Annotated in this window: 383 protein-coding genes, 7 tRNA genes, 1 other RNA gene, 6 pseudogenes and 1 riboswitch (2 of these 398 running past the window's edge); of the genes and pseudogenes, 226 read left to right on the forward strand and 171 right to left on the reverse strand. The window is 57.3% G+C overall.

The features are described 5' to 3' along the window. From H8274_RS03725 to H8274_RS03740, 4 genes are all read left to right on the forward strand, one after another. On the forward strand, positions 1 to 5,737 hold the 3' portion of the coding sequence (locus tag H8274_RS03725) for a type I polyketide synthase (RefSeq protein WP_185933860.1). 3,356 nt of this gene lie to the left of the window's left edge; only the last 5,737 of its 9,093 coding nucleotides appear in the window; the start codon falls outside the window, past its left edge; it ends in the stop codon at positions 5,735 to 5,737. Between the two features lie 436 nt (positions 5,738 to 6,173). Then, on the forward strand, positions 6,174 to 6,593 hold the full coding sequence (acpS, locus tag H8274_RS03730; RefSeq protein WP_185933861.1) for a holo-ACP synthase AcpS: 420 nt from the start codon (positions 6,174 to 6,176) through the stop codon (positions 6,591 to 6,593). A gap of 336 nt (positions 6,594 to 6,929) precedes the next feature. Further along, a complete protein-coding gene (glyA, locus tag H8274_RS03735; protein ID WP_185933862.1) occupies positions 6,930 to 8,219 on the forward strand; it encodes a serine hydroxymethyltransferase in 1,290 nt (429 codons plus the stop codon). A 438-nt stretch (positions 8,220 to 8,657) separates the two neighbouring features. After that, positions 8,658 to 9,554, forward strand: coding sequence for a bifunctional methylenetetrahydrofolate dehydrogenase/methenyltetrahydrofolate cyclohydrolase (locus H8274_RS03740; RefSeq protein WP_049619274.1), 897 nt, complete (start codon positions 8,658 to 8,660; stop codon positions 9,552 to 9,554). Between the two features lie 254 nt (positions 9,555 to 9,808). Here H8274_RS03740 and H8274_RS03745 read toward each other — a convergent pair whose 3' ends face one another. The 3 genes from H8274_RS03745 to H8274_RS03755 all read right to left on the reverse strand — a co-directional run bounded on the left by H8274_RS03745 (position 9,809) and on the right by H8274_RS03755 (position 14,012). Beyond that, positions 9,809 to 11,278, reverse strand: coding sequence for an SGNH/GDSL hydrolase family protein (locus H8274_RS03745; RefSeq protein ID WP_185933863.1), 1,470 nt, complete (start codon positions 11,276 to 11,278; stop codon positions 9,809 to 9,811). 400 nt (positions 11,279 to 11,678) lie between these two features. Next, complete coding sequence (ddaH, locus tag H8274_RS03750; protein WP_269429218.1) at positions 11,679 to 12,452, reverse strand: dimethylargininase; 774 nt, start codon at positions 12,450 to 12,452, stop codon at positions 11,679 to 11,681. A 69-nt stretch (positions 12,453 to 12,521) separates the two neighbouring features. Further along, complete coding sequence (locus tag H8274_RS03755; RefSeq protein WP_053093601.1) at positions 12,522 to 14,012, reverse strand: APC family permease; 1,491 nt, start codon at positions 14,010 to 14,012, stop codon at positions 12,522 to 12,524. Positions 14,013 to 14,449: 437 nt separating this feature from the next. Between H8274_RS03755 and H8274_RS03760 the strand changes: the two genes are divergently transcribed. The 5 genes from H8274_RS03760 (at position 14,450) to H8274_RS03780 (ending at position 18,885) form a co-directional block, all read left to right on the forward strand. After that, on the forward strand, positions 14,450 to 15,361 hold the full coding sequence (locus H8274_RS03760; RefSeq protein WP_185933864.1) for an exodeoxyribonuclease III: 912 nt from the start codon (positions 14,450 to 14,452) through the stop codon (positions 15,359 to 15,361). Then, positions 15,362 to 16,402 (forward strand): YihY/virulence factor BrkB family protein, encoded by a 1,041-nt coding sequence (locus H8274_RS03765; protein ID WP_185933865.1) that lies wholly within the window; start codon positions 15,362 to 15,364, stop codon positions 16,400 to 16,402. Between the two features lie 163 nt (positions 16,403 to 16,565). Further along, complete coding sequence (locus tag H8274_RS03770; RefSeq protein WP_185933866.1) at positions 16,566 to 17,783, forward strand: mannose-1-phosphate guanylyltransferase; 1,218 nt, start codon at positions 16,566 to 16,568, stop codon at positions 17,781 to 17,783. 95 nt (positions 17,784 to 17,878) lie between these two features. Continuing rightward, positions 17,879 to 18,649, forward strand: coding sequence for an LOG family protein (locus tag H8274_RS03775; protein ID WP_065414515.1), 771 nt, complete (start codon positions 17,879 to 17,881; stop codon positions 18,647 to 18,649). Between the two features lie 68 nt (positions 18,650 to 18,717). Beyond that, positions 18,718 to 18,885, forward strand: a complete 168-nt coding sequence (locus H8274_RS03780) for a DUF3117 domain-containing protein (protein ID WP_065414516.1) — start codon at positions 18,718 to 18,720, stop codon at positions 18,883 to 18,885. Between the two features lie 167 nt (positions 18,886 to 19,052). On the opposite strand, the gene H8274_RS03785 is transcribed toward H8274_RS03780, so the two are convergent. After that, the gene (locus H8274_RS03785) at positions 19,053 to 20,654 is read right to left on the reverse strand and encodes an alpha/beta hydrolase domain-containing protein (protein WP_185933867.1); all 1,602 of its coding nucleotides are present in this window, start codon (positions 20,652 to 20,654) and stop codon (positions 19,053 to 19,055) included. Between the two features lie 138 nt (positions 20,655 to 20,792). After that, a complete protein-coding gene (locus tag H8274_RS03790; protein ID WP_221884765.1) occupies positions 20,793 to 21,614 on the reverse strand; it encodes a helix-turn-helix transcriptional regulator in 822 nt (273 codons plus the stop codon). A 353-nt stretch (positions 21,615 to 21,967) separates the two neighbouring features. On the opposite strand from H8274_RS03790, the gene H8274_RS03795 reads away from it, so the two are divergent. Next, positions 21,968 to 23,386, forward strand: coding sequence for an MFS transporter (locus H8274_RS03795; protein WP_185933868.1), 1,419 nt, complete (start codon positions 21,968 to 21,970; stop codon positions 23,384 to 23,386). A gap of 196 nt (positions 23,387 to 23,582) precedes the next feature. Here the strand turns inward: H8274_RS03795 and H8274_RS03800 are convergent, their stop codons facing one another. Further along, positions 23,583 to 24,206, reverse strand: a complete 624-nt coding sequence (locus H8274_RS03800) for an O-methyltransferase (protein WP_049619283.1) — start codon at positions 24,204 to 24,206, stop codon at positions 23,583 to 23,585. A 326-nt stretch (positions 24,207 to 24,532) separates the two neighbouring features. Then, on the reverse strand, positions 24,533 to 25,636 hold the full coding sequence (locus tag H8274_RS03805) for an Mrp/NBP35 family ATP-binding protein (RefSeq protein ID WP_420807982.1): 1,104 nt from the start codon (positions 25,634 to 25,636) through the stop codon (positions 24,533 to 24,535). Positions 25,637 to 25,920: 284 nt separating this feature from the next. On the opposite strand from H8274_RS03805, the gene H8274_RS03810 reads away from it, so the two are divergent. Further along, the gene (locus H8274_RS03810) at positions 25,921 to 27,930 is read left to right on the forward strand and encodes an acyltransferase family protein (RefSeq protein WP_185933870.1); all 2,010 of its coding nucleotides are present in this window, start codon (positions 25,921 to 25,923) and stop codon (positions 27,928 to 27,930) included. A gap of 528 nt (positions 27,931 to 28,458) precedes the next feature. Here H8274_RS03810 and H8274_RS10005 read toward each other — a convergent pair. From H8274_RS10005 to H8274_RS03825, 3 genes and pseudogenes are all read right to left on the reverse strand, one after another. After that, positions 28,459 to 28,938: pseudogene (locus H8274_RS10005) on the reverse strand (DUF1003 domain-containing protein); the annotation flags it as partial. After that, positions 28,862 to 30,106, reverse strand: a complete 1,245-nt coding sequence (locus tag H8274_RS03820; protein ID WP_049619286.1) for a magnesium transporter MgtE N-terminal domain-containing protein — start codon at positions 30,104 to 30,106, stop codon at positions 28,862 to 28,864. The gene H8274_RS03820 and the pseudogene H8274_RS10005, both read right to left, overlap by 77 nt. A gap of 224 nt (positions 30,107 to 30,330) precedes the next feature. Further along, positions 30,331 to 31,830: an aminopeptidase P family protein gene (locus H8274_RS03825; protein ID WP_065414520.1), complete on the reverse strand. Its 1,500-nt coding sequence runs from the start codon at positions 31,828 to 31,830 to the stop codon at positions 30,331 to 30,333. Positions 31,831 to 32,004: 174 nt separating this feature from the next. Between H8274_RS03825 and H8274_RS03830 the strand changes: the two genes are divergently transcribed. The 8 genes from H8274_RS03830 to H8274_RS03865 all read left to right on the forward strand — a co-directional run bounded on the left by H8274_RS03830 (position 32,005) and on the right by H8274_RS03865 (position 38,386). Then, positions 32,005 to 32,862: a PHP domain-containing protein gene (locus tag H8274_RS03830; protein ID WP_185933871.1), complete on the forward strand. Its 858-nt coding sequence runs from the start codon at positions 32,005 to 32,007 to the stop codon at positions 32,860 to 32,862. Between the two features lie 105 nt (positions 32,863 to 32,967). After that, positions 32,968 to 33,123, forward strand: a complete 156-nt coding sequence (locus tag H8274_RS03835; RefSeq protein ID WP_244924520.1) for a MarC family protein — start codon at positions 32,968 to 32,970, stop codon at positions 33,121 to 33,123. A 348-nt stretch (positions 33,124 to 33,471) separates the two neighbouring features. After that, positions 33,472 to 34,692: a hypothetical protein gene (locus tag H8274_RS03840; protein WP_185933873.1), complete on the forward strand. Its 1,221-nt coding sequence runs from the start codon at positions 33,472 to 33,474 to the stop codon at positions 34,690 to 34,692. Between the two features lie 13 nt (positions 34,693 to 34,705). Further along, positions 34,706 to 35,788, forward strand: a complete 1,083-nt coding sequence (locus H8274_RS03845; RefSeq protein ID WP_185933874.1) for an ABC transporter ATP-binding protein — start codon at positions 34,706 to 34,708, stop codon at positions 35,786 to 35,788. A gap of 14 nt (positions 35,789 to 35,802) precedes the next feature. Continuing rightward, on the forward strand, positions 35,803 to 36,582 hold the full coding sequence (locus H8274_RS03850; protein ID WP_049619289.1) for a hypothetical protein: 780 nt from the start codon (positions 35,803 to 35,805) through the stop codon (positions 36,580 to 36,582). Further along, complete coding sequence (locus tag H8274_RS03855; protein WP_185933875.1) at positions 36,583 to 37,443, forward strand: hypothetical protein; 861 nt, start codon at positions 36,583 to 36,585, stop codon at positions 37,441 to 37,443. Between the two features lie 146 nt (positions 37,444 to 37,589). Continuing rightward, complete coding sequence (locus H8274_RS03860; protein ID WP_185933876.1) at positions 37,590 to 37,757, forward strand: hypothetical protein; 168 nt, start codon at positions 37,590 to 37,592, stop codon at positions 37,755 to 37,757. Continuing rightward, positions 37,754 to 38,386, forward strand: a complete 633-nt coding sequence (locus H8274_RS03865) for a MarC family protein (RefSeq protein ID WP_049619292.1) — start codon at positions 37,754 to 37,756, stop codon at positions 38,384 to 38,386. Before H8274_RS03860 ends, H8274_RS03865 begins: the two co-directional genes overlap by 4 nt. 621 nt (positions 38,387 to 39,007) lie before the next feature. On the opposite strand, the pseudogene H8274_RS03870 reads toward H8274_RS03865, so the two are convergent. Both H8274_RS03870 and H8274_RS03875 read right to left on the reverse strand, forming a co-directional pair. Continuing rightward, positions 39,008 to 40,576 (reverse strand): annotated as a pseudogene (locus tag H8274_RS03870) (DEAD/DEAH box helicase); the annotation flags it as partial. Between the two features lie 426 nt (positions 40,577 to 41,002). Beyond that, positions 41,003 to 41,248 (reverse strand): DUF3107 domain-containing protein, encoded by a 246-nt coding sequence (locus H8274_RS03875; protein WP_185933877.1) that lies wholly within the window; start codon positions 41,246 to 41,248, stop codon positions 41,003 to 41,005. 377 nt (positions 41,249 to 41,625) lie between these two features. Here H8274_RS03875 and H8274_RS03880 point away from each other — a divergent pair, with 377 nt between their 5' ends. Both H8274_RS03880 and H8274_RS03885 read left to right on the forward strand, forming a co-directional pair. Beyond that, entirely contained in the window at positions 41,626 to 45,396 is a 3,771-nt protein-coding gene (locus H8274_RS03880; protein WP_185933878.1) for a PD-(D/E)XK nuclease family protein, read from the forward strand. After that, on the forward strand, positions 45,393 to 50,072 hold the full coding sequence (locus tag H8274_RS03885; RefSeq protein ID WP_185933879.1) for a UvrD-helicase domain-containing protein: 4,680 nt from the start codon (positions 45,393 to 45,395) through the stop codon (positions 50,070 to 50,072). The genes H8274_RS03880 and H8274_RS03885 overlap by 4 nt, the downstream gene beginning before the upstream one ends. Here the strand turns inward: H8274_RS03885 and H8274_RS03890 are convergent. Further along, a complete protein-coding gene (locus H8274_RS03890; RefSeq protein WP_244924521.1) occupies positions 50,069 to 51,247 on the reverse strand; it encodes a phosphotransferase in 1,179 nt (392 codons plus the stop codon). The two genes, H8274_RS03885 and H8274_RS03890, sit on opposite strands and share 4 nt — an antisense overlap. A gap of 179 nt (positions 51,248 to 51,426) precedes the next feature. Here H8274_RS03890 and H8274_RS03895 point away from each other — a divergent pair, with 179 nt between their 5' ends. The 19 genes from H8274_RS03895 to H8274_RS03985 all read left to right on the forward strand — a co-directional run bounded on the left by H8274_RS03895 (position 51,427) and on the right by H8274_RS03985 (position 67,709). After that, positions 51,427 to 53,163 carry a TadA family conjugal transfer-associated ATPase gene (locus H8274_RS03895; protein WP_338067692.1) on the forward strand — a complete coding sequence of 579 codons (1,737 nt, stop codon included), beginning with the start codon at positions 51,427 to 51,429 and terminating at the stop codon, positions 53,161 to 53,163. Positions 53,164 to 53,166: 3 nt separating this feature from the next. Next, positions 53,167 to 54,054, forward strand: a complete 888-nt coding sequence (locus H8274_RS03900) for a type II secretion system F family protein (protein ID WP_185933880.1) — start codon at positions 53,167 to 53,169, stop codon at positions 54,052 to 54,054. Continuing rightward, the gene (locus H8274_RS03905) at positions 54,051 to 54,914 is read left to right on the forward strand and encodes a type II secretion system F family protein (protein WP_185933881.1); all 864 of its coding nucleotides are present in this window, start codon (positions 54,051 to 54,053) and stop codon (positions 54,912 to 54,914) included. Before H8274_RS03900 ends, H8274_RS03905 begins: the two co-directional genes overlap by 4 nt. Before the next feature lie 86 nt (positions 54,915 to 55,000). After that, entirely contained in the window at positions 55,001 to 55,225 is a 225-nt protein-coding gene (locus tag H8274_RS03910; RefSeq protein ID WP_049619407.1) for a hypothetical protein, read from the forward strand. Between the two features lie 217 nt (positions 55,226 to 55,442). Further along, positions 55,443 to 55,985 (forward strand): TadE family protein, encoded by a 543-nt coding sequence (locus H8274_RS03915; RefSeq protein WP_185933882.1) that lies wholly within the window; start codon positions 55,443 to 55,445, stop codon positions 55,983 to 55,985. A 41-nt stretch (positions 55,986 to 56,026) separates the two neighbouring features. Further along, entirely contained in the window at positions 56,027 to 56,491 is a 465-nt protein-coding gene (locus H8274_RS03920) for a pilus assembly protein (protein ID WP_185933883.1), read from the forward strand. Between the two features lie 113 nt (positions 56,492 to 56,604). Further along, the gene (locus H8274_RS03925; protein WP_185933884.1) at positions 56,605 to 57,249 is read left to right on the forward strand and encodes a hypothetical protein; all 645 of its coding nucleotides are present in this window, start codon (positions 56,605 to 56,607) and stop codon (positions 57,247 to 57,249) included. 287 nt (positions 57,250 to 57,536) lie between these two features. Beyond that, positions 57,537 to 58,673: a peptide chain release factor 2 gene (gene prfB / locus H8274_RS03930; RefSeq protein ID WP_185933885.1), complete on the forward strand. Its 1,137-nt coding sequence runs from the start codon at positions 57,537 to 57,539 to the stop codon at positions 58,671 to 58,673. An 82-nt stretch (positions 58,674 to 58,755) separates the two neighbouring features. Then, positions 58,756 to 59,448, forward strand: a complete 693-nt coding sequence (gene ftsE / locus H8274_RS03935) for a cell division ATP-binding protein FtsE (protein ID WP_049619302.1) — start codon at positions 58,756 to 58,758, stop codon at positions 59,446 to 59,448. Then, positions 59,448 to 60,362, forward strand: coding sequence for a permease-like cell division protein FtsX (gene ftsX / locus H8274_RS03940; RefSeq protein ID WP_049619303.1), 915 nt, complete (start codon positions 59,448 to 59,450; stop codon positions 60,360 to 60,362). Before ftsE ends, ftsX begins: the two co-directional genes overlap by 1 nt. Positions 60,363 to 60,457: 95 nt before the next feature. Next, positions 60,458 to 61,798 carry a M23 family metallopeptidase gene (locus tag H8274_RS09875; RefSeq protein ID WP_276330073.1) on the forward strand — a complete coding sequence of 447 codons (1,341 nt, stop codon included), beginning with the start codon at positions 60,458 to 60,460 and terminating at the stop codon, positions 61,796 to 61,798. Between the two features lie 52 nt (positions 61,799 to 61,850). Then, the gene (locus tag H8274_RS03950; RefSeq protein WP_185933886.1) at positions 61,851 to 62,738 is read left to right on the forward strand and encodes an ABC transporter permease; all 888 of its coding nucleotides are present in this window, start codon (positions 61,851 to 61,853) and stop codon (positions 62,736 to 62,738) included. 247 nt (positions 62,739 to 62,985) lie between these two features. Further along, a complete protein-coding gene (gene smpB / locus H8274_RS03955; RefSeq protein ID WP_049619306.1) occupies positions 62,986 to 63,516 on the forward strand; it encodes an SsrA-binding protein SmpB in 531 nt (176 codons plus the stop codon). Positions 63,517 to 63,729: 213 nt separating this feature from the next. Beyond that, positions 63,730 to 64,107, forward strand: a transfer-messenger RNA (tmRNA) gene (gene ssrA / locus H8274_RS03960). Between the two features lie 220 nt (positions 64,108 to 64,327). Next, positions 64,328 to 65,485, forward strand: a complete 1,158-nt coding sequence (locus tag H8274_RS03965) for a tyrosine-type recombinase/integrase (protein ID WP_185933887.1) — start codon at positions 64,328 to 64,330, stop codon at positions 65,483 to 65,485. Further along, complete coding sequence (locus H8274_RS03970; RefSeq protein ID WP_185933888.1) at positions 65,486 to 65,749, forward strand: hypothetical protein; 264 nt, start codon at positions 65,486 to 65,488, stop codon at positions 65,747 to 65,749. It abuts the gene before it with no gap. 107 nt (positions 65,750 to 65,856) lie between these two features. After that, entirely contained in the window at positions 65,857 to 66,375 is a 519-nt protein-coding gene (locus tag H8274_RS03975) for a hypothetical protein (RefSeq protein WP_185933889.1), read from the forward strand. A gap of 101 nt (positions 66,376 to 66,476) precedes the next feature. After that, entirely contained in the window at positions 66,477 to 67,289 is an 813-nt protein-coding gene (locus H8274_RS03980; protein ID WP_185933501.1) for a hypothetical protein, read from the forward strand. Between the two features lie 72 nt (positions 67,290 to 67,361). Continuing rightward, a complete protein-coding gene (locus H8274_RS03985; RefSeq protein ID WP_185933500.1) occupies positions 67,362 to 67,709 on the forward strand; it encodes a helix-turn-helix domain-containing protein in 348 nt (115 codons plus the stop codon). 577 nt (positions 67,710 to 68,286) lie between these two features. On the opposite strand, the gene H8274_RS03990 is transcribed toward H8274_RS03985, so the two are convergent. The 37 genes from H8274_RS03990 to H8274_RS04170 all read right to left on the reverse strand — a co-directional run bounded on the left by H8274_RS03990 (position 68,287) and on the right by H8274_RS04170 (position 99,400). Further along, positions 68,287 to 68,877 carry a hypothetical protein gene (locus H8274_RS03990; protein WP_185933890.1) on the reverse strand — a complete coding sequence of 197 codons (591 nt, stop codon included), beginning with the start codon at positions 68,875 to 68,877 and terminating at the stop codon, positions 68,287 to 68,289. A 22-nt stretch (positions 68,878 to 68,899) separates the two neighbouring features. Further along, positions 68,900 to 69,319, reverse strand: coding sequence for a hypothetical protein (locus H8274_RS03995; protein WP_185933891.1), 420 nt, complete (start codon positions 69,317 to 69,319; stop codon positions 68,900 to 68,902). A gap of 16 nt (positions 69,320 to 69,335) precedes the next feature. Continuing rightward, positions 69,336 to 70,328, reverse strand: a complete 993-nt coding sequence (locus H8274_RS04000; protein WP_185933892.1) for a peptidoglycan recognition protein family protein — start codon at positions 70,326 to 70,328, stop codon at positions 69,336 to 69,338. 140 nt (positions 70,329 to 70,468) lie between these two features. Further along, complete coding sequence (locus tag H8274_RS04005) at positions 70,469 to 70,732, reverse strand: hypothetical protein (RefSeq protein ID WP_185933893.1); 264 nt, start codon at positions 70,730 to 70,732, stop codon at positions 70,469 to 70,471. 33 nt (positions 70,733 to 70,765) lie between these two features. Then, a complete protein-coding gene (locus tag H8274_RS04010) occupies positions 70,766 to 71,284 on the reverse strand; it encodes a hypothetical protein (protein ID WP_185933894.1) in 519 nt (172 codons plus the stop codon). Between the two features lie 53 nt (positions 71,285 to 71,337). Beyond that, positions 71,338 to 71,991 carry a hypothetical protein gene (locus H8274_RS04015; RefSeq protein WP_185933895.1) on the reverse strand — a complete coding sequence of 218 codons (654 nt, stop codon included), beginning with the start codon at positions 71,989 to 71,991 and terminating at the stop codon, positions 71,338 to 71,340. 24 nt (positions 71,992 to 72,015) lie between these two features. Beyond that, the gene (locus H8274_RS04020; protein ID WP_185933896.1) at positions 72,016 to 74,658 is read right to left on the reverse strand and encodes a hypothetical protein; all 2,643 of its coding nucleotides are present in this window, start codon (positions 74,656 to 74,658) and stop codon (positions 72,016 to 72,018) included. Between the two features lie 6 nt (positions 74,659 to 74,664). Beyond that, entirely contained in the window at positions 74,665 to 75,720 is a 1,056-nt protein-coding gene (locus tag H8274_RS04025) for a hypothetical protein (RefSeq protein ID WP_185933897.1), read from the reverse strand. Beyond that, positions 75,713 to 76,456 (reverse strand): hypothetical protein, encoded by a 744-nt coding sequence (locus H8274_RS04030; RefSeq protein ID WP_185933898.1) that lies wholly within the window; start codon positions 76,454 to 76,456, stop codon positions 75,713 to 75,715. Before H8274_RS04030 ends, H8274_RS04025 begins: the two co-directional genes overlap by 8 nt. A gap of 2 nt (positions 76,457 to 76,458) precedes the next feature. Beyond that, complete coding sequence (locus tag H8274_RS04035; RefSeq protein ID WP_185933899.1) at positions 76,459 to 79,950, reverse strand: tape measure protein; 3,492 nt, start codon at positions 79,948 to 79,950, stop codon at positions 76,459 to 76,461. Between the two features lie 256 nt (positions 79,951 to 80,206). Then, positions 80,207 to 80,851 (reverse strand): DUF7426 family protein, encoded by a 645-nt coding sequence (locus H8274_RS04040; protein WP_185933900.1) that lies wholly within the window; start codon positions 80,849 to 80,851, stop codon positions 80,207 to 80,209. 59 nt (positions 80,852 to 80,910) lie between these two features. Continuing rightward, on the reverse strand, positions 80,911 to 81,462 hold the full coding sequence (locus tag H8274_RS04045; RefSeq protein ID WP_185933901.1) for a phage tail tube protein: 552 nt from the start codon (positions 81,460 to 81,462) through the stop codon (positions 80,911 to 80,913). Next, entirely contained in the window at positions 81,459 to 81,980 is a 522-nt protein-coding gene (locus H8274_RS04050; RefSeq protein WP_185933902.1) for a hypothetical protein, read from the reverse strand. The genes H8274_RS04045 and H8274_RS04050 overlap by 4 nt, the downstream gene beginning before the upstream one ends. Continuing rightward, entirely contained in the window at positions 81,977 to 82,333 is a 357-nt protein-coding gene (locus H8274_RS04055) for a minor capsid protein (RefSeq protein ID WP_185933903.1), read from the reverse strand. Before H8274_RS04055 ends, H8274_RS04050 begins: the two co-directional genes overlap by 4 nt. A 1,057-nt stretch (positions 82,334 to 83,390) precedes the next feature. Then, positions 83,391 to 83,615, reverse strand: coding sequence for a hypothetical protein (locus H8274_RS04060; protein WP_185933904.1), 225 nt, complete (start codon positions 83,613 to 83,615; stop codon positions 83,391 to 83,393). Between the two features lie 25 nt (positions 83,616 to 83,640). After that, positions 83,641 to 84,597 carry a major capsid protein gene (locus H8274_RS04065; RefSeq protein WP_185933905.1) on the reverse strand — a complete coding sequence of 319 codons (957 nt, stop codon included), beginning with the start codon at positions 84,595 to 84,597 and terminating at the stop codon, positions 83,641 to 83,643. Positions 84,598 to 84,609: 12 nt separating this feature from the next. Next, on the reverse strand, positions 84,610 to 85,323 hold the full coding sequence (locus H8274_RS04070) for a hypothetical protein (protein WP_185933906.1): 714 nt from the start codon (positions 85,321 to 85,323) through the stop codon (positions 84,610 to 84,612). Between the two features lie 18 nt (positions 85,324 to 85,341). Then, positions 85,342 to 86,454 (reverse strand): phage minor capsid protein, encoded by a 1,113-nt coding sequence (locus H8274_RS04075; protein ID WP_185933907.1) that lies wholly within the window; start codon positions 86,452 to 86,454, stop codon positions 85,342 to 85,344. Between the two features lie 27 nt (positions 86,455 to 86,481). Then, positions 86,482 to 88,071, reverse strand: coding sequence for a phage portal protein (locus H8274_RS04080; RefSeq protein WP_185933908.1), 1,590 nt, complete (start codon positions 88,069 to 88,071; stop codon positions 86,482 to 86,484). Positions 88,072 to 88,074: 3 nt separating this feature from the next. Then, positions 88,075 to 89,331 (reverse strand): PBSX family phage terminase large subunit, encoded by a 1,257-nt coding sequence (locus H8274_RS04085; RefSeq protein WP_185933909.1) that lies wholly within the window; start codon positions 89,329 to 89,331, stop codon positions 88,075 to 88,077. Positions 89,332 to 89,356: 25 nt separating this feature from the next. Continuing rightward, on the reverse strand, positions 89,357 to 89,860 hold the full coding sequence (locus tag H8274_RS04090) for a helix-turn-helix domain-containing protein (RefSeq protein WP_185933910.1): 504 nt from the start codon (positions 89,858 to 89,860) through the stop codon (positions 89,357 to 89,359). Positions 89,861 to 89,953: 93 nt separating this feature from the next. Then, positions 89,954 to 90,466 carry a hypothetical protein gene (locus H8274_RS04095; protein ID WP_185933911.1) on the reverse strand — a complete coding sequence of 171 codons (513 nt, stop codon included), beginning with the start codon at positions 90,464 to 90,466 and terminating at the stop codon, positions 89,954 to 89,956. A 69-nt stretch (positions 90,467 to 90,535) separates the two neighbouring features. Next, positions 90,536 to 91,312, reverse strand: a complete 777-nt coding sequence (locus H8274_RS04100) for a hypothetical protein (protein ID WP_185933912.1) — start codon at positions 91,310 to 91,312, stop codon at positions 90,536 to 90,538. A gap of 121 nt (positions 91,313 to 91,433) precedes the next feature. Further along, positions 91,434 to 92,018 (reverse strand): single-stranded DNA-binding protein, encoded by a 585-nt coding sequence (ssb, locus tag H8274_RS04105; protein WP_185933913.1) that lies wholly within the window; start codon positions 92,016 to 92,018, stop codon positions 91,434 to 91,436. Positions 92,019 to 92,043: 25 nt separating this feature from the next. Then, on the reverse strand, positions 92,044 to 92,406 hold the full coding sequence (locus tag H8274_RS04110) for a hypothetical protein (RefSeq protein ID WP_185933914.1): 363 nt from the start codon (positions 92,404 to 92,406) through the stop codon (positions 92,044 to 92,046). After that, positions 92,385 to 93,578, reverse strand: coding sequence for a hypothetical protein (locus tag H8274_RS04115; RefSeq protein ID WP_185933915.1), 1,194 nt, complete (start codon positions 93,576 to 93,578; stop codon positions 92,385 to 92,387). The genes H8274_RS04110 and H8274_RS04115 overlap by 22 nt, the downstream gene beginning before the upstream one ends. Positions 93,579 to 94,352: 774 nt before the next feature. Next, positions 94,353 to 95,345: a phage recombination protein Bet gene (gene bet, locus H8274_RS04120; protein WP_185933916.1), complete on the reverse strand. Its 993-nt coding sequence runs from the start codon at positions 95,343 to 95,345 to the stop codon at positions 94,353 to 94,355. Then, complete coding sequence (locus H8274_RS04125; protein WP_185933917.1) at positions 95,342 to 95,917, reverse strand: hypothetical protein; 576 nt, start codon at positions 95,915 to 95,917, stop codon at positions 95,342 to 95,344. The genes bet and H8274_RS04125 overlap by 4 nt, the downstream gene beginning before the upstream one ends. A gap of 12 nt (positions 95,918 to 95,929) precedes the next feature. Continuing rightward, a complete protein-coding gene (locus tag H8274_RS04130) occupies positions 95,930 to 96,211 on the reverse strand; it encodes a hypothetical protein (RefSeq protein ID WP_185933918.1) in 282 nt (93 codons plus the stop codon). A 3-nt stretch (positions 96,212 to 96,214) separates the two neighbouring features. After that, a complete protein-coding gene (locus tag H8274_RS04135; RefSeq protein ID WP_156181409.1) occupies positions 96,215 to 96,388 on the reverse strand; it encodes a hypothetical protein in 174 nt (57 codons plus the stop codon). Further along, positions 96,381 to 96,716, reverse strand: coding sequence for a hypothetical protein (locus tag H8274_RS04140; protein WP_185933919.1), 336 nt, complete (start codon positions 96,714 to 96,716; stop codon positions 96,381 to 96,383). Before H8274_RS04140 ends, H8274_RS04135 begins: the two co-directional genes overlap by 8 nt. A 6-nt stretch (positions 96,717 to 96,722) precedes the next feature. Then, positions 96,723 to 97,106 (reverse strand): hypothetical protein, encoded by a 384-nt coding sequence (locus tag H8274_RS04145; protein ID WP_185933920.1) that lies wholly within the window; start codon positions 97,104 to 97,106, stop codon positions 96,723 to 96,725. Beyond that, complete coding sequence (locus H8274_RS04150; protein WP_185933921.1) at positions 97,096 to 97,377, reverse strand: hypothetical protein; 282 nt, start codon at positions 97,375 to 97,377, stop codon at positions 97,096 to 97,098. The genes H8274_RS04145 and H8274_RS04150 overlap by 11 nt, the downstream gene beginning before the upstream one ends. 17 nt (positions 97,378 to 97,394) lie before the next feature. After that, entirely contained in the window at positions 97,395 to 97,655 is a 261-nt protein-coding gene (locus H8274_RS04155; protein ID WP_185933922.1) for a hypothetical protein, read from the reverse strand. A 795-nt stretch (positions 97,656 to 98,450) separates the two neighbouring features. Beyond that, a complete protein-coding gene (locus H8274_RS04160) occupies positions 98,451 to 98,939 on the reverse strand; it encodes a hypothetical protein (protein ID WP_185933923.1) in 489 nt (162 codons plus the stop codon). Positions 98,940 to 98,960: 21 nt separating this feature from the next. Next, entirely contained in the window at positions 98,961 to 99,140 is a 180-nt protein-coding gene (locus H8274_RS04165; RefSeq protein WP_185933924.1) for a helix-turn-helix domain-containing protein, read from the reverse strand. A gap of 29 nt (positions 99,141 to 99,169) precedes the next feature. Beyond that, positions 99,170 to 99,400, reverse strand: a complete 231-nt coding sequence (locus H8274_RS04170; protein WP_185933925.1) for a helix-turn-helix domain-containing protein — start codon at positions 99,398 to 99,400, stop codon at positions 99,170 to 99,172. A 140-nt stretch (positions 99,401 to 99,540) separates the two neighbouring features. Between H8274_RS04170 and H8274_RS10010 the strand changes: the two genes are divergently transcribed. Beyond that, positions 99,541 to 99,978: a helix-turn-helix domain-containing protein gene (locus H8274_RS10010; protein WP_185933926.1), complete on the forward strand. Its 438-nt coding sequence runs from the start codon at positions 99,541 to 99,543 to the stop codon at positions 99,976 to 99,978. Between the two features lie 4 nt (positions 99,979 to 99,982). Continuing rightward, entirely contained in the window at positions 99,983 to 100,393 is a 411-nt protein-coding gene (locus H8274_RS04180; RefSeq protein ID WP_185933927.1) for an ImmA/IrrE family metallo-endopeptidase, read from the forward strand. Positions 100,394 to 100,629: 236 nt separating this feature from the next. Here the strand turns inward: H8274_RS04180 and H8274_RS04185 are convergent, their stop codons facing one another. Both H8274_RS04185 and H8274_RS04190 read right to left on the reverse strand, forming a co-directional pair. After that, positions 100,630 to 100,896: a hypothetical protein gene (locus tag H8274_RS04185; RefSeq protein ID WP_185933928.1), complete on the reverse strand. Its 267-nt coding sequence runs from the start codon at positions 100,894 to 100,896 to the stop codon at positions 100,630 to 100,632. Next, positions 100,893 to 101,135 (reverse strand): helix-turn-helix transcriptional regulator, encoded by a 243-nt coding sequence (locus H8274_RS04190; RefSeq protein WP_185933929.1) that lies wholly within the window; start codon positions 101,133 to 101,135, stop codon positions 100,893 to 100,895. The genes H8274_RS04185 and H8274_RS04190 overlap by 4 nt, the downstream gene beginning before the upstream one ends. A gap of 46 nt (positions 101,136 to 101,181) precedes the next feature. Here H8274_RS04190 and H8274_RS04195 point away from each other — a divergent pair, with 46 nt between their 5' ends. From H8274_RS04195 to H8274_RS04210, 4 genes are all read left to right on the forward strand, one after another. After that, positions 101,182 to 101,445, forward strand: a complete 264-nt coding sequence (locus H8274_RS04195; protein WP_049619307.1) for a helix-turn-helix domain-containing protein — start codon at positions 101,182 to 101,184, stop codon at positions 101,443 to 101,445. After that, positions 101,438 to 102,655 (forward strand): type II toxin-antitoxin system HipA family toxin, encoded by a 1,218-nt coding sequence (locus H8274_RS04200; protein ID WP_185933930.1) that lies wholly within the window; start codon positions 101,438 to 101,440, stop codon positions 102,653 to 102,655. Before H8274_RS04195 ends, H8274_RS04200 begins: the two co-directional genes overlap by 8 nt. A 434-nt stretch (positions 102,656 to 103,089) precedes the next feature. Beyond that, a complete protein-coding gene (locus H8274_RS04205; protein ID WP_185933931.1) occupies positions 103,090 to 103,719 on the forward strand; it encodes a CAP domain-containing protein in 630 nt (209 codons plus the stop codon). A gap of 201 nt (positions 103,720 to 103,920) precedes the next feature. Then, positions 103,921 to 104,694 (forward strand): hypothetical protein, encoded by a 774-nt coding sequence (locus H8274_RS04210; RefSeq protein ID WP_185933932.1) that lies wholly within the window; start codon positions 103,921 to 103,923, stop codon positions 104,692 to 104,694. A gap of 818 nt (positions 104,695 to 105,512) precedes the next feature. On the opposite strand, the gene H8274_RS04215 is transcribed toward H8274_RS04210, so the two are convergent. The 4 genes from H8274_RS04215 to H8274_RS04230 form a co-directional block, all read right to left on the reverse strand. Continuing rightward, positions 105,513 to 106,595: a glycine betaine ABC transporter substrate-binding protein gene (locus tag H8274_RS04215; RefSeq protein ID WP_221884766.1), complete on the reverse strand. Its 1,083-nt coding sequence runs from the start codon at positions 106,593 to 106,595 to the stop codon at positions 105,513 to 105,515. Between the two features lie 8 nt (positions 106,596 to 106,603). Beyond that, positions 106,604 to 107,491 (reverse strand): ABC transporter permease, encoded by an 888-nt coding sequence (locus H8274_RS04220; RefSeq protein WP_049619312.1) that lies wholly within the window; start codon positions 107,489 to 107,491, stop codon positions 106,604 to 106,606. Further along, positions 107,491 to 108,936 (reverse strand): quaternary amine ABC transporter ATP-binding protein, encoded by a 1,446-nt coding sequence (locus H8274_RS04225; RefSeq protein WP_065414532.1) that lies wholly within the window; start codon positions 108,934 to 108,936, stop codon positions 107,491 to 107,493. The genes H8274_RS04220 and H8274_RS04225 overlap by 1 nt, the downstream gene beginning before the upstream one ends. 494 nt (positions 108,937 to 109,430) lie before the next feature. Beyond that, positions 109,431 to 110,027 (reverse strand): TetR/AcrR family transcriptional regulator, encoded by a 597-nt coding sequence (locus H8274_RS04230; protein ID WP_074662920.1) that lies wholly within the window; start codon positions 110,025 to 110,027, stop codon positions 109,431 to 109,433. 265 nt (positions 110,028 to 110,292) lie between these two features. Here H8274_RS04230 and H8274_RS04235 point away from each other — a divergent pair, with 265 nt between their 5' ends. Both H8274_RS04235 and H8274_RS04240 read left to right on the forward strand, forming a co-directional pair. Next, positions 110,293 to 111,807, forward strand: coding sequence for an ABC transporter permease (locus tag H8274_RS04235; RefSeq protein WP_185933933.1), 1,515 nt, complete (start codon positions 110,293 to 110,295; stop codon positions 111,805 to 111,807). 292 nt (positions 111,808 to 112,099) lie between these two features. Then, positions 112,100 to 112,930, forward strand: a complete 831-nt coding sequence (locus H8274_RS04240) for a nucleoside/nucleotide kinase family protein (RefSeq protein WP_244924523.1) — start codon at positions 112,100 to 112,102, stop codon at positions 112,928 to 112,930. Between the two features lie 203 nt (positions 112,931 to 113,133). Here the strand turns inward: H8274_RS04240 and H8274_RS04245 are convergent, their stop codons facing one another. Then, complete coding sequence (locus H8274_RS04245) at positions 113,134 to 114,231, reverse strand: PfkB family carbohydrate kinase (RefSeq protein WP_185933934.1); 1,098 nt, start codon at positions 114,229 to 114,231, stop codon at positions 113,134 to 113,136. A 566-nt stretch (positions 114,232 to 114,797) separates the two neighbouring features. Here H8274_RS04245 and H8274_RS04250 point away from each other — a divergent pair. Then, a complete protein-coding gene (locus tag H8274_RS04250) occupies positions 114,798 to 115,097 on the forward strand; it encodes a ribosomal protein L7/L12 (RefSeq protein ID WP_049619316.1) in 300 nt (99 codons plus the stop codon). 101 nt (positions 115,098 to 115,198) lie between these two features. Here H8274_RS04250 and mprF read toward each other — a convergent pair whose 3' ends face one another. Then, positions 115,199 to 117,907, reverse strand: coding sequence for a bifunctional lysylphosphatidylglycerol flippase/synthetase MprF (mprF, locus tag H8274_RS04255; protein ID WP_185933935.1), 2,709 nt, complete (start codon positions 117,905 to 117,907; stop codon positions 115,199 to 115,201). Beyond that, positions 117,904 to 118,149, reverse strand: coding sequence for a hypothetical protein (locus tag H8274_RS04260; protein WP_185933936.1), 246 nt, complete (start codon positions 118,147 to 118,149; stop codon positions 117,904 to 117,906). The genes mprF and H8274_RS04260 overlap by 4 nt, the downstream gene beginning before the upstream one ends. Before the next feature lie 258 nt (positions 118,150 to 118,407). Here H8274_RS04260 and H8274_RS04265 point away from each other — a divergent pair, with 258 nt between their 5' ends. The 5 genes from H8274_RS04265 (at position 118,408) to H8274_RS04285 (ending at position 125,223) form a co-directional block, all read left to right on the forward strand. Then, positions 118,408 to 118,689, forward strand: coding sequence for an HU family DNA-binding protein (locus H8274_RS04265; protein ID WP_049619317.1), 282 nt, complete (start codon positions 118,408 to 118,410; stop codon positions 118,687 to 118,689). Positions 118,690 to 119,062: 373 nt separating this feature from the next. Then, on the forward strand, positions 119,063 to 119,584 hold the full coding sequence (locus H8274_RS10020) for a DUF3039 domain-containing protein (RefSeq protein WP_221884767.1): 522 nt from the start codon (positions 119,063 to 119,065) through the stop codon (positions 119,582 to 119,584). Next, entirely contained in the window at positions 119,581 to 121,362 is a 1,782-nt protein-coding gene (locus tag H8274_RS04275; protein ID WP_065414537.1) for a DEAD/DEAH box helicase, read from the forward strand. The genes H8274_RS10020 and H8274_RS04275 overlap by 4 nt, the downstream gene beginning before the upstream one ends. A gap of 306 nt (positions 121,363 to 121,668) precedes the next feature. After that, a complete protein-coding gene (locus tag H8274_RS04280; protein ID WP_185933937.1) occupies positions 121,669 to 123,399 on the forward strand; it encodes a purine-cytosine permease family protein in 1,731 nt (576 codons plus the stop codon). Between the two features lie 63 nt (positions 123,400 to 123,462). Next, positions 123,463 to 125,223: an adenine deaminase gene (locus H8274_RS04285; protein WP_185933938.1), complete on the forward strand. Its 1,761-nt coding sequence runs from the start codon at positions 123,463 to 123,465 to the stop codon at positions 125,221 to 125,223. A gap of 257 nt (positions 125,224 to 125,480) precedes the next feature. Here the strand turns inward: H8274_RS04285 and H8274_RS04290 are convergent, their stop codons facing one another. Continuing rightward, positions 125,481 to 126,845, reverse strand: coding sequence for a nicotinate phosphoribosyltransferase (locus H8274_RS04290; protein ID WP_244924524.1), 1,365 nt, complete (start codon positions 126,843 to 126,845; stop codon positions 125,481 to 125,483). A 153-nt stretch (positions 126,846 to 126,998) separates the two neighbouring features. Between H8274_RS04290 and clpS the strand changes: the two genes are divergently transcribed. The 6 genes from clpS to rdgB all read left to right on the forward strand — a co-directional run bounded on the left by clpS (position 126,999) and on the right by rdgB (position 131,690). Continuing rightward, positions 126,999 to 127,745 carry an ATP-dependent Clp protease adapter ClpS gene (gene clpS / locus H8274_RS09915; RefSeq protein WP_185933940.1) on the forward strand — a complete coding sequence of 249 codons (747 nt, stop codon included), beginning with the start codon at positions 126,999 to 127,001 and terminating at the stop codon, positions 127,743 to 127,745. Further along, the gene (locus H8274_RS04300) at positions 127,742 to 128,425 is read left to right on the forward strand and encodes a DUF2017 family protein (protein WP_185933941.1); all 684 of its coding nucleotides are present in this window, start codon (positions 127,742 to 127,744) and stop codon (positions 128,423 to 128,425) included. Before clpS ends, H8274_RS04300 begins: the two co-directional genes overlap by 4 nt. A 9-nt stretch (positions 128,426 to 128,434) precedes the next feature. Beyond that, entirely contained in the window at positions 128,435 to 129,244 is an 810-nt protein-coding gene (murI, locus tag H8274_RS04305) for a glutamate racemase (RefSeq protein ID WP_185933942.1), read from the forward strand. Then, positions 129,244 to 130,176, forward strand: a complete 933-nt coding sequence (locus H8274_RS09755; RefSeq protein WP_049619323.1) for an MBL fold metallo-hydrolase — start codon at positions 129,244 to 129,246, stop codon at positions 130,174 to 130,176. Before murI ends, H8274_RS09755 begins: the two co-directional genes overlap by 1 nt. A gap of 132 nt (positions 130,177 to 130,308) precedes the next feature. Next, complete coding sequence (gene rph / locus H8274_RS04315; protein ID WP_049619324.1) at positions 130,309 to 131,070, forward strand: ribonuclease PH; 762 nt, start codon at positions 130,309 to 130,311, stop codon at positions 131,068 to 131,070. After that, positions 131,067 to 131,690 carry an RdgB/HAM1 family non-canonical purine NTP pyrophosphatase gene (gene rdgB, locus H8274_RS04320; protein ID WP_185933943.1) on the forward strand — a complete coding sequence of 208 codons (624 nt, stop codon included), beginning with the start codon at positions 131,067 to 131,069 and terminating at the stop codon, positions 131,688 to 131,690. The genes rph and rdgB overlap by 4 nt, the downstream gene beginning before the upstream one ends. 11 nt (positions 131,691 to 131,701) lie before the next feature. Here rdgB and H8274_RS04325 read toward each other — a convergent pair whose 3' ends face one another. Then, positions 131,702 to 132,232: a DUF4916 domain-containing protein gene (locus tag H8274_RS04325; RefSeq protein WP_074663007.1), complete on the reverse strand. Its 531-nt coding sequence runs from the start codon at positions 132,230 to 132,232 to the stop codon at positions 131,702 to 131,704. Between the two features lie 94 nt (positions 132,233 to 132,326). On the opposite strand from H8274_RS04325, the gene H8274_RS04330 reads away from it, so the two are divergent. The 3 genes from H8274_RS04330 to H8274_RS04340 all read left to right on the forward strand — a co-directional run bounded on the left by H8274_RS04330 (position 132,327) and on the right by H8274_RS04340 (position 133,449). Further along, positions 132,327 to 132,644, forward strand: coding sequence for a hypothetical protein (locus tag H8274_RS04330; RefSeq protein ID WP_049619326.1), 318 nt, complete (start codon positions 132,327 to 132,329; stop codon positions 132,642 to 132,644). Next, positions 132,637 to 133,179, forward strand: a complete 543-nt coding sequence (locus H8274_RS04335) for a peroxiredoxin (RefSeq protein WP_049619327.1) — start codon at positions 132,637 to 132,639, stop codon at positions 133,177 to 133,179. Before H8274_RS04330 ends, H8274_RS04335 begins: the two co-directional genes overlap by 8 nt. Positions 133,180 to 133,364: 185 nt before the next feature. After that, a tRNA-Leu gene (locus H8274_RS04340) sits at positions 133,365 to 133,449 on the forward strand. An 80-nt stretch (positions 133,450 to 133,529) separates the two neighbouring features. On the opposite strand, the gene H8274_RS04345 is transcribed toward H8274_RS04340, so the two are convergent. Further along, positions 133,530 to 135,353 (reverse strand): AMP-dependent synthetase/ligase, encoded by a 1,824-nt coding sequence (locus H8274_RS04345; protein WP_185933944.1) that lies wholly within the window; start codon positions 135,351 to 135,353, stop codon positions 133,530 to 133,532. Between the two features lie 387 nt (positions 135,354 to 135,740). On the opposite strand from H8274_RS04345, the gene H8274_RS04350 reads away from it, so the two are divergent. Further along, positions 135,741 to 136,502, forward strand: coding sequence for a fumarylacetoacetate hydrolase family protein (locus H8274_RS04350; protein WP_185933945.1), 762 nt, complete (start codon positions 135,741 to 135,743; stop codon positions 136,500 to 136,502). 275 nt (positions 136,503 to 136,777) lie between these two features. On the opposite strand, the gene H8274_RS04355 is transcribed toward H8274_RS04350, so the two are convergent. Continuing rightward, entirely contained in the window at positions 136,778 to 137,932 is a 1,155-nt protein-coding gene (locus H8274_RS04355) for a MalY/PatB family protein (protein ID WP_185933946.1), read from the reverse strand. Positions 137,933 to 137,958: 26 nt separating this feature from the next. Here H8274_RS04355 and gltX point away from each other — a divergent pair, with 26 nt between their 5' ends. The 3 genes from gltX (at position 137,959) to H8274_RS04370 (ending at position 139,823) form a co-directional block, all read left to right on the forward strand. Next, the gene (gltX, locus tag H8274_RS04360) at positions 137,959 to 139,485 is read left to right on the forward strand and encodes a glutamate--tRNA ligase (RefSeq protein WP_065414545.1); all 1,527 of its coding nucleotides are present in this window, start codon (positions 137,959 to 137,961) and stop codon (positions 139,483 to 139,485) included. A 173-nt stretch (positions 139,486 to 139,658) separates the two neighbouring features. Further along, positions 139,659 to 139,730: transfer RNA gene (locus H8274_RS04365), tRNA-Gln, on the forward strand. A 20-nt stretch (positions 139,731 to 139,750) separates the two neighbouring features. Continuing rightward, a tRNA-Glu gene (locus H8274_RS04370) sits at positions 139,751 to 139,823 on the forward strand. A gap of 67 nt (positions 139,824 to 139,890) precedes the next feature. Here H8274_RS04370 and H8274_RS04375 read toward each other — a convergent pair. From H8274_RS04375 to H8274_RS04385, 3 genes are all read right to left on the reverse strand, one after another. Beyond that, positions 139,891 to 140,088 carry a helix-turn-helix transcriptional regulator gene (locus H8274_RS04375; RefSeq protein ID WP_049619332.1) on the reverse strand — a complete coding sequence of 66 codons (198 nt, stop codon included), beginning with the start codon at positions 140,086 to 140,088 and terminating at the stop codon, positions 139,891 to 139,893. A 3-nt stretch (positions 140,089 to 140,091) separates the two neighbouring features. Further along, on the reverse strand, positions 140,092 to 140,544 hold the full coding sequence (locus tag H8274_RS04380) for a hypothetical protein (RefSeq protein WP_065414546.1): 453 nt from the start codon (positions 140,542 to 140,544) through the stop codon (positions 140,092 to 140,094). A gap of 664 nt (positions 140,545 to 141,208) precedes the next feature. Then, positions 141,209 to 141,814: a hypothetical protein gene (locus H8274_RS04385; protein ID WP_218058820.1), complete on the reverse strand. Its 606-nt coding sequence runs from the start codon at positions 141,812 to 141,814 to the stop codon at positions 141,209 to 141,211. Positions 141,815 to 142,092: 278 nt separating this feature from the next. Between H8274_RS04385 and H8274_RS04390 the strand changes: the two are divergent. Continuing rightward, positions 142,093 to 142,278: pseudogene (locus tag H8274_RS04390) on the forward strand (IS30 family transposase); the annotation flags it as partial. A 15-nt stretch (positions 142,279 to 142,293) separates the two neighbouring features. Here H8274_RS04390 and H8274_RS09760 read toward each other — a convergent pair. Next, positions 142,294 to 142,398: pseudogene (locus H8274_RS09760) on the reverse strand (terminase); the annotation flags it as partial. A 57-nt stretch (positions 142,399 to 142,455) separates the two neighbouring features. Between H8274_RS09760 and H8274_RS04395 the strand changes: the two are divergent. Together H8274_RS04395 and H8274_RS04400 are read left to right on the forward strand one after the other, a co-directional pair. Continuing rightward, the gene (locus H8274_RS04395) at positions 142,456 to 142,929 is read left to right on the forward strand and encodes a hypothetical protein (RefSeq protein ID WP_065414548.1); all 474 of its coding nucleotides are present in this window, start codon (positions 142,456 to 142,458) and stop codon (positions 142,927 to 142,929) included. A 98-nt stretch (positions 142,930 to 143,027) separates the two neighbouring features. Continuing rightward, a complete protein-coding gene (locus H8274_RS04400; protein ID WP_185933947.1) occupies positions 143,028 to 143,195 on the forward strand; it encodes a hypothetical protein in 168 nt (55 codons plus the stop codon). Positions 143,196 to 143,264: 69 nt separating this feature from the next. Here the strand turns inward: H8274_RS04400 and H8274_RS04405 are convergent, their stop codons facing one another. The 7 genes from H8274_RS04405 to H8274_RS04435 all read right to left on the reverse strand — a co-directional run bounded on the left by H8274_RS04405 (position 143,265) and on the right by H8274_RS04435 (position 151,761). After that, entirely contained in the window at positions 143,265 to 146,312 is a 3,048-nt protein-coding gene (locus H8274_RS04405; protein ID WP_185933948.1) for a type I restriction endonuclease subunit R, read from the reverse strand. After that, complete coding sequence (locus H8274_RS04410) at positions 146,309 to 146,914, reverse strand: restriction endonuclease subunit S (RefSeq protein WP_185933949.1); 606 nt, start codon at positions 146,912 to 146,914, stop codon at positions 146,309 to 146,311. The genes H8274_RS04405 and H8274_RS04410 overlap by 4 nt, the downstream gene beginning before the upstream one ends. After that, positions 146,907 to 147,575 (reverse strand): restriction endonuclease subunit S, encoded by a 669-nt coding sequence (locus H8274_RS04415; protein ID WP_185933950.1) that lies wholly within the window; start codon positions 147,573 to 147,575, stop codon positions 146,907 to 146,909. Before H8274_RS04415 ends, H8274_RS04410 begins: the two co-directional genes overlap by 8 nt. Next, positions 147,575 to 149,281 (reverse strand): type I restriction-modification system subunit M, encoded by a 1,707-nt coding sequence (locus H8274_RS04420; protein WP_185933951.1) that lies wholly within the window; start codon positions 149,279 to 149,281, stop codon positions 147,575 to 147,577. The genes H8274_RS04415 and H8274_RS04420 overlap by 1 nt, the downstream gene beginning before the upstream one ends. A gap of 68 nt (positions 149,282 to 149,349) precedes the next feature. Next, the gene (locus H8274_RS04425; RefSeq protein WP_141670063.1) at positions 149,350 to 149,652 is read right to left on the reverse strand and encodes a hypothetical protein; all 303 of its coding nucleotides are present in this window, start codon (positions 149,650 to 149,652) and stop codon (positions 149,350 to 149,352) included. A gap of 119 nt (positions 149,653 to 149,771) precedes the next feature. Beyond that, positions 149,772 to 150,719 (reverse strand): Abi family protein, encoded by a 948-nt coding sequence (locus H8274_RS04430; protein WP_065414552.1) that lies wholly within the window; start codon positions 150,717 to 150,719, stop codon positions 149,772 to 149,774. 358 nt (positions 150,720 to 151,077) lie between these two features. Then, positions 151,078 to 151,761, reverse strand: a complete 684-nt coding sequence (locus H8274_RS04435; RefSeq protein WP_185933952.1) for a hypothetical protein — start codon at positions 151,759 to 151,761, stop codon at positions 151,078 to 151,080. 368 nt (positions 151,762 to 152,129) lie between these two features. Here H8274_RS04435 and H8274_RS04440 point away from each other — a divergent pair, with 368 nt between their 5' ends. Then, positions 152,130 to 152,564 carry a hypothetical protein gene (locus tag H8274_RS04440; RefSeq protein ID WP_049619342.1) on the forward strand — a complete coding sequence of 145 codons (435 nt, stop codon included), beginning with the start codon at positions 152,130 to 152,132 and terminating at the stop codon, positions 152,562 to 152,564. 205 nt (positions 152,565 to 152,769) lie between these two features. Next, positions 152,770 to 153,975 (forward strand): glycosyltransferase family 4 protein, encoded by a 1,206-nt coding sequence (locus tag H8274_RS04445; RefSeq protein WP_185933953.1) that lies wholly within the window; start codon positions 152,770 to 152,772, stop codon positions 153,973 to 153,975. Positions 153,976 to 154,123: 148 nt separating this feature from the next. Here H8274_RS04445 and H8274_RS04450 read toward each other — a convergent pair whose 3' ends face one another. Continuing rightward, positions 154,124 to 154,882 carry an IclR family transcriptional regulator gene (locus H8274_RS04450; protein ID WP_185933954.1) on the reverse strand — a complete coding sequence of 253 codons (759 nt, stop codon included), beginning with the start codon at positions 154,880 to 154,882 and terminating at the stop codon, positions 154,124 to 154,126. 191 nt (positions 154,883 to 155,073) lie between these two features. On the opposite strand from H8274_RS04450, the gene leuC reads away from it, so the two are divergent. The 5 genes from leuC to H8274_RS04475 all read left to right on the forward strand — a co-directional run bounded on the left by leuC (position 155,074) and on the right by H8274_RS04475 (position 161,267). Next, on the forward strand, positions 155,074 to 156,474 hold the full coding sequence (gene leuC, locus H8274_RS04455; RefSeq protein WP_049619345.1) for a 3-isopropylmalate dehydratase large subunit: 1,401 nt from the start codon (positions 155,074 to 155,076) through the stop codon (positions 156,472 to 156,474). Between the two features lie 42 nt (positions 156,475 to 156,516). Continuing rightward, positions 156,517 to 157,200 (forward strand): 3-isopropylmalate dehydratase small subunit, encoded by a 684-nt coding sequence (gene leuD / locus H8274_RS04460; RefSeq protein ID WP_074663438.1) that lies wholly within the window; start codon positions 156,517 to 156,519, stop codon positions 157,198 to 157,200. Positions 157,201 to 157,380: 180 nt separating this feature from the next. Further along, positions 157,381 to 158,706: a UDP-N-acetylglucosamine 1-carboxyvinyltransferase gene (murA, locus tag H8274_RS04465; RefSeq protein ID WP_074663459.1), complete on the forward strand. Its 1,326-nt coding sequence runs from the start codon at positions 157,381 to 157,383 to the stop codon at positions 158,704 to 158,706. A gap of 229 nt (positions 158,707 to 158,935) precedes the next feature. Continuing rightward, a complete protein-coding gene (locus H8274_RS04470; protein ID WP_185933955.1) occupies positions 158,936 to 160,360 on the forward strand; it encodes an MFS transporter in 1,425 nt (474 codons plus the stop codon). A gap of 193 nt (positions 160,361 to 160,553) precedes the next feature. After that, the gene (locus tag H8274_RS04475; RefSeq protein WP_185933956.1) at positions 160,554 to 161,267 is read left to right on the forward strand and encodes a helix-turn-helix domain-containing protein; all 714 of its coding nucleotides are present in this window, start codon (positions 160,554 to 160,556) and stop codon (positions 161,265 to 161,267) included. Between the two features lie 141 nt (positions 161,268 to 161,408). On the opposite strand, the gene H8274_RS04480 is transcribed toward H8274_RS04475, so the two are convergent. After that, entirely contained in the window at positions 161,409 to 162,095 is a 687-nt protein-coding gene (locus H8274_RS04480) for an AMIN-like domain-containing (lipo)protein (RefSeq protein ID WP_185933957.1), read from the reverse strand. A 250-nt stretch (positions 162,096 to 162,345) separates the two neighbouring features. Between H8274_RS04480 and H8274_RS04485 the strand changes: the two genes are divergently transcribed. The 4 genes from H8274_RS04485 to adhP all read left to right on the forward strand — a co-directional run bounded on the left by H8274_RS04485 (position 162,346) and on the right by adhP (position 167,122). Beyond that, on the forward strand, positions 162,346 to 163,455 hold the full coding sequence (locus tag H8274_RS04485; RefSeq protein ID WP_185933958.1) for a D-alanine--D-alanine ligase family protein: 1,110 nt from the start codon (positions 162,346 to 162,348) through the stop codon (positions 163,453 to 163,455). Between the two features lie 238 nt (positions 163,456 to 163,693). Next, a complete protein-coding gene (locus H8274_RS04490) occupies positions 163,694 to 164,239 on the forward strand; it encodes an NADPH-dependent FMN reductase (protein ID WP_185933959.1) in 546 nt (181 codons plus the stop codon). 254 nt (positions 164,240 to 164,493) lie between these two features. Then, positions 164,494 to 165,558 (forward strand): thiamine-phosphate kinase, encoded by a 1,065-nt coding sequence (gene thiL / locus H8274_RS04495; RefSeq protein ID WP_185933960.1) that lies wholly within the window; start codon positions 164,494 to 164,496, stop codon positions 165,556 to 165,558. A 544-nt stretch (positions 165,559 to 166,102) separates the two neighbouring features. Further along, entirely contained in the window at positions 166,103 to 167,122 is a 1,020-nt protein-coding gene (adhP, locus tag H8274_RS04500; protein ID WP_185933961.1) for an alcohol dehydrogenase AdhP, read from the forward strand. Positions 167,123 to 167,308: 186 nt separating this feature from the next. Here adhP and rpmB (H8274_RS04505) read toward each other — a convergent pair whose 3' ends face one another. Next, positions 167,309 to 167,500, reverse strand: coding sequence for a 50S ribosomal protein L28 (rpmB, locus tag H8274_RS04505; protein ID WP_049619355.1), 192 nt, complete (start codon positions 167,498 to 167,500; stop codon positions 167,309 to 167,311). Positions 167,501 to 167,705: 205 nt separating this feature from the next. Between rpmB (H8274_RS04505) and H8274_RS04510 the strand changes: the two genes are divergently transcribed. From H8274_RS04510 to H8274_RS04550, 9 genes are all read left to right on the forward strand, one after another. Further along, positions 167,706 to 168,901, forward strand: a protein-coding gene (locus H8274_RS04510; RefSeq protein WP_185933549.1) for an IS3 family transposase whose coding sequence is annotated in 2 segments (ribosomal slippage) — positions 167,706 to 167,988 and positions 167,988 to 168,901 — 1,197 coding nt in all. Because the reading frame shifts where the segments join, the coding sequence is not laid out codon by codon here. A gap of 705 nt (positions 168,902 to 169,606) precedes the next feature. Further along, positions 169,607 to 171,823, forward strand: a complete 2,217-nt coding sequence (locus H8274_RS04515; RefSeq protein ID WP_185933962.1) for an ATP-dependent DNA helicase RecG — start codon at positions 169,607 to 169,609, stop codon at positions 171,821 to 171,823. Between the two features lie 2 nt (positions 171,824 to 171,825). After that, positions 171,826 to 172,374, forward strand: coding sequence for a 16S rRNA (guanine(966)-N(2))-methyltransferase RsmD (gene rsmD, locus H8274_RS04520; protein WP_185933963.1), 549 nt, complete (start codon positions 171,826 to 171,828; stop codon positions 172,372 to 172,374). Positions 172,375 to 172,392: 18 nt separating this feature from the next. Then, on the forward strand, positions 172,393 to 172,896 hold the full coding sequence (gene coaD / locus H8274_RS04525) for a pantetheine-phosphate adenylyltransferase (RefSeq protein ID WP_049619359.1): 504 nt from the start codon (positions 172,393 to 172,395) through the stop codon (positions 172,894 to 172,896). Beyond that, complete coding sequence (locus H8274_RS04530; RefSeq protein WP_176700750.1) at positions 172,893 to 173,645, forward strand: ATP synthase subunit B family protein; 753 nt, start codon at positions 172,893 to 172,895, stop codon at positions 173,643 to 173,645. The genes coaD and H8274_RS04530 overlap by 4 nt, the downstream gene beginning before the upstream one ends. A 69-nt stretch (positions 173,646 to 173,714) precedes the next feature. Beyond that, positions 173,715 to 174,284, forward strand: a complete 570-nt coding sequence (locus H8274_RS04535; protein WP_065414561.1) for a YceD family protein — start codon at positions 173,715 to 173,717, stop codon at positions 174,282 to 174,284. Between the two features lie 75 nt (positions 174,285 to 174,359). Continuing rightward, positions 174,360 to 175,160 (forward strand): ribonuclease III, encoded by an 801-nt coding sequence (gene rnc, locus H8274_RS04540; RefSeq protein WP_244924525.1) that lies wholly within the window; start codon positions 174,360 to 174,362, stop codon positions 175,158 to 175,160. Between the two features lie 2 nt (positions 175,161 to 175,162). After that, the gene (gene mutM, locus H8274_RS04545) at positions 175,163 to 176,191 is read left to right on the forward strand and encodes a bifunctional DNA-formamidopyrimidine glycosylase/DNA-(apurinic or apyrimidinic site) lyase (protein ID WP_185933964.1); all 1,029 of its coding nucleotides are present in this window, start codon (positions 175,163 to 175,165) and stop codon (positions 176,189 to 176,191) included. Positions 176,192 to 176,575: 384 nt separating this feature from the next. Beyond that, positions 176,576 to 177,193, forward strand: a complete 618-nt coding sequence (locus H8274_RS04550; protein ID WP_049619362.1) for a response regulator — start codon at positions 176,576 to 176,578, stop codon at positions 177,191 to 177,193. 200 nt (positions 177,194 to 177,393) lie between these two features. Here the strand turns inward: H8274_RS04550 and H8274_RS04555 are convergent, their stop codons facing one another. From H8274_RS04555 to H8274_RS04575, 5 genes are all read right to left on the reverse strand, one after another. Continuing rightward, complete coding sequence (locus tag H8274_RS04555; protein ID WP_185933965.1) at positions 177,394 to 179,013, reverse strand: sensor histidine kinase; 1,620 nt, start codon at positions 179,011 to 179,013, stop codon at positions 177,394 to 177,396. Continuing rightward, the gene (locus H8274_RS04560) at positions 179,010 to 181,037 is read right to left on the reverse strand and encodes an amino acid ABC transporter ATP-binding/permease protein (protein ID WP_185933966.1); all 2,028 of its coding nucleotides are present in this window, start codon (positions 181,035 to 181,037) and stop codon (positions 179,010 to 179,012) included. The genes H8274_RS04555 and H8274_RS04560 overlap by 4 nt, the downstream gene beginning before the upstream one ends. Next, positions 181,034 to 182,842: a thiol reductant ABC exporter subunit CydD gene (gene cydD / locus H8274_RS04565; RefSeq protein ID WP_244924526.1), complete on the reverse strand. Its 1,809-nt coding sequence runs from the start codon at positions 182,840 to 182,842 to the stop codon at positions 181,034 to 181,036. Before cydD ends, H8274_RS04560 begins: the two co-directional genes overlap by 4 nt. Positions 182,843 to 183,204: 362 nt before the next feature. Further along, on the reverse strand, positions 183,205 to 184,350 hold the full coding sequence (gene cydB, locus H8274_RS04570; protein ID WP_231583075.1) for a cytochrome d ubiquinol oxidase subunit II: 1,146 nt from the start codon (positions 184,348 to 184,350) through the stop codon (positions 183,205 to 183,207). A 14-nt stretch (positions 184,351 to 184,364) separates the two neighbouring features. Continuing rightward, entirely contained in the window at positions 184,365 to 185,867 is a 1,503-nt protein-coding gene (locus H8274_RS04575) for a cytochrome ubiquinol oxidase subunit I (RefSeq protein ID WP_185933968.1), read from the reverse strand. A 760-nt stretch (positions 185,868 to 186,627) separates the two neighbouring features. Between H8274_RS04575 and H8274_RS04580 the strand changes: the two genes are divergently transcribed. From H8274_RS04580 to H8274_RS04605, 6 genes are all read left to right on the forward strand, one after another. Next, positions 186,628 to 189,438 carry an Rne/Rng family ribonuclease gene (locus H8274_RS04580; protein ID WP_185933969.1) on the forward strand — a complete coding sequence of 937 codons (2,811 nt, stop codon included), beginning with the start codon at positions 186,628 to 186,630 and terminating at the stop codon, positions 189,436 to 189,438. Positions 189,439 to 189,589: 151 nt separating this feature from the next. Further along, positions 189,590 to 189,895 carry a 50S ribosomal protein L21 gene (rplU, locus tag H8274_RS04585; protein ID WP_049619367.1) on the forward strand — a complete coding sequence of 102 codons (306 nt, stop codon included), beginning with the start codon at positions 189,590 to 189,592 and terminating at the stop codon, positions 189,893 to 189,895. Between the two features lie 38 nt (positions 189,896 to 189,933). After that, positions 189,934 to 190,191 carry a 50S ribosomal protein L27 gene (rpmA, locus tag H8274_RS04590; protein ID WP_049619368.1) on the forward strand — a complete coding sequence of 86 codons (258 nt, stop codon included), beginning with the start codon at positions 189,934 to 189,936 and terminating at the stop codon, positions 190,189 to 190,191. 214 nt (positions 190,192 to 190,405) lie between these two features. Then, entirely contained in the window at positions 190,406 to 191,926 is a 1,521-nt protein-coding gene (obgE, locus tag H8274_RS04595) for a GTPase ObgE (protein WP_185933970.1), read from the forward strand. 5 nt (positions 191,927 to 191,931) lie between these two features. After that, positions 191,932 to 193,215 carry a glutamate 5-kinase gene (gene proB / locus H8274_RS04600; RefSeq protein WP_244924527.1) on the forward strand — a complete coding sequence of 428 codons (1,284 nt, stop codon included), beginning with the start codon at positions 191,932 to 191,934 and terminating at the stop codon, positions 193,213 to 193,215. 597 nt (positions 193,216 to 193,812) lie between these two features. After that, complete coding sequence (locus H8274_RS04605) at positions 193,813 to 194,700, forward strand: hypothetical protein (protein ID WP_049619370.1); 888 nt, start codon at positions 193,813 to 193,815, stop codon at positions 194,698 to 194,700. 218 nt (positions 194,701 to 194,918) lie between these two features. On the opposite strand, the gene trxA is transcribed toward H8274_RS04605, so the two are convergent. Further along, positions 194,919 to 195,299, reverse strand: coding sequence for a thioredoxin (trxA, locus tag H8274_RS04610; protein ID WP_049619371.1), 381 nt, complete (start codon positions 195,297 to 195,299; stop codon positions 194,919 to 194,921). A gap of 196 nt (positions 195,300 to 195,495) precedes the next feature. Between trxA and H8274_RS04615 the strand changes: the two genes are divergently transcribed. The 7 genes from H8274_RS04615 to H8274_RS04645 all read left to right on the forward strand — a co-directional run bounded on the left by H8274_RS04615 (position 195,496) and on the right by H8274_RS04645 (position 201,176). Then, a complete protein-coding gene (locus H8274_RS04615; RefSeq protein ID WP_185933971.1) occupies positions 195,496 to 196,920 on the forward strand; it encodes a glutamate-5-semialdehyde dehydrogenase in 1,425 nt (474 codons plus the stop codon). 21 nt (positions 196,921 to 196,941) lie between these two features. Continuing rightward, positions 196,942 to 197,619, forward strand: a complete 678-nt coding sequence (gene nadD / locus H8274_RS04620; protein WP_276330074.1) for a nicotinate-nucleotide adenylyltransferase — start codon at positions 196,942 to 196,944, stop codon at positions 197,617 to 197,619. Between the two features lie 60 nt (positions 197,620 to 197,679). Continuing rightward, positions 197,680 to 198,924, forward strand: a complete 1,245-nt coding sequence (locus tag H8274_RS04625; protein ID WP_185933972.1) for a hypothetical protein — start codon at positions 197,680 to 197,682, stop codon at positions 198,922 to 198,924. Beyond that, positions 198,921 to 199,358 carry a ribosome silencing factor gene (gene rsfS / locus H8274_RS04630; protein WP_049619374.1) on the forward strand — a complete coding sequence of 146 codons (438 nt, stop codon included), beginning with the start codon at positions 198,921 to 198,923 and terminating at the stop codon, positions 199,356 to 199,358. The genes H8274_RS04625 and rsfS overlap by 4 nt, the downstream gene beginning before the upstream one ends. 271 nt (positions 199,359 to 199,629) lie before the next feature. After that, positions 199,630 to 200,274 (forward strand): histidine phosphatase family protein, encoded by a 645-nt coding sequence (locus tag H8274_RS04635; RefSeq protein WP_049619375.1) that lies wholly within the window; start codon positions 199,630 to 199,632, stop codon positions 200,272 to 200,274. Between the two features lie 198 nt (positions 200,275 to 200,472). Further along, positions 200,473 to 200,548: transfer RNA gene (locus H8274_RS04640), tRNA-Ala, on the forward strand. A gap of 289 nt (positions 200,549 to 200,837) precedes the next feature. Further along, positions 200,838 to 201,176: a DUF2218 domain-containing protein gene (locus tag H8274_RS04645; protein ID WP_049619427.1), complete on the forward strand. Its 339-nt coding sequence runs from the start codon at positions 200,838 to 200,840 to the stop codon at positions 201,174 to 201,176. Positions 201,177 to 201,344: 168 nt separating this feature from the next. Here H8274_RS04645 and H8274_RS04650 read toward each other — a convergent pair whose 3' ends face one another. Further along, on the reverse strand, positions 201,345 to 203,051 hold the full coding sequence (locus H8274_RS04650) for an FAD-dependent oxidoreductase (protein WP_244924528.1): 1,707 nt from the start codon (positions 203,049 to 203,051) through the stop codon (positions 201,345 to 201,347). A gap of 281 nt (positions 203,052 to 203,332) precedes the next feature. Between H8274_RS04650 and H8274_RS04655 the strand changes: the two genes are divergently transcribed. The 18 genes and pseudogenes from H8274_RS04655 to H8274_RS04725 all read left to right on the forward strand — a co-directional run bounded on the left by H8274_RS04655 (position 203,333) and on the right by H8274_RS04725 (position 216,725). Further along, on the forward strand, positions 203,333 to 203,596 hold the full coding sequence (locus H8274_RS04655; protein ID WP_049619376.1) for a metal-sensitive transcriptional regulator: 264 nt from the start codon (positions 203,333 to 203,335) through the stop codon (positions 203,594 to 203,596). Positions 203,597 to 204,065: 469 nt separating this feature from the next. Next, a complete protein-coding gene (locus H8274_RS09920; RefSeq protein ID WP_338067693.1) occupies positions 204,066 to 204,233 on the forward strand; it encodes a type II toxin-antitoxin system RelE family toxin in 168 nt (55 codons plus the stop codon). 225 nt (positions 204,234 to 204,458) lie between these two features. After that, a protein-coding gene (locus H8274_RS04660) for an IS3 family transposase (RefSeq protein ID WP_420807973.1) occupies positions 204,459 to 205,615 on the forward strand; the annotation gives its coding sequence in 2 pieces (ribosomal slippage) (positions 204,459 to 204,738 and positions 204,738 to 205,615; 1,158 coding nt in all). After that, the gene (locus H8274_RS04665) at positions 205,573 to 205,803 is read left to right on the forward strand and encodes an HNH endonuclease (protein WP_185933973.1); all 231 of its coding nucleotides are present in this window, start codon (positions 205,573 to 205,575) and stop codon (positions 205,801 to 205,803) included. Before H8274_RS04660 ends, H8274_RS04665 begins: the two co-directional genes overlap by 43 nt. Before the next feature lie 111 nt (positions 205,804 to 205,914). Continuing rightward, entirely contained in the window at positions 205,915 to 206,328 is a 414-nt protein-coding gene (locus H8274_RS04670; RefSeq protein ID WP_141670175.1) for a hypothetical protein, read from the forward strand. 78 nt (positions 206,329 to 206,406) lie between these two features. Then, the gene (locus H8274_RS04675) at positions 206,407 to 206,832 is read left to right on the forward strand and encodes a hypothetical protein (RefSeq protein WP_049619378.1); all 426 of its coding nucleotides are present in this window, start codon (positions 206,407 to 206,409) and stop codon (positions 206,830 to 206,832) included. A 97-nt stretch (positions 206,833 to 206,929) separates the two neighbouring features. Beyond that, positions 206,930 to 207,393: pseudogene (locus H8274_RS09925) on the forward strand (terminase TerL endonuclease subunit); the annotation flags it as partial. 109 nt (positions 207,394 to 207,502) lie between these two features. Then, positions 207,503 to 208,369, forward strand: coding sequence for a 3-hydroxyacyl-CoA dehydrogenase NAD-binding domain-containing protein (locus H8274_RS04680; protein WP_049619380.1), 867 nt, complete (start codon positions 207,503 to 207,505; stop codon positions 208,367 to 208,369). Positions 208,370 to 208,535: 166 nt separating this feature from the next. Beyond that, complete coding sequence (locus H8274_RS09565) at positions 208,536 to 208,661, forward strand: SDR family NAD(P)-dependent oxidoreductase (protein WP_197077798.1); 126 nt, start codon at positions 208,536 to 208,538, stop codon at positions 208,659 to 208,661. After that, complete coding sequence (locus H8274_RS04685; RefSeq protein WP_053093599.1) at positions 208,658 to 209,047, forward strand: SDR family NAD(P)-dependent oxidoreductase; 390 nt, start codon at positions 208,658 to 208,660, stop codon at positions 209,045 to 209,047. The genes H8274_RS09565 and H8274_RS04685 overlap by 4 nt, the downstream gene beginning before the upstream one ends. 1,059 nt (positions 209,048 to 210,106) lie before the next feature. After that, positions 210,107 to 211,177 carry a DMT family transporter gene (locus H8274_RS04690; protein WP_218122561.1) on the forward strand — a complete coding sequence of 357 codons (1,071 nt, stop codon included), beginning with the start codon at positions 210,107 to 210,109 and terminating at the stop codon, positions 211,175 to 211,177. Positions 211,178 to 211,374: 197 nt separating this feature from the next. Beyond that, a complete protein-coding gene (locus H8274_RS04695; protein ID WP_049619381.1) occupies positions 211,375 to 211,677 on the forward strand; it encodes an urease subunit gamma in 303 nt (100 codons plus the stop codon). Positions 211,678 to 211,714: 37 nt separating this feature from the next. Then, positions 211,715 to 212,026, forward strand: a complete 312-nt coding sequence (locus H8274_RS04700) for an urease subunit beta (RefSeq protein WP_049619382.1) — start codon at positions 211,715 to 211,717, stop codon at positions 212,024 to 212,026. Between the two features lie 71 nt (positions 212,027 to 212,097). Beyond that, the gene (gene ureC, locus H8274_RS04705; protein ID WP_304363205.1) at positions 212,098 to 213,798 is read left to right on the forward strand and encodes an urease subunit alpha; all 1,701 of its coding nucleotides are present in this window, start codon (positions 212,098 to 212,100) and stop codon (positions 213,796 to 213,798) included. A gap of 168 nt (positions 213,799 to 213,966) precedes the next feature. Next, positions 213,967 to 214,440, forward strand: a complete 474-nt coding sequence (locus H8274_RS04710; protein ID WP_049619384.1) for an urease accessory protein UreE — start codon at positions 213,967 to 213,969, stop codon at positions 214,438 to 214,440. Beyond that, positions 214,421 to 215,146: an urease accessory protein UreF gene (locus H8274_RS04715; protein ID WP_049619385.1), complete on the forward strand. Its 726-nt coding sequence runs from the start codon at positions 214,421 to 214,423 to the stop codon at positions 215,144 to 215,146. The genes H8274_RS04710 and H8274_RS04715 overlap by 20 nt, the downstream gene beginning before the upstream one ends. Positions 215,147 to 215,219: 73 nt before the next feature. Continuing rightward, a complete protein-coding gene (ureG, locus tag H8274_RS04720) occupies positions 215,220 to 215,834 on the forward strand; it encodes an urease accessory protein UreG (RefSeq protein ID WP_049619386.1) in 615 nt (204 codons plus the stop codon). Between the two features lie 15 nt (positions 215,835 to 215,849). Beyond that, positions 215,850 to 216,725, forward strand: a complete 876-nt coding sequence (locus H8274_RS04725) for an urease accessory protein UreD (protein WP_049619387.1) — start codon at positions 215,850 to 215,852, stop codon at positions 216,723 to 216,725. Between the two features lie 317 nt (positions 216,726 to 217,042). Here the strand turns inward: H8274_RS04725 and H8274_RS04730 are convergent, their stop codons facing one another. Then, the gene (locus H8274_RS04730) at positions 217,043 to 217,441 is read right to left on the reverse strand and encodes an ArsR/SmtB family transcription factor (protein ID WP_185933974.1); all 399 of its coding nucleotides are present in this window, start codon (positions 217,439 to 217,441) and stop codon (positions 217,043 to 217,045) included. Between the two features lie 226 nt (positions 217,442 to 217,667). Between H8274_RS04730 and H8274_RS04735 the strand changes: the two genes are divergently transcribed. The 6 genes from H8274_RS04735 to H8274_RS04760 all read left to right on the forward strand — a co-directional run bounded on the left by H8274_RS04735 (position 217,668) and on the right by H8274_RS04760 (position 223,994). Beyond that, positions 217,668 to 218,726 (forward strand): FecCD family ABC transporter permease, encoded by a 1,059-nt coding sequence (locus H8274_RS04735; protein ID WP_156181369.1) that lies wholly within the window; start codon positions 217,668 to 217,670, stop codon positions 218,724 to 218,726. Further along, positions 218,723 to 219,436, forward strand: a complete 714-nt coding sequence (locus H8274_RS04740; protein ID WP_185933975.1) for an ABC transporter ATP-binding protein — start codon at positions 218,723 to 218,725, stop codon at positions 219,434 to 219,436. Before H8274_RS04735 ends, H8274_RS04740 begins: the two co-directional genes overlap by 4 nt. Then, on the forward strand, positions 219,437 to 220,396 hold the full coding sequence (locus H8274_RS04745) for an ABC transporter substrate-binding protein (protein ID WP_074663472.1): 960 nt from the start codon (positions 219,437 to 219,439) through the stop codon (positions 220,394 to 220,396). A 578-nt stretch (positions 220,397 to 220,974) separates the two neighbouring features. Next, a complete protein-coding gene (locus H8274_RS04750) occupies positions 220,975 to 222,060 on the forward strand; it encodes a metal ABC transporter solute-binding protein, Zn/Mn family (protein ID WP_065415410.1) in 1,086 nt (361 codons plus the stop codon). Between the two features lie 220 nt (positions 222,061 to 222,280). Further along, a complete protein-coding gene (locus tag H8274_RS04755; protein ID WP_065415409.1) occupies positions 222,281 to 223,102 on the forward strand; it encodes a metal ABC transporter ATP-binding protein in 822 nt (273 codons plus the stop codon). Next, positions 223,095 to 223,994 carry a metal ABC transporter permease gene (locus H8274_RS04760; RefSeq protein ID WP_065415408.1) on the forward strand — a complete coding sequence of 300 codons (900 nt, stop codon included), beginning with the start codon at positions 223,095 to 223,097 and terminating at the stop codon, positions 223,992 to 223,994. Before H8274_RS04755 ends, H8274_RS04760 begins: the two co-directional genes overlap by 8 nt. 266 nt (positions 223,995 to 224,260) lie before the next feature. Here the strand turns inward: H8274_RS04760 and gcvPB are convergent, their stop codons facing one another. From gcvPB to H8274_RS04775, 3 genes are read right to left on the reverse strand one after another with little or no spacing between them, the layout of a single operon-like run. Beyond that, entirely contained in the window at positions 224,261 to 227,269 is a 3,009-nt protein-coding gene (gene gcvPB, locus H8274_RS04765; RefSeq protein WP_221884768.1) for an aminomethyl-transferring glycine dehydrogenase subunit GcvPB, read from the reverse strand. Position 227,270: 1 nt separating this feature from the next. Further along, on the reverse strand, positions 227,271 to 227,651 hold the full coding sequence (gcvH, locus tag H8274_RS04770) for a glycine cleavage system protein GcvH (protein WP_185933977.1): 381 nt from the start codon (positions 227,649 to 227,651) through the stop codon (positions 227,271 to 227,273). Between the two features lie 5 nt (positions 227,652 to 227,656). Further along, complete coding sequence (locus tag H8274_RS04775) at positions 227,657 to 229,087, reverse strand: aminomethyl transferase family protein (RefSeq protein ID WP_244924529.1); 1,431 nt, start codon at positions 229,085 to 229,087, stop codon at positions 227,657 to 227,659. A 303-nt stretch (positions 229,088 to 229,390) separates the two neighbouring features. Here H8274_RS04775 and H8274_RS04780 point away from each other — a divergent pair, with 303 nt between their 5' ends. The 3 genes from H8274_RS04780 to H8274_RS04790 all read left to right on the forward strand — a co-directional run bounded on the left by H8274_RS04780 (position 229,391) and on the right by H8274_RS04790 (position 232,148). Next, positions 229,391 to 230,233 carry an HAD-IIB family hydrolase gene (locus H8274_RS04780; RefSeq protein ID WP_049619395.1) on the forward strand — a complete coding sequence of 281 codons (843 nt, stop codon included), beginning with the start codon at positions 229,391 to 229,393 and terminating at the stop codon, positions 230,231 to 230,233. A gap of 103 nt (positions 230,234 to 230,336) precedes the next feature. After that, positions 230,337 to 231,689, forward strand: coding sequence for an NAD(P)/FAD-dependent oxidoreductase (locus H8274_RS04785; RefSeq protein WP_185933978.1), 1,353 nt, complete (start codon positions 230,337 to 230,339; stop codon positions 231,687 to 231,689). Positions 231,690 to 231,968: 279 nt separating this feature from the next. Beyond that, complete coding sequence (locus H8274_RS04790; protein WP_049619397.1) at positions 231,969 to 232,148, forward strand: hypothetical protein; 180 nt, start codon at positions 231,969 to 231,971, stop codon at positions 232,146 to 232,148. A gap of 83 nt (positions 232,149 to 232,231) precedes the next feature. On the opposite strand, the gene H8274_RS04795 is transcribed toward H8274_RS04790, so the two are convergent. Continuing rightward, complete coding sequence (locus tag H8274_RS04795; RefSeq protein WP_065415404.1) at positions 232,232 to 232,894, reverse strand: metal-dependent transcriptional regulator; 663 nt, start codon at positions 232,892 to 232,894, stop codon at positions 232,232 to 232,234. A gap of 255 nt (positions 232,895 to 233,149) precedes the next feature. Here H8274_RS04795 and H8274_RS04800 point away from each other — a divergent pair, with 255 nt between their 5' ends. Both H8274_RS04800 and H8274_RS04805 read left to right on the forward strand, forming a co-directional pair. Next, complete coding sequence (locus H8274_RS04800; protein ID WP_065415403.1) at positions 233,150 to 233,671, forward strand: hypothetical protein; 522 nt, start codon at positions 233,150 to 233,152, stop codon at positions 233,669 to 233,671. Continuing rightward, positions 233,668 to 234,486: an HAD-IIB family hydrolase gene (locus H8274_RS04805; protein WP_231583100.1), complete on the forward strand. Its 819-nt coding sequence runs from the start codon at positions 233,668 to 233,670 to the stop codon at positions 234,484 to 234,486. Before H8274_RS04800 ends, H8274_RS04805 begins: the two co-directional genes overlap by 4 nt. 232 nt (positions 234,487 to 234,718) lie before the next feature. Here H8274_RS04805 and H8274_RS04810 read toward each other — a convergent pair whose 3' ends face one another. Beyond that, positions 234,719 to 235,159 (reverse strand): HIT family protein, encoded by a 441-nt coding sequence (locus H8274_RS04810; protein WP_049619558.1) that lies wholly within the window; start codon positions 235,157 to 235,159, stop codon positions 234,719 to 234,721. Positions 235,160 to 235,291: 132 nt separating this feature from the next. Between H8274_RS04810 and H8274_RS04815 the strand changes: the two genes are divergently transcribed. From H8274_RS04815 to pntB, 7 genes are all read left to right on the forward strand, one after another. Next, positions 235,292 to 238,222 (forward strand): leucine--tRNA ligase, encoded by a 2,931-nt coding sequence (locus tag H8274_RS04815; RefSeq protein ID WP_074663493.1) that lies wholly within the window; start codon positions 235,292 to 235,294, stop codon positions 238,220 to 238,222. Between the two features lie 11 nt (positions 238,223 to 238,233). Then, positions 238,234 to 239,199, forward strand: coding sequence for an aldose 1-epimerase (locus tag H8274_RS04820; protein WP_185933979.1), 966 nt, complete (start codon positions 238,234 to 238,236; stop codon positions 239,197 to 239,199). 317 nt (positions 239,200 to 239,516) lie between these two features. Continuing rightward, positions 239,517 to 240,668, forward strand: coding sequence for a ComEA family DNA-binding protein (locus tag H8274_RS04825; RefSeq protein WP_185933980.1), 1,152 nt, complete (start codon positions 239,517 to 239,519; stop codon positions 240,666 to 240,668). Next, complete coding sequence (locus H8274_RS04830; protein WP_185933981.1) at positions 240,665 to 243,097, forward strand: ComEC/Rec2 family competence protein; 2,433 nt, start codon at positions 240,665 to 240,667, stop codon at positions 243,095 to 243,097. Before H8274_RS04825 ends, H8274_RS04830 begins: the two co-directional genes overlap by 4 nt. 182 nt (positions 243,098 to 243,279) lie before the next feature. Further along, positions 243,280 to 244,278 (forward strand): DNA polymerase III subunit delta, encoded by a 999-nt coding sequence (holA, locus tag H8274_RS04835; protein WP_185933982.1) that lies wholly within the window; start codon positions 243,280 to 243,282, stop codon positions 244,276 to 244,278. A 495-nt stretch (positions 244,279 to 244,773) separates the two neighbouring features. Further along, positions 244,774 to 246,309 carry a Re/Si-specific NAD(P)(+) transhydrogenase subunit alpha gene (locus H8274_RS04840; protein ID WP_065415398.1) on the forward strand — a complete coding sequence of 512 codons (1,536 nt, stop codon included), beginning with the start codon at positions 244,774 to 244,776 and terminating at the stop codon, positions 246,307 to 246,309. Positions 246,310 to 246,321: 12 nt separating this feature from the next. After that, entirely contained in the window at positions 246,322 to 247,767 is a 1,446-nt protein-coding gene (pntB, locus tag H8274_RS04845; RefSeq protein WP_420807983.1) for a Re/Si-specific NAD(P)(+) transhydrogenase subunit beta, read from the forward strand. Between the two features lie 205 nt (positions 247,768 to 247,972). Here pntB and rpsT read toward each other — a convergent pair whose 3' ends face one another. Together rpsT and H8274_RS04855 are read right to left on the reverse strand one after the other, a co-directional pair. Next, positions 247,973 to 248,236 carry a 30S ribosomal protein S20 gene (rpsT, locus tag H8274_RS04850; RefSeq protein WP_049619551.1) on the reverse strand — a complete coding sequence of 88 codons (264 nt, stop codon included), beginning with the start codon at positions 248,234 to 248,236 and terminating at the stop codon, positions 247,973 to 247,975. Between the two features lie 237 nt (positions 248,237 to 248,473). After that, complete coding sequence (locus H8274_RS04855) at positions 248,474 to 248,986, reverse strand: PH domain-containing protein (RefSeq protein WP_185933984.1); 513 nt, start codon at positions 248,984 to 248,986, stop codon at positions 248,474 to 248,476. Between the two features lie 426 nt (positions 248,987 to 249,412). On the opposite strand from H8274_RS04855, the gene H8274_RS04860 reads away from it, so the two are divergent. The 4 genes from H8274_RS04860 (at position 249,413) to H8274_RS04875 (ending at position 256,740) form a co-directional block, all read left to right on the forward strand. After that, positions 249,413 to 251,407, forward strand: a complete 1,995-nt coding sequence (locus H8274_RS04860; RefSeq protein ID WP_185933985.1) for an alpha-amylase family glycosyl hydrolase — start codon at positions 249,413 to 249,415, stop codon at positions 251,405 to 251,407. Further along, positions 251,343 to 255,359 carry a type I pullulanase gene (pulA, locus tag H8274_RS04865; protein ID WP_185933986.1) on the forward strand — a complete coding sequence of 1,339 codons (4,017 nt, stop codon included), beginning with the start codon at positions 251,343 to 251,345 and terminating at the stop codon, positions 255,357 to 255,359. Before H8274_RS04860 ends, pulA begins: the two co-directional genes overlap by 65 nt. A 483-nt stretch (positions 255,360 to 255,842) precedes the next feature. Beyond that, positions 255,843 to 256,223 (forward strand): hypothetical protein, encoded by a 381-nt coding sequence (locus H8274_RS04870; protein WP_185933987.1) that lies wholly within the window; start codon positions 255,843 to 255,845, stop codon positions 256,221 to 256,223. 52 nt (positions 256,224 to 256,275) lie between these two features. Then, on the forward strand, positions 256,276 to 256,740 hold the full coding sequence (locus H8274_RS04875; RefSeq protein WP_065415394.1) for a transposase: 465 nt from the start codon (positions 256,276 to 256,278) through the stop codon (positions 256,738 to 256,740). A gap of 548 nt (positions 256,741 to 257,288) precedes the next feature. On the opposite strand, the gene H8274_RS04880 is transcribed toward H8274_RS04875, so the two are convergent. The 5 genes and pseudogenes from H8274_RS04880 to H8274_RS09575 form a co-directional block, all read right to left on the reverse strand. Then, on the reverse strand, positions 257,289 to 258,137 hold the full coding sequence (locus H8274_RS04880; protein WP_065415393.1) for a metal ABC transporter permease: 849 nt from the start codon (positions 258,135 to 258,137) through the stop codon (positions 257,289 to 257,291). Then, positions 258,124 to 258,798 carry a metal ABC transporter ATP-binding protein gene (locus H8274_RS04885; RefSeq protein WP_065415392.1) on the reverse strand — a complete coding sequence of 225 codons (675 nt, stop codon included), beginning with the start codon at positions 258,796 to 258,798 and terminating at the stop codon, positions 258,124 to 258,126. The genes H8274_RS04880 and H8274_RS04885 overlap by 14 nt, the downstream gene beginning before the upstream one ends. Before the next feature lie 12 nt (positions 258,799 to 258,810). Further along, a pseudogene (locus H8274_RS04890) lies at positions 258,811 to 260,220 on the reverse strand (metal ABC transporter substrate-binding protein). 9 nt (positions 260,221 to 260,229) lie between these two features. Further along, entirely contained in the window at positions 260,230 to 260,922 is a 693-nt protein-coding gene (locus H8274_RS04895) for a ZinT/AdcA family metal-binding protein (protein WP_185933988.1), read from the reverse strand. Positions 260,923 to 261,279: 357 nt separating this feature from the next. Further along, on the reverse strand, positions 261,280 to 261,726 hold the full coding sequence (locus tag H8274_RS09575) for an alpha/beta hydrolase domain-containing protein (protein WP_221884809.1): 447 nt from the start codon (positions 261,724 to 261,726) through the stop codon (positions 261,280 to 261,282). 48 nt (positions 261,727 to 261,774) lie between these two features. Here H8274_RS09575 and H8274_RS04905 point away from each other — a divergent pair, with 48 nt between their 5' ends. Then, complete coding sequence (locus H8274_RS04905; RefSeq protein WP_141670170.1) at positions 261,775 to 261,996, forward strand: hypothetical protein; 222 nt, start codon at positions 261,775 to 261,777, stop codon at positions 261,994 to 261,996. Positions 261,997 to 262,278: 282 nt separating this feature from the next. On the opposite strand, the gene H8274_RS04910 is transcribed toward H8274_RS04905, so the two are convergent. From H8274_RS04910 to H8274_RS04920, 3 genes are all read right to left on the reverse strand, one after another. Next, positions 262,279 to 262,635: an aldose epimerase family protein gene (locus H8274_RS04910; protein ID WP_053093608.1), complete on the reverse strand. Its 357-nt coding sequence runs from the start codon at positions 262,633 to 262,635 to the stop codon at positions 262,279 to 262,281. 30 nt (positions 262,636 to 262,665) lie between these two features. After that, positions 262,666 to 262,986 carry a hypothetical protein gene (locus tag H8274_RS04915; protein ID WP_049619542.1) on the reverse strand — a complete coding sequence of 107 codons (321 nt, stop codon included), beginning with the start codon at positions 262,984 to 262,986 and terminating at the stop codon, positions 262,666 to 262,668. A 548-nt stretch (positions 262,987 to 263,534) separates the two neighbouring features. Next, positions 263,535 to 266,399, reverse strand: coding sequence for a class I SAM-dependent DNA methyltransferase (locus H8274_RS04920; protein WP_185933990.1), 2,865 nt, complete (start codon positions 266,397 to 266,399; stop codon positions 263,535 to 263,537). A 516-nt stretch (positions 266,400 to 266,915) separates the two neighbouring features. Between H8274_RS04920 and H8274_RS04925 the strand changes: the two genes are divergently transcribed. Continuing rightward, positions 266,916 to 269,798 (forward strand): choice-of-anchor M domain-containing protein, encoded by a 2,883-nt coding sequence (locus H8274_RS04925; RefSeq protein WP_185933991.1) that lies wholly within the window; start codon positions 266,916 to 266,918, stop codon positions 269,796 to 269,798. 222 nt (positions 269,799 to 270,020) lie between these two features. On the opposite strand, the gene H8274_RS04930 is transcribed toward H8274_RS04925, so the two are convergent. The 3 genes from H8274_RS04930 to H8274_RS04940 form a co-directional block, all read right to left on the reverse strand. Beyond that, on the reverse strand, positions 270,021 to 270,830 hold the full coding sequence (locus tag H8274_RS04930; RefSeq protein ID WP_185933992.1) for a DUF981 family protein: 810 nt from the start codon (positions 270,828 to 270,830) through the stop codon (positions 270,021 to 270,023). A 353-nt stretch (positions 270,831 to 271,183) separates the two neighbouring features. Then, positions 271,184 to 271,927 carry a class I SAM-dependent methyltransferase gene (locus H8274_RS04935; RefSeq protein WP_065415347.1) on the reverse strand — a complete coding sequence of 248 codons (744 nt, stop codon included), beginning with the start codon at positions 271,925 to 271,927 and terminating at the stop codon, positions 271,184 to 271,186. Positions 271,928 to 272,208: 281 nt separating this feature from the next. Beyond that, positions 272,209 to 273,525 carry an MFS transporter gene (locus tag H8274_RS04940; protein WP_185933993.1) on the reverse strand — a complete coding sequence of 439 codons (1,317 nt, stop codon included), beginning with the start codon at positions 273,523 to 273,525 and terminating at the stop codon, positions 272,209 to 272,211. Positions 273,526 to 274,009: 484 nt separating this feature from the next. On the opposite strand from H8274_RS04940, the gene lepA reads away from it, so the two are divergent. The 3 genes from lepA to hemW are packed head-to-tail and all read left to right on the forward strand — an operon-like array spanning position 274,010 to position 278,275. Further along, the gene (lepA, locus tag H8274_RS04945; protein WP_074663791.1) at positions 274,010 to 275,863 is read left to right on the forward strand and encodes a translation elongation factor 4; all 1,854 of its coding nucleotides are present in this window, start codon (positions 274,010 to 274,012) and stop codon (positions 275,861 to 275,863) included. A gap of 13 nt (positions 275,864 to 275,876) precedes the next feature. Next, positions 275,877 to 276,929, forward strand: coding sequence for a tRNA (guanine(46)-N(7))-methyltransferase TrmB (gene trmB / locus H8274_RS04950; RefSeq protein ID WP_083078689.1), 1,053 nt, complete (start codon positions 275,877 to 275,879; stop codon positions 276,927 to 276,929). Positions 276,930 to 276,937: 8 nt separating this feature from the next. Then, positions 276,938 to 278,275, forward strand: a complete 1,338-nt coding sequence (hemW, locus tag H8274_RS04955) for a radical SAM family heme chaperone HemW (RefSeq protein WP_244924530.1) — start codon at positions 276,938 to 276,940, stop codon at positions 278,273 to 278,275. Between the two features lie 212 nt (positions 278,276 to 278,487). Here hemW and H8274_RS04960 read toward each other — a convergent pair whose 3' ends face one another. Beyond that, positions 278,488 to 279,300 (reverse strand): DUF3097 family protein, encoded by an 813-nt coding sequence (locus H8274_RS04960; protein ID WP_065415436.1) that lies wholly within the window; start codon positions 279,298 to 279,300, stop codon positions 278,488 to 278,490. Positions 279,301 to 279,748: 448 nt separating this feature from the next. Between H8274_RS04960 and hrcA the strand changes: the two genes are divergently transcribed. The 8 genes from hrcA (at position 279,749) to H8274_RS05000 (ending at position 288,280) form a co-directional block, all read left to right on the forward strand. Next, positions 279,749 to 280,765 carry a heat-inducible transcriptional repressor HrcA gene (hrcA, locus tag H8274_RS04965; RefSeq protein WP_065415345.1) on the forward strand — a complete coding sequence of 339 codons (1,017 nt, stop codon included), beginning with the start codon at positions 279,749 to 279,751 and terminating at the stop codon, positions 280,763 to 280,765. A gap of 66 nt (positions 280,766 to 280,831) precedes the next feature. After that, complete coding sequence (dnaJ, locus tag H8274_RS04970) at positions 280,832 to 281,947, forward strand: molecular chaperone DnaJ (protein WP_065415344.1); 1,116 nt, start codon at positions 280,832 to 280,834, stop codon at positions 281,945 to 281,947. Beyond that, a complete protein-coding gene (locus H8274_RS04975) occupies positions 281,944 to 282,708 on the forward strand; it encodes a 16S rRNA (uracil(1498)-N(3))-methyltransferase (RefSeq protein WP_065415343.1) in 765 nt (254 codons plus the stop codon). Before dnaJ ends, H8274_RS04975 begins: the two co-directional genes overlap by 4 nt. After that, positions 282,708 to 283,685: a PhoH family protein gene (locus tag H8274_RS04980; protein WP_065415342.1), complete on the forward strand. Its 978-nt coding sequence runs from the start codon at positions 282,708 to 282,710 to the stop codon at positions 283,683 to 283,685. Before H8274_RS04975 ends, H8274_RS04980 begins: the two co-directional genes overlap by 1 nt. Beyond that, positions 283,682 to 284,167, forward strand: coding sequence for an rRNA maturation RNase YbeY (ybeY, locus tag H8274_RS04985; protein WP_049619490.1), 486 nt, complete (start codon positions 283,682 to 283,684; stop codon positions 284,165 to 284,167). The genes H8274_RS04980 and ybeY overlap by 4 nt, the downstream gene beginning before the upstream one ends. Positions 284,168 to 284,263: 96 nt before the next feature. Next, positions 284,264 to 285,427, forward strand: a complete 1,164-nt coding sequence (locus H8274_RS04990; protein ID WP_244924531.1) for a hemolysin family protein — start codon at positions 284,264 to 284,266, stop codon at positions 285,425 to 285,427. A gap of 268 nt (positions 285,428 to 285,695) precedes the next feature. Continuing rightward, on the forward strand, positions 285,696 to 286,607 hold the full coding sequence (era, locus tag H8274_RS04995; RefSeq protein ID WP_185933995.1) for a GTPase Era: 912 nt from the start codon (positions 285,696 to 285,698) through the stop codon (positions 286,605 to 286,607). Then, positions 286,607 to 288,280 (forward strand): alpha/beta hydrolase family protein, encoded by a 1,674-nt coding sequence (locus tag H8274_RS05000; protein WP_185933996.1) that lies wholly within the window; start codon positions 286,607 to 286,609, stop codon positions 288,278 to 288,280. The genes era and H8274_RS05000 overlap by 1 nt, the downstream gene beginning before the upstream one ends. A 191-nt stretch (positions 288,281 to 288,471) precedes the next feature. On the opposite strand, the gene H8274_RS05005 is transcribed toward H8274_RS05000, so the two are convergent. Continuing rightward, positions 288,472 to 289,667 (reverse strand): IS3 family transposase gene (locus tag H8274_RS05005; RefSeq protein WP_185933549.1). Its coding sequence is split into 2 segments (ribosomal slippage): positions 288,472 to 289,385 and positions 289,385 to 289,667, totalling 1,197 coding nucleotides; the frame shifts between segments, so codons are not numbered across the junction. A 368-nt stretch (positions 289,668 to 290,035) separates the two neighbouring features. Between H8274_RS05005 and leuA the strand changes: the two genes are divergently transcribed. The 11 genes from leuA to H8274_RS05060 all read left to right on the forward strand — a co-directional run bounded on the left by leuA (position 290,036) and on the right by H8274_RS05060 (position 299,808). Next, positions 290,036 to 291,793 (forward strand): 2-isopropylmalate synthase, encoded by a 1,758-nt coding sequence (leuA, locus tag H8274_RS05010; RefSeq protein ID WP_185933997.1) that lies wholly within the window; start codon positions 290,036 to 290,038, stop codon positions 291,791 to 291,793. Between the two features lie 249 nt (positions 291,794 to 292,042). Beyond that, the gene (recO, locus tag H8274_RS05015) at positions 292,043 to 292,771 is read left to right on the forward strand and encodes a DNA repair protein RecO (protein ID WP_074663762.1); all 729 of its coding nucleotides are present in this window, start codon (positions 292,043 to 292,045) and stop codon (positions 292,769 to 292,771) included. A gap of 56 nt (positions 292,772 to 292,827) precedes the next feature. Next, entirely contained in the window at positions 292,828 to 293,658 is an 831-nt protein-coding gene (gene uppS / locus H8274_RS05020) for a polyprenyl diphosphate synthase (protein ID WP_065415337.1), read from the forward strand. 20 nt (positions 293,659 to 293,678) lie between these two features. After that, positions 293,679 to 294,203 (forward strand): YbhB/YbcL family Raf kinase inhibitor-like protein, encoded by a 525-nt coding sequence (locus H8274_RS05025; protein WP_185933998.1) that lies wholly within the window; start codon positions 293,679 to 293,681, stop codon positions 294,201 to 294,203. Between the two features lie 45 nt (positions 294,204 to 294,248). Continuing rightward, positions 294,249 to 295,019 (forward strand): hypothetical protein, encoded by a 771-nt coding sequence (locus tag H8274_RS05030; RefSeq protein WP_049619484.1) that lies wholly within the window; start codon positions 294,249 to 294,251, stop codon positions 295,017 to 295,019. Further along, positions 295,000 to 295,776, forward strand: coding sequence for a HisA/HisF-related TIM barrel protein (locus tag H8274_RS05035; protein WP_049619483.1), 777 nt, complete (start codon positions 295,000 to 295,002; stop codon positions 295,774 to 295,776). The genes H8274_RS05030 and H8274_RS05035 overlap by 20 nt, the downstream gene beginning before the upstream one ends. Before the next feature lie 370 nt (positions 295,777 to 296,146). Beyond that, positions 296,147 to 296,809: a translation initiation factor IF-3 gene (gene infC, locus H8274_RS05040; protein WP_074663734.1), complete on the forward strand. Its 663-nt coding sequence runs from the start codon at positions 296,147 to 296,149 to the stop codon at positions 296,807 to 296,809. Positions 296,810 to 296,845: 36 nt separating this feature from the next. After that, positions 296,846 to 297,040: a 50S ribosomal protein L35 gene (rpmI, locus tag H8274_RS05045; protein ID WP_049619481.1), complete on the forward strand. Its 195-nt coding sequence runs from the start codon at positions 296,846 to 296,848 to the stop codon at positions 297,038 to 297,040. Between the two features lie 26 nt (positions 297,041 to 297,066). After that, a complete protein-coding gene (gene rplT, locus H8274_RS05050; RefSeq protein ID WP_049619480.1) occupies positions 297,067 to 297,450 on the forward strand; it encodes a 50S ribosomal protein L20 in 384 nt (127 codons plus the stop codon). Between the two features lie 558 nt (positions 297,451 to 298,008). Continuing rightward, positions 298,009 to 298,767 (forward strand): glycerophosphodiester phosphodiesterase family protein, encoded by a 759-nt coding sequence (locus H8274_RS05055; RefSeq protein WP_185933999.1) that lies wholly within the window; start codon positions 298,009 to 298,011, stop codon positions 298,765 to 298,767. A gap of 201 nt (positions 298,768 to 298,968) precedes the next feature. Then, positions 298,969 to 299,808: a TrmH family RNA methyltransferase gene (locus H8274_RS05060; protein ID WP_185934000.1), complete on the forward strand. Its 840-nt coding sequence runs from the start codon at positions 298,969 to 298,971 to the stop codon at positions 299,806 to 299,808. A 350-nt stretch (positions 299,809 to 300,158) separates the two neighbouring features. Here H8274_RS05060 and uxaC read toward each other — a convergent pair whose 3' ends face one another. Beyond that, positions 300,159 to 301,586 (reverse strand): glucuronate isomerase, encoded by a 1,428-nt coding sequence (gene uxaC, locus H8274_RS05065; protein ID WP_185934001.1) that lies wholly within the window; start codon positions 301,584 to 301,586, stop codon positions 300,159 to 300,161. A gap of 453 nt (positions 301,587 to 302,039) precedes the next feature. Between uxaC and H8274_RS05070 the strand changes: the two genes are divergently transcribed. The 7 genes from H8274_RS05070 (at position 302,040) to H8274_RS05100 (ending at position 316,068) form a co-directional block, all read left to right on the forward strand. Further along, the gene (locus H8274_RS05070; RefSeq protein ID WP_185934002.1) at positions 302,040 to 303,779 is read left to right on the forward strand and encodes an MFS transporter; all 1,740 of its coding nucleotides are present in this window, start codon (positions 302,040 to 302,042) and stop codon (positions 303,777 to 303,779) included. A 274-nt stretch (positions 303,780 to 304,053) separates the two neighbouring features. Continuing rightward, positions 304,054 to 304,413, forward strand: coding sequence for a hypothetical protein (locus tag H8274_RS05075; protein ID WP_185934003.1), 360 nt, complete (start codon positions 304,054 to 304,056; stop codon positions 304,411 to 304,413). A 197-nt stretch (positions 304,414 to 304,610) separates the two neighbouring features. Next, positions 304,611 to 305,795, forward strand: a complete 1,185-nt coding sequence (pheS, locus tag H8274_RS05080; RefSeq protein WP_185934004.1) for a phenylalanine--tRNA ligase subunit alpha — start codon at positions 304,611 to 304,613, stop codon at positions 305,793 to 305,795. Beyond that, complete coding sequence (gene pheT, locus H8274_RS05085; RefSeq protein WP_185934005.1) at positions 305,795 to 308,407, forward strand: phenylalanine--tRNA ligase subunit beta; 2,613 nt, start codon at positions 305,795 to 305,797, stop codon at positions 308,405 to 308,407. The genes pheS and pheT overlap by 1 nt, the downstream gene beginning before the upstream one ends. After that, positions 308,407 to 309,297, forward strand: coding sequence for an SDR family NAD(P)-dependent oxidoreductase (locus H8274_RS05090; RefSeq protein WP_185934006.1), 891 nt, complete (start codon positions 308,407 to 308,409; stop codon positions 309,295 to 309,297). The genes pheT and H8274_RS05090 overlap by 1 nt, the downstream gene beginning before the upstream one ends. Positions 309,298 to 309,471: 174 nt before the next feature. Continuing rightward, entirely contained in the window at positions 309,472 to 314,013 is a 4,542-nt protein-coding gene (locus H8274_RS05095) for a histidine-type phosphatase (RefSeq protein WP_185934007.1), read from the forward strand. A gap of 606 nt (positions 314,014 to 314,619) precedes the next feature. Further along, the gene (locus tag H8274_RS05100) at positions 314,620 to 316,068 is read left to right on the forward strand and encodes an amino acid permease (protein WP_456151695.1); all 1,449 of its coding nucleotides are present in this window, start codon (positions 314,620 to 314,622) and stop codon (positions 316,066 to 316,068) included. 333 nt (positions 316,069 to 316,401) lie between these two features. Here the strand turns inward: H8274_RS05100 and H8274_RS05105 are convergent, their stop codons facing one another. Both H8274_RS05105 and H8274_RS05110 read right to left on the reverse strand, forming a co-directional pair. Next, positions 316,402 to 318,396 carry a DEAD/DEAH box helicase gene (locus tag H8274_RS05105; protein WP_185934008.1) on the reverse strand — a complete coding sequence of 665 codons (1,995 nt, stop codon included), beginning with the start codon at positions 318,394 to 318,396 and terminating at the stop codon, positions 316,402 to 316,404. A 141-nt stretch (positions 318,397 to 318,537) separates the two neighbouring features. After that, positions 318,538 to 320,028, reverse strand: coding sequence for an MFS transporter (locus tag H8274_RS05110; RefSeq protein WP_049619188.1), 1,491 nt, complete (start codon positions 320,026 to 320,028; stop codon positions 318,538 to 318,540). Between the two features lie 280 nt (positions 320,029 to 320,308). Here H8274_RS05110 and aspS point away from each other — a divergent pair, with 280 nt between their 5' ends. The 5 genes from aspS to H8274_RS05135 all read left to right on the forward strand — a co-directional run bounded on the left by aspS (position 320,309) and on the right by H8274_RS05135 (position 326,155). Next, positions 320,309 to 322,138, forward strand: coding sequence for an aspartate--tRNA ligase (gene aspS, locus H8274_RS05115; RefSeq protein WP_074662207.1), 1,830 nt, complete (start codon positions 320,309 to 320,311; stop codon positions 322,136 to 322,138). Positions 322,139 to 322,591: 453 nt separating this feature from the next. Further along, positions 322,592 to 323,107, forward strand: a complete 516-nt coding sequence (locus tag H8274_RS05120; RefSeq protein ID WP_185934009.1) for a hypothetical protein — start codon at positions 322,592 to 322,594, stop codon at positions 323,105 to 323,107. A gap of 143 nt (positions 323,108 to 323,250) precedes the next feature. After that, the gene (locus H8274_RS05125) at positions 323,251 to 324,360 is read left to right on the forward strand and encodes a peptidoglycan-binding domain-containing protein (protein ID WP_185934010.1); all 1,110 of its coding nucleotides are present in this window, start codon (positions 323,251 to 323,253) and stop codon (positions 324,358 to 324,360) included. Continuing rightward, positions 324,357 to 325,103, forward strand: coding sequence for an ABC transporter ATP-binding protein (locus H8274_RS05130; RefSeq protein WP_185934011.1), 747 nt, complete (start codon positions 324,357 to 324,359; stop codon positions 325,101 to 325,103). Before H8274_RS05125 ends, H8274_RS05130 begins: the two co-directional genes overlap by 4 nt. Continuing rightward, on the forward strand, positions 325,100 to 326,155 hold the full coding sequence (locus H8274_RS05135; protein WP_185934012.1) for an FtsX-like permease family protein: 1,056 nt from the start codon (positions 325,100 to 325,102) through the stop codon (positions 326,153 to 326,155). The genes H8274_RS05130 and H8274_RS05135 overlap by 4 nt, the downstream gene beginning before the upstream one ends. A 90-nt stretch (positions 326,156 to 326,245) precedes the next feature. Here the strand turns inward: H8274_RS05135 and H8274_RS05140 are convergent, their stop codons facing one another. Beyond that, a complete protein-coding gene (locus tag H8274_RS05140; protein ID WP_185934013.1) occupies positions 326,246 to 328,723 on the reverse strand; it encodes an MMPL family transporter in 2,478 nt (825 codons plus the stop codon). Between the two features lie 202 nt (positions 328,724 to 328,925). Between H8274_RS05140 and H8274_RS05145 the strand changes: the two genes are divergently transcribed. The 10 genes from H8274_RS05145 (at position 328,926) to H8274_RS05190 (ending at position 339,910) form a co-directional block, all read left to right on the forward strand. After that, positions 328,926 to 330,275, forward strand: a complete 1,350-nt coding sequence (locus H8274_RS05145; RefSeq protein WP_065415324.1) for a replication-associated recombination protein A — start codon at positions 328,926 to 328,928, stop codon at positions 330,273 to 330,275. A 154-nt stretch (positions 330,276 to 330,429) separates the two neighbouring features. Then, the gene (gene rpsD, locus H8274_RS05150) at positions 330,430 to 331,053 is read left to right on the forward strand and encodes a 30S ribosomal protein S4 (RefSeq protein ID WP_049619184.1); all 624 of its coding nucleotides are present in this window, start codon (positions 330,430 to 330,432) and stop codon (positions 331,051 to 331,053) included. A 211-nt stretch (positions 331,054 to 331,264) separates the two neighbouring features. Continuing rightward, on the forward strand, positions 331,265 to 333,946 hold the full coding sequence (gene alaS, locus H8274_RS05155) for an alanine--tRNA ligase (RefSeq protein ID WP_185934014.1): 2,682 nt from the start codon (positions 331,265 to 331,267) through the stop codon (positions 333,944 to 333,946). 5 nt (positions 333,947 to 333,951) lie between these two features. Further along, complete coding sequence (ruvX, locus tag H8274_RS05160; protein ID WP_049619182.1) at positions 333,952 to 334,464, forward strand: Holliday junction resolvase RuvX; 513 nt, start codon at positions 333,952 to 333,954, stop codon at positions 334,462 to 334,464. After that, the gene (mltG, locus tag H8274_RS05165; RefSeq protein WP_049619181.1) at positions 334,464 to 335,603 is read left to right on the forward strand and encodes an endolytic transglycosylase MltG; all 1,140 of its coding nucleotides are present in this window, start codon (positions 334,464 to 334,466) and stop codon (positions 335,601 to 335,603) included. The genes ruvX and mltG overlap by 1 nt, the downstream gene beginning before the upstream one ends. A gap of 154 nt (positions 335,604 to 335,757) precedes the next feature. Further along, complete coding sequence (locus tag H8274_RS05170; protein ID WP_185934015.1) at positions 335,758 to 336,423, forward strand: prepilin peptidase; 666 nt, start codon at positions 335,758 to 335,760, stop codon at positions 336,421 to 336,423. A 301-nt stretch (positions 336,424 to 336,724) separates the two neighbouring features. Further along, entirely contained in the window at positions 336,725 to 337,936 is a 1,212-nt protein-coding gene (aroC, locus tag H8274_RS05175) for a chorismate synthase (RefSeq protein ID WP_185934016.1), read from the forward strand. Continuing rightward, complete coding sequence (locus H8274_RS05180; protein WP_074662187.1) at positions 337,933 to 338,475, forward strand: shikimate kinase; 543 nt, start codon at positions 337,933 to 337,935, stop codon at positions 338,473 to 338,475. The genes aroC and H8274_RS05180 overlap by 4 nt, the downstream gene beginning before the upstream one ends. A 100-nt stretch (positions 338,476 to 338,575) precedes the next feature. Further along, a complete protein-coding gene (gene efp, locus H8274_RS05185; protein WP_049619198.1) occupies positions 338,576 to 339,139 on the forward strand; it encodes an elongation factor P in 564 nt (187 codons plus the stop codon). Between the two features lie 6 nt (positions 339,140 to 339,145). Then, the gene (locus tag H8274_RS05190) at positions 339,146 to 339,910 is read left to right on the forward strand and encodes a transcription antitermination protein NusB (protein ID WP_185934017.1); all 765 of its coding nucleotides are present in this window, start codon (positions 339,146 to 339,148) and stop codon (positions 339,908 to 339,910) included. A 293-nt stretch (positions 339,911 to 340,203) separates the two neighbouring features. Here H8274_RS05190 and H8274_RS05195 read toward each other — a convergent pair whose 3' ends face one another. Beyond that, positions 340,204 to 340,587 (reverse strand): RNA-binding S4 domain-containing protein, encoded by a 384-nt coding sequence (locus H8274_RS05195; RefSeq protein ID WP_049619177.1) that lies wholly within the window; start codon positions 340,585 to 340,587, stop codon positions 340,204 to 340,206. Between the two features lie 443 nt (positions 340,588 to 341,030). On the opposite strand from H8274_RS05195, the gene mihF reads away from it, so the two are divergent. From mihF to H8274_RS05250, 11 genes are all read left to right on the forward strand, one after another. Then, complete coding sequence (mihF, locus tag H8274_RS05200) at positions 341,031 to 341,342, forward strand: integration host factor, actinobacterial type (protein WP_049619176.1); 312 nt, start codon at positions 341,031 to 341,033, stop codon at positions 341,340 to 341,342. A 125-nt stretch (positions 341,343 to 341,467) separates the two neighbouring features. Further along, positions 341,468 to 342,034: a guanylate kinase gene (gene gmk, locus H8274_RS05205; protein ID WP_065415320.1), complete on the forward strand. Its 567-nt coding sequence runs from the start codon at positions 341,468 to 341,470 to the stop codon at positions 342,032 to 342,034. Between the two features lie 61 nt (positions 342,035 to 342,095). Next, positions 342,096 to 342,527, forward strand: a complete 432-nt coding sequence (gene rpoZ / locus H8274_RS05210) for a DNA-directed RNA polymerase subunit omega (protein WP_185934018.1) — start codon at positions 342,096 to 342,098, stop codon at positions 342,525 to 342,527. After that, a complete protein-coding gene (locus H8274_RS05215) occupies positions 342,524 to 343,879 on the forward strand; it encodes a bifunctional phosphopantothenoylcysteine decarboxylase/phosphopantothenate synthase (RefSeq protein WP_185934019.1) in 1,356 nt (451 codons plus the stop codon). The genes rpoZ and H8274_RS05215 overlap by 4 nt, the downstream gene beginning before the upstream one ends. 242 nt (positions 343,880 to 344,121) lie before the next feature. Beyond that, a complete protein-coding gene (gene metK, locus H8274_RS05220) occupies positions 344,122 to 345,315 on the forward strand; it encodes a methionine adenosyltransferase (RefSeq protein WP_049619173.1) in 1,194 nt (397 codons plus the stop codon). A gap of 205 nt (positions 345,316 to 345,520) precedes the next feature. Continuing rightward, positions 345,521 to 347,815: a primosomal protein N' family DNA-binding protein gene (locus H8274_RS05225; RefSeq protein ID WP_185934020.1), complete on the forward strand. Its 2,295-nt coding sequence runs from the start codon at positions 345,521 to 345,523 to the stop codon at positions 347,813 to 347,815. A gap of 55 nt (positions 347,816 to 347,870) precedes the next feature. Beyond that, positions 347,871 to 348,929, forward strand: coding sequence for a methionyl-tRNA formyltransferase (gene fmt, locus H8274_RS05230; protein ID WP_185934021.1), 1,059 nt, complete (start codon positions 347,871 to 347,873; stop codon positions 348,927 to 348,929). Next, entirely contained in the window at positions 348,910 to 350,325 is a 1,416-nt protein-coding gene (locus tag H8274_RS05235) for a transcription antitermination factor NusB (protein ID WP_185934022.1), read from the forward strand. Before fmt ends, H8274_RS05235 begins: the two co-directional genes overlap by 20 nt. Before the next feature lie 46 nt (positions 350,326 to 350,371). Continuing rightward, positions 350,372 to 351,070 carry a ribulose-phosphate 3-epimerase gene (gene rpe / locus H8274_RS05240; protein ID WP_074662169.1) on the forward strand — a complete coding sequence of 233 codons (699 nt, stop codon included), beginning with the start codon at positions 350,372 to 350,374 and terminating at the stop codon, positions 351,068 to 351,070. Positions 351,071 to 351,221: 151 nt separating this feature from the next. Further along, a riboswitch (FMN riboswitch) is annotated at positions 351,222 to 351,340 on the forward strand. A 121-nt stretch (positions 351,341 to 351,461) separates the two neighbouring features. Beyond that, entirely contained in the window at positions 351,462 to 352,289 is an 828-nt protein-coding gene (locus H8274_RS05245; RefSeq protein WP_185934023.1) for an ABC transporter permease, read from the forward strand. After that, a complete protein-coding gene (locus tag H8274_RS05250; protein ID WP_185934024.1) occupies positions 352,289 to 353,326 on the forward strand; it encodes an ABC transporter substrate-binding protein in 1,038 nt (345 codons plus the stop codon). The genes H8274_RS05245 and H8274_RS05250 overlap by 1 nt, the downstream gene beginning before the upstream one ends. Positions 353,327 to 353,566: 240 nt before the next feature. Here the strand turns inward: H8274_RS05250 and H8274_RS05255 are convergent, their stop codons facing one another. Next, entirely contained in the window at positions 353,567 to 354,169 is a 603-nt protein-coding gene (locus tag H8274_RS05255; RefSeq protein ID WP_221884771.1) for a GNAT family N-acetyltransferase, read from the reverse strand. Positions 354,170 to 354,406: 237 nt separating this feature from the next. Here H8274_RS05255 and H8274_RS05260 point away from each other — a divergent pair, with 237 nt between their 5' ends. Together H8274_RS05260 and H8274_RS05265 are read left to right on the forward strand one after the other, a co-directional pair. Continuing rightward, a complete protein-coding gene (locus H8274_RS05260) occupies positions 354,407 to 355,363 on the forward strand; it encodes a nucleoside hydrolase (protein ID WP_065415313.1) in 957 nt (318 codons plus the stop codon). 293 nt (positions 355,364 to 355,656) lie between these two features. Beyond that, positions 355,657 to 357,111 carry an MFS transporter gene (locus H8274_RS05265; protein WP_065415312.1) on the forward strand — a complete coding sequence of 485 codons (1,455 nt, stop codon included), beginning with the start codon at positions 355,657 to 355,659 and terminating at the stop codon, positions 357,109 to 357,111. Positions 357,112 to 357,166: 55 nt separating this feature from the next. Here H8274_RS05265 and H8274_RS05270 read toward each other — a convergent pair whose 3' ends face one another. Then, positions 357,167 to 358,309 carry a DUF3866 family protein gene (locus H8274_RS05270; protein ID WP_185934455.1) on the reverse strand — a complete coding sequence of 381 codons (1,143 nt, stop codon included), beginning with the start codon at positions 358,307 to 358,309 and terminating at the stop codon, positions 357,167 to 357,169. A gap of 91 nt (positions 358,310 to 358,400) precedes the next feature. Here H8274_RS05270 and H8274_RS05275 point away from each other — a divergent pair, with 91 nt between their 5' ends. The 5 genes from H8274_RS05275 (at position 358,401) to H8274_RS05295 (ending at position 366,419) form a co-directional block, all read left to right on the forward strand. Next, positions 358,401 to 359,534, forward strand: coding sequence for a helix-turn-helix transcriptional regulator (locus H8274_RS05275; protein WP_185934025.1), 1,134 nt, complete (start codon positions 358,401 to 358,403; stop codon positions 359,532 to 359,534). Next, the gene (locus tag H8274_RS05280) at positions 359,527 to 360,807 is read left to right on the forward strand and encodes a WCX domain-containing protein (protein WP_185934026.1); all 1,281 of its coding nucleotides are present in this window, start codon (positions 359,527 to 359,529) and stop codon (positions 360,805 to 360,807) included. The genes H8274_RS05275 and H8274_RS05280 overlap by 8 nt, the downstream gene beginning before the upstream one ends. Next, positions 360,770 to 363,598, forward strand: a complete 2,829-nt coding sequence (locus H8274_RS05285; protein ID WP_244924532.1) for a DEAD/DEAH box helicase — start codon at positions 360,770 to 360,772, stop codon at positions 363,596 to 363,598. Before H8274_RS05280 ends, H8274_RS05285 begins: the two co-directional genes overlap by 38 nt. Positions 363,599 to 363,852: 254 nt before the next feature. Further along, positions 363,853 to 365,586, forward strand: coding sequence for an apolipoprotein N-acyltransferase (gene lnt / locus H8274_RS05290; protein WP_185934027.1), 1,734 nt, complete (start codon positions 363,853 to 363,855; stop codon positions 365,584 to 365,586). Between the two features lie 14 nt (positions 365,587 to 365,600). Next, on the forward strand, positions 365,601 to 366,419 hold the full coding sequence (locus H8274_RS05295; protein WP_407706101.1) for a polyprenol monophosphomannose synthase: 819 nt from the start codon (positions 365,601 to 365,603) through the stop codon (positions 366,417 to 366,419). A 339-nt stretch (positions 366,420 to 366,758) separates the two neighbouring features. Here H8274_RS05295 and H8274_RS05300 read toward each other — a convergent pair whose 3' ends face one another. Continuing rightward, positions 366,759 to 367,118, reverse strand: coding sequence for an RNA polymerase-binding protein RbpA (locus H8274_RS05300; RefSeq protein ID WP_074662135.1), 360 nt, complete (start codon positions 367,116 to 367,118; stop codon positions 366,759 to 366,761). A gap of 549 nt (positions 367,119 to 367,667) precedes the next feature. On the opposite strand from H8274_RS05300, the gene H8274_RS05305 reads away from it, so the two are divergent. After that, positions 367,668 to 371,432, forward strand: a complete 3,765-nt coding sequence (locus tag H8274_RS05305; protein WP_185934028.1) for a S8 family serine peptidase — start codon at positions 367,668 to 367,670, stop codon at positions 371,430 to 371,432. A gap of 155 nt (positions 371,433 to 371,587) precedes the next feature. Here the strand turns inward: H8274_RS05305 and H8274_RS05310 are convergent, their stop codons facing one another. The 4 genes from H8274_RS05310 to H8274_RS05325 all read right to left on the reverse strand — a co-directional run bounded on the left by H8274_RS05310 (position 371,588) and on the right by H8274_RS05325 (position 375,481). Further along, the gene (locus H8274_RS05310) at positions 371,588 to 372,163 is read right to left on the reverse strand and encodes a MerR family transcriptional regulator (RefSeq protein ID WP_269429217.1); all 576 of its coding nucleotides are present in this window, start codon (positions 372,161 to 372,163) and stop codon (positions 371,588 to 371,590) included. 307 nt (positions 372,164 to 372,470) lie between these two features. Continuing rightward, positions 372,471 to 373,493 carry an adenosine deaminase gene (gene add, locus H8274_RS05315; protein ID WP_185934029.1) on the reverse strand — a complete coding sequence of 341 codons (1,023 nt, stop codon included), beginning with the start codon at positions 373,491 to 373,493 and terminating at the stop codon, positions 372,471 to 372,473. 235 nt (positions 373,494 to 373,728) lie between these two features. Next, the gene (gene ftsR, locus H8274_RS05320; RefSeq protein WP_185934030.1) at positions 373,729 to 374,556 is read right to left on the reverse strand and encodes a transcriptional regulator FtsR; all 828 of its coding nucleotides are present in this window, start codon (positions 374,554 to 374,556) and stop codon (positions 373,729 to 373,731) included. A gap of 475 nt (positions 374,557 to 375,031) precedes the next feature. After that, complete coding sequence (locus H8274_RS05325) at positions 375,032 to 375,481, reverse strand: FHA domain-containing protein (RefSeq protein ID WP_185934031.1); 450 nt, start codon at positions 375,479 to 375,481, stop codon at positions 375,032 to 375,034. Between the two features lie 209 nt (positions 375,482 to 375,690). On the opposite strand from H8274_RS05325, the gene H8274_RS05330 reads away from it, so the two are divergent. The 5 genes from H8274_RS05330 to H8274_RS05350 all read left to right on the forward strand — a co-directional run bounded on the left by H8274_RS05330 (position 375,691) and on the right by H8274_RS05350 (position 382,477). Next, positions 375,691 to 375,767 (forward strand) — tRNA-Pro (locus H8274_RS05330). Between the two features lie 168 nt (positions 375,768 to 375,935). Continuing rightward, positions 375,936 to 376,874 (forward strand): sugar-binding transcriptional regulator, encoded by a 939-nt coding sequence (locus tag H8274_RS05335; RefSeq protein WP_074662242.1) that lies wholly within the window; start codon positions 375,936 to 375,938, stop codon positions 376,872 to 376,874. Positions 376,875 to 376,949: 75 nt separating this feature from the next. Next, positions 376,950 to 378,710 carry an ABC-ATPase domain-containing protein gene (locus tag H8274_RS05340; RefSeq protein WP_185934032.1) on the forward strand — a complete coding sequence of 587 codons (1,761 nt, stop codon included), beginning with the start codon at positions 376,950 to 376,952 and terminating at the stop codon, positions 378,708 to 378,710. Positions 378,711 to 378,792: 82 nt separating this feature from the next. Continuing rightward, positions 378,793 to 381,582, forward strand: coding sequence for a phosphoenolpyruvate carboxylase (ppc, locus tag H8274_RS05345; RefSeq protein ID WP_185934033.1), 2,790 nt, complete (start codon positions 378,793 to 378,795; stop codon positions 381,580 to 381,582). Positions 381,583 to 381,859: 277 nt separating this feature from the next. Then, a complete protein-coding gene (locus H8274_RS05350; RefSeq protein ID WP_185934034.1) occupies positions 381,860 to 382,477 on the forward strand; it encodes a TetR/AcrR family transcriptional regulator in 618 nt (205 codons plus the stop codon). A gap of 340 nt (positions 382,478 to 382,817) precedes the next feature. Here H8274_RS05350 and H8274_RS05355 read toward each other — a convergent pair whose 3' ends face one another. The 6 genes from H8274_RS05355 to H8274_RS05380 all read right to left on the reverse strand — a co-directional run bounded on the left by H8274_RS05355 (position 382,818) and on the right by H8274_RS05380 (position 389,133). Then, entirely contained in the window at positions 382,818 to 383,129 is a 312-nt protein-coding gene (locus H8274_RS05355; protein ID WP_185934035.1) for an antibiotic biosynthesis monooxygenase family protein, read from the reverse strand. A 116-nt stretch (positions 383,130 to 383,245) separates the two neighbouring features. Then, entirely contained in the window at positions 383,246 to 384,352 is a 1,107-nt protein-coding gene (locus H8274_RS05360) for a sugar kinase (protein ID WP_049619089.1), read from the reverse strand. Continuing rightward, positions 384,349 to 384,999: a bifunctional 4-hydroxy-2-oxoglutarate aldolase/2-dehydro-3-deoxy-phosphogluconate aldolase gene (locus H8274_RS05365; protein ID WP_049619090.1), complete on the reverse strand. Its 651-nt coding sequence runs from the start codon at positions 384,997 to 384,999 to the stop codon at positions 384,349 to 384,351. The genes H8274_RS05360 and H8274_RS05365 overlap by 4 nt, the downstream gene beginning before the upstream one ends. 2 nt (positions 385,000 to 385,001) lie before the next feature. After that, positions 385,002 to 386,117, reverse strand: a complete 1,116-nt coding sequence (locus H8274_RS05370) for a mannonate dehydratase (protein ID WP_049619091.1) — start codon at positions 386,115 to 386,117, stop codon at positions 385,002 to 385,004. Continuing rightward, positions 386,117 to 387,721, reverse strand: coding sequence for a mannitol dehydrogenase family protein (locus H8274_RS05375; protein ID WP_185934036.1), 1,605 nt, complete (start codon positions 387,719 to 387,721; stop codon positions 386,117 to 386,119). The genes H8274_RS05370 and H8274_RS05375 overlap by 1 nt, the downstream gene beginning before the upstream one ends. Beyond that, positions 387,718 to 389,133 (reverse strand): gluconate:H+ symporter, encoded by a 1,416-nt coding sequence (locus tag H8274_RS05380; protein ID WP_244924533.1) that lies wholly within the window; start codon positions 389,131 to 389,133, stop codon positions 387,718 to 387,720. The genes H8274_RS05375 and H8274_RS05380 overlap by 4 nt, the downstream gene beginning before the upstream one ends. A 497-nt stretch (positions 389,134 to 389,630) precedes the next feature. Here H8274_RS05380 and H8274_RS05385 point away from each other — a divergent pair, with 497 nt between their 5' ends. Then, entirely contained in the window at positions 389,631 to 390,485 is an 855-nt protein-coding gene (locus tag H8274_RS05385) for an IclR family transcriptional regulator (protein ID WP_083078674.1), read from the forward strand. Positions 390,486 to 390,674: 189 nt separating this feature from the next. On the opposite strand, the gene der is transcribed toward H8274_RS05385, so the two are convergent. The 8 genes from der to H8274_RS05425 all read right to left on the reverse strand — a co-directional run bounded on the left by der (position 390,675) and on the right by H8274_RS05425 (position 398,260). Then, positions 390,675 to 392,207, reverse strand: coding sequence for a ribosome biogenesis GTPase Der (der, locus tag H8274_RS05390; protein WP_185934037.1), 1,533 nt, complete (start codon positions 392,205 to 392,207; stop codon positions 390,675 to 390,677). 25 nt (positions 392,208 to 392,232) lie between these two features. Beyond that, positions 392,233 to 393,024, reverse strand: coding sequence for a (d)CMP kinase (gene cmk, locus H8274_RS05395; RefSeq protein WP_185934038.1), 792 nt, complete (start codon positions 393,022 to 393,024; stop codon positions 392,233 to 392,235). A gap of 3 nt (positions 393,025 to 393,027) precedes the next feature. Continuing rightward, positions 393,028 to 394,125 carry a prephenate dehydrogenase gene (locus H8274_RS05400; protein WP_185934039.1) on the reverse strand — a complete coding sequence of 366 codons (1,098 nt, stop codon included), beginning with the start codon at positions 394,123 to 394,125 and terminating at the stop codon, positions 393,028 to 393,030. Further along, positions 394,125 to 394,847, reverse strand: coding sequence for a pseudouridine synthase (locus tag H8274_RS05405; protein ID WP_049619097.1), 723 nt, complete (start codon positions 394,845 to 394,847; stop codon positions 394,125 to 394,127). Before H8274_RS05405 ends, H8274_RS05400 begins: the two co-directional genes overlap by 1 nt. Then, positions 394,844 to 395,395 (reverse strand): SMC-Scp complex subunit ScpB, encoded by a 552-nt coding sequence (scpB, locus tag H8274_RS05410; protein ID WP_083078671.1) that lies wholly within the window; start codon positions 395,393 to 395,395, stop codon positions 394,844 to 394,846. Before scpB ends, H8274_RS05405 begins: the two co-directional genes overlap by 4 nt. Next, positions 395,388 to 396,233: a segregation and condensation protein A gene (locus tag H8274_RS05415; protein WP_185934040.1), complete on the reverse strand. Its 846-nt coding sequence runs from the start codon at positions 396,231 to 396,233 to the stop codon at positions 395,388 to 395,390. The genes scpB and H8274_RS05415 overlap by 8 nt, the downstream gene beginning before the upstream one ends. Further along, positions 396,226 to 397,077 (reverse strand): ParA family protein, encoded by an 852-nt coding sequence (locus H8274_RS05420; RefSeq protein ID WP_049619099.1) that lies wholly within the window; start codon positions 397,075 to 397,077, stop codon positions 396,226 to 396,228. The genes H8274_RS05415 and H8274_RS05420 overlap by 8 nt, the downstream gene beginning before the upstream one ends. A gap of 67 nt (positions 397,078 to 397,144) precedes the next feature. Beyond that, on the reverse strand, positions 397,145 to 398,260 hold the full coding sequence (locus H8274_RS05425; RefSeq protein WP_185934041.1) for a site-specific tyrosine recombinase XerD: 1,116 nt from the start codon (positions 398,258 to 398,260) through the stop codon (positions 397,145 to 397,147). A 178-nt stretch (positions 398,261 to 398,438) separates the two neighbouring features. Between H8274_RS05425 and tkt the strand changes: the two genes are divergently transcribed. The 3 genes from tkt (at position 398,439) to H8274_RS05440 (ending at position 403,462) form a co-directional block, all read left to right on the forward strand. Further along, positions 398,439 to 400,511: a transketolase gene (tkt, locus tag H8274_RS05430; protein WP_143021766.1), complete on the forward strand. Its 2,073-nt coding sequence runs from the start codon at positions 398,439 to 398,441 to the stop codon at positions 400,509 to 400,511. A gap of 343 nt (positions 400,512 to 400,854) precedes the next feature. Continuing rightward, the gene (zwf, locus tag H8274_RS05435; protein ID WP_049619101.1) at positions 400,855 to 402,363 is read left to right on the forward strand and encodes a glucose-6-phosphate dehydrogenase; all 1,509 of its coding nucleotides are present in this window, start codon (positions 400,855 to 400,857) and stop codon (positions 402,361 to 402,363) included. A gap of 19 nt (positions 402,364 to 402,382) precedes the next feature. Next, entirely contained in the window at positions 402,383 to 403,462 is a 1,080-nt protein-coding gene (locus H8274_RS05440; protein WP_244924534.1) for a glucose-6-phosphate dehydrogenase assembly protein OpcA, read from the forward strand. A 231-nt stretch (positions 403,463 to 403,693) separates the two neighbouring features. Here H8274_RS05440 and secG read toward each other — a convergent pair whose 3' ends face one another. From secG to uvrA, 9 genes are all read right to left on the reverse strand, one after another. Further along, the gene (gene secG / locus H8274_RS05445; RefSeq protein WP_049619103.1) at positions 403,694 to 403,936 is read right to left on the reverse strand and encodes a preprotein translocase subunit SecG; all 243 of its coding nucleotides are present in this window, start codon (positions 403,934 to 403,936) and stop codon (positions 403,694 to 403,696) included. Between the two features lie 122 nt (positions 403,937 to 404,058). After that, entirely contained in the window at positions 404,059 to 404,835 is a 777-nt protein-coding gene (gene tpiA, locus H8274_RS05450) for a triose-phosphate isomerase (protein ID WP_185934042.1), read from the reverse strand. A 2-nt stretch (positions 404,836 to 404,837) separates the two neighbouring features. Then, positions 404,838 to 406,031 (reverse strand): phosphoglycerate kinase, encoded by a 1,194-nt coding sequence (locus tag H8274_RS05455; protein ID WP_065415293.1) that lies wholly within the window; start codon positions 406,029 to 406,031, stop codon positions 404,838 to 404,840. A gap of 91 nt (positions 406,032 to 406,122) precedes the next feature. After that, on the reverse strand, positions 406,123 to 407,136 hold the full coding sequence (gene gap, locus H8274_RS05460; RefSeq protein WP_185934043.1) for a type I glyceraldehyde-3-phosphate dehydrogenase: 1,014 nt from the start codon (positions 407,134 to 407,136) through the stop codon (positions 406,123 to 406,125). 321 nt (positions 407,137 to 407,457) lie between these two features. Further along, entirely contained in the window at positions 407,458 to 408,477 is a 1,020-nt protein-coding gene (gene whiA / locus H8274_RS05465) for a DNA-binding protein WhiA (RefSeq protein WP_185934044.1), read from the reverse strand. 284 nt (positions 408,478 to 408,761) lie between these two features. Beyond that, positions 408,762 to 409,718 (reverse strand): gluconeogenesis factor YvcK family protein, encoded by a 957-nt coding sequence (locus H8274_RS05470; RefSeq protein ID WP_065415291.1) that lies wholly within the window; start codon positions 409,716 to 409,718, stop codon positions 408,762 to 408,764. A 352-nt stretch (positions 409,719 to 410,070) separates the two neighbouring features. Next, positions 410,071 to 411,006, reverse strand: a complete 936-nt coding sequence (rapZ, locus tag H8274_RS05475; RefSeq protein WP_082160180.1) for an RNase adapter RapZ — start codon at positions 411,004 to 411,006, stop codon at positions 410,071 to 410,073. Between the two features lie 29 nt (positions 411,007 to 411,035). Beyond that, positions 411,036 to 413,222, reverse strand: coding sequence for an excinuclease ABC subunit UvrC (uvrC, locus tag H8274_RS05480; RefSeq protein WP_244924535.1), 2,187 nt, complete (start codon positions 413,220 to 413,222; stop codon positions 411,036 to 411,038). Positions 413,223 to 413,436: 214 nt separating this feature from the next. Beyond that, positions 413,437 to 416,283 (reverse strand): excinuclease ABC subunit UvrA, encoded by a 2,847-nt coding sequence (gene uvrA, locus H8274_RS05485; protein WP_185934045.1) that lies wholly within the window; start codon positions 416,281 to 416,283, stop codon positions 413,437 to 413,439. A gap of 265 nt (positions 416,284 to 416,548) precedes the next feature. On the opposite strand from uvrA, the gene H8274_RS05490 reads away from it, so the two are divergent. Continuing rightward, positions 416,549 to 417,505, forward strand: coding sequence for a bile acid:sodium symporter family protein (locus H8274_RS05490; RefSeq protein ID WP_185934046.1), 957 nt, complete (start codon positions 416,549 to 416,551; stop codon positions 417,503 to 417,505). Between the two features lie 150 nt (positions 417,506 to 417,655). Here the strand turns inward: H8274_RS05490 and H8274_RS05495 are convergent, their stop codons facing one another. The 10 genes from H8274_RS05495 to lgt form a co-directional block, all read right to left on the reverse strand. After that, the gene (locus H8274_RS05495; RefSeq protein WP_338067694.1) at positions 417,656 to 418,696 is read right to left on the reverse strand and encodes a TerC family protein; all 1,041 of its coding nucleotides are present in this window, start codon (positions 418,694 to 418,696) and stop codon (positions 417,656 to 417,658) included. Positions 418,697 to 418,959: 263 nt separating this feature from the next. Then, positions 418,960 to 421,038, reverse strand: coding sequence for an excinuclease ABC subunit UvrB (uvrB, locus tag H8274_RS05500; protein ID WP_049620370.1), 2,079 nt, complete (start codon positions 421,036 to 421,038; stop codon positions 418,960 to 418,962). A gap of 319 nt (positions 421,039 to 421,357) precedes the next feature. Then, entirely contained in the window at positions 421,358 to 422,224 is an 867-nt protein-coding gene (locus tag H8274_RS05505; protein ID WP_185934047.1) for a D-hexose-6-phosphate mutarotase, read from the reverse strand. A 279-nt stretch (positions 422,225 to 422,503) separates the two neighbouring features. After that, positions 422,504 to 423,208: a dephospho-CoA kinase gene (coaE, locus tag H8274_RS05510; RefSeq protein ID WP_185934048.1), complete on the reverse strand. Its 705-nt coding sequence runs from the start codon at positions 423,206 to 423,208 to the stop codon at positions 422,504 to 422,506. A gap of 277 nt (positions 423,209 to 423,485) precedes the next feature. Further along, a complete protein-coding gene (gene rpsA, locus H8274_RS05515; protein WP_065415285.1) occupies positions 423,486 to 424,979 on the reverse strand; it encodes a 30S ribosomal protein S1 in 1,494 nt (497 codons plus the stop codon). 246 nt (positions 424,980 to 425,225) lie between these two features. Continuing rightward, positions 425,226 to 428,033: a DNA polymerase I gene (gene polA / locus H8274_RS05520; protein ID WP_185934049.1), complete on the reverse strand. Its 2,808-nt coding sequence runs from the start codon at positions 428,031 to 428,033 to the stop codon at positions 425,226 to 425,228. Positions 428,034 to 428,071: 38 nt separating this feature from the next. Next, the gene (locus H8274_RS05525; protein WP_185934050.1) at positions 428,072 to 428,695 is read right to left on the reverse strand and encodes an ANTAR domain-containing response regulator; all 624 of its coding nucleotides are present in this window, start codon (positions 428,693 to 428,695) and stop codon (positions 428,072 to 428,074) included. 93 nt (positions 428,696 to 428,788) lie between these two features. Continuing rightward, positions 428,789 to 428,870, reverse strand: a tRNA-Leu gene (locus H8274_RS05530). Positions 428,871 to 428,905: 35 nt separating this feature from the next. Beyond that, positions 428,906 to 430,333 carry a pyruvate kinase gene (gene pyk / locus H8274_RS05535; protein ID WP_185934051.1) on the reverse strand — a complete coding sequence of 476 codons (1,428 nt, stop codon included), beginning with the start codon at positions 430,331 to 430,333 and terminating at the stop codon, positions 428,906 to 428,908. 79 nt (positions 430,334 to 430,412) lie between these two features. Continuing rightward, positions 430,413 to 431,456, reverse strand: coding sequence for a prolipoprotein diacylglyceryl transferase (gene lgt / locus H8274_RS05540; protein WP_082160175.1), 1,044 nt, complete (start codon positions 431,454 to 431,456; stop codon positions 430,413 to 430,415). 133 nt (positions 431,457 to 431,589) lie between these two features. Here lgt and H8274_RS05545 point away from each other — a divergent pair, with 133 nt between their 5' ends. After that, on the forward strand, positions 431,590 to 432,360 hold the full coding sequence (locus H8274_RS05545) for a nucleoside/nucleotide kinase family protein (protein ID WP_185934052.1): 771 nt from the start codon (positions 431,590 to 431,592) through the stop codon (positions 432,358 to 432,360). Positions 432,361 to 432,474: 114 nt separating this feature from the next. Here H8274_RS05545 and H8274_RS05550 read toward each other — a convergent pair whose 3' ends face one another. From H8274_RS05550 to H8274_RS05590, 9 genes are all read right to left on the reverse strand, one after another. Next, on the reverse strand, positions 432,475 to 433,320 hold the full coding sequence (locus tag H8274_RS05550) for an FKBP-type peptidyl-prolyl cis-trans isomerase (RefSeq protein WP_185934053.1): 846 nt from the start codon (positions 433,318 to 433,320) through the stop codon (positions 432,475 to 432,477). Then, positions 433,317 to 434,699 (reverse strand): Pup--protein ligase, encoded by a 1,383-nt coding sequence (pafA, locus tag H8274_RS05555; protein WP_083078690.1) that lies wholly within the window; start codon positions 434,697 to 434,699, stop codon positions 433,317 to 433,319. Before pafA ends, H8274_RS05550 begins: the two co-directional genes overlap by 4 nt. Continuing rightward, positions 434,699 to 434,881: a ubiquitin-like protein Pup gene (locus tag H8274_RS05560; protein ID WP_049620361.1), complete on the reverse strand. Its 183-nt coding sequence runs from the start codon at positions 434,879 to 434,881 to the stop codon at positions 434,699 to 434,701. Before H8274_RS05560 ends, pafA begins: the two co-directional genes overlap by 1 nt. 46 nt (positions 434,882 to 434,927) lie before the next feature. Further along, the gene (gene dop, locus H8274_RS05565) at positions 434,928 to 436,529 is read right to left on the reverse strand and encodes a depupylase/deamidase Dop (RefSeq protein ID WP_185934054.1); all 1,602 of its coding nucleotides are present in this window, start codon (positions 436,527 to 436,529) and stop codon (positions 434,928 to 434,930) included. Positions 436,530 to 436,610: 81 nt separating this feature from the next. After that, entirely contained in the window at positions 436,611 to 438,236 is a 1,626-nt protein-coding gene (gene arc, locus H8274_RS05570; protein ID WP_185934055.1) for a proteasome ATPase, read from the reverse strand. Positions 438,237 to 438,313: 77 nt separating this feature from the next. Continuing rightward, positions 438,314 to 439,387 (reverse strand): tRNA (adenine-N1)-methyltransferase, encoded by a 1,074-nt coding sequence (locus H8274_RS05575; RefSeq protein WP_185934056.1) that lies wholly within the window; start codon positions 439,385 to 439,387, stop codon positions 438,314 to 438,316. 42 nt (positions 439,388 to 439,429) lie between these two features. Further along, positions 439,430 to 440,428, reverse strand: coding sequence for a RecB family exonuclease (locus H8274_RS05580; protein WP_185934057.1), 999 nt, complete (start codon positions 440,426 to 440,428; stop codon positions 439,430 to 439,432). A gap of 88 nt (positions 440,429 to 440,516) precedes the next feature. After that, positions 440,517 to 441,905: a hypothetical protein gene (locus tag H8274_RS05585; RefSeq protein WP_185934058.1), complete on the reverse strand. Its 1,389-nt coding sequence runs from the start codon at positions 441,903 to 441,905 to the stop codon at positions 440,517 to 440,519. Between the two features lie 274 nt (positions 441,906 to 442,179). After that, positions 442,180 to 443,016: an undecaprenyl-diphosphate phosphatase gene (locus H8274_RS05590; RefSeq protein WP_049620379.1), complete on the reverse strand. Its 837-nt coding sequence runs from the start codon at positions 443,014 to 443,016 to the stop codon at positions 442,180 to 442,182. Between the two features lie 58 nt (positions 443,017 to 443,074). Between H8274_RS05590 and H8274_RS05595 the strand changes: the two genes are divergently transcribed. Next, entirely contained in the window at positions 443,075 to 444,007 is a 933-nt protein-coding gene (locus H8274_RS05595) for an aldo/keto reductase (protein ID WP_185934059.1), read from the forward strand. Between the two features lie 223 nt (positions 444,008 to 444,230). On the opposite strand, the gene H8274_RS09765 is transcribed toward H8274_RS05595, so the two are convergent. Both H8274_RS09765 and H8274_RS05605 read right to left on the reverse strand, forming a co-directional pair. Then, a complete protein-coding gene (locus H8274_RS09765; protein ID WP_244924536.1) occupies positions 444,231 to 444,791 on the reverse strand; it encodes a hypothetical protein in 561 nt (186 codons plus the stop codon). Between the two features lie 105 nt (positions 444,792 to 444,896). Continuing rightward, a complete protein-coding gene (locus H8274_RS05605; protein WP_049620354.1) occupies positions 444,897 to 446,132 on the reverse strand; it encodes a glutamate--cysteine ligase in 1,236 nt (411 codons plus the stop codon). Between the two features lie 146 nt (positions 446,133 to 446,278). On the opposite strand from H8274_RS05605, the gene ykgO reads away from it, so the two are divergent. From ykgO to H8274_RS05625, 4 genes are all read left to right on the forward strand, one after another. After that, the gene (gene ykgO / locus H8274_RS05610) at positions 446,279 to 446,401 is read left to right on the forward strand and encodes a type B 50S ribosomal protein L36 (protein ID WP_074663615.1); all 123 of its coding nucleotides are present in this window, start codon (positions 446,279 to 446,281) and stop codon (positions 446,399 to 446,401) included. A 6-nt stretch (positions 446,402 to 446,407) separates the two neighbouring features. Then, positions 446,408 to 446,644 carry a 50S ribosomal protein L28 gene (gene rpmB, locus H8274_RS05615; RefSeq protein WP_074663611.1) on the forward strand — a complete coding sequence of 79 codons (237 nt, stop codon included), beginning with the start codon at positions 446,408 to 446,410 and terminating at the stop codon, positions 446,642 to 446,644. A 73-nt stretch (positions 446,645 to 446,717) separates the two neighbouring features. Next, the gene (rpmG, locus tag H8274_RS05620) at positions 446,718 to 446,888 is read left to right on the forward strand and encodes a 50S ribosomal protein L33 (protein ID WP_438356965.1); all 171 of its coding nucleotides are present in this window, start codon (positions 446,718 to 446,720) and stop codon (positions 446,886 to 446,888) included. A gap of 155 nt (positions 446,889 to 447,043) precedes the next feature. Then, on the forward strand, positions 447,044 to 447,292 hold the full coding sequence (locus H8274_RS05625) for a type B 50S ribosomal protein L31 (RefSeq protein ID WP_049620352.1): 249 nt from the start codon (positions 447,044 to 447,046) through the stop codon (positions 447,290 to 447,292). A 425-nt stretch (positions 447,293 to 447,717) separates the two neighbouring features. Here H8274_RS05625 and H8274_RS05630 read toward each other — a convergent pair. Beyond that, positions 447,718 to 447,803 (reverse strand) — tRNA-Leu (locus H8274_RS05630). A 155-nt stretch (positions 447,804 to 447,958) separates the two neighbouring features. Between H8274_RS05630 and H8274_RS05635 the strand changes: the two genes are divergently transcribed. Next, a complete protein-coding gene (locus H8274_RS05635) occupies positions 447,959 to 449,008 on the forward strand; it encodes a GNAT family N-acetyltransferase (RefSeq protein WP_065415279.1) in 1,050 nt (349 codons plus the stop codon). Positions 449,009 to 449,158: 150 nt separating this feature from the next. On the opposite strand, the gene H8274_RS05640 is transcribed toward H8274_RS05635, so the two are convergent. The 4 genes from H8274_RS05640 to H8274_RS05655 all read right to left on the reverse strand — a co-directional run bounded on the left by H8274_RS05640 (position 449,159) and on the right by H8274_RS05655 (position 456,385). Next, positions 449,159 to 449,743: a hypothetical protein gene (locus H8274_RS05640; protein WP_185934060.1), complete on the reverse strand. Its 585-nt coding sequence runs from the start codon at positions 449,741 to 449,743 to the stop codon at positions 449,159 to 449,161. A gap of 236 nt (positions 449,744 to 449,979) precedes the next feature. Next, positions 449,980 to 453,558, reverse strand: a complete 3,579-nt coding sequence (dnaE, locus tag H8274_RS05645; protein ID WP_244924537.1) for a DNA polymerase III subunit alpha — start codon at positions 453,556 to 453,558, stop codon at positions 449,980 to 449,982. Next, positions 453,531 to 455,366, reverse strand: a complete 1,836-nt coding sequence (locus tag H8274_RS05650) for a Y-family DNA polymerase (RefSeq protein WP_185934061.1) — start codon at positions 455,364 to 455,366, stop codon at positions 453,531 to 453,533. Before H8274_RS05650 ends, dnaE begins: the two co-directional genes overlap by 28 nt. Then, complete coding sequence (locus tag H8274_RS05655) at positions 455,366 to 456,385, reverse strand: hypothetical protein (RefSeq protein WP_185934062.1); 1,020 nt, start codon at positions 456,383 to 456,385, stop codon at positions 455,366 to 455,368. The genes H8274_RS05650 and H8274_RS05655 overlap by 1 nt, the downstream gene beginning before the upstream one ends. Before the next feature lie 178 nt (positions 456,386 to 456,563). Between H8274_RS05655 and H8274_RS05660 the strand changes: the two genes are divergently transcribed. Next, positions 456,564 to 457,055: a tRNA (cytidine(34)-2'-O)-methyltransferase gene (locus tag H8274_RS05660; RefSeq protein WP_049620347.1), complete on the forward strand. Its 492-nt coding sequence runs from the start codon at positions 456,564 to 456,566 to the stop codon at positions 457,053 to 457,055. A 206-nt stretch (positions 457,056 to 457,261) separates the two neighbouring features. Here H8274_RS05660 and H8274_RS05665 read toward each other — a convergent pair whose 3' ends face one another. The 5 genes from H8274_RS05665 to H8274_RS05685 form a co-directional block, all read right to left on the reverse strand. Further along, positions 457,262 to 457,582, reverse strand: coding sequence for a helix-turn-helix domain-containing protein (locus H8274_RS05665; protein WP_176764508.1), 321 nt, complete (start codon positions 457,580 to 457,582; stop codon positions 457,262 to 457,264). Positions 457,583 to 457,898: 316 nt separating this feature from the next. Next, positions 457,899 to 458,762, reverse strand: coding sequence for a TrmH family RNA methyltransferase (locus tag H8274_RS05670; protein ID WP_185934063.1), 864 nt, complete (start codon positions 458,760 to 458,762; stop codon positions 457,899 to 457,901). Positions 458,763 to 459,001: 239 nt separating this feature from the next. After that, positions 459,002 to 460,069: an SPFH domain-containing protein gene (locus tag H8274_RS05675; protein ID WP_049620344.1), complete on the reverse strand. Its 1,068-nt coding sequence runs from the start codon at positions 460,067 to 460,069 to the stop codon at positions 459,002 to 459,004. A gap of 250 nt (positions 460,070 to 460,319) precedes the next feature. Beyond that, complete coding sequence (locus tag H8274_RS05680) at positions 460,320 to 460,775, reverse strand: NfeD family protein (RefSeq protein ID WP_049620343.1); 456 nt, start codon at positions 460,773 to 460,775, stop codon at positions 460,320 to 460,322. A 67-nt stretch (positions 460,776 to 460,842) separates the two neighbouring features. Then, a protein-coding gene (locus H8274_RS05685) for an ABC transporter ATP-binding protein (RefSeq protein ID WP_049620342.1) crosses the window boundary here: on the reverse strand, positions 460,843 to 461,373 show its 3' portion. The gene runs 255 nt beyond the window's last position; 531 of the gene's 786 nt are visible here — the last part of the coding sequence; its start codon lies beyond the right edge, outside the window; it ends in the stop codon at positions 460,843 to 460,845.

A 461,373-nucleotide genomic window follows, 5' to 3' on the forward strand; every position in this document is an offset into this window, starting at 1 on the left:
CGTACTCGAATTCCAAGAACGTTTCGCCATGCGCGGGCGGGCCACCACCACGGATCTGCCGGAAGACCCGGCACCGCGGGGCGGAGTAGAAACCGAAGTTATTGATACGCCGCGTTCTACGCTCCGCAAGGTGAAGGTCACGGCTCCGTCCGATATGACTGCTTTCGCAATCGTTTCTGGCGATTACAACCCGATCCATGTTTCCAAGCGCGCCGCGATCGTGGCGGGCATGGAAGAACCGCTCGTGCACGGCATGTGGCTGTGCGCGGCAGCCCAGCACGCGGTTTCCGATCCGGATGCGGGGCGCCCGCCGCTGCGCATTACCGGCTGGACGTACCGCATGTTCGGCATGGTGGACCTAAACGACGAAGTCGAAATCACCGTGGAACGCACCGGGCGCCTGCCCGGCGGCGGCCTGGCTTTGGAAGTGACCTGCCGCAAGGGTGACGAAGTAGTGGCGCAAGCCACCGCTACCGTGGCTGCGCCGCTTACCGCCTACGTATACCCGGGCCAGGGCATCCAGGCGAAGGGCATGGCGCTCGATGAGCGCGCCGATTCGCCGGCCGCCCGCGATATTTGGGAGCGGGCCGATAAGCACACGCGTGCAACTCTCGGTTTCTCCATTTTGGCTTTGGTGCGCGATAACCCCACCGAACTGGTGGTGCGCGGGGAAACCTTCCGCCATCCGGAAGGCGTTTTGAACCTCACGCAGTTCACCCAGGTGGCGCTAGCTACCGTGGCCATGGCCCAAACCGCGCGCCTGCGCGAACGTGGTGCTTTGGTGCGCGGAGCTTTCTTCGCCGGCCATTCGCTCGGTGAATACAACGCACTATCCGCCTACTCGAACGTATTCAGCCTGGAAGACGTGCTGGAAATCGTTTACCACCGCGGCACCACCATGCACCACCTGGTGGAGCGTGATGAAGAAGGCCGATCGAACTACCGCATGGGAGCCTTGCGGCCCAACCAGTTCGGGGTAGACGACGCCGGAGTGCGCGACTATGTGGCCTCGATCGCCGAAAAGACCGGCGAATTCTTGGAGATCGCGAACTACAACCTGGCGGGCCAACAGTACGCGGTGGCCGGTACCATTGCCGGGCTGGACGCCCTGGCCAAGGACGCCGGTGCGCGGGCGAAGGCAGCTGGCGGCAAGCGGCCCTTCATGCTGGTTCCCGGCATTGACGTGCCCTTCCACACTTCGCGGCTGCGCCCCGGGGTGCCCGAATTTAGGGAGACCCTGCTGCGCATCATCCCGCGCGATATTAACCTGGAGGTATTGGAACACCGGTACGTACCAAACCTGGTGGCCCGTCCCTTCGAACTAACCCGCGAATTCTGCGCCGCGATCCTCGAAGTAGCACCTTCGGAAACCGCGCGCGAACTGCTCGATAGCCTGGAAGAAAAGGTGGCGGAAGACCGCGTGGGAGTGGCCCGAGCCCTCCTCGTAGAGCTCCTCGCCTGGCAGTTCGCCTCGCCGGTGCGGTGGATTGAAACCCAAGAACTGCTGATCAGCAGCGGGGTGGAAGAAATCGTGGAAGTTGGCTTGGCCGCTTCGCCCACCTTGGCCAATATGGCCGCGCGGACGCTTGCCTTGCCGGCCCACGCCACCGATGAAGTGCGCGTATTCAATGTGCAGCGCGATGCCAAACTGGTATTGCGGGAAGACGTTGCCACCCCGGCACCCGAAGCCGCAGCCGAAACCGCTACCGCGGAAAGCGACAGCGCCGCTAGCGCGCCGGAAACCGCGGCGTCGGAAACCGCTGCGGCGGCTTCCACTGCGGCGGCCACTCCGGCCGATTCGGCTCCTGCACCGGCTCCGGCAGCTCCAGCGGCCAGCCCGGCGCCTAGTGCTGCTGCGCCCGCTGCCGCACCGGCTGGTGGAGCAAGCGGCCCGGCCGCCGATATCCCCTTCCAGGCTTCGGACGCCATGATGGTGCTCCTCGCCCACGAAACGAAGGTACGGCTAGACCAAATTGGGGAAGCCGATTCGGTGGAAGTCCTTACCAACGGGGTTTCTTCCAAGCGCAACCAGATCCTCATGGACATGACGGCCGAATTCGATTTGGCCTCCATGGATGGGGCCGCGGAAGCCAAGATTTCGGACCTGGCAACCCAGGTAAACGAAGCCGCCCACTCCTACCGTCCCTTCGGTTCGGTACTGGGAGAAGCTATCAACGACCGCTTGCGGACCTTGACGGGTGCGGCCGGCGCTAAGCCGAGCCGGATCGCAGATCGCGTGACCGGCACCTGGCAGCTCGGTGCGGGCTGGGTTACCCACGTCCAAGCCGAACTATTGCTCGGCACGCGGGAAGGTAAGTCCACTCGCGGTGGAGAACTAGCGACCTTGGGCTCCGAAGCCGAATTGGCTCCGACCAACGCAGCCGGCCTGGATGCGCTCATCGATGCCGCTGTGCTCGCGGTGGGTAATGTGAAGGGAATTAGCGTAGCTATCCCGCAGGCAGGGGGTGGCGGTGGTGCTACCGTGGATTCGGCGGTACTAGACGAGTTCGCCGCCAAGATGACCACCACTTTGGCCGAAAATGCGCGCGATCTACTGCGCCGGCTCGGCCAAGAAGAGCCGGCCACGCTGCCCGAAGCAGGCGATGATGTGGCCTTGCGCGAAGCTATGGCCGCCGAACTGGGAACCGGTTGGGAACGTTTCGTTACCCCCGCTTTCGATGCGAACAAGGCTGTGCTCCTCGACGATCGTTGGGCTACCGCCCGCGAAGACGTGGCCAAGATTGCCTTTGGCCGCGAGGTGACCGGAAACTTTACGGCTACCGGCCCGGAAGTGGCCCGGCAGGCCCGCTGGCAAGCAGCGCGCAATCCGGAACTCGCCGAACGCTTCGAACAGATCGCCCAAGATGCCCTTTCGGAAGAACCGGGCGCCTATTCGGGCAAGATCGCCGTGGTTACCGGTATGGCACCGGACTCCATTGCGGGTGCCGTAGCGGCCGGGCTCTTGCGCGGCGGGGCGACCGTGGTGGCCACCGCTTCCAATATTTCGGCGGCCCGCTTGATCTACGCCAAGCAGTTGTACCGGGAGAATGCCCGCGGCGATGCCGCCCTGTGGCTGGTACCGGCCAACCTGGCTTCCTTCCGCGATATTGATGCACTGGCTGAATGGATCGGCAATGAGCAACGGGAGACCGTGGGGGCTACCACCAACCTGGTCAAGCCGGCTCTGCTCCCGGATCTGCTGGTGCCTTTCGCGGCCGGCAAGGTATCTGGCTATATGACGGATGCCGGCCCGGAAACGGAAAACCAGGCACGCATCTTGCTGTGGGGCGTGGAACGCCTGATTGGCAAGCTTGCCGTGATTGGCGAAGATTCGGCAGTGGAACACCGCATGCACGTAATCTTGGCCGGTTCGCCCAACCGTGGCGTTTTCGGTGGCGACGGCGCATACGGCGAAGTAAAGGCGGCCCTGGATGCCATCCCGAACAAGTGGAAGGTAGAACCGTGGGGCCAGCGCACCACCATCGCCCACGCCAAGATCGGCTGGGTACGCGGTACGGGCTTGATGGGCGGTAACGACCCGCTCGTGGAGGCCGTGGAAGCAGAAGGTGTGCGCACGTGGTCTACGGAAGAAGCTGGGGAAGAACTCCTCACGCTCTTCACACCGGAAGCCGTGGCCCAGGCCACGCAGGCACCGCTCGAGAAGGATATGACGGGCGGGCTTGGCGCGATCAACCTGAAGGAAATTTCGGAGAAGGCTGCCGCGCACAGCTCGGCCGAGGCCGCTCAGAACGCGCCGGAAGCAGGGGCCGAGCCGGCTACGATCAAGGCTTTGCCGCGGATTGTGGCCCCGCGTCAGGCCAGCGCGCAAACTTCCGAATTTGCGGGTACTGCCCGGCCGGAAGATACGATCGTGATCGTCGGTATTGGCGAAGTGGGGCCGTGGGGCTCTTCCCGTACCCGTTTCGAAGCGGAACTGGGCGTGCAAGACGACGGCGATTTCGAGCTCACCCCGGCGGGCGTGCTCGAACTGGCCTGGATGACCAACCTGCTCGAATGGCACGATACGCCGCAACCGGGCTGGTATGACGCCGACGGCAACCTGGTACCAGAAACCGATATTTACGACCGGTACAAGGATGAAGTGGTGGCCCGCAGCGGAATCCGCGCCTTCGTGGATGACGGCCCGCTGCAGGACATCGGGACCACCGATTTGGCGCCCGTCTTCTTGGAGAAGGACGTCACCTATTCGGCGAAGAACGAAGCAGAAGCGCGCGATATGCTCGCCGCCGATCCGGAATTCACCCGCATTAGCGTGGACGAAAACGGAGAGTGGCAGGTCACGCGTCTGGCCGGTGCGCGCGTTTACATGCCGCGCCGCACTACGCTTTCGCGGCGTGTGGGCGGGCAGTTCCCCACTGATTTCGATCCGGCGAACTGGGGTATCCCGCAGTCGATGATCGAAGGCGTGGACCGGTTGGCCGTCTACAACCTGATGACGGCCGTGGATGCCTTCATTTCCGCCGGGTTCTCCCCAGCGGAACTGCTCGAATACATCCACCCGGTAGATGTGAGTTCCACACAAGGTACCGGATTTGGGGGTATGACCTCCATGCGCCGCATGTTCGTGGAACGCTTCGTGGGCGGGGACGTTCCTAATGACATCTTGCAGGAAGTGCTACCCAACGTGGTTGCCGCGCATACCATGCAGTCCTATATCGGTGGGTATGGTTCCATGATCCACCCGGTGGGTGCGTGCGCTACCGCCGCGGTATCCGTGGAAGAAGGTTTCGATAAGATCCGCACCGGGAAGGCCCAGTTCGTGGTTGCGGGAGGGATCGACGACGTCCAAATCGAATCCCTGATTGGCTTTGGCAATATGAATGCCACCGCTGATTCGAACGCGATGGCAGCCAAGGGTATTAATTCGCGCTTCTACTCGCGGCCGGGCGATCGGCGCCGGGCCGGCTTCGTGGAAGGCCAAGGTGGCGGTACCGTACTGTTGGCCCGCGGCGATTTGGCCCAGAAGATGGGCTTGCCGGTGCTCGCGGTAGTCGGATACGTACGTTCCTTCGGTGATGGTATTCAGACTTCGATTCCGGCCCCGGGCTTGGGTGCTTTGGCAGCCGGCCAGGGTGGTACGGATTCGCAGCTGGTCAAGGATTTGGCGGCGCTCGGAGTTACCCCGAATGACATTTCGGTGATCTCCAAGCACGACACTTCTACCAATGCCAATGATCCGAACGAAGCCGAATTGCACCACCGCCTCTTCAAGGCGATTGGCCGTTCGGAAGGCAACCCGCTCTACGTGGTTTCGCAAAAGTCGCTAACCGGACATTCGAAGGGTGGGGCGGCCCTCTTCCAGATGGCAGGCCTGTCCGAGATTTTCTCGGCCGGTACCGTGCCGGCTAATAAGGCGGTGGACTGCCAGGATCCGGCCTTCTACGACAAGGAATTCTTCGTGTGGCCGCGCGAGCCGCTACACCTGGGAACCGTGAAGGCTTCGATCCTTACCTCGCTCGGATTCGGGCACGTTTCGGCGCTCATGGTGCTGGTACACCCGGCGGCTTTCGAAGCTTCCGTGGAACGTACTTACGGGCGCGAAGCTGCCGATGAGTGGCTGCACCAGGCGAATGCACGCTTGGCGGATGGTTCGCGCCACCTGCAGGCGGGCATGATCGGCCATGAAGAGCTGTACACCGAAACGCCGGTGCGGTTCGAAGGTCCTTCTAACGACGCCGAAGCTGCGCTCCTGCTCGATCCGGACGCACGGGTCTAAGCCTGGCAGCGGTGCGAGAACACCGCGCCAAGCGTGACGGCCGGGGGCCCGCGCCAGCGGGCCCCCGGAAACCATCACGCCTGGCCGTGACTCAGCCAACGGCGAAGCGAAAACTGCGATCGAAAACTGCGATATATTAGCGGCGCGCGGCGCCCATCCAAGCCCTCTCGGCGGGAAATAGCCCGGTAGAAACCAAATCTGCCCGGCCGGTTGCCCCAGCCAGGAGGAAAACGGATCGGCCCGCGCGCCGCTTTTGCACCTGCGGTGACGGGCTCGCGGTGGCGGGCTTGCGGTGCGGAACCTTTGCGGCAGTTCTCCGCGGAGAGGAACCTGCGGCAAAATAGGATGCGAAGCCACCTGGCGTGGGCGCACAAACTGCGGCACGGGTGCGGCAAGCGATACCTAATGCGGGAATAATTAGCGGAAACGAGGCGGGATGATTCTAGGAATCGGCGTGGATACGGTAGCGGTGAGCGAATTTGCGGAACAGTTAGCCCGGCCCGGTTCGCATTTCGGTGCCGTGTTTACCGCGCGGGAACACCGCTATGTGGAACGGCGGGCCGCGCGCCGCGGAAAGGCAGAGCAGGCCGCTGCTTTGGCCGCCCGGTGGGCTGCTAAAGAAGCTTTTGTGAAAGCGTGGTCGGCGGCCTTGCACGGCACCGCACCGGTGGCGCCGGAAAACATATGGGCCGATATTGAGGTTTCCAATGACCGCTGGGGCCGGCCCACTTTGCAGTTGTTGGGGGAGACGGCCCAGGCTGTGCACGAAAGCCTCGGTGAAATACGGATCCACGTTTCTTTGAGCCATGATGGTGATATAGCGGTGGCGTTCGTCGTCGTCGAAAATGGTGCCTGAGCAACCGGTGGACGCTAGCACCCCAGCCGCAAGAATTCCAGCCGGGCCGTAAATATGGGATGAACCGGCGAAACTTTGGAAAAACAGCTACCCTGTCAGGAAACCAGGATAAGAACAGCACCTGTGTTAAAGATTTAGGTGAACTGATCTAGCGAACTGACCACGTGGCGCAGGTGGCGGCACGTGGGGTATCGACGTGATGGTTGTTCGTGCACCGCCTGGTTACGGCGAGAACGGAGGCGGGCCACGCAATCTCCGCCCCTGGAGTTAAGAAATAACAGGTAACTACTGAAATCTATTCTCGCTATACGAGAAGCAACTAACAAGGAAGAAAGAATGACGCGCAAGCTTGACCTGCCTATTCAGGACGTTGATCCGGAGATTGCCAGCATCCTTTCTGGTGAGCTCAGCCGCCAGCAGGATGGCCTGGAAATGATCGCGTCTGAGAACCATGTGCCGCGTGCCGTAATGGAAGCGCAAGGTTCCGTCCTTACCAATAAATATGCGGAAGGGTACCCGGGCCGGCGCTATTACGGGGGTTGCGAGTGGGTTGATAAGGCGGAGAATATCGCTATCGACCGGGCGAAGAAAGTTTTCGACGCCGGTTGGGTAAACGTGCAGCCGCATTCGGGCGCGCAAGCCAACCAGGCGCTCTACTCGGCGCTTGTGGAGCATGGGGATACCGTATTGGGGATGGCCCTGGATCAAGGTGGGCATTTGACCCACGGTTCGAAGGTGAATTTCTCCGGGAAAACCTACAATATTGCGGCCTACCATGTGGATCCGGAAACCTATGTTTTGGATATGGATAAGGTGCGGGAAGAAGCCCTGAAATCCCGGCCCAAGATGATTATTGCGGGATGGTCGGCCTATCCGCGCCAGCTCGATTTCGCCGCTTTCCGTTCGATCGCGGATGAGGTAGGGGCGATTTTGTGGTGCGATATGGCGCATTTCGCTGGTCTGGTGGCCGCGGGGCTGCATCCCAACCCGGTACCGGTGTGCGATGTAGTAACGACGACGATTCACAAGACTCTGGGTGGCCCGCGCGGTGGCATGATTTTGGCGCGCGACGCCGAACCTTATGGCCGCAAGCTCAACTCGTCCGTATTCCCGGGTACGCAAGGCGGCCCGCTGATGCACGTGATTGCGGCCAAGGCAGTGGCTTTGGGAATTGCCGGCACGGAAGAGTTCAAGGAACGCCAGCAACGCACTTTGCAAGGCGCGCAGATTCTGGCGGAACGGCTCAACGCGCAAGACGTGCGGGACGCCGGCATTAGCTTGGTCTCCGGAGGTACGGATGTGCACCTGGTCCTGGTGGATCTGCGCCATGCGGCCATTGATGGAGCACAGGGTGAAAACCTGCTTTCCGATATTGGGATTACGGTGAACCGGAACTCGGTACCTTACGATCCGCGCCCGCCGCGGGTTACCTCCGGTCTGCGTATTGGTACCCCGGCACTCGCGACCCGCGGTTTCCAGGAAGCCGAATTCCGCGAGGTGGCCGATATTATCGCCCAGGCCTTGGTAGCTGGCGAAAGCGCGGACGTAGAGTCCTTGCGTGCCCGCGTGACCAAACTGGCCCACGATTTCCCGCTCTATGAATACCTAGAAACGGACCAGCAGTAGTAGAGGCGTAGCTATTACGCGGGCCCGCAACCACTGTGCCGCAGCAAGTATTTGATATTTGAGCATGCGGCGGTGCATATGCGGGCCCGCGTAGTACCGGCAGGGCTTTTGGCGCGGAAGTACCGGCAGAGCTTTTGGCGCGGCAGCACCGACAGGGTTTTGGTGCGCCTGAGGAAGGCACCTGCGAAGGCAATAAATGTTGGCGCGCCTGGGGAAGGCACCTGCGAAGGTAATAAATGTTGGCGCGCCTGGGGAAGGCACCTGCGAAGGTAATAAATGTTGGCGCCTGCGCTGGCGAAATGTTTTGGTGCGCTGGAGAATCGCGCCTGGGGAGAGCGCAGAGCCCCGCGAGAGAAATCAGCCGCGCAAGAGAAATCAGCCGCGCTAGAGAATTGCGAAGCGCTAGAGAATAGCGAAGCGCGAGAGAATAGAGGACTTATGACCGCACAGATTTTGGATGGAAGAGAAACTGCCGCGAAGATTAAAGCGGAGTTGGCCGAGCAAGTAGCTGCCTTAAAGGAACGCGGTATCGTTCCTGGTTTGGGCACGATCCTGGTGGGAGATGATCCCGGTTCGGTTGCTTATGTGGGTGGCAAGCACCGCGATTGCGCTGAGGTGGGGATCAATTCTTTGCGTACCCACTTGCCGGCGGATGCTAGCGCTGCGGATGTACGCCAGGCAATCTTGGATTTCAATAATGATCCGGCTTGTACGGGATATATTTTGCAGCTCCCGCTACCGGAAGGGCTACCTGCCAATGAGCTGATCGAGCTGATCGATCCGGATAAGGATGCGGACGGTTTGCACCCAACTAATTTGGGCAAGCTGGTATTGCGCGTGAACGAGGAGATTGATTCTTCTTTGCCTTGTACACCGGCCGGGATTTTGGAGATCTTGCGCCGCTACGGGCTGAGCCTGAATGGTAAACACGTGGTGGTATTGGGCCGCGGGATTACCGTGGGCCGGCCGGCCGGTTTGCTACTTACCCGGCGGGAAACTAATGCCACGGTAACCTTGTGCCATACCGGCACCCCGAATACTCCGGAGATCGTGCGGGAAGCCGATGTGGTGATTGCTTCGGTGGGGCAGGCCCATTTGGTGAAGAAGGACTGGGTGAAACCGGGCGCGATCGTTATTGACGTAGGCGTGACCCGCGTACAAAACCCGGAGACCGGGAAGTTCCGCACCGTTGGCGATGTGGATCCGGAAGTGCGGGAAGTGGCCAGCTGGATTTCGCCCAATCCGGGCGGTATTGGCCCGATGACGCGCGTAATGCTCCTCAAGAACATTGTGGAACGCGCACAACGCCTAGCCGACGCTCCGGCCGCAAACTAAACATGCTAGGCCAGCCAGCTAAAACACGCTAGGCCAGGAAGCTGGGCAGTCAGGGCCGGAAGCATGGCAATTGGCTAGAAAGTAGCCTAGAAACTAGATAGCTAGGCAACTGGGCTAGGAAGCTAAGCAGCCAAGCCAGGAAACAAAGCGAGCTAGGCCGGCCAAGCTAAGCAAACTAGCAATAAATAAGCGGCCCGGAAGTACCCGCGCAGGGTACTTCCGGGCCGCTTGGTGCTTTCAGCCAGGCCTCTTCCTTAGGCGTTGCGGCGAATGGCTTCGGCTAGGACTTTCGCTTCTGCTCGCCAGCCTTCGGGGTTGGGATGCACAAAGCTGAGAATGTCGAAGCTGGTAAAGCTGGGCACAATCCAAGCATGAGACTGGTTGGCGCCCATGCGCGGATCAAAACCGTGGCCCGCGAAAACTTCGTGGACGTCCACAAACGTGAAACGGTCAGGTTGGGCTTGGGGCGTGCCACTAGTGCGGATAGCGGCATTGGCGTCTGCTACCACCCCGGCCTGGAGTTCATTTGCTTCCTCTTGCATCTCCACTAGTTGCTGGCCGGCGTCGTACCACCCCGCGGGGCCTTCGGGGAGTACATAAGAATCAAGGCTGATGAGTACCGGGTAGCCGAGCAGGTAGACGTGGGCGTTACCTTGCGAGGCCGTATCGATAGCGGAGAGTACCTGGGCGATGCGTTCGCGCAGTTCGGGAAGGCTGCGCGAAGCTTCGGAAAGGCGCTGCTGGCAGGTACCGGCGTCGCGGCCAATGAAACAAGAGATCACGATTCCGGTGAAGTTCGCATCGTTACCGCCAATGGTAAGGAACACGGTGTCTGTATCCGGGGTAACGGATTCGATTTGCGGTTTCGCCCACAAATGGCAGGCTACGGAAGCGGTGTAGAGCGAACCGGCCGGGGCGGGTGCCACGTTCCGGTATTCGTAGTACATATCCGGGGCGGGCGGAACGCCACAAATGTTTTCAGCTTCGACGCGGCGCTGCCATTCGGCAGCTTGGTCTTCCACCGTGGGGAAGAAGGTGCGCGGCAGCCAGTAGGTGCGGGTAGCTCCGCCCGTCCATCCCAAATGCCGCGGCTTAGTAATATCTGCGGTCACCGCACCCGAGCACGCCGCATTCGTGTATTCGGCACCGAATTCGCGGGCTACGATCGAGCCATAGTTTTCCGGAGAACGCATACAGAACTGGTCGCTGTAAACGCCGGTGCCATTTCCGGCCGAATAAGAATCACCCAGTTGCACGATTTTTTCGGGCATGCGGCCCGGAGTAGCATCCGGCACGTCAGCGGCGTCTGCGGGTTCCGCATCCGAATCGGAATCGGCCTCGGTGCCCGCAGGTACACCTGGCACTACGGCCGGCGTTTCGTTTCCGGCATCCGGCTTAGCTGCGGGCAGTTCGCCCGGGCCGGTTAGAGCACCATCATTTGGCGCGGTAGCGCCAGCTTCACCCTGGTGTGCGCCAGGTGTAGGCGCAGGGTTATTTGCCGGCGTTAGAGCTGGTGCCGGGCTGTGTGCTCCGGGCTCGCTATCTTCCGGTGTGGTTTCTAGATTTTCTGAGGTGGGAGTTTCTTCCCGGGTAGTAGTGGTATCGGTAGTACTGGATTCGGTATCCGCGTACGCGGTGGTAGTGGATAAGCCTGGCGCTACGGTAGCGAAGGCGAGACATAGGCCCAGCAGTACGGAGCTGAGCGAAGAGATGAACCGGCGCATCTGACCCCTTTCAACAACTTCTGCATTATAAGCAGAAGTTGGACAAAGACGTCCAGGTGGTCCATTCTTTAACGCAGCCCCTGCTGCGGTTTCTACAAGTTCCACAAACCGCGCAGATCCACGCCAAACAGGGCAAAACGCGGCGCAACAAACAGCGCGAAACTGGGTGAAACAAACAGCGCGGAACCGGGCAAATCGGGCAAAATCGGGCTGCGCGATACCGTGCCTGCAGTACTAGCCGCGCCGGGCGGCGTCGTACCGCAGGCACGGCTACTGCGCCCTGCAGTTTCGTTAGCTCCGGTTGCTGAGCTGGCGGTGGCGGTTGCTCTTTGGGAAGCGGCTGCTCAGCGGGGCTGCGGTTGCTCAGCTAGCTGGCGGTTGCGTTGCGTGCGGGCCGCAGTTATTCAGCGAGGCAGCGGATTCGCACCGAAAGGCAGGTGGGGCAACCTTCGAGTTTTTCGAACTCGGAGAGGGGAGTTTCGATCACTTCGTATCCGAAATCGCGTAACAGGGCGGCGGTTTGCGGAGCTGAAGCGGAAATGAGGAGTTTCGTTTCCGAGAGGCAGAGTACGGCCGCGCCTTCCGCTTCCGGTACGGGCACGAAGGAAGGGAATTTGCGTACATCATCCACATAAGGTTCGTAGCCGATTATGGTGCCATCGGGTAGTGCCGTTACCGCCGACTTTAGGTGCAAGACCTTGGATACGGGGATGGCTACCACCCGCGCGCCCAGGGGGCTGAGGATTTTCCGCAACTGGTTGATCCCGGCCGCGTTCGTACGCCCGCCGCGGCCCACGTAAATCGTGTCGCCAATTTTGAGGACGTCGCCCCCATCCAAAGTTCCGGGGGCCTGGATTTCGTTGATCGAACATCCCAGGGCCTTTACCGCGGCCTTCGTGCCCGCAGTTTCGGGTTTACGAGCATCGGCTCCCGGCCGGGTGATTACAGCCACGTTCTTATACATGACTACGGTATCTTCCACGAAAACGGAATCCGGGCAGTCATCGGCCGGCTCTACTTCCACCGTGTGCCAACCGGCTTCCTGCAGAACTTTTACGTAGGCATCCCACTGCTGATTGGCCGCGGCAACGTCTACCGGAACCTTTTCGATGTTATCCACGATCCCGTCGTCCAGAAGCGGGCTGGGTTTACGGATGAGAGCAATCCGAGACATTATTCCTCCTGAAATATTTCTTCGTATTCTTCCTGTTGTATTCGTATGCGGCTACCATCGGGCGCCCGTTTATTTACCTGCGGATACGGGCATACTATCCGCTTGTTTCTTTTCCTTGGTGAAGGTTTCCAGTTCGGAATGCCGGCGGCTCCACGTGAAGTAGAAAGTAAGGGCTACCGCCATCCAAATGGCGAAGGCCACCAGGGTGAAGGTATCGAGCCCGGAGATTACGTACAGGCAGGCCACCACTGAAAGTATCGGCGTGACCGGGTATCCCGGTACCTTAAAGGTACGCGGCATATCGGGCGCGGTGCGGCGCAAAATAATTACCCCAATGGAAACCAAAGTGAAAGCGGTAAGCGTGCCCACGGAAGTAAGCTCCGCCAAAATTCCGAGTGGCAAGAAGCCCGCCAGTACTGCCACGGCCAGGCAAACGATCCACGTGCTTGCCGCAGGCACGCGCGTGCGTGGGGAAACTTTTGAGAAAATGCGTGGCACCAAGCCGTCACAGCTCATCGAATAGAGGATTCGGGTTTGCCCATACAAGCAAATCAGGGTGACGGAGAAAATGGAGATCACGGCGCCGATTGCCAAAACTGTTCCCGGCCAGGTGGACTGGACAACGTTTTGCACAATGGTAGCTAGCGAAGCCCGTTGGGAAGCGAATTCTTCGGTGGGTTGAGCGCCGACGGCGGAAATCGCCACCAACAGGTAGATGGCCGTAACGATGGCCAGGGCGCCGATGAGTGCACGGGGCAAGGAACGCCGCGGGTCTTTCACTTCCGAACCGGTGGTGGCAACGGCGTCGAGCCCAATATATGAGAAGAAAAGGGAACCGGTAGCGGCGGTGATACCGCGCCACCCGAAGGGGGCGAAGTTTGCGAAATGATCCGCATTGAAACCGGTAAACGCAATGGCCGCGAAAATTACTAGCACTCCGAGTTTTATAAACACCATGAAGGTGTTGGCGGCGGCGGATTCGGAAGCGCCGCGCAAAAGCAGCACCATGCACATGAGCACGAGGAGAATTGCGGGCACGTTCACGATTCCGCCGGCGTCGGGCGCGTAGGAGAGGGCGTCGGGGAAGTGCCAGCCGAAAACGTTATCGAGCAGGAGGTTGAGGTATTCGCTCCACCCCACGGAAACCGCGGCGGCGGAAACTCCGTATTCCAAAACTAGGCAGGCACCGACGGCGAAAGCGGCCAGTTCTCCCATAGTGGCGTAAGTGAAAGAATAGCTCGAACCGGAAGAGGGGATAGCCCCGGCTAGTTCGGCATAGCAGACTACGGTGAGGCCCGCTACCACAGCGGCGAGCACGAAGGAAATAATCACGGCCGGCCCGGCTTGTGGCACAGCTTCGGAAAGTATGAAGAAAATGCCGGTTCCCACCGTGCCGCCCACGCCAATCATCATGAGCTGGAAGGTAGACATGGAGCGGCGCAGTTCCGGCCCCTCGTGGTGGCTCGGTAGCTGGGCGATGGAATCCGGGGTGTTTGCTGCCGTCACGCCCGCCGGTAACCGGCGGCGCAAAAGTTGGCTCGCAAGCGGAGTTTTCGCCATATTCTCTACGCTCCTTTCGCGCATTTTCAAAATCTTTCTGGCACCTGCGCGCCGCGCGAGGTTCGCATACGCACCTCTACGCACGGATCGCAAACCAGCCGAGTTTTATGCAAAACATGCGCATAAAATGCAGGCCATGGTAACGATTCGCGCAGGATCGCAAGTTCCGTAGGTGTAAGACTATACGCCCAGACGGATAAAAGTATGAGAACGCTCGAAATGTGGACGTGAGCTTTGGCATGACACCACTGCGGGGAGCTAATACAGTGAGTATTTTGGGCCCGCGAGTGGCCGCCAAATCCGTGCGGAACCGCCACCGCGGACGAGAGTAGCCGCTGCTGCGGCCGAAAATGGCCGGCGCGGAGGAAACGGCCGCTGCGGACGAGAGCAGCCGCTGCTACGGAGGAAAATGGCCGGCGCGGACGAAGGGGAGAGACATGAAAATCACTACGGTGAATGTGAACGGCCTGCGCGCAGCAGACCGTAAAGGAATGGGTGCGTGGGTGCAGGATACGGCGCCGGATGTGCTGCTTATGCAGGAAGTGCGTGCCCCGCGCGAGGCTATTACCAAGATTTTCCAGGGGAGCGGCTACCGGGTTTTCAATGCGATCTCCACGCTGAAAGGCCGGGCCGGGGTAAGCGTTGCCGTGCGCGAAGAAATCCCCGTGGGAGAAGTGCGGATTGGCTTAGCCGATCCGGGAGAAACTCCCGCTGTAGTTGCAGCAGGGCATGCTACCGAAACCCCCGCTACATCTGCCACGACAAATGCCGCGGCTTCCACTGCGGAGCTAGCCGCTACTTCCGAAGCACCGGTAGATACGGGCCGGTGGCTGGAAGTGGAATTACCGGAATGTGAGCTCACCGTGGTTTCGGCCTATTTGCATTCCGGGGTAGCTACCGACGCCGCAAAAATGGCCGCGAAATATTCTCATCTTGACCGCGTGACCCAGCGCTTGGCGAGCTTTGACCAAACCGCGAAAATATTAGTGGCCGGAGATTTCAATATCGTGCATACCGAAGCCGATATTAAAAACTGGAAACCCAACCACAACAAAACCGCGGGCGTGCTCGATTCCGAAATCGCCTACCTGGAGGATTGGTTCGCAAGTGGCTGGGTAGACGTCCAGCGCGCCCTGCTCACCGCTGAAGGTTATACGGAGAAAGGGCCTTATACCTGGTGGTCCCAGCGCGGCAAAGCTTTTGATAACGACGCCGGATGGCGGATCGACTACCACATGGCCACTCCAGCGCTCGCGGCCCAAGCCCGCTCTTTCGCAATTGGCCGGGCGGAAAGCTATGCGGCGCGGTGGTCTGATCATGCGCCGCTGACCGTCGAATACGAGCTGTAAATGCGGGGGCGGCAAGGTATCGCAGCCAAAATAGCGACTCTGCAAAACTGGGCCGAAACCCTGGTAGACCGGTTAGCCGATACTCGGCTGTGGCGTAGCCTCGCTCGCTATGCACAAGCACGCGGCGGTCTACTTTCGGGCGGGATTGCTTATTCGGCACTGTTTTCGGTTTCCGCGGCGCTCACGATTGCCTGGAGTGCCTTCATGGCCACTTTGGGGAAGAACGCGGAACTACGGGCAATTGTGATTAGCGGGATCAACCAGGCACTTCCCGGAATCTTGAAAGATCCAAACCGTGGCGGGGAAGGGCTTATCGATCCGGATGCCCTGGTGTGGAGCGGCGGGCACGGTATCGCTTCTATTATTGCGGCGGGAGTGATTGTGTGGACGGCGATCTCTATTATGGGCGGGATCAGTAAGTCGATTCGTGCCATGTTTGCCGTCAACCAGGTGGTCCAGCATGGGGTAATGCAGATGCTGCGCAGTTTCGGTGGCTTCCTCATATTGGCAGTGGGTATTACCAGCGGGGCAATCCTGGCCGCCGCGGCCGGTACTTTAGGGACCCGGTTGGCAGCGCTACTGGGATATTCAGGTGCGCTTTCGGCATTTTCCACAAAAGTTGTAGTGGCGGCTTTAGCTGCCGGTGTGGATGCCTTTATCATTGCATTCTTGATTCGGTTTACGGGTGGGATTCGGGCTCCGCGCCGCGATCTTGCGGCCGGGTGCCTGCTGGGCGGAGTGACTATGGCGGCCGTAAAAATCCTTGGGACCTCGGTGGTTTCTAATGTGGCCGATAATCCCTTGCTCGCCCCTTTCGCTGCCCTTGTCACGTTATTGTTATGGCTCAACTTGACGGCCAGAATTCTTCTGTTGACCTGCGCTTTTATGGCTAATCCGCCGCGGCAGTACCAAGCCGAAGAAAGCGCGGAATTGCGCGGGAAGCAACGGCCAAATTACGTGACTCTTTCGGCTCCGCACACGCTAGATTGGCCACATGATCCAATAACCGGGGCAATACAACCCGCCGCGCGCCGGGAGTAAAACCGCCCGGCGTTTGCGGGATTTCCGGTTTTACCTGGTTACCAGCTGGAAGGAAATAACTAAAAACTTGCGGTGCGCGTAGATTGCCCTGGCATAATACGCACTGGGTGCAAATGCGAAAATCACTGGGTGCAAACCTTGAAATACATGTGAAGGAGAAGCTGTGGCTTTCCATGCCATTATTCCTGCCGGCGGGGCCGGCACCCGGCTGTGGCCCCTATCGCGGGCCGGCCACCCAAAGTTCTTGGTAGACCTCACCGGCACTGGCCGCACCATGCTCCAGGCCACCGCAGACCGGCTCTCACCCCTTAGCGATTCTCTACTCGTAGTCACCGGCTCAGCCCATGCGGATGCCGTACGCACACAGCTCGCCTCTGGCGCGAAGACCTTAGGCCCGAAAACCTCCGGCGCGACCACCCCCGGCTCGGTCAACCCTGGCCCGGTCCACCCCGGCTCGATCACCCCTGGCCCGGCCACAAAAACAGACGCGGAGCTTGCAACACCGCCATTTCGGGCCGTGGTTGAACCCCAACCGCGGGGCACAATGGCCGCAATCGGTTTAGCCGCGGCCCTTTTGGAACGCGAATACGGAGAATGCGTGGTAGGTTCTTTTGCCGCCGATCATGCCATTGGCAACGTCCCCGCTTTCCAAGAAGCTGTACGTACGGGCATTCGCGCCGCCACAGCCGGCTACGTAGTGACCATCGGGATCACCCCGGAATATCCAGCCACCGGTTTTGGATATATTCACGGCGGCGCAAATATTGCCAACCTGCCCGGAGTTTGCCAAGTAGAATCCTTCGTGGAAAAACCTGACGCACAACGCGCCGCCACATATTTAGCGCAAGGCGGCTACTTCTGGAACGCCGGCATGTTTATTGCCAACACCTCGGTACTCTTAGGCGCTCTGGAACGTTTCCGGCCCGATATTGCTATCCCTTTGCGCGAAATTGCCGCGGCCTGGGATCTGGAAACAGATACGCAAAGCGCCGCGGTACGCGCGGCCTGGGAAAAACTGCCGGCGGAAGTAATCGACCGCGCCATTGCCGAACCTCTGGCCGCCACCGGCGGGGTAGCGGTAGTACCGGCCGCCATGGACTGGTCCGATGTGGGAGATTACGCTTCCGTAGCCGCACAGATTCCTGGCCCGCAGCGCACCCACCAGGTAGCTCCCGGTGGTAGCGCCCAAGAAACCATTGCCATTGATAGCGAAGGTGCACTTATCTATACCCACGATAAGCCCATCGCAGTATTAGGCCTGGAAGGCGGCGTCGTCGTAGATACTGGAGAGGTGCTTTTAGTAAGCACCCGGCAAGCCGCCCACAAAGTAAAAGACGTTACTGAGATACTGACCCAGCGCGGTTTAGACCACCTGCGCTAAAACGCCGCGCGCACGAACAGTACCGGGTGAAAGCCCGGCGAGAAGCTTAGAAAGCCGGGCGAAAGTCTGGCGGGACGCAAAGAAAGTAGGAGAAGATGACCCGTAGTGAATACCGCCGCGGCGCCCAAATCCGGCGTGGCAAGCTCATCCCGCCGATCACCGCAGATACCAAACTGCTCCGCGAACCAGAAAACAAAGACTGGACTCGCACCGACCCCTGGCGGGTGCTACGCATCCAAGCCGAGTTTGTGGAAGGGTTTGGCGCGCTCGCGGAAATCCCGCCCTGCATTAGTATTTTTGGTTCGGCCCGCACCGGCGCCGATACGCCCTACTACAATCTGGCGCGCGAAACCGGGAAGAAAATTGTGGAACTCGGATATGGCGTGATTACGGGTGGCGGCCCGGGAATTATGGAAGCTGCCAATCGGGGCGCGGCAGAAGCAGATGGGCTTTCGGTCGGGCTGGGAATTGAGCTACCGCACGAACAGGGGATGAACGAATACCTGAACCTGGGCATCGAGTTTCGGTATTTCTTTACCCGCAAGGTCATGTTTGTAAAGTATGCGGAAGGGTTCGTGGTGTTCCCCGGCGGGTTCGGCACGCTCGACGAACTGTTTGAGGCGCTCACTTTGGTACAAACAGGGAAGACGACGCAGTTCCCGATCGTGCTGGTCGGCTCTGCATATTGGGGTCCGCTGGTGGAGTGGATTCAGACCACGCTGGTAGGAGAAGGCATGATTTCGCCAGCCGATGAAGACCTCATAAAGGTTGTGGATACCGCTGATGACGTGGTGAAAACGCTTGCTAACGCGATTGACGCTCGGAAAGCGAAGCGAAACACAGGAAAATCACGCCGGTCGAACTAGCCGCATTCCTTGTAGAATAGGCGCATATAGTCGAAAGCGCCGGGCTTTTGACAGGAAAGGGATGCATAATGGCAGCAATGAAGCCTCGTACGGGCGATGGGCCCTTGGAAGTCGAACGCGAAGCCAAGGGCATTATCGTCCGGATTCCCGTTGATGGCGGCGGCCGGCTGGTCCTCGAGATCAACGACGAAGAAGCAACAGCCCTCAAGGAAGCTCTTGCGGGCATCGAGCGTTAACGCAAAAAGTTTTAAGACCCCCGGGAAATACCCCGGGGGTCTTGCTTTGTGTGTTTTAGGCATCTACCAGCTCGAATTTTGGCAGGTGTTGTGCCCCTTGGTTGGGCCTCATCGTCTGGCAACGCCGCCTGCGGCGCACGATAGATGGGCACTCGAAAACGCTGTAATTAGCTTTCCAGGTCAATGATTTCTTGTGGTGAGGAAAGCGGAGCTGGGGCGCCGTCTATTGCCCGGTCCCATAGTTCGCGTTGCACATTGTGCAGGAAATTGCGACCCACTGGTTCCAGGTAGCCTTGCGCTTCCAGTTCATTATCCACAGCATCGCAAGCGGCTTGATAGTCCGCGAAGGAAGCGTATTGTTGGCGAATACTTGCTGCCGAGTGTAGGCGCATTTGCCCGTAAACCGGGTTTTCGGGGGAGCCGGGTAGGAAATCGGCAATCGGATGGGCCACCATACCGATAACTATGCCTCCGGTGAGCAAACCATTCCGAATTTCCCACTGGTTTCCGTGGTGGGTAAACCACCGGGAAGGAGCGGCAGGAGTGCCCGTTTGTACCCAGTTTTCAATTGCGGCCATCGCCGCTGTTACTACGGGTTCAAGTGGGAGTGGCGATACCTGAGCCAAGAATTCAGGGTTCGTGACGCGCGCCTGGCGCTTTGCCTTCTGCGTTTCCGAATTATTGGGGATTACCCGGGAACGGGCGTCCGAATGCGGCGTGCGCAATACATGCCAGTGCCGCCGCCACGGACCATCACCCAGGCAAAAACTTGCAGGGGTTCCCTCATAGAGGCTCACATCCGCTTCAGAAGAAATAGCGATTACGGGAACGTCAATTTGGGCGGGAGCTACCAGATAAATCGCGAAAGCCGGTGCTTTTTCTGCATCATCTGGGGCCGAAAGATCGGGGGCTTGGCCGATGGTTTGGGGAATCCCGCTCTCTCGCTGATTGATTGCTTTGACATAAAGACCACCGACTCCAGGTGCATAACCATCATAGGGATTGGCACCCCCGGCAAGTTTGAGAATCTGGTGGAAATAGGTGAGGTATGTATTGGTGTAAACCGCCGACTGTGACTGTCCAATGAGGAAGACGTGTTCGGGGGTGGTTGGTGCTGTACCTGAACGTAGCCAGGCCGCAACCTGGGCGATTACATCCCAAGCTAGCCCTTCTTCATTCTCGGGCAAGGTAGCAAAGGGGTTCCAGCCCGGGGCGGAGGCATCTAATTGTTTCGGCTTTCCACCCCAAGTCAGATCCGCATACCGCTCGGGATCGAAAGTTTGCAAAGCAGAAATCTGTATGGGCTTTGCCGTCACGGCCACATATGTGAGCCGGCGGGAAATAATATAATCCCAGGCTCGCCGCCAATCATCTTCAATGTCGTACCCTTGGGAAGCATTGAGAATCGAAACCCAAGCGGTTTTAGGATCTGAATCAGCAGGCCGCCGAATAAGTACACGGGTCATGTAGGGTACATTTTCTTCGACCACGGTGATCGGGCGTTCTTTAGCCTGGCCCGCCGAATCCGCTCCGGTTCCAGTTGCTGCCGTGGTTGCGGCAGGGGTACCAGCAGGCTGTATGGAGTTGGAAAAGCCATACACATTGGCGGTGCCACGCAGGAAATATTCTTCTTCAACGTATCCAAACTCGGCGAGGTCAAGCGGTTCACGGGCATGAACCATAGTGGAGAACGGATAAGAATTTTCGGTTACCGGGATGGGACCACGTGCTTCCGGTACGGGCACGGTAAAGACGGTTTGGCCTGGCATAACTTCTCCCTTGAAATCACTTTCTGCACTGTCTGTGGTTCCAGCATAAGGAAGAACGGAGCACCTGCCGCTGGTCTTTAAAGACGATTTTCGTGCTGGTTAGGAGGAGGGTGAGTGAGGTCCGGGATGAGAGAGGGACTAGTCTGCGTGAGCAGTGATAAGACCGTAGTAGCGAGCGGCGGTAAGGAGCTCTACAGCATTATGCGAATCAAGTTTGCGCATGAGATTACGCCGGTGGGAACGAACTGTATTCACCGAAATGAATAGTTCGGTGGCAATTTCCGCATTCGTGGCACCGCCGGCAATATGTTTGAGTACGGCTAATTCTCGATCGGAAAGCGGTACTGGTGGGCGCGGTTCGGGCTCGGGTGGAACAAAAGCATTGACCGGAGAATTGGGTACGGCCGGCGCGGCGAGGCTATTTGCAGAACTTGCGGGGAAAATGCCGGCAAGGCGTGGATCTACCTGGGGGAGCGTTCCGGTAGCGGGTTCGGGGATGCTAGCCACCTCCCACTTTCGCGGCAGACCTTCGGCGTCGTACACGGTGGCGGTAGGCGCGCGGGAAAGTAAAACTGCGGCGACGACGCCGAGCTGGGCCAGCCGGGAGCGGTCACTAACCGAAAAAGCCCGCGGAGAACTGGTAGTTTCTACCCATAAAGCACCAAAAAACTCATCGCCAATTAGGCAAGGTTGAACGATTGCAGAACCGCAGGTGGCTACGCGGGCCTTTTCGTAGAGCAGGTGCGTACGCTCGTAAGCTAGCGAGCCATCATCAGGAAACTGGTAAAGCTGTGCAACTTCTGTTGGAGTACGGGCCCATACCTGCTGCCGGCTGCTGAGCACTTGGCCAAAAGGGGAATCTTCTTCCGTAATCAGGGTGGAACTGAAGTGCGGGTACCCGGATACTCCGATGGTGCCAAATGCTCGCTGACGTTGGAAATAAACATAGAATGCAACCAAATCAGCTTGAGGCAGTATCTCGTTTACAAGGTTGACGAAATAACGGGCAATTGTCCGACGGTCCCGGGAGGGATGAAGAATTACCAAGGCGTCAACCAGGCGCTGCGAAAACTGTAGATTTGTTCGCAAAGCGCCACCTTCCTTCCGAGCGTGAGCGGTAACAACTCACATCAGTATATCTATCTAATCTAGTCTCTATCGTCTTTTCGGAGGAGGGATATCTTCCCGAAATCATCCCCATAAGCCACGATCTTAGGGCCGAAAATCTATACGCTTGCGGCAATGAAATGCAGGTGCGTAATGACGCTTGCACCGGATGCAAAGTAGCATCCGGGGAACGTGGAAGGAACGACATGGCTGCATATAAAGGTGTAGCAACGGACGCCGACGGTAATGTAAGCCTCGAAAAATCGGCGAAAAAATCGGCAGCTTCTGGGTTCTGGGGAGCCCTGGCCGAATATTATGATTTTGGCCTGTATGGTACGGCCTCGGCAGTGATTTTTCCGGCCGTATTTTTCGGGGCCGGGGAAAATCACACGCTAGCAAATATTGCTTCCCTGGCCTCGTTTGGTGTGGCCTATTTGGCCCGGCCGTTGGGGGCCGTAGTTCTCGGCCATCTCGGGGATACTTGGGGTCGGAAAAAGACTCTCCTCCTCACACTTGGTTTAATGGGTTTCGCTACCTTGATAATCGGCCTCTTGCCTAGTTACGACGCGATCGGTCCGGTAGCGGGCGTGAGCTTGGTGCTGATGCGATTGATCCAAGGTTTCTCGGCTGGTGGTGAGCAAGCCGGTTCCACGGCGATGACGTCTGAGTTGGCTCCGCCGGAAAAACGAGGCCGGCTGGTGGCCTTCACTATGCATGGCCTATTAATCGGCCAATTGTTGGGTATTGCCGCCTTTATCCCGGTTTCTACCAATGAATCATTTCTTCTCAACGGGGGTTGGCGTATTCCCTATTTCGTCGCTATTCCGCTGGTGATTTACGCTCTCTGGGTACGTTCGAAGGCAGATGAACCACGCGATGTGTATGAAGCGCTCGCTCGCCAAGAAGCGGCTAAGGATCCCGCGGCCGTACAGGTGAAGCCAGAAAAGGTGGCGGCACCAGCTAAGCCGGCTCCGAAGAAAAAGAGTTCTCTCGCCGAGCTCTTTAAGTATCACTGGCGGCAAGTTATTCGCGTAATGGCAATGGCCCAATATGCAATTACCGGTGTGCTCGTCTCGAACTACATGCTTAACTACGGTGTCACCTATTGGGGCTGGGAAAAGGCCACCCTGTTAGCGCTCGCCACGGGAACTCTAGTTTTGGGTGTTCCTATTCAGCCGCTGTGGGCCGCACTTTCGGATAAGATCGGCCGCCGCCCGGTATATCTCATCTCGATGATTTCGCTACTGGTGCTGTTCCCCTTCGTTTTCTGGATGATTCAAGAAGGCAACTTGACGGTATTAGTGATCCTTCTCTTCGTTATTGGCCTGCTCGCGACCGGCGGCAACGTGGTGCAAGCTCCCATGTATACCGAAATGTTCCCCACGCGTTTGCGGATGACTGGTTATGCCGTATCCACTCAGATTGGCAATATTATTGTTGGCTTCACTCCGATGATTGCCGCCCTTCTGGTACGTCCCGGAGCCTTCGGTTGGGTACCCGTGCTTACTTTTACCTCCATCATGATGGGGCTGGGTATATTGGCCTGCCTCTCCACCCCGGAAACCAAGGGAAAGGTCATTACGGACGATCTGGAACAGGAAGTAGCAAGCCACGCTGGCAACTAAAAGCTAGGAAAAGGCGTAATTTATTGTAAAAACGCATTAGGGCAGCGGGGTGGTGGGGCGTGAAAAATACGCCGTAAACACTTACACCGGTTGTGGGTGCTCCCAATATCGGTGGTGTGGCGCTCCTGTAATCCAAGCGAGAGAGAATCAAACAAGCGCGAAGGCCTCGGAATGCCCGGGGCCTTCGCCGGTCGAGCTAGTCGATACGCGCGAGGAGTAACCCGTCGCCAATGGGCACGAGGGAGGTGGTTATCCCCTCCGTGCGGGAGAGGTGTTTGATGAGGTTACGGGTGGCGACGACGTCGTCCTCCCGCCGGGCCGGGTCAGCTACTTTCCCTCCGAGCAAAGCATGAGCCACCACGAGGAGCCCGCCCCGGCGGAGCAGACGCAAACATTCGGTAGCGTCTCCTTCGGCCTCCAAAGGATCACCATCTAGCAACACGAAATCGTAGGAGCTGGTGGCCAGGCGCGGCAAAATATCGGCACTGGCGCCATTAATTACGCGTACGCGCCCAGCTCGTGCCCCGGCTTGCCGGAAAAATTCGCGGGCATGATGTTGTGCTTCGGATTCGATATCGATCGTGGTGAGGGTAAGGCTAGAATCTTGGATCAGGTAGAGCCCGGAAACTCCGGTACCGGTACCAACTTCTACCGCCGCGGTAGCACCGGAAAGAGCGGTGAGCATTCGTAAAAAATTTCCCGTCGCGGGAGAAATACTCCGAATCCCAAATTCTGCTGCCAGATCGCGAGCGCTGGCCGTAATGGGATCTTCCACCACGGATTCTTCCGCGTATGCCCATGCCTGCACAAAATCGGCCATTCCTGCTCCCTGTAAATAAAACTAGCTGCCCCGCGGCGGTGGGGTAGTGTGCTGTTCCCGCTTGCGCGGTGTTGTTCCCGCTTGCGCGGTGTTGTTCCCGCTTGCGCGGTGTTGTTCCCGCTTGCGCGGTGTTGTTCCCGCTTGCGCGGTGTTGTTCCCGCTTGCGCGGTGTTGTTCCCGCTTGCGCGGTGTTATTCCCGCTTGCGCGGTACGAATCCATCTTAGGCGAGTTGGCCCGGTTCGGGCTTTTTGGCAGGCGTGACTCTGCTCTATGCCTTGCGGCAGGTTGCCGGCTGCCCGCGGTAGTTACCGGACAGCTTTCCCGGTTAGTTTTGGTGCGGCCGGGGCCGCTGGCTGAGCTGGGTGGCAATTTCCCGCAGTTCCTTACCAGCTGCTGTTTCCACGAGGGAGAGTACGGCGGGGGTGCCGGCGTCGGCCCCTTCTCGGATGGCGGTTTCAAAAGGAACCTGCCCGAGCAACGGAACTTCATAACCGAGCTTGCCGCTGAGCGTCCGGGCAACCGTTTCGCCGCCGCCCTGCCCAAACAAGTATTCGCGCTGCCCATCCGGCAGCACCATCCAAGACATATTCTCGATCACCCCGGCAACCGGTTGGCCGGTCTGTTTCGTGATCGTGCCTGCCCGTTCGGCAACATCGGCAGCGGCCGATTGCGGAGTAGTAACCACCACGAGTTGGGAAGTGGGGAGCAAAGAACCCACTGAAATTGCTACATCGCCAGTGCCGGGCGGCAGATCCAGGAGCATTACGTCAAGCTCGCCCCAGTACACGTCCGCAAAAAACTGTTCTAAAGCTTTGGAAAGCATCGGGCCGCGCCACATTATCGGCGAATTATCGCGCACAAACATACCGATAGACATCACTTTTACCCCGTGGGCTACCGGTGGCACGATCATGCCGTTGAGCTGTTGGGCGGGCGTTTCTACCCCGAGCATGCGCGGGATCGAAAAGCCATAAATATCGGCGTCTACCAAACCGACCCGCAACCCATTAGCGGCCAGCGCGGCCGCCAAGTTCGCACACACGGAAGATTTCCCCACCCCGCCCTTTCCGGAAGCGATCGCGTAAATACGCGTGGGCGAATCGGGGGCCGCAAAAGTGATTTCCCCGCGCACCTGTTTTCCGCGCAATTTGCGGGTCAGGTCCTGTATTTGCCGCGGCGTCATGGAACCCATGGTTACCTGTACGTCTTGCACCCCGGCTACGCTTTGTGCGGCTTGGCGCACATCCCGTTCAATGGTGTTACGTAAAGGGCAGTCCGAAGTTGTAAGCAGAATTGAAATCGCCACGTTCCCGGATTCGTCTATAGCAACGCTGTCCACCATATTCAGTTCCGTAATTGGGTGGCGTAGTTCCGGGTCGATAACTTTACTGAGAGCATCCACAATTGCTTGCTTCGTGACCATACGCAATACCCTACCCGGCACGCGTCTCGCATTGGCGGTACCTGCGGGGCGGGGTGCTAACGCGTCTCACAGTGTCGGCGCCAGCGAGGCGCGGCGCTAAGAAGTACGCTGGTAACTCGGGATTACACCGCTGTGTTTAACTCCGCGTTTCCGGTACAAACTAACAGTACAAACCGGGTGCGCATGGGTGTATACAAGGTGCGTACAAGAAAATTTTCAATATTGGCCGGCACTTCCTCACCTGCCGGCCCCGGCGGGAAATAGCTCTGGAACAAGGAAGGAAACCGGGCATGCAGGTGAAGCAACACCAGAGAGTTCGTGGTCTTGACGGCTTGCGAGCGATTGCCGCATTTATTGTGCTCGTGTTCCATATTTGGCCGGGCGGGATTGGCTATATCGGGGTAGACGTTTTCTTCGTCCTTTCCGGTTTCCTTATTACTTCGCTGCTCACGCGGGAATATCGCCGTGAGGGGCGGATTGATCTTCCACATTTTTGGCGGAAACGTATTCGCCGCCTTACTCCCGCGGTCACGGTAGCCACGATTGGCACGTTGGCGCTGGCCCGTATCGTGGGCGGGGATGCTCTCGTACAGTTGCCCTGGCAAGCATTCGGCGCGGTTACGGGGACCTATAACTGGTTCCAAGTGGCCAACGGTTCTTCCTATTTCGAATCACAGTCCCCGCGTTTGCTTACCAACATGTGGTCGCTGGCGGTGGAGCAACAGTTCTATCTGCTCTGGCCGCTAGTCGTGCTCGCTTTGGTGGCCCTGGTTGGCTCGCGGCGGATAGCGGTGTGGACGTGCCTGGGCATCGCCGCAGCTTCCGCAATCTGGCAACAAGTTTTGGTTTCCGGTGCCGATGACGTCACGCGCGCTTACGTGGGTACCGATTCCCACGCTTTCGGGCTCATGATCGGCGCGGCAATCGCTTTCACCCTCCCGGAAGCCATCAACGGTGCGCCGCTGCCGGTGGGCCGGCAAACCAAAAAGTATCTCGGGATCGGTTCCTGGGTTTGCCTCGCCGCGCTAGTGTTAGCCGGAGTCTTCGCCCCCGAAACGCGGTTCATGTACCCGTGGGGTTCGCTACTTGCGTGCCTGGCAAGCGCGGTAGTTATCCTCGGTCTACTAGGCGGGCGCGCCGCCGCCGCCCACCGCCTCGTAAACCTGCTCGATAAACCCGTTATGGTCTGGTTGGGGGAGCGGTCTTACGGGATTTACCTGTGGCATTGGCCGCTCATTGTGCTCGGTTTTTATGCTTTCAACCTGCGCAACTGGACGGTAGCCATTATCGTTATCCCGCTTTCCATCCTGCTCGCACACCTGTCCTTCAAATATGTGGAAACCCCGGTCCGTAAACACGGTTTCCGGGCTTGCGCACGCAGTTTTGTGCACGGGTGGTTGGTTTCCGGCGGTTGGCAGGAACGGGCGACGGCGGCCCTCACGGCCGTGGCAGTCGTGCTTGCCGGGTGGGCTCTTGCCACTTCCCAGCCGCAGTCTTCTGCCGAAGAATACGTGACGGCCGGCCAAAAATCCCTCGAAAACCGGGCCGGTAAAGGCGCGGCTTCAGCCAGCCCAGACGATGAAACTCCGAGCGGTGCCGGCGGCGACGAGCACGATGCTGGAAGCGATAAACAGGCGGCAGACAGCCAGGCATCCGGTGGAGATAACTCTGCTGCGGCCGGGAAAACCGGGGCGGATGCAGATACGAAGCAGGCCGGTGCGGGCGCTGATTCGGCTGCCGGGGCCGGCGCGAACCAAGCTAATGATCCGGCCGGGGCAGGAAAGCCCCAGGTGACAGAGCCACCTTTTGTACCGCTTGCGGCAGATGGTTCGAATGTGACGGTGATTGGTGATTCGGTGACGGTAGCGGCCTCTCCAGCCCTGCAGGAACGCATGCCGAATATCGCCGTCGACGGTGAAGTTTCCCGCTCTATCAAACCCGCACCGGGAATTATTAGCAGCATGAAACAGCAGGGGACTTTGCGCCCCTACGTAGTGTTGGCGCTTGCCACTAACGGTTCGGTGAGCGACGCCGATTGGGCCGCCGTCAAACAAGCGCTCGGCGAAGACCACCGGATCGTGCTCGTTACCGGGTATGGGCCGGCCAATAAAACCTGGATTAGGGAAGCGGCTGAGAAAATCCGGGAAATCGCGGCCACCGATCCGCACGTGCGGGTAGCCGATTGGGAACCAATCGCCGCCGCCCACGAAGAACACTTAGCGGGCGACCGCGTACACCCAGACCCAACCGCGGCCGGACTGTACGCCGACGAAATCCTGCGCGCCCTGCAAAGCTTCTAGGCTAAACCCTGGAAAGTCTCTAGAAAGCTAAGCTTCCGGCGGCGTAGATTCTGTTGCGGTAGATTTTCTTGCCGTAGATTCTGTTACCGTAGATTTTGGCGCCGTGTTTTCTGGCGCTGTGGTTTCTGGCGCTGTGGTTTCTGGCGCCGTGTTTTCTGGCGCTGTGGTTTCTGGCGCCGTGTTTTTTGGCGCTGTGGTTTTTGGCGTCACAGGTTTTTGGGACGAAGAAGAAGCAGCCGGGTTTGCATCGTGTTGGTTCGCAACCTCGCTGGCACTGGCTTCGGTAGCGCCGCTGGTACTGGTAGCGCTACGGGTAGCGGCATCGGCATCGCTACTGGCGCGAACCATTTGGGCGTATTCGGCTTCGACGGCGCGGCGGTCATCTTCTGCCCGTTCAGCTACCAGGCGGTCAAGTTCAGCCTGTAGTTCGGCAATACGCGTTTCCCTTTCGGCCAACCGGATCTCCCGGTTCTCATCCAGCTCATCACGCAAATCATTGAGCTCGGAACGCACAAAATCGCGGGTTGCCAATTCCCCTAAAGCCATCCGTAAACCCGAAATCTCGCGCATCAGATACTCGGTGTCATTGAGATTGCGGGCAGCGCGTTGTCGGTCTTGCTCATTGGCTACTTTGTCGCGTTCATCTTGCCGGTTTTGGGCCAACAGAATCATTGGAGAAGCATAAGAAGCTTGCAAAGAGAGCATGAGCGTCAAAGCGGTGAAACCAAAATCGGCCGAATCGAACCGCCAAGCTTCCGGGGCTAGTGTATTCCACCCCAGCCACGCGATAACAAAAATCGTCAAGTAAATAATGAAACGCGGGGTGCCTTGGAAACGGGCGAGGCGTTCCACCATCTGCCCGGTAGCTTCCGGATCGCGGCGTTTGCGGTGGAACCAACGCTGCCGCCGTTCTAGGGGCTTATCAAATTCCTCAGTGGACATCGGATCCCTCCTCCTCGTTATCGCGTTCACGCCAATCTTCCGGAAGCAGATGATCAAGCACATCATCTACCGAAACTGCACCCAGCAAAGAACCGGCATCGGTCACGGGAATCGCCGTCATGTTATAGGTAGCCAGTTCGCGGGTGACATCTTCAATACTGGCTTCTGGTTCCAAACCCACCACGTTCGTATCCAGGATTGAACCGAGCAGGGTAGCGGGTGGTTCGCGCAAGGCCCGTTGCAAATGCACGGCCCCTAAATATCTGCCGGTGGGAGTTTCCAAAGGCGGGCGGCACACAAATACGATCGCTGCCAAAGCCGGGGGAATATCAGCCCGGGAAGCCGAAGCCAAAGCTTGAGCTACCGAAGCATCCGGGCCTAAAATAATCGGGTTGGGCGTCATCAAACCGCCCGCGGTACGTTCGTCGTACCGTAGCAAGCGCCGCACGTCTTCTGCTTCCTGGTCGCTCATCGATTCCAGAAGCACGGCCGCGGTATCGGTAGGAAGGTCGGCCACCAAATCCGCGGCATCATCCGGTTGCATAGCATCCAAAACGTCACCGGCACGGGCCACATCCAAACCGGCTAGTACCGTAGCCCGATCCTCAGTACCCAACTCTTCCAAAATATCGGCGAGCCGTTCATCCGTAAGTTCGCGGGCTACCGCTTGCATTCGGTCTACAGGCAGATCGCGCAAAATATCGGCCACATCGGCCGGGCGCATATCGCTAATTTGCGCCACAATCGTGGAAGCACCTTGGGAACGGGCCGGGGAGGCCAACCCTTCCACTTCGCTCACTTTCACGATCTGCGATTTGCGGGAAGCAGAACCGGTGCCGCGCACATACAGTTCGGTGAGTTCCCATTCGCGCAGCTTGGTCCGTTCTATCGCAATATCGACCACGCTTACCCGTTCCCCGGTAGCTTTCAAAACTACTTCCCGGTCCAAAAGTTGGGCGATTACTAAGGTTTCCATGGGGCGCTGTTGGAAACGGCGAATATTGAGCACCCCGGTGGTAAGTACTTGCCCGTTCGCGATAGCGGTTACCCGGGTCAAAGGGAGAAAAACGCGCCGGCGGCCAGCCACATCTACCAGCAAACCAACGGCCGAAGGTGCTCCCCGTAATCGGAACACCACAACTACGTCCGCTACTTTGCCAACTGCATCTCCAGCTAAGTCGAACACGGAAGTGCCCGCCAGCCGTCCTACAAAAACGCGTGTACTGGTAGCCATGGTGACCTCCCCAAAAAATAATCAGGCCTGGGCATATATTGGCCTGCCGGCCGGCTCATCCTATCGGTTCAAAAGAAATTTTTGCCGTATGTAGAGAACCTGCGCAAGGCCCTGCCCGGGCCTTGCGCAGGCATAAAGGTAATAGGTAACAAGTAAGTAGGCTACCAAGTGCCGATTGCGGTGTTACACCAGTGGCGCAAAACCGCATCAGCAAACGGTTTTGCTTACTTGTTGAGAATCTGGGCCATCCAGTTTTCAACACCTTCGATGGTCCGCGGGATATCTTCGGAGATGCGTTCCACACCGTTTTCAGTGACGAGCACATCATCTTCAATCCGTACCCCAATGCCGCGGAAGCGTTCGGGCACCTTCAGATCATCGGCACGGAAGTACAGGCCGGGTTCAATCGTGAACACCATACCCGGTTCGAGTTTGGCATCCACATACATTTCTCGCCGGGCAGCCGCGCAGTCATGCACGTCCAAACCCAAATGGTGGGAGGTGCCGTGCGGCATCCAGCGGCGATGCCATTGCGGGCCGTCCTTACGCAAAGATTCGGCCGCGGTGCCCGGGAGCATACCCCACTTTTCGAGCCGGTCTGCCAGCACTTCCATCGCTGCGGCGTGCAGGTCGCGGAAACGCGCGCCGGGGCGGTTAGCAATTTCTAGCGCGTAGTTAGCGGCGTCGAGCACGGCCTGGTATACCTCGGCCTGATCTGCCGTGAACTTGCCAGAAACCGGGAAAGTACGGGTGATATCTGCCGTGTAGAGGGAATCGAGTTCCACGCCGGCATCAATCAGGATCAGATCTCCCGGTTTTACCTGGCCATCATTATCCTGCCAGTGCAAAGTATTGGCGTTATTACCAGAGGCGGCAATCGTCTCATAGCCCAGGCCGTTACCTTCTTCGCGGGCGCGTTGGAAGAAAGCGCCTTCCACTACACGTTCACCGCGGCTGTGTGCCACCGCGGCCGGAAGGGAAGCAATAATATTATCGAACCCGGAGTGCGTGGCCACCACGGCCTTGCGGATTTCTGCCACTTCCCACGGGTCTTTACGCAAACGCAGCTCGGAGAGTGCTTGGGCAAGTTCCAGATCGCGGGCCGAGTTATCTTTCTGCCCGGCGCTTTGCCGCAATTCCTCTACCAGCGCTTCCTTTTCCACGCTGGATTCGGGCACTACCCGCATTTGCACTTGCCCGAGATCTTTAGCTAAAGCATCGCGCAAAGTGGCAACATCTGCCGTGTGAATTCCGGTTTCGTTTTCGACGTCGCGCAGGGAAGGGCGTGCCCCTACCCAAAATTCGCCGTGTGCCGCATCGGCATAAAACTCTTCCGAGCTACGCGAAGCGCGCGGGAAAATATAGAGCGTAACATCGTGCCCGCCTTCTTCACGCGGGTTGAAAACTAGTACAGCGCCCGGTTCTTTTTCTTGCCCCATGCCCGTCATATGCGAAAAGGCGGAGTGGGCCCGGAACCGGTAATCAGTATCGTTGGCCCGAACTTTTGGTTCCCCCGCGGGTATTACCAACCGTTCGCCGGGGAACGCTTTCGAGAGTGCCGCGTGGCGAGCCGGCAGATAATCGGCCACTTCGGCGCGGGGGCGCGGGGCGGGACGCGGCCCCCAATCACTGCCCATAAATTCGCGGAATTCCACCGAGGAGGGTTGTTGCGAGCGATTATTACCGCGCGCCTTTAGTTCATCTTTTTCCTGTTCATCAGCCATATTCCCCATTATCGCACCCGGGGGCTAGAAAATGCGATAACGCGCGCCAAAAAGCAAGAAGCAAGAAGCAAGAGTAGCGCGGCAAGAACCGCCAGGCCGGCCAGCGGGCTTGCGGCCCGCGGGTTTGCCTCCTGGAGGGGCGGAGATATTGGCTACCGGCATAGAATTGTGCGTATGGGTGGTATTTTTGCGCGAACGGACACGCACACGCACACTACGGCTTCGGATTCAACGGTGACTCCGAGCGAACTAATGGCACAAGCCGCGGACTTGGGACTCACTGCCATCGCGGTTACGGATCATGACACGATAGACGGTTGGGAAGAAGCAGCCAGGGCGGTTTCGCACACCGGGGTAGCGCTCTTGCGCGGCATGGAGATCTCCGCCCACTACCACGGCATTACCGTGCATATACTGGGCTATTTATTCGATCCCGAAAACCCGTATTTGGTGCGCCACATGGAACGCGTGCGCGAATCGCGCCTGCACCGAGCCCAGGAAATGGTGGCCCGCCTTAGCAAAGATTTGCCCCTGCACTGGGAAAACGTAGTAGCAGTAACCCCGCCTGGCGCTACGATCGGCCGGCCCCATATTGCCGATGCGCTGGTAGCGGAGGGGGTAGTAAAAAACCGCAATGAGGCTTTCGCGAGCTATCTAGCTGATTCTTCTCCCTATTATGTGCCGTACTATGCGCCGGAAGCCGTGGCGGTAATCGGCTGGATCCGGGAAGCCGGCGGGAAAGCAGTGTTTGCACATCCGGCGGCCGCCCAGCGCGGAAGAATGGCTCCGCCTGCCGCTTTAGAGGAATTTGCGCAGGCCGGGCTGTTCGGCGTCGAAATTGATCACCCCGAAAATGCTGTACATTTACGAGAACCCTTGTGGCATCATGCGCAATCCTTTGGGTTGGCGCGTTTTGGGGCGAGTGACTACCATGGGCTTGGTAAAACGAACCGGCTCGGTGAATATCTCACCGCTCCGTCTGTGATGGAGGACCTCGTCGCCGGGACGCATTTGGAGGTCATTCGCCCGTGACATTTGATGTTGAGCTCTTCTTTATAACTTTTTGACTATTTTCGCCACCCTGCTGGTACTTTCGCCATGCTGCTGGTGATTGCGGATCCTTTTTCTCTTCAGCTGATGAGTGGAAGTACGGAAAAAGAGCCGACGCCGGAGCAGGCCAAGGTGAACGTAGCTTTAGTGCCACTCGGGGTACCGCTTATGGCTGGGCCGGGCGCGGTCGTGGCCATTATGAACGCGGTGGAAGATACTCGCCATTCTGCCATCGGGGCGTAGAGCCCAAATAAATTTTGAAGTTAATAACAGCTGAGCGCGGCCATTCGCGGCGGGACCATAGGACTAGAATGGCAACCCTAGATAGGGGGAGGTGATGAAATGGATAATTCAATAAGCTCTATCGTAAACGATATTACCCAGAATCCGCTGAAGATTTTTTCCACGGTGGTTCAATCATGGAATCATGGAGGGAATGGCGGAAAATAGGTTCGTGATTAACTCAAATATCTTTAATGAAGGTTAAATAGGCTAGGGGTTGCGACTGAACGTGCAGTGCTTTCGCAACCCCATTAGCAAAACCAGTTTTAACTATGCTTTAGTATTAGATGGTGTAGAAAGCAGTACCAGTTGAAGACCATTTCACAGTCGCCCGAAGTCGTAGCCTTGCGAAACTTAGTGGAATCATTCGCCGAGATGTTGCAAGACCTCACTATTTCCCCCGCATTGCCCGAGCGGTTAGCAGTAATTCGCGGGGCCCTGGTGGGGCTAACAACGAAACCACGTAGTGTTGCCGCTCCGTACTACTCAACCGATTTGGGCATCAGGAAGTTTCAGGATCCAGAGATTTTCTATACGAGCCACTGCGAAGTTAGCGGCTTTTATGAAGATCCTAAACCAATAATCGAAGCGTGTGTAAGAGCTTTTCCGCTCGAGTCTTTGGGGCTTCTTATCGATGGTTTGCTTTTAATGTTCGGAGATTACGACACGTTGTCAAAGGCAATTAGGTCAAGGTCTGTCGACATACTTGATAGGTCAAGTTACGAGACGTTGATTCGTTGTGGAACCGTTCTTGGTGCTTGCGGAGATCTCGGTGCTGAAGAATTCTTTACTAGTGCAGCCGCGGTCGCTTCTGGCACCTCTGAAGTTTATGGGGCAAGGCATAGATTGAGCGCCTTTCTAATCAAGCGTGCTAATTCGCTTGAGAAGGGAGTGGAAGTTCTAGAGCAGGCAAAAGCACAATATGTCGATACCGCTATCCGGAGTCCGAACGAGGATCTCGATCCTGTAGTTTGCACTGATCTTGCGTTGCTATATAACTTGGAAGCTCTTGCGTTTCTCGACGAAGACGCGGACACCTCCCGCGCTTGGTTATCGCTCAAAGAATCGCGGAAGAAGCTTACTGTAGCGGCCAAAGCCGCCAAGGGGACTCTCGCGAGCAGGATCCAGCGGTATTACAGCCAAGTGCAGATTAATTGGGCGCAGCTCCAATACCTGGACGGCAACCTTAGGGGAATGTGCGAAACTCTTCGCAATAATGTTGTTTTCGCGAAAAGGCAAGGCTCCGATTATCTGGCGGAAGCTGTAGGTGCACTCGCGTATGGCGAGTATCTTTCCTGCGATTACCTAAGGGCACTTATTGATAGCGTGCAAGCCTTTGCACTTTCCTATCGGCTTGGCGATGTAACCGCGATGGTAACGTTACGGAAGATAATCGTGGGTGTGTTTGTGGCACTCGACAGAACAGACGTGGCCGAGGAAGTAGCTTCTGCTATCGAAAAGGATCCACTCGGAATTGCTGGGCCTCTTCCTGCTGACTTCTCGCTTTCTGAATTCGTAACTTCTCTGTAGAGGCGGGTAATACATGACTGAGGAAAACTCTGAATTTGAATCTTTGCGTGGAGATTTTGGTTCTTTGCGGGGCGATAATCTGCAAACAGCACCTGCCCCGCAAACCCAAGTTGCCGATGCACAACATCCCCTGCTCATTGCCCGCAACCTGCAAAGATCCTTCAAGGGCCGGAAAAAGCCGGTGGTAGACGGCGTTTCTTTGACTGTGTTTGCCGGGCAGGTGCACGCGCTGGTAGGCCGTAACGGTGCTGGCAAAACCACTACGGTTCGTATGTGCTCCACGCTTCTGGTCCCGACCGCAGGAACAGTGGAAGTTTCTGGAATTGACGCTATTGCCCACCCGGAAAAAGCGCGCCAAAATTTAGGGATTTCCTTGGGCGGAGACCGTGGTTTTTACGACCGCGCAGATGCCGCCTCTAACCTGCTCTTTTTCGCTGATACCGCGAAAGTGCCGCGCCGCGTGCAACGCGAACGCGTCTGGGAATCTTTGGAACGCGTGAGCTTGGCTCCGCACGCCAAGGATAAAGTAGGTTCATTTTCCCGCGGTATGAAGCAGCGTCTGCATATTGCCCGCGCCTTGCTTTCGCACCCGCGGCTCTTGATTCTCGATGAACCGTCCAGCGGTTTGGATCCGGATGCTGCGCTCGAAGTGCGCCATCTGGTAGCCGAACTTGCCCAGGGTGGCACCGGCATTCTGCTTACCTCACATTCCATGGCGGAAGTAGAAGAACTAGCCACGCTCATCAGCGTGATTGACGCCGGTAAAATCACGGTGCGGGGGCAGGTGGCGGATATCGCCCAAGCCGCGGGCGTGCAGCAGGTTAGTATTTTTACTTTGCCGGCAAGCGCCGGTGCGCTCACCGAGCGTCTGCAGGCAGAATTTGCGACCACGTCTATTACCCCGCACGGTCCGGGGTGGCGAGTGCAGGTCTTTTGGCATTCGGCGCAACAGAGCGAGAGCGGTTCGCAGCGCGTCCAGGAAATACTAGGCGAAGGTCTGGCGCAGATGCCACCAGATTTTCATACACGCCCGGTTTCCCTGGAAGAAGCATTCCTCACCCTCACCGGCGATTCCCACGCTTCGCCTGAAAGATAGCGAGAGTCTTCATGATGAGTTCTTTGCTTCGTTATGGGCGGATGGGTGCTTTCCATCTGCGTGAGTTTTCCCGAGTCGGTTATTTTGCGCAGTTACTCCTCACCACTGTTATTTCCATGGTGATCATCCAGGAGCTGGCCAGATTCGCATGGGGTGGCGACCCGGTGCACGGGTTTTTGCGTGCCGGTGTGGTGGGTGTGTGGACGAGCGCCACTTCCGCCGCAGGCATCCTCGGTTTCGAACGCGCGAAAGGCACCCTAGTTTTCTTGCTCTCCGGGCAAGTTTCGCCTTTCGCTGCTACTTCCGCGGTGATTTCTGCGGCCTCCACTTACGGTTTACTTTCTTTCCCGCTCGCCTATCTGATGACCTGCCTGTGTGAATGGGCGCTCGTGCCTATCTCGCTTGCCCAGTTGCCGGTGCTCCTGGCTGAAATCGCGGTATTGTGGATCGCCTGCTTGGCGATGACGCACGTGATCGCAGCGATCTTTATCCTCACCCCGAACGCTATCCGCTACGAAGGGCTCCTCCTGGTGCCCGTGCTCGCTGTGTCCGGGATTTTTACCGGCGGGATGCTAACCACCACTCGCGGGTGGGAGTTCCTCTCCGCCGTGGGATGGTTGATTCCGGTGCGCGGCACCGTGCTTGCTATGTTCGACGCCGGAACAACCTACCCTGTTTCGTACCTTTTGCTCGCTAGTCTGGGCTGTTCTCTCGTGTGGTTCGTAGTGTCTTGGCGGTGCGGGGTACTGGCTTTGCGGCGGGCACGCCGGGCAGCAACTTTGGAGGTGTACTAAATGCATCGATTCTTCCTTACCGCGTGGATTTCGCTGCGCGCCTCTACTGCTTTTGCCACGGTCTTCACCGCGCTTGTGACGTTTATTGTGATGCCTTTGCTCAGTATTGCTTTCAATGTTTTGCTGGGCGATACTCTCAACTCGCCCGATGTTGTACGCATTATGTATGCCAGTGCAACGCTTAGCGCAGCGGCTGGCACCATGGCGGGATATACCTCGGAAGTGGTAAGAGCACGCGATATTGAAGTGGTACGAGCGATACAGCCCTATCGGCGGATCGACGTCGCCTTCTGGCTCGGTATTTGCGTTACCCCCGTGATTCTTTCCCTATGCACCTGCATCGTCAGTTTTGGAGCTGCCACCCTCTTTGCTCTCAGCGGGGGCAATTCCCACCCGCGCAGCAGCGGCGCGGGTACGGTTATGGCCAGCGGGGAAACAGGCGAGGTAGTGGCCAGCTCGGCGAGGCTGGTGCCCGACCTTTGGGTGATCATACTGCTGATTTTGAGCGCGCTATTTATTGGTTTGTGCTTGGGGATTTTCGCGGCCGGGCTGGGCATCAACCGGGATAACCCTTACGCGGTTAGTAACGTTTTGGATGTGCTGTTGACCGTAACTTCCGGCGTGGTGGTGCCGTATGCGCTCTACCCGGTCTGGTTGCAAAAACTTCTCTTGCCTTTTCCCATGCATGGCACGATTGACCTGCTCGATTTGCCTCGTGCAGGAAGCGGGGATCGCTTGGTCTTCCTAGTGCCATGGCTACTCGATATTGCAGTAGCGCTGGTCTGCGCGGGGATCGGCCTGGCGGCATTTGCCCGGCTCGGCAAACACTTGCGCGAAGGCCGCGTTACCTCCGCGATATAAGTTCGCCAACGCTACAGCTACCGTTCGCTAGCTTCTGCTAGAAGAACCTGGCCCTTCGGATCGTAAAAATGAACTGCTCCTCATACGGTTGGACCGGATACCAGATACCAACGGATGGGGAGCAGTTCTATATAGGGCGCAGTAATATGCAAGAAACCGTGTGGCATCATGCTCAATCCTTTGGGTTGGCGCGTTTTGGGGCGAGTGACTACCATGGGCTTGGTAAAACGAACCGGCTCGGTGAATATCTCACCGCTCCGTCTGTGGTGGAGGACCTCGTCGCCGGGACGCATTTGGAGGTCATTCGCCCGTGACATTTGATGTTGAGCTCTTCTTGACAACTTTCGCCACCCTGCTGGTGATTGCGGATCCTTTTGGGAATTTGCCGGTGTTTTTGGCGCTAACTCAGCGTAATACGCGCTCCGAGCGCAACCGGATTGGGTGGCAGTCAGTGCTCACCTCCGCCATCGTGTTAGCAACTTTCGGGTTGTTTGGGCGCTTTATCCTGGACTTGCTCGGTATTTCCGTGGAAGCGATGCAGATTTCTGGTGGCATCTTGTTGCTTCTGGTTTCTCTCCAGTTGATGAGTGGAAGCACGGAAAAAGAACCGACGCCGGAGCAGACCAAGGTCAACGTAGCTTTAGTGCCACTCGGGGTGCCGCTTATGGCCGGACCGGGCGCGATCGTGGCCATTATGATCGCCGTGCAAGATGCCCGCACTTCTTCTTTCGGTGCCGTGGGCGGCATGTTGGCGGTAGGTGCGGCTTTCATTATTTTGCACCTGGTGGAATTGATAGTTTTCCGTTTCGCTAACCCGCTCCACCGGCTCCTCGGGGAAGGCGGCACAGTGTTCCTCACCCGCATTTCCGGCATGTTACTTTCCGCGATTTCCGTGCAACTCATTATTTCCGGCATACTGGGCGTGATCGCCGCGCAAAGCTAGCTAGCCTTGTAGGTAGCTAGCCTCGTTCGCCTAGCTGGTCTAACCGGCCTAATTAGCTAGATAGCACAGTTAGCTAGATATCACAGTTAGCCTAATTGCCTTAGCGCAGCACCGGCGCGTGAGCCAAGCCCGCTCCCTTATTGTTTTGTTGGGGTTGCTCGCCATTTGTTGGGCAGCACCGGCGCACGAACCGTGCCTGCTTGGCCCGGGTGCTGTGTGCCGGGTGCCGCGTGTTTAGTTACCGCGCGAACCACGGGAAGCATCAAGGTGGGAGAGCCGGCTGCGCTTGACTTGCGAGCCCAAGGCATTCCCAGAAGCATGATTATTCCGCTGCTTCGCGCTGCCATTTTGCCGCGGTGCCGTGCGGGTCCGCTTTACGGTGTTGCGCGCGGCTTTGCTTTGCGGCCGTGCGGTTTCGCGTTGCTGGGCGGTATGGCGTTGCCGTGCAGTTTCGCGTTTCTGGGCCGTTTTGCCATGCTGTGCCGTGCCCTTTGGTTTCGTTGCGCCACTGGGACGCTGCGTCCCAGTATTGTGCTGGCGCTTTGCGGTGGTACGAGTTTTTGCGGATTCGCCTTGTTTTTGTTTCGTGGCCGCCGCTTCTAGCGTAGCGGTGCTCAACCGGCGCCGACGCCGATCACCGGCTACGGGCGTGCTCGCGGTTTCCCGCTGGCTGGATTGACGTTCGCGCGTACTAGCACGCCCGTCCCGGCTGGCACTTCCGGTACGGCTGGCTCGGCCAGTGCGCGCCGCGCGTTCACTACGCCCGCCCCGCTTACCACTACTGCGCCATTCGCCGCGCGCTCCCCGCCCGCTCTGTGGGCCGCGAGCGCCGCGCCTACCGCGCCCGCTTCGCCGGCTGCGGCCGCCATCTAGATCTTCGATTTTTTCTGCCGCCAGGCCCGCCAAAGTACGTTCTGATTTGGGAAGCGTAGAACCGACTTCTTCCGGAATATCCAGATCCGAATACATATGTGGGGACGTGTGGTACGTCTCTACCGGTTCCCCAAGTTCGAGATCAAGCTGTTTATCAATGAGCTTCCAGCGCGGCACATCGTCCCAGTCCACAAAGGTGATAGCCGTGCCGCGGCTGCCCGCCCGGCCGGTCCGGCCAATCCGATGCACATAAGTTTTCTCATCTTCTGGGCACTGGTAGTTGATCACATGCGTAACATCATCGACGTCGATCCCGCGCGCCGCCACATCGGTAGCGACCAGCACATCAACTTTCCCGTTCCGGAAAGCCCGCAAAGCTTGCTCGCGGGCGGCTTGCCCCAAATCGCCATGTAAAGCGGCGGTGGCAAAACCGCGGCGCTGCAGGTCTTCGGCAAGGCGTGCAGCCGAACGTTTGGTGCGCGTAAAAATCAAAGCGAGGCCGCGCCCGCGTGCCTGCAAAATTCGGGCTATCACTTCGTCTTTATTCATCGCGTGTACGCGGTAGACGAGCTGGCGAATATTCTTCACGGTTTGGGAATCATCGCCGGGAGCCTGCGCGCGGATATGGGTGGGCTTGTGCATGTAACGGCGCGCCATAGTGATTACCGCGCCGGGCATAGTGGCGGAGAACAGCATGGTTTGGCGCCGGTCTGGTACCTGGGCCAAAATTGTTTCGACGTCGGGCAAAAAGCCGAGGTCTAACATTTCATCAGCTTCATCCAGCACCACGGTTTTTACGTGGGAAAGCTGCAAAGCCTTATGCCGCATCAGGTCGATAATTCGGCCCGGGGTTCCCACCACGATATCGGCACCGCGCCGCAGCTCCTCGTATTGCGGCTCATAGGCAACTCCGCCATAGATTTCCATCACGCGCACAGTGCGATGTTTACCGGCCATCCGCAATTCGCCCGCTACCTGTTTGGCAAGTTCGCGGGTAGGCAGGATAACTAGACCTTGGGGGAGGCCACGCAAGTTTTCCGGTAGTTTTTCCCACCCAGTTTCATCCGGGCCCACCGTGTTTTCTAACATGGGGATACCAAAACCGAGGGTTTTGCCGGTACCAGTTTTGGCTTGGCCAATAATATCGCGCCTTTCGAGTGCTACCGGCAAGGTGAGTGCCTGGATGGGGAAGGGGAAAGTAATCCCTTCTTCGGCAAGCGCGCGCACTATCGGTTCAGAAACCCCGAAGTCGGCGAAAGATTTTTGCGTCAGATCTGGCGTATTTGAGCGTGCGGAAGTAGTTACTCCTGATGACATTCATTTTTCCTTATCCGGGTGCGGAGCACCCACAGTAGGGCAGAAAGGCGAGTGTGGGACGCCTTCGCTACCAATCGGCAATGCGCAACAAGCGCTGGCGGCGAAAACCTGCGTGCCGCCGCGGCAGCCGATCGCGGAAATTCATGTAATCAAGATCCAAAAAGCTATACGACCGGGCAACCATCGCAAATAGTTTATGGCATACAAAGCCTAGGCGCCGTGATCCGCGCCTAGGCTCACACTATCTAATTGGTATGTACAAATGGATAGCGGCTAGCAGTTAACCTTTAGGGCTAGAGGCTGCATTAGAGACTGCACTAAGGCTGCAACTGCACTAAAGGCTGCACTAAGGCTGCAACTGCACTAAAGGCTGCACTAAGGCTGCAACTGCACTAAAGGCTGCATAGGGCTAGAGGCCAAGTAAAGCTAGAGGCCAAAGCCAACTCGCCGCGATTCGGCGGCATGTACTTCCACGAAAGCGATCGCATCTGCGGATACGAAAATATTCCCGCCCTTGCGGTCGGTCAAGGTGAGCTTGCCGCCGTTTTCTAGGGCCTGGGAAACGGCTTCCTGGATTTCTGCGGCCGGAGCATCTGTTTCTACCGTCAAATCACGCGTGGACTGCTTGAACCCAATGACTACTTCCATCTCTTCTCTTCCCTTCGCTTCCATTTTCGTTGCGTTATCAGCTTGAACAGCTTGATCAGCCTGCCGGGCCCGTTTCGTTCCGTTTTCCGTTATCAATCTGTCGGACCCACCGGTTACAGTTTCTGGTAGGCAAGCTGCTACTTTCTGGTAGGCGCCGCGACCAAGAAAACTCGGGGCTAGCCGGCTAGTGGAAACCGGCCGGCGGGCAGGCATTTTTCTGGCGTCTATAGTAGCCGTTTACGATGTACGCAAGAGCTTGACGGGCAGGTAGTTTCATCACCGGCGAATGTGGAAGCCCAGAAGAAGTGCTTCTTCTGGTACCTCCCGCAAAGCCCGGTAAAGAGGCAAGTGCAGAGAAACCGGTAGGGAAGAAAGTGCAGGAGAGCGCAGAAAGGTACAGGATGGCACATATAGCACATATGGCACGGACCGCATTTGAGCTTGATCCGGCACAGCTGGCGGTGCTGGACGCCGTAGCGGAAAACTCGGCCGGGGTGTCCCTTATTGGTGCGCCGGGAACCGGAAAAACCACGGTATTGGTTGCTTTGGCGGCCCGTGCGGAAGCCAGTGGGAAACACGTAGCCGTAATCACACAAGACCGCACTGCCGCTACCTCTTTGCGTACGGCCATCACTCAGGCGCGCGGTTCGCGCAGCGAGCGGCTTACCGTGCAAAGCTTGACGGCTTTCGCGTATGCCATTGTGCAGCGGTATGCGCAGGCGGTGGGCCGGCGCGATCCGGAACTGATTTCCGGGCCCGATGAGGATACGCGGCTGCGGGAGATACTGAACCTGGCCGGTGGCAATATTACTTTTCCGAGCTTTGTGACCCCGCAGATTTTGGAGCTTCCCGGCTTTCGGGAACAAATCCGTAATTTGATGACGCGTGCGCGCGAACTGGGCCTTACCTCCGCCCAGTTGCGCGAACTGGCAGAAACGGGAATTGCCGGGCCGATTCAAGGTGGCATGTGGCGCGCGGTTTCCGAAGTAATGGACCAGTATGCGGCGATTTCTGAATACGCGGATGCCGGTGAGTTTTCTGATGCACCAGACCGTTTAGACCATTCCCAACTGGTGGCTACCGCCACCGCAAATATTGCTAACTGGGAAGAAAACGTGCGCCATTCGGCCCGTTATGCGGGGGCTCAGCCGGCTCGCCCGCGCTGGGATCTGATCTTGGTAGACGATGTGCAAAACGCCCCGCGTTCCCTGCTGTTTTTATTGCGCGAATTAGCACGCGATGGGGCGCGTATCGTCACTGCTGGTAGTCCCGACGCCGCCGTACAAGGTTTTCGGGGTGGGGTAGCGGGCCTTCCTGGAATTTTGAGCCGCACGCCAGAATATGGCGGCCTGGGTTTGCGGGCAATGTATTTGGACGTGCGTCATCGGGGCGGGCCGCGCCTGGCCGGGGTGGCACAAAGAATCGAAAGTGCCACGCATATTGCCGGTACCACCGTGCAACACCGGAAAGCGCGCGCCCCGGAAGCTACAGCGCAGGAGGCGCTGGCCGGGCGGCGCCGTTCGGAAATTCGGGGTGCTACTTTCCGGCACGCGGAAGAAGAAGCCGCCTATATTGCCGGCTATGTAGCAGAACTGCAAGACAGGCGGGAAGGTACCCAGTTTTCCGATATTGCGATTATGACCCGTTCGCGCAATACCCATCGGGCTTTGCGAGATTCTTTAGTGCGGCGCGGGGTGCCGGTAGAACCGATGCAGTCGGCTTTGCCATTGCGGGAAAACCCGGCGGTAGCTTCCCTGCTCGGGGTGATTCGGGCGGCTTTCACCCAAGGTCCGCAGGCTTTTGTGGACCTGGAAACTATCGATATTGATGCGCTACTTACTTCGCCGGCGCTCGGTTTGGAACCGGTGCAAGTGAAACGGGAAAGCCGGCGGCTACGCGGGGCGGCTTTGGCACGCGGGCAGCGGCTTAGTAACCGGGAGGTGCGGCGGCTGGTACTTGCGGGGGCGCAGGCGGTGCGTGAGACCGGGGCACACGCCCGAGCTTTGGAATGGGTGGGCGGCGTTTTTGACCAGATTCGCACCGCCGGCGAAGCCCACGCGATGCGGGCAGAAAGCGTGTTGTGGGCGGCGTGGTGCGCGGTCGAAAAGGCCGAAAAGTGGCGGGAGACCGCTTTACGCTCGGTGCCGGAAGCAGAAGCGGCGGGCGATAATCTGGACGCGGTTATCCAGCTTTTCCGGGTGGCACAGCGCCTTGCTGATCGCGCCCCGGAAGCGCGGGTGGAACAGTTAGTGGAGGAAGTACTTTCCCAAGATCTTCCGGAAGATTCCATTGCGCGTACAGGCACTTCTCCAAACGCCGTGCATATAACGACGCCGTCCGCCTCCCAGGGCCGCGAATGGAAACACGTGATTATTGCCCAACTGGGGGATGGGATTTGGCCGAATCTGCGCATTCGCGATGCTTATACCGGCACGGGTTTGCTCACCCGGGTGGTGACCGACGAAATCGGAATTACAGAATTGCGGGCCGGATTGCGGGCCGGGCAAGAAGAAAACGCGCCGGTTGGGCCAGAGGCGGCCGGAACGGCACCGGCCGGAGCATCAGGTGAAACAGCACCGGCCGGGGCAGCGCTTAGCGGAGCGATGCCTGCCGGAGCGACCTCCGCCGGAGAGGCTCCTATCGGAGCCGCGCGGGCTGTTACCGATGCTGCAGTGGGCATGGAGGAAGTGCTGGATGATGAATTGCGGCAGCTCTTGCACGCGGTAACGCGCGCTCAAGAATCCGTGCTGATAACCGCCGTCGAAAATGAATCCGATAAGCCCTCCCGGTTCTTCTCGTTACTAGGTTTCGATCTAGAAGCTGCACCGAGCACGGATCTTGCCAGCGCGGCGGCAAACGCAAATGCAGACGCTGATCAGGCGGGAGCATCTGTGCCAGCTGGTTCTGCGCGGACCGGTGTGGACGCACCCGCTTGGGGTTTGCAGGCACCGCTCGGGCAAATCCCGGTGTTACGCTCACCGCAACCTCGGCGCGGCCGGGGAATTATCGAAACGGTGGGGGTGCTGCGGCGGCTCCAAAAAAGCGAGGACGAAACTACCGCGCACACCGCCACTCAGTTATTGGAAGAATTGGCGGCAGTCGGTTACCGGATGGCAGGCCAGAAGGCCTGGTTCGATACTTTCCCGGTAAGTACCGAAGCCGGTTTGGAAGCGCGCGCGGAAACAGATCCGGGAGCAGGTTCGCTAGCCGGCCCGCATGCTTTGAAACCGGGGCACGATGACGCTTTTGCGCAGGTGCGCGTGAGCCCTTCGCAGGTGGAATCCCTACTCGAATCGCCACTACAGGCTTTCCTGAACACGGTAGGTGCCAGGGTAGAAGAAGAAGCGGATGCGGCGTCGCTGGGAACTTTGATTCACGCGATTGCGGAGAAGGCTTCCGATAATCCCGATGTGGAGGAAATGCTAGCGGAGCTGGAGCGTACCTGGCCGGAGGAAATCGAAAACTATTTCCAGCGCTGCAACTATACGGAAGCGCAAGCCATGGTGGAAGTTTTGGCCGGCATGTTGGCTTACCAAAAGGAACTCTATCCGCATATCGAGGTCGAAAAACAGTTAAGTGCCCAGATGCCGGGCGGCCCGCAAGTTTCCGGGAAAATTGATCGGCTCTTGTATATTCCAGATACACCGGAGCAAACAGAGACGCCGGAGCAAACAGGTACGCTCGGGCAAACAGAGACGCTTGCGCCCACAGACGCAGACGCGCAAGCAGGGACGTGCTCGCAAACTGATGCCGGCGCGCAACAAACTAAGCTCCCACCCGCGCGAGCAGAAACGCCTGCCCAACAAGCTGAGCTCCCGCGCGCGGAGATTGTGGATATTAAGACCGGGAAGCGGGCAGAGACGGTGAAGGGCGCGGCAGATAATGCGCAGATGCAGGTCTACCAGTGGCTCCTCGAACAAAATGGCATTAAAGCGGTGGGGGCGCGGCTGGTTTATCCGCGCTATCCGGCGCCACGTAGCCCCGAAGGGATTCGTAGCGTCAAGCAGGAAGAGCTCGGCAAATCCGGCACCGAGCGCACGGAAGAAAAGATTGTTTTAGCTGGCAAATTGTTGGCAGCTCCGGCGGTACCCGTCCGGGAAGAAGAAGAGCATGGGCGCGGTTCGATACGAATCGTCAGTCCGCTAACGGATGAAGGAAGGTTGTTCTCATGAGGGCGCAGGATGCGGAAGAACTGCTGTGGAAAATCATCGCGCGGGGCCGCCCGGTGCCCGAAGTACGCGATGCAGAAACCCGCGCCGCCTACCAGTTCCCGACCGCGGAACAGCAACGGGTAATCTATTCGGAAGCTCCAGCCGTGCTGGTGATTGCGGGTGCCGGTTCAGGAAAGACGACGACGATGACCCAACGCATCGCCTACCATGTGGCCGCGGGGAACGTACGGCCCCGGGAAGTTCTAGGTTTGACCTTCACCCGGAAGGCCGCGGCAAACCTCTCCGAAAAAGTTGCCCAAACGCTCGGCGCGCTAGGAAATATTGGCAGCCCGCACGGAAACGAAAACAGGCTGGAAAGCGGTGCTGAGGCGTCCGGGCAAGATGATACGCGGGCCGGTTTTGCCCAAGAGTTGGAGCGGCCCACGATTTCCACCTATAACTCTTTTGCGCAGGAAATCGCCAGTTCCTATGGGATGTTGGTGGGGGTGGACCCCACGGCGCGGCTGATTACCGATGCGGAACGTTTCCAAATCATGGAAGAAGTGGTAGCCGAAACTCCGGATACGGAATTAGCGCAACTCTTGGATGGTATGAGCGCGCGGGCAACCACAGAAAACGCTTTGCAACTAGCCGCAGCCGTGATCGATAACTCGGTGGCCTACCAAGATGAATACGAGGCTTTGGCGGCCGCCCGCAAGTTTTTGACCGCAGAAGGCCAAGCCGTGGATTTGGCGGTACAAGAAGAACTAACCTTCAAAGCCGCGCTTTTACAACATCCCAAAGCAAAAGCTTCTTGGGATAAACTGCGGGGCGATAAAAAACCGGGCTCGCTACCAGAAACATTACTGAGCACAAACACCGCTGCTGCAAAAAGCACTGCCGCTATGGCAGATACGGGAGCACAGGTAACTGGCGGGGACAGTGCTACCGGACAAGCTCTTGGAAACAGCGCAACCTGGCCGGTAATTGGGCACAACGCGCTCGATAAAAAGCTAGCGCTCCTACAAATCGTGGAAAGGTATTTCGACCGCAAACGCGAACTGGGAGTAAATGAATTTGCGGACCAGGTAACCACGGCTTCCCGCATTGTTACCACCTATCCGGAAATTGCGCGCGAGCTTTCTTCGCAATACCGGTTGATTCTGCTCGACGAATACCAAGACACTTCGGTCAGCCAAGCCACCTTCTTGTTGAATGCTTTGGCCGCACATTTTGAAGGTTTTCGTTCGATTGCCGCTGTTGGGGATCCCAACCAAGCGATTTACGGATGGCGAGGTGCAAGCTCGGCCGCGCTCACCCAATTCGCAGATCTAGCCCAAAAAGCTTTAGATCGGGATGCTTCCAGGCGCAATATTGCCCCGCGCAGTGTGGAAACCATGCACCTGATGACGGCCTTCCGGAACGATCAAGCGGTTTTGGCGGCCGGCAATAGCGTCGTCGAACCTCTAGCGGAAGCCGAGTTCCACACCGCACCTGGGGAACGCTACCAACCGGAAGAATACCGAGCGCAAGTAACCGCGGAACGGGAAGAATACGCCCGCAATGGCTTCCTAAGCCCAGAAGAAGCACGTGACCCAAGCTATTGGCCCGCCAATATTCGCCCGCATGCTAATGCGGAAACAGATTTGGACCTAGCGGCGGATTCAAACCTTGCAGCGGGGGCGGATCTGAGTTCTGGTGATGCTGGCGTTGGCGGTGCCAGCGCTGGAGGAGCCAGCCAGCCGGCACACACGGGATTGAGTTTTGGGACGCCCGCGGTGGAAGTAAACCGTTTGCAGGGGCGGCCGGGAATTGGTGCGGGGAAAGTCTCCGAGATTCGCACTTTGCTGCGCGCCGATTCGTATCGGGCAATCGCCCGCAAAATCATGAATACCTACGCGCGGGTAGAAGAAGAAAATGAGCGGCGCCAAGCCCGCGGGGAAGAACCCCGGCAAGCCGAAATTGCGGTGCTTTGCCGCAAACGTTCCTACCAAGATTTGGTGGTGCGGGCCTTGCGAGAAATCGATCCGGAAGGCAAAGTGATTCGCTTCGAGAAGGTCGGGGGCGATTCTCTAATTTCGCGCCCCGAAGTTGTTACCGTACGGGCCGCGCTCGGCGTGGTGGCCGACCCGCGGCGCGGTGACCTTTTCGCCCGTTTGCTCGCCCACTGGAATATCGGGGCTCCCGATATTCGCGCCCTAGCTAAATGGGCACGCACCTACGCTCGCCTAGAAATCGGCAGCCTAGAAAATGGCAGCCTAGAAAATAGCAGTAATGGCACGGCTGTGGCCGGCACCGAAAAAGCCGGCAGCGCGGCCACGCCCGCGGTTGCCACCAGTGCCGAAGCCAAAGCCAACGCCAGCGCTAAAACCCGCGCCGAAGCTACAGCCAACGCCGGCGCTAAAACCCGCGCCGAAGCTGCAACAACCGCCGGCACCACCCCGGAGCCGGCCGAAAGTTTGGATGCACGCGGAGAAGCGAATCTGGTTGAAGCCCTCGCAGCCCTATTTGAGCCTGATGCGGAAGCTGCGCCTTCACCAACAGCAGCTTCCCGAACATCAGCTTCGCAACCTGCAGCATCGCAACCAGTACCTTCACAAGTAACACCTTCACAAGAAACACCTTCACAAGTAACACCGAGTGGCCAAAACCGGGTTGCGCGAAGCGGGCCAAGATCCCTTTCCGCGTTAGCCGCGGCCGCTCGGCAAAGTTTTTCACCCACCGGCCGGGCCCGGTTAGAAAATATGCAGCGCGTACTTTCACGTTTACGGGCGGCGGCACATATGCCCCTGGGCGATATGATGGCGCTCGCGAGCCACGAACTGGGGATAGACGTGGCAATCGCGAGCCGTACGCGCGGCGCCCAACGCGTACGTACCTCCATGGACCAGTTCATTTCGCTGGCCCGCCAATACCAAGAAGAGCACGAGGGTGCCGATCTGGCGAGTTTCGTGGCCTGGCTTGATGCCGTTGACGAACACGAATATGGCGGGGAAGAAGAAGCTGGTGAAGATGCCCCGCTGGCTGGGGCAGGAGATAGTGAAGAAGTAGAAGTGGTCCCCGGCGTCGTGCAGATTATGACGATCCATACCGCTAAAGGTTTGGAATGGCGTGACCTCGTCGTCGTTCCGGAAATGGTGGAAGGACAATTTTCGGTCAAGAAAACTGGTCTGCAAGGGTGGGCGAGTAGTGCTGGCGAGTTCCCGTACCCCCTGCGTGCCGACTACGAATATTTACCAAAGTTTGAGATTGCGCAGACCGGGGGCAAATTAGCGCTCGGCACCGCTTACGCACACTTTTTGGACGCCGTGGCCTACCGGGAAAGTGAAGAAGAGAGGCGTTTAGCATACGTGGCTTTCACGCGCGCCACTCGGGAACTGTGCGTGGCCGGTTACGCGTTCCGGGATGAAGAAGACGTGGCTAATACGGCTGCCGAATACGAAAAACTGGAAATCAAACGCGATAAAGCGATGGATGCGGTTTCGAAACAAGAAGAACAAGTGGCGAAGCGTGCCACAAAACCATCGCAAAATAAGTTGGCGCGGCTGAAGGCCGAATTAGCGCAAACCGAAACCCAACTTTTGGTGGGAGTGCCGGCCCGCGAACCTTCCCGGTTCGTGGAGCTCTTGCACACGGCGGAAAAACACGGCGAGCTACAGATAGACACCGGGGAACATGAACCTGATTATCCCGAGGCGTGGAAGAAACTGGCTCCGGCCACCTACACCTTGGAAGATTTGCGGGCCCTGTTCCCCAAAGAGACGCTGTTCCCACCCGATCCGGCCCCGCTGCCGGACTATTTCGCGCCCACAGGAGTTTTGCACTGGCCCCAAGATTTACAAAGAACCTTGCCGATCGACCCGGCAGAAGCAGCGCCCGGTGAACTTGCCGAACTAACCGAAGCGGTGGAATACCTGTGCCGGGCACGACGCCGAAGCACGGGCGCGAGCGCGGGCGGGGCGGATACGTATGCGTCTACCGCGGCGGGGGAGGCGGCGGCCGGGCAGGAAGCAGAAGTGCTGGTACAACCGTATTTCACTGCCACTGATGTGGTGAACCTGGCGGCCGCGCCGGGCGAATATGCGAGCCAGCGAGCCCGGCCGATCCCGCGCGAACCGAGCCGGGCGGCGCGTTTGGGAACCCAGTTGCACGCGCGGATTGCCGGGTCGTATGCGGCCGCAGCGACTTTGGACATAGATGCGGTAACTGGTTTCGAAAGCCCGCTGGTGGACGAAGATCTTCACACCGAGGAAGAAGAAGCCGCACTTTTCGCTGCTTTTGAACGCACCCGGTGGGCGAAATGCCGGCCGCTTGCGATCGAGCAGAGCCTGGAGGTGGTGATCGCCGGCCAGGTAGTGCGGTGTACGATCGACGCCGTTTTGGATTCTTCCGGCATGGCAGGCGAACCACCCGTCATGATCGTGGACTGGAAAACGGGCCGGCGGGTGCGCGGGCGCTCCCTGGCCAGCCGCGAATTACAGTTAGCGATTTACCGTTTAGCCTGGGCGAAAACCCGCGGGGAAGCCCTGGAAAACGTGGGGGCCCGCTTCGTCTACCTGCGCGAAGATGAATCCCGGCAAGATTTGCCGGCCGGAATGCTCAGCGAAGCAGAAATCACCGTCCGTTTCGAAGCAGCAATCGAAACAATGAACACCGAATACCGGGCAGTTATACGCGCACATAGCGGGCAGCTTTAAGCGGACGGATTCTTTGCCGACTTTTCCGGTTCCACACCGGTTTCCGGGCTGGTTTCCGCATCGGTTTCCGCACCGGTTTCCGCGCTGGTTTCCGCAGCTGCGTTTGCTGGTGAACCATTCGCTGGCGAAGCATTTTTGGGTGAAACGGGCGCCGGAGCGGGAGCGGGGATAGTCTGGGCCATGGCCGCCGGCTCGATAACAGTTACGGGCCCTTGCACTTCGGTTTGCGGAGCCGGAGCAGTGCCCGGACTGGCCGGTTCGGTCAGGGGCGGCTCCCACCGCACCTGGTCGGCTAAATCGCCGAGCATTTGGACGGCGTCGTTCCTAATCTCTTCGGAATGCGTACGCACCCCGTACAGCAACCACCGCACAATCGCCATTTCTGAGGTAAGGACGATGCGGTTGAAATCGGCGTCGCTGAGCTGGAAACCGCGCGTGTTTTCATACGATTCGATAAAAGCGGTCCATTCGGCGTCGTCTAATTCGAGCAGTTGGGCCAGGTCGCGCGCCGGATCGCCCACGGCGGCCTCCCCAAAACCGAGCACCGTAGAAAGCTGGCCGTTGGACCACAGGAAATTTTCGGAAGCCACATCCCCGTGGATCACGGTGGGCGTGAAATTCCAAAGATCATTATCGGCGAAGGCCGCTTCCCACCGGCGCCGCAAAATCGGCGGAATCTCCACTTCGAGAACGGCTTGGGAAAGCTCAGCAGCCATGCGGTCAGCCCATTGCCGGCCAGTGTAAACCGGCAGGCCGGAACGTGCCACTACCTCCGGATCGAGGTTATGGATAGAAGCGATACCTCGCCCCAGAGAACGAATTTGTTCCAGCGGGAGCGCGGTGAATGCGCGCGGGCGGCCCAAAGGTTCGGGGAACGCAACGGCGCGGCCCCCTTCTTCCAAATCCACAAAACCGGCCGGGCGCATAATGTCAAAAGGTAGGGCACCGGCGCGTAAAGCGTCCAGCAACTGCGGGGCAAGGGCCGCTTCCGCTTCCAAAATGGTTGCGGCAGTCGGATTTTTGGGTGCCTTGATAATCCAATGCCGGCCGCGCGAATCGAGCACGGCACCTTGCACAAAATCGTCCGTTTCTGTGTATGGCTGGCGGGTCGATACGACGTCGATCCCGAGGGCGCCCACAGCGAGCGCCGCAATACGCAAGGGAGAACTGCTCACAATCCCAACTTATCGAAAATACCTCTACCTAGTGGGCCCGCGCGTGGCGTGACACATCACTTTATCCACACCCTGTGGATAACGGATTGTCACTTCGCGCGGGCCTTCCTAGTCTAAAGCCGCTGTACCGGGCTGGGGCAACCGGTTCGCACAAGTTCACGTAGGTGGGAGGGAGCGCCGTGCAAAAAGCACAGGCACCAGGTTTGAAAGGCACGCCGCCGCCGGCACGCGAGAAGGTAGCACGCTACGCGGGGCCGGGCGGAAGGGGCGACGCCGCACCAGCGGCACCGCACCGTACCGGACCAGCGGGGCAAATGTCAGACAGCACGCGGGAAAAACGAAGCCGCACTTGGCAAACAGAAAGCCGCGCGCAGAAAACAGAAAGCCGCGCGCAGAAAACAGAAAGCCGCGCGCAGAAAACAGAAAGCCGCGCGCAGAAAACAGAAAGCCGCGCGCAGAAAACAGAAAGCCGCGCACAGAAAACAGAAAGCCGCGCGCAGAAAACACCGAGCACCGCGGATGCGCAAGTACAAATCGAGGCGAAGGTACGCGGATATGTACGCGAACGCGGGCTGGACCCAAACCGCCAACCGGCCCTTTTTGACCGGTTGATTGGGGAGGCAATTAGTGCCTACGAGGAAGAAACCACGCGAAGTGGGGGCGCGCGCCTTGCCGAGCCCGCTCAGGTACATGCCCAAGTGCGGGCTGCGATTGGCGGCTACGGCCCTTTGCAACCTTTGTTTGACGATCCGGAAGTGGAAGAAATCTGGATTGATACGCCTTCTACGGTTTTTGTTTCGCGAGGTGGGCGGGCCGAACTAACCAATATTGTGTTGACGGATTCGCAGGTGACCGACCTGGTGGAACGCATGTTGCGGGCGTCAGGGCGCCGCGTGGACTACTCTTCGCCTTTTGTGGACGCCCAGCTGGCAGGTGGGGAACGGTTGCACGTGGTGATCCCGGATATTACGCGGGAACATTGGGCCGTCAATATTCGTAAATATGTGGTGCGGGCCCGCCACTTGCGTGATTTGGTGGCTAAAAAATCGCTTACCGGGCAGGCCGCGAACTTTTTAGAAGCGGCAATTAAATCCGGTTTGAACGTGATCGTTTCCGGTACTACCGGGGCGGGCAAAACCACGTTTTTGCGGGCTTTGCTAGGGGCTGCGGACGCGGGGGAGCGGATTATTTCTGCGGAAGAAGTTTTCGAACTTGGCTTGGAACATCGCGACACCGTGGCTATGCAAACCCGCCCGCCGTCTTTGGAAGGGCGTGGGGAAGTAACTTTGCGGCGTTTGGTGCGCGAGGCGTTGCGGATGCGGCCCGGGCGGCTCGTAATTGGGGAGGTGCGCGGGGCGGAAGCTTTCGACCTGCTCATTGCTCTGAACTCGGGGATCCCCGGGGCGTGCACGATCCACGCCAACTCGGCGCGGGAAGCATTACTCAAGCTCTGCACCTTGCCTTTGTTGACCGGCGAGAACGTGACTTCGGAGTTCGTGGTTCCCACGGTGGCAGCCACGATCGACGTCGTTGTGCATCTCAGTATCGACCGGGCTGGGAAGCGCGAAGTTGCGGAAATTTTAGGAGTGCCGGGCCGGGTAGAAAGTGGCGTGATCCAAGCGGTTTCGCTATTTGGCCGCAACCGGGGTGGGGCTTTGCGGTTACGGACGAGCGAAGTGCCACGCCCGGAACTATTCCAACGTGCCGGTTACGACCTGCACCAACTCTTGCACCAGGAGGCGCCCCATCTTTCCCACCAGGAGGTACCCAGTTCGCGCCAGTGGAAGCAAACCGGAAGGCGAAGGCGAAACAGCGAAAGCGTACCGCAAAGCGGTAAGAGCGTAGTGCCCGGTGCGGCGCGTAATTGGGAGAGCCCGAGCTCGGCGCGAAACCCGGAAAAGCAGGGGAAGGAGTAGCCGGTGGGTATTGCGATTGGGGCGGCGGCCGGGCTCGGTATTTTTCTGGTTTTATGGGCGTCAGCGGCGTCAGTTATAGAACCGAAAACAATCTCGCCCGAAAAGATTCAGCACCGCCGGGCGCGCCGCAAAGCTTTTGCACAAGGATTGGGAGCCGGGATAGCTAGCGGCCTGCTAGCAATTTTGGTGATTGGCAATTTGCCGGTAGCGGGCGCGATTGCGGTTTTGGGTGCATTTTTGCCGCGCGTTTTCCGGAACTCGCGGCAGCGCAAAGCCCGGGCTGAGGGTCGCGAAATATGGCCAGAAGTGTTGGATTCGATTGTTTCGCGGCTGCGGGCCGGGTTGAGCGTGGGGCAAGCTTTGGCCGGTTTGAGCACTTCGGGTGGGGGCGCGCTGACCAGGCATTTTGAAGTGTTTGCGGAAGAATTGCAGGCAACCGGTAGGCTCGGCCCTTCCCTTGACCGGCTCAAAAACTCCTTGGGTGATCCGGTAGCGGACCGGATTATCGAATCGATACGTATTTCCGCGCGCCTGGGCGGGCACGATTTGGCAAAAACATTGGAGTCTTTAGCCGTTTCAATGCGGGCAGAAAATCGTGCGCGCGGCGAACTGCTTGCCCGCCAATCTTGGACGGTAAACGGGGCCCGTATCGCCGCGGTTTCCCCGTGGATAGTGCTAGCTTTGCTCGCCACCCGGCCCGGCACGGTAGAAGCTTTCCGAAGCAGCACCGGAACTCTAATTCTTTTGGGCGGGTTAGTGGCCAGCTTGGTTGCTTACGGATTGATGCTTAGGTTGGGCCGCCTGCCGGAAGAAAAACGCGTCTTTGCCGGCCCCGAAACTGGGTTTGAGTCCGCGCCCAAGCATATTCCCGGAAAGGAAGTAACGTCATGATTGCTTATCTTGCGGGAGGTGTGGGCGGAGCCGGCTTGTGTTTCCTAGCCTGGTGGCTGTTTTATCCCGGGCCGAGCCTTTCCGCCCGCGTCTTGCCCTACACCGAAGATGGGTGGACGCCGCGGCACCGCGCTTTACCGCTAACCCGCGCGCTTCTACGCGTTTTCGACCAGATCGGTTCCACGGCCGCTTCCGTACACCGCCGCACCTATTGTTTGGGTACTTTGAGCTACCGCGATTTCCGGGTCCGGCAGATCGAAGCGAGCAGCGCCGGGTTCGTAGCCGGTTGCCTTTTGGGAGCAAGCGCCCTGCGCCGCGGCGTACCACCGCTCATCGCGCTCATTTTTCCCGTATTTGCGGCCCTCGTGGGAGCCGCGCTCACCGACTATTGGTTGAGCCGCACCCTTTCCCGGCGCGACGCCGTCATTACCGGCGAGCTGCCCGATGTGGCCCAAATTCTTTCCCTCGCCGTCGGCGCTGGAGAATCGGCACTAAGCGCCTTCGAATACGTATGCCGGCTGGGAAACGGGCCACTCGCCGCCGAACTGCGCCGCACCGTGGCAGCCGTGCACGCCGGGGATTCTTTCGAACAAGCCTTAGCAGGCCTGCAAGAACGAGTGCACAACCCCGCAATCGAAAGATTTTGCGATGCCCTGCGCATCAGCTTGGAACAAGGCAGCCCGCTCGCTAACACTTTGCGGGTCCAAGCCGAAGACGCCCGCGAATACCAACGCCGGGAACTGCTCGAAAAAGGCGGCAAACAAGAAATCGCCATGATGGCACCCGTAGTTTTCCTCATTTTGCCGATAACCATTATTTTCGCCCTCTACCCGGGTATCTCCTCGCTCAACATGTGGTAGCGGGGAAGTGGCAGACCGCAAGCCTTGTGCTCAGGCTCGCCACAACCAAACGCAAACCGAAAAACAAAAATGCAGAAAGGCAAATCATGAAAAACACCGCGAACACCCCAACCTTGCACACCGGATTTCTTACCGGCCCCGGGGCTGCACCCGGTAACCGCCACGAGACGGAAGCCGGAGACGTGCCCGGCTGGGTGATGGTCACCCTTATGACGGTTGCCCTAGTTATCGCAATCTGGGCGGTTGCCGGGCCCGCTCTGGTTGACATCGTCAAAAGCGCTCTTTCCCGCCTAACTAATACCATCAACTAAGCCCCGCCACGGGAACCAACTAAGCCCCGGCGCAGGCATCAACTAGCCTCGCCGCGGGTATCAACTAAGCCTCGCCGCGGGTATTAACTAAGCCTCGCCGCGGGCATTAATTAAGTACCAGGGCGCGCATCAAATAAGTCCCAGCGCTAGCAAGGGGGAAATAGAAGCAAAGAAAAACCCAGAAACCATTTGAATCACAACCAGAACAGGAGGAAACATGCGTGCAAAACCGCGACCCCAAGCCCGCATCAACAACCTTGCAAAACCCTCCCGGGAGCATCCTGGCAGGGGGTCCTCCGGCAAGGTCCTCTCCGGTAAGGAGCCCTTTGCCAAGGAGCCCTGCGCCAAGAGGCCCTTCGATAAGGAGTTCTTTGCCAAGGGCTCCTTTGGGCCGGCAGCTTCGGGCGGAGAACAGGGTTCGGCGGTCGTAGGTTTTGCCATGCTTGCCGGCGCTATTATTTTCCTCTTCTTAGCACTTGCATATATCGGTGCGCATGTGTGGATACAACGCCAAGCTAATGACGCCGCCCTGCGAGCCGCCCGCACCATAGCTGTGGATAACTCTCCACACTCCATAGAGCTCGCTCGCCAGCAGCTTGCCCGCGATTTGCCGCAATGTGCCTGCAAGCTGGAAGCAAAACTGCAACAACAAGGCGGGCTGGCACAGGTAGAAGCGCAAATTAGCGGCGAAATATACATGTTCGGGCCCGCCGGCCAGCCACTGCGAGCAACCGCCCACGCCCTCGTCGAATGGCAATAACAGAAAGGAAAACCCATGCGCAACAAGGAAGGAGGGCACATATGAACCAAAACGGAAATGCTGCGGGGCGCGAAAACATCACGGAACTCGGAAACGAAAACACCACCGAGCGTGGAAACGTGATTGTAGAAGCCGTAGGTGCCATGACGATTTTTGGGGTCTCACTTATCGTATTGGCGCTTGCGGCGGCGTCGATTTTTAGTGCGAGTAGTGCGGCCACGACGGCGGCGCGGGAAGCTGCGCGAGCATTCGTGCAAGCGCGAGATACGGCCACGGCGGAGCGGCGGGCGGCGAGTGTGGCTGCGCAGGCTTTGGCAGATCAAGGCGTGGAAAGTAACGGCGGCATATCGGTGCAATGCTCAGATAATCCATGTTTGACGCCAGGGGCTACCGTCACGATTTCTGTTCACGCCCGCGCTCCCATTCCGTATTTCGGTACGGCGGTGCAAATCACCCGGAGCAATTCCATGTTGGTTGACCGCTATCGGCAAATGCCCGCGAGCTAAAACTGGTACCGGTTTTAGCAGTAACGGAGAGGGAACAGGGGAATAAGGAAATAGTGAGTAAAGAGTGTTGACCAAAGAGTAACTAGTAATGAGTAGGAGGGGAGGAACCGGAGGTGAAAAATATACGCAAGAAAAGACGCCGATTGGCGCAACCGGTGTGGCTGATGTTCTTGCGCCGGCGGCGGCCGCGGGTGCAATTGCGGCAGCTGCGGCAGCACGGGCGGCATCTGCGGCTGCAACGGCCGCGGCGGCAGTCGCAGCTACGGCATCGGCCGCCTTCGCGAACTTGGTTGCTACCGTTTGCCGAAGGTTCCGGCCGGGCTGATGCGGAAGGCGGGGAGCGCGGGAATCTTTTGGTGTTGGGCCTGGGAATGTGGCTCGTGGCTTTCGCGGTAATTATTGGCCTGGCCGGAGTGGGTGGGCTATATGTGGCCCGCCAAGATTTGCTGGCCCGGGCTGATTCTTTGGCGCTCAGCGCGGCTAATTCAATCAACGATGCGGCCTATTATTTGCCGCACGGCACTATCGGTCCGGAACCGAGTGGCGGCCGGGTAGTTACATCTGGCAGGTTACGGCCCGCGGAAACGGAGGTGTGGAAAATTGCGCGCGCCGGGGCAGGAGAAGCACAAGTAGTTGCTCCCACCGGGGTGGAGGGCAACGGCGTCGTCGTAACTTTGGAGAAACCCGCAACCGTACCCCTTTTCGAATTCACCGTGACGCTGCAAGCCACCGCCCGCGCCGAACTTCACCTTGGATAGCAGCACCGAGCGCGGGCTTGACCAGCAGCACCAAACCACGTGACTTTAAGCCGCGTAGCAGCGCTGCTTCGTGCCGAGCCGTTTCGGGCTAGTACTTTTCTGGCGGGGTACGCGTAACTCCCGGCATGCATCTGCTCGCGTATCTGCTCAGGCGCCTACCTGCTCGTCAACCTGCGCGCCTACCTGCTCGCCTACATATGCACCTGTTTGCGCACCTACCCGCCTACCCCTATTAGCCGCATTACTTGCCACAAAATCAGGCGCGGCGGTGGGGTAGCCTGGAACGCGTGGCAAGCGAGTATGCAGAAAGTATTGAAAAACTCCGCGCGGTTCTCACGCAGGTGGAGGCAGTTACTGACCCCGCGAAACTGCGGGAACAAATAGCGCAACTTACCCGCGAATCGAGCGCTCCGGATCTGTGGGATGATCCGGAACACGCGCAAGCGGTGACCTCGCGGCTCAGCCACGTGCAAGGCGAACTAGCGAAACTAACCGCGATGGAGAATCGCATTGACGATATCGAAGCGCTCCTCGAAATCGCGGAAGAAGAAGCGGAAACCGACGCCGCATCCGCGAAAGCTATTTACGCAGATTTGCGCACGGAAATTAATGACGTCGAAAAAGAGCTCGATGACCTGCATATTCGTACCCTGCTTTCCGGAAAATACGATGAGCGAGAAGCGGTGGTTACGATCCGTGCGGGTGCGGGAGGCGTAGACGCCGCCGACTTTACGCAAATGCTACAAAGAATGTATTTACGTTGGGCGGCGCATCACGGATATGCCACGAAAGTGCTCGATACGTCTTATGCGGAAGAAGCGGGCATAAAATCCACGACCTTCGAGGTAAAAGCACCCTACGCGTACGGCACGCTTTCCGTGGAAGCAGGAACGCATCGTTTGGTTCGCATCTCGCCCTTCGATAATCAAAGCCGGCGGCAAACTTCTTTTGCCGCGGTGGAAGTAATCCCCGTTATTGAACAAACCGACCATATTGAGGTTCCCGATTCGGAAATTCGGGTAGATGTTTTCCGTTCTTCCGGCCCGGGCGGGCAGTCCGTGAACACCACCGATTCGGCCGTGCGAATCACGCATATTCCTACCGGAATCGTGGTTTCTATGCAGGATGAAAAATCGCAGATCCAAAACCGGGCGGCGGCAATGCGGGTGTTGCAGTCGCGGTTGCTGCTCCTGAAACAGCAAGAAGAAGAAGCGGAAAAGAAGGAACTGCGCGGCGATATTAAAGCCTCCTGGGGAGACCAGATGCGTTCCTATGTACTGCAGCCGTACCAAATGGTAAAAGACCTGCGCACCGGGTATGAGACGGGGAACACGGATGCGGTGTTCGACGGCGAAATTGATGGCTTCATTGAGGCCGGAATTCGGTGGCGGGCCACTGGCGAAACACACGAAGGAGAACAATAACGGGAAATGCGGCGCGCCGCCGCGCGAATTCCAGTTGAGTTTCGTAGGGTAAGCGCGAAACGTCTCGAGCTAGGCAACTTATATGATCAGATTCAGTAACGTAACGAAGTTGTACCAGAAGGGTGCGAAACCCGCACTCGACGGGGTCAACTTGAACATCAACCGAGGGGAATTCGTATTCCTGGTAGGCCCTTCGGGCTCCGGAAAATCCACGATGCTTTCGCTCATTATTGTGCAGGAGCGGCCTACCGCCGGGCACGTGGAAGTCTTGGGGAAAGATCTTTCGCAGGTCTCCCAGCGGCGCGTACCTTTCTTGCGCCGCCAGATTGGCACCGTGTTCCAAGATTTCCGTTTGCTCATGGATAAGAACGTGTATGACAATGTGGCGCTCGCCCTGCAAGTAATTGGGGCGCCGCGGCACCGGATCAAAACCGAAGTGCCGGAAGTTCTTTCTATGGTTGGCCTAGACGGGAAAGAAAAACGGCGCATCCATGAACTTTCTGGTGGGGAGCAGCAGCGTGTAGCCATTGCCCGCGCGATGGTAAACCATCCGGAAATCCTCCTCGCAGACGAACCAACCGGAAACTTGGATAACAACACCGGGCTTTCGATTATGCGGCTCCTGGATCGTATTAATCGGCAGGGAACCACGGTTATTATGGCTACCCACGATTCGGCGATTGTGAATCAGATGCGCAAGCGCGTGATCGAACTTTCGAACGGGGTAGTGGTCCGCGATCAAGACCGTGGCGTGTACGGAGGGGTCCAAAACTAATGCGTTTCCGCTTTATTATTTCGCAGACCTTTAAGGGCCTAGTTGGCAATAAAGCCATGACGGCTTCCGTTATGCTCGTGACTTTCGTTTCCCTGCTGTTCGTGGGAGCGGGGGCGCTTTTGCAAACCCAGATTTCCAATCTGAAAGACGAATGGTATGACAAAGTAGAAGTCTCCGTTTTCATGTGCCCGCGCAATGGCGTGACCGAAGCTTGCGCGGCCGGAGAAGCCACCCAGGAACAAATTGACGATATTGATGCTTATCTGAAGACCCCCGAAATGCAGGCCTACGTAGAAAACGTTATGTTTGAAACGAAGGAACAGGCGCTGCAAAACTATCGGGAACAGATGCGGGATACCGCCTGGACGGAAGATATTACCGCTGATCAAATGCAGGTTTCCTTCCGCATTAAGCTCAAGGATCCGCAGCAGTACCAGGTGGTGGCCGATCAGCTTTCCGGCCGGCCCGGGGTAGAAGTGGTACGCGACCAACGCGAACAGTTAGAACCGATTTTTGCGGTAATGAATAGGTTTACCGTGGTGGCTGGTTTGTTGGCTGGGGTCATGATCCTCACGGCCTTGCTACTAATCCCGACGACGATTCGCCTTTCCGCGATGTCACGCGCCACGGAAACGGGGATTATGCGCCTGGTGGGAGCTTCAAACTTCTTCATTGAATTACCGTTTGTGCTGGAAGGTGCTATCGCAGCCCTAATGGGATCACTGCTCTCCGTGGGCGGTTTATTTTTGGTAGCAAAATTCTTCCTCGAAGACTGGATCGGCGCCGCTTTGCCGTGGATGAAAATCGTGGGCACCGCCGATGTGTGGATACTCGCCCCCTGGCTAATAATCGGCGCGGTGCTGGTGGCAGGCTTTGCCTCCTGGCTCTCTTTGCGCCGGTATGTGCGGGTATAAGTTTGCGGTAGATAACAGTGTGGATAGCAGTAGATAAATAAGGGGCTCGGGGCCCGGCAGTTCATATAATCCGGAGAAGGAGGATTGAATAAAGGGTGACACGGCGAAAGCTCATGCCGCTAGCTGCGGGTTTGGTTCTGGCTTTGACCTTGGTGCAAACAACTGCCCAAGGCTCAGATCGTGACGATTTGGTCCGGCAAAAAGAGCAACAGACCCAGCAAATGGAATCCATTCAATCCGAACTGGAAGGTGTGGACGTTAACCTGCAAAAGGTGTACATGGATTTGCAGGAAACTCGGGGAAAGCTTCCGGGCGCCCAAGCTGAACTGGCAAATGCGCAAGCAGAAGTAGCCACAGCCCAGCGTGAACAGGAAGCGGTAGGGGCCCGCCTGGACGCTGCCCAAGGGGAACTGGAAACGATTGGCACGGAGATAAAAGCGGGGGAGGAGAAGCTCGCCCAAACCCGCGATCAGATTGGGGAAATCGCCCGCGCCCAATACCGGGGTGAAACCACGCCTTCTACGGTAGAGCTCCTGGTGGGCTCCCAATCTTCCGAAGATTTTTTGACTGCCTTTGCTGCGAACGAGACCGCGCAACGCGTCCAGTCGGTCACCTTGACCGAGGTTTCGCAAACGACGGCGAGTAACCGTATGCGCCAGCAACGCCAGACTGCCGTGGAATCGGAAATCGGGGAATTGAAAGCCCAGGCCGATCAAGCTTTGGCCGATAAAAAACAGAAAGAACAGGCGGCTACCGAAAAGAAACAGGCTCTAGATGAACTGGAAGCTTCGATTTCTGATCAGCAAAAAGCCTTGGAAGGGCAAAAGGACGCTTTCCAAGCTTCTCTAAACCAGATGGCTGCCGACCGTGATTCCACGGCCGCGCAAATCGCGGCTATCGACGCCGAAAATGCGCGCAAGGCAGCTGAAGAAGCACGCCAGCGGCAAGCTGCTGCGGCAGCCCCGCGGAGCGGCGGAGGTGGCGGTGGCGGTGGCCGCGGAGGTAGCGCGCCGAATACCGGCCAGCAGATTATCCCGCCAATTTCCGGCCCGCTCTACGTGACCTCGCCCTTCGGGTGGAGAATCTATCCCTTCGATGGGCAGCGTTGGTTCCACAACGGTGTTGATTTGCGTTCCGCGTGCGGAAATCCGCAATTTGCGGCCAGTGATGGAACGGTTTCGGCGGTGCGCCCGGCCGCGGGCAATGGCACCCACGGAAACCAGGTGATCCTCAATTTGGGCAATATCAACGGTTCGAGTTACGTGGCCGTGTACAACCATCTTTCCGGTTTCAATGTAAGCGTTGGCCAGCGGGTTTCGCGCGGCGATATTATCGGCTGGACGGGCCAAACCGGCATGGTGACCGGCTGCCACGTACATTTCGAAATTTGGAAAGACGGCCAGGTTATCGACCCCATGACGCTCCCCGGGTTCTAGAATTGAAAGGTCCGGGTAAGCAAGGTTCGCTTCGGGAATGAGGGCTCACATTATGGCAACTGAGGAAAAAAGCCAATTCGCTACGGCTCCACAGGGCCCGGCGTCCGAATCTGGCAGAACTGAAAAAGGGGCGGAAGATCCGGCGTCGTACGCGGCCACCAACGCTAACCTTAACGCGGCGGCGTTCCCGGCCAAAACGGCAGCTACCGGGCAGGAAAGTAGCGGCGGGCGGCAAGTTTTGCGGCCGACGTCGATAATCTCGGCAGGTGCGCGCGGGAAAGAAAACGAAACCGCGGCAAATACTGGGGAACCGGGCAAGACGCCCGGCGGAAAAACTGCGAATAAACTTGGCAAGACTGCGCGCAAGTCAATTTTCGGGCGCCCGGGGAAATCAGCCGGGAAGCAGCCTGCAGGTAAGCAAGCCACCAGTAAACCGGCTTCTGGGGGAGCTTCTGGGGAAACGGCTTCTGGGGGAGCTACGAAAGCAGCGTGGGATAAGGCTGCCGGTACGAAAACTGGGAGCACAGCAGCTGCGGTGCGTGAGTCGAATGGCTGGTGGGAGATTCTTACCGGCGCCTTGGCGATTGTGCTCGCCTGGTTCGTGTGGGATCGGGCGAAGCTAGTGGATTCGCCATATTCTACCGGGACGCTGTTCTTCTCTTTGGGGTTGGCGGTTTCCGTGGTTTTGCTGCTAATCCGGCGCATGTTGGGTTCGCGGCAGGTGCGGCGAACTCTAGCGCTAATCGGCCTGGCGGTATCGATTGCGGCTTTTGTGCTCGGGCTGATTTTCGCTTTTACGGCTTCCACCGATCAAGCAGCCACGCAGTATTTCTTTAGCACGCATCTGCTGGATGTTACCGCACCGGCAATCGTGGACCTAATATTTGTGTTCGTATTTCTTTGGTTCTCCTTCCGGGACAACCGGGCCACTCGCGAATAACACCGCTGGGAAACGCGCAACTAGTGGAACGTGCAACCGGAGGAAACGCACAACCCCGCAACTATACAGGCGAGGGAGCGCGTAACCAGGGAATGCACAAACGGGAAACGCGCAACCAGTGAAACGCGCAACTTGGGAACGGCGCAACCTGGGGAACTCGCAACCAGGGAAACGCGCCCGGGGGATCGTTCACGCTAACGGGTACGATAGGCGCTCAGTACGGTAGCGAAGAGAGAAGGGAGATGAGATGGCTAAAAAGCGAGGGAAGCTTTCGGCAGGAGAGAAAGCGAAGGCAGCGGCAGACGCGAAGCAGGTGATTGCCCGCAACCGCAAGGCTCGGCACGATTATTTTATTGAGGACACTTACGAGGCCGGGCTTTCCCTGGCAGGCACGGAAGTCAAGGCACTTCGCATGGGCCGCGCCTCGATTACAGAAGCGTGGGTGGAAATCGACGAAGACCTGCAAGCTTGGGCGCATGGCATCAATATTCCGGTGTATGCGATGGCCTCGTGGACGAATCACGCGCCAACCCGGAAACGGCGGCTGTTGTTACACAAGCGCGAGATTGCCAAGCTTGCGCAGGCGGCAGACCGGAAGGGCTACACCATTGTGCCCTTGGAACTGTATTTCATTCGCGGGATCGCCAAGCTGGAAATCGCCGTGGCTCGCGGTAAACAAGAATGGGATAAGCGCGAAACCATTAAGCGGCGAGAAGCTGATCGGGAAGCAGAACGCGCAATGAGCGCGGCCCGACGCCGTGAAGGGCTCGTCAGGTAGCGTGGCTGTTAGTGCCGCGGGAACCTAGGGGAGCATTAGAAACGATCAGTTTGCGCAATCACCGGTGTTGCGAAGAAGCCTGGTGGCGCGAAAACACCGGAGTAAGTAGGGGCCTGACCTGGTAGGGCTGGCATAAGTAGAACAGATCAGCTATACTGTTATACCCGAGAAGTTCTGGGTTAGTGATTTCTCGGGTTGGTTCATAACCGCATAGGGGATGATCGGTTTCGACGGTGGTAGTTAGTTGGAGGGAAGCGGGTCGAGGAGGCAGGGTCCACTCGATAACGATCTCTGCAAACCAATAGGTGCCAACAAGAACAAGAGCACCGATTTCGCCCTCGCTGCCTAAGATAGCGAGCTTCGAAATCTGTCGGCCTTAGCGTAGCTTTCCGCTAGGGGTCCGGCATCGTTTAGAAAGCCACTGGGTGGCGGGCCTGCTACGGGTTCGTCTCCGACATTTAGTAGATAGGTTCGTCAGGGCCTGGTTCGCGTGGAACCCTGGAGCCGAAAATAACTAGCAAGCGAACTGCACCCGGAGAAGTCTTCAGTAGGTACCATCGGACCGGGGTTCGATTCCCCGCATCTCCACCAGGGCCGCTTCCTCATTTCGAGGGAGCGGCTTTTTCATGCGGTTTACGGCGAGACTACGCGGAAAACTCGGGGTAAACACCCAGTTCGTGAATATGCTTCTATATTGCTCTATGCACGCCTGTGTAGCATAGTGAGGGATACATTCCGGGACACAAGCAGGGATACATAATTCGAAAGTAACCCCGCCCCGAAAACATGCCAAGGCAAGGAGGCCCGCCAAATGAGGAAAGCGGAGAGAAGCGATTTCGGCAGCATCATAACGCGCAGAGGGAAACATATCGGCCGCTACCGTGTCAAAGGCCGCACCTACTACACCCCCACCCGCACCACAAAAACCGCCGTACGCAAAGACCTGTCAATCATTCAAACCTCGATCGAGGCGGGTACTTGGGAGCCGGGCGCGAAGCCGGCCGGTAGCGGGAAAATCACCACCCCCACCAAACAGCGACACACGACTACCCTCGCGCAGTGGTTTGAAACCTGGACGGAAGAGCTAGATACGGCTATGGAGAATGGGCTGCGGTCCCCTAATACGGTGCGGTCCTACCTCTCCCAGTGGCGGGCGCATATCCTTCCCAAACTTGGACCAGACACGCCCATAAACGAGGTCACGGAAGAGGACCTGGCGGATCTATGGAAGCAGGTGCTGAGCATGCGTGCACGCACCACCGCCAGCAACGTCATACGGTCCCTATCTGCAGGTTTTACCGCGGCTCATAAAGCTGGCGTGCTAGAGAAGATTCCAGCCATCCCGGAGGGGTCGCTGGCAAAACCTGGCCCGGTCACCGATGATGCTAGGGTCACTTACACCGCCGCGCAGCTAGACACGCTAATAGGCGCGGCGGCTCCAGAATACCGGGCAGCTATCGCCCTCGGTTCATATGGTTGCCTGCGTTCTGGGGAAATCGCGGCGCTGCGCCGCAACGATATTACCGAGAAGGGAACGCGGGTGCGTGTGGATGAGGCTACGAAGCGGGGCCCGAGCGGGAAAATCACTGCTGGCCCGCCAAAATCTCGCGCCGGATATCGCACAATCACCCTCCCAGATAATGCCGCGGAAATCGTCGTGGAGCATTTGCGAGTGTTTACGCCCGCGCCACCGAACTCGCTACTCTGGCGGGGCCCGCTAGGAGCGGAATATATTTCCACTAAAACCTTGCTGCGTGCGTATCGCGCGGCTTGCGAGAAGGCAGGGTTACCGGTTGGCCGGTTTCATGATTTGCGGCATTCGGGGCTTACGCTTTATGGCCGGGCGGGGGCTACCTTGGCGGATCTTATGGCCAGGGCAGGCCACTCGGACGTAAACACAGTAATGATTTACCAGCATTCGAGTAGGGACCGGGATTGCGAACTAGCGGCCCGAATGGCCGAAGGATAAGTGCGCAAGACATTTAGGATGTTTAAAGGAAGGAAGGAGTTTGTGATGGTGCGAGATGATGCGGTGCTTGGCGAGATTGAGGCGCTGGCGGTCGAGTTGAGGGAAGCGGAAGCGGCATATTCGCGGCTTTTAGAGGAACGTGCGGAATTGTTTCGTAGGGCGCGAGGGGAGGGGTTTTTGTCGCGTGAGATTGCCGAGCGGGCGGGCGTTTCGCGGCAGGTGGTGGAGCGAGCGGTAGGGAGGATCACCAAGAAGGGTGAGTGACGCACATCTCACGCAACCAGTGTTGCGTAAAGTGGGGGTAGACGATAGACTATAACCACAAGGCAAGGAAAAGAATCCTAGCCCACAACCGGGAAGGAACCCGAAAAATGGAACTCGTAATTACTACCGACACTTGGAAGCTCGAATTCGAAGACGGCGAAATCTGGACGCAGGGAACCTTCGAACCCGAAGTTGACCTCAACAGTGAAGCCTGGGATTTCTTCGACCAGATCACTGAACGCGTAGGCGAGATGAGCGACCTCGAACTCGTAAACCTCGGAGAAGATGCCTACGTCAGCGACGATGCGAAAATCATGAGCTGGAAAGTCTGGGTCATCATCGAACGCTACGGTATCAAAATCGATCGCGATGGCGAAACCTGGGTGATTACCGACAAATACGGGAACACGCTAGAAACCGGCGAGTTTGATCCGGAAATCGACATTCCCGCTGAAAAAATCGGCATTATTAACCCTGAGAAAATCAACTTTATCGACCTTGACGAGGTTACCGAGCGGATCGCCCAGCTAAGCGGCATGAAACTCGTCAACGATAGCATCTACGCCGGCTCTTACAGCACTTCTTTCGGACCCTGGTTCGTCTGGGACGTACTAGAAGTACTCTAGAAAAAATTGGTCACGAGGGGAGGGGCCGGAAAAAGACTCCTCCCCTCATCCCCCCCCCCCCTCAAAAAAATTTCGAAACACAAGCAAGAAAAGGCAAAACAATGGAACTTGCAACCCGTAATCTCACCGAAAACGACCTACTTGATACCGATTACTGGATGGAAAATTTTCTTCCGCGACTCACTCCGGTAGTGATCGGCAAGGGCCGGGCGGCCCGCCTCGAGTTCATTAATACCTTGATCCACGGCGGTGAGTGCGATCTTGACTATTTACGCGAAATCACCGCGCCGTACACGAAACTTTTCCCAGATGTAGACCCCGCCGCGCTCATCTACATCGAGGACTTAGGCGGCGCTGAAGAACAACTACTTTCTAAGCTTTTCGGGAAGAAAGTACGCCTCTACTCCGATAGGGTGCACGGCAATGTAATCACCGAGGTTACTGAAGAGATGGATGCCGAAAACCGTGAAAAGGTATTCCGCCATGAAATGCAAGTAGATCCCCGCAAGGCCATTACTCAACCCTATACGGCCGCATATCAGGCACTCACCCTAGCCGACGACATCAGATATGTAGTTTTCGAAGTGTTTACCGACGACCTTCCTCACCCGCACTTCGAAATACCCGAATACTTGAAAGACGGATATAATTACCTTAACGAGAATTTCTACCGGTGCGTAGACGCCTACCGCGAGAGCGAAGAAAATGGCGATCAAGTAGCAGAAGAACTGCGAGCAGAAGCATACGAACGCGCGTTTTCCTTCGATAGATTAGACTGGTATGGCCCTAGTGGCTGGGGGTCAAAAGACCCCGAAGGTGTGGAATATGAAGTAGGCACGGTTAGCGACATATGCGGGTGGTCGCTTGGCCGTAATACCAATTGGCGATACTACGAAGAGCCAGTATGGGATTAACCCAATTCTACCGGAGGGGTTCACTCTAGGGCGGGCCCCTCCACTCATATTCACCCCTGGAAGGTGGCACTCATGGAAAAACCTGAAGACTTACCCGAAATGACCGGGTTAGAGTTTGCGGCTATTCGGCATCGCATGAATCTCAGCCCCATAGACCTAGCCAAGATTTTGGACGTGACCACGCGGGCGGTGCGTAGGTGGGAAGCTGACGGGGCGGATATTCCCCCTGGGGTGCTAGAACAGCTACACGCCCTGGATGAAAAACACGCGGCGCTGGCACGCGAGTTGGCTTCAACTCCTGGTGTGGCGAGTGTTCGCCGCGACCCAACCCTGTACCGGGCACTTCCACGAAAATGGTATGTTTCCGCGTTAGCGCGAGCCATGGAAGGCAACCCTGACTTGCGAGCCGATTGGACATAGACGCGGCATAATGGGCTAAGGAAGATTTGACTCCACTGGTGTTTTCACCTCGACTTTTCGGCGTGTTAGGGCCGTTTTCCCAGTGCTTTCCAGTGGTTTCATTTTCTTCAGTTTGAAACAACTGTGAAAGCACTGGCGAAGTGGCGGTATCTCGCCGAATACTCTCATTATCTTTTCCAGTGATTTCAGTGCATTCACTGCCCCCGGGTAGCCTCCACACTCCACTAGCAGGAAAATCTACCTGCTTGTATTGCGCTCCTATCCTTTTCAAGGCCCGCCAAACCGTAGTAGACGACGTACCAAACTCTTCACGGGCAACATGACCGGTTCCGCTACCCGCCTTCGGTGGGAGTGCAGGGCCGGTCCCTTCGCTTTTGGGCACAAAAAATGGGGGTGTCAGCCAGGCCTAAGCCTAAACTGACACCCCTTTTTGTTTGCCCCCGCACATGCGGGGAAAATGCGCATGATATGAGGCACGCGCCTTACCCAACCGCGAATACGCGTTTTGGGTTACCCCCGCAAGCGCGGGGAATACACCCTACAATACCCGGCTCGGGCACGGTGCGCAAGGGCCGGTTTATCCGATCATTTCCCAACCGGTCCCGCCCGGCCGCCATGGCGCGCCCTCGATCAGGCACCTCCACAAACGCCCATCACACCGAACTAAGCCGCCCTTCGGGTAGAAACCTCCATCGAGCCAGTAGGGGGCGGTTTCAGGCGTGGCATGGGCACTAGCCTGTTCCGCCCGGGTAATCGCCTCACGGGCCTTACGCTCAGCCAGGCCTTCGCGGCGTTTGTCCTCGTTCATGACGGCCTGACGGACCCGCTCCAGGCCGGGCGCGGAAAGAATCGCCAAATTGGGCGGTAGTTCATCGAGGAACTTTGTTTCTTCCTTCGAAGGTTCCGGTACTTCCACGCCTTCGGTAGATGCCCAACCGGGGGCGTATACGGTTGCTCCTTCGGGGGCGCCCGGGTAGAGCACCGGCTCTATTACTTCTGCCGGGGCGGGGTCTCCGATCGGGTCACCGGTGGGGTTACCCTCCGGGTCACCGGTAGGTTCATAAGGTTCATAAGGTTCGCCAATCGGCTTTTCATCGCTCTCAATCGGCTTTTCATCGCTCGGGATGAACTCGGTTTTTTCCGTTACTGGCACTACTTTTTCTTCCATCTCATCTTCCTTCCTGTGAGGGTTAGTTTTCTGCCGCGCGGCGGCCTGACGGCTTTCCGGCCTCAAGGTTTCCCGTAGCAACCGCGGTATTTTCCTCGCTAGTGTCTTCCACGCTTGCAAGCCGCCCCACATTCCCGGCCGGGGTAGCCGCGTGTACGCCGCTACCATCTACCTCCGACACAGTTCCGTTTTCTGGTTTGATTTTCGAGGCAGTCGCCGCCACGCCGCTCGCCGAAAGACCGGCCAAAATGCCGGCGGTTACCCAATCCTGCACGGCGGCAAGGTCAAACCCGGCTAGCGCACCGTTAGCCACCACGCCCAAAACCAGGGCCGTGAGTAGGGTCCATGCGCCCCGTATTTCCGGAAAGTATTGTTTCAGGCACTGGGTTACTGCGAGGACCCCCGCCGCTGAAGCCACAAATTCCAACGTAATTTGATCCACCTGTTAGCCTCCTTGTTTAGCTGGCTTGCTGAAGCCAGTGCTGTAGCGCCTTCACGGTCATTGGCCCGAAATCGCCGTCTACCTCGCGCGGGCTACCATCAAGCGCCTGCGTGTAATGACCACGATCGCGAAGATAAAGCTGCAAGGCCTTCACCGTCATTGGCCCAAACTCGCCATCGACTACGCGCCGGGTCCCATCGATCTTTTCCGTGTAGTAGCCGCGGTCCTGTAGCCACCGCTGGAGGGCTTTGACGGTTTGCCCACCAAAATCACCATCAACCTCGCGCGGGGTGCCGTCGAGTTTCTGCGTGTAGTAGCCCTTATCGCGAAGAAGTAGCTGTAGGCCTTTTACGGTCATCGGGCCTAGATCGCCGTCAATGACGCGTTGTACGCCGTCTACGCGGCCCGTGTAATACCCACCAGCACTAGCCGCCGGGGCCTGTGCAGGGGCCGCGCTCGCGGCCGGGGCCGGGGTAGCCCCGGTGGAGAGAGACGCCCGGAAGGCGGCCATATCAATCGAGGGGCAAACCGGCTTACGGCTAGCCGGCTTGCAAATCTCCTTATGCCCTAGCACTGAGGAATACGGAATGCCGTAGGCGTCGGCGAGTGCTTTCACGCCGCGCCGATATGAATCCAGCTGGACATCCGGCCATGGCTCGCTACCGGAGTTTTCTGCTTCCACACCGATCGCGTAGAAATTATTTTGGGCGCGGGTCCAGGTCGCGCCCGTATGCCACGCCACGCCGCTGGCAATCACGTACCACCGGCCCGATCTACCTAGACCGAGCTGAGCGAGTGGACCGGAAAGGCCCGGCCGGCCGTCTCGTACGGTGCTCAAGCTCGGATAATCTGAGCTATTCCGTGATGCCGCCGGGCCGGCCGTATGGTGCATGACAATCGTTTTAGGGGTAGTGGGGAAATCAGCGTGCCCGCGATTGCGCCACCCGTCCACTTCGGTTACTTCGAGGCCCGCGCCGCGAAGAATGTCCGCTAAGTTGGTGAGTCTCATTATGTTTGTGTCCTTTCGATAGTGAGAAATCGTGAGAAATAGTGAGAAATAGTGAGAAAAAAAGGGGGTAGCGTTTTGCGATCCCCTTCCCACAACATCCCCACAGCTTCACACATGGGGAAGATGTGGTTATGTTGGTGTTATGTTGAAGTCTCCAGCCAGGCCGGTACCGCAGGTAGGCTCTTTTCCCTCACCCCCGCCCGTAGGGCCGCATTACGAAGTTCCCAATATGCGCCCTCGGTTCGCCATGCGAGCCGCTCCGTATCACGCGCAACCTTGACCGGCGAAGGTTGTGCCTTCTTTTCTGCCTTACGGGCCGCGATTGCATCCAAAAATGATTTGGCTATCACCCCGCCACAGCAGGAAACGATAGCTAATATTAATTGTGAGTAGAATTCTGCCACAACCCTCCCTCCGTATTCGCCAAAAAGAATGTTTTATGCGGCTTGCATGCCCCCGGGGTTTTGCGCCGCCCGTAGCTGGGAAGCGATGGTTAGGTATGCGGCGCGTTCGCGTTCTGCTTCCTCACGCGCGGCCCGTACGTCTTGCGGTTCAGCCCGGCCCTTCATCTGGAAAGAAACCTGAGCATACCTACACGCGAAAAACAGGACGACAAGCACGATCGGTACGATTGCTCGGGCTTGTGGCAAATCGAGCGAAGACCTTAATACCGCGAGGCCGATCCCGTACACGGACCACCCGCATCCGCATAGGGCCGCGGCGACTAGCTCGAAGGGTTTTACTTTTCCGCCCCACGCGGTGACCGCTCCCAGTAGCCCGCCCGCGGCTAGGCACACCACGCTGATTGCGCGGAATGTTAGGGCCATGTCGTTTACGAGCGTGGCGGCCATACCGAGCGAAATAATATAAGCCGCAACCATTAATAGGGTTACGGCTATGGGTTCTGCTATTGACCTGCGAAAACGTTCCCACAGGCCGCGTATTTTTACCACCACAAGACCCCCTTCATTTTTCCTAAATTTCTCTTCATATTTTTTTGGAAAACCTATTATGCGGGGGCCAATAGGACAGCGGACAAATCCCCGCCGTTAATGCCCAAAGTGTCGGCCATGTTCTGGTAAAGCCATACTGAAATACGAGTCCCGGCCGATTGGTATTTCTGAAAATTAACAACCAGCTGATCTTCTCCAGAAGTAGATGTACGGTAAGCGAATCCGTCACTGCCTACCCGGATTTCCAGAAGCGTACGATGTTCGGGATTGCTTGATACCGATGTGACGAGCCGGGCGCGCGTATTGATTGCCCATATCCCGCTCTCTGGGAGCGTGAGAGTCACATTATCGGCCGATAGCTTGAAATCGCCACGAACCCGAACCGGCGCATTAAGCCCGATATTCTGCCACTTATTACGTGGAATATTAGTCTGATACATGGACCCGTCCCAGATGGTCCGCCGGCCCCCGATCCACTCCAGGCCAACAGTCTTTTCATAGGCCGCGTAGATCGACCTTTCCGGGGTTACTGAGAAAAATAGGGGGAATGTGGCCGCGGGCGCTGAGGAAACAATTTTTTGCGCCTCAGCCACTGAGTTGACCGGAATAAACGCATGTACAGAATTAGAAAATGCCGTGAATGCGGCGACTATATCCGCCGGATCCCCATACTCCGGAATAGTATGTTTAAGAACAGTTTGTGTAGCCATAAAAAACGTGCATCCTTTCTAGCGCTAGTCTTTTACCCATTTCCCATTTCGGTAAGCAAACCCAAATAATGGTTCGATCCACACGATTCGCGGCGAAACAGTCGGCTCACCCACATCGAATTGGCGCGCGGTTCCTGGGATCATGTGGGTTACCCTGAATTGCATACCGACCGTGTACTCCCTACCCGGCACCAGGGTGATCGGTTGCTGGATAGTGGTCGCATAAATACCGACACTATGGGCCAAACCAACATCTAATTTCTGCCCGGTCTGCGAATCTTTAAAATAGACCCCCATAATCACCCGATAGCGATCCCCGGAAACCATCGACGTGTAACCCACCAGGTTGGCGGCGGCTAACGGGGTGAATTTTCGTTCGAAATCATGGAATTGCCAATGCCACGAAAGGCCTTTTGGCTCACCCTCAGCCCAAAACTCGCGCCCGAAAACATGGTGGCCTAGCGGGATCATTTCATCTCGCACCGGGGAGCGTACGGATAGGCCGGTTTCTACATCAGCAGAAACACGCACCTGCTCTTTACCTTGCTTGTACACGTGCAACCCGGTCGAATCGAGCACCGTGTTATCCCACGTCCCGGTATTAGACGCCGCATAAAACTTCGAACCCATGAAAGTTTTACCCGTAATCGCGTTAACCGTGATCTTGTCCGAAGTGACCGCGCCCGCCGTCAGGTGTTGAGTAGTAACCGCCCCATCTTGGATGAGGGTTGCGCCGGTCTTCGCAAGTAGCTCAATACCCCCAACACGCCACGTAGTGCCACCCGTGAAATCGCGCCATTGCAGGGAAACCGTGGCCGCCCGATCGGGGGCGGTTAAGTCTATGCCACGCTTTTCCCACCAATTTGCCGCGTTTTTCCGGTGGGTCCCGCCCACATACGTGTACGAAATTTGCCGCCCGTTAGCGTCCCGCCAAACAACAGCAGTATTAAAACTAGAGCTAGTGCTACCCCATTCGATCCACCAGTTCCACCGGTATTGATTGCCCGCCTGAACCGGGATATCACGCACCCACAGCGTGGAGGGGTTGTTTTTCCACCAGGTGCCTTTCACCCCGTCGGTAGGAGGCACCGTAGCCGAATATTGCCACCCGTCCAGGTCTTCCTGATACGCCCCGGCCCCGTTCCAAACGAGATTACCGCCCGCAACCGTAACCCGGCCCAAATCCGCGGCCTTAGCCACCAGGTCATTAGTCCACAGCTCTTCAGCGATACCCTTTTGCAAATTCGCATAAGCCACCGACAATTTGCCTAACTTAGCGTTAGTAATCGACGCATCCGCAATCTGAGCTGACCCGATAGCCGCGCTCGCGATATGCGCCCGCGTAATCGCATTATTGCCGATGAATTCCGGTCCTAGTTTCATGGTCTGCCAGGAACCATTGCGCCAAACGTAGGCCCGCATCGGCGTGGACCCAGAAAACACATACCATAGGGAACCGTCTTTTTTACCCGCCCCATCACCCGTATTCGGGTTGCGGTAGGCGAGAGTAATCAGGCCTTGAGCTGTGCTCATTTGACCCGTGAGCGTATCCGCTATATTCCGTGCTGAGAGTGCGTCAGCGGCCGCCCGATCAGCCAGGTCCTTCGCCGCCGTAACATCACGCGCCGTATCTTGGCCCAAGGTTTTTGCGGCTTGTGCTTCCGCGAGCGCAGAAACCGCCTGCGCCGTGGCAGATTCTGCTTTAGACTGCGCCGCAACCGCCGCCGCATTCGCCTTATCCGCGTCAGTCTTCGCGGTTTCGCTAAGCTGTTTTGCTTGGGTAGCAAGATTATTTGCGGCGTTAGCAGATTCTTTCGCGGTAGCCGCCAAATTGGCTACCTCATCGGCTTTTGCGGTGGCCGCTTGGACCGCCGAATTTTCTAACACTACCCATTTTTTGGCTTCACTATCGTAGATGTAGGGAAGTCCGTCCGCGGTGTTAAACCACAGCGTACGTTCTTCCATGGTGGTAGGTGCCGTATTTGAGCGCACGAACATCGAAGACCGCGAAAACAGGTTTTCGGCAACCTTGTCTACGTGCTTAGGTAGCGTTGCTTGTACATTTGTGGCTACGTTTTCGGCCCGGTCTGCCGCCGCCTTAGCCTGGGACGCGAGCACCTGCACATCCGCAATATCCGTCGCAAACGTCGATAACTTGTAGCTCACGTTCGTGTCGCTTGCACGTACCTCGCTTTCCAGCTTGTCAACCCGCGCAACGGTCTTTTCACCGGCCGCCGTAAGTTCGGTCCGTGCCGCCTCAAGCCGCGCATTAGCCGCCTCCATCTCACCAGGAAACGCCTCCAACACGGCTTTTTCATCAGCTGTTAAATCCTGAGGAAGTAACTCACGATTCGGAGCGGCCACACCACTACCAGAACCGCCCATCGACCGAGAAAAACGACCATCCGCAGACTCTGCCTCTAACGCAGCGACCACATACACCGGACGGCCCGCACCATCACACGAGCACAGCACACGAGTCCCTACCCCATACAACGCGGCAGGAGCTGGAATACTGAGCACCGACGAATCCCCGAACCGCACGCTCAAACGGTCTTCGTTCTCATTCGTGCCCTCCACAACCCCCACCATGGTCGGGCGATCCGCACCCCCGCCCGGCCCCGGCTTACGTGCCGCGTCTAACTCACTACTACGAACAACCCTCATAAGTTCCTAATCGCTTTCTATACCAATATCGACCACCATGGTCGCGTCAGCCGCAAGCGGCCATTCCGCACCAGTAACAACACCACTAAACCGGTCTCTGCCCACCTGAACCATCACCAGGTCGTACGGTTCCACCCGCCAATCGGGCACCAACTCGACCGGCACAGTACGGGCCCGCCGCAAATACTTCGCCAGCTCAGACCGAGCCACAAGCAACGCTTGCGCCTGCGACGCCACCGAACTGCCCGTAACATTCGCGGTGCGCCACCCAAAACGGTCCACCGCATACTTCCCGGTAGACGCGTACGCTTCACCGACCGCTTCAGAATCAGCAACCGGGACCACGACATGATTAAAAATGTCGTCCCGATTAGCCGCCCGCTCCGCACCGACCACCGTCCCTGCCTGCCCATCAGTAAAAACAAGCCCTGCCCCAGGTTCGTGGCCGGTAGGGATATCTGCTACACGCAGGCCACCATTCCAACCGGCCCGCGCATACAACCCCCAAGCATCAAACAGTTCTTCAAGCGTTTTGCCTAAATCAGTGCCGATACTAAACCCTTCTGGAACCGGGCCTTTGCCCGCGTCAGTAGCCCACTCGATTTGATCCACACCAGCAATACCGAAAATTGCGGACATCGCATTCCGGGCCGGTAAAGACGGGGCTACCGGCCGTGGCGTGCCAAGCTTCCGCTCCACAACTCGCAGCCCGAAATCTTGCGCATCAACCCGCAAATACGCGCTAGCCTCCGTTACACGGGTAACTAAATATTCGCCTGCTGGCCACCGGGATACGCCCCCCGCGGACTCACAAATACCCTCCAACCGGACCGTGGCCCCATCTGGGGAGACAACCTCCCGCCAATCCGGAAATTCCGCGTCTCCTGGCCGTGCGATCTGCAACCCAGCTACCCGGGTCGCGGGGTAGTGGTCTGCTTGCCAAACCAGCACGCCCCCAGCTACGGGAAACGTGTGCTCTACCAGGTCCGGGCTGGAAAACGTTGCTTCCACCCAAAACCTGCCGCCGGTTACCTGCTCCGGTGTAGGTGCGTCCTCACGCATCAATCCACCCGCCTTCTACCAGGCCCCGCCCGCTTAGACCTGCATCGCGCAATTGGGCGAACGAACTCCATCCGGTTTTTACGTCCCGCCAGGTAGCCGCCGCTTGCCGCACCCCGCCCGGCAGCTCACACGGCCACCCTTCGAGGGATACGCGCCGCAAATAGGGCGGATCATACGAAAAGATTCCATGAGTCAACGAAGTGACCGCGACCTGCCACGACGGGGGAAGGGACGGCATCGGGTAGGCGGTGCGTATCACTATCGGGTCGCCCCGATCCACCCACCCGACAAGCTTTTCCACATCTTCTAGAGCTGCTAAAAACTCGAATGCGACACTTTTACGCCGCACCCCAGATTGTGACACCACCGGGTATTGATTGCCGGGTACCCACGCTGTTTCTAACGCGGCCTCAATCCCCGCACCATCGCCCGTATCCAGCAATTGGGCATTTATCCCAGTCCGCTCGTATACGGATTGCACCACGTCCACCCCGGTAGTGGGAGGGTGCAAGACGATTGGGCTGGACCGGGCCAAGACTCGCCCGGCCCGAGTTTCTAGCCGGTACGAAATCTGCAAATTGAATGGTGCACGCACATCGACCAAAGCCGGCACGTCACTATCAGCCCCACTGCCAGCGACCCACTCGCTAGCCGTGGTAGCTCCGATAATTCGCCATGGCTCTGAAAGCTGGACGCCGGTCCACACAATGCGAGCCGCCCCTCGACCATCTGACACTTTTAGGCCCATCGCTCTTCTCTCTCACTAGCCTGCCGAATACGCGAATCGGCCACCGTAGACACATACGCAGTGAACTCGCGATCCCCAACCCGCAATACAACCTGGGGAGGAAACACTGCCCCAGCCTGCACAGTGGGGGCCACCGGAGCCGGACCCGGGTCCCCATCGGCGAACCGGCGCGTAGTACCCCGATTCACTAGCAGGTAGCCAAATCGGGCGGCAACCTCATCCAAAATGCGTAGCGACCGGGGCCGCTTCGCCACAGATAGCGGAATGTAGGCTTCGCCTCCGGTCTCGTCCTCAGCCCACACTCGATATGCCCCTGCGGGAGATATTTGAGCTACACGATGCTCATGGAAACCGCCATGCGCGTACATTGTTGCGACCATCCCACTACCGCCGGTACCACCACTGGGGTAGGCCGAACCTCCACCACGCACCGGGACGATTGGCACATGTACAGGCAAGGAGAGCCGCGCCCTCATACTGGCGACTTTGCTCTCAGCAGTAGAAGTATTCGCATCCACATTTACGCTTACCCGCTGCCCATCGAGTCCATCGATCTTGCACTGTGCATCACTAGCATTACCCTTAATCTGGGTTTCCGGGTCGCGGTTCTCCGCATAATTCACAAACGCGTTAAACACGTCCATGATAGGCACATCGTCCCCGTAGATATCGACCACGGGGTTCCCATTCTCGATAGCCTTCAACAGGCCCGCGGTGACCACTTCCGCGGGCATCGAGTTACCGTCAATAATCACGGTCCCAGTACGGTTACTGGTCCGCAAAATCCATTCCATGACCGTCATGTCAGCAGGCTCGAAATTACCATTAATTTCGACCGTTCCGGGGTTGCCTGCAACTTCCTCCAAAAAGTCGCCCAGCTTCCCTTGCGCCGGTACCGGGTTACCATCCAAAAGAATCGTGCCCGTAGTGGTATCCATTTCGATTTTCACTTCGCCCAACTTTTGGAGGGCCTGCCCGATTTCCACATCAACTTCGGAATGAATATTCCCAGGGATAAGGTTAAGAGCGTCAGCGAGCTCTTCTGCCCGGTCCCGACTCATACCCATAGCCTCAGCAATCGCAACAAAGTCGGCGCGTTGGGTTTCCATTTGGGCACGGATTTCCCCGGTTGTGGAACCGCTTTTTTCCATTTCGTTCCGCAGATTTAACGCGGTTTGGGCCATATCCCGCAGCGTGCCATTAAACCGCTGCCCTGCTTCTGTGGTCTCATCAAAGAATAGAGTCTGCTCCGAAAGCCCAGCAGAACCAAATTCCGTGATAGATTCCCGTGCCCGATCCGTCAGCAAAGCATGTTGCTCCAGCAAGCGCGAATAATTCGCGGTAGCACTCGCCGTATTATCCAACTCTGCTTTTTGGCGACGTAGAGCCTCCGTATTCGCTTCCGTCGAATCGCGGCTAGCGTCTTGAATCTGCCGATTCCGGTCCCACTCGACCCGTGAACGCGATAGCGCTCCTTCCTGAACTTGCATGGCGTCTACAAGGTCGCCAATGCCATTCACATATTTACGAGTATCATACTTACCGCGATTCTCGTCAATCACGTTGCCTACACGGCGTTGAGCATCCTCAACACCAAGAATCGCATCCGCAACATCTTCATATTCCAGGCCCCATTCACGCATTTTGCTCGGATCGATTTGATCTTCTAAATCAAAAATGATTTGGAGCCGAGCCGCGGCCTGATCAAGCTTGCCGGTAGTTTCGTCAATATACCGTAGGAGCTCTTGGCTCTTCTGAGTTATTTCACGCTGCCGTTCAGCGGCCTTAGCCTGCGCATCAGCCCACAAGCCGAAAGCTATAGCAAGCCCACCGACCGCCAAATTCATCGGGTTAAACGCTGTGGCTATAGCTCCTTGGATAGCCCCGGCCAGGCCGGTCACCTTCGAAGAAGCAGGGGTAATAGCCGAAACAAGTGACGCGCCGAAAGACTCACCCTCGTTACGCGCGATCCGGAAATACCCGACCGCGTCCATCAGACCGGCCCCGATCGATTCGAAGCTCGTCACAAGGTTCCCGATCGGATTCCTAAAAACCAGGAAGGCCGCGGCCGCGGTTTTGATCGGCCCGGGTAGGGAATCAAACGCTTCCGCGATAGCAGACACCGCCGACGCTAACGGAAGTGCCGCCTGTAAAACGTTGGCTAGGGGAGGGAGGAAACTTGTAAACGCGGTAGCCACATCCGCCACCGTGTTCAGCACGGCATCAAAACCGGGGGTGAGGCGCTCTACCAGGCCGATAGCTACATCTGCGACCACAACCCCAGCTTCTTTGAGTGCCGAAAACGCGGGCCGCAACGAGTCTGCAAAACGTGCGATAGCTTCCCGCGCTTGTGGTACCGCCAATACGAGGCCGGCGATACCCGCTACGAGCGGGTTCAAAGCGGGCACCAAATTACCGATAATCGGGATAGAAGCTAGCATTTGCGTGTTCCACGCAAGTACTGCGCTAGTAAGCCCGGCGATGATCGGCGTATACGGTTTGAGCCTGTCAAGCCCGGTAAACATGCGGTCCACGTCTACATTCGCGATCTTGTTATTCAGGCTTGTGAGCAGGTCAGATACCCGCCCAAAGGGTTCTTCCAGCAAGACCGCAACCCGTGGCATGGCTTGCTTAGCAAGGGCCTCCACGGACCGGAAAATGTCAGCAACCTGGTTGCCCCAAGTTACTGCCTGACCGCCGCCCTTCGGGTCGATAAACACGGCCCCGATAGCGGCCCCAATATCACGCGTAGACGCCTTAATCCGATCAGCGGCCCCACTCCACTGCTCTTTAATGCTAGCGGTGGCCCCACCGAACCGCTCTTGCATCCCCGTGGTGACCATCGAAATGAACTCGTTCGCGTCAATCGCGCCGCTAGAAATCATTTCACGAATTTCGCCGCTGGTTTTACCCATTTGGTCACCGATCATCGAAGCGGCATCCACACCACGAATGCCGAGCTGCATCAGATCAGTGGCGGTAACCTTACCGACCGACGATATTTGTGCAAGCACATAGGCAAGCTCGCCAACTTGGTGGGAAGACCCCCCGGTAGCGGCTACCGCCTGCTGGATAGCGTCCAACGTGGGTAGAACGTTTTCAGCGGCCATACCGAACCCGAGCATTTGCTGCTGGGCTGTAATGAACACATCTTTCGAGAATGGTGACGTGCGGGCAAACTCGTCGAGTTTGTCCATTTGTTTAGCCGCAGCTTCCGCGCTACCCATAATTGAAGACAGTGCAGCCCTGCTGTTTTGCTGCAAAACGTTATAGGAGAGACCTGCATCCAGCACGGTCTTAGAAAAACCGGCCACCCCGCCGGCCATGGCGGTTAGTGTAGCGGCGGAAGCTTTCCCCACCGCCCCGAATCCGCGCCGCACTGTGTCACCAAATCGTTGGGCCTTACGCCCCGAAGCATCAATAGCTTGGTCAAACTGTTGTGTTTCAGCCGTAATGAGGGCTGTCACCTGTCCTACTTGCATAGCTTTTTTAGCCCCTCCTTTCCGGGCACGTGCGGGCACTATTAATGATTTTGTTGGTTCTTGCGTTGCGGTTGCACACTAGCCAGCCGGGTAGAAAAACGAGTACCCGCCCGGTAGGAGAGTCCTAACAGGCGGGTACGGAACCACTCCCACGGCCTGGCCGCATAAACCGGGTCTCCCAGATCGATCTGGTAGTGGTCATGAAAATCGAGGACAACTTCCGGCCAAAACCGGAAAATATCCCCCCAATATACGATCAGCTGGTTTTCTTGCCGCTTGCGTTCTTTTTCCTGCTGCCTCGGGCTTTTTGGTTTGAGGTGGCGGGGGAGCGCGTACCTCGGGTAGACGCCTTGCTCATCCGGCTCCCCGACCCCATATTTGGCCCATTCTTCGATACTTTTGGGGCCTCACCACTCCCACTATCCTCGCTAGTGGCGGGTTTAGTAGCCTTGAGACTGCCTGCCGGGTCTTGGGCGGCTCTCAACCAGGTATCGGCCATTGTCTGCCCACCTACCCAAAACACCATTGCGTAAATGCCAAGCAGGGCGATATCTTGGCCCGGCACGCCGGTTTCTTTAAGCCGGCGCACATTGTCTTCCCCTAGAGCAATATCTTCAACATCGCGGTCTTTTGCTGCTTCCAGCGCGGCCCGTAAACGTCGATTCGTAGCCGTAAGCACTGCCTGGCCACAGGTGGAACATGTTTCCGGTTCTGGTTCGATTGTTTGTCGTTGCAACAACACCGTGTACAGTGCGGTGAGGGTCGCCCCATCGGCGGCGTTAGGCGGTTCTACTTCAAACTGGCCCAGCTTGGGATGAGACAACCGTAGCGGTTGCAGGAACATGGATTCCAACGCGGTTGCCCGCTGCTGGTCACTGTAAAAATGAGGGGTTTCGGTCATGGGATTCTCCTATCCAAAAAAGTGCGGGAAGTGCAGGCAGGCGAAATACCTGCTCGAACCTAGACGGAACTTGACGCGGCCGAAGTTAACGGGTTAGCAATCTTCGTGCGCCGCCCCTTCCCTGTGATCGTCACGTTGTAGCCGGCTACGTTCCCGTCTGCCGATGTTTGTGCCCGAGTCATAGACACGGTCCCAATACCCGAATAGGCCTTGTCAGGGTCCGGTTTACGGCCCCCTGCGGGTTCGTCATACCACCGGAATTGGCGGTTAGCTTTCGCCCCCATCGCGGTCGGTTCTTCCGCGGAGCGGAGCAGCTCAAGCTCCGGTAGGACAGACCCATCCGGAAGATGTAGCTCCTGGACGAAGAACGACAACGTCCACGATTCAGACGTCACTACCTCATTCGGAGCGCCCTTATCCGAATAGGTGGGAGCTGACTGAGTGATCGGCGTACGTGCCGGGTCGACGTCCGAAATCTGCCGGATTTTCTGCCACTGGGATTTCGCATCATCGTAAATGTCTACCCCCATCTCATAGGAATAGGTGTAATCCGCTCCGGAAGGGATTGACGGATCGAATGCGCCCAGGGTTTCCTTATTTAGTTGCGTCATAGTTGTGTTACTCCTTGTATGTGTACATCAAAATTTAGGGTTCCGACCATCGGGTTCCCTAGCTCTCCAATATCGAGAACCGCCCAACTCGTAAGCTTTATGCGTTGCACGTTCCCGTAATGCTGTGGGCCGGGTGACGGGCCTGTAAGAGTTTTCTCGCACCACCGCATCGCCGCATATAAACGGTCCGGCCCCGGCATATCACTCCACTGTTTGCCACTTGTGGGGTCGATGCGTATTTGTACCTGCACGAATGCCCTCCACGGCTCATGCCTCGGGTCTTCCGGGGTGTCGGGCGTGGCATAACACGTGACCGCCCACAAATTGACCGGTTCGGGCGGCGTGTAGCCGATAGTGACAAGTATTGTGTCACTTTCTTCCCAAAGCCCTACCCGTTCAGGGGTGTAGCCACTTCCTACGAGCATGTAGGGGTGGCCACCTGCCCCGCGGGAAGCATTAAGCAGCCAGTCAGCGACAGTTTTCTCAGCGGCGCGTTTCAAATCTAAAACACTACTCATAGGCCGCTACCTAAAGTTTTAGACACTTCGCGCGCCACAATAGCCTCAATATCGCGGCGTGATTCGAGCACCGGGGTTTCTAAGTATTTCGCTTGCCGCCCATTCTTGTGAACGTACGTCAAATTCTCGTGCTGGACTACCGCGTACGGAGTTTCGAAGCTGATACGTGCCTGCAAGTCACGGGGCGAATCAACCGCCCCAGAAGCTGAAAGCACACCTTCATCGAAAGGGACAATTTCTTTAGCACGGGACAACACCAAATTTGCGGCCTGGTTCAGGCCACTGTTTACCGCACTGGTAACGGCTCGTTTCACGGATTCCCCATCCCATTCCACCACTACGCTGGTACTCACTGGCAGTACACCTCCCAACATTCTGGGAACCCTTCCAGCTCCCACTTTTGGGCCCGCAATACTTTCAACCGATCCCCGGCTTTTGTTTTTATGCGCGCTCCTACCCTTACCTCGGGTACCGCGTCTAGCGGCATGTAAATTGTTCGGGTTGCTTGTTTCTCGACACCCTGCAACGTGCGCACGATTTGATCGGTTGCAGTAACAAACGCCGGGACCGTGGTTTCACCCCACGTTTTGTACTGGACGGTTTCCGCGCTGTACTCGTAGACCGGCGTGTATGTGACTGTCGTGTTATAAAACTCTGTAAACACTCCCACCACGCGCCTTTCTAGAAAATGTTTGGCTGGGTTACGTGCCGGGCCAATATGGCCCTAGCGGAAGGACACAACCTCACCCGGGCTTGCTGTTGTTCTTCAACAACCGCCCGCGCGTCCGCATATGTGACTGTGCCCGGTCCGAGTGTTTTAGATGCGGCCACGGAAGGTGTGGCCCGTGGCAGGTCGGGGTCTATCCCGGCTTTTTCCCATGCATCTAGCTGGGCTTGCCGGGCTTGATCGACTGCCTGCTTTAGTGGCCCATTTTTTGGGAGCCCGTTCTCATCAGGCTCGTATCTGGTTGTGCGCAGTGCTTGCCGGATGAGTTCGTTTACGACAGCGACGCGCGGCGTGTATTCCACATCCACACCCCCGTTTTTTCTTTCTAGTTTTTCGTGAAACGTGCCCGGGGTGGTGGGCGGCAGGACGGGGCACCCAAAAGAGGGTTTGTGTCTGGCTCGCCTTGCACCGCGAGACACACAGTAGGCGGGCGGAGAACACGGACTTACCCATCCATTTACCCACCTATTACATGCCAAGGAACACCGCGGCGCTAACCAGCACATACTCATGAAAACTGGGTGTGTAAACGTGAATGCGCGGGGGAGGGTTGGCCCATGACACCACCCCAGCTGTACCGCCCAACCCTCCCAATTTTGTGCACGCATTCGTTCCCACACTCAGCCCTTTTGGGTGCCCCTTCCAGCCACCCACTACCCCGGGCACGTCACGCCCCCTTTGTTTTAGGGTTTGGTGTCTTGTTTGGTGGCCGGTTTACTGGTACGGGTCGCACGCTTAGCCTCAGGCTTCGCGTCGGTCACCACGTAACCGGCCCGCTCCAAATATTCCCGAACCCCCGGGGCTAACTCGGCTACTGTCGCCACGCCGTCAACAAACGCGGCAACGGTTGTCCCGAATTGTGTTGTGCCTGAATATCCTGGAATAGGGGCTTCAATCTTTACACCCACAAAACCACTCTCCCTTACTTTGTGCTTACAATTTGACGCCACGGAACACGGCCGCCGCCTTCGTGGACTTCATAGCCACCGCGACCGGGCCAAGTTCGACTTCGCCACGGTGCACGGCCCTAGCCTGATTGAAATTAGGTAGCCAGTACTGGACCAGCGGCTGGCCGGCCAAAGACACGCCATGCACGCCATCAAGAGCGAGCCGGGCCGCATAGACGTCCGTGCCTTGAGCCTTGTCGTTCGCAATGATGTCCTTGTTCTGGCCCGGGCCTTTGCCTGCGTCGATCAGCTCGACGTCGCCGTAGTAGTGACGGTACGAGTGCAGCGGTCCTGGTTTTTCCACGTGTACGGAAAGGCGACGGGCTGCAGCAATTGCCTTACGAATGAATTTGTCATTCGCGATAATTACGCGCCGCCCGGTCCCTTCAACCTTCGCTAGGAGAGCGTCGAGCAGGTCGAGCATTGCCCACGCCTTTTCTTCGGTCATCGCCCCCGAAATATCGAACTCGGAGGTGTCTAGTACCTCCGTGGTTGTGCCGGCCAAAGTCTTGGAAAGGCCGTCAAAAGAGTTCACTTGTGCCGAGGAATCTCCGGTAATGAACGTTTCGGAGAACTTCGCGCTCGCGGCCCGGATAACCGCGGACATGTTCCGCGAAATTTCGTTGGTTTGTGCCGGTCCCACATTTCGGAATACGCGGTCCACTTCGAAGGCCCCACCGAGCGGGTGGAGGTCTACCGAGTGGCGGGTAGTCGGAGGGAGGTTAGCCGGCGTGTATTCCGTGTTGATTGCACGGAACGCGGCGTCCGCGAGCGCGGTTTCGCGCCGGTACGAATAGGTGAGGGTCCCGCCGCCCCCGATCGGGTTTACGGCGTCCTCGAAGGGGAGGGCGTCGATGAGCGTGGACGTGCGGAATTCGTTAATGATTGACAGGTCGAGGTCGTCTACCGCATTTTGTGCGGCGGCTTCCAAAGTAACAGCCATATTTTTGTTTCCTTACTGGTTAGTGCGGGCCGCGAGTGCGTCCGCAATGGTTACTTGATTGCGGTCCTTCTCTCCGCGCCCGGCGGTCGAGTGGGCCTGAGTGCGATACGCTCCCCAATCTGTGGTTTTCGTAGCGAATCGCGGGTTGTCCTTCACCGCTTCGCTGATTTTTGCGGTGAGTTGGTCTGTGTTGGTCGGGTCGATCTCTTTGAGGGAGTCGAGGAATGAGCGCGAATCTAAGAGCGCGGTAGGGTCTGCTCCGGTTTTGGTTGCTGTTTTCCATACCGCGTTTTCCAGGATTGCTTGGTCCCGCTGTTTGGTCGCGTTGTCCCGCTCGCTGGTGAGGTTTGTGATCGTGTCTTGTAGTTGTTCCGGGGTAGGGTCTTCTTCTTTCGTGGCAATTCCTAACGTTTGTGCGATTTCAGCGAGTTGTTGCTCGTAGGTGTGGGCCGCGTTTTTTGCTTCATTGCGGCGTTTCGCGTTTTCGTTGCGTAGCTTTTGCACTTCCGCCCACAAGTCTTCTTTAGTCCGGTCTTCTGGCACGTCCCGGCCCTGCTTTTCGTGGGTGTCACTCGCCGCGCCCTCTACTGGGGTTTCGTGCGGCGGTTTTGGTCCCTGGTCAGGTGTAGGGGCTTCTTGCGCTGGTCCATCGGTTTCGGAGGTCTGCCCGCCCGTGTTGGCAGGGCCCCCATCGACCATTGCTAGTAGGCGCTTTTGTTTCCACATAGTGTTCTCCTTTTTCCTTTATCTTGGGAGCGGGGTTGTTTCCCGCTCGGGTTTCCGTTTCAGCCGCGTCGTATTTGTCAACGCGCGGATTCTTGCCAAATAGGCTTGCCTTCGTTGGTCTGCTGCCTGTGCTACTTCCTCACTGAGTGCTACATCTCGCCGCCGCTCCCACTTGCGGGCCTGCCGCTCTAAATACCTTTGCTGCTGAGATAGTTCGTATAGGCGCGGGTCTGGTTTGGTTGGGGCGGTGGATTGCATCCCCGGAATATAGGCATCGATTCCGTGCCTGCAATTCGGGTGCCACAGGCCCGCTTCTTGAGCTTCTCTGATCGTCGCTTTCACGTTTACGGTCACCGGTTTCCCAGTCACTGCATGGTCGAATGTGCGTTTCCCTGTGATGCCGTCCAGGGCTAAGAGCTGGTGTTCCCATGGGGCGCACAAAGGGCACGTTTCCGGGCTGGTGGTGACTCGTACGACGGGGTATCCGAAGTCGGTAAACAGGGTTGTTGCGGCATGTAAAGCGGCCCGGCCCAGCGTGGTGCGGGCGGTCATTTCTGCGTACGTGTCGGTACGCCACCGCTTCCCGTCTTTCGTCGTGAACCCGGTAACCCCAAGGTCCGCATACCGATTTATCGCCTGCTGGGTTGCTTGCCTGCGCCCGGTCTGGCCCGCTGCGGCGGCGGCAATTGTTTCAGTAGCTACTTGCCGGTACGCGTCTTGAATGCCGCGGAGCATTGCTCCGATCGGGTCACCCAGGCCTTCTATTAGGCCGTGGTTCGCTTCCCACACTAGGCCCGCCAGCCGGTGTTGCGTGAACTCGGTGATTTGGTTCGGTGCGAGCTTGAGCTGGTACGAGCTTTGTGCCAGTCCTGCTTCGATCACAGCGCGGGCGGCCCGCTCCAGCACTGCCGCAAGGCCGCGTTGCTGTTGGTCGCCGGTAAGATCAGCTACCCGATTGTGGAAATCGGCGTACATTTCGGCCCGCCCCACTATGTATGCATCGCGGGCCTGCCCATGCTGGTAGGCGTAGGCGAGAGCTTGCACAAGTTGGGTTTCTACATCGAAAAGGTACTGCCCGATTTCCCAGGCAGCTTGCTGGGAGATTACTAGGGGTCTGACGGGTTCAGCCATTGAAAACTACTGCTTTCTAAAATTGGGCTAGGCGTCGTCGCGAGTGCCTGTTTCTAGCGTTGCGGTAGGCCGCCACACGTCCGGGTCTACCATGGTTGTGCCGGTTTCGCTTTGGATACGGGCCACTTCCGCGGCTACCTCATCCGGTCCCCAATCTGGGTGCACGTATGCGACCCGGGTAAAGGTGGATGCAGCTTCTGCTCCACGGAGCAGGGTCGCGGTACGGGCCCGCTCTTCTGCTGATTCGTGAATAGTTTCCTCGAATTCGATCCCAATGTTGGAGGGGGAAGGCCCGTTGTAGGTCGGGTCGAGGCTCAACATTTTCGGGATGAGTGCGCGGAGGGCGATGGTTTCGTACCGGATTTTTTTCGCCCGGGTAGTCAGGGTCCGGCGGGAGCGTGCACGCACTTCGGTTGCTGTGATGTCGGTATCGCGCGTGTAGTCCCCGAATGTGTCTTCCGAATAGCCACATGACCGGATGATTTCCTGTACGAGTGCTTCCACGGTTTTTGAGTGCTCTTCCACTCTGATCGGGAATTGTACGGATTCGATTGGCATGGCGTTTCCGGCGGTCGGGTTTGGTAGGACCCCTTCGAGGGGTGTGAATATTTCGCGGTCGAGGTCGAACCAGGCCCCGCTGCCACTGCCGCGGGTTTCTAGCATGTCTTTGGAGATGAGGATGCGGGCGCGGGCGAGGCGTAGGTCGCGCATCCATGAGGTCCATGTTTCGTCGAGGGCGTCGAAGAGTTGTTCCACGCCGTCGTAGTCTGATCTGCCCAGGCCGGCGGTTCCTGCGGTGTCGCGGAATTTGCGGTTGGGGAGATTGTTGGGCACGTAGACGGCGTTTAGGCCGGGGGTGCGTGCGTTTGGGTTGCCGATCGACCCGTCACTGTTTACGAGGTTGGCTAGCTGCTCGGTGGCTGGGTGTTCGGTGAGGGGGATTGCCATTCCGAGGTTGGTTGCTGTGCCCCGGTAGAGGCCGTGGTAGGCGACCCCGCGGCCTTGCTCGTCGAGCTCGTGGCGTTCGACTTGCCAATATACAGTTGTGTGATCGGTGTCGATGGGAGTTGCAAAAGTTACGGCGACGAGGTGGCCCCATGCGAATTCAGGGGCGGCCCGGTCTGGGCTGATTGTGTCTAGGAATGGCTTGTCGTTGTTTATGCCGGGCACTCGGGTGACGATGTGGTAGCGGCCGCCGTAGGCAGCCCCTATTTCCGCCCCTTCGAGGAGTGCGCCGTGTAGCCCGGCGGTGACATATTCGGCAATGGCCTCGTCGAATGTGGAGGTTTCGGTGAGGTCGGCGGCAGTGATCGTTGGCGGGTTTGCGTAGAGCAGGTTGGCGCTGGTTTCGGCGATATCTGAGGCGAGGGGAATATGCAATTTGGGGCGAGAGGTGGCGGTCGGGTTGTCTTGCTTTCCCCAGAAGAAACGGCGGAGCCCGCCGAAGAGTCCGTATCTGCCGAACGCGCCCCCGGCCGTGTTCGTGGTGGGAGCGTGTGCATACACTTCGGCGAGCTTTGCAGTGTCGCCGGTCCACCATGCGTGGTGTTCTTGGTAGGCACGGTTGAGGGCGTTCGGGTAGGGCGGCCATGCGGTGTTGTTTTTGGGGAGTGCCATGGTCTATTCCTTTCTGCGGAGTCGGCCGCGCCAGAGTGGTTCTGTGGTTGCGATGGCGTAGCGGGCGGCGTCGAGTGAATGGTCATCGTGTTTTATGGGGCGGTCGGTACCCTGGTCGGTAGCTTTCGCGTCCCATACGTAGCCGGGTATTTCCTTAATCAGGCCGGTACACCGGTCGGCTATTTTAAGTCGGTCGTTTGCGAGTAGGGACGCGACCAGGCGAATGCCGTATAGGACGTTATTGTTTCCGTCTTGAACGTTGCGTGCCCCGTCGTGGTGGAGTTGGGCTTTAAATGATGCGGCGGCGGGATCGACAATTATCCATCTTGCGGGTGGCGTGTTTTCGTGTGGCGTGTGGGCGGTGGCGGCCCATGTGATTAGGCCGTCGGAAAGTTCGGCGTCGGTCCATGCGCGGGTTCGGTTGCCTGTGTCTATGCGCCATTCGTCGGTTAGGTATAGGCGGCCGTCGGTGCCTAGCGAGAGGGTGAGGGCAGCAGTTGGGTTTGTAGTTCCGTAATCGACGCCGATTGCGTAGGTTTCGACCATCTCGGGAAGGTTGTCCCATGGGGTGACCATCGTGTCGGGGTCCCACATGTCGTATACCGCGCCGTCTGCTGATACCCATTTTCCGAGGATGAATCGGTCATACCAGAGGCCGGTGTATTCGGCTTTGATTGCGGTTTTGTATTCGTCGGTTAGGGCGGGGTTGTCGTCGAGGGTGAAGTGGAAAACATTCCAATCTTTTAGTCGGTCGACGCGATCTAGATAATTTGTTTTTAGCCAGTGGGCGGGGCTGTCCGGGTTGGTGGTGCCGAAGAGTTGTGCTCCGGGTGGGCTCATGCGACCTAGGAGCTGGGAAAAGAAATTTTCTGGTAGGACGGTGATTTCGTCGGCGTAGGCAAGTGCGATTGTGATGCCGCGTAGGCGGGATTCTGCTCGGTAGTCGTTTGCTCCTACGATGTGAATGGTTTTTCCGAACATCGTGGCGGTGGACGCGCCTTGCCGGTAGCTGGTGTTGGGGGCGAGGAATGCGAGGGTGGGTTCGGTGAGGATGGGGGAGAAAAGGTTTCGGTAGATGGAGTCTAGGTTTTTGCCGGTGATGAGGATTTCTCCGGGCCCGGTTTTGGTGGCGACGGCGGCGGCGAATCGGATGATGGATGACCAAGTTTTTCCGGATCGTATGGAACCTTGCCAGATATTTACGCGGCCTTGGGCGGCTCCGATTGCGTACATTTGTTTGGGGGAGGGACCTATTTTCATGCTTGATGGCCCTCCTTCTTTGGGTTTATTTGTCTGGTGGGGTGTTGTTTGTGGCGTAGTGTTTGGCGGCCTCAAGGAGCTGGGTGAGGGCAGCGGTTGCAGCAGCTTGGGTTTCGTCGGTTTCGGTTTGGAGCTTGTCTACGCCGTGGAGACGTTCGAGGTGGCGCATGATTGATAGTGCGGTGGAGATTGCGTTTGTGTCGCCTTCGGTGGCGGGCCGCCATATTCCGGCGAGGAGCGTGTCTAGGCGTTCTTTTTCTAGGGTGACGAGCTGCTGTGCGGATTCTCGGGTAATGCTCTCGTAGGCTTTGAGAACGACGTTTCGCACTTGGGTGTAGGAGATGCCCACTTTTTCGGCTATTTGGCGGTAGGTTAGGCCGGCTTTGCGGTATTCGAAGATTTGCTTGTTGCGTTCTTCGCGTTGGGCGCGGCGTTGGGCGCGTTCGGTGCGTATGCGGGCACGTTCGGCTGCTTCTTGCTCGCGTGCCTGGTCGTGTTCAGTCGTCGTGTGTTCATTTTTTTTGGTCATGTTGGGTCCTCCCGGTCTACGGGGTAGTTGCGTAGTGTTTTGGGCATATTTTTGGCCCCCTACGTTGTTGTGGGGGCCAAGTTTTTCTAGTGACTATTTGGTCTGGTCGAGCTTTTCGATGTAGGCGTCGCAGTCGTATTGTGCATCAATTATTTCGAAGAGGCTCTCTGCCTCAGTGCGGGTTATTTTTGGTATTGCGTTGCGTTTACGCGCGGGAAAGTCTTTGTATTTATAGCCGGTGAGTAGTTCAAATCTGGTGTTTTCCCACCGGTTTATGTTGTCAATTATCGATTCGGCGGGGGTTGTCGTTTTTCGGGGCGTGTAGTTAGGGAGCAGTGTGGCGAGGTCTTCGTATATGTCGGCCTGCTGTTGGTATAGACAGGCCATGCCGGCGATGCCGTCTAGGCGTTTTCCTGGTGCTCCGATGAGGTGTGTTCCGGCGGCGGTTACGAGGGCTTGCTGCTCGGGGGTGTAGTTGGTTGGTATGGGCTCTATTGGTTTTGGGCGTGTGTGGAGGGTGATTGCTGTGGCCGCGGCTAGGAGGGCGGCGATTATTGTGGTGGCGAGTGCTATGGCGCGTAGTGGGCCGTGTTTTTTGTGTTCCATGTGGGTAAGGGTATCAATTTGGTGTGGTGTGGTTTTGGGTGCACTTGCCCACTTGGAAATATAACACATCTACTTCTTCTGGTTGCGTGCAAGCGTTGCGGCTTGTCGCAGGTTTATTTTTCCTGCTCTTGATTGTAGCCGGCCGCGGTGTACGTTCGTATCGAGTATGGCGCGGGGGATACCGAGTAGGGTGGCGGCTTGCGCGCGGGGTATCCATGTGTCTGGTGGGGTGCCGATCATCTCTAGCCTTAGGCGTGTGTTTACGGCTTTCGTGTAGGTGGCCCGGGTCCAGGGCGTGCCGCATGTGGGGCATATTTCCCAGTCTGTGAATCCATCGTCGAGCGGGTAGCGTTCTAGTCTTGTGCCGTCGTTGGGGCATGTGTGGTTGGTGGTTTCTGGGTGTAGGCCTGCGAGCCGGGTGGCGATTGCGTATACGCGTTGGATTTCTCCGATCGTAGCCGCCCACGCTTCCGGCTCTAGGCGGTTGTAGGCGTGTTCTGTGGTGTCTGCTAGCCACTCGCATACGGGCGTGGTGGTGGGGCGCGTGTAGCCTAGGTTTTCCGCCCAATCGTCAGCTACCTCGCTAAGGATTTCGATGCACCCGGCGGGTGTACGCACCGCGCCGGTTTCCCAGTCGTCGGTTACGCGGTCTAGGCCGAATGGAAGCTGATCGGGGGCGGGCCGTGGGGTAGTGGCTATAGGCCGGGATGGAGTGGACCGAGGGCCGTATAGGCTTGCGTGTATTTCCGCGGTGGAAGCTTGTGCTTCGGTGAGCAGTACGGCGATCTGCTCTAGGATGATGCGGGCTTGCCGATCGGGCGTAATCCCGGCTCGCGTGTTTTCCATTGGGTACCTTTTCCTGCTCTCGCTCCCTGGTTTGGTGGTGTAGGCGCGGGGCTGATCCGGTTGGTGGGTTCAGTCCCGCGCTTCCACATTTTTTGCATATTTATACATTTAGGGGTGGGGCTTAAAAGGGCGGTTGCTCATCCCACATCGTTTGTTGCTGTCCTTGGGACGGTGCTTGCGATTGCTGTTGTGGTTGGGTTGCCCATGGGTCGCTAGCACTTCCACCGGCGGGCGCGTTATTCACCACCCCGCCAGAACCGCCCCAATTGCCCTGTGCCGCGTTTTGACCACCGCCCTGGCACCCCTGCATAGGAGCACCACTGTTCGCCGCTCCACGGGCCTGCTGGCCCCCATATTGAGGGGTGTAAGCCGAACGAGGAGGAAGAAACCCTTCCAGGCGGGGCCGTTCGATGGTCATTGTTGCGCCCGGGGTCCCGTCGCGCCGCTGGTATTCGCGCCGTCCAAGCTCACCACTCACCACGACGCGCTGCCCGCGCTGTAAATCGTAGTCGAGCACCGTATTCGCGTCCGTGCCCCAAAAATCGGCCTGTAGCCATACCGGGGCGCCCAAATCCGACCATTCGCCGGTTTTGCGGTCCCGCGTGCGTGGGGTTACCGCGAGGCTCAGCTGGGTCTTCGTTTCGCCGCTGTTCACGGTGAACGCCTCGGGGGTTTGCCCAAGATTTCCAACAAAAACACTTCTCATCGTGTGTATCCTTCCTGGTTATTGATTATTTTGTTTCTGTTTGCAAAGAAGCAAACAAATCTTCCATTCGCGCCTTGATCTCCGGCGGGCAACCCCGCCGCCCCGGGGCCTGCTCGATCAACCGCCGCCCCGCCCTAAATTCCTCGCGCTCGCGGGCCCGTCGCCGTTCGTCGCGATAGGTGCGTGCCAGGCTCACGATGTGGGCCGGCTGCAGGTATTCCGTCGAGGTGCGCCGGTGTTCGTCGATCGCGGCCCGTGCCAGGTCAGCAGTGAGCCAATCGGGTAGGGCCGATGCCCACGCGAGGATTGCTTCACGGCTCACCTGCCGATTATCGACGGCGGCGGCATAGGCGAGGATTGTGGCCGCTAACTCGGTAGAGACGCCCACGGGTCAGCTCCTTCCAGATCGATTTCTCCTATCGGGATTTCCCACGGATCAGGCCCGCGGGCTTGCGCTTCCTGCTCAGCGGCGAGCTGGTAGCCCGCCTCCAGCCATTGCGCCGCTCTCGACGGCGGCCGGGCCGTGGCGAAGTCAAGCTCATCCGCCCACCGCTCATCATTTAGCCAGCCTTGCGCCCATTTCGGATTTTCTATGCCGCGGGCCTGGACCCAATCGGCATACCGGGCCGCGGCCTCGACCAGGGTTTTTTGGGCTACTTTTTTGCGGGCCTTTTTGAAAGCCTCGAAAGCGCGGGCTTTGCCTTTGCGTACCGGGTAGGCCGCCCAGAATTCCTCAAACTCTGCCGAGTACTCGCGTGCCCGATCGGTTTGGGTTCCTGGAAGCTGACCCTGAACGAGTTCCGCCCCTGGCTCTTTTTCGGGGCCGGGTTGAGCTGGCTCATTTCCTGCTGGGAGTGAGCTGGGACCGGGTTGAGAGTCAGGCGCACCCGCCGCTTGCGGCGCGGTGTGCATATATCTCTGTTCCCCTGTTCCCCTGTTCCCCTGTTCCCCTGTTCCAGCGGCGGAAGATGTCCGCAAGTTCCGCCGCTCGTCGGCGGAAGATGCCTGCAACTTCCGTGATTCCCCTAGAAAGTCGCGATATGATGCGAAAATCTCGCCGTCGTCAGCGGCCTCCGGGCCGGGGTAGCGGGCCCGCGACTTGCGCTCAACCCGCTGATGCTTATCGAAGTTCACCAATCGGTAGTAGGGGCGCTTTTCGGATCTGTAAAACTCCAATTCGAAGCAGTCCGCAACTTCCGCCACCAAGCGGCGGAAAATCTCGGAGCTTCCGCCGCTCGTCGGCGGAACATGCCCGCAACTTCCGCCGCTCGTCGGCGGAACATGCCCGCAACTTCCGCCGCTCGTCGGCGGAACATGCCCGCAACTTCCGCCGCTCGTCGGCGGAACATGCCCGCAACTTCCGCCGCCGGCATTTGTGAGCTCTGCCAGATCATCATTCGGGAAGATATACCCCTCAAGCTCTTTTTCATTCAGAGTGCCCACCCCGCTATCATCCGCCCACGTCCACATTCCTATGTAGGTGAGCCGAGCTAGGGGGCTTGCTTTCGCCACAGAGGGGGATGAGAAGAATTCCGGCTTGATGGTTCTAATGCGCGCCACGGTGAATTCACCTCCTTCCTGTCTCTTTGTCTATGGTGATGATTTCTAGCCTCACCCGGTAGGTGCCTTTCCCGGCCGGGTCTGGGTCTCGTCGGAAATCGGGGCCGATCAAATACTCCGAGGAGTCGTCAGGCCACACACCGGCGTCGGTTAGGCCGTCTATCAGGGCCTTCACGGTAGGGGCCGCGTTGGCGGGGTCTGCTTTTCGGCGGGTTGGGTAGCCGATATGCGCCACCACTCTCACGGGCGGGTTCACGCGTGTCAGGTTTTGCCGTCTGGTTTCCAGGCGGGCATAGCCTCGAAGCGTGCGCGTCCGAGCGGCCCGGTTAGCCCAGTGCATCCTGCTGTTGGCCGATATCCACCACTCCCGCGGAACAGTGAAAGTTATGCGCCGTGCCGTATTGTTATCGGTTGTTTCGGGGGCGGCCACGCTATGCGCACCTCCTTTCTGTTAGCTTTTCCTGGTGGTCGCTAGCCGCCCATATGGTGCATTTTCGGCCCCGCCGGCTAACTCCATCTTCCGAATACCGGAAGGTCAGGCCGCATTTTTCTAGCTCTGAGCAAGCAGACCGGATGCGTTGTTCTGTCCATTTCGGGAACCCGCCCTCGCGAGGAATACCCCTGCAAAGCTGCTCTACGGTTGCAGGGCCGCTTTCACGAAGCGTGCCTAGCACCCACCGCCGGGACCCGCTCACTGCGTCATCGGAGAGTGATGCGGCGGCCTGCCACGAGGTCACCGGGTCATCGCGCCGCGCATACGCCGCCGGTACCGGTCTAAGCATTGCCTTCACCCGCTTGCGCTTGCGCTTGCGCTTGCTGTGCTTGCGCTTGCTGTGCCTGTTGGTTGATCTCTTCAACCTTCGTATGAAGGAAACCGATCAGCCGATCTGCCTCATCCTCGGTTAGCTCTTCCAGGCGGCGGGTACGGTGCCTGGAGGCCCATTGCACGGCGGCGGTCATTTTCCCAGAGCTGAGCCGTAGCGCCTCAACTTGTGCTTCTAGGGTTTCTACCTGCGTGGCGGTGAGCATTATTTCGGCGTCTTCGTATTCTTCGTCGCTGGGAGTCTGACGCGGGGCCGCGCCGCTGTTCGGGGCGGTGGGGGCGGCCGGTGGGTTTTCCACCTGTACCGTAGGCTGAGCCGGTTGGGGCGCGGTTTGGTGGTCCTGCACGGCCGGATTATCTGCCTGCGTCATCTCATCATCCGTATATAGCCCGGAAAGGTCCTGTGGGAACGCTTTCCGTAGAGCTAGTGCTTCGGCGCATTTGCCTAGCATGATCGCGGGCTTGGTCCGCCACATGGTGGTTAGCCGCCCATCACCGGTACGCCCTGCATACTCGCTCAACAGTGCCACCGCTGGGAATGGTTGTCCGTCCCGGTATACGGTGACGCGGGCGGCGAGCGGCGGCTCCTTATCTAGCCATACATCTCGCCATTGCCCATTAGGCCCGCAATACTCGGTAGCAGAATAAGAATAAGTACCACCGGCCTGGCTTGCGGCGCGCCGCGCAATCACCCTGAAACCGTCGATCCCGGTCTGAATCGTATATTTCATTTCTCGCTGGCGGGTTTGCGCGTTCCACGTAGAGCGGGGGATCATATATATTTGCCGGGCGAAAGGGTCCAGGCCTGTACGCCTAACTTGGTGGAAGAAGATCGCTAGATCGGCGCGGGAAGCTCCCTGCAAATCCAGCGCCGTAATCTGAGCGGTATTAAATTCGGTTTGGTCTTCCCTGATTTCAACTACACTACCTGCGGTTTCGCTCATTTGGTTTCACCTTCTTCACTGGTTTCGTCGTTTTCGGTATTGCTTTCGGTTTCGCTTTCGATGGCCCGGAATTCCGCATTAAACGCGCTCCACGCCGCATTTAGCCGGCGTGCTGACTCGACCGCGGCCTCCATATTTTTCATTTGCTTATCCGATAGGCGAGAAGTGACGTAGCCGCCGGATTCTTCGATTTCGACGCCCGGCGGGATTTCCCCATTCCCTTCGGCATCGAGCGAGGTTTTCAATGAGGCTAGATAAGCAGGGGAAGTAAAAGACTTGTGAACGCGCATCTGCCAAACTTCTGGGACTTTTCGCTCTTCTTCTAGCCAGTCGCCAAAAGCTTTTTCATCCCGTATCACATATCGTTCTGAAGTTTTTTGCCTGGAAACTGTAGCTAGGTCGTCGCCTACTACGCGCCGGTCCCCGGGACTCATGTGCGCTTCCAAATACATCCGGGCGCGTTTTACTAGGGTTTTTGCTTCATCCGTGAGGGCCGCTTTTTCCGCAAATTTCCCTAACGCTACAATTCCGAGTGCTTGTTCTACGCTTGTTATTTCGATCTGATCAGCCATTATTTTCTTCTCCTATAAAGTTTCAATTTTGGGGAGTTCTATTCCTTCCCCAAAAAATTCGTATCCAGCAATCTCGATAGGCGGCACGTGATCAGGGTTTTTCACCCGAATGTCCATATAGAGACTGGTTCCGAAAAATGTTGTTTTCTCACCATTCGGTAGGAAACCCATTGCGCGCACGATTCGCCGCGCGGTTTTACGGGCCTCATAAATCAACGCCTTCCGATCATCGGTGAGGTCGTTTATTGCGAATCTGAGCCTTACCAGGCCCGGCGAAAACACGATGTCACTCATTTTTCATGCCGCCTGCCTGCGAGTAAAGAAAGGCCGCCACCTTTTGCGCGTGGTTTTCGCGCGCCGGCCCTGAATTTTCTTGGCCGCGGTTTCCTGCATTTGCAGTTCTAGCCAGCCCCGCATTTCCCCGATATGTGGGCAATCCTCGATATGTGGCGTGAAAGCATATTTACTCATCGCTGTTTCCTTCCTTAGTGGTTTTCGGCCATGTCATATTGATTTCTTGGGCCGGGCGGGCCGCCCGCTTCCGGCCCCGGGCCCGGCGGCGTTGCTGAGCCTCACGCACCTGTCGATGTGCGTCCTTCCGGCCGATCACGTAGGCCGATACGATTCCAAAACCGAAAAACAAAATGCCTAAAACGCCTGCGAGTAGGCACGCGCCTAGGTCTTCCCATCGATCGCCTACGGCGTATGCGCCGCCGATCATGAATGCCATGCCGCCTACTAGGCCGCCTATGGCCGGGTAGGTCAGGTCAGGCCGGCGGGGTGAAGTCTTCTTACCCATTACGCATTACCCCCTTCTTCTTTTCTTGTTTCTTGCCAATCGCTGTAAACTTGGCCGCCCCGCCTCGCGAGGTTCATGTTGGGCGGCCCGCTCCGCTAAAAACAGATCCTCCCCATAGGCGATGCGCGCCGCGCGTTCCAGGCCGGCCCGAAGCTCGAAAGCCGCATTACGAGCGGTGAGAGCGCGAGTTCCTAGCTGGGTGGTCAAGAACGGCTCACCCGCTTCCGTAAACTTTTTCTTCATCACGCCGTTCATATTGGTGAGGCACATGTCCGCCTCATCTAGGCATTCATTGGCAGCCTTTGCCAGGCCTTGCGCCCGCTGAAGCCAATAAATATTTCTGCCGTACGCATCCAGGGCTAACCCAATAGCCATTTTTTCAACGCTCATCACAATTGCCCCCATCGGTATCTAGCTGTGCGCGTGCCATATCCGCAATGCGGGTGTACTTGCGTAGCTGACCCATCGCCATCCAAATATCGACGAGCGCATCCCTACAGTGCAGTCGCATCTGCGCGGCGTATTCCTCGCCGTAAGCCTCGCTTATCTTGTTTCCCTGCCGGATGAAAGCCCTACACAGCTCTTCGAAAGCTCTCAGGGTCTTCGTCGAGTCATCTAGCAGCCCCATTAGTGGGTGTTCCAGAGGATTGTTTTCATTCATGTTCACCGCGTTTACCCCTAGTCTCCGAGTAGCCAGGCGCGGGCTACCGACTCAACCCTGCTGGGTCTGCGTAGTAGGGAAATTGCTTCCCAGATATCGAGGTGTGCATCCCTACAAGACCGCTCCAACTGAGTGGTGTATTCTTCGTCGAAGAAATCGAGGATTTCGGCTCTCTGCTGACCGAAGGCCGTGAGCAGTGCTTCGAGAGCGCCCCGGGCGGTCGTCAGGTCGTCTAGGAATCCCCCGAGTGGCTGATCCTGGGTATTGGTTTTATTCATTAGTGTTTTCCTTTCGCCGAAGTAACACAGTTTTTGCATTGGCCCGCACCTCCATAGGTGCGAGAATTTGGGAGCCGGTCTTGAGGGATGCCGGGGGCGCGCATGACCGCCCCACATTGGGCGCATGTCCCTGCGAAATATGGCGATCCGGCCCCGGGCGTGGTGGTTTCTAGGGACGGTTCCGGTTTCTTCACCGCCGGCGTTTTCTTTGCCGGCGTTTTCTTCCGGCGGGCCGGTCGCTTCCGGTCCCGCAAAAACTTCCGATAACACCACCCACACATACCCCGACAACCAGCCCGAACGGTGCCCGGGTAGGCCGCCTCAGGCACCCCGGCCGGCCGCGTATCCGCCCCACACTCCTTGCAAGGGAATACCGCCGCCTTAGCCGCCTTTTCAGGGACGCGTACGAGCCGCGCCGCGGGCGGGGTCTCAGCCAGCTTTTTAGCCTCACCATCCGGTAGCGGCAAGATCGTGATGGTTTCGGTTTTAGCCCGGAAATCCTGACTCTCGACCGCAACCCCACATTCGGCCACGGTCCCGCGAGTGCTGTACTTTGGCACGCCCCTTGGTACGTAGCCGCGGGCGCGTATAGCGGCGGCGAATTGCGCGAGCACGGCCCGGCGGATATCCGCCCGAACCCCGTCTATGGGGATTGTGTAGGTGGCGTGCACATACCCAAAATCGCGTTTCAAAATTTGCATGTGTTATCCTTGCTTTGTAATTGCTATGGGTGGAACCAGTACCAGAAACCTTGTTTTTTGGTGCTGGTTCCCTTTTTCTTTTACGTATTTCCTGTCATCTACCCGGCGCATAGGTTTTGCCTTTCAGGCGCGTAGTAATCCCAAACCGAGCCAGCAGTTTCCCCATTTCGGAAAAGGGGATTTTTCTGCATCCAGTAGATGCGATCCGCTCATCCCACTCGCCACTATCGGCCGCTTGGCGCATATCCAAGATCGCGCCATCTCGCAGGACTCCAGTCGTTGAATGTTGCAGGTCTCCATAGGCTTCACCCCAATGGCATTCAAGGAATGCGGGGACGCTGGTCCAGAAGTAGGCCCAGGGAGTGCCGTGTATGACGCCCCGCGAAAGGTCAGAGGAACACCACTTCCGGGCGTCTTCTACCGTGGCCATAAACCTGACCCCGCTGTTATTCCCGGCCGCTGTGGCCGTGTAGAGGAATGCGTATTTTTCGAGCCCGTCCAGGTCTTCTACCCGTGTAGCCTCCGAATCGGTGGTTTCGGCTGGAGCATCGGCGAATAGCGCTAACTGTGCACCATGGGTCATTGTCTGCTCGCTCCAATCGGGCTACCTGCTCGTAGATTCCAGAAATTTATCCAGGTCGTAGGGCCTGATTCTCCAGAGCCGGCCGGCCCTCACGCCCTGTAGGTCGCCGGCGAGTAGCCAGCGGCGTACCGTGCCCTCACGGACCCCTACTCTTTCTGCGACTTGCTTTACTGAAAGCAGGTTTTCTGTCTGTGTACTCATATGGGTTCACCTTCTTCTTTGCTTTCCTGTTAGGCGGCTTTCGCTTCACACCGCCGGTTCTCTGACGCTCTACGTACGAATTCATAAGCCGGGATATTGAGTGCCTGGCTCACGAGGCCCAAGTCATCTAGCCGGATTGCCACCCGGCCGTTGATTCGGCTTGATAGCCAATTCCTGGAAACATTTGCTGCGGCGGCAACTTCCGTTACGGTTACGCCTTGCCGGGCCATTTCGGCCCGTATTTCTGCTGAAACATCCACTTTCTCACCTCGCCCCCTTATGGGGGACTCTCTTGCATTAAAAGTCGGGCACTTGCCCGCTTGTGACACCATTATGCCCCCATTTGGGGGTGCTGTCAAGTCCCTTGCGTGCAAGTGCGTTCATATGGGACCATATCGGCGTGGAAAGAATACTGCCTTCACGCGTAACCGGGCGCAAAAAACTAGAACCGGGGGCGCTAAACAGCGCCGCAATATCAATATTGGCGGCACATAACGACGCTCATGACCAGCTCTCTCTACGGGAGATAAGTCGCCGCACCGGCATTTCAGATTCAAGAATGTCGCCTTTATGGAGGTGTGAGCGTGCCATCCTTCTAGATGATTTCGAGGCCATATGCGATGCGCTTGGCCTGCAATCGTGGAAAGTGCTACGCGATGCACAGGAGATGGTCGCCGCGCAAGAACTAGCCGCCTCCAGTTCGCCGCTCGATGGGATCGACCCGATCACCTACACAGAGGAAGCTCTAGCCCGGGCCCGGCTAGCCACAAGCCAAGACGAATACGGGGCGGCCGCGAACCGCCCCCAACCAGATCGCGAGCGCGAAGACGGCGAGTAGCTACATGTTGCCCTCAATCAGCCTGAAACCAGCAACGGAAGAACAGCTCATCGCTGAGCTCTATAAACTTGGGGTGTGTGTGGTTTATGCGCCGATCAGTGGCGCTTCCGGCCACTACTACCATGAAACCGGGCTTGTGGTAGTTGATTCTCGCACCTCGCCCCGCTGGCAAATATGGACGCTCGCTCATGAGCTTGTGCACGCGTGGCGCGGCGATGACGGGCCACAGCCTGCGAGTGTTGAGGCGTTGGTAGATCGCACCGCGGCCCGGCTCCTAATCAGCGGGGCCGAATACGCCCTAGCAGAGCAGCTTTACGGGCCGAATATTGCCCTGATTGCGGAAGAGCTGGGGGTAGTGCCTGAGTGCGTGGAGGCGTATCGGGCGTGGCTGACCCAGACGCGCGGCGGGTCATAGCTGGTAGGGATACGTACGGGGATACGGGCCGCCCAAATCGGCAAGGTCGCGCGGTTTTGTTCGATTCCCCGCATCTCCACAACAAGAAGCCTGAACGGCGATTGAAGTCGTTCAGGCTTCTAGTCATTAAGGGGAGGTGACCATTAAGGGAGGCGACGAGGTGGTTGCAGCTTTCCCCGAAGGTTGCAACCATCAGGTGATGTCTCGCCGCGACGTCTTAGTGGTATCGCGGGGCCTCACAGTTTATGGCTCCAGTAGCCAGTTAGGGCGAATGTGGTAATGAGCTGGAATGATGCTACGCATTGGAGGGTGATGAACGCGGGAATGCTGAATGGACCTACAATTAGTGAAGCGCCAACGAGTGCCATGGAGAGCACGGTGATGATGGGCCTGCCGGACTTTACACGAATGGCCGCTTCTCGCTCGTTGGTTTCGCGGATGTAAGCCAGCTTGAGAGTGTGGCGTTTCTTCAGGTAGCTGCGGTATTGTTCGAGTTCGTTCATTTTGATTCCTCCAAGTCGGTAAAGTCGAAGACGTCCTCGATGGCGTAGCCAAAGTAGCGAGCGATTTTGTAAGCCAGTGGCAGAGAAGCCACGTATTTGCCGGTCTCAATCGAGGTGATTGTTTGTCGGGTGACGCCAACAGCAGTGGCTATGGGTGGAGTGCCGGGACGGCGTTTGACGTGGATAATGACGTCATCGTGTTTGACGTCAATAATGGAGTCAGATACTCTGACTCTCATAACGAAGTCAGTTTGCGAGCAGTGTTGCGGTGGGGTGGGATATTGAATGCAGTACGAAGGTAAGGTCACGGGTCCGGAGTCTCTCGGGCGCATACTGCAGCAGGCCCGTCTTGTGGCTGGGTTGACGCAACGCGAGTTGGCAGCGCAACTGGGTACCACCCAGAAATATATTTGGGAGCTAGAATCTGGCAAGCCATCCATCATCATGGAACGGCTGTTTGCTGCGATGCGGGCCACCGGCATGGAGCTTACTGCCACCATCAATGTTCCTGACGGTGATTTAGCGCGGGATGAGGTTGACCATGGGTGACCTCGTGGTTGAGCTATACGGCCAGCGGCTTGGGGTATTGCGCGGCGACTGGCGTACATTTGACCTGGTTCCCGATCCGGCTAGTGTGCTTCACTTCGGCCTTGATTCAATGGTGATGTCGATCGCCGTCCCTTTGCAAGTACGGTCTACGCGTTCACGGGCGCCCATCCGGCGTAATTTTTTTGCTGAACTGTTGCCGGAAGGGCGAATGCGAACGCGACTAGCGCAGATCTCCCGCGTGGCGGAGCATGACGTGATCGGGCTGCTCCGCCAGTTTGGGCGCGACGTAGCCGGAGCTCTGCAAATCTGGGATCCAGAGGAACCCGGTGAACCCAAGATTCCTAGATGCGAACCCGTTACGCACGGCGATATTGCACGAATGCTTACCGAAGTAGCGGAAGAGCCGCTGGGAAATAAACTGCCCGGTGGAAAGACGTCACTTGCGGGCGTCCAAGACAAGATAGTTTTGGCTCGTAGCGGTGATGGCTCGTGGAACCGAGTGCTCGACGGAGCGCCATCCACGCATATTCTCAAGCCTATTAATTCGCGATTTCCTACACTTATATACGACGAAGAGTACGGGGCCCGGCTAGCACGCTTCGTTGGTTTGACCGACTACGCCACCTGGGTCGAGGAATTCGAAGGGGTACAGGCCCTGGTGATTGAACGCTATGACCGTGATCCTGCGGCACCGCGAGGGCGGGTGCACCAAGAGGACGGTAACCAAGTGCTTGGTGCCTCCGGCGTGCAGAAGTACCAACGCCAAGGTGGAGTGGTCACCCTGGAACGACTCGCACGCGCTTTCCGGCGGACGGGTAACGCGGCGCTGGCAGAAACACTGTTCCGGCAGCTCGTGGTGGCAGTAGCCGTCGGCGACCTTGATATGCACGCCAAGAACATTTCTGTCCTTCACCCGCCAGACGGATCTCTCCGATTGGCTCCCGTATACGACATGGTGCCGCAAACTCACCTGCCTACCGATGGGGAGCTAGCGCTGGCGGTCAACGATATATATCAGCATGCCCTGGTGACAGGCGCTGATCTGGTAGCTGAAGGCGAACGGTGGGGGATAAATAATGCGGCCTCCATTGCGGAGGAGACGCTCGCCAGTCTAGCCGTTGCGGTCAACTCCGAGGCGCCACTACCGGGCGCCCATCCTGGCTTGGTGGACGAGATTGGCGGCTTTATCGAACGTCTCCGTCAGCAATAGTGTGGAGAAGTTGTTCCTCTACTGCTGGCCCGGCACTTCCTTTTCGTAGCAGTTGCCTGGCATGCCTATGCTGTGCGGCACCGTGAGGACTTGCGCAGCTTGCGCCGGTAATGTGAATAAAATGCGGCAAACCGGCACCCAGTAGCATGAACATTAAATACTTGTCAACTTGGCTGAATGTTGCGATTTTTTCAGTATCGTTGAACAAACAAGTGGTGCCACCTGCATTGCCTGTTCTGATAATTCACCCTTATTTTTCGTTAGGGATCGTTTTGTAGGTAGCGGTACCTTGGTGCAGCAAAAGTAAAGGTGCTGGAATTGAGCAAAAACTTCAGGAAACATGTGCAGCGCGGCGTGGCTGCAGTGCTCGCGATAGCAATTTCTGGTTTTGGGGAGTTGCGCAAACACTTGCGGAGGAACCGCAAGATCCGCAAGTGGAAAATATTGAGCAAACGGCGGACGCGGCGGCCGTGCAGGCAGCCTACGAGGCAACTGTTTCGGCGCGCGATGCAATAAAAGCGAAGGTGGAATCCGCTCAAGAAGCGTACGCACAGGCAGCCGCCGAGCAAGCACAAGCGCAAGCCGCTTATGAGGCGGCAACCGGTGGCAAGAAAACTCACCAGTTAGTTTCCCGAGATTCACTGAATCGCCAGGAAGAACTCGCTCTCGCGGAAGCAACCATTTTCGAATACGTCAACGGTTTCCGTGAACAGTTGGGGATTGCGCCGGTGGTGCGAGTTGATGGAACTCTGGCTGAAGAAACACGGGACTTCACGCAACGGATGGCCGATACCGGCGTGTTTGGTCGCGACTATTCTTTGCTCCCAGGTAACGATATTGGGCGATACAGCCGCGAAAACATCGTGATGTCCACGATATTCACTGATCTGGAAAACATGGCAGATCTATTCTTCGAGCTTTGGTTCAATTCCAAGGACGGCCATTACGATGCGCTGATTTACCCGCGGGCGGTCGCAGTTTCGGAGGCCGCGGCGCTTACTGGGCTTTCTGAGCGCGATTTACCCGCGGGCGGTCGCAGTTTCGATATCCGTTCGGGAAAATGATCGGGGCGAGGCTTACGGAACTTTGCGTGCCTATACGAAGCCTTATCTGGCGATGCGGGAAAAAGAACAGCATGATTTCTCGTTTGATAATCTCTACCAGCCAACGGCGATTGCAGATACGGTGAGTAACCCTGCGGCGTCGTGGGAAAAGCAAAAGCGTCCGGACGATTTTACGAGCGTCCGGCGGGGCCCGGTGCGAGCGTGATCAGCCCGGAACAGAAAAAGGCAAGCTACGAAAACCAGCTCAAAGTAGAAAGAACCGAGGATTTGCTGAGCGGGCAAGAAGTTTCTGCAAACAATCCGAATGCGCGGGGGCAGAACTTGGCCAGCGCGAGAGCAAACCTTGCCGCCGCAACGGCTAAAGCAGACGCCGCAAAATCTGCACTCGAAAGCGCAAAAGCTGAACTGGCACAAAAACAAGCAGAAGTGGATTCCGCGAAAGCTGAACTTGACCGCCTCACACACGGAGAAGGCGCCGCGTCCGCTAGTGAAAATCCCGAAGACGCACCGGGAGCTAATGCTGGTGACGGCGAGAAGGCAAGTGTGTGGACAGATGCTGCTAGCCAGAATGGGGCGCTATATGTAAACAGCTGGGATAAGGAACGGGCCGACCGGACTGTCAACTACGGAAAACCGCAAGATGAAATCATTTTTGGGGATTGGAATGGGGATGGTGTAGATACGCCGATGGTGCGGCGTGGCAACACATTTCTGGGCACGAATCGGTTTAGCGGTCTATCCCAGTTCCAGTTCACTTATGGAGTACCGGGAGACACGATTCTGGTAGGGGACTGGAACGGAAACGGTAAAGACACGATCGCGGTGGTACGTGATAACAAAGTCTACGTGCGCAACAGTTTGACAACGGGCGTGGCCGATAAGGTTTATGCCTACGGCAACCCGGACGATACTCTGGTGGCCGGAGACTGGGACGGATCTGGCCGTAGACCGCCGCTGGCCGTAGATCGCCGCTGATCGTAGACCGCCGCTGATCGTAGCCCGCCGCCAAATGTAACTCGCTCGAACATGGAAATCCGTGCACCGATGCGGTGAAGCGTGCCATAATTTGAATCGTGCGCGAGGCGAATGTGACCGAGATGCGGTCTGCAGAAGTCGAAATACCTGAGGAGCCGGGGGAGAAGCTACTTGCCAAAGCTCGACAGTATCCGCCGAGTGGTTTTACCGCGGCACTCGGGGCGGGCCTGGCGGTGCTGATTGGAATTGGTTCCGTGGCCCATGACGCGGTGGCTTTTCCCGGCCCCTTATTACGTGTACTAACCCAGCTAGCTAGTTCTGGTTTGGGGTACGTCATGATCGCGGTGCTGGTGGGCTGGTTTTCCAGGTCTTGGCGGGTTGCAGCGGGCGTGGCAAGCGGTGCGATTCTGGGCGCTTTGCTGATCTATTACGGCGCTACAGTTATGTGTAACTTGCGCCCGAGCGGGGGCAGCGCGGAACTAGCGCGAATCGCCATCGTGTGGATAATTCTTGGTTTAGCGTGCGGGGCGATTGTGGGGCCCACGGCGTTCTTCGCCCATTATGGGAATTTGCCGCAACGTTCCATTGCTACGGGACTGCCGCTGGGCCTAATTCTTGGCCCAGCGGCAGCATCCATCTTTAGCGGCGTTGACCTGCGCAGCCCCGAAATCCTGGCCGTAGTGTTAGTCACCGTAGCCATTCCCTGCGTGGGCCTGCTTATATCGCTTCGCCGCACCCGGCCGGCGTTACTCCTGGCTTCTACCCTTACGGGCACGATCCTCGCCGGCGGGCTGTTCCTGATCGTATACCTTGTACTACTAGCTCTTATTCACATCGAATTTGGCCCGGGTTTCCGGATTATCAGCAAACCAGGCTTTGATGGCATCCATCCGGTCCAAATCCTTGTTTTCGTTGAGCACATAGTTTTCTGCGTCCGCGAGCTCTTCTTCAGTCAGTTCCAACTCGGCCAACATGGCGGCGATTTCCGGCCGGTCTTCCGCAAAGCCCGTCCGTCCAAAAGCGTGGAGCTCTTCGGAGTCGCCCATGGCACCGAGGGGATCTTCAAGGTTGCGGATATCGTACGCGCCGTAGGCCCAGTGCGGCGTCCACAGCGTGACTGCGATATCTTCGCCCTTTTTCATTGCCCCGTCTAGTTCGGCGAGCATCGCCGCGGTAGAAGAGGTTTTAAGCGGCATTACGCCGTCCAGATCATATTGCGGGATTGCATCTTCTTGCACGACGCGCGTGATCCCGGCTCCGCCGTCGATCCCAATAATCTGGTTACCAAAAATGCCGGCATTATCTTTCAGGTCCGCAATAGACTCCACCGGAGCGTCATTGTTTACAGTGATGGCCAGCCGTGCGTCGTCGTACCACACGCCGAGGCTTTCAATGGAATCCCCGTAACGTTCCAGGTAGTTTTCGTGCGTATTGGGCAACCACACGTCCAAGAGCAAATCCATATCACCCTTGGAAAGCGCGGCGAAAATCAACCCAACGTCGGCATCGGTGAGCCGTACCGTGTACCCCTGTTCTTCCAGTGCTTGCGCAAACATTGCGGAGACGACGACGCCTTCATCCCAACCCGTCGGTACCCCCACAGAAATTGCGTCGGCGGAATGTTCCCCCAGAGAACAGCCCACCAAACCCAAGGTACAGGCCAGCGCTAGGAGCATCCGTGCCAGCAAGGTTCGCACCCGCCCGCGCGGCCGGGCCCCCGCACCCCGGGAAGCATCATCCAGGGTACTGGCCGGCCCGGCATCGCCTTGCGAAAAAGCTTGCCGAGCCGCTGCCTTTTGTGAAGTGTGCTCTCGGGAAGCGAGCTGCCGGGTTGCCAGCTCCCGGGAGACGATCTGCCCCGCCGGCGAAGAGTGAACCGGAATAGAAACGTGTGTAGTCATTACGCCTCCTACTCTGCTTCTACTTCGCGCCGGCCGCGGGCGGAAAGCCCGGCGGTAACGCGATCGAGGTAGACGGCGAGGATCACAACCGCCAGTCCGGCTTCCGCGCCGAGCCGCATATCTACCGAGGTCAGCGCCGAGTACACGGCCTGCCCCAAGCCTCCGGCACCCACCATGCCGGCCGTAACCACCATGGAAAGCGAGAGCATAATTACCTGGTTCACGCCGGCCATAATCGTGGGCAGGGAGAGGGGCAGTTCGATTTGCCCGAGCACGCGGCGCGGGGAAGCCCCAAAGGAATAAGCAGCTTCTACCACGGAAGCATCCACTTGGATAATGCCCAAGCGGGTGAAGCGCACGGCCGGAGCGATGGCGAAGAAGATCGTGGCCACGATGCCCGGTACTACCCCCACGGAGAACATAACTACCAGCGGAATCAGGTACACGAAGGCCGGCATGGTCTGTAAGAAGTCCAGAATCGGCCGCAACACTCGCCATGCGGTAGCAGATTTGGCCGCCCAAATCCCCAGTGGGATGCCGAGCAGAATCGCAATCAGTGACGATTCGAGCACCAAGGCCAAGGAGGCCATAGAGTTATCCCACTGATTCGTAAACACGAGCAGGAGCATGCCCAAGGTAGCGGCAATCGCCATTCCCCACCCGCGCGCGAAGTACGCGAGTACCGCGAAAACTGCGATCACGAGCCAGAACGGCGGGGCGGAAAGAATCAGGAAAAATAGGTCGTAAATCCAGGTGAGTGCCACCTGCAAAGCATCGAATAGGCCCTCCAGATGGGTGGTTAGCCAATCGATGAAAGTATCAACCCACTCGCCGAGTGGGATGCGGAAGCGTTGTGCCGCTTCACTAGCATTTAGAGCCACACTCAGATGAGTCATTAGTTTCGGTCCTCTTTCCCTTCGAAGGAATCACGCGTACGCCGCCGGTTTTCCTTTTTCGCGGCTTTCTCCATAAGTGCACCCGTTGCCGAACCGAGGGGGCCGCTGGCCACGCCTTGGCGCCGGCCCTTGCGCAAGATTGTTTCAGAAGGCGTCTCTAAAGGTTCATGGAATTCGGCACTGGTGCGGGCTGCTTCCCGCCGTGCCCGCCGGCCCGCCAGTACTTCTGTAGCGTCTGCGGATTCTGCCGGGTAGGGAACCGTATCGGGAACTGCTTGAATTTCGTCTGCGGCTGGTTGTGCCGGCTCGATCGTTTCGTCCTCAAAGTCATCACGATCCGAAAGAGCACGCAGGATCTGAATGCGGGGTACTACGCCCAGCAAGCGTTCATGTTCGTCAACTACCGGCACGCGAATCGCGGTTTCCGCCAGCGCGGTAACCAGTTCTGCTACCGGAGTTTCCGGGGAAGCAGCCATATAGTCAGTGCGTACCAGATCGCGAACCGTACGGGGCGGTTCTGGCCCGCGCATCGCCGCAATAATGTCTTTCGAGTAGAGCAGGCCTGCCAAACGGCGCGAACCGGGGTTTACCACCCAACCGGCTTCATCATCCACGCTGGAAAGCTTGCGCAATACCAGGTTCGGACCATCCGTCGTATAAAGCCGTACGGGCGGGGGAACCATAACGGAACCGGCGGTGATTACCCGCGAACGGTCCACATCGCTAATGAATTTCTCGATGTATTCATTGGCCGGATTCGTCAGAATTTCTTCAGCGGTACCGATCTGGTCTACTTTGCCGTGGCGCATTACCGCGATGCGATCGCCCAAATACATGGCTTCGTTCAGATCGTGCGTAATGAAGACGATCGTGCGCCGCTTCTGGTCTTGAATTTCCAATAGCAGTTCTTGCATTTCGCGGCGAATTAGCGGATCGAGCGCGGAGAAAGCTTCATCCATCAGCAAGATCGGCGAATCGGCAGTAAGCGCACGGGCAATACCTACGCGTTGCTGCATCCCACCCGAAAGCTGGTCAGGATATTTATTTTCCCACCCCAAAAGATTGCAGGTTTTGAGGGATTCCAGGGCACGCTCTTCACGTTCAGCTTTGTCGATTCCGCGAATTTCCAGCGGGTAGGCCGCATTTTCTATAACAGTGCGGTGAGGTAGCAACCCGAAATGTTGGAATACCATGGCCATTTTTTCGGCCCGGATCCGGCGGATCTCCTCGTCATTAGCGGCAGTTATTTCCTCGCCATCCACCCAAATTTTGCCGCCCGTAGCCGGGCCGAGCGCATTTAAGGTGCGAAGTAAAGTGGATTTGCCGGAGCCCGAAAGCCCCATGACAACGAATATTTCGCCTGCCTTGATTTCTAGGGAGACGTTATTGACAGCAACTATGCTTCCTTCGGGAAGCTCCTCGGGCGAGGCTCCCTGCTGGAGCATGCGAGTTGCTTTATCGGCGTCCTTTCCAAAAACTTTATATACGTTCTCACATTTGAGAGCGATCAATTACCTTCACTGTCCTTCCGTGGGTGCGCGCCGGTAATTGCGGCGGCGAGACCCGCGCGCAAGGCATGCACCCGATCGGCTGTCGATGGAATGCATCCGCGAAGGCCGGGTTGGCCGGACGAAAGTTTAGGCACATTCCTTGTTCGCAAGCGCTCTCACGTCGCGAACCAATAAGCACCATTGCAAGGATGAGAATCGAGCGCAAGGAAATAAACCCTATGCGTGGCGCAAAAAGTTCAAAAAATCTGATTTGTGGATCACGGGAAATCGGCACGGTTATGCGGAAAAAGGATAACGCCCGCAAGAATGCAAGAGATCTTACAGTGCGATATTTATCACTGGGAGGTCGAGGTTATTTTTCTTGTAAACAATAATATTCGGAAATTGAAAATCGGGCTTAAATGGTATTTTCTCGCACCATTAACTAATTAGGACGTGCTGTTTTCTTCTGGTTTCGAGACGTTTTTGAGATGCGGAATGATGATGTGATCTACCAAGCTGAGTAGTTCCGCCTCATCTATGGCCCCGCGGGCAAGTATGTCGCCCACGAGTAGCAGTAGCGGGAAGCGAATGTAGAGCGGTTCGAGTACGGCCTCGCTCAACTCGCCGCGCGCAATGGCAAATTTATATGAATTGGTCAGTGCTACGAAACCTGGGAGCACCGTGGTGGTAAGTAGCTCTTCGCGCACTTCCGGGCCTGCTTCCGAAAGTAAGCCAAAAAGTGCGGAGATGCCGATGTGGTCCAGGCGCGTGCGCGTGGCTTCGATGAGGGCTACAAATGCGGCGCGCAGCGAAGGAGCGGTGGCGACGTCGTGAAGCATGGCGGGTGCGGTGCGCAGGGCTGCAAAAACTACCATTTCCGCGCGCGAGGCGAAGCGCCTATACAGCACCGACTTACTGGTCTGGGCGGCGCGGGCCACGCCTTCAAAGCTCAAATTCTGGTATCCCTGCGCGGCAAGTTCTTCCATGATGGCGGCGGCGAGGGCATCCTCCAGCTCTTTCCCAGTGCGGCGTTGCTTCGTCATGTAGCGATTATAAGCAGGATTTTACAGGGGTTTGGAGCCCGGCGGCGTTTCGATGCTGAGGGTTTAGAGGGTCGGACCTGAGGAGCGATGAAGGCAGTTTCGCCTGGCAGGGCGTGGAGCGCTTAAGGAAATGGCGCGGAGTGCTTAGAGAATTTTGAGTTAAGAGACGCTTAGCACCCTACGAGACACGAGCCGTATCTGATGTGCTACCTTCTGCAAGGTACGAACCGTATCTAAAGTGTGAATTAATTTGGAGGGTACTTCCATGTCCGAAAAAACTCCCAGCGGCAAATGCACACAAACTACAACCGCGCAATCGCCCTCGCCCGGCCTTAGGAAAACGGCGGCAACTGCACCGGCGCAGGCACCGGCAACGGCGTCGGCACGAACTAAGCAGTCAAGTTTTAGCGGCCTGATACAGGCCGTGCTGGCGGCAAGCCTCACTGTGCTCGTGTTTTGTTTCGCCTTCGCACCCATGTTACGGATGGACGTAAAGGGGTTACCGGTGGTGGCGTTTTCCGCGGATACGGGCGTAGAAACTCCGCGCGGCGAAATCAAAATTGGCGATCAGGTGCTCGCGCAAATGGTGGAGAAAGTAAATGCGCAGGGCGCATTAAAAGTCACGGTGGTAGATACTCCGCTCGACGCCGCGCACTTAGATTCCTATTACGCGGCACTGGTTATCCCCGCGGATTTCAGCCAAAAAGTATTAGCTACCGCGCAGCCACCCGCCGCGGCTACAACCGCGCTACCGGGATCTGCGCGGGACTTGGCGCCGGAATCTGTTGCGGCGGGATCTGCGGCGGAATCAGTGCCGGGCTCTACGGCAGAATCCGCGCCGGCGGGCGAGTTGCCAGCGCAAGCGGATGCAGGGGCGGCACAGCCAACGATAACGCTGAAAATAAACCAAGGGAAGAACCCGCTCGCGGCTTCGATTATCGCCCAAGGAGTGCGCGAACTGACTGGCGAAATAACCGACGAACTGAGTGACAAACTGACTGACCAACTGACTGGCGAACTGACCAGTGAACTGACCGGTGAACTGCCCAGTGAACTAGCTAGCGCACTACCGGGCGCGCTAACGAAGGAAAATATGGGCAACCCTAACGCAGACAGCGCGAACTTGGCCCGGGAAGGGCAAGCTGCCGCGTCGCTTCCCGAATTGCAAGTGGAGTATTACAACCCGGTTCCTGCAGCTTTGGGCATTGCGGGCAGTTTGGCTCCGATGGGTTTCGTGATGTTGCTTCTGTGGCCGAGTAATGTAGGTGGCCTCCTTCTCGCTAATGCTACGCGGCAGCAAAATGGCTGGAAAGCTTTTGCTAATCAGCTACTTGGCATGGTGGTTACGGCCGCGGCCATTGCCGCAATAGCGGTGGGGTTATTGAGTGCATTGCTACGCACACAGGTACCTTTTGGCACCATGTTCGCATTTTCGTGGATCGTCACGCTGGCGTTACTGGCCCTTGTGGTCGGATGCGTGGGGTTGTGCGGAAGATGGGGGATGGCTATCCCCGTCTGCTTGCATATTATTTCGATGACTACCGTGACCTTCCCGGCAGAGTTTTTGCCGCCACTGTGGCGCGACTGGATTTACCCTTGGACTCCCTTGCAGTTCTTTGGCAACGGCGTGCGGGAAGTGCTCTACCTCGACCAAACTGCCTTGCCCTCGCAAACCGGCGCCTTCCTGGTGATTTTCGGAGTGGGCGTGGCACTCATGCTCCTAGGATTGGGGCGCACCGCGTTAGCACGGCGAAAGGCTGGCGCGACGGTAGCGGTGTAAACGCGAGCCAAACCCGTAGCGCGGGTGCTAGGTGCCGGGTGCGGGGTGCCGGGTGCTAGGGTGCCGGGCGCGGGGTGCCGGGTGCTAGGTGCCGGGTGCGGGGTGTCGGTGCCCAGTGGCTAGGTGTCCGGTGGCCAGGTGCTTGGCGTGGATGTCCGGTGGCCAGGTGCGGCGAGCTTGACCCCGGCCTAGTTTGCTGCCCCTTTTTTTCCAACTCGCAAGTACTCGCAAGTAGCTGGCTCGAAGTTTTACCATAACTTGCAGGAAAGTAAGGAAAAGAAGGAGGTGGAAAGTGCGCCGAATCGAGTTCGCAAATATTGCGCAGGCAAGCGCTTTCATCGAGTCCCTGGTATCCATGGAATCCCGGCCCACCTCGGCGTCGGAGGCGCCCACTCCGGCAAGTATGCCGCCCGTGCCAACCCAGCTGCCGCCCGAGTCGGCCCAGCTGCCGCTCGCGTCAACCCCGGCGTCGCAGGTGCCAACCCCGCTTCCACCTGCCGCTACTTCGCGTGGCGCGCGGCAAATCATCGGGGTGAGCGGGCCGCCCGGTACAGGTAAATCCACCTTCGCAAAGGATTTGGTGGCGGAACTAAACCGGCGAGCCGGTACCAATCTTGCGGCCTATTTGCCGATGGACGGATTCCATTTCTCGAATGCGATCCTGGAGGCCAAAGGCCTGGCCGCACACAAAGGCGCCCCGCAGACTTTCGACGTGGCTGGGTATTGCGCTTTGCTACGCCGCGTGCGGGAACACCCAGCCGGAAGTATCTACGCGCCCGACTATGTGCGATCCAAGCACGAGCCGATCGCCGCTTCCATAGAAATAGGGGAAGAGGTGAGCGTCGTCGTCACGGAAGGGAACTACTTGGGCTTGGAAACCGGCGGGTGGGGCGGGGTGCGCGCATACCTCGACACCCTGCTCTATCTAGATACCCCGCACGCAGATTTGCACGCGCGACTAATCGCGCGGCAATTGGCGGGCGGCAGAACGCGCGCGCAGGCGGAGGAGTGGTTCCGTACCGTCGATGAGCCGAACGCGTTTTTGGTGGAAGCTACCGCGGCGCGCGCCGATTACGTAGTGCGTATGAGGTACGACGCCGCACCTACCGGCACCGTTTCCTAAACGCTTTCGAACCGCTCTCGAAACTGCTCTCGAAACCACACCCGAAACTGTATTCAAGCCGTTCTTGAACCGCTCTGGAAGGGCCTAAAACCGCTCCGAAGTACTTCCGAAGTGTCCGCGAACTATTCTCGAGCCGTGGCACTGAGCTTAGATAGCTTGCTTCGCATAGGAATCCAAGCGGCGAAGAACCGTGGCACCCCGGCTTAGCGTAACCAGGAGCGGGTGCCGAAGGACTGGATGGATTGCGCGGCAATTTGGGCGCCGTGATGCAAGCCGGTGACGAAAGTGGTTTCGTTGAGGGGTTTGCCGGCGATGGATTTGGTGAAGGCCCCGTGGAAGAAATCCCCGGCGCCCAGGGTGTCTACCGCCGCTACTTGGCAGGGCCGGACTTCGCCGTGTTTTCCGGCGGCGTGGTAGAGGATCGGCCGGGGGCCGCGCGTGATGGCCGCGTACTGCACGCCGAATTGTTCCAGGTAGGCAAAGAACGCGTGCGAGGCCTCGCTTGCCCGGGTGTGCCTTACCTGGCTGCTGCTCTCGGGGCCGGGCCAAAGCTGCGCACAAGTGCCCGCGAAAGCTTCGGAAACGATGGCGACGTCGATATAAGGCAGTAGCTGCTCCATGTAGGGTTTCCAGCTACCGCCGTCGAGGACGGTAGGGATACCGTGGGCGCGGCCAGCTTGCAGGACAGCCAAAGTGAGGTCAGTTTCGTAGCCATCGGTTTCGATTACATCAATACTGTGCAGATCGTGCAGATCGAGAGCAATTTCAGCCGGTTCGGGTTGGACCGGGCGCTGATCCGTAGCAGAAATAACGGCGCGTTCCCCGGTGCTTTCCGTTACCAGAATCGTGGCCACGGTAGACGAAACCCCAGCCGGAAGGGACTGCGCGTGCACAGTAACCTGGTGTTCTTCTAGATCAGCACGGATAAGATTGCCAACCAAATCGGCAGAGAGGCGAGTCAGCAAGATAGCCTCATCAGCTCTGTTCAGCGACGCACAAGTATGCGGGCCGGGGGCCTCCTGCGGGTGAGCAGCAGTATGCGGGCCAGGGACCGCCTGCGATGGACCAGCCGTATGCGGCTGAGAAGCAGACTGCGGTTTAGAGCCAGAATGTGGCTGAGAGCTAGCAGAAACAGTAGAAACGCGCGGGAAACGCTGCGCGAAGGCAACGGCCGCGTTAGCAGCCGGGCCACCTGCCGCGAGTGCCACCTGGCGCGCCCGGATTTTCTCATCTGGCTGGGGAAGCGCAGAAACGAGCTGGATCACATCTAAAGTCGCTAGACCGACGAACAACCCGCGCATAAGTACCCTCCTGCCGCCAATATAAGAGGCGTCGTTACGGCCCCAGATATACCCTGCCGATGCTGCCTCGTATGCCCAAGCTTTTGTATACCCAAGCATTCATATCCCCAAGTTTTCCCGGGGAACATTTAGCATAATGCTATGCTAGCCTGACGGCGAAGCCGGCCCGATAATGCAAAACCGGGATATGCTGCAGAAAGCGGGGACATAGTGCGAAAAACCGGGATAATATGCGCGGCCCTGCTTTTGCTAGTTGCGCTCGCGGTCCTTGCGGTTGTCATTTGGGGCCGTTCCGGCCAGCCGGTTCTCCCGCCGGAGCAATCAGTTTCCACGCACGCCCCAAGTCCAAAGAGTGGTAGCAATTACTGGGATGAGGAACGGATACAATCAGCAATACCACAACCGATGCCCACTGCGCGCTAACCTCAGCTGAAAATCAATTCCCAACTCGTAAACACAGACAAACCCCATTGAGGCCACACTCACATCGTTGAAACTTAAGGAAGTGCCCTAGGTCCTGAGACAATGAGCGCACATTCAATGTTCGATGCGAAGGGAAATGATTCGTGGGTAAGTGGTTCGGGCAAGCGGCGGAGATTGAAAAGCTCCGCGCGCAAGTGCGTCAGCAAGAATTCACCATTGCGGAGCTTCGTAAGCGTATCGCCGATTTAGAAGTGGCAAGCCTCTATCCCGAGACCAGTGCCGAACCAGCACCGCGCCCGGTCAGCAGCTACTTTCTTACGGCGGAAGAGCGGGAGCTGATTGCTAAAGGTCAAAAGTTAGCCGCAATTCAAGCTATCCGGGCTCGCACCGATCTTCCTTTAAAGGACGCCAAAGATTTAGTCGACGGCGCCGCGGCCGCCTAGCCCTACCTTTTCGACGCCGTGGGTGCTTCCGGTGCCGGCGCACTCACGGTAGCTGCCGGCGCAGGCGTAGCTTTCGCGGCCTTCGCCTGCGCGGCGCCCGCTTACATAGTTTTTGTAGCGCCCGCTTTCGTATCCTGCGCGGTGCCCGTTTTCGCGGCCGCTGGTTTTGTAGTAGCGGTTTTCGTAGCTTTTGCTTTTGCGGCTGCCGGTTTCGCGGCTGCTGGTTTCGCAGCTGCCGCTTTCACAATGCTTGTTTCCGTAGCCGCAGGTTCTGCGCCTTGCATGGTAGGTAAGTGTTCGAATTCTTGCCGAGTGAGCGGGATTGCGCCCGCGGTGCGGTCTGGCTTTTGCACCAGGTTGATGAGGTTCACCAGGGTAGGGGCGAGCGAAGAAGGCCCCGAATACACCAGATAGCGCGAATGCCAACGCGGCTTGAATTTCTCCTTGTAGGAACGCAAGCCCTTGAAGTTGTACATGCGATTTCCGAAGTCGTAAATGTAACGCACAATTCGTTCCTGGGCGCGTGAATGGCGCCGCGTACCCGTATTTGAAAGCGGTGCCATGCCCAAATTGAAGTGGGCGTAGCCATTCTCTTTCGCCCATTCGATGAGGGAAACAAAGATCCCATCCATCGTTCCGCCAGGCGCATCCGGCCGGATCCGCATAATGTCTACGGAGGCTACGCCATCTTCCATGGGCATCAAAGAGGCAAAACCTTCCACGCGTTCCGGCCCGCGTACCACCGCAATCGGCGCCCGGGAAAGATAGTTTGCGTCAAAGAAGCCGAGGGAGAAGCCCATTTCTTCCCGGCCGTTCAACCACGCATCTGAAACATCGCGGATCTCGCGGATAAATTCCTCGGTAAAGGGCGGCATCACCATTTCGAAATGTGTGCCCTTTTCACCCATGCGGTTACGCATCCGCCGGAAAATCTTGCCCTTATTACCCACATTGGAATAGCAACTCAGATCCACGGTGGCATCCTCGCCGATTTTCACGAAGCTATACCCGGTATTGGCTACCGCCGCGAGATATTTCGCGGAAATTTCGTAAATCGAAGCCTTACTTCCGTGTTCTTCCGCGTAGGAAACAAACTCGTCTAGCAGATCTTCAAAGGAATCCGGATCCCCAATCGGATCGCCCAAAGCTATGAGTGTATTGCGCCGGCTGCGGTACATGAGGGCGGCTTTACCGTCGTCGCTATAGAACACTTGTTTATCACCCAGGAAATACAGGTGCGTATAAGCGGTGGCACCCCACTTGTCTACGAAATCTTCGAAACGCGTCACGTCCTCCGTGGTGGGAGGTTCAAATTTGGGTGCCCGCGAATTGGAGAACAGCAGGGCGAAGGCGATAAGCACCACGAGCAAGAAATAGAACAGCGCGGTACGCCACCCGGCGTGCGGGTAAACCTGTACGCCTACCGGGGTCTTGATCCACCGCCACGCGAAAATCAGGGCGGGAATACCGATAGCGGTTACTAGCGAGACCAGGAAGGAACGCGGTTCGAAAGGCAAAGGTTCGCGCACAAAAGCCCCGCGGGAAAAGTACAGCAATAAGGCGAACAAAGCCAACAGTACGGTCATCTGGATATCGAGCCCGCGGGCTACGGAAGCCACAATTCCTACTACCAGCAATATCAAGCACGCCGAACGCACCCGAGAAACTCGCAAGCGAATACCGCGGGAGAGGATCACCAACATGAGACCTACGCCCAAGCAGGCGGCGCGCGAGGCACGCGCAACTTCGTGGGGCATCAAGAACCGTAAGAACCCCGGGAAATTAATGAAACGCGGGAAGATGGCGCTAACCATGAGCACTACGCCGGCGCAAAACATGCCGATCCACAAGATCGTGACCAGTAAGTTCTCACGCTTTTCTTGCTTTTCCAAACCGATCTTGGGCATCACGGTTTCGGCGGCCCAATATAGTGCCGCGGCCAACCAAGGGAGCAGGTAGTAAGTAATTCGGTACGCCACCAGGGCAAGTGCCAGGCCGGAAGGATCGGCGCCCATCCGTTCAAAGAAGAAGAAAACCGTGACGTCGAAGGTACCCAAACCGGCCGGGATGAAGGAAAGCAAACCGACCAAAGTGGCGGTGGCGTAAACGAAGATCGCCTGAATCAAACTGACATCGGGCACAAATACGCACACGCAAATCCAAAAGAACACCGCGGCTGCTAGCCAATCGGCCAGGGAGGCGAGGAACATGCCCAGTTTGGTGCGTGCATTTTGCTGGCCTAGTACCGATTTGCGCAGGTCAATTTTCCAAAAATGGAGCCGCCCGGCCAAGAAATAGAAGGGGATATACAAGCAGGCAACGATTGGCACGATCAGAAAACGCCCGTCGTAATGCGCGGCGAAAGGCAAGGTCACTAACAGCATCGCGAAAAGCCCGAGCAGGTTCGCCGCCCATACCGATACCGAAACCCCTACCGCCTTTTTCGGGTCGGCACCGGCCCGCGAATAGTAACGTGCGCGAATCGTGCCCCCGGTGAGCCCACCCAAACCCGCAAAATTATTGAAGGCCTGCGCAATCCACCCGATTTTCAGGGCTTGCATGGTAGGCAGCTCCACCCCTACGGATTTAGCGGCAAAGACGTCATACAGCCCGGTGGCGGAAAAAGCCACAAAAGCCAGGATTACTAATTCTGCCAGCACCGGCCGCGGCGTGCTTGCCAGAAGCTCATGCATGCGCTCCCCGGAGAGCTCTGCCACCTGGTTCCGAGCGATCAACACCACCGCAATGGCAATTATCACGTAGAAAGCGATCTTTAGTACGCGGGAGTGCTTTTTGATGAAGTCCTTCACTCATTCTGCCTTTCCAGTTGGCCGGTAACCGAACCCTTGCGGTGCTCGATTACGAGCGGGGCTTGCGGCCCGGTACGTTCGCGGCCGCGATTGGCTATCGGGGCAAGCAATACCGGGAGCGGTGAAAACACCGGGGATGAGCCGCTGAAAACCGCGAAATCCCGCGGTTCTTCCAGCTCTATAAGGCAAATCTTACCGCGGCGGAGGCGGGTGGCGGAAATAATATCCTGCAACCTTGGCATGGGGGCTCGTACGCCTCCAGCATGATGCCCACGTTTTTTGCAGGTAGCGCGAGTTGTTGCCCTCACTCCCATAGGGCCAGGTTAAGGTGCGAATTATGCACGGATGCGGCTAAAAGTAAAAGTAAAATAGCGAGATGAGTTACGACACGCGCAAAATTGCGTTTTTTGAGGGAAAAAACGGGAAGATTCCGCTACATTTCTGCCTAGTGGCTTCAGATGAGCCATTGACAAAAGAACAACTTATCGAGAGGAATTCGAATGTCCCTCAACCGTACTGAACTTATTGCAGCTATCGCCGAAGAATCGGGCCTCACCAAGGCTGATTCCGATCGCGCCATTGCTGCTCTGCAGACCGTGCTTGTTGACTCCCTTTCCAAGGGCGAACCGGTAAAGATCACCGGTCTTATGTCCTTCGAGCGCACCGAGCGTGCTGCTCGCAAGGGCCGCAATCCGCGCACCGGCGAGGAAATCGAAATTCCTGCTGGCTACGGCGTGAAGATTACGGCTGGTTCGAACCTGAAGAAGGCCGTGCAGAAGTAAGCTGCGCGAGCATTTAACAGGTAACGAGAGGCATATTGCGGATGCGCACGTTATCGCTGCATCTGCAACATGCCTGATTCACTTGCGAGTGCGAGTGATGCGAGTGCAAGTGAATTGAATGCGGGGGCTCCGGGAACGGGGCCCCTCGTTGTATCTAGCGGGCCCCTTGGCTCCTCGGCCCTGCGGACCCTCGCCCCCTGGCTCCTTGCCCTGGTTGTGTTTGGCGGCGCCGCTGCGGTGCGGGTGTGATTTCGGTACGGTGCTGGTGCGGCGGTGCTGTGCCGGTGCAGTGTCGGCGCCGGTGCAGGGCGCCGTCGAGTTTCTCACCGGGGCGGGGCTGGCACTCCCAGAAACTACCACTAGAATCAGGGCCATGATCGATTCCTCCTGCGCGTACTTTGTTTCTGGCTCTGCTCCGGCCGCTACGTCTTACGCGGCCCCAGCAGCCTCGGCGGCCCCGGCAGCTTTGGCGGCCCCGGCAGCCTCGGCGGCCCCGGCCGTATCACCGGCTGCTACCGGCACGGCCGCACCGGTTTCGGCTGCGCTTGCTACGGTGAAGGCTACGGCCTCACAACCGGAACCGCCGGCAGGGCCCGGGCAGCCGGAAGGGCCGAATCCGGAAGGTTCCCAATCGGTAGGTATCCTCGAAAGAACCGAGGAGCAACTCTCAGATGGCGACGATGAACGTTTCGCCCACTACGTGCGTAAGGACCGGCAACTCGAATCAGCTTTCACCGGTAAGCCGGTGGTGGCCCTGTGCGGGAAAGTGTGGGTACCTACTCGCAACCCTGATAATTTCCCGATTTGCCCCATGTGCAAAGAAATCCATGAACAGATGGGCAACCAGGGTTCTGCCTGGCCCTTCGGCCCGGACGTTCCGGGAAGCGGCCAGTGAGGCCCGAAAGTAACCAGCCGCGCAATCCACAATCTCCTTCGCGTCACGCCGCCGAAACGCTTTCGCCGGCGTATCCACGGCGCGCGGCTTGGGGTACGACGTCGTCTTTGCGCGCCTGGCAGGCCGAAGCACTCCAGCAATACATGGATTCGCAAGCCCAGGATTTCCTGGCGGTAGCGACCCCGGGGGCCGGGAAAACGACTTTTGCTTTGCGCGTGGCCGTGGAACTACTCGCGCACGGAATTATCGAAACTATTACTGTGGTTTGCCCTACCGAGCATCTGAAAACGCAGTGGGCGAATGCGGCAGCGCGGGTGGGCATCCAACTGGATCCAGATTTCACTAACGCGCAACGCTGGGAAGGCGATTTCTTCAACGGCGTGTGCGTGACCTATGCGCAGGTGGCGGCCAATAGTGCGCTACACAAGAAACGCACCCAGGCGCGGCGTACCTTCGTGATTTTGGACGAAGTACATCACGGCGGGGACGCTTTGAGTTGGGGTGAAGCGATCCGGGAAGCCTTTGATCCGGCCGTGCGGCGGCTTTCCTTGACGGGAACGCCTTTCCGTTCGGACACTTCGCAAATTCCCTTCGTGGAATACGAAAAAGATGCTTACGGTAATCTCACCTCCAAACCGGATTACCAGTACGGCTACGAACAAGCTTTGCGTGATGGGGTTGTGCGCCCGGTCATGTTCCTTTCCTATTCGGGGCAAATGCGCTGGCAAACCAAGCACGGGGATGTGGTAGAAGCAACCCTGGGGGAGCCGCTTACGAAGGACATGACTTCCCAGGCGTGGCGCACCGCGCTCAATCCGGAAGGGGAGTGGATCCCGGCGGTAATGGCCGCTGCGGATGAACGGCTTACCGTGGTGCGGCGTTCGATTCCCGATTCGGGTGGTTTGGTGATTGCCTCCAACCAGGCTGATGCGCGGGCTTATGCGCAAGTTTTGGCGCAGGTATCTGGAGAAGAACCCACCCTGGTGCTTTCTGATGATGCTTCCGCTAACGATAAGATCGCCGAATTCTCCGAGGGGACGAGCCGGTGGATGGTGGCGGTGCGCATGGTTTCGGAAGGGGTAGATGTACCGCGCCTAGCGGTTGGTGTATATGCCACTTCGGCTTCCACGCCGCTGTTCTTTGCGCAGGCGATTGGCCGTTTCGTGCGGGCGCGCCGGCGCGGAGAAACCGCAACCGTGTTCTTGCCCTCCGTGCCGCAACTGCTGGAACTGGCTTCCGAACTGGAAAAACAGCGCGACCATGTGATTTCGGTCCGGAAGGGCGAAACCGGGTGGGATGATGCGGCGCTGGAAGCGGCCAACCGGGAAGAAAAAGCGGAAGAAGATCTGGCTTTGCCAGGGTTTGAGGCGCTCGAATCGGGTGCCGCTTTTGACCGCGCGCTTTTCGACGGCGGCCAGTTTGGCCTGGGTGCAGAGGTCGGTTCGGATGAAGAAGCAGACTTTTTGGGGATTCCCGGGTTGCTCGAACCCGAACAAGTGACTACTTTGTTGCGCCAACGCCAGGCGGAGCAAGCCCGCCATCGCCGCAATGGAGAGAAGAAACCTGCCGCCCAATCGGAAACTCAAAGGCGGCGTAAAGCTCGCAAACAGCTTTCCCAACTGGTGGCGGCCTACGCCCAAAAGACGGGCGATCCGCACGCGCTGATCCATACCGAATTGCGGCGGGCCTGCGGCGGGCCGGAAGTGGCTCGCGCCTCTGCCGAGCAGATCGAAGCCCGCGTGAAGAAGATCCAAAACTGGTTCGTCGGCCGCCGGTAGGTGCCGGGCGCGGTAGGCGACAGGCGCGGTAAACATCGGTCTGCGGTAGCCGGCGCGTGAGCTTTGACACGGCGGGTGGTACGTACAAATTCGTGAAAACCAACTGAGCCGCGAAAAGTTCTCGCAGCGTCTCACATGGTGAGCGGCTTGCTGTCCATTTGGTGGACGAGGGCTCGATTTTTGGGTTTTGCGGCGCTTGAATAGTGGCGTGGCGCGTCAAAGCGCCACGTTCTATTCATGTGTTTGGTTGCGCCTCACGTGCCGCCCGCCTGCGGCCAGCACCGAACGCACGTCCGTAGGAGAACGATGGCAGGCACGCTCGAAAAGCGCGGTATTGATCTAGTCCCAGAAAACGAACGTTATGGCAAACCCCGTGATCTTTTCTTTTTATGGGCTGGCACCACAACAAATATTTTCACGGTAAGTTACGGAGCAATGTTGCCCTTGCTATATGGGCTCACCTTGCCAGAATCCTTACTAGTAATCCTCATCGGTAACCTGTTGGCCTACCCCTTACTTGGTTTTACATCTTTACAAGGTCCGGCTACCGGCACCACCACCATGACGATTTCCCGCTCCTGGTTGGGCACGCGCGGGGCGCGCATGAACGGCGTCTTCTCTTGGCTCATGCTGCTCGGCTTTGAAGCGGGCGGATTAATCCTCGTCTACTATGCGGCAGCCGCGCTCCTGGAGCGTTTCGGAATCATCTTGGCGGGCCCGCAAATGGTGGTAGCCGTCGTCGTACTAGCGGCCGCGCAAGCCATTATGCCGCTCGTGGGGCACCGCTTCCTCATGGCCGCGCAAAAATACGCGACCATCGTTTTCGCGCTTGCTTTCGCAGTTCTCGCGGTACTGATTGTGCCGCAAGTACAGCTGGGCGGGCAGGTAGGAACCGGGGCCGACGCCGCCGCGGGCACCTCCCTTGCCACTTTCGTTTCCGCGATCTCGCTGGTCATGGTTTCGGGCGGACTGTCCTGGGCACCGAGTGGTGGTAACTTCTCTCGCTATCTACCCATTCCGGATAGCTCCCGCGGGCACGGAAAACGCGCAACTGGTTCCGGGCAAGCCAAACAGGCCGCTGGTTCCGGGCAAGCCAAACAGGCCGCTGGTTCCGGGCAAGCCAAGCGCGCAGGTGGCTCTACTTGGGCGCAGATTGCGTGGGCGGCGAGCCTGGGCGGTTTCGTACCGTATGTGCTGCTGCAGAGTTTGGGCGCGGCGATGGCCACGGTAGCGGTGGGGCCAGACGTAGACCTTTCCAATCCGCTCGCCGTCCCCGCGGTATTGCCCGCAGCTTTCGCGATTCCTTTCCTGCTGCTGGTCATGTTCGGCCTGCTGATCCAAAACGGGACGAACCTCTATTCTTCCGGTCTGAATTTGCAGACTGCAGGTTTTAGGGTTTCGCGCGAAAAGATCGTGATTCTTGATTCGGTGATTTGTGCGGTGGTCGCTGTGGTCGCGGTTTCCCAGTCCAGTTTCTACGATCTGCTCAACGCTTTCGTTGCTTCGCTTTCGATTTGGTTGGCACCTTGGGTGGCAGTGTACGTGTGCGACGCCGTTTCCCGCGCCGGCCGTTATGACCTGGCGGGCCTGGCCGCCGAGGGTCCGGGCGGCCCGTACTGGGGAAGGGCCGGGATTCGCTGGGATGGTATGGGCGCAATGCTCGCCGGCATGGTCGCGGCCTGGCTGTTTTCTAATACCGGGTATTTCACCGGCCCGTTGGCCGCGGCGATTGCGCGCGGTGCCGGGTTAGAGGCGGCCAGTGCTCCCGACCTTTCGATTGCGGCCGGCGCTCTCGTGGCCAGCTTCGTGTTCCTGCTGGCCAGGCGCGGCAAGCACAATGCGGCCGCCCTCCCGCAAAACAACGAAACTCGGCTAGATCGTTTCGATAATGAAACTTCCTTAGACCGTCACGCCAGCGAAAGCCGGCTAGACCGTGACGATAACGGGACCGCGCTAGATCGTCACGATAACGGATCCTCGCTAGACCGGGCGGCGCAAACAGTAGCGGTACAAACCGTTCCTGTATCTAATAACTAACAACACCAACAGCAGACTTTGGGAACGCAAACCTGTTCCCGGGAAACACACAAAGGAGAAAACATGCCGAATCGGCACCTACTCGATGTTGCTTATGGACGTGCCCACGCAGACGTGATTATTGACGGCGGGCAGCTGGTCAATGTGATGACCGGGGAGATTTACCCGGCTTCGGTGGCGATTGCGGAAGGCCGGGTGGCGGCTGTGGGTGATGTGGAAGCCCAGCGCGGCCCGGAAACCAAGATTATTGACGCGGAGGGGCGCTATCTCACCCCGGGGCTGATTGATGGCCACCTGCATATCGAATGTTCGAAGCTTTCGGTCACCATGTTCGCGGATTTGGTTTCGCGCTATGGCACGACTTCGGCGATTTCGGGTTTGGACCAGATTTTGGTGGTAGCCGGACTGGCGGGAGTTAAGGAGTTCTTGGCGGAAGCGGAAACTGCGCCCATGCGGGTGTGGTGGGGCGCGCCGGCCAAGGCTCCCTACACGGTTCCGGAATCGAATGTGGGCCACCGGTTTGGTGTAGCTGAACACGAACAAGTGCAGCATCTGCCAGAATGCGTGGGTTTGTGGGAAACCGTGCAAGAGTTCGTGGAATACGGGGATGAAGAAGTTTTGACCGCCATGGACATGGCGGAGCGGAACCGTTTGCAGGCCTTTGGGTGTGCGCCGCTGGTGGATGCGCGGCGAGTGGCGGGCTATGCGGCCAGCGGGGTAGCACTGTGCCACGAGTCTTATTCGCCGGAAGAAGAGCTCGAAAAGCTGCGCAACGGGATCAATATTTTGATCCGCGAATCTACGGCGGCTCCCATGCTGGAAGAAAATATCAAGCTGGTTACGCAAATGGGGGCCCCGGCCGACCGCGTTGGTTTCTGCACGGATGATGTGATGGCTACCGGGATTTTGGAACGCGGCCACCTGGATTACGTGGTGCGTTTGGCGATCCAACACGGGGTGGATCCGGTGACGGCGATCCAGATGGCCACGGTGAACACGGCTCGCATGTACCGTTTGGATCACCAGATCGGTTCGATAACGCCGGGCCGTTTTGCCGATATTTTGCTGGTAGATAGCTTGGAAGATTTCCGGCCGGCGGTAGTGATTAAGGGCGGGGAAGTGGTGGCCCGGGAGGGTCAGCCGGTACGGCCCGCTCAAGCTCCGGAGCGTTCCGAAATCCTGCTCAATACTTTCCACCTGCCTGAAGTTACACCGGCGCGCATTGCGGTGCCGGCCGAAGGTACGCAGGCCCGCGTACAAACCATCGTCCTTTCCACCGGTGTGGCTTTCAAACGCCCGGGCGAAGAAGTGGAATTGGAGATCGTGGAGGGGAAGGTCCAGCCTGATATTTCCCAAGACGTTATTTACGTGGCGTGTGCGGAACGGTACGGAAAAACTAATAACTTGCCGGTGGCCTTCATTAAGGGCTTCGGGCTCAAGCGGGGAGCTATCGCCACCTCCGCTTCCCCGGACGATAACAATATTGTGGCAGCGGGTACGACGCCGGAAGACGTGGCTTTTGCGATCAACCGAGTAGCTGAAATTGGCGGCGGCCAAGTTGCAGTAGCAGACGGCGAAGTGCTCGCCGAACTGCCTTTGCCCGTGGGCGGGATTGTGGCCGACCTGCCGGCCGAAGAAATGGCCCGGGCAGAAAGCCATCTTGATGAGGTTGCACGCGAGCAACTCGGGGCCACCCTCGAATCTGCTTTCGGCCAGCTACTCTTCCTATCCATTACCGCAATCCCCGAATGGGCGATTACCGATCTGGGGCTTATCGACTGCGTGAGCTTCGAAGTAACCGATCCCGTGCTTTCCACCAAGTAAAACTGGCATTCTATGCCGGCTAAATGCTGCGCTTTCTGGCGCGCAAATCCGGCGCTGCTTGCCGAAATGTAAATCCGGTGCTTTTCACCGGGTAAACGGAGGCGCGGCCAGAGCTGAATATGGCAACTGGCCCGGTCCGCAAGACGATGCGGACCGGGCCAGTCGGTATGCACTGAGCATCCACGGAGAACGCGCGGTTCGCAGCACATCCCGGTGCGCTAAGCGAATCTCTGTGTACTTAGCGAACTCTGGTGTGCTTAGTGGATAACAGGGGCGTTGATATTGCCTTCGAAGATATCTTCACGCACGGTGGGGATTGCCGGTTCGCCGCCGGAAAGGCGCCAGCCATCGTAGGGGAGTTCGGCGCGGGATGCTTCGTGCCGGGAACGCGCGGCGGGTAGTACTGCGCGGGCCCGGTAAGCGGCGTCGATCTTTCCGTTTTCGATGAGCTGCACCTGAACCGGCCGCGCACCGCGCGCCTGCACGTAATCGAACCCTTCCGCAAAACTACGGGCAGAAACTACAAGTTCTTGATTTGCTCGGCCTTCCCGGTAGAGCCGGCCGGCTACCTTCAGGCCGCCTACGGAAGCTTTGTTTTCGGAAGTTTTGCCAACTTCGTGCATCTTGCCGTCCGCCCCTTGGCGTTCCACCAGTTTGTAAACCAGTTGTGCGGTGGGGTAACCAGAACCGGTTACCATGCGCGTACCCACGCCATACGCGTCTACGGGAGCGGCCTGCAAGGCAGCAATCGAATACTCGTCAAGGTCGGAAGTAACCGTAATATGCGTGTTTTTTGCACCTAGAAGGTCGAGCTGTTCCCGCACTTTGAAAGCGCCGGCCACTAGGTCACCAGAATCGATACGCACCGAACCAAGTTCGCCGCCGGCCTCGCGGGCGGCTTGTACCGCATTTTCTACACCGCTGGAAATCGCGTAGGTATCAACTAGGAGCGTGGTATCTACTCCCATATTCGCGATTTGAGCGGCAAAAGCTTGGGGCTCGGAATCGTGGACGAGGGTGAAGGAATGGGCGGAAGTACCAGAAACTGGTATTCCGTATTGGCGGCCTGCTTCCAGATCCGAAGTGGAAGTGAAACCGGCAATATAGGCGGCGCGGGCCGCGGCCACGGCAGACATTTCGTGGGTGCGGCGAGCTCCGAAATCGGCGCAAGGCCGCCCGCGGGCTGCCATGGTCATCCGGGAAGCCGCCGTGGCTACCGCGGAATCATAGTTGAGGATGGAAAGCAGCACGGTTTCCAAGATGCAACATTCGGCGAAGGTGCCGGTTACGGTGAGAATCGGAGAACCGGGGAAATACAATTCGCCTTCCATATAGCCATATACGTTCCCGGTGAACTTGTAATTGGCAAGCCACTCTAAAGCACGCTCGGAAACGATCTGGTTTTCCCGTAGATATTCAATTTCGGCTTCTCCGAACCGGAAGTTTTCGATCGCTTCGAGTACGCGGCCGGTCCCTGCCACCACGCCGTAGCGCCGGTTGCCGGGCATCCGCCGGCTAAAAACTTCGAAAACCGAAGGTCGAAGGGCGGCGCCGGACTGCAGCGCGGCGTCGATCATTGTCAACTCATACATGTCCGTCATGAGTGCTGTGCTCTGGGTCATGAGCAATAGCATAGCGTGCCGAGCCGCGCCAGGGACTACCAGGGACTATTTGGACCGCAAATTTTGGAAATACGCGATGCTCGTAGCCGCTAGCTGGCGCCGTACATATCCCTTTCCCAGCTGGTAGAAAGCGCTCGTAGTAGGATGGGAGGCATGAAAACGCCGGATCCGGGTAGCAATGGGAGCAAAGCGCACTCCACTTCGCAGCCGCATGCGGGGGAGGACAATCCTGGAGTGAGCGCGGCTGAAAACAACGCCGCAAATGAAGCGGCCGCAAGTAATGACGCGAGTAATGCCGCAAATGAAGCTACCGGTAATGCCGCGAGCAAAGCTACCGGCAAAGCCGCGCGCAAAGCTGCCAGTGAAGCTAAAGCCGGTACGGCTACCGGCAAAGCCGCGCCGTGGCAAACCGTTGTGCATAATGATCCGGTGAATCTTATGAGTTACGTGCGGTGGGTGTTCGAATCTTATTTTGGGATGAGTACCGAAACCGCGCAGGATGTGGCGATGCGTATTCACCGGCAGGGCCGTGCTGCGGTTTCGCGAGGCCCGCGCGAAATGATGGAAGCAGATGCTACGGCCATGCACACCTACGGGATTATTGCCACCATCGAACAGACCAGTGCTAAGGGTACTAATAGCGCAGACGACGCCGGAAGTACCGGGTGCGCTGGAAGCACCGGGGATACCGGAGGCCGCGAAAATACTGGAGATGGTGCGAACCACACGCCGAGCGCGTCAAGTGCGTCGGCGGGAGAGCCGGGCGCGCCTGCGGCAGAACCGAGTGCGCCTGCGGCAGAACCGAGCGCGTCTGGGAGAGAGCCGTGCGTCCCTCCGGAAGAGTCAAGCGCGCCAAGTGAGCCTCTGGCAAATCCGAGTGCACCGCAGGAGGAACAGTGAAAGCTTTCCTGCCCTGGCGCGGCGGCTACATGGCTCGCGCTGATGAAGTGGAGCGCCGCTTTTTTAGCGGTATTGCCCGTGATGTAGCCCATTTGTTGGGCCGCCATTTGGAACCTTTGCCGCCTACTTTGCCGCCCACGCCACGCGAACCGGAAGATATTCTCGAAGCCTATGCGGCAGAACTGGCAGACCTAGCAGAGCTAGCAGAGATAGCAGAGCTAGCAGACCCCGCGGAACTTGATGAAGACCAGCAGGAACCCGATCTGCCCTTGCCACCGCTCGATAATGCGCTGATTCGGCTTTTGCCAGATATGGCAGAAGATCCGGATATGGCCTATGAACTACGAGCCATTACAGAAGAATCCATTCGCACCGCAAAGGTGGAAAACTTGCGCTTCTTTGCCCATTCTTTACAGCAGGAAGCCGTTTGGGTGGGGAACGAAGACGTTCGTACCTGGGCCGGGGCGGCTAACGATATACGCCTCGTGCTCGCCGCCCGGCTCGGTATCCACAGTGAAGAAACTGCCTACCAAATCACCGAAAAAGGGTGGCGGATCATTCAGGACACGAACCACCAGATAGAAAACTCGGACGATTTAATGTGCGTCTTGTATGTTTTGCTCAGCTGGTGGCAGGATTCACTGATGCGAGCGCTGCAAGCGAAGAAGCTTCGCGGCTAGATTTGGCGTGTGGATGAACGACCGATTGGTATTTTTGATTCCGGAGTGGGAGGCTTGACGGTCGCACGTGCGATTCTGGACCAAGTTCCCGGAGAGCCCATGATCTATATCGGCGATACCGCGCACAGCCCCTACGGCACCAAAAAGATTTCGGAAGTGCGCCACCACGCACTCAACGTTATGGAAAAACTGGTGGCTTCCGGCGTGAAAATGTTGGTCATCGCCTGCAATTCCGCTTCCAGCGCGGCCCTGGCCGACGCTCGGCAACGTTTCGAAATTGATGCCGGAATTCCGGTAATAGAAGTTATCCGGCCGGCCGTGCGGCGCGCCGTGAAAACCACGCGGAATAACAAAGTGGGGGTGATCGCCACCCAAGCCACCATAGAATCCGGTTCCTACCAGGATTCTTTCACCGCGGCCCCGCAAATTGAGGTGTATACCGCAGCCTGCCCACTTTTCGTGGAACTCGTGGAAGCTGGGATCACCGCCGGGCCGCAAGCCCAAGCGGTTGCCGAAGAATATTTGGCACCCCTGCGCACAGCCGGCATAGATACTCTTGTGCTCGGATGCACGCACTACCCACTTCTAGCCGGAGTTATCTCCTATACCATGGGTGAAGATGTGGCTATCGTTTCTTCAGCAGACGAAACCGCAAAAGATGTATACCGGGTACTAGCAGATCGAGACCTGTTCGCAGCCTCCTCGCATCCGCAGCACCGCTTCTACGCAACGGGCGATCCCCATTCCTTCGGCGTCCTCGCTCACCGTTTCCTGGGCCCGGAGGTAGGTATCCCCTTATCCACGGAGGAATTAGGTTAGTGAGGCTTACGATTATTGGGTGCTCGGGTTCTATGTCTGGCCCGAAATCACCGGCGTCGTCGTACCTAGTACAAGCAGAAGGGGAAAGCCCCGAGGGAGGTACGCGCACGTACTCCCTGCTCCTCGACATCGGACCGGGAGCCATGGGGCACCTGCTGCGCTATCTTGACCCGGCCGCGCTTGACGCGATCGCTATTTCCCACCTACACGCAGACCATTGCGCAGATCTGGTGGGCATGCAGGTGTACCGGAAATGGAACCCGTATGGCGCGCTCGGCCCGGTACCCGTGTACTCTCCGGAAGATGGGCACAAGCGTATGCTCCAACTTTCCGGGGACGACCCGGAAGATACTTACGAAGGAGAATACGAGTTTCACCGGATCCGAGCCGGGGATAGTTTCACCGTGGGTCCCATGCACGTGGAAGTATTTGCCGCCTTGCATACGGTAGAAGCGGTAGCGTTCCGAATCACGGGACCGGCGGAAGCCAGCAAAATCCCGCCGGCCATCACGCGCGCTCCGATGCTTGCCGATTTTTCGACGACGACGTCTCTTCCCGCCATCCGCCCCGCCAGCACCACGGCACTACCGGCCGGCGCTCCACAACCGCGCGAAACCCTGGCCCAACCCGGCCGGCAAATGGTACTCACCTACACCGGAGATACCGACCTGTGCGAAAGCCAAATCGCGGCCGCTAAAGACGCCGATTTCTTGCTCGCCGAAGCCGCCTACCAAGACGGGCGAGAAAAAGTACGCGGCGTGCATATGACGGGCGGCCGGGCCGGCAAACTCGCCCGCATGGCCGGCGTGAAAAGGCTCGGCCTTACCCACCTGCAACCCTGGACCCAACCGGCCGAAATCTTGCGGGAAGTACGCGGAGAATACGCCGGGCCGGCTAGCTGCGTAGCGGCCGGAGAAGTGTATCGAATTTAGCAAACGCCCGGGCTGAGGGAGCGGCGAGCTGGGTCAAGCAGGCACCAGTCGCACGCCCAGCCGGCACCCGTAACGCCGGGTGCCGGCATTTTGGATTTAGCGGCCGCCAGGTTAGCGCGCTAGCCTTACAGCATGGCTTTTGAACGTGCTGATGGCCGCGCCATCGATGAAATGCGTCCGGTAACAATCTCGCGTCACTATTTCGAAGCGGGAGAAGGCAGCGTGCTGGTCACCTACGGCCGCACCACGGTACTTTGCGTTGCCTCCTTCGTCGAAGGCGTGCCGCGGTGGCTGAAAGGGCAAGGCACCGGCTGGGTAACCGCCGAATACGCCATGCTCCCACGCGCCACAAATGAACGCTCCTCCCGCGAATCCGTGAAAGGCAAAATCGGCGGGCGCACCCACGAAATCTCGCGGCTCATAGGCCGGTCCCTACGCACCGTCGTAAACATGAAAGCCCTCGGCGAAAACACCATCACTTTAGACTGCGACGTACTGCAAGCCGATGGCGGAACCCGCACGGCCGCAATCACCGGCGCTTTCGTCGCCCTGGCCGATAGCCTCAACTGGGCACTGGAAAAGAAAATCATCCGGCCCCGGCCCGTACTCTCCGATACCGTTTCCGCCGTCTCCGTCGGATTCGTAGACGGCACCGCCGTACTAGACCTACCCTACGAAGAAGACGTACGCGCCCAAACCGACATGAACGTAGTATCCACCGGCTCCGGCGAATACATCGAAATCCAAGGCACCGCCGAACACAAACCCTTCTCCCGGCAAGGCCTGGGCCAACTCCTCGACCTTGCCAACACCGGCACCCAACACCTGGCCCGCCTGCAACGCGAAGCCCTATTCACCACCAACCCGATCGACGAAAGGATCATCGCCCAATGAGCACCGCCTCCGCGCACACGATCGCGCTCGCGACCCGCAACGCCCACAAAGTTGCGGAACTAGAAGAGATTTTGGCGCCCTACCTGCCCGGGGTGCAGGTGATTTCGGCCCGCGATCTAGACCTTCCCGAACCGGTGGAAGACGAAATTACTTTCGCCGGTAATGCGTTGATCAAGGCCCGGCAGCTAGCGGCGGCCGGGTACGTGGCGGTTGCGGATGATTCGGGTATTTGCGTGGATGCTTTAGGCGGAGCACCGGGCCCGTTTTCGGCGCGGTGGGCGGGGAAGCACGGCGACGACACCGCTAACCGTCGGCTCTTGCTCGCTCAACTAGCGGAAGTGCCAGACAGATATCGGGGAGCCCGTTTCCATGCCGCGGCGGTGATGGTCACTCCGAACGGCCGGGAAGTGGTGCGAGAAGCTGATATGCCCGGCGTGATTTTGCACGAAGAACGCGGCGAACAGGGTTTCGGTTACGATCCGATTTTCCAAGCGGAAGGCCAAACCCGTTCTAATGCGGAGCTCAGCATGGCCGAAAAAGACGCGATTTCGCATCGGGGCAAAGCCTTCCGCGCCCTCGCCCCGATTATTGCTGCCGAGCTGACCGGCACCGCGCACTAGGCCGCTGGCCGTTAGGCGAGGTAGGCGAGGGCGCGGCGGAGCAGTTCGGCATGGCCGGGCGCCATTTCTTTTTGCAGGCTCGGTGTGCGCGCTTCCCCGGGGGTGAACCAGGAGAATTCCAGGGCGTCATCTCCGGGGTTGCAATCGCCTTGAATGGGCACAATGTAGGCGAGGTCGATGCGATGTTGGCGAGCGTCGAAGAAAGTACCTTCCCCGGAAGGGGTGGGGAAATATTCTTGGATGGTGAAAGGCACCATGCAAGAAGGAATCTGGGGGAGTGCCATTAACCCGAGGTCTTTTTCCACGTGCCGGAGCACGGCGTCGCGCAAAGGTTCGTGGAAAAGTACGCGCCCGGCCGGGAACTCGCGGGAAATACCAGCAGAATCTAGCCGTAAGAGCATACCGATCAGTTCTAGGCGGCCCTTATCGTCGAGCCGTACCGGCACAATATCCACGTAGATAATTGGTACTTTGCCACGTACAAATTCTAGGTCGTCCGGGTTTAACCAGGGGCCCATATCGGCCGCGTCAATTTCGCTCATGTCCCAATATTGCCAGCCGAGTTTTTCAACAGGAGGGTTTGCGCTCCGCATTTCTCCGAAGGCCTAACTGGAACCAAGCTAGTAATCTGAGCGTATGCGTTCCTCGAAAAATGTGCGGGTTATGAGTTTGGTGGTGCTGTTATATGCCCTGGCCCTCATTGTCTACTCCTGGGTAGCAGTGGGGATGGCCGGGTTTTATGCCGGTTTCCTAGTGCCCCTGATTATTGGGACTATTGGAGCTGTGGTTGGCGTTATTGGTTACTGGATCGATAACGCGTGGGTTTTTGCCGGTGGGGTGGTGTTCGCGCTCTGGTTTTCCCCGGGAACCCTCGGCTTTTGGCCCAATGGTATTGGTTTCGTAGCACTGTTGATTTGGGGATTCATCTTCGGAAAGGAAAAGCTCCATGAGTAGCACACCAGCAACCACTTCGGGCCGTCTCACCGCGGGCCAGGAAGCACCCGATTTCAAACTTGCCGGTCCGGATGGCGAAATCAGCCTGCATAGCGAATTAGAGAAACTGCGGGCCGCTACCACACCAGCCGCTGGCGTGATCCTATATTTCTATCCGAAGGCAGGAACCCCGGGATGTACGAAGCAAGCTTGCGATTTTCGGGATAACCTCAACTCTTTGCGCGCGGCAGGCTATACGGTGGTCGGGATTTCCGCGGATTCGGTGGCGGCACTGGCCAAATTCAAAGAAAAACAGCAGCTCAATTTCCACCTGGTTTCTGACCCAGATCACGCCGTGCACACAGCGTACGGTACTTACGGGGAAAAGAAGATCTACGGGAAAACCACCGTGGGTACGATTCGCTCTACCTTTGTAATTGACCTTGCGGGAAAGATACGCCTGGCTCAATACAATGTGCGTGCCACCGGGCACGTTGCCCGGCTCCGCCGCGACCTCGGTATCGATGGTGCAGCCGCGGGCACGGACGCCGCTTAGACCCAAGCCGCCGAGCATCTACGCCGCTGTGTACGTAAGCTGCCTACGCCCGCTGGGTATCTAAGCTAATTAGTAGTCAAGCCAATTAGTGCCCAAATGGTATGAGATGGTATGAGTAGGTACTCACCTTTACGCAAAACATTTGAAGCGCACTCGCAATGCGGGGTATGCTATGCGAGTTGCCGGCGCGAGTGGCGGAATTGGCAGACGCGCTGGATTTAGGTTCCAGTGCCTTCGGGCGTAGGGGTTCAAGTCCCCTCTCGCGCACCAAAAACGGGAGGTTGGGAGTTTTTGCGGAAACTCCCAACCTCCCGTTGTGTTGTATCAGGACTTGCTGGCCCTAAGGCTGGCTATTTCTCCGCTTTGGGCCGGTCGTCGTGAGTGTAGATATCCTCAATTACCCCGGCATAGCGTTCGAGCACTACTTCTCGCTTTACCTTCAGGGAAGGCGTGAGCATACCGTTTTCGAGCGTGAAATCGTCGGGAATAATCTTGAATTTGCGGATGGATTCGGCCCGGGAAACCTGGCGGTTCGTGCGTTCGATTGCGCGTTGCAAAGAAGCAAGTACAGCCGGGCATTCACGTGCCTGAGCCGGCGTCATCTCCGGTTCGCCGTGCGACTTCAACCAGGCCGGCAGCATTTGTTCATCGAGCGTAATCAAGGCCGAAATGAATGGTTTTTGATCTCCTACCACCACCACTTGTGAAATGAGGGGGTGGGAAACCAGGCGATCTTCCAAAACTGCCGGGGCTACGTTCTTCCCGCCGGCGGTTACGATCAGGTGCTTCTTGCGCCCGGTGATCGTCAGATTGCCCTTCTTATCGATCGTGCCGATATCACCGGTGTGGTACCACCCGTCCCGCAATGCTTCGGCCGTGGCCTCCGGATTATTGTGATAGCCACGGAAAACGATCGCACCCTTGACGAGCACTTCACCGTCTTTATCCAGCTTGACCGTAGTACCCGCCATGGGGATCCCCACGGTGCCCAGCGCCGGATTTGGTGGCCGGGTGGCAGTAGCAGCGCCCGTCGTCTCCGTAAGACCCCACGCTTCAATCACCGTAATACCAGCACCCCGGTAGAACCGGCCCAGCCGGGTGCCCAGGGGAGCGCCCGCAGAAACCGCCCACCGGACTCTGCCGCCTACCGCTTCCCGCAACTTACTCAACACCAACTTGTTCGCCACACCGCGTTGCAGGCGATGCCACGGCCCCCGGAAGCGTTTCGTCGCATCCTTCACGGCCACATTAGCTGCCCAGCGGAAAATCTTGCGGCGCAACCCGGCTCCCGCCTTAGCCTCGGCCGCGTTATATACCTTCTCCAAAACGCGCGGTACTACCAGCAAAATGGAGGGGCGGAAGGTCGCTAGATCGGCCAGCAAGTTTTTAATGTTGGGGACGTAGCCAAGCTGCACGCCCGTAGTCAAAGCCGTGTAGTTAATAATCCGCGCCATAATGTGGGCGAGAGGCAAGAACAAGAGGAGGTTCGCACCTTCTTCGAACACCAGATCAGGTTCGGCTTGTTCAATGCTGAGCGCCGCGCGCGCAAAATTCCCGTGCGTGATTTCCACGCCCTTCGGTTTCCCCGTAGTACCGGAGGTATAAACAATGGTCGCCAAATCCTCGGCCCGCACCGCCGCAATCCGCTCGTCAAGTTCCGCGGTACCTATTTTGAGGGCTTCTTGGTCGAGCCGGGTGCGGGCCTGTTGCGAAGTAAATACTTGCGGGTTTTCTTGCCCGCGCCGCACGGAATTGACCAGTTCGGCATGCGCGGTGGAATCGGTGAACACCATTTTCGCGCCGGTATCTTCCAACATCCACTCGATCTGTTCGGCGGAACTGGTTTCGTAGATAGGTACCACGACGACGCCGATAGACATCGCGGCCGCATCCAAAAGCGCCCACTCATATGAAGTAGAACCAAGAATGCAGATCGTATCGCCAGGCTTGAGACCCATCCCGATCAAACCGCGAGCGCCGCGCCGCGCCAGCTCTATATATTCGGCCAGGGAAACCCGTTTCCAGCCCGTGCCCAAAGAATTCTTGACCCGCACCGCCGTGCGGTTAGGGTGATCTTTCAGCCGGCGAGTGATGAGCCAGTAGATCGTCTGATTCGGATCATCCACGGAAAACCGCGGCTTTTCGTACAAGGAACCGTCCCGCAACTTCTTCATCAATCCTCCAGAGTGCGTGCCGCTCACGGTCGGGGAACCGCGAAAGGTAACGGCTGCGTCGCCGAGCAAAGGGATACGGCCACAATGCCTGTTTAAGCGGTGTTTCCGCGCAAGTAGCGTTGCCACCTAAGCAGTGTTGCTACGCAAGCAGTACTACCACCGAGGCATTTGCGTCCGCAGTCCGTCTTAGTTCATTTTAACGTAGTTGGTCTGCGCCGTTTTGTCTTTACGCACCTTTGCGCGGGCCGCCCTTACCGTGGATGGGTTCGCACATAGACACGCCGGCGATGCTGCTACGCCTGTACCGGCGATGCCGCTACGCATTTACCTTTATCTTACTGGGCGCGGGAAGCTCCCGCGGCAGGCCCCGGCGGGTAGGCTAAAACCATGAAAATTGCGCGCCTTTCCATGCAACAAGGATACCGTTACGCGATCTATGATCCGGACGCAGATGATTACATTGTGTTGGCTGATGATCCGCTTTTCGCGCGGGAAGTAAAACCCACCGGGCAGCGGGTAGCGAAGGCTGACGCCGAACTAGTAGCGCCCATGCTCCCGCGCACCAAAGTATTTGGTTTCGGCGGCACCTACAGCCAGGGGGCTACCGCAGCAGACCTTTCGACTTTCTTGAAGCCGAGCACCTCGGTAACCGGCCCGGAAGATCCGATTATGGTTCCACAGTGGGCGCCGGGGCTCGTGCACGAAGCAGAAATTGCAGTGGTAATCGCCCATCCGCTCAAAGACGCTACGGCCGCACAAGCCCGCAAAGCGATTTTGGGTTACACCGTGATTGATGACCTCACCGTGACGGGTGTGGGCCCAGCCCAAGCCAAATACTGGGATAGTTCGTTGCCGCTCGGCCCGGTAATCGAAACCGATTTCGACTACCAGCAAGCCCGTATCACCTCCCGTGTGAACGGGAACCTGGTGACCGATGTGCAGGCAGCCGATCTTGCTTTCTCCCCGGAAGAACTCGTAGCCATCGCCTCTCAGCACACTTCTTTGCTGCCCGGCGATATTGTGCTTACCGGAACCGGCACCGCCAACGGTGAAGTGACGCATCAGGATGTAGTGGAAGTAACCGTGGAAGGCATCGGTACCATCCGCAACCAAATCTTCGCCCCACACCTGGCCCCGCAGGCTAATTAAGAGCAATAAAGTAGCTGGCGGTTGGCGGTGGCAGCTGGCGGCAGGCGCTTGGGGGTAGGCCGCAGATAACTGGCAGCTGGCGGCAGGTAGCAGGCGGCAGACTGCCGGCCGGCGGGCAGGAGTACTGCTTTTGCTCGCCTTGCTGGCGTGGCTGGGCCCATAGTCGCGGGTACAAGCCACGCCAGTCTGCCCGTGCCTCACAGCTGTGCTGCCCGTGCCTCGCGGCGGCGCTAGCCGCGCCCCGTTGCCGTGCTAGCCGCGTCCCCTCAGCCATGCTAGCCGCGGGGGAGGACCTTCTCGATGGCATTCAGTGCGGCCTCGAGCACGGCGCGCGGGGTGGCAACGATCATCCGCCCGTAGGTTTCGTAGCCGGCCCCGCAAGCACCACCCGCGGTGAGGGAAACTCCGGCCTGGGTGCGGAGAACTTCGATCGGGTCGGAGCCCAGGCCCGCGTCCGTAAAATCAAGGAAAGCAATATAGGTGCCTTCCACGTGGGCCATGTGCACGCCCGGCCAGGTTTCCACGCGCGCTTCCAAAAGCGCCAGGTTCTGGGCCACGTACTGGCACATTTCGGTGCGCCACTGCTCGCAGTGCGTGAAGGCAATGCGCGCCGCGCGCGCCCCGATAGTGCTAGTGGGGCTGCTGGCCGCGCCGGCCTTGGGGGCAAAAGCCTGCCAATCGGCGTCGTTATGGAAAATCAGTTGCGCCGCTTTCAAACCGGGGATGTTCCACCCCTTGGACGCGGCGATTGCGGTGATCGTGTGGCGGCGCGTGGCTTCGTTGAGGGAACCGTAGGGGATGTATTCGCCGTCGATAAGTATCGGCGCGTGAATGGCGTCTTCGAAAACGCGCGCGCCCTTCGCTTCCACAATCTGTGAAATTCGCGTCAGTTCGGAACGGTCCAGGCAGCGCCCCGTCGGGTTCCACGGGTTACACAAAATCAGCAAACCGCCCTCGGGAAGCGCTTCTTCCAGAGCTTCAAAATCGAAGGCCCAGCGCCGCGCCTGCGGATCAAAGTGGGAGGGAACCTGCACCACTTCGCGCCCAAACTCGGCAGGTATTGTGAGGAATGGCATATATGCGGGGGTGGGGACGACGACGTCCGTACCCGGCGTGGTGAAATCACGAATAGTTACACGCAAGCCCTCTAATACTTCCGGGATGAGGATCATGCGTGAGGTATCAGGGCGCGGACCAAAATTGGCCATCCAAGAAGCCGCAGAATCCAGGATTTGCGGGGTTTCCGCGGCCGGAAGGTAGCCGAGGGTACCGCGCTGAGCTTCCCCGATCAGGTAGTCCCGCAATTCGGGCGCAATGCCAAAATCCATTTCCGCGAGCCACATGCAGATCGTGCCCGGGTATTTGGACCACTTAGAAGAACCTTCGGTCTGTAGCTGCGCAAGTGTTTTCGAATCGAAGTTGTATGCCATGTTCCTAGCGTATCCTTGTATTCATCATGGCTACGACATTGGCAGCGGGCAAAGATATCCGCGTACGTTTCTGTCCATCTCCGACCGGCACCCCGCATGTGGGAATGGTCCGCACGTGCCTTTTCAACTGGGCATATGCGCGCCACACCGGCGGAACTTTCGTTTTCCGCATCGAAGATACCGATGCCCAACGTGATTCGGAAGAGTCATACCAGGCGATCTTGGAATCCCTGCGCTGGCTCGGCCTGGATTGGGATGAAGGTATCGATGTGGGCGGGCCGCATGGCCCTTACCGGCAATCCGAACGCGGGGATATATACCGCGAGGTAGCCGCCAAGCTCCTGGAGGCAGGGTATGCCTACGAATCCTTCTCCACCGCGGAAGAAGTGCGGGAGCGGCGCATTGCGCGGGGCGAAAATCCAGACCTCGGATACGACGGGCGTGACAGATATCTCACCGAAGAAGAAAAGCAGGCTTTCCGCGAGGCTGGCCGCAAACCGTCTTTGCGGATCGCGATGCCGGACGAAGACATTACCTTCACGGATTTGGTGCGCGGCACGATCACTTATAAGGCGGGCACGGTACCCGATTACGTGATCGTGCGCGGTAATGGCGATCCGCTCTACACGCTCACCAACCCGGTAGATGATGCGTTGATGGAGATCACACACGTCTTGCGCGGGGAAGATTTGCTTTCTTCCACACCGCGCCAGATCGTGCTCTACCGTGCTTTGGAAGAGCTGGGGATTGCCAAGTTCACCCCGCAGTTTGGGCACTTGCCCTACGTGATGGGGGAGGGCAATAAGAAGCTTTCCAAGCGCGATCCGGAATCGAACCTGTTCTTGCACCGGGATCGCGGGATCATTCCGGAAGGGATGATCAACTACTTGGCTTTGCTCGGTTGGTCGATTTCTGCCGACCGTGATGTTTTCTCTCGCGAAGAGTTGGTGGAGAAGTTCGATATTGCGGACGTGAACGCCAACCCGGCGCGTTTTGACGATAAGAAGTGCGTGGCGATTAACGCCGACCATATCCGTATGCTTGAAACGGAAGATTTCACCCGGCGGATTGTGCCTTATATGGAAGGCGTACTTTCGGCGCCAAACTACGAGGAACTGCCGGAAGCGGAACGGGAGATTTTGGATGCGGCCGCGCCTTTGGCGCAAACCCGCGTGCAACTGCTCGGGGAAACGAAGGAACTGTTGCGGTTCTTGTTCGTTCCCGCCTCCCAGCTCGAATACAACGAGAAGGCGGTGCGCCGGCTCCGCGATTCTGCTCCGCAAGCTTTGGCGGCCGCGCGGGAAGTGTTTGCTTCTTTGGACGACGCCGACTTCACCGCGGAAGGCCTCAAGCCGGCTTTGGATGCCAAGCTCGTACAAGAGTTGGAGATTAAGCCGCGCCTGGCCTACGGCCCGCTCTTCGTGGCCATGACGGGAACCAATGTTTCCATCCCGGTAATCGATTCGATCGCTATCTTGGGCCGCGAAGAAGCTATCGCGCGCATCGACCAGTTGCTAGCCAAGCTCGCAACTGACCAAGCAGCAGCAGAATAAAGGGCGAATAAGGGCAGCAAAGTAGCGGCAGGGGAGTGGTGACGGCGTGCAACGGCAAATCGGTAAGGTGAGCGGTTGCACGCCGTTTCAATTTGCAAGAACTGCTGAGTATGAGTAATGTTGATGTTCGTCGCCAAGCGAGCAAAAGAGAGTTCGCAAAGGCGATGAACCCTTGGGGTATGGTGTAATTGGCAACACAGGTGATTCTGGTTCATCCATTCTAGGTTCGAGTCCTAGTACCCCAGCGAAACGCGATAGCGTTTAGGCCCCGTTCGTCTAGCGGCCTAGGACACCGCCCTCTCACGGCGGCAACACCGGTTCAAATCCGGTACGGGGTACATAGTATTTTGAACTATTTTATTGCTGATGTGATCCCGGGAGGGTTTAGGCCTCGTTTAGGCCCGTTTAGTCCTCGTCAGGGGTGAAGATGTCTTCTATCGTGCACTCAAAAACTCTGGCGATGGAAAATGCTAAGGGCAATGAGGGATCGAACCGGCCTTTTTCAATAGAGATTATTGTTTGTCTACTTACGCCGAGCAGTTCAGCAAGTTGTTCTTGGGTCCAGCCCGCCTGTTTGCGGCGTATGGCAAGGTTGTTTTTCATGACCTACCTATGCTTTGCCCATAGGTAGGAGACACCGTAGACGAGGAATTCGAAGAGGACTATTCCTACCAACACATGGGAAACGGTTCCTGATGTTAGGGCGGCGCCGATCCCAGCTACTGTGACGGTTGTGAGGAAGGCGTTCGTTGCCGCCTGGGTATGCCAGCGGTGTTCCACGGCGAGTTCTGGATGTGCAGTGGCACCAGGCAGGGTTGAACGGTCAACGAGTAACACCCACGCCAAACCGATGAGCGGGGCAGCCATACAGACCGCGAAAATCACCACGGCCGCCCATCGATATTCGCCAGGCGGATTAAATGCCACCCGTATCGCGGCGGTAACTATCGCCAGTAACGTCCCAATGATAAAAGCAAGGGGAGCGGCCTTGACTCTCGTTCCGCGTATATACCCCCATTTAGCTTGACTATTAGGCGGCTTAGCCATAACGGACTCCATTTTCCTTATCGTTCTGATTTCCTTATCGCTCTGACGCCACCACCATAACGTCAAGCAAGCTTTACGTCAAGCAGACTTTACGGCAAGTAAGCTTTACATCACGCACGCTTTAGATCGAGTACGCTTTACGTCAAGCGTATTTGACATTGCTTGTGAAAGGATGCTTCTCGCATTCGGCATTAGGTTTCCATTTGCGTCGTGGAGCGTTCCGTGACCGGCTATCTGAGCTGGTCGGTCCGAATAAGAAACTGTAACCAGTCCCGATAGCGTGAGCCGTGCTTGTGCGGCGGCTTGATGGACGTAGCCAGTTGATTAGTCCCGCTGCGGCTTCCTTTCAAAAAACAGCTATGGGTGCCTCCAAAACGGAAGCACCCATAACCTTAGCTCGAATAACAGACCCTTATCTGTTGCTACATAGTGACGCTACCTGTATTTTATTTATTCGCGCGAACAACGATCTGATCATGAAAACCCGTTTTGATTACGTGCTTGGATGTCAGTTTTGCTTTTCCAGGTTGCCATATGTCCAATAAGAGCCCCAGCGCACAAAACGCCTCCAATCCTTCCGGTACCAACCCAAAAGCTGATGGTTAACAGTACTAACCCGAGGGCTCCAATTGTGAAAAAGATTACTCGTGCCATTTTTAACTTTCGCACTCTGTCGTCATTCAAAGCAGGCACTATAAACATTACCTAGGTTAAAGAGCTCAATCAGAGTCTGTTGAGCCTCTGGTCCAGCCTTTTTTGCAGCCCGCTTAACGGCCCGCGAAACTGCCGTTTTAAATGACACTTTCGCTTTCCGCTGTGCGTCATAAACACGCTTGAAGGTCTTTACAAATTTAGTTGCGCCGCCGGCGGCCTTCAGAGCTGTGCGGATTTTCGTAATCTTAAAGATGGGCAGGTTTGTCACGATGGCAAGACCGATAGCACTAACGCAACCGACCACTCCAAAAGTTGTAACGGAGCCTGGCTGTGAGTGAAAGTCATCTCCCAGTCGCGCTTTCAACCAAGATTGCGCTGCTGCATCTCCGGCTTGAAGCACGCTATCGGGAATCTCTTCAATCGCTTTAAAAGTAGCTAATAGCTGATCCTCTGATATTACAGGGGCGGGTGTCAGGGGCAGTATGCTGTGAGAATTATGTTGAGACGATGGCGTAGCCTCCCTAAGTGGTGCGGCATTAGCTACTCCGCCAAACGTAATTGACAACGAAATTGCGCAGACATTTACGATGGTAAGTCTCACGAGTTTTTGAAAATTCACGGATTCCATTCCTTTGTCATGCCATCATCTTTGATGGCGGGTTGCGCAACTGGGGAACCTGAGCTGCGGCCTCCTCTTAGAGACAAGATCGATTCTAGACTTAGGCATTCCTTGTTAACAATGCATTTGGGAGCAGTATCATAAAACGAGAAGCCCCAGCGAGTCGTACACCGAGCCACCGTTTCCGCGTCTACTCCATCCGCAAAAGCGCGGTCACTCTTGGCTGCACCCCTCAAACTCTAAGTCACACGCGCTCTACACACCGGCCGTGCCCGCAGAAAACCACGCCCGCACTGCTGCGTAATACGCTCACCTGGGATCAAGGCCCTGAAATGGCATTACACAAGAAAATAGCCAGCGTCCTGAAAATGGACGCCTATTTTTTTTGCGCCCCACACTCACCATGGCAACGTGGCACTAACGAAAACACCAATGGCCTACTACGTCAATATTTCCCCAAGGGAACCGACCTAGTCCGGCAGCGCGGTGAGCCGCTTGGCGGGTCGTCCCGCAGCGAGCTTCTCATACAACGGGCCCAGTTTCGCCCCAGCCCGCACGCGGCGACCGTCCCGGTTAGTGCCGCCTTGCGCCAGAAGATTTCTGTCCCCCAACGATTGTCAGTACACTTGTTTTCAGCATGGAGGTAGGGAATGAACGAACGCGATTTGAAACACCGCGATATACCTTCGCTGACCGCTGCTACTTTTCTCAAATATTTCGTACTTATCGGGTCGTCCCAGCTCACGGCCGTCATATTGTTTTATTTCGTGACTAGAGTGAGCGAAGGAGGCGAACTTCTGACAGCTTTGCTCAAAAAGAGCTCATTCACGATATTGGTCGGACTGTCACTCAAAAGCGGGGTAGTAACTGCCTCAATAATAGCCTTTATACTCCTTGCCCTCCTCTTCTTCGCGTTCCTTGGGTTGTTTATTAAGATATACGACCTATCCATCTTTTCCGCATTTTCCAGCGCTAGCTTAGGCGTAATGTTGTATTCACCAACCGTCAGCAAGTTCATCCTTCCAGACAACTATCAAATGCCGCCGGTGCCCCTTGCCGTTTCCATACTTTTCGCGGTTCCTCTCGCAGCGCTAGTCCTGGAAACTCTGATTTGCAAGAGGTAACTAATTGGTCTGCGACATTTCGGGACCTGGCCCCTTTGTTGGTGGACATGGGCTAGCCCGGCGCTTTGCCGGGGAACGGGGAAAGGTAGTCTTCTGCCATGTTCCGTAAGATTCATTCCGCGGAGTTGAAAGAGGGGTGCGGTAGCCACGTACGGGTCCAGCGCGAGCAACAGGTATACAGTGGCACAACTCGCACCTGGTGCAATTACCAGGCCCCAGACCGCCACGAAAAACACGCACCAACTACACTCGACCTTGCAGCATAAACACCATCCCCATGTCCGCTTTCCGGGGCTCGGCCTAAGCGTTCACAACCTCAACGGGAGGAAGTACCGCTAGAAGACGTCCGTAGCTCCCAGCCCGCGGAAACGTTCCAAGAAGGCTTGCAGTAGCTCGGTTACGCGTTGCCGCTTGCTCGCTAGCGCGTCTTCCTTCGAGAAACGGGAGACCGGTGGCAAGATCTCCGATACCGCCGTGCCATATAGCGGAATATCGGTACCATCACGGAAGGCCCGAGCAATGAGCTGATGAGTTTCTGCAGGTTTGAGATTTTCCTGCTGTACCAGGGCATTAAATTCTTCGGCGCGGCGCCGCTGTACGTAGGTCACCCATTCGTCGGAAAGGTCTGCGCCCACGTTGATCCGATCCAAGAATTCTTCGATGAGGTCCTTCTTGTTGCGGAGCGTGGGGGAGGCGTTAATCGCGCGGGTTACATCGGCGCGAATTTCTTTATCGTGCAGGTTCCCGTGCTCTTCTATGTGCTTTTGGACGAGCATGAGAATGTAGTCCACATTTACTTCTACCTGCCGGACCAGTTCGATTTCGAACACGACGTCGTTTGCAATTGACTCTTTATCAGCCTGGCTAAGTTCCCGAAACTCGCGATAAAGCTCCAAATATACGGCCTGGTAGTCTTGCATGTCCCGCGCGGGAAGCATGTTTTCATCCGCAAACTCGTCGAAGCAGTCAAGAATATTGACCAGCCGCAGGATCGATCCCCACAGGCCCACGAACTCCTTTTGCGCTTCTTCGCCAATAATGGCTTTGCCGAGTGGAAACTCGTCTTTTAGTTGCGCGATCTTCTTGGTGTATTCGTTGAAGTAATCCTGGTAGGGCTTGAGCAGTACGATGCCACCGGCGTCTTTGTTCCCAAATAGGGTGAGGGCATCGTTTGTGGCGTCTTCCAGGTTGCGGAAGGAGACGATGTTCCCGAAGGTTTTCACCGAGTTGAGGATTCGGTTGGTACGGCTGAAAGCTTGGATGAGCCCGTGCTGGCGTAGGTTCTTATCCACCCACAGGGTGTTGAGCGTTTTGGCATCAAAACCGGTGAGGAACATATTTACCACGATCAACAGGTCAAGTTCCTGGTTCTTCATCCGCTCCGAAACGTCCTTGTAGTAGTTTTCGAAGGAATCTCCCTCAGTACTAAAGTTAGTAACGAAGAGCTGGTTGTAGTCTCTTATCGCCGCATCCAGGAATTCTCTGGAATCTACATCCAGCCCGGAGGTTTCTAAAGATTCGTCGGTGATTATCCCGCTCGGATCGGCCTCATTGGGATTGTATGAATAAATGATCGCGATCTTGAGCTTTTGATCCGGGGTGAGCCCGGCTGCCTCTTGCTGGGCCTTGAATTCTTCGTAGTAGGCCTTCGCCGCGGAAATAGAAGCGGTGGCCAGGATCGAATTGAAACCGCGTTTGCGTTGCCCCTTATACATGTAGCTTTGCGTGCGGCGGGTTTTCTGGTCGAAATGCTCCCGGATATAGGTAACGATGCCGCGGATGCGGAGCGGATTGAGGAGCGCTGTTTCCGTTTCGATTCCGGCTACCTGGGTGTCTTTGCTTTCGGGATTAGTGGCGATCGTATCAACGTAGTCGATTCGGAAGGGCAGCACGTTTTTGTCCGTGATCGCGTCCACGATCGTGTAAGTGTGGAGCTTATCGCCGAAGGCCTGCGCGGTGGTGCGCAGGTTAAATTTTTTCCCAGCGGCCGCGTTTTGCGCAAAGATCGGGGTACCTGTGAATCCGAACAGGTGATACTTTTTGAAGGCGCGGCGGATTGCAAGATGCATTTCCCCGAATTGGGAACGGTGGCATTCGTCGAAAATAATAACTATGTGTTTCCCGAATGCTGGATGCTTAGGATTGCGTTTCACGAAATTGGAAAGCTTTTGTATCGTGGTAACGATGATTTTCGAAGTGGAATCTTCCAGCTGTTTGGTGAGAATCGCGGTGGAAGTATTGCCGTTTGCCGCTCCGGCTTCGAAGCGGTTGTATTCACGCATCGTCTGGTAGTCGAGGTCTTTGCGATCTACCACGAAAAGCACTTTGTCTATGCCTTCTAGTTCCGTGGCTAGTTGCGCGGTTTTGAAAGACGTAAGAGTTTTTCCCGAACCGGTGGTGTGCCAGATATAGCCCCCAGCGCTGAGGGTTCCCCAGGTGCGGCTATTGGAGGAAACAACGATTCTGTTCAAGATCCTCTCGGTAGCCACGATCTGGTAAGGCCGCATGACCATGAGGTTTTTATCGACGTCGAACACGCAGTAACGAGTGAGGATGCTAAGGATAGTGTGCTTGGCAAAAAAGGTGCGAGAAAAGTCCATGAGGTCGGCAATCACTTTGTTTTCGCCGTCTGCCCACCAGATGGTAAAGGCATAACTATTGGAAGTTTTCCGGCGGCCGCCTTTTCCGGTTTTTTCTTTGATAGAAGCTTCGCGCGTGGTGTTGGAATAGTACTTGGTGAGCGTTCCGTTGGAGATCACGAAGATCTGAATGTATTCGTACAGACCGCTGCCAGCCCAGAAGGAATCGCGTTGGTAACGATCGATCTGGTTGAATGCTTCCCGGATATCGGCACCGCGCCGTTTGAGCTCTACATGGACCAGGGGCAGGCCGTTGACGAGGATTGTTACGTCATAGCGATTCTCGTGCTTACCGGCTTCGTTTTCATACTGGTTGAGCACTTGGAGCCGGTTATTGTGAATATTCTTCTTGTCTAGAATACGAATATTCTTGGTGCTGCCATCATCCCGGTAGAGGACCTGAATATGGCCACCATCTTGGAGTTTCGCCGTCTTTTCGACGATCCCTTCATTCGGGTTGGCAAGCACTTCCGCAAAGAAGCGTTCCCATTCGCTATCGGTAAAGCTGATCTGGTTGAGCTTTTCGAGTTGCGTGCGCAAATTGGCAACTAGGTCTGCCTCACTGTTGATAGTGAGGTATTCGTAAGCTTGCTTTTCGAGCTGCCTGATGAAAGCGCGTTCCAGTTGCGCTTCACTCTGGTAATCTTCCGCGCGCTGTTCTCCGGGTTCATACCGGGCGACGACGGTCGACTGCCCGCCCGCCGCGACGAGCGAATACCGACTATCCGAACCGAGATTATTCATGCCGCGTCCCCAATTTCCTTAAAAGTCAGTAACTTATCCCGGTAATACTCATACTGTTTCCGCCTAGCCGCAATCTCCGCTGGCAAACCAGAAGAGATGTCATTAACCAGGGCGTCGAATTTGTCGAGGTAGGTTCCGATACGGTGTTGTGTCTGGAGGTCGGGTATTGGGATTACGATTCTGTCAAAGGCGCGTTTCGAGATGTTAATTCGCGTGACGCCGTTGGCCGTTCTTTCAATTTGCCGGCGAATCTCTCTGCTACGCAACAGGTGGGAAAGGAAGTGAAGATCGAAAGCATCGGGATCGTTTAAACGTACCCCAAAGCAAAAGCTGTTTAGATAAGTTGGGGTGTTTGGATTTTGTGAGACTACGGAAGACAAGCCCACTTCTTCGAAGTTTTCCGATGACGAGGTAAAAACCAAATCTCCTTTTTGGAGGGTGTTCTGACCTTCCGAGTCGTCCACATGTACAAGTCCGGTCCCGGTAGCAAAAATCCGGCTGCTGAATATATCTGCGTAAGTTGCAAATCTTGCGGTTCCGTTCCGGAAGTCGTCCTTGCTCTTTCCACGCAAGCCTGAGAACCGATACCCAATTTCAGCCATCGATTTGTGTCGCACCCCCCCCCCGTTCGGGTGGGAAACTGAGGAGCGCGTCGCGGTAATACTCGTATTGCGCGCGGCGTGCTTCCAGCTCTGCTTCCAGCTCTGCTTCCAGTTCCGCCTCCAGGTCCATGAATTTGTCTAGAATGTCAACTATGGCGCGCTGGACTGCTAGCGGTGGAATTGGATATTTGAACTCGTAAAATTTATCCATGCGAACGGATTGGAAGCTTGATTGCGTTGTGTTTTCCCGGCACCAAGACCCCAATTTAAACGTGTAATAGAAAAGGAATTTAATGTCGAATGCATCCCGGAATTCGGGTTTAAGCTGAAGGGAAGTGAACCGCTGATTGCATAAATGCGGCACTGTTACAAGTGCGTGCTCTCCAATCGTTGCAGAGGTGGATATGATTAAGGAATTTGCTGGAAATGGCTCGCCTCCCTTTACCGCATTGTTAGACACCGATTGAGAGGCTGTATCGAGAATTCTACCTTCGTCTCGTATGTCGGCCATACGGATCCAAGGCACATCGGGAGAGTTCCAGTAAGCAGGGTTCGACCTTGATGGAGTGTACCCGTTACGGGTGTTGAAAATCGTCCGGATTGAAGCGTATTCCACACCATTCGGGCACAGCTCGTGGATGAGTTTTTCGATGTGGTTCATTAGGATTCCTGCTCCTTAGTGGAAGCGGCTGCCGGAACAGAAGCATCGTCTTCGAAGTGGACGCGGACGGAAGCGGCGGCGTCGTCGGGGAAGGTAAGATCGGAAGCACCGGAAACCGGAACGGAAGGTTCGCCGGTACCTTCCAGATCGCGCACGATCGCGTCGATCTGCTCGCGCAACTGTTGCTGGCGGGCCACGATCTGCTCGATCTCCGAATTGAGTTTGACGATATCTACCGGCTCCGAAGTATCTTCCGGTTCCACGTAAGAAGAGACCGAGAGGTTGTAATCATTCTCCGCGATCTCCTCGCTAGTAATCAGTGCGGCGCGATGCTCGATAGATTCACGTGCCGTGTAAATATCGAGAATTTGCTGCTGATCTTCCTCGCGCAACATGTTCTGGTTACCGTTGCGGGTGAAGAGGTCAGAGGCGTCGATGAAAAGCACGCTATTGTCAGACTTCGACTTCTTGAGCGTCATAATGCAGGTGGCAATAGTAGTGCCGAAGAACAGATCTGGCGGTAGCTGGATAACGGTCTCGACGTAGTTGTTATCCACCAGGTATTTGCGGATCTTCCCTTCCGCGCCGCCGCGGTAGAGCACTCCTGGGAACTGGACAATCGCGGCGGTACCGTCAACCGCCAACCAGTTAAGGATATGCATCGTGAAAGCCATATCCGCGCGCGATCTTGGGGCCAGCACGCCCGCTGGCGAATAACGCGGATCGTTGATTAGAACCGGATTGCTCGCGCCATCCCACTTCGTGGAGTAGGGAGGATTCGAAACTATGGCTTCGAAAGGCTCATCATCCCAGTGCTTGGGTTCAGTAAGCGTATCGCCCAAGGCGATCGAAAAATCGTTGTAGTTGATGTCGTGGATGAGCATGTTGATACGGCACAGGTTATAAGTGGTGAGGTTGATTTCCTGGCCGTAAAACCCGTTGCGCACGTTATTCTTACCGAGCACCTTTTCAAACTTAAGTAATAGGCCCCCAGAGCCGCACGCGGGATCGTATACCTTATTTACCTCGGTTTTCCCAACAACCGTGAGTTTGGCGAGGAGCTCGGAAACTTCCGGGGGAGTGAAGAACTCGCCCCCGGATTTGCCGGCATTTGAGGCGTACATCTTCATCAGGTATTCGTAGGCTTCCCCGAAAGCGTCGATGATGTGGGTTGGCGCGGAACCTAACTGAAGATCCCCGATCTTATTCATGAGGTCACGAAGCTTTTTATTGCGCTGACCTACGTTTGAGCCGAGCTTGGCAGAATTGACGTCGAAATCGGCGAATAGGCCCTTGATGTCATCTTCTGAAGCAGTACCCACAGCCGAGCCTTCAAAGTTCGCGAAAACCCGCTGCAAAGTTTCGTTTAGATTCTCGTCGGTGGCTGCCCGGGCGCGAACATTGCCGAAAAGTTCGGAAGGCAAAATGAAGAACCCTTTATCTCGCACGGTTTCTGCCCGGCCGAGTTCGGCTTGTTCATCGGATATATCCGCGTAATTGAAATCAAGGCTCCCAGCCGCTCGTTCGCCCGCATTGAGGTAATTGGTCAGGTTTTCAGAGATAAAGCGATAGAAGAGCATACCAAGCACATAGGACTTGAAGTCCCAGCCATCTACGCTACCGCGGAGGTCATTCGCGATACCCCAAATGGTCTTGTGTAGTTCTGCCCGTTGTTCTGCGCTGAGTGCTGAAGATGAAGTAGCCACTTGTACATTTTGACATATGAGCGGCGGATTTGGGTGATGATACGAAACCCACGGGGGATGTGGAGTGTTTACAAGGGCCGGCTACGAAGGATTCTTTTCCAGAACGTTTCTTTTCTGGCGCGGAACGATGAATCTGGTGCGCTAGTTCGTTCGGTTTCCGTGGCAGGCGCGGTTACGTAAAACGGGGTTGTGGCAAGTGCGGCTGCGGCACGGGACTCCGCGGTGGGCAATGGCAACCGCCACGTAACTTCAGATGAGTTCCGTAGTTCCCAGCCCGCAGCCTCTTGGTCCGTGCCATGCTCCAAGCCGCCGCGGCCGGCCATCGGATCGTGATGCACGTCCACGACGAAATCGTCATCTACTACAGCCAAAACTCCGGCTTCACCGTTAAGGGCGCCTGCCGCTTCATGTCAACCACGCCCGACTGGGCCACTTGTTTGTCCTTGGAAGCGGACCGCTACGAATGCGCCCACTACCCAAAGATTAGCGTTTAAAAGGAATAGTTCCAGTCGGGTGGGATACCCAAGCTGGTCGGGCTGACAAGCGGATTGGGTAAGAAGTCGCGGCGGATGAGTCTAGTGACTTTGGCCGGCCAGGTTGTGCCAGGCGAGGCCACCCGAATGAGGCTAGACATGACGGTGAGCACGCCGAATACCTGCTCGCTTTGCCCTTCTGGGAGCGCGGCGAATTGTGGTTGCGTCCGTAGCGCTGCGGTGGGTGCCGGCGCGAAAGACTTGTTCCATAACCTGGCATGGTGTGCGCAGTAGTTACGAACGATGGTGAGTTGTTCCATCCACCGTACGAGCGGTGATTGAAGTTTGGCCTTGCGTTGCTGATTCTTCGATAAGGCCCCCAAATCGATTACGATGCCCATTTCTTCGGCAATAGTGCGCTGGTCAGACGCTGGTAACCCTTCATATAGGCGTGAGATATCCGCGAAGTCTAGTACCTCAGCCAGTACCCAAAACGGGTAGTTCCCACCGTAACAATTCCGGTAATGCTTAATCGCTTCATTGTTCCGATGAGCCCGCGAAATGCGCTTATCGAGCGTTGTCATCCATCTTTGGTGGTTAAAGGTTGGACGGAACCGTTGCGGATCGACGTATGTAAGCGGGTCGGTGGCGCTCAAGACTTCACCTACGCGGGTACGCATCGCTATCTCGATCCGTTCCATGCCGTCATGGACAAGTGAGCGCAGTTTTCGGTCTGCTTCATACAACGCAACTGCATCACTAAAACGCGTGCCCGGAAGGAACGCGTCCGCGCGAACACCGCGAGAAGTAAGTCGCCTGGCGGGATACCAGTAGGCCGATAGTCGGTAGTAGCTGACGTAGCTCAGCCATTGGTGCGCAAGCGCGTCGTCTACTTCCATGCCGCGAGAACGCAGTAACTCAATGTGCTGGGCAATTGTTAACGCCCGCTTTACCGGCTTACTCAATACATCCGCTCCGAGCCCTAACAGAGATCCAGCCCACTCCCGACCGGAGTCGAGGCGGGCTGAACGATTATTTCAAGTATAGCTATCTTTTGACTTGCCCGCGAGTTGTTGACGTTTTTCTAAGCGGCTTCCACGAATGGTACCGCGGTTATTAATTCGTATTCGACGGGTGTGTGACCGCCGATAGCCGTGTGGATCCGGGTCCGCGTGCAACACCAATTTGCGTGGTGCGCGCCCCGTAGCCCAATCGCCATATCCAAGGCTTTTAGCACGGTTTGCGTGGAACGCTGGGCCTGCCCCATCCTGCCTGCAGGGACGAGCGCTGGAAGTAAGACCTGTAGGTATGCGAATAGTAGATTTACTGAACGAGACGCATTGTCATGTCCACCTTGGGTAGAGCGGGATCGTCCGCGCAAGCCCATACGCAGTCATCTGTGCGCCCCGTGCAACCATCTTTGCGAACCGGAACGTTGATCACTGTTCCGTTACTGAAAGCAAAGCGGGCGGTCTCGACCTTCTCAGCGGTTTGTGGGCATATTGCGAAAAGATTATCCTGGATCTGAAAATAAAAGAGAACCGAGAAGCCATCGGGAAGTACCCAAGGTAAAGGTTCAGCAGGTTGGACGTTTAGAAAAGCTGGCCACATCATGTGACCAGAGCCATCGATGAGCTTCACCTGAGGTGCGTCGCGAACCACGCAATCTTGCCCTGTTGAATTAGACGCCACAAAACCATTCTCTCGCACACCAGTCATTTCCCCTTCCGGGGTATGGGCCTGTTTTGTGAAGTCGAGCGTTATTCCGAGGTCTTGCCAGTTGCAGTCCGGCAGCCCAACCAGTGATCCTCCGTTGCGATCTTCTGTTGGTTCTTCGCCGATGGAAGTTGGCGGCGGCGTGGCTTGAGAACTTGGTGTAGGAGAACTGACTGTTTCACTGGCGGGTGGGGTGAGGGCTTGTCCTGTGGGCGGATTTTCTGAGCGTGTGGAGTTCGCGCAGCCGGCCAACAGTATGCAGGCCGCAATAACGGCTAGTGGTTTACTCATGATCAATTCCTTCGCGCAGATCGAAGCTTTATCTAAGTCTACGCTTGCATGCAAAGGCAGCGTGGTTCATTATGGCCGGATTTCGTACGACGTCGAACAGTTCGCCCTGCGCTATAACAAGCGAAAGCCGCGGCCAAAGATTTGGACAACGGAGTTGTTTGTAACATAGATGATTTGATACTGTTTCGATGTCTCTAAGAGGCACCGCGACCCCGATTCCCATGTCGCGAACCCACCAGATTTTTCTGGCATGACGAAAGGAAGTAAAGGGGTCTATCGTCCAAACCTGCCTGTGAAGCACTGAGGACGGTTTACAATACTGCGTTCCCGAATTATCCGAAACTCAAGTGCAAAAAAGTCGGAAAGGTATGGCATCTGAGCAGATGAATGATGTTACCGTTATAGCCAGTCAGGCCAGGGAATTTATTTCATCCGGTCATTTTGCTGATCGAATTGTTGGCGTTGTCGAAAATGATCCGTGGTCAAAAGAGTCGCTGGATAGGTGTGAATCTTTTTTCCTCAACCATGGCGATACTTTTGACGATCAGCTCAAATATGAGTACATGTTGTTTTTAGGTGAAGGTTTGCGGCGTCGTTTTAACGGGGAATGGAGGCAAGAAACATTCACTATAGACGACAGCGGGCAAACCGTAGATGCGCTGTGCATATACTATCCGCATTCTGAACATTACGATGCTGTGACTAACCTGCTTGATCATGCTCGTGATGAAGCTAGCGGTACCTGGTGGTCAGATTTCTATACAGTTAACCAGCTATTTTTTGATTCTCTAACCACTGCATAGTACATGGGTGCATCTTGCATTTACACCCAGAGCCCTCTCAGCACGCACCTAAAGCTGAGAGGGCTTTTCTGTTAAAGAACCAGCCGGCCACCGAGGTGCACAGATGCGGTGCTAGTAGTATTCGCCACGATTTGCGGAAAGCGTTTTTTACACGCCACGGGCTAGCACTTTGGAAGGAGGCGGTTAGCTCTGCCATACTAGCTAGGTGCGTATTGCCCTTGTTTCTGATTGTTTCATGCCGCGGTTGGGCGGCATTGAGTCGCAGGTGCGCGACCTTGCTCTTGCACTGCAGAACAACGGGCACCAAGTGCTCGTCATTACTGCCACCCCGGCACAGCGTGGGGGCGGCTATTCTCATGACGTAGTGGAAGGTATTCGCGTGTTGCGGCTCGCCACCCCAATTTTTGGGGGTATTCCCATCAACCCGTTTTGTGGGAGGCAGTTACTTGCTGCTTTGCAGGGGGCCGACGTCGTACACATTAACACCGGCCTTGTATCACCCTTCGCCTGGCACGCCCTCTTGCTGGCCAAACTGCACACCCTACCCGCGCTGGTAACTTGGCATTCCGTACTCAAACCCACGGTGTGGCCGTATATTCCCTTCGTTCGGCCGATTACCGGCCCAACGATTCGCCATGCGGCGCCTTCGCAATTGGTGGCCCGGGAAGTTAAACAGGTGGTGGGGCAAAAAGGGGAAGTAGCGGTTATTCCGAATGGGGTCTCGCTACGTGACTGGCGGCAAGTAGCCAGTTGGCGCCTTGCAGCCCGCGCTAGCGAACCGGCATCAGAATCGGCATCGACGTCAACACCAGAACCGGCACCGGAAACGGCACCAGAGCAAGCGAAACTGCTTCGCGAACAGCGCCGGTTGCGGATTATTTCGGCGCGCCGCTTGGCCCCGCGCAAACGCACCTTGGAAATGTTGGAAATAGTGAAAGCGGCGCGGGAAATTTCGGGTTTGGATGCCACGCTCACTATTTATGGGGAAGGTCCGCAACGTTGGGAATTAGAGCGGTGGATTCGCTCGCATCGGGCCGCCAGTTGGGTGCGGTTGCCGGGCCGGGCTTCGCGCGCCGAGCTTATGCAGGCCTACGCGCAGGCCGATATCTATCTTTCCTCGTCCCGGTTGGAATCTTTTGGAATTGCCACTTTGGAAGCGCGCGCGGCAGGGTTGCCGGTGGTGTGCCCCACCAATACGGGTGCCGATGATTTTTTGGAAAACGAAGTTTCGGGTTTGTTAGGGGAGAGTGATCAGGACGTTGCCGCCCAGCTCGCCCGCCTCCTGCTGGACGATGAATTACGGGGCCGCATCACGCATCACAACGCCACTACTGAGCCGCGCGAAAACTGGGAGCTAGTAACCCGCCTTACCGAAGTCGAATACCGGGCAGCTTTGCGCGGCACCGAGTGAACTCGATGCAAGGCCGAGTGAACAAGAATCGGCCAAGCTCCGGCACTGGGTGCAAAAGAAGCAGCACTGAGTGTACAAGATGCAGTACTGAGTGAAGCTGAGTGCGTAATAAGCAGCGCCGCGGGGGAGAAGCAGCGCCGCGGGGGAGTTATTCGTCGAGCCCTTCGGTGTGCTGGAGTACATCGGTGAGCCGTTTGGCTGCCGCGCATACCGCCGCGGCATGCAAGCGGCCCGGTTGGCGGCCCATGCGTTCGAGCGGCCCGGAAATAGACACCGCGGCAATCACGCGGCCGGAAGGGCCGCGTACGGGCGCGGAAATAGAGGCCACTCCGGCTTCGCGTTCACCTATGGATTGCGCCCAGCCCCGGCGTCGTACCGCAGAAAGGTTCGTGGCGGTAAAGGAAGCACCATGCAAACCTCGGTGCAAACGATCCGGTTCTTCCCAGGCGAGCAACACCTGCGCGGCAGAACCGGCTTTCATGGAAAGTACCGCACCTACCGGGATGGAATCACGCAAACCCATTTCTCGTTCCGCTGCCGCAACACATACTCGCTGTTCGCCTTGGCGGCGGAAAAGCTGGGCAGATTCACCCGTATGGTCGCGCAAAGCTACGAGCATCGGGTGGGCGGCGCTAAGCAGGCGATCCTCGCCGGCCGCGGAAGAAAGTTCGGAAAGGCGCGGACCGAGTACGAACCGGCCTTGCATATCGCGGGCCACAAAGCGGTGGAACTCCAAAGCTACCGCGAGGCGGTGAGCGGTGGGACGCGCCAGGCCGGTAGTAGAAACTAGGCTGGCCAAAGTTTGCGGGCCGGCTTCCAAAGCGTCGAGCACGGCGGAAGCTTTGTCGAGTACGCCAACCCCGCTACCCTCTGCCGACTTCTTTGCGCTATCCTTCTTGGTGTCCATAACTTGATACTCCCATCTCACGAAGTGAGATGCAAGGAAGGTGTGAAGTGATGTGGACCGCTATGCGAGGCAAAGCGACATCGGAACGCGGCCTGGTTCTTATAAAGCCTTGGTTCTTATAAAGCCAGGGTTGTTATAAAACCTGGTCGGTGAAAAACCGTTGGTGGAAGCAAAGTAAAGGAGGGATCCTAATGTCGAAAACGCTCGCCGAGAAGGTATGGGATGCGCACGTCGTCAAAAAAGGAGAGAACGGTGCTCCGGATCTCCTTTACATTGACTTGCACATGATCCACGAGGTTACGAGCCCGCAATCGTTTGAGGGCTTGCGGTTGGCAGGCCGCCAGCTACGCCGGCCGGATTTGACGGTTGCTACCGAGGATCACAATGTGCCCACGGTAGATATTGATCGGCCGATCCAGGAGGTAACCTCCCGTAAACAGGTTGAGGCCTTGCGCCGCAACTGCGAAGAATTTGGGGTGCCGCTGTATTCGCTCGGGAGTGCCGAACAGGGGATCGTGCACGCGGTGGGCCCGCAACTTGGGCTCACCCAACCGGGGATGACGGTAGTTTGCGGTGATTCGCATACTTCCACCCACGGCGCCTTCGGTTCCATTGGGATTGGGATTGGCACTTCGGAAGTTGAGCACGTGATGGCTACGCAAACGCTTCCGCTCGCGCCTTTCAAAACTATGGCGATCAATATTCATGGTGAGTTGCGGCCCGGCACCACTTCGAAAGATATTATTTTGGCGATCATTGCCAAGATCGGTACCAATGGGGCACAAGGCCACATCATTGAGTATCGCGGGGAAGCGATTCGCAAACTGTCTATGGAAGCGCGGATGACGATCTGCAATATGTCGATCGAAGCAGGTGCCCGTGCCGGCATGATCGCCCCCGATCAGATCACTTTCGATTATCTGCGCGGCCGCCCGCACGCTCCGCAAGGCGAAGATTGGGATGCGGCCGTAGCCTACTGGAAGACCTTGCACACCGATGCGGATGCCGTTTTCGATACCGTGGTGGATCTTGACGCTAGCGAACTGGAACCGGTGGTCACCTGGGGTACTAATCCGGGCCAGGGCGTGCCGATTTCGGCGTCTGTACCAGATCCGGAAGCAATGGCGGATCCGCAAGCTCGCGAAGCCGCCGAAGAAGCACTGGACTATATGGGCCTGCAACCGGGTACCAAGATTCGCGATATTCCGGTCGATACCGTGTTTATTGGTTCGTGCACGAACGGGCGGATTGAAGATCTGCGCACGGTTGCCAAAGTGTGGAAAGGCCGCCACAAGAAACCGGGTATGCGGGTGATGGTGGTGCCGGCTTCGGCGCGGGTGCGGATGCAGGCAGAAGCGGAAGGCTTGGCCGATATTTTCGCCGAGTTTGGGGCCGAGTTCCGCAATGCCGGATGCTCCATGTGTTTGGGTATGAACCCGGATAAGCTCACTGCTGGGGAGCGTTGCGCTTCTACTTCAAACCGTAATTTCCGGGGCCGGCAAGGCCCGGGCGGGCGCACCCACCTGGTCTCTCCGCTGGTAGCAGCGGCGACGGCGGTAACCGGGCACTTCTCCCACCCGAACGATCTGTAAGAAGGCGCGGTAGCGAGAGCAGGAAGGGAAACGGAAGACGTTATGGAAAAATTTAGTGTACATACCGGGATCGGGGTGCCCCTGCGAGAAACTGCGGTGGATACCGACCAGATTTTGCCCGCGGCCTATCTAAAGCGAATCACGAAAACTGGTTATGAGGATGCGCTGTTTGCGGTGCGGCGGCGCGATCCGGAATTCGTTTTGAACCAAGAGGCCTATAAGCACGGTTCGGTGCTGGTAGCCGGCCGGGATTTTGGTACCGGTTCTTCACGTGAACACGCGGTGTGGGGTTTGCGCGATTGGGGCTTCAAAGCTGTGCTCGCCCCGCGCTTTGGCGATATTTTCCGCGGCAATATGGGCAAGCAAGGCCTGGTTGCCGGGGTTATTTCCGATGCGTGCGCGGAAACTTTGTGGCAGCTGCTCGAATCCCAGCCCGGAATTGAAATCACCGTGAACCTGGAAGAAAAAACGGTGACCTGCGGTGATTTCACGGATTCCTTTGAAATCGACGACTATACCCGGTGGCGTTTGCAAGAAGGCCTGGATGATATTGCGCTAACTTTGCGTGATGCCGATCTGATTCGGGAATACGAGGAGCGCCGGCCGAGTTACAAACCCCGTACGCTACCGCAAAGGCATTTGCCGGCAGCACCGGTTAGTTCGGCTCGGGAAGCAGATATGCCCACCCGGGAAGGCCCGCTCGGCGCGGAAGTACCGCTCGGGTAGGTGGCCACGCGCGGCTATAAGTGGCTACGCGCGGCTATAGGCGCGATTTGGTGCCGGCTCGGCTAGAGTTGCCAATGTTATTGGGAGCTTTATGCCGGGCCGGTTTTTGGATAGTAACCGGAGGCAGGCCGGACCGGTAGACTGGTGAGCGCGGTAGGCGCCGAACCTGAAGGGAAAGTTATGGTTTCTAAACTCCTTGTTGATGGTGGGCACCCACTTTCGGGTGAGGTTCATGTAAGAGGCGCGAAGAATTTCGTCTCGAAAGCCATGGTGGCTGCGCTCCTCACGAGGGAAACCTCAGTGCTGCGGAACGTGCCGCAAATCCGCGACGTGGAAGTGGTCTCTGACCTGCTCCGCCTGCACGGAGTGGAAGTTGATTACCAGCCCGAAGAAGGGACCGTCACCATCACCCCGGGAGAGATCCACCTGCCGGAAAACCCGCTAGAAGTAAATGCCCTAGCTGGTTCTTCGCGCATTCCGATCCTATTTGCCGGGCCTTTGCTACATGCATTGGGCGAAGCATTTATCCCGGATCTGGGCGGCTGCCATATTGGAGCCCGCCCGGTTGATTTCCATTTGCGCGTACTCGAAGAATTCGGAGCAAAGCGCGTGCAGGAAGCTGCCGGTATGCACTTGGTAGCACCCAAGGGGCTAACGGCCAAACCCGTCCGCTTGCCCTATCCATCCGTGGGCGCAACGGAACAAACCCTGCTCACCGCAGTTATGGCAGACGGCATTACGGTACTTTCCAACGCGGCCGTAGAACCGGAAATCGAAGACCTAATTAACGTGCTCCAAAAAATGGGGGCCGTGATCTCCCTCGATACGGATCGCACGATTCGCATCGAGGGCGTGAAAGAACTGCACGGTTTCCACCACACAGCCCTCCCAGACCGGATTGAGGCAGGCTCGTGGGCCTCGGCCGCTTTGGCTACGCACGGAGATATTTTCGTGCGCGGCGCCCAACAGCAACCCATGGTCTCCTTCCTCAACACTTTCCGGAAAGCCGGCGGCAAGTTTGATGTGCGCGACGACGGAATCCGCTTCTGGCATCCGGGCGGAGACCTGAACGCCATCCTCGTGGAAACCGACGTACACCCCGGATTTATGACGGACTGGCAACAACCTTTGGTCGTGGCCCTAACCCAGTCCAACGGGCTTTCCATTGTGCATGAAACCGTGTACGAGAACCGATTCGGTTTCACCCAGGCACTGCGGGAAATGGGCGCCAATATTCAGACATATCGCGAATGCTTAGGCGGGCACGAATGCCGCTTCGGGCAACGCAACTTCTACCATTCCGCAGTTATCCAAGGCCCCACCCCGCTCCGCGGTGCCGATATTCACGTACCGGATCTACGCGGCGGCTTCTCCCACCTGATCGCGGCACTAGCCGCCGAAGGGGAATCACGAGTATCCGGGGTAGACGTGATCGACCGCGGCTACGAAAACTTCGTAGGCAAACTACTCGACCTGGGCGCTGACATCACTGTGCTCGCCGAATAACCCCGAATACGCGCTCGCGGGATGAACGCGAATCGGCGCTCGCCAAAAATGCGCAGGTTCTAAAACCGCACGCTGCGGCTGCGCGCGATGTAGTTGTGAACACAGCGTGGCTGCGAAGAAGATGTAGTTCTCAGGCGCGTAAATGTGTATGAAAATCGAGGCGCGTTGCACCACAAAACATTACCCCAAAAGAGTTGTTCTAAATCTTTTGGGGTAATAGTCTGTGGGTATGGAAACAGAGAAGAAACATCCATCACCGCAGGCCGGTACATCACCGCAGGCAGCTCCGCCACCGCAGAACGCTCCGGCACCGCAGGCTGCTCCGGCATTGCGGGACGCTACGCCACCGCAAGCAGCTACGCCACCGCAGGCAGCTCCGCCACCACCGGCAAAACTGTGGCAGAACCGCGATTACCGGTGGTGGTTCTTGGGGGATACCAGCTCTCAGCTGGGAATTTCCGTACGGAGCTTGGCGATGACCTTCGTGGCCTACGCGCTTACCGGGTCCACGACCACGGCCGGACTAATCGGCACCGTGATGGGGCTGACCATGATCCTGGTGGGCGTGGTTGGCGGGGCCATAGTGGACCGAATGGATCGCCGCCGGGCAATGATCCTGTACGGAGCTATTTCGGGGGCGCTGTGGATGGTAGCCGGTTTCCTCTTGCTCACCGGACACATGACGTACCCCGTGCTGTTGCTGATATGCGCGGGCTCTTCGGTAACGGGCGGTCTATTTGGGCAGGCTACGAACGCCGCCTTGCGTTCCATCGTGCCGGTCTCGCAATTTGCGCAAGCCCAGGCGAATAACCAGGGACGCGATGGGGCCATTAGCATCTTGGGTTCACCGCTCGGCGGTTTCCTGTATGTGCTCCGCGACTGGTTGCCATTCTTTGTGCCCGCCCTGTGCTATTTCATTCTGGTTGGCGCGGCTCTCATGATCCGCACCGATCTGCGGCCACACCCAAACCAAACAAACCACGCCAACCTTACAAACCACGCAGACGCGGCGCCGAAAGCAGCATCTTTGGGTGCTGATATAAAAGCTGGCTTCGCATTCTTGGGCCAACACGGGGTTTTGCGCCAAATCTTTATTGCCGCCTTGGTTATCAATCTAGGTTTTACCGGGATTTCTACGGGCATGAACTTGTACCTGGTGGCCGGCGGTATTAGCTCTGTCCATTTGGGCATGATCCAAGCTGCTACCGGCGTCGTCTCTATTTTGGGAGCCGTAGTGGCGGGAAAACTCGTAAACAAGATTAAAACCGGCCAGCTTTTGATAGTGACCATGGGCTGCATGGCACTATTTATGTTGCCGCTGGTCTTTAGCCAAACTGCGCTCACATATCTGATTTGCATGTGCCTGGCGATGGCTCTGATCCCCGCGGTTAATTCGGGCCTGGTGGGCTTTATTATGGGGATCGTGCCCGCGGAAATGCAGGGGCGCGTGAACGCGATTTTCGGTCTGATGAACCTCACCAATACGCTTACCGGGATCATTTGCGGTTGGCTACTAGAAAATGCCGCGCCGTGGGTGTGCATGGCAATTTTCTGGCCGCTACTCGCGCTCAGCGTGCTGATCGCGATTTCCTCACGCCAGGTAAGAGAGATTCCGCTTCCGGACGAGTGGCAAGGCTACATCGAGCGGCTCTAAAGTACAGAGCACGCGGGTACCAACTGTGCGCATACCCGCCACGTGAGCTGGTGCTAACCTGGGCGGGAGAAGAATTTGGTGCGTGCAGTTTCGAAGTCGCGGGCAAATCGTTATTGAAAATGCTGGCGAGTACCGGAGGAGTAGCACCGGAAGAAAAGCACGCACGCGAACTTGCGGTAAGGAACGGAAGTACATGAGCGGTACGGCAGAGTCGGGTGCGAAAGCGAACATGGGCGCCGGGGCCGGCGCGCGCGGCACTGGAACGCCAGAAGAGATTTACGAACTCACCGCCGAACAGGTGGATGTGATGGCAAATCCGCAGCGCATGGCGATTCTGACCTCCCTCATGTTTGCCAGCCCGCAACGGCAAAAAGACCTTGCCGCCGATCTGGACCGCACACCTAACTCTTTGGCGTACCACATCAAAAAACTGCAACAGGCCGGCCTTATTCACGAAGCAAATGTTCCGGGCGCGGATGGGCGAGAAATCTGGTGGGAAATAGCGCCGGTGGTCGGGTGGAAGATTGACGATCGGGAACTGGGCCAGCGCGTAGTCACACAATTAGAAGCCGTGCGGTCTAGCGAACATGCCCGCTATATGGAAAACACTTCGGCACCTAAAACCACGGCTAGCGCGCACGAAGAAACCGTGCCTGATACAAGTGAAACTTCCGGCACAGAACAAACCCCGGTTACCGGCGCAGCTACTAGCAAGACCGAAACGCCACGTGCCGGCGAATCATTAGAGATTTTCAGCGGGATTGCCTTGAGCGAAGAAGAAGCCTCCGCACTAGCAACACAACTCATAGACCTAGTGGGAAGCTACCGCGAACGGGTTGGCAAAATGCCCGATGAGTCCCACCGCCAATACGTCCTCGACTTGCGTTTCTACCCGCGCGGCCGGTAACACGGGGCCAGCCATAGCAAGCGAAACCAGCGCACCTAAACAAAAAAAATAACCCGCCCGGTATAGATTTGACCCGCCCGGTACACACCTGGGCGGGCTGTGTACTGGGCGGGCCAAATAGTTACTAGCTAGCGCAAAGCTTTAGTCAGTGGCAACATCAATAACCACGCGAGCCGGATTATCAAGAATTTGTACCCGATAAGGGCGCTCCTTATCCACCCCAATGTGGATCGTATGCATACCCTCAAAGGGCCACTCGGTATACACCCCCTGCACAACCTTCGCACCGCCCATATTCGGGGCCTGAATATCTGGTAGCGGCTGATCCGGATCTGGGGTTTGCGCTTGGAAGTAGACCTCAGGAATTTGCGCCCCGGCCACACTAACTTCCAGGAACTTACTTCCCGGCATATCGATACGATCACCCTTCCCATCAGTGAAAGGTTCGTCTACCCAGGAACTAAACCAGCCAAGCTTACCGGCGCTCTCATATTCCACAACCACGCGATCATAACCGGGATGGCCCGCCACCCGCGTCGCCTTGATCTGCGCGGTAGCCTCACCCGTATTCTCCGCATCCGCCGATTTGGAATCACCGGTAATAAAGGGAGCCGTATCTACCGCATCCTCCCCGGCAGTCGCCGCCGCGCTCGCACTCGCCGCGCTATCAGAGGTATTTGCCGCATCGGTAGCCGATGCTGAACTGCTGGCATTCGCCGCACCTTCCGCACTTGGCCCGGCAGAAGAGCCTCCGGAAGAGCAAGCCCCAAGCCCGAGAGCAGCGCACGCTAGCAGGGCATATAGTTTTTGTTTTGTGATTCGACCCATAACGTGATCATAGTGTGCAGGCTATTTTTCGCCAAGTTAGCGGTATGACCGAAAACTATTCTTCGCCAAATCGGGTTGCGCGGCGGCGCTCGCGGCCCGCGGTGCGATACGGTTGGAGGGTTGCAGGTTCGCTCGAATCTGCGGTACCGGCTGGCCGAATACGTGTTTCACGAGCGTCCCGGTTGCAAGAGAATAATAACGTGCTTGGGGTTATGCGCGGGGAGCGCGCCCGGGAAAGAGAGGCAGAAACGTGGGAAAGATCCGGGTTGCCATCATTTATGGCGGAGTATCCGGCGAGCATTCGGTTTCGTGCTTGACGGCCGCTTCAGTAATGCGGGCCATCGACCGGGAAAAGTACGAAGTTGTTCCCGTGGCGATCGCAAAGGACGGGACGTGGGTACCCGGCGTCGATAACCCTGACCGGTTGGAAGCAGGTGGGCCGCACGGAGAAGTAACGGTGGGAAGTGAACGCGTGCTCACCGTTTACGGGCCGGGTCGGGATCTTTTAGTGGCCGACGACGCCGCTGGCAAGCTACGTTCGCTCGGGCCCATAGATATTGCTTTCCCGCTTTTGCACGGCCCGTGTGGGGAAGACGGTACTATCCAAGGCCTGTTTGAGCTTATGGGTTTGCCGTATGTGGGATGCGGGGTATTTGCTTCTGCGGCGGGGATGGACAAGCACTATACGAAGATGCTTTTGCAAGAACACGGCATTCCGTGCACGCCCCACGTACTTGCCGATCCGGCCCGGTGGGAAAATGAGCGCGAAAAGGTGCGCGAAGAAGCTGCGCAGCTAGGCTTCCCGCTTTATGTGAAGCCGGCGCGGGCGGGTTCTAGTTTGGGGATCACCCGCGTGGCCGAGCTATCCGAACTGGATGCCGCGGTGGAAGCGGCACGCCAAGTTGATGGCAAAGTGCTAATTGAACAGGGCATTCCGGGGCGGGAAATTGAATGCGCCGTTTTGGGTGGCCACGGCACGCAACCTCCGCGCGCTACCGTACTCGGCGAAATCGTGCTCACCTCCCAGTGGTATGACTTCGAAACCAAGTACGAAGATAATGGCGGTTTTAGCATGCAAATTCCGGCGCATATTCCGCCGCAAACCGCCACCGAAATGCGAGAATGTGCAGTAAAGGTTTTCACGGCCCTGGGTTGTGAAGGTTTAGCTCGGGTTGATTTCTTCCTCACCGAAGATCCTGCCCGGCCCTTCGTAGTCAATGAAATCAACACCATGCCCGGTTTCACGAATGTTTCCATGTATCCGGCGCTGTGGGAAGCAAGCGGCTTGCCCTATTCGGCGCTCATTGACGAACTTATTACCCTTGGCTTGGAGCGACCCCTGGCTTGCCAGGCATATTAGCTTGCCAGGCATATTAGTTTGCCAGGCATATTAGCTTGCCAGGCATATTAACTGCGCAAAACTTTCACCGGCTCGGGTGGTCAGGTAGTCTGCCAGGCTAACGCATGTGTAGTAGCGTCAGAAAAATATGTGAACTGTGCCCGCTCGGAATAAGTGCACACCCAATGTAGTTACAACTTCAACTAACGTTCGAGGGGCGGCGCCACACGGCGGTGCCAGGGAAAGGATGTAGATTCACATGAAAATTGCGTACATGGTGGGCTCGAAGGCCAAGGATTCCATCAATGCTGGCCTGGCACGGTTCTGGGAGAAGAACGCACCGGAAGGTGTGGAGCTAATTGATCTGCACATAAATGATTTCGATCTATACGGCCGCGATGTGGATGCGAACTACCCGCAGTGGGCGAAGGAATACAAGCAAAAGCTGGCCGATGCTGATGGCCTGCTGATTATTACGCCGGAACATAACCGGATGCCAGCCGCTTCGATTATGAATGCCATCGAATGGGCCTCCCGGCCCTGGGGAGAATCCGTGCTCACCGGCAAGCCGGTTTATGTGGCCGGAGTTTCCTCTTCTGGGATTGGTACGGCTGTGGCACAAAATCACCTGCGCGCTGCCCTAGGTTTCTTTAACGTCAAGCTGCTGGGCCAGCCGGAGGCTTATATCAATAACGCAGTAGCGCAAATCCAGCCCGATGGCACAGTGGATCCGGGTTCGGAAGCTTTCCTGCGCAGCCTCCTGCAAGCTTTCGTGGATTTCGTGAGCGCCGAGCAAAACAAGTAGCGCAGTGAAGCGGGCCGTGCCCGGCAATGTTGATCGTGCCGGGCAAGCCGGGCCGTGCTGGGCCAAGTGGAAAGCAGGCCGTGCCCGGTAATACTGATCGTGCCGGGGAGCCGGGCTGCACCGGGTAAGTTTTGTACCCAAACTGCAGGTTTTGGCGCCGAGCTGCTGGTTTTGGCGCCCTAGCTGCTGGGCTAGTGGAGAATAAGCCGGCTTGCTCATATTTCCGCAGGGCCGGACGTGAGATGATATAAGGCGTGTTTATTCGTGATCTGACTGAAGATGCCCTGTTAGCGCGTATCCTCCCGTTACTGCCGCGCCGGCGCGATCGTGCGCACGGCGTGGAAGTGCCCACGGGGGATGACTGCACGGTGCTTCGGATCTCGGATGGCAAACCCGCAATTTCTACGGACATGCTGGTAGACGGCGTACATTTCCGGCGCGATTGGTCTACCGGCCGCGATGTGGGTTGGCGGGCAGCGATGCAAAATATTGCTGACGCGGTAGCCATGGGCGCCCGCCCGGTTTCTCTCTTGGTTTCCATGCAACTGCCGGGGATGCTCCCGGTGGCCTGGGTGGAAGATTTAGCGCGCGGTATGGCAGATGCGTGCGCGCCGCTGGGGTGCGGTGTGGATGGGGGAGATCTGGTGAGCGGCGAAACGCTCACTATTTCTGTGACGGTAATTGGCGATCTGGAAGGGCGCGCCCCGCTTTTGCGGCAAAGCGCACTGCCGGGGGAAGCCGTGATTCACGTGGGAAACATTGGCCATGCAGCAGCCGGTTATGAACTTTTGCGGCGTGGATTTTCCCCGCAAGATTCCGCCTTCCCCAATACGGAAACCATGCTCATTGACGATTTTCGCCGGCCCAAGCCGCCCGTAGAGCAAGCTTTAGATGCCGCCCGGGCCGGCGCCCTGGGCGCTTTCATGGACGTTTCCGACGGCCTGATCCGCGATCTATCCCGGATCGCTGCTGCCTCCCAAGTGTGGATCGATATAGATACCGGTTCCTTGGAAGCAGACATGCACGCCTTACTGCCGGTGGCCCGCCACCTGGGCCGCACCGATCCGGTGGACTGGGTGTACCGGTGCGTACTTACCGGCGGGGAAGACCACGGTTTTGTAGGCACGCTCGACCGTCCCCACTCGCGAGCCTGGGGCGCACGTACCCCAACCTTGCCGGATGGTTTCCGCCGGATTGGTACCGTGCGCGACGCCGACCCCCACGGCCGCATCACCCTAGACGGCAATGCAATCTCCGGGCTGGGTGGATGGGACCACTTTGCCAAAACGGCACCCCTGGCCGCCGGCACCCAGCAATAGTGACGCCGCCCGGGAACCGCAGGCAGCGAAGACAGCGGGAAAGACGGCGTCGTGACCAAAATCAAATGTAATAGCGGTTCTCAATAGAGATGGGCAGTGGCGCCACGTTGTGACCAAAGGACCAGTGCGGCAAACTGTTCGGAAAGATTGAGATTTCAACCGACAAAGTGGCTGGTAGAGGCGGTGCGAAGGATGTAAGTCCCCGGGTAGGGGCGGAAAAATTGGCGATTCGGCAGGGGATTTTGGCGGATGAAAATCGCCAATGCCTGAGGCATAATCTACGTGAGTCAGGGGTGAATGTGCCGTAGCTTACTGCTACTCACCCAGCGTGTTACTGCGTTTCTCACTAAAGCAGTCGCTTTAAACGCAGTTTTGTGCTAAATGCATTGGCAGTTGCTACGGAGCCACGCCCTGGTTGGGGTGCGTGCCGGCCATTACCCGTATGGCCGGCTGCCCTGGCCACTGGCTTGCGGAAAGCTAGCTGTTTTCCGCGCGTATCATGCAGAACTCTCGGGTAAAGATGCCCGGACCTCAAGGAGGAAATATGCGCGCAGCAGTAGTTCGTCAAAATAGTGATGGACACGTAGATATCATCGATGATTTTGAGCTTCGGCCGATTCGTGCCAATGAAGCGAAAGTGCGGGTGGAATATTCCGGCCTCTGCCACACTGATTTGCATGTTGCTGCCGGTGACTTCGGGGAAGTTCCGGGCCGCGTACTCGGCCACGAAGGGGTTGGCATCGTCGAAGAAATCGGCGAAGACGTAACCTCGCTAAAGGTGGGGGATCGGGTTTCTATTGCTTGGTTCTTCGCTGGCTGTGGGCATTGTGAATATTGTATAAGTGGTAATGAGACTTTGTGCCGGAGCGTTGAGAACGCCGGTTACACGGTAGATGGCGCAATGGCTGAATACTGCATTGTGAAGGCGGACTATGCGGTGAAGGTTCCGGAGGGCCTGGACCCGGTGGAAGCTTCGTCCATTACCTGCGCCGGGGTAACCACCTATAAGGCGCTCAAGGTTGGGGAGATTAAGCCTGGCCAGTGGGTCGCAATTTATGGTGCCGGCGGGCTGGGTAACCTGGCCGTACAGTATGCCAAGAATGTATTCAAGGCGCACGTAATCGCCGTGGATATTAACGATGCCAAGCTTGAAACGGCCCGGAAAATCGGTGCAGATCTGACCGTAAACTCCGGGGAGATTGATTCGGGCAAGTGGATCCAAGAAAAGATCGGTGGCGCCCATGTTGCGGTGGTAACCGCCGTCAACCCGGCGGCCTTCAACCAGGCAGTGAATTGCGTGCGGGCCAACGGGACCGTGGTTTGCGTGGGCCTACCCAACGGTGCCATTGACCTGCCGATCGTAAAGACGGTGCTCGACGGCATCAAGGTGAAGGGTACCTTGGTGGGTACCCGCCAAGACTTGGCTGAAGCTTTCCAGTTCGGCGCAGATGGTTTGGTCAAACCGATCGTACGTACGCGCCCGCTTGGCGATCTGAATGACATGATCGACGAGATGCTGGCCGGCAAGATCGAAGGCCGCATGGTAGTGGACTTCTCGCTCTAAGAATTTCTTCGTGCCAGCGGGCTACCTTGTTTTAGGCAGTTCGTTTTGACGTGATAGTTTGCGGGGCGAGCATTGCTAGCCTCGCAAACACGTTTCTGGCAAAGCGCGGCAATGCTGGTTATTGATAAAAGGGTGGGGCCCGTAGTCGTTTCCGACTGCGGGCCCCACCTGAATTATTTGCTTTGCCTAGGCGGCGCGCTGCACCTTGCCGGCTTTGAGGCAGGAGGTGCACACGTTGAGACGCTTCGGGGCACCTTTAACGAGTGCGCGCACACGCTGGATATTCGGGTTCCAGCGGCGGCTAGTCCGCACGTGCGAGTGCGAAACGCTCTTGCCGAAGCCCGGGCGCTTGCCACAAAGTTCGCAAACAGAAGCCACGGTTCTCTCCTTCGGATTTCCGGAGCCAGAATGCCCCGAGGTAAGAATTACAACCACGCTAGTCTAGCTGTTGAGCAATTCACTTGCCAAGTCTGGGTTTCGTGCGATCGCGCACGTTGCCTACCTGCAGGATAAGGGACCTGACCCCCGGAAAGTGGACATGGGCTAGCCCCGGCGTTCAGCCGGAGAAAGGTAGTCTTCTACCATGTCCCGTAAAACATATTCCGCGCAGTTCAAGAAAGACGCGGTAGCCGCGTACGAGTCCAGCGAGGCTTCAATGGCGCAGGTTGCTTCTGATCTGGGAATTAATCGTAATTCGCTGCAAAACTGGGTAAACCAGTTTGGCACCGGGGTGCGGGCCAGGCGGCGCAAAGAAGCAGAGGCGGCGCGGGTCTTATCTGAAGCAGAGAGAATCCGACAACTCGAAAAGGAAAACGCGCTTTTGAAAGAAGAACGCGATATTTTGCGCAAGGCGGCGCAGTATTTCGCGAAGGAGATGGGCTTGTGATCCGCTTCAAGTTCATCGAGGACCACCGTACTGAGTTCTCAGTCAAGCGGATGTGTACCGTACTGAAAGTAAGGCGTTCTTCCTATTACAAGTGGGCCGCAAATGCGGCCCGGCGCGAGCAACAGGTATACGCTGACGGGCTGCTAGGGGAGCGAATTCGGATCGCTTTCGAGGCGGAAGGTGGCTTGTATGGTGCTAAACGTATAGCCGCGTTGCTTACTGCGCAGACCCCGGACCAGCCGGTAAATCACAAACGCGTAGCACGGGTGATGAAAGCTCTCGGGTTGGCAGGTTTTACGAAAAAACGTCGTGTTCGCACTACTGTCAGTGATCCACATAAGCGGGTCTTTGATGATCTTCTCGAGCGTGATTTCACCGCGGCCAGGCCTAACGACAAGCTTGTCGGGGACATTACATATCTTCCCCTTGCCGGGCAAAAGAATATGTATCTGGCTACTGTGATTGACTGTTTCTCCCGGAAACTGGTCGGTTTTGCGATTGCAGATCACATGCGTGTTGAACTCGCCCGAGAGGCATTACTGATGGCCGCAGACCAGCGAGGATCCTTGCGTGGAACGATTTTCCATTCTGATCACGGCAGTGTATACACCTCCTCTGTATTTCAAGAAACATGCCGCCAGTTGGGAGTACAACAATCCATGGGAGCTGTAGGCAGTAGTGCCGATAACGCGCTGGCAGAGTCATTTAATGCAACGCTCAAACGAGAAGTTCTCAAAAATGCGAAGGTTTTCCCCAACATGCTCTCCTGCCGCCGGCAGGTCTTTGCGTGGTGTACTCGGTATAACACGAAACGATTGCACACCTGGTGCAATTACCAGGCCCCAGACACCTTCGAAAAACACGCGTCAGCTACACTTGACCTTGCAGCATAAACACCACCCCCATGTCCACTTTCCGGGGGTCGGGCCCAAGTTTGGCTAACGGCAGGTGCGCCGTGCTTCGCCGTAGGAGGCTCTTGCTTCACCCCGCGAGGCCTCTTGCACAACAACAGGCGCACTCTGGTTAACGACCCTGGGTTAACAACAGTAGAGGATCCGGGACGCGCGCGGATCTGCGGGATCCTGAACGATCTGGGCGACCTGCACTCCGCTCTCGTCAGCCAAGGTGGCGATCGCGTCTCGTATGTCTGTCCCTCGGCGCTCGCCGCTCCAATCCATGATGCGAAAGGCTGCCGTTGCTTGCGGGGGAGCGTTTAATGATCGTTCTTCAAGCGCCTGATATGCAATCATCGTGCTAAGGAGCGCGACAAAAACTAGAAGAGTTGAGGTGATTTTCTTGAACATCTTCTCGTACGATCTAGTTGAGGTGGCGTTGGCGGATAGTTGTCTTGCCGCCAACGCCACCGATGAGTCTTGAAGTTAGGCTATCAAGTCTCTAGTAGCCGCAGCGAACCTTTGCCTTGCACGAGGTAGCCTAATGCGGGGGACAATAGCTACGCGCAGATAACCGCGCAGATAATAAGACCGCGGTGGTTCTGTTAATAAGTGTTAATAAGGCTGTGGTGGTTCTGTAGATAAGGCCGCGGTTGGAAGCACCGCGGAAATAATCGGGCCGCGCGAAGGCGGGGAAAGGGAAGCATGGCCGGCAAGGATTCACAGGCACAAACCGGCGGGAAGTCCGGCGTCGTCGCCGTAACTTCCGACGCTTGGACGGGGCTGCACCGGCCGCTGGCACGCACGCTAGGTAAACGCACCGCCACCCAACTGGGTAAACTCGGCCTGCACACCGTGGGTGACCTCGCCTACCATTTCCCCTTCCGCTACGCCACGCGCGGGCAGCTCATGCCCCTCCGCGAAGTCGCGGAAGGCGAATCGGTGACCGTAATCGCGCGCGTGGAGAGCACTAATTTGCGGCCCATGAATGCGCGGCGCGGTTTTATTCTCAAGGTAGATATTTCCGACGGCGCACGTATGCTCGGCCTGACCTTTTTTGGTAAATCCGCGGGCCCGCTCAAATACCACGAAACGCGGCTACAACCGGGGCAAACCGCGATTTTTTCGGGAACGGTTTCTTCCTATCGCGGGCAGCTCCAACTAACCCACCCGGATTATGAGCTAATCGAAGACGAGGCCACGCTGGCTACCGATATTGCCCGGCTCGCTCGGCCCATTCCGATCTATCACGCCACGGCGGCGCTGCCTTCCTGGAAAATCCAGCGGGCGGTGGCAACCATTTTGCCGGGTTTGCAGGCCAGCGATTTTCCAGACCCGCTTCCCGCACAGTATCGGGAAAAGCACGGCCTTCCCGGCAAATACGAAGCCGTGCTTGCCCTGCATGAACCGCGGGACGAAAACGCGTGGCGGGTAGCCCGAGCCCGCATGAAACACGAAGAAGCTTTCGTATTACAGGCGGCTTTAGCGCAACGTTCGGCGCGTACTGCCCAACGTGAAACTGCCGCCTACCCGCTCCGCACCGGCGGCATACTGGACGCTTTCGACGCCGCCTTGCCCTATACACTCACAGCCGGACAGCAAAGCGTGGGCACAGAAATATCGGCAGATTTGGCCCGCACGGCTCCCATGCAACGGCTCTTGCAAGGCGATGTGGGGTCCGGGAAAACCGTGGTGGCCTTGCGGGCCATGCTGCAGGTGGTCGACGGCGGTGGCCAGGCCGCTTTACTTGCCCCCACCGAAGTGCTCGCCCAGCAACACTACCGTTCCATAAACGAGCTTTTGGGCCGCCTGGCTTGGGATGTGCGCTGCGAGCTTTTGACCGGGTCGATGCGGGCTAGCACCAAAAGAACCGTTCTGGCCCGCCTGGCTTCAGGGGAGGCGGGGATCGTGATTGGTACTCACGCCCTCCTTTCGGATACCGTCTCGCTCCCATTCTTAGGCTTGGCGGTAGTAGATGAACAGCATCGTTTTGGGGTAGATCAGCGCGATCGGCTCGCCCGCGGCGTGCACACGCTAGTTATGACGGCAACCCCCATCCCGCGCACGATAGCCATGACGGTTTTTGGCGACCTTGCCATTTCCACTTTGAAAGACATGCCGGCCGGCCGGGCTGGTATAACTACGAGTCTGGTGCCGGCCGCCAATACGCCGTGGATAGCCCGGGCCTGGCAGCGAGCCCGGGAAGAAATAGCGGCCGGGGGCCGCGTCTACGTGGTCTGCCCGCGCATCGATGCCACCGCCGAAGAAGATACAGGTGCTTCGGTGGGGGCGGCAGATACGGCCGCGCCGGAACTGGCTTCCGTGGTGGAAACCGCGGCCCGCCTGCGCGCCCTACCGCAACTGGCCGGCATCGACATCGCCGTCATGCACGGCAGGCTAGAAACGGAAGAAAAGAACCGCGTTATGGCCCGCTTCGCCAGCGGAGAAAGCCCCCTGCTAGTTTCTACCACCGTTATCGAAGTAGGTGTGGACGTACCGGAAGCCACCATGATGGTGATTCTCGACGCCGATAGATTCGGCATCTCCCAACTTCACCAGTTGCGCGGCCGCATTGGCCGCGGCAGCAAACCCGGCATTTGCCTGGCCATTAGCAACGCCGAACCGGGAAGCGTGGCCCACTCCCGCCTGGAAGCTTTCGCTAGCACCACAGACGGTTTTGCCCTGGCCGAAAAGGATGTAGAACTACGCGCCGAAGGTGACGTACTTGGTTCTAGCCAGGCCGGCCGCAGCTCACACCTGCGGTTCCTCTCCGTCGTCAACGATAAAGCTATAGTGGAGCAAGCGCGGGCCGCCGCAAAAGCAGAGGTCGCCTCCGATTCTGAACTTGCCGCACATACCGCGCTTGCGGAAGCGATTGCAGAACTTGATACCGAACGCGCGGACTACATGGAGAGGGGCTAAAAATGACCCGTATCGTTGCCGGAGCGGCCAAAGGCAGGAATCTGAAAGTACCGAAAAGTGGCACCCGGCCCACTTCGGAGAAAGTGCGGGAGGCAATATTTTCTGCGCTAGAACATCGAGGTTTTATTCGCGACTGCACAATCGTCGATCTGTTTTCCGGTTCGGGAGCTTGCGGGCTGGAAGCTAAAAGCCGCGGCGCCAAGCAGGTAGTCTGCGTGGAATCTTCCCGTCCCGCGGTGGCCGTAATCCGCGAAAATGCGCGCCATGCGGGCTTAGAAATAACCGTGGCCGCAATGACCGCGGAAGCCTGGGTGGCCGAAGAGCGCCCCGAAAAATTCGACGTGGCCTTTATTGATCCGCCTTACAAGTACACGGACCAAAAACTCACGCAGCTATTAGCTAATTTAGAAGAGCACTTACAGGAAGACGGGCTGGCCGTCGTCGAACGTGATGCTAGAAGCCCCGAACCTAACTGGCCGGCCGGTTGGGAACTCGTGTGGGAACGCAGTTATGGCGATACCCGAGTGTGGGCCGCAGGTCAGAGCCAGTAAGCGACTACACTGGAGGATATGGTACGTGCCGTTTGCCCGGGATCTTTCGACCCGGTAACCCTAGGCCACCTCGATGTTTTTGCCCGCGCCGCAAAAATGTTTGACGAGGTGATTGTGGCAGTTGCTCACAATTCAGCGAAAACGCCGCTCTTTACCGCGGCCCAACGGGTGGAGTTTATTCGCCAAGCTCTGCCGGAAACTCTCGCTTCCCACGGCAAGCCGGGAAGCTACGGGAAGATCCGAGTAGAAGCAACCACGGGACTCTTGGTCGAATTTTGCCGGCAAGAAGGCGCGTCGGTCATCGTAAAAGGCTTGCGCAGCGCGGTAGATTTAGACGCTGAATATTCGATGGCGCTTATGAATCGCGAACTTTCGGGAATCGAAACCGTGTTCGTGCTAGGCGATCCGCGCAAGGCACATATCGCCTCGTCATTGGTCAAGGACGTTGCCCGGCACGGCGGCAATGTAGATGGGTTTGTACCCGAGAATGTGGCTCGGGCACTGAAGGAGAAATACGCATGAGCGAAGAAACTGAAGCGCAATCCGTGATGGAGATTCTCGACACGCTCATCGACATCCTCGAGGAAGCACGGGCCATCCCGATGTCTGCCTCGGTGATGGTCAACAAGTCGGAGATGTTAGATCTGCTCGTAGCCGCCCGGGATACCGTGCCCGAACAAGTAGTACGCGCAGACGGTGTGCTCTCCAACATTCAGCGCACAAAAGCCAAAGCACAGCAAGAAGCCCAAGAAATCGTGGCCACCGCCGAAACAGAAGGCAAACGGATCGTCTCCGAAGCCCGGGCCCGCGCCCAAAGACTAGTATCCGAAGACGCCATTACCGTAGCCGCCCGCAGCGAAGCCCAACGGATCGAAGACGAAGCAAAAATCCGGGCCGAACGCCTACGCGAAGGCGCCAACCAATACTCGGACGAAACTCTAGCCACCCTGGAAGGCCGGATCGCGGAAGTCTCCCGCTCAATCGAAGAAATCACCGCGGCAGCAAACAGCGAAATCGATCACGCCCTATCCCAAATCTATGCGGGTCGGCAAGTGATCGCCAGCCGCACCCAAGATTCCCGGGTAGCTTTCGAAGACGGCGGCTCCGCCTACGAACAAGAAAGCGTGTTCAGCTCGCGCAACGCCAACGCAAACGGCAACGCCCACAACTCGAACACCACCAACCGCGCCGCCTACGGCACCGGAAGCGCCGCAGAAAGCACCCAGAGCACCGGCTCGCGCCACCACGAAGGCCACGCGGCCGGAGCCTAAAACTAACAGCAACAGGTAAACAGGTAAACATAGCAATGCGCTAAAACCACAGCGCAGCGAGGAGTACGCATGTCAACCCGTGACACTTACGTTATTTCCCTAGTTGATTTGCCACGTGCGGAAGGCAGCGTGATCCACCACGAAGAAACCTATCCAGCACCTGCAGACATGGGCTTAGAACTCATCCGCGTACCCGCCGGATCCGAAATGTACGTGGCCGTAGATCTCACCTCCGTTGCCGATGGTGTATACATCGGCGGCAGCGTAGAAGTCGATATTGAGGGCCAATGCGCACGCTGCCTGCGCGATATTAGCGGGCACCGCACCCAAAAAATCGCAGACCTCGCCTACTATCCCGAACGGCGCGAAAAACTCATAGCAGAAGGAGACGACGACGCCGAAGACCACGCCCTCGTACTCAACGACGCCGTAAACATCGAATCCATCTTGCGGGACGCCATCGTCCTCAACCTCCCATTCAAACCGCTATGCGAACCGGACTGTGCCGGTTTGTGCTCAGTATGCGGAATCCGGCTCGAAGAACTACCAGCAGACCACCATCACGAACTACCACCAATTCAGTCCGCCGCGCTCGACGCATTAGAAGCGCAACTGCGGGCACAAGAAACAGGAAAGTAGGGGAGTCCAACGGGCTACAAACGGCTTATCGAAAAATGGGGTGCAGATCTTTCCCGCCCGCTTTTACGCCGGGCCTTGACACACCGCAGCTTCGCTTTCGAACACGACGAACCACACAACGAACGCCTAGAATTCCTAGGCGATTCCATCCTCGGCCTGATCATCGCCGAACGCGTTTTCCGGGAATTCCCCGACGCCTCAGAAGGCGATATGTCACGCATCAAAACCAACGCAGTATCCGAAAAAGCGCTCGCGGATGTGGCGCGGCAAATAGATTTGGGTTCGCATTTGCGTTTGGGCCGTGGCGAGGCAAAGTCTGGGGGTCGCAATAAAGATTCGATCCTTTCAGACACCGTGGAAGCACTTATTGCTGCTACCTATTTGGAACACGGCATGGAAGTAACCCGCCAGATCGTGGAGGGCTTGCTCAGCGAAAAGGTGGAAGAAGCTTCCCACCTGCCGCCGAATCTGGATTGGCAAACCAGTTTTGAAGAAGTTGCGCATACGATCGGCTACGAAGGCACCATGGAGTTTGAGATTACTTCCACCGGGCCCGATCATGCCCGCGTTTTCACGGCCGTGGCCTCGATGGATGGGCGTACGTGGGGGACGGGTAGCGGTACCTCGCAAAAGAATGCGCGGCACGCCGCGGCGGAAGCCAGTTACGGCATGATCACCCGCGAAGTCAAAGCAAAAGCGCAGAAGGCCAACGCGGAAGCTGGCGGTACTGCGGCGGGTGGTACCGCGGCGGGTGATGCGACCGGTGGTGGCGCGCGCGCCGGGAACGGTACCGCGGCGGGTGGTACTGCGGCGGGTGGTACCACAGCTACCGGTAAAACGGGTTCCGGCAAAGCCACCGCGCAGAAGAAAGCATAGAGATGCCGGAGCTTCCCGAAGTGGAATCGGTAAGGCTCGGCCTAGAGGCGCATGCCCGCGGGCATCGGATCGCGCGGGCGGAGAGCTTTGGGGAGCGTGTAATTCGCCGCGCCCCGCACGGCCTTGCTCCGATTATTGGCAAACGTATTGAAGCGGTGGCACGGCGCGGCAAGTTCCTCTGGTTCGAACTGGGCGACAACGCGGCAGCGGTGCCGGCGGGGGCAGCGGAAGCGGCACCGGCGGAGCCGGCGGCGGCTGGCTCGGTAGCGGCGATGGCTGATACAGCAGCGGCGGCAAACGAAGTTGCACCAACTGCACACGCCGCCACCGCAACTGTGGCAAACGCGAACGGCCCGCAAGCTCTAATTGCCCATCTGGGCATGTCTGGCCAATTCCGGATCGATGCGGCCCCGGAACGGCATCTGCGCGCCTGCCTGGTGCTTGATAATGGTACGCGTCTGGATTTTGTTGACCAGCGCACTTTCGGTTATCTGCAGCCCTGCGCTTTGCTTCCCACGGCGGATGCGCTACCAGGCGGGCAAGGAACCACGCGGGCCCTGCTACCGGAGCCTATGGCTCGCATCGCCCGCGATCCTCTGGATCCGGCATTTACTGCCGAAGAATTTGCGCAACGCTTGCGCCGGAAACGCACGGCCGTGAAAACCGCGCTGCTTGATCAGCAGCTGACTTCTGGGATCGGCAATATCTACGCTGACGAAGCCCTGCATATTGCCGGTCTGCATCCACGCCAACAAGCCGCTTCCCTGAAAAAATCCGAAGCCCATACGCTCTTTGCGGCAGTGACTACGGTTTTGCGAGAGGCATTAGCTGCCGGCGGTACATCTTTCGATGAGCTTTACGTGCATGTGGATGGCGAGGCCGGCTATTTCCAACGCAAACTTCGCGCCTACGGGCGTGCCGGCCAGCCCTGCCTGGAATGCGGAACCACCATGGAGAGCATTGTTATCTCCGGCAGGTCCTCCGTATTTTGCCCCCGCTGCCAGCCTCTCCGGCGTCGCAAAATCCGCTGACCTGCACGCGCAAACCCGCCTGGTGCCGAAACGCAATCCTGCCTGCCGCTGCATTCGGGCCGGGCTGGGCGCGGCGCGCTAGCACACTGCATAAACCGCGGAATTGGTACCTCGGGCACAAACCGCGGAATTGGTACCTCGGGCATAAACCGCGGAATTGGTACCTCGGGCACAAACCGCGGAATTGGTACCTTCGGTAGAAACCGCACAGCTAGTTTTTGGCAGGAGGGCGCGATACAAGTAGTTTGGGCGATGCGGGTCACAAAGGCGGACGAGGGCCGGAGGAGTAACCAAAAAATGGATAGAATTTGAGCAGGACTCCCGCAGTGGTAGTGATATAGCAAGAGCAGGAAATGAGGAACCGTGTCTGAGAATATTCGTGTCATGATCATTGACGATCATGAGGTTGTTCGGCGCGGGATAGCTGAGGTCGTGGACCGTTCGGATGGCCTGGAAGTGGTAGCCGAAGCCGGTAGCGTCCAGGAGGCCGTCCGGCGCGGAGAGTTGGTGCGCCCGGATGTAGCGTTAGTAGATTTGCGGCTGGGTGACGGCACGGGTATTGACATTATGGAGCAGTTCAAGGAAGTAACTCCGGAAACCAAGTGCATCGTTCTTACTTCTTTTGACGACGACGATGCTCTTTCCGAATCCTTGGAGGCTGGCGCGCGTGCTTATCTTTTGAAGTCTGTACGCGGTGCCGAGATTTCTGACAATATCCGCGCAGTTGCAGCCGGGCGAGTGCTCCTTGATGAACGGACGATTTCTCGCCGCCGGGCTGACCATGACGATCCGACGGCAGATCTTACTCCGTCTGAACGTAATGTTTTGGAGCTGATCGGAGATGGTCTTTCTAACCGGGAGATCGGGGACCGGCTTGGCGTTGCCGAAAAGACGGTGAAGAACCACATCACGAGTTTGCTTTCCAAGATGGGCTTGCAACGCCGCACTCAGGTAGCAGCTTGGGTTGCCGGCCAACGGGCCACCGGCTGGCGTAACCAGTAAACTCGCAGCAGGCAAATAATCACCCTATGATTCCCCGCGATTTGAGTGCTAACTCAAGCCGCGGGGTTTTCGGTACCTAGCCGATGGCGGCTAGCTTTAGCCAAGCGTGGATGGTTCTTAGCCGAGCGGTTCTTAGCCGAGCACGGCTGGGCTTGGACGCAGGACCGAGCGGTTTCGTAGCGGAGCACAGCGGGCGGTATCTAGCCGATGGAGGCGGTCCAGCGGACGGTTGTGCCTGATTCTTCGCGGGGGCTGATCGAGAAAGAGCCGTGATGGCGCTGGGCGCGGGCCGCCAGATTGGAAAGGCCGGAGCGGCGGCCAGTTTCCCGCACACCTACGCCGTCGTCCTCCACGGTAACCCGCACCCGGTGGTTCGCAATACTCACCTTTACCCAAATATGGTCGGCTTGCGCGTGGCGGACCGCATTTGAAATACCTTCCCGCACCACGGCCACAATGTCATCAGAAAGATCCGAGCCGAGTACGTCGTCCACCGCGGTGTTATCGGAGGCCGTAATATCTTCACTCAGGTAGGTGACGGTTAGTTCGGGATCGAAACCAAGCTGGGAAGTAACGGAAGAAATTTCGCGGCGCAGGCGCGTCAAAATCGGTACGGTAGCGGCCGGGTCGCGCAAGGAATAGATAATTTGCCGGATTTGGCCCACCGATTCGTCAATAGAAGTAATAGCCCGGTCGAGTGTGCCGAGCACTGATTCGGGCACGGTTTCTTCACATGCCAGATCGGCCCGCGCTGCTGAAAGTGCCATCCCGGAAGCAAAGAGCTGTTGGATCGCGAAATCGTGAAGGTCTCGCGAAATCCGGGAACGGTCTTCCAGCTGGGCAGCTTGGGCCCGCACGTGCCGGGCCGCCGCCAGTTCCAAAGCGAGCGCGGCCTGGCTGGCCACGTTTTCTGCCATTGCCAGATCGGCGAGGTTAAATTCCGGAGAACCGGCGGAACGACCCAGGAGGATCACACCTTTCGATTCTCCGCGTGCCGCCATCGGGGCATACAGCACCGGCCCAAAACGCTTGAGCTTTTCTGGTATGCCTACCAAATTCGATACATCGCTGACCACCCGCCCCCGCACTTCCCGGGCTACCCGCAAAGTAAGGCTGGATTGCGGGGGAATTAGACCTACAAGATCCTCAAATCCGGCACCGTCCACAATTTCACAAATCCACACGTCACCCACGGAAGGCAAAACAATAAGGGCCGCATCCGCCTGGGAAACTTTTCGCATTTCGGCGGCAATGAGCTGCAGGGCGTCTTCTTCATCGCTACCCTTGAGCAGTTCCGAAGTAATAGCCCGAGAAGCGGCAATCCACCGCGCCCGCGAATTGGATTCCTCGTACAAGCGCGAGTTTTCCACGGCGATTGCCGCGGCCGAAACCAAGAGCTCAATGTTTTGCTCATCGGCCGGTCCAAACCCGCCTTCTTTTTCTAGCAAGAACAGGTAGCCGACCACGCGATCCACGGAACGAATTGGGGCGGCAAGCGCATTGCTCGGCATCACGTCCAAGTCGAGCATATCGTTCCACTTTTCGAGCCCCGAATTAGCAATCACCACCCCCTCGTCTGGTAGTTGATCGAGGAAGAAAGAAATACGCCGCTTTACTTCTAGCTCGGTGGCTACGTTCCGGCATTCACCAGCGAGCAAAATATTATTCGGTTCCCCTAGCGAACTCATGAGCACGATTAATGCGGCCTGGCAATCCGTGGCATCCATAGCACCTTCCGCCAAGTTCTGCAGAACCGCAGTTTGGTCCAGCCGAGCAGTCAGTTGCAAGGCCCGGGAAATCGTGGCCGCGAGATCTTTCATCGTTGTGCCTCCGCCGGCATGTTTTCTGCCGTAAATGTTGGTCCTAAAAGCGGATCCGCCGCGGGGGTTTCAGCCATGATCGCTTCCGGTGCGGCCGCCTCTTGGGCTACCGCCCACGCGTATTCTGGCACGCTGGCCACCAGTTCCGCATGCGTTCCACTATGTGCCACACCAACTTCACCGTTCTCTTGGCGCGCCAACAAAATAACGTGATCGGCGGCGTCCAGAGGCGTGAGCCGGTGGGTTGCCAAAATGATCGTGCGCGGATGCTGGGTGCGTTTTCCGGCTCGCAGCAGATCCCGAATGAGCGGATCGGCAGTTTCCGGATCCAAATGCTCACCGGGTTCGTCCAAGAGCAGATACTGTGCGGGGGAGGCCAGGGCGCGTGCCAAAAGCAGACGACGCCGTTCGCCCCCAGAAATCGTGGCCGCATCGTCACCCATGATGGTATGTACCCCATCCGGCAATTGCGTGAGCCATTCACCCAAGCCCACTTCTGCCAGCAAAACAATTGCTTCGCGTTCGGTTACGGACGGGCGGGCAACCCGCAGATTTTCTAGCACACTAGTTTCGAAAATATGGGCGTCTTCCGCGGTCAAAGACAGCAACTGCGAAACTTCGGTGCGGTCCATACGGGAAACTTCCCGACCTTCCAAACGCATACTGCCCGCGTGCGGGCTGAGCATCCCAGACATTGAGAACAACAACGTCGATTTCCCAATGCCAGAAGGCCCCACGATTGCAACGGCCTTGCCGCGCGGGAAGGCGAAGTTAAATGGCCCGGCCACATCCGGACCATCCGGCCACCCAATGATGAGGTCGTGCGCCACCAGGCCCGAGGCCGCGGCGTCCGCAGCAACACCGGCGGCAGCAACACCGGCGGCAGCAGTATCTGCGGTGGTGCCAGCAGTGGTGGCGTCGGTTTCCGCAGCTGTCGTTTCCACCGCGTCAGCCGTTTGCCCAGAACCAACCGTTTCCGTAGTGGCAGCACTTTGCGCGGAACCAACCGTTTCCGCGGCGGCCGTTTCGCTCTTGGAGCTGGCGGCGCGGGCGCGGTCGAGTAGGTCGAGGATTCTTTGGGCGGCCTTGCCGGAACGGACCATCTGGATCGCGGCTTCACCCAAGGGCTGCGTGCCTTCAAAAGCGGCCAGGGGAGTGAGTACACAAACCGCCAGCGCGGTTTCCGAAAGCGTGCCCTGCGCGAGCTGCAAAGAACCAATAATGATCGCCAAAACCACGGTGGCCCCCATGGCCAAAGTGTCGATCGCAATAGAAAGAGCTTGCGGGCGGGCCGCCGCATCCCGGTTCCGGTAAATCTTGGCTTCGGTGTGCGCCTGGGCCGCTTCAAGTTTGCTCAGCTTGCCGGAAATACGCAGTTCATCGGCCGAATCAAGCATGGTTAGCGCCCGGGAAGAAATCTCGGTGCGGTCCTTCACCTGGGTTTCTTCGGCCAACCGGCCACCCTTGAGCGCAAAATACGGCCCCACAATCCCGGAAACGATCAGCCCCAATAGCAATACGATACCGATTGGCAAAGAAAGGCTCCCCACGATCGCCACCGAAATCAGGGAGACGAAGAAAGCCACCCAAGTAGGCTGGATACCCTTCACAATCAATTCGCCCACCGCATCCACATCGGTATTCATGCGGGCCAGTAGATCTCCGCGTCGCACCGAAGTCACCACATCGGTCGAAGAATCTGCGAGCGTGGAATAGACCGTGGTCCGCAGGGAGGACATCCCGTACAAAGCCACGCGGTGGGAGAAAATGCGGTTGAAATAGCGGAGTACTGCTTTGGAAACGCCCAGGGCACGCACCGCGGTAGCGGAAATCGAAAGTGCCATTACCGGCGGCATTTGCGAGGCTCGCGTAATCATCCAGGCGGAAACCGCGGAAAGCCCCACGGCCGAACCAATACCCACGGCTCCGGCCAAAACCGAGAGCCAAAAATCGCGCTTATTGACCTCGAGCAGCTTGATGATTCGCCGTAGTGCTACCCGTTCTTCTTGCGGTAACGCTTTCATGCTTGAACCTCCGTTGCGGGCGTGTTGGCTGGCGCGGGTTGCGTTTTGGCCCGTTTTTTCTTGCCCCCGCGTTCCATTGCGGCAAGCGCATTATCGCTGCGCGAGCCAGCCACGCGGATTTCGGATTCGGTTTCTTGCCGGTGTGCTATCGCTTCTGCCACCGCGGCGTGCTGTGCCAAAAACTCCGGGGTAGCGGTATCCGAGTGCACGTCAATTACTACGTCTGCCACTTCCACGAGGGCAAAGCGGTGCGCGATAACGACGACGGTACGGCCCTGCCGCCGGATCTCTTGGACAGTTTGCACCACGTGGTTTTCAGAGCGAGCATCCAAATGCGCGGAAGGCTCATCGAGGATCACCAGCTGGGAATCATCCAGCAGGGCCCGTGTTAGGGCCAGCCTTTGCCTTTGCCCAACCGAAAGCCCGGTGCCGCCCTGGCCTATCATCGTGTCCCAGCCGGCAGGCAAGCTAGCTACAACTTCGCTAAAACCAGCGAGCTGGGCGGCATGTTCAAGTTTTTCGCCGCGCGGGGCACCAATATTTTCGAGCACTGTGCCCGGAATCAACACCGGGCGTTGCGGCACCCAGGTGATTTGTTTCCACAGATCATCTCGGGAAATCTCTTGCACCGAAAGCCCACCAATAGTCACTTCGCCTTCGGTGGGATCCACAAAGCGGGTGAGTACGGCCGCCGTCGTACTTTTACCGGAGCCGGAAGTGCCGCGTAGAGCAACAATTTGGCCCGGCCGGATTACTCCATTGAGAGCAGCCGGCGCAACGGTTTCCCGGCCCGGGGCGAGCACCGAAAGGTTTTCGATCCGGATCTCACTGGTACGCAGGTCCGGGGCGGGTTGTGTACCGTCTTGCAGGGAATCTTGGGCTTCCAAAATGTCTAAAGCTTGTTCGGAAGCGGCCACACCATTCGAAGACGCATGGAACTGGGTACCCACATCGCGGATCGGGTTGAAAACTTCCGGAGTGAGCATGATGATAGTGAGCCCGGTAAATAGATCGAGATTTCCAGCTACCATTCGCAAGCCCACTTCCACAGCCACCAGTGCGGTGGATAGCGTGGTGAGGAATTCTAGTACCCCGCCGGAAAGGAAAGCCACGTAAAGAGTTTGCATGGTCTTCTTGGCATAGTCGTCACCAAGTTGTTTGACCCGGCGTGCCGGTTGCTTTTCCCGGCCTAAGCCTTTCAAAGTAGCCAGGCCGCCCAGCAGATCAAGCAGCTGCTGGCCCAACCTTTGCATGGATGCCAAGCGTTCGTTGGCGAAGGCAGCCGTCATGCGGCCTACCAGGATCATGAAAAGTGGGATGAGCGGAATGCAGAACACGATAATCAGCGCGCTCACCCAGTCCAAGATGAGGACGGTGGCTAAGCCTACCGGGGTGGCTAGCACGCATAGCACCAGCTGGGGGAGGAACTTGACGAAATAGGGTTCTAGATCGTCTAGGCCGGAAGTGACCAGCGTGGTAGTGGTAGAAGATCTACCTTCGGAAAGCCAGCGCGGGCCTAGATCCCCAGCTTTCCGCAGCACTTTCTGGCGCAGCGTGGAGATCGTACGCAGGGCAGCACGGTGCCCGTAGGCTTCCCGGCCGTATTTGAGCAGAGCCCGGGCGGCAAAAACAATTCCGGTTCCGGCTACTAGCCACAAAACTTGGGGCAGGGTCTTATCGCCGTCAATAACCGGGGAAATCGCGCCCGCGATAAGGAAGCATTGCGCCAATATCAGGCAGGTTTCTAGGGCTCCGAGCCCGCCGAGGCCCAAAATATAGCGGCGGGCGTGGCCCACGTATTTCATTAGGCGAGGATCAACAGGTTTCAAGGTACGTTTCTCCCAACTTTCTGCTCGCTCGGCTCATCTCATCCTAATCATCTGCGCCGCCCACGGCATCTTCATGTGGGAATGCACTTCCCATTTCCAGAAGGAAATAGCCGGAATAGGCAGCCTGGCCGAAAACTCTTTCCGCGCTTGCGTGAACGTAAACAAAACGTCGGTGTAGCTATGCCTGCGAGGTACAGCTACACCGACGTTTATGGTTTTTCGAGCTTTGGTTTCGTGCGCGTAGGGTGCGCTGCGGAACCGATATTTTCTTGCTTCAGACCCCCGTTAGGAGAGACCCCCGTTAGGAGCCTGCGGATTTAGCAAGATTCTTGCCTTGCTTAGGCAAGGGTTTCGAATTCGCGCACGCGCTTGGGATCCAAGCCCACGGGTTCTTCCGGAATCTGGCCGGCGTCGATGCGCTTGCGGAATACGGAGTAGGCCCAAATGGTGTAGGCCAAGACGATCGGCACGAAGATTAGCGCTGCAATGGTCATCACGCCGTGCGTGGGGCCGGTTGCAGCGGCCTGCGCCAGGGTAAGCGAGTAGGCCGGATCGATCGAGGACTTCATAGCATTCGGGAAGATCTGCACGAAGATCATCACTACCACCATGGCGATACCCGCGAAGTGCAGACCGAAGGCGAGGATCTCGCGGCGGGCATAGAGTGCCGCCACGGTACCAACCAGCAGTAGTGCACAGATGAGCAGCGGGATCCAAGCCAGTACCTGCTCGCTATAGGCAAACTGTGCCCACAGCGCCCACACGGCCGCAACCGCGGTGGAGACCAGCGAGGATTTCTTGGCAAGGTTCTCGTACTTTTCCTGCAGGGGGCCGGCGAGCTTGATCGAAAGCCACAGAGCGCCATGCGTGAAGAAGAGGCCGAGCACTGCCAGGCCGCCCAGAATCGTGAACGGCGTGAGGAGCGAGAGGAACCCGCCCGTCAGGTAGTGGTGGTTATCAGCGAGGGTTTGCACGTTCACATCCGCCGGGGCGATCGCATGGAAGGTGCCACCCGCTTCCGCGTAGCGGCCCACTTCGATCTTCATGCCCTGTACGAAGTTCGCGAAGGCTACACCGAGCAGAATCGGCACCAACCAGGAGACGATCGTGTGCGCGGTGTCCCAGAAGTTACGCCAGCCAGCCGTGGAGATCATCTTGCGCCATTCGAGGGCGCAGATCCGCACGATCAGGCACAGCAGAATCAAGATAAGAGCGAGGTACATCCCGGAGAACCAGGTGGCATACCACTCGGGGAAGGCGGCGAAGGTAGCGCCACCGGCGGTGAGGATCCACACCTCGTTACCGTCCCAGTGCGGGCCAACGGTGTTGACGAGGGCCCGCCGTTCGCGTTCGTCCTTGGCCACCGTCTTCAGCATCATGCCGGTACCGAAGCCAAATCCTTCGGTAGAGAGGTAACCGATCCAGCAGACCGCGATGATGATGAACCAGAGGACCGTAAGCGGTGTCAATGTAAATGCTTCCACTATTGATCCCTTTCTTAGTAGACGAACTGCGGGGTATCCGCGGCGTCGTACTCAATAACCTTCTTGTGGGTGTTGATGCCTTCCTTCAGGTAGCGGCTAAGCAACCAGAACCAGCACACACCCAGCGCGCCATACAGCAAGGTAAAGGCGGTGAGCGAGAAGGCCACGGAAGCTGCCGAAACCGAATGGGAAACACCCATATTGGTAAGGAGGAGTACGCCGTCGACATTCGAGGGGTACACCACCCACGGTTGGCGGCCCATTTCGGTAAGCATCCAGCCGGCGCTGTTCGCAATGAACGGCAAGGGGACCATCCACAGCCAGAAGGTACCCCACTTCTCCGAACGGATAAGCCGATCGCCGCGGAGTGCCCAGAGTGCCGAGGCAGTAATAACAATGCCGAGCAAACCGATACCCACCATGACGCGGAAGGAGTAGTAGGAAACGAGTACGTTCGGCGTTACCGCATCTTCGCCGTACATTTCGGTGAACTTGGTAACCAGTTCGTCATTGACGTTTTCCATCTGCTTGATGCCTTCAAACACCTGCTGGTTGGCTTCGTCAATGGACTGCAAGCGCGATTCCGGACCGGTGAAGTGGTTGGTCATCATGAAGGATTCCAGGCCGGGGATCGGAATGTAGATCTGGCCGGCTTCTTCACAATTATTGCCCCACATGACCAGCGAGAGCTTCGCGTTTTCTTCGCCCGTGCACACGCCCATCATGGCCGCGGCCTTGGTGGGCTGAATATTGCCGAGGTGCTGGCCCATGAAGTGCCCGGAAAGAGCCGCTACGATCGCGGCCACCAGGCCCACCCAGGCACCGATCTTGGCGGTGGGCTTCCAGTATTCACGTGCTTCGCTTTCGTTGCCGGTGAGGCGAATCGAACGCGCCATCCACCAGATAGCAAAGCCTGCTACCAAAATGCCGGAAAGCATCAGGGAGGCGGAGAGCGTGTGCACGAAGGTCCACTGCCAGGTAGTGCCAAAGAGCTTCAGGAAGCCGCTCATACCATCGAGTTCCGCACGCCCGGTGGTCGGGTTGAATACTGCACCTTGCGGATCCTGCATGAAGGAGTTGGCCGCGAGGATGAAAGCAGCGGAAAGAATCGTGCCGATGGAGAACAGCCAGATGGTGAGGTTATGTACCTTGGGGGACAGGCGTCCCTTGCCGAAGATCCACAGCCCCAGGAAAGTCGATTCGAGGAAGAAGGCCAGGAGAGCTTCGAAGGCCAACGGCGCCCCGAAGATGTCACCAACGAAGCGCGAGTACTCGGACCAGTTCAACCCGAACTGGAACTCCTGCACAATCCCCGTGGCTACGCCGAGCGCAAAGTTGATGAGCAGGATCTTGCCGAAGAAATCGGTAATCCGCTGCCACTTCGGATCGCCCGTTTTGCGAGCCTTAGTTTGCATATATGCAACGATTACGGACAGCCCGATAGTCAGGGGTACCTGAATCCAGTGGTACACCGTCGTAATACCAAACTGCCATCGTGCAAGGGTGATAGGGTCCACCTTTTCACCTTTCTGATGTTGTCTAGTTGTGTTGCCGTTCTCGCCGATCCTCTTGCGGAGTAGCCTCGGCGGACCCGGCGCGTGAGGCGACGCGAATCGCCCCTGGCTTTCGTCCTAAGCTTAGACGCAAACTTGAACGTTTACGATTACTTACGCGCCAAAAGTTCGCGAGTTTCCCGAAAGAGCGGCCCCTTTCAGAAGAAGATAGAGACACCCTGGTCGAAAACGGGACCTAGGTCCCGATTGGCTTTATCTTAGCAGTCCGGGCATAAAGCCGTTATCACGGTTGGCGACTCTGCGTAGGGCTGGAGTTTTACGGTTTTTCTCACGCGGGCGTGCCAGCTGGGGTGGAGTGCGTGGTGGTGCAGATGGTGGGCGGGCCGATTCTGCTGGGTGGGCGGGCCGATTCTGCTGGGTGGGCGTGCTCCTGGAGTGAGCTGCGCATGCCGCCGGCGTGAGTTGAGCCCGTTTTGGGCGCAGGCCGAACGTGACGCGGATACGAGGGAGAGACTCCGCTCATGTCCTACCTGGTGGCGCATTCCCTTGTGTAAACTTTACAGGGGAATTTCGGGAGTTTCCGCATAACCCCGAAACTCGATTGCGGCGCTGCGCCTGGCTCCACCGCGGATTTTACGTAAGGCGAGGTGTTGAGCAAAGCTCGCGCGCAATCGGACTGAGAGCTTTTTGCTGCGGAGTGTATTCGCAGGTGTGATTGCTAGCGCGCGATGCGGGGTGCGCGGCAATCGGGAAGTGTAGGCGCATGGGCCTCAATACCAGTGCGTTTGGAGCCAGTGGTGGCACGAACGCGGAGGAAAATAATAATGAAACTGCGGCCGCAAGTGCGGGTGCCGCTTTCGGTTTAGGAGCAGGGTTCCAACCCGGTCTGCTATTCCAGGAACCGGACGTATCGCAGGCTATTCGGGTGCAACGTCCGGTGGGTGGCGGTTCCGTATACGTGGATACGGAAGCCGTTTTTTACGACGACGCCGAATACTACGACGAAGATGAAGATTTCGCCGCGGAAGAAGATGATGCAGGCGCAGAATCTGAAGCTGAGCCGGCCGAAGGCGGGCGGGATGGTCGTACCCGGCGCCGGGCGCGCCGCTCCAGCGGGCGGGAGGATGGCCGCGCCGCGGAGAGCGGGGAAGCCGCGGGTAAAACTCGGCGGCGCCGCGCGGCGAGCAGTGCACGTGAAACAGAGCGGGGTGGCACTACGGCCTCGGCCGGGCGGAGCGTGCGGCGGCGTCGTCGCTCCCTATCCGGGGCGGGTGCGGGAAGCGATGAAGTAACCGCACCGCAAGGATCTACCCGTTTAGCCGCAAAGCGGCAGCGGCGCCGGGATTCGCGCGATGCGGGCCGGCGCCGGCACGTGGTTACGGAAGTCGAATACTTGGCGCGCCGCGAAGCCGTGGACCGGCGCATGCTCGTGCGCGAACAAGACGGACTGAACCAGATTGCCGTGCTGGAAGACGGCGTGCTCGTGGAACACTACGTTGCGCGCCACACGCAAGTCTCGATGGTTGGCAACGTGTATCTGGGGCGGGTACAAAACGTCCTACCTTCCATGGAAGCTGCCTTTGTGGATATCGGGAAGGGCCGCAATGCGGTCTTGTATGCCGGGGAAGTGAACTGGGAAGCAGCCGGGGTGACCGGTAAGAACCGGCGTATCGAGCAGGCGCTGAAGAGCGGCGATCCGGTACTCGTGCAGGTAACGAAGGATCCGATTGGGCATAAGGGGGCACGGCTCACCTCGCAAATAACGCTGGCCGGCCGCCACCTGGTACTGGTACCGGGCGGGCAAATGACGGGTATTTCCCGGAAGCTCCCCGAAAAGGAACGCCGCCGCCTCAAGAAACTCCTGAAGGAGATCGTGCCGGCAGAACACGGGGTAATTGTGCGCACGGCTGCTGAAGGTGCGACCGCCGAACAGTTGCAAGCGGATGTAGACCGGCTCACTGCCTCCTGGGAAGATATTCAAAAGAAATCGCAAAACCCGAAGGGGGCGCCCAAGGTCCTCAAGGAAGAGCCGGAGCTTGCCGTGCGGGTGGTGCGCGATATCTTCAATGAGGATTTCGAAAGCCTCCAGGTGCAGGGGAACGACGCTTATGCCACGATCTCTGCTTATGTGGCGGAGATGTCGCCAGAATTGCGTGAGCGGGTAACCAAGTGGACGGATCGGGAAGATATTTTCGCTGCCAACCGGGTGGATGAACAGTTGGCGAAGGCCTTTGACCGAAAGGTGTGGTTGCCCAGCGGTGGCACCCTGGTCATTGACCGCACTGAAGCAATGACGGTGATCGACGTCAACACCGGTAAATACACCGGTTCGGGCGGTTCGCTAGAAGAAACCGTGACGCGCAATAATCTTGAAGCGGCCGAAGAGATCGTGCGGCAACTACGCTTGCGCGATATTGGCGGCATTATCGTTATCGATTTTATCGATATGGTGCTGGAATCCAACCGGGAACTGGTAGAACGGCGTCTGGTGGAATGCTTGGGCCGGGACCGCACCCGCCACCAAGTAGCCGAGGTAACAAGCCTGGGCTTGGTGCAAATGACGCGTAAACGCGTGGGGCAAGGCCTGGTGGAAGCGTTCTCCACCTCGTGTGAGGCCTGCGATGGGCGCGGGTATCTGATTCATGATCGGCCGGTAGAAAAGGGCGACGCGGGTACGAGTAGCCGCGCGGCACGGCGTAAGCGGCGGCGCGAAGCAAATGCGGCGAAAACAGTACCGAGTGCTTCCCAAAGCGAAGCACAACGTAGCGCTGCCGGTGCGGCCATGAATTCCATTGCGGCGGCCGGGCATAACGAAGAAAAGGCCGACGACGCCGCGCCCGGGAAAACCCGGGCGCGTGGCAAGCAAGATAAGCGCGGCCAAGAAAAGGAAACTGCGCCGGCCACACCGACTTCCGAAAACGACGGCAAGGATAAGAGCGGCACCGCAAAGGCGAAGAGCGGCACCGCGAAGGAAGTAACGGGCTCTGCCAACGAAAAGCGCGGCTCCGCAAAAGCGAAGAACGGAACTGGGAAGGAAAGGGCGAGCTCCGCTAAAGACAACGAGAAGGCTAGCTCCGCTAAAGACAAGGGCGGCTCTGCCAAAAACGCAGAGAAGAGCGGCTCCGCTAAAACTAAGGAGAAGGCTAGCTCCGCTAAGGATACGGAGAAGAGCGAGTCCGCCAAGGGGAGTGCTAAGCAGGCCCGGGCTGCTAAAGGTAGCAGCGCTGCTAAGGGTAGCTCCGCGAAGAAAAGCGCTGCGAAGGAAAGCGCCGCGAAGGAAAGCGCTGCGAAGCAAAGCGCTACGGGCGGCTCCGCGAAGGAAAGTAAGGCGCAAGTCGCTAGCGCTACGCAAACGCGAGCACGGCGGCGCCACGGCGCGGTTTCTTCGGGTGTAGTAACCCCGCAAAAGAGCAGCGGGGGCGGCGAAAAGGCCACGCAGGTGACGGTTACCGCGGCGCCTTCGGCGGGGGTGCAAGGCGGCGTTTCGGCCTCCACTACTCGGCGCGGCACTTCACGCGGCGTGACCTCGGGAGGTACGGTATCCACCGCGGCTAAGGAAGCGGCTAAAGGGTAGTGTTGAAGGCCATAAAAACGGAAGGCATTTCACAGTCATATCGACTTGAGACTTCCAGGCCAGAGACGCTACCCTGGATAGTCGGTGCTAAGGCACATGATCATGAGGCTGGCCGTCCGGTCGGCGTGAAATAGGATTTCAGGAGCAGAACGTGGTGTACGCGATCGTTAAGGCCGGCGGCCGTCAGGAGAAGGTGTCTGTCGGCTCCGTCGTCGTTATGAACAGAGTTGATGGCGAAGTCGGAGATACGATTGAGCTCGAGCCCATTATGCTCGTTGACGGTGAAAAGATCACCACGGCTGCCGATGGCATTAACGTCAAGGTCAAGGCCGAGATCGTCCGTGACGAGAAGGGTCCGAAGATCTCGATCGTGAAGTATAAGAATAAGACTGGTTACCGCAAGCGCATGGGTCATCGTCAGAAGCTCACTCGCGTCAAGGTGACGGAGATCGCTTAGTTCGCGGTCTCTTCGATAATAAAGAAGAGGTGTAGAAGATGGCTCATAAGAAGGGTGCAAGTTCTTCGACCAACGGTCGCGATTCAAATGCTAAGCGGCTCGGGGTCAAGCGCTTCGGTGGTCAGACTGTGAAGGCCGGCGAAATTCTCGTACGGCAGCGTGGTACCAAGTACCACCCGGGTACGAACGTGGGGCGCGGCCGTGATGACACGCTGTACGCCCTGTTGCCCGGTACGGTAGAATTCCGCCGCGGCCGGATCCGCAAGACCATCAATGTGATTGCGGCACAGGCATAAATACTTTTGCTAATCGAGGGGTGGAGGGCATAGCCTTCCACCCCTCGTAGCGTATATAACGGCTAATCACTGCGGATGCGTACTCGGGGTGCATGCGCGCAAACAATAACAGGGTGCACGGCGCTAAGAAAACACCCGGGGAGAACCTCGCGCGCAACGCGTAAAGAAAACTGAATGCGCGGCGCAAAGAAAACCAAGCTGGAAGGGAAACACTGTGGCTTCATTCGTTGATAAGGTCACGCTCCACCTCACTGCGGGGAAGGGCGGGAACGGGTGCGCTTCTGTGCGGCGGGAAAAATACAAGCCGCTAGGCGGCCCCGACGGCGCTAATGGCGGCCACGGCGGGTCTATTATCTTCGAAGCCGATACCAATGAGGCCACCCTGATTGACTATCACCACGCTCCGCATCAACGCGCCCAAAATGGTGAACCGGGCGCGGGAGATTTGCAGCGCGGCAAAAATGGGGAAGATCTGATTCTCAAAGTGCCGGCCGGCACGGTGATTCGCACCCCGGAAGGCGAAGTGCTCGCCGATCTTTCCACGCCGGGAGAGCAGTACACGGCTGCTAAAGGCGGGGTCGGCGGGCTGGGCAATGCCGCACTGGCCTCCCCGCGGCGCCGCGCGCCCGGTTTCGCCCTGCTCGGGGAAGAAGGCGAAACCAAAGATGTGGTGCTGGAACTAAAATCCATTGCCGATGTGGCCCTGGTGGGCTATCCGAGTGCTGGCAAATCTTCCCTTATCGCGGTAGTTTCCGCGGCTCGGCCCAAGATTGCCGATTATCCTTTCACCACCCTGATCCCGAACCTCGGCGTCGTTACCGCCGGCGAAATGCGGTACACGATTGCGGATGTGCCCGGGCTGATCCCGGGAGCTTCGGAAGGGCGCGGGCTCGGCCTTGAATTTTTGCGGCATATCGAACGTTGCTCCGTGATCGCGCACGTTATCGACTGCGCAACCCTGGAACCGGGCCGCGATCCGGTAAGTGACCTGCAGCAAATCGAAACGGAACTTGCGGCTTTTGCGGAAGACGTGCCGGTACTGGAAGGGCAAGTGCCGTTAATGGAACGCCCGCGCGTGGTTATCCTCAACAAGATTGATGTGCCAGAAGCACATGAGCTGGCCGAATTTGTGCGGCCCGATATCGAAAAACTGGGCTACCCCGTGTACGAAATTTCGACCGTGGCCCACACCGGTTTGAACGCCCTCACCTACGGTTTGGGGGAACTCGTGGAAGAAGCACGCCGCACCGCGCCGGAAGTGGAAGAATCCCGGCCCGTCTTGCGCCCGCACCTGGAAGAAAGCGTACAAGATTTCACAATCAGTAAGGTCCACCGCGGCGGCGCGGACTACTGGGTGGTGCGCGGCCAGAAACCCGAACGGTGGATTTCGCAAACCGATTTCGGTAATGATGAGGCCGTAGGCTACCTTTCTGATCGCCTCACTAGTTTGGGCATCGAAGACGAACTGGCACGCGTGGGTGCTCTGCCCGGCGAACCGGTAGTTATTGGCCCGGCCGATTCCGGCTTCATTTTCGATTGGGAGCCAACCATGGCGACCGGCGCCGAACTACTCGGCCCGCGCGGCACCGACCAGCGGCTAGAAGAACGCCAGCGGGCCACGCGCCGCGAACGCAAACGTGCCTTCCATGACCGGATGGACGCAAAAGAAGCGGCCCGGCAAGAGCTGCGCGAGGAACGCGATCTCGGAATCTGGACGGACCCGAGGGAGAAGTAAAATAAATGGCAAACCAGGAAACGGGAAAGTCCGGCGCGGTAGCAAAACCCCAAGCAGAATCGCAGTCACAGAGGGGATCAGGGGCGCAGGCGCAACCGGCGCTGCACACACAGGCGCAACCGGCGCTGCACACGCAGCCGCAAGCGCTCTCGCAGCGGGTACCGGAAAACGAGTCGCAAACGGCACCGCAGGCGACGTCGATTTGCGGGCGGCAGGAAGCGATTACTCAAGCGCGGCGGATCGTAGTAAAAATCGGTTCTTCCTCGCTGACCTTGCCGGACGGCTCGCTCAACCTGCAAGCTTTGCACTCTCTGGTAGAAGCGCTCGCTTCCCGGCACCGGGAAGGCTGCCAAATTGTGCTCGTTTCTTCCGGCGCGGTTGCCGCCGGCGCCCACTCGCTTCCCGTTTCTCGGCCCAAAACCATTCGAGATAAACAAGCAGCGGCCATGATCGGGCAATCACGCCTCATGGCCGCGTACGAAAATGCTTTCGATCGGTACGGGATCACCATCGGGCAAGTGTTACTTACGGTAACCGACGTTATTGATCGCAACCATTATTCCAATGTGCAGGACGCTCTAAATGCCCTGCTGGCAATCGGTGTGATTCCCGTGGTTAACGAGAACGACGCCGTTGTTACCGAGGAATTGCGCTTCGGCGATAATGATCGGATCGCGGCCCTCACTTCACATCTCATCAGCGCCGATGTGCTGGTACTCCTCACCGATGTGGATGGCCTGTATTCAGCGCCGCCCAAAGAACCGGGCGCATATTTGATCGAAACTGTTTCCGGGCCGGAAGATTTGGCCGGTTTACTGGTAACAGACCGCGGCAGCGCAGTGGGAACGGGCGGGATGCGTTCGAAAGTAGCCGCCGCCGAACTTGCAGTTTCGGGCGGCGTAGGCGTCCTCTTGACGGCCGCCTCGAAAGTGAAAGAAGTGCTGGCTGGCGAACCTGCCGGTACCTGGTTCGCGCCCACCGGGGAGCGGGAATCAGCGCGAAGTTTGTGGCTTGCCCACGTGGCGGAAGCGCGGGGGCGCGTCGTCGTGGACGCGGGGGCGAAAGCCGCCTTGCAGAAAAACCGGGCTTCGCTACTAGCCGTGGGCGTGATGGGAATAGCCGGCAGATTTGCCCGTGGAGACCTGATCGAAGTTGCCGGGCCGGATGGTAAAACCTTTGCGCGCGGGCTGAGCGGATGGAGCGCTGAAGCCCTTGCCGAAGCAATCGATACCGACGCCGCCCGCGGCACCCGCCCCGTAATTCACGCAAACGATATTGCACTCGGATAGACCAGATAGAAACGAACGGCAGATATTAGAGAGAATCGAACCGCAGGCGCAGGGAAGACCGAACCGCGGGCGCAACGAAAACCGAACCGCAGGCGCAGGGAAAACCGAACCGCAGGCGCAGGGAAAACCGAACCGCAGGCGCAGGGAAAACCGAACCGCGGGTAGGGGCGAAAACTCTAGCTTCTGGATATAACCAAAACCCCAGATGAATGCACCAAAAATACGCCGTGGGCACAGTGCGTAAAATGCGCAAGATATATAACAAATATGCGCATGAAGCATAAAGCGAAAGCGCGAGTTTTTACCGAAACTTTAAGGAAAAACTCACCCAAACTAGCTGAAATGCGAATAATATGCAAAATTGAAAAGGTGAAGCCTCGCACTTTTGGACATGTGCGTCTTGCCAAGTGGACAGGCGACCATTAGTTTTATGGTCATCACATCGAGCGGATCCTGCCATAAGTAGTGAACCCGCTTTCGGTGCGGAACGGAAGAGCGTCTCACAGCGTGGGCACCATCCAAGCCTTCGCCGTCTGTGTGAAAACAATGCACAGCTCTCAAGGTATTCCTTTTAGCCGGAAGTGAACGTGAAGCCACATGACTATACAGCTCCAAAGTCCGAGTGATCTCAATAGCGGCACCCAGGTGAACCGTGACGCCTATTTGGGTTTTGACCTGTCTCTGCTCGGGGCACGGCGCCGTGCGGAATTGCCTGCGATTCACGCTGATATGCGCCAGGTAGGGAGCTACGTACAGGCTTCTCATCGGGGAGGTTTGGATTTTGCAACCCTGAGCACATCCTTCCTCATGCGCTCTGACGCTGATGAATCCGGAATGGATGCAGCTCGTACCGTGGCGATGCTTGGCCAAGCAGGGATACGCGGCATGGCTTTTGAAGTGCCCGCCAACCCTCGTGCGATTGCCACACTGGCCCAGCTAAATCCGCACAATAGCGGCGAATCGATGCTGGAAATTGCGGTGACGCCGCAAACAGATCTGCCGGCATTGGTTGTTGCCTTGCGAGGCATGGTTGCCCGCGGATATGAAATTATGCCGCGCGTGTTCGCCAGCGATGTACAAAAACTAGATATCAAGAAATTGTGCTCTATTGCTACCGCGATCCGTTTGCGGGCGCAGTCTCCGCACGATGCGCGCGAAGCCCGTTATGCCTTGCGCTCTATGGCGCGGGCGGAAGGTCGCGAAATCCCCGTGCTCCTGGAGATGGGAATCGTGATTTCGGGGACTCGGCCCTGCGCGCGGGAACGGGTGCACCTCCTGCACGAAATGAACGAGGGCTGCCGGTTCGGCGAGATCGCTTCCGTAGTAGGCACCGTTTACGACGTCGCCGACGCTACCGAACAGTGGATTGGTATGGGAGCCTGCGATGGCGTTATCTACATACCAGCCTCCGCGGTAACCGACTTCGCCTCAATTATTCGCGGCGTGATCCCGCTCCTTAACGGCCGGGTAGTGGGCGAAGAATAGCGCCCGGTGGCTCCTAGCAGCGCGCGGCGGGCCCGTTGTAGCAGGTGGCAAAAGTGACCGCTTTTGAAGCGGGGGCGGCTGCCACATATAAACAGGCCGCCACATATAAATAGGTATAAAAGCAAAATAGTAGTGGGGCTCTAACGCAATGCCGTTAGAGCCCCACTACTGTACTGTGCTGTACTGTTTTGTTAATTTACGGTGAGTATTGCCGGGAGTTATTCGCCGCTAGTGCCGTTGTTTTCTTCCTGCTTGGCAATCCGCTGGCGAATTTCTTCCATATCGAGTTCGCGTACTTCCTTGACCAAGCTTTCCAGCGCGTTTTGCGGTAGTGCTCCGGCCTGCGAAAACACCCGAATGCCGTCCCGGAAAGCCATAATGGTAGGAATGGCCTGAATCCCAAAGGCTTCTGCCAAATCCTGGTTAGCTTCCGTATCTACCTTGCCGAAGGTGATATCCGGGTGCGCCTCCGAAACGCGTTCGTAGATCGGCCCGAACTGGCGGCACGGGCCGCACCACGAAGCCCAAAAATCGAGGAAGGTAATGCCTTCCTTTACGGTTTCATTGAAGTTATCGGCGGTGATTTCAACGGTTGCCATAGTGCACCTTTCTTGTTGCCAATATGGCCATATTGTTGGCCGTCATGCAGTTTTCGATTATGTTGGGAGAACGGTATCCGGTGAGGTTATATTCCCAGCCCCAACGCCTTCGAAAAAACTGGGGTAACACAGGCAAGTAGCGTGCTTTGTGCGCGCTAACTGCAGCCCGCTCCCGAATTAGCTTATGATATCCCACATGCAAGAGAAGGACATCACGGCCGGAGTCGTACAAATTGCGAAGCAAGCGCGCGAAGCAGCACGCGGGCTTCGGCGGGCGAGCGGTGAGCAGAAGAACGCCATGCTTGAAACGATCGCCACCAATTTGGAAACGGAAACCCCCGCGATTATCGCAGCTAATAAAAAAGACATTTCGCGGGCCGAGGAAGCGGGCCGGCCTGCCTGGATTATTGACCGTCTACGTCTGGATGAACAGCGGATTGCGAGCATTGCCGCCGGAGTGCGCGCAGTGGCGGCCTTACCGGATCCGGTAGGTGAAATCGTGCGCGGCAAAACCCTGCCCAACGGGTTGAAGGTACGCCAAACTAGAGTGCCTATGGGCGTGATTGGCATGATCTACGAAGCGCGACCAAACGTTACCGTAGACGCCGCAGTTCTCGCTCTAAAAGCTGGTAGTGCGGTAATTTTGCGCGGTGGCAGTGATGCCTTCGAAAGTAACCGGAAACTGGTTGAGCTTATGCAAACCGCCGCGCAAGCTAGCGGCTACGCACCAGAATCGATCCAGACCATCGACGCCTACGGAAGGCAAGGCGGCGTCGAACTGATGAAACTGCGCGGCTTGGTAGACCTGGTTATTCCACGCGGGGGAGCCGGGCTGATTCAAACCGTGGTGCGCGAATCTTTGGTACCCGTGATCGAAACCGGAACTGGCAACTGCCACGTTTATATTGACCGCCGTGCAGACCTCGCCAAAGGCCTGCGCATTGCCCTGAACGCTAAGCTCTCCAGACCTTCGGTTTGCAATGCGGCAGAAACGATTCTCGTGCACCAAGATATTGCGGAAGAGTTTTTGCCCGGACTGCTCTCCGGGTTGGTGGCTGGGGGAGTGCGTATACACGCAGATCCCGCAACCGTGGCGATTGCCGAGTACATGAACGCGGCAAATGCGCGCGCAGATGCGGGTGCCAACAAGGCCGCAGAAACGGATGCGGATGCGCCGGAAACGGTAGCGGGAGCGCCGGAAGCGGTAGCGGGGGTGCCGGAAGCGGTAGCGGAAGCGCAAGAAACCGGCGCGCCGGCCGCTCCCGTGCGCATTGTTCCCGCTACTGAGGAGGATTGGGCTACCGAATACCTCGATCTGGAGGTAGCGATTCGCGTGGTCCCGGATATCAACACTGCGGTTGAACATATTTCAACGTTCTCAACCGGGCATACGGAGGCTATAGTTTCTGAAGATATTGCCGCAATCAACTACTTCGAAGAAAGGGTTGATTCGGCGGCTCTGATGATCAATGCTTCCACCCGGTTCACCGATGGTGGCGAATTGGGGTTGGGCGCGGAGATCGGAATATCAACGCAAAAGCTACATGCCCGCGGGCCTATGGGTCTGGAGGAACTCACCACCACCACCTGGATCGTGGAAGGAAATGGGCAGGTGAGGTAGCACCCATCCGGAGAAATAACAGTGAGCGATAAAGAAGAAAATATTCAGATCCCTTTCGACGCCGTACGCACCGGCAGGCGGCGCCGGATCGGTATTATGGGCGGCACTTTTGACCCGATTCATCACGGGCATTTGGTGGCCGCTTCGGAGGTGCAGTACCGCTATAACCTCGATGAAGTAGTGTTTGTTCCCACGGGCAACCCGGCCTTTAAACAAGACCGGCACGTAACCTTGGCCGAACACCGCTATTTGATGGCCGTGATTGCTACTTCTTCCAATACTCGTTTTACTGTTTCGCGGGCGGATATTGAGCGTGGGGGTATTACCTACACGGTGGATACGCTGCGCGATTTGCATCAGATCTATCCGGATGCGGAACTGTTCTTTATTACCGGTGCCGATATTTTGCCGGAGATTCTACGGTGGAAAGAACCGGAAGAGCTGTGGAATTTGGCGAAATTCATCGGGGTTACACGCCCGGGTCACAAGATTTCGGAAGAAGTATTACGCGATAAGCATTTCGAAGTAGTGGAGGTGCCGGCAATGGCAATTTCTTCTACCGATGTGCGGGAGCGGGTGGCGCGCGACGCCCCGATTTGGTACTTGGTGCCCGACGCCGTGGTGCAACATATCCGGAAATATCATTTATACCGGCGTGGCGAATCGCCGACGCAAGCCCCGGCCTCGGTGGATAACTAAAGGTAAGCTGGATCGCAGTAGTAAGTGTCGGTCTAGGTAGCAGGCAAAAAAGGAGAACCAATGAGCGAAGGTGCCAGGCTAACCCGCAAGCAAATGCGTGAGCGGGGCTTATTGGATGCAATCCCGCACGAAGCCACCTCGCCGGTCGAAAAGCTTTCGCAGACGCAAGAAATTGCGCTCCGCCGCCCTTCCCGCAAGGAAATTTTGGAAGCTGAGCGGGCGGAAACGAGTGGGGGCCTAACGCCCACGGCCGCGCCTTCCCCGGCGGCGCCTTCTGCGGGTAGTGCTTCCCCCGCGGCGCCCTCGCCGGCAGCGCCTTCCGCGGGCACGGTTTCCTCCGCGATGCCCTCGCCGGTCACGCCATCTGCAGGCGCGGCTTCCCCTGCCGCGAGGCAGGTGCAAGAAACGGCTGGGTATCCAAGCGGACCGGGCGCTTATCGGGCAAACGATTACGATGATTACGATTTGGGCCGTGCGGATTATCCCGCGCGCACGCTAGCCGCGGAAACCCAAACCTGGAAAGCCCAGGACTGGTTACCGGCGAGCTCGCCTAGCCCAGCTGCGCCGGCGGCGCCAGAGTACGGGATTGGAAAAGCCGCGGCAGCGCCGCAAAATCGGGGCGGTACGGCTGCAGTACCAGAAAGCTGGGGTGGAGCTGCTGCAGCTGCGGAAAACTTGGGGGCGGCGGCGTCGGCACCGGAAAACTTGGGGGCGGCGGCGTCGGTACCCGAAAACGGGCGAACTGCGCATCCGGCCACTCCGGCCACCACGGATCCTTCGCACCCGCACGGTCGGGTTTCCGTTTTCGACCGTTTTGAAGACGATACTGACGTAGGCGAAAGCGGGCCGGAAACCGCAACTTCACCTGCCCAATACGGGGGAGTGTATCGCGGTTTTGACGGTGGGGAAACCTGGCGAAGCGGCACGGATACCGCGCGCGAGGCCGCGGATAGGCCCAGCTTGCAAGAACAGCTACGCAATATCACCATGGCGGATACGCGGCTTTCGGACGAACCGGAGTTCCCAACGGCACCGGAAACGCGCGCGGAACCGGCAGTGGAAGCAAACGTAGCTACTCTCGAACCGGAGCTGGAAGGGGAACCGGAAGCTGCGGAAACAGAAGAACCACAGCGTCGTTCCGGCTATTGGGCAGTGACCATGGCGATTTTGGTGGTTATTGGAGTCGTGATTGGTGTGCTCATCGGTACCATATGGGTCAGACGCTGGGCAATGGGTGAACCGGTAGCTCCGGCAGAGATGGAGACCGCACAGCACCTAGTAACTTATATAAAGGAGATTTTGTGACAGCATCCGAACGTGCGATCGAACTAGCTCGGGCTGGTGCCGCAGCAGCGGCCGAAGTAAAAGCAACTACGATCGAAGCTATTGATGTTTCGGACCGGCTCATTATTTCGGATGTATTTCTTATTGTGACGGGGAGTTCCGAGCCACAGATTAACGCTATTGTGCGAACGGTGGAAAATGCGCTGGTAGATATGGGCGCTAAGCGTTTACGCCGCGAAGGCTTGGGGTATGATGCCGGGTGGGTGCTTCTCGATTACGGTGAGCTCGTCGTGCATGTGCAAGGCGAGGAAGAGTATGAAGAATACGCGCTCCCGAAACTATGGGCGGGTGCCCCGAAAATTGCTCTTGGGCTTACTAACGAAGAACTTGGGCTCGGTGAAGAAACGGATACAGCTGCGCCACGGGCGAGCCTTTCCGAACCCGATACCGTATAGAGCGGCCCGGCCGCGGCGCACACAAAGCGCGCCCATTTGACTTCGTGGTGGCATTCGGTGCTTTCCGGCAACCGGAGGCCACCACATATTTTTGAAAACCGCTTTTTGAAAGCCATGGCTAGCAGACCAGCGCAACAGAAACGACTACAACCGAAATTACTACGGCAGAAACGATTACAACAGAAATCAGCGCAACCGAAATTACTACGATAAAACCGGCGCAACCGAAATTACTACGATAAAAACACTACAACAACTGGAGGAACGAACAGTGGCAGTTGATTCCGTCATTTTCTGGCGGCATGGGCAAACCGACTACAACTTCGAAGGGCGTATCCAAGGCTCTTCGGATATCCCACTAAACGCTACCGGGCTGGGGCAAGCCCGGCTTGTGGCGCCCCACGTAGCTTCCTACAAGCCGGCACGCATTCTTGCCTCGCCCTTGCAGCGCGCATTGGTGACGGCGCAACAGGCTGCCAAACTGCTGGACATGCGGGTAGAAACGGATAAGCGTTTCGAGGAGCGGCACTACGGCCTATGGGAAGGGCTCACGCGGGAAGAAATCCAGGCCAATTATCCGGCAGAATCGGAAATCTGGCGCCGCGGCGGACAGCCGGAAGGCATGCAGATCGAAGATAAAACGGCCTTGGGCAAGCGTGTGGCTGAAGCCGTGTACGAATATGCGGAGCAGATGAACGGCGGCACACTACTAGTGACCGCACACGGCGCTGCTATTACCGCGGGCGTGGCTGAACTCCTGGGTCTGAGCGGCATGTGGGGTGGAATCGCCGGGCTCGATAACTGCCACTGGACGCTTTTGCGCTACCAGGCAGACCGCGAGCAAAAGTGGCGCGTAGTGGCCCACAATCGCTACCTTAGCGATATTGCAGACCCGGTACGTAACTATCGGGAATAGAGCGGCGAGAGTGATTCCGGCTAGGCGGTGAACGCGATTCCGGAAACATGGCTAAAGATGTTCCGGCAACGTGACTAAAGATATTCCGGAAACATGACAAAAACTGCAGTTCCCCAGGCGTGATGGGAATCTCAGGGAAAAGAGCGGCTTTCGATTTGCAGTTGGCCAGAATCTCTACTATTCTTTATCAAGTCGCTCGGGGCTATGGCGCAGTTGGTAGCGCGCTTCCATGGCATGGAAGAGGTCAGGGGTTCGAATCCCCTTAGCTCCACCATTAGGACGCTCATTTTGATACAAAGTGAGCGTCCTTTTGTTTTGCCAATACGCCGCAAGCCCTCACAGGTTCGATTCCGCTGTGCAAAATTAAAATCCCGAACGACTGGTGCCGTCCGGGATTTCAGTAGAGCGCTTGAGATTGGCGGGCTACCCCTGGTGCGATGAGCGCAATAATTGCTGTAAAAGCACCTAACATGGTGCCCATCGTGATAAGTGCTGCTAGCCCGAGAAGATAACACTAGAAAAATTGGTTAGTCTTAGCTATGTTGCAGCCTATGGACGGTGTTATGACTTCAACTGCACATGTGACCTCCGACCGCCCGATGCGTTATGGCAAACAGTTGGCCAGCCATTTCAGTCATAAGATTGAGGCAAGCTGGAATAAAGATTCGGCTACGGGAACCGCAGTTTTCCCCATTGCGGATACCAGTGACAGCGTACGATGTGACATGTCCGCTGACGAAGGTCAGCTCGTGTTGGTACTCAACGGGCCAGCAGAACACATAGGCCAGTTTGAGGAGATTGTCGCACGCCACCTTTTGCGCTTTGCCAAGCCTGGCGAGCTGAAGATCACCTTCGTCCGCGACAACGGGGAGAGCTCTGCCTTCGTTTATGAAGAAGAGTAGCGATAGCTACGGACAAACCTGTTGCAAGGCGACGCAGAGAAGCCCTATTGCAAGGCGACGCAGGGAAGCGTCGAAAGTGAGAACTCAATGTTTGGGCGTGCCTAGGCGCGCCCTACCGAACGGTTCAAATTTCCCAAAAGCCGCGTGAAAATAGAGGTTATCGGCTACTTAGGCAGGCTTGGAAGCCGCCGAATCCATACCCGCCTTCCATGTGCGGTATCCACCTGAAAGGTTCTTGGCCTTGCGTCCATGTTGGCGGAGAATTCTGGAGGCGAGATACCCGCGTAGGCCGACTTGGCAGGAGACGATGAGGTCGCCGTCGGGTAGTTCGTTGATCCGGTCACGAATCTCGTCGAGTGGGAGGTTGATCGCGCCTGGTATCGCGCCAGTTGCGAACTCCCCAGGTCCGCGAACGTCGATCAGGTGCGCGCCAGCCTCCATGAGGCCAGCAACCTCATGCCACTGAACAGACTCGGTGAGCCCTTCGTGCAGGTTGCGGTTGATGTAACCGAGCATATTGATGGGGTCCTTGGCCGATCCAAATGGTGGCGCGTAGGCGAGCTCAAGGTCGGTAAGTTCGGAGGCTGTGATTCCGCCGGCGATGGCAGTGGCGATGACGTCAATGCGTTTGTCGATACCACCTTCACCAACGCCTTGTGCACCCAAGATGAGATCGGTTTCGGGATCGACGAGGAGCTTGAGGTTCATTGACGCCGCGCCAGGATAGTAGCCGGCGTGCGACGACGGATGGGAGTGAATCGCACGATAGGCGCGTCCGGCAGCGCGCAGCCGCTTTTCATTCCATCCGGTGCTTGCCACATGAAGATCGAATACTTGCACGATGGACGTGCCTAGAACAGGACGGTCAGCGGCCTCGCGTCCGGCGATTACGTCGGCGACCATGCGCCCTTGCCGGTTTGCGGTGTTGGCGAGTGCGACGAGGCTGGCATCGCCGGAGATCGCGTCCGTTTTTTCGGCCGCGTCGCCAATGGCGTAGATATTGGGATCGGAGGTTCGCATTGTAGCGTCGACGGCGATTCCGCCAGTTTCGCCGAGTGCCAGCCCGGCTCGTTCGGCCAGAGTCGTATCTGGGCGCACGCCAATCGCCGCCACCACAAGATCAGCCTGGATCTTAGTGCCGTCGGCGAGTTCGACATCGTCCTCGCCGATAGCCACCACGTGCGAGCCGAGGTGGAGGTCTACGCCGTGTTCGCGGATGTGGTCGTGCACGGGAACAACCATTTCGGGATCGAGAGGTGCCATGACTTGGTTGGTTCCTTCGACAAGTACAACCTTCAGCCCGCGGTGGGCGAGATTTTCGGTGACCTCAACGCCGATGAAACCACCTCCGATCACGACGGCGGTTGTCGCGGTTTGTGCGCCGGCCATGAGCGCGTCCGTGTCCTCGATGTTGCGTAATGGTAGGGCGCGCTCGATGCCCGGAATTGACGGGATCACGGGTTTGGCACCGGGGGAAAGGATGAGGGAGTCATAGGCGAGCTCGGTAGTGCCGGACGGCGCGGGGGAGTCCTCGCCAACGCGACGAATCTGAACGGTTTTCGCATCTGGGGTGATGCGCGTGACTTCGGTGTGTACCAGCACGTCAATGTTGAATCGCGCTTTGAGGGCCTCCGGGGTTTGCAGGAGGAGGGCGTCACGTTCTTCGATCACGCCGCCAACATAGTAGGGCAGGCCGCAGTTGGCGAAGGATACGTATCCGCTTCGTTCAACCACGGTGATTGAGGCGTTTTCGTCTAGCCGCCGCAGGCGAGTTGCCGCAGACATTCCGCCGGCCACTCCGCCGACGATGACGTATTTCTTCTGATCCGCTTGTGCAGAGTTGTTCATCTTCATGCCATCAAGATACATACCCATAGGGGTATCTTGCAAGTACCCCCAGGGGTATGTAAAGTTAGCGGCGACGATCTCGTAGCGCGCGAGTGCGCTGCAACGAACAAAAGGATTCAAGGAACAAGGATTCAAGGAACGATGTGCAGACCAGCAAAGTGCAAGACGTGTGGCAAGACGACGTGGGCCGGGTGCGGCCAGCACGTGAATGAGGTCAAGGCTACGGTGCCCGCGAGCCAGTGGTGCGACGGGCATGAAAACAAAAGCGGTAGTTCCGGGTTCTTCGCGCGGATTTTCGGGAAGTAATCATGCAGGTCAACGCAGATGAACTCGATGGCGTGCTCAAGCGGCTCAAGCGGGCGCAGGGCCAAATTGGCGGAGTCATCAAGATGATCGAGGACGGGCGTGAGTGCGACGAGGTGGTCACCCAACTCTCAGCGGTCGGCAAGGCGATTGACCGCGCGGCTTTCGCGGTGATCGCCACCGGCCTACGCGAGTGCATGACCTCCGACGACGAAACCGCCGAGCTGGACGCACAAAAGTTGGAGAAGCTTTTCCTCTCTTTGGCATAGTGACGCAGGAGGGTATGGGGTAATGGCCTGGGCTGGATTAAATAGAACATGCGCTCGATTTCATTGATCAGTGTTTCGTCGTGTTTGAGCCCTAGACGGCCAGCAAGAAGTTCGAGGAGTTCTAGTCTCTGCTTGCTGATCTTGCCTTCGACTGCAGCTGCGTGGATTGCAGCTCGGTAGGGGTTTGGAGCGCCATCTTCGGAGATTCCACTGATTCGCGCCCACAGATCGTCTTCATCTATTTCGATCTGGTTCTTGAATAGCTCTATGTAGCACTGGTATTCCTCGCTGTTGCCTGCGCTCTGCTCGGCAGACACGGTGAGATAGTGCAGCAGTAGACGTTCTTCGTCTTGAACGTCCCTGTCGACGTTGGTGATCCACCACATAGCTGCGCGTACCGCCTCGACAATTCCTGTTCGGGTAACAATGCGCCGGGAAGTTTCAATGATCTGCGCCTCGCGGCGAAGCAATGGGATGCGCTGATCCGCGTGCCTTCGGCAAAGGGGTGACCGCTAATCGCTCGGGCGAGCGGCGTTACCGCGTTGGCTCGTATCGAATTCTTGCACTCATCCACGAAGGAATCATCACGATTGAAGTCTTCTCAATCGGTCGAAGAAGCACGATCTACAACCGTTAAACAATCTCTCAATCAGGGACGGTGGGGTGTTAACGCAGGTCTAGCGATCAAGGCACGACCTGGAGATTAACAAGCGTTACGACCATGCGTGGCGCAAGACCCGCAAACGATACATCGCCGCCCACCCAGTGTGTGCTCACTGCCAGTGGCCTGGGCTGGATTAAATAGACCATGTGATTTGAGCGTGTCTTCCGTGACAGCCCCTGTTGGGCAGGAAGACTGGTAATCATGAAGAAATTCTCGAAGCACACCCCTGAGCAGATTGTGGCCAAGCTCGAGAAAGCCCGGGCCTTGAAGGCCTCGGGTAGTACTGTGGCCGAAGTCTGCCGTGAACTTGGCGTCAGCGAGGCAACCTACCATCGCTGGGTCAGGCAGTACGGCAACATGTCCCGCAGCGAAGCCCGCCGCTTTAAAGAGCTGCAGGAAGAAAACACCAAGCTCAAGCGCTTACTCGGGGAAGCCGAGTTGGAAAAGGCGCTGCTGAAGGAGCTTGCGGAGGGAAAATTCTGACCCCGGCACGCAGGTATGAAGCCATCGATTACGCTCTATCTGTGGGTTATTCGGTGCGCTTTGCCTGCCGGGTCGTCGGGGTTTCCAGAGCGGCGTACTACAACGCCCGCAAACGCCACCAGGAGCCAAGCGCGGATAAGTACGCCGCTCTGCGCAGTTGGCTGGTCACCTTCGCTGGTGAGTACCGACGCTGGGGCTATCGCCGCGCTTGGGTGAAAGCCCGACAGGCCGGCTTTACCTGTGGCCGTGATGTGGTGCGCCGCCTGTGGCGCCAGGAGGGTCTGCGGGTCTTTCCTCGCAAAGCTGCTAAGCGACGCTGCTTGCCCGTGCCAACACCCCGCACGCAGCCAGCGGCGTGTCCGGGGCAAGTGTGGGCGCTGGACTTCCAGTTTGATAGTGACTACCAAGGCAAAACCTTCAAGATCTGCAACGTGATCGACGAGTTCACCCGTGAGCATGTTGGTTTCGAGGTCGCTCGGTCAATTACCGCTACTGCGGTGATTGACCTGCTGGAGAATTTAGCCGCTGTGCGTGGTGGTAGACCTCGGGTGTTGCGTATGGATAACGGCCCGGAGTTCATCAGCCATGAGCTGACTCAATGGGCAGCCAAGCAAGACACTATCGAAGCGTTCATCCCACCGGGAATGCCCTGGCATAACGGGTTTGTGGAGTCCTTCCACAACCGGCTACGTGACGAGCTGCTAGAAGACGAGATGTTCGACGACCCTGCCCACGCGTCGCACTGCCTGCGACTGTGGTCAGAGCGTTACAATACGCATCATCCGCATTCGAGCCTAGGATTTATCCCACCGACTGAGTACGCCAACCAATGGCACCAAACCCAGGAAGGCACTCAAACCGACCGGTCCTAAAAACTAGCCCGGCCCACCAGCAAGCAGGACGGATCGCTCCAGCGGCCGAGGTCAACCGCATCATCCTGCTCGAACATGGCGCCACCTACGCAGAGAACAATCTGCAGACATTATGCATGCCCTGCCACTCCAAGAAAACCGCGTATGACGGTGACAGGTGGCGGACGGTTACCCACGAATGCTGCTAGTTGCTGCAACATGCCATCATCCGCTCTGATTCCGCGATTACCTATTGATAATAAGTAGACGTGACTTATATCATTAACCAGTACAGTCAAAACTCTGATATTAGAGGAGTTATGTCAAAGAAGACGTGGCATGGGATTGTGGCGGGCACAACCGTTATGGCGCTAACTTTAGGGTTCTGTAATGTAGCTTATGCATCGTCTTTGGACGGATCTTCGATTGGGAGCACAGCAACAAGCAGGGTGAGTGCATCGCCAAATATGAGTGACGCTGAGCTGACACGTATTCTTACGGCGCTTGAAAACCTGCCGGAGGAACTCAAGCACGCTGACCCGCGGACGACACCAAACTACGAACAACGGCTTTCAGAGGCGCTCCACGGCATGTGCATTGGTGGGTCACCGGCACGAAAACTCTACGGCGGCGAAAAGGGGATTTGGCGTGCGATCAGGTACGGCTGGGCAGCTGCAGACATTGGCGAAGAAGGCGCTAAGTTCTGGAAATGCTCCTGGGTGTTGACGGAGTGATCAGTGCTTGCTTCAGCTAGATTGACGGAAGATCCGGATTGGAAGCCGTCCCCTTTTGCGGATCAGTTTACTGGACACATGATCACGGGTTCGATCGTTGGTATTGGGGTGCTCATCGTTAGTGATATTGCCGCATATTTCTTTGTAGAAGAACCATCGTATGCGCTTATCTTTATCGCAATTGCCATCTCGGTTGTCCTTAAAGAGTTTCTGTGCACAGTTCATAGCCAGTACCGCAGTAGAAAGTTCAGGCATCCAATCCCAGGTGGTTGGGCGGTTCCATTCACCGATGTGATCCTCACTCTTATTTCCTACTTGTTAGTAGCCGGGATATTTTTCCAATTGAGTACCGCGCTCACCGTTATCGTGATTGTAGCTTTGGCTCTCGAGATTTTTACCCAGGTTGCTACCAAGAGTTGGGAGCGTGGAATGAGCACAGGAGAACTGCGAACTGCTCTACAAGAGACGAAAGAAATGACCATAGAACTATCTAAGGAAGATTAACGCCTTAGTTTGTGCAGTTCAGGTTCTTGGTGGGTGTTGTATGTGCTTATGCACGTACAGCACCCACCAACACATTTATATATCCCACGGTTTCTAACCCATTGAGAAAGTCGGGGTAGTGTGTGAGCAGGCAAGCAGAATCCGGTTGAGAAAAACACATTCTGCCAGCTGCGTTTGAACCAGTGGATCAATCAATTCGCGCGGTGGATGCCCATGCACGTCTGGAACGTTAACAACGCACTCGTTGACCTGTCTGATTTGTAGGGCTGGTTTGTTAAGGCGGTCTTGACCTCGCTTCGACGACGGATGACACGGCGTTCGTTCTCGTTTCCGCCCGAGACTGGTGACGAGCCGTACGTGATTGTGCCGTGGTTTTGGATACCGCAAGACAACCTGAAACTCCGCGCCGCCCGTGAGCACGTGCCTTATGACTTGTGGCAGCAACAGGCTTCCTGTAGACCACTGAGGGCAACGTGGCGCATTGGCTATATCGAGAAGTTAATTGAGGATCTTGGTGCCCGGTTTGATATTCGCGAGATCGCCTTCGACCGGTGGGGCGCGTTCCACAGCTGGAGCAAATCGTGGGCATCTGCTGGATGGGGCCCGCCCCTTAACTTCCGATCATTAAGCGATTACCCCTCGGAGCAAAGAGAGGAGTACTCTCGTTGCCATGAATACAGCATTGCTTGTAGGAGCTGGTCTGATCGGCATGTCGTTCGCGCAACGTTTTGTCGAGGCTGGCTGGAACGTTCACATCACCGACGTCGTGCCCGAAGTAGAAGATCAGGTTGCGAAAACTTTCGGCGATAAGTTTGGGACGAAGGTAACGTTTTCCACCGATCTGAAGAAGGCCGCCGAAGGAGTGGACTTCGTGCAGGAAGCGGGGCCGGAAAGAATCGATATCAAGCGTCAATTGTTTGCCGACCTAGCTGCAGCTACTGGCGAAGGAGTGCCACTCGCCTCGTCGAGTAGTGCCCTCCTGCCTTCGAAAATAGCTGAGGGCAATCCTGCTGCCGATCGTATTCTCATCGGCCACCCGTTCACCCCGCCGTCGATAATGCCAGTGCTGGAAATCGTTCCTGCGCCGAGCACCTCACAGCAAACCCTCGACCGGGCCCGCGAGGTTTACACCGAGATTGGTTTCGATCCATCGCAGCTGAAGAAAGAGATTCCCGGGTTCGTGGGCAACCGCATCCAGAAAGTTGTTTTGTGGGAACTTATCGGTCTGGTACAAGAAGGTGTTGTAGACGTCGAGGAAGCCGACCGCATTGTCCGCAATTCTCTGGGATTGCGGTACGCCACCGTGGGGCCATTCGAAGCCAACCAGCTCGGAGGAGGCAAACAAGGTGTGCGTGGGCTCTTCGGAAATATCGCTTATTCTTGGGACGAAACCCTCAAGGCTCTCCAGCCTGACCTAGACAATATGGAAGATATTTTCACTGCTATCGAAAAGGCATACGGAGATGATCCGGAGGCCCGCGCAGCCAAGCGCGATCACGACCTCAAGGGTTTCCTCAAAGTCAGAGAAGAAAAATAACACCAGCCGTGCAAAATACGCGCGTTACGCTGCCCTGTAGTTAGCGCGGTAGTCCGTAGCTAGCACGATAGTTTGCGCAGTTAGTTTGCCCCGGTAAATTGCGCGGTTACGTATAGTTCTCGTATGCCACACAAGTGGCAACTCACTGTTAGCGAAGGAGCAATACATGACGGGAATTCTTGCCGAAAAGGTTGCGATTATTACCGGTGGTGCCAGCGGCATGGGCGCAGAGAGCGCAAAGGAATTCGTCAAGCAAGGTGCGAAGGTCGTTAGCAAGTTGTGCCAGTTATGAAGGAACAGGGCGCGGGCGTCATCATTAATATGTCCTCGGCAGCCGGCTTAGTGGGGCAGGTTTCTACGGCAGCATACTCGGCCTCGAAGTTTGCGGTGCGCGGCCTAACGAAATCTGCGGCGATGGATCTGGGACTTTCCGGAATTCGCGTGCTTTCCGTGCATCCCGGTTCGATTGCCACGCCCATGACGGGCGTCGACGCCGAAGAACCACTGGCGTTGGCAAGCTTGAATCGGCATGGCAAGCCGGAAGAAGTGGCGAAGGTAGTGGCTTTTGCTGCCTCGGACGGCGCTTCCTACATTACCGGTACCGAAATCGTTGTGGATGGTGGCCTTGCCCTTGGTGATACACCCCAGATCTACGGAATGCTGTTCGGCGGCCAGTAAACAGACCAGCAAACAGCCAGTAGAAAAAATAACGCAACTCATTGCATATTTTCGGAAGTCAGCAGGCGAAAGCCGCCTGCTGACTTCTTTTTCTGCGAGCGCAAAAATACCGGCCGTCCAGAAAAACCGAAAATAGCTGAGAAGCATTTCGGAGTTACTGCAATCTATTTTCCGAGAAAATATGCCGAGTCTGTCAGAAAAATCTTTGCCAGTGAAGCAAATAAGTAGTAGAGTCGGATGATAGTGCGGAACTTAGTTCCACATGGTGGAGGCGCACCCTTTCGGGTTGGTCACATATTTGGTAAAACATGCGCGGGTTGTAACCTGACAATTCTCAATTCCGCGGCTTGAATCGGGACTTTTATCCCGAAAATTATTCCTGTCCGGATGGAAGGGTGGGGCCATTTTGGTACGAATGTCAGTATCCCCGTCCACCGGGTCGCAAATTAACTAACCGAGTGTTAGAAATTTGATAAAAAAGTGCCTGTATGCGAAATTTTGGCACGGCAGTACCAGTGAAAAATTCACGCCTGCGCGAATTTTGAATCAGTCAAGATGCCAACTTTACGGCGCTAGGACTTTTAGTAAGCGGAAAACTGAGGCGGTTAGTGAAAGCTGGAATGGTTTAGCCCTCTACTGCTTTTGTGAACTTTTTGAACCGCCCGCTTTCCTTGTAAAATCGCCGCTGTGGGGAATGTAACAGAATGATTGCGAAGCGCGCGCAATTGGTTAGGAAATGGCGGTAGTTGTAGTTTCACTTATCGGGCCGGGCGGAGGGGCGTTTAGTGAATTCTGCGAGGCGCTGGGAAAAGGTCTGCATTTTTACTGGTAAAAATGTACTTTTTCGACGGGCGAAATTTTGAAAATATTGCGAACTGGTTGAAACCTGCTCAATTAATGCATGAAAACGCTGTAAAAGAACGTTTGTCTAAGTTCCGGGAAGCTGTTAGCCTCCTTCTCATGGTTACAAAATCGAGCTTAAACGACGGTGTTGCTCGCGCCGATGGAAAGCGGCCAGTAAAGCCTGTATCACGCTTGCAGGCTACGCTGGTCCTCCTTTTGGGTACGGCATTTCTTTCTGGAACTCCGCTGTGGGTTAAGGCCACGAATATGGATCCAGCAACGCAGGCATTCCTGCGAGTGTCGATTGCGATGCTGATGTTGCTCCCGTTCGCGATTCGGGAAGCGAAGACGAAGATGGCACTGCCAAAGGCAGGCGTCATTATGTCTATCGTGGCGGGCCTGTTCCTAGGTGTTGACTTTACCTGCTGGAACTACTCCATCTTCTACATTGGCGCAGGCGTTGCCGCTATTCTGCTGAACTTGCAGGTTATTGTAGTGCCAATCCTCACGGCTATTTTCGATAAGTACCGTATTCCTGGGTACTTCATCGTTTTGGTGCCGATCATGGTGGTTGGCGTGCTCTTCACGGGCGGCGTCTTCGAACCTGCTGAGGCAACTGGACCGGAAACCATTTACGGCATCAAGACTTCTGTACTTGGTACGGCCCTGGGACTCACCTCCGGTATTTGCTACTCCTTCTACCTTTACTTCTCGCGGAAGGCCTCGGTATCCGCGCCGCGTAAGGACCTTTACATCCAGCCGATGTTCTGGACCATGGTGGCGCAGATGGTGGCCCCGACTATTTGGGCATACACGGGTTCCCCGCGCGGTGGCTTCGACTTCAAGTACGGCGTGCTGATTGATGGCCAGTTGCCGATGGTGAATCCGGAAACCACGCTTGGTGACCCGCTCACTGGCACCAATTGGTTCCACCTGATCTGCTTGATTGTGCTCGGCCAGGCTTTGGCGTGGACGATGGTGCAGTACGGTTCGGTGTGGCTGGAGCCGGTTCTCTCCGCTGGTATCCTGTTGCTTTCGCCGGTAACCTCGCTGATCTTGGCATGGCCCCTCTTCGGGGAAATTCCTTCGCCGCTGCAGTGGCTCGGCGTGGTGATGATTCTGGGTTCAGTGATGTATCAGAACGGATTACTGGACTTCCTGAAACCAAAGAGTCGTAGAGCCAAGAAGGAAGGCGATGGGCAAGCGGGTGGCACTGCCGCAGGCTCATCAGGGGGTAGTTCCCAGCCTACGAGCGAAGATCCACAAGCGGTTGGTGCCGGAAGCTAAATAAAAGGTTTCCTAGGATGCTTGGGTAGGCAACTGTGATACGGTGGACCTACCTGATGCAGTCCTAATAACTTGGCATTTTCCCACGCAGGAAAAGTAAAAATTCGAGCAAACGTATGAGGGCGGCGAGACAAGTGAAAACTATGGAATCGGCGCCCTCATTTACGTCCGTACCGAAGTAAAACTAAGGAGTTCGCATGCATCTAACGCAGCGTGAGCAAGAAAAGCTAATGATTGTTGTGGCCGCGGATCTCGCGCAACGCCGTAAGGACCGCGGCGTCAAGCTGAATCATCCGGAAGCCGTAGCAATTATTACAGCGGCAATCATTGAAGGTGCCCGGGATGGTAAGACCGTGGCGCAGCTGATGAGTGAAGGCGTCAATATTTTGACGCGCGATGACGTTATGGAAGGTGTACCGGAAATGATTCCGGACGTCCAGGTGGAGTGCACATTCCCGGATGGCACGAAGCTCGTGACGGTACACAATCCGATTCGTTGATATAAAACCACAACATCGTAATAAGAGAGTTTTAGCAATGATCCCAGGCGAATATTTTATTGCAGAGGCTGACGACATCATCCTCAATGAGGGCAAGGAAGCCGTCACCATTGAAGTCACGAATAGGGGCGATCGGCCGGTACAGGTTGGCTCGCACTTCCACTTCTACGAAGCCAATAGCGAATTGGAGTTTGACCGCGAAGCAGCACGTGGCAAGCGGCTGGACATTCCGGCTGGTACCGCGGTTCGGTTAGAGCCCGGCGATAGCCGCACGGTCAACCTCATCGATTTCGGCGGCAGTCGTAAGGTCTACGGATTCAACAACAAGACCAACGGTCCGCTCGATTAATCAAGATTCAGGATTAGCAACTACGTGCCCAAACAGAATGGGTCAAGGAGAAAATCGATATGGCTTTTAGTATGAAGCGTAGAGAGTACGCTGAACTGCACGGTCCGACCACGGGCGACGGCGTACGGCTCGCGGATACAGATCTGGTAGCAGTAGTCGAAAAGGATTACACCGTTCCTGGAGAAGAAGTTTCCTTCGGCGGTGGCAAGGTAATCCGCGACGGTATGGGGCAGAACTCTACCGTTGTAGATGAAGGTCAAATTCCAGATCTTGTGATTACCAACGTGATGGTCATTGACTACACGGGTATTTATGTTGCGGACGTGGCTGTCCGTGACGGCAAGATCTTGAAGATCGGTAACGCCGGTAACCCTGATATCCAGGACGATGTGGATATCGTAGTGGGGGTGCGCACCGAAGTTGTAGGCGGCGAGGGTAAGATCCTCACGGCCGGCGCGGTTGACACGCACATTCACAATATTTCCCCGGAACAGGTAGAATCCGCTCTGGACAACGGCACAACCACCTTCGTTGGAGGCGGCGTAGGCCCGTTAGATTCCACCAACGCCACCACTCTTACCTCCGGCCCGGGTAACCTCCGTGCGATGATCAAGGCCTCGGAAGGGCTGCCGATTAACATCGGTTTCCTCGGTAAGGGACACTCATCCACTAAGGATCCGCTCCGCGACCAGGTTCGCGCGGGCGCCATTGGCTTCAAGATTCACGAAGACTGGGGCTCCACTTATAACTCGATCGATACGACGCTGCAGGTAGCAGACGAAATGGACGTCCAGGTGGCGATCCACACCGATACCCTTAACGAAGGTGGCTTTGTAGATAACACCATTGCCGCAATCGGGGATCGCGTAATCCACACCTTCCACACCGAAGGTGCGGGCGGTGGGCACGCTCCTGACATCATTAAGGTAGCTGGGCTGCCGAACGTTCTCCCGGCTTCCACCAATCCAACCCTGCCGTACACGGTCAATACGATCGACGAGCATTTGGACATGATTATGGTGTGCCACCACCTGAACCCGGACTTGCCGGAAGACGTGGCCTTCGCGGATTCGCGAATTCGGAAGGAAACCATTGCCGCCGAAGACGTGTTGCACGATATGGGTATCATGTCCATCACGTCGTCGGACTCGCAGGCCATGGGCCGCGTGGGTGAAGTAGTGCTCCGCACCTGGCAGGTAGCCCACCGGATGAAGCAACAGCGTGGCGCCCTGGCGGGTGATTCCACGAATAACGACAATAACCGCATTAAGCGCTATATTGCCAAGTACACAATCAACCCGGCAATCGCCTCTGGTATTGCCGATACCGTGGGTTCGATTGAAGAAGGCAAGATGGCTGACCTCGTGCTCTGGGAGCCGGCTTACTTCGGCGTCAAGCCTTCGCTCGTGTTCAAGGGTGGTATGGTCGTCCGCTCGATCATGGGTGACCCGAACGCCTCGATTCCCACGCCCCAGCCGCGCACCATGCGTTATAACTGGGCTGCACGTGGCGCACTGGTCAACGACACCAGCGTTACCTTCGTCTCCACTGCTTCGCTGGAAGACGGCATTGAAGAGAAGCTGGGTCTGCGCCGCCGGCTCGTAGCCGCCAAGAACATGCGCACGATTTCCAAGAAGGATATGAAGCTCAATGATGCGACTCCGCACATTGAAGTCGATCCGGAAACCTACGTGCTGAGGGTTGATGGAGAAGAAATTACCTCCGAACCGGCCGAGGTACTGCCTATGGCCCAGAGGTACTTCCTCTTCTAAAACTCGGCACCTAACTAAAAAAGAAGCTAGCAGCGCGGCCGAGCCACTCGGCGCGGCCGCGCTATAAATTCGCTAGCGCACAGAGAAACGCGGTGGGAAGGGCCCAGAGCGCTTCCCACCGCTAATTCTCGAAAAAATAGTAAATAGCCGCGATATTAGGGAGCTAAGATGCTAATCACCGAAATAGTGGGTAATACCGCCACAGTAGATTTACCCGCTTCGGACTGGAAAATTGAGACGATTTCTTTCGACGACGAAAGTCGGCTCAAGCGAATCCAGCGAGCAGTAACCAGCACTGGGGAAGAAGTAGGCCTCCGGCTTTCGAATGAGTACAAGGAAATCAAACCCGGAGATATCTTGTACCAGCAAGACGGCCGGGCAATCGTCGCTGATGTAAAACCCACCGACGTGCTTATTATTAGCCCGCGGTCTATTCATGAGGCGCTCTCTGTTGCTCATGCCCTGGGCAACCGGCACCTACAAGCACAGTTCTTTACCGCCGAAGACGGCTGGGATGGGGAAGTAATGGTGGTCCGTTACGACCACACCGTGCAATCTCACCTCGAGCACGTCCAAGTCCCCTTCACCCGCGATAGCAAGGTTATGCCAGAGGCTTTCCGTCATGCCGAACACACACACTAATACCCGCGCAGATCTGGTCATGTGGCACCTGACCGATTCTGCTCTACCTACCGGTGGTTTCGCTCATTCTGCCGGCTTGGAAACCTATATCCAAACCGGGAAAGTAGGTAATGCGGAGAGCTTCACGGACTGGCTGCACGGCTACGTGCGCCAGGCGAGTTTCAATGACGCACTGGCAGTGAAACTAGCCTGGGAGCTCTACCATCGCGATCTTCCCGATGAAAGTGAAGCTTGGAAGGAAGAACTGCGGGAGTTGGACGCGCTCTACCGTGCAGCCCAAACCGCCTCGCAGGTGCGTACTTCCATGAGTTCTATGGGGAAACGGATGAGCATTATTGCATCCCTGATTTCTCCGGACGATCCGCGCATTACCGAATATAGCGAAGGAATTAAATCCCGGCGTTACCATGCCAATCCCGGTATCGTTACCGGATTGGTATTAGCCAGCGTCGGTACCGGAAAAGCAGAAGCTGTAACCGCATACCTCATGCAGATTATGCACTCGATGGTACAAAACGCGATTCGTGCAATTCCGCTCGGGCAAGATGCTGGGCAGCGCGTTATCGTCAATACCTACGACGTAATTTTGCAAGCTGCGGATATGACGCTCGCGCATGACGAAGCAGATATCGGCGTCGTCGCACCGCGCCTAGAGATTGCGCAAATGGAACACGAAACCCTACGTTCCAGAATGTTTATGTCATAAAAACAGTAGCCTCTGTCTATGTTATGCATGCATGTGACACTGACTCATAAAGACATGAGAAAGGAAAATAGCCATGTCTATTATTAAAGTTGGAGTGGGCGGCCCGGTCGGCTCAGGAAAGACCGCGCTAATCGAGAGAATCACCCGCGCCCTGGACGGCGAAGTCTCGATGGCCGTAATTACCAACGATATTTACACCACGGAAGACGCTAAAATTTTGGCGCGCGAAAGTGTTCTACCCGTAGATCGCATTATTGGGCTGGAAACCGGAGGGTGCCCACACACGGCGATCCGGGAAGATACTTCCATGAACGACGCCGCTTTCGAGGAACTGCAGGAACGGCACCCAGATCTGGAACTCGTGTTCGTAGAATCTGGTGGCGATAACCTTTCCGCCACTTTCTCCCCGGAACTCGTGGATTTTTCGATCTACGTAATCGATGTGGCGCAGGGGGAGAAGATCCCGCGCAAGGCCGGCCAAGGCATGATCAAGTCGGATCTCTTCGTTATCAATAAGACGGATTTGGCGCCTTATGTGGGAGCCGATCTGAGCGTGATGGAAGCCGATTCAAAGGTCTTCCGAGGAGATAAGCCGTTCGTAATGACGAATCTGAAGACTGATGAGGGCCTGGAAGGCGTGCTGGAATGGCTCCGGCGCGATGTGCTCATGTCGGATCTCGCGGTCTAGGAGGGTAATAGCCGCGTGGAGAATCTGGAAAAACACTTTCGGCAAGTAGGTTCGGAACCTGAAACCGGGGTCCTGGAACTAGATATTGGGTTATCGGGCGGGCGTTCGATTGCGCTCGACCAGTACCACCACCAGGCCTTTAAGATTATTCGCCCGCATTATCTGGACGATTCCGGGCAGGTGTATTACACCATTGCTAATCCGGGCGGCGGATATTTGGGTGGAGATTCCTACCGGATTGATATTAATGTGCAGCCGGGTGCCTCGGCCCTCGTCACGGATCAATCGGCAGCGAAGGTGTACCGGACCCCGGGTAACTACGTGGTACAAAATATCAACTTCTCGGTAGAAGCCGGCGGGGTTTTGGAATATATTCCAGACCAGCTGATTCTCTACCGGGAGGCGGATTTCCGCCAAAACCTGGTTGCCCGGGTTTCTAGCGAAGGTTCCTTGTTTATTTCCGACGTCGTCACGCCAGGATGGGCGCCAGATGGTAGCCAATTCGGGTACAATCAGGCGCGTTTGCGCAATATTATCTACGTTGATGATGAGCCGGTAGTTCTGGATAATATTGTTATTCGCCCTGACGATCCGGGATTCGCCAAAGAACTGGACTTTTACATGGATGGGCGCACCCATTTCTCTACCGCGATTTGTTGCGATCCAGGAATTGATGAAGATCTCTTCACCCTCGTACAAAATGAGGTAAAGGAATATTCTAGTAGGTTTACGGACCTGAACGCGGCCGTTACTAAGCTCGACAAACCGGGCTTTATGCTCCGCGGGCTTGGCAACCGCACCGAACATTTACTAGAACTAACCATGCTTGTAGCTAATATTGTGCGCGCGGAATTGCGCGGCCAAGGCAAGCTGCACCTGCGCAAATACTAGAACTACTAGGCAGGCGGTATGGTTGCCGGCTAAATAGCATTAAACCGGGCGCCGGGCGGCATGTGCGAAAAACGTACATACCGCTCGGCGCTTTCTGCGCGCCGCCCGCCCGCGCATGCGGAGTGCCAGGGTCTAAAGGCAGACTGCCAGAAACTTGCAGGCCAGGGGCCCGAGGTCTAAAGGAGGACTGCGAGCGGTCTAAAGGCAGGCTAAGGCTGATTGCTGTCTTCGCCGCGCGTTTGAGTTCGGTAGTTTACTAAGCCGGCAGCCGCTTGTGTAGTAGCTGGCTGCTCGGCAGCGGCTCGTGCGGTGGCGGGTTACTCGGCGCCAGCTTGTGCGGCGGTACCTTTTGCGTTCGTTTCCACCAGGTCCACATCTGCATCGTCTGCTGACGTAGAGCGTGGTATTACCGCTTCGCTGTGTGTGAGTCCGATCCAGTGCATTACCTGGTGCACGTTCTCACTGGCAATCGCGTAGCGGATATACCGGCCCGAACGGGCACTTCTCACAACCCCGGTTTTTTCCATTGCCCGCAAGGCTGCCGAGGCCGTAGGAACCCTCACTTCGGCCAGTTCCGCCAATTCCGTAACCGTAAGGTGCATATCTCCAGCAAAATGGATGGCGTTGAGAAGCTTCAGGCGCGTGGGATCGCCAAGTATTTTGAAAATATCAGCCCATTTTTCAACGAGCTGCTTATTTCTTTCCGCATCAGCCACGTGTCATCACTCCTTGCATATGAAATCCAGGGATTATGAGCTTCCTAGGATGTACTACTACCAATAAATCTACCCGATACTCTTATCTGCCTGCATGCGGGCATAAGGGCACATGAAAACCAGCAGAAAACAAGGGATATCCGACCTAAGCCCTTCCAAAGATGCGTGATTTTTGACCACTCATCGCAACTTGCCAATCAATTGAGTGATTGATAGTGTCGAGTCTGTGCATCAGGTTAAAGATTCCTTAGGTTTTGCGCAGCGGAAACGCGTCACGCTCGCGTGGTCCGCTGTTCTGACCTGCGTCTTGCTGGCCGCATTCGTGATCGGGATCATCATAGGCCCGACGCCGCTGGAGCTTTCCGACGTGTGGTTGGTGCTCAAGCACCACCTGGCGGGTGGCTACCTCCCGGCCTCGCATACGACGATTGACTCCATTGTCTGGCATATTAGGGTGCCGCGACTTCTGCTTGGAGCGGCAGTGGGGGCCGGACTCGCGGTGGCAGGTGCAGTGTTGCAGGCAGTAGTGCGTAACGTGCTGGCAGATCCGTACACGCTCGGTATTAATTCTGGGGCTTCCACCGGGGCGGCGCTGGCCATCCTCTTTGGCGTGGGCGCGGGCTTTGGCCAATTTGCCTTGCAGGGAGCGGCCTTTGTGGGCGCCATGGGCGCCTCCATTCTCATGTTCGCCATCGCACAGCAAGGTGGTCAACTCTCTTCCCCGCGTTTGCTGATGTCCGGCGTCGTTGTTGGATACACACTTTCTGCCGTAACCTCCTTCCTCGTTTTTGCGTCGGATTCGGCCGAGGGGTCACGTAGCGTTATGTTCTGGCTACTAGGTAGCCTCGCGCTCGGTAAATGGGATTTCGCCCTCGCGCTGTCGCTCGGCGTGGTGATCCTGGTAGTGGTGATTCTGTGGCTGTTAGGTACGAAGATTGATGCGCTCACCATTGGTGACGACGCCGCCCGTACCCTTGGCGTACATCCCGATCGGCTGCGCATTACCCTCACGATTCTTACCTGCTTAATGGTTGGGACCGTGGTATCAATGGCTGGTTCGATTGGCTTTGTGGGGCTGGTAGTGCCGCATGCTTGCCGGCGTTTGGTAGGCGGCTCGCATCGTCACCTATTACCGGTAAGCGCGTTAGCTGGAGCTGCCTTGCTCCTGTTGGCAGATATTACGGCCCGGGTTTTGCTGGCCCCGCAAGAAATACCGATTGGCATCCTGACGGCTACCGTCGGAGCGCCCTTGCTGTTCTTGATTGTTCGGAGGGCAAACGCATGATCGTCGCTGAAAACATTACGTTCAAACACATTCTACGTGGCGTGTCTATATCAATTCCGGATCACGGCGTAACTGGTTTGGTAGGGCCCAATGGTTCCGGAAAAACCACGTTGCTGCGGTGCCTGTTTGGGGCCCTGAAGATATCCGGCGGAAAGGTAGAGATCAACGGTAAGGATCTCAACTCGTATCGCCCGCGAGAACTCGCCGGGGAGATCGCCGTCGTCGCGCAAGATTCGGGGGAGCCGCCGCAAATTTCGGTAGCCGAAATCGTCCGGCTCGGTAACATCGCCAGCGGCGGCCAAAATGATGAAATAATTTATGATTCGCTGGCAAGGTTGGGGATGGAAGATCGGGCAACCTCCTATCTCAATCAACTTTCCGGGGGAGAGCGGCAACGGGTGATGATTGCGCGCGGATTTGCGCAAGCCTCGCGCCACCTGCTCTTTGACGAACCCACGAACCATTTAGATATCCGCTACCAACTTGAGGTATTGCACGAGATTTCTAAATACCCGCGCAGCGTCACGGTAGTTTTACATGATCTGAATTTTGCTTTGCAGTATTGCGATTATGTGTACTTGCTGGCAGAAGGAGAGATCGTTGCAGCGGGTGAACCGAAAGAAGTATTCCAACCTGAAATTTTAGAACCCGTATATGACGTGCGGGTAACCATGAGGGATGGCATCCTCCGATTCGAAAGGAAAAAATAAGTGAAGAAAACACTTATAAGCGCGGTTGCCGCGGCCGCGCTTGTATTCTCACTCTCGGGCTGTACCGGAGAAACCGAAAAAGCTACCGGGCCGGAAACTGGAGCAATTCAGATTGAGAACTGCGGCCACAATCTGACATTCGAAAAGGTACCGGAACGGGTAGTGTTGCAAAACGCTTATTCGGTGGAGACCCTGGTGAATCTGGGAGTGCTGGACCATGTGGTAGCAAAGGCCGGGTATTTCCCGGAAATCCTTTTTGACGATGCCACGAATAAGGCCTTGCAAGACATCCCGGATATGACCAACCGGATCGGTGAATCCGGACATTTGGTGATTAGCAAGGAAGCAGTAATGGCCGAAGAGCCGGACGCGATCTTCGGGGCTAGTGACTCTGTAAACCAAGACACTACTACCGAAGTTCCCGTGATCATTAACCGCGGCTTCTGCGGGGAAGTAAAGAACGCTTCCTGGGATGACGTGTTCCGCGATGTAGATCTTTACGCCGATATTTTCCGCAAGCAGGAAGAAGCTGAAAAATACAAGGCAGAACTACAAAAGCAGATTGATGCGCTGGATTCCACGGTTGGCGCAGGCAAGAAGGTAGCGGTGCTCTACCCGGGTGTGGGCGGGGCCTCCACCTACGCCTATGGCAAGGACTCAATGTCCAACCCAGTGGTAAAAGCACTTGGCCTGGAAAATGTGTTCGGAGATGAAAATAAGCGCGTCTTCGAAGTAACCGCGGAACAGATCGTAGCGCAATCACCAGATGTAGTGTTGATTTTGCACATGGGCGAAGCGGACGCAGTTTCTGCAGTCACCAGCCTTTCTGGAATGGAAACCACGCCAGCAATGCAAAATGATGCGATTATTTCCATGCCGCTCTCCTTCGCTGAGCCGCCCACGCCGCTCGCCGTAAAAGGTGCACAATACCTGGAAGGTGAGCTCAAGAAGCTCAAGTAATACGAATAATTGCGAATAGCTGCAAGGCTGGTCCGCGTGGGCCGGCGTGGCGGGGCTGGAAGCAAGGTTGGCTAAACATGCTGGCTAAGCAAAGCTGGTGGCTAGCGCGAATCTGGTGGCTAGCGCAAAGTTAGTGGCTAGTGCGAAGTTAGTGACTAGCGCGAACCTGGTGGCTAACGCGAAGCTAGTGACTAGCGCGAACCTGGTGGCTAACGCGAAGCTAGTGACTAGCGCGAACCTGGTGGCTAACGCGAAGCTAGGCGAAGCTGGCCCGGCGCCGCAAATTAAAACTCCGCTGGTTGGTACGGCGAAGAGCTGTACCAACCAGCGGAATTTTTTGGTTTCTGGAGCCAAGTATTTTTTGTTTCGGGTACGCGTGTGGTTTCGGGTACGCGCCGGTTTCGGGTACACGAATTTTCTGTTCCCGGCGCGGAGTTTTCCAGCTCGCGGCCCTTAAATTCCCTACCGTGGTCCTTTTCATTTAATGTGCGCATGGGGGAGCTGCGTAGCCGTGGCATCGCGACGGGTGTACTCTAAATGGTGGAAATGATTACCGCTCTCAATGGAAGGTGTATTCGATGAAACGTCGTCTCATCGCTCTTGCCTCGGCCCTCACCCTCACTTTTGGCCTGGCCGCCTGTGGCAATAATTCAAGTTCTAATTCCAGTGCTGCGCCAGCGGCGAGCAATAGCGCGAGCACAGCTGCGGGCGAAGCGGGCAAACCCGGCGTCGTCGCCTCTACCAACGTGTGGGGAGCGGTGGCGCAAGCAGTGGCGGGCGAGTACGCCGAAGTAACTTCGATCATTACCAAACCGACGCAGGATCCGCACGATTACGAAGCAACCGCGCAAGACAAGCTTGCTTTTTCGGATGCGAGCGTAGTACTCGTCAATGGTGGCGGGTACGACGAGTGGGCTACCAAGCTGGCAGCTTCGGCAAAGTCTGCGCCCACGGTGATCGACGCCGTAGCACTTTCCGGTTTGCAAGACGCCGCCGGCGATGAGAATTCTGAAGGCGCCAGCGAAGGAGATGCCGATACGCATGAACATGCGGAAGGTGAGGCGGAAAACCACGGGGAAAACGACGCCGATCCGCACGCCGCTACCGATGGGGAACATGCGGGCCACCATCATCACGCCGATTTTAACGAGCATGTTTTCTTCTCACTGGAAACTGCGGGTAAGGTGGCCGATGAACTAGCCAAGCAATTGGGCGCGGCGGATCCCGTTCACGCGGAAGCCTATACCGCGAACGCGAAGGATTTTAAGGCCGACACTGAAAAGCTGCGGGCGCGCGCCGCGGAAGTAGGTAAGGAACATCCGAATACCGCGGTGCTCGCAACCGAACCGGTGGTCGGCTATTTGCTTGCGGATATGGGCATTGCGAACCTGACTCCGGACGAGTACATCGAGCAGTCGGAAACCGATGCGGGCCCTTCGACGAAGGTTATTGCCGAAACTAAGGAACTGCTGACCAGTAAGAAGGTAGCGGCCCTGTTAGTGAACGGGCAGACTACGGACGCAGTTTCTGACCAGTTGGTGAAAACCGCGGAAGAAATGGGGATCCCGGCCGTTGGCGTCTACGAGACCTTCCCGGAAGGTATTTCTACATACGAGCAGTTCGTGGGCGATGCGATTACGGCTATCAGCGCGGCCCTGCGGTAAGCGGCCCTGCGGTAAGTGGCCCTGCGGTAAGTGGCCCTGCGGTAAACGGCCTGGCGGTAAGCTGCCCTGCGGTAAAACGCGCGGGCTCGCACGAATCAGCTAGCGAGCTGCTGCAATAATTAGTTAGGGCAACACTGCAATAGCCAATTTGGGCGGCGCCGGCAAAGAAAGTGATTTTTCAGATCGGCAGGAATGGTTTGGCAAGGCGTGAAAGGTGACGATGGGTTCTGGGCAATGCGCGCAGTTGGTTGACGCCGCGGTAGCTTTCGGGCAGCGCGTGCTGTGGAAGCACGTGAATCTGGAAATAGCGGAGCACGAATTTGTGGTGATTCTCGGGCCGAATGGGGCGGGGAAAACCACGCTTTTGCGGGTGCTTTTGGGGCAGCAACGACTCACGGAAGGTAAAGCTTTCGTGGCCGGGAAACCGGTGCGGCGCGGTTCTTCCAATATTGGTTATATTCCGCAGCGGCGGACGGTGGACTCGTATGCGCCAATTCGGGGGCGGGACCTGGTAGCCATGGGTTTAGATGGTCACAAGTGGGGCATCGGGTGGCCGAGCCGGGCTAAACAACGCCGTATTTCGGCAGCGATCGACGCCGTGGGGGCCAGTTCTTATGCGCAGGCACCACTTTCGGTGCTTTCCGGTGGGGAACAGCAACGTTTGCGTGTTGCCCAGGCGCTGGTGACGGACCCGGTGCTCATGGTTTGCGATGAACCGTTGGTGAGCCTAGATATGAATCATCAGCAAGCGGTGGCCCGGTTGATCGATCAGGCCCGCCGGGAACGGCCGATGGGAGTGCTTTTCGTGACTCACGAAATCAATCCGATTTTGCCTTATGTGGACCGGGTGGTTTATATCGCCGGGGGACGCGTAAAAATCGGTACTCCCGATGAGGTGTTGCGCACCGAGGTGCTCAGCGAACTGTACGGTTCGCACGTGGAAGTATTGCGCCAAAATGGACGGATCATTGTGCTTGCGGATGAAGAAAATGCGCCGCACGTGCACGGTGCAGAAACCGAATTGCGGGTGAGCAATGTTTGATATCCATGCGATCATCAATTTCGATAACTTCGCGGAGCTGGTGCCCTTAGTAACTGGATCGCTTCTGGCCGGGCTTATTTTGGGGGTATTGGCTGGCCTAATCGGACCGATGGTACACGCGCGCGATCTGGCTTTCGCCGTGCACGGCACCTCTGAGATCTCTTTTGCTGGCGCTTCAATAGCGCTCTTTTTCGGAGTTTCGGTAACCGGCGGGGCGATTGCCGGGTCACTCGTAGCCGCGATTATTTTGGGGATGCTCGGCGTACGAGCTACCGAACGCAATGCTGCTATTGGCGTGATGTTGCCATTTGGGCTCGGTATTGGGATGCTTTTCTTGAGCTTGTATCCGGGCCGTTCTTCTAATAAGTTCGGGCTCCTTGCCGGGCAGATCGTGGCGGTTGATACTTCCGAACTGACCACGCTCGTGGTGGTAGCCGTAATCGTGGCAGCGTGCATGGCTATAATCTGGCGTCCGCTCTTCTTCGCTTCCGTAGATCCGGAAGTGGCACGGGCGCGGGGCGTGCCCGTGCGGGCGCTATCAATTATTTTCATGGTGGTACTCGGTTTGACCTCCGCGATGGCCGTGCAACTGGTAGGCGCTCTGCTCGTGCTTTCCTTGCTGATTACGCCCACGGCTGCCGCGGCGAAGGTTACGGCCCGGCCAGCCATGCTCAGTTTGCTTTCGATAATCTTTGCCACGGTTTCTTCCGTGGGCGGTATCCTGCTGTCCCTCGGGCCCGGCCTGCCAATCAGCCCCTACGTGACTACGGTGAGCTTCCTGATCTATCTGGTGTGCCTGGGGATCGGAGCCGTGCGTAAACGCACCGGCTGGACGAAACGCCGCCTCAGCCAAACAGAAAACACCGCGGAGCTAGCCGCGAGCGCGGCGTAAAACGGAACGGGACCACCGCGGAACGTTAGGAGCACAGCGTAACGCGGGACTACCGCGGAACGTTAGGAGCACAGCGTAACGCGGGACTACCGCGGAACGTTAGGAATACCGTTGCTGTAGGTGAGCTAGTAAAAAGCCCGGGCCAGTTTCTTATTACTGGCCCGGGCGGTATCCGTTCTTCGGCCCGGCAGGGCACCCGCGGCTTTTTTCTGCAGTATCTAGCCCTTAGCGCACCACTAACGCGGTTGTGCAGTGGCTAGTGGCTACTAGTTTGCGGGGGATGGGTGTACGCAGACGAGGTTGCGGTCTCCGTAGGCTTGGTCGATCCGGCGTACCGGCGGCCAGTATTTGTTATCTACTTGGGCGGGGCCTGCCGGGTAGGCGGCTTGTTCCCGCGTGAAGGGGTGATCCCACTGGGAAGTGATAACACTTGCCGCGGTGAAAGGTGCCTGTTTGAGCGGATTGTCTTCCGCTGGCCACTGCCCGGTTTCCACCTTGCGGATTTCTTCCCGGATCGCTTCCATAGCAGCGATGAAACGGTCCAGTTCCGCTAATGGTTCAGATTCGGTGGGTTCTACCATGAGGGTTCCAGAAACGGGGAAGCTCATCGTAGGAGCATGGAAACCGTAGTCAACCAACCGTTTTGCCACATCGTCTACGGTGATTCCGGAGCTGGCCCGCAGTGGCCGCAGATCGATAATGCATTCGTGCGCCACCAAACCATTACGCCCCGTATACAAGATCTGATACGAATCGCTTAGTTTATGGGAAATATAGTTCGCGGCGAGGACGGCGGCTTGGGTCGCTTCCCGCAAACCGGCAGCTCCGAGCAAACGGATATACGCCCACGTAATCGGCAGCACTCCGGGTGAACCGTAGGGCGCGGCCGCAACCGGCCCGCTCTGGTACACGTATTTTCCAGCATGTGTGGAAACCTGCTCTTGCGGATGGCCGGGCAGGAAAGGCGCCAAGTGGGCTCTCGCGCCCACAGGGCCTACTCCGGGTCCGCCTCCGCCATGCGGGATCGCAAAAGTTTTGTGCAGGTTCAGATGGGAAACATCTCCACCCAATTCGGTAAAGGTGGCCGCTCCCGCTAGGGCATTGAAATTGGCACCGTCAATATAAACCTGGCCGCCTGCTTCGTGGACCAGCCGTGAAGCTTTCCGGATGCCCGCTTCGAACACCCCGTGTGTAGAAGGATAAGTGACCATGAGTGCTGCCAGTTCAGAACCGTACTGTTCTATCTTGGCGCGCAAATCATCCAGATCGATATCGCCATTTTCCGAAGTGCTAACCACTACTACGCGCAAACCGGCCAGCACGGCAGAAGCCGCATTCGTACCGTGGGCGGAAGCCGGAATCAGGCACACGTCCCGGTGGGCTTCGCCGCGCGATTCGAGGTAGGCACGAATCGTAAGCAAACCAGTCAGTTCACCATGTGCGCCCGAATTTGGCTGCAAAGTTACGGCGTCATACCCGGTCAAAGCGGCCAACCATTTTTCTAGGTCCGCAATAATTTGCAAACTTCCTGCCGCATCTCCAGCCGGTGCGAAAGGATGCAAACCAGTAAACTCCGGCCAGGTAATAGCCGCCATTTCGGTAGCCGCATTGAGCTTCATCGTGCACGAACCAAGCGGAATCATGCCTCGATCCAGCGCATAATCCCGATCCGCTAACTGTTTTAGATAGCGCATAAAAGCGGTCTCGCTGTGATACTTGTGGAAAACCTCGGCTTCCAAGAAAGGAGTATGGCGCCGCAGCTCCGCTGGCAGGTTTACCAACGGGGTTTCCGTTGCCGCCGCGGCGTGCGAAGTGCTTGCCGCTGCGGTGTGCGTGGTGTGCGGCGTACTTTCTGGTGCGGTTTCTGGCGCTGAGTTCGCAGTTGCGCCGCCGGCTGGGGCCGCTGCGGGTGAGCTGGACATCGGCTCGCACTGCGGATTCGTGCCGGCCGGAAGAGCCGCAAGCACTTCCTGAATTGCGGCAAGGTCTTCCGGCGTCGTCGTTTCATCACAGCTGAAGCTGAGCGTATTCGCATCAACGCCATAGGCCAGGTAGCCGGCCTGTGCCAGTTTTTCGCGGCAGGTTTCGGCTTGGCCGGGCATTTCCACCCGGAAGGTATCGAAGAAGTTCCGGGTAAGAACTTGATAGCCACCGGCACGGAAAATATCGGCCAGTTCCTGGGCTTGGCCGGCCACGCGCCGCGCGATCGCGGTGATTCCCGCCGGCCCATGATAGACGGCGTACATGCCAGCCATAACAGCCAATAATGCTTGAGCGGTACAAATATTCGAGGTCGCTTTTTCGCGCCGAATATGCTGTTCTCGAGTTTGCAAAGCCAAACGGTAGGAAGCCTTGCCCTCGGTATCGTGCGAAATAGAAACCAAGCGGCCCGGCAACTGACGTTTTAGTTTATCCCGCACCGCCATATAACCTGCGTGCGGGCCCCCGAAGGACATCGGGATACCGAAACGTTGCGTGGTTCCCACCGCAATATCTGCGCCCAGTTCACCGGGCGATTCGAGCAAAGTAAGCGCCAATAAATCGGCCGCAATAATCGCCAGCCCGCCGTTTTTTTGCACCGCCGAAATGAGCGGGCGCGGATCACGAATCTCCCCATCGCCGCCCGGGTACTGTAAGAAAGCCCCGAAAGCGGGCGGAAGTGCAGAAAGCCCAGCGGTATCATCCGGATCGAATTCCACCAGTTCGATTCCTACCGCACGTGCCCGCCGCGCTAGCACCGCCCGCGTTTGCGGGAAAGCGGAAGCATCAACTAAGAACACATTGCTGGCGTGCTTCTTTCCCGCCCGGCGCGCCAAAAGCATGGCTTCCACCACCGCGGTAGCTTCGTCTAGCAAAGACGCATTCGCAATATCCAGCCCGGTCAGATCAGCCACCATAGTCTGGAAATTCAGGAGCGCTTCCAAACGGCCCTGCGAAATCTCCGGCTGGTAGGGCGTGTACGAGGTATACCAGGAAGGGTTTTCGAAAATATTCCGCTGGATAACCGCGGGCATATGCGTTCCGTAATACCCCTGTCCAATAAAAGATTTACGCACCGTATTTCGGCTCGCAATTTCTCGCAATTCCGCCAGCACTTCCGGTTCCGAAACGGCTTGCGGCAAATTCTCCGCTTGCGCCGCATCCAGTTTTGCGTCTAAAAATTCTGGGAGGGCGGCCCGGAAAAGCGCTTCCGGATTCTCGTAGCCGGCCGCCTGCGCCATTTCCACACGTTCGGCGGGAGTGGTGCCAATATGGCGGGTCACAAAGGCAGCCACCTTAGTTACCTCCAATAAGCAGGTGGCGGTATTCTTCGGCGCTAAGTAGTTCAGTTTCCTCCGCAGAAACCGTGATCTTGTAGAGCCAACCGTCGGTATAAGGCGCGGAATTTACGAGCGAGGGGTTTTCCAACGCCGCCTCATTAATTTCCGTAACGTCACCGGTTAGTGGGGAAATCAGATCGGAAACCGACTTGGTAGATTCAATTTCCCCGGCCGCTTCACCTGCCGTGAGTTCATCGCCAATATCTGGCAAATCCAGAAAAACAATATCGCCGAGTTCAGCGGTGGCGTGCGCGGTAATACCAACCGTGGCGATCTCACCCTCCAACGAAACCCATTCATGATCTGCGGTGTACTGAAGATTTTCGGGAATTTCCATGATGTTTACTTTCTCTTGTAGAAGGGAAGAGTGGTAACGGTAAAAGCAAATCGTTTACCTCGAATATCCACACTGATTTCGGTACCTTCGCCAGCAAAAGCCGGATCTATATATGCCATGGCAATCGGATACCCCAGGATAGGGGATAGAACGCCTGAGGTGATATGCCCTATGTTACGGTCTGCGGCAAAGACTTCGTAGCCCGCTCGTGCCGCGCGCCGCCCTTCGCCGCGCAAACCCACCAAGACGGGGAGCGTGGGAGCCTTTGTTTGTGCTTCCCCGGCCGCCAGAGCGGCAAGTGTTCCCGGATAGTCAGTTGGGGGAGTAGCGGGCGGCGTTGTACCCGGTGCCGTGCCTGCAGCTGTACCCGGCGCGTTACCTGTAGCAGTAGCTACCCCGGAACTTTTATCTACCCCGGCACTTTCCGGTGCGGTAGCGGGGTTTTCAGTGCCGACGACGAGGCGCCCCAAGCCCGCCTGAGCCGGGAATATATCGGGGCCAAGCTCGTGGCCATACAGGGGCATTCCCGCTTCTAAACGCAAAGAATCACGTGCGCCAAAACCGGCTCGTAATAAGCCGCGCGGCTCGCCAGCGGCAATTAGCGCATCCCAGACCGTGCCAATATCTGCGGCCGGCGCCATGATTTCGAAACCGTCCTCCCCGGTATAACCCGTGCGGGAAAGGAAACAAGAAATACCGGCAAGAGAGACTTCTTGCCAAGAGTAATACCGCATTTCGGACAGCGGGATGTGCGGGGCAAATCCGGAGGTAGCAGCGAGGATTTCCGCCGCGAGCGGGCCCTGCAAAGCCAGCAGACCGCTTTGGTCCGAAAGATCAGTGATCGTAACTTCCGGAAAACTGGGATGTGTGGTTGGCGCTTCTGCCGTATCTGCTGTCTCGTTTGCCGCCGTGGTATTTGCGCCGGCGCCCCCTGCGGTAGCTGCGGTAGTACCGGCAGTAACGCCGTCCCGATTGTTGGCAGTATTATTGGCAGCACCGCTAGCTGTAGCACTGCCTTGCCCGGCGCGTTCCCGCAAAGCTTGCAAAACGGCCGCGCGGTTTGCCGCATTCGGGATGAGGAGGAAAGCATCGGCGGCGAGGCGGAAAACGATTAGGTCATCAATTATGCCGCCGTGTGCATTGAGCACGAAAGTGTATTTGGCGCGGCCCGGCCGGGTTTTAGTGAAGTTACCGGCCAGTGCATAGTTGAGGAAAGCTAGGGCATCCGGGCCGCGTACCTCAATTTCTCCCATATGGGAGACGTCAAAAAGGCCCGCCGCCTGGCGTACCGCTTTGTGCTCCGCCAAATCCGAAGTGAAACGGACCGGAACTTTCCAGCCGCCAAAATCCGTAAAAGTAGCGCCCGCTTCTTGATGGCGCGCATATAGCGGCGTAGTTCGAAGTTCGGCCGTACCCGTAGTTATTTCTGGCATCATCGCCCCTTACATACCGGTGTAGCTAAATATTCCCTGGTCTTTCAGGCTAGGTTACCCTTTGGTTCGCTTTGCGCCCACCCTTTCCGGCAAGTAAAACAGCGGGCGCGGCAGAATCTGGGGGCGGGCCCGGTTCGGTGGGCGTGGCCTGCCCATAGGAACCCGGTGAACCCGGTGAGCCCGGTGAGCCCTATGAACTCGATGAACCGGACGAACGTGATGAGCTCGATGAACGCACGAACCCGATGAACCCGCCGCCACGTGTTTTACTACTGAAATCCCAGTTTGCTTCGATAGGCTGGAAACGTGGCGAATCAACTGGATTACAACAAGCTTCCTTGGGAAAAGAACCCTAGCAACCTCGTTTTCGATATTGACGGTACTCTCACGGACGAACGCTCGCAGGTTTCCGAGCGTACTTTGAAAGCTTTGCGCACTGCCGCACAGGCAGGTTTTCCGCTGACTTTGGCTACTGGCCGGATGCTTTACGGCGCAACTAATGTGTTTCGCCGCGCCGGGGTGGAACACGGATGGGTCGTGGCCGGTGGAGGCGCGATCGTTTGGGACGGGGAACGTATTGTGCGCACATTCCCGCTTGGGGTGGAGCGCGCCCGCGCGGTAATTGATTTTGCCCGCCGCCAGGAACTGGTGCTCACTGCTGCAACTGCCGATGAGCTTTACGCGCAAGCTTTCAACCTGGAATTTGCCCGGTCTGCCCCGCGCGAGGTGCTGCAAAATGCCAATGAAGGCCGGCCGATTATTGAGACCGATTTGGAATCCCTAGATTTGACGCAGGTGCTGAAAATGGGACTTGCGGCGCCCGCGGCCCGGCTGGACGAATTAGCAGCAGAAATCGAGGAGCGTTTTCCGGGGTCCGTGCGCGGCCACGCCATGTTTTACGATGTACAGCCACCCGGCGTCGATAAGTGGGTAGGTATTTCCGAAGCTTTGCGGGATCGCGGATTGCTAGCGGAAGAAACTTTAGGGGTGGGAGATTCCGATAACGACGCTGCCTGGTTGGCCCAAATCGGGATGCCGATTGCGGTGGCAAATGCCAGCGCACTGGTGTCGCAGATAGCTCGCTGGCAGCTCCCTGATGTGGAAGATCCCGTCGCGCACCTAATTGACTCCTTAATCACATTTGCGTGATCGAAGTTTTCCGGTTTTACGGGCTTTATGCCGGGTCTAACGGAATTTCCCTGTTAACCTTTCAAGTTGATTGCGAGTGTGATGTTGGACTAAATTAGGACTTATGACTGATGCATTCCGTAATTCCTCATTGCCGCACGTAGTAATCGTGGGTGGCGGATTCGGTGGCATTGCGGTAGCGAAGGCGCTCCGCAAGGCTCCCGTCCGGGTAACGCTGATTGATCGCAACGCTTATCAGACCTTTAAGCCGTTGCTTTACCAGGTTGCCGCTGGCGCGCTCAACGCTGGCGATATCACGTACTACCTGCGCGCACTTGGGGCAAAGCAAAAGAATTTCCGTTTTGTTCTCGGCGAGTTCCAGAAGGTTGACACCGATAGCAAGGTGATTTATCTGGACGATAACCGGACCATGAGGTATGACTACCTCATTATGGCCACTGGCGTGGGTGCGAATTACTTCGGCACCCCGGGTGCAGAAGAACATACTTTGCCGATTTATTCGCGCGATGAAGCCATTACATTGCGCGATCGGCTCTTTGGCTTGCTCGATGGCCATGACTTCAACGAGGATGGTAAGCCATTCCGCGTAGTGGTGTGCGGCGGCGGGCCGACCGGTGTAGAAACCGCGGGCGCCATTGCCGAACTGAAGAAATACAACTTCCGCGAGCTCTTCCCGGGGATGAACACAGATGCTTTCGAGGTAACCCTCGTGGATATGGCGCCGGTAATCCTCGGGCCCTTCACCGAAGAAAGCCAAGAAGCGGCCAAGCAGGCCCTGCTCGATCGCGGTGTGAAGATTATGCTCAAGGAAGCCGTGCGGGAAGTGGAAGCTAACCGCATCAAGCTCCAGAACATGGACACCAAGGAAGAACACTGGATTGATGCCAACCTTATCGTTTGGTCTTCCGGCGTCGGCGTACCGAAGGTTGCCTCCCAGTGGGGTCTGCCGCAAGGAGCGCGCGGGCGCATCCAGGTGGATGAGAACCTGCGCGTAGAAGGTGCCGACGGCGTCTTTGCCGTTGGGGACGTAGCGGTAATCGGCGAACGCGGTTTGCCGCAGCTCGCCCAGCCGGCCAAGCAGGGCGGTACACACGTTGCCAAGGTAATCAAGAACAGCTTGCAAGGTGTAGAGACCGAACCCTTCGAATACGTGGATTTGGGCTCCATGGCCACGGTTGGGGCAGGCTTTGCAGTTGCCGAAATTACGAAGGTACCGCCGATCTCCGGCCGGATCGCCTGGTTGATCTGGAACTTTATCCATGTGGTACAGCTCCAGTCGGGCCGCGAACGGGTTGCCACCACGGCCAATTTGATTTCCAAGTACTTCCTCTTCCCAGGCAAGCACGATTTGGTTGCGGGCGATTACAACGTCTTCTCCAAACGGGCGCGCGATGGGGTACTTTCGGCTTCCCAGGATCTCGACGATGCCGCGGTAGCCGCAATTACCAAAGACTAGTTATTCCTAACTAGCAACTAGTTACTCCTAACTAAAAATGTAAATAGCGAGTACACAGCACAGTCAGTGGGCCGGTACTCAGCGCAAGCTGAGTACCGGCCCACTGCGTTGTCTTGGACGGCACTGTGCTGTCTTGGAAGTGGCGGTGTGAAGGAGAAACAAATCAGAAAGATGCCCGAAAGATAAATGTGTCGGAGGGGTAGGTGATCATAGGGATATGGCAAGCAGATGCCTCGGAAGCAGAGGCGAATAAAAGGAAGCAGGGGTGAATATAAGGATATGGAGAAGCAGAAACGAAGTGTCTCCTGGTGGGAGTTGCTCCCGGTTGATGTGCGGGAGGAAGTGATGCGGCGGGTAGGCCGGCCCGCTTCCAATGTTGATCTCATAACTGCCGGGAGAGCGGGCAATATTTGGGGGTGGTGGATCCCGTTTCGGCAGCGCACGCCAGGCGCGGGTTAGCTAAGGGTTAGCTATGGGGTAACTATGGGGTAACTATGGGGTAACTATGGGGTAGAGGTGTGTTAAATGCGGTTGGAAACGGGTTAGATTGCGGTGACAAGGATGGACTCGGCAGCAGGAAGGGAAAGAGCGAGCGGGCCACCAGGTGAGCTCATATGCATGATTCCGGTGCCACTGCCGATCGTATCCACCGTGATTACCGTGCCTACTTCAACGTCTACGGAGGAAAGATATTGGAGCAGGTTAGGGAACTGGTCGGAAACCCTTTCGATGCGGTAAGAATGCCCGGGTGCGGCGTCGGAAAGCGGAGAACCTACCGAGTTGTTTTCGGCGGTGCCATCTAACCGCGGAATTGGGTCCCCGTGCGGATCATGGCTGGGGTAACCAAGTAGGGCATCGAGTTTGCCGATGAGCTTGGGGGAGGCCGCATGTTCGAGCCGTTCAGCTTCCTCGTGGACTTCATCCCAGGTGTAGCCGAGGAAACGTACCAGGGCGGTTTCGATCACCCGGTGGCCGCGCACCAAACGGGCCGCCTCCTTTTGGCCGCGTCCGGTCAGTTCCACCGAGCCGTAGGGAGCGTGGGAAACCAAGCCCTGCCGTACGAGCCGGGTAATGCCTTCGGAAACGGTAGAAGGAGAAAGATCAAGCTTCTTCGCCAAAGCCGTGGAAGAAGGAGCCTTCCCAGTCCACTCCACAAATTTCCAGATGGCGGAAATGTAGTCTTCACTCGAAGCCGAAAGATCCATGTGTTTCCTTCCTTATTCTTGCCACCCTGCTAGTGCCTATAAACAGCCCGGGCTAGTGCCGTATATGCATTGCCTGCGCTAGTGCATATAAACACCCTCGCTGGTAGCCACATTATTATTATCAGGGTCCTGGATGTGAGGGATACTGTAGTAGCGAGATCTTTACCTCTGCAAAGGCTGATTCTTGGTATCTTGAAACATGCACATGCCCCCGGTACTGCTCCGGGAGTTTTTTAAAGGAAGAAGGATAGACCTATGAGTGAACAATTCACCGGGGATTCGAGTCAGAATTCTGCACAACCTAATCCGAATGCAGCCCAATACAAGCAAGGTTTTGAAGCCCAACAGGGATTCGAAGCCCAGCAAGGTTATGGTCAACCCCAGTCGCAACAACAATGGGCCCCTTCCGCCTATTCGGCTCCGGCTCCCGGCCAGCAGACACAATTTGGTGGCTACGGCTATCCGCAACCGGCACAACCTTCGGCTTTCAGCTTGCTCTTCTCCACTGATTTCAATCGCCGCGGCGGGAAAGCCTTCGCAAAGCTCGCCCAGACCCTTTCCCTAGTGGTAGCGGGCGCGCTGATTGTTTTTGCGCTATTTAGTTTTATTTCCGTGCTGGCGCAGGGCGGGGCATACTACACCCCGGGCGCGATGGCAATTATCGCCTCGCTCATCGGTTTCGTTTTCCGCGTCTGCTTGGCACTTCTCATCCCGGCAGTGGTGCGTCTTCTCGGTGAAGCAGCCACGAAGGGGGAAGAACCGGCAGCGCAGCAGTGACGGGACAGGTCGCGTCAATCCCTACGCCAGGGCTCTACGATCTTCTGGCTTTCGATTTAGACGATACGCTGGCCCCCTCCAAATCACCCTTGCCTACGCGTATGGGCAAGGCCCTGCGGGAACTATTGGAAGTATCCCAGGTTTGCGTGATTTCAGGCGGAAATTTCACCCAGTTTGAAACCCAACTCTTGGAAGGTTTGCAAGCTCCGGAAGAGTTGCTCGAAAAACTACACCTCATGCCTACTTGCGGCACCCGCTATGTGGTCCGCAAAAACGGGGCATGGGTGGATGTTTATGCGCGCAACTTGAGCGCGGAACAGCGCCAAGCAGCCCAAACCGTACTCGAGGCAGAAGCTAAACGGCTCGGCCTGTGGGAAAGCAATACTTGGGGAGAAATCCTTGAAGATCGAGGTTCGCAAATAACTTTCTCGGCCCTGGGCCAGCAGGCACCTTTAGAAGCCAAACGGGCCTGGGACCCAGACGGGAAGAAGAAAGAAGCGCTGCGCCAAGCCGCGGCGGCCCGGCTACCCGATCTGGAAGTACGTTCGGGCGGATCAACCTCGGTGGATATCACCAAAAAAGGTATTGATAAAGCCTACGGGATTGCCGAACTCGCAAAACAAACCGGAATTCCAATCGCGCGTATGCTCTTTATTGGAGACCGGCTTGATCCAGGCGGCAATGACTATCCAGTAACCCGGCTCGGGATTGCCACCCACGCCGTAGCCAACTGGGAAGAAACCGCCGCTTTCATCGAAGCCTATGTAAATGCCGTGCGCGGCCCGGAAAAAACCTCCGGCCCCAAATCAAAATAGCGAAACTAACCCAACGGGGGTGGTTGTACTTGGCTTTTGCCAAGCACAACCACCCCCGTTCGTCGTCGTTCCGGCACTGCATAACTTCTAAGGCCAGGCGGTGTAGCCTGTGCCAGTCCGTGCCAGTCCGTGCCAGTCCGTGCCAGGCCGGCGCCGGTCCGTGTACGCCGTGCCAGCCTGCGTCACCTGTCCCAGTGTTGCACCTACCGGCACTAGCCGCGCCAGCCGTGACTTAGCTCAGCGAGTGCATATCGGCCGGCACGAACTCGCCCCAGCCTTGCGCGATGAGCGCGGCCCGAATCTTTTCGGTATTGGCATCCAATTCGGCACCGTCTACATTCTTTTGTGCAGATTGGAAGCTAATGAGTTTTTCATCTTCGGAAGGGAAAACGTGCAAGTGCGTATGGGGTACGCCCAAGCCGGCTATTACCAGCATCGCCCGGTTTTCTTCGAAAGCCGCGATCTGTGCATTCCCAATCCGCTTCGCCACTAAGAACAGGTGCGCGGCAAGCTCATCGGGAATGTCCGTAAACTTGTCATACGGTTCGCGTGGTACCACGAGCATATGGCCGTGGTTATGCGGCTCCACATCAGCAAAAGCCACCACGGAATCATCCGCCCAGGCAAAGCGCCCCGGGATCTCCCCGGCAATAATCTTCGTGAAAATCGTCATGCCCCAATTCTAGCCAGTTCAAGGAATAACCAGCCCGAAGCCTGTGCACAGTGTGGGATGCAACGGGCAGAACAGGCAAAGCGCGTTAGAATTACGGGCAGCTACGTTAACACGTTATAGGAGTAAACAACATTGAGTGCTGAATCCGGTACGCCGTATCGTTACACGGCGGAATTGGCTAATGAAATTGAAGCCCGCTGGCAGGAACGCTGGCAGCAGGAGGGTACTTTCAACGCGGATAACCCGGTTGGAAACCTCGCCGGTGAGCACGCGCAATTACCGAAATACTACATTGCGGATATGTTCCCGTACCCATCCGGGAAAGGCCTGCACGTGGGCCACCCGCTGGGCTATATCGCCACCGACTGCGTAGCCCGCTACCAGCGCATGCAAGGCAAAAACGTGCTGTACACGATGGGCTATGACGCTTTCGGTTTGCCGGCGGAACAGTATGCGGTGCAAACCGGCCAGCATCCGCGCATCACCACGGAAGAAAACGTGGCGAATATGCGCGGCCAGTTGGCCCGCCTGGGCCTTTCCCACGATTTGCGCCGCTCTTTTTCCACTACCGATATCGATTATGTGAAGTGGACGCAGTGGATTTTCCTGCAGGTTTACAATTCTTGGTTTGATCCGGAAGCCCCGCGCCGAGATGGGCGGGGAACCGGAGCGGCCCGGCCGATTAGCGAACTGGTAGCACAGTTCGAAAAGGGTGAGAAAACTCCTGCCAATGGCCAGCCGTGGGCAAATCTTACCGCGGCAGAAAAAGAGGCCGAACTGGCCGAATACCGCTTGGCTTACGTGGCGGAAGCACCGGTTAACTGGTGCCCGGGTTTGGGTACCGTTCTCGCCAATGAAGAAGTTACCGCAGAAGGGCGTTCCGAACGCGGCAATTATCCGGTTTTCAAACGCAATCTGAAGCAGTGGATGATGCGGATTACCGCTTACGCAGACCGTCTGATTGACGATCTTGACACCATCGACTGGCCAGAAAAAGTGCGGGCCATGCAGGTGAACTGGATCGGCCGTTCCGAAGGTGCCACCGTGCGTTTCACCGTGACCGGTGGGGGTACAACGCCCGAACTTGATGTTTATACCACGCGGCCCGATACGCTTTTCGGCGCCACTTTCATGGCCGTAGCTCCCGAACATAAAGTTTTGGGTGGTACCGCGCCCGGAGCTTCCGGCGACGCCGCGGCCCTCGCCGTTCCCGATACCTGGCCGGAAGGTACACGCAGTGAATGGACGGGCGGAGCAGCCAGCCCGCGGGAAGCCGTCCGCGCCTACCGGGCTCAAGCCGCTTCCAAATCTGATACGGAACGTACTGCTGATGAGCATGAAAAGACCGGCGTATTTTCCGGTCTGTACGGCATCAACCCCGTAAATGGCGCCCAGGTGCCGATCTTCGTGGCCGATTACGTGCTTACCGGGTACGGAACGGGTGCGATTATGGCGGTGCCCGCCCACGATGATAGGGACTGGGAATTCGCGCAGAAATATAACCTCGACGTCGTTCGTACTATCGGTCCGGAAGATGATCCGTACGGCCCCGATCTGAGCGCCGGTGCTTATACCGGAGATGGTGTGGCCGTAGATTCGGAAAACGCAGAGGTTTCCCTCAACGGGCTCGGTAAGGATGCCGCAAAAGCACGCATGACGCAATGGCTTACCGAACGCGGCACTGGGAAGGCGACCGTAAACTACCGCCTGCGTGATTGGTTGTTCTCCCGGCAGCGTTACTGGGGTGAACCTTTCCCGATCGTGTGGGATGAAGAAGGGGTGCCGCACGCTTTGCCGGCCTCCCAGCTCCCGGTAGAGCTGCCGGAACTTTCCGATTATTCTCCGGTTTCCTACGATCCGGACGACGCCGATTCCCAGCCGAAGGCGCCGCTCAGCAAGGCCACAGACTGGGTCAATGTGGAACTTGACTTGGGCGATGGGCGCGGCCTGCGCAAGTATCGGCGCGAAACCAACACCATGCCGCAATGGGCTGGTTCTTGCTGGTACGAATTGCGCTACACCGATCCGGAAAACCCGGATGCTTTCGCAGATCCGGAAAACGAAAACTATTGGATGGGCCCGCGGCCGGAAAACGGAAACGTTTCCGGCGGGGTAGACCTGTACGTGGGCGGCGTCGAACACGCAGTTTTGCATTTGCTGTACGCCCGGTTCTGGCACAAGGTTCTCTACGACCTCGGCTATGTATCGTCTTCCGAACCTTTCCACAAGCTGTTCAACCAGGGTTACATCCAGGCTTATGCGTACACGGATGCGCGCGGGCAGTACGTGCCCGCCCAAGACGTAGAAGAAAAAACGGCGGCCGATGGCACCACCGAATACTTCTACCAGGGGAAGCCGGTCACCCGCGAATACGGGAAAATGGGTAAGTCCCTGAAGAATATCGTCACCCCGGAAAGCGTTTCGGATGAATACGGCACGGATACTTTCCGCGTCTACGAAATGTCGATGGGGCCGCTGGACGAATCCCGCCCGTGGGAAACTCGCGCAATTGTGGGTTCGCAACGCTTCTTGCAACGGTTGTGGCGCAATGTGGTAGACGAAACTACCGGTGAAGTCACAGTGGTGGACACCGAGCCGGATGCGCAAACCGCTAAGCTGTTGGCGCGCACGATCGCGGGCGTGACTGAAGACTATGACGCCATGCGTACCAATACCGCGATTTCTAAGCTGATCGTGCTCAATAACCACCTGACCGGGTTGCCGCAAGTGCCTCGCGCCGCCGCGGAAGCGCTGGTGCTCATGGTTTCCCCAGTGGCTCCGCATATCGCGGAAGAACTGTGGGAGAAACTCGGCCGTACCGAATCTTTGGCACGCCACCCCTTCCCGCAGGTCAGCGATGAATCTTTGCTGGAAGACGACCTCGTAACCTGCGTTATTCAAGTGCAGGGGAAGGTGCGCGCCCGGATCGAAGTCCGGCCTGATATCGCTGCCGAAGAGTTGGAAAAGTTGGCGCTTGCCGAAGATAAGGTGCAAAAGTACCTGGATGGCGAACCTCGTAAGGTCATCGTGCGTGCGCCGAACATCGTAAACGTAGTGCCTTAGGAGAGTTTATTGTGGCGCAACAGTTGACTCGAATATCCGCGGAAGAATTCGATGGGGTACCGGCTTGGCGTTTACGTTCTCCAGACGGCGCCACCGGGCTCATCGCCCGGCAGGGTGGCACTTTGCTGTCTTGGCAGCCAGAACCCGGCGTCGAAGTGATTGACGGATACACCACCGCGGCAGAACTGCAAGCAGTAGCCGGGAAACGAAGCCTGATTTCTGTTCCTTGGGTGGGGGAGATCGACGGCGGAACATACCAGTTTGGCGGTAAAACCTACCAGGTGAAACAGACCGCCAACGGGCTGCTCAGCAAGGTCGAAATGCGGCGCGTGCGGGCCGGAGATGCACTCATGCTGGCCGGCACGATCAAACCCAGCGCCGCCTACCCGTGGAAGCTGGAAGTGAGCGTGGTTTTCGCGCTCGAACAGGGCCTAGATGAACGCCGGCATCTTTCTTTGACGGTAAGCGTCAAAAACGCTTCCGGAGAAGAAGCGCCGGTAGCGATCGGGTGGTCTCCATATGTGAAGCTGCCGGAAGTAGCGGGTATTTCTAACCTTTCACTTTCGGTGCGGGCACGCACGCGGATCGCCGCCAACCCGGCCGGTGTACCGATTCCCGGTGATGCGGCTCTAACCGGAGTATCCTCCCCGGTGGTTTATGAATATATCGGCCGGGAAAAGTTGCGGGAAACATTCACCAACCTGGTTCCTAATAGCGACGGCGTAGTAGTCACTCGCATTGGAGACCCCGCTACCGGGAGTTTCCTGCAGCTCACCCAAGAACCAGCAGAATCGCCCTTCGTGGCGGTATCTACCGGGGATAGTTTGGAGCGCGACGCGCGGCAGGCTCTGGCTTTGGCCCCGCGCACGGCCATGGTCAACGCTTTCAATCGGCCAGACCAAGCCGTATTTTTGCGGCTCGGCCGCGGGGAGCGGCGATCTATGACGGCCACCCTCAGCTACAAAGCCGCCCGGTAACTACACCCGCCGAATAGATTTAGCCGTCCGGTAGTAAGAACTGCCGGGCGGCTAGAACTACCGGCGGCTAGAACCACCGGCGGCTACTACGGCCAGGCAGTTCTTACTTACTACGGCCAGGTAGTTCCTACTTACTATGGCCAGGTAGTTCCTACTTACTATGGCCAGGTAGTTCCTACTTACTATGGCCAGGCAGTTGTACCTATGGGGCGGCTGTAGCTGCCCAGCAAGTTTCCACAATTCTTTCGGCGGGAGTGGTATCCACAGGCGGCGGCGCAATTCCGCACTGTGCAAGCGGGATTAGCGAATATACCCGTATGTCTGTCCCACCTCCGCGTTCAGCACCGCGGCCGCACACTCTTGACCGGAGCGATATTTCGGCCGCGGCAATCGCGGAAACCAGCGCTCCGGCCCCTGCCGCGGGTAGGCGCGCCGGCTCGCGCCGCGCGGAGCTTAGCCGCGCCGAATCTCGCCGGGCGGAGTTTCGCCGTGCGGCCGCGGCCAGACCAGACCTCGAAGATGCGGGCGAGGTGCGGCGCGGGCTGGCTTCTTTAGCTTTAGCTTCTGGGACCGGCGAAGATGTTGCGGCCATAGGGGTAGGCGGCCCGAAAAACCGGTGGCGGTGGGAAAAACCGTCACTGCGTGCTTTCGTCGTCGTAATCCTGGGAGTATTAGCACTTCTTGCCGCCTGGGTCGCGGGAAACGCTGCCGCACATAGCGCCACCGCGGGAAACACCGGCGCAAACGAAAGTTCACTGAACACTAACTCTGCCAACTCCGCTTCCAAAGACAGTGCGAGCGCAGCACCGGCCGCAGGCGAAGGCAGCACCCTGGAAACCAGCGTGCCCGAAGATACTCCCGCTACCGATAGCAATGCGAGTACGGCCGCGAGCGCGGGAGAAAATAATGCCGCCGGCGGTAGTAGCGGCGGAAGCAACACGGCTGGAGCGCGGGGCGGGGGCACCGGAGCGGAAGCGGTGGTTGTCTATGTTTCTGGGCAGGTGGCACGGCCCGGTGTTTATAGTGTGCCGGCGGGCAGCAGGATTATCGACGCTGTGGATGCGGCTGGCGGGCTTACCCCGGAAGCAGATCCGGTAGCTACCAACTTGGCGGCCCCCGTTGCTGATGGGCAACATATTCACGTGCTCAAACCGGGTGAAACTCTGCCTACTGGAACCAGTGCCGGCGCCGGGCATGCCAATGGAAGGGAAGGGGCGGGTGCTACTGGCAGCGGAAACGGCACAGGAAATGGTGGAGGTGGAAGTGGCGGCCCGGCCGGCCGAGTAAATCTCAATACGGCCTCAGCTGCCGAATTGGAAACCTTACCGGGGGTGGGGCCGGCTACTGCGCGCGATATTCTCGCGTGGCGGGAAAATAACGGACCGTTTACGAGCGTGGAAGACCTCCTCGAGGTTTCCGGAATTGGGCCCAAGAAGTTCGAAAAACTGCGTGACTCGGTGACGGTGTGACCGGGGTTGATCTGCGTTTAGCGGGCCCTGCCCTCAGTGCGCTCGCCGCCGCTTGGATTACCTTGGCCGGTGCCTACCGGTGGCTGGCAATCCTGGCCGGGATAATCATCCTTGCTGTGAGCGTAGCTTGGTACATTGCGAAGTCTGCCGGGCACAGCCAGCCCGGGTTCGGGAGAAAACCGCTAGATGCACGGCCACGTATGGAAAACTGCGCCTTTTGGAATGGGCTCGGCCCGCTTTTTATCGCGATCGGCCTCGGGTTCACGTTAGGTGCTACCGGTGCGGGTGTGGCAAGTTTTATGGCACGCGTAGAGATACCTGCGTCTGAGGTATCTGCGGCAGAGAAACCCACGCGAGAGGTTTCTGGGCGTGAGGCTCCCGGCCGGGCACAAACGGTGACGGTCTACGGCACGCTCACCGAAAACGCGCGGGCATACCGCACCCCGTGGGGAGAAGAAAGCTGCCAGGCCTCCGTACAGCCACACAGTATTACCTTCTCCACCGTCGGTCAAAATGGCACGCAGTTGCGGCACGGCCCGCGCGCCCGTTTGCGCATCACCGTTCCATGCGGGGCGCTACGCGGCCAAACTATTACTGCTACCGGCCGGCTCAGTGCCTTAGAAAACCGCCGCGAAGCAGCATTTTTGCGCGGCCCCGCAGGTGAAATTAGTGGCACGGGTACGCTCACGGCCCGCGCGGTGGCAGCTATCGATAGCGCATTTTCGGAAATTCTCGCTAGTTTTCCCGCCCATGCGCGCGGGCTGTTACCCGGGGTGGCCTTAGGCGATGAATCCGAGATGAGTCCATCGCTGGATGAAGCCATGAAAACAACTTCGTTGGCACATCTGACCGCAGTTTCCGGTGGGCACGTTTCGATCCTGACCGGGATTGTGCTGGCCTTTTTAGGACGCCGCTACCGGGTACTTACCGGATTGGGATGCGCGGCCGCACTGGCGGGCCTAGTAACTCTAGTAGGTACCGAGCCCTCGGTTTTACGTGCTGCCCTTATGGGAATCATGGTGATAGCCGCGATGCTACTCGGTAAAAACCCGCACGCCTTTTCCGGGTTGGCCTTCGCAATTCTTTTTGCCTGCGCGCTCGACCCGTGGCTTGCAACCAGCTACGGTTTTCTGCTTTCTGCCTCCGCTACTGGCGCAATAGTGGTTTTCGGGCGGCCTCTTGCGGCCCGTCTCAGCCGTATTCTTCCGGCCCACCTGGCCGATCTGATCGTTATCCCGCTGGTAGCCCAACTAGCCGTGACTCCGATTCTTGCCCTTTTTGCGGATCGCAGCTCCATGTGGGGAGTGCTTGCAAACATTCTCGTGGCACCGATCGTGACCCCGCTGACCATCCTGGGGCTCCTCGCGGCGATTACCGCACCTGTCGCACCGGCGGTGGCAAAACTGTGCGCCCAGTGTGCTTCGCTTTGCACCTGGTGGCTGGCAGGAGTTGCCGAAACTGTGGCCGAGTGGCCCGGATCTGGGATTCCGATTTGGGCGGCCGCAATGTGCGAAATCGTAATGCTCATAGTGGTAGCCCTACCGTGGCGGAAATTCTTCCCCGAATCCCCGGTGGCTCGCAACACCAAAAAGCCGCGGTGGCAGGTAGTGATCGGTAGCGGCCTTGCAATGTGCATCTTGGCTGGCCTGCTGCTTGGCGGTGGGTACGTGTGGCGCTGGGCAAGTGGCCAGCGCTTACCTGCCGAGTGGGAAGCCATACAGTGCGATGTAGGCCAGGGGAGTGCTTTCTTAGCGCGAAAAAACGGTGCCGTGGTGATGGTCGACGTCGGCCTGGCGGGCGGTACCGCCGCGAAATGCGTACGGGAAGCCAAGATTGACCGCATCGATCTGCTCATTCTTTCCCACTACCATGCCGATCATGTACGCGGACTGGCAGAAGTTATGGAGGTAGCTCAGATCGGGGAAGTGTGGACTTCACTGAATGAGGCACCGCGCGAGAACTCGCGGTGGGTAAAAGCCGAACTCGAAAAAGCAGGAATACCCTACCGGGCGGTGCGCGCACCGGCAGAAATCCGGGCGGGCGGGGAACTTTTCGCGCAAGTTTTATCCCCGCGTACGGCCTATACTTCCGAAGAACAAGCCAATGCGGATTCCTTTGTGGTCTATTTTGAGGTGGCTGGTGGGGTATTGGTGCTTTCCGATACCGGCCGGGAAGTGCAAGACAGACTTATTTCGCGCGTACCAGAAGTACGTACAGTTATTGTTGCTCACCACGGTTCGCGTGATCATTCTGCCCGGCTTGCTCGGGAACTTGCGCCCGAATATGCACTCATCTCCGTCGGTGAAAATAGTTACGGGCATCCGCATCCGTCCGTGTATGAATCTTTTGCGGGCGCGCAAATCATCGAAACCCTAAACTGCGGGCGCATTGCTATTACCTCGGAAGGCCCTAAATCGCGCTGTGGATAAGCGGTAGCTGCGAACAACACGAAAAGCCGCGGCCGGTAAAAAACCAGCGGCCGGGCAAAAACCGCGGCTAGTCAAAACCGGTGTCTGGTTAACCCCGTGGCCGGCCAAAAACGCGCCCGCGCAAAACCAGCGGCAACCAGAGCCCGGTAAAAAACCAGCGGCCGGCATGGGATACTGGGAACATGGCTAGGACGAGGAAAAAACCGCAAAGTACCGGAACACCGCTAAACCGTTTACAAGTAGCGCCCGTGGTGCTCATTATTAGCGCCGAACCGGTACTGGCGGAACGCGCCGCCCACCGTTTGCAGGAAGCTGTGCTAGATCGGGAACCGGGAACCGAAACGGTACGGATCGACGCCGAAAAATATGAACCCGGGCAACTCGCTACCGCCACTAGCCCTTCGCTGTTTTCGAGCACTCGCTTCGTGCTCGTCAACAACGCCGAAAAAATGACGGACGCTTTTCTTACCGAAGCGGGCGCGTATATTAACCAGCCGGCAGATGGTGTGTTTTTGGTGATTTCGCATGGGGGAGGCACGCGCGGCAAACGCCTGCTAGATGCCATTGCGGCAGCCGGCTACCAAGTCGGGCGGCAAGAAAAAATTAAATACGATGATGATAAAGCGCGGTTGGTGCGGGCGGATGTGGCGGCGGCGCGGCGCCAAATTACGGACGGCGCAGTAGCTTCGCTCGTGGACGCGCTAGGGCAAGACTTGCGCGAACTACTTTCTGCCACCCAGCAGATCATTGCGGATACCACGGGCACGATTAACGAAGAAGATGTGCGCGCATTATATGGCGGGCGCAGTGAAGTAATGCCGTGGGATGTGGCAGATGCGGCGATTGCGGGCCAGACCGGGAAAGCCCTCAGTTTGGCGCGCCACGCTTTTGCCACTCGAGTAGATCCGGTGCCGATCGTTTCCGCAATGGCGAATAAACTGCGCCAGATAGCCTTAGTGCAGGTACAAAACAAAATGGGGCCCGGAGAAAACAAAATGGGAAGCTGGCAAAGAAACCAAGCCTTGCGCGAATTGCGGCGCTGGACCGGGGAAGGCCTGGCGCGGGCGATCCGGGCCGTGGCCGAAGCCGATGCGGATGTTAAAGGTGCTTCCCGGGATCCGCAGTACGCCGTCGAACGTGCAATCATTAGGATCGGCAAAGCTCGCCGCATCAAACAGTAACCACAGAGGTATGGGTAAATGGTGTACTATACCCATTTGTTGCCAGCAAAAATGCTTCCGGAAAAACGCGGTGTAACAGTCCAGGTTTGTACTCCGGAGTCCAGGTTTGTATCCGGCGCAGCACAGATTCGCGTTCCGGGTGCGGGGCTAGTTTGGTACGCTACCTGCTGGTCTGTTACCTGGTAAGTCATAGATACTGCGAAGAAACACCCAGATATCCAGTATCACTGCGTTCGCGTTCGGCGATCAAAAGAAGCGAGCGCAATCACCTCACGAAAGCCGTGCGGGTGATTGTGCGCGCTGAGTGTTCGCCACGCGAATTGGAAAATCCGAACATTTAGCAAACAATAGGTGAGAGAATAGCGACACAGGCAGTGGATAACTGCTACACCACAAGGAAAACGCAGACGCAAAACTGAGACACCGGGCGCGTCAGTGCAGTGGTTGCCGCACCGTGCTTCTGTTGTGTCGGTAGCGTTGAAGGAGAATCACTCTATGGTTATTGGAATACCCAAAAGCCCGCGGGCAGATGACCCGCTGGTTGCGGGGAGCCCGCAAACTGTAGCCAGGCTAATAAAGCTCGGCTATGAGGTTCGCGTTGAAACGGGAGCCGGTTTGGGTTCAGCATTCCCCGATAGTGCCTATGCGGAGCAGGGCGCCCAGATGGTTTCCACAGATGAAGCCTGGGCGGCAGATATTGTGCTCCAAACTGATGCCCCCGGTACGGAATATTTAGACAAGATGAAAAGCGGTTCGGTGCTCATCGCCCGGATGAACCCCGGAGCGAATCCCGAACTGATTGAAGATCTGGCGGCCCGGAAGATTACCGGCCTAGCGATGGATGCCATTCCGCGTACTTCGCGGGCCCAGGCCATGGACGTCAAATCTTCGATGCAGAACATTTCCGGCTACCGGGCAATCATTGAAGCGGCTTCGCACTTTGGCCGCCAATTCACCGGGCAAGTTACGGCGGCCGGGAAGATGCCGCCCGCCACGGTGTATGTGATTGGAGCCGGGGTGGCCGGCTTGGCAGCGCTGGGCACCGCGAATTCCATGGGTGCGATTGTGCGTGCCACGGATGTGCGCGCCGAAGCTGCGGAACAAGTGGAATCCATGGGCGCCGAATTTGTGGAAATCCCGGTGACCCAAGAATCGACCACCGGATATGCCAAGGCTATGAGCGAATCTGAGGCTGAGGCAGCCGGCGTCGTTTATGCCCGGGAAGCCGCGCGCGCAGACATCGTTATTACCACCGCCCAAATTCCCGGTAAACCCGCCCCTATTTTGCTCGACGACGCCGCTATTGCAGCGATGCAGCCGGGCAGCGTGATTGTTGACCTGGCTGCTTCCACCGGTGGGAACACCACCCAAACGGTGAAGGGCAAAACCGTGGTCACGCCCGGTGGGGTAACCATTATTGGTTATGAAGATTTGGCACGGCGGTTGCCCGGCCAGTCTTCCCAGCTCTTCGGGCAAAACTTGGTGAACTTCTTTACCTTGGTTACTCCGGAACGCGATGGCCAGCTCGCTTTGAATATGGATGATGAGATCGTCCGTTCCATTACCGTAACCTTGGATGACACGGTAATGTGGCCGCCGCCGGCGATTGAAGTATCTGCCGCTCCGGCCGCGCCCAAGGCTGCTGAACCAGAAGCGGAAGTGGCGGCGGTGGAAGCCGAACCGGCCAAGCCGTGGAAGAAGTGGCTTGCGGGGGCAGTGGCCGCCGCGGTTATTTTGTGGATTATGTTCAGCGCCCCGGCCCATATGCGTGGCCACTTCATCGTATTCATGCTGGCCTGCGTGGTTGGTTTCTACGTGATCACCGCCGTGACGCACGCTTTGCATACGCCGCTAATGTCCGTTACGAATGCAATTTCCGGCATTATCGTAGTGGGCGCGATTTTGCAGATAGCAAGCGGGAATGTGGCGGTTATGATCCTTGCTTTCATCGCCATCGTGGTGGCCTCGATTAATATCTTCGGCGGTTTCGTGGTGACTGATCGCATGCTCGGGATGTTTAAGAGGAGCTAAGAAAAAATGGAAATGCTAACTACCGTGGCAAATACACCTGCTTACACTTTCCAAGCGGTGGCTTATATTGTTGCCGCGCTCCTCTTCATTTTGGCGTTGGCTGGCCTTTCCAAGCAGGAAACCGCTTCTCGCGGTAACCGCTTGGGCATTATTGGGATGGCCGTTGCCCTGATTGCCACGATTTGGGTGGCAATCGATAGTGCTGCTGCAGTACAGGGTGGCAAGCACGCGGGGATCGTGGCCGGGCTGATTGTTTTGGCGCTGGCTATTGGCGCGGTGCTCGGGGTACATAAAGCCCGTACCGTGGATATGACGGAGATGCCCGAACTGATCGCGCTCTTGCATTCCTTCGTGGGTTTGGCAGCTGTGATCGTGGGTTACAACTCCTTCCTGCTCCAACCGGGAAGGGATCACCCCGATAACGCTTTCCACATGGGTGAAGTAGGGCTTGCGGTCTTTATTGGTGCCGTAACTCTTACCGGTTCGATCGTTGCTTACTTGAAGCTTTCCGGGAAGATTTCCGGTAGCCCGCTCATGCTCCCGGGTCGCAATATTTTGAACCTGGTGGCAATCATTGCTTGCGTGGGCTTGATTATTTGGTTCGCGTGGACGCGTTCGGTGGCTTCCGGTATGGTGCCGCTCGCTATTCTCACCGTGATTTCTCTAGCCTTGGGCGCCCACCTGGTGCTCGCTATTGGCGGGGGAGATATGCCCGTGGTGGTCTCCATGCTCAATTCCTACTCGGGTTGGGCAGCTGCCGCGGCCGGCTTCACGCTCGGTAACGACCTGCTCATTATTACCGGTGCTTTGGTTGGTGCTTCCGGTGCCTACCTGTCTTACATCATGTGTAAGGCGATGAACCGTTCCTTCATCTCCGTGATTCTGGGCGGTTTTGGTACCGACGGCGGAAGCGCTGCCGGTGGCGATAAGGAATACGGTGCGCATACCGAAGTCACTGCGGAAGAAGTGGCGCAAAAGCTCAGCGATGCCCGTTCGGTGGTAATCGTGCCGGGCTACGGTATGGCCGTGGCCCAAGCCCAATACCCGGTGGCGGAGATGACGAAGAAGCTGCGCGATAAGGGTGTGGACGTAAAGTTTGCGATCCATCCGGTGGCGGGCCGCTTGCCTGGCCACATGAACGTGTTGCTGGCGGAAGCCAAGGTGCCGTATGACATCGTGCTGGAGATGGATGAAATCAATGACGACCTGGCCGATGTGGATGTGTGCCTGGTAATCGGGGCGAACGACGTCGTCAATCCGTCTGCTTCGGAGCCGGGCTCGCCAATTGCGGGCATGCCGGTGATCCGAGTGTGGGATTCGAAGGAAGTAGTGGTCTTCAAACGCTCTATGGGCGTGGGCTATGCCGGTGTACAAAACCCGCTGTTCTTCAACGAGAACACGGACATGTGCCTCGGTGATGCGAAGGCCTCCGTGGATGCCATCAATGCCGCGCTGTAATACTCTGGCAAGGATGCATAAGCGGATATAAGAAGCTGATAGGCAACGCGAGAGCCCGTGCAATTCTTCTTGGAATGGCACGGGCTCTCGCTCATATATATATATATATATATATATATATATATATATATATATATAGTTTTGCGGCGGAAACCATAAGGTTTCCGCCGCCTTTTGCGTTATACGTTTTTACGCGAAGCTCAGCTTAGGCAAGCTTATTGATCTGCTTAGCCAGCTTGGACTTACGGTTCGCGGCCTGATTCTTGTGGATCACGCCCTTGGAAACCGCCTTGTCCAACTTGCGACCGGCGGCATTGAGCGCCGCCTGGGCGGCCTCACGGTCACCGGAAGCAATCGCTTCGCGGGTCCGGCGCACGTAGGTGCGCAGTTCGGACTTGTAAGCCTGGTTACGAATACGCCGCTTCTCATTGGTCAGCACGCGCTTCTTCTGCTGCTTAATGTTTGCCACTGAAATCTCTTTCGATCAAAAGCCAATTGGTCGGCGAGGGAAGCGTTTCCCGCTGGACTGTGGGCGTGGGGCACCCGTGGTTGTGCGGAAAACAAGGACCTACCACCCGACCGGGGAAAGTCCAACTAGTCACTTTACCAGAGCAGAAGCCTCCCGAAGAGGCTAACCGTGTGATTTACATAGCGAGATTAGGGCGAGATCAAGACATAGCGAGATTAGGGCGAGATGAGGATGAAGCTAGGCAGAAGCGTGGGAACTGGCTGCGCTGTACTTATGTTGTGCCGAAGCAATGAGTTCCACGAGCAGCCCGTGGCATTCCTCAGCGTGCGGAACCCCGGAAAAGACCACGGTAGAACCATCCCGGATAGTGAATTCTAGCGTTCCCCAACCAGCCTTCGAATCTTCTGCCCGATAGCTCACCGCGCTTACTGCCGCCAGCGGGATGTCATGTGCCTTGCCGTGGGCTAGACCGTGGCGAGCCAGGAACCGGTGCGTGGTGAGCGTATAGGAAGTAGCTCGCCACCGCAGAAATGGGATCAATAGTAAACCGATCAGGAAGAATATCGTTACCGCAATAACCACCCACCAGGAAACGGGGCGCCAAGAGGCTGGTAGATAGATAAAGAACGCCACGGCCAAGATGAGAATCAGAACGGAGCTGCATATGCCGGGTAACAGCTGTGCGGCCGAGGGCCGCATACTGAGCACGACTTCTTCATCTGCACCTAGCAATCTCTGCGGAAAACTCATGCCCTCTATGGTGCCACAAGAAGAACCGAACCGAATCCAGAGTTTCGCACACACTTTGCTGCGGGGAAAGAAAACCGCAAAACGACCGCGGAAAACACTCATCGCGAGCACTTGCTGGAAGTACTTGTGGTAACACTTGCCGGAAGTGCTCGCCGGTAACACTTGCCGGCAACGCTTGATGGAAACATTCGCCAGTAACACTTTCTGGAAACGTTCACCGAAAAGTATCTACCGGAAAGTATCTACGGGAAAGTATCTGCCGGAAACTGCTCGCCAAAAAAACGGATTCCAGAAAAGAGGTGTTAGAAAAACAGCACCCGAAAAGCGCGCCTGAAAACAGCACCAGAAAAGAGCACCTGAAAATAGCGCCAGAAAAACGCCAGAAAACGGGTGTAAAAGTTTCCAGGCGCATTTACAATTGGGGGCGTGAGGTCAATTTTGGCCCGCAATCTCAAAGATGAGAGTGTAGATGGGAAAAACATGGGTCTTCAGAATTTGCGGCCACGTATACGCCGCGCTGTAGCCTGGCTCGGGGCGCTCATCCTCGCCCTGAGCGGTTTAGGAATTGCTGCGTTCGCCGGCCCGCTCGCGCAGGCCGCACCAGAAACACCGGCAGATATAGCTTCCGAAACACCGGCGGTCATAGCTTCCGAAACGCCGGCAGATACCACGGCGGATACCACGGCGGATACGCCTGCCGGAGCGCTGCCGGAAAAACCGGCAGCAACGCCACCGGGAATACCGGCGGATACCACGGCGGAAATGCCGTCCGGTACCGCACCGGCAGCCGCGGGTGAAGCGCCGGCAGGGCGCTCCGGCGTCGTCGTCACTTTGTTCCAGCATCCTTGGAACTCGGTAGCAAAAGAATGTACGCAAACTTTGGGGCCGGCAGGCGTGGCCTATGTGCAGGTCTCGCCGCCGCAGGAAACGATCAAAGGCTCGGCGTGGTGGACTTCGTATCAGCCGGTGAGCTATCAGCTGGAATCGAAGTTGGGCACCGCGGCCGAATTCCAACAAATGATTAATACTTGCCGGGCGGCGGGTGTGGGCGTCATCGTAGACGCCGTTATCAATCACACTACCGGGGTGGACCGGGAAGCAGGCACCGGGATTGCGGGTAGCAGTTTTGATGCCGCGGGGAATTTTCCCCAGGCCGGATATGGTCCGGAAGATTTCCACAAGTGCACGGAGAATATTAGCGATTACCGGAATGCGGAAAACGTGTGGAATTGCCGGCTGTCTGGTTTGCAAGATTTGGATACCGGGAGCGAAAAGGTTCGGGACCGGTTAGGTCAATATTTTGCGGACCTATTAGGCATGGGCGTGGCTGGTTTCCGGGTGGATGCCGTGAAACATATGTCCCCGGAAGATGTTGCGACGATCAAAGAAAAAGCTGCGGAAAAGGCCGAGGTGCCGGCCTCCCGGATTTGGTGGATGCAAGAAGTTATTGGCAATCCGGGGGAGGCCCCGCAAATCCAGCCCAGCAAATATACAGGTAGCGGGGAGGTTACCGAGTTTTCTTTCGCTTACCAGTTGCGGCAGCGTTTTAAGGGTTCCCTGCAGGGCGGGGAGCGCAAGCTTAGCGATATTGCTTCCGGGTTAGTGCCGAGCCAACAGGCCACGGTATTTGTGGATAACTGGGATACGGAACGCGGGGAGGCCACGCTGTCTTATAAAGACGGGCGGATGTACCAGCTCGCGAATGCTTTCTTGCTCGGCTACGGATATGGCACCCCAAATGTTTATTCGGGCTATCAGTTCACCGATGCGGATGCGGGAGCTCCGGGCGCGAGCGAAACCGCGGTTCCGGAAACTAGTTGCGGGCCCGATTCAGGGTGGAACTGCACGCAAAGGTGGACGGCTATTCGCGGCATGATTGCCTTCCATAACGCGACCGCCGGTGAACCGGTACAAAACTGGCAAGACGACGGCGATAACAATATTGCTTTCGAGCGCGGCCAACAGGGCTTCCTGGCTCTCAATAACACCGCACAACCGGCCGCGGCTAGCTATCACACGAGCCTGCCCAATGGCACGTATTGCAACGTGTATGCGGCCGGTGATTGTTCACAGACGGTTGCCGTAAAAGACGGCAAAATCGCCACGGAAATCCAGCCGCGCAGTGCCGTAGCTTTAATTGCGGGCGTACAGCCAGGAAGCGATCATCCAGCTGCGCGCGGGGCGGCAAGCGATCCGGCCGATCCGCAACTACCACCGGAAAGCAACACGCCAGCCGGCCCGGCAGACCCAGAAACCACGATTTTCTACAAGCCGGAAAGCACTTGGACCGCCCCGTACTTGCACTATGGCCGCGGCGATGCCTGGACCCAGGTACCGGGCCAGCCCATGCAAAAGGTTGGGCGACGGCTGGTATTCCTTGCGGATAAATACCTCCCAAGCTACCGAATTCGTATTCAATAACGGGGCTGGCGTTTGGGACAACCCGGCAGGCGGCGGTAACTACCGGGTAGAACCGGGCACTACCTACGCGGCCGTGGCAGATAAACAGCTGAGTTTTACCAATCCGGTGCCACCCCAATATGAACCAAAGACCCGCGTAATAGTGCATTATGCTCCGGCTGCCGGGGATACCGCCGGCGCGCAACGCGGAGTTTACCTGTGGGGAAACGATAAAGAAGGCAATACTTTGGCCGGTAAGCACTACCAGTTCACCGGCGAAGATAGTTTCGGGAAAGTATTCGAAACCGAAATTCCGGGAGCTTATGAGCCAGGAAAACTTGGCCTTATTGTGACCACACCGGCCTGGGATAAAGATGGCGGGGATCGTATGCTCGATGCTTCCAGCGGCACCGCCGAAGTGTGGATAACTGGCGGTAGCGATACAACGGCGACTCAAGCCCCAGCGCAGTACCAAAAACGGCCGGCAGTATTGGACGTGAAAGTCCACTACCTGCGCCCGGCCGGCGACTATCAAGATTGGGATCTGTGGACCTGGGCGGAGGGGCTCAACGGTTCTTCCCGGCCTTTCAACAGCCATGATGATTGGGGCAAGCTAGCAACATTCCGGCTCGAATCAGGTAGCGGGATAGCCAGCCCGAGTTTTATTGTGCGCGAGGGCGCAGATGCGTGGAAGAGTAAAGATCCGGGTGAAGGCGACCGGGTGATACCGCAATCGGCGATTACGGTTACCGATCCGGGTGGTAATGGCACAAATAGTAAAGGTGAAGCCGAGATCTGGCTCGTTAGTGGAGACTGGACGGTGTATACGAATCCTAGTGTTATCAACACCAAACGCGGTTTGGTGAAAGCAGAAATTTCTGGCCTTTCGCAAATCACAGCCCGGCTGGCCGGCCCGGTGGATCCGGCCGCGCTTACACCGCAGACCGTGCAGGTGGCCGGCGCGCAGGTTGCGAATGTAGAACTGGCCGCAGATAAATCGGCAGTGGTGATTACTACGGCCCAGCCGCTCGACGTCGCCGCCGCTTACCAGGTAAGCGCACCGGAATACGGTGAAGTAACGGCAAGCGCTGGCGCGGTGGTACGCACCCCGGAATTTGACGCAGCTTATGCCTATAGTGGCGCGCTTGGCGCCCAATACGAAAAAACGGGAACCACTTTCGCGCTGTGGGCACCTACCGCAGCGCAAGTTCACGTGCGGCTCTACAAAACCACAGACCGCGAAGCGCAGCTGGCCAGCGAACACGCACTTACCCGCGGGGAGAAAGGCGTGTGGCAAGTGCGGCTGCCGGGAGACCTCGACGGCACGGCCTATGACTTCCGGGTTACCTTCGCTAATGGCACGGAAAATCTTTCCCCAGATCCCTATGCCCATGCCGCTGTGGAAAACGGGATGCGAAGCGTAGTGCTTTCTCCGGAAAGTGCTTCCCGCGGTGCCCAAGGGGAGCGGATGCCAGCTTTTGGCCCGGCCACTAATGCAAGTATTTCGGAAATGAATATTCGCGATTTTTCGATTCACCCCGATTCGGGTATTTCTGCGGCAAAACGCGGCAAATATTTGGGCGTGGTGGAAGGCGGCACCCAGGCCAAAACCGGTAATCCATCCGGTTTGGATTATCTGAAACAGTTGGGCGTTACCCACGTGCAGATCATGCCGTTCTACGATTTTGGTTCCGTGGATGAATCCGGAGATCTAGGCTATGCAGCCGCCCAACATGGCCAGCAAAACTGGGGTTATGACCCGGAGAATTACAATGTGCCGGAAGGTTCGTATGCTTCGAATCCAGCCGATCCGAAAGCCCGCCTGGCCGAAGCGAAGCAAATGGTGGCTGGTCTGCATAAAGCAGGTTTGCGGGTGATTATGGATGTGGTCTATAACCACGTATACAACCCCGAAAAGCACGCCTTTAATCTGACGGTTCCGGGCTACTACTTCCGGTATGACGCTGCGGGCAAGCTGGTCAATAATTCCGGGGTAGGTAATGACACGGCTTCGGAACGGGCGATGATGCGCAAATACATCGTCGATTCGGTGGTCTATTGGGCTACCGAATACGGGGTGGACGGATTCCGCTTCGACCTTATGGGCCTGCACGATGTGGAAACCATGCGGGAAGTGCGGGCAGCACTCAACCAGATCGATCCTTCCATCATTGTGCTCGGTGAAGGTTGGGATATGAACCGCACTTTGCCGAAGGATGCGATGGCAATCCAGCCCAATGCGGGTAAGCTCGCGCCCGGCGCGGTAGGCGCTGACGATAATGGCGTGGCTTTCTTTAATGATTCGATTCGTGATGGTTTGAAAGGTTCCGTGTTCGAGGCCTCCGATACTGGTTTTGTATCGGGCAAACCGGGCCAGGAAACCCTCATTGCGAATAATGTTTTGGGTTGCCAAAACCCGGAGGGGCTGAGTCCGTGTACGAACGGGAATGCCAATACTGGTTATGCCGCGCCCGGTCAGATCGTGAACTACGTGGAAATCCACGACAATCTCACCCTGTTCGATAAACTGCTCGCTTCCCGGCCCAATGATTCGGAACAAACTCGGGCTGCACGCGCAAAGCTAGCTAATTCCGCGGTTTATTTGGCACAGGGGATTCCGGCCGCGCAATTGGGGCAGGAATTCTTGCGTACCAAGGGTGGAGACGAAAATTCTTACAATTCCGGGGACGGTCCGAATGCGATCGATTGGAGCCGGGCACACGAGCAAGCCGATTCGGTGGCTTATACGCGCGGCTTATTGGCGCTTCGGCAAAGTGCGCCGGCCTTCCGCTATCCCACTTTCGAACAGGTAAATGCTAATTCCAAGCTCCTGCGGGCCGCCGACGGCGTAGTTGCTTGGACGGTGCGAGACACCGAGCACAGCTATGTGGTGGTGTTGAATTCCACCGACGCCGCCGTTCCTGTGGATATCCCCGCCGGCACATACGACCTACTGGTAGCGAATGGAAAGGTAGAGCTTTCCGCGCCACAAACGGTAACGATCGGCGAAACGCCCTATGCCGCGGGCGCGCTTAGCGCCACGGTTTTGCGCCTGCATACAGATAATGCGGGCGAACCGGGTGCTGAAGATGCCGATCAGACTGGCGCTGAAGATGCTGGCCAGGCTGGTGGTGAAGGTACCGAGGCCGGTGCTGAGACGGGTGCTGAAGGTACCGAGGCCGGTGCCGAAGATGCTGGCCAGACTGGCGCTGAAGACGCCGGCCTGACCGGTGCTGAAGGTGCCGACAAACCTGCCGTTGAAAAGCCGGTTGGTGTGTGGGCGGTTGAAAATGACGCTCGTGGTGTGTTGTATGTGAATGCGTGGGGTCAGGGTAAGGCTGATCGTACGGTCAATTATGGTAACCCGAACGATGAGATTATTTTCGGTGACTGGGATGGTGACGGTATCGATACGCCGTTGGTGCGCCGGGGCAACGCGTTCTTGGGTACCAATGGCTTTGGCGGTGTGGCCCAGTTCGAGTTTGCCTACGGTAACGCTGGGGATGCAGTCCTGGTAGGGGACTGGAACGGCGATGGCAAGGACACGATTGCCGTAGTTCGCGGTAACCAAGTGTTCGTGCGTAGTTCGCTGACCAGCGGTGTTGCTGACGCGGTTTATGGTTATGGCAACCCGACCGATACCCTTATTGCGGGGGATTGGAACGGTGACGGCAAGGATACTTTGGCCGCTGTGCGTGGAAATATCTTCTACGTGCAAAGCAAGCTGGAAGATACCAAGGCACCGCTGGAGTTTACTTATGGTACTGCTGGTGACCGCGTAATTGTTGGTGACTGGAACGGTACGGGCAAGGACGGGGTTGGAGTTGTACGCGGCAACCAGTTCTTCCTAAAGAACAAGCTGGTCACGGGCGCCGCTGATGAAGTCTTTGCCTACGGTAATGCGAAGGATGTTTCGGTGGTTGGTGATTGGGACGGGGACGGGATCGACACCCTGGCCGTAGACCGCCGCTAACACCACAGCTAGCACCGCTAGCGTCTAACGCCGTAGCTAGCGCCGTTGCTAACATAACGCCGGTTTTGAGCCGCTAACATAAAGCCGGTTTCGGCGTGTTAGATCTAGGCCAAACTGGCCCAGATAAATAGAACAAGCGGGATGTATGAAACATGGTTAGTTTCATACATCCCGCTTCGGCGTCTTACATCGGCGTTCACATACAAAACAACCCTGCCGTAAAGGTGGCGAATGCTGGGCACCAGATCGTCATGCACGTCCACGACGAGATCGTCATCGACGAACCCCCAAGACTCGGGCTTCACCGTCGCCGACGCCTGCTGTTGAGCGCAGGTTTATTTTGAGGGTATAGCGCAAAGTTTTTTGCGGGTCGCCGAGTTTATGAAGGCATAAAAGTGCCCTTCCCGGTTTTCAATGAGTGTTACTAACATTCGCTCGTTGAAAAAGGGGTGGGAAGGGCTGATGAAATCTCAAAGGACCATCATGGAAATTCTAGAAGCTTTTGATCTGGTTGGCACGTATTGTGGTGCGGCTGCCTTGGCGGGTTGCGCGCCGAACACGGTGCGTCGTTATGTGGAGTTGCGCCGGGCGGGGGACCCGATCCCCAAGCGGGCGTCACGGGCACGGATTATTGACGAGTACATGGGCAAGATTGAAGAACTCGTGGCTCGTTCCCAGGGACAGATCCAGGCGAAAAAAGTCCACGAAAAACTGGTCGCGATGGGGTTTACGGGCTCGCAACGGACCACGGACAAAGCGGTTCGGGAAGCGAAACAGGAATGGAAGGCGTGTCGGGCTCGAGTGTATCGGCCCTGGATTGCTGAGCCGGGTGGGATTACCCTTGTTTTGTTGACACTGGATTAGAGGGATTGCCTGTGGTGTTGATTCCTTGGGAGGTTGTGTCTTCTGGCTCGCTATGAATCGTAAGGGAAGGCGGTTTACCCCTGAATACCGGCGGGATACTGCGAGTCAGGTGATTGATACTGGCGAGTCGATTGCGTGTGTGGCTAAGGCTTTGGGCTTGTCTGCGCAGACTCTTGGTAAATGGGTTGGGCAAGAGCGTAAGAGACGGCTCGTAGAATCGGGTGGCAAGCCGGATATTGAGCAGTTGCAAAAAGAGCTGGCTCGCACTCAGCGGGAGTTGGCCAAAGCGAGAATGGAACGCGATTTCTTGGAAAAAGCGGCCGCCTTCTTCGCTGCCAAGCAACAACAACGGAAGCGGCCCGGAGTTGATGGATGCGCAGAAGGCTTATGGATACTCGGTTACATTCATGGCGGCAGTTCTTGGGGTTTACTGGCCAGGGTTATTATGCGTGGCGTTCCCGAAGCGCCCTACGCCAGGCCAGGGCACAGCAGCGGCGGCGTTTTGATGAGGCGGTAGCAAAAGAGTTTGAAAACTCCCGGCAAACTTATGGGGCGCCGCGTCTAGCAATAGCCCTGCGCCGGCGCGGTATTCATGCCGATAAGCAGACCACTCAAACCGTGCTAAAAGCCTTGGATATGGCGATTGGGCTACGGGGGCAAGCACCAGGCAAATTGGTGTTGCACGCGGACCCGGATCCACACGGCTATCGGCGGTCACACACCCGTCAAATATGAATTAATAACCGCGGTACCATTCGTGGAAGCCGCTTAGAAAAACGTCAACAACTTGAGGACAAGCCCAAAGGATGGATGAGGCGAGAAGGGCACACGACCTTCCTAGAGCATAAACGTTGGGCTTTGGCCTCAGCCAAAGTCACGCTATGCGCGCTTCCGACTCGAACTCCGGGCTACCCTTCGCTGGGTGTGGTACCGGTATCTCAGTCGGCTGTGGAGCAGCAGTTCGCCTCCTGCCGCGCCCCAAACCTCTTGCTATTCAGCGAAAACCGCCCAATCAGTGATTCCGCCGGGATTCGGCGAAACCACCGCTACTCAGCGATGTGGCTTCTACTCAGCGAAAACCGCGTTGATCATCGCGGGCGAATTGGCCTCGCTGCGGTCTACGCGTTTCCTAATCGACCGGTAGGCGAGGAAGATAAGCATTCCCGCCACGGCCACCATCACGATGGCACCACCCGGCCGCACCTCATGGTAGTAGGAGAGGGTGATACCCGTCATCGTGTAGATCACGCCGAGGAGTACCGACAGCAGCGTGGTATCCCGGTAGCTACGCGAAACCAGCAGCGCGCTTGCCACCGGCAGCACCATAATCGAGACCACCAAAAGCGCCCCGATGATCTTCGAACCAAGCGCCACCGTCACCGCGGCGAGCGCCGTGAAAATCGCATTACTCATACCAACGCGCGTACCGGAAAGCCGTGCAAGCGTGGGATCTACCGACATATCAAGCAGCGATCCGTAGAGCACAATCGAGGCACCCACCACGAGCACAAATACCACCGCGGTGAGAATGAGGTCGCTCCACATCACCGAGGAAATACTTCCGAACAGATATGATTCGAAGCTGCGGCCACCGGGTGCCAGATCCGAGAGGATCACGGCTAAACCAAGACCGGCCGCCATCGTCACCGCGGTTGCCAGATCGCCGTACTGCGGCGCGTATTTACGGATCGTTTCAATCAGGAACGCCCCGGCAACCGCCACCAGGATGGCGCCCGCCACCGGGTTGAAACCGGCAATTAGCCCCAGGCCCACACCCGCCAGTGCGGTATGCGACAGCGCGTCACCCATCATGGCGGTACGCCGGTTGACCATCACCACGCCGATCAGCGGAATCGAGATTCCCAGCATGAGGCCGACCATGAGGGTCCGGCGCATAAACTCAAATTCCAGCATGAAGTTGGCCCTCCTGAATATTGATGAAGGTATCGATATTCATATTCTCAATAATCGTCTTCGTATCATGCGTCACGATCAGAACGGTCAGCCCTTTTTCTGACGTGTACTTATCGAGGAACTGCAGGAATTCCTCACGGCTTTCTTTGTCGACGCCGGCGGTCGGCTCATCCAAAATAACGATTTCCGGATCGTGAATGAGCGCACGCGTAATCATGACGCGCTGCTGCAAACCGCCGGAGAGTTCCGAAAACGGGAAGTGAATATATTTCTCAAGCCCCATCTGCGTTAGTGTGTCTTCGGCACGGTCCAGATGCCGGCGTCGCGGAATTTTCACAAAGCCGAAATCAGAAAGCAGACCCATCACCACGATTTCGCGGGCGGTAATGGGGAAAGCAGTTTGGCTGATCGCGTTGTTTTGCGGCACGTAGCCCAGCTCCAGCACGCCGCGACGCTTATGCATACTCGAGCCGAGCACCTTCACGGTTCCCGACGCCGGTTCCAGCGCCCCGATAATCAGCTTCAAAAGGGTCGATTTGCCGGAGCCGTTTTCCCCGGTCATACACACCGTTTCGCCCTTTTTGATGGTCAGATCAACGCCTTGAATTACGGGGTGTGGGCCGTATGAAAAATAGACGTTATCCAGTGAAATTGCGTCCACAATCGTTCCTTCTTATCGCACCAGTGAAACGTAGAGGTTTTCCAAGTTCATTCGCATGAGGCCGACGTATCCGCCGTACTTTTCGCCCTGCTCCTTCGTTACGTATTCCATGGAAGCAAGCGGCAAAAGTTCGGCGTCAACTTCGGCAGCCACAGTGTCTGCGCCATACGGGAGGGACCCAAGTTCGTAGAAAATATATTCGACGTCGTTATCGCGCACGTACCTAATTGCATTCGTGAGCGTACGAATACTGGGCTGGTTCATACTGGTGAGCCCCTGCAGTGGGTATTGGATTAATTCAAAATCCCGGGCCAAATATTCGTAGGCGTTGTGGCTCACCACGAATTCGCGATGCTCCAAGTCCCTCATTTTGATTTTGTATTCGTTGTGGACTTCCGTCATGGAGCTCACGAGGTCAAATTTGTTTTTCGCGTAGACGTCTTCGTGTTCGGGGTACTTCTTGCGCAGCGTGTCGTTGATGGCGTTGACGTAGCTTTTCGCGTTGACGAGTGAGAGCCAGGAATGCGGGTCGTAGGTGATTTTGTCGGTGGCGCTCGAGGCGTTATCCATCAGGACTTCGGGTTCGATGGTGTGCCCGCCGGAATCAGCAAGTGTATAGGGGAGGAGCTGCTCGGAGATGCGGTCGGCGATAAAAATCCAGTCGCCGTCGTCGGGAATTGTGAAATCAAGCCGGCCGGCTTCGTGGCCCATCTTGATTTTCATGACCTTCCCGCTTTCCACGGTGGGGCTGTTGTCCTGGGTGACTTCGGGGCCCTCGTCGCGCATGAGTTCTTTGCACTTGTCAATGAGCGCTTGGCCTTCGAGGCCGTCATCGTTTTTATAGAAGGCAACGCGCATGTGTTTTTCGTGCGTGTGGCCAAAGATAATGGAGTATTCTTTACCGCCTTCGAAGCCGGGGCGGGCGAGATATTGGAATTCGCCGATTGCGGCGGCGCCTTTGTAGTTGATGAGGTCGATGTAATCGGAAAGGCGCAGAACTTCCAGATCCGGGATTGCGGATTGCACCTGATCGAGCCAGGGCTCAAAGTTGGCTCCGTTGACCACGAGGAGATCAGCTTGGGCGAGCTACTTCATGTCTTTAGGAGTGGGTTCCCACATGTGGGGGTCTTTATCTGCCGGCATGAAAATCCGCACGTCGAGCGTATCGCCCGCGACGGTGGAAACCATGTCGTAGACAGGATAGAACGAGGCATACACGACCGGTTTGCCTTCGCTACTTTCGTTAGGTTGGCTACTACATCCGGTAACTGTGAAAACCAGTGCGAGAGCCATTGCGAACAGTGCTCGGATAAACCTCACGTGTATGCCCCGTCCCTTCAGTAACTCTGTTAATCCAGTCACGTTATCGCTGAGATGCTGGAGCATCGGGATGATGCGAGCGCATCGCCGAGATACCAGCATCGGGCGATTTTAGTGATGGTGTTCGAAGATTTCTTCCTTGACCATTTCGATGTCGGCGGTGCCCTTCTTGATCATGACAGGGAACCAATCGTCCTTCTTGAGGACTTCATCGATGGAATCGCCGTAGCGCATGTGGAAGTGGACGAGCTTCTCTTCGCCGTGCTGCGGCATGAGAGCAACGTACTTGTGCGGAGCACCTTCAGCACCCTTGAAGAAGTGCCAGGCGAAGGAGTGTTCCGAGGAGCTTACGTCGTAAGCGGTTTCGTGCGTGTACTCGTAGCCCTGTTCGGTCGGGTTATCAGCCTTGTCGAGATCGGCAATGAAGGTGATCGTCTTGTCGTCGATCTTGATTGCGTCGAATGCAGTGCCGTTGCGTTCGTCAAGTTCAGCCTTGACCTGCTCAACGGTTTCGCCTTCTTCCTTGGCGTGTTCTTCCATTTCGGCCTGGATCTCGGGGTTATCGAAGTAACCCGAGGTGGATTCCCAGGTGCCTTCCCAGTCGGCGAGGGTGGCCTTCTTGTCAGTTTCGATAGCGCCTTCCTGCGGAGCAGCCGACGTGGTCGGATCGGCAGGGGCTTCAGCCGTGGTGGTCGGAGCTGCGGCCGACGTGGTGGCATCGCTGCCGCCATTATCGTTCGAGCAGCCAACCAGCGCGAGAGCCAGGGCCGCACCAACGGCAGCGAAACGAATGTGCTTACTCATAGAGTTCTCCGTTTCTAATGTATGTTTGTTAGTCGATTTCATACAGAATGAAATTTTCGGTAAACGATGTGGCCCATACTATTAGGGAAGCCTTACCTGCGGCAAGGCTCTTGCCGTAAATAAGGCTTATCAGCCGCCCTGAGTTCGCGACACTGCGTCTGTTTGCGGCTTTTCCGGGATGAAGGTCCTGTGGTGGCGGTCTTCTTGGTGCGTGACTGAGCGAATTCTCAGTTTTTCAGTAAGTGGTGTGGCTGGTGTGACTGGTGTGGTGATTGTGGCGGGCGGCGCGGGGTGGTTATGCCACGCTTTCAGGTGGCACTATCCCCGCCCCTGGTGACGCCACGCACTGCGGTTTTTCTATGCCACGCTTTGCGGCGAGGACTGCGGCGCTGGTGCTCCGTTAACCGCACGTTTCCACAACTCGGCTTCGACATTGCGGAGCAAGCGGCGCCCGGTTTTTTCTAGATATCCTGCTTTTTCGAGTGCGTCGTCGTGCACGTCGCATGCCTCGTAGTAGGCCTCCACGCTCGGATACCGTTCCAGGATGGAGTCCTTGCTGTGGAGGCGCATTGTGCCACGCAGTGGGTTATCGTTCTGGCTGGGTGAGAAATCCGCAATCGGTTCGGCTACCAGGTCCAACGTTACCCCGCCGGTAATCTGGCCGCGCTCATCGCGGAGGAATTCGCCGTCGGCCGCCTCAAATTTTCTTATGGGCGCTTCCGCAAATGGCCGGGAGCACTGAAAGAATAGCGAGGGTGTGAGCTTACGCGACGTGGAAGAAACGGAACTGCGCGAGTCCGGAATCTAGGGGCCAAGCCCATTATTAGGCGGTGCGAACGTATGAACCACTGGATGAATGAAACGCGGCTAGAGGTCGAAACCTTTATTCTCAAAGGCACGACGGTCACGTTCCCCGAATATTTTGCGAGCCAACACGATGAACTCTTAGTATCCACCACCGCTGACCTCGCCGAGGCCGCGCGCGAGTTCTTCAGCTGGCAAGCGGAGTACGTTGGGGGATTCGACAGCACGTACCTGGAAAGAATTCAGGCGCTGACGCAGGTTCTCAAGTAACCGGGGATATTGACATACGCACGCCCGCGCCCTACTTCACAACACTACTCGCCACGAACGTCGATGGGGGCGACGTGCTCGCGGTAAGGTTTCAATGCGCGACGACGAGCTGGCTTCTGAACGCAGGAGAAGCGGGCCGAAGCTACACAGCTTCCTCTGATTATGACTTGGCGATAAGCCATAATCTATGTGGTGGTGGATTATGACTTCAAGACGGGCAAAGAAACCACACATGCTGCCGCACCAGGCGACGGCATTTTGAGGCGAGAGTCCAGCTCGGGGTTACTTGGCTGCTTCGACGGTGACGCTCATCTCCAGGGCGTTGGTTTCACCGGGGGAGAGCTCGTTGGTTGCGGTGGTAACTTCGAGGCCGAGTTGGAGTCCGTCGCTTCGCAACCTTGCGGTGTAGCCGGCGTCGTGTTCGGTGATGTCCCATGCTTGGCGACGAGCCCAGCCATGCTGCAGCTCGCCTAAGAAGGTAGCGAACCACGGTGCGATGACGGGGATGCCGCCGCGGATGGCTTCGCCCTCGCCAAAAGTGCTGGCTGAGGACAGGTAGAAGAGGTCTCCGAATTCGGTGGTGCAGGATGTGACGTGAGCTCCGACGGGATCGTATGCGAGGTTATTTATCGTTGTCATGTTTCCATCGTAACGCTGCGATCGGATGAATTAATCGTATTTTTTGGGGAAAATTGGGCATTTGTGGCAGGGCGGTCTTGACGCGCGTTCGGCTTCAACAACATCTGCATACACGCGGTTACGTCCGTTGAGCCGGCAGATGAGTTGGCCGGCCGCGCTGCGTAGTTCAATCGTGGGTTTCGCTTTAGAACCTTCGGGGACCGGCAGGTAATTGAAGGTTACGCCCTTGAAATACCAGTGTTTACGTGGGCGAAGTTCTGCGTAGTCGTCCTCGTTATTTTCGAAATATTCGATGTACGACGCCGTTTCCGGCACGCCGTTACGCGTCGCTTCGACATAGTTTTCGATCACTTGGTTACTTTTTGGCCTGAAAACGGTGACATGGCGGATACCCGGATAACCGGGGAGATTGCCTTCTATTCGTGCCTGTACTTTTATTTCAATTCCGGCCCGGCGCGCGGATCTGATGGTGTTACGGGGAAGAACGTGAATAAATCCTATGGGGAAGCCCCTGTGTAGCAGACACATTCCGTGACTACTCCGAGTATCCCATACAGTTCCGGTAGCGGTACTTGTCATTTTTGCGTCGCCCGCATACACGGTCAGTTCATTCATGTCGCCCGTAGGAACGTGCTGGTACGAGGAACTGTCATACACGTAAACCTGGTCCTCATAAACTTCTTTATCCGCAGGCAACGTAATTCGGGTGGTGACGGGCTCTGAGGTAAGCGGATAGAGCGTGTGGTCACGATACGATCGCGAGCTAGCGCCACGCTGTGACGTTTCAGGGCGCAGAAAAGATTCTTCGCGGCGAAACAGGCTAAATAGCCAACTAAAAATACGATTAGGTGGGATGCTCTTTATTCTCCTGTGTGGGTTGGTGTGGCGTGGGTGCCGGGTTATTTTGTGGTGGCTTGGGCGTAGAGCTTGAAGAGGTGGGCGACGATGGCGGTTTCGCGCGCGGAGTCTTCCATGTCTGAATAGTCGACGCCGTAGGCGGCTTCTACGGCGCGGTCAAGTTGCTCGTGGGCTCGCGTGAGTTCCGGGTAGAGCCAGCTGTTATCTGGGTCGTACAGATCGGCGAGTGTAGCCCCCGGATATTCTTCGCGGGCATCCAATACTGCCTGCGCAGCACTTTCGATTTCTTCTCGCTGCGCGTCCGTGGGGTCCGGGAACACGAAATTGTTGTAGACGGTGGTGTTCCCGTAGGAATAACGAAGTTCGAGCCGACCGGCCACTGCTCGCATAAAGGCATTATGGAATTGAGACATCAACACTCCGAAGATAAATAGGGAATCGGTGTTGATAAAAAAGAGTTTGTCTCCGGGGATCATGCCGTTAGCGACGAAACCCATGGGAATGAACCGTCGCCGTTCAGAGGATACCTTCGGAATCGCGATATATGGCTCAGTACCGGTATAACGAATCTCGTCGAAAAGCCAGGGAGTATCAGCCTTTTTCTGAGTAGCCTTTTTCCGCGACGCGAGTCGCATTTCCCGCACATCTTCTACTCGTTGCCGCAAGATTGGAGAATTCGCAATAACGGATTGGGGAGTATCAACAAGCCAGAAGCAGTAACGGTCTTTTCCATTAATAAACTCTTGTCCCATCGAAAATGGACGGATCCATTCTTCAAGCTCCGGTTCTTTGTGTAAAACCTTGGAGTGATCTTCTGGTGAAAGAAGAAGATGGCCAGCGTCCGTTGGCTGATTTCCGCGGACCATCGGAGGAACATCACTTAGTGGTCTACTGCGGCGTTGGATAAAAACATCGGGAGCATCGGTGAGATAAGCATTGATATGGTCCACCGCGCTCGGCATTCCGATCTCGCGTGCTGAACCCGCTGCGCGTTCTTCCGGCGTCGCGCGGCGATAATCCCAGAGGTATTTTTCTTTTCGTTCCTTATGAGAGAAGCCGATGATAACGCAGGTGACTTGCGCTTGATCGGTCGCTTCATTTGCCCATGAAAAGGACCGGTGCGCGAAGTTGATGGAAATACCCATCTCGAAAAGCGGCTGCCACAGCGGTGTAACCTGTTGGCCCTGGCAAATCGAGTTGGTGGATACCAACGCGGCTTCACAGGCCGTGCCCTGCATGTATTCCGCGGCTTTCCGGTGCCAGCAGGCTACATAGTCCAGGATGCCTCCGCCTTTTCCGAAGATCGCGAGGCGTTCTTCTTTCTGATCTGTGTTCAGCCGTGAGTACCCCAAGAACGGCGGGTTGCCGATGATGTAGCTGCATTTTTCGGGTGGGAGAATCTCAGCCCAGTCTGTACGTAAGGCATTTCCTTGCACGATATGTGCGGCGTCGGACAACGGTAAATCTTCAATCAGCTGGGTGACGATGGTTTGCGCTTCGATATTGGCCTGCAGTTCGGCAATCCACATGGCCGTGGAGGCAACTGAGACCGCGAAGTCGTTGATTTCTATGCCGTAGAACTGGTCGAGCGAGACTTTCAGCGGCGTGATATCGCCGAAAGCGAGTTCGGTTTGATCGGTGAGTTCGGAGAGCACTTTGTTTTCGAGGCGGCGCAGCGAGATATAGGTTTCCGTGAGGAAATTTCCGGAGCCGCACGCCGGATCAAAGAAAGTAAGACCTGCAATTTTATCGTGGAAAGCGCGCAGCCGGTTTTTGCGTTTCACATCTTGACCGGCGAATTCGGTGAGGATGTTTTGGAGTTCGGCGGTGAGATCGTCGAGGAAAAGTGGGTCGATCACTTTGTGGATATTTTCCGGGCTGGTGTAGTGCATGCCGCCGCTGGCACGCGTTTCCGGGTTCAGGGTGGATTCGAAAACGCCGCCGAAAATTGTGGGTGAGATTTCCGCCCAGTTCGTATCTCGCGAGACCCGGTTGACCAGGAGATCGTAGAGTTCCTCGGTGAATAGTGGAATTTCGATTGGGCCGGAGGTACGAGAATTAAACAGCCCTCCGTTGACGTAGGGGAAGGCTTTGAGATCGTCACTTAAATATGGATCGCGGTCATCTTCCGGAGTGTCAAGCACCTGGAAAAGCTCGAGGAGGCGAGTGCGGACCTGATCGGGCCGCGTATTGGCGAGGAAGTAGTGGAAGGAATCTTTAGAGAAAACACCGGCGTCTTCCGCAAACAAACAAAACACGAGCCGCACGCACAATACGTTGAGGGAATGCTGGCTGCGTTCACTATCCGGATCGATGTACTGCTCGCGTAAGCCGCGATACAGCTCGCCGATAAGCGCGCCGGCATCCATCGAGACTTTCTCTTCCCGGTGGCGCCGCGTATTAGCGGGGTTGATGAGGAAATCGAGAAGATGGTACTGCTCCGGCAGCTCCTCAAGCCGGAACGAAAGATAGTTTTCTTCCGGTTTGACCTCGTCCAGGTTGTGGATGCGGAATTCAGCGAAATTGCAGACGATGATGTAATCGGGCCGCTGCGAATTGGGGAGCGAATTCGCGTAGTTCATAGCCTGTTCAAAAGGCGTAACCATCTGGCCTTGGCGCATTTCTGCATGATCAAGATTGACGCCGATGGATTTCTGTTCGATGAGCGTTTTCGCATCCGGAATGATGGCATCGATATAGCCGCGCCGGGAGGTGCCTTCCTCGTAGCGCACGCCCGTGACGGTTTGAACTTCCGGCATGCCCATGACCGAACGCAGCAAATTACCCCAGAACTGTTGGGTATCGCCCTTCTCATAGCCGCGCCCGCGCCACGTTTCCGCGAAAGCCTGCGCGTTGTGGCGCCGCTGAGTTTCGGTAAGCGTTGAACCTGTAACCTGTGCCGTCATAGCCCCCATGTTAGCTGCAGGGTCCGACACAAAATTGTGGCGCAGGGTAACGCCTTCGCGAAATCTAACACTTATTCGGGGATTGGCCGAAGTATAACGGTACATAAAAGAGGAATACGCAGCGTAGCCCAATTGCCATAGGAGAAGGGGACAAAATGGTGGGGCGCTCCCGACAGCAGAAAGCATTCTCGGCACGCTCAGCTTTATGCAGCAAAAGCTAGCTTTCGAAGGCTGGCTCACCGGGTTTCAATCGTCCCGCTCTGTCGTATCTGGATGCGCTACGTCGTCGGAAATAAAAGTGCATTAGTACCTACTTGCACACAACCCTTTGCAACGATAACGAGAATCGTTATCATTACTGTAAGGGGGGGGGCGTATCTGTTCGGCGTCGGCACTGAAATAAACCCTTAGATTCTACTGTCACGTTAGGGCAACGCTCGACTTTCCCGAACTCCAAAGCCTTTCCGCAAAGCGGTGGGCTGAATTGAAAATAAATTACAAAATAGAAAGAGACGAATGCGTTCTACATTCACGCGTCGGACGCGGGGCGCGGTGGCGGCCGTGGCGGCTCTCGCGATTTCTGGGATTGGGGCGATATCGCCGGCAGCGGCGAGCCAATCTGGCACGCAGACCGCCAGCACAGGTGTTACTTCACCAAATGTTTGCGCGGAACCGCTCGATAATACGGTGGTCTTGGAAAAGGGCCACACCGATATCTTCTACCCGCTCAAAAAAGATGACGGCATCACTTTGCGGCTGAAGGAAGATGAATCTAAGCCGGGTTACACCGTGGTGCGGAACCCGAATTATCTAATTCTCGGGATTGCGGATAGTGCTCATACGGAACAGACGGCCAGCATGGAAGCAATTAAATCTGCTGGTTATATGCTGCCGGAAACCCAGGTGCAAAACCTGCCGTGGCCGGGCTGGGATTCCATGAAGCTTGGTGGCGACTATCCGAATATGAACAAGGTCCGTTATGTGATCGATGAGATCGAAGGACCAGGCAAGGCTTTCGTATTTAAGTCGCAACTTTTCAAAGGATTGGTTCCGCGCCTGAACACTGGGGAAACTGAGATTACCGCAGGTTCTTATATCGAACAGCCACAAGGCGAACAGAACCCCGAAAATACCTACAGCGGCGCGCACGAACACACCTACTGGCTGTTCGAAAAGCCCGGAAATTACACGATGACTGTACACGCCGAAATGGTTACGGCCACGGGTGACGGCACGGATCCGGACGAAGGCGCCACATACCACTCGGAGCAGGTGCAATACCGGTGGGCGGTTGGCGATGAGGCGATTACCGCGGCCAAGGCCCAAGCGGAAACCGAATCCCTTGCTCGGTGTGGAGGTGCTGATGGCGCTCTGGATGAGAGCGTCGTCGCGCAGGAAAACGCGGGATTGCGAAACGCATACCGGGTGCGTGCTGATGGCACTGTGGTGGGGGATCCCGGCCCGAACGTAGTTACTGAACCAGTTGTTGACGCCGATGCGGGTGATTCCGATGCTGGTGCTGATGCGGGCGATGCCGGTGCGGCTGATGCTGATGCGGGTACAGCCGATGCTGACGCGGGAGCCGGCGATGCTGGCGCGGGATCTGGCGACGCTGACGCCGATGCGGGTGCGGCCGATGCCGATGCCGGTGCGGGTGACGCTGATGCAGGTGCGGCCGATGCTGACGCGGGAGCTGAGGACACGCATGGTGATCACGGCCATGAGCACGGCGATCATGACCATGCACATGGTGACCACGGTCACGAACACGGCGATCATGGTCACGACCATGACCACGGCGATCACGACCATGGACATCACCATCACCACCATCACCATGTAGGCGGCGAAGCATACAATCCGCAGGTTTGCGCGAGCGATGATTTGCTGAATACGGTGGTGTTGAAGTCTGGTCACGCTGATGCTTTCTACCCGCTCAAGGCGAGTGAAGGTGAGGGTGTTGAGCTTAGGCTTAAGGAAGATGTCACTGGTGAAGGTACGGTCCGGGATCCGAATTATGTGATTTTGGGTGTGCTTGACGAGGCTAAGCAGGAAGAAACAGCAAGTAACCAATATTTGGGAACTGCTGGTTACTACCTGCCGGCGCACTCGGATAACTTGCTTATGCCTGGTTGGGATTCGACTGGTTTGCCTCAGGATTTGAAGGTGAAGACGGTTCGTTACGTCTTCGATTCGGTTGAGGGTCCGGGTAAGGCGTTCCTATTCAGTGGGAACCTGGAAGGTGTTAAGACCATCCTTACTGAAGAGGGTGGCCAGCATGCGACTAGCCAGGTCAAGCCGGGTGCTTACTTTGAGCAGGATTCCTTGGCTCATGCGCATGGTGCGTGGTTGTTTGAGAAGCCTGGCGATTATGTGATTAAGGCTCATGTTGAGGTGACGCCGGAAGAAGGTGCGGTTGTTTCTTCTGAGCAGGTTACTTACCGCTGGGCGGTTGGAGCCGAGGCTATTGCTGCGGCTGAAGAAACCGCGAAGGCCGAATCCGTAGAGCGTTGCCAGACCAGCTCCGAAGAGACCGGTGCTGAAGGTACCGAGATCGGTGCCGAGGCTGGTGCTGAAGATGCCGGCCAGGCTGGTGCTGAAGATGCCGGCCAGGCTGGTGCTGAAGATGCCGGCCAGGCTGGTGCTGAAGATGCCGACAAGCCTGCCATTGAGGAGCCTGTCGTTGAAAAGCCGGCTGGTGTGTGGGCGGTTGAAAATGATGCCCGCGGTATTTTCTACGTTAACGCGTGGGGTCAGGGTAAGGCTGATCGCACGGTTAACTATGGTAACCCGAACGATGAAATCATCTTCGGTGACTGGGATGGTGACGGTATCGATACGCCGTTGGTGCGCCGGGGCAACCTATTCCTGGGCACGAATGGGTTTAGCGGTGTAGCCGAGTTCGAGTTTGCCTACGGTAACGCTGATGATGAAGTCCTGGTAGGGGACTGGAACGGCGATGGTAAGGACACCATTGCCGTAGTTCGCGGTAACCAAGTGTTCGTGCGTAACTCGCTGACCAGCGGTGTTGCTGACGCGGTCTATGCCTACGGCAACCCGACCGATACCCTTATTGCTGGGGATTGGAACGGTGACGGTAAGGATACCTTGGCTGCTGTGCGTGGAAACGTTTTCTACATGCAAAGCAAGCTAGAGGATACCAAGGCTGCGTTCGAGTTTGCTTATGGTAATGCTGGTGACCGGGTGATTGTTGGTGACTGGAACGGTACGGGCAAGGACGGGGTTGGCGTGGTACGCGGCAACCAGTTCTTCCTGAAGAACGAATTGGTTTCTGGCGTGGCTGACAGCGTCTTTGCCTACGGTAATGCGAAGGATGTTTCGGTGGTTGGCGATTGGGACGGGGACGGGATTGACACCCCGGCCGTAGACCGCCGCTAACACCACAGCTAGCGCCGTTGCTAACATAAAGCCGGTTTCGGCGCCTTAGATCTAGGTCAAACTGGCCCAGATAAATAAAACTAGCGGGATGTATGAAGCTTAGTTAGTTTCATACATCCCGCTTCGGCGTCGTTACATCGGCGTCGTAACTTATGTGCTTGAAAACGATGAACGGCAGGGCCGCTGGCGGAGCACATCAAGCCACGTGCGGCGGCGTGCCGCTTACTGGGTATTTACGATGAAACCGATATGGGTGTAGAAGTTTAGGGCGCCGAAAAGCCCGAAGATTACTCCGCCCACGATCCAAACCCAGAAAATGACCCTCCACAACCCCTGGCCTTGCACCTCGGCGTTCCCCTTGTTGCCGTTGGTGCGATAGGCAGCGAAGGGGAAGAGGAAAGCGCCTAAGCCAACCAGGAAGAACATAGAGGAAAGGAAAATTGCCTCAAACCACGGGTAGGGAGCAAAGTATCCGGAAATAGGTTCCTGTGGTGGTGCGGCATAGAGCTGGTACACCAACCCGGCCAGAGTAATCGAGAATAAGGCAAGGCCCAGGCCGCCGATAAAGATCGAGAGTGGCCGCAAAGTCCCAGCCATTACTACGAGCGGATTGTCTGCCTCGCGCACGGCCTGCCCGCGCTTCCACAAGTAGAAAGCAGCAACTACCAAAAGCGTACCGAAAGCTAAGCAGGTTTCGCCGAAAATAATATTGTCAAATGCGAAACCACCGGAAGCGAGCGGCCACGTTACCGTCATGTGTAGCCCAGTAAAGAACTGGATAATCCCCACCACGGCGAAACCGATCGCATAGGCATCAGTATTTAGCGGGGCACTTTCCGTGTGCAGCGGCATGCCTTCCGTTTTACCTTGCGCGGCCCGCCCAAAAACACGGATCAACAACGCGATCATAACCAAGGCAACACCGGCCGCAAGGGCCATAATCGTATTGTAGGTAGGCATTTCCGCCCAGTTCACCAGACCAGGGCTCTCCACGCCCCGCATAAAATCTGTAAAGGAATCTTGCTGTTCCATTGTTCCCCTTGTTTCCCTTCCTGCTCATAAACCCTCTCGCAGGTAACCAGGAGAGTTAGCCACGCCCAGCAGGCAAGAGCCAGACGCGTGCAAAACTACGCCTGAAACCCCGGGATCAGTAGTGCCCAAACCGTAGTGGGGCACACCCAAACACCGGGCTGGTTGAGAGTTTAAGGACTGTCAGGTCAGGATACTGGAGAAAGGCTAGGAATGCTCTCAGAAAAGCTTTGAAAAGCGCACCTCTCCGCGTCAGGCGGCAGGAAGTGCGGTGTTGTGCGTCGAAAGTATCTCCGCTCTACCTGCGGAGATATTGCCTACCGCCGGCGGGGATGCGGAGGTGCTTGACAATGCAACTATGCCAAGGGCGTAACTGCAGTGAGGAGGAAGTTGGGTTTTGATTCGTGCCCGGGGGCGAGTCCGAAGCGGCGATCGAGTTCTTGTACTTCGGGCAGCCAGTGGATCTCCACTTGTTCCAAGCCGGCTGCGCGCATCGTTCGGGCGTATTCTTCTGGGCTGGAAGCTTGCGCGAGCGGAAGCTCAGCCAATACAGAATCGCTGTAGGTTTGCACGAAGGAATCGGGGGAGCCGTCGCACTCCACTTCCAGATCTGCTGGTACTCCTGCGCTGTACCAGTTTGCGTCCGCGGCGATAATCATGCCGCCCGGTCGCAAGACCTGCGCCCATTGTTCTATAGCGGTCTGTGCTTCCCGTAAAGTCCACAGCAAATACCTGCTGGTGACGGCGTCGAACTGTCCCAGTTCGGCGGGAATTTCGGTAACGTCTGCCAGTTGGAAAGTGGCGTAGGGTAGGCCGGCGGATTTCCGGGCGCTAGCTTCCGCATTGGCTTGGGCAAGCATGCCCGGTGCGGCGTCCAGCCCGATCACGGTGTGCCCCAAATCAGCAAGAATATGGGCCACGTAACCGGGCCCGGTGCCGACGTCGAGAACCCGTAAAGACTTTCCGGGCATATGGCGCGCAAAAATACTCGTCCACAGTTCGCGATCAGCGGCAGCGCGCTCAGAAGCGGCTTGATGATCGTGGTAAGCGCGGGCGCGTTGTGACCAGTATTTGTCCAAAACCTTTTGCGTGGCGGGCATAGCTACCGAGGTACCTTTCTCATTTCCGGCCCCTTACATAGGAGGAGGGCGAGTTTTGGCCTCTTTCCAAGAGTGAGGGAATGTTTTCGTCCATAGACTTCTTTCCGTCCATAGACTTCCCGCTGAGCCTAGCCGGCACGCATCAATCAGTCAATTGGATGGTTGAAGGTCGCGTGGTTTCGGATGCCGCGCCGCCGCGCAAAAGTTTCGTTTCACCCGCGAATCTTCGGCCGGAAGCAGAGTGGCGGCAGTTCGCGCCGCCGCGCCAGTGTTCTGTTGCTTTAGGCCACCTCCCAGGTGGAAGGGGTGCCAATGGAAAGCACGTGGCGGTTCAAGAGCAGGAGGAAAGCGAATCCATTCAAAACGACGCCGATGCTGAAGGCGAGCTGCGGATTGCCTCCGTACACAAGATTGCCGGTAATGAGTGGCATGAATGCGGTGAGGCCGTATTCCAGGATGGAGGCCGCTGAAGAAGTGCGGCCCTGCAACTCGGTGGGGATGATGGAAAAGGTGTAACCGCCGAGCATGGTTCCAATGAAAGGCGTGAACAGCCCATAAATCCCCAGGAAGAAGAGCAATTGGCTGTAATCATGGAAGAACACTGCCAGCGTGGAAATGCCAGTCATTCCTAGCACGGCCAGAGCAATAGTTTTTCCGCCAGGCAGGCGCGGGGAGAGGCGCGAGGCAAGCATGGCCCCCAACATCATCATGACGGCATACAGAACCGAAAGTAGGGAAATCTGCAGGGGCGTATACTCGAGCGAAATCAGATGGAAATTCACGGCGCAAATGACGGCGGCCATCCCTGAACCAATGAAGGTATTGGCAATCACCAGGCGCCGCAGCCGCGGTTCGCCAAACAAATACCGGAAACCGAAAACGGTATCGGCTAAGGCGGCGCGTATCGGATGGCGGCTGGTTTCCCCGCCCTCGGTGGAGGAATTACCGGTACCGCCGGCACCGGCAGCAGTATCGGTGGCCGTAGCGCCTTCCGGGTTTTCTTTTTCCTCGTCTGCCGGGCGCGGGCGTAGATCAGCGCGGATCATGTGTGCGCAGAAGGTCATAAATGCCAGGCACGCGGAAGCAAAGAAGAAGGGTACAGATTTTCCGAGGTTGTACAGGAGTCCTCCAATGGGCTCCCCGGAAACCTGTACGACGGCGTCGCGCGCCTGGCTCATCCCGCGGGCTTGTACGTATTCTTTGGGATCGCGCATAATCGAGCGCAGTGCCACGTTATCGGCCAGGCCGAAAAGTCCGTCCGAGATACTCACGAGGAGGACGATCGCCGCGATGCCCCAGAGTGGCACGATGTCGAGCATAATGAGCACGGCCAAGATGCCCCACAAAACTGCTCCGATGGTTCCGCGCAGGTACATGGCATGCCGCCGATCCATGCGGTCGATGAGCACGCCGCCCAATAAAATTACCGAAAGCCTGGCAATCAGACCGAGAGTCTGGATATTTCCCGCCACTGCTGTGGAACCCGTGACCCCCACGATGATGAAGGGTAGTGCGAGGTTCTGGCTGGAGCGGCCGAGCATGTCCGTCGTCGTTGCCCCTAACCACCAACCGTAATCGCGCTTATGCGTGAGTGCCATATATATCTCCCAGTAACATATTCTTTGGAGTGGCGCGCGGAGGGTCACCGCAACGACACTAACTGTTCCGGCATTGGCCGAGCGAGCGGTAAAAAAGGTAGTCGATACTAAAAAATTTTACCGGAACTGAAAGATTGGAACACCCCCCCCCAAAAAAAACAATTACGCGTGAGATCCGTCACGTCGCGCCGCGGTCTAGGGTTTATTTAGGTTTTACCAGGGGTTTTCAAATAGGTGTTCAAGCGTCGTGCGCGAAATTTGCTTGGTGAGTCCTTGCTTTTTTGCCGCCTAAGGCGTTTCATTCTCTTATCCGAACAGCGGTTAAAACTGGGCAGAGTTGATAAAAGGTTGGATGGTTGCCCCTACGGGTAAGAGTGGAAGGGGATTTCGGCCATGCAGTGGTGGATGTGACACGAATGAGGGGAAGCTGATTTACCGGCCGGTACCGACTACAATGTCTCCGTACTTTATATAAAGGAGAACTGTGCCCACATCTTCGAGTAAAGAGGTCGCGGCGATCCAGCCCGGCCAGACGCCACCGGAGCTGATCCGCAATTTCTGCATTATTGCCCATATTGACCATGGCAAATCAACATTGGCGGACCGGATGCTACAACTAACAGGTGTTGTAGAGCAGCGGGAGATGCGCGAGCAATACCTGGACCGGATGGATATTGAACGCGAACGCGGGATTACCATTAAAAGCCAGGCGGTTCGCATGGCGTGGACGGTAGAAGGGCAGGCTTATGCCCTAAACATGATTGATACGCCCGGCCACGTGGACTTCTCGTATGAAGTCAATAGATCTTTGGCGGCCTGCGAAGGCGCGCTTCTTCTGGTAGACGCAACCCAGGGGATCGAAGCCCAAACTTTGGCGAATCTGTATATGGCACTGGAAAACGATCTAACAATCATCCCGGTGCTCAATAAAATCGATTTACCTTCCGCCGACCCGGCAAAATACGCCGCCGAGATCTCGAACCTACTCGGCGTTGACGAAAGTGAATGCATCGCGGTCTCCGGGAAAACTGGGGAAGGGGTCGAAGCCCTTTTGGACCGGATTGTGGCCGAAATTCCGGCACCGCAAGGAAATGCCGATGCACCCGGGCGGGCCCTTATTTTCGATTCGATATATGACACCTACCGCGGGGTTATTACCTATATTCGAGTGGTCGATGGGGAATTTGACCCCAGCGAAAAGGTGCGCACCATGGCCACTAACGATGTGCATGAAGTAAGCGAACTCGGCGTCATCTCACCAGAACCGAAGGCCACGAAGGGCCTGGGGGTAGGCGAAGTTGGTTATCTTATTACCGGGGTGAAGGAGGTGGGGCAAACCCGCGTGGGGGATACGATCACCAGCGCTACCAACCCGGCGCCCGAACCTTTGGAAGGCTATGAGGACGCCAAATCCATGGTCTATTCGGGCCTGTACCCGGTAGATGGTTCTGATTTCCCAGCTTTGCGGGACGCTCTCGATAAGCTGCGGCTCAATGATGCCTCGATTACTTACGTGCCCGAAACTTCGGTGGCTCTCGGCTTCGGTTTCCGGTGCGGGTTCTTAGGGTTGCTGCACCTGGAGATTATTCGGGAGCGGCTGGAACGCGAATTCGACCTCGATATTATTGCCACCGCGCCCTCTGTGGTGTACCGCGTGATTGCCGAAGATGGTTCGACGATCGAGGTCACCAATCCTTCCGAATTCCCGGAAGGGAAGGTCAAGGCGATTTACGAACCGGTAGTGGATGCCACGATGCTCACGCCTTCCGATTATGTGGGAACCGTGATGGAACTGTGCCAGGATCGGCGCGGCACCATGAAAGGCATGGACTATCTTTCCCCGGAACGCGTGGAATTGCAGTACACGCTCCCGCTAGCGGAAGTAGTTATGGATTTCTTTGACCAGCTCAAGTCCCGTACCAAGGGCTACGCTTCGCTGGACTACAACCTGGCCGGTGAACAAGAAGCCGATTTGGTGAAGGTAGACGTGCTCCTCAACTACGAGAAGGTGGATGCTTTCTCCGCCATCGTGCACCGGGATAAGGCCTATGCCTACGGCAACCAGATGACGAAGAAACTCAAAGAGCTCATTCCCCGCCAGCAATTCGAAGTGCCCGTGCAAGCCGCCATCGGTTCGCGCGTGATCGCCCGCGAAACTATTAAGGCCCTGCGTAAGGACGTGCTCTCCAAGTGCTACGGCGGCGATGTTTCGCGTAAGCGTAAGCTCCTCGAAAAACAGAAGGAAGGCAAGAAGCGCATGAAGTCCATCGGCAGGGTGGAAGTACCCAATGATGCCTTCATCGCCGCCCTCACCTCCGATGCTCCCACAAGCAAATAAGTAAGGCTGGCACGTGGCAGATACAAACCGCAATAACTCCGTAGTTCCCGACGCCGTACCTACACCGCCGGAAGCGGAGGTTTCTGGTAGTGATGCGCAGGCGGAAGCTATTTCGGAAGCCGCACCCGCGCGGGAACACTGGCGGATACGCTCCTTTTCTTTGCGGGGCTCCCGGCTAGGCAAACGCCAAGCCGGGGTTTTTGCCGCCCACCCAGAACTAATTTTGCCGATGGATCCAGGGCCTGTGCTCACCACGGTAGATCCGGCGCGCGCCCCTAATATTGCGGAGCACTTTGGCCGCGAGGCACCTTTAGTGGTGGAAATCGGTCCCGGTTCGGGGGAGCAGGGGATTGCCTACGCGGTGCGAAATCCGCAGGTTAACGTACTTATGGTGGAAGCTTGGGATCCGGGTGCGGAAAGGTGCATAGCCGCTGCCGTGCGTGCCGGAGTGAAAAACGTGCGTATTTTGCGGGCCGACGCCGCCCAAGCACTCCCCGTGCTTTTTGGGCTGAAAAGTGCGGGCGAAAATGATCCGGCGCGGGCTTTGGCTTGCGGTGCCGAAATTGATCCGGCACATCCAGGAGCACGCAACGGGCGGGCCGCGGAGATCTGGACTTTCTTCCCCGATCCGTGGCGCAAGAAAAAGCACCACAAGCGCCGGCTCGTAGCCCCGGTATTCGCAGCTACCGCGGCGGGCATCTTGGAAGACGGCGGAGTGTGGCGCCTGGCCACCGATTGGGATAACTATGCCTGGCAAATGCGGGACGTAGTAGAAGCCAGTCCCTATTTCACCAACCCGCACGCCGGGCAAAATCCTGATCCGCAAGATCCGCAGCCTTCCCGCGGCGGGTTCGCGCCCCGGTGGGAAGGCCGCGTGCTCACCCGTTTCGAACAGCGCGGCAAAGAAGCCGGCCGTACCGTGCACGACCTCGCCGTACTGCGCCAGCCACGGGCCGGCAAAGCCGGCACTAAGGCAGCCGTAGCGCCGGCAGCCAGGCCCGCACCTGATAGTGAAACCCAAACAGCGAGTGCCGAATCTATGCCGGTGGCAGAGGCGGAAAGCTGAGCCTAACCGTGCCTGCCACAATCCCTGTTTCAGCTACCGGGCTGGGAGCTACAGCACAACCCGGCAAGCCCGGTTTACCCGGCGCGAGCGAAACCCCGGGTTTATCCGGCGCGCCCGAGTTTCCCGGACAGCGCGAGTTTTCCGGACAGCGCGAGCTACCCGGCAAGCTTGCTCACCCAGACGTGAGCGGCGGGTTTTCCGCCTATGTACATATTCCTTTCTGCCGGGCCCGCTGCGGGTATTGCGATTTCAATACCTATACGAAGCTGAACTTTGGGCACGGGGCAGCCCTCACCGATTTCCCGCAAACCTTAGCCACCGAGATCGAACTTTCAGCACGCATGCTTGATACCAGTGCAAACCAGGCCGCGCTACGCAGCATCTTCTTTGGCGGGGGCACACCTACCATGCTGGAAGCGGCGCAGCTGGGCGGCGTCGTCGAAAAACTGCGCGCCACTTTCGGCTTGGAACCGGGCGCAGAAATCACCACGGAAGCAAACCCGGAAACCGTGCACGCCGAAAAACTGGAAGCGCTTCGCAAAACTGGGATCAACCGGTTTTCCTTCGGGATGCAAAGTGCGGTACCGGAAGTATTAGCCACTTTGGATCGCAAACACACACCCGGGCAGGTGGAACGTGTGGCGCGGTGGGCGCGGGAACTCGGCGTGAGCTTTTCGGTGGATCTTATCTATGGCGCCCCGGGAGAAACCATGGCGCAGTGGGAAGAATCTGTGGACGCGGCAATCGCCCTGGAACCGCAACACATTTCCGCATACGGGTTGATTGTGGAACCGGGCACGAAAATGGGCCAGCAAATAAAACGCGGCCTACTTGCCGCGCCCGATCCAGATATGCAGGCCGATAAATATGAACTTGCAGATTCGAAACTGAGCGCCGCCGGTTACCAGTGGTATGAAATCTCTAACTGGGCCAAACCCGGTTATGCCTGCCGCCATAATCTCTACTATTGGGAAAATGCTTCCTGGTGGGGATACGGCCCCGGCGCGCACAGCCACATTAATGGCGAAAGATTTTGGAATGTGAAACACCCTCTCGCCTACGCACAACGGCTCGAAACAGGGGCATTGCCAGTGCAAGGCCGGGAAATTCTCGGCGCGCGCGAGCAGCTAGAAGAACATATTATGCTCGGGATTCGCACCCGGCACGGTATTGAAATCCCCGCGGGTAGCGATCCGAATACTATTGATGCTTTGCGCGCGGACGGTTTACTTTCCGCCGCGGCACTGGCGAGCGGCAAACTCGTTTTGACGCGCAGAGGCCGGCTTCTTGCCGATACCGTAACCCGGGTTCTATGGGACGAAATACCAGACGAAGCAGCGGACTGAAATAGCGGGCGGAAATAGCGGGCGGAAGAGCTGGGAGGCGAAGCATCAGGCCTGAAGCGCTGGCCTGCAAAGGCGGATTTGCTGCACCGAACCGCCGAACCCGGATTTGCGGTAAAAGCTTAGTTGGCAGGCGGCTTAGTTGGCGGCCGGGGTAAGTGGCAGCCGGGTTAGGTGGCGGCCGGGTTAGTTGGCACCGCGGGAAGCCGGCCGGGTTAGTTGGCGGCTGGGGCGGTCACGAAATCGATAAGTTCTTCCATGCGGCCCAAAAGAGATGGTTCGAGGTCTTTGTAGGAATGCACGCAGGAAAGAATGCGTGCCCAGCCGCGGCCAATATCTTCCTTAGTGGCATGCGGCCAGCCCAGCCGGCGTAAAGTTCCGGTTTTAATATCTTCCCCGCGGGGAACTTCGGGCCAGGCCGGGATACCAAGCGCGGCCGGTTTCACCGCTTGCCACACATCCACATAAGGGTGGCCCAAAATCAGCACGCCGGGCCGGGCAGCCTGGCAGGCCAGATGGGATTCTTTGGAACCGCGAACCAAATGGTCCACTAGTACTCCCGCGCGCCGGGTTTGCGAAGGCTGAAAATCATCGAGCACGGCCTGGAGGTTATCCACACCCAAGAGTTCTTCTACCACCACGCCCTCCAGAGCTAAATCTTCACCCCAGACTTTTTGCACCAGTTCGGCGTCGTGCTTGCCTTCCACCCAAATCCGGGAAGCGCGGGCCACCCGTGCCCGAGCCCGCACATGAAAAGAACCAGAAGCGGTAACTTGGCGCCGCGGCGAGGGCGCCGCTACCGGAGGCTGCAAATCCACCGGCTGCCCCTCAATCCACCAGCCGCGCCCGAGCGGGAAAAACCGCCGCGCCCCGTAACGGTCTTCCAACTCCATTTGCCAAATCCCGGCACGTTTGGCCACGCGCATGATTTCACCCACAAAACCGGAGGCAACGTCTTCCACCACCAACCCCGGCTCAGCAACCACCGGGCGCGAAGCAACCCGCCGGCTAGCCTCTAAAGCTTCCAAGTCCTGCGCCCCATAAGTAGCAAGACGGGCGCGGTCAGCGCTGCCGGCAGGTCGAGCGCCGCCCACCCCAGAACCCACCGCAGAACCCAGCCCAGAAACTGGGGAAGTGCCCTGCGAATCAGCGTCTGCGCTGGCGGCTGAAGAATTAGCAAGTACATCGCGGCCGTAGCGATCATTCCACCCGGTAGAGAAATTCACGATCACAGCGTATGGCTCTTTACTGCAAACCGCGTAGAATTAGCACTCGGGCGCGTCGAGTGCTGGAGGCCAAAGTGCTAGTGCCTAAAGTGCTGGAGGCCAAAGTGCTAGTGCCGAAAGTACTAGTGCCTAAAGTACTAGTGCCGAAAGTGCTGGAGCCGAAAGTACTGGAAGCTAGCGCAGTACGAGGTGAAGTCACCAGCACAGTACAAGGCAAACGGCTTAGAAACGTGCCCGGCGGAGGAGGACTATGGCAACAGCAGAACGACGCGAACGAGTGCTGGAGGCGATCATTCGCGATTACGTCACCACTAGTGAACCGGTGGGTTCAAAACGGCTGGTGGAAAGATATCGCCTAGGAGTCTCGCCGGCAACCGTGCGCAATGATATGGCGGTGCTGGAAGAGCAAGGGCTCATCGCCCAGCCGCATACCTCGGCGGGCCGTATCCCCACCGACGCCGGATACCGCCACTTTGTGGATTCGATTGATCGTTTGCGCCCGCTTTCCGCCGGGGAACGGCGCGCGATTGAAAAGCTTTTAGAGGGGGCAGTAGATCTAGACGATGTGCTATCGCGCGCCGCGCGTTTGCTTTCGCAGATCACCCAGCAAGTCGCGGTGGTGCAGTACCCCTCTTTGGAAAGAGTGACACTCCGGCACCTCGAACTTATCCCTACCGGCGAAACCTTGGCGGTATTGGTGTTGATCACCAGTGCGGGCCGGGTAGAGCAACGCGTATTGCGGCTGCGCCGCCCGGTGGGAGAAGAAACTGTGGAAACCCTTTCGCGCGAACTTAACGCGGCCGCAGTTGGCAACCAACTGGCGGAGGCAGCACAAAAAATCCGCCAGGAGGCCACGCAGCTACCTGCGCCGCAGTCAACTATCGCCACCATTGTGGCGGAGGTGATCGACGTCGCCGCTTCCGCGGAAACTGAGGACCGGCTCGCTTTGGCGGGCACGGCCAACCTTTCCCGGCACGCCGTCGATTTCACGCGGACTATCGCCCCGGTACTGGACGCTTTGGAAGAACAGGTTATCTTGCTCAAACTCCTGGCAGATATGGATACCGGGATAGCCGTTTCCATTGGCGCGGAAAACGAACACGAAGATCTGGCGGAAACCTCGGTAGTGGCCTCTACTTACGATGTGCGCGGGGATGCGGTAGCCCGGCTCGGGGTGATTGGGCCTACCCGCATGGACTATCCGGGAAATATGGTGGCCGTGCGCGCGGTCGCCAAGTATCTCTCCAGGATTCTCAGTGAGCAATAACCTCGGCGAGCTAGTAAGCTGATCTGGCCCACGTGGCACCGAAACTAAAACAACGAGGATAATCGAGTGGATTACTACGAAACACTGGGCGTTGCACGCGATGCGAGCCAAGACGAGATCCGCAAAGCGTATCTGCGCCTTTCCCGGAAACTGCATCCCGACCATGCCGGTCCGGAAAAAGCGGAAGAATATAAGGCCGTCAATGAGGCCTACACGGTTCTCTCCAATGAAGAGTCGCGCCGCAAATACGATATGGGTGGTTCGGCCCAAGGCGGCGGTTTTGATTTCGGCATGGGAGACATCTTCAACACCTTCTTCGGCGGTATGGGTGGCATGGGCGGAGCCAGTTCTTCGCGCGGGCCGGCCCCGCGCGGGCAACGTGGCCAAGATTCTCTCCTACGCATTTCGGTAGAACTCAAAGACGTTATTTTCGGTAGCGAACGGGATATCGATACCACTTTGTACGTGCGTTGCCACACGTGCGAAGGGGGCGGGTGCGCGCCGGGAACGGAGCCGATTACCTGCACCAACTGTCACGGCGCCGGTATGGTACAACGGGTTTCTAACTCCCTGTTTGGGCAGATGATTACCCAAGCTCCATGCCCGGAATGCGAAGGGCACGGCACGATTATTGCCAGCCCCTGCCCAGATTGCGGCGCCGAAGGCCGCGTGCGGGAAAAGAAAACCATTCACGTGAAAATCCCAGCCGGAATGGAATCCGGCATGCAGTTGCGGTTCTCCAATGAGGGCGACGCCGGCCGGCAAGGTGGCGGGTACGGGGACCTTTATGTGGAGGTCACCGTCAAGGAAGACCGTATCTACCAGCGGTCCGGATCCGACCTGCTCGCAGAAGTACAAATCCCCATGACTTCCGCCGCTCTTGGGGCAACGATCACCGTGCCTACCTTCGACGGGGAACAGGAACTAGAAATCCCGGCCGGCACCAATTCCGGCACGGTACTCACCATGAAGGGCCTGGGCGTGACCCGCATGAACGGGAAAGACCGCGGCAATATCCGCATGACGGTAGCCGTTACCACCCCGCGCGATCTAGATAGTCAGCAGCGCGAACTGCTCGAACAACTCGCTACCTTGCGCGGCGAATCCTTCACGGACGCGGAAATGAGTTCCGGTGACCAATCCTTCTTCTCCAAACTAAAAGAAAGGTTTGCTAACCGGTGACGCTCCCACTGTTCCTGGCCGGCCCGGCCGCTACGGCGAGCCCAGGTAGTTCGCTTGCACTTACGGGGGAGGAAGCCCGCCATGCTGCCCAAGTGCGGCGCATCCGCACCGGCGAAGAGATTTATATTAGCGACGGCGCTGGCACCCGCGCCACCTGTACCGTCACCGATATTACTAAGCGCGAAGTACTTACTCGGGTACTGGAAGTAGAACGGATTGCCGCCCCGAGTTGCCCGATAACGCTCGTGCAAGCCCTCGCAAAGGGCGGGCGAGATGAACAAGCCGTAGAGACCGCAACCGAGTTCGGGGCGTGGGATTTCCTGCCCTGGCAATCCGAACGCACGGTAGTGCGCTGGCGCGGGAAAGAAGAAAAAGGAGTGGCGCGCTGGCAGGCCGTAGCCCGCGCCGCGGCCAAACAATCCCGGCGCGCTTATGTGCCCTGCGTTCACGAGCCAGTTACTACTAACCAGCTAACCGCACAGGTGAGCGCGGCCGTAGAAACCGGGGCCTGCGTGCTCATCTGCCATGAGAGTGCAAGCTTGCCGCTCACGCAGGTAGCAGCAGTTGCTTCTGCGCAAGCAGTCTGGATTATTATCGGCCCAGAAGGTGGAATCAGCAGCGGCGAACTAGCCGCCCTGGAAAAGGCCGGGGGAGTGCCCGTACTCTTGGCCCCACACGTGTTACGGGCAGCCACCGCCGGGCCATACGCGCTTGCCACAGTGCACGCTTTACGAGCCACGGCCCGCTACGATAGGGATTAATGACAGAACCAGCACATTTGGAAATGCGGCAGATTACGGTGCCGGAGCACGTATCTATGATCAATGTGCTCGGCCGGCGTGACGAAGTACTGCGGGCGCTAGAAGCCGGGCTGGAACCGGTGGAAGTGTATGCGCTCGGGCATCGGATTACGGTGCGCGGCTCCGGCCCGGAACTCGACCTGGCCCAATCACTTATTGAAGAACTAATTGACGTAGCCGTAGGCGGGGAAATGCTTACCCGCGATTCGGTGGAACGCGCCATCAAAATTGCTAAAGATGGCCTGGCCAAACCAACCGCGCTGATCCAAACCGATATTTTGACGGTACGCGGGAAAACCATCCGGCCCAAAACCATTGGCCAAAAAGCATATGTGGATGCCATTGATAATAATTCCATCACCTTCGGGATCGGGCCGGCCGGGAGCGGGAAAACCTATCTGGCGGTAGCCAAAGCCGTGGTCGCGCTAACCAATCACAGTGTGAAACGGATAATTTTGACTCGCCCGGCTGTGGAAGCCGGAGAATCCCTGGGCTACCTACCCGGCTCCCTAAACGAAAAAATCGATCCCTATTTGCGTCCTCTTTATGACGCCATGTACGAAATGCTCGATTCGGAAGCCATACCGAAACTCATGGGGGCCGGGGCGATCGAAGTAGCGCCGTTAGCGTATATGCGCGGCCGCACTCTCAATGATGCTTTCGTCATCTTAGACGAAGCCCAAAACACTACTCCGGAACAAATGAAAATGTTCCTTACCCGCTTGGGCTTCAACTCGAAAATGGTGGTGACAGGTGACGTTACCCAAATCGATTTGCCGGGCGCCAAAAAGTCGGGGCTCTTGCAGGTGCGGCGCATTTTGCGGGACGTTCCGGGTATACACTTCTCAGAGCTTTCCAGTGCAGACGTGGTTCGGCACCGGTTGGTGGCAGAAATCATCGATGCCTATGCGCGGTGGGATGCGAGGGACGAGAAGTGATAGACGTAGTGGACGAATCCGGGTTTAGCCCGGCAATAGATCTAGAAGAAATCAGCGAACTAGCACGTTACGTGATGGATAATATGCGCGTGCATCCCCAAGCTGATCTAACGGTGGCGCTCGTAGATGAAGAAGCGATGGCCGAACTGCACAAAACTTGGATGGATCTGGATGGGCCCACCGATGTGATGAGCTTCCCCATGGACGAATTGCGGCCCGCTGCCCCCGGTACCGAACCGCAACCGGGAACCTTGGGTGATATTGCGGTATGCCCGCAAGTAGCGCGCCGGCAAGCTCTCACCATGGGTCATTCCGTGGCCGAAGAAGTGCTGCTCCTAGTAACACACGGGATTTTGCACTTGCTTGGCTACGACCACACCACGCCCGAAACCAAAGCAGAAATGTTTGCTTTGCAACGCCAATTGCTCCTGATTTTCCTCGCCGAACGCGGCGGCGGTGATCCAAAACCCACGGAGGTTTAGGTGCTCGCACTCTTATCCGCACCCTTCTACATTGGCGCCGCACTCTGCCTCTGCCTGGGATGGTGGTGCACGCTGGTAGGCACCGCGCTAGCGCGCATGACCCGCACCGAGGCAGCCAGCGGCCAAGAAGAAGGAAAAAAGGGTTCCACCCAAGTGGTGCGCATTCTGGCCCGCCGCCCCGCGGCTACCATGGGGCTTTCCACATTGCGGTCACTGTTTATGAGTAGCTACGGCATGCTGCTCTTGCTTGGTTTACTCACGGACCTTACTTCCTGGTGGCTGATCTTCCTGGCCTTCTTCGGAGTTACCGCAGTTGTGATGCTCGCTTTTGCGTTCCTTAATCCCTTGGATTACGCACAGCGGCACCACCTGCGCATTATTTATGGTTCGCGGTGGTGGCTTTCCGGGGTGACCTCACTGTTTTCGATCCTGGTGCGGCAAAAAGAATTCACGGCGGAAGAGTTTGAGCAACGCCAAGAAGATCAACTGGCGGTAATGGTGGAACGGGTTTCCGAATCGGAGGCTATTGAGGACTCTGAGCGCAATATCCTGGAATCCCTTTTCGATATGTCTAATACGATGGTCCGCGAGGTGATGGTCCCGCGCACCGATATGGTCGCCATCGCACACGATCAAAGCTTGGATAAGGCCCTATCTTTGTTCACGCGCTCCGGCTTTTCTCGCGTTCCCGTTTACCAGGAAACCGTGGACGATATTATCGGCGTCGTCTACATGAAAGACGTTATTCGCCGCGTCCATCACCGCCACGATACCGCGGGCGTAACGGTGGAAGACGTGTGCCGCGAACCCTTCTTCGTGCCGGAAATGAAGATGATCGATACGCTCCTGCCGGAAATGCAAAATGAGCAGGTACATATTGCCCTAGTGGTAGACGAATACGGCGGGATTGCCGGGCTGGTCACCATCGAGGATTTGGTGGAAGAGCTCGTAGGTGAAATCGAAGATGAACATGATCATTCCACGCCCGAAATTGAGGACCTTGGCGATGGTACCTACCGCGTGGCCGCGCGCACCTCAATTACTGATCTCGGAGAGCTGTTTGGGGTGGAGTTGGTAGACGACGACGTCGATACGGTAGCGGGTCTGTTTGCTAAAACTTTGGGCCGCGTACCCATTCGGGACGCGGAAGGGGAGGTAGCAGGGATTCATTTGGTAGCCGATCGGTTCGAGGGCCGGCGCCACCACCTGTCCACTGTGCTCGCCAGCCGCGCTACCCCCGTGGCAAACTCGACTGCATAGAAACACTGCTAAATAGCAACACAGTTGTATAGCAACACTGCTGTATAGCAACACAGTTGAATAGAGATGCGACTGCATAGAACTGCATAGAATAGGCTAATGCAGTTTGGCGGTGCGTAGTGCCAAACCACCGCACTGGAACTACTGAGCACGACATAAACGAGACGCGGCAAGCACCGCAGAAGCTAGGTGCGCACCGCAGAAGCGCGGTACGCGGCAAGCACCTAACCGGTGCGTAGCGGGCGCGAATAATTAGGAGGAGACGGGGATGGATCAGGGCGTTCCGGAAAACTATAGGGCAGGTTTTGTAGCTGTAATTGGCCGGCCCAACGCGGGTAAATCCACGTTGATTAACACGCTCGTGGGCCGCAAAGTGGCGATTACTTCGAATCGTCCGGAAACTACGCGGCGTGTGATCCGCGCTATTATTTCGCGCCCGCAAGGCCAAGCAATCCTCGTAGACACACCGGGTATGCATCGCCCCCGCACACTTTTGGGGGAACGGCTCGGCGATATGGTGCGCGATTCCCTGGCGGATGTTGACGTAGTGGTTTTGTGCCTGCCGGCAGATGAAAAGGTGGGCCCGGGGGACCGCTACCTGTTCGAAATGGCCGCAAAGACGAAGGCACCGGTAATCGCCGCGATCACGAAGTCTGACCTGCTCAGCCGCGAAAAAATGCCCGATAAGATCATCGAAGTTTCGGAAAGCTACAAGTTCGCGGAAATTATCCCGGTTTCGGCGGTGCAGGGCGAGCAGGTGAAAGATCTGGAAGCACTGATTTTGGAACGCTTGCCGCTTTCGCCACCCCTCTACCCGCTAGACGTAGTAACCGACCAGTCCGAAGAAGTGATGATCACGGAACTTATTCGCGAAGCCGGGCTGGAAGAACTGCGGGAAGAACTGCCGCATTCCCTGGCCGTCACCATCGACGAAATGCAAGAGTCAGCCACGAAATCGGGCACGCCGCTATTGCGGATTCACGCTTCCTTACATGTGGAACGCGATTCGCAGAAGGGGATTGTGATTGGCCGCAAGGGGAGTCGCCTGCGCCAAATCGGGCGGGATGCGCGCATCGCGATTGAACAGTTATTTGGCACCAAGGTATTCCTAGATTTGCACGTGCGCGTAGCCAAAGATTGGCAGCGTGATCCGAAACTACTCAACCGGCTAGGTTTCTAATGCTAAAGCGGCCACTTGATTCCACGCCGCGCGGGTCCGGAGCGGCCAAAGCCACCGCGCAAACCTCCGAAGTAGAGGTTCCCGAAAACGGTTCCGAAAGCGCGCCCGAAAACGGTCCCCAAAGCACGCCGGAAGAAGGCGCGGAGGAGACGTCCGAGCGGGGCGGCTTGCGGGCCTGGATTCCGCGGCACCGCAAGTTTTTATCCTGGCTTGTAGTGGTGCTTATACTGTCTTTGACCGGCACCGCGCTCGGCCCGGGTTGGCATCCCCAACCCATGGAAGCAGTAATCCAGCCGGAAACTCCTAATACGGCAATCGGCACGGCCGGGCCTACTGCGCGCGTCGGCACCTATGAGGTGGAAACCGAAGTGGTTACCTTCCGGCTGCGCGACGGCACCGAAAATCAGGCGACCATTAAAAAACCGGTGGGAGCGCGCGGGCCGCTTCCCGGAATGGTATTCATACACGGCACCGGAACCGATAGTTACACTGCTTTTGAACGGGAAACGAACCGGATTGCATCTACCGGGATCGTTACTATGGTCGCCCAAAAACGTATCGCCAATTACACGACGACGCACCGCGATTACAACGCGCTGGCAGATGACTATGAAGATGCCTTGGAGTTTTTGCGTGAGCAAGCGGGGATAGATCCGGGAGAAGTCGGCATCTACGCGGTTTCCGAAGGGTGCTTCGTAGCGCCGATTATTGCGGCCCGTAATTACGATGTGGCCTATGTAGCCTTTATTTCTGCGCCGGTATTACCGATCCGGCAGCAAGGAGCTTTCGCCGCGGATGCCTACCTGCGCGAAATTGGCGCGCCCATCCAGATGATCAATGCGATCCCGAAGATCCTCGGCCAAGATTTCGGGGAAGAAACCTTCCGATATATAGATTTCGATCCAGCAGCTTATGAAGCAAAAATAACCGCGCCCGTAATGATGCTGTACGGCACGGCAGATAAATCTATGCCTACCATTCAAGGCCCGCTGGTGATGGCAAAGCAACTCGAGAAAGCGGGGAATCGGAACCTAACGATCCGCTACTACGAAGGCGCAGACCACGGGCTCCAACTCAACCGGAAAACCCTTTCCGAGGCCGCCATGCAGGACGTTTCTGACTGGGTGAACGGACTGCCCTATACCGCAAACTCACAGCCGCGGGTGGCGGGCGGCCAACCGAATCAGCAATACCAAGCCGGCGCGGTCCAAGAAGTACCAACCTTCCTTAATGGGGAGGTGGTACTCGCGGTTATGGCGGCCGGTATTTTGCTTGCCGCCCTGGCCTGGCTATTGCAACTCGTAGGTTTAATCCGGGTAGGTAACCGCGGCCCGCTAGCCAAATGTGGCGGGAGCGGCGGGCAGCTTAACCGCTCGCTGGCCTGGACCGTGATTACCTGGGTGGCCTACCTCTGGTACGTGCTCCTCATTGCGCGCATTGCTTTGAACTATCAGCAAGATCGGCTCTTAGTGCAAGGCGGCTACCTGATTATCGTGCTCTTGGCCTTGAGCGCCGTGTGGTGGTTCGTGAGCTGGCTCTTTAGGTGGGCAGAAGTTAGCAAACAGGGCGGCATGAATGCGTTCGGGCAAGTAATATCCGCCGTCGCACTGCTTTCACAAATTGCGCTTTTGCTTACTCTTGGCTACTGGAACGCCTTCCCGGGCATTTTCTAGCAGCGGCTGGCTGGATTTTCGTTTCCAGTAACGGCTAGGTGGCATTCGGCTTCTAGTGCGCGGCAGGTCGGAACGTTGCTTCTAGGTGTTGTTATTCGGCGTACGTTCCTACCTGCTAAGTTATGGTCTGTTTACGGTCTCGTAAGTTATGGTCGGGCCCGACCCCCGGAAAGTGGACATGGGGGTGGTGTTTATGCTGCAAGGTCAAGTGTAGCTGACGCGTGTTTTTCGAAGGTGTCTGGGGCCTGGTAATTGCACCAGGTGTGCAATCGTTTCGTGTTATACCGAGTACACCACGCAAAGACCTGCCGGCGGCAGGAGAGCATGTTGGGGAAAACCTTCGCATTTTTGAGAACTTCTCGTTTGAGCGTTGCATTAAATGACTCTGCCAGCGCGTTATCGGCACTACTGCCTACAGCTCCCATGGATTGTTGTACTCCCAACTGCCGGCATGTTTCTTGAAATACAGAGGAGGTGTATACACTGCCGTGATCAGAATGGAAAATCGTTCCACGCAAGGATCCTCGCTGGTCTGCGGCCATCAGTAATGCCTCTCGGGCGAGTTCAACACGCATGTGATCTGCAATCGCAAAACCGACCAGTTTCCGGGAGAAACAGTCAATCACAGTAGCCAGATACATATTCTTTTGCCCGGCAAGGGGAAGATATGTAATGTCCCCGACAAGCTTGTCGTTAGGCCTGGCCGCGGTGAAATCACGCTCGAGAAGATCATCAAAGACCCGCTTATGTGGATCACTGACAGTAGTGCGAACACGACGTTTTTTCGTAAAACCTGCCAACCCGAGAGCTTTCATCACCCGTGCTACGCGTTTGTGATTTACCGGCTGGTCCGGGGTCTGCGCAGTAAGCAACGCGGCTATACGTTTAGCACCATACAAGCCACCTTCCGCCTCGAAAGCGATCCGAATTCGCTCCCCTAGCAGCCCGTCAGCGTATACCTGTTGCTCGCGCCGGGCCGCATTTGCGGCCCACTTGTAATAGGAAGAACGCCTTACTTTCAGTACGGTACACATCCGCTTGACTGAGAACTCAGTACGGTGGTCCTCGATGAACTTGAAGCGGATCACAAGCCCATCTCCTTCGCGAAATACTGCGCCGCCTTGCGCAAAATATCGCGTTCTTCTTTCAAAAGCGCGTTTTCCTTTTCGAGTTGTCGGATTCTCTCTGCTTCAGATAAGACCCGCGCCGCCTCTGCTTCTTTGCGCCGCCTGGCCCGCACCCCGGTGCCAAACTGGTTTACCCAGTTTTGCAGCGAATTACGATTAATTCCCAGATCAGAAGCAACCTGCGCCATTGAAGCCTCGCTGGACTCGTACGCGGCTACCGCGTCTTTCTTGAACTGCGCGGAATATGTTTTACGGGACATGGTAGAAGACTACCTTTCTCCGGCTGAACGCCGGGGCTAGCCTATGTCCACCAACAGGGGGTCAGGTCCGTCTATTTACGGTGCTATAGTCCACAAAATGGACGCGGCCCAGAATAATTACAAAAGTATGCCTAGGATAGGGGCATGCGTTTGGCAAGGATTGAAGGGCTGCTACTACTTCTTCGCCGTCGCGGGCTCTGAAGACTCGGCTACCCGCGGCGGCTAAAACTGTATCCCGCCGGTCGCCTGGTCCTATCGGCCCTATATGTGGGGCCCTGCCGAGGACGGGTTCGAATTAGGTAGAGCAAAAGCTCAATAGAGCAAGGCTAGGCAGAGCAAAGCTCAGTAGTAGAGCAAGAGAAGAGAATATGAAGACATCAGGTTTTGCGAACCGTCAGCAGCCGTCCGGAATGCCGTACCAAAAGTATCGGCCGTTTTTGGAAACAAACCCGGTTTCTCTCCCGGATCGGCAGTGGCCCAATAATCGAATCACGAAAGCTCCGCGGTGGCTTTCCACCGACCTGCGCGATGGCAACCAGGCACTGCCGGATCCCATGAGCATTTCCAAGAAGCGCGCTATGTTCGATCAGCTCGTAAAAATGGGGTTCAAGGAAATTGAGATCGGTTTCCCCGCCGCTTCGGAAACCGAATGGGAATTCGTCCGCTCTTTGGCAGAAACTGATGCGGTGCCTGAAGATGTTACGGTTTCCGTGCTCACGCAGTCGCGCCCGGAACTCATTCAGCGCACGATTGATTCCCTGGCCGGTTTCCCGCGGGCCACGGTACATATTTACAATGCCACTTCGCCGGTATTCCGCCGGGTCGTTTTCGGTACCGACCGGGCAGGTATTAAGAACTTGGCAATTCGCGGCACCCAGGAAGTAATGTCCTATATCGAAAAAGTAGGGAATACAGATACCGTGTGGGGGCTGGAGTATTCACCCGAAATTTTCGTGGATACCGAACTGGACTACGCCCTCGAAGTATGCGAAGCGGTAATGGACGTGTGGCAGCCGGATGCGGAGCGCGAAATTATCCTGAATTTGCCGACGACGGTAGAGCGCGCCACGCCGAATGTTTATGCCGACCAAATCGAGTGGATGAGCCGAAATCTTTCCCGCCGGGAATACATTTGCCTTTCCGCGCACAACCACAATGATCGCGGCACCGGCGTAGCAACTACGGAACTGGCTATGCTGGCCGGCGCGGACCGTATCGAAGGCTGCCTATTCGGGCAGGGGGAAAGAACCGGGAATGTAGACCTGGTAAATGTGGCCATGAACTTGTACACGCAGGGGATTGATCCGCAGCTCGACTTCTCGGATATTGATGAGGTTGTGCGCGTTTCTGAATATTGCAACCAGATGGATGTACCCCCGCGCACGCCCTATGCCGGCGCGCTCGTTTACACGTCCTTCTCCGGTTCGCATCAAGATGCGATCAAGAAGGGAATGGACGATCGCCAGGCGCGGCTGGAAGCCGCTGGGGGAGATGAACTGGCAGTTCCGTGGGATTTGCCTTACCTGCCTTTGGATCCTAAGGATGTGGGCCGTACCTATGATGCGATTGTGCGGGTGAATTCCCAGTCCGGTAAGGGCGGGGTTGCCTATATTCTGAAATCCACGCGGCACATGGATCTCCCGCGCCGGATGCAAATGGAGCTCTCGCGCATTATCAAGCACTACACAGATACCGTGGGCCACGAGATTTCTGCGGAGAAAATCTGGGATATTTTCAAGGACGAATACTTGCCGGCAGATTCCCAAGGCAAACGCTGGGGTAAATACCGCCTGCGGGAGATGGAATTTGGTAATAAGCGCGGCGGCACTTCCTTCCTCAAGGCGGTTCTGGAAAAGCAAGCTGACGGCACGGAAATCACCGTGGATTCGGAAGGTAACGGCCCGATCGATGCCTTCGTGAAGGGTTTGGGCCGCATGGGTGAAGACGTCCACGTGCTCGACTACCAAGAACATGCCCTCGGCGAAGGTGGAGATGCCACCGCAGCTGCCTATGTGGAATGCGAAGTAAACGGCCAAGTTTTGTGGGGATGCGGAATTCATACTTCCACTACGCGGGCTGCTTTGAAGGCAATCATTTCTGCCGTAAACCGCGCCCACCGCAGCTAGAACCGCGCTCATAGCAGCTAGAACCGCGCGCGCCGCAGAAAACCTCGCGCGCCGCAAGTAAAACCGCACCTACGGTAACTATTGAAATAGGTAGTAGCCCGCGTGGGAATGTCGCGCCGCGATAATCCCACGCGGGCCCTTTGCGCGCGGGCCCCTTTTTCGCCGGGGTCGTTTCAGCGCGGGCCCTGTTCGCCGCGCCGGGTGGCGGCTGGTGCTGGCAGTAGCGGGCAGGCATGCGATAATAGCCAGGTGAAGCTTTATCGGGATGAGGCGGTGGTTCTGCGCACGCATGACCTCGGCGAAGCCGATCGCATCATCACCCTGATCTCGCGCAACCACGGCATTATGCGCGGCGTCGCGAAAGGGGTGCGGCGTACCAAATCACGTTTCGGGGCCCGGTTAGAACCATTTTCGCTAGTCGATATTCAAATGTATCGGGGGCGTAATCTCGATACCGTTACCGAGGTGGCGTGCCTGGTACCTTTTGGCCGAGAAATCAGCACGGATTATGAAAAATACGCGGCGGGTAGCGCCATGGCAGAAATCGTTGAGCGGCTCTGCGCCGAAGGTGAATCCGACCCAGAACAGTATTTGCTCTTCCTCGGTGCGCTTAATGTGCTCGCAAATCGGCAACACCGGCCCGGTTTGGTACTAGCTTCCTATATTTTGCGGGCTCTGGATATTGCGGGCTGGCGGCTCGCGGTGGAAAAATGCGCGGTTTGCGGGCGTCCGGAAAACCTCGTCGCCTTCAATGTACAAGCAGGTGGAATGCTGTGCCAACAGTGCGCCACTTCCGGCTCGGCCCGGCCCAGCACGGATACGGTAACCTTATTACGCGCCCTGCTGGCAGGGGATTGGCCGACCATTGACGCCGCTGCCCCCGCGGTGGAAAAAATCACCGGAAAATATGTTAAGGCCTATGCGCAATGGCATCTAGAACGCAAAATCCGTTCCCTCGATATGGTCCGCCCCGCCTAGCGCCAAACGGGTGGCAAAGTGGTCTGTTCCCAGGAGGGCAGTCTAGACTTTGACCCATGAACGACGACGCACGTGCGAACTCCGCCGGCCCGGCAACGCCTCTCCATCGGGAAGGAATCAAACCGCCGCAATTATCGAAAGTACCTCGGCACGTGGCCATAGTTATGGACGGCAACGGCCGGTGGGCGAATGCGCGCGGCCTACCCAGAACAGAAGGACACCGCGCCGGCGGAAACGCCATGATGGACGTAGTGGCCGGAGCAATCGAAATCGGGATTTCAGAACTTTCCGTATATGCCTTTTCCACCGAAAACTGGCGCCGTTCACCCACCGAAGTTTCCTTCTTGATGGGCTTTTCGCGCCAACTAATCCACGAAAACCTCGCTACCTTGCACAGCTGGAATGTGAAAGTGGAATGGGCGGGCCGGCCGCAACGGCTCTGGAGTTCCGTGCTCAAAGAGATTTTTGATGCACGGCTTCTCACCCGCGAAAATACGGGGCTCAAAGCGAATGTGTGCATCAATTACGGAGGCCGGGCAGAGATTGTAGACGTCACCCGCCAGATAGCCGCGGAAGTTCAGGCCGGGCAACTCCGGCCCGGAGATATTACTGAGAAAACTATTGCAGAACGGCTCTACGTTCCCAATATGTCCGACGTCGATCTTCTCATCCGCACCGGGGGAGAACTACGTACCTCAAACTTCCTCATGTGGGAATCTTCGTACGCGGAACTGTACTTCACGGACGTTATGTGGCCGGATTTCGGCCGGGAAGAACTCTGGCAAGCATGTGCCGATTTCGCTTCCCGCAACCGCCGTTTTGGGGGCGCAACCGATAAGGTTAGGGGCGCAACCGATAAGCTTACAAATAAGCAAGAAAAAAGATAAATAGGTCAAGGAGGAATACATTGCGTAAGAACTATGATCCCTTCGCGGGCCTGGAGGCCGGCACGGTAGATCTGCAACTCCGTTCCGCAGACTTCACCGCTGGCGGTCAGCTTCCCGAATCGGCCACCGGCGCGGGAAGCACACCCGGCGGCGCGGACCGGTGCCCGCAGCTTTCTTGGGACCCGGCGCCGGCCGGCACCGAAAGCCTCATGCTTTCCGTTTACGATCCGGACGCTCCCACCCCTTCCGGGTATTGGCACTGGCTGGTTGCCAACCTGCCCGCGGATATGACCGAGCTGGAGGGCGGGACCGCAGTTGCCGTGCCGGAAGGCTCGATCAGTTTGTATAACGACGGCGCGACCCGGGACTTCCAAGGCGCGGCTCCGCCAGTGGGAGATGGCCCGCATCGCTACTTCTTTGCGATCCACGCTTTGGATACGGGCTTGGATCTGGATCCGGAAACCCGCCCGGCGGTAGCCCATTTCCTGGCACGCGGGCATATTCTGGGCCGCGGTATCCTCATCGGCACCTGGGAAAACGCCTAAGCGGCTAATCGCGCGTAAGGGCAGAAAGTTAGGAAGAACCTGCATATGGCACAAAAAACCAAGAGATTTGTTGTTGTTACTCCGTTTGCCAATATCGAAGCGGTAGCGGGAGTATGCCTCTTGCACGGCCTGCAAGTGCGGGTGATTCCCACCGAATCGGGCGCGCTAATCACTCGGGACGTACCGGTTCCGGAATATGACGAATGGGATATTCGTAATATCACCGGCCCTGATCCTGAGGAAGAAACCGCTAACCCCAGCGATGACGGCCCGGCCGTGGCCGCGATGCTCTCCCAGCTTTCCCCGTATGGATGCGTACTCGTAAACGTCACTTTGGTTGATGATGAAGAAGGGTACGACGCCGGAATCTCTGGCAATGTGCAGGCTCGGCGCTACCAGAACGGGAAAGCCGGGGAGGAAATCCCCTCCGGGCTGATGCTTAACGCGCTTGATCCACAGGTAGAAAAAACCGTGCTGGGTGAAGATGATGATCCGAGGGGCACGCTCAATACTGCGGATATGACGATTGACGATCTCGATATGCTTATCAACGAAGGCGAGCGGCGGCATCGCGAAACTGCCAAAAGCCAGGCGCCCCGCGAAACCGAATCTGGCGCAGTAGCGGAAAACGAGCCGGCACCCCAGGCCAGAAGCACGCCGGATGAGCCGGCTGCCGTAGGCGAGCAGGAACCGGATTCCGCGGGAAAGCGGGAACTGGATTCCGCAGCCGGGCAGGAACCGGATTTGGCGGGTAGGCAGGAAGGGGATTCTGCCGAGGGGCCAGAAAAGGAGAACCATGAATCGGAACCCCAGTGAAAAGAACCCGGTAGCGCAGACCGCTGCCGCGGGCTTGCAACTTTTACCGGCCGTTGATGTGGAAAATGGCCAGTCAGTGCGGCTGCGCCAAGGGCAGGCCGGAAGTGAAGAGAACTATGGGGATCCGCGCCAGGCCGTGGAAGAATTTATTGCGGCCGGGGCGAACTATATTCACCTCGTGGATCTGGACGCTGCCTTCCAACGGGGCAATAATGCTGAGTTGCTGGCGCAGATTATTGGGCAGGTGCCGGTAGATATTCAGATTTCGGGTGGTATTGCTACCCGCGCGGCCCTCGATGCCGCCCTAGCTACGGGCGCACGCCGAGCCGTGATTAGCGCCGCCGCGCTAGCCGAACCTGAATGGGTGGAAGAAGCAATAGCCGAGTATGGAGACCGGATAGCGGTAGGAATTGACGTGCGCGGGGAGGAGATTATTGCCCGCGGTTCACAGGTACCGGCTGGAAATATGTGGCGCATGTTAGAACGCTTAGAAGCGGCTGGCTGTGCACGGTATGTAGTTACCGATGTAGACCGGGACGGCATGCTAACCGGCCCGGATCTGGAATTATTGCGCAAGGTTGGAAAAGCTACCCGCGGCAAAATTATTGCTTCCGGGGGAGTCCGTTCCCTCGCCGATATTGTTAGCCTGCGAGAGCTGGGCGCGTACGGCGTCGACTCCGCAATTATTGGAAAAGCGTTTTATGCGGGAAACTTTAGCTTCGCCGCTGCCCTGGAAGCAGCCGGCCCGCAAGGCTAACCGGCCCGCAGGGGTAACCGGCCTGCAAGGGTAACCGGCCCGCAAGGTTCACTATTTCGCAGGGGGTCTGCCCATTGCATTGACTTGCGGTGGGACTGCCGCCTGGATGCGGTAGACGTCACCGCAAGCTATTCGCGAAAAGAACCTCAAACTGGTAAACTATCACCCGACCGACCGGCAACCGCCGGACCGCAAGTGGAGGAATCCCACCTAGTTGCCCACCTTTTGGCGCCCGTAACTGTTTGAGCACCGAAGGGGAGAAGCCTTTGGCTTCGGGGTGGCGGGTAGAGCGGCTCATGATCGTCTGCGATCAGTGTCCTCATGGTTTCTCCGTGCGTATTTGTCATGTTGAGGATATAGAGGAACTGCAATTAACAACAAAGAACCACGTGTCAATGAGCGCATACGCGTCCCCAAGGTACGCCTTGTGGGGCCAGGCGGCGAGCAGGTAGGCGTCGTCAAAACTGAAGACGCACTGCGGGTTGCTGTTGAGGCGAATCTTGATCTCGTTGAGGTAGCGCCGAATTCGAACCCGCCCGTCGCCAAGCTTATGGACTACGGAAAGTACAAGTACGAGGCGGCGCAGAAGGAGCGTGCCGCACGGCGTAACCGCTCTAACGCCCAGGTGAAGTCGATCCGTATTGGCATGAAGATCGACCAGAACGACTACAACACCAAGAAGAATCAGGCTGAACGCTTCCTTAATAGTGGCGATAAGGTTAAATTCGATCTCCGGTTCCGCGGCCGTGAACAGTCGCGTCCGCAACTTGGTGTTGAGCTCCTGAACGGTTTGGCGGAAGAACTTTCCGAGGTTTCTACGGTTGAAGCAGCTCCGCGGGCCGAAGGGCGAAATATGTCTATGGTTTTGGCCCCGATCCGGAAGAAGACGGAAGCGAAATCCGATCAGCGGCGTCGCCGCGAAGCAGAACGCGAAAGCCGCCGTGCACACGGGGCTGAACGTGCTAAGCGGCAACAAGAAAACGCGCGGGTAAACGCCGAAGCACGCTCCAAGAAAACTGACAAAACGGACTAGAAATGGTACCGCGTAAGCGGCTTAGAAGGACTGACTATGCCTAAAAACAAAACCCATTCGGGTATGAAGAAGCGGATCCGTCGTACGGGTTCTGGCAAGCTGATGCGGGAACGGGTGAACAAGCGCCACCTTCTCGAAGTAAAGAGCTCGCGGCGTAAGCGGCGTCTCTCTAAGGACCAGCAGGTCCACCGCGCCGACGTAAAGCAAGTTCGCCGTCTCTTGGGTATCTAGAGGCTTTGAGGAAAGAGGGATTATAGATGGCACGCGTCAAGCGTTCTGTAAACGCGAAGAAGAAGCGCCGCACCGTACTCGAACGCGCCTCGGGATACCGTGGGCAGCGTTCGCGCCTTTACCGGAAGGCAAAGGAACAGGTCACGCACTCGTTTGTATACAACTACAACGACCGCAAGAAGCGGAAGAATAACTTCCGCCGTCTGTGGATTCAGCGCATTAACGCTGCGGCTCGGGCAGAAGGCATGACCTACAACCGCTTCATCCAAGGTTGCAACTTGGCTGGAATTGAAGTGGATCGCCGGCAGCTCGCGGAAATGGCTGTAAACGATCCGGAAGCTTTCAAGGCGGTTGTGGAAGCAGCTCGGGCAGCACTTCCGGAAGACGTCAACGCTCCGAAAGTAGCCTAAAAGCTCTGAAAGCGGCCTAAAACTGCATAATTTGGCTATAAAATTTGGCTATAAAAGGTAGCGCCTAGCGCGACCGTATAGCTTCATAGCTTTACCTGGGTGGGTGGTAGTACCGCAACGTGCTACCACCCACCCAGTTTTTGCCGCTTCCTAGCCACACCAATGAATGTAGTTATATCCTCGGAGCATCAGTCGCTCAGACCACATAAGTTTGACCGGAGGTTAAAGTGAAAAAATTACTGCTTTTCTGATACTTGAGCTCGCCGATATTGCAATAATGTTTCTCTACTCTATGGGCACGCACTCTACCCTGGGAGAGTTCATAGCTGGATGGTGGCTATCATTTCTTATTACATCTGTGGGGATTGCGTTAAGTATTTGGGTATTTCCCGAGGTTAGTAAAAAAATACGAGCTAAGGATTCTTCCCAATGGGAAAAGGCGCAAACAAGTCTGGTGGTTTGGGGAGGATACGCCGCGGTATTCCTCATCTTCCTCACCTGGTTGCTCTTCATAAAAAACGGCTGAGTGCGCCAATGGTGCGAGGTACGCTTACTTCTATGCCGGTAAGATTTTTTGCCCATCGGGGGCTAAGCGCGCAAGCACCCGAAAACACCATGGCTTCTTTCCGCGCGGCCCGCGCTGCGGGTTACGAGTGGATCGAAACTGATATCTCCATCACTGCCGATGGAGAGCTAGTTCTATTTCATGATGACACTTTGGATCGCACCACCAATGGGAGCGGCCCGCTAGCTACACGTACGCTCGCCGAACTCACCCAGCTAGACGCCGGCTCCTGGTTCGCTCCGGAATTTACGGGCGAACCAATTCCGCGCCTGCGGGACCTGCTTGATTTTGCCCAAGAGGCCGGTATGGGGCTCAACCTAGAGCTGAAAGTAAACCCGCGTGGGCTTAGTGGTAATGCAAACACCGTGGCAGCAGCAAAGGTCCTCGCGGAGATTGCCCCGTATGATTCCAGCCATTTGCTAATTTCTTCCTTCGACCATGACCTTTTGCGGTATGTGCATAGGCTAGCCCCGCATCTCCAGCTTGGTGCCCTCGTGGAAGGGCCGTGGTGGCAGAGTAATTGGCGTGAGCTTTTGGAGAGTTTGGGCGGGGCCGCCTTACATCCGAGCAATACCGGATTGGATGGGGCGGCAATTGCCCACGTACGGGAAGAAGGGTTCGAGGTGAATGTGTGGACGGTGAATGACCAGCGCCGCATGCAAGAACTCATTTTTTGGGGTGCTTCTGGCATCTTCTCTGATACTGCCTTGGTTCCGTACTATCCGCACCAGCCCATCGCACTTGAACGCTAGTAGCGGGGCTACTTGAGTGTTAGTGGCTGGGTGCTGGGGGTGCGCGCGGCCGGCATATGCGGGTGCAAGTGGCTGGGATGTGCAGGTGGCCAATAACCGGCACCGCGGGTGTAGGTAATTGGGAAGAACGGGTGCAAATAACTGGCACGTGCGGGTGCAAGTAGCCGAAACATGTGGGAACATGTGGGAGTGGAAAAACCCATGACGAAGGCGCAGTTTGAGCGCGCCCAAAAACTTGCCCAGCCGAATTACCGGCGCCGCTACCAACGCACTTTGGTGGAAGGTCCACAGGCGGTACGCGAATTGCTGACCTGGCAAAGTACGCTGGTTCGTGACGTATACGTAGAAGAGACTTTCCCTGAACGCCACGCCGATATCGCCGCCCTGCTCAAAAGTAGCGCCGTGTACTGGCATCGCATTACCGAAGCTCAGCTACAAAAAATCTCCCGCAGCGCCCAAGGTATTGCTGCCGTTATCGATATTCCGCCGCGCGCTAGCTTGGAGGAACTATGCGGCCAGGCGCGGCTGATCGTAATGACGCTCGCCGTGCAAGATCCGGGCAATATCGGCACAATTATTCGCACCGCCGATTTCTTCGGTGCCGACGCCGTTATCCTCGGCAAAGGTGCGGCCGATCCGTGGAATCCCAAAACGATCCGTTCCACCGCGGGTTCTATTTTCCATGTGCCAGTGCTGGCCGATGCTGATATTGCGGAAGCCAGTGCGGCCTGCAAACAGGCCGGTATGCAAGTTTTGGCCGCGGATGGGCATGGAGATTGGGACCTAACTACGTTGCTTGACAATGCGCACGAATCTCGTTTCTTGGGGACTGCACGGCCGCAGCTTGATTTAGCGGCGCCCGTGGCCTGGATCTTCGGCAATGAAGCGCATGGTTTGGCAGGAACTAAACCCTGCTGGGATACCACGGTGTCAATTCCGGTATGTGGGAAAGCAGAATCCCTCAATGTTGCGGTTTCGGCCGCCGTCGTACTTTCGGCTACCGCGCGCCTACAACAAGCAGATCCGCAACCTTCACGATAAATCCGCGCCGCACGAAGGCTTCCGCAAAGGCTGGCGCGGCGATGCCCACGCAGGGTAAAAGCACACTGCTCGCAAATGAAACGCCCCGGAAACTGTGGCGGAAAAGCATCCGTTACGTCGTTTCCGGGGCGTTCTTATGAGACTTTCGCGCGGCTTGGGCCTTAGCCGTGAGCCGAAGCCCGCGCTGTGCCCAAGCCGGTACAGCTACTGCAGCCGGTACGTTGCCGAAGCTGGTACGTTACCGAAGCCGGCGCGCGGCCTTACCGGTGCTTACCGGTGCTTACCGTGCACGGCTTACCGCGTGCGCTTAGCCGCTGAGCTTGGCGCGCTAGCCGCTGAGCTTGGCGCGCTTAGCCGTTGAGCTTGAAGGCGCGGGTCGGGATCGTGGAGACGAGATCAGCCGCCACTTGCAGCGCTTCGTCCATGGCCAGGCGGTGTTCGGCCACCAGGCGAGCTAGATAGCCAGCATCCACGCGGCGCGCCACATCGTGACGGGCCGGGATGGAAGCGAAAGCGCGGGTATCGTCAATCATGCCCGTGGTCTTGTAGAACGTACCGTAGGGCGTTACCTGCTCGCGGTAGCGAGTGATCGCATCGGCGTCGTCAATGAACCACCACGGCGCGCCCACGTACACGGAACGGTAGTAACCGGCCAGCGGTGCCAGTTCGCGCTGGTAGACATCCTGATCAATGGTGAAGGCAATTAGCTGGAAGTTCGGGTGGTTCCCGAGCTCCGTCAGCAGGGGCTGCAGGTTGCGCGTGAATTCCACCTTCATCGGGATATCGCCACCCACATCGGCACCGAGTTGGGCGAAAGCCTGCTCATCGTGGTTGCGGAACACGGCGGGGTGAATCGTCATTACCAGTCCGTCTTCGGCAGCCAAATGCGCCTGGTCATTAATCATGTGGCGGCGGAGCCGATCGCCGTCTTCCGCCGAAATCTTGCCGGCCAAAGCCTGCTGGTAGAGAGTTTCCGCTTCGTGATCGGAAAGGCGGGCCGTGCCCGGATCCTTATGCGAGTGATCAGAAGAAACCGCGCCGTGCTCCTTGAAGAACAGGCGGCGCTTGCGCATGGCCTCCAAATGCCCGGCGTAGGTAGAAACGTCTTGATCAGCAGTTTCACCCAACTTATCCGTCAAGGCCTTAAAGGTAGGCCGGGCCGGTTCCAGATAAGCATCCGGCCGGAAGGTCGGGGTCACGCGTCCATCCCAGGTGGGATCATTGGCGAGCTTTTCATGGTAACGCAGGTCATCACAAGGATCATCGGTGGTGGCCAACATCGCCAGGTTGAAACGCTTGTACAGGGAGCGGGGGAGGAACTCTTCGGTCTTTAGAGCCTCATTGATCTGGTCATAAATCTGATCGGCAGTTTCCTCCGAGGGGCGTACCCGAATGCCAAACACGTCGTAGAACTCGGATTCAAACCAGAACTGTACTGCAGTGCCCCGGAACACCCACCAGTTCTTGCAGAAAAGACGCCACGCGGCACGGGACTTCTCCGGCGTCATTGGCGAACCTACCGGAACTCCCAGATCGGCCAGGTCTACACCGCCTACCGAGTGGAGAATCCGGTTCGTGTAGTGGTCAGGGGTGAGCAACATGCTGGTGGGATCAGCAAAAGGTTCATTATCGGCCAACCATTGCGGCGGCACATGGCCGTGCGGAGAAATAATCGGATACTTTTGCTCTTCGTTATAGAGCTCGCGTGCAATTTCACGCACCTTCGGATCCGCCGGGAAAAGACGGTCGGGATGCAATTCAAGAGGCTGCGCAGTCATAGGAATCTATCCTCCTCATAGGTCCAACGCCCGGTCGGCAGTGATCGGGACTGAACTAAGAATACCGCGTAGCGCAGGCCGCCAATCGGGATAGGGAAACGAGGATTTCCGCATGTGAAATTTCCCATGGGTAGAGCTTACTTTTGTTGTGCACTGGTATTCCCGGTGCGCGGGAGTATCGTAAGGAAGTGTGGGTTTGGCTTCACATAGCTAAATTGTTGCATCCGTAACACGGGAGTTAAGGGAAGCGAAAACAACACCTAAAGGGCGCGAGCGGGCAAAGTTTACGCACCGCAATGGACTTTGTGCCCAAAGTTCTGCCGATAGTGCCGAAATAAACTACCTGTCTGAGAAATTTGGTGACGGACTGAGCAGGTAAAGGACTGAGCAAGGCCTCGCTGCACTGGTGCACTAATGCCCGCCCGGCGCGTCACATACGAGAAAGATAATGTCATGGCAAACGAAGACGTATCGTTACTGGAGGAGAAAAAACGCCTCCAGCGCGAATATGACAAATATAAGAATTTGCGGGTTTACACCAAGAAACCCGTAACGATGTTCCGTTCCGTTGGCTTTGGAACTGTGGACTTCATGGGCGGCGGCTGGAATACGATTATTTCCGGCCTGCTCCTGTTCTTCTTCTCCAATTATGGGGGTTTGACGGCGACCCAGGGCGGCACGATTCTGCTCGTTGCTCGCATTGTGGATGCAATCGCGGCCGTCTTTATTGGCACTATTACCGATAACTTCTATCGGACCCGGCTAGGTAAGCGGTTCGGACGCCGGCATTTCTTCTTGCTGATATCCGCCCCGCTGCTCGCGATCACCTTCCCCTTCCTGTGGATGACGCAGAAGGGATTCTGGTACTACCTGGTCATCTATCTGGTGATCGAAATCCTGATCGCGCTCATCCTCATTCCTTGGGAAACTTTGCCCACCGAAATGACGGATGACTACACCGAGCGCACCAAGCTTTCCTCCACGCGCATGTTCCTTTCGGCCACCGGTACCTTTGCGGCCTTCTTCATTCCGGCCATAGTGAAGCAAACCGGAAACCCGAACGCTTACCTGATTACCGGTATCGTCCTCGGCATTCTCTATTTCCTGGGCGTTATATTTACCTACTTCACCACCTGGGAGAAGCCGCTCGATCCAGAAACGATTATCAAAATGGAATCCCAGCCGAAGTTTGGTTTCGTGGGTTCGATCAAACACACCTGGTTCGAGTTCATCTCGGTATTCAAGCTTTCTTCGTACGTCAAGCACCTCGGCGTCTATCTCTTCTCCTATACCGGTAAGGATGTTTACGCTTCGGCGCTAACCTTCTTCACGGTGTACGTGATCTTCCAGACGGAAGCGCAGGGCTTGTGGCTGCAAGCAGTTTCCATCGTTGGTTTGCCGGTAACGGTCATTGCCGGTTTCTTGATGGTACGGAAAGGGCCGCGGTTCTTGTGGTCGATGTCCTTCTCCTTCATCTTGGTGTCGTTGCTCGGCGTAGGGCTCGTGTACTTGCTCAAGCCGTCCAACCCCTTCGCGTGGATGTTGCTAACCGCGGTTGTGTATCAGGCCGGGCGCGCGCTCCTCGAGTTCACCCCGTGGAACGTGTATCCGTTTATGCCCGACGTCGATTACGTGATGACTCGCGAACACCGGGCCGGTATTTACGCTTCCGTCATGACCTTCTTCCGTAAGCTCACTGGCGCGCTGGGCACCTGGATCGTCGGTTTTATCATGGACCACACCGGGTACATAAAACCGCTGGAAGCTAAGGACGCGGCGGCCGCCGGTTTCGGCCAGAAGTTCGCGGGCACTGCCGATAAGTACACGAATGTGGATTGGGAAGGCTACGCCCAACAGCTAGGCCATACCCCGCTCACTCACGTAAATGGCTTCGAGCCGTGCGCGATGACGGCGGATAAGTGCGAGGTAGTGCAGTCCGCGCCGGCTATGCACGGTATCGCTTTCGTGACGATTATCTTGCCGGCAATCCTGATTATCTGCGCCTGGATCATTTCCCGGTTCGTCTACCTCAACAAGGAAACGCACGATATTCTCATGGCCGAAACCAAGCGGCTGGAAGAGGGCGGCTCCAAGGAAGACGTCACTCCGGAAACGAAGAAGGTGCTGGAAGATCTCACCGGGCATCGTTACGAAACTCTGTGGCCGGAAGTACCGCTCTACGCACGCTCCTAGCAAGCTAGCCGTCTATGCATTTTTGCCTGGCTGGGATATGGCGGGCCGAGATATGCGCCGCCGAGCTTGCGGCAAAGTGCATACGGCCAAAAAAAGAATTGCAGGATAGGCAAGTAAACCCCGGCGCGGCAGTTTTTGCTAGCCGTGCCGGGGCTCGCGCAGGTGTATAGCCGTGCCGGGGCTCGCACAGTTGTATAGCCGTTCCGGGCACGCGCAGGCGTATAGCCGCCGCGGGAGGCGGGCAGGGCCGGAGAGAGAAAGAACAGGGGAAAATATGGATCGCAGCTTTCTTTACTTTGCGATTGCCTTCGGCATTATTTTGGTGCTGTGGGCTTTCTACCTGTGGCGCGATTTCTATTCATCAAAATCGAAGCGCCGGGGTTTGAGCTTAGAAGATAAAGCCGCGGCGCTGGTAATGGGGGAAAACGAGGGCGCGCAAGCCGGGATTTTGGAGATCCGCAAACGTCATCCGGAACTCACCGTCAATGATTGTAAAGTGCTCTACTACCGCCTCCTGGAAGAAGAAGCCCGCGCCAAGTATCGCGTCAAAAATGCCAAGCCCGGAACCGGGGTTTCAGGCCGTTCTAATGCGGAGTTGCAAAAAGAAAAACAGGCGCGCGAGCACTTGGAATAGTACTTACGAGCCGCGTCGCGCGCTCTTACGTGCAGTACCGCTGCGTGTGCTTACACGCAACGGCTGGCGTGCTCACGAGCCGCGCCGCGCGGGCTTTGCTGACGCCTATTGCGAAAGGTGGCTCACATGAACCGGCCGCGCACTAGCTAGGCGAATTGACTAGAATCTTTGTGGTTAAGCGACGAAGGAAGGCACGTATGTCGGAAACACTTAGCCCGCTCGATGAAGCTGGAGTGGCCGCAGCGGTAGCAGCGGCTCAGGCTGCATTCGCGGCGGCGCGCACCCCAGAAGAATTGAAAGCGGCGCGGTTAGCACATAGCGGCGATGCGGCCCCGATTACCAAAGCTAATCAGCAAATCCGCAATCTTGATAAGGCTGATAAGCCGGTGGCAGGTAAGCTCGTGGGGCAGGCGCGAAAAACTATCCAGGAGGCCCTCGCACAGGCCGATGCCCGGGTAGAAGCAGCTGCCGAAGCTGCGCAATTAGCGGAAGAAAGCGTGGACGTCACTTTACCCACGCGGCGCGGCCCGGTAGGGGCACGCCATCCGCTCACCGTCCTGGAAGAAGATATTTGCGATTTCTTCGTCTCCATGGGCTGGCAGATCGCTGAGGGCCCGGAAGTAGAACACGAGTGGTTCAACTTCGATTCCTTAAACTTCGGTCCCGACCATCCGGCCCGCCAAATGCAAGATTCCTTCTATGTGGACGGCGTGGTAAATAGCCAGCTGGCCGGCGTCGGCTCGGCAAACGAAACGGCGGCAGGTACCAGCACGGAACCGGCGCGCGCCGAAGCTCCAGCTAGCGCTGCGACTGATACACCAGCCAGCGCCCCGGCAGCGGTAGCGCAACCGGGGCTAATGTTGCGCACCCACACTTCGCCCGTGCAGTCGCACTCTTTGCTCCGTTACGGGGCTCCGCTTTATATTGCCTGCCCGGGGAAGGTGTTCCGCACGGATGCGTTGGACGCCACTCACACCCCGGTGTTCCACCAGATTGAGGGGCTTGCTGTTGATCGCGGGCTCACCATGGCGGATTTAAAGGGCACGCTGGATCATTTCGCCCGGTCGATGTTCGGGCCGGAAGCGCACACCCGGTTGCGGCCCAGCTTCTTCCCCTTCACCGAACCGAGCGCGGAAATGGACCTGTGGTTCCCGCAGAAGAAGGACGGGCCGGGATGGATCGAATGGGGTGGTTGCGGAATGGTAAACCCGGAAGTGCTCCGCAATAACGGCATCGATCCGGATGAATTTACCGGGTTCGCGTTCGGCATGGGTATTGAGCGCACGCTCATGCTGCGCCATTCGATTGCGGATATGCGCGATATGGTCGAAGGCGATGTGCGCTTCTCGCTACAGTTCGGAACCACCGGGAGGGGAAACTAATGCCGCTTATCCCAATTGATTGGCTCGGCCAACACGTAGAACTTCCAGCGGACCTAACCGCCGCACAATTGGCGCGCGACCTCGTAAAAGTAGGTTTGGAAGAAGAAGAGATCCACCCCGGGCCGGTACAGGGCCCGGTAGTGGTGGGCAAAGTTTTGAGCCGGGAAGCCAAAAAACAGTCCAACGGCAAGGTAATCAACTATTGCCGCGTGGATGTTGGCGCCCATAATGACGCCCCGGGAGAAGGAAAAGAACCGGCCGATGTGGCTTCCCGCGGGATTATTTGCGGAGCCCATAATTTTGAGGTGGGGGACTACGTGGTAGTTTCTTTGCCCGGTGCCGTGCTTCCCGGAGATTTCCAAATCAGTGCCCGGAAAACCTACGGGCATATTTCGGATGGCATGATCTGTTCCTTCCAGGAACTGGGTTTGGAAGGCGATAGCTCCGGCATTATTGTGCTGGCCGGCCCTTCGGAAACCGAAAAGATTGCCCAGCTCCCAGCCGTGGGGGAGGACGTGCTCGGCTACCTCGGGATCCCCGGGGAGACCCTGGAAATAAACGTTACGCCTGATCGCGGCTACTGTTTCTCGATGCGCGGGGTGGCACGCGAATACCACCATTCCACGGGCGCAGCATTCCGCGATCCGGGGTTGCCAGCTAACCTGCCCGCACCTTTGCCGCCCGTTGATAATGCAAAAGCCTTCCCGGTGGAGCAAGACGACCAGGCACCGATCCACGGTGTGAAGGGATGCGAACGGTACGTGGCGCGGATTGTGCGCGGGGTAGACCCGGCCGCACCTTCCCCGAAGTGGATGCGGGACCGGCTTACCGAAGCTGGTATGCGGCCGATTTCTTTGGCGGTAGATGCCACGAATTACGTAATGCTTGATCTTGGCCAGCCCATGCACGCTTATGACCTCGATAAACTCACCGCGCCGATCGTAGTGCGGCGAGCTACACCGGGTGAAAAGCTCGTCACTTTGGATGAAGTGACCCGCACTCTCGATCCGGAAGATCTGCTGATTACCGATTCGGAAGGTGGCCGCGGCGCCCGCGCAATTGGACTAGCTGGCGTAATGGGCGGGGAAAGCACCGAAATTTCGGATTCCACGCGCAATATTTTGCTGGAGGCCGGAGTATTCGAACCGGTCACGATTTCGCGGACTGCGCGCCGCCATCGCCTCCATTCGGAAGCTTCCAAGCGGTTCGAACGCGGGATCGACGCCGCGGTGGCCGCCGTAGCCATGCAAAAAGTAGTGGACATACTGGTCGAATACGGTGGGGGAACTGCCGATCCGGTGGTCGGCGATTATGGTTCCGTACAGCCCATGGCCGCTTACCGGTTCCCGGTGGCGGAAGTGGCGCGCCTGCTCGGTTTGGAAATCCCGGTTTCTCGGGTGCGTGAGCTCCTCGAAGATATTGGGTGCGCGGTGGTAGATATTTCCGACGACGCCGCAGCCGCGGGCGATCCATCCCGCGCCGTCCTCGAAGTAACCCCGCCAACGTGGCGCCATGATCTCACCGGCCCGGCACATTTCGTGGAAGAAGTAGCCCGGCTCGTAGGCTATGACGAAATTCCAAGCCGGGTGCCGCAAGCCCCGGCCGGAAGCGGGCTAACTGCCCGGCAGCGCCAACGCCGCGATATTTCCCGGACCTTGGCGGAAGCCGGCTGGGTACAAGTATTGAGCTACCCCTTCGTAGGCGAAGCGACTTTTGATAAGGAAGGCTTGCCAGCTACGGATTCGCGCCGTACGGCTTTGCGGTTGCAAAATCCTTTGCAAGAAGAAAAGCCGCTACTACGCACTTCCATCCTTGATTCCTTACTGGATACCGCCGCGTTGAATGTGCGGCGTGGCAACCCGGTAGTGGCAATCTTTGAAACCGGGCATGTAGTACACCCCGCAGGAATTACCCCGGCCCCGATTCCGCAGGCAGGTAAGCGGCCCAGCGAATCCGAAATAGCGGCCCTACATGCGGCAATTCCTTCCCAGCCGCATCACGTGGCCGGGATTGCGTGCGGGCAAGTGACCGAAAACCAAGCTGGGTTCACAGCGGTGACCTGGGATTGGCGAGATGCGATTGATGCCGCCCGGCGAGTGATCGGCCTGAGCGGGGAAGCGGAAGTGCGGGCCGCCGAGCGCGCCCCCTGGCATCCGGGCCGCTGCGCGCAACTCTTGGTTGCCGGCAAACCGGTGGGCTATGCCGGGGAACTAGCTCCGGCAGTATGCCGTGCTTTCGATTTGCCGAAACGTTCGGTTGCCTTTGAAATCGATACCGATGCGGTATTCGAAAACGCCGGTACGGAAACTCGGGAAATCCTTCCGGTACTTACCTATCCGGCGGCGAAGGAAGACCTCGCCTTTATTGTGGATAATGAAGTACGGGCGGCGGATGTGGAAGCTTGCATCCGCCAGGCGGCCGGTGCTCTCCTGGAAGACCTGCGGCTTTTCGATGTATATACCGGCGACCAAATCCCGGAGGGGAAGAAATCGCTGGCATACGCGTTGCGTTTCCGGGCAGACCACACTTTGAAAGCCGATGAAGTGGCAGCCCTACGGAAGAAGGTAGTGAAGGCTATGGCCAAGAAGTTCAAAGCGGAGTTGCGTGCCTAATGGCTCATGATCAAGATTATGTGCGTGAAAGTACCGGCCATCACCGTCTTTCCGCTAACACGCTGAAGAACAATTCAGCTTCGAAACCGGAAAACAAGGCTAGGGTGCTCGGCCCGGTCCAAACGGTACTTATTACCGGAGCTTCCCGGGGAATTGGGCGTTCCCTCGCCGTGGGCCTAGCTCAGCCTGGGCGAACCTTGATCCTAGTGGCTTCGAAGGTGTCTCGTTTGAACGGCACCGCGGGCGAATGCGAAGTCAAGGGGAGCGATGTTATTACCATCGGCTGTGATTTCGCGAAAGAAAAATCGGTCCGGGAAATGCTTTCTATCCTCCGCTCCACACACGAGATCGACATGATCATTAACTGTGCGGGTGTTTTCGGGGAAGAAAAAGTGCCGTGGGAGGCCAGCCCGGAAGATTTTGACCGCACCATGCAAGTCAACCTCTCCGTTCCCTTCCGAATTCAGCACGCGCTCGTACCGGCCATGTTGGAACGCGGTGGCGGGAGGATCCTGGATCTTTCCAGCGGGGCCGCAGTGGTTGATAACCCGCACGCCCCGGCCTACTACGTTTCCAAAACGGCTTTGTTCCGTTTGGCGGGGGCCTTACACGAAGCTGGATATGAGCGTGGCTTGCGGGTGCTATCTTTGGCACCCGGAGTGGTACAGACCGATATGACGGCCGGGATCAAAGCCCATGCGGACCGCTCGGACTGGACGCCGGTGGAGCTTTCTGTGGAAATCACGCGGGCCTTTGCGGATGGCAAACTTGATGCCCTTTCTGGCAAACAGGTACGTGCTGGTACCGATAGCCTGGAAGACCTCTTGCGCCGCGCTGCGGCGGGTAGCCCAGCAGAAAGCAAACGACTCCGCCTCACCGGGTGGGAATAGAAGGCTACCAAAAAGCATAATCTAAAGAATCGGCCGCAGAGCAATCTGCGGCCGATTCTTTACCCAATCGCAACCCACATTTGCGCTGGTGTTTACGCATCTTTTTTAGCCTGAACACGCCATGATGCCCTGAGTGTTCCGTAACCGGACCAGGGAAAATGAGAAGGAGTGTTCATGCGCATAGCTAAGAAAATATGTGCTGCTCTGGCTGCTGCCACCATCGCTGTACCAGTGGGTGCAACGGCAGCCTTTGCCGCACCGGAACAGAGTGGGGAAACCACGGCTGGTGGTGCAGATAATACTGCCAGCACGTGGGAGGGCGAATATTCTGCCACCACCAATCCGCCCTTTATGGGATCCAATACGCCCTACCATCAGGACGGAACTAACGCGGAGCTGGAAGCAGCACCGGAAGGTTTCGCCCCGAGTTACACCGTGGCCTTCGCTCGCCACGGCTCGCGTACGTCGTCGGGCGATTACCACATGAACAATATTGTGCTGATGCTCAATGAGGCAGAAGAAGCCGGGAAACTGACTCCCGCTGGCGCTGAGCTACGCACCTTTATAACCGAGACGATGCAACCGGCATCGGCCAAGATTGGTGCCGGAAACCTGACCACCCTCGGCAAGCAAGAATTCACTGACTGGACGAATCGCGCCGTCGAACGCAATGCAGAACTATTCTCCCAAGCACCGGCTGGTGCACAAATCGCGGTCGAAACTTCCGGGCATCGCCGGGCAATTGCCACCGCAGACGCGGCCATCGAAGCCCTACAAGCTTCTCCATATGCCGCACTCGCACCGAACACCGCCACGGTGAATGATAAAGTCTTGCGCTACCAGAACAACGGAGCTGGCGATGCCTGGTATGACGAACGGGAAACCTACCTGGATTCCGATCCGAATTACCTGGAAGTAAAGAATCTTCCCAATGAGGGATATCCCGAACTGGAAAAGGCGGCGCGTGATGTGCTGCGTCCCTACATTGGAGATTGGGCTGATACCACCGGCACCGACTCGCCGGACGCCCCGGAACGCAATTACTTGGCTGGATACTGCGGCGGGATTGCGCGCGATATTTTTGAAACTCGCTCGATCAACGAAGCTCTCAAGCTCGATGGATCTTCGGCTTATCCGGATGTAGATTTGGCGGGGATGCGCGAAATCCAGCGGTGCACGGCCATCGACGAATGGTACAAGCGAGGCCAAGGTTTTTCTGATCAAGAAGTGACCTATAACCATGGCCGGCCCGCACTGGCCAAAATGTTCGAATCCGTCGATACCGGCGGTCAGGACACGGTGGCAACGTTCATGTTCTCTCACAACGAGATCTTGACGCCTCTCAATGCACTCTTGGCAATTCCGGAAATTGGTGCCGATGAGCAGGCCATACCTGGCGGTCCGCTCTTCAACTATGCCGATTACAGCTGGAATCAGGCCGAATCTGATCCTATGGGCGGCAATATTGAATGGAATGTTTTCGAAAATAATGACGGTGTGAAGCTTGTGCGCATGCAGCACAACGAACGCCCGGTTAGCTTCGGTCACGATTGCCAGCCAATCAATCCAGGCTCTTCCTTCTACCTCTACAACGAGGTGAAGGCTTGCCTGCCTGACGTAGGCCAAGATAAGGCCGCGGCGGCCACCCAAGCACAAGCCGATCGGGAAGCTCTGCTAGCCGCGGGAGTAATCGCTGCTGCCGGCCAAGAAACCGGCGGGGAAGCCGGCGTCGTTGCAGAAAACACCGGCGCGGAAAGCCAGCAAGCGGGCGAAGCCAGCACCGGAAACGGCACCTCGCGTTTCGCGATGGCGATCTTGCCGGATACTCAATTCTATTCGCGGTATACGGCCGAAACTTCGGACGGTGACGTTTACACCCCGCTCTACAATTCGCGCCCATACGAAACCCAAACCCAGTGGATCGCGGATAATGCCGCTGAATATGGCATCGAATTCACGATGCACCTGGGCGATATCGTGGACCGGGTAAATAAGCCCGGCGAATGGGAAGTCGCTTCGCACGCGATGGCAATTTTGGAGGACGCTCGCCAGCCTTATTCAATTTTGGCAGGCAACCATGATGTGGGGCGCACCGCCGAAGAAGAAGGCCTGGCAAGCGAATATTCGACCTATACGCACTGGTTCTCACCGGAACGCGCGGCATACAACTCTACCTTTGTGGAACGTGATCCGCAGACCGGCGCCCACGAAGCACATCTGGTAGACGTTGCGGGCACACAGTTCCTGGTTCTGAACTTCTCTTGGGAAGCCGATGATACGGCCATTGCCTGGGGCCAGAAGGTGCTAGATGAACACCCGGGCGTGCCCACGATTCTCAATTCGCACCAGCTCATCAATGTGGGTTCGGATGGTAACACGGCTATTCCCACGGCTTTCGGCGAAAAACTGTGGGAGAAACTGATTCGTAAGAATGACCAAATCTTCCTTACTTTCAACGGGCATCACCATGGTGCTACGAAGTGGGAGCGTACTAACGACGCCGGACATCCCGTCTACCAAGTGCTAATGGACTACCAGATGGCCTATATGGGCGGGAATGGTTACATGGGGCTCGTGGAATTCGACCTGGATGCCGGGAAGATTACGCAAACCTCCTTCTCGCCTTGGGTGATGCAAAAGCCGCAGGAGACTTTGAGCGGTGAAGATATTGCGAAGCTAACCGGGGAAAATCAGACCTTCACGATCGATTTTAATTTCCGGGAACGCTTCCCCGAGCTGAAGATTGGCACGGAACCTACGGTTACGCCTTCGGGTACCGAAAAGCTCAACACGTGGCTGGCAACCTATGAAGAACCGGAGCAAACCTCTTTGGTAGCACCGCAGAATGCCGAGGATTTCCCGCACGTAGCAACAACCTCCGCGCATTGGCGCCCGGAAATGGTAGACGGCAAGCTCCAGTTCACCGATATTTCGGGTAACGGCAATGATATGGCCTATCACGATAACATTCTGGGTGGGACGGCCGAGTTGCAGACCGGAGAGAAGGCTTCCCATGCCTATTCGGCAGCGGAAAACTCGGTGCTGTTCACGCCGGCAACGCGCGAGATTTTCGACTATTTCGAAACCGCGGCAAATGCGCCGATTAATAAAGAAGAGTTCCGCGATGGTTACACGGTAGAAGCCGTGTTCGCGCTTTCTCCTGGATCGGTGAACGAAACGCAGACGATTTTGAATCGGCACGTGGATGCACTGCAAGAAAATGATGGTTCGGCGCGGCTCTCTATTTCTAATCTGAATGAGGTGCAGTGGAAGTCGGCCGGTGCGGATGACGTTGAAGGATGGTCGAACTGGTCTGGAGAGATCTTCAAGGACAATAATTTCTACCACGTAGCTGCGGTAAATGACCCTGCGGATAATTCCGTCAAGGTGTACGTGAACGGCAACTTGATTCTGCGTAACCGCACCGGAGCAAATCACAACGGCATTTCAACCGGGTATCCGACCAAGGGCGAAGCTCCCTGGCGAATCGGTGGTGGCCAGAACCTTGATGGTACCGATCGGCACGGCTTCTGGGGCGCTGTCTCCGAGATCCGGGTAGTGGCCGAACCGCTTGACTCTTCCCAGTGGCTCACCGCGCGCGCCGAAACCGCGGCTGCGGAAACCACGGAAGAATCCGGTGCTACACAAGAAGAAGTAACGACGACGGAAACCGGCGTTGAAGGTACTGAGGCCGGTGCTGAAGACGCAGGCCAGACTGGTGCTGAGGGTACCGAGACCGGAACAGAGACCGGTGCTGAAGATGCCGGCACGCAAACTGACCAAGAAGCAGGCACGACGCAGGAAGAGGGCGAAAAGTCTAAGGACGAAGAAACCTCTACCGGCGAAAAGTCCGACGAAAGCAAGTCTGATGAAAAGAAGGACGGCGAAAAGTCGGGCGCTGATAAGCAGACCGACGCCGGCCAGGCCGGTGCTGAAGGTACCGAGACCGGTGCTGAAGAAGCCGGCCAGGCCGGTGCTGAAGATGCCGACAAACCTGCCGTTGAAAAGCCGGTTGGTGTGTGGGCGGTTGAAAATGATGCCCGCGGTATTTTCTACGTGAACGCGTGGGGTCAGGGTAAGGCTGATCGTACGGTTAACTATGGCAACCCGAACGATGAAATCATCTTCGGTGACTGGGATGGTGACGGTATCGATACGCCTATGGTGCGCCGGGGCAACCTCTTCCTAGGCACGAATGGGTTTAGTGGTGTTGCGCAGTTCGAGTTTGCCTACGGTAACGCTGGTGATGAGGTCCTGGTAGGGGACTGGAATGGTGATGGTAAGGACACTGTTGCCGTGGTTCGCGGTAACCAGGTCTTTGTCCGTAATTCGCTAACTTCTGGTGTTGCTGACGCCGTTTACGGTTATGGCAATCCGGCCGATACCCTTATTGCGGGGGATTGGAACGGTGACGGCAAGGATACCTTGGCCGCTGTGCGTGGAAATATCTTCTACGTGCAAAGCAAGCTGGAAGATACCAAGGCTGCGTTCGAGTTTGCTTATGGTAATGCTGGTGACCGCGTGATTGTTGGTGACTGGAACGGTACGGGTAAGGACGGGGTTGGCGTGGTTCGTGGCAACCAGTTCTTCTTGAGGAACGAATTGGTTTCTGGCGTGGCTGACAGCGTCTTTGCTTATGGTAATGCGAAGGATGTTTCGGTGGTTGGTGATTGGGACGGGGACGGGATTGACACCCCGGCCGTAGACCGCCGCTAACACCGCGCCTAACGCCAAAGCGATAGCTAGTGCGGAAGCAAACTGTTAGCGCATAAGTGAATACAGAACCCGGGAGGTGCGAGGCCAGCCAGGCCCCGCACCTCCCGCTATCTTCGGACGAAGCACGGCCGCCAAGTCAGTTTATGGTACGGCCCGATCGCCAAGTCGGTTCTGGTACGGCTCAGACAGACCACGACGTCGATTCACGGTACGGCCCAGCCGCCAAGTTCACTGGTCGAGATTTCCCAGCGATGGGAACTAAAACTACAAGCTTTTCCAGCAATGGGAACTAAAACGCAAAACCGGCACAACACTGCTACGATCACAACTTGTTTAGTTGACGAATTGAGGGAGGCACGCGGGCGATAACCTGAGCCCGGTACCGGTTTTCTTTGTCCGCTCGCACCATAACCGTGCGCGGGCCCGGGAAAGGAAAAACTGAGGTGCCCATAACACACCCAGAAAACCCGCGGCCACCTAGGCGCAAAGAACCAATAGTCACACCTAGGCACCAACACACTAAAGGAGGAGATCACCATCGCTAGCTCAACAGAAGGTTCTGATGCAGTGCCCGCCGAGGGTACTTCCGGAAGCGATAATCTCGATATTGAGAAAATCGAGTCGAGTAAAGGACTCGTCCGCGGCCTGCACGCTCGGCATGTCAATATGATCGCCATTGGTGGGGCAATCGGTACGGGTCTTTTCGTAGCCTCGGGAGCTACGATTTCGCAGGCCGGCCCAGGCGGGGCCCTGCTCGCCTACACCTTGATCGGGATCATGGTTTTCTTCCTCATGCAGTCTTTGGGGGAGATGGCAACCTACCTGCCGGTTTCTGGTTCTTTCGAAGAATACGGCACGCGCTTCGTTTCGCCTTCCTTCGGTTTTGCCACGGGGTGGAACTATTGGTATAACTGGGCGATCACGGTGGCGGCAGAGCTGGTTGCTTCGGCCATTGTGATGCAGTACTGGTTCCCGAATGTTCCTCCCTGGGTGTGGTCACTAGCGTTCTTGGTGATCCTTTTTGCGCTAAATGCGCTTTCGGTGCGCGGTTTTGGGGAAGGAGAGTTTTGGTTCGCCGCTATAAAAGTGGTGACCGTGCTCGTATTCCTGGTGCTCGGGGTGCTCATGATCCTGGGGATTATGGGCGGCGAACCGGTTGGCTTCCAGAACTGGACTATCGGTGATGCACCCTTCGTGAATGGCGGTTTGGGCGTACTCTCCGTGTTTATGATCGCTGGTTTCTCCTTCCAGGGAACAGAAATGCTGGGAATTGCGGCGGGGGAGACGAAGGATCCGGAGACCAATATTCCGAAAGCCACCCGCACGGTGTTCTGGCGGATTCTTATCTTTTATGTGGGCGCGATTGCGGTTATTGGTTTCCTTATTCCGTACACGGACCCGCACCTGCTCAATCCCGAGGGCGATATCGCGCTTTCGCCGTTTACCCTCGTATTCGGACGGGCGGGGATTGCGGCGGCCGCTTCCGTAATGAACGCGGTGATCTTGACCTCCGTGTTGAGTGCCGGAAATTCCGGTTTGTACGTTAGTACCCGGATGTTGTATGCGCTGGCAAAAAGCGGAAAGGCGCCGCGCGTGTTTACGTATCTGACCCCGCGCGGTATTCCTTTGCCTGCTTTATTGGCGACGACGGCGGTAGCCGCCCTCGGTTTTGTGCTCTCTCTAATTGGTTCGGGCCAGGCCTATACCTGGCTTGTGAATGCTTCCGGTTTGGCCGGATTTATCACCTGGATTTGTATCGCCTGGTGTCATATCAAGTTCCGCCGGGCCTATGTAGCACAAGGTCATGACGTAAAGGATCTTCCTTTCAAAGCTACGTGGTATCCCTTCGGGTCGGTCCTGGCTTTGGTTATGTGTGCGGTGGTGTTGATTGGTCAGAATTGGGAAGCCCTGGTTGGGAATGCGGACTTCACTTCTTTGCTCACGAGCTATATTGGATTGCCGCTTTTCTTAGGCCTGTGGGCCGGCCATAAGCTACTCACCCGAGCCCCAGCGGTGAAAGCTACCGAAGCGGATCTGACCCGTCACGAAGAGTAAGACGAAGAGCAAAACAATAAACGCTGCAGGCACAGCACCGAAATAGGCTCCAGAAAGACGCCTGCGAGCACTAGCGAAAAATATAAAAAACGAAGCGGGTGGGTGAGGATTATTCCTCACCCACCCGCTTCGCGATTGCTAGCAACCAGCCAAGAACTCAGTTACTTTCGCGATTGTTAGCGCGCAGGTGACTGGTGCTAGCGTGCTTGCGCGCGAGTGACTGGTGCTAGTGCGCACGCAACTGGCTGCTTTATGCGCTTTGTAAATTTGCGCTTTGCAATTTTCGTTTTGCAATATTTCGCTTTGTAAAACTCACATCCGGGAGATTAGTAATTAATCGTCCCAGCCGCGGCGTTCGCGGTGGCCTTGGCGGCCGCGTTCTTGGCGGCCGCCGAAGCTGCCACCCCTGCCGCCGCGGTATCCGCCACGCCGTCCGCCCTCACGGCGTCCGCCTTCGCGCCGGCCGCGCCGCTCGCCACCGCCACGCGGGCCGGTATCTTCGCGGATACGCAACTGCCGGCCCGCAATGGTCGCGTCGGAAATCCGCCGGCGGGCTTCCGGGGAAAGCGGGACCCCAATTTCCACGAGAGAGAAGGTCGGGAAAATATCGATATTGCCCAAATCGGATCCAGCGATCCCACCTTCACCGGTGATCGCACCCACGATGGCTCCGGGCTTAACCCGATCCTTGTGGCCCACTTCCACACGGTAACGCGTAGCACCGGGCAAAGAGCGACCCGAGGAACGCGTCTGCCGCTTTTTCTTGTGGAAATCATCGCGCGTATCTTCTTGCAGATTATCGGGCGCGTCATCACCGGAGGGGCCCGGATCACGCACACCCAAAGCCAGCAAAGACAAAATGAGTTCTTCCCGGCTCATCTGCACCGCCGGTTTCTTTTCCGCAGTGGTAGCGGCGTCATCCTCGGCATCTGCGGTATCTGCCTTGGTGCTAGTTTCAGCATCGGCGTCGGCATCTACCGTTGCCACGTCTGGTATGGCCGCAGCTTCACTTTCTGCTTTCGCGGCAGCTGCAAGTTCGGCCTGGATACGGTCGAATTCCTCGAGCACATCGCGGTAAACGCCGAGCCGTCCGGCTTCGAAACGCTTCATCGCTTTTTCCACGAGCTTGTGGGCACGCTGGCGGGAAACTTCAGCTGCCGTAGGCAAACTGATTTCCTTCATCTTCGACTTCGTTTGCTTAGCAATCCGCCGCAAACGCGAAAGCTCCCGAGCGGTCACAAAAGTCAAAGAGCGCCCTTCACGGCCGGCACGCCCGGTACGGCCAATCCGGTGCACATACGTATCCGCTTCGCGCGGTACATCGAAATTAATCACCAGGCCAATACGTTCGACGTCGAGCCCGCGCGCCGCCACATCGGTAGCGACCAACACATCGAGTGTGCCCTCACGCAAACGGGAAACCAAACGCTCCCGATCCTTTTGCGCCACATCGCCCGAAAGCGCCGCAGTAGCAACCCCGCGCGTGCCCAGTTCGATGGCGAGGTCTTCCGCGGTGGCGCGGGTACGTACGAACACGATCGCCGCATCCGCCTCGGAAACGGCAAGCACCCGTGCGAGTGCACTCACCTTGTGACGCGAAGGGACCACAGCATATTCCTGGGTCACCGTGTCCACCGTGGAAGCCGGCGGGGTGACGGTAATTTCTAGCGGATCATGCAAATGCGTTTCGGCCACGCGGCGGATTGCGTTCGGCATCGTCGCGGAGAACAGGGCCGAAACGCGTTCTTTTGGCAAATCCGAAGCGATCTTTTCCACGTCTTCGGCAAAGCCCATGCGCAACATTTCGTCGGCTTCATCGAGCACGAAGTAGTGGACGTGGGATAGCTGGAGCGCCTCGCGTTCCATCAGGTCCATAATGCGCCCGGGGGTGCCCACCACTACCTGCACGCCTTCCTTCAAAGCGCGCAACTGCGGCGGGTACGGAGAGCCACCGTAAACCGCGAGAACGCGAATGCCCTTACGCTTCGCGGCAAAAGATTCAATCGCTTCCGCACCCTGCATCGCCAGTTCGCGAGTGGGAGCCAAAACCAGGGCTTGCACGCCTTCGGCCTGCGGATCAATCCGCGCAATAAGAGGAAGGCCAAAGGCAGCAGTCTTACCGGTACCGGTTTGAGCTACGCCCACCACATCGCGCCCGGAAAGAAGCGCCGGAATTGTTTCCGCCTGAATCGGGGAAGGAGTTTCGTAGCCTAGTTCGGAGACGGTAGCAAGAAGATCATCAGGAAGACCGAGGTTCGCAAAAGTAGGAGAGAGTTCGTCTCGATCATCCCGGTCTGCGGGCACGGCAGTTTCAGTATTGAAAGTCAAAGGGTATCCGTTCTGTATCGCGCAAATCGTGCGCTGCGAGGAGACCACTTCCGGCCTCACGGCGTTTTCCGCCCGAATAAGTATAAGCGCTAGCCGCGTTTTCCGGGGATTTAGCGGCAGGTTTCACGGTGGTGGTGGCTACTATTTGCGGCGCAGACGATCCCGGATTCGGGCAATCCGGCGTTCATGGCCGTGGCGGTCTAGCGGAGGAACCATCGGTCCTTCTTCTTCCGGATCAGAATCCGCGGTAGCCATACGCTCCGCGGCGCGCGATCCACGCTGCGGCGAAATCCGGGCCGCGGTAAGCACGCCCACCCCGCACAGCAACGTAATAATCGCAAACCCGGTAAACAGCGCAATATCTACGGGCGGGCTAAACAGGGCATAGGCGATCCCCAAAATGGCGGCGCCCACCGCTCCTCCCATCGTGTCTGCAATTTGCAAAGCCGAAGAAGCACGCCCCTGGTTTTCGAGGGAAGAAATCGCGAGCGCGTGGACGGTTAGGGCCGGGTAGGCCAGGCCGATACCTAGGCCGGTAACAAACCAGCCAGCGATAACTACCAGTCCGGAAACGGTTTCGAGGCAGCCGATAACTACGGCCCACAAGCCAATAAATCCGGTTAACGTGCCCCAGAAGGGGAGGCGGGAACGTAGGTGTGGATCGTGGAAGCGACCCGAAATCCAAGAACCGATAGCCCAAGTAATGGAGCCGACGGAGAGAATCAGCCCGGCTTCAATTGGCGTCCACCCGTGTACCTCCTGTAATTGCAGGGGCAGGAACATTTCGATGGAAACGAAACAGCCGTTTATGAACATGCGGGTAAGGACGGTGGCGGGTAGGCCGCGCCGGCCGATAAAAGTGCCGCCGGGTAGGAGTGCGGAAGCAAACAAGAAAGTTGCGATCGCGGAAATGGCGATGGTTATGCCAACCGTCCACGTGAAGTCGGCTTTTTCGGTGCCAGACATGACTTGCAAGGTGGCTATGGAAACGCCGGCCAGAATTGAGGGTACGGCGGTGCGGCCTAGCCGCAAGTTGCTGTTTTCGCGCTCAATATCGGGTACGGATTGCATTCCGCGAATGAAGATTGGCAGGGCCACAATTGTAATAACCGGGGCGATGCCAAAAACCCAGCGCCAGCTGAAGTGTTGCACGATGAAACCGGCTAGGGCGGGCCCAAATAGTGAGGGGAGTACCCAAGCCGCGGCGAAAGCAGTGAAGAATGCGGGTTGCCTATCGGGGGCAACGGTATTGCCCACCATGGTGTAGAGCGGGACGATAGTAAGCCCCGCGCCGAGCCCTTCTACGGCGCGCCCTATTACAAAAATGGGCATGGTGGGTGCGAAGGTGCAAATCAGGAGCCCGATGGTTACCAGGGCGACTCCGGTGTACAGGCACGAGTGCGGCCCTTTCGTATCGGACCAGGGGCCGGCTAGCGCGGTGGTCATGAGCTGGGTGGCTAGTACTACCCCCATGGCCAGGGCGTATAGGTTGTGCCCGGCTAGATCCGTGGTGATAGTGGGCATCGCCGTCGTAACCGCGAGGCTTTCGAAAGCGACAATTGTAATATACCCCACCGAAAGTGCCTTAAATAATCGTTCTGTTGCCCGATCTAAAACGATTTTCTCCGCCACGCGGTGCGCCTTTCCGAAAGTGGTATTTGAAATAGAAAAACGGTGGTACTGAGTGGTGCCACCCGCGTTCTACCTCCTGGTATCGTCTCTATCCTCGCAGGAATTAGCGGATTATGCGATGTGGGAGAGAGATTTGCGAAGTGTGTTTTACCACCGCGCCGCGTATCTGGGTGCACGCTTAGGGGAGAGCGGTAGAGTTGGGTTCGCGCCGCCCGTCTAGCGAGCGCAACGGGACCGCCCGTCTAGCGGCACCAAGATAAAATTGAAGAAAAGAGGAAGCGTGCTACGTACCCGCGATGCAGGATCCCTGCGGATTTCCGACACCGGTACTACCGTTACTTTGGCCGGTTGGGTTGACCGCCGGCGCGATCACGGTGGTATTACGTTTATTGATTTGCGCGATGCAAGTGGTATTGCGCAGGTGACTTTACGGGAAGAAGTTGCGCATGAATTGCGTAATGAATACTGCATTAAGGTCACCGGTATTGTGCGGGAACGGCCGGAAGGTAATGAGAATCCGGCTCTGGCCACCGGGCAGATCGAAGTGGAGTCGGAGGATTTGGAGATCCTCAATCCCGCGGCACCGCTCCCGATCCAGGTTTCAGATCACGCTGAAGAAGCGGGCAACGTTTCGGAAGACGTGCGGCTCAAATACCGCTACTTGGATTTGCGGCGTTCTTATGAACAAAAGGCTTTGCGTTTGCGTTCGCAGGTGAATAAGGCAGCGCGCGATGCTTTGGATGCATTGGGGTTCGTGGAGGTAGAAACGCCTACGCTTACCCGTTCGACGCCGGAAGGGGCACGCGACTTTTTGGTCCCGGCGCGGTTGAACCCGGGCACCTGGTATGCCTTGCCGCAATCCCCGCAGCTGTTTAAGCAGTTGCTGATGGTGGGCGGGATCGAACGCTATTATCAGATCGCCCGCTGCTACCGGGATGAGGATTTCCGGGCAGACCGGCAACCCGAGTTCACGCAGTTGGATCTGGAAATGTCTTTCGTGGACCAGGAAGACGTGATTGCGGTAGCGGAAAAGGTGCTGCAAGATATTTTCGCGCTGATCGATGTTGAGGTGAAGACGCCGATCCGGCGGATGACGTATCGTGACGCGATGGAAAAGTACGGTTCCGATAAGCCAGATCTGCGGTTTGGCGTGGAACTGATTGATATGACTTCGTACTTTGCCAACACTCCTTTCCGTGTTTTCCAAAACGAATATGTGGGCGCGGTGGTTATGCCCGGCGGTGCTTCCCAGCCCCGCCGCCAGTTCGACCGGTGGCAAACGTGGGCGAAGGCACGCGGTGCACACGGCCTGGCTTACGTAACCATCGCGGAAGACGGCACCCTGGGCGGGCCGGTAGCGAAGAACATCTCGGAAGCCGAACGTGCTGGTCTGGCTGAAAAGACCGGCGCGAAGCCCGGAGATTGTATTTTCTTTGCGGCCGGGGAAACTAATTTCTCGCGCGAACTTTTGGGTGCGGCACGTCTTGAGATCGGCAAGCGCTGCGATCTGATTGATGAAGACGAATGGGCATTCGTGTGGATAGTTGATGCTCCCATGTTCAAGCCGTCTGCAGCCGCAAAAGCGGAAGGCGATGTGGCGCTCGGCTCCGAGTGGACTGCCGTACACCATGCCTTTACCGCACCTAAGCCCGAATGTGCCGATACGTTCGATACCGATCCGGCAAATGCGCTTACCAATGCTTATGACATTGTGCTTAACGGCAATGAGATTGGGGGCGGTTCGATCCGTATCCACCAGCGTGACGTGCAGGAACGCGTGTTCAAGGTGATGGGGATTTCACCCGCCGAAGCACAGGAAAAGTTCGGCTTCTTGCTGGAGGCTTTCAAGTTCGGTGCTCCGCCCCACGGCGGGATTGCTTTCGGTTGGGATCGGGTGCTGGCACTTATGTTGAAGGCGCCTTCTATTCGGGATGTTATTGCCTTCCCGAAGATCGGAAACGGTTGGGATCCGCTCACCGATGCGCCGGCCGAAATTACTGCCCAGCAGCGTAAGGAAGCGGGTGTGGATGCAAAACCGAAGGAACGCCAGGCAGTTGACGCCAGTGGTGCTCCTATCCCAGCTGAAACTCCCGCAAAAGCCACGGAGTGATCTACCGACCTTCGCGGTGCGTAGAACCTAAAACATTGGCCCTCTGTTTCTCTATTTCCCGGTAGATACTCGACCAGGAAAACTCAAAGAAACAGAGGGCCAATATTGTTCGAGGCAGGACACTCGAGATGACCTCCAAATACTCTAAAATATTGCGCGCGCAACAATGTTTTTTTACACTTAGAGTTGTAGACCATGACGCAATGAAGCAATAAAGCAACCCTGATATTTAGTTAGTTTACACGTGTTTATGCGACCATTGTCAGTACCACAGGTACGAGGTATTGGCTCAGGGTAAAAGGTTGCATCGTTACATTAATGTTCATCAATTAGCGATAATCCTAAAATTTTCAATGCAGGCAATTCAACATATCGAACGCGGGTTCAGGGAATTTCTTTAGACGGAAAATCCATTTGGGCATTCTCGAAAGGGCAATCCTTTAGGAGGTAGGTGTGGGCCGGGGACCAACGGTTGTACAGAAACTGGTGTGTCTGGTTCTCTTGACTTCCTGGGCGGGGGTAGCGGCGGCTTGTGGGCAGACTCCGGAAGCCGCAAACGAGAAAAGAGTTACCCAGGCGGAATACTTTGCGGCCGCGCAGGAGGCTGCAAAGTGCGTGCGGGAAAACGGATTCGAGGCGACTGAACCTGAGTTCACTTCCCCTCCCTATTTGCAGATTTCTATCATTGGAAATGCCGATACGACCGAAAAAGAAGTCGAGGGGGTATATAAAAAATGCTGGGAAGGAATTGCCGGCGAAATTGAGGACCAATATATTAGGGGTCTGGCTTTAACGGGTGAGGAACGAGACGCGGACTATCGAGAATTTATTGCATGTCTCGAAGCAGCAGATGTTACCACTGTCAAGGTTGGAGACTCGGAAGAATCCGTGATTAAAAGTATTGCCGATAACAACGACGCGGCCTGGGTGTGTTACAACCAGCATCTGTATTCCCTCTGGCCAAGGTAAATATGTAAGCCTTTACCAGAACTCTAGACGGATATAAATCATCCTTCGATTACAGGTAATACCGACTGGAAAACTGGGGGAGAAGATGCGGGCCGAGCACAAGTCTAGTAGAAGCTGGTAAGAAAATCAGGAGGAAAACAAGCATGGCGCCGAAGACTCAGCTCACACGCAGCGCCCTCATCTATGGTGGCGTGACTGTATTGCTGTGCGCGTGCAGCTTGGTCGCGGCGCTCCTGCTTGGCCGTAATGTTCCCACTTCTTTAGACCGCGTCAATACAAAACCGCAACCAATCGCGGCAATGGTTACCCCGGCTCGCGATACCTACACGCACCCGGCACAACTAACGGTTGAGTTTGCGGACCCACCGCCGGTAGTATCTACAGCCGAATCTGGCCTGATCACAAAAGTAAATATCCAGCCGGGAGAGCAACTATCTCCCGGTGATTTGGTATTTCGGATTAACGGCGTCGGCGTTATGGCTTACGCGGGAGAAACCGTGTTTTACCGCGCGTTGACTCGTGGAGATACTGGACCGGATGTAGCCGGCCTGCAAACAGCGCTCAATCAAATCCTCGACGGGCCGCCACTTGCCACAGACGGAAAGTTTGGGTTGCGAACGGAAACGCGGGTGGAGAAACTACAACGTGCACTAGGCGTAGAGGAGCCAGACGGTGTTTTTGAACCGCAGTACCTGCTCCGCATTCCTAGCAATCCGTATCCGGTTGCGGAGAACAAGATTGCGGAGGGCAGGGAAGTTCCAAGTGTGGGAGAGTCGGTGCTGCTCGGCGCGTGGACTATTTCCAATGCGATAGTGCAACCCGCCCCAGGTTTTCAAGGACCGGAAGGGGACTACCTATTTCGGGTAAGTGGCAAAGAGATTGCTGCGACGCTCAATTCGGGGCAGTGGACTATCACCGATGTCGAAGCTTTGGCTGCGGTATCTTCCAAGCCGGTAGAGGCGAACCGACTTGTGCACGAAGGCCAATTGGTGAGCTTGGTAGAAGAGGAACAATTGGCGGTTCCTGCTGCCGCGATTATTGCTGACCCTCGCTCGCGCGCGGGCACTGCAAATAATGCGGCCAGTGCGGAAAACATCTGCGTTGCCCTTGCCGATGCTACGCACACCAAAGTCCCCGTGGAAATCGTTGGGGTAAGCGCAGATGGCCGTCCGTATATTCGCGGGCAGATTACGGCCGGCACCCAAATATTGCTAAACCCTGGGGAGGTTCTCCCAGATCTGAGTTGCCCATGAGTCTCGAACTAGGCCAAATCGCTTTCACATACCCGAATACAAGCAAACCCGTGTTGTGCAATATTTCGCTGCGGGTGGCAACTGGAGAAAGTGTGGCGATCATGGGACCTTCCGGCCGCGGCAAGACTACGCTCCTTGCCGTTGCAGGCCTCCTTTTGTCACCCGACGAAGGCACGGTGAAACTTGACGGCACGGAAGTTACCACGCGGGAAGCATCGCAACTTCTAGGCGGCCAAATAACTTGGGTGTTGCAATCCGTAAATCTGCTCCCACACCGGACCGTTATCGACAACATTGTTTTGCCCTTACTTTCGCGCGGCTGGCGCAGGAAGGCAGCGGAAGCGCGCGGCACCGCAGTTTTACAACGGGTAGGCCTGCCCGGATACGAAAATAAACGAGCTTCAGAACTATCGGGTGGGGAAGCACAACGAGTGGGGGTAGCACGGGCGCTCACCACCGGACCCTGGTTGTTACTTGCGGATGAACCTACAGCAAATCTAGACCGGGAAACCGCGCAAGTAGTTGCTCACGCACTTTTTAGCGCCACTCGTGATACCACCTTGCTGGTGACCACACATGATCCTGAGGTGGCACGCTATGCGGATTGGGTTTTCTGGCTCGGGGAGCAAAATCAGCCGGGGCAGAAGGCCTCACCACGGGAGAAAAACCACCCCGTAAGAGGAAAGCTACTCGGGGGAGAAGCCCAGCTTGGCGCACAAACGCGCTGCGGGGAGGATCCATGAGCTGGAAATTGCGTGAACTCCTTGTTGAAGCCTGGCGGGATCTAGGCATCCGTCAGATATTAGCAGCGTGTTTGCTGGGAATTCTCCTCGCCACCGTGGGGATATTAACTGCGGCGCAGGCACAACGCGCGGTGGCCCAAACCGAGGCTCGGGTTGCCGCTGGTTCCTTCATTTGGACGGCGATAGCAGCTCCCGAACAAACCCTGGAAGGTTCAGTGTGCGAAAGTTTAGTAGGTCAAACCGGGATTAGCGCGGCTGGCGGAGTGATTGCGGGCGAACCACCAATACTGCGACTTGTGCCGGAAACTCCACCGTTACCGGTACAAGAAATAACTCCCGGGCTAATCGCGGTCTGGGAACCAGGCTATGTGGCACAGGGGGCGATTCTCGGTACCGATCTGGAATCTGTTGGGCGTGTGGGCGTGGGTTCTTCCGTGGTGGCCGAAAATGGACACACGGTAGAGGTATGGGAGCGAACACCGCCGGCGGCCAAATCGGATTCGATGCGCGCCAGGCTCAATCTGGTAACCCCACCCAACCGTCCGGTTCGCGAATGCTGGATTCGCACAGTAGCCGGAGCTGAAGCTTGGGGCGGTGAGGTTTTAGCTGCCGCTTTTCCAGACCCGAGCGTGAAGATTACGCCCTTTGTGCGTGCGGCGAGCGGCCTGGAAACTCCCGCGCAGCAATGGCGTGGTTTTGCTGGCCTGCGAGTGTGGATTATTGGCGGGGTGCTGGGCGGCATCGTTATCACTTTCGCCCACTGGACCCGTCGCGCCCACATAGCCGTTTACCGTGCCTTTGGTACCGGAACCGGACCTCTGCTCGCACTATTTGGTTTCCAAAATTTCCTGCTGCTAGTTCCCACTTTCTGCCTTTCGTACCTCCTAAGCTGTTTTGCCGGGTACGTTTTCAGTAGTAGCTTGGGATACGACGTCGCCCGCAGCATCGCCTGCACAATTGGAGCGGCAACACTCATTACACTGGTGTGGGGAACCATTGGTTCAGCGCTAATCGCGCGCGGATCCATAGCGAGCGCCCTGCGGGACCGGTAACGCGAAGTTCCTGACGCGCCACGAACTTGCTCCTGCAGCTCCACGAACTTGCGGGGCACAGCGCATAAACTCCGCTAGTTTTCGGAGACGCTAGCTTTCGGAGATATGTACCTTGCGGAAGACGCGGTGCAAGAATTGCGGCGCCCACCAATTCCACTTGCCGAGGATCGTCATCGTGGAAGGTACGAGGAGCATACGCACCAAAGTAGCGTCTATCAAGACGGCGATAGCGAGGAATACTCCGATTTCCTTAATGGGTAGCAGATCGCCGAAAACAAAGCCGATGAACACGGCAATAATGATTGCCGCAGCAGCGGTAATCACGCGGCCGGAGCGCTGCAAACCAAGGGAAACTGCGCGGTCATTACTTTCGCCCGCATCCCAGTATTCCTTCATGCGTGCCACGAGGAACACTTCGTAATCCATGGCTAAGCCGAAGCCGAAAGCGAGCCCGCAAGCTACCACGAAGGACGTCATGCCTTGTGTCTGGGGCAAACCAAATAGGCCCTGATGGAAGAGCCACATGGTAAGTCCCAACGAAGAAACCAAGGAAAGGCCGTTAGTAATAACCGCCTTGAGGGGGATTATTACCGAATCCGTCATCAAGAACAGCAAGATAACGATGGCGAGCACAATAACTACCACCGCATAGGGCATACCTTCCTTGAGAACATTGTTGAAGTCCAGTTGCACTGCGGCACTGCCACCAACCATGACTTCATGCGTGAGGTCAGCAGCGCGGATTTGCTCTACCGCGGTGGTAACTTCCGCACCTACCGGATCGTCTACATCCATATAAGCATCTAGGCGCGTCCACCCATCGGTAGTCTCCTGCGCAGTTTCCACGTTGGTAACGCCCGGCAAAGAGGAAATAAATTCCTTTTCCGCCTGGGTATCTTCCGGGCTGGCCTGCACCAAAACGGTTATTTCGGAAGTGCGCAATGCCGGGTAATCGGCCTCGATATGGCTAAGGGCGCGGCCCGGTTCGGTATTGGCCGGCACATAGGCCGTGGTTTCGGTTCGCAGCCCGCCATTACTCAATGGAATCGCAAACACGATGAGAACGGCCAAAACGCAGATCATTACCAACCAGGGCCGGCGCTGCACCCACTGCGCAACCTTTGAGAAGAAACCATGATCGGTATGGGTATCGCCCATCGCCGCAAAGACCTTATGCATCCCGGGAATCTTTTCGACGATGGAAGGTTTGGCCAGCCGGATTCCGGCGATCTGCAACAATGCCGGCACCAGCGTAATTGCCGAAAGCACCGCCAAAAGCACCACCATGAAACCACCGATGGCGATCTCGCGAAGCAAAGAAGATTTCACGAAGAAGAGAGAAATAACCGCTACCGCAATCGTTATCGCGGAGAAGAAGACAGTACGGCCGGCAGTTTCCACGGTCCGCACCAAAGCATCGCTCATGAGGGGGCGAAGCTTTTCTACCGGCGGCAATTCTTTGCCCCGCTCGGGATCGTAGCCAAGCTTTTCGAGGCGTCTCGTAATTTCTTCTCGATAGCGCGAAACAATCAGCAAGCCGTAATCAATAGAAAGTGCCAAACCGATAATAGAAACCACGTTGAGCACGAAAACATCAGTTTCCATTACAAAGGTCATAACCCAAATGCCACCCAAAGTGGTGGCAATCGCGGCAAGTGCACCCAAAATCGGCATGAATGCGGCAACAATTCCGCCGAATACCAACACCATCAAAACCAGTGCCACCGGCAGGCCAATTGCTTCGCCACGTAGCAAATCATTGCGCGAAGCATCATTAATTGTCTGCACGGTCAAGGATTTGGAGGTCATATCGAATTTGGCCCCGGCCTGCTCGGCCTCTTCCTGGTAAACGCGCATCCGGTCAATAACCTGGGCCTCGCTCGCATCCATATGATCCCCGGCAGAAACGTGGGCGACGATAGCAAAACTATCGGTGGCCGCAAGTTTTTGCGCTGCCTTATCGGCTTCGGGCGCGGCTTGCTGGCTTGCCTCTGCCCGGCCGCGCGCCACTACTTCCGCTTCGGAAGGCTGCCCGGCTGCTGCTGCCTGCGCGTGGGCCTGTACCGCAGCCGTTACCTGCTGGCGGGCAATATTTTCCGGAATCCCGCTGGCTACGAGGTGCGCGGTTTGTTCCGCAATCGTGGCCTCGAGTTGGGCACGCGCTTGGGTTTGCCCTTCCGCATACTTTTGCCGCGCCGCATCCTCGCCTTGGGCTGCGGCCTGCTCCAGAATTTCCTGGCGCAAAGTATCCGGAGAAAGCGCACTTACCCCGGTGATCTGGTTCAGATCACTGACGAGCTGCGCCGTCGTCGTACCTAAAGCAGCGGATTCTGGTATTTGCGAGACGATGCCAATAACGTTTTCGCCTTCGCCTTCCGCAAGCATATCCGCAACATTTTGCGCCTCGGTATTCTCCGCGAAGCTATCCGCGCTACCAAGACGTGAGAAAATACCGCCCTGGCCAAAACCGGAAAATGCCGAGACCAGTGCGAGCGCAACAAGAATAAGCCACACGGTGACAACTCGCCACGGGTGGCGTACAGATAAGTGACCCAGGGAACCGAACATGCTTATATTATCCCAGTGGTTGATACCACAATCCAGCCTTTTTGGTTGGTGGCAGAAAATAGGGACACGTGTACTCGTAAAATCGGGCATCGTAGCGTGCGGGAACCCGTGACCCGCGGCTGCCCTGCGGCGAACTGAAAATGCGGGTGCTTCCGGTGGCGGTGCTACGAAAACCAAGCTGAACTATGGTGGACGTGTGGGAATGGACGTCGATCTTTTTGAAAGTGCACAGACCGATGCGAAAGGTGTGCCCCTGGCAAATCGCGGGCCGCTAGCCGTGCGGATGCGGCCGCGCACCCTTGCAGAAGTGGTGGGGCAAGAAGAAGCTTTGCAACCGGGTTCCCCGCTGCGGCGCCTACTGGAACCGGGGGAGCAGTCCGTACCTTCTTCCGTCTTCTTGTGGGGGCCTCCCGGAGTGGGCAAGACGACGATCGCCTACCTGATCGCCCATGCGGGAAACCGGCGCTTCGTGGAGCTTTCCGCCACTTCGGCCGGGGTGAAAGACGTGCGCACGGCGATCGAGGAAGCACGGCGCGCCCTGGTTGCAGACGGTACTGAAACCGTGCTTTTTATTGATGAGGTGCACCGGTTTTCGAAAACCCAGCAAGACGCGTTGCTTCCGGCCGTGGAAAACGGGTGGGTAATCCTCGTGGCTGCCACCACCGAAAACCCGGCATTTTCCGTGGTCTCTCCCTTGCTTTCCCGTTCCCTGCTGGTTACTTTGCAACCCTTGGCGGCGGAAGCGATTTCCGATCTGATTGAGCGGGCATTGCGCGAAGAACGGGGACTGAATGGTAAATACGAAATCAGCGCCGAAGCAAAAGAAAACTTGGTGCGCCTGGCCGGCCAAGATGGGCGGCGTTCCCTCACTTTGCTAGAAGCGGCGGCCGCTGGTGCCCAGCAACGTGGGCAAACAAAAATTACGGTGGCAGATGTGAGCCGCGCTGCCGATGGTGCCACTATTCGTTATGATCGCGACGGCGATGAACACTACCAGGTGATTTCTGCCTTCATTAAATCGATCCGCGGTTCGGATGTGGATGCGGCCATGCATTATTTAGCACGCATGTTAGAAGCTGGGGAAGATCCGCGGTTTATAGCCCGCCGGCTGATGATTTCCGCGGCGGAAGATGTGGGAATGGCAGATCCTTCCGCCCTGCAAACCGCTACCGCAGCGGCGCAGTCGGTAGCAATGGTGGGGATGCCGGAAGCCCGAATTATTTTGGCGGAAGCCGTAGCTCACCTGGCTACCGCGCCGAAATCAAACCGTGCCTACCAGGCGATTAATGCCGCAATTGCGGACGTGCGGGCAGGTAAAGCCGGGCCGGTACCTCTGGCTTTGCGCAATCCGTCCTTCCGGGGCGCTACGGAAATGAATTATGGGGAAGGTTACCGCTACGCGCACGATTATCCGGAAGGGGTAGTCCCAATGGAATTTATGCCGGAAGGCCTGGAAGGCACGGAGTATTACAAACCAACCCAACGTGGGTATGAAGCACAAGTCACAAAGCGAATGGAGTATATTCGCTCGATTCTCCACCCGGAAAACTGATACTATTCTCGGGTTGCTTTTCGTGCCGGCCGTGCGCCTTGCGTGCGGGCCGGGTGCCAGAAGAGCTACACCTGGGGTCTTAGCCGCATGAGTTGGCCCCGCCCCGCCGTGTGCGGGTGTGCATATTTACAGGTATAAAGGAGAAATACAAAACATGGCATCTGGTAATAAGTCGCGCAAGATGGTGCGCCAGTCGCGCGCCTTGGGCATTGCCCTCACCCCGAAGGCGGAACGCTACATGCAGCGCCGCCCCTACCGTCCGGGTGAACACGGCCGCGGCCGCACGAAGGATTCCGATTACTCGGTACGTCTGAAGGAAAAGCAGCGTCTGCGCGCCCAGTACGGAATTCGCGAATCGCAGATGCGCCGCGTGTGGAATGAGGCTCGCCGCGAAGACGGCCTGGCCGGTGAAAACCTCGTGGAACTGCTGGAAATGCGCCTCGATGCGCTCGTGTTGCGCGCTGGTTTTGCGCGCACGATCCTGCAGGCCCGGCAAGTGGTTTCCCACTCGCACCTGCTCGTTGATGGCAAGAAGGTAAACCTGCCGTCCTACCGGGTCAAGCCGGGGCAGGTAGTGCAGGTACGGCCGAAGTCTGCCGCTTCGCCGCTGTTCATGGTGGCCGCCCAGGGCGCACACCGTGACGTTTTGCCGAAGGTTCCGGAATACTTGGATGTGGAACTGGAGAAGCTGAAGTTCACCCTGTTGCGCCGCCCGAAGCGCGCAGAGGTTCCGGTTGAAGCTGACGTCCAGCTCATCGTTGAATACTACTCGCGCTAAGAGTTGTTATTGCGGCGGCGGGTGCCCGAGGGGTGCCCGCCGCCGTGTTTTTGGTCCCTATTACCCGTGCCCCTGGAGAAAACCTGCCTCCAGGCGGGTAAACTCACTCCGTATGCGCGTGCGTAACATAGAGTTAGCCCGGGTGGGAAAACCTGGGAGTAACCGCTTTGTTGCAAACGCGCAGGCGTCAATTTTGAGGAGAATAAACTAGATGCGTAGCGCTGAGATTCGCCGCCGGTGGCTTGATTACTTCGCCAAGCACGACCATCACATTGAACCTTCGGTTTCTTTGGTGAGCCCCGATCCGTCTATCTTGTTCACGATTGCGGGAATGGTGCCCTTCATTCCGTATATCGTAGGAACTGAAAAGGCACCGTGGCCGCGCGTCGCCTCCGTGCAAAAATGCATCCGCACCAACGATATTGAAAACGTTGGGAAAACTACTCGGCACGGCACTTTCTTCGAAATGTGCGGAAACTTCTCCTTCGGGGACTACTTCAAAGAAGGCGCCATTGAACTTGCCTTCGGCCTGCTTTGCGCCCCGCAAGACGAAGGGGGCTACGGCCTGGAAATGGACCGCATGTGGGCAACTATCTGGAAAGAAGACGATGTTGCCTATCGCTCCCTCGTCAATATTGGGGTGAACCCGAAGCAGATTGTCAAACTCACCCGGGAAGAAATCTTCTGGTCTACCGGTCAGCCCGGCCCCGCCGGTCCGTGCTGTGAAATCCACTATGATCGCGGCCCCGAATTTGGGCCGGAGGCAGTGGGTGGCACGGTAGATCCGGGCGGCGATCGCTACCTGGAAATCTGGAACCTCGTTTTCGACCAGTATCGGCGCGGGGAAGGTAGCGGCAGTGACTACCCGCTTCTGGGCGAACTTGATCAGACTGCTATCGATACCGGGGCGGGCCTGGAACGTATTGCCTTCCTGCTGCAGAACAAAAACAATATGTACGAAACCGATGAGGTTTTCCCGGTTATTCAAAAGGCGGAGGAACTCAGCGGTAAAAAGTACGGGGCAGACGCGGAAGACGACGTGCGTTTCCGGGTGGTTGCCGACCACGTGCGCTCTTCCATGATGCTTATAAACGATTCGGTACGGCCCGGCAATGACGGCCGTGGCTATGTGCTGCGCCGTTTGCTGCGCCGCGCGGTTCGTTCCATGCGCCTCCTCGGCGTGGAAAAGCCGGTGCTGGGCGAACTAGTTACGGTATCCAAAGACTCCATGAAAGAGGCCTACCCGGATCTAGAAACTAATTTCGCGCAAACCTACCAGGTAACGGTGGATGAAGAAGACGCTTTCCGCCGCACCCTGCAAACCGGTACCGAAATCTTCGATACCGCGGTGGCCAAGGCCAAGCAGAGCGCGCATGGTACCAGCCCGGTAATTACCGGCAATACGGCCTTTGCTTTGCACGATACCTACGGATTCCCGATCGACCTGACCTTGGAAATGGCCGAAGAACAGGGTGTGCAGGTAGATGAAAAGGGCTTCCGCAGCCTCATGGACGAACAGCGGGAACGCGCCCGAGCCGATGCGGCCGCCAAGAAAACAGGGCATGTGGATTCGCGGGTCTATCACGAACTTCTCGCCGCATCCGGAAAAACGACCTTCCTTGGCTATACCGATAAGGCCTCCGAATCGAAGGTTGTGGCCATCTTGGAAAACGGGGTGGAACAACCGGCAGCTTCGGCGGGCGCCGAGGTCGACGTCGTGCTAGACGTCACCCCCTTCTATGCGGAAGCGGGCGGGCAGCTAGCCGATCAAGGCACCATTTCGGTAGCCGGGGGCGGCATGGTCCGCGTTGACGATGTGCAAGCCCCGGTGAAGGGACTTTCCGTGCACCGCGGCGTCGTAACCGAAGGCACGATCGTGGTAGGCGATACCGCGCACGCACAAATTGACGAAGTGCGCCGCCAGCGTATCGCTCAGTCCCATACCGCTACCCACATGGTGCACAAGGTGCTCCACGAATACTTGGGGGAGCAGGCCACGCAGGCCGGTTCCGAAGATGCACCTTCTCGTTTGCGTTTTGATTTCCGCCACGGCTCGCAAATCCCGGCCGATACGATGACGGAAATGGAAGCGCGCGTGAACGAACGCTTGCAGGAAAACCTGGAAGTAACGGCCGCCGAGTTCCCCATCGAAGAAGCGAAGAAGATGGGCGCGCAAATGCTCTTCGGGGAAAAATACGGCAATATTGTGCGCGTAGTTTCCATCGACGATGCGTGGTCGCGCGAGTTCTGCGGCGGTACCCACGTGGCGCAAACCGGTGAGATCGGTTTGGTAACCATTGTGGGTGAGTCCTCGATTGGTTCCGGGGTGCGGCGCATTGACGCCCTAGTGGGTGAAGGCGCCTACGAAAAGGGTGCCCGGGAGCGTGCCCTCCTTTCGCAACTGACGACGACGCTACAAACCCGGCCCGAACAACTTCCGGAGCGCATCGATAACCTGCTGGCGCGGCTGAAGGCGGCGGAAAAGCAGGTAGCGCATTTGCGCCACGAACGCCTGCTTTCCCAGGTGCAAGATGTGGTAGACACGCCCGAAAAGGTAGGCGAATATCAGCTATACCACGCAGATCTGGGAGAGCTGGAAACCGCGAACGATGTGCGCACCTTCGCGCTTGACGTACGCGGCCGGCTAGCCCCTTCGGCACCGGCAGCAGTAATAGTTACCGGTATAATCGGCGGCAAACCGAATGTCGTGGTAGCAACCACGGATGGTGCACGTGCAGAAGGTTTGCAGGCCGGTAAGCTCGTTTCCCTGATCGCCAAGATCTTGGGCGGCGGCGGTGGCGGCAAGCCCGATATTGCTCAGGGCGGCGGCCAAGATCCCACGAAGATTGCCGAAGCTATGCGGGCCGTGCGCCGCGAACTGGAGGCACAGTAAACACAATGCGGCGGGGGATCAGACTCGGCGTTGATGTAGGCAAAGCACGGACGGGGCTCGCAAAGAGTGATTCCGCGGGGATCATGGCCCTGCCCGTGCGTACCCTGCCTGCCAACGGCGCCGATCTGCGCATAACCGCGCAAACCGCACGCGAACTCGAGGCTCTGGAAGTAATCGTGGGATTGCCACGTAACATGGACGGCAGCGAGGGTAGCGCAGCAAAATATGCGCGGCGCTGGGCCCGCCGGTTAGCACGCCGGATTGCACCCACTCCGGTACGGCTGGTAGATGAACGCCTGTCTACTGTTTCCGCCCATGCCCAACTTTCTGCTTCCGGGCTATCTACGCGGAAACATCGCGGCTTGGTGGACCAAGCAGCCGCCGTCGTTATCTTAGAAACCGCTCTAGAAATGGAACGGGTGAGCGGAGAAAAACCGGGGGAACTCGTGGTCCTTGCCGAAAAGGTGAGCACTACCGAGCCTCCTCAGACTGGCACTACCGAGGAGGGCCCTTCGTAATGTCTGATGTTTTTGACGAATTTCATGCCCGGCCCCGAACCCCAAACGAGGCGAAACGAACCGAACGGGCACGGTTACGCCGCCGCCGGCGTATTACCACCGCGCTTATTACTTTCATTTTAGTTATTTTCCTCTCGGCTGCGGCGGTGGTAGTTATCAGCAAACTTTCGGGCGTGGAAAAACACGTTTCGGATTATGAGGGCACCGGAACCGGCACCGTGCAGATAACTATTCCGGAAAGCGCCACGGGAACCGAAATGGCGCGAATCTTGACGGAAGAAGGCGTGATAGCCTCCGAAAAACCGTTCATTACTGCTTTTACGGAAGATCCGCGATCTACCGGTATCCAACCCGGGGTTTATAACCTGCGCAAGGAAATGAGTTCCAATGCGGCCCTGCTGGCGCTTTTAGACCCCGCAAATCTGGCGTCGGTACGCGTTACCATTCCGGAAGCGTGGACAAAATCGCAGGTTGCGGCCCGGCTCGTGAACCTCATGGAATATTCGGAAGCAGACGTGGAAGCCGCGATGGCAGATACGCAAGCTTTGGGCTTACCGAAGGTCGCGGGTGGGAACGTGGAAGGTTGGCTCGCGCCCGCCACTTACAGTTTCGCGCCGGATACGACGCCGCGGGAAGCTCTCGCCCAAATGGTGAGCAAGCAGATCGATACCCTCAAGCAACTGAAAGTTCCCGAAGACCAGTGGGAAGAAGTGCTTACCAAGGCTTCGATTGTGGAACGCGAAGCGATTGCGCAAAGCGACTACGCCAAGGTGGCACGCGTAATCGAGAACCGTTTGGTGGACCATACCGGAGAAGTACTGGGCCGTTTGCAAATGGATTCCACGGTGCTCTACGGGGTAGGGAAAACGGGCGGCATCCCCACCTCGGCGGATCTGGCGAATGATAACCCGTACAACACTTACAAGAACGAAGGTTTGCCACCCTCGCCAATCGGGGTACCGCGGCCAGAAGCAATTACTGCCGTCATGCATCCCGAACCGGGGGACTGGCTCTACTTCACCACCGTCAATTTAGAAACCGGGGAAACGAAGTTTACGGCCAGCTACGAGGAACAACAGCAATTCAAGGCCGAACTGGACGCGTGGATTAAAGAACACCCGGACTATTTGAAAAAATAGCTAGCTAGGTGCCCTGTGGAAACGGGCGGAGGAGCCTGTAAAACGGCCGCCGGGGTATTCGTGGGAAACCTGGCACCCGTGGCCGAGCGCGAACGGCTGGCGGGCCTGTGGATAGGCTTTCGCCTTTTTCACGGGCCCCACCTAGCCTGGCCGCATGCCTTTTTGGTCTCGAGAACGGATATTGCGCGGTGTACTCACGGGCTGGCGGGCCCTTGGGGGCGGGCTCGCCACGGCCGCCGCGGCTTTCCTCGCGCTCATTTTCGTGCCGCCCCTCAACTTGCCAGCATCGGGCACAGGTACCTGGGAAATACGTAACACCTGGCAGGCGCCCAGCGCGATAGCACAAAATATTACGCACCGCGGCAGTACGGAAGAGCCTTTCGCGCAGGGAATCGAAATACTGGCCGGGTGCGCCGTGCTCGCCTGCCTAGCAGTTGCCGCCTATATCGACCAAACCCTGCATATCCTGCCCGACCCACTCCTAGCTTTAGCCGGCGCGGGCGCGGCCATGGCCGCCCTGGCTGGTAGACACCCGGAAAACATTGCGGCCGGTATTGGCTTTGCGGGCCTTGGTTATCTGCTCAATAAAGTCACGGTTTTTGGCCGCGGCGACGCAAAATTCATGGGCGTGCTAGGCCTGTGGCTCGGGCCGGTTGGCACCGCCTTGGCCTGCGGTATTGCCGTTATAGGCGCGGCGGGCCTATCCCTTGCTGCCATCGTGGCTGATTATGGCGTGTACGGGATCACCAGCCAGTACACCCTGGCTTTCGGACCGTGGCTCTTTACAGCCGGCTTCCTCGTCTGGGTAGCGCTGTGCTAGCGGGCACGCGCCTCTGGCCCTCGTGCGAGCAGCCACGCGCCCCTGGCCCTCGTACGAGCAGCCACGCGTCCCTGGCGCTCGTGCGAGCGCCCACGCGCCCCACCCCGCCGGGCGGGAGTTGTAGTCTCACTGGGCGGGAAGCAGCAGTCTCGCTGAATATAGTGTGGCAGTCCCGCTGGGCGCGGTGTCGTAGCCGCGCTCGGTACCGTCGGGCAGTCCCATTGGGCGGGCTACAGGTGTGTTTACGTACGTATGGTGATTAGGAGTCGAGCAAAAGCCGGGTTCATGAGAGAATGCGATCATGTTTTCGTGGTCAACGGCAGGAGAATCGCACGGGCAAGCACTCGTTGCGCTAGTTGAAGGGGTGCCCGCAGGGGTATCCATTACCAGTGAGGATATTCGGGCGGCCTTGGCGCGCCGCCGGCTCGGATACGGCCGGGGCGCGCGCCAAAAGTTTGAACAAGACGAACTCACCGTGCTTTCCGGTATCCGACATGGCCGCACTTTGGGTTCCCCGATCGCCATGGTGATCGGCAATTCCGAGTGGCCGAAATGGGAAGCGGTAATGGCTGTTGACCCGGTACCGCCCGAAGCTTTGCGCAAAGACGCCGGTAAAGGTGATTCCCAAGAAATTGCTCGGAACCGCAAACTCACCAAACCGCGGCCCGGCCACGCCGATCTCACCGGCATGAATAAATTCGGTTTTACCGATGCGCGCAACGTACTGGAACGGGCCTCGGCCCGGGAAACCGCGGCCCGGGTAGCCGCGGGCGAGGTAGCCCGGCAACTCCTGCAGCAAGTTGCGGGGATCGAAATTATTTCCCACGTGATTAGCATTGGCGAAGCCGCTGACGATTCGGGGATCTTGCCCGGGCCGTCCGACGCTGCCGCTTTGGATGCTTCTCCGGTGCGGTGTTTGCAAGAACCGGCCGCGCAGGCAATGATGGCCGCCCTGGACGCAGCGAAAAAGGACGGGGATACGCTGGGCGGCGTCGTCGAAGTAATTGCCTATGGGGTGCCGCAAGGCTTGGGAAGCTACACTACCCCGTACGGGAGGTTGGACGCTTCCTTAGCGCAAGCGATGATGTCTATCCAAGCGGTTAAAGGCGTGGAAATTGGGGACGGTTTTGCTACCGCGCGGCGCCGCGGCTCGCAAGCGCATGATGAGATCGTGCGCGAAGCTGGCCACACGCATCGGGTTACTAACCGGGCCGGCGGGATTGAAGGGGGAATGTCTAACGGGGAAGCGATCCGGATCCGCCTGGCCTTCAAACCAATTTCCACGGTGCCGCGTTCTTTGCGTACTATCGATACGCAGACCGGGGAAGCCGCCAGCGCTTTGCATCAGCGTTCCGATACATCCGCGGTGGTTCCCGGTGCAGTTATTGGGGAAGCAATGGCCGCACTCACTTTGGCCGGTGCTTTGACCGAAAAACTTGGTGGCGATTCTGTCGCAGAAATGAAACGAAACTTGCATGGTTTCCTGCAGTCCATTCCGGAGGTACGTAAATGACGGTACGCGCAGTAATCATCGGACTTCCCGGTGCCGGTAAATCTACGGTGGGGCGCCTGTTGGCGCGCGAACTTGGCGTTCCTTTTGCCGATTCTGATCAGCTGATTGTGGAGGCAACTGGGCGTTCAATTCCCGATATTTTTGCTGACGACGGCGAGGCGGGCTTCCGCCAGATTGAGGAAAGAGAAATTGCGCGGGCTTTGCGCGAGTTCGGAGGCGTGCTTTCCCTGGGCGGTGGAGCGATTCTTTCCCCGCAAACTCGCCAAAATCTGCGTGGCCATCACACGATTTTGATTGAGGCTCCGCAAGCAGAACTCTTGCGCCGCGTCACCAATTCGCGCACGAAACGCCCGCTGCTGGAAAACAATCCGGAAGAGAATTTGGCGCGCCTGACTGTGGAACGGGCCCCGCTATACGAAGAAGTGGCAACGATTCGCGTACAATCTGGGCCGGAACCAGTGCGCGGCGTCGTCGTGCAAGCTTTGGAAAAACTCCAGGAAGCAGAAGCACAAGAAACCAATGCGGAAAAAGACAACTAGACCGTAAAGAAAAGGTGTGTGCGAAGCGCGTGCCTTTTTGATAGAGCTACGCGAAAATGCGCTGTATCCTGGTACGCGGCTAATTGCGAAAGGAAGCAAAGTGACAACTACGAATGATCTGAAGAACGGCATGATTCTGGTGCTTGACAACCAGATGTGGCAGGTAGTGGAATTCCTGCACGTCAAGCCCGGAAAAGGACCGGCCTTTGTGCGCACCAAGTTGCGCAATGTGATGACGGGTAAGACCCTCGATCGTACGCTCAACGCGGGGATCAAGGTGGAAACGGCAACCATTGACCGCCGGGATATGCAGTACCTCTACAATGACGGCACTGACTATATCTTTATGGATAAGGACACTTTCGACCAGATTCCGATTAGCCCGGAAATCGTGGGGGATGCGAAGAATTTCCTCCTCGAAAATGACGATGCCACGATCGCTTCCACGGATGGGCGCGTGCTCTTTGTGGAAATGCCGGCCTCGGTGGAACTGACCGTAACGCACACTGAACCGGGCGTGCAGGGTAACCGTTCCAGCGCTGGTACCAAGCCGGCTACGGTGGAAACCGGTTATGAAGTGCAGGTACCGCTGTTTATTAACGAAGGCGACCGGCTGAAGATTGATACCCGCACCGGGGAATACATTTCCCGTGCGAATGACTAGGTGATTATGGCTCGGAGACAACACGCGAAGAGACGTAAATACGCGAAGCAAAAGGGTCGCTCTACCCAGCGGCATCGTGCTCTGGATGTGCTTTTCGAAGCTGATGAGAAAGGTATTGCCACCGAGCAAGGTATCCGCGATTTGCTTGCAGAGCGGCAGAAGGTTTCGACGGCGCAAGTGCCAATCGGCGAATTTGGCTCCGAAATTGTGGAACATTACGCGGGCCACATCCTGAATCTCAATACGCTCATTGAGGCGGCTTCGGAAGATTGGCCTTTGCACCGCATGAATTCTGTGGATCGCAATATTTTGCGGGGCGCGGCCGCCGAGCTCACCTATATGGATACGCCGCGGGCCGTGGTGGTGCCGGAATGGGCGGATCTGGCACGCTCGCTTTCCACGGATAGGTCAGTGGGCTTCGTAATGGGCGTGATGAATCGGATGGCTGATATTCGCGAACGCGAACTGGCCAACCAAGCCAAGGGTTCGATTCTCGACGCCGAAGCACGCGGGGAAACAATTGGCGCGGGCGCGGAAGTAAGCGCGCCGAGCGCCAGCTCCGCGGATACAGCGGCCGCAGGCGAGCCGGAAGCTGAGCCATTTTCCACGCCGGAAGTTGAGCTGTGCTCGGTAGCTGAGACGCGCTCGGAATCTGCGCCAGCAGAAGCCGAGGCCAAGCTGGAAGTCGAGCCAGTAGAAACTGACGCGGAAGTGGCGCCGGAAGCTGAGCCGCGCTCGGAAGACCAGTCGGCAGAAACGGAAACGAAGTAAGCAGTACCTAGTGCTGCGATAGCTTCGGCACGCAAAGCTCGGGCCAAAAAGCGTTCAGGCAAGTGCATAGCAAGCGGCGGTAGGAATCCCGAGAGGATTCCTACCGCCGCTTGCTGTTTTTGGACCGGTCCCCAGGCGCCGGCGGCTCCGATCTTGAGGCAAACGATGCTCGAGGTAAACCGATCTTGAGGCAAACCATTCTTGAGGTAACCCTGCCGCAGGGTGGAGCCGGCGGCAGCGGGCAGGGTGGAGCCGGCGGCAGCGGGCCGGGGGCCCGCAGACTTTTCGCCCAGCTAGTTCCGGCGGCGGCCAAAGTTAGCATCTCGGCCGAAGAGGCGATCGAGTTCGCGCCGTTCTTTCTTGGTGGGCCGGCCGGTACCAGGATCCCGCCGAGCAATGGGAAGCAAGGGCCGGGGCCGAGCCGGGGTGAGGTCTTCATAGTTTTCCCGGGCCAAGGGTGCAGAGACGCGTTTCTTGAGCAAACCGGTAACGCGCAATACTCGATCAAATCCTTCTACGCGGTAGCGCACCGTATCGCCCACCCGCACTTTCGAGGCGGGTTTGGCCGGTTCGTCATTTATACGTACATGGCCGGCCTTGCATTCTGCCGTCGCTAAAGAACGCGTTTTGCACTGCCGCACGCTCCACAGCCACACATCAACCCTTACGCTGTCCATGGCGCCAGCTTAGCGAGTCTGCGATGAAACCTGGGGAGGGCCAGGGCAGAGCGTGAACACGACCAGAACAAAAACTGCGTTGGTTTAGGGGGCAAATGATTGTGAGCGGTGGTAAATAACAAGCCCTGAAATGTGTATCGCGTAGAATAACGGATCTATATTTCCTTAAGTGACTTTAGCGGGTGGATGTGTGACACGCCCAACGAGTTGGAACATTTTGCATCGCTTTTCGCACATTTGTAAATCAGCAACGGTAATGGTGCAGGTAGACCGTAAAAAATACTTCATTCAGTAATAAGCTTTTTCTGACGAGAGAAATGTAAGGCGACTTAATCATCTACAAACGGCGTAAATTCGGGGTATTCTGGCTGTTGTAACGGTCAAAGGAGGCACATTGTAGTGCAGAACCGGCGGAGAGAAAGAAATCAAGAAAAGGAGCCGAGGTGGGTCTTCCAAATCTGAGCGATGAAGAGCGCGATGAGGCGCTGGCAAAGGCTGCACGGATTCGTCGGGACCGAGCACAGCTAAAGAAAGACGTCAAAGAGGGCACTGTTAAGGTTTCCGAGGTAATTGCTCGGGCCAAAACGGATCCGGTGGCGGGACGGTTGCGGGTGCGCGCGTTGCTCATGTCTATCCCCGGTATTGGGGAATCGAAGGCGCAAGCGATCATGGAGCAGGTGTCAATTGCGGAAACGCGCCGGGTAGCCGGTCTTGGAAAGAAGCAAGCGGCCGCGCTTATTGAACGCTTCGGTTAGTGCGCGTAACTCGGGAAAATATCGCCGGTTGGGGGAGGAGGATCCAACCGGCGTTTTTTTCGGCGTCGTAAACCGAGCAGGTAAAGCAAGGTTAAACGCAACCGAAATTGTGGCAACATGGGCTTATGGAGGAAGAGCACGCAAAGATTTTTGTGATTGCCGGGCCTTCGGGCGTGGGCAAGGGGACGATTGTGAAAGCGATGGCAGCACGATCCCCGAAAATTTGGGTTTCTATTTCGGCCACCACGCGCGCGCCGCGGCCGCACGAAGTAGACGGCGAGTCGTATTTTTTCGTGACCGATCAGGAATTTGACCGCATGGTCGCCACCGGGCAAATGCTCGAATGGGCCGTGGTGCACGGCAACGCCAAGTACGGTACACCGCGGGCACCAATCGAGGAGGCACTGCGGGCGGGGAAGGTGCCGGTGTTGGAAATCGACGTCGCCGGTGCGCGGCAAGTCCGCACCTCAGCTCCGGAAGCCGTGCAGATTTTTATTGCCCCGCCATCATGGGAGGAACTAGAGCGGCGTTTGCGCGGCCGGGGCACGGAAACTGAAACACAAATTGCCCGGCGCCTGCAAACCGCGCAGAGTGAATTAGCGGCCGAACCGGAATTTGACATTGTGGTTGTTAATGACACCGTGGCTCGCGCCACCGGCCAGATCCTTCAAATTATGGGCCTGGAGGGTTAGAATGGACGGCTGGAGCTAACAGTTAGCGAGCTAGCTAGCTGGCTATGACGAAGGGAAGTTAATGTTCGGAACTGTTCCGGAACCAGAAGGTATCACACGGCCGCCAATCGATGATTTGCTCGCCAAGATCCCCTCGAAGTACGCGCTGTGCGTTGTCTCTTCGCAGCGGGCTCAGCAGATTAATACCTACCGCCAAGAAATGGCGCGCGGGGACGCGAATATTACAAGCTACGGTGCCCTCGTGGCGGCCGATCCGGAAGAAAAGCCGCTTTCCATCGCCTTGCGCGAGCTCGTAGACGGCAAGCTGGATTGGACGATTGATGGCCACGGGCCGCAAGATATCGTCCCGGAAGCAGAACTTGCTGCCGGTGGGGCAGCGGTCGCGGACGCAAGTGAAGCGGCTAACGCACCGGCGCCAACTGATGCCGCTGCGGAAGCGGAAACGGCCGCTACCGAAGCGGACGCCCCCGAGGTTGCTGACGAAGCGCAATGAGTGAAAAGCGGGCTGCCGCTACGCAGACACGGCCACGGGTAGTAGTGGGCGTGACCGCCGGGATCGCTGCTTATAAAACGGCGATCCTGGTGCGTCTGCTGATCAAGAAAAATCTGGATGTAACGGTTATCCCCACTTCTGCTTCCTTAGAAATGGTTGGTAAAACCACTTGGGAAGCACTGACGGGGAAACCGGTGTACACGCAGACGCCGGAAGATGCCCCGCATGTGACGCATGTGCGGCTGGGGACAGAAGCTGATCTGGTAGTCGTTGCTCCGGCTACCGCGAACACTCTTGCCAAAATGCGGGCCGGCATGGCAGACAATCTGCTTACCAATACTTTGTTGGTAGCCGAATGCCCAATTCTTATGGTGCCTGCCATGCATACCCAAATGTGGGAAAACCCGGCCACAGTGGAAAACGTGCAGATATTGCGCGCCCGCGGAGTAGAAGTAATGGAACCGGCCGCGGGCCGGCTCACCGGCAAAGATTCCGGCAAAGGGCGGATGCCAGAACCGGAAGAAATCGCGGCCCGTGCCTTCGCTATCCTCGGCATTACAGATAACGCTGCGCACGGTGAAGAACGCGGTGAAGAAAACGTTGAAGAAACTGCGCGAGCAGAAACTAGCGCGGAGGAAGCCAGCGCGAATGGTGGGAGCTTTGCGGCGGCTTTGCGCGGCCGGCAGATTGTTATTTCGGCTGGTGGCACCCGAGAAGCTATTGATCCAGTGCGTTTTATTGGCAATCGGTCCTCGGGACGTTTCGGAGTGGAAATTGCCCGTGCGGCCCAAGCAGCCGGTGCACATGTCACCCTGGTTGCCGCCAATATTGATGGGCAAATCTTGAATACACTCGAGCACACGGATATCGAACTAGTTCGAGTGGAATCTGCCCAAGAATTGCAGACGGCCATGCTTGAAACCGCGGCCAGTGCGGACGTGATCGTAATGTCAGCCGCCGTCGCCGATTACCGGCCTGCCAATCGCACCGCTACTAAGCAGAAAAAAGATGGTACCGGGCGCAAAACTATTGAACTGGTAGAAAACCCGGATATTTTAGCCGAACTAACGCACACGCGCCGCCGCGAAGGGCAAATCATTATCGGTTTTGCCGCGGAAACCGGGGATGCTGAAGCCAGTGTGCTCGAATACGGACGGGCGAAAGCCGCACGAAAAGGCGCCGATCTCATGGTGATTAATGAGGTCGGCACTGAACGCGGCTTTGGTGAGGTCGAAACGGCTATCACTATCATTGACCGGGCCGGAACCATCATGGCGGAAGGTCAAGGAAGCAAGACACAGATGGCACACAAGATTATTGACACTATCGCGGGTCTATCAAATACCCGGTAGAATGAGAATTCAGTCAGGCACAGGATCTGGGCGCCGCGCACTGGATGCCACTTGGTTGGATGCCACAGAGCAGGAAAGCACAGGGCAGGAAAGCACAGGGCAGGAAAGCACAGGATAAGAAAGCGCTGGGCTGGAAAACACTGGGTAATAAAACCAAGAAAACACAGTGTTAAGAGGTTTCCGGGTGGGGCCCGCGAGAGGGCTAGAAGTTACCCGCAAAGAAAAGCTACAAGGAGCTAATAATGGTGTATCTGCAACCATTCACGTCCGAATCGGTGACGGAAGGCCACCCGGATAAAGTGTGTGACATTATTTCCGATACGATCCTGGACGCCATGCTGGAACAAGACCCGGATTCGCATGTGGCCGTGGAGACCATGGTCACCACCGGATTGGTGCATGTGGCTGGGGAAGTTACCACAAAGTCCTATGTGGAAATCCCGCACATCGTACGCGAACAAATATCGAATATTGGTTACACGTCTTCCGCCGTCGGCTTTGATGGTGCTTCCTGCGGGGTAACCACCTCGATTGGGCAGCAATCCCCAGATATTGCCGCGAGCGTGGCCAAATCTCTGGAATCGCGGGAAATGACTGATGTGGAACGCTATTCGCGGCAAGGTGCCGGCGATCAAGGCATGATGTTTGGCTATGCCACCAATGAGACGAAAACGCTCATGCCCGCCCCGATTCAGCTCGCCCACCGATTAGCCGAACAGCTCGCGAAGGTGCGCAAAACCGGTGCGGTACCTTTCCTGCGCCCGGACGGCAAAACCCAGGTAACTATTGGGTATGACGGCAATAAACCCGTGCAGCTCCAAACCGTGGTGATTTCCACGCAACATGATGAGAGTGCGCAACTGGACTGGTTGGCGCAAACCCTGGAAAACCACGTTCTGGATACCGTGCTGGAAAGTGAAGGCTTGGATCTGGATACTTCCGAGATGAAGGTCCTTGTTAACCCTTCGGGAAGGTTTGTGGTGGGAGGCCCGATGGGCGACGCCGGACTTACCGGCCGGAAAATCATCGTGGATACCTACGGGGGCTTTGCACGGCACGGAGGTGGGGCCTTCTCCGGTAAAGATGCTTCGAAAGTAGACCGCTCCGGGGCTTATGCGGCGCGCTGGGTGGCCAAAAACGTGGTGGCAGCCGGTTTGGCGAGCCGCTGCGAAATCCAGGTGGCCTACGCGATTGGCCGGGCACACCCGGTATCCTTGCGGGTTGACACCCAAGGTACTGAAACCCAGCCGGTAGACCGGATCCGCAATGCGGTAGCAAAAGTTTTCGACCTGCGCCCGGCCGCCATTATCGACACTTTGGGCTTGAAGCGGCCCATCTTCGCCAAGACCGCCGCTTATGGGCATTTTGGCCGGGAACTGCCAGAGTTTACTTGGGAGAAGACCGACCGGGTAGAAGAGCTTCTGCGCGCGCTATAAAACTCGCGGGCCAGAAAGTCTCCGGAATGTGGGCTGCGAAGCCACTTGGAAAAGCGGAAGCCACTAGGAAAAGCGGAAGCCACTTGGAAAAGCGGGCTCGAAAAGCGTGCCAGAAAAGCACTCCGGAATGTGGATTGGCAGGGCGTTCTGGAAACATGAAGCCGGATGTAACAACTGTGTCGGAGGGGCGCGATAGCCTGTAGGCATGGAGGAGATTGCAGGATTCGGGGAGATTCCCGATTTTGGTGAGCAGGGAAGCCTGCTTGATATTTCGCGCTTGGCGGCGCGGATAAAATCCAGTGTGCCCGATCCGGTGGCCCATGTACGGCCACTGGTCACCCATCCGCAGCTCGACCATGTTTTTGACTACCTGGTGCCGCAAAAATTTGCCGCGCAGGCCCAAGTGGGATGCCGGGTGGTTGTTGATATCGGTTCGCGGCGCGTCAACGGGTTTATTGTGGCGCGGGACGCCGATTCGCGTGCCGGTACCGATCTCAAAGAAATACGCCGCGTAGTTTCTGCCGTGCCCGTGCTGACCCCGGAAATATACGAACTAGCTCGCGAAGTAGCAGACCGGTGGGCCTGTAGCGTGGCCGAAGTATTACGCTTGGCCATCCCCGAACGGCATGCCCGGGCCGAAAAAGAATTCTTCGCCGCAGATACTCCGCTAGCAGAACCAGGGCTGCGGTTGGAGCCGCAAACCTGGGAGAACTATGCCGGGGGAGTTGCTTTTGCTACCTGCTTGGCGGAAGGCAAATCGCCGCACGCTATTGTGGCCACCCTTCCCGGGGAGGCAGGCGGGCGGAACCTCCTCGCCGAAGCTGTTGCTAGTACCCGGCAGTCGGGGCGCGGCGTGCTCGTAGTGGTACCAAACACCCGCCTGGCCCGAAGTTTGGCTCGATACCTCGAAAAAACCTTGGGCGAAAAAATCGCGTTCGCCGCGGCGGAAGACCCACACGAAACGCGGTATCGGAATTTCTTGGGCGCGCTCGCGGGCCGGGCGGGGATCGTCGTCGGTTCGCGCGCCGCTACCTGGTGGCCCGTAAAAAAACTGGGGCTAGCGGTAGTCATTGACGATGCCGCCACTTCCTTGCGCGAACCCCGTGCCCCCTATGCGGAAGCAAGCGAGGTGCTCCGGTTGCGCGCCCGCCTGGAAGAAGCCGCATTTTTGGCTTACGGACCATATGTTTCCGAGCGTTCTGCGCAGGCCATTCGGGAAGGAGCGCTCCTGCTGGAAGGCGAAACTCGCGCCAAAAAACAGATCTTGCCGCAAGTTAGCGCCGCAGAACAATGGAATACGGATGATTCCTTCCGTATCCCGAGCCCGGCTTTCCAGCTTGTACGCCAAGCACTCCCGCGCGGGCCGGTGCTTTTCACGGTGCCGCGCTCCGGTTACATTCCGGAAGTGGCGTGCGGGAACTGCTGGGAACCGGCACGCTGCGCCGAATGCGGAGGCAAACTGGCCATTCCAAGCAAAGGTGAAAGGCCCCACTGTACCCGGTGTGGCACCCGTATCAACCAATGGCGATGCGCACAGTGCGGGTACGGCCACCTGCGGGCCATGAAAATTGGTTCCTACCGTACCGCAGAAGAAATTGGGCGGGCCTTTCCCGGCGTCGGCATGATTCTTTCCGGGGCCGGACTCCCCGAAGGCATTATTCCGGAAGTGGACGGTAAATCTCGGATCGTGGTAGCCACGCCGGGTGCCGAACCACGCGCGGCAGGTGGATATGCAGCGGCAGTGGTTCTCGATTCGCGCTACTTGCTCGGAGAAGGGCTCGACGCCGATACCCGGTTCATCCGGGCCATCGCGCGGGTTATTTCACGGGTGCGCAGTGCCGAAGCCGGCGGAAAAGTAATGCTGGCCGGGCGCGCCGAACTGCAACTAGTCTCCGCACTGGCACGCTGGGCCCACGGAGAAAGAGCCGAAATCTCCCTGGCCGAACGCAGCCAACTCAAACTACCCCCGGCCTGGCGCTGGTTGGCAGTAACCGGCCGGCGTCGTGATATTAGAAACTTCCTGGGGATACTTCGCGCCGCTCTGCGCAGCCACCCGCTCCCAAACCCGCAAATCACGGGCGCCACGGCCACAACCGCGGGTGGCACAGCCGCGGGCACCACAAACCCGGGCGCTACGCAAATAAACCCGGACACCACGGCCGCAACCGCGAGCATTACGCAAACAAACGCAAGCGGCTCGAGCAGCGACCCGAGCGCATTGTCCAGCGACGCCAGTGCTACAACCAGCGAGGCAAGTGCTACAACCAGCGACGCTAGTACCTCTCCTTCGCTGTTGGTAGGCGGAGTGCATCATTTGGTGCCCGGCGTAGAAATACTGGGCCCGGTACCGGCCCGGCAGCCCGAGGAAATGACGGTCTATCTACGCACCGAATTGGCCAGTGCCCGGCACGTTATGGCACAGGCACGGCGTAGCTATGGTTCTTATGCTGGTGGATCTTCGGGAATGCCCTTGCGGTTAGAAGTCGATCCTCCGATGTAGGCCGCAGGGTGCAAGCACCAGAAAAATAGGGACCAGAAATCGCTAGAATGAGCAGGTGCGAATACTTTTTGCTGGAACTCCTCAAACTGCGGTGCCTTCTTTGCACCGGCTGATAGAAGACGGATTTGAAATTGCTGCCGTGCTCACGCGGGCCCCGGCACCGGTGGGCCGCAAGCGCGTGCTTACTCCCTCAGCTGTGCATGAAGCCGCGGCAGAGCTCGGCATCCCGGTACTTACCCCTAAATCTTTGCGTACCCCAGAAATACAGGCACAGATTTCGGAATTGGCACCGCAAGCGGTGGCGGTGGTGGCCTACGGACTCATAATTCCCGAATCTTTACTCGAGGTTCCTACGCACGGCTGGGTCAACCTGCATTTTTCGCTCCTGCCGCGGTGGCGCGGGGCCGCACCGGTCAACTACGCAATCGCCGCCGGAGACACAAAAACCGGTTTGAGTATTTTCCAGATTGAAAAAGGTTTGGACACCGGGCCGATATTCGCACAGGAAGAAACACCCATCGGTGCGCAAGAAACCGCGGGAGAACTCCTAGCACGGCTCGCCCACAGCGGGGCCACACTACTTTCGCGCACCCTACAAGACATATTGGCCGGCACCGCCCATGCCACACCGCAAACTGGTACCCCCACCCTGGCACCACAATTCCGCAGTGCGTGGGCACAAATTAACTGGGAGACCAGTGCCGCCGAAATTGCGGCACGGATTCGCGCGGCCACCCCAGCACCGGGCGCCTGGACGTTACTAGAAGGGCAACGCGTCAAAATCGCACCCGTAGAAGTAGCATCCTCGCTTTCTGAATCTTCGGCGTCAGCTGGCTCTACGCAAACCCCCGCCACGGGTTCAGAATCGCAAACCCCCGCCCTTGCACCCGGAGAAATCGGGGAAGATGGATACGTAGGAACGGCCACCGAACCAGTGCGGCTCACCCGGCTTGCCCCGGCCGGTAAATCACACATGGACGCCCGGGACTGGTTGCGCGGCGCCCGGCTCGCACCCGGCACGCGTTTCACTTCACCCACTACAGACGCCGCAAACAGCACAACCAGCAAAGCAACCAAGAGGAAGGACAGCATTAGTGAGCAGAGAGCGCAATAAAGGTTGGGTTCCGGGCCGTAAACGGAGCGACCGGGCCCGCCTGGTCGCATTCCAAACCATTCGCGAAGTAAATGCCGAGGGCGCTTACGCGAACCTCGTACTACCCGCAGCTATTAGCCGGGCCCGGCTCAATAAGCTCGATGCTTCCTTCGCGACCAACCTCACCTACGGTACTTTGCGGCTATCCGGCCGTTACGATGCGATTATTGCGCGCTGTTCCCAGGATCGGGCGCTCAACGAAATCGATGCGCCAGTACTCGATCTATTGCGCCTGGGATGCCACCAGCTCGTCGAACTGAAAACGCCGCCGCACGCGGCAATCAACGAGACCGTAACCTTGGCCCGCAACGAGCTGGGCCAGGGGACCGGCGGTTTTGTGAACGCGATCTTGCGCCGGGTTTCGGAGCGTGGCAACTGGGAAGAAATCTTACGTAATTCCAGCGCCAACGAAGAACAGTTCTTATCCACCTGGTATTCCCACCCGCGCTGGATCGTACAAGAATTTGCGGCCGCCTTGCACGCTCGCAACCGCGCCGAGGCGCTGGAAGCCGTACTCGCCGCCAATAACGAAGCCGCGAAAGTCGCTTTGCGGGCCCGCGATATAAGCGTGGCGGCTTTGCGCGAAAGAATTGAACGCGCCGGGATGGAATGGAGCGAACCCAATCTCGTGGAAGCGGCAACCCTGTTGGAACATGGTGATCCGGGCCGGCTGTGGCCGGTACAAGATGGCCAGGCAGGCGTGCAAGATGAAGGCTCGCAACTGATTTGCGAAGTTTTCGCGAACCTAAAGATCGATCCGGGAACAGACGAGAAGTGGCTGGATATGTGCGCCGGACCGGGCGGAAAAACCGCGACCCTAGCGTCTTTTGCCGCCCAGCGCGGCGTACGGGTTTTTGCGAATGAACCCCACCCGCACCGGCTCGATCTTGTTGCTGACGCCGTGCGGCCCTTTGCCGATATTGTGGCGCTGCGCGAAGGGGATGGCCGCGAAATCGGCGCCCAAGAGCCGAATAGTTATGATCGCGTACTGGTGGATGCACCCTGTAGCGGGTTGGGTTCTTTGCGACGCCGGCCGGAAGCCCGCTGGCGTAAATCCCCGGCAGACGTAACCGATTTGGTGCAACTGCAAGGCGAACTTCTCGATTCTGCCTATCAGGCTGTACGCCCGGGCGGAATCTTGCTGTACACCACCTGTTCGCCAGTGCTCGCCGAAACCAAAGAAGTAGTGGAAGCATTCCTGGCGCGTACTGCCGGTGCGGAGCTGGGAGACTGTACTCTCGAAGCAAACCGGCGCGCCAAATTCCCGGTCGCCGCCAAAGGCCGCACAGTGCAACTCTGGCCAGATTTACACCAGGCGGATGCCATGTATATGGCCCGTATCCTCAAAACCGAATAACAGCCAAACCAAGCAACTACAAAGCTACAAACGAACGGAAAGCACAATGAGTGTTCAGATTTCACCTTCGATCCTCAACTGCGATTTTGGGCATCTGGCCCGCGAACTCAGCCAGATTGATAACGCCGATTTCGTGCATTTCGACGTGATGGATAACCACTTCGTTCCCAACCTTTCTTTCGGTGTGCCGCTCCTGGAAAAAGTGGTGGAAAATACGAAGGTGCCGGTAGATGCGCATCTAATGATTGAAGATCCGGATCAGTGGGCACCGCAATATGTGGAAGCCGGTGCCGCATCGGTTACCTTCCATGCGGAAGCTTGTAAAGCCCCGCTGCGGCTCGCGCGGGAGATTCGCGCCCAAGGAGCCCGCGCCGGTCTCGCTTTACGCCCGGCTACCGATATCACGCCCTATATCGATATTTTGGATGAGTTCGACATGATTCTCATCATGACGGTTGAACCCGGGTTTGGCGGCCAAAAATTCATTTCCCAAATGATGCCGAAAGTGCGGCGCACCCGGGAAGCAATTGACCGCGCCGGGCTCGACGTGTGGGTGCAAGTAGACGGCGGTATTTCCCGGGCCACTATCGAGGAAGCGGCCCGTGCCGGGGCCAATAATTTCGTGGCCGGCTCCGCGGTATTCAAAGCCGCAGACGCCCACGCCGAAGTAGAAGCACTCCGCCAGTTGGCTACCAAAGCGTGCGCGGAATACCCGGCAAAACCGGGCCATACGCCGCCTTGCTAAAACCTCGGCTGGCTAGGTACCTTGCGGTGTTGCTCGCGGTCTTCCGCGTGGTACCTGGCTACGCGCCTAACCATGCTGCTACCAGCGCGCACATCCATGCCGTGGTATCGCGCACCCGGAAAACATGTATACTGGCACCCGTCAATTAGATAAGGTGCTCCGGGGTCAGTGCAAGTCTGAACCGGCGGTGATAGTCCGCGACCCGCGCAAGCGGTTGACGAGGTGAAAATCCTCGACCGACGGTAATAGTCCGGATGGGAGGCGCACCGGCTCGCGATTTTTAGATACCGAACTTGGCCGGCCGGCCAGGGGAGTGGGAAACTGGTTCGCGAGCCTTTGCCATACCCTTGCAAATGCGATACCTCGAGGCGTGAGTGAAAGGCCATCGGCTGTGCGAAAGGGTAACTGGCTTCCCGCGCTCGTCTTAGGTGTATGCCTGCTCGGATTGTGGTGGGCGGCTACCTATTTTGCTTGGGTCAATCCTGCCTTTTTGCCCAGTCCCGGCGCGGTATTGCAAAGAACCGTGCGCGGCCTAGTAGAAAACGATCCCACCGGGGCAGGGGCCGGTATCCGGCCCGGCTATTTAGCCACGGCGCTCGGCCAAACCTTGGCAGAAGCGCTGGCCGGGTGCTTCTTCGGTGCCTTAATCGGTATTCCCGTGGGCGTGATTATTGCCAAAACCAAGGTTATTAGCGCCGCGATCCAACCCTATTTAGCGGCATCGCAAGCAATACCTGCGGTGGCGATAGCCCCCATGCTTGTAGTGTGGATCGGTTACGGTTTCACTTCCGTGGTGGTTTTGTGCGTAATCATGGTTGTTTTCCCGATTATTATCTCCACCTCCGTTGGTATGGCGGGTATCGATAGTGATGTTGTGGGAGCGGCCCGGCTCGACGGCGCACACGGGCTTACGCTCTTATGGCATATCGAACTGCCTTTGGCTTTCCCCTCGATTGTGGGTGGCCTAAAAACAGGTTTCACGCTCTCAATCACCGGCGCCGTCGTCGGGGAAATGATTATTGGCGGAAACGGTTTAGGCACAGAACTAACTCGCGCACAAGGTGCCGCTGATATTCGCGGCATGTTTGCCGTGGTGATCGTAATGGCAGTTGCGGCAATGGCAATTTATGGCTCCCTTTACGTCCTGGAGCGCCGTGCTGCGCTGGCTACCGGAATTTCGGAGCCGCGGGCACGCAAAGGTCACAGAAAGGGACGGTAATGAAAAAACGGCTCATGGCACTGGTTACTGCCGCCGCGCTTTTCCTGGGTGCGTGTGGAAACACTTCCGGGAGCAGTAACGCGGAAGCGGCGAAAGGCGGGCAGGGAAACACTGCTAGCGCCGGGCAGGCCGCGCCGGCGGGGGAGAAGATCACGATCGGTCTCACCTATGTGCCTGATGTCCAGTTCGCTCCGCTCTACGTAGCAGAAGAGAAAGGCTATTTTGCAGAGCAGGGTCTGAATATTGAGTTGCGCCATCACGGTGCCCAGGAAGGGTTGCTTACTGCTTTGCAGGGCGGGAGTGAAGACGTCGTCTTCGCGGGCGCCGACGAAATGTTGGAGGGTCGGTCGAACGGGACCGACGTCGTCAACTGGGCCACGATGTACCAGCAATACCCGGTAGTTCTCATCGTGCCGGAAGATTCGCCGATTCACTCGCCAGCAGATCTGGCCGGCCGGTCCGTAGGGCTACCTGGCCCCTACGGCTCAAACTACTACGCCTTGCAAGCAATGCTGCAAGCCTATGGCCTTACCGATAAAGTCGATGTGCAATACATTGGCTACACTCAACAGTCGGCTTTGAGTACCGGAAAAGTTGATGCGGTAGTTGGTTTCCTAAACTCGGACGTACCTGCAATTACCCGGCAAGGCCAGCCGGTGCGAGAGATACAAATGATGGAAGGCGGGTTGCCGCTGGTAAGCGTTGGTTTTGGTTCTTTAGCGCCCACGCTAGAAAAGCACGAAGCGGAATTCCGCAAGATTCTGAGTGCTTTGGATAAGGCCGTCAGTTTCGCGGCTGAAAATCCGGACGAAACTCTCGACATTACCGCAAAGGAAGTTCCCGCCCTGACCGAACCAGAAAACCGCGAAGCCGCACGCGAAGTTTTGCAACGCACTTTGCAGCTGTATACCGGTTCGCGCACATTCGGTTCCCAAGATGAAGCAAAATGGCAGGCCATGGTGGAGTTTATGAACACCTATGTGCTCAGCCAACCGGTAGCTGCCGACGGCGCTTACCGAGAACTAGTGCAGGACTAAGACCTTTAAAGTGCGGCCCAGAAACGGTTCCGCGGCAAACCGTGCGGGCCGTAAACCCATAAACCCGTAAAGCTAAAAACCGGGAACCTGAGAACCAGGCAAGCGGGAAACCGGGCAAGCGGGAAACCGGGCCGGCGTAGCATCAAAACTGGCGCTACGGCCGGCCCGGTTTATTGCTATTACTGGAACCTTGTAGCCCTCCTGTTTTCGCAATGGTGGCAAAGATTGCTTAGAGATTGCCTAGAGTTGCAGTTCGAAGGCAATATCACCGCGTTCGAAGGGGAACTTTTCCTTATCTACCGGGATTTCTTGGAATCCGAATTTGCGATAAATATGAATTGCGGCCGCGCATTTCCGGTTTGAAACATTTATTACGCGGTCAACTCCGCGGTCCCGGGCGTAATCTAGGCATGCCTGCAAACACGCCGAACCGGCGCCTCTGCCGGAAGCCATACCGCGGGCCGCAAACTTCATGATTTCCCAATCGTCATCGGCCATGGGCGCGATCATGCAGCAAGCCAAAACTGTACCGGGTTTTTCCGCGGTGCCCGTGCCCGTGGCGGCGGCGTGCACGGTAGGAACCTCGTTCGCGGGAGCGGGAGCAGCTTCGTTTGCGGAAGCGGGAGCGGGAGCAGCTTCGTTTGCGGGAGCGGGAGCAGCGTCGAGGGCAAAGAAAATCTGGCCGCCCTGATCTAGAAGGTTTTCGAAATTCTCCAGGTCCACGTAATCTTGCGGTTCCATCGTGAACATTTCCGTGATCCACGCTTTGTTCAGCTCCTGGAAGTCCTTCTTATAGCGCGGATGGTAGGGCACTACGGTGATGCCATTTGAATTATTTGGCAATGCACTTTCCTCTCGCGATTATCCCGGAGGTTTACCTGCCTGCAGGATTACCTCCCTTTCCTTTGTCTTATATATCAGTTCCACCTGCGCGAAAGTGGTTTCCGTCCAGTAGATGCCAAGTTAACCCGCTAAAGAAGCAGCCAGCAGCCGGGTAGCAGACGCAGCCCTAAAGCGGAATGTGGTGTGTAATACTAGACTTCGTAAAGACGGGGTTCGAACTCGAAATAGGGGCATTCGATGAAGAATATTATTCTGGACCTGGACACCGGTATTGACGATACGCTCGCGCTTGCGTACATCTTGGGATCGCCCGATGCGAACCTGCTCGGCGTCACCGCAACCTACGGAAATGTGCTGCTAGAGCAAAGCGTGAAGAATACTTTAGACGTATTGGCGCTGTTTGGGCGGGCAGACATTCCGGTTTATGCCGGGCAGAGCCATCCTTTGGAAAGTGCTTCCTTTACGGTTCCGGAAAGTTCTGGACGGTATCACGGTGCGAACGGGCTTGGGGGAGCACACGTACCCGTAACCGCCACGCGGCAGGTAGAAGAAACTTCGGCCGTGGATTTCATTATCGAATCGGTTCGGGCAGATACTGACGGGTCGCTCGTTTATGTACCTACCGGGCCTTCCACTAATCTTGCTTTGGCCTTTGCGAAAGCTCCCGATATTATCCCGAAAATCAAAGTGGTAATGATGGGAGGTTCGCTTACTTTGCAGGGCAATACCGGGCCTTTTGCGGAAGCAAATATGGCTCAAGATCCGGAAGCGAGCGCCCAGGTTTTCGATAGCGGTGCCGATATCACCATGGTTGGCCTAGATGTAACCACGCGAGCTCGGATGGGAAGAGAACATTTGGCGGCCCTGCGCGAACTCGGCACTCCCGCGGGTAATTTTTTGGCAGAAATGACCGAGTTTTATATCAACGTCACCGAAAGTGACGATCCGGGCGGTTTGGAAGGCTGCAATCTGCACGACCCGCTCGCCGCCGCGGTTGCCCTGGACGAAGATGTGGTGTGGTGCTTCCCGATTAACGTGCTTTGCGAAACTGAAGGTCCGAGCCGCGGCCGGACCATTGGCGATCCGGGGCGCGCAGGCCAACCGTCCACCACGCGAGTGGCTCTGGACGTCGATGAACGTTACTTCGTCAGGCACTTTATGCAACGCCTGCTTGCTTTGGCTGCCGCGCACTAGGCAGGTTATGTGCCGCGCACTAGGCGGGTTATGTACCGCGCACTAGGCGGGTTATGTACCGCGCACAAGCCGGGCGTGCCGCCAGGCCCGGCTAGGCCGGCTGGTGCACGCGACCGGCCTAGCCGCTGCGAGCCCCCAATAGCTCGGGCGCGGAGGATCTACGTGTAAAAACCAATACCAGCGCAAAAACCAACACCAGCGCAAAAACCAACACCAGCGTAAAAACCAACACCAGCGTAAAAACCAATTCCCCAAAAGAACTACGTCTTTCCCGTTCGTGAGAAGGAAAAAATATGGTTATGGAAACGGGCGCCGCGGCGTCAAACTCAGTTCCTGAACGCCCACATGCTCCCAGCGAGTTAGAGATTAACCGCCGCAAAACCCGGCGTGCTTTGCCGGCTTTGCTCACGGTTTTTACCCTGGGCAGCCTACTTATTCAAGCTTTTAATTTGGTCTTCCAAAATATTGGGGACTCTCTGAGCATGGCCCAAAGCGCTTCCTTGATTTCCACTTTGCCGGGCATTGTGCTCGGAATCGTGTGCATGTTGTACGGCACTTTGTGCGATTTTGTATCCCCGAAACGCATGACGATGTTTGGCATGGGCGCGCTCATTTTAGGTAGCCTGCTGGGCTTTTTCGGCGCCAGTAGTTTCTGGATGGTGCTCATTGGCCGCATGATCCAGGTAGCCGGCGCCCAGGTTTCCGGTTCCGTGTTTGTGGTGATGTCGGTAAAGTTCCTACCCGCGCGGGAAAAGGCTGTTTACCTGGGGATTTACAATGCCATCTACTATTTGGCGGCCGCGATCGGGGTGTTTGCGGGCGGCTTTATTACTTCCTTCCACTGGAAATATTTGTTCCTGGTCCCGCTCATCGCCGTCGCCTTCCTTCCGACGCTCATCCGCAACACGCCAGACGTTGCGGGAATGGGCGAAAAGATTGACGTTGCCGGCATTACCCTGTTCGCAATTTTCGCCGGCCTAATCGCGATCTTCTTCTCCTTCCAAAATCCGTGGCTGCTCCTTGCCACCGCAATTTGCGGGGTACTTTTGGGGATTTGGATTGCCAAGGCGCCACATCCCTTTATTGGGAAAGATTTCTTGCGCAACAAAGCTTTTATGGCGGTGCTGCTGTTACAGTTCGTGTTCTTCTTCTTCAATTTTGCGGCCGTACCTATCTACAACGTAATTGGGGAGAACCTGTACGGGCTTGCCCTGCGGCAAATCTCGATTTATTTGACGGTGGTGTACGTGGTGGCCACGGTGATCGGAATAATTTCCGGACCTTTGGTGAACATTTTTGGCCGCTACCGTACCCTGCTGCTTTCCGCGCTGTGCATGGTAGTTGGTTTTGCGGGTTCGGCGGTGCTGATTGGCCGCGGTTTCGTGGTTCTCACCGTGCTGGCCTGCGTGTTTATTGCGGGAGTCACGGCCTGCTACACGCCTATTTACGACGCCGCTTCAGATGCCCTACCAGTCAGTGAGAATGGGCGGGGCATTGGTATTTTGGACCTGATGCTCAACATTTCTTCCTCGCTGGGCTTGGCGGTGTATTCGGCGCTGATCAGCTCTGATGCTTTCCAGGCCGGCGGGATCTTCGGGGTAGAACCGGGCGCGGAAGCTGCCACGTCCAATATGTTCTGGTTCATGGCAGCTGTCAGTTTGCTGGCTGTGGTCCTGGTGGTCGTTTTCCGCAAGTACGTAACCGTGCAGCGCCCGGGAACGACGCCGGAGCCAGTTGCCACCGCATGAAACCCGGTACCACCGCATAACGCCCGGCCGGCAGGTTTGCGGCCCGTTTTGCCGCCTATCTATCTGTCTGTCTATCTATCTCTAACAGTTCGGCGGCAACCTGCCCGGCCGCGCCGGCGGCCAAGAAATTTAGGGGATCTTCGTGTAGACCGCGGCCCATAGTCCGCAAAGGTACCGGGTAAATTTCTAGCGGGCCGAGGAGTTTTGCTACCGGCACGTCTACTCTTTGCAGGCGCGGATGGGCGAAGAGGAGCCCTAAACGTTCCCGGGCTAGTTCCCGGGCGCGCGGGCCAACCAGCTGGCATAGTTCACTATCGTCTAGTTGCGGCACCGGGCAGAGGGCCGGGGTGAGCGCTATCCGCGTGAGCGTAGTCAAAGTGTGGTGGGAAACGCCCAGGTGGCGTTCGCGCGGATCGGCGCTAGACATGCGCAACAGGCCAATTGCTTGCCCGCCCAGTGCGTTTACGGCGTTGATTGCTTCGCCGGCGCTGGTGCCCGAAAAACCCCACCGGGTATCGGTCCCCAAATTTCCCGGACCTTGCGAGACTATGGCAACGTCTGCCTGCCACACCCATTTTGCGGCCAAAAGCCCGGTGTAAATATTGACGGCTTCCAGATCTCCACCGAAAGCTTGCCCGCACGAAATCGTGCCTAAAATCTGGCCGTTTTCCTGCAGCCTTGCGGCGGTTTGGGAAAACCAAGCGGGAAGGGCGCCGCCGTCGTCCATCACGTAAGCAATACGCGCAGTGGGCCGCGCCGCCCGCAAAGTGGCTACGGCGGCCGGTAGCGCAGAATGCAAATCAGCCACGATTACCGGCATTCCCTCTAGCGAATCGGCGTCCCGTAACAGTTCGTGGTAGGGAGATTCTTGTTCGTCGACGCCGAGCGTCAAATACTGCATGGGCGTATAGCGGGCCTTCACAATATGGCCGGGTGAATTGGGTGGATCGGCCGGGAGCCGGTCCGGGATGGCACAAATAAACATGTACCCGCCGGTGCCCAGCTCGCGTTCATAAGCTGAAACCTGTAAGAGCACGCGGTCTCCAGGTTCGGGCTCGCCCACGAGGGGCAGATAGGCTAATGCCCGCCCGCGGGCGGCGTCTTCCGTAGCGGGCGGCGCGGTAAGTGCCACCTCGTATTCGGCGCACTGCGACCACGTGCCTCGTAACCGTAAAACCGTACCTTCACGCCACTTCATCACGGGCTAACTCTATGTGATTGGGAGCGGGCCCTTCCACCGCGTGCGGCGGCGCGGCACAATCGGGAACGTATGGCCTAAGCTGGGCGGTATGAGTCGAGGCCAGCGTGAGGCGGGGGAGCGCCAGTTAGCGCTCCTGGAGTCTATTTCCGCGCATCCTGGGATTACCCGCGCGCAGCTTTTGGAAAAAATACCTGCCTATCGGTCCCGGCCGGCTGGGGAAAGCCGGCAACGCATGTTTGAGCGTGACGTGGAAACCTTGCGGAATAGCGGGTATGCGGTGATCGTGGAGGATGATCGTTACGAACTTTCGCGTACGACGCCGGTGGTTGCCGATGTGGGAGTGCTCGGTGCCGGTATTATTCGGGCGTTGATTTCTGCCCTGCCTGGCCACGATGTGCGAGCCGGTGCGGCCCGCACCGGCCTTACCAAAATGCTTTCCGAGGCGCAGGAGACTACGCCCACCGCGCCAGCCCGTGCGGGCCAGGCGCCAGGTGCGGGTACGGCAGCGGGTTGGTTCACGCAGGCGAGTATTCCTAGTGGAGATGAAGTGTTGAGTTTGGCGCGCGCTTTGCAAACCGAACGGCGCGTGAGTTTTGAATATGAACGCGCGCCTGGCCAATATCGCAGTTACGAGTTCGAACCGTGGAGTATTGAGGAACACTATGACGCTTTCTATGTTTCTGGGGTGGCGCGCTATGCGGATCGGGAAGCGGCAGATAAACCGGGGCCGCAGTCCCGTAAGTTTCAGTCGCGTACTTTCCGCGTGGATCGGATTGTGACGGGAAGTGTGCGGGTGATAGGCCCAGCCGTACATCGGCGCGCTCAGGTAGATAGCGCGCTTTCCACGGGCACAAAAGTAGAATTAGCGATCCGGCGCGGTTGTGCCGCGCCGCTTGCCGCCCGCGGCACCTACCTGCGGCAATTCTCAGCAGCCGCGCCAGATACGGCACCTCAAACTGCTTCCGGGCACGGATTTGAAATGGGCGCTGGTACGGCAGAGGCGCAAATCTGGGAAGTTTATGAATACGCGGCTTTGCCGCGCAATAGTCTATTTGAGGACCTAATTTTTTACGGGCCGGATGTGCAGATTCTGCACCCCCAAGAGGTACGGCAAGAATGGGAGGCGCGGCTCGCTCACGTAGCGCAAGTCTGTGCGGCCAGCGCTAAGGGCAGCGCTGCAGGCAGAAATGGTTTTGCGGGTGAGGAGGCAGAAAGTGAGTAAACCGCGCCGCACCCCGCGAATCAATAATTTGGTGCTCATGACGTCCATGCTCACTTATTTGGGTTCGCACGGGCCTGCTACTTTGGCAGAACTGGGGCAACGCTTCGGGATTTCTTGGAAGCGGGCTTTGAATCTGTTGTGGAAAGCGAATATGGCCGAACCGGTCAATATGATTATTCCTTTCTACCTGGATTTACCCGATCCGCTGGAAAGTTCCGCGGAAGTATCCGCGGAAGTAGAGGAATTTCGGAAAGCGAGTGCGGAGTCGTATGTGTCTTTGCGTGGAGAACCGCAAAGATTGTATTTCGGGTTGGATGAGGCGCTAATTATTGTGGCACTCATTGATTCCTTGCTAGAAATAACGCCGGAAAGTGCGGTGGGTACGGCCCTGCGGGATACCCGGCAGCAAATTACGCAGGCTTTGGCGCAGGCGGGTTTTGCGGACGCTGTTTGGGATGAGCCGCATCTGGTGGCCGCCCCGGAAGTAATTACCGTGCTCAACGAAGCTTTGGCGGATATCGATTCCGAACAGGTGCCCGCAGATCCGAAAAGTGCCTGCGCCGGCGTCGAATTTTCCTATATGACGGCGGCAACGGCTACCGAAGGAGCACGGGCGCGGCGTATTTACGCTATTCCCGCACAGATTGTGGCCGGCGTGAATCCGTTGCTGTGCGCGGCATTTCGTGAACCACAATCGGCAGGGGAAACGCTAGCCGAGGATCGATGCCCGGTAGCCGCAACGCCCGAGGCGGGCGAGTGGCAAGTAGGCTATTTCCGGTTGGACCGAATTGCCCAGCCGCGCTCACGCTCTGCTGCCACGGTGCGTGAGCTGCAAGAAAGTCGAGAAATAGCCCAGTGGGCGCGGGAAAAAGCGGCCCCGCAAGCCGGTGAGGGGTGGGAGCCAGAAGGTCTTGATATTGTCATCACGGTAACGGCGGCAGGCCGGTGGGCTGTACAGGCCTTGGCGGGGGCGCGTGCCACCGCCGCCGGGGAAGGGAAAACCACGATAGCCTTTAGGGCGCGTTCCCTCGCCTGGCTCATGACCTTCCTAGCGCAGGTAGGGGAGGCTTTGGTAGAAATCCAGCCGGCCTGGGTGGCCCGCGAAGTTGCCGCGAGGTTTGCCCGAATGGCGGGAAACGTGCCCGGGCCCGGCGAGCTGGCAAGCCCGGCGCCTCCGGGGCCCGGCGAACTGGCAAGCCCGGCGCCCGCGCCGGATTCTGGAGGTACGTCAGGGTATGGCGACGCACCAAATACACGAAATGAAGAAAGCTGAGGAAAAACCGGTGGCAAATCAATCCTTACTAATCAAGGATTATGTGGAAGGATACGCGGCGCGCGGTATAACCCTCGACGATTTTCAGGTAGAAGCCTGCCAAGCTTTAGCGCGCGGCCGTGACGTTTTGGTGTGTGCACCTACGGGGTCCGGGAAAACCGTGATCGCCCACTGCGCGGTCTATTTGGCACTCGCCGCAGAAAAACGTTGCGTTTACACCGCTCCGATCAAGGCCCTCTCAAACCAGAAATATGCCGAGCTGAAAGAAACGCTGGGCGCAGAACACGTGGGGCTACTCACCGGCGATCAAGCTATCAACCGGGAAGCTCAAATCATTGTGGTAACCACGGAAGTTCTTCGCAATATGCTTTTGCATGCCGATCCGGAAATTGAAGATTTCGGGTACGCCATTTTGGATGAAGTCCACTACTTGGCAGATCCGGACCGCGGCCCGGTATGGGAAGAAACAATTCTTTCCTTGCCGGAGCATATTCGCCTGGCTTCCCTATCTGCCACGATTGCGAATGCGGAAGAATTAGCTTCCTGGATGCGTTCCGTGCGCGGGCCCACAGAACTTATAGTTTCCGAGACTCGGCCCGTGCCGCTCGAACAATATGTTTCCACAGGTACGCGCCTCCTGCCGCTGTACGCCAAAGGTACCGCGCCGCGGCTTGCAGGCGGCACCGCAGCTGCAGATGCTCCTACGGATACTTCTGCGGATGCTTCCACTGGTGATTCTCCAGGTGATTCCACTGGTGAATCCACTGATGCTTCCGCGCCTGCCGCCGCCGCGGAAACGCCCCAGCCTTCCAACGCGCTCGTTAGCTCCTTGGGGCAACGCCGCCGCGCTGGGGAACGTCCGCGCCGGTTGGAAGCACGCGACCGACGGCGCATTATTTCCATGTTGGAAGAACGCGGAATGCTCCCGGCGATTGAGTTTATTTTCTCCCGCAAAGGGTGCGATGCAGCCGTGGAAGCTCTAGTGCGCCGCGATATTACGCTTACGACGCCGCACGAGCAATCCGAAATTCGGGCGGCGGCTCGAGAATTACGGGCAAGCTTGAGCGAATCAGACTTGCAGGCGGTTGGTTTTGACCGGGCCGTGCGCGCTCTGATCCGCGGTTATGGTGCCCACCATGCCGGGGTGTATCCACCTTTGAAAGAGCTCACCGAAAAACTTATGGAACGGGGTTTGCTGCGCATTGTTTATGCCACGGGCACTTTGGCGCTCGGGATTGATATGCCGGTGCGTAGCGTCGTCCTCGAAGAACTTCACCGGTGGAACGGTTCAGAATTTGTGGATTTGACGGCCACCGAATACACCCAGTTGATTGGCCGGGCAGGCCGGCGCGGGAAAGACAAGGTGGGGTACGCCGTCGTCGTCGCTAACGCAGACACCGACCCCTACCATTTAGCAGACCTTGGTTCTGGGAAAGTCGAACCCTTACTTTCCGCTTTCCAAACTTCTTATAACACGGTTGTCAACCTGCTCGCGGACCGTTCTTATGCGGCGGCACGGGATTTGGTGAACCGGTCATTTGCGCAATATCAACGTAATGCGGAGCTGGGCGGTGTGGTGGCCAGAATGGAAAGAATTCGGCGCCGGATCGCGGAAGAAGAAAAGAAACTCCACTGTGACTGCGGGGATCTAGCTGAATATATGCGCTTGCGTTCCCGGTTAGGGCGGGCGCGGAAAGCTGCCCGGCGCAAGGCAAAACGCGAATACCAGGAACGTATCTACGATTCTTTTGAACAGGTACGGCCCGGAATGGTCTACGCCTATTCGCTCCAAACCGAGCTGTTTTATGGAGTGGTTACTTCCTCCGATGGGCTGCGCGCGCGGGTCGTGGACTGGGACGGCAATATGTACTGGCTTTACGCAGAAGATTTGGCTTCTGAAATGCGGCCCATTGAGCCAATTACGATGCCGCACGGCCTTTCCATGCGCGACCCGGTAGCCCGCGACCAAGTAGCCGATACGATTCTCGATATCGTGGCCGAACGGGCCGATCTGGGAATCGACCGCGACCTGTTGCTTTCATGGTCCCGTTACGCTCCGCCGCGGGATGTGCGAGTAGCCCACCATCCGTGTGCTTCTTGCCCGCGTTTGGGTGTACATATGCGGGAAGGTCAGGAACTGCTTTCTTTGCATACCGCACATGAGCAACTCAACCGGATCGCGCAAGGTTATGAAGATTCGGCGGGCCGGGATTTTGATGCAACCGCGCAAGTACTGCTTGAGCTTGGCGTTCTGCAAAGAGATACGGAAGCAGAAAGCACGCCGGGGGAGCAAACCGGCCAGAAAGTACGGCTCGGAATCGGGGCGGAAAGGCTGCGCGAAATCCACGCCGAAGGCGATCTGCTTATCTATTCTTGCCTGCTAGCATTGCCGGAAAAGTGTTTGGATCCGGCGGGAATGGCCGGTTGGGCTTCCATGTTTTTGGGCGACGACAGGCTCGGCCTCTACCCGCCACGTACTCGCGAACTGTTTGATTTGGCACGGGGTGCGCGGCGGGAAGCCGACCATTTACGGGCGGTAGAAGAACGCCACGGGATTTCCCGCACCCCGGATATTACGCCCGGCTGCGCGGATGCTTTTGCAGCTTGGGCTGGGGGAGCGAGCCTGCAAACCTGTTTGGATATGTCCCGGCTGCCGGTCGGTGATTTTGTGGGCGCGGCGCGCCGGCTTATCGACCTGCTCGGCCAGCTCATGATTGCCGGGAAAGATACCTGGGTGGCGGATATTGCGCACCGTGCGCGCGAGGCCGTACGCCGCCGCGAGCTCATGTAGCCCCGCCAGGAGGATCCTTCTTGAATCGCAAGTCCGGCACCAGAAACAACCGCGCCCGGCAAGGCGCGCGGAAACAATCGGCACGCCAGAAATCGGCACGCCAAAAGGCAGCACGCCAAAAACCGGCGCCTCAGAAACCAACACATCAAAAACCGGCGCCTCAGAAACCAACACGCCAAAAACCGGCGCCCCCGAAGCCTGCCGCAAATAGCACGCATAGTGCCCACCGCGCGGGCCGGGGAGGTTTTTCTGGTTTGGCACGTTTCTTGGCACGCTTGGCCGGTGCGATCGGGGCTGGCTTGTTGCTATATGCAAGTTTCGCGCCGCTTGCTTGGGGGCCGGCCGTCATCTTCGGTATTGCGCTGCTTGCCGGGGTAGTGGCGGGCCGGAGTCTGCCCGCTGCCTGGGGCTGGGGTTATGTGGCCGGCCTGGCCTTCTTTTTACCGCTGCTTTCCTGGACGGCTATCTCTACCGGGGAACGCCTACCGCATATTGCCTTAGCCGCTGCCGAAGCCTTATTCATTGCCCCAGCAGCCCTGGGCTGGCGAATGCTGGAAGGCGCCCTACGCGCATCGCGCGCTACCAACCGCAACCCCAATCACAACACCAACCGCAAGGTATTCAATCGCCGGCCAGCTAACCGCAAAGCTTCTAACCGCCAAGATTCCAACCGCCAAGCATCGAAGCACAATGTTGCCGGCAACAATCCCGCGCCCCAGCAAGAGGGAATTCTCGCGGAAATAAAACCCGCGGTAGTTTTCGCGGCTGGTGGGGCGATCCTCTGGGTGGCCTGGGAACAATTGCGCGGGCAGTGGCCTTTTGGTGGCCTCCCGTGGGGCACGCTCGCTTTTTCACAAACCCAAACCCCGCTGTTGCGGCTCGCTCATATTGGTTCCACCCCGCTCGTTAGTTTCGCGGTGGTTTGTAGCGGGCTTTTCCTGTACTGGGCGGCGCGCTGCCTGCGCCGCGGGCGCGGGCTTGGGGGAGTACTGGCTATTCTTTCCAGCCTCGCGATTTTCGTGGCCCCAATCGCGGTGCCGGTTAGTAGCGCCGCATCAGAAAACTTGCGGATTGGCTTCGCCCAAGGGGAAGTGGCACCAGCTTCGCAGCCGCTAGACGGGCGCGAACGGGCTCTGCGAGTAACCCAAAACCTGGCCCGCGCCACCGCAAACAGCATAGATCCGGGCAGTATAGACCTGATGCTATGGCCCGAATCTGCCTCCGATCTCGACGCCCGGCAAGACGCAGAAGCCCGGGCCATTGTTACTGCGGCCGGCACCCGGCTCGGCGTACCACTACTTTTCGGCACCCAAGAGTATTGGGACGATCCGGCTGCCACGGACGGTTTTTCCGTGCGCCGGCGCACGAATGACTATGTGGTATGGACGCCGGAGGCAGGCGTGAGCACCAGTTACAGCAAACAACACCCGGTACCTTTTGGCGAATATATCCCTTACCGAGATTTTTTCCGCAAGTTTTCCGCTGCGGTAGACCTGGTGGGTACCGATATGGTTCCCGGGCAAACCCCAGCCTATGTAGACGTGCCGGTAGCTGGCCGCACGGTACGGATCGCCACCCCGATTTGTTTCGAGGTAGCGTACGGAGAAATTTCTGCGGCCGCAGTGCGGGACGGTGCACAACTACTGGTGGTGCCTACCAATAATGCGTCATTTGGGAATTCTGCCGAATCGCGGCAACAATTTGAAATGACGGCTTTCCGCGCGGTGGAGCTGGGCCGCACCGCTATCCAGGTTTCTACCGTCGGGGTCTCCGGCGTCGTCGAACCCGATGGGGTAGTACACCACACCACCGATACGTGGACCGAAGAAGCCCAGCAGGCCACGGTAGGCCTGCGCACCCACGTAACGTTCGCGGCGCGTTTTAGCGTGTGGATTCGCGCCGGAGTATACCTGCTAGGGGGCGTGATATTCGTTGTAGCATGGGGGAGATACCGCCACGGGCGCGCCCGCCCCAGCTCGCAACAGTAGCGCAGGAGAAACGTATGGATACGAATAACACTTCTCGGTCACGAAAACTCGCCAATATTATGAAAACCCTGGTCATTATCCCCACCTATAACGAGGCTGAGAACCTAGAAAAAATCGTGGCGCGCACGCTGGCCTCCGTGCCCGAAGCAGACATTTTGATTGTGGACGATAACTCTCCGGACGGCACCGGCCAGATCGCGGACGAACTTGCCGCCCAACACGAAACCGTGCAGGTAATGCACCGAACGGAAAAAGATGGCCTGGGCCGGGCCTATATTGCTGGCTTTCGTTGGGCGCAGGCGCGCGACTATACGCACGTAGTGGAAATGGATGCGGACGGTTCCCATCATCCCGAACAGTTACCGCTGCTTTTGGAACGGGCAGCGATGAGCGATGCCCCGGATCTGGTGATCGGTTCGCGGTATGTGCGAGGCGGCAAAATTGATGGTTGGTCCGCGCCGCGGCTCGCACTTTCCCGCGCCGGAAATGCTTATATTCGCCTCATGCTCGGCCTACCGGCTTCTGATGCGACGGCAGGTTTCCGGGTGTATCGCCTGGATGCTTTGCGCAAGCTTGACCTGGACCGCGTAGAAGCACGCGGATACTTCTTCCAAACCGATATGACGGATCATGTGCATCGCGCAGGTGGGCATATCGTAGAAATGCCCATCACGTTTTCGGAGCGGGAAGCTGGCGAATCAAAGCTTTCCGGTGCGGTATTTACCGAGTCTTTTAAGCGTACGACGGCGATGGGCGTGAAACGGCGCGGAAAGCAACTAACAAATGCACTTAACAATGCACGCGAAAAGCTAGGGGAGCGCTTCCGCAAATAGACTTCCGTAAATAGGCTTCCGCAAATAGGGCTCCAGGGCTTCCGAGCTCTACCCAACAGAAAACTTCTGAGATGCTTTTTAGCTCCCAGAGCAGTAGTTAGCAGCAGTTAATAACTTCCGAAATGGTTTAACTTCCGAGGTGGCGGTTAGGGATAGTTTCCGGAGTAAGAAGGCTCCCGGAGTGGTAGTTCTGGAAACCAGATTCACTCCGGGAGCCTAGAATTTTTGCGAAAGCCGCTTGGCGTAAGCCGCCTGGCGAAAGCCGCCCAGCGGAAAATCGCTTGCTAGTACCTATTTGGTAGTACCTATTTGGTAGTGGCTAGCCTATTTAGTAGCGGTTTAGCGATGCCGGCCCACGCCAATATGCAATTGGCCGGTCCGCAAAAGCTCCAAACGCTCATCGAGTAGAACTTGTAGATCTTCGATCTTGCGGCGCTCGAGCAACATGTCCCAGTGCGTCCGCGGGGGCTTTGCCGGCTTGCGATCGTCTACGCCTTCGCCTTCCACGAGTTCGCCTTCTTCACCGCACCGGCACGTCCAGGCCACCGGCACTTCAGCTTCGGCCGCAAGCGCCACCTGGAAAAGGTGACCTTCCGAGCACCGGTATTTCACCGTCTTGCGCTCTGCGAAGGCAACATTCTTGTCGGTTTCCAGCGAACTTGTGCCGATGCGCATCCCGCGCAAAGATCTCTCCGCCATCCATCCTCACTTTCTGGCTGATTTCGCCGGGTCATGGTTTACCTACCCACAAGGTTAAACGGTAAGGGGCAGTATTTTTGTTCCCGCACCCGCAAAACGGCTGTCATAAGCCAATAAAACGGGCTTGACGGAATTGCCACCACCACACCCTAACCGCCGATAATGTATATTATGTCAAATTCGCTCGAGGTGGAAGGCAGCCGCTAGATCTGTCCGAAAAACGGCTGTAACAACTTCTCAGATATCGTCCTAACCACTTCCCTGAAGTATTTCGTTTCCGCAAAAACCACTCTCGGCCAAAATCTGCCGGAAATCGGCTACAAACAAGAAAATCTTTCCTGCTGCATTCTACCTGTTGCGGTCTGGACTTTACCTGTTGCGGTCTGGACTTGCCCGCAAAGCCTGCAAAGCCGAAGGCAACAAAAACTGCCCGCCGGCGGAAAACGACGAAAGTTCCCGCTGTGCAAAACATGCTGAGACGCCACCCGGATGTGATCCAGCTTTCTACTAATCTTTCACTACCTTCTTCGATGTTAAGGAAGTGAAAGTATGGCCAAAAATATTTCGCGGCATTGGCTTGCTGCGAGCGCTACCGTGGCGGTGGTGCTGAGTGGCTGGAGTGGGTTTATCCCTTCTGCATCCGCTGCAGAACCCTCTGATGCCACGGAAACGCAAAAGCGAATTGACGTTAAAACGCTAATTCAAGAAGCGGATGGTAATCCGCGGTTCACCGGAAAATGGTTTGTAGAACTCGGCTCGCAGCCGGTGGTGCGCGGTGGTAACCCGGGCGTGATCCGCAATGAGCAAAGCTCCTTGAGTCAAAAGGCTGAATCTGATGGAGCGGAAGTCGAAAATACTTTCCAGCAGATTTGGAACGGGGTTACGGTACAGGCTGATTCGACGCAGATCGCGGCTATTGCGGAAGATGCGGGCGTACGCGCCATCTACCCCGTGGTCACCGTAGACCGCCCAGCCCCGGTGGAATCGAAAGCTGAAATGAACCGGCCGGGTGAAACTCCGGATATGTTCTCGGCACTGGATGCTACCGGAGCGCGCCTCGCCCACGAAACTGGTTATACGGGCAAGGGCGTGCGCATCGGCATTATCGATTCGGGTATTACTCTGGACCATCCGGCTTTTGGAGGTACGGGCGTGGCCGGAACCGCGCAGTTCCCGAATGCCAAAGTGGTAGCCGGTTATGACTTTGTGGGCGATGCCTATAACGGTGATCCAGGGAGCGTGAAATATAATCCGGTGAAAACTCCGGATGCGATCCCCAATGATTGCGGTCTGAACGGGCACGGCACGCACGTTGCCGGTATTGCCGCCGGGAACGATCCGGCCAGCGGCTTTTCCGGGGTTGCTCCGGATGCAGTAATCGGCGCTTATCGTGTGTTTGGCTGCGAGGGTTCCACGGATTCTGACATTATGCTCGACGCCATGGAACAGGCCGCGAAAGACAAAATGGACGTGGTGAATATGTCCATTGGTGCCTCTTTTGCCACCTGGCCTAACTACCCCACCGCCGTCGCCGCCCAAAACTTGGCGAACAGTGGCGTTACGGTAACGGTTTCGCAAGGAAATTCGGGGGCTAACGGGATCTTTTCCGGAGGTGCTCCGGCCGTGGCCCAGAACGTAATTTCGGTCGGCTCGGTAGATAACACCTACGTAATGCAAAAGTCTTTGCTTTTCAATGAGAAAGCGGAAGGCTTCTTGCCGGTAGAAGGTGTGCCGGCCGCGCCCACTTCAGGTTCCTTAGAAGTTGTGGCTTATCCGGAAGGCAAAAAGACGGGCGCGGTAGATCTGGACGGCACACCTTTTGAAGGCAAAGCCGTGCTGATCGAACGCGGCCAGTCCACTTTCTATCAGAAGGCAATCGCCGCCCAAAAAGATGGCGCGGCAGCCGTGATTCTCTACAACAATACGGCTGGATTCCTGGGCGCTACCGCTGCTCCCCCGGCTGGTGAACCGGAAGTCACGATTCCCGTGGTAGCCGTAACTGCAGAACAAGGTAAAGCTTTTGAAGCTGCGGTGGCGGCCGGCAAGGCAACTCTCACTTGGCAGGATAATCAGCAGGTGAAAACCAAGAGCCCCACGGGTGGGCAGATTTCCGATTTCTCCTCCTGGGGTTTGGCGGCAGATCTGAGTTTGAAACCAGATGTGCTGGCACCGGGCGGCAATATTTATTCCTCCTATCCGCTTGATTCTGCAGAAAGCCCCACGTGGGCGTCGATTTCGGGAACGTCTATGGCGGCCCCGCATGTGGCCGGTGCCGCAGCTGTCCTCTTGCAAGCTAATCCGAACCTCGATCCGGAACAAGTCCGAGCGGTTATGCAAAACACGGCACAAGTGCAGACGGTGGATGGGCAGCCGGCGAGCGTGAAATCCGCAGTGCACCGCCAGGGTGCCGGTTTGCTGGATCTTCCGGCCGCAATCAAGGCCGCCCAAGCAAACGGTGCTTCCGGCACGCAAGCGCAGGCGTCCTACGTCACCCCATCAAAGATTTCTCTTGGCGATTCCGATAAGAATCCGCCCACTACTCTCAGCTTGCACAATGCCAGCGATAAGGCTGTTACCTACGCGATTGGTGGGGTGAGCGACGCCGTCGCCACTTATGGTTATCCGGATACTCCCGCTACCGTGCAGGGAACGGACGCGAAGGTTTCTGCCTTCCCGCACGAAGTAGTAGTGCAGCCGGGCCAAACGGGCACGGTAACAGTTTCGATTACGGAACCGACGAATGTGCCGAAGGGTAGTATTTATGGCGGCTACGTAGTGGTTGCGGGTAACGACGGTTCGGTGAGCCGCGTGCCTTTTGCCGGGCTGTTTGGGGACTACGAAAACGATTTGCAGTTCTTGCACACCACGTGGACGGTGGCAGATGTGAATCCGGCCTTGGCTAAAGCCAATCCGCAATATGCCGATACCCTCTACTTCACGCCGGCTTTGAAGGTGCTTTCCAAGTGCCCGCAAGCTGAACTGATGCGCGATGGTTTCTGCTACGACGAAAAGGCCGAATACGACTATTCGCCCGATAATGGCGATTACGTGTACACGCTCGATAAGGCCACCGGGAACTATCCGACCCTTGAATACCATCTCGATTCTCCGGCAAAGACGGTGGAAGCACGGGTTTACCATGCTAACGAGGATGGCACGAAGGGCGAACCGATTTCTCCTTACAATGTGATTCTCCGTCACGATGGTAACGGGCGGACGCCGAAGGCTACCGAGCTGTTCTGGGACGGCACTTACGTGCAGGCGAAGGACGACGTTACCGTGCAACATGCAGCGCCGGGCCGTTACGTTATCGAGCTGGTGGTAACCAAGGGGCTGGGTGAAGCTTCCACTGCGCCAAGTGGTAAGACCCTGCCCGGTTTCACGCGGGATGCGAATACGGAAACCTACGTTTCGCACGCCTTCTGCTTGAAGCAGTGCGATGTGCCGGCACCGAATGCGAGTGCGGAGCCTACCGCGGAGCCTTCCGCGGATGCGTCGGCAGCACCGAGTGCGGAACCCACCACGGGTACGACGCCGGGTGCCGACCCCTCGCCCACCGCGGAACCGAGTGCTGCGCCGAGCACCGAGCCGAGTGCTGAACCAAGCGCCACTCTGACCGCACCGAAGCCGCAACCAGCGCACGGCGTCTTCTACGCCAATGCGTGGGGCCAGCCCGCTGCGGATGAAATAGCGCCCTACGGGATTCCTGGCGACGAAATGTTCTTCGGCGATTGGGACGGAGATGGTACCGATACCCCATTGGTGCGCCGCGGGAACCAGTTCTTGGGTACGAATAGCCGTACCGGCGTAGCCGAATTCTCCTTCTTCTACGGAGATGCGGACGACCAAGTACTCGTGGGCGATTGGGACGGCGATGGCCGGGACTCGATCGCGGTAGTGCGCGGCAATAAGGTGTACACCCGCAATACGCTGACGAGCGGGGTCGCCGACGCGGTTTACGCTTACGGTAACCCGGGAGATACCTTGCTCGCCGGCAACCTGAACGACGATCCAACCAGCGAACTCGTAGCTGTACGCGGAAACCGTGTGTTCGTGCAAGGCGATCTGGCCGATAGCCGCGCCCGCACAGACTTCTACTACGGCAATCCCACCGATTCCTTCTATCTGGGTCATTGGAACGGAACCAGCAAGGATTCGATTGCGGTACGCCGCGGCAATACTTTCTTCCTCAAGAACGAGCTGGGAAGTGGCCGCGCGGACGCTACCTACAGTTATGGCAACCCCACCGATTCCTTCTACGTTGGTGATTGGAACGGAGATGGGACCGCTACCCCAGCGGTAAACCGCCGCTAAAGCTGGTAGATACGAAAAGAACCCGGGAGAACAAAATAGTTCTTCCGGGTTCTTGGTATCTCCGCAAGCCTCAGTATCTCCGCAGGCCTCCGGTGCCCCCGCGGGGTTTTTGATCTTGGTGTTTCAGTGAAGCTTCTATGCTTTCCGTGAAGCTTCTATGCCTTGCGGCGAGCTTTTTCAGCGCGTTTCTTTGCGAGTTCGTCTTCTACGAGGGTGGCAGATTCATGTTCGGCCCGTTCGGTAGGAAGTTCCGCGAGGGTGCCTTCCACTTCATTCCAGACCTTGCCCACGGCGATTCCGAAAACGCCTTGCCCGCCTTTTACCAGGTCAATTACTTCCTCATCGGAGGTGCATTCATACACGGAAGCACCGTCAGACATCAGGGTAATGTTCGAAAGCTCTTCCACACCGCGTTCTTTGAGCTGGCTGATAGCCTTACGGATTTGCTGCAAGGAGACCCCGGTATCCAAAAGCCGCTTAACTACCTTTAGAACGAGGATGTCACGGAAGGAATACAAACGTTGGCTGCCGGAACCGGAAGCGTTTTGAATCGAGGGCGAAACCAGCCCGGTTCGATCCCAATAATCTAGTTGCCTGTAGGTAATGCCCGCGGCCTTCCCCGCTACCGGCCCCCGATAGCCGGTTTCACTATCGAGATGCGGAAGTGGATCGCCAAAGAGCATAGGTTGGGTGCGCATATTCGGCTCCTGGTGTGCTCTGGCGTCACTCATCATCTACTCCGTTTCATCGCGTGGAAACTTACGGCCATCATCGGCGGTTCCCACCGGGCTTACCGTAAGACTGCCTCAACCGTACAACAGGCAGAAAGAACACGGCGGACCATCGTGCGGCGTGTCGAAACCTCAAGTTCGACTTGAAGGTTTCTCTAGGTGTTCTGGCAAGTTTCCTAAAACCTCCGCCAGTCTACCTACTTTTATACCTGGACCTGGGTATAACCCTCCGCTCAAACGTGGTTCCGTTTTTGGTCCGCCGTGTAGCGCTTCTTGCTCCGCCGCGCGAGCTCGCGGCGTTTAGTGCTTAAGCTTCCTGTTGATACCGTTTTTCTGTGGCATCAATCTCTGCCAGGATTTCCTGCTTCAGCATCGGCGTGGCCCACGAACTGCGCACCGCGTTACGCGCCAAATTGGCAAGGAAGGCGTTATCCAGTTCTCCCTCATCGGCCACACGCTGGTAGTTTTCGGCTATATAGCCGCCAAAGTATGCCGGATCGTCCGAGTGCACAGAAATTTCTACACCATCGGTCACGAGCTGCTTGATTAGCTCGACCTTCGAAGAATCTGAAACCCACGTATTAGAAATCGGGCAGGAAGTAAGGCCAATTCCCCGTTTCTTCACCTCGGCTACCAGTTCGGGCGCCTCGACGATGTTCGTGCCGTGGTCAATTCGGTCCACCCCGATCGTTTCTATAACTTGCCGGATGTGGTTCACCGAGTTTTTGATATCGACGTCGCAGTGCATAGTGAGGAGGAAACCTTCTGCGCGGGCCCGCGCGAAAACTTCCGCAAACTTTTCCGGTGGGTTTCCGGTTTCGTCAGAATCTAGGCCGACGCCGATAATCCAGTCCCGGTACGGCAGGGCTTCCAGGAGGGTGGCCATAGCAAATTCTGCTTGGAAATCACGCAGGAAGCACATGATGAGCCCGGATTTAATTCCGAACCGGCGGTCAGCTTCCAATTGCGCCCGGTGCAGGCCGGAAATTACGGTGTGGAAAGGTACCCCGCGGGCCGTGTGGGCTTGCGGATCAAAGAACATTTCCACGTAACGCACGTTTTGGGCGGCTACGCGTTCGAAATATGCCATGGCGAGGTCATAAAAATCTTGGGGCGTGAGAAGCACCCGCATGCCTTCGTAGTAGGCATCCAAGAAACTCGCTAGGTCGGTAAACTGATAGGAATCTTTGACTTCTTGTTCGGTTTTGTAAGGAATCTCGACCCCGTTGCGCTCTGCCAGCTTGAACTTCAAATCGGGTTCCAAAGTTCCTTCAATATGTAGGTGCAGTTCCACCTTCGGTAGGTCACGTACGAAGGGTGAAATCTCCATGTGTGTATCTCCTCTACTAAACGGAGTGTAGATCCAGCCGTTATCCGTTATGTGTTTAGCTTAGCGAATCAGCACCTGGAAACCGTAACCTTTTTGGAACCACAGCCTTTTTTGGAACCACGGCCTTTCGGAAACCGTAGCCTTTTTTTGGAAACCGTAGCCTTTTTGGAACCGCAGCTTTTAGGTTTTAGCAACGAGATACTCCAGCTACGCGTATTTTGGCGGCGGAGCGATATTAGCGCAGCTCGACCTCGATATTTTCGGTTAGCAAAGCACGGTAAAGATGGCAGATTTTCTGGGTGGCATCATCGGTTCGGGCAATCGCGCGTTCGCGGGCTGCCGGCGTTTTCTTTGCCAGCTGCGGGCCGAGTTGGGCCAGCACGGTATGTGCGTGTGAGCGCGCCGAAGTGCGTATGGTTTTAATGGAATGCAGGTCAAACCCGGCCTCCAAAAGCAGTACCGAGTAGCGCACAATCTCCGGTGCTTGGGCCGAGAGCCGGCCGCGCGCATCGGTTTGCAAAATCCCGGCATCTACCAAAGCATCCACCGTGGCAACATCAGTGCCCGTAATATTTATTACTTGAGAAACCGTAAGCCGCTCTCCCGGCTGCGGGCGGCGCGTTTCATTATCGGCCACCGCGTGCATTTTTTGCGGATGGTGTTCGATCAAACCCGCGTCCAGCTGGCGCAGTTCTTCCCGGATTTGGTCCAGCGGTAAGTAGCGGTCGCGCTGTTCACGCAAAATAAAACGCAAGCGCTCCACATCCGATTGGGAAAAGAGCCGCTGGTTCGTGGCCGTGCGATGCGGATGCAAGAGATCAATAGATTCGTAGTGACGGATCTTCGAAACCGAGAGCATAGGGAATTCTGCAGCGAGCAAGCGCCGCACCTCCCCTATCCGGAACTGTGGCTTTTGCGAAAGATCGTGCGGCCATTGCGTACCGGTCTCTGCGCGTGGGGCCGCGCCCGAAACGGGTGCACCCGATGCGGGCGTGGCTGGCGCGGGTGCAAGGCGATGGTCGCTTCGCCGCGCCGCATGTGCGGCGCTACTCTGGATTGCCATATTGCCCCCTGCTACGCAGATCACTTCTCAGTTACCACTCCCGCTACACCTCTTGTGGCTTGGTGCCTGCCTCGTTCCGGGCATTCCACCCAGCCTTTGGCATTACGCCTGGCATTTGTGCGGCTTTTTTGCGCGGCGTTATTTCGGAGGTAAAACCCCACGTCAAAGCGCAAATTCGCGGACTCAAGAAATTATATACACAGCGTCTGGGGTAAATGTGAGTACGTACGTCCTAGTTTTAAACACCAAATAGTTTAAAGTTCCACAATGGCGATGGCGGCGTACCGCGTCGTGATTGTCGCCCTACCGGTCCCCGGATTGCCCGACTGGCACCCCTATTGGACTGCATCCCTATTGGGCTGCATCCCTATTGGGCTGCGTCCCTATTGGACTGCATCCCTATTGACCTATTGGGGCGGCGCCAATCTCGCGTCGTCGCCCCGCGGGCGTTACGTTCGCCAATGTACCGGTAACGCTAGGCAGTGGCGGGCGAGGCGTAATAGGTAAGCCGGAATTTTCCGATCTGGATTTCATCCCCTACCTGCAGCACGGCCTCATCCACGCGTTCACGATTTACATAAGTGCCGTTCAAAGATCCCGAATCACGGACCTTGTATCCGCCAGGAATGCGCAAGAACTGGGCGTGCCGCCGCGATACGGTTACATCGTCCAAGAAAATATCGGAACGCTGGTGACGCCCCGCATTTGTAACCTCCGCGTCCAGCAGGAAGCGGGCCCCCGAATTTGGGCCAGACTGCGAAATCAAAAGTGCCGACCCTGCCGGGAGGGCTTGAATGGCCGCTAGTTCTTCGGTGCGCAAGGTGCGATCAGCGAGAGGCTGTTCGAGTTGCGCTCCAATGGCTGAGAACTGAGTTGTTTCCTTAGGATCTCCCCCGGTTGAACGGGGATCGAACTGTTCCACCATGATGCCTCCTCGCTCTCCCTGCGTGTATGCCTGTAGATTGCGGGCGGTGAGCCCGCGAGCTATCGCTAATTTTTCGATAACGATCTTATAACGAAACGGCGCCGAACTCTAGCAACGAACTCGGCATGCCGTGTGAGCCGGCTCTCTGAAGCCTCAGAAGTTTGAAAAAGCTCGGGCCGGTGGTGTAATCTCAGGTGGTCAAAAGAAGACGGGCTATGGCGCAGTTTGGTAGCGCACTTGACTGGGGGTCAAGGGGTCGTGGGTTCAAATCCCGCTAGCCCGACCAAGCACCGGAATTAGTGGTGGATCAAATACAGAGCAGATCCCCGGTTTCCCTAGGGAAACCGGTAAGATTATCCCTAAAGCACATTGTCTTTAAAACAACATCGGCGCCTCAACGAGGTGGTGCCATTTCGCAGAGAACGTTATGGGTGGTGTCGGAGGGGAACGATACGTGGATAAGCGTGATGAAGATGCGCTTGAGGCCGTAAAGCTTTACTACCGGAACGGGTTGAGTCAGGCTCAAGTTGCGAAAGAACTCGGGGTCTCCCGGCCCACTGTTGCCAAACTCATTCAACACGGTAGAGCCAAAGGTTTCGTTTCGATTGAAATTCATGATCCGCGTGAAACCAGCTCTGAACTCGGTGATCGTTTGCAGGAAAGATTCGGGTTGCAAGAAGCCGTGGTCACGTACCGTTCCACTACGGCCTGCGCAGACGTGTTGGAAGAGATTGGGCGGGCCGGAGCTGAGCTACTCTCCCACCTGGTCCGCGATGGAATGTCCGTGGGGATTTCCTGGGGCCAAACCATGTACTCGATTGCCGAGCATCTCAAACCGCGCACACTCTGTGATATCGACGTCGTGCAACTAAAAGGCGGATCGTCTCACTCCGATCACTCCACTCTAGATTTCGAAACCCTGTACCTGTTTTGCCAGGCCCTGAACGGCACCGCCCACCCTCTCCCCCTCCCCGTAGTTTTCGATGACGTACGCACGAAAAACGTTGTGGAAGCAGACCGGCACATTGCCGAAATCCTCGATATGGGCCGCAACACAGACCTCGTAGTTTTCACTGTGGGATCGGTGCAGCCTTCGTCTTTGCTTCTAAATCTGGGCTACTTTACGGAGAAACAAAAAGAAGAACTGCTTAGCCGCGCGGTCGGGGATGCCTGTTCACGTTTCTACACTCGCACCGGCGAAATAGCTGTGCCTTCGATTGACAAGGTAACGGTGGGGATCACCTTGGAGGAACTTGCTAAACGACCGCTACGGCTCTTGGTGGCCGGTGGGATGCGCAAGGTGGAAGCGATATACACGGCACTAAAAATGGGGCTCGCTACGCACCTCGTTACGGACCGCCCCACCGCTACCCGCATCTTGCGGCACCGATAAAAATCCTGCGGTACCTATTTTCACACCTGCGGGTTTTCTGTTTTTGGGGCGGGCCGGCACCCCTACAATAGACTCATGCCCAGAGCTCATGACCTTGCAGATACCCTACGCCTTATTGATGGCAAACCATACGGTGCCTACCGGGATGCGGTAGGCCGGTACGACGTCGGAGGCGGGGTGACGATCTGCCTAGACAAGGCCCAGCGGGACCCATTCGCTCCCCCTTCCCCCGTGAGGATCTGCCTGACGCCCGAAGTAGCACAAATCCCTGCCGAACTCATAAGTGACCGGCGCGGGCGGGTAGCCACAGCCGATTTCCTCACGCGCTCTTTCTGGGAGGGGATTCGGCGCGCCGGTTTTGACCGGCCCAGCGGCACCGGAAGCTCCGGAAAAGTAGAAATTGACCGGCCCGGCCAAGAAGTTCTCGAAAGAGCAAGCCTGGTAATCACGCCCGCGGGCACGGTGGAAGCCCGCCTCTATGTAGGTTTGCCGGCCTCCGGGCGGCGCGTACGCGGGCGGGAAGCGGCGCGCCTGCTCGCTGAAGATCTTCCGGATCTGGCCGAAGATTTTCTGCGCTACGACCGGATCGACGGCGCCGCCCTGCGCCACGCTGTTACTTTGTATCGCGATCAGGAAGCTGTACGCGATCAGCTCGCTTCCCGCCAACTCGTAGCCTTTGTGGGTGATGGGGCGATTTTACCGCGCTGGTCTGGCGCCTCCGATCTGCCTTTACCCGCCGATGCGGGAGCGATTGCCTTTGCCAGCCCGGAATCTTTACGCGTTAGTTTCGAGCTTCCTTCTGGCGGCACCGTTACCGGCATGGGCATACCGGAAGGAATCACGCTGATTGTAGGCGGGGGTTATCACGGCAAATCGACCCTCTTGCGTGCCCTGGAACGCGGCGTTTATGCCCACGTTGCCGGCGATGGGCGCGAATGGGTCATCACCCGCGCCGATGCGGCGGCGATCCGCGCTGAAGATGGCCGTGCCACCACCGGTACCGATATTTCGATGTTTATCAACAATCTGCCCAGCGGGGCCGATACGAAACATTTTTCGACGCCGAACGCCTCCGGTTCTACTTCCCAGGCCGCGAACTTGGCGGAAGCGGTAGAAGCCGGGGCCAGTGCCCTGCTTATTGACGAAGATACTTCGGCCACTAATTTCATGATTCGGGATGAAAGAATGCGCGAACTGATTCCCGATAATCGGGAGCCAATCACGCCTTTCGTGGCTCGCGTGCGCGAATTGTATGCGCGCAGCGGCGTTTCCACAGTTTTGGTGGCCGGTGGATCTGGAGCCTTCTTCGACGTCGCCGATGTGGTAATTGCCATGGATGCCTACCGGCCGACTGATGTAACTGCCCGCGCCCACGAAATTAGCGGCTCTTCCCCCACCACCCTGCGCCCGGATACTGACGGCGGGCTCTCCGTTTCAGGATCCGCGGGAAACGAGGTTCCCATGCGAGATTCGCACCCGCGCAAGTTGGGCCGGCATTCCTTGCCCTATGCCACGGGCGGAAAGCCCCGGCCGCCGCGGGCACGCGGCCTCGATGCCATCCAGATGGGAAAGATCACGATTGACCTTTCGGCCCTCACCCAACTGGTCGATTCTTCCCAAACCGAGGCAATTGCTCGCGCAATCACCCTGATTGCGGACAAAGCCGATGGCGAGCTGACCATTCGGGAAGCTGCGGAAAAGGTAGATGAACTCATTGCGGAACGCGGCCTGGACGCGCTTGCAAACCATCGCGGCCACCCGGGAAACCTCGCCCGCCCGCGGGTATTGGAAATCACCGCCGCCATTAATAGATTTAGAGGCTTAAAGCTTGCCTGAACGATACTTTTTTCTGAGACGGCCCAGAAAAAATTCTGGCTCGGGCGGTAAGGTGAACAAGTCAGATATCTAGGAGGTGCTCATGAGTGTTACTTCGTTTGGTAGTTCCGAGAATGAAGAAGATGTAGATGCCCCGTTGCGCGCAGCGGTACGGCGGCTCACTACGCTTCTCGGCGAAGAAATCGAAGAGCAACATGGTGTTGACGTACTGAATCTAGTGGAACGGGTACGTTCAGCTTCGCGGGATCTGGATGCGGACGAAGCCGCCTCCGAGCTCCAGCGCGGGATCGATGCCTTGCCACTAGACCAAGTGATTATCCTGACCCGTGCGTTCTCGCAGTATTTCCTGTTCGCTAATGCCGCAGAACAGGTAATGCGTGTCCGTTCCATTCCGGATCAAGACGATCCGGAATCCTGGATTCCGCGGGCGGTGCGCCGCATTGTGGAGCAATGCGGAACCGAAGCCCTGCAGGACGTCGTCGAAAAACTAGACGTGCGGTTGGTATTTACCGCCCACCCCACTGAAGCACAACGCCGAGCTTTGCTTACGAAGCTGCGGCGAATTTCCGAAATCGTGGGTGAGACTACGGAACCGGAATCGGAAGCACGTATGCGGCAAGACCGCGAACTAGCCACGCTGATTGAAAGTATCTGGCTTACGGACGAACTGCGCCGCTTCCAACCCACTCCGATGGACGAAGCCCGCAATGTGATGTGGTACTTGCGGAGCCTGTACTTGGATACGCTCCCGAAACTGCTCACAATCTTGCGCGATGAGCTTGCCAAATACGGCGTGCAATTAGCTGATGGTGCCCAGCCGGTACGTTTCGGATCGTGGATCGGCGGCGATCGAGACGGCAACCCGTATGTGACCCCGCAGGTTACGCGGGAAGTTTTGCAACTGCAGTCCATCACCGCAATCGATATTGCGATTGAGCTGATCAATCGTTCCATGCTGATGCTTTCGGTTTCCTCGACCTTGACGGGTGATGATCCGGAGCTGCGGGCTTCCTTGGAAAAGGATTACGAATATCCGGGCCTGGTTGATACCACCCAGCGGGATATGTATGAAGAAGAGCCGTACCGGATCAAGCTTGGCGTTATGCGGGAAAAACTGCGCCGCACCGGCAAGCGTATCCGCGAAGGAACTCCGCACGAGCCCGGCTATGACTATGCCGAAGGCGCGGAAATTAAAGCTGATTTCCAGCTGATTCGGGATGCTTTACGCCGCCACGGTGGCCACCGGATCGCCGATTCGGAGCTTTTGGTAGCCCAGCAAGTCACGGAAGGCATGGGCCTTTCCTTGGTCACGCTGGATATTCGGGAGCATTCTGAAAAGCATCACGATTTGCTGGCAGAACTATGCGACCGGTTCATTTCTCCGGAAGACAAGCCTTACGGGAAGCTAACCCGCAAGGAACGTACAGAATTCCTGGCAAATGAATTGGCAACCTGCCGCCCGCTCGTACCTTCTACTATCGGCCGCGAAGACAGCCCGATTTCAGCCGAAGCACGCAAGACTTTCGAAGTTTTCCAGGTGATTAAGGAATCCCAGGAAATCTACGGTAAGGACTGCATCGAAAGCTACATCGTTTCCATGACGCACGGCGCAGACGATATCCTCGCCGTCGCCCTGCTTGCCCGGGAAGCTGGGCTGGTGAGCTTGGAAGGTGACCGCAAGCATGCCGATATTGGTTTCGTGCCGCTCCTCGAAGAAATTCCGGAACTGCAGGCCGCGGGAGAAATCCTCACCGAACTGCTAGAAAATCCGCAATATCGGGAGATTGTGCGGATGCGCGGAGACGTGCAGGAAATCATGCTCGGCTACTCGGATTCTAATAAGGACGCCGGCGTGGTGACCTCCCAATGGGAGATCCACCGGGCGCAGCGCGAACTGCGTGATGTTGCCGCGCGTTACGGAATCCAGTTGCGCCTCTTCCACGGCCGCGGTGGCTCCGTGGGCCGCGGTGGCGGGCCTACATATGAATCCATCCTGGGTGAACCGGCGGGTGTACTGGACGGGACGATCAAGTTCACCGAACAAGGTGAAGTGATTTCGGATAAGTACACGCTTCCCGAGTTGGCACTGGAAAACCTTTCGCTTTCCGTGGCCGCCGTTATGGAAGGTTCGACCATTCACAAGACGGCCCGGCTCTCCCGCTCCCGGCAAGATTCCAATACGGAAATCATGCAATACGTGAGCGATGAAGCATACAAGGCCTACCAGGAGCTGGCACAAGATCCGGATCTGCCGGAATACTTCGTGCAATCCACTCCGGTGGAACAGCTCGGGGATATGAAGATCGGTTCGCGACCTTCCAAACGGACGACGTCGGAGAAAGGGCTGGATGGCCTGCGGGCTATCCCCTGGGTATTCGGATGGACGCAATCCCGGCAGATTGTGCCCGGGTGGTACGGGGCCGGATCTGGTATCAAGGCCGCACGAGAAGCCGGATATGGAGACGCCCTGCGAAAAATGCAGGACGAATGGGTGTTCTTCGCGGCCACCATTTCGAATATCGAAATGACGCTGAAGAAAACCGATTTGGATATTACGAGTTACTACGTAGAATCCTTGGTCGATCCGGAACTGCACCATATCTTCGATAAGATTCGGGCGGAATACGAGCTAACCGTGGAACAAATCGAGTGGCTCGTATCCGAAAATAAGCTTCTGAGCAACCAGCCCGTGCTGCGGCGCACCCTGGATGTACGAAATCGGTACCTCAACCCGATCCACTTCATGCAGGTGGCAATGCTCAAGCGAGTACGTGCCAATGAAAACCCGGATTCGGAAGAAGTTCAGTACCATACGCGGGCGCTCCTAACCACGATTAACGGTATTGCCGCTGGCATGCGCAATACCGGTTAGAGCTCCTTCACTTACCGCGAATACGGTAACCACCCCCGCAACGCTTCAAAACGAAGAGTTTTTCGAGCGTTGCGGGGGTATTTACGCTATCAAGATATCTATTTTCCTGGTTGAATAAAACTATCTTCCATAAACGATTTCGGCTAAAATCTGCAGAAAGAAGGGAATAGAGACGCGAGATCGTTTTCCTGTGAAGATGCTGAGAGAGATTGTCTATTTTTCTCAAATAGCGCAGGTTAGACCTTATAAAACCGAAAAAATAGCTAGGATGGAACGCGTGAAAGATTCAAGACCTAAAAAGGTAGGCCGCAAGCAGCGTTTTAATGCGGACGACGTCGTCAAGGCTGCTCTTGAGATTGGCGTACATGAGTTCACGATGAATGACATTGCAGGGAAGATCGGCGTGGCAGCACCTGCCGTCTACCGTATTTTCTCCGGCCGTCAGGAAGTCGTGGAAGTGGCAATTCAGCACGCACTTCGGCAACTACAGCCGGTAGAAAGCGGTTTGGATTACAAGACCACACTGATTGAACTGAGTAAAGAATACACCAAGCTCTTCGACGAATATGAAGGCTTGGCAGACGAGCTAGTGGGTGATCCCCGCCTCGTAGTTTGGTCTTGCAATGCGATTGAACCGGCCATCGCTAATTTGATGGATGATGGTTTTGACCAGGATGTTGCCTCTTTCGTGGTCACTCTGGTTGCCGGCCAAACCGCTCAGCACCACGCCTTGCAGGCAAATGCTCCCGATAGTGTAGATGAGGATGCGCAGGCGCGCTTCGAACGCGATACTCCGCTCACGGCGGCGTACGTAGAGAAGCTTGCCCAGCAGTCTCCGGAAGGAACTCCCGGATTCCTCACTCTCATTATGGAATGGGCTGACGAGCACGCATAAATAACAACACCGTACTCCGAGGTATTGCGCGCACGCAAAGTTGCGTGATTTCGAGGAACCGGTCCCGGCGTGATTATCCCTTGCAAAAATAAATACAACGCTAACTAGAAATATAGTCAGCACCGCCTGCTTTGCAGATCGGCTCACTCGGTACCCGCTCCGAATTAATTCTCAGTGGTGAGAAAATTCGGGGCGGCGGTACAAAGTGGGAGAAAAGATTTGGTAAAGCAGGCGGTTTTATTGTGCCGATAAAACCATACGGCTGGCTAAACCACGCAGCTAACGAAACCGTACGGCAAAAACAAAACCACGCAGCTAACAAAAGCGCGCGCCGGCAGGGTTACTTGCCGGCCACTTCCGTATCTTCGACGGTCTCGAAATTCATGAGCGTTATTTCCATGCCGGTATTCTGCGGCTGTTTTGCTGGATCTGGGCGAGTATCGCGCCATTCCATGTATTTATTGAAGGCCTCTTCGCTCTCCCATTCGGTTACCACGTAATAGCGGTTTTCGCCTTCTACCGGGCGCATTAACTTGAACGCCCAGAAGCCTTCCATAGTGTCTACCATTTCGGCCCGGTGAGCGAAACGTTCCTCGATCATCTTCTCGGCACCTTGCGGATAAGACAGGGCACAGATATTCACAAAAGTCATCGCCACTCCTTTATGTCTACTTACGAAGTTCCGTGAACATGGCAAAAGTATAGGCGGTGGGGTGTGAGGGCAGGTAGCCCTCACACCCCACCGCTGGGAAATATGGTAGCTACAGTCTAGCGCTTCACGCGCGCCGAGCCACCGGCTGCCAGGTTTTCGATTTCCTCGAGGGAGGCCATCGTGGTGTCACCCGGCGTCGTCATAGCCAGCGCACCGTGGGCCGCGCCCAGGTTTACTGCCTTTTCGATATCGCCGGTTTCCATGATCCCGTAGATAAGGCCGGAAGCGAAGGAATCACCGCCGCCTACCCGGTCAAAGATTTCCAGGCCGTCGCGCTGGCGTGCCTGCACGAAGCCTTGACCCTGCATCCAGGCCACCGCTCCCCAATCATTGATGGAGGCGGTACGTACCTGGCGCATGGTGGTCCCAATTGCCTTGAAGTTCGGGAAGGTTTGCGTGGCCTTCTCGATCATCTTGCGGAAGGATTCCACCTGCAGGTTATCCAGGTTTTCGTTGGCGCCTTCGATCTCCAGGCCGAGGGAAGCCGTGAAGTCTTCCTCGTTGCCGATCATGACGTCTACGTACTGGGCCAGATCCCGGTTTACCTCTTGGGCACGGGCCTTGCCTCCATGGTCCTTCCACAGGGAAGAACGGAAGTTCAGATCGTAAGAGATCACCGTTCCGTATTCCTTCGCCTTGGCCATTACAGCGCGGGCCGTCTGGGCGGTCTGTTCCGAAAGAGCGGTGTAAATACCGCCGGTGTGTAGCCACCGTACACCCAGTTCTCCGAAGAGATAATCCAGATCGAAATCTTCTGGCTTGGCCTGGGAAATCGCGGTGTGGCCGCGATCGGAGCAACCGACCGCCCCGCGGACCCCGAAGCCACGTTCCGTGAAGTTCAGGCCATTACGGGCGGCCTGGCCGATACCATCATCTTCCACCCAGTGGATGAATTGGGTATCCAGACCACCTTGCAGGATGAGATCTTCGAGCAGCAGGCCCACTTCGTTGCGGACCAGTGCCGTGAGGATCGCACCCCGTTTGCGGAATGCCCGGCGGAAGCCGCGAGCCACGTTGTACTCGCCGCCACCTTCGGAGGCCGCAAAAGTGCGAGCCGTACGAATCCGGTAATCGCCCGGATCTAGCCGCAGCATCACCTCGCCAAGCGAGACGACGTCATAAGTCGTCTCCTCAGCGGATTTAACCTTAAGTTCTTCGCTCACTGCGCAGTCTCCTTGACTTTATCAATTGCTTCTTTAGAAAGGCGCGTGATCTCCTCAAATTTGTGTTCGTTGATGAGGGCGCGCTTGACCGTCCAGGATCCGGAAACGGACGCGATGGCCGGATCCGAAATCCACTCGGTGATGTTGTTGGCATTCACTCCGCCCGAAGGGACGAAGAGAAGCTCAGGGAACGGTCCGCGCAAGGCCCGAACCATCTTCAGGCCACCAGCTTCCCCACCGGGGAAGAACTTGACGGCACGCGTGCCGTATTCCAGAGCCGCCATGATTTCCGTGGCTGTCTGCAAGCCCGGAAGATAGGGAATATTGCGTTCGATGGCAACCTCGGCCACGGCTTCGCTCCAACCTGGGCTAACGAAGAACTTCGCCCCCAGATCGGCCGCTTCCTCGGCCCATTCCCGGTTGAGAACCGTGCCGGCTCCCACCGTCATGCCCGCAACTTCAGACATTTTCTGGACGGCTTCGCGGCCAGCTTCGGTCCGGAAAGTGACCTCGGCGCAGTGAATACCGCCAGCAACTAGTGCCTCACCGGTGGCGACGGCGTCGTCCGCATTATCGATGACGACGACGGGGATAACCGGATTGGCCTCCAAGAACGGTAGTACGTCAGGAAGTTGTTTTTTCGCCATAATTAGTTGCTCGCCTTCTCCTTTTGCTTCTTGGTGGCGTCCCAGAGCCCGAGTAGGTACTGGGTGCCGAGCGCACGATCGTAGAGCGGGTAGCCCGGACGGCCTTCTTCGCCCCAGATCATCCGGCCGTGGTCGGGCCGCACGTACACCTCATAGGGTTGCCCAGCGTCGGCCGCAGCCTTCTCGACGTCGTAAATCGCTTCCACGGCTTCTTCCATCGGAAGGTCACCGGTACGCGAAAGGTGCGGAGCTTCCTTGAAGGTACGCTCCGAGAAGTGCTTCACATTACGCAAGTGCGAAGCGACGAGCCGGCCACGCTTACCCACATGACGCAGGATCGCAGCCACATCGTTATTCACATTTGAACCCAGCGAGCCAATGCAAACGCACAGGCCGTGCGCCGGCGAATCGTTAAGATCGAGAATCCGATCAATATCTTCCAGGCTCTTGTACACCCGCGGAATGCCAAACAGATCCCACGCCGGATCGTCAGGATGGCAAGCCATGCGGATTCCGACCTTTTCACATGTCGGAATAATGGCATCCAGGAAGTACTTCCAGTTTTCTAGAAGCTTCTCCCCCGTCATGCCCTGGTACTTTTCCATAACCTCATCGAGGTGGGAAAGACGTTCGGGTTCCCAACCCGGCAAGGTGAGCCCGCCGGAGCCTTCCGCCGTCTTGGCCACGATGTCATGCGGAGTCATGCCCTGGATTTCGTCTTCATCATAGAAGAGCGAATTGGAGCCATCTTCCGGATCCACGTGGGCCAGATCGGTACGCAGCCAGTCGAAAACGGGCATGAAGTTGTAGACGATAACCTTTACGCCAAATTCGGCCAGGTTTTCGATCGTCGTCTTATAGTTCTCGATATATTCATCGCGGCTGGGAAGCCCGAGCTTAATATCTTCGTGAACGTTGACGGATTCGATAACTTCGCATTCCAGGCCCGCGGCATGGACGCCGTCTACCAGCTTCTTAATTTCGTCCTTTTCCCAGTTCTCACCTGCTTCTTTGTAGGCGAGAGTTCCCATAATGCCGGAAACACCGGGGATCTGCTTGATGTACTGGAGCGGAATCGGGTCGTTTCCTTCACCGTACCAACGGAACGTCATTTTCATTACTTGCTAATCTCCTCGTGAATAGTTGCGCGAACAGCGCCGGGGCCGGCGACCATGCGAGTAAACAGGGCCTCTACCCTGCTCGCGAGTGGAGTGGTGTAGAGATCCAGGCCAAAGATATTGGCATTAGAGAGGATGGGCTGAAGTACCGCGTGGGCATCCACGGGCTGGCCCAGCTTGACATCCTTAAGCAGCGCCTGGAGTTCTTCCAGGAGCGGGTCGGAGGAAGGTTCGAAGGCCTCGCCGTCGTCGGCGACTCCTAGCAGGTAGCGGCACCAAGCGGCAAAGACCACCGGGATCGCAACCAAGCTGTCCATATCCAGCCCCCGCTTCTGGTACTCAGTGAGAGTGACGCCGAAGCGGATCGGCAGTTTTTGCGAAGTATCCATCGCAATACGCTGCGGAGAATCGGGCAGGGCTTGGTTCGGGAAGCGAACTTCCAGCACTTCCTTGAGGAATTCCTCCGGAGAAACGACGCCGGGATCGGTGACCACCGGCATCGCTTCTTGGTAACCGAGGATGTGGACGAGCCGCGAAAGATCTGCGTCCCGCATCTCGGAGTCAATGGTCGGGAAGCGCAAGAGGCATCCCGTAATGGCAAGGGCAGTGTGGAGCGGGTTGAGGCAGGTAGTAACCTTCATCCGCTCGAACTTATCGCAGGTTTCGCGATCAGTAAGGATCACGCCGTACTTCTCAAGCGGCGGGCGAGCACCCGCGAACTTATCCTCAATGAGCAGGTATTCTGCCGGTTCCGCATTCACGAAACCAGCCATTGGGGTGCGGCCTACAAGTTCGATCCCGAGGTTTGTAAACCCGAGTTCGGCGATCTGTGCCGCTACCTTTTCGGAAGGACGCGGGGTGATCTTATCGATCACGGTGATCGGGTAGGTGACGTTCTTTTCGTCTTCCAACCAGGCAACGAACTCTGCCGGAACCGCGCCGCGCTGCGCCCAAGCTTCCACAATCGTGGTCAGCGCTGTCTTCAGCACATCGCCATTGTGGGAGAAGTTATCGGTGGAGATAAGGGTGATTGGGGCTCCCCCGTTTTGGTACCGGGCGTAGAGCAGGCCCGCCAGTTCCACCATGGTGTGCAAGTGGTTCGAATCCGGCTCGTTTGCGAGTTCAGCAAGTACGTCTTCCCGCAGGTTGCCATGGGAATCAGTAATCACATAGCCCTTTTCGGTAATCGTGATGGTGACGATCGATACCTGCGGTTGGGTAAAGATTTCCCGCAAGCGTTCGTAATCTTCTTCGCGTTCCGAAGCTAGAGATTCGCAAATACCGGCAATTACGCGGTATTCGGTGGCCGCATTGGAAAGGGTGACGGCCAAGGTGAGATCGTCATATGCCCGCAAGGAACGTTCCAAAGATTCCGGGCCGCGCGGCTGCACCGCGGTAATCGGCCAGAACTCGCCATCGGCAAGGAGGTCGTCGGCAATACGGTTTTGGAAAACGCGGAAGATATTGCCCGCACCCAGGTGTACCCAACGCGGCGATTTCTTACCTTCGGCCTGCATCTTTGCCACGTCGAAGCGAGGAACCCGCACGCCGGCTTCGGCATACGCGGCAGCATCGGTACTGAGAGACTCAATATTTAATTTCATAGATTTATCACCTTTGATTGTAGTTCGCTCCCCGAGGAGCCTGGCTTTACACCCCGCGTTTTGCGATGTGCTATCAGCCTTCGCTTATATGAAGATCGAGCAGACCATGACATAGGCGAGACCGGTGATGGACCCGGTTGCAAGCAACCCGCCCCACGTAATGAGCGTTTCCTTGATCGAGAGATCAAAATACTCTTAAAGAGCCAGAAGGACGCATCATTGATGTGGGTCAAGAAGTTTGCCCCGCAGGCAGTAGCCAAAGTCAGCAAAGCGGGATTGATTGTGGAGATAATCATCCCCGTTGCCGGATCTGTGACAGCTCCCACAATTATACCAGCAGCTGTCATTGCCGCCACCACACCTTGGCCCGTGGCGAGCCGGATAATGACGGCTATCAACCACGCCATGATGTACGGCGAAACAGAGCCGGCCGTCATTAGGCCGCCAATATAATCGCCCACCCCGGAATCGAGTACCACTTGCTTGAATGCCCCACCCGCGCCGATGATCATAATGACGCCGGCAATGCTGGAAACACCAGAATTGAAACGCTCCATGTTCCAGTTCATATCGTGGCCCTGGCGGGTACCAAAGAGTACGAAGGCCAAGAGCAAAGCAATTGCCATAGCTACTTGGGAGGAGCCGAAGAAGTTCAGCCATTGCCCAAGCGTGCTTTCCTTATCTACAAAAATATTGCAGATGGTGACGGCGATCATAATGAGCGCCGGCGATAGCGGAACGAACAGAGAAACCGCAAACGAGGGCGGATTATCAATGACGACGTCCTCATCCTTGCGCATGAAATTGGGTACCGGCCGGCCCGTCATACCCGACCATTTGTGCAACAGACGCGGATAAAGGAAGCCACCCACGGCGATCATGCAGATCACCATAAGAATCCCCAGCAGGTAAACCGTGCCGTAATCGGAATGGTAGGCCTCGATCAGGGCTACCGGTCCGGGCTGCGGAGGGAAAATTGAATGCGCCACGGTTGCTGCCGCTACCCCGGTAACGGCCAGACTAAGCCAGGAAATCTTGGCTTCCCGGGCAATGGAAATAACGAGCGGGGCAAGCATGAGGAAAGCTACTTCGTAGAACATGGCGATTCCGAAGATGACGCCGATAATCGCTACCGCCACGCGAATAAACCGCACGCCGAATTTATCAATCAGCGTGCTCGCTAAAACATGTGAAGCTCCCGAATCGACCATGAGTTTGCCGATGATGGCCCCAAAAACCACAATGATCGCCAGCGAGCCGAGCGTGGAACCAAAACCTTTAGTGATCGAATCCAGAGCGGCGGAAGGGGTGAGCCCGTTCGCCAAAGCCACTATGACCGCGGCAAGGAGGAGCGCCAGCATGGAATTCCACTTGAATTTGATGTTTAAAACGAGCATTAGCGCAATGCCCACACAGAGCCAGAGTATTGGCATGAGTACCCCCAGTTACAATCTGGTTATAACGAATGCAGCGCGCTCGAAAGGGTGGCTGGCGGCCATGCCAGCGCGCTCTTCCGGGTGGGTGCCAGGCTGGGTCTTGCCCGACATCGTTTCACCATGCGAAACGCACGTTTAGCGGATGGAAACAGTTTACATGGTTTTTTAGATTTTTGGGCGTGCTTAGGGTCCTAAATTGTTGCGCTTTATACTTCATTTCCTCAAACCGGGTTGCTGTCGCTAAAATATGCCGTACATCGTTTTCTTTTCCGCGCACGATAAAAGCCCAGGCTGTGGCGCGGATATCTCGCACCCGCCGGGCTGAAAGTCAATGAAGCTGGCCGCAAGGTGCTGGCCCACAGGTAGCGCGCTGCGGCGCGCTATACATGATTTGTGGTGGATTGCGGGTGCATCAGGAGCCACCGGCCCGTGCGTTTTCGCAGCGGTAACCGGAGGCGTGTAAGGAGTTTTGTATGAGCGGCGAAGAGCAGCAGGCACGGCAAGAACCTATTAATGCCCGCGCTTTACGGGAGGCGCGTAGTAAACGGCGTGAACCGGTAAAGCGGCTGTCCTCAATTGACCGTGCTCTAACGATTATTGAGTATCTTGCCGAATGTGGCCCGCAAGGGGAAAGCTTGGGGGAAATTGCCGCTGCAATAGAAGCTAATAAAGCTACGGTGCATCACACGCTTTCTACTTTGAAGGCGCGCGAATGGGTAGATCAAGACATCGTGACCGGGAACTATTACCTGGGTGACGGCATCACTCCCCTGGTGAGATATGCCACTCGCACCGAAACTTTGTTGGAATCTATTCGCCCTGCCTTGCGCAGTATTTCGATTCGCTACAACGAACTGGTGCATGCCGGGATTCTGGTTAATGACAAGGTCCGCTATATCGATAAAGTAGAGCCCGCGCGAGCTATCCGAGTGGTTTCGTATGTGGGCCGGGAGGTTGCGGCGGCGACGACGGCGCTCGGCCGGGCTTTGCTCGGTGAGGCCGAACTGACGGACTCAGAAATTGATTGGTATTACGAACGCGTCCCCAGCTCGGCTCGCACCCTGGAATTGCGGCAGAGCTTTAAGGAGAATCTGCAGCGCGTGCGGCGCGAAGGCTGGGCCTACGAGTGCGAAGAAAACGAGACCGGGATTGCCTGTGTTTCCGTCCCGCTAAATCTTCCCGATGGCAGTAAGATCGCCGTTTCAGTATCGGCACCGGTAGAAAGGTTGCCTTTCGGGCGGGCCCGGAAGATCGCCTCCGGCATGGTGGAAGAGTTTGAAAAGCTCCCCGCTTCCGCGCACATCGTGCTCCCGGCCGCCCTGCACTAGGCCAGCCCGATTGGAAGCGTAACGCCAGGCCGATTGGAACCGTAACGGGCCCGCTACCGGTGGAGCGATTGAACGCCCCCTGACTGCACGGTTACGGGCCCGCTATTTACGCCCTTGCGCGCGCCCGCTGTTTGCGCCGTGGCGCAGTTACGCGCCCGCTGTTTGTGCCGTGACGCGGTTACGGGCCCGCTATTTGCGGCGGCGTTCACGCACGCGCACCGAAATTTGGATTGGCGTGCCCGCAAAGCCAAATTCTTCGCGTAGGCGGTGTTCGAGGAACCGGCGATAGCCGTGTTCCAAAAAGCCTGAAGCGAAGAGGACGAACCGTGGCGGACGGGCCGAAACTTGGGTGCCGAACAAAATCCGGGGCTGTTTTCCGCCCCGCACCGGGTGCGGGTGGGCAGCTACGGTCTCCCCTAGGAAAGCGTTGAGCTTCGCCGTCGTTATGCGTTTATCCCAAGAGGCCAGGGCACGTTCCATGGCCCCGGCTAAACGATTGGTGTGCCAACCGGTTTTCGCCGAAAGGTTCACGCGTTCAGCCCACTGCATTTGCACGAGCTCTTCTTCCAGTTCGCGGTCCAGTTCGTGGCGGCGTTCCTCATCAACTTCATCCCACTTATTACAGACGATCACGAGTGCCAAACCGGCGTCAATCACCTGTTGAATCACCCGAATATCCTGTTCGGAAAGCGGTTCGGAAGCATCAATGAGCACCAAGCCAAGTTCGGCTTGGGCGATTGCGCCGCGGGTGCGGAGCGAAGAATAGTAATCCGCGCCGCGGGTGCGGTGCAGGCGGCGCCGGATCCCCGCGGTATCCACGAAAATCCAGTCCTTACCCGCCAGGTTTACCACTTCATCTACCGGATCACGCGTGGTACCCGCGAGTTCATTGACAACCACCCGGTTCTCCCCCGCCAGCTGGTTGAGCAAGGAAGACTTCCCCACATTCGGCCGGCCTACCAGGGCTATCCGGCGCGGCCCGCCGCTGGGCCGCGGATTTGCTACCTGTGACTTTTCGGGCAGCACCTCCATGAGGGCATCGAGCATGTCACCCGTGCCGCGCCCGTGCAGGGCCGAAATCGGATACGGCTCGCCCAACCCCAAACTCCACAGGTAAGCCGCATCCGCCTCTTGCGTTTGCGAATCAACCTTATTCGCGGCCAGGACTACCGGCACATTCGCGCGGCGGACCACACGTACCAAAGCCTCATCCGTATTCGTAATCCCCACGGTGGCGTCTACCACGAAAATAATCGCGTCCGCACTGTGCATCGCAATTTCCGCTTGGTTTGCTACTGATTCGTGGATCCCACGCGCATTGGTTTCCCACCCGCCGGTATCTACCAGCGTAAATCTCCGGTTCAACCATTCGGCGTCGTAATACACCCGGTCCCGGGTGACACCAGGTTCGTCTTGCACCACCGCGACCCGGCTCCCCACGATTCGGTTAATGAGCGAAGATTTGCCTACATTGGGCCGGCCAATCACGGCGACGACGGGTAAACCACCTTCGGCGCCGAGTGCCGCGGCGGAATCCTCGCCCGCGAGCATCGCCAGATCTTTTTCCGAAAGATCATAGGCATCCAGGCTGGCGCGCATCACCCGTTCCCGGGCCGCATCATTTTCGGAGGCACCTTCCGCTGCCGCCCCGTCGGCGGGCACGAAATCGGACGGGTCAATACCTTCCGGGAACTCCACGCCCGCAAATTCTTGCTTACTCATGCCTATCGCCTATCCTTCCGGCCGGTCACTGTACTTTGTGCGTCTGCTGTGCCGCTGCACGTTCCGCGTGCTTCGTATCGGTTTTTTCCAGCGGCCCCAAACCGTCCAGCGGTACCAAAGCCATTATTTTATCTACAACCTGCTCAATATTCAGATCGCTGGTATCGAGCAATTCCACACCAGGCTCTGGATCGGTGAAATTCACTACGGTGGAATCTTTTTCGTCCCGGCCCACTACTTCTTGCCGGGTTTGTGCCAGGGCTTGCGCATCCACTTTGCCTCGGGTTTGAGCAGCGCGGCGGGCCAAACGAGCTTGAGCGGAAGCCGTCAATAAGATCCGGACTTGGGCCTCGGGCGCCACCACGGTAGTAATATCGCGGCCTTCCGCCACAATCCCCGGCCGCGCCCCGGCGATAATTGCTTTTTGCCGGGCCACGAGTATATCCCGCACCTCCAAATTGGTAGACAGCGCCGAAACCTTCCGAGCAATCTCCGAACTGCGAATCGCCTGCGTAATGTCTTCCCCCGCCAGGCGGATCGTTTGCTGGTCCGGATCCAACGGCATTTGCAGGTCCATTTCGCGCACGGCAGCGGTTACTGCGGCGTCGTCGATCTCGCCGGGAGTTAAAGAAATATTTTTGTGCAAAACCCACCAGGTGGCAGCCCGGTACATGGCACCCGTGTCCAGATACCCAATACCTAGGCGCCGTGCCACGGCTTTGGCGGCGGTAGATTTCCCGGCGCCACTGGGCCCATCAATCGCAATCACCACCGGCGGGTTGCTGGCAGCAGTTTCCGTATTGTCCGCGCTTTTCACCGTTTACTGCGTCCCTTCTTCGAGGATTACTTGCCAGCCGCGAGCTTCCAGGCCGTGGGCCAAAAAGTCCGCCCGGGCGGGGACCACCGAAAGATCCACGCGCCCCACTTTCTGATTTAGCGAATGCTCCATTCGCAAATCCTCGATATTTACTCCAATTTCACCGGCGTCGCCAAAAAGCCTGCCAAGTTGGCCAGGCTTATCGGGGACCAACACCGTGACCGTGGCGTAGCGGCGCGGTGCCCCACCGTGCTTACCCGGAATCCTGTTCACGCCCTCATTACCAGCAGCTACCACTTTGGCAACCGCAAGAGCAGCCGGCCCGGTAACCGGATCATCCGTGCTGGCTTCCATAGCCTGCGCCAAAGTAGCTGCCTCCGCAGAAATCTGCCGCATAATCGGGGCTATGCGCGCGCAGTTTCCGGCCGCGATTGAAGCCCACAGCGAGGCATCCGAATGCGCAATCCGCGTAGTATCACGCAACCCCTGCCCGGCCAGCGCCAACTGGTCTTCGGATGCATCCCGCAAAGCTCCGGCCACCAAAGAAGAAGCCAATTGCGGCACATGCGAAACCAAAGCCACGGCTTCATCATGTTCGGCAGCGGGCATAATGCGCGGCACCGAACCCACTTCAATCGCCAAGTTCTGGATGCGCGAAATATCTTCTTTCCGGTTTTCGGGGCGCGGGCAGATAACCCACGGCCGGCCTTCAAACAGGTCCGCGTCAGCGGCAATCGCCCCGCTTCTTTCCCGCCCGGCCATCGGGTGGCAACCCAGGTAGCGTGCGGCCTGCGGGTGATCAGCTACTTGTTCCGCGATTTTTTCTTTCACGGAGGCGACGTCTATCACCAAGGCCTGTGGGAAACGGTCCAGTGCTTGGCACACTAGCTGCGCGGTCACATCGGGCGGCACGGCCACAATTACCAGTTCCGGGGTGGCGGAATCGGGGCCGGCAACCTGCCCGGCCCCCAAATCGCGGGCCAGGGCCACCGCCACCGGCGAAGCATCCTCGAGGTCTATCTGCGAACCGCTTAGTTGCAAACGCAAACCGAGGGAAGCGCCAAGCAGACCAGCCCCGATAATACGCACGGTGGAAAACATTACATTCCTACCATATGCATCAGTGTAGAAAGTTCTGAACCACCAATAATCCGGTATTGGCCCGGGCGCAAGCGGCCGGCCTTAATATTGCCGAACTGGATGCGTACCAGTTCCAGTACCGGGTGGCCCACTTCGCCCATCATGCGCCGCACCAAACGGTTACGACCTTCATGCAAAGTTAGTTCCACAATCGAATTGCGCGGCTGAGATTCACGCAAAATGAACTTGTCTACGCTGGCCGGGCCGTCTTTCAAAGTGATGCCGTTTTCCAAAACGCGGCCCAAACCGCGCGTGACCTGCCCGCTTACTCGCGCCACATAGGTTTTGGGAACTTCATAAGACGGGTGGGTGAGCCGGTGCGTGAGCTCGCCATTATTGGAAAGCAGAATAATGCCCTCCGTATCTTCGTCGAGCCGCCCCACATGGTAGAGCCGTTCCGGGCGATCTTCCACATATTGAGCCAGGGAGGGCCGGCCCATCTCATCTTCCATCGTGGAAACCACGCCCGGCGGCTTGTACAAGGCAATCGTAATATCGTCTTGGCGAGTGGGAACCGGCATCCCATCCACATGGATAACATCTTTATCCGGATCTACCTTCGTGCCCAAACGAGTAACAATCTCCCCGTTTACGGCCACCCGGCCCTGTTCAATCATGGCTTCCGAATGGCGCCGGGAGGCCACTCCCGCATTCGCCATTACTTTTTGCAAGCGTTCTCTCATCGAATTTCCTTCTCCACTTCATCAAGTTCTCCGCGCGCGGGTAAATAGGGCGCCAGCGGGGGCAATTCGTCTAAGGAATTCATGCCCATCGCTTCCAGAAAATAATTCGTTGTTCCCCACAGCGTTGCGCCCGTAACTTCCGTTTCCCCGCACGGCTCAATGAACCCTCTGGTCGCCAAAGTTTTCACCACACCATCTACCGATACTCCCCGCACTTGCGCGATTTGTGCGCGAGTAACGGGCTGCTGGTAGGCAATCACCGCCAGAGTTTCGAGCGCAGCGGTGGATAGTTTACCCGAATGGCCCTCCACGAGGTGTGCGGTAACAATCTCCCCGAATTGCGGATTGGTGTAAAACCGCCAGCCGCCTCCCACATTGCGCAACACGAAACCGCGCGGCCGACCCTGCGCGTACTCCTCTTGCAATTCTTCCAAAAGTAACGTGGTGACCTCTTCGTTTTGCCCGATTGCCGCCGCCAACTGGGTTACCGGCAAGGGGTTATCCGCAATAAACAGGAGCGCTTCCAGGGCACCTTTATGTTCATCCACAGTTTTCTTCCTCCTCCGCGCCTTCCGGGCGGGCAGATTCCGCAGCGGCGGCGTCGTCGAACTCACCGGTAAGGGGCGCGCCCGTATCTTCTGCCGGAGTGGCACGAATATGTAGCGGGGCGAGCGGAGCATCTTGGTGCACGGCGATCGCGCGCCGGCGAATCAGCTCCAAAACGGCTAAAAACCGGGAAACCACGGTCTGCCCATTGGGCGCATCAGCACACAACTGCGCAAACGTAACATCCGCTCCCCCGGCCACCTGGGTTTCGATGTACTCCACCTGGGTGGAAACCGGAACCACCGGATCATGCAAATGCGTGATTTCCACAACTGGTTCGGTGTGACTGCGCGTATAGGCCTGCACGGCAAGCATCGCCAATTCCTCCACCGTCAGCGTTATGCGCACGGGCGGGAGCGCGTCCGCATATTCGGGTTCGGGGGCCACATTGCGCGGAACGGCGCCGGCTCCGCGTGCGAGCCGAGCCCCAAAACTTTCCGCTACCTCTTTATACGCTTTGTACTGTAAAAGCTTGGCGAAAAGCAGGTCGCGTTGCTCCAAAAATTCGAGGTCTTCTGCTTCGTCTTCGGAACGCGGGAGCAACCGCGTTACTTTCATTGCCAATAAAGTAGTGGCGACGACGAGGAACTCCGAGGCCGCGGAAAGATCGAACTCTTTTTGGGCGCGGATAAAGGCGATAAATTCGTCAGTTACTTCGCCGAGCGCCACTTCCGTAAGGTCCAGGCTCCGTTTCGCTATCAGATCTAGCAGCACCGAAAACGGCCCGGAAAACACCTCGAGGTTTACCTCAAATTCTCCGGATTGTTCTGGGTTATGCACACTGCCCTCGCGCTATAACTTCCCGTGCGAAGCGGCGGTAAGCCTGCGCTCCTTGATGTTCGGGCGCATAATCCGTAATCGGCTGGCCGGCAATCGTGGCATCCGGGAACTTCACCGTCCGGGCAATATAAGTGTTATACACCTTGTCCCCGAATCCTTCCCGCACCGAATTGACCACTTCCCGCGCATGCAAAGTGCGCCGATCAACCATGGTAAGAAGCACGCCGTCAATAACCAGCCGCGGATTGAGGCGGTCTTGCACGCGTTCAATCTGCTGCACGAGCAAAGCCACCCCGCGCATGGCAAAATATTCGGTTTCCAAAGGGATCATCACGCCGTGTGCGGCGGTTAGCGCATTTACCGTGAGCAAGCCCAGCGACGGCTGACAGTCCACAATGATCAGGTCATACTCGTCTAACACCGGGCGGAGCACACGCGCCAAAGCTTGTTCGCGCGCCACTTCGTTAATCAGCACGATTTCGGCAGCGGAAAGATCAATATTGGAAGGCACCAGATCTAAGCCCGCCACGCTCGTGGGCGTAATAATGCGCCGCACATCCGGTTTATCGGCAATTAGTTCGTCATAAATCGTGCGGTCTAAGGACCGCGGATCGATTCCCAAACCAGCCGAGGCAGCCCCTTGCGGATCAAAATCCACCACGAGTACGCGCCGCCCATACCCGGCCAGCGCGGCAGCCAAATTGATCGTAGTAGTAGTTTTTCCGACGCCGCCTTTTTGATTGGACATCGCAATAATCCGGGCGGGCCCGTGCGATTCTAAGGGCTGCGGCTCCGGGAAATCTACGGAATCTCTCTGGTCAAAAAGCGCGTCTTGTTCGGTCACACTCCCAGGTTACCTAATGTTTGCGGCAAGACGTGTAACGGCGCGGAACATCTTCCCGGATGTTTTCCTATTTCTGCTCCGATTCCTTTTTCCGCTTGGATTTCCTTTCCCGCTCTAACGCCGTTTTCGCGGGTGGCTTGCCCGGATGCTCGGCTGCCGTACTCCGCAAAGCGCGCGGATGGGCCGTGGCATAAACCTCCAGCAGCCGTTCGCGCGATACGGCGGTGTAGATCTGCGTGGTGGTTACCGAAGCATGCCCCAGCATTTCCTGGATTACCCGCACATCTGCCCCGCCTTGCAAAAGGTGCGTGGCAAAAGAATGCCGCAAGGAATGCGGGCTCACGTGGCTCGCCAAACCGGCACGGCCCGCTGCTTCCTGGATGATTCCCCACGCGCTTTGCCGGGAAAGTGGCTGGCCGCGCTTATTCAAAAACAACGCGCTGCCCGGGCCCAGGTTCCCCGAAGATCCAGGTTGTGTTTTTGCATATTTTGCCGGCGCGGATTTCGCCCCCGCGGATTTGGCCCGCGTGGATTTCGCCCGCGTGGATTTGGTGGCCCGGGCTGCCAATACGGGGCGCGCCCGCACCAGGTATGCCTCTACCGCTTCCATGGCGTAGCTGCCCAGCGGTAAAACACGTTCTTTGCGGCCTTTACCAAAAAGGCGAATCGTGCGAGTTTCGGCGTCGATATCGTCAATGGCCAGGCCAACTGCTTCCGAAACACGCGCTCCGGTGCCATACATGATTTCCAGCAAAGCGCGGTCGCGCAGGCCGATTTCTCCTTCCCCGGCCGAAGCGGCTTCCAAGAGCCGTTCTATCTCCATAATCGTCAGGGTTTTCGGCAGGCGGCCGGGCAGTTTGGGCGGGCGCACATCTTGCGCCGGGTTAGTAGCGGTAATCCCTTCCCCGAAAAGAAAAGCGTGGAAAGAACGAGCGGCAGTTATAGCTCGGGCAATCGAAGTTTTTGCCATCCCCGCCAAAGTGTCGGCAAAAGCCGCCACATCTTCCTGCTGAATTTCTTCCGGGCGGCTAATCCCGCGCGCTTCCAAATGCTGAAAATATTTTTGCAGGTCGCGCCGGTACGCGGCAATCGTATTGTTAGATAAAGCCCGTTCCACTTCGAGGTGTGCCAAATATTGCTGCCCCGCCCGTACGAGCGCCTGCGGTCCCCTAAGCTTTTCCACGCTTTTGAGTTTACGCACTGTGCCGCGGCCACGCTCGCAACGGCGTGTAAACACTAACCGCACTGCAGGTGTGGTGCTTTGCGTGCGGTGGAATACTCCCGCATCGGGCCGGGAACAGAATAGACTTTGCTAATAGTGCGAACGTGGAAGTTCGTTCCGATTGAAAGAGGAGATGAAGATGGCGAAATTTGAGTGGTCGGAACTCGATCAGCGTGCGGTTGATACCGCGCGGGCACTGGCCGCAGATGCCGTCCAAAAGGTCGGGAACGGCCACCCAGGTACGGCGATGTCCCTGGCACCGGCCGCCTACGTGCTATATCAGCGGGTAATGAATTTTGACCCGGCTGATCCAAACTGGCTCGGCCGCGACCGGTTCATACTTTCGGCTGGGCACTCATCGCTCACCCAGTACGTACAGCTATTCCTGGCCGGTTCGGGCCTGGAAATGGAAGATCTCGAGCAGCTGCGCACCTTCGGTTCCAAGACCCCGGGCCATCCCGAATACGGCCGTACCGCGGGCGTCGAAATGAGCACCGGCCCGCTTGGCCAAGGCCTGGCCAGCGCCGTCGGCTTTGCGATGGCAGCACGCCGCAACCACGGTTTGTATGATCCCAACACGGCTCCGGGCGAATCCCCCTTCGATCACTTTGTGTACGTGATCGCGGGAGACGGCGATCTGCAAGAAGGAGTTTCTGCGGAAGCTTCTTCCCTGGCCGGCACCCAAGAACTTGGCAACCTCATCGTCATTTATGACGATAACCGGATTTCTATCGAAGATGACACTTCGATTGCCTTCGGTGAAGATGTACTGGCTCGTTACGAAGCTTATGGTTGGCACACCCAACATGTGGATTGGCTGAACGGCGGCGACTACCGCGAAGATCCGCAAGCCTTGTACGAGGCAATTGTGGCGGCCCAAAAGGTTACCGACAAACCCTCGATTATCAAGCTTTCCACGATCATTGCGTGGCCGGCACCAAACCTGCAGGGCACGGGTGCTTCCCACGGGGCAGCCCTGGGTGAAGCCGAAATCCGGGCTACCAAGGAAATTTTGGGCCTCGATCCAGATAAGAGCTTCGATATTGCTCCCGAAGTACTTTCCCACACGCGGGAAAATGCGGCGCGCCGCGCCCGGGAAGCCCGCGCCGCCTGGGATCCGAAGTTCGCTGCCTGGCAGGAAGAAAACCCGGAACAGCGCCAGTTGCTAGACCGCGTGCTCGCCGGCAAACTCCCCGAAGGTTGGAAGGATTCCCTCCCCTCGTGGCAGGTGGGTGATAAGCCGGTAGCTACCCGGAATGCTTCCGGAGAGATCCTCACCTCCCTGGCTCAAACTTTGCCGGAACTGTGGGGCGGTTCGGCCGATTTGGCCGGTTCGAATAAGACCACGATGAAGGGTGAGCCTTCCTTCTTGCCCGCACATCGCGGTTCGAAGATGTTCCCCGGTAATGAGTACGGCCGCACCCTGCACTTTGGTATTCGCGAATTTGCGATGGGGGCGATCCTCAACGGGATTCAGCTCGATGGGCTAACCCGGCCGTATGGCGGCACCTTCTTCGTGTTCTCCGACTACATGCGTTCCGCGGTACGTTTGGCGGCGCTCATGGAGATCCCCACGATTTACGTGTGGACGCATGATTCGGTGGGCGTAGGAGAAGACGGCCCCACCCACCAGCCGATCGAACACCTCTGGTCTTTGCGGGCCATGCCGAACCTGACGATAGTACGCCCGGCAGACGCAAATGAGACTGCCGCAGCTTGGGCGGCGGCGCTCGAGCATAAGAGCGGACCGATCGGTCTTGTACTCACCCGGCAAAACCTGCCGATCCTGGAAGGTACCAGTGCGGAGGGGGTAGCCAAGGGCGGGTATGTGCTCGCCGATTCGCCTACCGGCAAGGTAGACGTGCAGCTGCTGGCCACCGGTTCGGAAGTTGCCGTAGCGGTAGAAGCGCAAAAGCAATTGGCTAGCGAGGGTATCGGGGCACGCGTGATCTCCCTGCCCGCGTTGGAGTGGTTCGAGGCGCAACCTGCCGAATATCGCGATTCGGTTATCTTGCCGCAGGTAAAGGCCCGGGTGGCGATCGAAGCTGGTTCTACCTTGGGCTGGGCCAATTACGTAGGTGATGCTGGTAAGGCTATCGGTATTGATAGCTTCGGTGATTCTGCTTCCGGTGCGGAGCTGATGAAGCACTTTGGTATCGACGCCGAGCACGTGGTGGCGGCCGCTCGTGAATCTATCGCACAAGCAGGCTAAACTAGTACCCGGTAAAATGTTCAAGAAGGTCTCTTGAGTGCCGTGCGTAGCTGTAAGCATCGCGCGGATTGACGCTAGCAGGCTGGAAACCGCTTGCTAGCGTCAATCCGCTGGCAATCTGCTAGTAGGCCCATCCGCGTGCGCGGGAGCTGCCGGCACGCTTGCACCATCTCAGGGGCTAAGTGTTTTCTCGGCCGAGGCCGGAGTGGCCAGCGTGCCGTTCCGGCCTCGGCCCGTTCTCTGGAACCGCGAGTAAGCGATAATTTCGCTTGCCTTCGCCAAGTTAGATTTGACTCTTTAACTCGCGGGCCCGTTTTGTACCTAGTTGTGAAATAAGGAATCGATGTCTCTCAACCCACTACGCGCTTTGAAAGATCGGCGTTTGCAAAGAATTGCCGGTCCGTGCGGGATTGTGCTTTTCGGATTTACGGGCGATTTGGCCCGCCGGAAGATTCTGCCCGCACTTTATGACCTAACTAACCGGGGCTTGCTCCCGCCGTCGTTCTCAATCATTGGAGTAGTGCGCCGAGAGATCGACGCGCACGCGGAAGCAGAAAAAGCGATCCGCGCCGGCGCGAAAACCCCGGTTACTGACACTGCGCTCGCCCAGCTCCTCAACGGGCTTTCTACCGTGCAAGGCCAATACGACTCCCCCGAACTGTATCGGGCGATCGGGGCTCGCATGCAAGAACTCGATGAAACTCGCGGGACCAGCGGGAATTTTGCTTTCTACCTGTCTATTCCGCCCAAGTTATTCCCGGTGGTTACCGAAGGACTGGCCGGTGCGGGGCTGAACCGGTGCGAAAATGGGAACTGGCGGCGCGTGGTTATCGAGAAGCCTTTCGGGCACGATGCGGCTTCCGCGCGGGAACTCAATGCCACCGTGCGGGCCGTGTTCCCGGAAGATTCGGTGTTCCGGATCGACCACTACCTGGGCAAAGAAACCGTGCAGAACATTATGGCGCTACGGTTCGCCAATGAACTGTATGAACCGATCTGGAACTCGGCACATGTGGACCACGTGCAGATCACCATGGCAGAAGATATTGGTATCGGTTCGCGTGCTTCATACTATGACGGTATTGGCGCTACCCGCGATGTAATCCAAAACCACCTGCTCCAGTTGCTGGCTCTGACCGCTATGGAAGAACCGGTTTCTTCCCATGCGGATGCCGTGCGGGCCGAAAAAGAAAAAGTGTTGAAAGCTACCCACCTTTTCGGACCGGTAGAACTCAACTCGGTGCGGGCCCAGTACGACGCCGGCTGGCAGGGCGGCGAGTACGTGCGCTCCTACAAGGACGAAGAAGGAATTCCGCAAGATTCGCAAACGGACACTTATGGTGCCATGGCCTTGGCGATTGAAACTCGCCGCTGGTCTGGGGTGCCTTTCTATTTGCGTTCTGGCAAACGTTTGGGCCGGCGGGTTTCGGAAATCGCTGTGGTTTTCAAACGGCCACCTTTCCTGCCCTTCCATGATGCGGCGGGGTTGGGGCAAAACACTTTGGTGATTCGGGTACAACCAAATGAAGGTGTGACCTTCAAATTGGGTGCGAAGGTGCCCGGTTCGGAAATGCGCTTGCGCGATGTGACCATGGACTTCGCTTATGGCCATGCTTTCACCGAATACACGCCGGAAGCTTATGAACGGCTAATTCTAGACGTGCTGCTCGGCGAACCGCCGCTCTTCCCGCAGTGGACGGAAGTGGAAGAATCCTGGCGGATCGTAGACCAAGTGGAGGAATATTGGGCCTCCTCCCCCGAAACGCTGGAAACCTACGCACCGGGCACATGGGGGCCCGCCGGTGCTGATGCCATGCTTGCCCGCAACGGCCATACCTGGCGCAGGCCTTAGGAGGATCATGATTAGCCATATGACGGACACGACGTCCGCGAGAGTCGGTTTGGAAATTGATGAGCTGCGCGGCACCGCCGGTTCCGGAGCTTTGGGACGTGTGCTCACCCTGATTATTGTGGCCCGTACCGAAGGTGGCGTGCGTGACGCACTCTCCGCGGCGGCCGGCGCTTCGCGCGCTCATCCTTCCCGCGTTATCGTCGTCCTCAATCCGCAAGAAAATGCCGCACCTGCGGCAGGTACGGCGGCTCCGGCTGCTGGTGGTTCGGCAGCGGGCACAGACGCGACGGGCGCGGGCACACCGGGTACGACGGCACCGGGTACGACGGGCTCCGGCGCTGCTGCCGCGAACGATCCGGCGGGGAGCGAATCGCGTTTGGATGCGGAGATTCGCACCGGTTCGGAAGCTGGTGCCTCCGAGATCGTGATTTTGCGGCCGCGCGGTGCGGCAAGCGAGAACATGGAAACTCTGATTACGCCGCTTTTGCTTCCGGATACGCCGATTGTGGCCTGGTGGATCCAAGATTCGCCGGCCTGCCCGGCCCGTACCGATGTGGGCCGGATGGCGCAGCGACGGATTACTACCTCGCGGACGGTAGATGATCCGATCGGTTTGCTACGCGCTTTGGGCGAAGGCTATGAACCGGGTGATACGGATTTGGCGTGGCCGGGCGTGACGCTGTGGCGTAACCATATTGCGGCCATGCTCGATGAATTCGTAGACCGGGAAATTGCTTCCTGCCGGGTGGCAGGCAACCTTTCGAATGCTTCTACGCAACTTATGGCGGCTTGGCTGCGTTTACTTACCGGCAAACGCGTGCACTTGGTTTCGGAACGCGGGACCGCACTGAATGCGGTGGCGATCAGTTTTACTGACGGCCAAGAAATGAGTTTGCAGCGATCCCCCGGCACCGATTATGCGGTAATGCACCGCCCGGGCCGGCACGACCAAGCGGTCTCCTTGCCACGCCGTTCGATTGAGGCCATGCTGATCGAAGATCTGCGTGATTTGAACCCGGATCCGGCCTACGCCAAAGTATTGACCGAAGGGCTGGTGCTTTTGCACGCCGAAGATGAAACAGCGGCCGCAGCAAGCTGAGCTAGCTCCAGCCAAAAGAACTAGCTCCAGCCAACAACAGAGCTATCTCCAGCAAGCTGAGCTAGCTCCGGCAAGCTGAGCTAGCTCCGGCAAGCTGAACTAGCTCCCCAGCCAGCTGAACGATCTCCAGCCAGTTGCACCAGCTAAGACGTTAACTAGGCAAAGCAGGCCACATACAGGCACAAAAAAATGGGCTACTCTGCGCGAGTAGCCCATTTTTTGTAGTTTGTTTTAGCCGAACTTGACGATGAGTCCGATTAGCACCACCGAGATGAACCAGATGAGGGCCAAGCCCACGGTGATGCGGTTCAGGTTTCGTTCGGCAACGCCGGAAGAACGCATGGAGGTGGAAATTCCGCCTCCGAACATTTCGGAAATACCGCCTCCCTTGCCCTTATGCAAAAGGATAGAAAGGGTAAGGAGGATACTCGTGAGGAGGAGAAAAGCCTCGCAGATGTAGAGCAGAACGGTCACCAGGGGCGTCCTTTCGGTACGAAAACTATTGCAACATAATGCATCTTAGCCGGAAGAGCGCGAACGAGTGGAATGCTCGTTCGCGCTCTTCGTCACGTCAGCCAATGTCAGCTAATCCGGCTTTACTGTTGGTAGGTAACGATACGGGCGAAATCTTCCGCCTTCAGGCTGGCTCCCCCAACGAGGGCGCCGTCAACATCAGGCTGCGCCATAATGTCAACCACATTGCCCGGTTTTACGGAACCGCCGTATTGGATGCGGACGGCTTGCGCCGTCGCTTCATCGAAGAGTTCGGCAATGCGCGCCCGAATGGCTCCGCATACTTCCTGCGCATCGGCCGGGGTGGCCACTTCACCGGTGCCAATAGCCCAGATCGGTTCGTAGGCGATTACAGATTTCGCTACTTCGGCAGCGCTCAGATCGGCGAGCATCGCATCGATCTGGCCTACCACGTATTCCACCTGCTTGCCTTCCTTCCGCACCTGCAGGGCTTCCCCGCAGCAGATGATCGGAGTCAAACCGGCATCTAGAGCCTTCTTGGCTTTCTGGCCGATGAATTCGTTGGTTTCCCCGTGATATTCGCGGCGTTCCGAATGGCCGACTACCACATAGCTGCAACCGAGCTTGGTGAGCATGGAAGTAGAAATCTCACCCGTATAGGCACCCTCGTCGTGGATCGAAACGTCTTGGGCGCCGTAACGAATCTGCAAGCCATCGGATTCGCACAAGGTTTGTACGGACCGCAGATCGGTGAAAGGCGGGAGCACTACCACTTCCACTTTGGAGTAATCGTGCTTAACGTCTTCCAGCGTCCAGGCGAGCTTTTGGACCAAATGAGTTGCCTCCAAGTGGTCCAGGTTCATCTTCCAGTTCCCCGCCATAATTGGGGTGCGTGCCATATTTAGTCCTCCAGAACAGCAATGCCGGGCAGGGTCTTCCCCTCGAGGAATTCGAGAGAAGCGCCGCCGCCGGTCGAGATGTGGTTAAACTTTGATTCGTCGAAGCCGAGCGTACGCACGGCCGCGGCCGAATCGCCACCACCCACGATAGTGAAACCTTCGGCATCCTGCATGGCTTGCGCAACCGCGCGCGTACCCGCCGCGAAATCTTCTACTTCGAACACGCCCATCGGCCCGTTCCAAACCACTGTCTTCGAAGCAGCAATGGCTTCCGCGAACAGATCAGCAGTTTCCGGCCCGATATCCAAGCCAGCTTCGGTGGCGGGCATATCGTTGGCGGAAACAATCGAGGAAGGAACTCCCGCTTCCGGCTTTTCTGCCACTACTACATCGACTGGCAAGAGCAGCTCCACACCCTTAGCTGAAGCTTCCTCGATGTACTTGCGCGCAGTTTCTAGCTGGTCGTCTTCGCATAGCGAGCTACCGATTTCCAGGCCCTTGGCACGCAGGAAGGTAAAGGCCATGCCGCCGCCGATGAGCAGTTTGTCTGCCTTCTGCAGCAGGTTTTCGATAACGCCAATCTTGTCGGAAACCTTCGAACCACCAAGCACTACGGTGTAGGGACGTTCCGGATTATCGGTGGCTTTGGAAAGCGAATCGATTTCCTTGAACACCAGTTCCCCGGCCGCGGAGGGCAACAGCTTGGCCACATCGTAGTCCGAGGCTTGCGCACGGTGTACGACGCCGAACCCATCGGATACGAAAACATCGGCCAAAGAAGCGTATTCCTTGGCAAGCTCTTCGCGTTCAGCTTCAACCTTCGAGGTTTCGCGCGGATCAAAACGTACGTTTTCGAGAAGGACCACATCGCCCGCGGCCATCGCATCCACCTTGGCGTGGGCATCTTCGCCCACCGTATCGGCGGCCAGCGTGACTTCCTTGCCGAGCAGTTCGCCCAGGCGCTTAGCTACCGGAGCTAGCGAAAAGTCCGGGTTGACCTTGCCCTTCGGGCGCCCCAGGTGAGCCATCACGATAACCTTGGCACCGGCTTCGAGCAACCGGTTGAGGGTCGGAAGGGCAGCGCGAATACGGCCATCATCCGTAATATTCTTTTCCGCGTCGAGCGGCACGTTAAAATCGGACCGTACCAGGACCTTCTTGCCGGCCAAATCGCCTAGCGAATCAATAGTTCTCATAAATTCTTCCTTTCAGCACAAGGTGCCCGTGCGCATGAACATCATACGCACGGGCACCTCCCTCATTCATTGCGTGGACTAGCCGATCTGACTACAGGCTCTTAGCAACGATATCGGTGAGCTTGAGCAGCGACACCGTGTAGCCGTACTCATTGTCATACCAGGAAACAACCTTGACGAGGTCACCCAGTACCTTAGTGAGCGAAGCATCGAAGATCGACTGGTGCGGATCGAGCACAATATCGGTCGAAACAATCGGTTCTTCGGTGTAGGCCAGGGTGCCCTTCAGTTCACCTTCAGCAGCTTCCTTGACAGCAGCGTTGATTTCTTCCGCCGTGATGCCTTCCTTGGAGGTCTGGAAGGTGAGGTCCACGAGCGAGCCGGTGATGACGGGAACGCGCACGGCGTAGCCGTCGAACTTGCCCTTGAGCTCAGGAATTACCTTGGATACTGCCTGGGCAGCACCGGTGGTGGTCGGCACGATGTTCTGCGCGGCGGCGCGAGCACGGCGCAGATCCTTGTGCGGGGCATCCTGCAGGTTCTGATCCGCGGTGTAAGCGTGGATCGTAGTCATCAGACCCTTTTCAATGCCGAACTTCTCCTGGAGAACCTTGGCAAGCGGAGCCAAGCAGTTCGTGGTGCAGGAAGCATCGGAAATAAGGGTGTGCTTAGCAGCATCGTATTCGTCATCATTGACACCGATAACGAAAGTAGCGTCTTCATCCTTACCGGGAGCCGAAAGAACTACCTTCTTGGCGCCGGCTTCGATGTGCTTCTCCATACCTTCGCGGGTGCGGAAACGGCCGGTGGATTCGACAACAATGTCAACGCCGAGTTCCTTCCAAGGCAACTGTGCCGGATCCTTTTCGGCGAAAACCTTGATTTCCTTACCATCAACAGAGAAGCCATCTTCGGTGAGTTCGATGGTGCCCGGGAAGTGGCCGCCGACAGTGTCGTACTTGAGAAGATGCGCAAGCGTCTTAACGTCGGTCAGGTCGTTAACTGCGACGATCTCAAAGTTGAGATCCAAGTCTTCCTTCTCCACGGCGCGAACGAATGCACGGCCAATGCGACCAAAACCGTTAATAGCAACGCGTACAGTCACTTAGTTTTCCTCCTCACGCGCTTTTAGCGCGTTCTATGGTTCCCGCGGATTTGCGGGGTAGGGACGGGAGATTTCCCGTATCCACTAGTAATTTTACAGGCTTGCGCGGGAAGAACGCAGGAGTCGGGAAAGAAGGCGTGCGACGTTGGGCACAAAGCCCACTGGAGCATACTTATTTAGCGCCTAAAGTCCTGTTTTTTCGGGCGGCGAAGCAGGGTTTTCCGCGGTTTCCCAAGGTTCTTTAGGCGCAGGTAAAGCCAGCTTTCTGGGAGCTTTAAATAGCCAGTTTTCCAGGGGCTTAAAAACCGGTTTTGCGGGGCTTTAAATATCCGTATGCCCGGCCGCCCGCGCGTGGTCGAGCGTAGTGGGTACGTTCAGTTCTTCGGCTCGTTTATCAGCCAGGGCGTTGAGTCTCCGGAGCCGCCCGGCCACGGCGTCTTTGGTGGCCGGCGGATCGAGACGTTCGCCGAGCATCGCCAAAGAATCACTCGGGAAGGCCACGCGGGCTTCCCCGGCTTCGCGCAGGTTTGCTGGAATATCATCGCCTAGGATTTCGAAGGCGCGTTGCACGCGCAGTACGGCAATAACGGCCGCGTTGGCGCTGCGGCGCATATTAGCGTCGTCGAAATTCGCGAGCCGATTCACGGTGCCTTGTACTTCCTTCTTGACGCGTAATTCTTCCCAGTGGATAACGGCGTCGTTGGCACCCATGCGGGCCAGCATGTCAGAAATTGCTTCCCCACCGCGTATATCTACCCTTTGGGCGCCGCGTGCTTCACGTACCCGGTACTGAATATCGAGCCGGCGGGCTAACCCTCCTAGCCCGTAGGCGGCTTCCAGTTGCGGGCATACTACTTCCAAGGAAGCATTGCGCCCCGGTTCCATGAGTGAACCGCGCGCCAGGAAAGCTCCCCGCCATGCCGCGGCCGCATCGGCTTTCGTACCGCCCACGATAAAAGTGGCAATACCGGCGGTGGGGCGGCCACGTGAATCCAAAAGCCCGAGTTTGTGGGCGAACCTCTCGCGGGGGTCGGCTACCAAGATCCGGTAGCGCAGCCCTTGTTTCATTTGCGAGGATACCTGCGCCACCGCCGAATCTGCGCCGAGCACCTGTTCGAGGAGCGCGCAGAGGCGGCGCGCGCTGAGTTCATGGCCAAGTTCGCACATCAGGGCCAGGCGGGAATCCCGTACCACCAGTCCCCCGCCGAAGCGGAACATCGCCGAAATTTCGGCGATCGCAGCGGCCCGCGAGGTGGGTTTCACTTTCGCGAGTTCCTCTTTGACTGGCACGGTTAAAGCGGGCAATGCGTATCCTTCTCTTTCTCTACTGCGGGCAATCATAAAACAATCGGTGCACCCAGCGAATGCAGCGAATACCTAAAAACAGGTACTATCGCAGCGCGAAATGGCGGGGCACGAAAAAATACCCTAGCGCATCGTGGCGCGGCGTGTCTGTGCCCTCCAGCCTCGTGCGAAAGCCATTTCGTGCAGTAAAATGGTTCGCCGTCTCTTACTCAATATCCCTTGCGGCCTTCATGATTCCCTTGCGGCCCGCAGGAAGCCCGTATGTGCCCGCAGGAAGCGCGTATGCGCCCGCTGGAAGCCCGAACGAAGCCTGCAGGAGCCTATTCGATATCGCCCATGAGGCCTTCGAAAGCGTCCCGGTAAGCAGCAGCAAGGCGCAAAGAATCGTGGCGGAAAGGATGTTCGCGCATCCGCACCTGGCGGAGCATGAGCGTGGCTCCGGTAAGGCTGGCCGCTTCATACACGGCATCCAGATCGTCGATGGCCCGCGGGTCGGCAATAATCACGTCCAGCCGCAAGTCGGGGGCGTGTTCGTGGAATGAGCGCACGTGATCGGCCGGGCTCATCCCCAGAGTTTCGCGTTCCGTACCCAAGTTGAGTGCCATCACCCGCCGTGCTTTCGTGCGGACGAGCGCTTCGTGCAGATCTGGCACCAATAGATGGGGAATTACCGAGGTGTACCAAGAGCCGGGGCCAAATACTACCCAATCAGCCGCATCAATTGCTTCTAGGGCTTCTGGTTGGGCCGGCGGATTTTCCGGAATCAGATTTACGTGTTTGACCCGGCCGCGCGCCGTAGCTACCTCTACCTGGCCGCGATATTGACGAATTTCGCCATCTTCTTCCACTTTTGCTTCAATATCGAGCGGGATGGGGGCCATCGGCACCACGCGGCCTTTAATCCGTAGGAGCTGGCCCACCCAGTCCAGGCCGCGCATGGTATCCCCGAGTTGTTCCCACATGGCCAAAATGAGTAGGTTGCCGAGGGCGTGACCACTCAAAGGCCCATCGGATTGGAAGCGGTGTTGTAACACATCGCGCCAAGTTTGACCCCATTCGCCATCATCGCACAGTGCGGAAAGAGCTTGGCGTAAATCCCCGGGTGGGATCACATCGAATTCTTTTCGCAACCGGCCGGAGCTACCGCCGTCGTCGGCAACTGTGACCACCGCGGTAATCCGTCTGGTAATTAGCCGTAATGCGGAAAGCGTGGCGGCCAGCCCATGCCCGCCACCAAGCGCCACCACTTTGGGCCCCCGACTTCCCCTTTCCATCATGCGCCTCGATCCCTCATTTTTATGCTGTATTCTGCGGCTTCTGTAATGCTGTACAGCGGTGCTACTGCCTGGTTTGGTTCCTGCTAGGTTCCGGTTCCGTTTCTGCTAGGTTCCGGTTCCGTTTCTGCTAGGTTCCGGTTCCGTTCCTGCTAGGTTCCTGCACTCCCACCGCGCCGATGTTTCCGGACTACCGGGGTGTGACTGCATTGTGGTCCTACTGTACAGCGGTGTGCTTCGTTTCTAGTTCGTGATCTTAGCGCGTGGCACTTAGCGCGTGGGTTTAGGGCAGTGGGTGTGGCTTTAGGGCCGTGGATTTAGTACTTCGGCGTGGGTTTAGTTTGGGGGAGGTTGGTTATTCGCGTCCTAAATCGCGGTGGATGGTACGTACGGATTGCCCGGCTTGGCGCAGCTTTTCAGAAATTGCCCCGGCGATCGCTACGGAACGGTGTTTGCCGCCCGTACACCCGATCGCGATCGTGGTATACGGTTTCAGTTCGCGCGAGTATCCGGCCAGAATGCCAATCAAGAGTTCGGAATACTTGTCCACAAATTCTTGGGCGCCGGCCTGTTCCAGTACGAAATCTGCTACCGGTTTATCGTGCCCGGTAAGGTGCCGCAGCTCGGAAACCCAGTACGGGTTAGGGAGGAAACGGACGTCTGCCACATTATCGGCGTCCATGGGCAGACCGTATTTGAAACCGAAAGACATCACGGTTATGCGCACATTGTCTTGCGTTCCATCCCCCACGAGGGAACGGATTTTCCGGGCAAGATCGTGGACGGAAAGCCCGGTGGTATCAATTACGGAATCGGCCCGGTTACGCAGGTCTGTAAGCAGTTTGCGTTCCTTGCGAATACCGTCCAGCAAACGTCCGTGTGGTTCGAGTGGGTGCGGGCGGCGCACCGCCTCAAAACGCTGGATAAGTTCATCATTAGAGGCGTCCAAGAAAATGATCCGGTAGTCCACCCCGGATTTGCGTACAACGTCAAGTTGGCCCACTAGTTCAGCGAAGAATTCGCGCGAACGCACATCGACGACGACGGCAAGCCGCTGCACTCCCCCATCTGGAGACATCAAACCCACCATGGCTTTGAGGAGCCGCGGCGGTAAATTATCGACGACGTACCAGCCCAAGTCTTCCAGCGTGTTGGCAGCGCGGGTACGCCCGGCCCCTGACATTCCGGTAACCACAATAATTTCAGGCACCTGTGCGGGTGGCAGATGGGCCTGTGCATCTGCCTGCGGCACCACCTTCGGGATGCGCGAAGTATCATTGATATCGCTCATAATCACCATCATGCCACAGTCGCGGGAGGTTACGCGGATGCGCACTCCGAGTTAGCGGAGATAGTGGCGCCGTCCGTAGCGGTCGCTGAAGTTTCGGTGGTGGTTCCGGATGGTGTTCCGTCCGCATCGGCAGTGCCCTCCGTTCCTGCAGCGCCCTTCGTGGCGCCGTGCGCAGTGCTCTTCGTGGCGCCGGCCGCTTCGGCGGTGCCGAAGAAATCTGTGATTTCGCGGGCGAGTTTGGGGCCGACGCCGGGAACTTGCTGTAGTTCTTCTGCGGAGGCGGCGCGGATACGTTTTACCGAGCCGAGTTTTTTGAGCAACGCTTTTTGTTTTGCGGGGCCGAGCCCGGGGATCTCGTCGAGTACCGAACGGGTCATGGCTTGGCCGCGCCGCTTGCGGTGGAAAGTAATCGCAAACCGGTGCGATTCATCGCGCACCTGTTGCAAGAGCCGCAAAGCGGCGGAATTGCGCGGAAAAATCACCGGGTATTCCTCGCCCGGCACCCATACTTCTTCGAGGCGTTTAGCCAGGCCGATCACCGCTACATCGGCGTCGAATTCGTCTACTACGCGTTGCACGGCATTGACTTGTGGCAGGCCGCCATCGACTACGAAGAGGTCTGGTTTATAGGCAAAACGGCGGGCCGGTGCGGCTCCGGTAGCATCCGCGGGGGTAGCCTCTAGGGTGGCCGGCGTGGCATCTTCTTCCCCACCGGCATCGTCACCATAGGCACCTTCTTGGAGGCGGCGGAGGCGGCGTCGCAAAACTTCATCCATCGCCGCGGTATCATCGGGCACGCCCTGACCATCCGGGCCTTTCACAATAAAGTGCCGGTAATCAGCGGTTTTCTTCAAGCCGTCTTCGAATACGACCATGGAACCTACCTGTTGATGGCCCTGGGTATGCGAAATGTCGTAACCTTCGATCCGCAGGGGCGCGCGCGGCAGATCCAATCCTTCGCGCAGTTCTTCCAAGGCTTGGGAACGCACCGTAATATCGGCGGCGCGCGCGAGCTTATTGCGATCGAAAGCTTGCTTCGCATTGGCGTGCACGGTAGCGGCAAGCTGCGCTTTTTGACCGCGTTGAGGGCGTTTCAAATGCACTGGCCCACCGCGGCGCTCGGCCAACCAGCGTTCGATTTCCGATTTATCGGTCGGAAACACGGGCACCCAAATTTCGGAAGGTATCGCACCGGCCGGAGTATGGTCGCGGTCATCTACCGCCTTCGGTGCTTCTACCCGGCGGTTACTTTGCGTTCCCACCCCACGGTACCGGTCATATTCGGGATCCCCATATACGTGGAGCAGTAACTGGCTAATTACTTCCGCGGGGTCCGTCCCGTCCGTTTCGGTAATCCAGCCGCGTTGGCCGCGAATGCGCCCACCCCGGATATAGAAAATCTGTACGGAAGCATCAATTTCATCCGCTTCCAAACCGATAACGTCGGCATTCAGATTGCCGTTAAAAACTACTACGTTACGTTCGGTAGCCGCCTGCAAAGCCTGAATTTCGTCGCGCAAACGGGCGGCCTTTTCATATTCGAGGGCCGCGGCAGCTTCCCGCATTTCCTGTGTTTTTTCGCGAATGAGGGCTTGCCCATCCGAATCCATAAACGCAATAAAAGCTTCGGCAGCTTTCCGGTTTTCTTCCTTCGAAACCAGGCCGGCACACGCCCCGTTACACAGGCCAATATGGGTGTTAAAACATGGCCGGCAGGTGCGTTGCCCCCGCCGAAAATCCGCGTCTGTACACGAACGCATATGGAAAATTGGGAGCAGAGAATCCAGCGTTTTTCGGATTGCCCACACTTTCGTGTAGGGCCCGAAATATACGTTTCCTTTTCTGTGTTTCTGCCGGGTGATATAGGCACGCGGATATTCATCCGCCATAGAAACCGCCACGTATGGGTAGGACTTATTGTCCCGAAACATTACGTTGAAGGGCGGCTCGAACTGTTTGATCCACGTATATTCGAGGGTGAGGGCTTCCACTTCCGAGCCGACCACCACCCACACCACGCGGGTGGCGGTAAAGACCATTTTCCGGATGCGCGGAATTAGGTTTTCCGGCGGTTGGAAATAGTTTTGCAGGCGGTTGCGCAGGTTTTTGGCTTTGCCTACGTAGAGGACGCGGCCTTCGCCGTCGAGAAACCGGTAAACCCCCGGATCCGTGGGAATGTCCGCGGTGCGGGGCCGATAGCTCTGTGGATCAGCCACTTTTCTCCTCTCCTCCGTACGTACCTGGCCAGATTCCTGTTTGCCGAGCTCAGATGGCTTTGCCCAGCTCAGATAGCCTTGCCGAGCTCAGATAGCTTTGCCCAGTTTAGATAGCTTTGCCCAGCTCAAGATAGCTTTGCCTAGCTTAGATGTCCTTCCGCCCAGCTTAGACGCCCTTTTTGCCTAGCCTAGGTGCCTTCCGCCCGGGTGAGGCTTACTGGGGCGTATTAGCTAGCAGTTTCGCCAAGTATTGCCCGGTATAAGATTCCGGAACTTGCGCCACCTGTTCCGGGGTGCCGGTGGCGACGACGGTTCCGCCACCTGCCCCACCGTCGGGGCCGAGGTCAATCACCCAGTCGGCGGATTTGATGACGTCCAGATTGTGTTCAATCACAATCACGGTATTGCCTTGGTCCACCAGGCCTTGCAATACCAGTAATAGTTTACGGACGTCTTCGAAATGCAAACCGGTGGTCGGCTCGTCCAGGATGTACACGGTTTTTCCGCGATTGCGCCGGTGTAGTTCCGAAGCTAGTTTTACGCGCTGGGCTTCGCCACCAGAAAGCGTGGTGGCGCTTTGCCCGAGCCGCACATATCCCAGCCCCACTCGTTCCAAGGTCGCCAAATAGCGGGTGATGCGCTGGATGGGGTCGAAGAACTCGAGGGCTTCACTAATCGTCATATCGAGAACTTCTGCCACATTTTTGCCCTTGTAGTGCACTTCCAGGGTTTCCCGGTTATAGCGGGCCCCGTGGCACACTTCGCACGGCACATAAACATCCGGCAAGAAATTCATCTCGATTTTAATCGTGCCATCGCCCTTGCAAGCCTCACACCGGCCCCCTTTCACGTTGAAGGAGAACCGGCCGGCTTTATAGCCGCGAACTTTCGCTTCCTGGGTTTGCGCGAATAGTTCCCGCACCCGATCCCACACCCCGGTATAGGTGGCCGGGTTCGACCGCGGACTGCGCCCGATTGGCGACTGGTCCACATGCACTACTTTTTCGAGCTCTTCGATCCCGGTAACAGACGTGTGTTTACCGATCACGCCATGCGCGCGATTCAACTGGTTCGCCAAAGACTGGTAAAGGATCTGGTTGACGAGAGTAGATTTACCAGAACCAGAAACTCCGGTAACCGCGATAAAAGTGCCGATCGGGAATTTTACGGTGATATTGCGTAGGTTATTTTCCCGCGCCCCTTTCACCACAATTTGCCGTTTCGGATCACTGGGCCGCCGTTTTTGGGGTACCGCGATCTGGCGCCGGCCGGCTAGATAGTCCCCGGTGATCGAATTCGGAGCTTCCAAAATTCCGGCTACCGGCCCCGCATAGACTACGTTGCCGCCCTTTTCCCCAGCTCCCGGGCCAATATCGATAAGCCAATCGGCACTGCGGATTGTATCTTCATCGTGTTCTACCACGAGCAGGGTGTTTCCCAGATCGCGGAGCTTACACAAAGTGGCGAGCAAACGGTCATTGTCTTTTTGGTGCAAACCAATTGAGGGTTCGTCGAGTACGTAGAGCACACCTACCAGCCCGGAACCGATTTGCGTGGCGAGACGAATACGTTGTGCTTCCCCGCCAGAAAGCGTGGCTGCACCGCGTGCCAAAGTTAGGTAGGAAAGGCCAACATCTACCAAAAAGCCCAGCCGGACCTGCACTTCACGCAGCACTTGCGCGGCAATTTTTGCTTGGAAAGCATCGAGTTTGACGTTATCGAGATAGTCTTTCGCATCCGCAATGGAAAGCGAACACAATTCGTAAATATTGAGCTCGCCAATACGCACGGCCAGCACTTCTGGTTTGAGCCGTGCACCTTTACACACGGCGCAGGTCACTTCCCGCATATATCCTTCGTAGCGGTTGCGACTCCAATCCGATTCGGTTTCGCTGTGCTTGCGTTTCACATACCGGCGTACGCCTTCAAAGCCAGTGGAGTATTCGCGCATCCTCCCCCAGCGGTTCCGGTATTTCACTTGGACTTTAAAGTTCGAACCGTCGAGGAGCGCATTTTTTGCTTTTCGGGGTAGCTTTTGCCAGGGGGTATCGACGTCGAACCCGAGTTCTTCTCCGAGTGATTCCATTTGCCGGGTGAAGAAATCTTGGTGGGGCGTCCACGGAGCGATGGCGCCTTCCCGTAAAGTTTTGGTGACGTCTGGTACTACGAGGTCTTCCGCGACTTGCAGTTTGCTTCCGATCCCGTCGCATTCCGGGCAGGCACCGTAGGGTGCGTTGAAGGAGAAGGTGCGGGGTTCGATTTCTTCCAGTACGAGTTCGTGCCCGTTGGGGCAGGAACGTTTCTCCGAAAAACGGCGCATATGGCGCGGATCAGATTCTTCCACGTCCACAAACACCACGAACATCACTCCACCGGATAATCCGAGTGCTTGTTCTACGGAATCGGTGAGCCGGGTCCGAATACCTTCCCGCACCGCCAAGCGATCGACGACGACGTCGATATCATGGCGAAGTTTTTTATCCAGCTTGGGCGGGTTATCAAGGCGTACATCCTCCGAATCAATACGGGCGCGCGTATAGCCGGCCTGGGCGAGCTCTTCCAGTACGTCCGCATATTCTCCCTTGCGCCCACGCACTACCGGCGCGAGGACCATAAACCGGGTCCCTTCCGGGTATTCAAGCAGGGAGTTCACGATTTGTTCAGCCGATTGGGCCCGGATCCGTTCCCCGCATTCCGGGCAGTATTGCACGCCCGCGCGCGCAAAAAGCAAACGCAGATAGTCATATACTTCGGTAACGGTACCGACCGTGGAACGCGGATTGCGGTTCGTGGACTTCTGATCAATCGCAACCGCCGGAGATAGCCCTTCAATAAGATCCACATCCGGCTTATCCATTTGCCCGAGGAACATGCGCGCATAGGAACTCAAAGATTCCACGTAGCGGCGCTGACCTTCCGCAAAAATCGTGTCAAAAGCGAGAGAAGATTTGCCGGAACCGGAAAGGCCCGTGCAGACAACGAGGCCATTGCGTGGAATATCAATCGTGATATTGCGAAGATTATTTTCGCGGGCACCCTGTACATGGATAACGTCACTCACCTGGCCAATCCTACCGTATGGAACAAGTGTTCGAAAGTAGCGAGAGAAGTGTTTCACCGGCGGCGGCTAGGAACCGGCCTCGCCAGAAACCTGCCGCCGCTGCGCACCAACTGCCTCCAGAAACCTGCGGGCATGGTTTGGCACCCGAGACACAGCTTGGCATGCAATTAGAAGGGCCGCATGTCTTAGCCGCCCGGATGTGGGCGGAGAGGCAAACGGTTACGGTAAGAAACCGCGCTGCACGCTGGTAATGTTGCTAAGCGTTATGAAGAGACTTCTAAGGTGGCGGCCAGATCCGCTAGTAACCGGTATTTTGGTAGCTTTGGTAGCCGGCTTGCTTATTCATGCGCCTGCCGGGCCCCGCCACATCTTGGAAATTGTGGGCGACCTGGCCGTTGCCACGGTGTTCTTCGTGTATGGAATGCGGTTGCGAACTAGCGATGTGCTACGCGGTTTACGCAATGTACGCCTACAAGGTTTGGTGCTTATTTCGACCTATGTGTTCTTTCCGCTCGTCGGTTTTGGGTTGGGGCACCTCACCGCACCTTTCTTGGGCGAAGGTTTCGCGCTCGGTTTTCTCTATCTTTCGCTTCTGCCTTCCACGATCCAGTCCTCCGTAACCATGGTGTCCATCGCCCGCGGAAATGTGGCGGCAGCCGTCACCTCTGCCACGATCTCAAATATTTTGGGCATGTTCCTCACGCCCCTGCTCGTGATGCTCTTCCTGAATGTGGGTGGGGCTAGCGGCGGCGGTCTTACCTCCGTGCTCCTCAAGCTCCTTTTGCCGTTCATACTCGGGCAATGCCTACAACCATTCGTCGGTAATTTTTGGCGCGCCCACCCCAAGCTAGTACGCACGGTAGATAACACCTCGATTATCCTCATCGTCTTTTCTTCCGTTCTCAACGCCACCGCAGAAGGCGCGTGGAAGGGAGTCACCCTGGGAACGATCGTGGTACTCAGCCTGCTGTGTTGCGTGATGCTCGCGGTCATGCTCGGCCTTACCTGGTGGACTGCGGGCCTGGCAAAACTATCGACCGAAGATCGCATAGTGGTGCTCATGTGCGGATCGAAAAAATCCTTGGCCACCGGGCTACCCATGGCCAAAGCTATTTTCCCCGGGCCCATCGTTGCCCCGCTGACGGTACCCGTCGTCGTCTTCCACCAGCTCCAAATCCTGGTATGCGCAATCATTGCCCGCCGGCTCGCTAAACGGCCATAAAACCACCATATAAACGCAACGGGCACATCACGCCTCCTAGAAACTGCTGCTGCCCGGCCAACGAAAGCGCCGCCTCGGCCTTGCGACCCAGGCGGCGCCTCGCGTAAAGAGCATCGCGTTTAGAGGCTCATAAAGCCCGAAACCTCACGGCTAGCTTTCCGTAGCTTCGTCTTCTTCTTCAGCTGCTTGTTGGCGAGCTAGCTTTCGGGATCTGACTACCGAAGCCACCACGGTAATAAGCAGGATCACGAGGATCAAAATGAGCGAACCAGCCGGCGAAGGGGCCGGAATAAACTCCAGCATGCCATACGTATGGAAAGCTTCCAGGAAGAGCTTCAAGCCAATAAAGCCGAGGATTGCGGCTAATCCATAATGCAGGTAGACGAGCCGTTCCAGCAGGCCGTCAATGAGGAAGAAGAGTTGCCGCAGGCCCATTAGCGCAAAAGCGTTAGCCGCGAAAATAATGTAGGGCTCTTGGGTTACTCCGAAGGAAGCGGGAATGGAATCCAAAGCGAACATGAAATCAGCGGCGCCAATCGCCACGATGCACAACAGGTAGGGCGTTAGATGCCGCTTACCATTAATGCGAACGATGGCATGATCTCCGTGGTATTCATTGGTAACCGGGAAGATCTTGCGGGTGACGCGCACCAGCACGTTTTCTTTATATTCCTCGTTTTCATCCCCGGCGATCCCCTGCCGGGCTTGCCCGATAGCCGTGTAGATCAGGAAGGCTCCGAACAAGAAGAACACCCAGGCGAAGCGGGAAACGATAGCGGCTCCCAGCAAAATAAAGACGAGCCGCAACACGAGGGCAATAATGATTCCCCAGAACAGTACTTTTTGTTGCAGTACGCGCGGCACCGCAAAGGACGCCATAATAATGATGAAGACGAAGATATTGTCCATGGACAAAGATTCTTCGAGCGCGTAGGCGGAGAAGTACTCCATCGCGAAGCCGCCTCCGTGCTGCAACCACACGTAGAAGACAAACAGTATGGCCACGGAAACGTAGAACGCGAACCACTTTGCCGATTCTTTCATCGTCGGCTCATGTGGTTTGCGGATATGCCCCATCAGGTCAAAGGCAAGTAGACCGCACACGAGCACTGAGAGCACGATCCATTCCCACGGGTGGACCACCATATCCGGGGCCTCGGTAGCAACGGTCGTAGCAATATGAGAGATCACTATGAATCCTCCGGTAGAGCTTGAGCTAAATGAACCGAAGGTCTCCTTCCACCAATCCCGACTTTCTTTGGGTCTGCCCCTTACCGGGCCTCACCTGGCGAAATGTGCGGTGCGGTCTCGGTCCGGGCGCAAGCGTGATCCGGCATGATCTAGCTAGCGCCGTGATGACGAACCGATATTTCCTGGAAGTACTCCCCTCCCGGCGCACCACCTTACCCGAAAGGCCTACACACATGCCCGCACCGAAAATGCTAATTAGCTCTCTATTTTTGCGCCTGTTCGGCGTGCCAGAGTTCTGATTTGAGATCTTTAATTTCGTCCCGGTAGCGGGCGGCGAGTTCGAACTGTAATTGTTCAGCCGCTGCATGCATTTGCAAACTCAGTTCGTTGATCATTTCTCGCAACTGCCCCGCGCCCTCGGCCCGCGCGATTTCCCGGGCGGGGGCACGCCCCTTCGCGTATTCGGGTTCGGTGCGATATCCACCGGCCAGGAGCGTTTCGGTATCTACGTCCTCGCGGGCGAGCATATCGGTCACATCGGAAATCTTCTTACGCAAAGGTTGCGGATCGATACCGTGTTCTTTGTTGTAAGCGATTTGCTTTTCGCGGCGCCGGTTAGTTTCTTCGATCGCTTCTTGCATATTCGGCGTGATCGTATCGGCGTACATGTGGACCTCGCCCGAAACATTGCGGGCCGCCCGGCCGATGGTTTGAATCAACGACGTCGTTGACCGCAAGAAGCCCTGTTTATCGGCGTCGAGAATTGCTACCAAGGATACTTCGGGCAGATCCAAACCTTCACGCAAAAGATTAATACCTACCAGTACATCAAATTCACCCAGCCGCAACTGCCGCAGCAACTCCACGCGGCGCAAAGTATCCACATCAGAATGCAGGTACTCCACCCGCACATCCCGTTCCGACAGGTAATCGGTAAGGTCTTCCGCCATTTTCTTGGTCAAAGTGGTAACCAGCACGCGTTCCTGTTTCGCGGCCCGCACGCGGATTTCTTCGAGCAAATCGTCGATTTGCCCTTCCGTTGGTTTGACTCGGATGAGCGGATCTACCAAACCGGTGGGGCGAATAATCTGTTCCACATAACCATCGGAACGTTCCAGTTCATATTTGCCAGGAGTCGCAGAAAGATAGACGGTTTGCCCGATGCGTTCCTGGAACTCCTCCCACTTGAGCGGCCGGTTATCCATGGCAGAAGGCAGGCGGAAACCGTATTCCACCAGGGTGCGTTTACGGGACATATCCCCTTCATACATGGCCCCAATCTGGGGGACGGTAACATGCGATTCGTCGATAATAAGCAGAAAATCGTCCGGGAAATAGTCCAGCAAAGTATTTGGCGGAGTGCCCGGCCCGCGCCCATCAATATGCCGCGAATAGTTCTCAATTCCAGAACAGGTGCCGATATTGCGCATCATTTCGAGATCGTAGGTAGTGCGCATCTCCAGTCTTTGCGCCTCTAGGAGTTTATTTTGCGACTTGAGCTCGGCGAGCCGTTCCTCTAGTTCCGCCTCTATGGAAGCGATAGCGCGTTCCATTCTTTCCGGCCCGGCCACATAGTGCGAAGCGGGGAAAACATGGGCGGTATCAGTATCGGCGATCTTATTACCGGTGAGCGGATGCAAAGTGGAGATCGCGTCGATTTCGTCGCCAAAGAACTCGATTCGAATTGCTAGTTCTTCGTAGACGGGAATGATTTCCACGGTATCGCCCCGCACCCGGAAAGTACCGCGCGTGAACTCGATATCATTGCGCGTATATTGCATGCCGACGAAGAGCTTCAGCAGCTCATCGCGGTCGATCCTATCCCCCACACGCAATTGCACCATGCGGTCTACATATTCTTGCGGGGTACCCAAACCATAAATACAGGAAACGGAAGCTACTACTACGGTATCGCGGCGCGTGAGCAGAGAATTGGTTGCCGAATGCCGCAGACGTTCCACTTCATCGTTAATCGAAGAATCCTTTTCGATAAAAGTATCGGTTTGCGGAACGTAGGCTTCAGGTTGGTAATAGTCATAGTAGGAAACAAAGTATTCAACGGCATTATTGGGCAGTAGCTCCCGAAATTCGGCTGCCATTTGCGCCGCCAAAGTCTTATTCGGCTCCATAATGAGCGTGGGCCGCTGTAACTTTTCCACCAGCCAAGCGGCAGTCGCAGATTTACCGGTGCCGGTAGCCCCAAGGAGCACCACGTCCTTTTCTCCGTTATTGATCCTCTCCGCCAGCTCCGCAATAGCGTGGGGCTGATCGCCCGAAGGCGTGTAGTCGGAGATAACCTCGAAGGGTTTTTCTGCGCGTTCGATACGAGTATCAACTGCCATGCCTACCATCGTACCCGTGTTCGAAGCATGCCGGTACGGCCCGCGATTCCCTGCCCCGAAAGTAGCGGTGAGTAACCCTCGGGGCAAGGATCGCCAAGTAGCGTGCAAGGTGCCTGGTAGCGCGCAAGATGCCTGGTAGCGCGCAGATATCAAGCTGGTCAGGCAAAGTGCCAAGTAGCGCGCAACTTAAGATGCGGATGCAAAACCTCATCTTGGCGTGCGCGTGTGGCGCTTTATTTTGATAGACACATGCGAGTGCGCGCGGTGCGGAGCCGGTGAGCTGTGCCAGGCGCGGTGAGTTGCGTACGACGCCGTTGTTTTAGGCCGCGCGAACCTCGGCGCGCAAGTTCAGGCTGGCCGCCTCACCCGGGTTGATAACCGGCGCGAAATCCCGCACCCGCGTGGCTTCTACGCATATGAACTTCTGCCAATCATCGTCTTTGAAATCGGCGTTTGACTGCGCTCCGGAAACCCCCGGATTCCACACCACTGCCTGCACCGATTCGGGAGAGCTGAGTACAATATCGCGGCTGTTACCGGCGTCGTGAATAACAATTTCGGCCGGGAAGGTGTAGAACCGGTCTACGGTTTGCCCGGTGAGCGGTTCTAGCGGCCCGGAAATCTCCGCGTTATCACGCAGGCGGTCCACGCCGCCCCCTTCAATACCGGCGATCGTAACCGCTTGCGCATCGACTTCCCAATAAGCATGCAAAGCCATTTCCGGCTGTACCTCGCGCGTGGAAACATTCGTGACTGTGAAGGTGACTTCGAGGGAGGCGCCCAACTTGATCCGCAATGCGCATTCCAGCTCCGCGCCGTGCGGGCCATAAGCTTCACTCGCGGGCAGCCGCAGTTCCAATTCGACTTCCCCTCCGGTTTCGTGGACTTCCGCAAGTTCCCATTCGTGGGTGCGAGCCCAGCCATGCAAACCCGCCTCTGCCGGGCCGAACCACGGAGTGATGACCGGAATGCCGCCGCGAATCGGCGTGCCGAGCGCAAAGTTCGAGGCTTCCGAAAGGAAAATTGCCGACTTTTGACCGGCCGGAGCCCACTGCGCGATATGCGCGCCCATACGGTATACGAGTGCCGAAACCGCTGGGGTTGCGATTTTAATGGCCTGCAGTCCGTTGTATTCCACCAGTTCGACGCCGTTGGCCGGGGATCCTGCCCAGGGAATTTCGCTCATCTTGGTCTCCTTTGAATCACTATTAGAGCTGAGCGTGCATGCCTGCCGAAATAGAGCTCTCTGCATGCGGAACACACTCTCCGCGTTTCACGGAGGAAAGTATTTTCCGCGCTTCGTGCGGAAAGTATTTTCCACGCCCGCCGAGAGTTTTCTCCGCAATTGGTTAGAACGCGGAGAACATTTTCCGCGCCCGCCAAGAGCTTTCTCCGCAATTGGTTAGAACGCGGCCGGGGCGAGGCACACCACCAGATCAGTTTACGTGCGGAAACGCACGTTTCCTTAGGTCAAACGGGGGCGACTTTGGGGGTGGTTTTGATCTTCCCAGAGCCAGGCGGGCCCGCACTGGGCTAGTACTTCGCGTAACTGCGCGGCTGTGCCGGCATTATTCACCTCAATGTGAGAGTCATTACGCCGCTCGGTATCACTCATTTGGGTTTTTATGCGCCGCCGTGCTTCTGCCGGTGCTACTCCTCTCCCGGCAAGCCGGGTAATGCGCGCCGCGGGTGGCGCGGTAACGAGGAGCACGGCGTCTACGTCCTTTTGCCAGCTCACTTCAATTAAGAGGGCGACGTCGAATATCACGAATTGTTCCGGCCTGGCACTGTCCATAATCTCGTGGGCGCGGCGGCGGATCGCCGGATGCATGATGGCATTGAGCTGGTGGCGGGCCTGCGGATTGGAAAACACTATTTGGGCCAGTTGCGGCCGGCTGATTTCCCCGCCGTGGCCACTAATTTCGGGGCCGAAGGTTGCCACTAGTTCCGCGCTAAGTGGTGAACCGGGTGCTTGTAACTCATGGGCGATAGCATCTGCATCGGCCACGATGGTATTGCCGTGGAGCTGGGCAAGTAACTGGGTGACCGTGGATTTGCCGGTACCAATGCCGCCGGTTACGCCGAGCCGCAAAGCCCGGCCGGCAGGATGGGCAATATCGCGGAGTTTGCGGGCGTGGGCTGGGCCGGCAGTAAAAACTTTAGCGCTCATAGTTGTAGATTAGCGCGCGAGCTTGGTACGAGGCGCGAAGGGCAAAAGGATAGGGACCAAAGCGCTAAGGGCCAGGTGCGAAGGGTAAAGCACGAGAAGCCGGGTTCGGACCGAGGGGCCACAACCCCGGGCGCGCGGCGCGCGGCCCTGGGCGTGGCAAGCAAAATTCGGCATGGCAGGCAAAAGCGGGGCGGTAGGTGCTAGAAGTTTTAGCACCTACCGCCCCGCTGGAGCTTAGCAAGCCAATATTAAGTTTCTGGTTGCCGTAGCTTGCCGCTTAGTTGTTCGTGAGCTTTTCACGCAGCGCGGCCAGAGCTTCATCGGCGTCCGAATCGAGCGAGCTCGAAGCGTCCGTCGTCGAAGTGTAGGAAGAAGGCGCGGCATCATCAGCGGCGGTACGCGGAGCGTGGCCACCCCGAGCGGCAGCGTATTCGACTTCGCGTTCCTGAGCCTTGGCGGCCTGGGCCTTGTGGGTCTCCCAGCGAGCCTGGGCCTGCGCGTAAGCGTTCTCCCACTCTTCACGCTGGACCTCGTAGCCTTCCAGCCATTCGTTCGATTCCGGATCGAAACCTTCGGGGTACTTGTAGTTGCCTTCTTCGTCGTAGTCGGCAGCCATTCCGTACAGCGAGGGATCGAAATCTTCGGAGTTCGGATCCACGCCTTCATTCGCCTGCTTGAGCGAGAGCGAGATGCGGCGGCGGTCCAGATCAATGTCGATTACCTTGACGAAGATTTCTTCGCCAACCTTGACCACTTCATCCGGCGTATCCACGTGGTGCGAAGCAAGTTCGGAAATGTGGACGAGACCTTCGATACCGTCTTCGACGCGCACGAACGCACCGAAGGGCACAATCTTGGTGACCTTGCCCGGCACAACCTGCCCAATGGCGTGGGTGCGAGCGAAGGACTGCCACGGATCTTCCTGCGTTGCCTTCAAGGAGAGGGAAACGCGTTCGCGATCCAGATCGACGTCGAGTACTTCCACGTTGACCTTCTGGCCCACCGCAACCACTTCAGACGGATGGTCGATGTGCTTCCAGGACAGTTCGGAGACGTGCACGAGGCCGTCTACGCCGCCCAGGTCCACGAAGGCACCGAAGTTGACGATCGAGGAAACCACACCTTCCCGGATCTGGCCCTTCTGCAGGCCAGCCAGGAAGTCGGAACGCACCTGCGACTGGGTATCTTCCAGCCAAGCCCGGCGCGAAAGCACCACATTATTGCGGTTCTTATCGAGCTCGATAACCTTGGCTTCCAGTTCGCGGCCCACATACGGCTGCAGGTCACGCACGCGGCGCATTTCCACCAGCGAAGCCGGCAGGAAGCCACGCAGACCGATATCGAGGATCAAGCCACCCTTGACCACTTCGATAACCGAGCCGCTGACCACGCCATCTTCTTCCTTGATCTTCTCGATCTTCTTCCAGGCACGCTCGTACTGAGCACGCTTCTTGGAAAGGAGGAGACGGCCTTCTTTGTCTTCCTTCTGCAGGACGAGGGCTTCGATCGTGTCGCCTACTTCAACCACGTCATCGGGATCGACGTCGTGCTTGATAGACAGTTCTTTAGAGGGAATAACACCCTCGGTTTTGTAGCCAATGTCAAGGAGAACTTCATCGTGATCGACCTTGACGACTGTTCCTTCGACGATGTCGCCGTCATTGAAGTACTTGATGGTCTTATCGACTGCGGCGAGCAGAGCTTCCTCATCACCAATATCGTTGATGGCGACCTCGGGAAGAGTCGAGGATTCGGGGGTGTTCGTTGTCATGTGTATTGAAAACTTCCGGATGGTTAATAGTTGGACTTAGCACCCACCTAGGCTGGGTGCAGTGTGAACGGATGTCCACACCAACGCAATATCTTACGGGGTTCGGTGGCTAAATGCCAGTGCGCGGCCGCGAAGGAAACCTCCTGGCGTGTCGCCCGGTACTCGCGCCCGCGCCCGGCACCGCAAGTTAGCCTCGCGGCTTAGCACCGGCGCGGGCACGGTTTATCGCCCTGCTGTGGCAATTTCTTAGTGGGCCGCGGCGCGCCAGTTATCGCCGTAGCCCACGCCCACGGAAAGCGGCACGCGCAGCTCGTAGGCGTTCCCCATTTCACGGCGCACAATTTCCTCGACCGGTTCACGCTCTCCGTGAGCAATCTCAATAACAAGTTCATCATGCACTTGCAAGAGGATCCGGCTTTGGTACCCACCTTCACGCAAAGCGCTTTCCACCTGCACCATGGCAATCTTGATGATGTCCGCCGCACTCCCCTGGATCGGTGCGTTGAGCGCCATCCGTTCAGAAGCTTCCCGCAGTTGCCGATTTGGAGAGTCTAGTTCGGGTAGATAACGGCGCCGGCCCAGGATAGTTTCCGTGTAGCCATCACGGCGTGCCCGTTCCACCAGGGAATTCAAATATTGGCGGACCTTCCCGAAGCGGGCGTTGTAGGCATCCATGAGTGATTTTGCTTCATCTGCCCCGATATGTAGTTGCCGGGCCAGGCCATAAGCAGACAGGCCGTAAGCCAGACCGTAACTCATGGCTTTAATACGCGAACGCTGCTGGGAAGAAACTTGTTCTTCAGGGATCTCAAAGACCAGGGAGGCTACGTAGCTGTGTAGGTCCTCACCTTCGTTAAAGGCTTCGATCAGCCCTTCATCACCGGAAAGAGAAGCCATGATGCGCATCTCGATTTGCGAATAATCGGCTGTCATGAGGCCTTCGTAGCCTCGCCCGGCAATAAATGCTTCCCGGATCTGTAAACCTTCTTCCGTACGGGCATGAATGTTTTGCAGGTTCGGATCGGTGGAGGAAAGCCGCCCGGTGGCGGCCACCGCCTGTTGGAAAGTGGTGTGGATACGCCCATCAGCTTGCACCGCACGTTGCAGACCTTCCACTGACTGGCGCAGTTTGATGGCGTCCCGGTGTTCTAGCAGGGAGCTGAGGAAAACCTGCCCGGCAATCGCTTCCGGAGTTTCCTTATACGCAATTTTTGCGGCTAGATCTGCCAGCGCCTCCGCATTAGTGGTGTACCCGGATTTGGTACGCCGTGTTTTTGGCAAGTTGAGTTCGTCAAAAAGCACGCCTTGCAGCTGTTTGGGACTGGATAGGTTTACCTCGTGGCCGATCGCCGCATAAGCCGAACGGGCGGCCGCCTCCACGCGGGCATCAAAGTTTTCCCGCAAGTTTTCCAGATAGGCACTATCTACCGCTATCCCCACGTCTTCCATGCGTTCCAAAGTGGTGGAAACAGCTAGTTCCAGCGCGAGCAGATCGCCGTTTTCCCCAATCTGGTGCAGTTCTTGGCGCAAAACCTGGGAAAGCGGGGAGAGCACGGCAGCCTTCGCTGCGTCCGGATCCGCAGTATCGCTGAGGCCGGGGAGCACGCCTTCCGGCGCACTGCGTTCCATATCCACGCCCAAGTACTGCAAAACCAAATCGCCAAGTTCATAGCGGCGCCGATACGGATGCAAAAGATAGGCCGAAAGCACGGTATCGGCAGCCACGCCAGCCAGCGCATAACCCGAGCCGCGCAGCGCATGCCAAGCTTCTTTAGCTCCGTGCAAAACCTTCGCTATTTGCGCATTGCCCAACCACGCGGCTAGCGCCTGCGAATCGGCTTCCCCGAGAGTTTTGGGATCGATAAGTAGTACCTGCTGGCCGCTCGCAATCGCAATGCCGGTGGCCTCACCACGAGCCGGATCAGTGGTGCCTCGTACGTATACCCCGTAGAGCACGGATGGGGCCTCGGCAGAAGCCTCTGCGGCCGCGTACTTTTCCAGCCACTGGGCCACGGCAGTTTCACTCACTTCTAGGGCTTGCAGATCCACGGGCACGAAGGCGTTTTTGGTTTGCGCGGCACCGGTTCCCTTTTCGGTGCCGTTACCTTGTTTAGTGCCCTCATCTTGCGCGGCACCATTTGCGCTAGGTGTTGCAGCGGAGACGGCGGTACCTTCGCGGATGGGCATTTCTTTGAGCACGCGGCTGCGCAACCGCGAGAACTCGAGCGTATCGAAGAGTTCATGCATGGCGGCTTGGTCTACGCCGCGCGGCTGGAATTGCGTCAAATCGCTGCCTAGTGGCAGGTCCCTAACGAGTTGGTTGATTTCTCGGTTGAGTTTTACTTGCTCGATATTGTCGCGCAAGGATTGGCCCACTTTGCCGGTAATTTCATCGGCATGCGTGAGGATGCCTTCTAGATCGCCGTACTTGGCGAGCCAGCGTTGCGCAGTTTTCGGCCCTACTCCAGGTACTCCCGGAATGTTATCGGCACCTTCGCCTACGAGCGCCGCCATATCTGGGTAGAGTTGCGGGCTAACTCCGGTTTTAGCTTCGACGCCGGCCGGATCCAGCACTTGCATGCCCAGGCGAGGATTCGAGTAAAGCACCGTTGTTTGGGCGGAGACTAACTGGTAGGAATCTTTATCCCCGGAGGCAATGTAGTTGCGCATACCGGCTTCTTCGCCGCGTTTGGAAAGAGTGGCGAGGATATCGTCGGCTTCGTAATCCTCCTGGGTGAGCCAGGCAATACCAAGCACGTCAAGTACCTGTTGGATGGTTTCCACTTGCCCTTTGAAAGGCTCCGGGGTGGGTTTACGCCCGGCTTTATATTCGTGATATTCGCGGGTGCGGAACGTGCCACCAGGAAGGTCGAAAGCTACCGCAATGTGCGTGGGCTGCCGTTCGTTTATTAGCCGCAGCAAAGTGGAAAGAAAACCGTGTACGGCATTCGTGTATTGCCCATTCTTAGTGTAGAAACCATCGGGTTTCAGGGCATAAAAAGCACGAAATGCCATCGAGTGGCCATCGATCAGGAGAAAACGTTCATCAGTCACGTTCTCTACCCTACGGCACCGCGGCGATTCGGGCAGGCCTACTTGTTTTTATTTGCCTTCCCGACTTGCTCGATCACCGCGTCGGCAACTTCCCGCATGGTCAAACGCCGATCCATAGAAGTTTTCTGGATCCACCGGAATGCTTCCGGTTCGGTAAGGCCCATATGAGATTCCAGGAGGCCCTTCGCGCGGTCTACCCGCTTGCGGGTTTCAAACTGATCTTCCAGATCTGTCACTTGGTCTTCCAGGGCCGAAATATCCCGGCGGCGCGAAAGCGCAATTTCGACGGCGGGAATCAGATCCGCGGGCGTGAAGGGCTTTACCACATAAGCCATAGCGCCGGCGTCGCGCGCGCGTTCCACCAGATCACGCTGGGAAAATGCGGTGAGCATCACCACGGCGGTGTTTTGGTTTTCCATGATTTCCTTGGCCGCGGTAATGCCATCTTTACCGGGCATTTTCACGTCCATAACCACTACTTCGGGTTCGAGTTCGGCCGCCAAGGTAATCGCATCATCGCCACTACCAGCTTCGCCAATAACTTCGTATCCGGCGTCTTCTAAAGTTTCAACGATGTCTAGACGGATGAGAGATTCGTCTTCTACTACAAGGATCTGTGCAGGTGCCGCAGAATCGGCAGACTTACCAACTTTTCCCGCCATCGCTAATCACTCCTTCGGCTTCGTCAGCTTTACGCCAGCGCCGATTGTATTTGCGCCGCACCGCGTATAACCCGGGTTGCTGAGGAACCTACGTGCTTCGGGAGGGACTCGAACCCTCATGCCTTTCGGCGCTGCATTTTGAGTGCAGTGTGTCTGCCAATTCCACCACCGAAGCGAGACCGACCCTCAGGCCGGCAAGACGTTAGCTTATCACTTCACGCCAGTAGCTTCACCTATTTTGTGCACGCGAAGCGTGTTTGTTGAACCCGCCACACCGGCTGGCATGCCGGCGACGATAACCACGCGATCCCCACGCTCTGCGAGCCCGAGTTCGGTGAGTCGATCTTCAACCTGCTGAACCATACCATCAGTCGAGTAGACCGTGTCGGCAATGTAAGTATCAGCACCCCACAGCAAGGCCATTTGGTTACGCACCTTTTCCCGCGGAGTAAAGCAGATAACGGGGAGGCGAGAACGATTCCGCGTCACCCGGCGAGCTGTGTGAGAGGTCTCAGTGAACACCACCACAGCCCGTACACCCAGGGCTTCCCCAATATCCAAGGCAGCCCGAGTAATCACACCATTACGGGTGCGATGCAGGGAGGAAAGCTGCGGGATCTGCTCCAAACCATTTTCTTCGGTGAAGGAGATGATCGAAGCCATGGTCCGCACGCATTCCACCGGATACAGCCCCACCGAGGTTTCTCCGGAAAGCATGACCGCATCCGCACCATCCAAAACGGCGTTAGCGCAGTCGGAAGCCTCCGCACGCGTAGGCCGCGGGTTCTGAATCATAGATTCGAGCACCTGCGTGGCCAAAATAACCGGCTTGGCACGCTTACGTGCCAAGGAGATAGCCATCTTTTGCACCACGGGCACCTGCTCGAGCGGCAATTCGACGCCGAGGTCGCCACGGGCCACCATAATGCCGTCAAAGGCCTGCACGATCGCATCTAAGTGTTCGATCGCTTGCGGCTTTTCAATTTTGGCGATTACGGGTAGGTGAACACCTTCTTCATCCATAATTTCGTGGGCGCGATTAATATCACTCGCATCCCGCACGAAGGAGAGCGCGATCAGATCGGCGCCATAGTGCAAGGCCCAGCGCAGATCAGCTTCATCCTTTTCCGTCATTGCGGGTAGAGAAACTGCCACGCCCGGCAGGTTGATCCCCTTGTGGTCAGAAACCGGGCCGGGAACCACCACTTCGGTCACCACATCGGTGCCGTCTTTAACCTCTACGACGCGCAAAGAAACCTTGCCGTCGTCGATGAGGAGAATATCGCCCGGGTGACAATCGCCGGCCAGGCCCTTATAGGTAGTTCCGCAGATTTCTTTGTTCCCGGCAACATCCCGGGTGGTGATAACAAAGCGATCGCCAACGTTAAGCTGCACCGGTCCTTCTTCGAAGGTTTCCAGCCGGATCTTCGGACCCTGGAGGTCAACTAGGACGGCGATCGGGTGGTCCAATTGCTTCGCGGCTGCCCGCACGCGATCAATACGTTTTTCATGCTCTGGGTAAGCGCCGTGCGAGGCGTTGATCCGCGCCACGTTCATACCGGCCTGAGCTAGTTCGAGAATTCGCTCCGCCGAATCTGTGGCGGGGCCGAGGGTACACACAATTTTCGCTCTACGCATGCTTTTATCCTATCCAAGCCCAAAGGAGCCCAATGGTGACTGGAGGCCTTTGTGATGATCACCGCTGCGAATTTTCCGGTTACTTTTGGGTCTCATTCCGGGCCGCTGTGACTTCGGTATCAGTATTAGTTACGGTCGCTTCACCGGTCGTCGTATCCGGACCGGTGGTGGCGTCCGGACCAGTGGTGGCGTCCCGATCGGCAGCAGGATCTGTATCGGTGGCCGGATCTGTATCGGTGGCCGCATCCATACCTGCTGCTTCCGGCTGCGGCTGTGTGGCGGCGGTAACTCCCGGAAGATTTATCGAATCTACGGCCGGATCGTTTTGGTAGCGGCGGCGCAGGTAAATGAGAAGGAAAAGCCCGAGGAGGAAGACGCCGATAGCGGTCCACACGTTTAGCCGCAATCCCAAAATGGTATTGGCCGGGTCGATGCGCAAGGTTTCGATCCACAGCCGCCCGGCGGTATACACCATGATGTAGGCAGCAAAGCACTGACCGGCTACCAGGTGGAAACGCTTTTCCAGCCACACCAATACGCCCGCTCCTACCAGGCACCACAGCAGTTCATACAGGAAGGTGGGATGGAAAGTGGTGCCGGGAGCCATACCCGGGGGCATATGTGCGGCGTCGATCTCCAAACCCCAGGGCAGATCGGTGGGGCGCCCGTAAAGCTCCTGGTTGAACCAGTTACCGAGCCGGCCAATGGCTTGGCCGATCAGCAGGCCCGGGGCGAGCGCATCGCCAGCGGGTAGCAAACGTACTTTTTCTTGGCGGGCGCCAATCCACGCACCGCAGGCACCCAGCGCGATCGCGCCCCAAATTCCTAGCCCGCCGGCGCGAATATCGAAGGCCGCCCACGGGTTTTTTCCCGGCGCGAAGTAGAGTTGCCAGTCTGTAATCACGTGGTAGAGCCGGCCACCGATAATTCCAAAAATTACCGCCCAGAACGCAATCGTCGTGAATTTATCGGAATCTCCGCCCTTTGCGCGATAGCGCTTATCCGCAATAAACCAGGCGGCTATGATTCCGATCACGATACAGATCGCATACCACTTGATTTCTATCGGACCGAGCGTGAGAAAAGTATTTCCACTCGGTGACGGAATTGATTGCGGGATCATCGCTCTCCCCTCTGCGTAGATTTTCCGGGCCTACCTTATGTGTATGTACGACGCCGCTAAAAGTACGCTGTGCGGTTTTCGGCCGCCCCTAGTTTTTCTATTTCGAGGAAAGGATACCCGGTAAGCTAGAACGGTGATAACCCCCGCCCACGATATGCGTGCCGATGCCAAGTTTGTTCAGGCCCTGGCCCGGCATTGGGTACGGCTCGCCCAAACCGCCCGGCAACCGCAGCCAAAAGGTAATACTGCCCGCGCGCCGAGAAATGCGCCCGGCAGGCTAATTTTTGGTATTGACGGCCGCAGCGGTGCGGGCAAAACCACTTTGGCGGGGAGGATCCAGCGGGAAATGGAAAAACTTGCGAGCCCGGCGCTCGCTACCGCTACGGGCGGAGCACAACCGGCCGCTACCGGCGAAGCGCAACCGGCTACTACGAAAGAAGCGCATCCGGCCGCTGAGGAAGGAGCGCAACCGGGGCTCGGTTTGCGGGTGCTCGCGGTGGAACTCGAAAACTATATCGCCGGTTGGCACGGTTTAGTTGCCGGTACTGCACGGGTGGCCGCGCACATGTTGGATCCTTTTTCGCGGCAAGGTTTTTTCGAGCTCCAGCCCTGGGATTGGCACTTGCAAAATTGGGCGGCGACGGGCGCTATGCGCAAGCCGGTTCGAGGTACGGCAGATGTCTTGCTCCTTATTGGGTGCGGGTCTACCAGCCAGGCTTGTGCGCCGTATTTGACGGAAAGTGTTTGGGTCACCGAACCGGTAGCAACGCGGCGGGCACGCGTGACGCAGCGGGAAGGCGATCCGAGCTCCTGGTGGGATATTTGGGCGGCGCAAGAAACAGAGCTTTTGCAAGCCCGTTACTCCCCAGATTTTGCTACCTATGTAGTGCGACCAGAAAGCTAGTAGCGCGGCCAGAAACTTAGTAGCGCGGCCAGAAACTTAGTAGCGCGGCCAGAAAACCTGTAGCACAGTCAGAATGCGTGTAGCACGGCCAGAATGCTAGCGGCTCTTACTCGGCTAGGGTTCGCGGATGGCCAGTAGGTCAACGATTGCTACCAGGTCGCCTTCTCCATGGGCTTGTTCCTCGGGGATGAGCACGGCGATCCGGCTACCAATTTTTTGGTCTTGGATTGCGGTACGTAGCCCCGTCATTACTTCTTGGACGTGCAGTGTTTGCGGGCCGGGCCCCGCCCACGTGGAATCCAAGATTTCACCTTCCGTGTTGGCGAGTACATATTGCGCGATAACGGCGTCGTCTTCCCCTACCTGGGTGCCGGTACCCGCCACTAAGGGCACGATGGCAAGCTTCGAAATCGGGCCGCCTCCGCTAGTTATTACCGGGCCGGCATCTTCGGCGGTGTTGATACCGGGCATGCCTGCCGGTGGTGGCTCGGGGGTGGGAACTGGGTTTCCGCGGGCGTTCGTGTAAAACAGGTCGATCACTACGATCTCTACGGTGTTGTTATCGCCTTGTACTAGCCCGCCCCGTTCTATTAACAACCGCGAACCTTCTTTTTGGCCGATCACGTATTGGGCGAGGTCGCCGAGCTCGTCTGCGGTGGCATGTTGGAGGCGGACCCGCCCGGTGTCGTATTCGTTAACTTGGTTGCCGGTGCGCGAATCGAAAGAGGTGGCGCGGAAAAGCACCGGGGAAGATTCTTGAATCGTCACGCCTTCCCCGGCGCTCAAAGTGGTGGCACGCATGCCCTGCAAATGCGGTTTACCGGTAATTTGCACGGAGACCGGGGCCCCAAAACTACCGGTTACGTCTACCGACCACTCCCCGCCGCTTTCGCTACCGCAGCCACCTAATACCAGGGCGAGCGCGGCGGTGAGGGAAACAAGGAAGCCTGCTTTTGTCACGCGATCTCCGCCATGAGCTGGGTGGCTGCCGTATTTTCGGTTTCCAGCGGTTCTTCCAACAGTACCGTGGAGTTTCCGGCGGCCCCCATGAGGCGCAAACTGGTCCAATCCACGGCAATATCGCGCCGGGCAGCTTTCCCGCGGCGTACAAACTCTCCGCGAATCTTTGCCCGCGTGGTTTGCGGCGGGTACTGCCGGGCATGAGCCACCTCTTCTGGAGAAATCAGTTGCCGGAGCATCCCGGTTTCCTCCATCTGGTGGCGCAAACCCGCCGGACCAATATCGTGATAGGCCAGGTCGAGGCGGGCTACGCGCGGATCGGCAAGGGTGGCCCCGGAACGATCCATGTACCGGCGCAACAAATGCAGTTTTGCCACCCAGTCGATTTCCGTTTCCACGCTTTCTAGGTTTCCGGTTTTCAATGCTTCCAGGCCGCGCGTCCACAACTCCAGCAAATACCGGCGCAGCGGATCCAGTTCGGCTAGGTAACCTTTTCGTTCCAAATGGCCTAGCGCCGCATCCCGGAAACGTTCCTGTACGGAGATCGGGTCCGTGGTGCCACCGGCGGCTAGTTCGAGGCGCGCCTGCCCGCGCAGATTTGCCGCGGTGAGCCGAATCGCGTGCATATCATCAGCCAGCGCCACATCCGGCATGATCGCCCCTTCTTCCAGCATTATCAAAAGGGCTTCCGTGGTAGCGATTTTCAGGCCGGTAGTGGCTTGCGCGATATTCGAATCCCCGACGATTACGTGCATGCGCCGGTATTCTTCGGCGTTCCCGTGCGGTTCATCGCGCGTGTTAATCATGGGGCGGGCGCGCGTTGAGGCGGAAGAAATCGCATCCCACATTTTGTGGCTACGCTGCGCGAATTCGTAGCTGACTTCGCCGTTTTCCGCGCGGAAGAGCATGCCCGCGCCGGTAATGATTTGCCGGGTCACGAAGAAGGGTACGAGCCTTTGAATCCGGTTCCGGAAATCCGCGCGCCGGTGCAACATATAGTTTTCGTGGCAACCGAAAGAATTACCGGCTGCATCCACATTGTTTTTGAACAAGTGGATTTCTCCGGCCACGCCTTGCGCCGCAAGTTTGGCATTCGCTTGTTGGGCTAGATCGGCGAAGATTTCATCCCCGGCCCGGTCATTTGCAAGCAGGTCGGTTAGCGAATCGCATTCGGCGGTGGCATATTCGGGATGTGCGCCTACGTCAAGGTAGAGCCGGGCCCCGTTCTCCAGGAAAGTATTGGTGGAACGGTTTTCTTGTACCACCGGTTCGAATAGGAGATCCGCGGCCGTTTCTGGGTCTAGTGGTGGGGTCTGCCCGGTGGTCGAGGCGCAGGTTAGGCCGAATTCCGTTTCGATCCCCATCACGCGGCGCGGTATCACTGGCCGCCCTTTTGTACGAAGCCTTGCACGAAGGACGAGGCATTGGTTTCCAGCACGCTATCAATATCGTCTAGCAGTGCGTCGATCGCAAAATCCTGGTTTTTGACCGGAGTTTCCACCGTTTCTTGAGTGGTTTCTTCTTTGTGGCGCCGCGGTTGGGCAAATTCTTGTTGTGACATTATTTCTCCTTATCCCTCCTAGGATCGTGCTACTGTGCTTTCTTTTCTACTGTTTTTCGGCGGTGCCGGCTGTGAGCTTGGCGATGAAATCGGCCGGAGTGGGAGAAGCGTCCAGCGCCTCCCCCACTTTTTCGCGGGTACCACCCAGCGGGTCCAGGAGTGGGATGCGTACTAGTTCTTCCCCACCCGCATCGACGACGCCGGACGTCCAACTGGCAGAAATGACTTGCTTGCCGTACCGGCGGATCAGTTCGCCGCGCAAATAGGCCCGGGTGCCTGCAGGTGGGTTGGTAACAGCCCAAGCCACTTCGGCGTCGGTAAAGAAACGCGTGACCCGGCCGGCCTGCGCCAGTTTGTTGACGATGGATCGTTCGGCACGTAAGTCATGCCATTGCAGGTCGATTGCCCGCAATTTATCGGAATCCCAGCTCAGCCCGGAACGTTGCCGCATACCTTCCAGTAGCTGGTATTTGGCCACCCATTCCACTTCGGGTGCGGCATCCCACAGGTTGTGGCGGAGTTTATCGAGCGTGTTTTGCCACAGGTCGAGCACTTCCCGGGTATCCCAATCCGGCCCGCCATGTGTTTCTACTAGCTCACCCACAACATCTAAATATTGCTGTTGGATATCAAGGGCCGTGCGATCTGGACCGGAGAACATTTCTAGTTTTTGTTGCAAAGTGAGATCGCGGGAAACAATCCACGTGGCCGGTACCGGCTGGTCAATCAGCGCGGTTTCTAAGCCCAGGGGCACTTCGTCTTGTTCGAGCATCCACAACACCAATGCGGTGGTGCCAACCTTCAACAAGATAGAGGCATCGAACTGGTTCGCATCGCCGCCAATCACATGGAAACGGCGGTATTGGTCGGACCACGCATGCGGTTCATCGCGCGTGTTAATGATCGGCCGGTTGAAAGTGGTTTCTAGGCCGACGTCGTTTTCTACATAATCTGCCCGCTGGGAGATTTGGAAACCGGGAGCTTCCGAACTTGGCCCTAGGCCTACCCGGCCGGTTCCGCACAGGATCGGACGGGTAACAAAGAAGGGGGTGACGTAGCGGACGATTTCCGAAAATTCGACTTCACGGCTCACCAAATAGTTTTCGTGGCTACCGTATGCGGCACCTTTCCCGTCAATATTGTTTTTGTAGAGCACTACATTGCGCCCAGCTTCTCGCAAGATTTGCATTGCTTCCCGGGCTATGGCTTCTCCGGCGCGGTCCCACAGCACCGCTTCGCGCGGATTGGTTACTTCCGGGGAGGAATATTCGGGATGGGCGTGGTCTACATAGAGCCGGGCACCATTGGTGAGCACCGTGTTGGTGGCGTGCGGGAGAGCTAGTTCTTCGCGGGAGGGCCGCGCTATGTGTTGTAAATGTGCTCCGCCGCTGGGTGCGGGCCGGGTGGGGTCATCGGTAAGCATGGAAGGATCGGCCGCGGCTCGTTCCAAACGGAAACCGCGGGCATCGTGGAGCGGATCTTCGCCGGTGTAGTCCCACCGTACGGGTTCTGTGCAACCGGCAGCGCTTCCGTGGCGCCCATAAGAATCGACCACGATATCCGAAAGTTCGATCGGATTGGCGCGCGGATTATCTGGATCCAATACCCCAAACTCGGTTTCCAGACCGACGATTCTGCGGACACTCATACGGAACCTCCCAGTGTTTTCGAGTGTTTTGGCGCGGCAACGTAATACGTATATGCCGGCTGTGATTTTACACCTTTGGTATTACAGCGGGCGGATGGCGATAATACGTTCCCCGCGGGTACGCCCGTTTACTTTGGCCCATTCTTCGGGATCCGAAATTTGGTCCAGTTCGGAGTTCTCTTTCGCCTCCGCGGCCACGGCCGCGCGTACATGCGCGGAAGTAATACCCTTCTGCCCGGTTTCCAACAAAGTTTTAATCGCGTTCTTTTTGACGCGGCCCACGATTCCGGCCAGCATGGCTCCGGAAACGAAATCTTTCAGGTAGAGGGTTTCTTTCTTACCACTGGCGTAGGTGAGTTCCACGTATTCCATTTCGGGTGTGCAGGTGAAAAGTTCAGCCACGATTTCTTCGCCCAGAGCGCGCGCAGCGGCTTGCGCACTGCCATGCGCTTGGATCTCACTTTCGGCATACGGTAAATCAGGCGTGAGATATTTGGAAATAATATCGAGCGCCCCTTCCCGATCCGGCCGGCCAATGCGAATTTTGACGTCCAGCCGGCCCGGCCGCAACAGCGCCGGATCGATCATATCTTCCCGATTAGAAGCCCCAATCACGATCACATTATCGAGTTGTTCAACACCGTCTATCTCCGCTAACAGTTGCGGCACCACGGTAGTTTCTACATCCGAAGAAATGCCGGATCCACGCGTCCGGAAGAGGGCTTCCATTTCGTCAAAGAAAATAATTACGGGAATGCCCCGCGAGGCCCGGTCCCGCGCGCGCGAGAAAATCTCACGAATCTGGCGTTCAGTTTCACCCACGTACTTATCCAGCAGTTGCGGGCCTTTAATATTCAGGAAGTAGGAAGCAGCTTTCCCGGGGGTAGCGTTTTGCCCGGCGGCGCTACTTTGCCAGATGGTGTTGTTTTGGGCGGGGGCGCTGCTTTGGCCGGCGGCGATTTGCCGCGAAAGGGAGGTTGCCACGGCTTTGGCAATCAGCGTTTTTCCGTTTCCGGGCGGACCGTACAGCAAGATGCCCTTCGGGGGTTTCAGGCCGTGTTCGCGGTATAGATCGGGTTGCTGGAAGGGCAGTTCTACCGAATCGCGAATTTCTTCGATTTGCTGGCCCAATCCGCCAATGTCTGCATAGGAAACATTCGGGATTTCTTCGAGCAGGAGGTGTTCTACATCGGGCCGTTCAATACGTTCGAGAATATAACCGGAACGTGTGTCGGCCAGATAGGTATCGCCTACCCGCAAGTCAGTGCCTACGAGTTTGCCGCCAATCCGCATCACTCGGGTTTCATCGGCGTGCACGCGCACGAGCACCCGCTGCGGATCGAGTACCATTTCAATTTGCACGATTTGGCCCGCGTTTTCGTAGGTGCCAATACCTACTACAACCATTTCTTGGTTGAGCCGCACTTCTTGGCCGGGCCGAAGTTGTTCGATGGCCACATATGGGGAGGCGGCCACGTTCATTTTCCGCCCTCCGGTAAGCACGTCGATGGAATGGTCCGCGCTGTGCCCGGCCAGGAAGGTACCGAAATAGGCGGGTGGTTTGGAAAGCGAATCCAGCTGATCGCCCAAATCTTGGATGCGTTTACGGGCGCTCAGTAAAGACGTCGAGAGCCGTTCGTTCTTCTCCCGCAAAGACGCCAACTCTGCTTCTAGCGCCGCATAGTTTTTCGGTTCTTCCAGAGCCATTAGTCCCTCCCCTGTAACTGTGTTTATTCTAAGCCAGTGCGCTGTGCTCTTGCGGCCGGGCGGTATCTATTTAGTCATTAGTCGTGTGCACGTTGCTGTGTACGCGCGGCAGCTTCCGCGGCGAGCTTTTCCGCAATTTTGGCGCCTTGCGGGCCGGGGCTAGATTCGCCACTGGCTTCTACGTCTGCCCGGTGTGCCACATCGCGGCGTACTTTCCGTAGTTTTTTGGGTGCGATTTCTCGTTCGCCAAAATCTTCTGCCGTCCACTTTGGCCCTTCTGCCCCGGGCACAGGTTCGGCATAGGCACCTTTTGCGGGGCGGCGGGTTTCCCGGAGCGGTTGGGCGTCGGCGGCGAGCCGGCGCGCCCGGCACAAGAATCCGGTGTGTCCAATCATGCGATGATCTGGCCGTACCGCTAATCCTTCGGTGTGCCAGGTGCGGCGCATGGTTTCTGAGCTAATCGGTTCGGTGAAGGCCCCCGTGGTTTTCACGGTTTCCGCGAAGCGGGAAAGTTGCGTCGTCGTCGTTACATAAACCACCACTACCCCACCGGGACGCAGAGCTTGGGTAATCGCGGGAACATGTTCCCAGGGGGCGAGCATATCGAGCACGACGATATCGAACCAGCCGGGCTCGAACTCGCCAAGTACCGCACTTGCGTCCCCGACCCGCAAATCCCAGGTGGTAGGTTCCGTGCCCAACCAGGACCGCACATTCCCGGCCGCGATTTCCGCAAAATCCTCACGTTGTTCGGCAGAAACCACCCTGCCGGTACTTCCTGCCGCTTGGATGAGCGTAATCGAAAGCGCACCCGAACCAGCACCGGCTTCAAAAACGCGGGCGCCCGGGAAAATATCAGCCTCGGTAATAATCTGCCCGGAATCTTTCGGGTAGACCACGGTAGCCCCGCGCGGCATGGAAAGCACATAGTCGGAAAGGAGGGGACGCAAGGCCAGGAAGCGGCGCCCCGATTCTGATTCGAGCACGCTACCTTCGGGCTGCCCAATAATCGCATCGTGGCGCAGATTCCCGCGCGTGGACTGGAAATATCCTCCCCGGGTCAGGGAAATCGTGTAGTGCCGGCCTTTATTATCGGTCAACTGGACGCGTTCGCCCGCGCGGAAAACTCCACGCCTTTGTTCTCCTTGCACGCTTACCTCTTGTCTCTTCGGTAGTTATTAGCTCTGCGTCGGCTACTCGTTTGGGTCTGTTTTAGCACCGCTATCGGTTTGTGCCTGCACCGCGGACGACGCCGGATTAGTATCGGGCGTCTTTTGCGTAGGCGCGGCCCCAGGGGTGCCGGGATCTTGCGCCGCAGGCGAGTCCGCCGTAGCTTCCGATTTTTGTGCATCCGTTGCCGCATTCTCGCGGGGCCGGTGCGCGGTGCGCAGGTACTGAGCTCCGGATTCACTCATAGCCGGAGCCTGACCGCCGAATGCCGGACAGATTGACTTAAAATAGCACCAATCGCACAGCCGCGAAGTTTTTGGTTCGAAGTTACCGGTATCGAGTTTGCGGTCGATTTGTTCCCAAGTACTATCGAGATCTTGCTCGATTTCGGTTACGTCTAGCGGCGTCGGATCGTAAGTAAGCGTGCGCCCATCACGCAGGTAAATGATTTGCGTACGGGCCGGCAGCCCGGCACCGGAATACACCAAAGCAGTGGCATAGAAACGCATTTGGAATAAGGCTTCCGCCTGGTAGCGCACGTGCGGTGACTTACCCGTCTTGTAATCAACCACGCGCAAGGCCCCGGAAGGGGCTTCATCTAAGCGGTCAATAATCCCGCGGATCGCCAGGCCGGAAGGCAAAGTGGCATTGACGAAAAGTTCGCGCCCACGCGGCTGCAAAAACTGTGGGTTTTCCATCTGGAAATAGTTGCTCACTAGCGTTTGAGCGGATTCAAGCCAGTTTTGCAGTTCTTCTGGACCAGCGAAGAGTTTTTCTGCCTCCGGATCTTTTTCCAAGTGCTTGTGCCATGCCGGGAGCACCTGCGAAACCGCATATTCGACGGTGCGTTGCGCGGGCGGCACATCGTAGAGATGTTCCAGAACCGAGTGCACGAGGGTCCCGCGTAGCGCCGCCGTCGACGGTTCTTCGGGCAGGCGATCCACGCTCCGGAACCGGAAAAGAAGCGGACACTGTTTAAAATCCTTCGTGCGCGAAGGAGAAAGCGCAGCATGTCGAGTCATACTTCTACCGTATCCCAGCGTTCCGACACTCTAACGCTTCCCTCCCCAACAACTCCGCAAAATCTTTCCACAGCAAGCGCCACGTAGCTTAGCTGAGGCGGATTCCAAGCAAGGCCGCGATCACTTCTTGCAGGCGCGGCCCAATACGGCCGCCAGCGGCCACATGCTGATCAATGCATGCCAGCGCCCGCGAAGTATCCAAATCTTCCGCAAGCGCCGCAATAACGGCCCGCTCCACCGCGGTTTCTGATGCGGAGACGGTACCTGTCACGGCGTCTGGCCGGCTTGCGGCAGCGGAAACGCTGATGGCACCAGGAACGCTGGCGGCACTAGAAACACTGCCCGCATCCGAAAGGCTTCCCGCACCAGAATCGGTACCGGTACAGGATTCGGCACCCGCATCGGAATCGTTACTGGCGGGCGTGCCGGTGGTGGCGGCCTGCCAGCTATGCAAGCGGGCTTCGGCTTGTGTGAGCTGGGCCGGCGTGTATTCCCAATCGGTGCGGTAGTGGTGATTTAGCAATACTAAACGGATTGCTCGCGGGTCTACACCGGAGGCGGTAAGTTCGGAAACTTTCACCAGGTTGCCAAGGGATTTCGACATCTTCTCCCCTTGGTAGCCGACCATTCCCACATGGAAGTGGAAGTCGATATGGGACTGCCCGCCGGTAAGTTCGCGCAGATGCGATTCGCTCATTTCGTGGTGTGGGAAAAGCAAATCTTTCCCACCTGCTTGCACGGTGATCGCACTACCTAGATGGTCACGCGCAATCACCGCACATTCAATATGCCACCCGGGCCGCCAAGCGCCCGGTTTGCCACCTACCGGCCGGTAATCATCGCCGCGTACGCCCTTCCATAACATGGGATCAAGCGGGTGGCGTTTGCCAGGCCGCTGCGAATCCCCGCCATGTTCGTCAAACTCTGTTACCAAATCCAGGCCGCGGAAAACAGGTGCCTGCGCGAACTGCGAATCGGTAGACAGATCGATATAGATATCTTCGGCGCCGGGGTTTTCCGGATCGGTCAAACGGTAAGTGTCCGCGTGTTGTTCTAACCCGCGCACTTCTGCTTCTAGTTCATCCAAAATTTCGGAAACCGCCACCCATTGGTCGGGGGCCTGCACTTCCAACGCGTGCATATCGCCCCGGAACAGCGCGATTTGTGAATCCGCGAGAGCTCTCCAGTCCACGCCGGTGGCCGCGGCCCGTTCAAACAGTGGATCATCAATATCGGTGATGTTTTGTGCATAGCGCGGAGTTTTTCCGCCGGCAAGCCAGTACCGCACTAAGGTGTCGGCGGCCACATAAGTGAAAGCATGCCCGAGGTGCGTGGCATCGTAGGGCGTGATCCCGCAGGTGTAGAGCCGCGGTTGCGTTTCTGTTACCGGCTTGATCTGGCCGGTAGCCGAATCTAATAACTGCAAATCCGGCAAATCTCCGAGTTTCGGAACTGCCGGGGCCGTCCAGGTTTCCATTTGGTCTCACTCACTTACTTCAACTACGGGCTCCGCCTATTAGCTATAGCCGCTAGGCGGCCACTTCGCCGTGGCACACAGCTAGGTACTTCACTTGATTCTACGCAGACGGTTCATACGCCAGCGATTAGCAGGCTGGGGATTCTTTTTCGCGTCAGATCTTTAGTACCCAGATTTTTAGTGTCTAGATCTCTAGTACCCGGACAATATCGGCCCCGGGGTGGAAGGCTTCCTCCCACCTCGGGAAATCTTTTAGTGCACAGACAGCACCCCACTAGTACACAGACAGCACTCCACCGGCCAGTCCGGCAAAGACGAGCACGGAAATAATCACGCGGTACACCACGAATGGCATGTAGGTGTGCGTCGAGATCAAGCGCAAGAACCACACAATTACCCCGTAACCGACCACGAAAGCCACGAGGGTCGCCACGATCGTGGGCCCTAACGCGATCGCATCGGTACCAATGTGCTTGAAAAGCTCAAAGAAGCCGGAAAGGACGACGGCCGGAATAGCCAGCAGGAAAGATACCCGCGCGGCTGCATCCCGCGTATACCCCAGGGCCCGGCCGACCGTAATCGTACCGCCCGAACGCGAAACGCCCGGAATGAGTGCCATTGCTTGCCCCACGCCCAGCAGGAAGCCATCGCGGAGCGTGATGTTGTGCAAGCCCTTCGAGCGCTTGCCGTAATGGTCTGCCAGCGCCAGGAGAATCGCAAATACGCCAAGCACCGTGGCGGTGATGTACAAATTCCGCAGGTGAGTTTCAATAGTGTCCTGGAAAAGTAGTCCCAACACGCCGATTGGGATGGTTCCAATAATCACTACCCAACCCATGCGTACGTCCGGGTCGGATTGGGAAACGGGCTCTTTCCAGATTTTTACTGGGAGCGCCCGGAACCACTTCGAGATAATTCGCACAATGTCTTTAAAGAAATAGATGATCACAGCGGCTTCTGTGCCCAGTTGCACGACGGCGGTGAAAGCCGCGCCCGGATCACCCCATCCAAAAAGATCACCGACGATCCGCAGATGTGCAGAAGATGAGATCGGCAAAAATTCGGTGAGGCCCTGCACGAGGCCTAGTACTATCGCTTCGAAATACTCCACCGGCACAGCATAGCCCGCCCTCCCCGCAAGCGGGGGTTTCGTGCATTACTCTGGGAGCATGGAGCTTCGTTACGTCGGAAATTCGGGACTCGCGGTATCCTCGATTGGTCTAGGTACTCTTACTTGGGGGCGCGATACCGACGCCGCGGAGGCGCGCGGCCAACTGTTCGCCTTCCTTGATGCGGGCGGCTCCCTCATTGATGTTTCGCCCGGTTTTGGGGCGGGCGCAGCAGAAGAATTACTCGGCCAGTTACTCACTTCTGAAGTTTCGCGGGACCAACTGGTGATTTGCGGCCGGGCTGGTTTTGTAACCCGGGGCGATAGGCAAATCTACGGAGCGGGCCGCGGCCCGCTTTACGAATCTACGGCCCGCACCCTGTGCCGCTTAGGCACAGACTATTTAGACGTGCTCATTGTGGGTGGGCCTGATCCGGCTACTACCGATGCAGAAACAGCGGGAGCTTTGGCCACCCTGGTGGAAAACGGCATGGTGCGCTACATCGGCCTTTCCGGTTATCCAGCCTGGCGGGCAGCTACGATCGCCACGATTTTGGAGCAGCAACACCTGCCGCTACTTTCCGTAGTGCAAGACGAATACTCGCTTCTACACCGTGATCCGGAAATCGACACTTTTGCGATGACGAATGGTTTAGGGCTCGGATTTTTCGCTACCTCAGCCCTCGGCCGCGGCGTTTTGACTGGCAAATATCGGCATTCCATTCCGCCGACCTCACGGGCTGCCTCGGAACATTTAGCAGCTTTCGTAGATCCGTACCTAGATGAACGCTGCCGCCGGATTGTGGAAGCTTTGGCCCGCGCCGCAGACGGCCTGGGCCGCACCACTACCGATGTAGCTCTCGGATGGGCACTCGCCAAACCGATTTCGGCGGCAATCATTGGTGCCCGCACGGCATCCCAACTGATTGCCACGCTCAATGCGGTAGATGAGTTGCCGGATATCGTAATCGACGCGCTTGACGACGTGTCGTAATACGCTGGGTTCTTAATACGCTGGTAGCCAGGCACACCGGTGTGCTGTTAGCGCCAGGCACGCTGGTGACGCTGGTAGCCAGGCACGCCGCACCGCTATCTGAACGCGCTACATTGGTGAATGCACGCAGCACGCTGGTGGTTGGGCACACCGATGTTTCAATTAGTACGTAGTACGGCTACTACGAGCTAAGCCGCTAAACCACGGCCGCAACGGTTTAGCACTACCGCCCTGCAACTTCGCCGCGGGCAGTTTCGTCAGCGTCATCATCGCCGTCATCATCGTCCTCGGCTACGTCGTCATCATCGTCATAGTAGTAGTCGTCGTAATCATCGTCGTCGAAGTCATCATCTTCGCCATCGTGATCATCGTCGTCGAAGTCATCATCTTCGCCATCGTGATCATCGTCGTCGTACTCATCGGCGTCGTCGTAGTCGTCATCATCGTCTACGCCATCCACGTCGTCGAAGTCATCGTCATCGCCGTCATGATCGTCATCGTCGTCGAGATCGTCATCGTCGTCGTCATCGAAATCGTATTCGTCGGAGTCGTAATCGCTGTGTGAATCATCGTCGTCGTCATCCGACCCCCACACTTCTAGCGGGGATTCGATACCAAACTCGGTAAAAATGACGTCGTCATACACGGTGTAAGCATCGGCAAGTGCGTCCGCTGCTTCGAGCACACAAGGCGCCCCCGGATCATCGGTTGTGGTCGCAACCTGGTGGAAATTCTCCAGAGCGCCGAGCAAACGGTCAAGCGCGAAACGTGGATTCGTAGCCATAGGTCTAGCCTACCGCGCAAATCCGAGCAAATGCCAACTTGGGAAGGCCTACCGCACCTGGTGTAAAAGAAAGGAAACGGGTGTGCCCTAACAGACCTGTGCGCGTTAGTCTGCCGGTGTGGCCGGGCGCGGCGTACCCGAGTTCGGCGTCTCGTACTTTTGCGGTTCTACAAGTTCGAGAGCGGAGCGTTCACTAGCCACAAAATCATGCGGATCCAGCGGATGCCCGGCTTCCATTTCCGCAATCATGAAACGCACAATAGCTTCCCGGTAACGGTGGGTTTGCGCCGAAATGGAAAGCATCCGCTGGTAGGGCGCGCCTACTTCCAAGACCTCAGACACCGCATTGAGTTCTTCCTCACAGCCAAGTTCGGCAGCGATTGGGGCGAGCGTGGTAACCATGCGCCGCAAAGTATCGGTAACGGGTTCTTCATTACCAGCATCGTCCAAAATTAGAATTGCTTCCATTCCGTAGCGAGAGGCCCGCCACTTATTTTCGGAAACAAACCAGTCAGGGATCTTCGGCAGGGGTTTTCCGGCGTCGAGCTGCTGGGAGAAATATTCCACTAGGCACTGGCAGAGCGCGGCAATCATCCCAATCTCGCGAACATTCGTGGCCGCATCGCACATGCGTAACTCGAGAGTGCCAAATTTTGGCGATGGACGAATATCCCAGCGGATTTCATCGAAGTTTTCGATGATCCCAGTTTTCTTCATCCCTGCTTCATATTCTTCGATCTCTTCCCACCGGGAAAACTGGAGGGGCGTGCCGGCGGTAGGTAGTTGCTGGAAAACCATGGCACGGTTATCGGCATATCCGGTAAGCGAACCGCTCCAAAATGGCGAAGCTGCCGCCAAAGCTTGGATATGAGCAAAGCGGGTAAGCAGGGCCGAAAGGATTGGCAAAGCCTTTTCGGGATCATCGATCCCCACATGTACATGAGTGCCGTAAATGAGCATCTGTCGGCCCCAATATTGGGTACGTTTCACGAGTTCTGCGTAACGTTCCGAATCGGTGACGCGCTGATAAATAGGATTCGCGAAAGGATGTGTGCCCGAAGAAGCCAAAGTGATCCGCAAGGGACCAATAACTTTCTCTAAAATTTCCAGGCTATGTTCCAAATCCGCGCAAGCATCCGCTACCCGGCGGCGCGGTTGGGAAACTATTTCTACGGTATTGAGCAACATTTCCCGGTGGATCATCGAAGTGTCTTCTGGTAACGCCTCGACGGCGTCCATCACCGCCGCTCCCGCTTGCCGCAAATCATAGGAATCAACGTCTATAAGTTGCAGCTCCCATTCAATACCAACAGTTGATCGGGGCGATTTCTTGAACTCCATTTCCCAAGCTTATGCGATCAGAAAATGAAAGTCGTGAAACGTCCTTATGGTGGGAATGCAAGTGAAAGCAGGAGCACAAATTCGAGCTGGATTTTCGAGCGCTACTTCTTTACCCTTAATGGGAACAGTTCTCAATAAGGAGTTGTATGAAGGTCAGAGCTTCGCTGAAATCCTTGGCCAAGCAGCCGGGGGCCCAAGTGGTGAAACGCCGCGGGCGCGTCTACGTGATCAATAAGAAAAATCCGCGTCTAAAGGGAAGGCAAGGGTAAGAATACATGGCGAAAGTTTGCCAGGTAACGGGCCGCCGGCCCCAGTTCGGGAAAACGGTTTCTCACTCGCATAAGCGCACTTCGCGCCGGTGGAATCCCAATGTTCAGAAGAAAACTTACTATTCCCCGATGCTCGGGCGGAAAGTACGGCTCCGGGTAACGCCGAAGGGCATGAAAACCATCGATAAATATGGAATCGATGCGGTGGTTAGCGACATGCTGGCCCGCGGCGAAAAAATCTAAATCGGGTGCGGAGCCAGATCGTTCGTTGTAACTCCGCACCCCTTCCAACCCTAGTTTTTTATCGAGGAGGTTAATGATGGCAAAACCAGGAGATGTTAGGCCCATCATCAAACTCGTTTCTACCGCCGGTACCGGGTACACCTATGTGACGCGCAAAAATCGGCGTAATAACCCCGAGCGGCTAGAGCTCAAAAAATACGATCCGCGCGTGGGCAAGCACGTGCTCTTCCGTGAAACGCGTTAGCGGCGCGGCGAGTTAGCGCGGCAAGTTAGCGCTAGCCCGACTGGTTAGCGCGGTGAGTTTGCCTGGCCGGTTAGCGCAGTGAGTTAGCCCGGCGCGATGCAGAAATCTTAGACGGCGCTCTCGCGCCGTCTTCTACCTACTTTTGAAAGGTATACATGAAAAAGGGAATTCACCCGGATTACCATCCCGTAGTTTTTCGCGATATCCCTACGGGAACTACTTTCCTTACCCGTTCGACCGTGAATTCGCCGAAAACCATTACCTGGGAGGACGGTAATACCTATCCCCTCATTGAGATGGAAGTTTCGAGTTATTCACATCCCTTCTACACCGGTACTGCCCAGATTATTGACACTGCCGGCCAGGTAGAAAAGTTCAAGCGGCGTTACGGGATGAAGAACTAGCTATAGCTAGACACCTGTGCACTAAGGGATAGCTTTATGCCGGTGTTAGTAGTGCACGGCCTCGCGCGAGCGGTAGCTCCCGGCCTCGCCACGAGCTACCGCTCGCCGCATATTTGGACGTATAAGCGGCTTATAGGCTTATTGGACAAAGGCTGGGAATCGTCAAACCAAGAAATTACATGAGATGCAAAAAGACCACTCGCCGCATTGGCCGAATGGTCTTTTTGTTTCTCTAAATCTATTTTCTCAGTTTTCTCTCAATCGGACCGGTACTTAACGCTGACCGGTACTTAACGCTGGCTGGCACCGACTACTGGCCAGCACCTAACCCAAACCATATTTTTGAGAGTAAGCAAGAGTTATTCCAAGAGCTGCCTACGTTATCTTTCAGCTGTTGCAACATAGCAGCAATTGATTTTTACCCGTGCGCGGAGGGGGACTTGAACCCCCACCCTCTTATACGAGGACTAGCACCTCAAGCTAGCGCGTCTGCCTATTCCGCCACCCGCGCGGGACGTTTCCCGCGAGTTCTACCTCGCGAGCAACAGAGAAGAATTTAGCACGAGTTCACCCCGGTTTTCCAATTTACTACCCTTTTAGGTGCTGTGAGAACGGTTACGCACGCCGGCTCTCTCGCGATTATGCGCCAATATCTATACTCGGACCATGCTCGTAACCGAACTTGAAACCAGCCGTTTTATACTTACCGCTCCCCGGGAAAGCGATATTCCGCGTATTACTCAGATCTGCCAGGATCCCACTATTCAAAAGTGGACCACGATACCCGCTCCCTACACGGAAGCCGATGCGCAGTTCTTTGTGGACGATGCTGCCGCGAAATGGGAAGCCGGCCAGCCCGTCTGGTTTGCACGAACAAAATCTAGCGCGGATGGTACTCCCGGCGAAGTCGTGGCCTGCGTGGATTTACATGCATCACGGGCCGGCACGGCCGAACTTGGTTACTGGTGCGCTCCGGATGCGCGCGGCACCGGCGTCGTTCCGGAAATATGCCGGGCGGCTCTCAACTTTGGGTTCCAAGAGCTGGGATTGCAGGTGGTGCGCTGGTCCTGCGAGATCCACGATGGGGAAGTTAACTGGGCAAGTGCCAAGGTGGCGTGGAAGCTAGGCTTTACTTTTGAGGGTCGGCGGCGCGGCGGGGTGATCAATAAAGGCCGCGCTCATGACTGCTTGGATGGTTCTTTGGCGGCCGGGGAACCCATGGAACCGCGAGAACCATGGTGTGGGCCAGATCCGCGCCACCCGGCTTTTGGCGATCCGCACCAACCGGAACTGCTAGTGCGCCAATTCCACGAAGTGTACGGCTTACCGATTGTGGAGGATACGCCGAATGTAGACCGGGAACGGGTACATATGCGGATGAGCCTGATTGCCGAGGAATTTATCGAGCTGACCACCGCTGTTTATGGCCCGCAGGCGGGTGAGAAAATTGCGACGGCCGTGCAGGAAGCCCGCGCACTTGATGATGGTTCGCGCGATACGGTCGAAGCAGCCGATGCTTTGGCCGATCTGACCTACGTGATTTACGGAATGGCGCTAGAGATGGGTATTCCTATGGCCCGCGTTTTGGCGGCAGTGCAGGCTTCAAACCTTTCCAAACTTGGCGCGGACGGTAAACCGATCTACCGGGAGGACGGCAAGGTTCTCAAAGGTCCGAATTTCTTCGACCCCGATATTGCCGGAGCGCTTGGTTTATAGGGTATTTGCCGCGGTTTTTCTGCGGCGCCCTACCTGTTTTTTTTAAAAAAAACAATTGGCCTGCGGGCTACAGCGCCCCGAGTTTTTCGGGGTCTGAGCCGGTAGGCCTTACTGTTTTCGTTTTACCGCAACGGTTTGCCCGTGGCGTGCTTATGCATCCGCCGCACCGGTTTCTTTGTTTTTCTCGGTTTCGTTATTTTTCTGGGTGCGGGTGGTTCCGGTTTGGTTGGTTTTCTGGGTACGGGTGGTACGGGTGGTTCCGGTTTGGCCGCTGCGGGGAGTTTGCGGGGTTTCTTCTTCAAATTCGGCGTCTTCGATTTCGTCAATCAGGCTGGCCGCCATGATTTGTTCGGCGAGTTGGTCTAGCCGGCGTGAAATCTCGCGTTTTTCGGAGCCGCGTTTGCTGCGGCTCATGGCGTTCAAAACTGGAATCGACCGTTCAATTGCGTCGAGCTTGGCCCGCCATTCGGAAGCTTTTTGCGCTACTTGCGGAGTATTGGCAGACGCATACAGGTAGGTCACTTGTTCTTTGAGGACCTGCACGCGGTGTTCGAAACTATCCCCCGTTTTCGTGCCCGGTTCCTTCGCCCCGGTCACGGCACGGAATCTTTGCGTTACTTTGGTGAGGAATTCCGGGTTTTGTTCCACGAGCTTCCGCAGTTGCGGTCCATATTTTGCAAGTACAACGACGACGGCGGGCCCAATCCGCCGTGCGAGCCGAAACAGTTGTTTCAATACGCCTTTTTTTGCCATTCCTGCCTGTCTCTTTCCGCAAGTTTGCCCTGGTTCTGCGTACTCTGGCTCTATGCACTCTCGTTCTACGTACTGTGGCGCTACGTGCTAGTGCGCAAAGCACTGGGGCTCAGTCTAACTGGAAGCCCGCGGCTTATTGAAAACATCGCTACATATGAGAAGGCTCCCCGGGGTCAGCGGGCACGGCGGGTTTAGCGGGCACAGCGGGTTTAGCGGGCTCAGCGGAAATCACGCGCGGGCATGTTTACCGGGAGGGGCATTTCTTCCATGCCGTCTGCGATAAATACTTGCGCACCCGAATCTCGTTCCAGCATGCCGCGCACAATCAAACCTTGTGCCCGCAATGCAACCGCCCGGTAGCGGTGCCACAGGGCCGGGGAGACGAGTACGTTGAGAAGCCCAGTTTCGTCTTCTAAAGAAAGAAAAGTGATTCCTTTCGCGGTGCCGGGCCGTTGCCGATGCGTCACGATTCCAGCGGCTCGTACCCGAGTTTTTTCGGGTACCTGTGCCAGTTCCGAAATCTTAAGCACGCCGCGGGCTTGCAAATGCGGGCGTAAGAACTGTGTGGGGTAAGAATCTGGCGATAAACCGGTGGCCGCGATATCGGCAATGTTCTTTTCTACCGGGCTCATATCGCGGAAAACTGGTACTGTGCCGAGCGCTTCCGTTCCGGGCAGGGCCGGCTGGTACCATCCTTTTCCGGTTATGCCGGCATCTTCCACGGCGTGGGCTAGCCAGATACCTTGCCGCCGCGTTACCCCGAGAGAACGCAAAGCCCCGGCTGTGGCAAGCGTTTCGATTTCTTTTTCGGAAAGCTGGGCCCGCTGGGCCAGGTCCGCCACATCCGTAAACGGTTTTTCGGCCCGGGCTTGCACAATCCGCTGTGCCCCGCGCCCCAATCCTTTAATCGAATCGAGCCCCAGTTGCACGTAATGCATGCTACTAGCATCGACCAGTCTTTTTGCCGGCACCTGGCTCTGCTTTGCTGGCGCTGCCAAGCCGCTAGGCTTTTCCGCAGTTTCGGCGGTAGAGCCGCGGGGCCTTTCCGTTCCGGTTGCGTAGCTGCCGCCTCTTTCCCCCGTTTCGGTGGTAGGGATGCTGCCGGTTTCCGGCCGGCCTGTTTGCGCCCGGTTTTGGTCTTCCGTATAGGCAAGTACGCTTGCCTTTTCTGCTGCGGTAGTAACGTCTGCTCGTTTCACGGCGACGCCGTGGGAGCGGGCGTCTGCTACGAGGGTTTGCGGGGAGTAAAAGCCCAGGGGCTGGGCGGCGAGGAGGGCTGCATAGAAATCTTCCGGATGGTGAACTTTCAGCCAGGCGGAAGCATAAACCAGATAAGCGAAGGAAAACGCATGGGATTCAGGAAACCCAAACTCGGCAAAAGCTCGCAATTTTTCGTAGATTTCTTCCCGCACGGCCGGTTCGATACCGTTTTTTGCCATGCCGGCCAAGAGTTTTTCACGGAGCTCTTCCATTCTTTCTGCTGAGCGTTTAGCCCCCATAGCTTTCCGAAGCCGATCGGCATCCGCCGCAGAAAATCCGGCCGCATCCATCGCTATTTGCATGAGTTGTTCTTGGAAAAGCGGCACTCCCAAAGTTTTCTCGAGGGCGGGCCGCAATAGTTCATGGGCGTAGGTCACGGGTTCCTCGCCGCGGCGGCGTCGTAAATAAGGGTTGACGGAACGACCCTGTATGGGACCGGGGCGAATCAGTGCCACTTCGATCACGATGTCGTAGAAACAGGTGGGGCGTAGGCGCGGCAAGGTAGCCATTTGGGCGCGCGATTCCACCTGGAATACACCCACGGTATCCGCGGCCTGCAACAGTTCGTAAACACGCGGATCTTCTTGCGGAAGGTTGTGCAAGGCGAGCTGGCTGCCATCAGGGGCACGTACGCCGCGCTCCCCTATCGATTCGAAAGCAAGACGCAATGCCGTGAGCATCCCTAAACCGAGCAAATCAAATTTGACGAAACCCGCGCTCGCACAATCATCTTTATCCCACTGCACTACGGTTCGTCCGGGCATGGTGGCCCAGCCTACCGGGCAGACGTCTATCACCGGACGGTCGCACAAAATCATTCCAGAAGAATGTATCCCCAGGTGGCGGGGTAGTTTTTGCATGCGGGCAGCTAGTTCTTCCACCGCGCGTGGGATCTGCCCGTCCCGGTTTGCAGTGCTTTTGGCAGACTCGGGGCAACCTGGTTCGTTATTTTCAGTGCGGTTGTTATTCGCGGTGCTACTGTGTTTTCCGGTGCTACTGCTTTCAGTATTGCCCGGTTGGTGGGAAGTGCTGCCCGGTTGGTGGGAAATGTTGCCCGGTTGGTGGGAAGTGCTGCCCGGTTGGTGGGAAATGTTACCCGGTTGGTGGGAACCGGGTTCCCGGCTTTTTATCCACCCGTCGGCTTGCCCACGCGAATAGCCGAGGGCGCGGGCGGCGTCGCGTATAGCGGAACGTGGCCGGTAAGAAATCACGTTGGCTACTTGGGCAGCATTATCGCGCCCGTAGCGCGAATACACGTGTTGGATCACTTCTTCCCGCCGCCCAGATTCGATATCCAAATCAATATCGGGCGGGCCGGATCTTCCCGGGGAGAGGAAACGTTCAAAAAGCATTTTGTGCCGTACCGCATCTACCGCGGTAATCCCCAGCGCGTAACACACCGCCGAGTTAGCGGCAGAGCCGCGCCCCTGGCACCAAATCCCTTGCTGGGCACAAAATTCTACGATTTCGTGGACGATAAGAAAATATCCGGGAAATCCCAGTTCGATGATGATTTGCAATTCATGGTCGATGAGTTTCCACGCTTCTGGGTTTTCTTGCCGCATCCCGTATCGTTCGCGCGCAGCTTTGGCCACGAGTTCACGCAAATAACTACTTTCGGTATGGCCGGCCGGTACCGGATAGGGCGGCAGTTGCGGGGCAATAAGTTGCAGGTCAAAGGCACAATCAGCCCCGATTTCTGCCGCCAATTCAATGTTTTTGCGCCGCTCGGGATGCAGTTCGAGCATTTGCGCCCCGGACCGCAAAAAAGCCCCATTGGCGGGAAGATAGGGATCCATTTCGTCCAAACTGCGCCCGGCGCGAATTGCGGCCAGTACGTCTGCCACCGGGCGGTCTGTGGGGCGAGCATAATGCACATTGCCGGTTACCACCGCGGGAACTCGGGCACGGCGCGCTACTTCACTCAAGGCCGCGCAGCGTTCCCTATCCAGTGGCGCCCCGGTAGCGCTAAGTTCGACGACGACGTTGCCCCCGAATTTTTCTTTCAGTTCTTCCACTGCGGCCAGGGCCGCATCTATCCCCCATGATCCCGGATTTGCTTCCAAAGCCCGCCGTACACTTCCCTTCCGGCAACCGGTAAGTGCGAGCACATCGCCCGAAGTGTTTTCCAGCTCGGTGTAGTGCGTTTCGCCCTTATTACCACTGGCCAACATGGCGGTACCAATCGTGCGGGAAAGAAAACGGTAGCCGGCCGGGTTGCGGGCGAGCAATACCAGATGATTGCCATCCGGGTCTATTTGGCCGTTCCTGGCCGCGCTGGCACCCACTGAGATTTCGGTGCCGGCAATTAGCGGCAGGCCGCACGTGCGCGCACTATTAGCGGCTTGTACGAGGCCGGGAAAACCGTCGTGATCGGTAATAGCCAAGGCTTCCAGTTCCAATTCGGTAGCCCGGTGCACCAAAGCATCGGGCATGGAAGCGCCGTCCAGGAAACTAAAAGCGGTGTGGGCGTGTAATTCCGCGTACGGGATCATTTTGCTACGGGCAGCTAGCTGTAACTTCCAGCAAGCTGCCATTCGCCTCCTTCCACATAGGTGAGATAAGCGTTCTGTTCGGTAGTGATTTGCAGGTAGGCACGCCGCACCCGCCGCGCCGGATCCCACCAGCGTTCTTCAAGCGCCCAGGGCCCGGCCCAATCAGTTACGAGGTAGCGGTGTTCGTCGATTTCTGCGTGCGCGGGAAATACTTGCCTGCAAGTACTTTTACCTACCTCTTCACCGATCTCTTCACCGATCTCTTCACCGGTATCAGTAGCGGCATCGGTACCGATATTTGCGCGCATCTGCGCAAGCATACTTTCGCCGATATTGCGGCGCGTGTCCTCGCTGGTATCGATATCCGCCCTTGCGCTGCAGTGGGGGCAGACAAAACTGCTGTTCGCGTTGACGGCGAGGAGCGCGCCGCAAGCGCAGAGCACCCGGATTTTGCGTGGATGGCCATACATAGTTAACGGCCGCGGGGCTGGAATCGCTCCGGGCCAAGTAACATTTTGCGCAAAATTTAGGCTGGTGCTTTCCGCGCGATCCGAGTTTTCTGTTGCAAGCAGGTGGTTGCCCGCCACCGCGGGCAGGTGAACGTTTGCGTTTGTGGTTGCGGGCGGATGGCCATGGGCGGTTGCAGGCGTGTGGCCGAAAGGTACATAGCTCAGCAAGTCTTCGGGGCGGCGCCCACCGCGTAACACCGGGCTGAGTACAGCTTCTTCCCCGAGGAGAGCCTGGATACGGGTAGCGCCGCGGGCCGCACTTTCCGCGCTCGCGGTTTTCCCTCCCCACAGAGGGCGGGCCAAGCTTCCCGCGGGCGCAAAATCGGTGACCACGAGTTCTAATTGGCTAATGTTTGCGCGGTCTGCATTTGCGGTAGACATCCAAGCAGATAGTTGCCAGCGCACCCGATCTACTACATCACGAGCCGCCATATGTTCCACCAGCCATTCCCGGCTCACTGTTTCCGCGGTTTCCAGGTGTGCATGGACGGCTAAACGGTGTGCGGTATAAGAAGTAGCGGCAAGTTTTTCTTCCAATTCGAGTGCTAGTTGCCGGGCCGCGAAGGCTGCTTGCTGCGCATTCACGAGCGGCGGATCGAAATTGCGATGGACGCGAATTTCTGGAACTACCCGCGCACCTAGCGGCATTGCCATATCGTCCCCGGCAATGAGTTGGGCAAGTTCTTGGCCGGTACTTCCAAACCGGGCAGTCAGGGCCCGCGCACCTAGTTTTTGGGCTTGCCCAATCGTCTGTATACCAAGCCGGGATAACAATTCCACGCAGTGGTGAAATTCGGCGTAGTGTTGCGGCGTCGTTGGTACTACCAGTACTGCTGCTAAAGGCTGTGCGGCCAGGTAGGCGCTTTCTTCCCCGGGAGCGATAGTGGTATCTTCGCGGGCGGCTAGCAAAGTGGCGAGCGTGCCTTGCGCAAAACCCACATTCGCTTCACAACCGGCAATATCGGCAACCGCGCCGAGCAGAGATTCGGCCAATATAGCTTCGCTACCTGCGGTACGGGTGGCGCTGCGGGCCGGAAAAATCACGGAGCCGGGTAGGCGGACGGTGACACGGGCAACGAGGGTATCGATTGCTTGGACCACTGGTTCGAAAAATTGCATATCGCGTTGCGTATCTGCCGGAACTAGCGCCAGCTGCGGGCAAATGCTTTCCGCTTCCCGCTGCGGCATCCCCGGGTGAATCCCGTAGCCGCGCGCCCACGGATTGGCAGCAATGATTTCTCTGCCGGCAGCCACCGCGGCCGGTGCGGCCACCGGGAGCAGACCTGCCTGCACGGCGGCAGTGATGGGCCAGTGCGGTACCCAGACGGACCCGTACCGCATTAGTCCACCACCCGTAGCCCTGGTTCTTGTTGCCATCCGGAAGCGTCCACGCGCAAGCGCAGTTTGTGGCCGTGCCGGGCCTGCATTTCCAGGTGTAAGGAGCGCAAATGCCCCCGGCCGCGCCCCAGCCCGGTGGCAGCCACGTACTGGGCGGTAAGTGAGGTTTGGGCTTTCCAGCCTTCGCCCACAATGATCGCACCGCGGGTTCCGGCCCGGCGGGCCAAGGCTTTCCGGGAGCGTTTGTCTAAATTGAGGCCCGGCCCGCAAATAACGACGTCGAACCCATCGACTGCCGCGGCCGCTACTTTGCCTGCCGCCGCTGCAGAAATCTGCGGGACGCTCACCGTGCGGTCAAGCGCAATTCCCAAATCGGTAGCTCCGGCCCATCCGATATCCGCGCACCCCAAGTAGATGCACCAGGCGCCCTGGGAACTGGCCAGGGAGGCAATAAACATGGTGGCGAACCGGGAACCGAAAGTGCCGATGGTCATGCCGCGGTGCAAACCGCGCGGAAATAAGACGCGCAGTTCCTCCGGTAAATTCCAGGTTTCTGCCGGCACCGGGGCGCCCGCCGGTAATCTGCTACCGCTAGCTGGCAACGCTGTGCTCCCCGCGACTGTGCTCCCCGCAGCCGGCACCAGATTTGCGTGCAGCATCGAGGTTTCGGCGGGCAGCGCAGCGCTTTCCGTGGGCATTACCAAGTTCCCGACCGGGGTAACCAAACTTCCGGTAAGTCCCACCGAGGCTTCCGCCCGGGCCAAAGCCTCCCGCGCTCGGCCCAGTTTGCTCGCTTTACCAAGTTTCCCCGAATTTCCCGTATGGTCCAGCTTCCCCAGATTTCCCGTATGGTCCAGCTTCCTCGGCTTCCCCGGACTGTCCCGCTTTTCCAGCCGGCCTAGTTCCGCGATTTTTCCAGGATTTCCGGCCTGCGGATCCTCAGCTGGCTGCGCGGATTTTCTCTGCTGCGCCGCGGGGTCTTCCGCTGCCCATTGCCATGCCGCCGCCGCGTTTCCTGCCACTGTTTCCTCCTTCCCGTGTACTCACCCAGACTAATCGAACACCAGTTCGAACTTAAGTGTGAGGGTTAGCGAACCATCGGCTTTGGCCTTGCTAAATCACGGATTTCGGCGCGGCACGCCGAGCCGGTTTTCTCGCGCACAGTTTTGCTGTTGGCACCACGCGAGTACTCTGGGACGCGTGCTCAATATTGTTTTCTTCGAACCGCGCATTCCGGGCAATACCGGCGCGGCCATTCGCCTGGCGGCCTGCACGGGTGCCACTTTGCACCTCATCAAACCCTTAGGTTTTGATTTTTCTGACGCGCATCTCAAACGCGCCGGCCTGGACTACCACGACCTGGCCGACCTCGTTATCCACGAGAATTTCCAAGAGTTTTGCGCCGCGGTTGGCGATGCCCGCATTTTTGCTTTTACCGGGCACAGTAGCCGTAATTTCGCCACGGTTTCCTACCGCACCACGGACTATCTTCTCTTCGGCCCTGAACCAACCGGCCTTCCGCCCGAAGTGCTCGATTCGCCCGCCATTACGGCCAAAGTGCGTATCCCCATGAAGCCGCACCTGCGCTCCCTCAACCTAGCCAATTCGGCTTCCATCGCGGTCTATGAAGCTTGGCGCCAGCTCGGCTACGCCGGTTCGATTGACGCCATTGACCCCGGCAGCATCGAATAATTTCTTCCCGCGCACAACCGTGATCCGCCGAGCCGGCTTCACCGCCAGCTTCTCCGCCCACTTCGCAGCCCCGCTATTATCCGCCCCGCCGATAATGCCGCCTCCGGAGGGCCGGTTTTACCATGCGTTTCTTTTACCCGGTTCGTGCGGTTGCGTCCAATACCCCGCCGGCATATTTGCGGCTAATGCCGCCGGCGTATTTGCGACTAATACATGTGCGGTTCGCGCCGATCGGGGCGCTTTGCGAAAGAAGTTTCGGCCCCGGCCAACAAATCCCCGATAGGCATTTGCAAAGCTTCCGCTAGGTGCAACAGGGTTTGGGTTTTCGGGTTCGCGTTCCGATTATTTTTCAGGTCTGATTTTCCGGCTTCGAGGGCTTGCACGGTGGTGCGGTCGAGTTCGGCGCGGCGTGCCAATTCGTCTTGGGTAAGTCCTAACTGCTTGCGCCGGCTCCGTACCGTACGCGCAAGTTGCTTTGCCACCTGGTAGTCAACCCAGGAATTACCTCTCCACGCCTCTTCTCTCACTCCTCTAATTTCGGCCGGGCATACCCAGCATTCTGCTGGGTACACCCAGCTCTTTGCCGCAGAATACGCAATGCGCATTATTTGTTCACAAAAATGAACCGCTGCCGCGCGTGGCGCACTACCCCGCGCGTACACCGCACCCAACGCGGGCGGTACATCAAGCAGAGGTGAAGTATCCAGTGCCGACGGCACGCCCATCGTAACTGCCACACCCAGCACAGGTGCCGTACCGATCACGAGCGCCGCACCCAGCACAACCGGGGCGCCCAACACGGGCAAGGCCGGCAACGGGTTACTTAGGAGAGGAAAAAGCGCCCTAGGCGTCGTCGCGAACCCGCAGTTCCCAGCAGGCGACTGCGCTCGCGGCAGCTACATTGAGGGAATCGACGCCGCCATCCATGGGGATAACTACCGAATAATCGGCGGTAGCAATGGTTTGCGGTTTGAGCCCATCACCTTCCGTGCCCATAATGAGCGCGACTTTCGAATCTTGTGCCCGCACTTGCGGGAGCGCGGAAAACTCGTCGAGGGGAAGTGAATGCGGCACGAGGGCGAGTGCGGCCGTCACAAAACCGGCATCGTGTAAATGGTGGATAGAGTGCGGCCAGTTATGGATTCGCGTCCACGGTACCTGGAACACCGTGCCCATCGATACTCGTACGGAACGCCGGTAGAGCGGATCGGCACAGTCGTCGGTTACTAGAACGGCGTCGATACCTAAAGCCGCGCAGGAACGGAAGATGGCTCCCACATTGGTGTGGTCTACCAGCGCTTCGAGTACGACGACGCGGCGGGCCGGTTGGCCGTGGCGCGCCCGGGCCAGTAATTCATCTGGGGCCGGCAATACCGGCCGGTTCATGGCGGCTAGCGCCCCGCGGTGAACTTTGTAGCCGGTAATGGCTTCCAAAACAGTTTCTGGGGCCACATATACGGGTACTTCGCCGCCGTCTTTGTGGCCCGTGGCGAGCTCTACCCAAGGGGTGAGGGCCGGTAGCCATTTCACCGAGGTGAGGAAAGAACGGGGTGTGTGGCCAGCCTGGATGGCCCGCATAATTACCTTCGTAGATTCGGCCATGTAAAGGCCGCGGTCGGTTTCGAGCTTTTTTCGCAAGTTGACGTCGGTGAGGCACAAATAATCGTCAAGACGCGGATCGGTAGTATCACTCAGCTCAATAATCACCCGTTAACGATGCCACCCCGGAAGCCAAAGTTTCCTTCGACTCCCGGGGTAGCATCATATTTCACACTCGTGAGGCTGCGGGCTTTCACCTGCGGGGGCAGAAAACCAGCCGGGCTGCAGCCCTAGTTTTTAGCACTCCTAGTTTTTAGGGCCCCTAGTTTTTAGCACTCCTAGTTTTTAGGGCCCCTAGTTTTTAGGGCTCCAGTTTTTAGCACCCGCAGTTTTTAGCACCCGCAGTTTTAGTGCCCGGCTTTTTGGGCTTCGCCCGAGGCTTGGGCGGCCTCTCCCTTCGCGGAGGCTAGTGCGGAATCGATATCTTCCAGCGAAGTATTGGCCAGGCTTTCAGCCACGCTGGCCGCGCCCGCGAAATCGGCACCCACCTGGGTTTTTTCCTCTTCCGTATCGGTGCCCGTTGCCGGAGCTGGATCACTACCGCCGCTAAAGCCGCGCGCCACCGCTTCCAGTGCGGAGCTGAATTCGGAAGGAATCAGCCACAGCTTCGAAGACTGCGAATTAGCAATCTCCGGCAGCGTCTTAATGTACTGGTAGGAAAGCAGCTTGGGATCTGCGTTGCCCTTATGGACGGCGTCGAACACCTGGAGAATAGCGCGCGATTCACCTTGCGCCCGCAAGATCGTGGCTTGAGCTTGACCTTCCGCCTTCAAAATCGCGGCTTGCTTTTCACCTTCGGCAGTCAAAATCTGCGACTGCTTGACCCCTTCTGCCGTCAAGATCGCGGCGCGACGGTCACGTTCCGCCTTCATCTGCTGTTCCATGGCGCCCTGCACGGTCCGCGGCGGGTCAATCGCCTTTAGTTCCACGCGGGAAACACGAATCCCCCACCGGCCGGTGGCTTCATCAAGCACGGAACGCAACTGGTCGTTGATACGGTCTCGGCCGGTGAGCGCCTGTTCCATATCCATGGTGCCAATAATGTTACGAAGCGTAGTAACCGAAAGCTGTTCGATAGCGGCCATCGGATCAGCAATTTCGTAAGTGGCCGCGTAGGCATTGGTCACCTGGTAGTAAATAACAGTGTCGATAGAAACGTTGATGTTATCTGCGGTAATTACCGGTTGGGGCGGGAAAGGAACCACTTGTTCACGCATATCAATGCGCTGGCGCACCGAATCGAAGAACGGAATGAGGAAGCGCAGGCCCGGCCCCAAAATCCGGTTAAAACTTCCGAGCCTTTCCACTACTACTTGGGTGCCCTGCTGCACGATAAGCACCGAACGCCACACCGTTACGATAATAAGTAGGAGGAATAGTCCGAGGACTATCAATGGTATTTGTTCACTCGACATATGCGCACCTTTCCTTTTGGCCGTTATTGGCAGTGAGTGATCGTGTGATTGTTTCTTTTCGAATGTGAAGAAATGGGCTTGCGGTTCTGTTACGCGATGCCTTGTGCTTCCGCCGCGCGGCACCTTGGGCTTTTGCATGGTCTATCCGCTCCCCTGCGGGTTATCCGCAAGCGCCTCGTTACCGCGCCGCCGTGCGCCGCTGTGCGCCTCGCGTTCAGTCCCGCTTAGTAGTGGGGCTTAGCGGTGTGGCTTAGTGGTGCGGGGCGGGCGGGTTAGTATTTTGCGGGAGTGGTTCGACGACGGCCGTAGCCCCGTCAATATAGGCCACCACAACCGTACTGCCAGCGGGAATGGCATTCCCATCGGTGCGGCCAGTCCATTCATCGCCCCCGATTTTCACCCGGCCGCCATTCACGTTGATCTCGGTTAACGCGCGGGCGGTGCGGCCTATATTGGCTTCCACATTGCCAACCGCCCGGCCTTTGGGATTCATATGGCGTTGGGCCCACGGTCGTACCGTGAGGATCAGCAAAACCGAAAGTACCGCGAAGGCGATAACTTGTATCGTGAGATTGGTGGGCAGGAAAACGGCCACCACGGTAGTTCCTAAAGCGGCGAGCCCTAACATCAGGAACGTGAAATCAAGTATGAAAAGCTCGAGCAAAGCGGCTACTAAGGCACCGATGAGCCAGATGTACCACTCCATATTTGTCTTTCCTTTCGGGAAGCAGCCCACGCCGCGTCTCTCGGTCACATTTTACACGGGATCTTCGCTACTTGCGCCCAAAAGCCACATATCGATCCGCCACCCGATCTACTTGCAAGGGATAGTCGAAGAGGGCGGAAAGGTTTTCGGAAGTGAGGGTTTCTGCAAGCGGGCCAGCCGCAAATGTTTGCCCATCTTTGAGCAAAAGAGCATGGGTGAAACCGGCCGGAATATCTTCTACGTGGTGTGTAACCAATACCAGCACGGGCGAATATGGGTGACTGGCCAACTGGCCCATGGTGGCCACCAGGCTTTCGCGCCCGCCCAAATCCAACCCCGAAGTGGGTTCATCCAAGATCAACAGTTCCGGATTAGGCATCAGTGCCCGGGCCATACCCAAACGCTTTAGTTCTCCCGAAGATAGAACTTGCACCCGCCGCTCAGCTATATCGGCGATCCCGAATTGGCGCAGTAATGCCCACACGCGCGCATCATCTTCGGCTTCATAGGTTTCCCGGAAGGCGGCCGTATGCCCGTAGGCGGCAGTTCGCACGGCCTGGAATACGGTTTCCCCGCGCGGTATACGCGCATCCACCGC

Source organism: Actinobaculum suis (assembly GCF_900618115.1).
Taxonomy (GTDB): Bacteria; Actinomycetota; Actinomycetes; order Actinomycetales; family Actinomycetaceae; genus Actinobaculum; species Actinobaculum suis.

Bases quoted from the DNA above. Each gene is read 5' to 3' on its own strand.
- acpS (WP_185933861.1), top strand. From the start codon at position 6,174: ATGATTCTAGGAATCGGCGTGGATACGGTAGCGGTGAGCGAATTTGCG.
- glyA (WP_185933862.1), top strand. From the start codon at position 6,930: ATGACGCGCAAGCTTGACCTGCCTATTCAGGACGTTGATCCGGAGATT.
- H8274_RS03740 (WP_049619274.1), top strand. From the start codon at position 8,658: ATGACCGCACAGATTTTGGATGGAAGAGAAACTGCCGCGAAGATTAAA.
- H8274_RS03745 (WP_185933863.1), bottom strand. From the start codon at position 11,278: ATGCGCCGGTTCATCTCTTCGCTCAGCTCCGTACTGCTGGGCCTATGT.
- ddaH (WP_269429218.1), bottom strand. From the start codon at position 12,452: ATGTCTCGGATTGCTCTCATCCGTAAACCCAGCCCGCTTCTGGACGAC.
- H8274_RS03755 (WP_053093601.1), bottom strand. From the start codon at position 14,012: ATGGCGAAAACTCCGCTTGCGAGCCAACTTTTGCGCCGCCGGTTACCG.
- H8274_RS03760 (WP_185933864.1), top strand. From the start codon at position 14,450: ATGAAAATCACTACGGTGAATGTGAACGGCCTGCGCGCAGCAGACCGT.
- H8274_RS03765 (WP_185933865.1), top strand. From the start codon at position 15,362: ATGCGGGGGCGGCAAGGTATCGCAGCCAAAATAGCGACTCTGCAAAAC.
- H8274_RS03775 (WP_065414515.1), top strand. From the start codon at position 17,879: ATGACCCGTAGTGAATACCGCCGCGGCGCCCAAATCCGGCGTGGCAAG.
- H8274_RS03780 (WP_065414516.1), top strand. From the start codon at position 18,718: ATGGCAGCAATGAAGCCTCGTACGGGCGATGGGCCCTTGGAAGTCGAA.
- H8274_RS03785 (WP_185933867.1), bottom strand. From the start codon at position 20,654: ATGCCAGGCCAAACCGTCTTTACCGTGCCCGTACCGGAAGCACGTGGT.
- H8274_RS03795 (WP_185933868.1), top strand. From the start codon at position 21,968: ATGGCTGCATATAAAGGTGTAGCAACGGACGCCGACGGTAATGTAAGC.
- H8274_RS03800 (WP_049619283.1), bottom strand. From the start codon at position 24,206: ATGGCCGATTTTGTGCAGGCATGGGCATACGCGGAAGAATCCGTGGTG.
- H8274_RS03810 (WP_185933870.1), top strand. From the start codon at position 25,921: ATGCAGGTGAAGCAACACCAGAGAGTTCGTGGTCTTGACGGCTTGCGA.
- H8274_RS03820 (WP_049619286.1), bottom strand. From the start codon at position 30,106: ATGGCTACCAGTACACGCGTTTTTGTAGGACGGCTGGCGGGCACTTCC.
- H8274_RS03825 (WP_065414520.1), bottom strand. From the start codon at position 31,830: ATGGCTGATGAACAGGAAAAAGATGAACTAAAGGCGCGCGGTAATAAT.
- H8274_RS03830 (WP_185933871.1), top strand. From the start codon at position 32,005: ATGGGTGGTATTTTTGCGCGAACGGACACGCACACGCACACTACGGCT.
- H8274_RS03835 (WP_244924520.1), top strand. From the start codon at position 32,968: ATGAGTGGAAGTACGGAAAAAGAGCCGACGCCGGAGCAGGCCAAGGTG.
- H8274_RS03845 (WP_185933874.1), top strand. From the start codon at position 34,706: ATGACTGAGGAAAACTCTGAATTTGAATCTTTGCGTGGAGATTTTGGT.
- H8274_RS03850 (WP_049619289.1), top strand. From the start codon at position 35,803: ATGAGTTCTTTGCTTCGTTATGGGCGGATGGGTGCTTTCCATCTGCGT.
- H8274_RS03855 (WP_185933875.1), top strand. From the start codon at position 36,583: ATGCATCGATTCTTCCTTACCGCGTGGATTTCGCTGCGCGCCTCTACT.
- H8274_RS03860 (WP_185933876.1), top strand. From the start codon at position 37,590: ATGCAAGAAACCGTGTGGCATCATGCTCAATCCTTTGGGTTGGCGCGT.
- H8274_RS03875 (WP_185933877.1), bottom strand. From the start codon at position 41,248: ATGGAAGCGAAGGGAAGAGAAGAGATGGAAGTAGTCATTGGGTTCAAG.
- H8274_RS03880 (WP_185933878.1), top strand. From the start codon at position 41,626: ATGGCACATATAGCACATATGGCACGGACCGCATTTGAGCTTGATCCG.
- H8274_RS03885 (WP_185933879.1), top strand. From the start codon at position 45,393: ATGAGGGCGCAGGATGCGGAAGAACTGCTGTGGAAAATCATCGCGCGG.
- H8274_RS03905 (WP_185933881.1), top strand. From the start codon at position 54,051: ATGATTGCTTATCTTGCGGGAGGTGTGGGCGGAGCCGGCTTGTGTTTC.
- H8274_RS03910 (WP_049619407.1), top strand. From the start codon at position 55,001: ATGAAAAACACCGCGAACACCCCAACCTTGCACACCGGATTTCTTACC.
- H8274_RS03915 (WP_185933882.1), top strand. From the start codon at position 55,443: ATGCGTGCAAAACCGCGACCCCAAGCCCGCATCAACAACCTTGCAAAA.
- H8274_RS03920 (WP_185933883.1), top strand. From the start codon at position 56,027: ATGAACCAAAACGGAAATGCTGCGGGGCGCGAAAACATCACGGAACTC.
- ftsE (WP_049619302.1), top strand. From the start codon at position 58,756: ATGATCAGATTCAGTAACGTAACGAAGTTGTACCAGAAGGGTGCGAAA.
- ftsX (WP_049619303.1), top strand. From the start codon at position 59,448: ATGCGTTTCCGCTTTATTATTTCGCAGACCTTTAAGGGCCTAGTTGGC.
- H8274_RS03950 (WP_185933886.1), top strand. From the start codon at position 61,851: ATGGCAACTGAGGAAAAAAGCCAATTCGCTACGGCTCCACAGGGCCCG.
- smpB (WP_049619306.1), top strand. From the start codon at position 62,986: ATGGCTAAAAAGCGAGGGAAGCTTTCGGCAGGAGAGAAAGCGAAGGCA.
- H8274_RS03965 (WP_185933887.1), top strand. From the start codon at position 64,328: ATGAGGAAAGCGGAGAGAAGCGATTTCGGCAGCATCATAACGCGCAGA.
- H8274_RS03975 (WP_185933889.1), top strand. From the start codon at position 65,857: ATGGAACTCGTAATTACTACCGACACTTGGAAGCTCGAATTCGAAGAC.
- H8274_RS03980 (WP_185933501.1), top strand. From the start codon at position 66,477: ATGGAACTTGCAACCCGTAATCTCACCGAAAACGACCTACTTGATACC.
- H8274_RS03985 (WP_185933500.1), top strand. From the start codon at position 67,362: ATGGAAAAACCTGAAGACTTACCCGAAATGACCGGGTTAGAGTTTGCG.
- H8274_RS03990 (WP_185933890.1), bottom strand. From the start codon at position 68,877: ATGGAAGAAAAAGTAGTGCCAGTAACGGAAAAAACCGAGTTCATCCCG.
- H8274_RS04000 (WP_185933892.1), bottom strand. From the start codon at position 70,328: ATGAGACTCACCAACTTAGCGGACATTCTTCGCGGCGCGGGCCTCGAA.
- H8274_RS04015 (WP_185933895.1), bottom strand. From the start codon at position 71,991: ATGGCTACACAAACTGTTCTTAAACATACTATTCCGGAGTATGGGGAT.
- H8274_RS04020 (WP_185933896.1), bottom strand. From the start codon at position 74,658: ATGAGGGTTGTTCGTAGTAGTGAGTTAGACGCGGCACGTAAGCCGGGG.
- H8274_RS04025 (WP_185933897.1), bottom strand. From the start codon at position 75,720: ATGCGTGAGGACGCACCTACACCGGAGCAGGTAACCGGCGGCAGGTTT.
- H8274_RS04035 (WP_185933899.1), bottom strand. From the start codon at position 79,950: ATGCAAGTAGGACAGGTGACAGCCCTCATTACGGCTGAAACACAACAG.
- H8274_RS04040 (WP_185933900.1), bottom strand. From the start codon at position 80,851: ATGACCGAAACCCCTCATTTTTACAGTGACCAGCAGCGGGCAACCGCG.
- H8274_RS04045 (WP_185933901.1), bottom strand. From the start codon at position 81,462: ATGACGCAACTAAATAAGGAAACCCTGGGCGCATTCGATCCGTCAATC.
- H8274_RS04050 (WP_185933902.1), bottom strand. From the start codon at position 81,980: ATGAGTAGTGTTTTAGATTTGAAACGCGCCGCTGAGAAAACTGTCGCT.
- H8274_RS04065 (WP_185933905.1), bottom strand. From the start codon at position 84,597: ATGGCTGTTACTTTGGAAGCCGCCGCACAAAATGCGGTAGACGACCTC.
- H8274_RS04070 (WP_185933906.1), bottom strand. From the start codon at position 85,323: ATGTGGAAACAAAAGCGCCTACTAGCAATGGTCGATGGGGGCCCTGCC.
- H8274_RS04075 (WP_185933907.1), bottom strand. From the start codon at position 86,454: ATGGCTGAACCCGTCAGACCCCTAGTAATCTCCCAGCAAGCTGCCTGG.
- H8274_RS04080 (WP_185933908.1), bottom strand. From the start codon at position 88,071: ATGGCACTCCCCAAAAACAACACCGCATGGCCGCCCTACCCGAACGCC.
- H8274_RS04085 (WP_185933909.1), bottom strand. From the start codon at position 89,331: ATGAAAATAGGTCCCTCCCCCAAACAAATGTACGCAATCGGAGCCGCC.
- H8274_RS04090 (WP_185933910.1), bottom strand. From the start codon at position 89,860: ATGACCAAAAAAAATGAACACACGACGACTGAACACGACCAGGCACGC.
- H8274_RS04095 (WP_185933911.1), bottom strand. From the start codon at position 90,466: ATGGAACACAAAAAACACGGCCCACTACGCGCCATAGCACTCGCCACC.
- H8274_RS04100 (WP_185933912.1), bottom strand. From the start codon at position 91,312: ATGGAAAACACGCGAGCCGGGATTACGCCCGATCGGCAAGCCCGCATC.
- ssb (WP_185933913.1), bottom strand. From the start codon at position 92,018: ATGAGAAGTGTTTTTGTTGGAAATCTTGGGCAAACCCCCGAGGCGTTC.
- bet (WP_185933916.1), bottom strand. From the start codon at position 95,345: ATGAGCGAAACCGCAGGTAGTGTAGTTGAAATCAGGGAAGACCAAACC.
- H8274_RS04125 (WP_185933917.1), bottom strand. From the start codon at position 95,917: ATGGCTGATCAGATCGAAATAACAAGCGTAGAACAAGCACTCGGAATT.
- H8274_RS04130 (WP_185933918.1), bottom strand. From the start codon at position 96,211: ATGAGTGACATCGTGTTTTCGCCGGGCCTGGTAAGGCTCAGATTCGCA.
- H8274_RS04135 (WP_156181409.1), bottom strand. From the start codon at position 96,388: ATGAGTAAATATGCTTTCACGCCACATATCGAGGATTGCCCACATATC.
- H8274_RS04140 (WP_185933919.1), bottom strand. From the start codon at position 96,716: ATGGGTAAGAAGACTTCACCCCGCCGGCCTGACCTGACCTACCCGGCC.
- H8274_RS04145 (WP_185933920.1), bottom strand. From the start codon at position 97,106: ATGAGCGTTGAAAAAATGGCTATTGGGTTAGCCCTGGATGCGTACGGC.
- H8274_RS04150 (WP_185933921.1), bottom strand. From the start codon at position 97,377: ATGAATGAAAACAATCCTCTGGAACACCCACTAATGGGGCTGCTAGAT.
- H8274_RS04155 (WP_185933922.1), bottom strand. From the start codon at position 97,655: ATGAATAAAACCAATACCCAGGATCAGCCACTCGGGGGATTCCTAGAC.
- H8274_RS04160 (WP_185933923.1), bottom strand. From the start codon at position 98,939: ATGACCCATGGTGCACAGTTAGCGCTATTCGCCGATGCTCCAGCCGAA.
- H8274_RS04165 (WP_185933924.1), bottom strand. From the start codon at position 99,140: ATGAGTACACAGACAGAAAACCTGCTTTCAGTAAAGCAAGTCGCAGAA.
- H8274_RS04180 (WP_185933927.1), top strand. From the start codon at position 99,983: ATGTTGCCCTCAATCAGCCTGAAACCAGCAACGGAAGAACAGCTCATC.
- H8274_RS04185 (WP_185933928.1), bottom strand. From the start codon at position 100,896: ATGAACGAACTCGAACAATACCGCAGCTACCTGAAGAAACGCCACACT.
- H8274_RS04190 (WP_185933929.1), bottom strand. From the start codon at position 101,135: ATGAGAGTCAGAGTATCTGACTCCATTATTGACGTCAAACACGATGAC.
- H8274_RS04195 (WP_049619307.1), top strand. From the start codon at position 101,182: ATGCAGTACGAAGGTAAGGTCACGGGTCCGGAGTCTCTCGGGCGCATA.
- H8274_RS04200 (WP_185933930.1), top strand. From the start codon at position 101,438: ATGGGTGACCTCGTGGTTGAGCTATACGGCCAGCGGCTTGGGGTATTG.
- H8274_RS04215 (WP_221884766.1), bottom strand. From the start codon at position 106,595: ATGACTACACACGTTTCTATTCCGGTTCACTCTTCGCCGGCGGGGCAG.
- H8274_RS04220 (WP_049619312.1), bottom strand. From the start codon at position 107,491: ATGACTCATCTGAGTGTGGCTCTAAATGCTAGTGAAGCGGCACAACGC.
- H8274_RS04225 (WP_065414532.1), bottom strand. From the start codon at position 108,936: ATGCTCCAGCAGGGAGCCTCGCCCGAGGAGCTTCCCGAAGGAAGCATA.
- H8274_RS04230 (WP_074662920.1), bottom strand. From the start codon at position 110,027: ATGACGAAGCAACGCCGCACTGGGAAAGAGCTGGAGGATGCCCTCGCC.
- H8274_RS04235 (WP_185933933.1), top strand. From the start codon at position 110,293: ATGTCCGAAAAAACTCCCAGCGGCAAATGCACACAAACTACAACCGCG.
- H8274_RS04245 (WP_185933934.1), bottom strand. From the start codon at position 114,231: ATGCGCGGGTTGTTCGTCGGTCTAGCGACTTTAGATGTGATCCAGCTC.
- H8274_RS04260 (WP_185933936.1), bottom strand. From the start codon at position 118,149: ATGCCAAGGTTGCAGGATATTATTTCCGCCACCCGCCTCCGCCGCGGT.
- H8274_RS04265 (WP_049619317.1), top strand. From the start codon at position 118,408: ATGTCCCTCAACCGTACTGAACTTATTGCAGCTATCGCCGAAGAATCG.
- H8274_RS10020 (WP_221884767.1), top strand. From the start codon at position 119,063: ATGATCGATTCCTCCTGCGCGTACTTTGTTTCTGGCTCTGCTCCGGCC.
- H8274_RS04280 (WP_185933937.1), top strand. From the start codon at position 121,669: ATGGCAGGCACGCTCGAAAAGCGCGGTATTGATCTAGTCCCAGAAAAC.
- H8274_RS04285 (WP_185933938.1), top strand. From the start codon at position 123,463: ATGCCGAATCGGCACCTACTCGATGTTGCTTATGGACGTGCCCACGCA.
- H8274_RS04290 (WP_244924524.1), bottom strand. From the start codon at position 126,845: ATGACCCAGAGCACAGCACTCATGACGGACATGTATGAGTTGACAATG.
- clpS (WP_185933940.1), top strand. From the start codon at position 126,999: ATGAAAACGCCGGATCCGGGTAGCAATGGGAGCAAAGCGCACTCCACT.
- rph (WP_049619324.1), top strand. From the start codon at position 130,309: ATGGCTTTTGAACGTGCTGATGGCCGCGCCATCGATGAAATGCGTCCG.
- rdgB (WP_185933943.1), top strand. From the start codon at position 131,067: ATGAGCACCGCCTCCGCGCACACGATCGCGCTCGCGACCCGCAACGCC.
- H8274_RS04325 (WP_074663007.1), bottom strand. From the start codon at position 132,232: ATGAGCGAAATTGACGCGGCCGATATGGGCCCCTGGTTAAACCCGGAC.
- H8274_RS04330 (WP_049619326.1), top strand. From the start codon at position 132,327: ATGCGTTCCTCGAAAAATGTGCGGGTTATGAGTTTGGTGGTGCTGTTA.
- H8274_RS04335 (WP_049619327.1), top strand. From the start codon at position 132,637: ATGAGTAGCACACCAGCAACCACTTCGGGCCGTCTCACCGCGGGCCAG.
- H8274_RS04345 (WP_185933944.1), bottom strand. From the start codon at position 135,353: ATGAAGAAGTTGCGGGACGGTTCCTTGTACGAAAAGCCGCGGTTTTCC.
- H8274_RS04350 (WP_185933945.1), top strand. From the start codon at position 135,741: ATGAAAATTGCGCGCCTTTCCATGCAACAAGGATACCGTTACGCGATC.
- H8274_RS04355 (WP_185933946.1), bottom strand. From the start codon at position 137,932: ATGGCATACAACTTCGATTCGAAAACACTTGCGCAGCTACAGACCGAA.
- gltX (WP_065414545.1), top strand. From the start codon at position 137,959: ATGGCTACGACATTGGCAGCGGGCAAAGATATCCGCGTACGTTTCTGT.
- H8274_RS04375 (WP_049619332.1), bottom strand. From the start codon at position 140,088: ATGAAAAACAACCTTGCCATACGCCGCAAACAGGCGGGCTGGACCCAA.
- H8274_RS04380 (WP_065414546.1), bottom strand. From the start codon at position 140,544: ATGGAGTCCGTTATGGCTAAGCCGCCTAATAGTCAAGCTAAATGGGGG.
- H8274_RS04385 (WP_218058820.1), bottom strand. From the start codon at position 141,814: ATGGAATCCGTGAATTTTCAAAAACTCGTGAGACTTACCATCGTAAAT.
- H8274_RS04395 (WP_065414548.1), top strand. From the start codon at position 142,456: ATGAACGAACGCGATTTGAAACACCGCGATATACCTTCGCTGACCGCT.
- H8274_RS04400 (WP_185933947.1), top strand. From the start codon at position 143,028: ATGTTCCGTAAGATTCATTCCGCGGAGTTGAAAGAGGGGTGCGGTAGC.
- H8274_RS04405 (WP_185933948.1), bottom strand. From the start codon at position 146,312: ATGAATAATCTCGGTTCGGATAGTCGGTATTCGCTCGTCGCGGCGGGC.
- H8274_RS04410 (WP_185933949.1), bottom strand. From the start codon at position 146,914: ATGGCTGAAATTGGGTATCGGTTCTCAGGCTTGCGTGGAAAGAGCAAG.
- H8274_RS04415 (WP_185933950.1), bottom strand. From the start codon at position 147,575: ATGAACCACATCGAAAAACTCATCCACGAGCTGTGCCCGAATGGTGTG.
- H8274_RS04435 (WP_185933952.1), bottom strand. From the start codon at position 151,761: ATGAGTAAACCACTAGCCGTTATTGCGGCCTGCATACTGTTGGCCGGC.
- H8274_RS04440 (WP_049619342.1), top strand. From the start codon at position 152,130: ATGGCATCTGAGCAGATGAATGATGTTACCGTTATAGCCAGTCAGGCC.
- H8274_RS04450 (WP_185933954.1), bottom strand. From the start codon at position 154,882: ATGGACACCAAGAAGGATAGCGCAAAGAAGTCGGCAGAGGGTAGCGGG.
- leuC (WP_049619345.1), top strand. From the start codon at position 155,074: ATGTCGAAAACGCTCGCCGAGAAGGTATGGGATGCGCACGTCGTCAAA.
- leuD (WP_074663438.1), top strand. From the start codon at position 156,517: ATGGAAAAATTTAGTGTACATACCGGGATCGGGGTGCCCCTGCGAGAA.
- murA (WP_074663459.1), top strand. From the start codon at position 157,381: ATGGTTTCTAAACTCCTTGTTGATGGTGGGCACCCACTTTCGGGTGAG.
- H8274_RS04470 (WP_185933955.1), top strand. From the start codon at position 158,936: ATGGAAACAGAGAAGAAACATCCATCACCGCAGGCCGGTACATCACCG.
- H8274_RS04475 (WP_185933956.1), top strand. From the start codon at position 160,554: ATGAGCGGTACGGCAGAGTCGGGTGCGAAAGCGAACATGGGCGCCGGG.
- H8274_RS04480 (WP_185933957.1), bottom strand. From the start codon at position 162,095: ATGGGTCGAATCACAAAACAAAAACTATATGCCCTGCTAGCGTGCGCT.
- H8274_RS04490 (WP_185933959.1), top strand. From the start codon at position 163,694: ATGAAAATTGCGTACATGGTGGGCTCGAAGGCCAAGGATTCCATCAAT.
- adhP (WP_185933961.1), top strand. From the start codon at position 166,103: ATGCGCGCAGCAGTAGTTCGTCAAAATAGTGATGGACACGTAGATATC.
- H8274_RS04515 (WP_185933962.1), top strand. From the start codon at position 169,607: ATGGCCGGCAAGGATTCACAGGCACAAACCGGCGGGAAGTCCGGCGTC.
- rsmD (WP_185933963.1), top strand. From the start codon at position 171,826: ATGACCCGTATCGTTGCCGGAGCGGCCAAAGGCAGGAATCTGAAAGTA.
- coaD (WP_049619359.1), top strand. From the start codon at position 172,393: ATGGTACGTGCCGTTTGCCCGGGATCTTTCGACCCGGTAACCCTAGGC.
- H8274_RS04530 (WP_176700750.1), top strand. From the start codon at position 172,893: ATGAGCGAAGAAACTGAAGCGCAATCCGTGATGGAGATTCTCGACACG.
- H8274_RS04535 (WP_065414561.1), top strand. From the start codon at position 173,715: ATGTCAACCCGTGACACTTACGTTATTTCCCTAGTTGATTTGCCACGT.
- mutM (WP_185933964.1), top strand. From the start codon at position 175,163: ATGCCGGAGCTTCCCGAAGTGGAATCGGTAAGGCTCGGCCTAGAGGCG.
- H8274_RS04550 (WP_049619362.1), top strand. From the start codon at position 176,576: ATGATCATTGACGATCATGAGGTTGTTCGGCGCGGGATAGCTGAGGTC.
- H8274_RS04555 (WP_185933965.1), bottom strand. From the start codon at position 179,013: ATGAAAGATCTCGCGGCCACGATTTCCCGGGCCTTGCAACTGACTGCT.
- H8274_RS04560 (WP_185933966.1), bottom strand. From the start codon at position 181,037: ATGAAAGCGTTACCGCAAGAAGAACGGGTAGCACTACGGCGAATCATC.
- cydD (WP_244924526.1), bottom strand. From the start codon at position 182,842: ATGAAATACGTGGGCCACGCCCGCCGCTATATTTTGGGCCTCGGCGGG.
- H8274_RS04580 (WP_185933969.1), top strand. From the start codon at position 186,628: ATGGGCCTCAATACCAGTGCGTTTGGAGCCAGTGGTGGCACGAACGCG.
- rpmA (WP_049619368.1), top strand. From the start codon at position 189,934: ATGGCTCATAAGAAGGGTGCAAGTTCTTCGACCAACGGTCGCGATTCA.
- proB (WP_244924527.1), top strand. From the start codon at position 191,932: ATGGCAAACCAGGAAACGGGAAAGTCCGGCGCGGTAGCAAAACCCCAA.
- H8274_RS04605 (WP_049619370.1), top strand. From the start codon at position 193,813: ATGACTATACAGCTCCAAAGTCCGAGTGATCTCAATAGCGGCACCCAG.
- trxA (WP_049619371.1), bottom strand. From the start codon at position 195,299: ATGGCAACCGTTGAAATCACCGCCGATAACTTCAATGAAACCGTAAAG.
- H8274_RS04615 (WP_185933971.1), top strand. From the start codon at position 195,496: ATGCAAGAGAAGGACATCACGGCCGGAGTCGTACAAATTGCGAAGCAA.
- H8274_RS04625 (WP_185933972.1), top strand. From the start codon at position 197,680: ATGAGCGAAGGTGCCAGGCTAACCCGCAAGCAAATGCGTGAGCGGGGC.
- H8274_RS04645 (WP_049619427.1), top strand. From the start codon at position 200,838: ATGACTTCAACTGCACATGTGACCTCCGACCGCCCGATGCGTTATGGC.
- H8274_RS04650 (WP_244924528.1), bottom strand. From the start codon at position 203,051: ATGGGTATGTATCTTGATGGCATGAAGATGAACAACTCTGCACAAGCG.
- H8274_RS04655 (WP_049619376.1), top strand. From the start codon at position 203,333: ATGCAGGTCAACGCAGATGAACTCGATGGCGTGCTCAAGCGGCTCAAG.
- H8274_RS09920 (WP_338067693.1), top strand. From the start codon at position 204,066: ATGGGATGCGCTGATCCGCGTGCCTTCGGCAAAGGGGTGACCGCTAAT.
- H8274_RS04665 (WP_185933973.1), top strand. From the start codon at position 205,573: ATGGCACCAAACCCAGGAAGGCACTCAAACCGACCGGTCCTAAAAACT.
- H8274_RS04670 (WP_141670175.1), top strand. From the start codon at position 205,915: ATGTCAAAGAAGACGTGGCATGGGATTGTGGCGGGCACAACCGTTATG.
- H8274_RS04675 (WP_049619378.1), top strand. From the start codon at position 206,407: ATGATCACGGGTTCGATCGTTGGTATTGGGGTGCTCATCGTTAGTGAT.
- H8274_RS04680 (WP_049619380.1), top strand. From the start codon at position 207,503: ATGAATACAGCATTGCTTGTAGGAGCTGGTCTGATCGGCATGTCGTTC.
- H8274_RS09565 (WP_197077798.1), top strand. From the start codon at position 208,536: ATGACGGGAATTCTTGCCGAAAAGGTTGCGATTATTACCGGTGGTGCC.
- H8274_RS04685 (WP_053093599.1), top strand. From the start codon at position 208,658: ATGAAGGAACAGGGCGCGGGCGTCATCATTAATATGTCCTCGGCAGCC.
- H8274_RS04695 (WP_049619381.1), top strand. From the start codon at position 211,375: ATGCATCTAACGCAGCGTGAGCAAGAAAAGCTAATGATTGTTGTGGCC.
- H8274_RS04700 (WP_049619382.1), top strand. From the start codon at position 211,715: ATGATCCCAGGCGAATATTTTATTGCAGAGGCTGACGACATCATCCTC.
- ureC (WP_304363205.1), top strand. From the start codon at position 212,098: ATGAAGCGTAGAGAGTACGCTGAACTGCACGGTCCGACCACGGGCGAC.
- H8274_RS04710 (WP_049619384.1), top strand. From the start codon at position 213,967: ATGCTAATCACCGAAATAGTGGGTAATACCGCCACAGTAGATTTACCC.
- H8274_RS04715 (WP_049619385.1), top strand. From the start codon at position 214,421: ATGCCGAACACACACACTAATACCCGCGCAGATCTGGTCATGTGGCAC.
- ureG (WP_049619386.1), top strand. From the start codon at position 215,220: ATGTCTATTATTAAAGTTGGAGTGGGCGGCCCGGTCGGCTCAGGAAAG.
- H8274_RS04740 (WP_185933975.1), top strand. From the start codon at position 218,723: ATGATCGTCGCTGAAAACATTACGTTCAAACACATTCTACGTGGCGTG.
- H8274_RS04750 (WP_065415410.1), top strand. From the start codon at position 220,975: ATGAAACGTCGTCTCATCGCTCTTGCCTCGGCCCTCACCCTCACTTTT.
- H8274_RS04755 (WP_065415409.1), top strand. From the start codon at position 222,281: ATGGGTTCTGGGCAATGCGCGCAGTTGGTTGACGCCGCGGTAGCTTTC.
- H8274_RS04760 (WP_065415408.1), top strand. From the start codon at position 223,095: ATGTTTGATATCCATGCGATCATCAATTTCGATAACTTCGCGGAGCTG.
- gcvH (WP_185933977.1), bottom strand. From the start codon at position 227,651: ATGGAAATTCCCGAAAATCTTCAGTACACCGCAGATCATGAATGGGTT.
- H8274_RS04775 (WP_244924529.1), bottom strand. From the start codon at position 229,087: ATGATGCCAGAAATAACTACGGGTACGGCCGAACTTCGAACTACGCCG.
- H8274_RS04785 (WP_185933978.1), top strand. From the start codon at position 230,337: ATGACTGATGCATTCCGTAATTCCTCATTGCCGCACGTAGTAATCGTG.
- H8274_RS04790 (WP_049619397.1), top strand. From the start codon at position 231,969: ATGGAGAAGCAGAAACGAAGTGTCTCCTGGTGGGAGTTGCTCCCGGTT.
- H8274_RS04795 (WP_065415404.1), bottom strand. From the start codon at position 232,894: ATGGATCTTTCGGCTTCGAGTGAAGACTACATTTCCGCCATCTGGAAA.
- H8274_RS04800 (WP_065415403.1), top strand. From the start codon at position 233,150: ATGAGTGAACAATTCACCGGGGATTCGAGTCAGAATTCTGCACAACCT.
- H8274_RS04810 (WP_049619558.1), bottom strand. From the start codon at position 235,159: ATGACGATTTTCACGAAGATTATTGCCGGGGAGATCCCGGGGCGCTTT.
- H8274_RS04825 (WP_185933980.1), top strand. From the start codon at position 239,517: ATGTCTGTCCCACCTCCGCGTTCAGCACCGCGGCCGCACACTCTTGAC.
- holA (WP_185933982.1), top strand. From the start codon at position 243,280: ATGGCTAGGACGAGGAAAAAACCGCAAAGTACCGGAACACCGCTAAAC.
- H8274_RS04840 (WP_065415398.1), top strand. From the start codon at position 244,774: ATGGTTATTGGAATACCCAAAAGCCCGCGGGCAGATGACCCGCTGGTT.
- pntB (WP_420807983.1), top strand. From the start codon at position 246,322: ATGCTAACTACCGTGGCAAATACACCTGCTTACACTTTCCAAGCGGTG.
- H8274_RS04855 (WP_185933984.1), bottom strand. From the start codon at position 248,986: ATGAGTTTTCCGCAGAGATTGCTAGGTGCAGATGAAGAAGTCGTGCTC.
- H8274_RS04870 (WP_185933987.1), top strand. From the start codon at position 255,843: ATGGAAATTCTAGAAGCTTTTGATCTGGTTGGCACGTATTGTGGTGCG.
- H8274_RS04875 (WP_065415394.1), top strand. From the start codon at position 256,276: ATGAATCGTAAGGGAAGGCGGTTTACCCCTGAATACCGGCGGGATACT.
- H8274_RS04880 (WP_065415393.1), bottom strand. From the start codon at position 258,137: ATGCTGGAATTTGAGTTTATGCGCCGGACCCTCATGGTCGGCCTCATG.
- H8274_RS04895 (WP_185933988.1), bottom strand. From the start codon at position 260,922: ATGAGTAAGCACATTCGTTTCGCTGCCGTTGGTGCGGCCCTGGCTCTC.
- H8274_RS04905 (WP_141670170.1), top strand. From the start codon at position 261,775: ATGAATGAAACGCGGCTAGAGGTCGAAACCTTTATTCTCAAAGGCACG.
- H8274_RS04910 (WP_053093608.1), bottom strand. From the start codon at position 262,635: ATGACAACGATAAATAACCTCGCATACGATCCCGTCGGAGCTCACGTC.
- H8274_RS04920 (WP_185933990.1), bottom strand. From the start codon at position 266,399: ATGACGGCACAGGTTACAGGTTCAACGCTTACCGAAACTCAGCGGCGC.
- H8274_RS04925 (WP_185933991.1), top strand. From the start codon at position 266,916: ATGCGTTCTACATTCACGCGTCGGACGCGGGGCGCGGTGGCGGCCGTG.
- H8274_RS04930 (WP_185933992.1), bottom strand. From the start codon at position 270,830: ATGGAACAGCAAGATTCCTTTACAGATTTTATGCGGGGCGTGGAGAGC.
- H8274_RS04935 (WP_065415347.1), bottom strand. From the start codon at position 271,927: ATGCCCGCCACGCAAAAGGTTTTGGACAAATACTGGTCACAACGCGCC.
- H8274_RS04940 (WP_185933993.1), bottom strand. From the start codon at position 273,525: ATGGCACTCACGCATAAGCGCGATTACGGTTGGTGGTTAGGGGCAACG.
- hrcA (WP_065415345.1), top strand. From the start codon at position 279,749: ATGGCAACAGCAGAACGACGCGAACGAGTGCTGGAGGCGATCATTCGC.
- H8274_RS04980 (WP_065415342.1), top strand. From the start codon at position 282,708: ATGACAGAACCAGCACATTTGGAAATGCGGCAGATTACGGTGCCGGAG.
- H8274_RS04990 (WP_244924531.1), top strand. From the start codon at position 284,264: ATGACCCGCACCGAGGCAGCCAGCGGCCAAGAAGAAGGAAAAAAGGGT.
- era (WP_185933995.1), top strand. From the start codon at position 285,696: ATGGATCAGGGCGTTCCGGAAAACTATAGGGCAGGTTTTGTAGCTGTA.
- H8274_RS05000 (WP_185933996.1), top strand. From the start codon at position 286,607: ATGCTAAAGCGGCCACTTGATTCCACGCCGCGCGGGTCCGGAGCGGCC.
- leuA (WP_185933997.1), top strand. From the start codon at position 290,036: ATGAAGACATCAGGTTTTGCGAACCGTCAGCAGCCGTCCGGAATGCCG.
- uppS (WP_065415337.1), top strand. From the start codon at position 292,828: ATGAACGACGACGCACGTGCGAACTCCGCCGGCCCGGCAACGCCTCTC.
- H8274_RS05030 (WP_049619484.1), top strand. From the start codon at position 294,249: ATGGCACAAAAAACCAAGAGATTTGTTGTTGTTACTCCGTTTGCCAAT.
- H8274_RS05035 (WP_049619483.1), top strand. From the start codon at position 295,000: ATGAATCGGAACCCCAGTGAAAAGAACCCGGTAGCGCAGACCGCTGCC.
- rpmI (WP_049619481.1), top strand. From the start codon at position 296,846: ATGCCTAAAAACAAAACCCATTCGGGTATGAAGAAGCGGATCCGTCGT.
- rplT (WP_049619480.1), top strand. From the start codon at position 297,067: ATGGCACGCGTCAAGCGTTCTGTAAACGCGAAGAAGAAGCGCCGCACC.
- H8274_RS05055 (WP_185933999.1), top strand. From the start codon at position 298,009: ATGCCGGTAAGATTTTTTGCCCATCGGGGGCTAAGCGCGCAAGCACCC.
- H8274_RS05060 (WP_185934000.1), top strand. From the start codon at position 298,969: ATGACGAAGGCGCAGTTTGAGCGCGCCCAAAAACTTGCCCAGCCGAAT.
- uxaC (WP_185934001.1), bottom strand. From the start codon at position 301,586: ATGACTGCGCAGCCTCTTGAATTGCATCCCGACCGTCTTTTCCCGGCG.
- H8274_RS05070 (WP_185934002.1), top strand. From the start codon at position 302,040: ATGGCAAACGAAGACGTATCGTTACTGGAGGAGAAAAAACGCCTCCAG.
- H8274_RS05075 (WP_185934003.1), top strand. From the start codon at position 304,054: ATGGATCGCAGCTTTCTTTACTTTGCGATTGCCTTCGGCATTATTTTG.
- pheS (WP_185934004.1), top strand. From the start codon at position 304,611: ATGTCGGAAACACTTAGCCCGCTCGATGAAGCTGGAGTGGCCGCAGCG.
- pheT (WP_185934005.1), top strand. From the start codon at position 305,795: ATGCCGCTTATCCCAATTGATTGGCTCGGCCAACACGTAGAACTTCCA.
- H8274_RS05090 (WP_185934006.1), top strand. From the start codon at position 308,407: ATGGCTCATGATCAAGATTATGTGCGTGAAAGTACCGGCCATCACCGT.
- H8274_RS05095 (WP_185934007.1), top strand. From the start codon at position 309,472: ATGCGCATAGCTAAGAAAATATGTGCTGCTCTGGCTGCTGCCACCATC.
- H8274_RS05125 (WP_185934010.1), top strand. From the start codon at position 323,251: ATGGCGCCGAAGACTCAGCTCACACGCAGCGCCCTCATCTATGGTGGC.
- H8274_RS05130 (WP_185934011.1), top strand. From the start codon at position 324,357: ATGAGTCTCGAACTAGGCCAAATCGCTTTCACATACCCGAATACAAGC.
- H8274_RS05135 (WP_185934012.1), top strand. From the start codon at position 325,100: ATGAGCTGGAAATTGCGTGAACTCCTTGTTGAAGCCTGGCGGGATCTA.
- H8274_RS05140 (WP_185934013.1), bottom strand. From the start codon at position 328,723: ATGTTCGGTTCCCTGGGTCACTTATCTGTACGCCACCCGTGGCGAGTT.
- H8274_RS05145 (WP_065415324.1), top strand. From the start codon at position 328,926: ATGGACGTCGATCTTTTTGAAAGTGCACAGACCGATGCGAAAGGTGTG.
- rpsD (WP_049619184.1), top strand. From the start codon at position 330,430: ATGGCATCTGGTAATAAGTCGCGCAAGATGGTGCGCCAGTCGCGCGCC.
- alaS (WP_185934014.1), top strand. From the start codon at position 331,265: ATGCGTAGCGCTGAGATTCGCCGCCGGTGGCTTGATTACTTCGCCAAG.
- ruvX (WP_049619182.1), top strand. From the start codon at position 333,952: ATGCGGCGGGGGATCAGACTCGGCGTTGATGTAGGCAAAGCACGGACG.
- mltG (WP_049619181.1), top strand. From the start codon at position 334,464: ATGTCTGATGTTTTTGACGAATTTCATGCCCGGCCCCGAACCCCAAAC.
- H8274_RS05170 (WP_185934015.1), top strand. From the start codon at position 335,758: ATGCCTTTTTGGTCTCGAGAACGGATATTGCGCGGTGTACTCACGGGC.
- aroC (WP_185934016.1), top strand. From the start codon at position 336,725: ATGTTTTCGTGGTCAACGGCAGGAGAATCGCACGGGCAAGCACTCGTT.
- H8274_RS05180 (WP_074662187.1), top strand. From the start codon at position 337,933: ATGACGGTACGCGCAGTAATCATCGGACTTCCCGGTGCCGGTAAATCT.
- H8274_RS05190 (WP_185934017.1), top strand. From the start codon at position 339,146: ATGGCTCGGAGACAACACGCGAAGAGACGTAAATACGCGAAGCAAAAG.
- H8274_RS05195 (WP_049619177.1), bottom strand. From the start codon at position 340,587: ATGGACAGCGTAAGGGTTGATGTGTGGCTGTGGAGCGTGCGGCAGTGC.
- gmk (WP_065415320.1), top strand. From the start codon at position 341,468: ATGGAGGAAGAGCACGCAAAGATTTTTGTGATTGCCGGGCCTTCGGGC.
- rpoZ (WP_185934018.1), top strand. From the start codon at position 342,096: ATGTTCGGAACTGTTCCGGAACCAGAAGGTATCACACGGCCGCCAATC.
- H8274_RS05215 (WP_185934019.1), top strand. From the start codon at position 342,524: ATGAGTGAAAAGCGGGCTGCCGCTACGCAGACACGGCCACGGGTAGTA.
- metK (WP_049619173.1), top strand. From the start codon at position 344,122: ATGGTGTATCTGCAACCATTCACGTCCGAATCGGTGACGGAAGGCCAC.
- H8274_RS05225 (WP_185934020.1), top strand. From the start codon at position 345,521: ATGGAGGAGATTGCAGGATTCGGGGAGATTCCCGATTTTGGTGAGCAG.
- rpe (WP_074662169.1), top strand. From the start codon at position 350,372: ATGAGTGTTCAGATTTCACCTTCGATCCTCAACTGCGATTTTGGGCAT.
- H8274_RS05250 (WP_185934024.1), top strand. From the start codon at position 352,289: ATGAAAAAACGGCTCATGGCACTGGTTACTGCCGCCGCGCTTTTCCTG.
- H8274_RS05260 (WP_065415313.1), top strand. From the start codon at position 354,407: ATGAAGAATATTATTCTGGACCTGGACACCGGTATTGACGATACGCTC.
- H8274_RS05265 (WP_065415312.1), top strand. From the start codon at position 355,657: ATGGTTATGGAAACGGGCGCCGCGGCGTCAAACTCAGTTCCTGAACGC.
- H8274_RS05270 (WP_185934455.1), bottom strand. From the start codon at position 358,309: ATGAAGTGGCGTGAAGGTACGGTTTTACGGTTACGAGGCACGTGGTCG.
- H8274_RS05275 (WP_185934025.1), top strand. From the start codon at position 358,401: ATGAGTCGAGGCCAGCGTGAGGCGGGGGAGCGCCAGTTAGCGCTCCTG.
- H8274_RS05285 (WP_244924532.1), top strand. From the start codon at position 360,770: ATGGCGACGCACCAAATACACGAAATGAAGAAAGCTGAGGAAAAACCG.
- H8274_RS05295 (WP_407706101.1), top strand. From the start codon at position 365,601: ATGGATACGAATAACACTTCTCGGTCACGAAAACTCGCCAATATTATG.
- H8274_RS05300 (WP_074662135.1), bottom strand. From the start codon at position 367,118: ATGGCGGAGAGATCTTTGCGCGGGATGCGCATCGGCACAAGTTCGCTG.
- H8274_RS05305 (WP_185934028.1), top strand. From the start codon at position 367,668: ATGGCCAAAAATATTTCGCGGCATTGGCTTGCTGCGAGCGCTACCGTG.
- H8274_RS05310 (WP_269429217.1), bottom strand. From the start codon at position 372,163: ATGAGTGACGCCAGAGCACACCAGGAGCCGAATATGCGCACCCAACCT.
- add (WP_185934029.1), bottom strand. From the start codon at position 373,493: ATGGAGATTTCACCCTTCGTACGTGACCTACCGAAGGTGGAACTGCAC.
- ftsR (WP_185934030.1), bottom strand. From the start codon at position 374,556: ATGGCAATCCAGAGTAGCGCCGCACATGCGGCGCGGCGAAGCGACCAT.
- H8274_RS05325 (WP_185934031.1), bottom strand. From the start codon at position 375,481: ATGGTGGAACAGTTCGATCCCCGTTCAACCGGGGGAGATCCTAAGGAA.
- H8274_RS05340 (WP_185934032.1), top strand. From the start codon at position 376,950: ATGCCCAGAGCTCATGACCTTGCAGATACCCTACGCCTTATTGATGGC.
- ppc (WP_185934033.1), top strand. From the start codon at position 378,793: ATGAGTGTTACTTCGTTTGGTAGTTCCGAGAATGAAGAAGATGTAGAT.
- H8274_RS05355 (WP_185934035.1), bottom strand. From the start codon at position 383,129: ATGACTTTTGTGAATATCTGTGCCCTGTCTTATCCGCAAGGTGCCGAG.
- H8274_RS05365 (WP_049619090.1), bottom strand. From the start codon at position 384,999: ATGGCGAAAAAACAACTTCCTGACGTACTACCGTTCTTGGAGGCCAAT.
- H8274_RS05370 (WP_049619091.1), bottom strand. From the start codon at position 386,117: ATGAAAATGACGTTCCGTTGGTACGGTGAAGGAAACGACCCGATTCCG.
- H8274_RS05375 (WP_185934036.1), bottom strand. From the start codon at position 387,721: ATGAAATTAAATATTGAGTCTCTCAGTACCGATGCTGCCGCGTATGCC.
- H8274_RS05385 (WP_083078674.1), top strand. From the start codon at position 389,631: ATGAGCGGCGAAGAGCAGCAGGCACGGCAAGAACCTATTAATGCCCGC.
- der (WP_185934037.1), bottom strand. From the start codon at position 392,207: ATGAGTAAGCAAGAATTTGCGGGCGTGGAGTTCCCGGAAGGTATTGAC.
- H8274_RS05400 (WP_185934039.1), bottom strand. From the start codon at position 394,125: ATGTTTTCCACCGTGCGTATTATCGGGGCTGGTCTGCTTGGCGCTTCC.
- H8274_RS05405 (WP_049619097.1), bottom strand. From the start codon at position 394,847: ATGAGAGAACGCTTGCAAAAAGTAATGGCGAATGCGGGAGTGGCCTCC.
- tkt (WP_143021766.1), top strand. From the start codon at position 398,439: ATGGCGAAATTTGAGTGGTCGGAACTCGATCAGCGTGCGGTTGATACC.
- zwf (WP_049619101.1), top strand. From the start codon at position 400,855: ATGTCTCTCAACCCACTACGCGCTTTGAAAGATCGGCGTTTGCAAAGA.
- H8274_RS05440 (WP_244924534.1), top strand. From the start codon at position 402,383: ATGACGGACACGACGTCCGCGAGAGTCGGTTTGGAAATTGATGAGCTG.
- tpiA (WP_185934042.1), bottom strand. From the start codon at position 404,835: ATGGCACGCACCCCAATTATGGCGGGGAACTGGAAGATGAACCTGGAC.
- H8274_RS05455 (WP_065415293.1), bottom strand. From the start codon at position 406,031: ATGAGAACTATTGATTCGCTAGGCGATTTGGCCGGCAAGAAGGTCCTG.
- whiA (WP_185934044.1), bottom strand. From the start codon at position 408,477: ATGATTGCCCGCAGTAGAGAAAGAGAAGGATACGCATTGCCCGCTTTA.
- H8274_RS05470 (WP_065415291.1), bottom strand. From the start codon at position 409,718: ATGATGGAAAGGGGAAGTCGGGGGCCCAAAGTGGTGGCGCTTGGTGGC.
- rapZ (WP_082160180.1), bottom strand. From the start codon at position 411,006: ATGAGCGATATCAATGATACTTCGCGCATCCCGAAGGTGGTGCCGCAG.
- H8274_RS05490 (WP_185934046.1), top strand. From the start codon at position 416,549: ATGAAGAGACTTCTAAGGTGGCGGCCAGATCCGCTAGTAACCGGTATT.
- uvrB (WP_049620370.1), bottom strand. From the start codon at position 421,038: ATGGCAGTTGATACTCGTATCGAACGCGCAGAAAAACCCTTCGAGGTT.
- H8274_RS05505 (WP_185934047.1), bottom strand. From the start codon at position 422,224: ATGAGCGAAATTCCCTGGGCAGGATCCCCGGCCAACGGCGTCGAACTG.
- coaE (WP_185934048.1), bottom strand. From the start codon at position 423,208: ATGAGCGCTAAAGTTTTTACTGCCGGCCCAGCCCACGCCCGCAAACTC.
- rpsA (WP_065415285.1), bottom strand. From the start codon at position 424,979: ATGACAACGAACACCCCCGAATCCTCGACTCTTCCCGAGGTCGCCATC.
- H8274_RS05525 (WP_185934050.1), bottom strand. From the start codon at position 428,695: ATGGCGGGAAAAGTTGGTAAGTCTGCCGATTCTGCGGCACCTGCACAG.
- pyk (WP_185934051.1), bottom strand. From the start codon at position 430,333: ATGCGTAGAGCGAAAATTGTGTGTACCCTCGGCCCCGCCACAGATTCG.
- lgt (WP_082160175.1), bottom strand. From the start codon at position 431,456: ATGATCCCGCAATCAATTCCGTCACCGAGTGGAAATACTTTTCTCACG.
- H8274_RS05560 (WP_049620361.1), bottom strand. From the start codon at position 434,881: ATGTCACAACAAGAATTTGCCCAACCGCGGCGCCACAAAGAAGAAACC.
- dop (WP_185934054.1), bottom strand. From the start codon at position 436,529: ATGAGTGTCCGCAGAATCGTCGGTCTGGAAACCGAGTTTGGGGTATTG.
- arc (WP_185934055.1), bottom strand. From the start codon at position 438,236: ATGGCTCTGGAAGAACCGAAAAACTATGCGGCGCTAGAAGCAGAGTTG.
- H8274_RS05580 (WP_185934057.1), bottom strand. From the start codon at position 440,428: ATGACTCGACATGCTGCGCTTTCTCCTTCGCGCACGAAGGATTTTAAA.
- H8274_RS05585 (WP_185934058.1), bottom strand. From the start codon at position 441,905: ATGGAAACCTGGACGGCCCCGGCAGTTCCGAAACTCGGAGATTTGCCG.
- H8274_RS05595 (WP_185934059.1), top strand. From the start codon at position 443,075: ATGGAGCTTCGTTACGTCGGAAATTCGGGACTCGCGGTATCCTCGATT.
- H8274_RS09765 (WP_244924536.1), bottom strand. From the start codon at position 444,791: ATGGCTACGAATCCACGTTTCGCGCTTGACCGTTTGCTCGGCGCTCTG.
- H8274_RS05605 (WP_049620354.1), bottom strand. From the start codon at position 446,132: ATGGAGTTCAAGAAATCGCCCCGATCAACTGTTGGTATTGAATGGGAG.
- ykgO (WP_074663615.1), top strand. From the start codon at position 446,279: ATGAAGGTCAGAGCTTCGCTGAAATCCTTGGCCAAGCAGCCGGGGGCC.
- rpmB (WP_074663611.1), top strand. From the start codon at position 446,408: ATGGCGAAAGTTTGCCAGGTAACGGGCCGCCGGCCCCAGTTCGGGAAA.
- rpmG (WP_438356965.1), top strand. From the start codon at position 446,718: ATGATGGCAAAACCAGGAGATGTTAGGCCCATCATCAAACTCGTTTCT.
- H8274_RS05625 (WP_049620352.1), top strand. From the start codon at position 447,044: ATGAAAAAGGGAATTCACCCGGATTACCATCCCGTAGTTTTTCGCGAT.
- H8274_RS05635 (WP_065415279.1), top strand. From the start codon at position 447,959: ATGCTCGTAACCGAACTTGAAACCAGCCGTTTTATACTTACCGCTCCC.
- dnaE (WP_244924537.1), bottom strand. From the start codon at position 453,558: ATGGCAGCTTGCTGGAAGTTACAGCTAGCTGCCCGTAGCAAAATGATC.
- H8274_RS05650 (WP_185934061.1), bottom strand. From the start codon at position 455,366: ATGCGGTACGGGTCCGTCTGGGTACCGCACTGGCCCATCACTGCCGCC.
- H8274_RS05675 (WP_049620344.1), bottom strand. From the start codon at position 460,069: ATGTCGAGTGAACAAATACCATTGATAGTCCTCGGACTATTCCTCCTA.
- H8274_RS05680 (WP_049620343.1), bottom strand. From the start codon at position 460,775: ATGGAGTGGTACATCTGGCTCATCGGTGCCTTAGTAGCCGCTTTGCTC.